Origin of the sequence: Lentzea alba, from assembly GCF_011067745.1 — a bacterium.
GTDB classification, from domain to species: domain Bacteria; phylum Actinomycetota; class Actinomycetes; order Mycobacteriales; family Pseudonocardiaceae; genus Lentzea; species Lentzea alba.
Map to the genome: position 1 here is coordinate 828,857 of NZ_JAAMPJ010000001.1, position 456,662 is coordinate 1,285,518.

The 456,662-nt window shown below is 68.6% G+C and carries 439 protein-coding genes, 2 pseudogenes and 1 riboswitch (1 of these 442 cut by a window edge); of the genes and pseudogenes, 223 read left to right on the forward strand and 218 right to left on the reverse strand.

What is annotated here, in order from left to right:
• The first annotated feature begins 96 nt into the window (after positions 1-96).
• Positions 97-927, forward strand: a complete 831-nt coding sequence (locus G7043_RS03920) for a WD40 repeat domain-containing protein (protein WP_242641972.1) — start codon at positions 97-99, stop codon at positions 925-927.
• Positions 928-1,355: 428 nt separating this feature from the next.
• Here G7043_RS03920 and G7043_RS03925 read toward each other — a convergent pair whose 3' ends face one another.
• Positions 1,356-4,337, reverse strand: a complete 2,982-nt coding sequence (locus tag G7043_RS03925; RefSeq protein WP_166043913.1) for an AfsR/SARP family transcriptional regulator — start codon at positions 4,335-4,337, stop codon at positions 1,356-1,358.
• A gap of 212 nt (positions 4,338-4,549) precedes the next feature.
• Between G7043_RS03925 and G7043_RS03930 the strand changes: the two genes are divergently transcribed.
• Together G7043_RS03930 and G7043_RS03935 are read left to right on the forward strand one after the other, a co-directional pair.
• Positions 4,550-5,740: a hypothetical protein gene (locus G7043_RS03930; protein WP_166043916.1), complete on the forward strand. Its 1,191-nt coding sequence runs from the start codon at positions 4,550-4,552 to the stop codon at positions 5,738-5,740.
• Positions 5,737-5,979 (forward strand): hypothetical protein, encoded by a 243-nt coding sequence (locus G7043_RS03935; RefSeq protein WP_166043918.1) that lies wholly within the window; start codon positions 5,737-5,739, stop codon positions 5,977-5,979. Before G7043_RS03930 ends, G7043_RS03935 begins: the two co-directional genes overlap by 4 nt.
• On the opposite strand, the gene G7043_RS03940 is transcribed toward G7043_RS03935, so the two are convergent.
• Positions 5,956-8,070, reverse strand: a complete 2,115-nt coding sequence (locus G7043_RS03940; protein WP_207310550.1) for a tetratricopeptide repeat protein — start codon at positions 8,068-8,070, stop codon at positions 5,956-5,958. The two genes, G7043_RS03935 and G7043_RS03940, sit on opposite strands and share 24 nt — an antisense overlap.
• Positions 8,071-8,257: 187 nt before the next feature.
• Between G7043_RS03940 and G7043_RS03945 the strand changes: the two genes are divergently transcribed.
• From G7043_RS03945 to G7043_RS03955, 3 genes are read left to right on the forward strand one after another with little or no spacing between them, the layout of a single operon-like run.
• On the forward strand, positions 8,258-9,520 hold the full coding sequence (locus G7043_RS03945) for a hypothetical protein (protein WP_207310551.1): 1,263 nt from the start codon (positions 8,258-8,260) through the stop codon (positions 9,518-9,520).
• Between the two features lie 8 nt (positions 9,521-9,528).
• Positions 9,529-10,731 carry an AAA family ATPase gene (locus G7043_RS03950; RefSeq protein WP_166043924.1) on the forward strand — a complete coding sequence of 401 codons (1,203 nt, stop codon included), beginning with the start codon at positions 9,529-9,531 and terminating at the stop codon, positions 10,729-10,731.
• A complete protein-coding gene (locus G7043_RS03955; protein WP_166043926.1) occupies positions 10,728-11,951 on the forward strand; it encodes a vWA domain-containing protein in 1,224 nt (407 codons plus the stop codon). Before G7043_RS03950 ends, G7043_RS03955 begins: the two co-directional genes overlap by 4 nt.
• 68 nt (positions 11,952-12,019) lie before the next feature.
• Here G7043_RS03955 and G7043_RS03960 read toward each other — a convergent pair whose 3' ends face one another.
• The 12 genes from G7043_RS03960 to G7043_RS04015 form a co-directional block, all read right to left on the reverse strand.
• Complete coding sequence (locus G7043_RS03960) at positions 12,020-12,976, reverse strand: hypothetical protein (RefSeq protein ID WP_313887686.1); 957 nt, start codon at positions 12,974-12,976, stop codon at positions 12,020-12,022.
• Positions 12,977-13,320: 344 nt separating this feature from the next.
• Positions 13,321-14,013, reverse strand: a complete 693-nt coding sequence (locus G7043_RS03965) for a Crp/Fnr family transcriptional regulator (protein ID WP_166043928.1) — start codon at positions 14,011-14,013, stop codon at positions 13,321-13,323.
• Positions 14,013-14,357 carry a hypothetical protein gene (locus G7043_RS03970; protein WP_166043930.1) on the reverse strand — a complete coding sequence of 115 codons (345 nt, stop codon included), beginning with the start codon at positions 14,355-14,357 and terminating at the stop codon, positions 14,013-14,015. The genes G7043_RS03965 and G7043_RS03970 overlap by 1 nt, the downstream gene beginning before the upstream one ends.
• Positions 14,344-15,444: an SPFH domain-containing protein gene (locus tag G7043_RS03975; protein ID WP_166043932.1), complete on the reverse strand. Its 1,101-nt coding sequence runs from the start codon at positions 15,442-15,444 to the stop codon at positions 14,344-14,346. The genes G7043_RS03970 and G7043_RS03975 overlap by 14 nt, the downstream gene beginning before the upstream one ends.
• A complete protein-coding gene (locus G7043_RS03980; RefSeq protein WP_166043934.1) occupies positions 15,441-17,675 on the reverse strand; it encodes a hypothetical protein in 2,235 nt (744 codons plus the stop codon). The genes G7043_RS03975 and G7043_RS03980 overlap by 4 nt, the downstream gene beginning before the upstream one ends.
• Positions 17,668-18,393: a hypothetical protein gene (locus tag G7043_RS03985; RefSeq protein ID WP_166043936.1), complete on the reverse strand. Its 726-nt coding sequence runs from the start codon at positions 18,391-18,393 to the stop codon at positions 17,668-17,670. Before G7043_RS03985 ends, G7043_RS03980 begins: the two co-directional genes overlap by 8 nt.
• The gene (locus G7043_RS03990) at positions 18,390-19,094 is read right to left on the reverse strand and encodes a protein DA1 (RefSeq protein WP_166043938.1); all 705 of its coding nucleotides are present in this window, start codon (positions 19,092-19,094) and stop codon (positions 18,390-18,392) included. Before G7043_RS03990 ends, G7043_RS03985 begins: the two co-directional genes overlap by 4 nt.
• Positions 19,091-20,047 (reverse strand): hypothetical protein, encoded by a 957-nt coding sequence (locus G7043_RS03995; protein WP_166043940.1) that lies wholly within the window; start codon positions 20,045-20,047, stop codon positions 19,091-19,093. The genes G7043_RS03990 and G7043_RS03995 overlap by 4 nt, the downstream gene beginning before the upstream one ends.
• The gene (locus tag G7043_RS04000) at positions 20,044-21,018 is read right to left on the reverse strand and encodes a protein phosphatase 2C domain-containing protein (protein WP_166043942.1); all 975 of its coding nucleotides are present in this window, start codon (positions 21,016-21,018) and stop codon (positions 20,044-20,046) included. The genes G7043_RS03995 and G7043_RS04000 overlap by 4 nt, the downstream gene beginning before the upstream one ends.
• Positions 21,018-21,728, reverse strand: coding sequence for a vWA domain-containing protein (locus G7043_RS04005; protein ID WP_166043944.1), 711 nt, complete (start codon positions 21,726-21,728; stop codon positions 21,018-21,020). Before G7043_RS04005 ends, G7043_RS04000 begins: the two co-directional genes overlap by 1 nt.
• A gap of 14 nt (positions 21,729-21,742) precedes the next feature.
• Positions 21,743-23,236: a DUF4407 domain-containing protein gene (locus G7043_RS04010; RefSeq protein WP_166043946.1), complete on the reverse strand. Its 1,494-nt coding sequence runs from the start codon at positions 23,234-23,236 to the stop codon at positions 21,743-21,745.
• Positions 23,233-24,654, reverse strand: coding sequence for a hypothetical protein (locus tag G7043_RS04015; protein WP_166043948.1), 1,422 nt, complete (start codon positions 24,652-24,654; stop codon positions 23,233-23,235). The genes G7043_RS04010 and G7043_RS04015 overlap by 4 nt, the downstream gene beginning before the upstream one ends.
• Before the next feature lie 510 nt (positions 24,655-25,164).
• On the opposite strand from G7043_RS04015, the gene G7043_RS04020 reads away from it, so the two are divergent.
• Both G7043_RS04020 and G7043_RS04025 read left to right on the forward strand, forming a co-directional pair.
• On the forward strand, positions 25,165-25,656 hold the full coding sequence (locus G7043_RS04020) for a hypothetical protein (protein ID WP_166043950.1): 492 nt from the start codon (positions 25,165-25,167) through the stop codon (positions 25,654-25,656).
• 50 nt (positions 25,657-25,706) lie between these two features.
• A complete protein-coding gene (locus tag G7043_RS04025; protein ID WP_166043952.1) occupies positions 25,707-26,195 on the forward strand; it encodes a hypothetical protein in 489 nt (162 codons plus the stop codon).
• Between the two features lie 10 nt (positions 26,196-26,205).
• Here G7043_RS04025 and G7043_RS04030 read toward each other — a convergent pair whose 3' ends face one another.
• From G7043_RS04030 to G7043_RS04040, 3 genes are read right to left on the reverse strand one after another with little or no spacing between them, the layout of a single operon-like run.
• Positions 26,206-28,293: a M6 family metalloprotease domain-containing protein gene (locus G7043_RS04030; protein ID WP_166043954.1), complete on the reverse strand. Its 2,088-nt coding sequence runs from the start codon at positions 28,291-28,293 to the stop codon at positions 26,206-26,208.
• 54 nt (positions 28,294-28,347) lie between these two features.
• Complete coding sequence (locus G7043_RS04035; protein WP_313887687.1) at positions 28,348-29,694, reverse strand: HAMP domain-containing sensor histidine kinase; 1,347 nt, start codon at positions 29,692-29,694, stop codon at positions 28,348-28,350.
• Complete coding sequence (locus G7043_RS04040; protein ID WP_166043956.1) at positions 29,691-30,356, reverse strand: response regulator transcription factor; 666 nt, start codon at positions 30,354-30,356, stop codon at positions 29,691-29,693. The genes G7043_RS04035 and G7043_RS04040 overlap by 4 nt, the downstream gene beginning before the upstream one ends.
• Positions 30,357-30,507: 151 nt before the next feature.
• Here G7043_RS04040 and G7043_RS04045 point away from each other — a divergent pair, with 151 nt between their 5' ends.
• Positions 30,508-31,725 carry a bifunctional glycosyltransferase family 2/GtrA family protein gene (locus G7043_RS04045; RefSeq protein WP_166043958.1) on the forward strand — a complete coding sequence of 406 codons (1,218 nt, stop codon included), beginning with the start codon at positions 30,508-30,510 and terminating at the stop codon, positions 31,723-31,725.
• Positions 31,722-33,725 (forward strand): ArnT family glycosyltransferase, encoded by a 2,004-nt coding sequence (locus tag G7043_RS04050; protein WP_166043960.1) that lies wholly within the window; start codon positions 31,722-31,724, stop codon positions 33,723-33,725. Before G7043_RS04045 ends, G7043_RS04050 begins: the two co-directional genes overlap by 4 nt.
• 4 nt (positions 33,726-33,729) lie before the next feature.
• Here the strand turns inward: G7043_RS04050 and G7043_RS04055 are convergent, their stop codons facing one another.
• Genes G7043_RS04055 through G7043_RS04065 form a run of 3 tightly spaced genes read right to left on the reverse strand, consistent with a single transcriptional unit; the run spans position 33,730 to position 35,105 of the window.
• Positions 33,730-34,134 carry a hypothetical protein gene (locus G7043_RS04055; protein ID WP_166043962.1) on the reverse strand — a complete coding sequence of 135 codons (405 nt, stop codon included), beginning with the start codon at positions 34,132-34,134 and terminating at the stop codon, positions 33,730-33,732.
• A gap of 15 nt (positions 34,135-34,149) precedes the next feature.
• On the reverse strand, positions 34,150-34,953 hold the full coding sequence (locus G7043_RS04060) for a hypothetical protein (protein ID WP_166043964.1): 804 nt from the start codon (positions 34,951-34,953) through the stop codon (positions 34,150-34,152).
• Between the two features lie 11 nt (positions 34,954-34,964).
• Positions 34,965-35,105 carry a hypothetical protein gene (locus tag G7043_RS04065; RefSeq protein ID WP_166043966.1) on the reverse strand — a complete coding sequence of 47 codons (141 nt, stop codon included), beginning with the start codon at positions 35,103-35,105 and terminating at the stop codon, positions 34,965-34,967.
• A gap of 162 nt (positions 35,106-35,267) precedes the next feature.
• Here G7043_RS04065 and G7043_RS04070 point away from each other — a divergent pair, with 162 nt between their 5' ends.
• Both G7043_RS04070 and G7043_RS04075 read left to right on the forward strand, forming a co-directional pair.
• Positions 35,268-36,578, forward strand: coding sequence for a DUF2252 domain-containing protein (locus G7043_RS04070; protein WP_166043968.1), 1,311 nt, complete (start codon positions 35,268-35,270; stop codon positions 36,576-36,578).
• Between the two features lie 53 nt (positions 36,579-36,631).
• Positions 36,632-37,231, forward strand: coding sequence for a DsbA family protein (locus tag G7043_RS04075; RefSeq protein ID WP_166043969.1), 600 nt, complete (start codon positions 36,632-36,634; stop codon positions 37,229-37,231).
• A gap of 1 nt (position 37,232) precedes the next feature.
• Here the strand turns inward: G7043_RS04075 and G7043_RS04080 are convergent, their stop codons facing one another.
• Positions 37,233-38,042: a GGDEF domain-containing protein gene (locus G7043_RS04080; protein ID WP_166043971.1), complete on the reverse strand. Its 810-nt coding sequence runs from the start codon at positions 38,040-38,042 to the stop codon at positions 37,233-37,235.
• Between the two features lie 334 nt (positions 38,043-38,376).
• On the opposite strand from G7043_RS04080, the gene G7043_RS04085 reads away from it, so the two are divergent.
• The 4 genes from G7043_RS04085 (at position 38,377) to G7043_RS04100 (ending at position 42,278) form a co-directional block, all read left to right on the forward strand.
• On the forward strand, positions 38,377-39,084 hold the full coding sequence (locus G7043_RS04085; protein ID WP_166043973.1) for a hypothetical protein: 708 nt from the start codon (positions 38,377-38,379) through the stop codon (positions 39,082-39,084).
• Between the two features lie 64 nt (positions 39,085-39,148).
• Positions 39,149-39,706, forward strand: a complete 558-nt coding sequence (locus G7043_RS04090; RefSeq protein ID WP_166043975.1) for a hypothetical protein — start codon at positions 39,149-39,151, stop codon at positions 39,704-39,706.
• Positions 39,693-40,901, forward strand: coding sequence for an MAB_1171c family putative transporter (locus G7043_RS04095; RefSeq protein ID WP_166043977.1), 1,209 nt, complete (start codon positions 39,693-39,695; stop codon positions 40,899-40,901). The genes G7043_RS04090 and G7043_RS04095 overlap by 14 nt, the downstream gene beginning before the upstream one ends.
• On the forward strand, positions 40,902-42,278 hold the full coding sequence (locus tag G7043_RS04100; protein WP_166043979.1) for an NAD(P)/FAD-dependent oxidoreductase: 1,377 nt from the start codon (positions 40,902-40,904) through the stop codon (positions 42,276-42,278).
• On the opposite strand, the gene G7043_RS04105 is transcribed toward G7043_RS04100, so the two are convergent.
• Entirely contained in the window at positions 42,262-42,735 is a 474-nt protein-coding gene (locus tag G7043_RS04105; RefSeq protein WP_166043980.1) for a VOC family protein, read from the reverse strand. The genes G7043_RS04100 and G7043_RS04105 overlap by 17 nt on opposite strands.
• A gap of 86 nt (positions 42,736-42,821) precedes the next feature.
• Between G7043_RS04105 and G7043_RS04110 the strand changes: the two genes are divergently transcribed.
• On the forward strand, positions 42,822-43,781 hold the full coding sequence (locus tag G7043_RS04110) for a helix-turn-helix transcriptional regulator (protein WP_166043982.1): 960 nt from the start codon (positions 42,822-42,824) through the stop codon (positions 43,779-43,781).
• On the opposite strand, the gene G7043_RS04115 is transcribed toward G7043_RS04110, so the two are convergent.
• Positions 43,756-44,235, reverse strand: coding sequence for a DUF4262 domain-containing protein (locus G7043_RS04115; RefSeq protein ID WP_166043984.1), 480 nt, complete (start codon positions 44,233-44,235; stop codon positions 43,756-43,758). The two genes, G7043_RS04110 and G7043_RS04115, sit on opposite strands and share 26 nt — an antisense overlap.
• A gap of 179 nt (positions 44,236-44,414) precedes the next feature.
• Here G7043_RS04115 and G7043_RS04120 point away from each other — a divergent pair, with 179 nt between their 5' ends.
• Positions 44,415-47,405: a TIR domain-containing protein gene (locus tag G7043_RS04120; protein WP_166043986.1), complete on the forward strand. Its 2,991-nt coding sequence runs from the start codon at positions 44,415-44,417 to the stop codon at positions 47,403-47,405.
• 60 nt (positions 47,406-47,465) lie between these two features.
• On the opposite strand, the gene G7043_RS04125 is transcribed toward G7043_RS04120, so the two are convergent.
• Positions 47,466-53,696, reverse strand: a complete 6,231-nt coding sequence (locus tag G7043_RS04125; protein WP_166043989.1) for an SdrD B-like domain-containing protein — start codon at positions 53,694-53,696, stop codon at positions 47,466-47,468.
• 436 nt (positions 53,697-54,132) lie between these two features.
• Between G7043_RS04125 and G7043_RS04130 the strand changes: the two genes are divergently transcribed.
• The 3 genes from G7043_RS04130 to G7043_RS04140 are packed head-to-tail and all read left to right on the forward strand — an operon-like array spanning position 54,133 to position 56,504.
• Entirely contained in the window at positions 54,133-54,612 is a 480-nt protein-coding gene (locus G7043_RS04130) for an RNA polymerase sigma factor (protein ID WP_166043991.1), read from the forward strand.
• Positions 54,605-55,642, forward strand: coding sequence for a hypothetical protein (locus tag G7043_RS04135; RefSeq protein WP_166043993.1), 1,038 nt, complete (start codon positions 54,605-54,607; stop codon positions 55,640-55,642). The genes G7043_RS04130 and G7043_RS04135 overlap by 8 nt, the downstream gene beginning before the upstream one ends.
• 58 nt (positions 55,643-55,700) lie before the next feature.
• Positions 55,701-56,504, forward strand: a complete 804-nt coding sequence (locus G7043_RS04140; RefSeq protein WP_166043995.1) for an SAM-dependent methyltransferase — start codon at positions 55,701-55,703, stop codon at positions 56,502-56,504.
• Positions 56,505-56,507: 3 nt separating this feature from the next.
• On the opposite strand, the gene G7043_RS04145 is transcribed toward G7043_RS04140, so the two are convergent.
• Positions 56,508-58,121, reverse strand: coding sequence for a PI-PLC domain-containing protein (locus G7043_RS04145; protein WP_166043997.1), 1,614 nt, complete (start codon positions 58,119-58,121; stop codon positions 56,508-56,510).
• Between the two features lie 163 nt (positions 58,122-58,284).
• Between G7043_RS04145 and G7043_RS04150 the strand changes: the two genes are divergently transcribed.
• The 7 genes from G7043_RS04150 to G7043_RS49770 all read left to right on the forward strand — a co-directional run bounded on the left by G7043_RS04150 (position 58,285) and on the right by G7043_RS49770 (position 66,755).
• Positions 58,285-58,791, forward strand: coding sequence for a SigE family RNA polymerase sigma factor (locus G7043_RS04150; RefSeq protein WP_166043999.1), 507 nt, complete (start codon positions 58,285-58,287; stop codon positions 58,789-58,791).
• Positions 58,788-59,708 (forward strand): LCP family protein, encoded by a 921-nt coding sequence (locus G7043_RS04155; RefSeq protein WP_166044002.1) that lies wholly within the window; start codon positions 58,788-58,790, stop codon positions 59,706-59,708. Before G7043_RS04150 ends, G7043_RS04155 begins: the two co-directional genes overlap by 4 nt.
• 86 nt (positions 59,709-59,794) lie before the next feature.
• Entirely contained in the window at positions 59,795-62,554 is a 2,760-nt protein-coding gene (locus G7043_RS49765; RefSeq protein ID WP_166044004.1) for a helix-turn-helix transcriptional regulator, read from the forward strand.
• Positions 62,555-62,697: 143 nt separating this feature from the next.
• Positions 62,698-63,618: a hypothetical protein gene (locus G7043_RS04165; protein WP_166044006.1), complete on the forward strand. Its 921-nt coding sequence runs from the start codon at positions 62,698-62,700 to the stop codon at positions 63,616-63,618.
• A 118-nt stretch (positions 63,619-63,736) separates the two neighbouring features.
• On the forward strand, positions 63,737-64,261 hold the full coding sequence (locus G7043_RS04170; protein WP_166044007.1) for a TetR family transcriptional regulator: 525 nt from the start codon (positions 63,737-63,739) through the stop codon (positions 64,259-64,261).
• Positions 64,262-64,508: 247 nt separating this feature from the next.
• Positions 64,509-65,588 (forward strand): nucleotide disphospho-sugar-binding domain-containing protein, encoded by a 1,080-nt coding sequence (locus tag G7043_RS04175; RefSeq protein WP_166044009.1) that lies wholly within the window; start codon positions 64,509-64,511, stop codon positions 65,586-65,588.
• 21 nt (positions 65,589-65,609) lie between these two features.
• Positions 65,610-66,755 carry a glycosyltransferase gene (locus tag G7043_RS49770; RefSeq protein ID WP_166044012.1) on the forward strand — a complete coding sequence of 382 codons (1,146 nt, stop codon included), beginning with the start codon at positions 65,610-65,612 and terminating at the stop codon, positions 66,753-66,755.
• Positions 66,756-66,772: 17 nt separating this feature from the next.
• Here the strand turns inward: G7043_RS49770 and G7043_RS04185 are convergent, their stop codons facing one another.
• The 6 genes from G7043_RS04185 to G7043_RS04210 form a co-directional block, all read right to left on the reverse strand.
• Positions 66,773-67,156, reverse strand: coding sequence for an STAS domain-containing protein (locus tag G7043_RS04185; RefSeq protein WP_166044014.1), 384 nt, complete (start codon positions 67,154-67,156; stop codon positions 66,773-66,775).
• 100 nt (positions 67,157-67,256) lie between these two features.
• A complete protein-coding gene (locus G7043_RS04190) occupies positions 67,257-67,625 on the reverse strand; it encodes a response regulator (protein ID WP_313887688.1) in 369 nt (122 codons plus the stop codon).
• On the reverse strand, positions 67,622-68,647 hold the full coding sequence (locus tag G7043_RS04195) for a PAS domain-containing sensor histidine kinase (protein ID WP_313887689.1): 1,026 nt from the start codon (positions 68,645-68,647) through the stop codon (positions 67,622-67,624). The genes G7043_RS04190 and G7043_RS04195 overlap by 4 nt, the downstream gene beginning before the upstream one ends.
• 16 nt (positions 68,648-68,663) lie before the next feature.
• Positions 68,664-69,035, reverse strand: a complete 372-nt coding sequence (locus tag G7043_RS04200; RefSeq protein WP_166044016.1) for an ATP-binding protein — start codon at positions 69,033-69,035, stop codon at positions 68,664-68,666.
• Positions 69,036-69,105: 70 nt separating this feature from the next.
• Entirely contained in the window at positions 69,106-69,726 is a 621-nt protein-coding gene (locus G7043_RS04205; protein ID WP_166044018.1) for a response regulator transcription factor, read from the reverse strand.
• Positions 69,727-69,731: 5 nt separating this feature from the next.
• Positions 69,732-70,727, reverse strand: coding sequence for an FAD-binding oxidoreductase (locus G7043_RS04210; RefSeq protein ID WP_166044020.1), 996 nt, complete (start codon positions 70,725-70,727; stop codon positions 69,732-69,734).
• A 70-nt stretch (positions 70,728-70,797) separates the two neighbouring features.
• Here G7043_RS04210 and G7043_RS04215 point away from each other — a divergent pair, with 70 nt between their 5' ends.
• Both G7043_RS04215 and tuf read left to right on the forward strand, forming a co-directional pair.
• The gene (locus G7043_RS04215; protein WP_166044022.1) at positions 70,798-71,670 is read left to right on the forward strand and encodes a LysR family transcriptional regulator; all 873 of its coding nucleotides are present in this window, start codon (positions 70,798-70,800) and stop codon (positions 71,668-71,670) included.
• A gap of 205 nt (positions 71,671-71,875) precedes the next feature.
• Positions 71,876-73,057, forward strand: coding sequence for an elongation factor Tu (gene tuf / locus G7043_RS04220; protein ID WP_166044024.1), 1,182 nt, complete (start codon positions 71,876-71,878; stop codon positions 73,055-73,057).
• A gap of 80 nt (positions 73,058-73,137) precedes the next feature.
• On the opposite strand, the gene G7043_RS04225 is transcribed toward tuf, so the two are convergent.
• Genes G7043_RS04225 through G7043_RS04255 form a run of 7 tightly spaced genes read right to left on the reverse strand, consistent with a single transcriptional unit; the run spans position 73,138 to position 78,483 of the window.
• On the reverse strand, positions 73,138-73,539 hold the full coding sequence (locus G7043_RS04225; RefSeq protein ID WP_166044026.1) for a hypothetical protein: 402 nt from the start codon (positions 73,537-73,539) through the stop codon (positions 73,138-73,140).
• 29 nt (positions 73,540-73,568) lie between these two features.
• Positions 73,569-74,234 (reverse strand): DUF6766 family protein, encoded by a 666-nt coding sequence (locus tag G7043_RS04230; RefSeq protein ID WP_166044028.1) that lies wholly within the window; start codon positions 74,232-74,234, stop codon positions 73,569-73,571.
• Positions 74,235-74,261: 27 nt separating this feature from the next.
• Positions 74,262-75,212, reverse strand: coding sequence for a TIGR03557 family F420-dependent LLM class oxidoreductase (locus G7043_RS04235; RefSeq protein ID WP_166044031.1), 951 nt, complete (start codon positions 75,210-75,212; stop codon positions 74,262-74,264).
• Positions 75,209-76,966 (reverse strand): thiamine pyrophosphate-requiring protein, encoded by a 1,758-nt coding sequence (locus G7043_RS04240; protein ID WP_166044033.1) that lies wholly within the window; start codon positions 76,964-76,966, stop codon positions 75,209-75,211. Before G7043_RS04240 ends, G7043_RS04235 begins: the two co-directional genes overlap by 4 nt.
• Positions 76,963-77,685, reverse strand: coding sequence for a metallophosphoesterase family protein (locus G7043_RS04245; RefSeq protein WP_166044035.1), 723 nt, complete (start codon positions 77,683-77,685; stop codon positions 76,963-76,965). Before G7043_RS04245 ends, G7043_RS04240 begins: the two co-directional genes overlap by 4 nt.
• Positions 77,682-77,930 (reverse strand): BON domain-containing protein, encoded by a 249-nt coding sequence (locus tag G7043_RS04250; RefSeq protein ID WP_166044037.1) that lies wholly within the window; start codon positions 77,928-77,930, stop codon positions 77,682-77,684. The genes G7043_RS04245 and G7043_RS04250 overlap by 4 nt, the downstream gene beginning before the upstream one ends.
• Complete coding sequence (locus G7043_RS04255; RefSeq protein ID WP_166044039.1) at positions 77,893-78,483, reverse strand: nucleotidyltransferase family protein; 591 nt, start codon at positions 78,481-78,483, stop codon at positions 77,893-77,895. Before G7043_RS04255 ends, G7043_RS04250 begins: the two co-directional genes overlap by 38 nt.
• An 82-nt stretch (positions 78,484-78,565) precedes the next feature.
• Here G7043_RS04255 and G7043_RS04260 point away from each other — a divergent pair, with 82 nt between their 5' ends.
• Positions 78,566-78,790, forward strand: coding sequence for a zinc-ribbon domain-containing protein (locus tag G7043_RS04260; protein ID WP_166044041.1), 225 nt, complete (start codon positions 78,566-78,568; stop codon positions 78,788-78,790).
• Positions 78,791-78,851: 61 nt separating this feature from the next.
• Here G7043_RS04260 and G7043_RS04265 read toward each other — a convergent pair whose 3' ends face one another.
• Complete coding sequence (locus tag G7043_RS04265; RefSeq protein ID WP_166044043.1) at positions 78,852-79,436, reverse strand: DUF998 domain-containing protein; 585 nt, start codon at positions 79,434-79,436, stop codon at positions 78,852-78,854.
• 136 nt (positions 79,437-79,572) lie between these two features.
• Between G7043_RS04265 and G7043_RS04270 the strand changes: the two genes are divergently transcribed.
• Together G7043_RS04270 and G7043_RS04275 are read left to right on the forward strand one after the other, a co-directional pair.
• Entirely contained in the window at positions 79,573-80,256 is a 684-nt protein-coding gene (locus G7043_RS04270) for an SRPBCC domain-containing protein (RefSeq protein WP_166044045.1), read from the forward strand.
• Positions 80,253-81,077 (forward strand): alpha/beta fold hydrolase, encoded by an 825-nt coding sequence (locus tag G7043_RS04275; protein ID WP_166044047.1) that lies wholly within the window; start codon positions 80,253-80,255, stop codon positions 81,075-81,077. Before G7043_RS04270 ends, G7043_RS04275 begins: the two co-directional genes overlap by 4 nt.
• Here the strand turns inward: G7043_RS04275 and G7043_RS04280 are convergent.
• The 4 genes from G7043_RS04280 to G7043_RS04295 form a co-directional block, all read right to left on the reverse strand.
• Positions 80,987-82,192 (reverse strand): MFS transporter, encoded by a 1,206-nt coding sequence (locus G7043_RS04280; RefSeq protein WP_166044049.1) that lies wholly within the window; start codon positions 82,190-82,192, stop codon positions 80,987-80,989. The two genes, G7043_RS04275 and G7043_RS04280, sit on opposite strands and share 91 nt — an antisense overlap.
• 28 nt (positions 82,193-82,220) lie before the next feature.
• Positions 82,221-83,360, reverse strand: a complete 1,140-nt coding sequence (locus G7043_RS04285) for an NAD(P)/FAD-dependent oxidoreductase (protein ID WP_166044050.1) — start codon at positions 83,358-83,360, stop codon at positions 82,221-82,223.
• A gap of 82 nt (positions 83,361-83,442) precedes the next feature.
• Entirely contained in the window at positions 83,443-84,387 is a 945-nt protein-coding gene (gene sigJ / locus G7043_RS04290; RefSeq protein ID WP_166044052.1) for an RNA polymerase sigma factor SigJ, read from the reverse strand.
• 13 nt (positions 84,388-84,400) lie between these two features.
• Positions 84,401-84,799: a DUF2000 domain-containing protein gene (locus G7043_RS04295; RefSeq protein ID WP_242641833.1), complete on the reverse strand. Its 399-nt coding sequence runs from the start codon at positions 84,797-84,799 to the stop codon at positions 84,401-84,403.
• Positions 84,800-84,848: 49 nt separating this feature from the next.
• On the opposite strand from G7043_RS04295, the gene G7043_RS04300 reads away from it, so the two are divergent.
• Positions 84,849-85,610, forward strand: a complete 762-nt coding sequence (locus G7043_RS04300) for a helix-turn-helix transcriptional regulator (protein ID WP_166044054.1) — start codon at positions 84,849-84,851, stop codon at positions 85,608-85,610.
• 4 nt (positions 85,611-85,614) lie between these two features.
• Entirely contained in the window at positions 85,615-88,224 is a 2,610-nt protein-coding gene (locus G7043_RS04305; protein WP_166044056.1) for a BTAD domain-containing putative transcriptional regulator, read from the forward strand.
• A gap of 159 nt (positions 88,225-88,383) precedes the next feature.
• On the opposite strand, the gene G7043_RS04310 is transcribed toward G7043_RS04305, so the two are convergent.
• From G7043_RS04310 to G7043_RS04320, 3 genes are read right to left on the reverse strand one after another with little or no spacing between them, the layout of a single operon-like run.
• Entirely contained in the window at positions 88,384-89,397 is a 1,014-nt protein-coding gene (locus G7043_RS04310; protein ID WP_166044058.1) for an FAD-dependent monooxygenase, read from the reverse strand.
• Positions 89,398-89,433: 36 nt separating this feature from the next.
• A complete protein-coding gene (locus G7043_RS04315) occupies positions 89,434-90,030 on the reverse strand; it encodes a DUF305 domain-containing protein (RefSeq protein ID WP_166044060.1) in 597 nt (198 codons plus the stop codon).
• A gap of 4 nt (positions 90,031-90,034) precedes the next feature.
• On the reverse strand, positions 90,035-90,772 hold the full coding sequence (locus G7043_RS04320) for a lytic polysaccharide monooxygenase (RefSeq protein ID WP_166044062.1): 738 nt from the start codon (positions 90,770-90,772) through the stop codon (positions 90,035-90,037).
• 196 nt (positions 90,773-90,968) lie between these two features.
• Here G7043_RS04320 and G7043_RS04325 point away from each other — a divergent pair, with 196 nt between their 5' ends.
• From G7043_RS04325 to pip, 3 genes are all read left to right on the forward strand, one after another.
• Positions 90,969-91,466 (forward strand): hypothetical protein, encoded by a 498-nt coding sequence (locus G7043_RS04325; RefSeq protein ID WP_166044064.1) that lies wholly within the window; start codon positions 90,969-90,971, stop codon positions 91,464-91,466.
• 74 nt (positions 91,467-91,540) lie between these two features.
• Positions 91,541-92,086: a DUF305 domain-containing protein gene (locus G7043_RS04330; protein ID WP_166044066.1), complete on the forward strand. Its 546-nt coding sequence runs from the start codon at positions 91,541-91,543 to the stop codon at positions 92,084-92,086.
• A gap of 87 nt (positions 92,087-92,173) precedes the next feature.
• Positions 92,174-93,121 carry a prolyl aminopeptidase gene (pip, locus tag G7043_RS04335; protein ID WP_166044068.1) on the forward strand — a complete coding sequence of 316 codons (948 nt, stop codon included), beginning with the start codon at positions 92,174-92,176 and terminating at the stop codon, positions 93,119-93,121.
• Here pip and G7043_RS04340 read toward each other — a convergent pair.
• From G7043_RS04340 to G7043_RS04350, 3 genes are all read right to left on the reverse strand, one after another.
• Entirely contained in the window at positions 93,118-94,575 is a 1,458-nt protein-coding gene (locus G7043_RS04340) for a tannase/feruloyl esterase family alpha/beta hydrolase (RefSeq protein WP_313887690.1), read from the reverse strand. The two genes, pip and G7043_RS04340, sit on opposite strands and share 4 nt — an antisense overlap.
• A 141-nt stretch (positions 94,576-94,716) precedes the next feature.
• Positions 94,717-96,690, reverse strand: coding sequence for an APC family permease (locus tag G7043_RS04345; protein ID WP_166044070.1), 1,974 nt, complete (start codon positions 96,688-96,690; stop codon positions 94,717-94,719).
• Positions 96,691-96,717: 27 nt separating this feature from the next.
• Positions 96,718-98,847, reverse strand: coding sequence for a bifunctional diguanylate cyclase/phosphohydrolase (locus G7043_RS04350; protein WP_313887691.1), 2,130 nt, complete (start codon positions 98,845-98,847; stop codon positions 96,718-96,720).
• A gap of 575 nt (positions 98,848-99,422) precedes the next feature.
• Between G7043_RS04350 and G7043_RS04355 the strand changes: the two genes are divergently transcribed.
• Positions 99,423-102,095: an AfsR/SARP family transcriptional regulator gene (locus G7043_RS04355; protein ID WP_166044072.1), complete on the forward strand. Its 2,673-nt coding sequence runs from the start codon at positions 99,423-99,425 to the stop codon at positions 102,093-102,095.
• 4 nt (positions 102,096-102,099) lie between these two features.
• Here the strand turns inward: G7043_RS04355 and G7043_RS04360 are convergent, their stop codons facing one another.
• Genes G7043_RS04360 through G7043_RS04375 form a run of 4 tightly spaced genes read right to left on the reverse strand, consistent with a single transcriptional unit; the run spans position 102,100 to position 105,413 of the window.
• Positions 102,100-102,963 (reverse strand): peptidase inhibitor family I36 protein, encoded by an 864-nt coding sequence (locus G7043_RS04360; protein ID WP_313887692.1) that lies wholly within the window; start codon positions 102,961-102,963, stop codon positions 102,100-102,102.
• A 35-nt stretch (positions 102,964-102,998) separates the two neighbouring features.
• Positions 102,999-103,853: a M23 family metallopeptidase gene (locus G7043_RS04365; RefSeq protein ID WP_166044077.1), complete on the reverse strand. Its 855-nt coding sequence runs from the start codon at positions 103,851-103,853 to the stop codon at positions 102,999-103,001.
• Positions 103,854-103,869: 16 nt separating this feature from the next.
• Entirely contained in the window at positions 103,870-104,994 is a 1,125-nt protein-coding gene (locus G7043_RS04370) for a C40 family peptidase (RefSeq protein WP_166044079.1), read from the reverse strand.
• Complete coding sequence (locus tag G7043_RS04375; protein ID WP_166044081.1) at positions 104,988-105,413, reverse strand: hypothetical protein; 426 nt, start codon at positions 105,411-105,413, stop codon at positions 104,988-104,990. The genes G7043_RS04370 and G7043_RS04375 overlap by 7 nt, the downstream gene beginning before the upstream one ends.
• A 267-nt stretch (positions 105,414-105,680) precedes the next feature.
• Here G7043_RS04375 and G7043_RS04380 point away from each other — a divergent pair, with 267 nt between their 5' ends.
• Positions 105,681-106,349, forward strand: a complete 669-nt coding sequence (locus G7043_RS04380; protein WP_166044083.1) for a DUF2306 domain-containing protein — start codon at positions 105,681-105,683, stop codon at positions 106,347-106,349.
• Here the strand turns inward: G7043_RS04380 and G7043_RS04385 are convergent.
• Positions 106,323-106,940, reverse strand: coding sequence for a hypothetical protein (locus G7043_RS04385; protein ID WP_166044085.1), 618 nt, complete (start codon positions 106,938-106,940; stop codon positions 106,323-106,325). The genes G7043_RS04380 and G7043_RS04385 overlap by 27 nt on opposite strands.
• Before the next feature lie 56 nt (positions 106,941-106,996).
• Here G7043_RS04385 and G7043_RS04390 point away from each other — a divergent pair, with 56 nt between their 5' ends.
• Together G7043_RS04390 and cobF are read left to right on the forward strand one after the other, a co-directional pair.
• Positions 106,997-107,638, forward strand: coding sequence for a peptidylprolyl isomerase (locus tag G7043_RS04390; protein WP_166044087.1), 642 nt, complete (start codon positions 106,997-106,999; stop codon positions 107,636-107,638).
• A 39-nt stretch (positions 107,639-107,677) separates the two neighbouring features.
• A complete protein-coding gene (gene cobF / locus G7043_RS04395) occupies positions 107,678-108,427 on the forward strand; it encodes a precorrin-6A synthase (deacetylating) (RefSeq protein WP_166044089.1) in 750 nt (249 codons plus the stop codon).
• Here the strand turns inward: cobF and G7043_RS04400 are convergent.
• Genes G7043_RS04400 through G7043_RS04410 form a run of 3 tightly spaced genes read right to left on the reverse strand, consistent with a single transcriptional unit; the run spans position 108,400 to position 110,035 of the window.
• On the reverse strand, positions 108,400-109,296 hold the full coding sequence (locus G7043_RS04400; protein WP_166044091.1) for a 2OG-Fe(II) oxygenase: 897 nt from the start codon (positions 109,294-109,296) through the stop codon (positions 108,400-108,402). The genes cobF and G7043_RS04400 overlap by 28 nt on opposite strands.
• The gene (locus tag G7043_RS04405; protein WP_207310553.1) at positions 109,296-109,472 is read right to left on the reverse strand and encodes a hypothetical protein; all 177 of its coding nucleotides are present in this window, start codon (positions 109,470-109,472) and stop codon (positions 109,296-109,298) included. The genes G7043_RS04400 and G7043_RS04405 overlap by 1 nt, the downstream gene beginning before the upstream one ends.
• Positions 109,473-109,507: 35 nt before the next feature.
• Complete coding sequence (locus tag G7043_RS04410; RefSeq protein WP_166044093.1) at positions 109,508-110,035, reverse strand: TetR family transcriptional regulator; 528 nt, start codon at positions 110,033-110,035, stop codon at positions 109,508-109,510.
• A 133-nt stretch (positions 110,036-110,168) separates the two neighbouring features.
• Here G7043_RS04410 and G7043_RS04415 point away from each other — a divergent pair, with 133 nt between their 5' ends.
• The 3 genes from G7043_RS04415 to G7043_RS04425 all read left to right on the forward strand — a co-directional run bounded on the left by G7043_RS04415 (position 110,169) and on the right by G7043_RS04425 (position 113,877).
• On the forward strand, positions 110,169-110,984 hold the full coding sequence (locus G7043_RS04415) for an oxidoreductase (RefSeq protein ID WP_166044095.1): 816 nt from the start codon (positions 110,169-110,171) through the stop codon (positions 110,982-110,984).
• A 46-nt stretch (positions 110,985-111,030) separates the two neighbouring features.
• On the forward strand, positions 111,031-111,921 hold the full coding sequence (locus tag G7043_RS04420) for a helix-turn-helix domain-containing protein (protein WP_313887693.1): 891 nt from the start codon (positions 111,031-111,033) through the stop codon (positions 111,919-111,921).
• A gap of 177 nt (positions 111,922-112,098) precedes the next feature.
• Complete coding sequence (locus G7043_RS04425; RefSeq protein ID WP_166044097.1) at positions 112,099-113,877, forward strand: alpha/beta hydrolase; 1,779 nt, start codon at positions 112,099-112,101, stop codon at positions 113,875-113,877.
• 267 nt (positions 113,878-114,144) lie between these two features.
• Here G7043_RS04425 and G7043_RS04430 read toward each other — a convergent pair whose 3' ends face one another.
• Positions 114,145-114,840 carry a PP2C family protein-serine/threonine phosphatase gene (locus tag G7043_RS04430; RefSeq protein WP_166044099.1) on the reverse strand — a complete coding sequence of 232 codons (696 nt, stop codon included), beginning with the start codon at positions 114,838-114,840 and terminating at the stop codon, positions 114,145-114,147.
• Positions 114,841-114,892: 52 nt separating this feature from the next.
• Here G7043_RS04430 and G7043_RS04435 point away from each other — a divergent pair, with 52 nt between their 5' ends.
• Both G7043_RS04435 and G7043_RS04440 read left to right on the forward strand, forming a co-directional pair.
• Positions 114,893-116,275, forward strand: coding sequence for an N-6 DNA methylase (locus G7043_RS04435; protein WP_166044101.1), 1,383 nt, complete (start codon positions 114,893-114,895; stop codon positions 116,273-116,275).
• A 142-nt stretch (positions 116,276-116,417) separates the two neighbouring features.
• Positions 116,418-117,299, forward strand: coding sequence for a serine/threonine-protein kinase (locus tag G7043_RS04440; protein ID WP_166044103.1), 882 nt, complete (start codon positions 116,418-116,420; stop codon positions 117,297-117,299).
• Between the two features lie 369 nt (positions 117,300-117,668).
• Here the strand turns inward: G7043_RS04440 and G7043_RS04445 are convergent, their stop codons facing one another.
• Both G7043_RS04445 and G7043_RS04450 read right to left on the reverse strand, forming a co-directional pair.
• Positions 117,669-118,580 carry a DNA-3-methyladenine glycosylase family protein gene (locus G7043_RS04445; protein ID WP_166044933.1) on the reverse strand — a complete coding sequence of 304 codons (912 nt, stop codon included), beginning with the start codon at positions 118,578-118,580 and terminating at the stop codon, positions 117,669-117,671.
• A gap of 89 nt (positions 118,581-118,669) precedes the next feature.
• Positions 118,670-119,374, reverse strand: coding sequence for a response regulator (locus G7043_RS04450; protein ID WP_166044105.1), 705 nt, complete (start codon positions 119,372-119,374; stop codon positions 118,670-118,672).
• 204 nt (positions 119,375-119,578) lie between these two features.
• On the opposite strand from G7043_RS04450, the gene G7043_RS04455 reads away from it, so the two are divergent.
• Positions 119,579-121,987: an ATP-binding protein gene (locus G7043_RS04455; protein WP_166044108.1), complete on the forward strand. Its 2,409-nt coding sequence runs from the start codon at positions 119,579-119,581 to the stop codon at positions 121,985-121,987.
• Here the strand turns inward: G7043_RS04455 and G7043_RS04460 are convergent.
• Genes G7043_RS04460 through G7043_RS04470 form a run of 3 tightly spaced genes read right to left on the reverse strand, consistent with a single transcriptional unit; the run spans position 121,977 to position 123,616 of the window.
• The gene (locus tag G7043_RS04460; protein WP_166044110.1) at positions 121,977-122,549 is read right to left on the reverse strand and encodes an HAD family hydrolase; all 573 of its coding nucleotides are present in this window, start codon (positions 122,547-122,549) and stop codon (positions 121,977-121,979) included. The two genes, G7043_RS04455 and G7043_RS04460, sit on opposite strands and share 11 nt — an antisense overlap.
• 43 nt (positions 122,550-122,592) lie before the next feature.
• On the reverse strand, positions 122,593-122,772 hold the full coding sequence (locus G7043_RS04465) for a DUF397 domain-containing protein (RefSeq protein WP_166044112.1): 180 nt from the start codon (positions 122,770-122,772) through the stop codon (positions 122,593-122,595).
• 13 nt (positions 122,773-122,785) lie between these two features.
• Entirely contained in the window at positions 122,786-123,616 is an 831-nt protein-coding gene (locus G7043_RS04470; RefSeq protein ID WP_166044114.1) for a helix-turn-helix domain-containing protein, read from the reverse strand.
• A gap of 235 nt (positions 123,617-123,851) precedes the next feature.
• On the opposite strand from G7043_RS04470, the gene G7043_RS04475 reads away from it, so the two are divergent.
• Positions 123,852-125,468, forward strand: a complete 1,617-nt coding sequence (locus tag G7043_RS04475; RefSeq protein ID WP_166044116.1) for a glycosyl hydrolase family 18 protein — start codon at positions 123,852-123,854, stop codon at positions 125,466-125,468.
• A 60-nt stretch (positions 125,469-125,528) separates the two neighbouring features.
• Here the strand turns inward: G7043_RS04475 and G7043_RS04480 are convergent, their stop codons facing one another.
• The 3 genes from G7043_RS04480 to G7043_RS04490 form a co-directional block, all read right to left on the reverse strand.
• A complete protein-coding gene (locus G7043_RS04480) occupies positions 125,529-126,632 on the reverse strand; it encodes a serine hydrolase domain-containing protein (protein WP_166044118.1) in 1,104 nt (367 codons plus the stop codon).
• 81 nt (positions 126,633-126,713) lie between these two features.
• Positions 126,714-127,793 carry a serine hydrolase domain-containing protein gene (locus G7043_RS04485; protein WP_242641835.1) on the reverse strand — a complete coding sequence of 360 codons (1,080 nt, stop codon included), beginning with the start codon at positions 127,791-127,793 and terminating at the stop codon, positions 126,714-126,716.
• Positions 127,794-127,809: 16 nt separating this feature from the next.
• Positions 127,810-129,087, reverse strand: a complete 1,278-nt coding sequence (locus G7043_RS04490; RefSeq protein ID WP_166044122.1) for a M14 family zinc carboxypeptidase — start codon at positions 129,085-129,087, stop codon at positions 127,810-127,812.
• A 316-nt stretch (positions 129,088-129,403) separates the two neighbouring features.
• On the opposite strand from G7043_RS04490, the gene G7043_RS04495 reads away from it, so the two are divergent.
• Complete coding sequence (locus G7043_RS04495) at positions 129,404-130,168, forward strand: alpha/beta fold hydrolase (RefSeq protein ID WP_166044124.1); 765 nt, start codon at positions 129,404-129,406, stop codon at positions 130,166-130,168.
• Positions 130,169-130,320: 152 nt separating this feature from the next.
• On the opposite strand, the gene recD2 is transcribed toward G7043_RS04495, so the two are convergent.
• Positions 130,321-132,486: an SF1B family DNA helicase RecD2 gene (gene recD2, locus G7043_RS04500; protein ID WP_166044126.1), complete on the reverse strand. Its 2,166-nt coding sequence runs from the start codon at positions 132,484-132,486 to the stop codon at positions 130,321-130,323.
• A gap of 111 nt (positions 132,487-132,597) precedes the next feature.
• Here recD2 and G7043_RS04505 point away from each other — a divergent pair, with 111 nt between their 5' ends.
• From G7043_RS04505 to G7043_RS04525, 5 genes are all read left to right on the forward strand, one after another.
• The gene (locus G7043_RS04505) at positions 132,598-133,272 is read left to right on the forward strand and encodes a response regulator transcription factor (protein ID WP_166044128.1); all 675 of its coding nucleotides are present in this window, start codon (positions 132,598-132,600) and stop codon (positions 133,270-133,272) included.
• Positions 133,269-134,267 (forward strand): HAMP domain-containing sensor histidine kinase, encoded by a 999-nt coding sequence (locus tag G7043_RS04510; RefSeq protein WP_166044131.1) that lies wholly within the window; start codon positions 133,269-133,271, stop codon positions 134,265-134,267. The genes G7043_RS04505 and G7043_RS04510 overlap by 4 nt, the downstream gene beginning before the upstream one ends.
• A gap of 495 nt (positions 134,268-134,762) precedes the next feature.
• Positions 134,763-136,217 carry a DUF4153 domain-containing protein gene (locus G7043_RS04515; protein ID WP_166044132.1) on the forward strand — a complete coding sequence of 485 codons (1,455 nt, stop codon included), beginning with the start codon at positions 134,763-134,765 and terminating at the stop codon, positions 136,215-136,217.
• A gap of 99 nt (positions 136,218-136,316) precedes the next feature.
• Positions 136,317-140,054: a Pls/PosA family non-ribosomal peptide synthetase gene (locus G7043_RS04520; protein ID WP_166044134.1), complete on the forward strand. Its 3,738-nt coding sequence runs from the start codon at positions 136,317-136,319 to the stop codon at positions 140,052-140,054.
• 71 nt (positions 140,055-140,125) lie between these two features.
• The gene (locus G7043_RS04525) at positions 140,126-141,247 is read left to right on the forward strand and encodes a M1 family metallopeptidase (RefSeq protein WP_313887694.1); all 1,122 of its coding nucleotides are present in this window, start codon (positions 140,126-140,128) and stop codon (positions 141,245-141,247) included.
• Here the strand turns inward: G7043_RS04525 and G7043_RS04530 are convergent.
• On the reverse strand, positions 141,244-141,600 hold the full coding sequence (locus G7043_RS04530) for an Imm8 family immunity protein (RefSeq protein WP_166044138.1): 357 nt from the start codon (positions 141,598-141,600) through the stop codon (positions 141,244-141,246). The genes G7043_RS04525 and G7043_RS04530 overlap by 4 nt on opposite strands.
• 102 nt (positions 141,601-141,702) lie before the next feature.
• Here G7043_RS04530 and G7043_RS04535 point away from each other — a divergent pair, with 102 nt between their 5' ends.
• The 4 genes from G7043_RS04535 (at position 141,703) to G7043_RS04550 (ending at position 145,203) form a co-directional block, all read left to right on the forward strand.
• Positions 141,703-142,785 (forward strand): mechanosensitive ion channel family protein, encoded by a 1,083-nt coding sequence (locus G7043_RS04535; RefSeq protein ID WP_313887695.1) that lies wholly within the window; start codon positions 141,703-141,705, stop codon positions 142,783-142,785.
• Between the two features lie 18 nt (positions 142,786-142,803).
• The gene (locus G7043_RS04540) at positions 142,804-143,484 is read left to right on the forward strand and encodes an alpha/beta fold hydrolase (protein WP_166044139.1); all 681 of its coding nucleotides are present in this window, start codon (positions 142,804-142,806) and stop codon (positions 143,482-143,484) included.
• The gene (locus G7043_RS04545) at positions 143,481-144,827 is read left to right on the forward strand and encodes an MFS transporter (protein ID WP_166044141.1); all 1,347 of its coding nucleotides are present in this window, start codon (positions 143,481-143,483) and stop codon (positions 144,825-144,827) included. The genes G7043_RS04540 and G7043_RS04545 overlap by 4 nt, the downstream gene beginning before the upstream one ends.
• A gap of 100 nt (positions 144,828-144,927) precedes the next feature.
• Positions 144,928-145,203, forward strand: coding sequence for a hypothetical protein (locus tag G7043_RS04550; RefSeq protein ID WP_166044143.1), 276 nt, complete (start codon positions 144,928-144,930; stop codon positions 145,201-145,203).
• Between the two features lie 53 nt (positions 145,204-145,256).
• On the opposite strand, the gene G7043_RS04555 is transcribed toward G7043_RS04550, so the two are convergent.
• The 4 genes from G7043_RS04555 to G7043_RS04570 all read right to left on the reverse strand — a co-directional run bounded on the left by G7043_RS04555 (position 145,257) and on the right by G7043_RS04570 (position 150,247).
• Positions 145,257-148,487 carry a S8 family serine peptidase gene (locus G7043_RS04555; RefSeq protein ID WP_313887696.1) on the reverse strand — a complete coding sequence of 1,077 codons (3,231 nt, stop codon included), beginning with the start codon at positions 148,485-148,487 and terminating at the stop codon, positions 145,257-145,259.
• Positions 148,488-148,738: 251 nt separating this feature from the next.
• Entirely contained in the window at positions 148,739-149,281 is a 543-nt protein-coding gene (locus G7043_RS04560) for a hypothetical protein (protein WP_166044145.1), read from the reverse strand.
• Between the two features lie 246 nt (positions 149,282-149,527).
• The gene (locus tag G7043_RS04565) at positions 149,528-149,875 is read right to left on the reverse strand and encodes a hypothetical protein (RefSeq protein ID WP_166044147.1); all 348 of its coding nucleotides are present in this window, start codon (positions 149,873-149,875) and stop codon (positions 149,528-149,530) included.
• Between the two features lie 105 nt (positions 149,876-149,980).
• A complete protein-coding gene (locus G7043_RS04570) occupies positions 149,981-150,247 on the reverse strand; it encodes a hypothetical protein (protein WP_166044149.1) in 267 nt (88 codons plus the stop codon).
• Positions 150,248-150,411: 164 nt separating this feature from the next.
• Between G7043_RS04570 and G7043_RS04575 the strand changes: the two genes are divergently transcribed.
• Positions 150,412-151,242: a tetratricopeptide repeat protein gene (locus G7043_RS04575; RefSeq protein ID WP_207310554.1), complete on the forward strand. Its 831-nt coding sequence runs from the start codon at positions 150,412-150,414 to the stop codon at positions 151,240-151,242.
• Between the two features lie 27 nt (positions 151,243-151,269).
• Positions 151,270-151,959 carry a hypothetical protein gene (locus G7043_RS04580; protein ID WP_166044153.1) on the forward strand — a complete coding sequence of 230 codons (690 nt, stop codon included), beginning with the start codon at positions 151,270-151,272 and terminating at the stop codon, positions 151,957-151,959.
• Here the strand turns inward: G7043_RS04580 and G7043_RS04585 are convergent.
• Entirely contained in the window at positions 151,943-152,386 is a 444-nt protein-coding gene (locus G7043_RS04585; protein ID WP_166044155.1) for a DUF6098 family protein, read from the reverse strand. The two genes, G7043_RS04580 and G7043_RS04585, sit on opposite strands and share 17 nt — an antisense overlap.
• A gap of 310 nt (positions 152,387-152,696) precedes the next feature.
• Complete coding sequence (locus tag G7043_RS04590) at positions 152,697-153,116, reverse strand: cupin domain-containing protein (RefSeq protein WP_166044157.1); 420 nt, start codon at positions 153,114-153,116, stop codon at positions 152,697-152,699.
• 74 nt (positions 153,117-153,190) lie between these two features.
• Here G7043_RS04590 and G7043_RS04595 point away from each other — a divergent pair, with 74 nt between their 5' ends.
• The 4 genes from G7043_RS04595 (at position 153,191) to G7043_RS04610 (ending at position 156,738) form a co-directional block, all read left to right on the forward strand.
• A complete protein-coding gene (locus G7043_RS04595) occupies positions 153,191-154,846 on the forward strand; it encodes an FAD-binding dehydrogenase (protein WP_166044159.1) in 1,656 nt (551 codons plus the stop codon).
• A 77-nt stretch (positions 154,847-154,923) separates the two neighbouring features.
• On the forward strand, positions 154,924-155,727 hold the full coding sequence (locus G7043_RS04600; RefSeq protein WP_166044161.1) for a S1 family peptidase: 804 nt from the start codon (positions 154,924-154,926) through the stop codon (positions 155,725-155,727).
• 55 nt (positions 155,728-155,782) lie between these two features.
• Entirely contained in the window at positions 155,783-156,274 is a 492-nt protein-coding gene (locus G7043_RS04605; protein ID WP_166044163.1) for an NADPH-dependent FMN reductase, read from the forward strand.
• A complete protein-coding gene (locus tag G7043_RS04610; protein ID WP_166044165.1) occupies positions 156,271-156,738 on the forward strand; it encodes a flavin reductase family protein in 468 nt (155 codons plus the stop codon). Before G7043_RS04605 ends, G7043_RS04610 begins: the two co-directional genes overlap by 4 nt.
• On the opposite strand, the gene G7043_RS04615 is transcribed toward G7043_RS04610, so the two are convergent.
• Positions 156,727-158,421, reverse strand: coding sequence for an FAD/NAD(P)-binding protein (locus G7043_RS04615; protein ID WP_166044167.1), 1,695 nt, complete (start codon positions 158,419-158,421; stop codon positions 156,727-156,729). The two genes, G7043_RS04610 and G7043_RS04615, sit on opposite strands and share 12 nt — an antisense overlap.
• A gap of 191 nt (positions 158,422-158,612) precedes the next feature.
• Here G7043_RS04615 and G7043_RS04620 point away from each other — a divergent pair, with 191 nt between their 5' ends.
• The 4 genes from G7043_RS04620 (at position 158,613) to G7043_RS04635 (ending at position 163,034) form a co-directional block, all read left to right on the forward strand.
• Entirely contained in the window at positions 158,613-159,713 is a 1,101-nt protein-coding gene (locus G7043_RS04620; RefSeq protein WP_166044169.1) for an LLM class flavin-dependent oxidoreductase, read from the forward strand.
• Complete coding sequence (locus G7043_RS04625; RefSeq protein ID WP_166044171.1) at positions 159,710-159,970, forward strand: GNAT family N-acetyltransferase; 261 nt, start codon at positions 159,710-159,712, stop codon at positions 159,968-159,970. The genes G7043_RS04620 and G7043_RS04625 overlap by 4 nt, the downstream gene beginning before the upstream one ends.
• A gap of 129 nt (positions 159,971-160,099) precedes the next feature.
• Positions 160,100-162,133: an EAL domain-containing protein gene (locus G7043_RS04630; RefSeq protein ID WP_166044173.1), complete on the forward strand. Its 2,034-nt coding sequence runs from the start codon at positions 160,100-160,102 to the stop codon at positions 162,131-162,133.
• A 67-nt stretch (positions 162,134-162,200) separates the two neighbouring features.
• On the forward strand, positions 162,201-163,034 hold the full coding sequence (locus tag G7043_RS04635; RefSeq protein ID WP_166044175.1) for a S1C family serine protease: 834 nt from the start codon (positions 162,201-162,203) through the stop codon (positions 163,032-163,034).
• On the opposite strand, the gene G7043_RS04640 is transcribed toward G7043_RS04635, so the two are convergent.
• From G7043_RS04640 to G7043_RS04650, 4 genes are all read right to left on the reverse strand, one after another.
• A complete protein-coding gene (locus tag G7043_RS04640; RefSeq protein ID WP_207310555.1) occupies positions 163,031-163,861 on the reverse strand; it encodes an ATP-binding protein in 831 nt (276 codons plus the stop codon). The two genes, G7043_RS04635 and G7043_RS04640, sit on opposite strands and share 4 nt — an antisense overlap.
• A gap of 146 nt (positions 163,862-164,007) precedes the next feature.
• Complete coding sequence (locus G7043_RS49240; RefSeq protein ID WP_278185673.1) at positions 164,008-164,142, reverse strand: hypothetical protein; 135 nt, start codon at positions 164,140-164,142, stop codon at positions 164,008-164,010.
• Positions 164,143-164,254: 112 nt separating this feature from the next.
• Entirely contained in the window at positions 164,255-165,487 is a 1,233-nt protein-coding gene (locus tag G7043_RS04645) for an SAM-dependent methyltransferase (protein WP_166044177.1), read from the reverse strand.
• The gene (locus G7043_RS04650) at positions 165,488-166,738 is read right to left on the reverse strand and encodes an FAD-binding oxidoreductase (protein WP_242641988.1); all 1,251 of its coding nucleotides are present in this window, start codon (positions 166,736-166,738) and stop codon (positions 165,488-165,490) included.
• A gap of 169 nt (positions 166,739-166,907) precedes the next feature.
• On the opposite strand from G7043_RS04650, the gene G7043_RS04655 reads away from it, so the two are divergent.
• Entirely contained in the window at positions 166,908-168,443 is a 1,536-nt protein-coding gene (locus tag G7043_RS04655; RefSeq protein WP_166044181.1) for an acyl-CoA dehydrogenase family protein, read from the forward strand.
• On the opposite strand, the gene G7043_RS04660 is transcribed toward G7043_RS04655, so the two are convergent.
• The 5 genes from G7043_RS04660 to G7043_RS04680 form a co-directional block, all read right to left on the reverse strand.
• Positions 168,440-171,208: a hypothetical protein gene (locus G7043_RS04660; protein WP_166044183.1), complete on the reverse strand. Its 2,769-nt coding sequence runs from the start codon at positions 171,206-171,208 to the stop codon at positions 168,440-168,442. The genes G7043_RS04655 and G7043_RS04660 overlap by 4 nt on opposite strands.
• Positions 171,209-171,298: 90 nt before the next feature.
• The gene (locus tag G7043_RS04665) at positions 171,299-172,450 is read right to left on the reverse strand and encodes an acyl-CoA dehydrogenase family protein (RefSeq protein WP_166044185.1); all 1,152 of its coding nucleotides are present in this window, start codon (positions 172,448-172,450) and stop codon (positions 171,299-171,301) included.
• Positions 172,451-172,455: 5 nt separating this feature from the next.
• Positions 172,456-174,369, reverse strand: a complete 1,914-nt coding sequence (locus G7043_RS04670) for an acetyl/propionyl/methylcrotonyl-CoA carboxylase subunit alpha (protein WP_166044187.1) — start codon at positions 174,367-174,369, stop codon at positions 172,456-172,458.
• A gap of 2 nt (positions 174,370-174,371) precedes the next feature.
• Positions 174,372-175,964 carry a carboxyl transferase domain-containing protein gene (locus G7043_RS04675; protein WP_166044189.1) on the reverse strand — a complete coding sequence of 531 codons (1,593 nt, stop codon included), beginning with the start codon at positions 175,962-175,964 and terminating at the stop codon, positions 174,372-174,374.
• 136 nt (positions 175,965-176,100) lie between these two features.
• The gene (locus G7043_RS04680) at positions 176,101-176,886 is read right to left on the reverse strand and encodes an SGNH/GDSL hydrolase family protein (protein WP_166044191.1); all 786 of its coding nucleotides are present in this window, start codon (positions 176,884-176,886) and stop codon (positions 176,101-176,103) included.
• Positions 176,887-177,211: 325 nt separating this feature from the next.
• On the opposite strand from G7043_RS04680, the gene G7043_RS04685 reads away from it, so the two are divergent.
• Both G7043_RS04685 and G7043_RS50330 read left to right on the forward strand, forming a co-directional pair.
• The gene (locus tag G7043_RS04685; RefSeq protein ID WP_166044193.1) at positions 177,212-177,784 is read left to right on the forward strand and encodes an SACE_7040 family transcriptional regulator; all 573 of its coding nucleotides are present in this window, start codon (positions 177,212-177,214) and stop codon (positions 177,782-177,784) included.
• Between the two features lie 162 nt (positions 177,785-177,946).
• Positions 177,947-179,962, forward strand: a complete 2,016-nt coding sequence (locus tag G7043_RS50330) for a phospholipase A2 (protein WP_166044195.1) — start codon at positions 177,947-177,949, stop codon at positions 179,960-179,962.
• Here G7043_RS50330 and G7043_RS04695 read toward each other — a convergent pair.
• The 4 genes and pseudogenes from G7043_RS04695 to G7043_RS04710 all read right to left on the reverse strand — a co-directional run.
• Positions 179,925-180,776 (reverse strand): annotated as a pseudogene (locus G7043_RS04695) (acyltransferase family protein); the annotation flags it as partial. The gene G7043_RS50330 and the pseudogene G7043_RS04695 sit on opposite strands and share 38 nt — an antisense overlap.
• Positions 180,773-181,486 (reverse strand): alpha/beta hydrolase, encoded by a 714-nt coding sequence (locus G7043_RS04700; protein ID WP_166044199.1) that lies wholly within the window; start codon positions 181,484-181,486, stop codon positions 180,773-180,775. The pseudogene G7043_RS04695 and the gene G7043_RS04700, both read right to left, overlap by 4 nt.
• Before the next feature lie 62 nt (positions 181,487-181,548).
• Positions 181,549-182,202, reverse strand: coding sequence for a response regulator (locus G7043_RS04705; protein WP_166044201.1), 654 nt, complete (start codon positions 182,200-182,202; stop codon positions 181,549-181,551).
• The gene (locus G7043_RS04710; RefSeq protein WP_313887697.1) at positions 182,199-183,338 is read right to left on the reverse strand and encodes a sensor histidine kinase; all 1,140 of its coding nucleotides are present in this window, start codon (positions 183,336-183,338) and stop codon (positions 182,199-182,201) included. The genes G7043_RS04705 and G7043_RS04710 overlap by 4 nt, the downstream gene beginning before the upstream one ends.
• A 120-nt stretch (positions 183,339-183,458) precedes the next feature.
• Between G7043_RS04710 and G7043_RS04715 the strand changes: the two genes are divergently transcribed.
• A complete protein-coding gene (locus G7043_RS04715; protein ID WP_166044205.1) occupies positions 183,459-183,965 on the forward strand; it encodes a hypothetical protein in 507 nt (168 codons plus the stop codon).
• Here G7043_RS04715 and G7043_RS04720 read toward each other — a convergent pair.
• Positions 183,937-185,049 (reverse strand): erythromycin esterase family protein, encoded by a 1,113-nt coding sequence (locus G7043_RS04720; RefSeq protein WP_278185674.1) that lies wholly within the window; start codon positions 185,047-185,049, stop codon positions 183,937-183,939. The two genes, G7043_RS04715 and G7043_RS04720, sit on opposite strands and share 29 nt — an antisense overlap.
• A gap of 79 nt (positions 185,050-185,128) precedes the next feature.
• Between G7043_RS04720 and G7043_RS04725 the strand changes: the two genes are divergently transcribed.
• Positions 185,129-185,872, forward strand: coding sequence for a TioE family transcriptional regulator (locus tag G7043_RS04725; protein ID WP_313887698.1), 744 nt, complete (start codon positions 185,129-185,131; stop codon positions 185,870-185,872).
• A 10-nt stretch (positions 185,873-185,882) separates the two neighbouring features.
• Entirely contained in the window at positions 185,883-186,890 is a 1,008-nt protein-coding gene (locus G7043_RS04730) for a Gfo/Idh/MocA family protein (RefSeq protein ID WP_166044211.1), read from the forward strand.
• A 170-nt stretch (positions 186,891-187,060) separates the two neighbouring features.
• Here G7043_RS04730 and G7043_RS04735 read toward each other — a convergent pair whose 3' ends face one another.
• Entirely contained in the window at positions 187,061-187,807 is a 747-nt protein-coding gene (locus G7043_RS04735; RefSeq protein ID WP_166044213.1) for an NUDIX hydrolase, read from the reverse strand.
• On the opposite strand from G7043_RS04735, the gene G7043_RS04740 reads away from it, so the two are divergent.
• Both G7043_RS04740 and G7043_RS04745 read left to right on the forward strand, forming a co-directional pair.
• Positions 187,797-188,744, forward strand: coding sequence for an SPFH domain-containing protein (locus G7043_RS04740; RefSeq protein WP_166044215.1), 948 nt, complete (start codon positions 187,797-187,799; stop codon positions 188,742-188,744). The genes G7043_RS04735 and G7043_RS04740 overlap by 11 nt on opposite strands.
• Positions 188,745-188,767: 23 nt before the next feature.
• Positions 188,768-189,592 carry a hypothetical protein gene (locus G7043_RS04745; RefSeq protein WP_313887699.1) on the forward strand — a complete coding sequence of 275 codons (825 nt, stop codon included), beginning with the start codon at positions 188,768-188,770 and terminating at the stop codon, positions 189,590-189,592.
• On the opposite strand, the gene G7043_RS48055 is transcribed toward G7043_RS04745, so the two are convergent.
• Complete coding sequence (locus tag G7043_RS48055; RefSeq protein WP_242641837.1) at positions 189,524-189,916, reverse strand: hypothetical protein; 393 nt, start codon at positions 189,914-189,916, stop codon at positions 189,524-189,526. The genes G7043_RS04745 and G7043_RS48055 overlap by 69 nt on opposite strands.
• 79 nt (positions 189,917-189,995) lie before the next feature.
• Positions 189,996-190,799 (reverse strand): annotated as a pseudogene (locus tag G7043_RS48060) (MFS transporter); the annotation flags it as partial.
• Between the two features lie 87 nt (positions 190,800-190,886).
• Between G7043_RS48060 and G7043_RS04755 the strand changes: the two are divergent.
• A complete protein-coding gene (locus tag G7043_RS04755; protein ID WP_166044219.1) occupies positions 190,887-191,756 on the forward strand; it encodes an SGNH/GDSL hydrolase family protein in 870 nt (289 codons plus the stop codon).
• A gap of 87 nt (positions 191,757-191,843) precedes the next feature.
• Positions 191,844-192,239 carry an SSI family serine proteinase inhibitor gene (locus G7043_RS04760; RefSeq protein WP_166044221.1) on the forward strand — a complete coding sequence of 132 codons (396 nt, stop codon included), beginning with the start codon at positions 191,844-191,846 and terminating at the stop codon, positions 192,237-192,239.
• Positions 192,240-192,298: 59 nt separating this feature from the next.
• On the opposite strand, the gene G7043_RS04765 is transcribed toward G7043_RS04760, so the two are convergent.
• The gene (locus G7043_RS04765; RefSeq protein ID WP_166044223.1) at positions 192,299-194,566 is read right to left on the reverse strand and encodes a glycosyl hydrolase family 95 catalytic domain-containing protein; all 2,268 of its coding nucleotides are present in this window, start codon (positions 194,564-194,566) and stop codon (positions 192,299-192,301) included.
• A gap of 107 nt (positions 194,567-194,673) precedes the next feature.
• On the opposite strand from G7043_RS04765, the gene G7043_RS04770 reads away from it, so the two are divergent.
• From G7043_RS04770 to G7043_RS04780, 3 genes are read left to right on the forward strand one after another with little or no spacing between them, the layout of a single operon-like run.
• The gene (locus tag G7043_RS04770) at positions 194,674-196,551 is read left to right on the forward strand and encodes an ABC1 kinase family protein (protein ID WP_166044225.1); all 1,878 of its coding nucleotides are present in this window, start codon (positions 194,674-194,676) and stop codon (positions 196,549-196,551) included.
• 57 nt (positions 196,552-196,608) lie between these two features.
• On the forward strand, positions 196,609-197,454 hold the full coding sequence (locus G7043_RS04775) for a hypothetical protein (protein WP_166044227.1): 846 nt from the start codon (positions 196,609-196,611) through the stop codon (positions 197,452-197,454).
• A complete protein-coding gene (locus G7043_RS04780) occupies positions 197,451-197,759 on the forward strand; it encodes a winged helix-turn-helix domain-containing protein (RefSeq protein ID WP_166044229.1) in 309 nt (102 codons plus the stop codon). Before G7043_RS04775 ends, G7043_RS04780 begins: the two co-directional genes overlap by 4 nt.
• Here the strand turns inward: G7043_RS04780 and G7043_RS04785 are convergent.
• Positions 197,756-198,160: a hypothetical protein gene (locus G7043_RS04785; protein WP_166044231.1), complete on the reverse strand. Its 405-nt coding sequence runs from the start codon at positions 198,158-198,160 to the stop codon at positions 197,756-197,758. The two genes, G7043_RS04780 and G7043_RS04785, sit on opposite strands and share 4 nt — an antisense overlap.
• 71 nt (positions 198,161-198,231) lie before the next feature.
• Here G7043_RS04785 and G7043_RS04790 point away from each other — a divergent pair, with 71 nt between their 5' ends.
• Complete coding sequence (locus tag G7043_RS04790; RefSeq protein ID WP_166044233.1) at positions 198,232-198,882, forward strand: TVP38/TMEM64 family protein; 651 nt, start codon at positions 198,232-198,234, stop codon at positions 198,880-198,882.
• A gap of 1,281 nt (positions 198,883-200,163) precedes the next feature.
• Positions 200,164-200,517 (forward strand): winged helix-turn-helix transcriptional regulator, encoded by a 354-nt coding sequence (locus tag G7043_RS04795; RefSeq protein WP_166044236.1) that lies wholly within the window; start codon positions 200,164-200,166, stop codon positions 200,515-200,517.
• A 1-nt stretch (position 200,518) separates the two neighbouring features.
• Here G7043_RS04795 and G7043_RS04800 read toward each other — a convergent pair whose 3' ends face one another.
• Both G7043_RS04800 and gcvH read right to left on the reverse strand, forming a co-directional pair.
• Positions 200,519-201,883: an L-serine ammonia-lyase gene (locus G7043_RS04800; RefSeq protein WP_166044238.1), complete on the reverse strand. Its 1,365-nt coding sequence runs from the start codon at positions 201,881-201,883 to the stop codon at positions 200,519-200,521.
• 29 nt (positions 201,884-201,912) lie between these two features.
• A complete protein-coding gene (gene gcvH / locus G7043_RS04805; protein WP_166044240.1) occupies positions 201,913-202,296 on the reverse strand; it encodes a glycine cleavage system protein GcvH in 384 nt (127 codons plus the stop codon).
• A 62-nt stretch (positions 202,297-202,358) separates the two neighbouring features.
• Positions 202,359-202,451: riboswitch (glycine riboswitch) on the reverse strand.
• Between the two features lie 136 nt (positions 202,452-202,587).
• On the opposite strand from gcvH, the gene G7043_RS04810 reads away from it, so the two are divergent.
• Positions 202,588-204,831, forward strand: coding sequence for an alpha-L-fucosidase (locus G7043_RS04810; protein WP_166044242.1), 2,244 nt, complete (start codon positions 202,588-202,590; stop codon positions 204,829-204,831).
• A 104-nt stretch (positions 204,832-204,935) separates the two neighbouring features.
• On the forward strand, positions 204,936-206,048 hold the full coding sequence (gene ald, locus G7043_RS04815) for an alanine dehydrogenase (protein ID WP_166044244.1): 1,113 nt from the start codon (positions 204,936-204,938) through the stop codon (positions 206,046-206,048).
• 52 nt (positions 206,049-206,100) lie between these two features.
• On the opposite strand, the gene G7043_RS04820 is transcribed toward ald, so the two are convergent.
• Positions 206,101-206,781: a TetR/AcrR family transcriptional regulator gene (locus G7043_RS04820; protein ID WP_166044246.1), complete on the reverse strand. Its 681-nt coding sequence runs from the start codon at positions 206,779-206,781 to the stop codon at positions 206,101-206,103.
• 10 nt (positions 206,782-206,791) lie between these two features.
• On the reverse strand, positions 206,792-208,240 hold the full coding sequence (locus G7043_RS04825; protein WP_166044248.1) for an MFS transporter: 1,449 nt from the start codon (positions 208,238-208,240) through the stop codon (positions 206,792-206,794).
• Between the two features lie 464 nt (positions 208,241-208,704).
• Here G7043_RS04825 and G7043_RS04830 point away from each other — a divergent pair, with 464 nt between their 5' ends.
• The 9 genes from G7043_RS04830 to G7043_RS04870 all read left to right on the forward strand — a co-directional run bounded on the left by G7043_RS04830 (position 208,705) and on the right by G7043_RS04870 (position 223,070).
• Positions 208,705-208,887, forward strand: coding sequence for a hypothetical protein (locus tag G7043_RS04830; RefSeq protein WP_045312139.1), 183 nt, complete (start codon positions 208,705-208,707; stop codon positions 208,885-208,887).
• Positions 208,887-209,345, forward strand: coding sequence for a hypothetical protein (locus G7043_RS04835; protein ID WP_242641838.1), 459 nt, complete (start codon positions 208,887-208,889; stop codon positions 209,343-209,345). The genes G7043_RS04830 and G7043_RS04835 overlap by 1 nt, the downstream gene beginning before the upstream one ends.
• Before the next feature lie 21 nt (positions 209,346-209,366).
• Positions 209,367-210,323 (forward strand): ABC transporter ATP-binding protein, encoded by a 957-nt coding sequence (locus tag G7043_RS04840; RefSeq protein ID WP_166044250.1) that lies wholly within the window; start codon positions 209,367-209,369, stop codon positions 210,321-210,323.
• Positions 210,323-211,195 (forward strand): ABC transporter permease subunit, encoded by an 873-nt coding sequence (locus tag G7043_RS04845; protein ID WP_166044252.1) that lies wholly within the window; start codon positions 210,323-210,325, stop codon positions 211,193-211,195. The genes G7043_RS04840 and G7043_RS04845 overlap by 1 nt, the downstream gene beginning before the upstream one ends.
• 47 nt (positions 211,196-211,242) lie before the next feature.
• Complete coding sequence (locus G7043_RS04850; RefSeq protein WP_166044254.1) at positions 211,243-214,941, forward strand: ABC transporter ATP-binding protein; 3,699 nt, start codon at positions 211,243-211,245, stop codon at positions 214,939-214,941.
• Positions 214,942-215,307: 366 nt separating this feature from the next.
• Positions 215,308-216,132 (forward strand): hypothetical protein, encoded by an 825-nt coding sequence (locus tag G7043_RS04855; protein WP_166044256.1) that lies wholly within the window; start codon positions 215,308-215,310, stop codon positions 216,130-216,132.
• A gap of 293 nt (positions 216,133-216,425) precedes the next feature.
• Positions 216,426-220,115: a multifunctional oxoglutarate decarboxylase/oxoglutarate dehydrogenase thiamine pyrophosphate-binding subunit/dihydrolipoyllysine-residue succinyltransferase subunit gene (locus tag G7043_RS04860; RefSeq protein ID WP_166044258.1), complete on the forward strand. Its 3,690-nt coding sequence runs from the start codon at positions 216,426-216,428 to the stop codon at positions 220,113-220,115.
• Positions 220,116-220,195: 80 nt separating this feature from the next.
• A complete protein-coding gene (locus G7043_RS04865; RefSeq protein ID WP_166044260.1) occupies positions 220,196-220,372 on the forward strand; it encodes a DUF6104 family protein in 177 nt (58 codons plus the stop codon).
• A gap of 49 nt (positions 220,373-220,421) precedes the next feature.
• Positions 220,422-223,070 carry an NACHT domain-containing protein gene (locus G7043_RS04870; RefSeq protein ID WP_166044262.1) on the forward strand — a complete coding sequence of 883 codons (2,649 nt, stop codon included), beginning with the start codon at positions 220,422-220,424 and terminating at the stop codon, positions 223,068-223,070.
• Positions 223,071-223,073: 3 nt separating this feature from the next.
• Here G7043_RS04870 and G7043_RS04875 read toward each other — a convergent pair whose 3' ends face one another.
• Both G7043_RS04875 and G7043_RS04880 read right to left on the reverse strand, forming a co-directional pair.
• Positions 223,074-224,066 carry an aldo/keto reductase gene (locus G7043_RS04875; protein ID WP_166044264.1) on the reverse strand — a complete coding sequence of 331 codons (993 nt, stop codon included), beginning with the start codon at positions 224,064-224,066 and terminating at the stop codon, positions 223,074-223,076.
• Between the two features lie 65 nt (positions 224,067-224,131).
• Positions 224,132-225,343 (reverse strand): ABC transporter substrate-binding protein, encoded by a 1,212-nt coding sequence (locus G7043_RS04880; protein ID WP_166044266.1) that lies wholly within the window; start codon positions 225,341-225,343, stop codon positions 224,132-224,134.
• Positions 225,344-225,683: 340 nt separating this feature from the next.
• Here G7043_RS04880 and G7043_RS04885 point away from each other — a divergent pair, with 340 nt between their 5' ends.
• Positions 225,684-226,856: a S8 family peptidase gene (locus G7043_RS04885; RefSeq protein ID WP_166044267.1), complete on the forward strand. Its 1,173-nt coding sequence runs from the start codon at positions 225,684-225,686 to the stop codon at positions 226,854-226,856.
• A 120-nt stretch (positions 226,857-226,976) separates the two neighbouring features.
• On the opposite strand, the gene G7043_RS04890 is transcribed toward G7043_RS04885, so the two are convergent.
• From G7043_RS04890 to G7043_RS04925, 8 genes are all read right to left on the reverse strand, one after another.
• Positions 226,977-227,858, reverse strand: a complete 882-nt coding sequence (locus G7043_RS04890; protein WP_166044269.1) for a hypothetical protein — start codon at positions 227,856-227,858, stop codon at positions 226,977-226,979.
• A 67-nt stretch (positions 227,859-227,925) separates the two neighbouring features.
• Complete coding sequence (gene hutI / locus G7043_RS04895; RefSeq protein WP_166044271.1) at positions 227,926-229,059, reverse strand: imidazolonepropionase; 1,134 nt, start codon at positions 229,057-229,059, stop codon at positions 227,926-227,928.
• A complete protein-coding gene (locus G7043_RS04900) occupies positions 229,056-230,330 on the reverse strand; it encodes a formimidoylglutamate deiminase (RefSeq protein ID WP_166044273.1) in 1,275 nt (424 codons plus the stop codon). Before G7043_RS04900 ends, hutI begins: the two co-directional genes overlap by 4 nt.
• A complete protein-coding gene (locus tag G7043_RS04905) occupies positions 230,327-231,496 on the reverse strand; it encodes an allantoate amidohydrolase (protein ID WP_166044275.1) in 1,170 nt (389 codons plus the stop codon). The genes G7043_RS04900 and G7043_RS04905 overlap by 4 nt, the downstream gene beginning before the upstream one ends.
• Complete coding sequence (gene hutU, locus G7043_RS04910) at positions 231,496-233,136, reverse strand: urocanate hydratase (protein ID WP_166044277.1); 1,641 nt, start codon at positions 233,134-233,136, stop codon at positions 231,496-231,498. Before hutU ends, G7043_RS04905 begins: the two co-directional genes overlap by 1 nt.
• The gene (hutH, locus tag G7043_RS04915; protein ID WP_166044278.1) at positions 233,136-234,641 is read right to left on the reverse strand and encodes a histidine ammonia-lyase; all 1,506 of its coding nucleotides are present in this window, start codon (positions 234,639-234,641) and stop codon (positions 233,136-233,138) included. Before hutH ends, hutU begins: the two co-directional genes overlap by 1 nt.
• 74 nt (positions 234,642-234,715) lie before the next feature.
• Entirely contained in the window at positions 234,716-235,666 is a 951-nt protein-coding gene (locus tag G7043_RS04920) for a hypothetical protein (protein ID WP_166044280.1), read from the reverse strand.
• Entirely contained in the window at positions 235,663-236,190 is a 528-nt protein-coding gene (locus tag G7043_RS04925) for a SigE family RNA polymerase sigma factor (protein WP_166044282.1), read from the reverse strand. The genes G7043_RS04920 and G7043_RS04925 overlap by 4 nt, the downstream gene beginning before the upstream one ends.
• 114 nt (positions 236,191-236,304) lie before the next feature.
• On the opposite strand from G7043_RS04925, the gene G7043_RS04930 reads away from it, so the two are divergent.
• From G7043_RS04930 to G7043_RS04950, 5 genes are read left to right on the forward strand one after another with little or no spacing between them, the layout of a single operon-like run.
• Positions 236,305-237,090 (forward strand): IclR family transcriptional regulator, encoded by a 786-nt coding sequence (locus G7043_RS04930; protein ID WP_166044284.1) that lies wholly within the window; start codon positions 236,305-236,307, stop codon positions 237,088-237,090.
• Positions 237,091-237,126: 36 nt separating this feature from the next.
• Positions 237,127-237,549: a MarR family winged helix-turn-helix transcriptional regulator gene (locus G7043_RS04935; protein WP_166044286.1), complete on the forward strand. Its 423-nt coding sequence runs from the start codon at positions 237,127-237,129 to the stop codon at positions 237,547-237,549.
• Positions 237,550-237,561: 12 nt separating this feature from the next.
• Positions 237,562-238,392: a haloalkane dehalogenase gene (locus tag G7043_RS04940; RefSeq protein ID WP_166044289.1), complete on the forward strand. Its 831-nt coding sequence runs from the start codon at positions 237,562-237,564 to the stop codon at positions 238,390-238,392.
• A gap of 5 nt (positions 238,393-238,397) precedes the next feature.
• Positions 238,398-239,393, forward strand: coding sequence for a GNAT family N-acetyltransferase (locus G7043_RS04945; RefSeq protein ID WP_166044291.1), 996 nt, complete (start codon positions 238,398-238,400; stop codon positions 239,391-239,393).
• Positions 239,390-240,340, forward strand: coding sequence for a GNAT family N-acetyltransferase (locus tag G7043_RS04950; RefSeq protein ID WP_166044293.1), 951 nt, complete (start codon positions 239,390-239,392; stop codon positions 240,338-240,340). The genes G7043_RS04945 and G7043_RS04950 overlap by 4 nt, the downstream gene beginning before the upstream one ends.
• Before the next feature lie 30 nt (positions 240,341-240,370).
• Here the strand turns inward: G7043_RS04950 and G7043_RS04955 are convergent, their stop codons facing one another.
• Genes G7043_RS04955 through G7043_RS04970 form a run of 4 tightly spaced genes read right to left on the reverse strand, consistent with a single transcriptional unit; the run spans position 240,371 to position 243,655 of the window.
• Positions 240,371-241,270 carry an ABC transporter substrate-binding protein gene (locus G7043_RS04955; protein ID WP_166044295.1) on the reverse strand — a complete coding sequence of 300 codons (900 nt, stop codon included), beginning with the start codon at positions 241,268-241,270 and terminating at the stop codon, positions 240,371-240,373.
• Entirely contained in the window at positions 241,267-241,932 is a 666-nt protein-coding gene (locus tag G7043_RS04960) for an ABC transporter permease (RefSeq protein ID WP_166044297.1), read from the reverse strand. The genes G7043_RS04955 and G7043_RS04960 overlap by 4 nt, the downstream gene beginning before the upstream one ends.
• A gap of 5 nt (positions 241,933-241,937) precedes the next feature.
• A complete protein-coding gene (locus G7043_RS04965; RefSeq protein ID WP_166044299.1) occupies positions 241,938-242,576 on the reverse strand; it encodes an ABC transporter permease in 639 nt (212 codons plus the stop codon).
• Entirely contained in the window at positions 242,573-243,655 is a 1,083-nt protein-coding gene (locus G7043_RS04970; protein WP_166044301.1) for an ABC transporter ATP-binding protein, read from the reverse strand. The genes G7043_RS04965 and G7043_RS04970 overlap by 4 nt, the downstream gene beginning before the upstream one ends.
• A gap of 132 nt (positions 243,656-243,787) precedes the next feature.
• Between G7043_RS04970 and G7043_RS04975 the strand changes: the two genes are divergently transcribed.
• Both G7043_RS04975 and G7043_RS04980 read left to right on the forward strand, forming a co-directional pair.
• Complete coding sequence (locus G7043_RS04975; protein WP_313887700.1) at positions 243,788-245,344, forward strand: bis-aminopropyl spermidine synthase family protein; 1,557 nt, start codon at positions 243,788-243,790, stop codon at positions 245,342-245,344.
• A gap of 9 nt (positions 245,345-245,353) precedes the next feature.
• Positions 245,354-246,562, forward strand: a complete 1,209-nt coding sequence (locus tag G7043_RS04980) for a DUF4062 domain-containing protein (RefSeq protein WP_166044303.1) — start codon at positions 245,354-245,356, stop codon at positions 246,560-246,562.
• Here G7043_RS04980 and G7043_RS04985 read toward each other — a convergent pair.
• The gene (locus tag G7043_RS04985) at positions 246,559-249,744 is read right to left on the reverse strand and encodes a bifunctional diguanylate cyclase/phosphodiesterase (RefSeq protein ID WP_313887701.1); all 3,186 of its coding nucleotides are present in this window, start codon (positions 249,742-249,744) and stop codon (positions 246,559-246,561) included. The genes G7043_RS04980 and G7043_RS04985 overlap by 4 nt on opposite strands.
• A 251-nt stretch (positions 249,745-249,995) precedes the next feature.
• On the reverse strand, positions 249,996-251,192 hold the full coding sequence (locus G7043_RS04990; RefSeq protein WP_313887702.1) for an NAD(P)-dependent malic enzyme: 1,197 nt from the start codon (positions 251,190-251,192) through the stop codon (positions 249,996-249,998).
• 335 nt (positions 251,193-251,527) lie between these two features.
• Here G7043_RS04990 and G7043_RS04995 point away from each other — a divergent pair, with 335 nt between their 5' ends.
• Positions 251,528-252,127, forward strand: coding sequence for a dTDP-4-dehydrorhamnose 3,5-epimerase family protein (locus tag G7043_RS04995; protein ID WP_166044305.1), 600 nt, complete (start codon positions 251,528-251,530; stop codon positions 252,125-252,127).
• Here the strand turns inward: G7043_RS04995 and G7043_RS05000 are convergent.
• Entirely contained in the window at positions 252,117-252,419 is a 303-nt protein-coding gene (locus G7043_RS05000; protein ID WP_278185675.1) for a S24 family peptidase, read from the reverse strand. The genes G7043_RS04995 and G7043_RS05000 overlap by 11 nt on opposite strands.
• Before the next feature lie 75 nt (positions 252,420-252,494).
• On the opposite strand from G7043_RS05000, the gene sodN reads away from it, so the two are divergent.
• Both sodN and fxsT read left to right on the forward strand, forming a co-directional pair.
• On the forward strand, positions 252,495-252,902 hold the full coding sequence (gene sodN, locus G7043_RS05005) for a superoxide dismutase, Ni (protein WP_045312164.1): 408 nt from the start codon (positions 252,495-252,497) through the stop codon (positions 252,900-252,902).
• A 116-nt stretch (positions 252,903-253,018) separates the two neighbouring features.
• Positions 253,019-255,376, forward strand: a complete 2,358-nt coding sequence (gene fxsT / locus G7043_RS49780) for an FxSxx-COOH system tetratricopeptide repeat protein (protein WP_166044307.1) — start codon at positions 253,019-253,021, stop codon at positions 255,374-255,376.
• 35 nt (positions 255,377-255,411) lie between these two features.
• Here fxsT and G7043_RS05015 read toward each other — a convergent pair whose 3' ends face one another.
• A complete protein-coding gene (locus tag G7043_RS05015) occupies positions 255,412-258,069 on the reverse strand; it encodes a hypothetical protein (protein WP_166044309.1) in 2,658 nt (885 codons plus the stop codon).
• A 147-nt stretch (positions 258,070-258,216) separates the two neighbouring features.
• Between G7043_RS05015 and G7043_RS05020 the strand changes: the two genes are divergently transcribed.
• On the forward strand, positions 258,217-258,714 hold the full coding sequence (locus tag G7043_RS05020; RefSeq protein WP_166044311.1) for a hypothetical protein: 498 nt from the start codon (positions 258,217-258,219) through the stop codon (positions 258,712-258,714).
• A gap of 1 nt (position 258,715) precedes the next feature.
• Here the strand turns inward: G7043_RS05020 and G7043_RS05025 are convergent, their stop codons facing one another.
• Complete coding sequence (locus G7043_RS05025; protein WP_166044313.1) at positions 258,716-258,877, reverse strand: hypothetical protein; 162 nt, start codon at positions 258,875-258,877, stop codon at positions 258,716-258,718.
• Between the two features lie 68 nt (positions 258,878-258,945).
• On the opposite strand from G7043_RS05025, the gene G7043_RS05030 reads away from it, so the two are divergent.
• The 4 genes from G7043_RS05030 to G7043_RS05045 all read left to right on the forward strand — a co-directional run bounded on the left by G7043_RS05030 (position 258,946) and on the right by G7043_RS05045 (position 262,186).
• A complete protein-coding gene (locus G7043_RS05030) occupies positions 258,946-259,542 on the forward strand; it encodes a histidine phosphatase family protein (protein WP_166044315.1) in 597 nt (198 codons plus the stop codon).
• The gene (locus G7043_RS05035) at positions 259,542-260,015 is read left to right on the forward strand and encodes a GNAT family N-acetyltransferase (protein ID WP_166044317.1); all 474 of its coding nucleotides are present in this window, start codon (positions 259,542-259,544) and stop codon (positions 260,013-260,015) included. Before G7043_RS05030 ends, G7043_RS05035 begins: the two co-directional genes overlap by 1 nt.
• A 128-nt stretch (positions 260,016-260,143) precedes the next feature.
• Complete coding sequence (locus G7043_RS05040; protein WP_207310556.1) at positions 260,144-260,563, forward strand: DUF5684 domain-containing protein; 420 nt, start codon at positions 260,144-260,146, stop codon at positions 260,561-260,563.
• A gap of 150 nt (positions 260,564-260,713) precedes the next feature.
• A complete protein-coding gene (locus tag G7043_RS05045) occupies positions 260,714-262,186 on the forward strand; it encodes a glycoside hydrolase family 28 protein (RefSeq protein ID WP_166044319.1) in 1,473 nt (490 codons plus the stop codon).
• On the opposite strand, the gene G7043_RS05050 is transcribed toward G7043_RS05045, so the two are convergent.
• From G7043_RS05050 to G7043_RS05060, 3 genes are all read right to left on the reverse strand, one after another.
• Positions 262,183-262,995: an SAM-dependent methyltransferase gene (locus G7043_RS05050; RefSeq protein ID WP_166044321.1), complete on the reverse strand. Its 813-nt coding sequence runs from the start codon at positions 262,993-262,995 to the stop codon at positions 262,183-262,185. The two genes, G7043_RS05045 and G7043_RS05050, sit on opposite strands and share 4 nt — an antisense overlap.
• A 157-nt stretch (positions 262,996-263,152) precedes the next feature.
• Positions 263,153-263,866 carry a S1 family peptidase gene (locus G7043_RS05055; protein WP_166044323.1) on the reverse strand — a complete coding sequence of 238 codons (714 nt, stop codon included), beginning with the start codon at positions 263,864-263,866 and terminating at the stop codon, positions 263,153-263,155.
• Between the two features lie 82 nt (positions 263,867-263,948).
• Positions 263,949-264,368 (reverse strand): hypothetical protein, encoded by a 420-nt coding sequence (locus G7043_RS05060; protein ID WP_166044325.1) that lies wholly within the window; start codon positions 264,366-264,368, stop codon positions 263,949-263,951.
• A gap of 252 nt (positions 264,369-264,620) precedes the next feature.
• Between G7043_RS05060 and G7043_RS05065 the strand changes: the two genes are divergently transcribed.
• A complete protein-coding gene (locus G7043_RS05065; RefSeq protein ID WP_166044327.1) occupies positions 264,621-265,562 on the forward strand; it encodes a diacylglycerol/lipid kinase family protein in 942 nt (313 codons plus the stop codon).
• Between the two features lie 246 nt (positions 265,563-265,808).
• On the forward strand, positions 265,809-266,063 hold the full coding sequence (locus G7043_RS05070; RefSeq protein ID WP_015104912.1) for a WhiB family transcriptional regulator: 255 nt from the start codon (positions 265,809-265,811) through the stop codon (positions 266,061-266,063).
• 141 nt (positions 266,064-266,204) lie between these two features.
• Here the strand turns inward: G7043_RS05070 and G7043_RS05075 are convergent, their stop codons facing one another.
• Positions 266,205-267,683 carry a sensor histidine kinase gene (locus G7043_RS05075; RefSeq protein ID WP_166044941.1) on the reverse strand — a complete coding sequence of 493 codons (1,479 nt, stop codon included), beginning with the start codon at positions 267,681-267,683 and terminating at the stop codon, positions 266,205-266,207.
• A gap of 54 nt (positions 267,684-267,737) precedes the next feature.
• Here G7043_RS05075 and G7043_RS50335 point away from each other — a divergent pair, with 54 nt between their 5' ends.
• On the forward strand, positions 267,738-267,812 hold the full coding sequence (locus tag G7043_RS50335) for a 50S ribosomal protein bL37 (protein WP_369809028.1): 75 nt from the start codon (positions 267,738-267,740) through the stop codon (positions 267,810-267,812).
• Positions 267,813-267,872: 60 nt separating this feature from the next.
• On the opposite strand, the gene rsrA is transcribed toward G7043_RS50335, so the two are convergent.
• Both rsrA and G7043_RS05085 read right to left on the reverse strand, forming a co-directional pair.
• Positions 267,873-268,133 carry a mycothiol system anti-sigma-R factor gene (gene rsrA, locus G7043_RS05080; RefSeq protein WP_166044329.1) on the reverse strand — a complete coding sequence of 87 codons (261 nt, stop codon included), beginning with the start codon at positions 268,131-268,133 and terminating at the stop codon, positions 267,873-267,875.
• On the reverse strand, positions 268,130-268,795 hold the full coding sequence (locus G7043_RS05085) for a sigma-70 family RNA polymerase sigma factor (RefSeq protein WP_207310558.1): 666 nt from the start codon (positions 268,793-268,795) through the stop codon (positions 268,130-268,132). Before G7043_RS05085 ends, rsrA begins: the two co-directional genes overlap by 4 nt.
• A 50-nt stretch (positions 268,796-268,845) precedes the next feature.
• Here G7043_RS05085 and ybaK point away from each other — a divergent pair, with 50 nt between their 5' ends.
• The gene (ybaK, locus tag G7043_RS05090; RefSeq protein ID WP_166044331.1) at positions 268,846-269,322 is read left to right on the forward strand and encodes a Cys-tRNA(Pro) deacylase; all 477 of its coding nucleotides are present in this window, start codon (positions 268,846-268,848) and stop codon (positions 269,320-269,322) included.
• A gap of 8 nt (positions 269,323-269,330) precedes the next feature.
• Here ybaK and G7043_RS05095 read toward each other — a convergent pair whose 3' ends face one another.
• The 4 genes from G7043_RS05095 to G7043_RS05110 all read right to left on the reverse strand — a co-directional run bounded on the left by G7043_RS05095 (position 269,331) and on the right by G7043_RS05110 (position 271,808).
• Positions 269,331-269,819, reverse strand: coding sequence for a hypothetical protein (locus G7043_RS05095; RefSeq protein WP_166044333.1), 489 nt, complete (start codon positions 269,817-269,819; stop codon positions 269,331-269,333).
• A 98-nt stretch (positions 269,820-269,917) separates the two neighbouring features.
• Complete coding sequence (locus tag G7043_RS05100) at positions 269,918-270,460, reverse strand: DinB family protein (protein WP_166044335.1); 543 nt, start codon at positions 270,458-270,460, stop codon at positions 269,918-269,920.
• 11 nt (positions 270,461-270,471) lie between these two features.
• Positions 270,472-271,083, reverse strand: a complete 612-nt coding sequence (locus tag G7043_RS05105; RefSeq protein WP_166044337.1) for an alpha/beta hydrolase family protein — start codon at positions 271,081-271,083, stop codon at positions 270,472-270,474.
• Positions 271,080-271,808: an SOS response-associated peptidase gene (locus G7043_RS05110; RefSeq protein ID WP_166044339.1), complete on the reverse strand. Its 729-nt coding sequence runs from the start codon at positions 271,806-271,808 to the stop codon at positions 271,080-271,082. Before G7043_RS05110 ends, G7043_RS05105 begins: the two co-directional genes overlap by 4 nt.
• A gap of 85 nt (positions 271,809-271,893) precedes the next feature.
• On the opposite strand from G7043_RS05110, the gene aroA reads away from it, so the two are divergent.
• From aroA to G7043_RS05135, 5 genes are read left to right on the forward strand one after another with little or no spacing between them, the layout of a single operon-like run.
• A complete protein-coding gene (gene aroA / locus G7043_RS05115) occupies positions 271,894-273,159 on the forward strand; it encodes a 3-phosphoshikimate 1-carboxyvinyltransferase (protein WP_166044341.1) in 1,266 nt (421 codons plus the stop codon).
• A gap of 2 nt (positions 273,160-273,161) precedes the next feature.
• The gene (gene rsgA, locus G7043_RS05120; RefSeq protein WP_166044343.1) at positions 273,162-274,160 is read left to right on the forward strand and encodes a ribosome small subunit-dependent GTPase A; all 999 of its coding nucleotides are present in this window, start codon (positions 273,162-273,164) and stop codon (positions 274,158-274,160) included.
• Between the two features lie 28 nt (positions 274,161-274,188).
• Positions 274,189-274,770 (forward strand): hypothetical protein, encoded by a 582-nt coding sequence (locus tag G7043_RS05125; RefSeq protein ID WP_166044345.1) that lies wholly within the window; start codon positions 274,189-274,191, stop codon positions 274,768-274,770.
• Positions 274,767-275,297: a hypothetical protein gene (locus G7043_RS05130; RefSeq protein WP_166044347.1), complete on the forward strand. Its 531-nt coding sequence runs from the start codon at positions 274,767-274,769 to the stop codon at positions 275,295-275,297. The genes G7043_RS05125 and G7043_RS05130 overlap by 4 nt, the downstream gene beginning before the upstream one ends.
• Before the next feature lie 22 nt (positions 275,298-275,319).
• The gene (locus G7043_RS05135; RefSeq protein ID WP_166044349.1) at positions 275,320-276,051 is read left to right on the forward strand and encodes an NAD-dependent epimerase/dehydratase family protein; all 732 of its coding nucleotides are present in this window, start codon (positions 275,320-275,322) and stop codon (positions 276,049-276,051) included.
• 6 nt (positions 276,052-276,057) lie between these two features.
• Here G7043_RS05135 and pruA read toward each other — a convergent pair whose 3' ends face one another.
• Positions 276,058-277,686 carry an L-glutamate gamma-semialdehyde dehydrogenase gene (pruA, locus tag G7043_RS05140; RefSeq protein WP_166044351.1) on the reverse strand — a complete coding sequence of 543 codons (1,629 nt, stop codon included), beginning with the start codon at positions 277,684-277,686 and terminating at the stop codon, positions 276,058-276,060.
• 36 nt (positions 277,687-277,722) lie between these two features.
• Here pruA and G7043_RS49250 point away from each other — a divergent pair, with 36 nt between their 5' ends.
• Positions 277,723-278,109, forward strand: a complete 387-nt coding sequence (locus G7043_RS49250; RefSeq protein ID WP_166044353.1) for a VOC family protein — start codon at positions 277,723-277,725, stop codon at positions 278,107-278,109.
• Positions 278,106-278,960, forward strand: coding sequence for a GNAT family N-acetyltransferase (locus G7043_RS05150; RefSeq protein ID WP_166044355.1), 855 nt, complete (start codon positions 278,106-278,108; stop codon positions 278,958-278,960). Before G7043_RS49250 ends, G7043_RS05150 begins: the two co-directional genes overlap by 4 nt.
• Here the strand turns inward: G7043_RS05150 and G7043_RS05155 are convergent.
• From G7043_RS05155 to G7043_RS05165, 3 genes are read right to left on the reverse strand one after another with little or no spacing between them, the layout of a single operon-like run.
• Positions 278,957-279,448, reverse strand: a complete 492-nt coding sequence (locus G7043_RS05155; protein ID WP_166044357.1) for a DUF6912 family protein — start codon at positions 279,446-279,448, stop codon at positions 278,957-278,959. The genes G7043_RS05150 and G7043_RS05155 overlap by 4 nt on opposite strands.
• A complete protein-coding gene (locus G7043_RS05160; RefSeq protein WP_166044359.1) occupies positions 279,448-280,839 on the reverse strand; it encodes a WS/DGAT/MGAT family O-acyltransferase in 1,392 nt (463 codons plus the stop codon). Before G7043_RS05160 ends, G7043_RS05155 begins: the two co-directional genes overlap by 1 nt.
• 10 nt (positions 280,840-280,849) lie before the next feature.
• Positions 280,850-281,515: a phosphotransferase gene (locus tag G7043_RS05165; RefSeq protein ID WP_166044361.1), complete on the reverse strand. Its 666-nt coding sequence runs from the start codon at positions 281,513-281,515 to the stop codon at positions 280,850-280,852.
• A 106-nt stretch (positions 281,516-281,621) separates the two neighbouring features.
• Here G7043_RS05165 and G7043_RS05170 point away from each other — a divergent pair, with 106 nt between their 5' ends.
• Positions 281,622-282,368 (forward strand): TrmH family RNA methyltransferase, encoded by a 747-nt coding sequence (locus tag G7043_RS05170; protein ID WP_166044363.1) that lies wholly within the window; start codon positions 281,622-281,624, stop codon positions 282,366-282,368.
• Positions 282,369-282,383: 15 nt separating this feature from the next.
• On the opposite strand, the gene G7043_RS05175 is transcribed toward G7043_RS05170, so the two are convergent.
• Both G7043_RS05175 and G7043_RS05180 read right to left on the reverse strand, forming a co-directional pair.
• Complete coding sequence (locus G7043_RS05175; RefSeq protein WP_166044365.1) at positions 282,384-282,689, reverse strand: hypothetical protein; 306 nt, start codon at positions 282,687-282,689, stop codon at positions 282,384-282,386.
• An 84-nt stretch (positions 282,690-282,773) separates the two neighbouring features.
• The gene (locus G7043_RS05180; RefSeq protein WP_313887703.1) at positions 282,774-283,184 is read right to left on the reverse strand and encodes an HAD-IA family hydrolase; all 411 of its coding nucleotides are present in this window, start codon (positions 283,182-283,184) and stop codon (positions 282,774-282,776) included.
• 202 nt (positions 283,185-283,386) lie between these two features.
• On the opposite strand from G7043_RS05180, the gene G7043_RS50340 reads away from it, so the two are divergent.
• Complete coding sequence (locus G7043_RS50340) at positions 283,387-283,656, forward strand: Rv3235 family protein (RefSeq protein ID WP_390827096.1); 270 nt, start codon at positions 283,387-283,389, stop codon at positions 283,654-283,656.
• A gap of 281 nt (positions 283,657-283,937) precedes the next feature.
• Here the strand turns inward: G7043_RS50340 and secA are convergent, their stop codons facing one another.
• Together secA and hpf are read right to left on the reverse strand one after the other, a co-directional pair.
• The gene (secA, locus tag G7043_RS05185; RefSeq protein ID WP_166044369.1) at positions 283,938-286,886 is read right to left on the reverse strand and encodes a preprotein translocase subunit SecA; all 2,949 of its coding nucleotides are present in this window, start codon (positions 286,884-286,886) and stop codon (positions 283,938-283,940) included.
• Positions 286,887-287,251: 365 nt separating this feature from the next.
• The gene (hpf, locus tag G7043_RS05190) at positions 287,252-287,920 is read right to left on the reverse strand and encodes a ribosome hibernation-promoting factor, HPF/YfiA family (protein WP_166044371.1); all 669 of its coding nucleotides are present in this window, start codon (positions 287,918-287,920) and stop codon (positions 287,252-287,254) included.
• Positions 287,921-288,879: 959 nt separating this feature from the next.
• On the opposite strand from hpf, the gene G7043_RS05195 reads away from it, so the two are divergent.
• The 3 genes from G7043_RS05195 (at position 288,880) to G7043_RS05205 (ending at position 290,287) form a co-directional block, all read left to right on the forward strand.
• Positions 288,880-289,494 (forward strand): ComF family protein, encoded by a 615-nt coding sequence (locus tag G7043_RS05195; protein ID WP_166044372.1) that lies wholly within the window; start codon positions 288,880-288,882, stop codon positions 289,492-289,494.
• 144 nt (positions 289,495-289,638) lie between these two features.
• A complete protein-coding gene (locus tag G7043_RS05200; RefSeq protein WP_166044374.1) occupies positions 289,639-289,920 on the forward strand; it encodes a transmembrane-type terpene cyclase in 282 nt (93 codons plus the stop codon).
• Positions 289,921-289,936: 16 nt separating this feature from the next.
• Positions 289,937-290,287, forward strand: coding sequence for a hypothetical protein (locus tag G7043_RS05205; protein ID WP_166044376.1), 351 nt, complete (start codon positions 289,937-289,939; stop codon positions 290,285-290,287).
• A 1-nt stretch (position 290,288) separates the two neighbouring features.
• Here G7043_RS05205 and G7043_RS05210 read toward each other — a convergent pair whose 3' ends face one another.
• The 5 genes from G7043_RS05210 to G7043_RS05230 form a co-directional block, all read right to left on the reverse strand.
• Entirely contained in the window at positions 290,289-290,843 is a 555-nt protein-coding gene (locus tag G7043_RS05210; RefSeq protein WP_166044378.1) for an EF-hand domain-containing protein, read from the reverse strand.
• 59 nt (positions 290,844-290,902) lie between these two features.
• A complete protein-coding gene (locus G7043_RS05215; protein WP_166044380.1) occupies positions 290,903-292,642 on the reverse strand; it encodes an LpqB family beta-propeller domain-containing protein in 1,740 nt (579 codons plus the stop codon).
• Positions 292,639-294,393, reverse strand: coding sequence for an MtrAB system histidine kinase MtrB (gene mtrB / locus G7043_RS05220; protein ID WP_166044382.1), 1,755 nt, complete (start codon positions 294,391-294,393; stop codon positions 292,639-292,641). Before mtrB ends, G7043_RS05215 begins: the two co-directional genes overlap by 4 nt.
• A 10-nt stretch (positions 294,394-294,403) precedes the next feature.
• A complete protein-coding gene (gene mtrA, locus G7043_RS05225; protein ID WP_030471262.1) occupies positions 294,404-295,081 on the reverse strand; it encodes an MtrAB system response regulator MtrA in 678 nt (225 codons plus the stop codon).
• A gap of 195 nt (positions 295,082-295,276) precedes the next feature.
• Entirely contained in the window at positions 295,277-295,921 is a 645-nt protein-coding gene (locus G7043_RS05230; RefSeq protein WP_166044384.1) for a dTMP kinase, read from the reverse strand.
• Positions 295,922-296,063: 142 nt separating this feature from the next.
• On the opposite strand from G7043_RS05230, the gene G7043_RS05235 reads away from it, so the two are divergent.
• Positions 296,064-297,032 (forward strand): hypothetical protein, encoded by a 969-nt coding sequence (locus G7043_RS05235; RefSeq protein ID WP_166044386.1) that lies wholly within the window; start codon positions 296,064-296,066, stop codon positions 297,030-297,032.
• Positions 297,033-297,085: 53 nt separating this feature from the next.
• Here the strand turns inward: G7043_RS05235 and G7043_RS05240 are convergent, their stop codons facing one another.
• Complete coding sequence (locus tag G7043_RS05240; RefSeq protein ID WP_166044388.1) at positions 297,086-298,855, reverse strand: hypothetical protein; 1,770 nt, start codon at positions 298,853-298,855, stop codon at positions 297,086-297,088.
• A 133-nt stretch (positions 298,856-298,988) separates the two neighbouring features.
• On the opposite strand from G7043_RS05240, the gene G7043_RS49785 reads away from it, so the two are divergent.
• Positions 298,989-299,885 (forward strand): helix-turn-helix domain-containing protein, encoded by an 897-nt coding sequence (locus G7043_RS49785; protein WP_166044389.1) that lies wholly within the window; start codon positions 298,989-298,991, stop codon positions 299,883-299,885.
• Positions 299,860-300,054 carry a DUF397 domain-containing protein gene (locus G7043_RS05250; RefSeq protein WP_313887704.1) on the forward strand — a complete coding sequence of 65 codons (195 nt, stop codon included), beginning with the start codon at positions 299,860-299,862 and terminating at the stop codon, positions 300,052-300,054. Before G7043_RS49785 ends, G7043_RS05250 begins: the two co-directional genes overlap by 26 nt.
• On the opposite strand, the gene G7043_RS05255 is transcribed toward G7043_RS05250, so the two are convergent.
• The 4 genes from G7043_RS05255 to ahcY form a co-directional block, all read right to left on the reverse strand.
• On the reverse strand, positions 300,023-300,574 hold the full coding sequence (locus tag G7043_RS05255; RefSeq protein WP_166044391.1) for a VOC family protein: 552 nt from the start codon (positions 300,572-300,574) through the stop codon (positions 300,023-300,025). The two genes, G7043_RS05250 and G7043_RS05255, sit on opposite strands and share 32 nt — an antisense overlap.
• 70 nt (positions 300,575-300,644) lie before the next feature.
• Positions 300,645-301,025, reverse strand: a complete 381-nt coding sequence (locus G7043_RS05260; protein ID WP_166044392.1) for a VOC family protein — start codon at positions 301,023-301,025, stop codon at positions 300,645-300,647.
• A gap of 14 nt (positions 301,026-301,039) precedes the next feature.
• Positions 301,040-301,507 (reverse strand): hypothetical protein, encoded by a 468-nt coding sequence (locus G7043_RS05265; RefSeq protein ID WP_166044393.1) that lies wholly within the window; start codon positions 301,505-301,507, stop codon positions 301,040-301,042.
• A gap of 50 nt (positions 301,508-301,557) precedes the next feature.
• On the reverse strand, positions 301,558-303,021 hold the full coding sequence (ahcY, locus tag G7043_RS05270; protein ID WP_166044394.1) for an adenosylhomocysteinase: 1,464 nt from the start codon (positions 303,019-303,021) through the stop codon (positions 301,558-301,560).
• Positions 303,022-303,119: 98 nt separating this feature from the next.
• Between ahcY and G7043_RS05275 the strand changes: the two genes are divergently transcribed.
• From G7043_RS05275 to G7043_RS05285, 3 genes are read left to right on the forward strand one after another with little or no spacing between them, the layout of a single operon-like run.
• Positions 303,120-305,525: a hypothetical protein gene (locus tag G7043_RS05275; protein ID WP_166044396.1), complete on the forward strand. Its 2,406-nt coding sequence runs from the start codon at positions 303,120-303,122 to the stop codon at positions 305,523-305,525.
• A 10-nt stretch (positions 305,526-305,535) separates the two neighbouring features.
• On the forward strand, positions 305,536-306,060 hold the full coding sequence (locus tag G7043_RS05280) for a GNAT family N-acetyltransferase (RefSeq protein WP_166044398.1): 525 nt from the start codon (positions 305,536-305,538) through the stop codon (positions 306,058-306,060).
• Positions 306,054-306,578, forward strand: coding sequence for a GNAT family N-acetyltransferase (locus G7043_RS05285; protein WP_166044400.1), 525 nt, complete (start codon positions 306,054-306,056; stop codon positions 306,576-306,578). The genes G7043_RS05280 and G7043_RS05285 overlap by 7 nt, the downstream gene beginning before the upstream one ends.
• Here G7043_RS05285 and G7043_RS05290 read toward each other — a convergent pair.
• Positions 306,571-307,149 carry a TetR/AcrR family transcriptional regulator gene (locus G7043_RS05290; protein ID WP_313887705.1) on the reverse strand — a complete coding sequence of 193 codons (579 nt, stop codon included), beginning with the start codon at positions 307,147-307,149 and terminating at the stop codon, positions 306,571-306,573. The two genes, G7043_RS05285 and G7043_RS05290, sit on opposite strands and share 8 nt — an antisense overlap.
• Before the next feature lie 77 nt (positions 307,150-307,226).
• On the opposite strand from G7043_RS05290, the gene G7043_RS05295 reads away from it, so the two are divergent.
• Positions 307,227-307,703 (forward strand): DUF2975 domain-containing protein, encoded by a 477-nt coding sequence (locus tag G7043_RS05295; protein WP_166044402.1) that lies wholly within the window; start codon positions 307,227-307,229, stop codon positions 307,701-307,703.
• Positions 307,703-307,915, forward strand: coding sequence for a helix-turn-helix domain-containing protein (locus G7043_RS05300; RefSeq protein ID WP_166044403.1), 213 nt, complete (start codon positions 307,703-307,705; stop codon positions 307,913-307,915). Before G7043_RS05295 ends, G7043_RS05300 begins: the two co-directional genes overlap by 1 nt.
• A gap of 16 nt (positions 307,916-307,931) precedes the next feature.
• Here the strand turns inward: G7043_RS05300 and G7043_RS05305 are convergent, their stop codons facing one another.
• Positions 307,932-308,147, reverse strand: coding sequence for a hypothetical protein (locus G7043_RS05305; protein ID WP_166044404.1), 216 nt, complete (start codon positions 308,145-308,147; stop codon positions 307,932-307,934).
• A 64-nt stretch (positions 308,148-308,211) separates the two neighbouring features.
• Positions 308,212-309,447, reverse strand: coding sequence for a glutamate mutase L (locus G7043_RS05310; protein ID WP_166044405.1), 1,236 nt, complete (start codon positions 309,445-309,447; stop codon positions 308,212-308,214).
• Positions 309,448-309,465: 18 nt separating this feature from the next.
• On the opposite strand from G7043_RS05310, the gene G7043_RS05315 reads away from it, so the two are divergent.
• On the forward strand, positions 309,466-310,071 hold the full coding sequence (locus G7043_RS05315; protein WP_166044406.1) for a hypothetical protein: 606 nt from the start codon (positions 309,466-309,468) through the stop codon (positions 310,069-310,071).
• Here the strand turns inward: G7043_RS05315 and G7043_RS05320 are convergent.
• The 8 genes from G7043_RS05320 to G7043_RS05355 all read right to left on the reverse strand — a co-directional run bounded on the left by G7043_RS05320 (position 310,068) and on the right by G7043_RS05355 (position 317,526).
• A complete protein-coding gene (locus tag G7043_RS05320; RefSeq protein ID WP_166044407.1) occupies positions 310,068-310,523 on the reverse strand; it encodes a MarR family winged helix-turn-helix transcriptional regulator in 456 nt (151 codons plus the stop codon). The two genes, G7043_RS05315 and G7043_RS05320, sit on opposite strands and share 4 nt — an antisense overlap.
• 31 nt (positions 310,524-310,554) lie before the next feature.
• Complete coding sequence (locus tag G7043_RS05325) at positions 310,555-312,096, reverse strand: amino acid permease (protein WP_166044408.1); 1,542 nt, start codon at positions 312,094-312,096, stop codon at positions 310,555-310,557.
• A 151-nt stretch (positions 312,097-312,247) separates the two neighbouring features.
• Positions 312,248-313,171, reverse strand: coding sequence for a cation diffusion facilitator family transporter (locus tag G7043_RS05330; protein ID WP_166044409.1), 924 nt, complete (start codon positions 313,169-313,171; stop codon positions 312,248-312,250).
• A gap of 45 nt (positions 313,172-313,216) precedes the next feature.
• A complete protein-coding gene (gene manA / locus G7043_RS05335; RefSeq protein ID WP_166044410.1) occupies positions 313,217-314,431 on the reverse strand; it encodes a mannose-6-phosphate isomerase, class I in 1,215 nt (404 codons plus the stop codon).
• Positions 314,432-314,450: 19 nt separating this feature from the next.
• Positions 314,451-315,515: an SIS domain-containing protein gene (locus tag G7043_RS05340; protein ID WP_166044411.1), complete on the reverse strand. Its 1,065-nt coding sequence runs from the start codon at positions 315,513-315,515 to the stop codon at positions 314,451-314,453.
• Positions 315,516-315,519: 4 nt separating this feature from the next.
• On the reverse strand, positions 315,520-315,720 hold the full coding sequence (locus G7043_RS05345) for a Trm112 family protein (protein ID WP_166044412.1): 201 nt from the start codon (positions 315,718-315,720) through the stop codon (positions 315,520-315,522).
• A gap of 10 nt (positions 315,721-315,730) precedes the next feature.
• A complete protein-coding gene (locus G7043_RS05350; protein WP_166044413.1) occupies positions 315,731-317,083 on the reverse strand; it encodes a phosphomannomutase/phosphoglucomutase in 1,353 nt (450 codons plus the stop codon).
• 83 nt (positions 317,084-317,166) lie between these two features.
• A complete protein-coding gene (locus G7043_RS05355; RefSeq protein WP_313887706.1) occupies positions 317,167-317,526 on the reverse strand; it encodes a DUF3499 domain-containing protein in 360 nt (119 codons plus the stop codon).
• Between the two features lie 93 nt (positions 317,527-317,619).
• Between G7043_RS05355 and G7043_RS05360 the strand changes: the two genes are divergently transcribed.
• Complete coding sequence (locus tag G7043_RS05360) at positions 317,620-318,063, forward strand: metallopeptidase family protein (protein WP_109639215.1); 444 nt, start codon at positions 317,620-317,622, stop codon at positions 318,061-318,063.
• A gap of 216 nt (positions 318,064-318,279) precedes the next feature.
• Here G7043_RS05360 and G7043_RS05365 read toward each other — a convergent pair whose 3' ends face one another.
• Positions 318,280-321,447: a glycosyltransferase family 2 protein gene (locus G7043_RS05365; RefSeq protein ID WP_166044414.1), complete on the reverse strand. Its 3,168-nt coding sequence runs from the start codon at positions 321,445-321,447 to the stop codon at positions 318,280-318,282.
• Between the two features lie 31 nt (positions 321,448-321,478).
• Positions 321,479-321,784 carry a WhiB family transcriptional regulator gene (locus G7043_RS47500; protein ID WP_051784712.1) on the reverse strand — a complete coding sequence of 102 codons (306 nt, stop codon included), beginning with the start codon at positions 321,782-321,784 and terminating at the stop codon, positions 321,479-321,481.
• A 245-nt stretch (positions 321,785-322,029) separates the two neighbouring features.
• Here G7043_RS47500 and G7043_RS05375 point away from each other — a divergent pair, with 245 nt between their 5' ends.
• Genes G7043_RS05375 through G7043_RS05390 form a run of 4 tightly spaced genes read left to right on the forward strand, consistent with a single transcriptional unit; the run spans position 322,030 to position 325,629 of the window.
• Positions 322,030-322,785, forward strand: a complete 756-nt coding sequence (locus G7043_RS05375) for a site-2 protease family protein (protein ID WP_166044415.1) — start codon at positions 322,030-322,032, stop codon at positions 322,783-322,785.
• A 33-nt stretch (positions 322,786-322,818) separates the two neighbouring features.
• A complete protein-coding gene (cofD, locus tag G7043_RS05380; RefSeq protein ID WP_166044416.1) occupies positions 322,819-323,790 on the forward strand; it encodes a 2-phospho-L-lactate transferase in 972 nt (323 codons plus the stop codon).
• The gene (locus G7043_RS05385; protein WP_166044417.1) at positions 323,783-325,105 is read left to right on the forward strand and encodes a coenzyme F420-0:L-glutamate ligase; all 1,323 of its coding nucleotides are present in this window, start codon (positions 323,783-323,785) and stop codon (positions 325,103-325,105) included. The genes cofD and G7043_RS05385 overlap by 8 nt, the downstream gene beginning before the upstream one ends.
• Entirely contained in the window at positions 325,102-325,629 is a 528-nt protein-coding gene (locus G7043_RS05390; protein WP_166044418.1) for an NUDIX hydrolase, read from the forward strand. The genes G7043_RS05385 and G7043_RS05390 overlap by 4 nt, the downstream gene beginning before the upstream one ends.
• A 31-nt stretch (positions 325,630-325,660) precedes the next feature.
• Here G7043_RS05390 and G7043_RS05395 read toward each other — a convergent pair whose 3' ends face one another.
• Genes G7043_RS05395 through G7043_RS05405 form a run of 3 tightly spaced genes read right to left on the reverse strand, consistent with a single transcriptional unit; the run spans position 325,661 to position 327,840 of the window.
• Positions 325,661-325,846: a hypothetical protein gene (locus G7043_RS05395; RefSeq protein ID WP_166044419.1), complete on the reverse strand. Its 186-nt coding sequence runs from the start codon at positions 325,844-325,846 to the stop codon at positions 325,661-325,663.
• A gap of 55 nt (positions 325,847-325,901) precedes the next feature.
• Positions 325,902-326,780 carry a DNA-3-methyladenine glycosylase family protein gene (locus G7043_RS05400; protein WP_166044420.1) on the reverse strand — a complete coding sequence of 293 codons (879 nt, stop codon included), beginning with the start codon at positions 326,778-326,780 and terminating at the stop codon, positions 325,902-325,904.
• Positions 326,773-327,840 carry an NDP-sugar synthase gene (locus G7043_RS05405; RefSeq protein WP_313887707.1) on the reverse strand — a complete coding sequence of 356 codons (1,068 nt, stop codon included), beginning with the start codon at positions 327,838-327,840 and terminating at the stop codon, positions 326,773-326,775. Before G7043_RS05405 ends, G7043_RS05400 begins: the two co-directional genes overlap by 8 nt.
• A gap of 101 nt (positions 327,841-327,941) precedes the next feature.
• On the opposite strand from G7043_RS05405, the gene G7043_RS05410 reads away from it, so the two are divergent.
• Positions 327,942-328,319 carry a hypothetical protein gene (locus G7043_RS05410; protein ID WP_166044422.1) on the forward strand — a complete coding sequence of 126 codons (378 nt, stop codon included), beginning with the start codon at positions 327,942-327,944 and terminating at the stop codon, positions 328,317-328,319.
• Between the two features lie 3 nt (positions 328,320-328,322).
• Here G7043_RS05410 and G7043_RS05415 read toward each other — a convergent pair whose 3' ends face one another.
• The gene (locus G7043_RS05415) at positions 328,323-329,243 is read right to left on the reverse strand and encodes a glycosyltransferase family 2 protein (protein ID WP_313887708.1); all 921 of its coding nucleotides are present in this window, start codon (positions 329,241-329,243) and stop codon (positions 328,323-328,325) included.
• 20 nt (positions 329,244-329,263) lie between these two features.
• On the opposite strand from G7043_RS05415, the gene G7043_RS05420 reads away from it, so the two are divergent.
• The 6 genes from G7043_RS05420 to G7043_RS05445 all read left to right on the forward strand — a co-directional run bounded on the left by G7043_RS05420 (position 329,264) and on the right by G7043_RS05445 (position 336,764).
• Positions 329,264-330,235 (forward strand): glycosyltransferase family 4 protein, encoded by a 972-nt coding sequence (locus G7043_RS05420; RefSeq protein ID WP_166044423.1) that lies wholly within the window; start codon positions 329,264-329,266, stop codon positions 330,233-330,235.
• Positions 330,236-330,315: 80 nt separating this feature from the next.
• On the forward strand, positions 330,316-331,443 hold the full coding sequence (locus G7043_RS05425; protein ID WP_166044945.1) for a glycosyltransferase family 4 protein: 1,128 nt from the start codon (positions 330,316-330,318) through the stop codon (positions 331,441-331,443).
• A 14-nt stretch (positions 331,444-331,457) separates the two neighbouring features.
• Entirely contained in the window at positions 331,458-332,306 is an 849-nt protein-coding gene (locus G7043_RS05430) for a glycosyltransferase family 2 protein (protein ID WP_313887709.1), read from the forward strand.
• A 302-nt stretch (positions 332,307-332,608) separates the two neighbouring features.
• Positions 332,609-333,160, forward strand: a complete 552-nt coding sequence (locus tag G7043_RS05435; RefSeq protein WP_207310561.1) for a hypothetical protein — start codon at positions 332,609-332,611, stop codon at positions 333,158-333,160.
• Positions 333,161-333,163: 3 nt separating this feature from the next.
• Entirely contained in the window at positions 333,164-335,665 is a 2,502-nt protein-coding gene (locus G7043_RS05440) for a glycosyltransferase (protein WP_166044425.1), read from the forward strand.
• The gene (locus tag G7043_RS05445) at positions 335,658-336,764 is read left to right on the forward strand and encodes a glycosyltransferase family 4 protein (RefSeq protein ID WP_166044426.1); all 1,107 of its coding nucleotides are present in this window, start codon (positions 335,658-335,660) and stop codon (positions 336,762-336,764) included. Before G7043_RS05440 ends, G7043_RS05445 begins: the two co-directional genes overlap by 8 nt.
• A gap of 253 nt (positions 336,765-337,017) precedes the next feature.
• Here G7043_RS05445 and rfbD read toward each other — a convergent pair whose 3' ends face one another.
• Complete coding sequence (gene rfbD / locus G7043_RS05450) at positions 337,018-337,866, reverse strand: dTDP-4-dehydrorhamnose reductase (protein ID WP_166044427.1); 849 nt, start codon at positions 337,864-337,866, stop codon at positions 337,018-337,020.
• 3 nt (positions 337,867-337,869) lie between these two features.
• Entirely contained in the window at positions 337,870-338,856 is a 987-nt protein-coding gene (gene rfbB, locus G7043_RS05455; protein WP_166044428.1) for a dTDP-glucose 4,6-dehydratase, read from the reverse strand.
• A 107-nt stretch (positions 338,857-338,963) separates the two neighbouring features.
• Between rfbB and G7043_RS05460 the strand changes: the two genes are divergently transcribed.
• The 3 genes from G7043_RS05460 (at position 338,964) to G7043_RS05470 (ending at position 342,477) form a co-directional block, all read left to right on the forward strand.
• Entirely contained in the window at positions 338,964-340,529 is a 1,566-nt protein-coding gene (locus G7043_RS05460) for an LCP family protein (protein ID WP_313887710.1), read from the forward strand.
• Between the two features lie 67 nt (positions 340,530-340,596).
• Entirely contained in the window at positions 340,597-341,784 is a 1,188-nt protein-coding gene (locus G7043_RS05465; protein WP_166044429.1) for an LCP family protein, read from the forward strand.
• Between the two features lie 9 nt (positions 341,785-341,793).
• Complete coding sequence (locus tag G7043_RS05470; RefSeq protein ID WP_166044430.1) at positions 341,794-342,477, forward strand: TIGR03089 family protein; 684 nt, start codon at positions 341,794-341,796, stop codon at positions 342,475-342,477.
• On the opposite strand, the gene G7043_RS05475 is transcribed toward G7043_RS05470, so the two are convergent.
• On the reverse strand, positions 342,458-342,874 hold the full coding sequence (locus G7043_RS05475) for a DoxX family protein (protein ID WP_166044431.1): 417 nt from the start codon (positions 342,872-342,874) through the stop codon (positions 342,458-342,460). The two genes, G7043_RS05470 and G7043_RS05475, sit on opposite strands and share 20 nt — an antisense overlap.
• 202 nt (positions 342,875-343,076) lie before the next feature.
• Positions 343,077-345,071, reverse strand: a complete 1,995-nt coding sequence (locus tag G7043_RS05480) for an RICIN domain-containing protein (RefSeq protein WP_166044432.1) — start codon at positions 345,069-345,071, stop codon at positions 343,077-343,079.
• A 260-nt stretch (positions 345,072-345,331) separates the two neighbouring features.
• On the opposite strand from G7043_RS05480, the gene G7043_RS05485 reads away from it, so the two are divergent.
• From G7043_RS05485 to G7043_RS05500, 4 genes are all read left to right on the forward strand, one after another.
• A complete protein-coding gene (locus G7043_RS05485; protein ID WP_166044433.1) occupies positions 345,332-346,393 on the forward strand; it encodes a hypothetical protein in 1,062 nt (353 codons plus the stop codon).
• 4 nt (positions 346,394-346,397) lie between these two features.
• A complete protein-coding gene (locus G7043_RS05490) occupies positions 346,398-346,778 on the forward strand; it encodes a DUF4179 domain-containing protein (RefSeq protein ID WP_166044434.1) in 381 nt (126 codons plus the stop codon).
• Positions 346,779-346,997: 219 nt separating this feature from the next.
• Positions 346,998-351,206, forward strand: a complete 4,209-nt coding sequence (locus tag G7043_RS05495) for an ALF repeat-containing protein (RefSeq protein ID WP_166044435.1) — start codon at positions 346,998-347,000, stop codon at positions 351,204-351,206.
• 13 nt (positions 351,207-351,219) lie between these two features.
• Complete coding sequence (locus G7043_RS05500) at positions 351,220-351,480, forward strand: hypothetical protein (protein WP_166044436.1); 261 nt, start codon at positions 351,220-351,222, stop codon at positions 351,478-351,480.
• A 48-nt stretch (positions 351,481-351,528) separates the two neighbouring features.
• On the opposite strand, the gene G7043_RS05505 is transcribed toward G7043_RS05500, so the two are convergent.
• Positions 351,529-352,302, reverse strand: coding sequence for an META domain-containing protein (locus G7043_RS05505; protein ID WP_166044437.1), 774 nt, complete (start codon positions 352,300-352,302; stop codon positions 351,529-351,531).
• Positions 352,303-352,418: 116 nt separating this feature from the next.
• Here G7043_RS05505 and G7043_RS05510 point away from each other — a divergent pair, with 116 nt between their 5' ends.
• The 6 genes from G7043_RS05510 to G7043_RS05535 all read left to right on the forward strand — a co-directional run bounded on the left by G7043_RS05510 (position 352,419) and on the right by G7043_RS05535 (position 355,945).
• A complete protein-coding gene (locus G7043_RS05510) occupies positions 352,419-352,745 on the forward strand; it encodes an ArsR/SmtB family transcription factor (RefSeq protein ID WP_166044948.1) in 327 nt (108 codons plus the stop codon).
• Complete coding sequence (locus G7043_RS05515) at positions 352,742-353,221, forward strand: SRPBCC family protein (protein ID WP_166044438.1); 480 nt, start codon at positions 352,742-352,744, stop codon at positions 353,219-353,221. The genes G7043_RS05510 and G7043_RS05515 overlap by 4 nt, the downstream gene beginning before the upstream one ends.
• Before the next feature lie 72 nt (positions 353,222-353,293).
• A complete protein-coding gene (locus G7043_RS05520) occupies positions 353,294-354,013 on the forward strand; it encodes a DUF6414 family protein (RefSeq protein WP_166044439.1) in 720 nt (239 codons plus the stop codon).
• Between the two features lie 77 nt (positions 354,014-354,090).
• Positions 354,091-354,447: a hypothetical protein gene (locus G7043_RS05525; protein ID WP_166044440.1), complete on the forward strand. Its 357-nt coding sequence runs from the start codon at positions 354,091-354,093 to the stop codon at positions 354,445-354,447.
• Positions 354,448-354,514: 67 nt separating this feature from the next.
• Entirely contained in the window at positions 354,515-355,276 is a 762-nt protein-coding gene (locus G7043_RS05530; protein ID WP_166044441.1) for a GntR family transcriptional regulator, read from the forward strand.
• Positions 355,277-355,336: 60 nt separating this feature from the next.
• A complete protein-coding gene (locus tag G7043_RS05535) occupies positions 355,337-355,945 on the forward strand; it encodes a hypothetical protein (protein ID WP_207310562.1) in 609 nt (202 codons plus the stop codon).
• Here G7043_RS05535 and G7043_RS05540 read toward each other — a convergent pair.
• From G7043_RS05540 to G7043_RS05555, 4 genes are all read right to left on the reverse strand, one after another.
• Positions 355,935-357,098 carry an acyl-CoA dehydrogenase gene (locus tag G7043_RS05540; protein ID WP_166044442.1) on the reverse strand — a complete coding sequence of 388 codons (1,164 nt, stop codon included), beginning with the start codon at positions 357,096-357,098 and terminating at the stop codon, positions 355,935-355,937. The genes G7043_RS05535 and G7043_RS05540 overlap by 11 nt on opposite strands.
• Before the next feature lie 78 nt (positions 357,099-357,176).
• Entirely contained in the window at positions 357,177-357,665 is a 489-nt protein-coding gene (purE, locus tag G7043_RS05545) for a 5-(carboxyamino)imidazole ribonucleotide mutase (protein ID WP_313887711.1), read from the reverse strand.
• Positions 357,662-358,849: a 5-(carboxyamino)imidazole ribonucleotide synthase gene (locus G7043_RS05550; RefSeq protein WP_166044443.1), complete on the reverse strand. Its 1,188-nt coding sequence runs from the start codon at positions 358,847-358,849 to the stop codon at positions 357,662-357,664. Before G7043_RS05550 ends, purE begins: the two co-directional genes overlap by 4 nt.
• On the reverse strand, positions 358,813-359,640 hold the full coding sequence (locus G7043_RS05555) for a helix-turn-helix domain-containing protein (protein ID WP_166044444.1): 828 nt from the start codon (positions 359,638-359,640) through the stop codon (positions 358,813-358,815). Before G7043_RS05555 ends, G7043_RS05550 begins: the two co-directional genes overlap by 37 nt.
• Before the next feature lie 67 nt (positions 359,641-359,707).
• On the opposite strand from G7043_RS05555, the gene G7043_RS05560 reads away from it, so the two are divergent.
• The gene (locus G7043_RS05560; protein WP_166044445.1) at positions 359,708-360,469 is read left to right on the forward strand and encodes an NAD-dependent epimerase/dehydratase family protein; all 762 of its coding nucleotides are present in this window, start codon (positions 359,708-359,710) and stop codon (positions 360,467-360,469) included.
• Here the strand turns inward: G7043_RS05560 and G7043_RS05565 are convergent.
• The 4 genes from G7043_RS05565 to G7043_RS05580 all read right to left on the reverse strand — a co-directional run bounded on the left by G7043_RS05565 (position 360,427) and on the right by G7043_RS05580 (position 363,597).
• Positions 360,427-361,515 carry an ABC transporter permease gene (locus G7043_RS05565; protein ID WP_166044446.1) on the reverse strand — a complete coding sequence of 363 codons (1,089 nt, stop codon included), beginning with the start codon at positions 361,513-361,515 and terminating at the stop codon, positions 360,427-360,429. The two genes, G7043_RS05560 and G7043_RS05565, sit on opposite strands and share 43 nt — an antisense overlap.
• Entirely contained in the window at positions 361,512-362,306 is a 795-nt protein-coding gene (locus G7043_RS05570) for an ATP-binding cassette domain-containing protein (protein ID WP_166044447.1), read from the reverse strand. Before G7043_RS05570 ends, G7043_RS05565 begins: the two co-directional genes overlap by 4 nt.
• Entirely contained in the window at positions 362,303-362,686 is a 384-nt protein-coding gene (locus G7043_RS05575) for a GntR family transcriptional regulator (RefSeq protein WP_166044448.1), read from the reverse strand. Before G7043_RS05575 ends, G7043_RS05570 begins: the two co-directional genes overlap by 4 nt.
• A gap of 143 nt (positions 362,687-362,829) precedes the next feature.
• Entirely contained in the window at positions 362,830-363,597 is a 768-nt protein-coding gene (locus G7043_RS05580) for a GGDEF domain-containing protein (RefSeq protein ID WP_166044449.1), read from the reverse strand.
• 139 nt (positions 363,598-363,736) lie between these two features.
• Here G7043_RS05580 and G7043_RS05585 point away from each other — a divergent pair, with 139 nt between their 5' ends.
• The 4 genes from G7043_RS05585 (at position 363,737) to G7043_RS05600 (ending at position 367,604) form a co-directional block, all read left to right on the forward strand.
• Positions 363,737-365,962, forward strand: coding sequence for a sigma-70 family RNA polymerase sigma factor (locus G7043_RS05585; RefSeq protein WP_166044450.1), 2,226 nt, complete (start codon positions 363,737-363,739; stop codon positions 365,960-365,962).
• A 112-nt stretch (positions 365,963-366,074) separates the two neighbouring features.
• Positions 366,075-366,674, forward strand: a complete 600-nt coding sequence (locus G7043_RS05590) for a GtrA family protein (protein WP_390827104.1) — start codon at positions 366,075-366,077, stop codon at positions 366,672-366,674.
• Positions 366,604-367,140: a GtrA family protein gene (locus G7043_RS05595; RefSeq protein WP_086660891.1), complete on the forward strand. Its 537-nt coding sequence runs from the start codon at positions 366,604-366,606 to the stop codon at positions 367,138-367,140. Before G7043_RS05590 ends, G7043_RS05595 begins: the two co-directional genes overlap by 71 nt.
• Positions 367,137-367,604 (forward strand): HIT family protein, encoded by a 468-nt coding sequence (locus G7043_RS05600; RefSeq protein WP_166044451.1) that lies wholly within the window; start codon positions 367,137-367,139, stop codon positions 367,602-367,604. The genes G7043_RS05595 and G7043_RS05600 overlap by 4 nt, the downstream gene beginning before the upstream one ends.
• A gap of 93 nt (positions 367,605-367,697) precedes the next feature.
• Here the strand turns inward: G7043_RS05600 and G7043_RS05605 are convergent, their stop codons facing one another.
• Positions 367,698-368,972 (reverse strand): ATP-binding protein, encoded by a 1,275-nt coding sequence (locus G7043_RS05605; RefSeq protein WP_166044452.1) that lies wholly within the window; start codon positions 368,970-368,972, stop codon positions 367,698-367,700.
• Positions 368,972-369,646 carry a response regulator transcription factor gene (locus tag G7043_RS05610; RefSeq protein WP_166044453.1) on the reverse strand — a complete coding sequence of 225 codons (675 nt, stop codon included), beginning with the start codon at positions 369,644-369,646 and terminating at the stop codon, positions 368,972-368,974. Before G7043_RS05610 ends, G7043_RS05605 begins: the two co-directional genes overlap by 1 nt.
• Positions 369,647-369,677: 31 nt before the next feature.
• On the opposite strand from G7043_RS05610, the gene hisN reads away from it, so the two are divergent.
• Positions 369,678-370,457: a histidinol-phosphatase gene (hisN, locus tag G7043_RS05615; protein ID WP_313887712.1), complete on the forward strand. Its 780-nt coding sequence runs from the start codon at positions 369,678-369,680 to the stop codon at positions 370,455-370,457.
• On the opposite strand, the gene G7043_RS05620 is transcribed toward hisN, so the two are convergent.
• Genes G7043_RS05620 through G7043_RS05635 form a run of 4 tightly spaced genes read right to left on the reverse strand, consistent with a single transcriptional unit; the run spans position 370,438 to position 374,210 of the window.
• Positions 370,438-370,707, reverse strand: a complete 270-nt coding sequence (locus G7043_RS05620) for a hypothetical protein (protein ID WP_166044455.1) — start codon at positions 370,705-370,707, stop codon at positions 370,438-370,440. The genes hisN and G7043_RS05620 overlap by 20 nt on opposite strands.
• The gene (locus G7043_RS05625; protein WP_166044456.1) at positions 370,704-373,415 is read right to left on the reverse strand and encodes a TNT domain-containing protein; all 2,712 of its coding nucleotides are present in this window, start codon (positions 373,413-373,415) and stop codon (positions 370,704-370,706) included. The genes G7043_RS05620 and G7043_RS05625 overlap by 4 nt, the downstream gene beginning before the upstream one ends.
• A 1-nt stretch (position 373,416) precedes the next feature.
• Complete coding sequence (locus G7043_RS05630; protein ID WP_166044457.1) at positions 373,417-373,731, reverse strand: WXG100 family type VII secretion target; 315 nt, start codon at positions 373,729-373,731, stop codon at positions 373,417-373,419.
• Positions 373,728-374,210 carry a YbaB/EbfC family nucleoid-associated protein gene (locus G7043_RS05635; RefSeq protein ID WP_166044458.1) on the reverse strand — a complete coding sequence of 161 codons (483 nt, stop codon included), beginning with the start codon at positions 374,208-374,210 and terminating at the stop codon, positions 373,728-373,730. Before G7043_RS05635 ends, G7043_RS05630 begins: the two co-directional genes overlap by 4 nt.
• A gap of 97 nt (positions 374,211-374,307) precedes the next feature.
• Here G7043_RS05635 and G7043_RS05640 point away from each other — a divergent pair, with 97 nt between their 5' ends.
• Positions 374,308-374,745, forward strand: coding sequence for a MaoC family dehydratase (locus G7043_RS05640; RefSeq protein ID WP_313887713.1), 438 nt, complete (start codon positions 374,308-374,310; stop codon positions 374,743-374,745).
• A 15-nt stretch (positions 374,746-374,760) separates the two neighbouring features.
• Here G7043_RS05640 and G7043_RS05645 read toward each other — a convergent pair whose 3' ends face one another.
• The 3 genes from G7043_RS05645 to G7043_RS05655 are packed head-to-tail and all read right to left on the reverse strand — an operon-like array spanning position 374,761 to position 377,033.
• Positions 374,761-375,690 (reverse strand): hydroxymethylglutaryl-CoA lyase, encoded by a 930-nt coding sequence (locus tag G7043_RS05645; RefSeq protein WP_166044459.1) that lies wholly within the window; start codon positions 375,688-375,690, stop codon positions 374,761-374,763.
• Positions 375,677-376,201 carry a PH domain-containing protein gene (locus G7043_RS05650; protein WP_166044460.1) on the reverse strand — a complete coding sequence of 175 codons (525 nt, stop codon included), beginning with the start codon at positions 376,199-376,201 and terminating at the stop codon, positions 375,677-375,679. The genes G7043_RS05645 and G7043_RS05650 overlap by 14 nt, the downstream gene beginning before the upstream one ends.
• Positions 376,202-376,214: 13 nt before the next feature.
• A complete protein-coding gene (locus tag G7043_RS05655; RefSeq protein WP_166044461.1) occupies positions 376,215-377,033 on the reverse strand; it encodes a biotin--[acetyl-CoA-carboxylase] ligase in 819 nt (272 codons plus the stop codon).
• Positions 377,034-377,150: 117 nt separating this feature from the next.
• On the opposite strand from G7043_RS05655, the gene G7043_RS05660 reads away from it, so the two are divergent.
• Complete coding sequence (locus tag G7043_RS05660) at positions 377,151-378,797, forward strand: acyl-CoA carboxylase subunit beta (protein ID WP_166044462.1); 1,647 nt, start codon at positions 377,151-377,153, stop codon at positions 378,795-378,797.
• A complete protein-coding gene (locus tag G7043_RS05665) occupies positions 378,794-379,009 on the forward strand; it encodes an acyl-CoA carboxylase subunit epsilon (RefSeq protein WP_166044463.1) in 216 nt (71 codons plus the stop codon). The genes G7043_RS05660 and G7043_RS05665 overlap by 4 nt, the downstream gene beginning before the upstream one ends.
• 73 nt (positions 379,010-379,082) lie before the next feature.
• Here the strand turns inward: G7043_RS05665 and G7043_RS05670 are convergent, their stop codons facing one another.
• A complete protein-coding gene (locus G7043_RS05670) occupies positions 379,083-379,472 on the reverse strand; it encodes a hypothetical protein (RefSeq protein ID WP_166044464.1) in 390 nt (129 codons plus the stop codon).
• A gap of 77 nt (positions 379,473-379,549) precedes the next feature.
• Between G7043_RS05670 and G7043_RS05675 the strand changes: the two genes are divergently transcribed.
• The 3 genes from G7043_RS05675 to G7043_RS05685 all read left to right on the forward strand — a co-directional run bounded on the left by G7043_RS05675 (position 379,550) and on the right by G7043_RS05685 (position 382,979).
• Positions 379,550-380,953, forward strand: coding sequence for a DHA2 family efflux MFS transporter permease subunit (locus tag G7043_RS05675; RefSeq protein WP_313887753.1), 1,404 nt, complete (start codon positions 379,550-379,552; stop codon positions 380,951-380,953).
• A complete protein-coding gene (locus tag G7043_RS05680) occupies positions 380,913-381,512 on the forward strand; it encodes a Maf family protein (protein ID WP_166044466.1) in 600 nt (199 codons plus the stop codon). Before G7043_RS05675 ends, G7043_RS05680 begins: the two co-directional genes overlap by 41 nt.
• A 180-nt stretch (positions 381,513-381,692) precedes the next feature.
• Positions 381,693-382,979, forward strand: a complete 1,287-nt coding sequence (locus G7043_RS05685; protein ID WP_166044467.1) for a dicarboxylate/amino acid:cation symporter — start codon at positions 381,693-381,695, stop codon at positions 382,977-382,979.
• Here the strand turns inward: G7043_RS05685 and G7043_RS05690 are convergent.
• Positions 382,976-383,611 carry a hypothetical protein gene (locus G7043_RS05690; RefSeq protein ID WP_166044468.1) on the reverse strand — a complete coding sequence of 212 codons (636 nt, stop codon included), beginning with the start codon at positions 383,609-383,611 and terminating at the stop codon, positions 382,976-382,978. The genes G7043_RS05685 and G7043_RS05690 overlap by 4 nt on opposite strands.
• Before the next feature lie 151 nt (positions 383,612-383,762).
• Here G7043_RS05690 and G7043_RS05695 point away from each other — a divergent pair, with 151 nt between their 5' ends.
• The 8 genes from G7043_RS05695 to G7043_RS05735 all read left to right on the forward strand — a co-directional run bounded on the left by G7043_RS05695 (position 383,763) and on the right by G7043_RS05735 (position 390,369).
• The gene (locus G7043_RS05695; protein ID WP_166044469.1) at positions 383,763-385,535 is read left to right on the forward strand and encodes an acetyl/propionyl/methylcrotonyl-CoA carboxylase subunit alpha; all 1,773 of its coding nucleotides are present in this window, start codon (positions 383,763-383,765) and stop codon (positions 385,533-385,535) included.
• A 50-nt stretch (positions 385,536-385,585) separates the two neighbouring features.
• Positions 385,586-385,972 carry a DUF1707 SHOCT-like domain-containing protein gene (locus G7043_RS05700; protein WP_166044470.1) on the forward strand — a complete coding sequence of 129 codons (387 nt, stop codon included), beginning with the start codon at positions 385,586-385,588 and terminating at the stop codon, positions 385,970-385,972.
• Positions 385,951-386,727: an HAD-IA family hydrolase gene (locus G7043_RS47505; RefSeq protein WP_207310566.1), complete on the forward strand. Its 777-nt coding sequence runs from the start codon at positions 385,951-385,953 to the stop codon at positions 386,725-386,727. The genes G7043_RS05700 and G7043_RS47505 overlap by 22 nt, the downstream gene beginning before the upstream one ends.
• Positions 386,728-386,737: 10 nt before the next feature.
• Complete coding sequence (locus G7043_RS05715; protein WP_166044471.1) at positions 386,738-387,304, forward strand: GNAT family N-acetyltransferase; 567 nt, start codon at positions 386,738-386,740, stop codon at positions 387,302-387,304.
• A gap of 6 nt (positions 387,305-387,310) precedes the next feature.
• Positions 387,311-387,895 (forward strand): DUF3558 domain-containing protein, encoded by a 585-nt coding sequence (locus G7043_RS05720; protein WP_166044472.1) that lies wholly within the window; start codon positions 387,311-387,313, stop codon positions 387,893-387,895.
• A 97-nt stretch (positions 387,896-387,992) separates the two neighbouring features.
• Positions 387,993-388,358 carry a transcriptional regulator gene (locus tag G7043_RS05725; RefSeq protein WP_166044473.1) on the forward strand — a complete coding sequence of 122 codons (366 nt, stop codon included), beginning with the start codon at positions 387,993-387,995 and terminating at the stop codon, positions 388,356-388,358.
• A gap of 2 nt (positions 388,359-388,360) precedes the next feature.
• Positions 388,361-389,551 carry a PPE domain-containing protein gene (locus tag G7043_RS05730; protein ID WP_166044474.1) on the forward strand — a complete coding sequence of 397 codons (1,191 nt, stop codon included), beginning with the start codon at positions 388,361-388,363 and terminating at the stop codon, positions 389,549-389,551.
• Positions 389,551-390,369 carry an ESX secretion-associated protein EspG gene (locus tag G7043_RS05735; protein WP_166044475.1) on the forward strand — a complete coding sequence of 273 codons (819 nt, stop codon included), beginning with the start codon at positions 389,551-389,553 and terminating at the stop codon, positions 390,367-390,369. Before G7043_RS05730 ends, G7043_RS05735 begins: the two co-directional genes overlap by 1 nt.
• An 86-nt stretch (positions 390,370-390,455) precedes the next feature.
• Here the strand turns inward: G7043_RS05735 and G7043_RS05740 are convergent, their stop codons facing one another.
• Positions 390,456-390,905: a gamma-glutamylcyclotransferase family protein gene (locus tag G7043_RS05740; protein WP_045317832.1), complete on the reverse strand. Its 450-nt coding sequence runs from the start codon at positions 390,903-390,905 to the stop codon at positions 390,456-390,458.
• Positions 390,906-391,014: 109 nt separating this feature from the next.
• Between G7043_RS05740 and G7043_RS05745 the strand changes: the two genes are divergently transcribed.
• The 3 genes from G7043_RS05745 (at position 391,015) to G7043_RS05755 (ending at position 393,449) form a co-directional block, all read left to right on the forward strand.
• Positions 391,015-392,418 (forward strand): NAD(P)H-quinone dehydrogenase, encoded by a 1,404-nt coding sequence (locus G7043_RS05745; RefSeq protein ID WP_166044476.1) that lies wholly within the window; start codon positions 391,015-391,017, stop codon positions 392,416-392,418.
• Between the two features lie 82 nt (positions 392,419-392,500).
• The gene (locus G7043_RS05750) at positions 392,501-392,848 is read left to right on the forward strand and encodes a hypothetical protein (RefSeq protein ID WP_166044477.1); all 348 of its coding nucleotides are present in this window, start codon (positions 392,501-392,503) and stop codon (positions 392,846-392,848) included.
• A gap of 67 nt (positions 392,849-392,915) precedes the next feature.
• Positions 392,916-393,449 (forward strand): sortase domain-containing protein, encoded by a 534-nt coding sequence (locus G7043_RS05755; RefSeq protein WP_166044478.1) that lies wholly within the window; start codon positions 392,916-392,918, stop codon positions 393,447-393,449.
• A 55-nt stretch (positions 393,450-393,504) separates the two neighbouring features.
• On the opposite strand, the gene glpK is transcribed toward G7043_RS05755, so the two are convergent.
• Together glpK and G7043_RS05765 are read right to left on the reverse strand one after the other, a co-directional pair.
• Positions 393,505-395,013, reverse strand: a complete 1,509-nt coding sequence (gene glpK, locus G7043_RS05760) for a glycerol kinase GlpK (RefSeq protein ID WP_166044479.1) — start codon at positions 395,011-395,013, stop codon at positions 393,505-393,507.
• Positions 395,014-395,027: 14 nt separating this feature from the next.
• On the reverse strand, positions 395,028-395,771 hold the full coding sequence (locus G7043_RS05765) for an MIP/aquaporin family protein (protein ID WP_166044480.1): 744 nt from the start codon (positions 395,769-395,771) through the stop codon (positions 395,028-395,030).
• Positions 395,772-396,053: 282 nt separating this feature from the next.
• On the opposite strand from G7043_RS05765, the gene G7043_RS05770 reads away from it, so the two are divergent.
• Positions 396,054-397,763 (forward strand): glycerol-3-phosphate dehydrogenase/oxidase, encoded by a 1,710-nt coding sequence (locus G7043_RS05770; protein ID WP_313887754.1) that lies wholly within the window; start codon positions 396,054-396,056, stop codon positions 397,761-397,763.
• A 30-nt stretch (positions 397,764-397,793) separates the two neighbouring features.
• Entirely contained in the window at positions 397,794-399,224 is a 1,431-nt protein-coding gene (locus G7043_RS05775) for an alkaline phosphatase D family protein (RefSeq protein WP_166044482.1), read from the forward strand.
• Positions 399,225-399,281: 57 nt separating this feature from the next.
• On the opposite strand, the gene G7043_RS05780 is transcribed toward G7043_RS05775, so the two are convergent.
• From G7043_RS05780 to G7043_RS05805, 6 genes are all read right to left on the reverse strand, one after another.
• Positions 399,282-400,559: a M20 family metallopeptidase gene (locus tag G7043_RS05780; protein ID WP_166044483.1), complete on the reverse strand. Its 1,278-nt coding sequence runs from the start codon at positions 400,557-400,559 to the stop codon at positions 399,282-399,284.
• Complete coding sequence (locus G7043_RS05785) at positions 400,556-401,728, reverse strand: M20 family metallopeptidase (RefSeq protein WP_166044484.1); 1,173 nt, start codon at positions 401,726-401,728, stop codon at positions 400,556-400,558. Before G7043_RS05785 ends, G7043_RS05780 begins: the two co-directional genes overlap by 4 nt.
• A 204-nt stretch (positions 401,729-401,932) precedes the next feature.
• Positions 401,933-402,226: a hypothetical protein gene (locus tag G7043_RS05790; RefSeq protein ID WP_166044485.1), complete on the reverse strand. Its 294-nt coding sequence runs from the start codon at positions 402,224-402,226 to the stop codon at positions 401,933-401,935.
• A 135-nt stretch (positions 402,227-402,361) separates the two neighbouring features.
• Positions 402,362-403,354, reverse strand: coding sequence for a methylmalonyl Co-A mutase-associated GTPase MeaB (gene meaB, locus G7043_RS05795; RefSeq protein ID WP_166044486.1), 993 nt, complete (start codon positions 403,352-403,354; stop codon positions 402,362-402,364).
• The gene (gene scpA, locus G7043_RS05800) at positions 403,347-405,482 is read right to left on the reverse strand and encodes a methylmalonyl-CoA mutase (RefSeq protein WP_166044487.1); all 2,136 of its coding nucleotides are present in this window, start codon (positions 405,480-405,482) and stop codon (positions 403,347-403,349) included. The genes meaB and scpA overlap by 8 nt, the downstream gene beginning before the upstream one ends.
• On the reverse strand, positions 405,479-407,314 hold the full coding sequence (locus tag G7043_RS05805) for a methylmalonyl-CoA mutase family protein (protein ID WP_166044488.1): 1,836 nt from the start codon (positions 407,312-407,314) through the stop codon (positions 405,479-405,481). The genes scpA and G7043_RS05805 overlap by 4 nt, the downstream gene beginning before the upstream one ends.
• A gap of 90 nt (positions 407,315-407,404) precedes the next feature.
• Here G7043_RS05805 and G7043_RS05810 point away from each other — a divergent pair, with 90 nt between their 5' ends.
• From G7043_RS05810 to G7043_RS05820, 3 genes are read left to right on the forward strand one after another with little or no spacing between them, the layout of a single operon-like run.
• Complete coding sequence (locus G7043_RS05810) at positions 407,405-409,042, forward strand: serine/threonine-protein kinase (protein ID WP_166044489.1); 1,638 nt, start codon at positions 407,405-407,407, stop codon at positions 409,040-409,042.
• Positions 409,043-409,051: 9 nt separating this feature from the next.
• On the forward strand, positions 409,052-409,843 hold the full coding sequence (locus G7043_RS05815) for a purine-nucleoside phosphorylase (protein ID WP_166044490.1): 792 nt from the start codon (positions 409,052-409,054) through the stop codon (positions 409,841-409,843).
• The gene (locus tag G7043_RS05820; RefSeq protein WP_166044491.1) at positions 409,840-411,441 is read left to right on the forward strand and encodes a phospho-sugar mutase; all 1,602 of its coding nucleotides are present in this window, start codon (positions 409,840-409,842) and stop codon (positions 411,439-411,441) included. Before G7043_RS05815 ends, G7043_RS05820 begins: the two co-directional genes overlap by 4 nt.
• On the opposite strand, the gene G7043_RS05825 is transcribed toward G7043_RS05820, so the two are convergent.
• On the reverse strand, positions 411,434-411,769 hold the full coding sequence (locus G7043_RS05825) for a hypothetical protein (RefSeq protein WP_242641839.1): 336 nt from the start codon (positions 411,767-411,769) through the stop codon (positions 411,434-411,436). The two genes, G7043_RS05820 and G7043_RS05825, sit on opposite strands and share 8 nt — an antisense overlap.
• A gap of 150 nt (positions 411,770-411,919) precedes the next feature.
• Here G7043_RS05825 and G7043_RS05830 point away from each other — a divergent pair, with 150 nt between their 5' ends.
• Positions 411,920-412,369 carry a flavodoxin family protein gene (locus G7043_RS05830; protein WP_166044492.1) on the forward strand — a complete coding sequence of 150 codons (450 nt, stop codon included), beginning with the start codon at positions 411,920-411,922 and terminating at the stop codon, positions 412,367-412,369.
• 70 nt (positions 412,370-412,439) lie between these two features.
• Here G7043_RS05830 and G7043_RS05835 read toward each other — a convergent pair whose 3' ends face one another.
• The 4 genes from G7043_RS05835 to G7043_RS05850 are packed head-to-tail and all read right to left on the reverse strand — an operon-like array spanning position 412,440 to position 414,442.
• Entirely contained in the window at positions 412,440-413,357 is a 918-nt protein-coding gene (locus G7043_RS05835; protein ID WP_166044954.1) for an aldo/keto reductase, read from the reverse strand.
• A 47-nt stretch (positions 413,358-413,404) separates the two neighbouring features.
• Complete coding sequence (locus tag G7043_RS05840) at positions 413,405-413,782, reverse strand: MerR family transcriptional regulator (protein ID WP_166044493.1); 378 nt, start codon at positions 413,780-413,782, stop codon at positions 413,405-413,407.
• A gap of 34 nt (positions 413,783-413,816) precedes the next feature.
• Positions 413,817-414,203, reverse strand: a complete 387-nt coding sequence (locus G7043_RS05845; protein ID WP_112264858.1) for a type II toxin-antitoxin system death-on-curing family toxin — start codon at positions 414,201-414,203, stop codon at positions 413,817-413,819.
• Between the two features lie 32 nt (positions 414,204-414,235).
• The gene (locus tag G7043_RS05850) at positions 414,236-414,442 is read right to left on the reverse strand and encodes a ribbon-helix-helix protein, CopG family (protein WP_030478506.1); all 207 of its coding nucleotides are present in this window, start codon (positions 414,440-414,442) and stop codon (positions 414,236-414,238) included.
• A 56-nt stretch (positions 414,443-414,498) separates the two neighbouring features.
• On the opposite strand from G7043_RS05850, the gene G7043_RS05855 reads away from it, so the two are divergent.
• The gene (locus tag G7043_RS05855; protein ID WP_166044494.1) at positions 414,499-415,122 is read left to right on the forward strand and encodes a TetR/AcrR family transcriptional regulator; all 624 of its coding nucleotides are present in this window, start codon (positions 414,499-414,501) and stop codon (positions 415,120-415,122) included.
• A 49-nt stretch (positions 415,123-415,171) separates the two neighbouring features.
• Here G7043_RS05855 and G7043_RS05860 read toward each other — a convergent pair whose 3' ends face one another.
• Both G7043_RS05860 and upp read right to left on the reverse strand, forming a co-directional pair.
• Positions 415,172-416,470, reverse strand: a complete 1,299-nt coding sequence (locus G7043_RS05860) for a glycoside hydrolase family 18 protein (RefSeq protein WP_166044495.1) — start codon at positions 416,468-416,470, stop codon at positions 415,172-415,174.
• A 93-nt stretch (positions 416,471-416,563) separates the two neighbouring features.
• Positions 416,564-417,187, reverse strand: coding sequence for a uracil phosphoribosyltransferase (gene upp / locus G7043_RS05865; protein WP_166044496.1), 624 nt, complete (start codon positions 417,185-417,187; stop codon positions 416,564-416,566).
• Between the two features lie 75 nt (positions 417,188-417,262).
• Between upp and G7043_RS05870 the strand changes: the two genes are divergently transcribed.
• From G7043_RS05870 to G7043_RS05920, 11 genes are all read left to right on the forward strand, one after another.
• Complete coding sequence (locus G7043_RS05870) at positions 417,263-418,255, forward strand: Gfo/Idh/MocA family protein (protein ID WP_166044497.1); 993 nt, start codon at positions 417,263-417,265, stop codon at positions 418,253-418,255.
• 62 nt (positions 418,256-418,317) lie between these two features.
• Positions 418,318-418,797, forward strand: coding sequence for a SigE family RNA polymerase sigma factor (locus G7043_RS05875; protein ID WP_166044498.1), 480 nt, complete (start codon positions 418,318-418,320; stop codon positions 418,795-418,797).
• A complete protein-coding gene (locus G7043_RS05880) occupies positions 418,794-419,570 on the forward strand; it encodes a hypothetical protein (protein ID WP_166044499.1) in 777 nt (258 codons plus the stop codon). Before G7043_RS05875 ends, G7043_RS05880 begins: the two co-directional genes overlap by 4 nt.
• Before the next feature lie 100 nt (positions 419,571-419,670).
• A complete protein-coding gene (locus tag G7043_RS05885) occupies positions 419,671-419,868 on the forward strand; it encodes a hypothetical protein (protein ID WP_166044500.1) in 198 nt (65 codons plus the stop codon).
• A gap of 19 nt (positions 419,869-419,887) precedes the next feature.
• Positions 419,888-420,532: a DUF1707 SHOCT-like domain-containing protein gene (locus tag G7043_RS05890; protein WP_313887714.1), complete on the forward strand. Its 645-nt coding sequence runs from the start codon at positions 419,888-419,890 to the stop codon at positions 420,530-420,532.
• 28 nt (positions 420,533-420,560) lie between these two features.
• On the forward strand, positions 420,561-421,085 hold the full coding sequence (locus tag G7043_RS05895; protein WP_166044501.1) for a hypothetical protein: 525 nt from the start codon (positions 420,561-420,563) through the stop codon (positions 421,083-421,085).
• Positions 421,085-421,486 (forward strand): hypothetical protein, encoded by a 402-nt coding sequence (locus tag G7043_RS05900; protein WP_166044502.1) that lies wholly within the window; start codon positions 421,085-421,087, stop codon positions 421,484-421,486. The genes G7043_RS05895 and G7043_RS05900 overlap by 1 nt, the downstream gene beginning before the upstream one ends.
• A 35-nt stretch (positions 421,487-421,521) precedes the next feature.
• The gene (locus tag G7043_RS05905) at positions 421,522-421,842 is read left to right on the forward strand and encodes a hypothetical protein (RefSeq protein ID WP_166044503.1); all 321 of its coding nucleotides are present in this window, start codon (positions 421,522-421,524) and stop codon (positions 421,840-421,842) included.
• A 56-nt stretch (positions 421,843-421,898) separates the two neighbouring features.
• Positions 421,899-422,855 (forward strand): deoxyribose-phosphate aldolase, encoded by a 957-nt coding sequence (gene deoC, locus G7043_RS05910; RefSeq protein WP_166044504.1) that lies wholly within the window; start codon positions 421,899-421,901, stop codon positions 422,853-422,855.
• Positions 422,856-422,859: 4 nt separating this feature from the next.
• The gene (locus G7043_RS05915; protein WP_166044505.1) at positions 422,860-424,287 is read left to right on the forward strand and encodes an aldehyde dehydrogenase family protein; all 1,428 of its coding nucleotides are present in this window, start codon (positions 422,860-422,862) and stop codon (positions 424,285-424,287) included.
• Positions 424,280-425,143, forward strand: coding sequence for an aldehyde dehydrogenase family protein (locus G7043_RS05920; RefSeq protein ID WP_166044506.1), 864 nt, complete (start codon positions 424,280-424,282; stop codon positions 425,141-425,143). Before G7043_RS05915 ends, G7043_RS05920 begins: the two co-directional genes overlap by 8 nt.
• A gap of 4 nt (positions 425,144-425,147) precedes the next feature.
• On the opposite strand, the gene G7043_RS05925 is transcribed toward G7043_RS05920, so the two are convergent.
• From G7043_RS05925 to G7043_RS49790, 3 genes are read right to left on the reverse strand one after another with little or no spacing between them, the layout of a single operon-like run.
• Complete coding sequence (locus G7043_RS05925; protein ID WP_166044507.1) at positions 425,148-425,354, reverse strand: hypothetical protein; 207 nt, start codon at positions 425,352-425,354, stop codon at positions 425,148-425,150.
• A 2-nt stretch (positions 425,355-425,356) separates the two neighbouring features.
• A complete protein-coding gene (locus tag G7043_RS05930) occupies positions 425,357-425,983 on the reverse strand; it encodes a response regulator (RefSeq protein WP_166044508.1) in 627 nt (208 codons plus the stop codon).
• Positions 425,980-427,110 carry a sensor histidine kinase gene (locus G7043_RS49790; RefSeq protein ID WP_166044509.1) on the reverse strand — a complete coding sequence of 377 codons (1,131 nt, stop codon included), beginning with the start codon at positions 427,108-427,110 and terminating at the stop codon, positions 425,980-425,982. The genes G7043_RS05930 and G7043_RS49790 overlap by 4 nt, the downstream gene beginning before the upstream one ends.
• 108 nt (positions 427,111-427,218) lie before the next feature.
• Here G7043_RS49790 and G7043_RS05940 point away from each other — a divergent pair, with 108 nt between their 5' ends.
• From G7043_RS05940 to G7043_RS05960, 5 genes are all read left to right on the forward strand, one after another.
• The gene (locus G7043_RS05940; protein WP_166044510.1) at positions 427,219-427,908 is read left to right on the forward strand and encodes an ABC transporter ATP-binding protein; all 690 of its coding nucleotides are present in this window, start codon (positions 427,219-427,221) and stop codon (positions 427,906-427,908) included.
• Positions 427,905-430,091, forward strand: a complete 2,187-nt coding sequence (locus G7043_RS05945) for an FtsX-like permease family protein (protein ID WP_166044511.1) — start codon at positions 427,905-427,907, stop codon at positions 430,089-430,091. The genes G7043_RS05940 and G7043_RS05945 overlap by 4 nt, the downstream gene beginning before the upstream one ends.
• A gap of 77 nt (positions 430,092-430,168) precedes the next feature.
• Positions 430,169-430,693 (forward strand): VanZ family protein, encoded by a 525-nt coding sequence (locus tag G7043_RS05950; RefSeq protein WP_166044512.1) that lies wholly within the window; start codon positions 430,169-430,171, stop codon positions 430,691-430,693.
• 48 nt (positions 430,694-430,741) lie between these two features.
• Entirely contained in the window at positions 430,742-431,200 is a 459-nt protein-coding gene (locus tag G7043_RS05955) for a hypothetical protein (RefSeq protein WP_166044513.1), read from the forward strand.
• Between the two features lie 62 nt (positions 431,201-431,262).
• Entirely contained in the window at positions 431,263-431,859 is a 597-nt protein-coding gene (locus tag G7043_RS05960; RefSeq protein WP_166044514.1) for a MarC family protein, read from the forward strand.
• On the opposite strand, the gene G7043_RS05965 is transcribed toward G7043_RS05960, so the two are convergent.
• Entirely contained in the window at positions 431,852-432,388 is a 537-nt protein-coding gene (locus tag G7043_RS05965; protein ID WP_166044515.1) for an SMI1/KNR4 family protein, read from the reverse strand. The two genes, G7043_RS05960 and G7043_RS05965, sit on opposite strands and share 8 nt — an antisense overlap.
• A gap of 92 nt (positions 432,389-432,480) precedes the next feature.
• Between G7043_RS05965 and G7043_RS05970 the strand changes: the two genes are divergently transcribed.
• Together G7043_RS05970 and G7043_RS05975 are read left to right on the forward strand one after the other, a co-directional pair.
• Positions 432,481-432,807: a hypothetical protein gene (locus G7043_RS05970; RefSeq protein WP_166044516.1), complete on the forward strand. Its 327-nt coding sequence runs from the start codon at positions 432,481-432,483 to the stop codon at positions 432,805-432,807.
• Positions 432,804-433,973 carry a bifunctional WXG100 family type VII secretion target/C40 family peptidase gene (locus G7043_RS05975; RefSeq protein ID WP_166044517.1) on the forward strand — a complete coding sequence of 390 codons (1,170 nt, stop codon included), beginning with the start codon at positions 432,804-432,806 and terminating at the stop codon, positions 433,971-433,973. Before G7043_RS05970 ends, G7043_RS05975 begins: the two co-directional genes overlap by 4 nt.
• A gap of 30 nt (positions 433,974-434,003) precedes the next feature.
• Here the strand turns inward: G7043_RS05975 and G7043_RS05980 are convergent, their stop codons facing one another.
• Complete coding sequence (locus tag G7043_RS05980; protein ID WP_166044518.1) at positions 434,004-434,438, reverse strand: tautomerase family protein; 435 nt, start codon at positions 434,436-434,438, stop codon at positions 434,004-434,006.
• 82 nt (positions 434,439-434,520) lie between these two features.
• Here G7043_RS05980 and G7043_RS05985 point away from each other — a divergent pair, with 82 nt between their 5' ends.
• A complete protein-coding gene (locus tag G7043_RS05985; RefSeq protein ID WP_166044519.1) occupies positions 434,521-435,072 on the forward strand; it encodes a TetR/AcrR family transcriptional regulator in 552 nt (183 codons plus the stop codon).
• On the opposite strand, the gene G7043_RS05990 is transcribed toward G7043_RS05985, so the two are convergent.
• Positions 435,053-435,379, reverse strand: a complete 327-nt coding sequence (locus tag G7043_RS05990; RefSeq protein WP_166044520.1) for a YnfA family protein — start codon at positions 435,377-435,379, stop codon at positions 435,053-435,055. The genes G7043_RS05985 and G7043_RS05990 overlap by 20 nt on opposite strands.
• A 31-nt stretch (positions 435,380-435,410) precedes the next feature.
• Between G7043_RS05990 and G7043_RS05995 the strand changes: the two genes are divergently transcribed.
• From G7043_RS05995 to G7043_RS06005, 3 genes are read left to right on the forward strand one after another with little or no spacing between them, the layout of a single operon-like run.
• Positions 435,411-435,764 carry a hypothetical protein gene (locus G7043_RS05995; RefSeq protein ID WP_207310568.1) on the forward strand — a complete coding sequence of 118 codons (354 nt, stop codon included), beginning with the start codon at positions 435,411-435,413 and terminating at the stop codon, positions 435,762-435,764.
• Positions 435,761-436,198 (forward strand): YbaB/EbfC family nucleoid-associated protein, encoded by a 438-nt coding sequence (locus G7043_RS06000; protein ID WP_166044521.1) that lies wholly within the window; start codon positions 435,761-435,763, stop codon positions 436,196-436,198. The genes G7043_RS05995 and G7043_RS06000 overlap by 4 nt, the downstream gene beginning before the upstream one ends.
• A gap of 54 nt (positions 436,199-436,252) precedes the next feature.
• The gene (locus G7043_RS06005) at positions 436,253-437,467 is read left to right on the forward strand and encodes a primosomal protein (RefSeq protein WP_166044522.1); all 1,215 of its coding nucleotides are present in this window, start codon (positions 436,253-436,255) and stop codon (positions 437,465-437,467) included.
• A gap of 82 nt (positions 437,468-437,549) precedes the next feature.
• Here the strand turns inward: G7043_RS06005 and G7043_RS06010 are convergent, their stop codons facing one another.
• A complete protein-coding gene (locus tag G7043_RS06010) occupies positions 437,550-438,638 on the reverse strand; it encodes an adenosine deaminase (protein WP_166044523.1) in 1,089 nt (362 codons plus the stop codon).
• A gap of 359 nt (positions 438,639-438,997) precedes the next feature.
• On the opposite strand from G7043_RS06010, the gene G7043_RS48080 reads away from it, so the two are divergent.
• A complete protein-coding gene (locus G7043_RS48080) occupies positions 438,998-440,407 on the forward strand; it encodes a hypothetical protein (protein ID WP_242641840.1) in 1,410 nt (469 codons plus the stop codon).
• A gap of 136 nt (positions 440,408-440,543) precedes the next feature.
• Here the strand turns inward: G7043_RS48080 and G7043_RS06020 are convergent, their stop codons facing one another.
• Complete coding sequence (locus G7043_RS06020) at positions 440,544-440,750, reverse strand: hypothetical protein (protein ID WP_166044524.1); 207 nt, start codon at positions 440,748-440,750, stop codon at positions 440,544-440,546.
• Positions 440,751-440,985: 235 nt separating this feature from the next.
• On the opposite strand from G7043_RS06020, the gene G7043_RS06025 reads away from it, so the two are divergent.
• The gene (locus tag G7043_RS06025) at positions 440,986-442,419 is read left to right on the forward strand and encodes a serine/threonine-protein kinase (RefSeq protein WP_313887716.1); all 1,434 of its coding nucleotides are present in this window, start codon (positions 440,986-440,988) and stop codon (positions 442,417-442,419) included.
• Here G7043_RS06025 and G7043_RS06030 read toward each other — a convergent pair.
• The 6 genes from G7043_RS06030 to G7043_RS06055 all read right to left on the reverse strand — a co-directional run bounded on the left by G7043_RS06030 (position 442,416) and on the right by G7043_RS06055 (position 449,181).
• Positions 442,416-443,687, reverse strand: a complete 1,272-nt coding sequence (locus G7043_RS06030) for a thymidine phosphorylase (RefSeq protein WP_166044525.1) — start codon at positions 443,685-443,687, stop codon at positions 442,416-442,418. The two genes, G7043_RS06025 and G7043_RS06030, sit on opposite strands and share 4 nt — an antisense overlap.
• Positions 443,684-444,073, reverse strand: a complete 390-nt coding sequence (locus G7043_RS06035; protein ID WP_166044526.1) for a cytidine deaminase — start codon at positions 444,071-444,073, stop codon at positions 443,684-443,686. The genes G7043_RS06030 and G7043_RS06035 overlap by 4 nt, the downstream gene beginning before the upstream one ends.
• Positions 444,066-445,319, reverse strand: a complete 1,254-nt coding sequence (locus tag G7043_RS06040) for an ABC transporter permease (RefSeq protein ID WP_313887717.1) — start codon at positions 445,317-445,319, stop codon at positions 444,066-444,068. The genes G7043_RS06035 and G7043_RS06040 overlap by 8 nt, the downstream gene beginning before the upstream one ends.
• Positions 445,316-446,389 (reverse strand): ABC transporter permease, encoded by a 1,074-nt coding sequence (locus G7043_RS06045; RefSeq protein ID WP_166044527.1) that lies wholly within the window; start codon positions 446,387-446,389, stop codon positions 445,316-445,318. Before G7043_RS06045 ends, G7043_RS06040 begins: the two co-directional genes overlap by 4 nt.
• Entirely contained in the window at positions 446,389-447,969 is a 1,581-nt protein-coding gene (locus tag G7043_RS06050) for an ABC transporter ATP-binding protein (protein ID WP_166044528.1), read from the reverse strand. The genes G7043_RS06045 and G7043_RS06050 overlap by 1 nt, the downstream gene beginning before the upstream one ends.
• Positions 447,970-448,050: 81 nt before the next feature.
• Entirely contained in the window at positions 448,051-449,181 is a 1,131-nt protein-coding gene (locus tag G7043_RS06055; protein ID WP_166044958.1) for a BMP family lipoprotein, read from the reverse strand.
• Between the two features lie 593 nt (positions 449,182-449,774).
• Here G7043_RS06055 and sdhC point away from each other — a divergent pair.
• The 5 genes from sdhC to G7043_RS06080 all read left to right on the forward strand — a co-directional run bounded on the left by sdhC (position 449,775) and on the right by G7043_RS06080 (position 453,491).
• Positions 449,775-450,197 carry a succinate dehydrogenase, cytochrome b556 subunit gene (gene sdhC, locus G7043_RS06060; protein WP_030470768.1) on the forward strand — a complete coding sequence of 141 codons (423 nt, stop codon included), beginning with the start codon at positions 449,775-449,777 and terminating at the stop codon, positions 450,195-450,197.
• Positions 450,198-450,200: 3 nt separating this feature from the next.
• A complete protein-coding gene (locus tag G7043_RS06065) occupies positions 450,201-450,608 on the forward strand; it encodes a succinate dehydrogenase hydrophobic membrane anchor subunit (RefSeq protein WP_166044529.1) in 408 nt (135 codons plus the stop codon).
• Positions 450,609-450,630: 22 nt separating this feature from the next.
• Positions 450,631-452,385: a succinate dehydrogenase flavoprotein subunit gene (gene sdhA, locus G7043_RS06070; protein ID WP_166044530.1), complete on the forward strand. Its 1,755-nt coding sequence runs from the start codon at positions 450,631-450,633 to the stop codon at positions 452,383-452,385.
• Positions 452,385-453,167 (forward strand): succinate dehydrogenase iron-sulfur subunit, encoded by a 783-nt coding sequence (locus G7043_RS06075; protein ID WP_089949242.1) that lies wholly within the window; start codon positions 452,385-452,387, stop codon positions 453,165-453,167. The genes sdhA and G7043_RS06075 overlap by 1 nt, the downstream gene beginning before the upstream one ends.
• Before the next feature lie 72 nt (positions 453,168-453,239).
• Positions 453,240-453,491 (forward strand): MFS transporter, encoded by a 252-nt coding sequence (locus G7043_RS06080; RefSeq protein ID WP_166044531.1) that lies wholly within the window; start codon positions 453,240-453,242, stop codon positions 453,489-453,491.
• A 17-nt stretch (positions 453,492-453,508) separates the two neighbouring features.
• Here G7043_RS06080 and G7043_RS06085 read toward each other — a convergent pair whose 3' ends face one another.
• Positions 453,509-454,774 (reverse strand): D-alanyl-D-alanine carboxypeptidase family protein, encoded by a 1,266-nt coding sequence (locus G7043_RS06085; protein ID WP_166044532.1) that lies wholly within the window; start codon positions 454,772-454,774, stop codon positions 453,509-453,511.
• Positions 454,775-454,835: 61 nt separating this feature from the next.
• Between G7043_RS06085 and G7043_RS06090 the strand changes: the two genes are divergently transcribed.
• Together G7043_RS06090 and G7043_RS06095 are read left to right on the forward strand one after the other, a co-directional pair.
• Entirely contained in the window at positions 454,836-455,063 is a 228-nt protein-coding gene (locus G7043_RS06090) for an SCO4848 family membrane protein (RefSeq protein WP_166044533.1), read from the forward strand.
• Positions 455,064-455,071: 8 nt separating this feature from the next.
• Positions 455,072-455,422: a hypothetical protein gene (locus G7043_RS06095; RefSeq protein ID WP_086660975.1), complete on the forward strand. Its 351-nt coding sequence runs from the start codon at positions 455,072-455,074 to the stop codon at positions 455,420-455,422.
• A 96-nt stretch (positions 455,423-455,518) separates the two neighbouring features.
• On the opposite strand, the gene G7043_RS47510 is transcribed toward G7043_RS06095, so the two are convergent.
• Positions 455,519-456,028, reverse strand: a complete 510-nt coding sequence (locus G7043_RS47510) for a hypothetical protein (RefSeq protein ID WP_207310569.1) — start codon at positions 456,026-456,028, stop codon at positions 455,519-455,521.
• An 80-nt stretch (positions 456,029-456,108) separates the two neighbouring features.
• On the opposite strand from G7043_RS47510, the gene G7043_RS06105 reads away from it, so the two are divergent.
• Positions 456,109-456,662: the 5' portion of a hypothetical protein gene (locus tag G7043_RS06105; protein ID WP_166044534.1), read on the forward strand. 361 nt of this gene lie beyond the right edge of the window; the window shows 554 of its 915 coding nt (coding positions 1-554); its start codon is at positions 456,109-456,111; the stop codon falls past the right edge of the window.

The following is a 456,662-nucleotide window of genomic DNA, read 5'->3' on the forward strand; positions in this document are numbered from 1 at the left end:
TCAACATCTCTGAATCTCTGAAGCCCGCGGCGCGCAGGCCTTCGCGGTACTCGGTGAAGGTGAGGACCGGCACCGTCTGCATCTCTGCCGCTGATCCTGCGCGGCCACCGCGGAACCGTGAACGCCGCTGCCTTCAGTCCGGACGGCCGCCAGCTCGCGAGCGTCAGCGAGGACGGCACGGCTCGCCTCTGGGACTCGGCTCAGCTGGGCGACCCCGAGGTGCTGCGCGGCCACGAAGGCGCCGTGTGGGCCGCGGCCGCCACTGCGGACGGCAGGCTGGTGGCGGGCGCGGGCGCCGACGGCACCGTCCGGATCTGGCAGCGGGGAAGTGCCGGGGAGCCGACTGTGCTGCGCGGGCACGACGGCGATGTCTTCGGCCTTTCCTTCAGCGCCGACGGCCGATATCTGGCCAGTGCCGGCGACGACGGCACCGTGCGGGTCTGGCCGGTCGGGAGCGCGCACAAACCGGTGGTGCACCGCGGCCATGACGGCAGGGTGTGGACGGCCGCGTTCAGCCCGGACGGCAGCCGTCTGGTCAGCGGCGGCAACGACGGCACCGCACGCGTCTGGAACACGGCGGGCACCGGCGAGCCGGTCGTGCTGACCGGTCATCAGGGAATCGTGTGGAGCGCGGCGTGCAGCGCGGACGGCCGGCAGGTCGTGACCGCGGGCAACGACACGACCGTCAGGGTCTGGAAGTCCTCAGGCACCGGCCCTCCTGTTGTCCTGCACGGCTTCGGCGCGTCGGTGGAGAGTGCGAGGTTCGTCGCCGCCGGTCACTTCGTCAGCGCCCACGACGACGGCACGGTGCGGGCCTGGGAGCGCCTGCCCTGCCGGCCGATCGACGAGCTGGTTGAGCGGTCCCGTCAGCAGAGCACGCGGGAGCTGACCCGCGAGGAGCGGGACAGCTACCTGAACGGCCAGTAGAGCCTTGCGCAGTTACGCGGCTGGGCGGCCACCACGGCAGGCGGCCGCCCAGGGCAACTGGTCAGGTCCTCGTTCGCGACCGAATTTGTCTACGCAAAAAGAACTGATCAGTTCTTTTTTGATGGCACGAGGAGGTGCCAGCCGAGCGACTCAACGGAGCCCCACTCGACCACAGGTACGCCTCAGGCTTGAAATGTCTGCAAGCTGACAGCAGGCCACCCATAGATGATGCCGCCCCAGTCAGGCAGCAACGCCGCCAAGGCCGGAGTTAGAACTAGAGCCAGTGCGACGGCCACGGCGAGTTGTTTCACGACCCGGAAGGCTACACACCATGGAGCCGGGACATTCCATTGGGCCCGGTCTAACGCGAGGACAACGCAACGACCTGCACTTTCATGCGTCACTGTGCGATACCACCAGGACCGCCGTCATTCGACCGAGGGACCCCCATCGAGTCGATTACTCACAGGCAAATCGGACTCGCGCGGAGTAGTCATATTCCCGGCGCGGGGATCCGGGATGAACCGCCAGGCCTCGCCGTGCCCCCGAAGGTGAGCCAACAGGTGGTCGTCACCGTGCCCCGGTGCGCCGAGGAGCAGGTCAATGGCCTGCGACCAGCAACTTTCCGCCGAGCTGAGATCGTTCTCGACCGCATGGACATGGCCGAGAACGTGCCACGCACGGGCTTGAGCTTTGGGCTGACGACAAAGACTGATCGCTTTTTCCGCCGCATCAGCAGACTGAACAAAAGAACCGCGATCATAAAGAGTCTCGGACATCACCAGGAATGCCTCGCCCATGCCCGACTTGTCACCACTGCGCATATGAGCTTCCAGCGCCCGCTCACTACACCTCAGCGCCTTGTCGCTTTCACCGTGCTCGTGGTAGATCTTGGCCAGTTCCGTGAAAGTCGTACCCTGCCCGCGAGCGTCACCCACTTCTTCCCGAATTGCCAGCGCCTGGATGTGATAGTCCAGGGCGAGGTTGTCCAGCTCCATCTGGTGGTGCGCGTTGGCGAGCTGGTCCAGAGCGCATGCCTCGATGATGCGGGCACCCATTCCGCCGAGAAGTTCGAGCACTTTCTCGTAAATCGCGATGGCAATGCGGGTCTGGCCGGCTTTGAGGTGCACGCTGCCCAAATTCTGCCTGCTCACGACACTCAGTTCCCGATGCCCCAACTCGTCGGCGAGCGCCGCGGCGTCCGAGAGCATCTGCCGCGCCTCGTCATACCGGCCGAGCCAGTGCAGCACGACACCGAGGTTGTTGAGCGTGCCGCACTCCCCCTCTTTGTGGCCTACCTCACGCGCCGAAGACAATGCGATTTCATGACTGATCCTCAAGTCTGTGTAGAATCCGAATCGGTCGTAGGTTTCGTTCATGTTCGCCGCCAGGCGCCAGGCGTGATCATGAAATCCGTGTCGGGCCGCATGCGAAACAGCAGCCGCAAGATTGGTCTGTTCGCGAGCAAACCAATCAAGTGCGGCGCTCATGGTCACGAACTCCAACGCACCATGCCAGGAAATTCCATCCAACATGGGAACTCCGGTACGTTCAGGCGTCACTCGCTGGGCGGCGTTCCACGTTGATGCCAGGTACCAATCGAAGAGTCTGCGGAGAACCAATTCGCGCTGATCGGGAGCTTCCTCCTGGCGCGCCAGATCCATGACATAGCTGTAAACGAGGTCGTGCAACCTGAACCTGCTGGCCGAGATCTGCCGGACCAGGTTCGCCCTCACCAGGATCCGCAGGTGTTCGACGACCACGGACTCGTCCTCGCCCAGAGCGGCGCAGGCGGCCGACGTGTCGAACTCGGGGCCCGGATGCAGTCCCAGGCGGCGGAAGCTCAACGCCACAGCCTCGGGCAACGCCCGGTACGACCAGTTGAACGCGGCGGTCAGCGTCGTGTACTCGTCGTCGCTGTCCGCGGAGTCCAGCAGGCCCAGGCCCTCGTGCTGCCGCAGCTCCTGCGCCAGATCCAGCAACGAGGTGTAGGGCCGGTCCACGGCGTGCTGGGCGATGAGCCGCAGGCAGAGCGGGAGCCCCTGCGCCAGCCGGACCAGGGCGGCCAGGCCTTCGTCCTCGCTCGAGCGGCCCCTTCCCTCCAGTTCGGCCAGCAGCAGGCCGGTGGACTCGTCCGGCGTCAGCGGCGGGACCTCCACCGTCCGCACGCCGTCGCGGATCGTGAGTCCCTTGAGTTCGGCTCTGCTGGTCACCAGGCAGCAGCAGTCGGCCGCCGCGGCGAGGATCGGGCGGACCTGGGTGCTGTCGCGGGCGTTGTCCAGGATCAGGATGATTTTCTTGCCGCTCAACGACCTCCGCAGCCGGACACGTCGTTCGTCGACAGTCAGCTTGTCGAGCGGGACGCCCAGCGACGCCAGCAGGATGGCTATCGCGTCGTCCGGTGCCATCGGTGCCGTGGGGCCGTGGCCGGCCAAGTTGATGAACAGCTGGCCGTCCGGGAAGCGGGACTTCCGGTGGTGGGCCCATCGGGTCGCGAGGCTCGTCTTGCCGGCGGCCGGCATGCCGTGCAGTGCGACGACCTGGCCCTGCGGCGTGGCGAGCAGGTCGTCCAGTTGGACGATGAGCTCCTTGCGGCCGGTGAAGTTGTGGATGTCCCTCTCCAGCTGCTGCGGTGGTTCCGCGTCGATCTTGCCGACGATCGCGGTGCCCGCCTGCTTCTGGAGGACGGACCGGTAGAGCGCACGCATTTCCGGGCCCGGTTCGGCGCCGATCGCGTATTCCAGGCGGCTGCAGAAGTCGGCGTAGAACTCCAGCGCTTTCGAGTACTTGCCCATGCCGTCGAGCGAGCGCATGTAGTGCCGGGCGAACATCTCCTCGGTGTCGTGTTCGTCGACCAAACGGCCGACGGCGCTCATCACTTCGCCGTATTCGCCCAACTGCAGCTGGCTGTCGAACAGCACGTAGTAAGCGGGTAGCCGGTCGAATTGCTCCATCTGGGCACGGCAGTGATCCGACCAGGTTCCGCCGAGATCAGCGAGCGCCTTGCCCTGCCACAATTCCAGTGCTTCCAGAACCAGAGTTTTTGCCAAAAAGTGGTCATCGTTTCCGGAAGCTTGTCTAGCTTTTGTCACCAACTGCCGGAAGCGGTGGAGGTCGACCAGCATCGGATCGAGGTCAAGCCGGTAAGCAGCGCCTTCCTTGTGCAGCCTGCCTCCGGAACCGGACTCGGCGAGCACCTTGCGCAGCCTGCTTATGATGGGGTGCAGTCGTCCTTTTGAGACCGCCAGAGTCTCTCCGCGCCACAGTTCGCTGATGATCAGATCTATGGACACGGGGCGTCCGACGTCGTGGAGCAGCAAAGCCAAAACACCGCGCTGTTTTGCCGTGCCGAGGCGGACACTGTTGCCATCCGTCAGCAAGGACGTCTTCCCGAGGATCTTGAATTCCACCAGCGTCTCACCCCTCGCTGGTAACGCTTGCACTCCAGGGTTCCAGTGTGCCCTTTGCACCGGATTTTCAGCAGGCCGAATGTTCTCAATTGCTCCGAATCGGTGAGGCGGGGACCAGGCATATGGAGGGGGCAAGTTCGCAGCAAGTCGACGGGCAAGTGCGATCCGCATCCTTGATGCCAACGGGGATGACTGCTGTCCGAGGGGGTTTCATGACAGGTGCGGATTGGTTACAGGTGCCGGTCGGGCTGGACGCGCACCAGTGGGTGACGCGCCACGGCTTGCTGAACGTGCTGGTCGTCGTGCACACGGTGACCAGCGGCCAGAGGCTGCTCGAGTTGATCGAGCTGGTGGAACGGGACTCCAGGGTGCAGGTGGCCTTCACCCAGGGGCCGGACGTGTTCAGCAACGGCGTCGACGACTTCCTCCGCAGCACCGGAGGTCTTGTCCTGCCGTGGGAACAGGTGATCCACGAACGGTTCGACCTCGCGGTCGCCGCGGGGTACGGAGGGCTGCAACACCTGCACGCGCCGCTGCTCGTCGTGCCGCACGGGGCCGGCTTCGGCAAGACGCATGCGGGCACGTCCGCCGTCTACGGCCTGGACGCGCAACGGTTGCTGCACAACGGCCGGGTTCTTCCCGACGCCGTCGTGTTGTCGCACGAGGATCAGTTGGAGGTGCTCAAGAACCAGTGCCCACCGGCCGTCGACGTCGCCGTCGTCGCGGGCGATCCCGGCTACGACCGGATGATCGCGAGCCTGCCGCACCGCGACCGTTACCGGGAGGACCTGGGCATCCGGCCGGGAGAGAGCCTCGTCGTGGTCAGCTCGACCTGGGGAGGGCAGTCGCTGTTCGGGCGGTGCGCGGACATCTTTCCCCGCTTGCTGGAGGAGTTGCCGTCGCGGTACCGCGTTGCGGCGCTGATGCATCCGGCGGTGTGGTTCGGCCATGCGCCGCGCCAGATCAGGTCCTGGCTCGCCGACTGCGTGGACGCCGGACTCGTCATGATCGGTCCGCACGTCGACTGGCGGGCTGCCGTCGTGGCCGCCGACATCGTCATCGGTGACCACGGTTCGGTCGCCGTGTACGCCGCGGCGATCGGGAAGCCGGTGCTGCTGGTGGATCCGGGGCTGCAGGCCGTGACGGCGAGTGGATCGGCGCAGGACGTCTTGCGGCACAACGCCGTGATTCACCACCACGAGTCGTCCCTGTCCGGCATGTTCGAGGAGGCGCGGGCACGATCGGAACAGCTGCGGGACGCGGTCGTGGAGAGACTGACATCGCGTCCCGGCCGTTCCACCACCCTGATCAGGGAGGCCATGTACCGGCTTCTGGGTGTTCCGGTGCAAGGAAAACACCGTGCGCCACCACCAGTGACGATCACGCCAGAGGAGTGCCGATGATGATGGCGGTGGCCGACGACGGCCGGACGCTGGACCTGTCCCTCGACGGACCGCTGATGGACTGCGTCACGTGGGACCAGCTCACCGAGTCGGTGACGATCTCGCTGCACGCGTGGTTCACCACCGGCCTCGACCTGAACCTGCTCGTCCGCAACGGCTTGCCCGTGTGGTGCGCACGACACCGCGCCGCCGGCACGGAAAGCCCGTGCGGGCGGCTACAGGTCGTCGCCGGTCCATGAACGCAGACGATCGGACACGACCCTCGCCCTGGAGGATCCCAGCGAGGTGAGGAGGTGGACCGCCTGCTGCAGGTGGTCCACCGCGTTGGCGGTGTCACCACGATGTCGCGCGACTTCCGCGAGCACCTCGTGCGCGTGGGCAAGCCCCTCGTGCGAACCGACGTGACGCATCATGCCCAGTGCCTCTTCGGCCACGTCGTTCGCACGCTCGAAGTCCTGCGCGCGACAGTGCACCCACGCCTGCGCCACGAGCACGCGCGCGCTGTTGTACGGATCCGGCTCGGGCAGCCGGCCGAAGACGGCCTTCGCCTCGGCCAGGTGCGGAAGAGCCTCGGCGGTGCGGCCGAGACGACTCAGCGCCGTGCCGAGATGGATCAGGCTGAGGGCGAGACTCCGGTCCGCGTTCCACGCGCGGTTGAGTTCCACCAGTGCCGTGAACTCCGCGGCTGCTTCGGCCACTCGATCGGTGTCCGCGTAGAGCAGGGCCAAGCCCTCGCGCGCCGCGGCAACGCCGAACTGGTCGTCACTGGCCGCCGCGACCGCCACCGAACCGCGCAGATGCTCCTCCGCCTCGCGGTACCTGCCGAGCGTGGTGCAGACGCGGCCGAGCCGCTTCAGCATGTCGGCCTCGGCGATCGCGTTCCCCCATCGGCGGGCGGCCTCGACACCTCGCAGGTCGATGTCGACCCTGTCGTGATAGTGCTTGTGGTGCAACAACAAGGGCCACAACACGTCCGAAAGCTGCCAGGCGAGGTCCGGCCAACCCCTGCTCAAACTCACCTGCCCCGCCGTGATGAGGTTCGTGCGCTCCAGTTCCAGCCAGGAGAGGGCTTCCTCACGATCGGCGAACCGCGGCTGCTCGGTCGGGCCGGTGTGGAAGGCGTAGTCCAGCCGGCGCCGGTGCGGCGTCACGATCCGGTCGGCCACCATCGCGCCCGCCAGGTACCACTCGAGCACGTGCCGCAGTGCGGAGTCCGTGTCCTCGCTCTGGTCCTGCTTGTCGGCCTGTTGCCTGGCATGGAGCTTCAACAAGTCGTGGAATTTGTAGCGGTCCTCCGCGACCTCTTCGAGCAGGCTGCTGTCGACCAGTTCCTCGATGAGGTGGCGGGCCTCGGCAAGTCCCTGCCCCAGCAACGACGCCGCGACGGCCGGGCCGAACGTCTGGCCAGGATGCAACGCCAGCCGGCGGTAGACGACGGCGGTTCGCTCGTCCAGCGCGCGGTAGGACAGGTCGAACGTCGTCTGGACGGAGAGTTCCCGCGACGGTGACAACATCGCCAGGCGCAACTGCTCGTCGGCCAGTTCGGAGACCACCCGTCCCACCGACCACTTCGGCCGCGCGGCGAGGCGGGCCGCCGCGACCCGCACCGCGATCGGCAGACCACCGCACAGGTCGACCAGAGCCTCGGCACGGTCCTGTTCCTCCGCGATCCGGTTGCCTCCCAGCGTCTTCGCCAGCAACGTGACCGCCGACGAAGCCATCAGCGGGCGGACGTCCAGCAGCCGTCCCCCGTCGACGACCAGATCGGTCAGGCGGGTGCGGCTCGTCACGACCACGGCGCTGGAAGACGAATTCGGCAGCAACGGGCGCACTTGTCTCGCCGAGAACGCGCTGTCCAGCAGGACGAGAAGCGACTTGCCCGCGGTGAGCGAGCGGTACAACGCTGCCTGCTCGGCGAGGTCGGCGGGAACGCGCTGCGGTGCGACGCCAAGACTGCGCAGGAAGAGCCCGAGCGCCTCTTCCGAGCTCATCGGAGTGTCGCCGCTGAACCCGCCCAGGTCCACGTAGATCTGCCCGTCGGGGAAACGGTCGTGCACCCGGTGGGCCCAGTGGAGCGCGAGCGCCGTCTTGCCGATGCCGCCCGGTCCGGCCAGCACCGCGAGCATCCGCTCACCCGGCACGAGCATCGCGTCGAGTTCGGCCAGATCCGACGCGCGATCGGTGAAGTGCGCCGGTGCCGGCAACAACTGCCGCGGGACTGGCACCGTGGTGGAGTCCGAGTGGAGGTGGATGTCGCCGTGGACGGCGCCCGCCTGCACCACGCCACCTTGAACCGAACCCGACATCTCGTTGTGCACGCCCGCGCCCATGGCACCCCCGCTGTGCACTCGCTTCTGCGCAACATGACGACCGTACGACGTTTCGCGCCGAACGTTGCTCAAAACCACCCGTGACGACCAACACGGCGCCGAAATCCCTTGCGCGGCTCGGTACGCTCGGCACGATGATCACCAACTTGAGCAGATCGGGGGTCTCGTTCACAAAAGGTGAGTGCTGATGCACCCCTTGACCGTGAACGGGAACTCCCGACTTCCTTTCTGGGCGCGCGTGCGCGAGTTCGCCGTGTCGCCGTCGATGATCGAGTCCGCGACCGCCCGCCGTGCGGTGGGCGACTGGTCCGGGGCCTGTGCTGCCGCGCGGATCGACGTTGATCTGAATCTGCGTGCGGCTGGGCGCGTCCACGGCCGTGAGTTCGCGGCACAGGTTCGCGCCGATCTCCGACATTTGGCTCCTGACCTGCTGCGCTGGCACTTTCCGAGGATCGGTCCGGACGGCCTGGTGCGGCCGGGCCTCACCGTTTCGCTCGCTCGATATCCGTCCGGGACACAGCTCGTGGCACGGACGCCACCGGCTTGGGCGGATGCGGGTCAGCGGATCAGCCTCGCGCTGTGGGAACCATCGCGGCCGGCGGCCGGGGCGGGCAGGCATCCCCATCCACGGCCCGACCGGCGGTTCCGCCTCGATCTGCACCGGCACCTGTGGGACGCGCGTCGCACCGGCGAGTTGTGGGAACGGTCGGGTGCCGCGCAGTGGTTCGCGGGCGACGATTCCGGCCTGCACAACAGCTGTGCCGTGAACCGGTGGGCGGGTGAGGCGGCGCTGCTGCTCCGTGCGGATGAACGCGCGGAGGGTGCCGTCGTCGTGCGGCTCGGTTCCCGGCAACGGCTCGTGCTGAACCTGGGCGAGGCGGCCGAACCCTCCGGGGGCCGCGCGTTGCCGGTCCTGCCGGACGCGGCGACCTGGGTGCTGCCGGACCTGGAACTGCTGCGCGCGGGGTTGATCGACGCTGATCGGCTGCATCCGCTCGTCGCGGCCGGGCTTCTGCTCGAACCCGGTACATCACGAAGTCCTGACGGATCAGGGAATTCGCGGCTCGTCGAGTGTCGCGGCGGCACGCACCGGATCGGTGTCGTGGACGGGGTGCTCGTCCCGCTGGACCACGCCGCCGACGAGATCCGCCGCGAGGAGCTGCTGGTCGCGTTGGGCGGCACTCCTTTGCCTTGTCTGCAAGCAATTGACGCCGCACACCGGCGCCCGGAAAGCCTTGACGACGTTCGCGCCCATCTGGATCACGGCGCTACCTCCACCGCTCTCGCCATCGTCGAAGGCCTGCTGGGGCCGGACGTGCTGCTGCGCGGTGGGGCGTTGCGCGACGAGTTGGAAACGGCGGTGCAGCGCCGCGTGGCGCACGGGTTGTACCGCGCCGGACTCACCGGAGTCGGGCTTGCTCCATCCACTTCGGACTCGACCAAAAGGTGATCGAACACATGTCTGTTACCGCGCTGGACGTTGCCGATGATCTGCTCGCCCTGCTGCAGAACACGACCACCGAGCCACGGGCCGACACCCAGTTGGAGGCTCTGACGCTGGCCGTGTCCGCCGACCTGCCGGTGTTGTTGTGGGGCGAGCCGGGGATCGGCAAGACCGCGGCCCTCACTCAACTCGCCGAGGAGCTCGAACTGCCGTTGACCACGGTGATCGCGAGCGTGCACGAACCCTCCGACTTCTCCGGACTACCGGTGGTCGGCGATGATCCCGCGACGCAGGGTGTTCCGATGGCCCCGCCCGACTGGGCGGTGCGCCTGGTCCGGGCAGGCCGCGGACTCCTGTTCCTGGACGAGTTGTCCACTGCGCCTCCAGCTGTTCAGGCCGCACTGTTGCGTGTCGTGCTGGAACGGCGCGTCGGCGCCCTCCGGCTTCCGCCGGGTGTGCGGATCGTGGCCGCCGCCAATCCGCGTTCCTCCGCCGCCGACGGCTGGGAGCTGAGTCCGCCGCTGGCCAACCGGTTCGTCCACCTGCAGTGGAAACACGACCACGACGTCGTGGTGCGCGGACTGGGTGGGACGTGGCCGAGGGCGACGCTGCCCCGACTCGCTGCGGAACGGCTGCCCGAAGCCGTGGCGTTCGCTCGCCGGGCGGTGTGCGGGCTCCTGGCGGTTCGGCCTGCGCTCGTGCATCAACTGCCGAAGAACGAAGCTCGCCGCGGCGGACCTTGGCCGTCACCGCGAAGTTGGGAGATGGCATTGCGGCTGACCGCTTTCGCGACCGCGGCGGACGTCTCCCGGGAAGTGCTGTCCGTGCTGGTGCGGGGCGCGGTGGGAGACGGTCCGGGCCTCGAGTTGTTGTCGAGCATGGACCGGATGGATCTGCCCGACCCCGAGGTGCTGCTCGCGGACCCGGCGGCGGCCGTTCTCCCCGAACGCGGTGACCTGCGTCAGGTGGTGCTCGACGGCGTGGTGGCGGCGGTGCGCAAGCGGCCGGAGCAGGCCCGCTGGGACGCGGCGTGGGCGCTGTTGGTGCTGGCCTTGGAAACCGGCGCCCCGGACCTCGTGGTCGTGCCGGCGGCCACGCTCGCCACACTGCGCCGCGACGACTGGCAGGTGCCGGCCGCGATCGAACGGCTGGCCGGTGCGGTGTCGGTGTCGAAGCGAGCGGACCTCGCCGTGGCCGGCACGAGTGCTCGCCGATGAACCTCGACGAGGAGAAGCTGTTCGCTGCCCGGTTGCGCGCGGTCCGGAGCAGGCCGTACTTGGCGACGGCGTTGTTCGCCTTGCACGTGGTGCAATCGCGGCAGGTGCCGACGATGGCCGTGGACCGGCATTGGCGTTGCTACGTGTCCGCGGCGTTCGTGGACCGCACTCCGTTGGAGGAACTGGCCGGGGTCTGGGTCCACGAGGTCTCCCACCTGATCCGCGACCACCACGGACGCAGTGACCGGTACGCGGCGAAGCACGAGCTGACCGGGCCGGGCGAGCGGCTGCGGATGAACATCGCCGCGGACTGCGAGATCAACGACGACGTGTTCGGCGACGGGTTGGTGGCCCCCGCGGGTGCGGTTCAACCGGCCCTGCTCAGGTTGGACGACGGACAACTGATGGAGGACTACCTGGGCCAGTTCCGGCTCGGGCCGTTCACCGACGCGTTCGGCTGGCTGGACTGCGGCAGCGGCGCCGATGGTCTGGACCGGGGATGGGACCTGGGACCCGACGGCGCGCACGGGCTGACCGCGCAGGAACGGGATGCCGTCCGGTTCCGGGTGGCGCAGGGCATCACCGCCAGCCCAGGCGACGTGCCGCAGGGCTGGCGACGGTGGGCCGAGGAGGCGTTCCAGCCGCCGCAGCCGTGGCGGGAGCTGCTCGGAGCGGCGGTCCGCTCGGCTGCTTCCAGCTCAGGGGTGAGCGAGGACTACACCTACGGCCGGCCCTCGCGCAGGTCGGCCGGTCTGCCCGGCGTGATCCTGCCGAGCCTGCGCCGCCGGCCGCCGCGCACCGTCGTCATCGTCGACACCTCCGGGTCAGTGAGCGACGCCGAACTGGGCAGCGCGATCGTCGAGATCGCGGCGATCGTCCGCGCGGTCGGCGGCCGGCGTGATCTCGTCTCGGTGATGTCGTGCGACGCCGCCGCTCATGTCACGCAACCGTTGTGCCAGGCGGAAGGCATCCCACTGGTGGGCGGTGGCGGCACGGATCTGCGTGCCGGCTTCGCCAAGGCTCTGCGCACCAACCCCCGTCCCGACGTCATCGTCGCGCTGACCGACGGCCAGACGCCGTGGCCCGAGGCGCGACCGCCCTGCCGAACGGTGGTGGGGTTGTTTTCCCGGCCATCCCGATGGGACGAGGACGATCCCGACTACGTGCCGGACGCACCACCCGAGTGGGCGCGGGTGGTCTCCATCGGGTCCTCGGCCTGAACAACGCCAGGATGCGCGCCGAGCAGATCCCCCTGTCCCCGACTGCTCGGCGCGCGGGCCGGCCCAGTTCAGTCCTCCAGCCACTGCAGGCCGTAGCTCAGGCCCTGCTGCAGGTCGTGGAACTCCAGCGAGATGTCACCCAGCCGGTCGACGGTCAGGGCGTCGTCGCCCGGCACGAAGTCCTCGTAAGCCTTGGACGGCAGGCCGCTGATGCGCCACACGTGTTTTGGCGCTCTGTTCGCGCCGTAGCGCACGCGGACCGAGAACTCCTCGCACCGGCGCAACGGCGTGAAGACGTAGTACGGGCGCATCCAGTGCCTTGGGTACGTGGTGAACTCGATGCTGTAGTTGTGCGCCTGGCCGAGGGTCAGCGGGGCGGGCAGGCGCACGACGAACCGGGAGTGCGACGACGACACCTGCTCCTCGGCCACGATCTCGCCGCCGTAGACCATCTCGGCGCGAATCTTGAACTCGTCACCGATTTCGGGGTGCCGTGGCGCGCTCATCGAGAGGATCAGTTCGTCCAGGTCGTCGACCGCGGCGATGATGCGGCGTTCCTCGGTCAGCGTCGGCAGGTCCTGGTCCAGCCGGAGGAAGCCGCGCAGCGATTCCACGTACCAGCCGTCCGGGGAGTACGAACCTGATTTCCGGTCGCGCATCCCGGCGTCGTAAAGCAGTTCCGCCAGGATTTTGAACGCGTTGTCGACACGGCGCCGGGCGGTGCGCGGGTCGCGGTCGTAGGTGTTGGCGAGCCAGGCGACGCGCTGGTCGAGGAACTCGCCGGCGGCGTCCGGGTGCAGGCCCAGGGCCACCGTCGCGGCCAGGTGCAGGTCACTCGGCAGCTTCGCGCTGAGCTTGGTCAGCCGGAGGATTATCTTCCGCCTGACCAGTGCGGGGTGGTCGATGTCGGTCACGCCGCACGCGGTGCGCAGCGACAGGCCAACGCGCTCGTGCAGGTCGTCGGCCTTCAGCCCGCGGCCCCTGCGGATCTCCTTGAGCTCGTTGAACATCTGCTGACCCTCCACCGGACCACCACCGCCTCTCTCGCCTTCAGATGAGCAGAACCAACAGACACAAAACAACCTCTGCGATCGAATGACTCTCCATGTTCCACACCCCCTTTCACCTCGGAAAAGAGCAGGGCAGGGCGATGGAGCGACACAAGGATTCCCACCGGTTCCCGATCGGGCCGAACTAGAGAGAAACGAGGAAAAGGCCGAAGAGAAGGCCCGCGATGAACATCAAGACGCCCACCTTCAGCAATGTTCTGATCGACATCCAGAGTGTCATCGCGGTCTCCCCCCTCGGTTCCCTCGAAGACAAGAGTGCCCCGGCCGCTGGGCCGGGGCATCGACGGATGGCAGGGTCGCTACCTGACATTTGGCAGGTAGCCGACGAGGGCGCGCAGCACGTCCGGACGGCCGATCGTCACGCGGGCCCGGGAGCTCGTGACGATGCCGCGGTCCCGCAGCACCGCGAACGCCCTGGCGACGGACCGCGGTGAGGCGTCGACCTGGCTCGCCACGTCCTGCTGGCTGAGCTTGATGCGCAACCTGATGCCGTTGTCCGTCAATATCCCGTGCAGGTCCACCAGCCGCAACAGGCAAGCGGCGACCCGTCGGGTCACGTCGAGCGACGCGAAGAGCGCCCTCTCCTCGCTCAGTTCGACCAGACGCCCGGCGAGTTGCTTGATCATCGCCATCGAGATGGCCGGCTGGGTGTGCAGCAGGTCGACGAACTGTTCGCGGAGCAGTTGCGCGACCGTCACCTCCTCCAGCGCGCGCACGCTGGCCGTGCGGTCCGAGCCGTGCACGGCGGCGAGGTCCCCGACGACGTCACCGGGGCCGCGGAACGCCAGCAGCAGATCGCGTCCGTCGTCGGTGGAGAGCGACACGCGCACCCACCCGCTCATCAGCACGAACACGTGGTCCGTGGGATCCCCTTGGCGCAGAAGCACTTCGTCGGCGGAGAACGCGCGCCGAACCCCTGCGTCCGTCACGACCTCGCGGTCGCCGGCGGACAGGTGGTCGAAGATCGACCCCGGAACCCACGGCCGGATCATCAGGCCCCCTTGACCTTCTGCTCGTCGAGCCACGCGCCCGCGTCGGTGGTCCACCGGGACACGGGGGTCACACATCCAGTGGGTCCAGGCAAGCAGGTGTTCACGTTCCACAGCAAGAAGAACAGGAACACCAACGCGATCACGAAAAGTTTCGGCCGTTGCAGAACCCGTCCGAGGACGTGCACCACACCGGAGGTCGACGACTGCAGCCTGGTCAACGTCCAGGTGACCATTAACTCGGGCAGCAGGACCAGCACCATCAGCGTGTCCAGCAACGCCTGGTGGAGCAGCTCGACGAGCCAGCCGGACAACGGCAGCCCGCCGAGCGCGTCAGTCGTCGTCATCGTCGTCCCCGTAGTCCGGGGGCAGGTCGAGGAGGATCTCCGCGGTGATCGGCACCGACGAGATCTGCTCCGCCGTCATCCGCGGCCGTGCCGGTGGCGGCGCCGCGATCGGAAGCCCGCCCGAGGGCGCGGGCAGGCCGAGGGACGCCCTCGACAGCTGGTTGGCGATGACGGACGACGCCTGGCTCATGATGCTCTGCACGTCGCCGTGGGTGACCAACCCGTTGTCCAGCAAGGAGCTCAGCAGCTCCTTCGCCGTCTCGAAGTCCAGCCGGTCGCGCTGCATGAACAGCGCCAGCACGTTGTTGACCTCCGCCGGGCTGCTCGCGAGCTGCAGCGCCACCAGCGATTCCTGGCCGCCTTCGAGCGCCCGGTGGTAGAAGTCCATCCGCCGCTGGGTGAGGCGCAGCTGGTGGTCGGCCTCGGCACGTTCCAGCGCCTGCCGGTTCGTCTCCTGTGCCCTCGTCAGCTCGGCGTTCTGCTGGATGGAGGTGGACTGGCGGACGTACTGCTGTGCGCTCCACTCGTGCCGTTTGCGGTTCTGCAGCTCTTCGAGCGCGGGGCCGTCCAGCGACAACGACACCGAACAGTGCACCAGCAGAACGCCCTGCGGGAGCATCAACGGGCCCTGGTCGGAGAAGTACCGGAGCATGGCCCGTTCCGCGGCCGGCCGTTCCTCGATGGCGTAGGAGTTGCTGATCTCGCGCAACGTCTGCCGCAGGTAGGGCGCGAGCACGTGGCCCGCCTCGGCCAGCCTGGTCTTCACCGCCTCGCACGGGTCACCGATCCGCCACCGCGCCGTCACCTCGGCGTGGAACGGGAACGCGTCCTCCTGTGCGGGCAGGTCGAGCGCGAGGGTGTACGGGTGCACGGAGGTGTCCACCAGGTAGACCGAGCGCGGCCGGTTGATCGTGATCTCACCGGCGGTCAGCGGCCGGTCCGACTGGTAGAGCTGGCCGCGCCGGTCCAGGTAGACGGTGGCGCGTTCGCCGCCCGGCATCGGGCGGTCGCGGAACAGGTCGCTGCGGCTCGGCTCCAGCTTGGTGATCAGCGGCTGGGCGGCGGGGTTCTGGTGTGGCTGGTTCACGGAAGGTTTTCCTCACGATCGAGTACGGCGATCAGCTCGACGACGGCTTCGATCGGGCCGTTGCGGCCCTTCGCCCAGCGGATCAGGTTGTGACGCAGGGACGCCCGGTTCCCGGCGACCCTGGCGACGTCGACGAGCAGCGCGCCCAACGGCTCGCGTTGCGCCTCATCGCGCTGGGCGACGTTCACCCAGCGCCGGACGACCTCGTAGGTCTCCGGCAGGAAGAACTGGGCCTGGATCGCGCGGGCGATCAACGTCACGACGGCGTCCCGGTGTTCGCCCTCCGCGACCCGCAGCAGGCCGGGCCACGGTTCCGCGCTGCCCTCGACCTCCGCTTCGAGGAAGGTGCACAGCTGGAGCACGCAGTTCAGCCCGACCGTGCGGACCTGCAGCGACCGGGCGACCGTCCACTTCAGCAACGCCTCCAGCACCAGACCCAGCCGGTCGAGGTCGAGCGCCAGGTTGGTGATCGAGTCGGCGAGCGCGATGATCATCGCGGGCTCGTCGGTGTCCGCCGCCTTGCGCAACAGCTTGAGCACCCGCGGCAGTTCCATGATCGGCAACGTGCCGAGGACGGCGACCGCCGCGATCCGGCGACCGGTCGCCTTCTCGCCCCGCAACCACCAGGTGAGCATGCGGTTGATCAACGGCTGGAGCTGCGGCTCCATCATCGGCAACCGCAACGCGCCGATCACGGCCTGACGTTCCCAGTTGTGGCGTTCGTCGGCCCACGGTTCCAGCACGTACTGACGGACGTGGTCGAACTCCGCGAGGCTCAGCAACCCCACCGCGACACCCGCACGGGTGCGCACCTGCCGGTCGGGCGAACCGCCCAGGACGCGCAGCCACTCGCGCACCACCTGATGCGCCTCGGGGTACTCGCGCCAGACGTGTTCGAGCATCCGGCGCGGCCTGCGCCGGTCGCGGTACCGGACGACCTCGACGGTCAGGCTGCCGAGATCGCTCTCCTCCACCGACGTGGTGATCTCGGCGTGCACCCGTTCGACGAGGCTCATCCGGCGCGCGGCGAACACGTCGCGCACCCGCGCCCGCCGATCCGGTATCTCGGCCGCCTGGAACGCTTTCGCGAGTTTGGTCGCGTTCTCCGACACGACCTGGACCGGCATGCCGTCGAACACCGCGAGGCTGATCGCGAACGCGCGTTCCTCGTTGTCGGCCAGCCCGTCGAACCACTCGCGGAACCCCGACTCCGCGCTGCGCGTGTAGCTCTGCCGCAGATCCTCCACGTCCCGCTGGCCCAGCACGATCTGCGACAGGCCGCGGCCGAACTCGGCCAGGTCGTGAGCACGCGGAGTGGCGTTGACGACCTCCTCGACCAGTTCGCCGAACTCGGGGTAGTCGCCGAGTTCCTGGTCGGGCTTGCCGGACACCTTGAGCTGCACCTGGAAGTGGCTCGCCACCAACGCCCGGCCGTCCGCGAGCTGCGCGGTGTCGACGAGGAAGTGCGCGAGCTCGTGCTCGCGCATCGCCGTGCCCGCGTCGACCAGCACGATCATGCGGGCCCGTGCGTTCTCCAGCTGCCGCTGCCACAACCCGAGCGTGTACTCGTTCAGCGCGGCCGCCTGGTCGACCTCCAGCGACTCGAGCAGGTACCCGTGGTCGTCGGCGAGATCGAGCGCGCCGGACGGGGACCGCAGGCTCGTGTCCGGGCTCAGCTTGTCGACGCCCTCGGCGCACTCGCTGCCCAACAGGTGCAGCGCGGTCGCCGTGCGTCCCGAACCGGCCGGCCCCCGCAGCAGCACGATCCACTGGCTGCGCAGCCGTTCCCGCAACGCCTCGTAGCTCGCCGGCGCGACGAAGGTGGCGGTGACCGACCGGATCACCTCGGCCGAGATCGGGCCGCTGGGCACCGCCCGGTGGGTCCCGCCACCGGGCTGGCCGAGCGCGCCCGCGTCGACGAGGCCGATCGAGCTGTTCAGGAAGATGTTGCCGATCGAGCGGTCACCGAGGATCGCGGCGACGGCGTGGTCCAGCGCGCGGGCGTCCTGGGACAGCTTGCGGGCGTTGCGCGGGTCGGAGGCGTTCCGCTTGGCGTCGGGCGGTTCCTCTTCTCCGCGCGCCTTGTTCGGCTGCTCTTCCTTCTTCTCCTGCTTCTCGGCCTTCTCGGCCTCGGGTTTCGCCTCCGCTTCCGGGGCGGGCGGCGGATCCGGCTTCGGGTCGGGTTTCGGCTCGACCGGGTCCGCGGGCTTTCCCTGGTCCGCGTCACTCATGGGCGCCTCCGGGGTAGTTCCGCGCGTCGATCTTCCCGATTCGCCCGGCCTGGATGACGTTGCCGATGTTGTTGCCGCTGAAGTCGTTGCGGAAGCCCGAGTCGTCGCTCTTGCCGGTCTTGCACGCGGACGGCTCCGGCGTGACGACGGGCGGGTTCTGGTAGCCGGGCACCCATGCCCAGGCGACGCCGTTCTTGAGCTCGCCGAACTTCTCCCGCGGGAGCTTGCCGTAGCCGTGCTTGACCACGGTGCTGTACACGTGATCGGAGACGATCACGATGGCCTGCGCCCGTTGCGCCGCGCCGAGCGTCGCCTTCGCCTCGGGGAGGTCGCAGACGCGGAACGTCCGGGTCAGCTCCTCGCTGCTCCAGCCGCGGGCGTCGCGGTGCACGAATCCACAGTGGACCGCGATGCGCAGCCGCAGCCACGTTTCCGACTCGATCGTCGCGTTGTAGCGGGCCAGCTCGTCGACCAGCGTCTGGGCCATCGGCGTCACTTCGAGCACACCCGCGTCGGCGATGAGCAGCACGCCGTCACCCCTGTCCTCGGTGACGCACTTGCCGTCGAGCAGCCCGGCGTTCTCCCTCGCCTTGTGCAGCATCGAGTAGAGCGCCCGGCGCAGCACCGGCAGCTCCTCGTTCTCCCGGTCGCTGGACTTCTCGATGTCCACCACCAGGAACGTCCTGGTGACCGGCTCGTTCATGTTGATTCCTCTCACGGCAACACTCCTCGTGCGCAGACGTGGTCGAGCACAACGGCGATCCCGTGCCGCACCACGGCTTCGCGCACGAGGCGGTAGCCACCGCCGTAGACCGGATCGGGGTTCTCCAGCGCGGACCGCCGCAAGGTGTCGGCGAACGGCGTGCGCTGACGTTTGAGCCAAGCGCCGGCGAACAGCTCGCAGACGCCCTCTTCCAGGGTTTGGTCGAGGTTGACCGCACCGCGCTGGGCGAGCCACGCGTGGCCGATCTCGTGCACGACCGTCGCGCAGAAGTGGGTCTCGGTGAGACCGCCGGCGATCTCGATGCCGAGCACGTCCGTCACCGCGGTGTCCACCCAGACGCGTTGCAGCGTGCGGCCGAGGCACAACGACCGCGTGTCGGGGTTCATCACGTCGGGGTCGACCAGCGTGACGCGAACCCGTTGCGGCAGCTCGATTCCGAGCGCCACCATGTCCGCGCGCACCCGCGGGATGTGTTTCCTGGCCTGTTGCTGTGTGTCCACGGCAACGCTCACGCAGGTCGGGCAGCGCACGGTCGTGGAAGTGAACCGTGCCCAGTTCCGTTCATCGGCGTGACGCGGCCGCACGCACAGCGCGCATCTGTCCAGGACCTGGTGCGTGACGCAGGTCGCCTCTCCGTGCAACGAGATCTCGTAGCTGGCCATCGGCGGCAGGCCGCAGACCGTGCAGGACGTCATGTGGCCTGCACCCACCTCTTGGTCTTCGGGTCGCGCTTCCAGCCGGGCGTGGACGTGGCCGGGGGCGGCGGAGCGGGCGCGCTCTGCCGCCGGACCACGGGCTGCAGGCCGTCGAAGAAACGGCCCCAGTCCTGCGCGGTCGGCCGGTCTGCCGGACGGTGGCTCAACGACGCGCGCAGCAACGTCCTGCCCTCCGGCGCCAGCACCGCGTTGGCCCTGGCCGGGTCGCGCGACACGGACGCCATCGCGCCGGGACCGAGGCAGCGCAACACGAACAGGCCGAACTTGTAGAGGTCCGTGGCCTGGGTGAGCGTGTCCTCCGGCGGTTCCCAGTCCGGAGCGTTGAGCTGCTTGACGACCGCGGCGGCGCCCTTGATCCGGATGGCGTCGCAGTCGACGATCATCACGCTCGGCCGGGCGTCGAGCCGGAACACCGCGTTCTTCGCGTTGATGTCACCGATTACGAGATCGTTGCGGTGCAACAGGTGCAACGCCGCGGCGAAGTCGCGGCACACGAGCAGCCGCTGGGCCGTCGTCGGTGCCGGCATGCCGAGCCGCAGCGCGCGGTCCGGGTCGATGAAGAGGTGCTGCACCTCCCGCAGGCTGCGGGTGGGTCGGCCGCTCGGCAGGTACCTGTCCTCGAAGAACTGGCCGGGGATGAGCGGCATCAGCACACCGCTCACCGCCCCGGCCTGTTCCACGATCCGCACCGGCCACACGGCGAGCCGATCAAGCCGTTGCCGGGTCGCGACGTCCATCCGCAGCCGTCGCGAGACCACGGCGCTCAACCCGTGCGGTGGCACGTGGCCGGGCTTGTACTGCTTGTACACCAACGGTCCGGCCACGTCGTCGAGCGTGATGGCCGGTGCCAGGAAGACCCTCCCCTGGCCGCCCACGCCGAGCTGCTCACCGAGCGGGCCCAGCGCGGACAGACCGATGGTGTGCGTGCTCACCGCTGGCTCACCGGCCAGACCGCGACCACCGTGCGGTCGTCGTCGAAGCTCTTGCGCGCGAAGCCGATCTGCGCCGCGAACTCCACTCCGGACGCGGGCGGGCGCGCCCAGACGTCCGCGAGGAACCGGCCGACCGGGCCCGTGCCCTGCCCGAGCGGGTCACCGATGCCGTCGGTCATCAGCACCAACGCCTCACCCGCGCGGATCGTCGTCCGCACCGGCACCGGATCGGTGGCGGGCGGCAGCGGCAAGGCGTGCACGCTCGCCGAGAACACCTCGGCGCCGTCGTTCTTGACGGCCTCCTGCGGTTCCCACCGGCCACCCTCGCGCAGCACCCACGCCGAGGTGTCGCCCACCGTCACGACGTGGGCGGTGTGCGCCCCGTCGACGGCCCGCAGGTCGACGACGGCGTACAGCACCGTCGTCGCGAGCTTGTGCGCGACGTCGCGCAGATCGCACTTCTCGGCGTCGATGTCCTCCCGGCCCCGCAACAACTTCCGGCCGTACTTCTCGATCTGCGTGGCGACGCCGCGGACGAACTGGCCCCACTGCAGGTCCGCCGGTTCCGTGCGGTCGAGCAGGCCGGTGAGCCACTTCGTGCCCCACCGCGTGACGAGCATCGCCGCCTTGTGCGACAGCTCGCCGGAGGAGACGCCGTCCGCAACGCAGATGACCAGGTACCGGCCGTCCGCGGTGCGGCGGAACCCGTACTCGTCCTGGCGCACCCGCCCGTAGGCCCGGTGCGCCAGCCCGCGCACGCTCGCCGCCCGCACCTCGACGAGCCGCGTCCGCCCGTCGCGCAACGCGAACGCGTCGAGCACCGTGTCCTTGCGGTCCCACGCGGTCTCGTCCGGCAGTGGCACCACACCCGCGGCGGCCCGGCCGGGGTCGCCGACCACGAACGGTTCGACGTACCCCTGCCACTTCGCCTCCGTCCCCGGCTGCACCGGGGTGGTCTCGGGCGTCGCCATCACACGAAGTCGTCCGACGAGTGGGCGCTGATGCCCGCCGGCAGGTCCTGCTTGGCCGGCAGGATCATGCCGGAGCTGCCCTGCGCCATGCTCTGCCCGGACGCGAGCATGCTGGAGATGAGGATCTCCGCGATGGCCGCGATCGCGTCCGCCGGGTTCTGTCCCTGTTCCATCAGGTACATCTGCATCTGCTTCGGCCCGGTCGCCGGGTGGATCAGCGACGCGAGCACCTTCGGGTTCGCCTGGTCCACGCCGCACGGCACGAAGTTGGGGTAGGTCGCGAAGCCGGTCAGCTCCCCGAACGCCGTGCGCCACTCGTGTTCGGGGTCCGTCGGCTCGCCGTCGCTGATGAAGAACACGGCGGGCCGGTGCACGAGGTACCCGTCGGCCTTGAGCTGCTTGACGTTGATCTCGATCTCGGACCTGAGCACCCGGAACGCCGCCGCGTACGAGGTGGCGCCGCGGATCGTCAGCGGCGGCAACGAGCTGTGCTCGTCGAGCACGTCGCACAACGGCAGGCGCACCTGGGCGTCCGAGCCGAAGTCGATCACGCAGAACCTCACCTTGTCCGCGAGGATCGGCGCCTGGGCAAGGGCGTCGACGACCTGCGGCATGATCTGGTTCGCCTCGTCGAGCTTCCGGCCCGACATCGACGCCGAGACGTCGATGAGGACGTAGAAGGGCAGGATCTTGGCTTTCTCGCTCTCCACGAGGAGTTCTCCTGTCAGGGGTTGGGGGTGTGGTTCGAACCGTTGGTGTAGCGGGGAATCGGGGTGGTGGCGCTCGGGTCACCGGTGACCGGGAGCCGCACGGTCCTGGCCGGGCCGTGCGGTGGATGCGGTGCCTGCTGCGGTCCGTGCACGACCTGCTGGCCGATCGTCGGACCCGTGCTCGCAGGACCGCCCCGGTGGGCGACGTTCGCCTGGTACCAGTCGTTGAGGGCCTCGTCCGCCCGCAGCTGCGCGACGCCGCTCCACGTCTTGATCGCGGTCATCGCGATCTTGAGCTGCTCGTCGGCGACGGCCTGCGAGGTCTGCGCCTGCATCGCCGCGTGGCTGAGCAGCCGCTGTTCCTCCTCGTCGAACTTGTGCTTCGCCTGCAACAGCGCGAGGTCGCGGTCCCGATCGGCCCAGGCCTCGTCGTCGACGTCGGCGCCCTCGTCGGAACGGCGCAGGAGGCTGTCGTAGAGCGTCTCCTTGCCGAACAGGCTGAGCAGCTTGACGATCACCGGCAGCAGCTCGATGCACAGGAACAGCAGGAACAACATGAAGTCCGCCTTGCCGCCGCTGTCGCGGCCGGCGGTGATGCGGTCGAGCGCTTCGAGCCGGGCGAGCAGACCCGTGTCCCCGGCCGCGGCCTCGAACCCCTGCTTGTGCAGGTTCTCCGCCTGCTTGCGCAGCACGTCGAGTTCGGCCTGCACGCTCGGAAGGCGCTGGCTCGCGGCGTTGCTGGCGGTGGACGAGCCGTCGGCGATGCGCTTGTCGACGCGGGCGGTGGTGGCCTCCAGTTCCTGGGCCGCCTTGTCGCGCTTGCCGCGGGCCTCGTCCGCGACGGCCTTCTTCTGCCGGTACGCCTCGCCGTCGCCTTCCTTGCCGGTGCCGCAGCTGCCGTCGAACTCGCACTGCGCCAGGCGGCTCGCCTCCTGGTAGACCTTCTCTGCGTTGTCCAAAGTGGACTTCGCGGCCTTGACGTCCGGGTCGTCGGCGGCCGTGGTGACGGCACGGCCGGAGAGGATCTCCAGCAGACCCTTCTCCTCGGTCTCCAGCTCCTTGATCTTCTTCAGCGCCTCGTCGGTCTTCTGCTGGTTGCGCTGGACCGACTCGACCTGCATGACGACCAGCTCGTTGCGGATCTCCGGTTCGAAGATCTTCAGCACCAGCGGGACGGAGATCACCGTGCCGATCACGACCGCGAGCCCGAGACGTGGCAACGCGACGAGGAAGTTGAGCAACTTGGTGTTGCCGCGCGTCATCGTCACGACGAGCATGCGGTCGAGGTTGAAGATGATCACGCCCCACCCGAGCGCCACCGGTGCCGCGACCGCGACCGGCAGGCCCAGCTGCGAGGTCATGGCGAAGTACGCCGACGCCGCGGCGACCGCGGCGGTGCTCAGCAGCACGCCGCCCATCGTGGCGTGCTTGACCACGTCACCCGGCGCCTTCTGAAGGATGTCGGCTCGTGCTCCCGACACACGCGCAAGCCAGCGCGTCAAGCTCATCGTTCTGACTCCTCATCGAACTGGTATCGCGGGGCGTCGGCGAAGAAGGTGCCGAGGTCGATCGGGAAGTGCGCCACGCCGGTGTCCGGGATCGCCGGCCACTCGAACACCTGCGGGGCGGGTGGTCTCAGGTCCAGCGGCGGCTGGGGAATCCCGATGACCGGCAGCGGTGGCATCCGGTCGATCCCGTCCGGGACGGGCACGTCGATCCGCAACGACGGCAGGTCGGGGATCGGGACCGGCAGTGGTTGCAGGACCGGCGGTTCGAACACGTCGACCGGGCCGGCGGAGCGGTGGTCCACACCGAGGGCGTTGACCGCCGACACCTCGATCACGGTGGCCTCGGGCGGCGCGATGGGGGTGGACCCGCGCTCGTGCGCGCCCTTGACCTTGACGACCTCGGTGCGGCCGGGTCCGGCGGAGATCCGGATCTCGGTGGCCTCGAACGCCTCCCACTCGACGACCACGGACTGTCCTTTGAGGACGACCGTGCGGTCGAGCGAGACCGCGCCCACTCGCGGTGGTGCGACCGGCTCGCCGAGCATGCGGCGCAGGTACACCTCCCACTCGCGGGCGAGCGGACGGGCGCCGAGGTCCGGGCCCAGCGCCCGGCGCAGCATCGCGAGCCCCTGCGAGTCGAGCGCGCCACCGATCGTGTCCGGGTCCGTGCACACCGACGTGCCGGCTCCGGGCGTGAGGCAGCGCAACACGAACAGCCCCAGCTTGTAGAGGTCGCTCGCCCGGCTCAGCACCTCGTTGCCCGGCGGGACCCAGTCCGGCGCGTTGAGCTGCTTCACCGCCGCCACCGAACCCTTGGGGCGCACGCCGTCGCAGTCCAGGAACATCACCATCGGGGTGTCGTCCAGCCGGAAGAGCTCGTTCATCGCGTTGATGTCCCCGAACACCACACCCAAGGTGTCGTGCATCAGCGTCAGCACGCCGGCGAAGTCGCGGCAGATCCGCATCCGCTGCTCGTCGCTCGGCTTCGGTCTGCCCAGCTCTGCCGCCCGTTCCGGCGGGATGAACAGGTTCTGCACCTCGCGCAGCACCCGCTTCTTGCTCCCCGTGCCGGGCAGGACGACCTGGTCGAAGTACGCGGCCGGGATCCTGGGCATGACGATGCCCAGCGCCTGGCCGTTCTCCTCGACCACCCGGACGGGCCACACCGTGACGGCGTCGAGTCGCTTGCGCGTGGGCAGGTCGAGGCTGTTGCGGGTGTCGACGATCCGGCGCAGGCTCGCCGGGTCGGTGTGCGGCTCGCGGTACTTCTTGTAGACCAGCCGGCCCGCCACGTCCGGCAGTTTCAGGTCCGGCAGGTCGATGACGACCGCCTGGCCACCTCTGCCCAGCTGCCGGCCCGGTGTTCCGAGTTCACCAGGTGCAATGGACATGGTGATGCCAGACGAGGATTTCTCCACGTTTGCCTCTTCCTGGTTCGGGATGCCGACATTTGGCGGGCAGGCAATGGACAACGGGAAAGGTAAACTGACGACAACCGCAGGTGCGGCTGTTGGTGCAGTTTGACCACCATCTGTCAACTGCCGGTCGTCCTCCTCAGCTCCTCGCGCCTCGAAACCGGCCTGGCCAGAGGCGCTATGCGTGGTCAATCGGCATCCGGCCGCGAACCGTTACGGCCCGAACCACACCAATTTCAGGACAAGTCCGGTCCAGAGTTGCCAAAAACTGGACACATTCCCGGCCGTCAAAAAGAGACCCCTCAGTTTCGATTCCGGGGTGATCGGGACCGCACCGGAGTCGCATTACAGCCGGTCAGAGCGCGTATTTACATAAAATTGCGCACGAGGTGTTCGAACGCCTCGACGCCGCATCTGCACGCGGCCACTTTGCTGTCGCACCTGTCCCACTACTGAGTGCACCTTGGCGTGTGCACCGCGGTGTTGCGGCCGGCTGCCAACAGACTGGGGTCCGTGGACACCAGGAAGCGAGTCGATCCGGTCCGGCGTGGACGCACGATTCTGGGTGCGTCGCTGGTGCTCACAGCCGCGACCGCGGGCACCCGTGCCGCCGTCGGGTTCGGCGACTCGGCAGAGGTGGAGCAGGCGATCCGCGCGAAGGACGGGCTGGACGTCACCGTCGGACTGCACGCCGGGCTGACGTGGGGCTGGCTGGCCTTCGCGGTGCTCGCCGGGGCGGCCGCGGTTCCGTTGCTCGTCACCGGGTCTGGCCGGACGTTCGCGGCCGGGGTCTGTTACGCACTGGGCATGCCGTTGCTGCTGCTCGGCATCGGGGTGCCCGCACCGGTTCCTTCGGTCAGGACGTGGACGTGGGTCGCCTGCGGTGCCGTTCTGCTGCTGGCGGGCTTCGTGATGCTGACGTCCGGACCTGTTGTGCCACAACAACAGCCGCAGCAACGACAGCGGCGACGGCCTCAACGCGGCCGCTCCACCCGGATTCGCTGATTGCTCCATTCCGGACACATGAGCGACGTACGCCTGGCATGGTGTCCGCCATGATCGAGACAGCCCGGCTGGCCGGGTTCTTCACCGCTCACGGGATCTGGTGCGTGTCCGAGGGAGAGACGCTGATTCCGCTGATCGGGTACGAGCACCCCGACGGTGAGTACGGCATGGACAGGTTGGTGTTCGACGACCTCTCCGAAGGTGCCCGCGCGGGACAGGACGCGTTGGCCGACGGCGATCCCAGCTGGGTGAGCGCCGTGCTGGTGGCCGACGGGTACATCCACCTCGACCAGGGCAAGACGGACGCGTTGCTCGTCGAGGCCGTGCGGTACGGCCCGTACCGGCAGTCGATGCGGCTGGCCGTGCCCTATCGCCCGGCCGACACCCCGCGCGGGTTCGCGGTGCACCGGCCCAAGTTCATGGACGCGGAGTGCGGGGACCCGCAGTTCAACGCGATGGCCGAGGCGTTCTTCGTCGGTGCCGCGTCCCACACCGAAGCCCATGCGGTGTGGGACGCGCACCTCGACGAGTCGGTCTGACTGAATCCGGCTAGCGTCCGGTCACCGTGCAGGTGGCGGTCGCGGACCTGCCGGGATTGCTCTCCGAGACGGCCGTCAGCGTCACCTTCGACATGATCGGGCCACCGGTGCGCTGGGCGTGCACCGGCACGTCGACCCGCCCGCCGAACTTGGCCGTGGCCAACGCGTTCGGCACCGAGACGGTCCAGCCGTTCTCCGCCTTCGCCGTCACGCGGTAGACGTCGCCGTCGAGGTACTGGTCGACGGGCTCCGGGTGCTGGCCTCCCGGCGGCGCGCTGCGGCCGGTGTTGGTCAGCGGGAAGCGGCACGTCGCCACGCCGTCGGCACCCGCACGCGCCGCGGTCGGGTTGACCCGCACGCCCCGCTGCTGCGGGCCCGCGCCGTCGAGCGACCGGACGGCCACGGTGTAGGACAGCACACCGCGTGCATCCCGTTGCAGGTCCAGCACGTAGAAGTGCAACCGGTTGGCCGTGTCGACGAACTCGTACTCACTGCCCGAGTTGGTGCCCGCGTGGAACAGCGCGTCGGACAGCTGGCGGTAGTCGCCGATCGTGATCGGGACCTTGGTGCCGTCCGGCAGGACGTAGTCGGTCATGCCGATGTCCTGCGGGTTCGCGTCGATCACCCACGTGAACGGTGCGGCGTCGGCGTTCTTGGTCTTCGCGAGCAGCACGCCGGAGTCCGGGGTGAACGAGTCGGCACCCATCCGGTCGACGACCTCGAGCGTGTAGTTGTTGTAGCCGCCGCCGTCGCAGAACGGGTTGGTGGCCACGTTGCACGCCGGTGTCTTGTCGCCGGTGCCCAGCGCGAGGTTGATGCCGGTCAGGCCGGAAGCACCCGGATTGACCTCGCGGGCGGTGATCTTCGCGATGACCGTGCCGGAACCGGCCAACGCCTCGCGCGACAACCGCAGGACGTTCTTCTCGTCCACGATGCCGAGCTTGATCCTGTTGCGGAACGTCTGCTGGGCGCCGAGCGACCCGCCGCCGGTGGCCGGGATCGTCCAGCGCGAGTGCGGACCGCCGGGGCCGTTGAACGAACCGCGCGACAGCATGTCCCACGGGCCGCTGTAGTCACGGCGTGGCGGGCTGCCGTACGGGTTGTTGTAGTTGTCGCCGATGCCGAGGATGTGGCTCAGCTCGTGCGCGTACACGCCCTGGCCGGAGCTCTCCGCCTGCGTCGACGAACCGCCGCCCGCGTTGGGCCAGATCGACGAGCCGGCCGCCCACGACGTCCAGTCGACGTACCGGGTCTGCGACCAGTTCGGCAGCGCCGGGTCCGGCGGGCCGAAGTCGTCGGTCACGTCCTGCATGGTTCGGAACTTCATCATCCCGAACTCCTGCCAGGTGCCGGACTCGTCCTGGCCCGCCGACAGGTAGTAGATGAAGTCGTAGCCCGCGGGCACTTCCGCGCCGACGTCCGCCACCCACGCGGCACGGCCGTCCGTGCGGATGTTGCGGTTGCACGAGTCGCCGGCCGGGCAGGCGGTGCCGCCCTGGAACTCCATGGCGTACTCGTGGTCCTTGCCCGGCATCGTGTACGGCCCGAACGCCTTCAGTTCGACGCCGTAACGCCCGCCGGAGGTCTCCATCCAGTACTCGTGCACGGTGTGGCCGCGGTTGAGGCCGTTCGGCTTGTTGAGGAAGTCCTGGTAGAACTGCCCGACCTGGGCGCGCGGCACGTTGTTCGCCTCGGCGCTCGGGTTGCCGAACACCGTGGAGTTCTTGGCCTGCGTGACGACGAACGGCTGGTTCGGGTAGTCCAGCAGGACCAGCGCGCCCTTGAAGTTGCGCACCGACCCCTTGACCGCCGGGTCGGCCCAGTTGGTGCCGGGGATCTTCTTGTAGTCCCGTTCCCAGGTCATGTGGTCGGGGTTGACCCAGTTCTGCGGGTCGACGGGGCCGGGGAACCCGTTGTGCGCGAGCACTCTGGCGGTGTCCCGGGACTGCTGCCACGGCTGTTGCTGGGGCCAGTGGTCGTACTGCCAGTGGTGCAACGGTTCGTCAGGAGGAGCTGCGGCGGAGTTGCCGGCGGTGAACATCGCGACCGAGAGGAACGCGGTGATCATCAGGGCAGGGCGCCGGTGTCTGCGGTCCATACCACCACCGTGGTGCAGGGCCGCCGGTGCAAACCACCGTCCATCGTCGGAGACTTAGCGGAATTCGGGCAGATCAACGCGAACGGACGCACCGCGCGGTCGCGGCACGAACCGCACCGAACCGCCGTGCACCGCCACGACGTCCGCCACGATCGCCAGTCCCAGACCGGATCCGGGCAGGCCGCGGGCGTCCGGCGCGCGCCAGAACCGTTCGAACGCCGACCGCCGGTGCTCGAACGGCACGCCGGGGCCCTCGTCGCTGACGGTGAGCCAGCCCGGCCGGGAGCGGACGGTGATGGTCGAGCTCGCCGGCGAGAACTTCACGGCGTTGTCCAGCAGGTTGAGCACGCTGCGTTCCAACGCGCCCGCGTCGCCGACGATCGACCAGCCGGCGCGGTCGACGTCGAAGACGTGGTCGTGGGCACGGCTGCGGGCTCGTTCGACGGCTCGGTCGATCACCGCGGACACGTCGACGGGGTCGCGGGCCAGTTCGCGGTCGTCGCGGGCGAGGACGACGAGTTCGGTGACGAGATCGCTGAACTCCTCGCTCTGGGCCTGCAGGCGGTCGAGGACCTCGGCCCGCTGCGGCAGCTCGCGGCCCGTGCGTTCGGCGCGCACCAGCAGGTCGATGTTGGTGCGCAACGACGTCAGCGGGGTGCGCAGCTCGTGCGCGGCGTCGTTGACCAGATCCCGTTGGCGACGGCGGGATTCGGCCAGGGCAGCGGTCATCGAGGTGAAGGCGCGGCCGAGCCGGCCCACCTCGTCCTGGCCGGAGACGGTGACCGGGGTGGTGAGGTCTTCGGTGCGCGCGATGTGTTCGACGGTTTCGGTCAGGTGTGCCATCGGGGTCAGGGCGCGCCGGGTCAGCCACAGGCCCAGGCCGGCGACCAGCAGGGTTCCGCAGAGCGACACGCCGACCAGGACGCCGGCCAGCGCGGTCAGGGTGTCGTCGATCTCCGCGAGGCTGCGGCTGAGGATCAGGACGTCACCGTTGTCCAGCGGCTGCAGCAGGACTCGCGCGGACGTGCCGGACCTGGTCACGCCGTCCCGGTAGGTGGTGGCCTGCACGAAGTCGGCGGCGCTGGTGACGACGGGATCGACGCCGGGCGGTGCGCAGGTGCGGCCGGCCGTGCTCAGCGTCTGGATGCCTTGAAGCACCTGCTGAAGGCCCTCGTTGGGCAGGCCTTCGTCACAGATGATCTTCAACATCCGGTGCTCGCCCGGCCCCGGTGACCGGTCCAGCCGCGGCGGCAGGCTCGCCAGCAACGACTTGTCGAGCTGCGAACGCAGGTTGTGCTCGGTGACGAGCCAGGTGACGACGCTGATGCCCGCGATGGCCAGCGCGACCACGCAGGCCGTGATCAGAGCGATCTTGCCGCGCAGCAGCACCGGACCCTTCACGGTTCCTCGCGCAGGATGAAACCCATGCCGCGCACGGTGTGCAGCAGGCGGGCGCGACCGCCGGTCTCGGTCTTGCGGCGCAGGTAGCCGATGTACACGTCGAGGAGGTTGGTGCCCGGATCCTTGCCCCACACGGCGTGCTTGAGGTGGTTCTTGGTCAGCAACCGCTCGGGATCGCCCAGGAACACGGCCAGCAGGTCGAACTCGGTCGGGGTCAGGTCGAGCCGGACGCCACCCCGTGTCACCTCCCGCGCCCGCGGATCCATCCGCAGGTCGGCGAACTGCAGCGTTTCCGGGGCCGGGCGGTGCCGGTTCTGCTTGAGCAACGCGCGGACGCGGGCGAGGAGTTCTTCCAGCGCGAAGGGTTTGACCAGGTAGTCGTCGGCGCCGGCGTCCAGGCCGGTGACCTTGTCGCCGAGCGCGTCGCGGGCGGTGAGCATCAGCACGGGCAGGCGTTCCCCGGCCGCGCGCAACCGGCGGCAGGCCTCCGAGCCGTCCACGTTCGGCATCATCAGGTCGAGAATGGCCAGGTCGGCACGGCTGACGAGGGGCAGCGCCTCGGCACCGTCCGCGGCGGTGGTGACCTCGTAGCCCTCGAACTCGAGGCTGCGCCGCAGACTGTCCCGGACGTCCGGGTCGTCGTCCACCACGAGCAGTCGCATGCGGGCGACGGTAGGGCCGAACCCTGTGAACCAGCTGTGCATCACCGCTCTCACGAATCTCTCAGCACAAGCCAAGGACGTTCTCACGACGACCTCAGCAGGCTCAGTCCCACAACGGTCACAGCTGTGTCCACAGTGGAACGGAGATGACATGGCGGTGAGCACCGCACAGGCCACGGGGACGGTGGACATCATGATCCCCGTGTACAACGAGGAACGCGCGCTGCCCGGCTGCGTCGAGGTGCTGCACGGGTTCCTGAGCGAGCAGTTCCCGTTCGACTGGTCGATCGTGGTCGTGGACAACGCCAGCACGGACTCGACGCTCGCCGTCGCTCGTGCCCTGGCGGAGAAGTACGAACGGGTGCGCGTGCACCACCTGGACCGCAAGGGGCGCGGGCTGGCGCTGAGAGAGTCGTGGGGTGCCAGCGAGGCTGCCGTCGTCGTCTACATGGACGTCGACCTGTCCACCGGGCTCGACGGCCTGCTCCCGCTGGTCGCGCCGCTGCTCAACGGGCACTCGGACCTGGCGATCGGCTCGCGGCTCGCGCCGGGTTCCCGGACTGTTCGCGGGCCACGGCGAGAACTGGTCTCGCGCGCCTACAACTCGTTGATCAGGCTCACGCACGGCGCGCGGTTCAGCGATGCGCAGTGCGGGTTCAAGGCAGCCCGCACCGAGGTCGTCCGGCCGTTGCTCGGCCAGGCCCGTGACGAGGCGTGGTTCTTCGACACCGAACTGCTGCTCCTGGCCGAGCACAACGGGTTGCGCGTGCACGAGGTGCCGGTTGACTGGGTCGAGGACGTGGACAGCCGGGTCGACGTGGTCGGCACGGCGATCGACGACATCAAGGGGTTGATCCGGGTTGCCCGAGCCAAGGCCAACGGCACCGCACTGGTCGACGGGCTGCCGAGACGGCCGCAACCCAAAGCCGTCCACCCCGACGCCGTGCTGAGCCGCAGCGAGGGCGGGTTGTCCTGGCAGATGCTGTCGTTCGCGGTGATCGGCGTGCTCTCCACGCTCGCGAACCTGGCTCTGTACGGCGTCTTCCGGCTGTGGTGGCCGGTCCTGGCGGCGAACCTGGCCGCGCTGGTGATCACGACGTTGTTCAACACCGAGGCCAACCGCCGCTTCACCTTCACCGCCCGCAACACCGGCCGCGGCAAGTCGCATCTGCAGGGCCTCGTGGTGTTCGGCCTCTACTACGCGTTCACATCGGCCGCGCTGCTCCTGTTGCACGCGGTCTCCTCCAACCCGTCCCGCGCACTGGAGCTGGCGGTGCTGCTCGGCTCGTCGGCCCTGGGCACCGCGGGACGTTTCTTCCTGTTGCGGAGCTGGGTGTTCCGCCGGGACGACCGAAAGGACCAGGCATGACCGCCACTGCCGAAGTGGCAGCTCCGGCTGACGCACCGATCGACGCCCGGCCATCTCGTTGGCCGGTGTGGGCTTTGGTGGCGATCTGCGTGCTGGCCGGAGCTCTGTACGTGTGGGCGATAGGCGGGGGCCAGGTCGGCAACTCGTACTACGCGGCCGCCGCGAAGTCGATGTCCGTTTCGTTCACCAACTTCCTGTTCGGCTCGTTCGACCCTTACGGCGTCGTGACCGTCGACAAGCCGCCGATGTCGTTGTGGCCACAGGCGATCGCCGTCTGGATCTTCGGGTTCCACGGCTGGGCGGTGTTGCTGCCGCAGGTGATCGAGGGCGTTGCGGCGGTGTTCCTGTTGCACCGCACCGTCCGGCTGTGGGCGGACGAGAAGGTGGCGCTGCTCGCGGCGTTGATCCTCGCGCTGACACCGATCACGGTGGCGATCAACCGCGACAACAACCCGGACACGTTGCTGGTGCTGTTGCTCGTCGCGGCCGCTTACGCCTTCACGCGGGCGGTTCAGTCCACGGAGAGCCGGCCGCGGACGAAGTGGTTGCTGTGGTGCGCTTTCTTCATCGGCTGCGGGTTCCTCACCAAGATGCTGCAGGCGTGGATCGTGGTGCCGGGCTTCGCACTGGCCTATCTGGTGGGCACTTCGGCGCCCGTGAAGAGGCGGATTCTCGACCTGCTGGCCGCTGGTGCGGTGCTGGTCGCGTCGTCGTTCTGGTGGGTGGCGCTGCACGCGTGGTGGCCGGGCTCCAAGCCGTACATCGGCGGCAGCACGGACGGCGGCGCGTGGGACCTGATCATCGGCTACAACGGCCTCGGCCGGGTGTTCGGCGGCAGCGGCAACCGGGGTGGAGGGTCGTTCGTCGGTGATCCGACCATCGGCCAGATGCCTCCCGGTCAGGTGCCCACCGGTCAAGGGCCGATGGAGTTCGGCGGCCCCGGTGGTGGCGCGATGTTCGGCGGTCAGCCGGGTGCCACGCGCATGTTCGACGCGTCGGTCGGCGGACAGATCTCCTGGCTGCTGCCGTTGTGCCTGCTGGTGTTGGGGGCGGTGGCCGTCGCGGGTGTGCTGCAGTGGCGCGGCAAGGTGCCCGGTGTCCCGGCCGAACGCGCGGGCTGGTTCATGTGGGGCAGCTGGCTGTTGGTGACGGCGGTGGTGTTCAGCTTCGCGCAGGGCATCTTCCACCCGTACTACACGACGATGCTCGCGCCCGCGGTCGCCGCGATCAGCGCGGCGGGTTTGCTGATGTTCTGGCGCGCCAAGAGCTTCGTGCGCTTCCTGGTGCCGCTGTCGGTCGCGATCACCGCGGTGTGGGCCTTCGTCGTGGTCTCCCGGGACACGTCCTTCCACGGGTGGACCCGATGGGCCGTGTTCGCGGTCGCGGCGGTGGCGATCGTCGTGCTGCTGGCGGGCTTGCGCCGAGTTGGGCTGGTGGCCGCGCTGGTCGCGGTGCTGCTGACGCCCGCCGTGTGGTCGACTGCCACTGCTGCGAGGGCGAGCAACGGTGTGATGCCCGCTGCCGGTCCTGTTGAACGCGGTGGCGGCGGCTTCGAGGTCTTCATGAACGGGCAACAGCCGCCGGGCCGCGGAAACCGGGGACCGATGATGGGTGGTCCCGGTGGCGGTGAGCTCACCGACGAGCAGAAGCGCATCCTCGACTACGCCGAGGAACACGGCGACGGCGCCGAGATCACCCTCGCGATCGCGGGTTCGGCGCAGGCTGCCTCGCCGTACATCATGCGCACCGACGAGGTGGTGATCGGCATGGGCGGGTTCTCCGGCTCGGACGACGCGCCGTCGGTCGACCAGCTGCGGCAGTGGGTGAGGGAGGGCAAGCTCAAGTTCGTGCTCGGCGGCGGCGACCGGATGGGCCGTGGCGGTCCTGGCGGCCGCGACGACCACGGCCGCCAGGAGTGGATCGGACAGCACTGCTCCACAGTGGATCCGAGCGCTTACGGCGGAGGATCAACGCAAACGCTCATGGAGTGTCATGCCTGAGAGGTCAGCACCGCTGGCTGCGGACGTGCGCGTCCTCGTGGGTGGAGATCTTCCGCGCGTACCCGGCCTGGAGCGTGAAGTCGCTCCACTTCCACACGCCCGGCGGCACCCACGCCGCGATGCGCCCGGAAGCGCTGCAGGGCACCCAGAAACCGTCCCAGTCCTGGTTGCGCTGCGTCTCCTCGCCGGGATTCAGGCGCTTCCACTCGGTGCCGGGCTTGGGACCGTCGGTGCCCCAGTCCTTGATCGCGTAGATGTAGACGCTGCTCTCGTTCATGACCGAGCCGCAGATCGCGGCGAGGCAACCGCCCTGGATCTCGACGTCACCGGCCGGCGCGGCGTTCGCCATGCCGGCGGTGGCCATCAACGCGGCGGCGCTGAGTCCCAATGCCGTGAGAGTTCGTTTCATCTCAACCTCCCCTTGTCAGGGCACGAGTGCCCATGCCTTCTGTGCACTGGCCTTGCAGAACGTGAGCCAGCGGCTCTGCGTGGTGATCACGCCGTCGGAGCCGGCGCGGGTGAGGGCCGTGGACGAGTTGCGCTGGGTCTCCGGTCCCCAGTCACCGTCGATGCCCGTGGACAGACCCCAGATGTACTGGCACGCGGCCTGGACGAAGTACGTCTGCGTGGCCGATCCCGTGGTGAAGCTGGAGTCACCGCTGCCCGACACCGCGTTGTCGATGTGGGCGTGGTTGTGGTGCTCGGCGTTGTCCAGGTACGAGATCACGTGCCGGAAGTGGTAGTGCAGCGACGCCATCGTGCCCCAGTAACGGATCCGCGCGGTGCGCAGGGCGTCACCGGTGAGGCTCCGCCACTGGTCGTAACGGCCGTTGAAGGCGGTGAACGTCGCGCCCGTGTCGCGGTTCGTGATGAGCATGCGCGCGAGGTCGAACGCACGACCGTCGCCGTGCATGCCGGGCTTGTTCACGTAGGCGCCGTACGAGTAGATCTTGTGCGGCGCGGTCCAGTGTTGCGGCGTCCAGTTGCGCCAGTGGACGTGCCAGGTCTCCAGGCGGGAGTAGAAACCGGGCTCGTAGCGGAACGACGTCGCGGCGCCGTTCACCTCGTAGAAGGTCGGTTGCGAGTTGATCTCGCTGTGGGTGACCAGGCTCGCGGCCGAAGCGTGGCCGGTGCCGAGCAGAACCGCCGCTGAGCCCGCCACTCCAGCGGCGAGGATGCTCCGGCGCGACATGGATCCGTTCATGCCCAGCAGTGTTCTGCCGGGCATGAACGCGATCCCTAGTCCTGCGGCCAGTCTTCGGCCGCGGGGACGCTGACCGGTGTCTCGTCGACGCCGGTCAGCTCCTGGTGCTCCGCCTCGCCGGTCAGCCCGAGCGCGCGGTGCTTTTGTTCCTCGCTGGCACCGAACATGAAGCACATGCCGTTGACGCTAGGCGCGCCCGCCGGAGCTTGGCTTCTCGATTCCTGCTCGCTGTCGGCACGCCGATGCCGAGCCGGGCACGAAATTTGCACGCGCACGCGTGCGCGCAGGCATCCTCGTGCTGGGATGTGCGTCCGCAGGCCGGAGACAGGGAGGCTGCCATGACCGATCGCGGCGACCGCATCGTGAGCGTGCTCGAGGAAGCGTTCTCCGGGCTGATGGCGGCCGACCCCGCCGCGTTCCGGCACAAGTTCCGCAAGATGGCGGCCGAACCGTTCGCGTTCTACCGGGGCAGCGCCTGCCTGTTCTACGCCGACATGGCCGAGCTGCCGGACGAGTGGGCCGACGACCGCACCGGCCGCATCTGGATCCAGGGCGACCTGCACGCGCAGAACTTCGGCACCTACATGGACGCCGAGGGCACGCTGGTGTTCGACGTCAACGACTTCGACGAGGCCTACCTCGGCTCGTTCACCTGGGACGTCCGCCGCTTCGCCGCCTCCATGGCCCTGCTCGGCTGGCGCAAGGCGTTGCCGGACGGCGTGATCACCGACCTGATCCGCACCTACGTCACCTCCTATGTGGCCCAGATCCGCGCGTTCGTCACGCGACCGGACGACTCGCTGTTCAGCCTGCGTCTCGACAACACCGAGGGAGCCCTGCACCGCGTCCTGCAACGCGCCCGTCTGGAGACCCGCATCGGCCTGCTGAACGACAAGACCGCCATCGTCAACTACGAACGCCGCTTCCGCCGCGACCGCGAAGGCACCCACGAACTGGCGCCCGAGGTCCTGGCCGCGGTCCTGCGGGCCTTCGAGTCCTATCTGGACACGATCCCGACCGGCAAACGGGCCAGCAGCCGCACCTACGCCGTCAAGGACGTGGTGGGCCGCAGCGGTTTCGGCATCGGCTCGGCCGGCCTGCACGCCTACAACATCCTCGTGGAGGGCCGCTCCCAGGCGTTGGAAAACGATGTCGTCCTCTCGATGAAACAAGCGAACGTGGCAGCCCCCAGCCGAATCGTGCCCGACGCGCGGATCCGCTCGTACTTCACCGACCACGGCCACCGCACCGCCGTCTCGCAGCGGGCCCTGCAGGCGCACGCCGACCCCTGGCTCGGGCACACGCAGATCGACGGGGTCGGGTACGTCGTCGCCGAGCTCTCGCCCTACGAGGCCGACCTGGACTGGTCCGACCTGACCGAGCCCGCGGACATGCTGCCGGTGCTCGACTACCTGGGGCGGGCGACGGCCAAGATGCACTGCGTGGCGGACGAGGACTCCGCGCAGACCCTCGTCGACTTCCAGTGCGAGGAGGCGATCGCCGCGGCCATCGGCGACCGCGAGGACGAGTTCGCCGACTCGATCGTGGCGTTCGCGCTCGACTACGCACAGCAGACGCGGGAGGACCACCGGCTGTTCGTGGACGCGTTCCGGGAGGGCCGCATCAAGGGGGTCGGCTCGACCGCGTAGTGAACGAACTCATAAAGCCAACTACCTGACGAGTCAGATACTTTGTACCCATCGTGAAGCTCGTCTACGTCTTCGACGCCTACTGCGGCTGGTCGCACGCCTTCTCCGGCACGCTGGAGACGGTCATCGCGCGCCACCCCGACCTGCCGGTCGAGGTGGTCTCCGGCGGTCTGTTCACCGGCGCGCGCCGGGTGCCGATCCGCGAGTACGGGTTCATCAGGGGCGCCAACGCCCAGATCACCGAACGGACCGGGGCGACGTTCGGCGAGGCCTTCGACGCGCTGCTCGCCGACGGGTCGTTCGTCATGGACTCCGAGGCCGCGGCGCGCGGGCTGATCGCGCTCCGCCAGGTCGCGCCGGACCGGGCGGCCGAGCTGGCCGTCGCGATGCAGAAGGCGTACTTCCACGACGGGTTGAGCCTGTCGAACGCGAAGACCTACCGGGTGATCGCCGACGCGTTCGGCCTCGACTCCGACGCGGTCGTGAGCGCGTTCAAGAACGCCGTGCCGGAGACCGACTTCGACCGGGCCGCCCAGCTCGGTGTGAGCAGCTACCCGACCTTGATCGCCGTGCGGGAGAACAAGGCGTTCGTGCTCGCACGTGGGCACGCCACCGCCGACGAGATCGAAGAGCGGCTGGCGCAGCTCCTCTGAGTCAGCGGACGAGCCCGTGGTGGCGGTTCGTCCACGCGGCGACGGCCGGCAGCACGTCGGTGATCCACTCGCGAGCGGCGGCGGTGAGCTCGTAGCGTCCCGCTCGGCGGAGCACGAAACCGTTGTCCTGCAAGCGCTCCAGCGTCATGATCACGCGCGGGCCGAGTGCGCTGATGAGTTCTTCGGCGCCCTTCGGGCCGTCGGACAGCGCGACCATGACGTGTGGCAACTGGTCGCTGCTCATCAGGTCCTGCAGCGCGATCAGGTGGTGCAGTGCCAGGACGTCGTTGTTGCGCTCGGTCGCGAACCCGCTCGGGTCGTGCACCTGGACGCGGGCCCTACCGTTGCGCTTCGCCCGTTGCAGAGCCGCGTCGGTGTCGCGGACCAGGTCGATCAGCGTGTCCTCGCCGCCCGGCACGTGCGACGCCACGCCGATGGACGCGGTCTGGCCGTGCAGCGTGAGGCCGTAGCCGTCGTTCGTGGTGATGTCGCTCTGCAACGCACGGATACCGCGCAACATACGTTCGGCGACAACAGCCGCTTCACCGCCCGTGGTGCGAGGCAGCAGCACGAGGAACTCATCGCCGCCGTACCGGCACACGAGATCCGACGACCGTGTGTGTGCCTTCAGCACGTCGGCGACATCGCTCAGCACGACGTCACCGGCCGGGTGGCCGTACTCGTCGTTGATCTTCTTGAAGCGGTCGAGGTCGATCATGAGCAGCGCCACCTGCTCCCACCGGCGCTGGGCACGGCGGTACGCCGCGGGTGCCTGGTCGTCCCAGCCCCACCGGCCGAGCAGGCCGGTCAAGCGGTCTGTCGTCCACGCACCAACCGGTTGCGCGCAGGAACCACAGCGCGAGGGAGCGCTCTCGTCGTGCAAGCGCAGAGAACCACGGTTCACCGGAAGCCCCGTCCGCGCAGTCGTCATGAGTCCCCCCAGACTTCAGCTCTGACTGGCCCGATCTGCCCGCTTCAACTCAAGTGACGTCGTTCGGATCAAATGCGACACATCAGTTGAAGCGACGGAGTGTGATCATAGGGCGACACACAGGTGGATTCAACCCCTGTGATGCCATATGCTCTTCGGGTTCCACATCAGTGGAATGATCGCTGGCCAGGGGTCGCTCCAGCGGAGGTGTGGCGTGAGGCCGTTCGCCGAAGTGCTCAACGAGCTGTGCAACAACCCGCCGGGCGGCGGAGGCAAGGTGACCAACGTAGCGCTCGCGGCGGCGGTCAAGGCTCGGGGTGGCGACATCGGGCACGGCTACATCTCGCAGCTTCGGCTGGGGGTGAAGGACAACCCGACGTGCCAGGCCATCGTCGACCTCGCCGGCGCGCTCGGCGTGCACCCCGCGGTGTTCCTCGGCGGTCGCGGCCGGCTGCACCCCGGTGAGCAGCCCGGCTGGCGCGCCACCGCGTTGAGCACGCTCTTCGAGGCCGTGCACCCGCCGGACCGCGGGCCGTGGTCACCGGAGGAGGTCGCGACCGCGATCAGCTCGTCCGGCCAGTTCGGCAGCATCTCCGCCAGCTACATCCGCGAACTGCTGAGCAACACCAGCGACAACCCGCGGCTCAAGCACATCCTCGGCCTGGCCGACCACTTCGGCGCCGACCCCGCGTACTTCTTCGACGACGACCTCGCGGCGCGGGTCGATTCGGAGCTGACCGACTTCCTGGCACTGCGCGAGCTCGGCGTGGTCGAGTTCGTCACCCGTCTGGCCGAACGTACGGGCGAACTGTCCCCGCAGGCCAGGGCCGCTGCGGTAGAAGGGTTCCGGCAGGCGCTCGAAGTCGGCGAGGGTTGGTCGTTCCCACTGAACGCCCGCCGTACATCCGCGGACCACACTTGATGACGACGACGGCGTGAAGATCTCAGCCTGGACCGCTCCAGCCGACATCGAGAGGAGGCGACGGGTGAACCGCAGGAAACTGCGCAAGCTGGTCGACGAGGTCGCCCGGGACCTCGACCTGCCGCCCGACGCCACGCACCGGGACGCGAGCCGGCGGGTCTGCGAGCTCATGAGCGAACGGCTCGGGCGTCCCGTCGACGTCCGTTTCGCCGCCATCACGAACGCGGTCTGCCTCAGCGGCGCGACGGCGTTGCTCGAGAACGGCACGTATCTCGTCATCTGCGCGGACTCCCCGTCCTGGTACCACCGCCTGCACGTGCTGCTGCACGAGTTCGCGCACGTGTTGCTGCAGCACCAGCCCGTGGCGCTCGGACGCAGCGAAGGCATGCGCAAGCTCGCACCGCACCTGTTGCCGCGCATGGCGCAGATCATCGCGGGCCGGACCACGCTGACCGAGGACGAGGAACGCGAAGCCGAGAACCTCGCCGACCACCTGCTGGAGCGCCTGACCGAACACCGGGTGTGGGCCGACACCGCGGCCACCGAGGAGCCGGCGCACGTGCGGCGGGTGGCCGAATCTCTCGAAGGAAGATCTCGCTGGGTGCGTCGTGGCGATCTTTAACCTGATCTACCTCTCGTGCGGCATCGTCGGACTGCTCCTCCTCGCGTACAAGATCCGCGCGTTGCGGTCGAGCTGGGGCAGTCCCCGGGTCGTCGCGCTGATCTCCACCGTCTTCTTCTCGGCGTTCGCCGTGCTCTTCGCGGCCCCCGCGAACATCACCTGGATCAACTGGACCAGCGGCGTGCCGAACTTCGCCGCGCTGGTCGTGTACAGCCTGGTGGTCTGCTTCGCCGGTTCGGCGTTCGCGCTGGTGCTGTACTGGCGCTACCCGGCCGCTCAGGCGTGGCAACGGGTCCGGCTGATCGTCGTCAGCTACGCCTCGATCGTCGCCGCGATGATCGTGCTGTTCTTCAAGTCCGAGGTCGGCGAAGAGCGTCAGGTCGACTTCGACACCTACTACGCCACCCAACCGACGATCGCGGTCTTCCTGTTCATCTACTTCGTCGCGACCATGATCGGCTGCGCCGGTCAGGCCTACCACTGCTGGCAGGGTTCGCGGGACGAGGCGATCTCCGCCCGGCCGTGGCTTCGGCTCGGGCTGCGCTGGTACTGCGCGGCGGCGCTGTTCCCGATGGCGTTCGCGGTCATCAAGCTGTTCGTGCTGCTGATGGACTGGGCCGGTGAGCGCAGCTTCGACGTGCTGAGCACGACCGCGCCGTTGATGGCGTCGCTGTCGATGATCCCGCTGGTGATCGCGATGGCCCTGCCGGTCTTCGGACCGCGCCGGCCGTCGCCGTCGCTGTGGCTGCGGCGCTGGCGGACGTACTTCGCGCTGCGGCCGCTGCACCGGGCGTTGGTGCACGTGAACCCCGGCATCGTGCTGGTGGCGCCGGGCAAGTTCCTCAACCCGCACCACCGCGTGCGCCGGCAGATCATCGAGCTCAACGACTGGCGGTGGGCGCTCACGCCGTACTTCGACCTGTCCGTCGGCGAGGCCGCGACTTCGCTCGCGCGCAAGGCCTCCCTGACCAAGGACGAGGTCGCCGCCGTCGTGGAGGCCGCTCAGCTGCGTGCCGCCGGTTCGTCCAGCGGGCGGCCGCGGGCTCCCAAGCGCCGTCCCGTCGCGGAGATCGTCGACGGCACGGACCTCTCCGTCGAGCACGACAGATGGGTGCGGATCTCGCGTGCGTACCAGCACTCGCCGATAGTCGACGCGGCCGTCACGCACGTGCACGCAGCAGGAGGAACGGATTAGATGGCACCCACACACGCCGTAGTCCTGGGCGGCGGGCTCGCGGGCATGCTCACCGCGTCCGTCCTCGTCAAGCACGTGGACGAGGTCACCGTCGTGGAACGCGACAAGCTGCCGGACGGCCCCGAGTCCCGGTCCGGCGTGCCTCAGGCCCGGCACGCGCACCTGCTGATGTCCGGTGGCGCGCGGGCGATCGAGTCGTTGCTGCCGGGGACGCTGGACGCGTTGTTCGCGGCCGGCGCGCACCGGATCGGGGTGCCGAACGACCTGGTGTCGTTGAGCGCTCAGGGCTGGGTGCCGCGGTTTCCCGAGATGCAGTTCATCGTGACGTGCAGTCGCGGGCTGCTGGACTACGTCGTGCGGTCGCAGGCGTTGCGGGACAGCAAGATCTCGCTGCTGACCGGGACGGAACCGGTGTCGTTGCTCGGCTCGGCGGAGGCGGTGGCCGGGGTGCTGGTCGAGGACCGGATCTCGCGCGAGCAGATCTCGCTGGAGGCGGACCTGGTCGTCGACGCGACCGGGCGCGGTTCGCGGTTGCCGGCGTGGCTGACGTCGTTCGGGCTGCCCGAGGTGCACTCGGAGAGCGTCGACTCCGGACTCGCCTACGCCACCCGGATCTTCCAGGCGCCCGCGTCGGCCGCCGCCGACTTCCCGATCGTCAACGTGCAGGCGAACCCGCGTGACCCGCACCCCGGCTGCACGGCGACCCTGCTGCCCATCGAGGACGGGAAGTGGCTGGTCACTCTGTCCGGCACGCGCGGTGGTGAGCCGTCGACCGACGAGTCGGAGTTCGTCTCGTTCGCCCGGTCGGTGCGCAACCCGGTCGTGGGTGACCTGATCGCCTCCGCCGAGCCGTTGTCGCCGGTGTACGGGTCGCACAGCACCGCGAACCGGCGGATGTTCTTCGAGCGCTTGAAGTCCTGGCCGACCGGGTTGCTCGCGCTGGGCGACTCGGTGGCGACCTACAACCCCGTCTACGGGCACGGGATGTCCATCGCCGCGCAGAGTGCCCAGGCCCTGGATGCCGGGTTGCATGCCGGGCACGGTGCGCAGCAGATCCAGCGCGCGATCGGCAAGGTGGTCGACGGGGCCTGGGCGATGGCGACCAACCAGGACATCCTCTATCCGGGTGCGGTCGGCAAGCCGTTGCCGTTGGCGGGGCGGGTGTTGCAGCGCTATGTGGACCGTTTGGTGCGCACGGCGACCACCGAGGCCGAGGTGACCCGCGCCTTCCTGGACGCGTTCACGTTGTCGGCACCGATGGCGAACCTGGTCAGCCCCAAGGTGATGTGGGCGACCATGCGCGGGCCCCGGAGCGAGGTGTCGCCGGAGCCCACGCTGACCGCGGACGAGCGGGAGCGCGTCACGTCCGCGGAGTGAAGTCCGCGCTCTGCACGTAGTTCATGGCCTCGATGAACTTCGGGTCCCGCATCCTCTCGTCCATCTCTTCGGCGGTCGGTTCGGTGACGCGCTGGTGGAGCCACCACAGGTTGCCGAACGGGTCGGCGAACCGGCTGACCCGATCGCCCCAGAACAGTTCGGTGGGCTCGGTGACGACGGTGGCGCCCAGGCTCGTGGCCTTCGCGAGCGTCGCCTTGTCGTCTTCGACGTAGAGCCGGAGGAACGCCGGCGTCCCCGGCCAGTTCGGCTTGTCGAAGAGCATCACGACCGAGTCGCCGATGCGGACCTCGGCGTGGCCGATGTTCGGTGCTTCGCCGACGCGGCCGAGGTCGGTGGCGTCGAAGACCTCCAGGATGAAGTCGATCAGCTCGGCCGTGTGGCCGCGCGTGATCAGCCACGGCGTGACGGTGTGGTAGCCCTCGGGCACGACGTTCATGCGATTCTCCCCTTCGATCCGTTGTGGGAGACCGTATTCGCGATCTAGGACAATATCGGTCCTATTTTTCGCCTAGATTTGTCGGCATGAGTGATGCGGCCCGGTTGTTGCGTCTGCTGTCGCTGCTGCAGACACCGCGCGAGTGGCCCGGCAGCGAGCTCGCCGGCCGGTTGGGCGTCACGCCGCGAACGGTGCGGCGCGACATCGACCGGCTGCGCGACCTCGGCTACCCCGTCGAGGCCTCGCTGGGCGTGCTCGGCGGGTACCGGCTCGTCGCGGGCACGGCGATGCCGCCGCTGCTGCTCGACGACGAGGAGGCGGTCGCCATCGCGGTCGGCCTGCGCACCGCCGCCCGGCAACCGGTGGCGGGCATCGCCGAGGCGTCGCTGCGCGCGCTGGCGAAGCTGCAGCAGGTCCTGCCGCCCCGGCTGGCCCGGCGGGTGTCGTCGCTGACGTCGGCGACCGCGGCGGCGGCTTCGTCGTTCGCCTCACTGGTCGACCCGGCTCAGCTCACCGTGATCGCGGGCGCGGTGACGGCTCGCGAGCGAGTGCGGTTCGGCTATGTGACGAACGAGAGCGTGGTCTCGAAGCGGCACGTCGAGCCTGTTCAGTTGGTAGCGCTGGGACGGCGCTGGTACCTCCTCGCTTTCGACGTGGAACGGGACGACTGGCGGATCTTCCGGTTGGACCGCGTCTCCTCGGCGCTGGCCACCGGTGCCCGGTTCACCCCTCGGGTGCCTCCGGGTGGGGACGCGACCGAGTACGTGACGCAGAAGATGTACGACTCGGCGCCCACCTATCGGGCGCACGCGACGCTGCGGTTGCCCGTGGAGCTGGCGCGGGCTCGGCTGGCGGACTTCGCCGGGGACCTGACGGCCCTCGACGACGTGTCGTGCACCTGGCACAGCGTCGAGGACACGATCGACTACCTCGCTTTCCGGCTCACGTTGCTGGGCTGCGAGTTCCGCGTGCACGGGCCCGATGAGCTGGTGGAACACCTGCGGGGACTCGGGGCGCGGATCAGCCGCTCGGTGGGCGAGCCCTGACCCCGAGCACCGGCTGACCGCCCACCACGCCCTCGTAGTCGCGGTCCCAAGGCCATCGCCCGGCCTCGTCGGCGTGCACGAGCTGCAACGCGTCGATGCTCTCGCCGTAAAGCCGTGCGGACACCAGCAGATGCGCCCACGGGCGTGCGACGCGCACGACTTCCAGCAGTGGGCCGCCTTCCAGGGCAAAGCGTTGGCCCGGCGAAGGGGCGCAGCTGTGCGCGAGGTGTTCGGCGGTGTCGTCGAGCAGGCGGCCCGCTTCCAGGACGGCCATGCCCGTCACGACGAGTTCGGGCAGGCCGCGCAGGGTCAGGCCGACGGTGTACGCCCAGGGCGGATGGGCTCTGTCCCGTTCTATCGCCTGCACGGCCCACCCCCGCACGTCGATGCAGCGGCGCAGGGTGGCCAGGTGTTCTTCCATGCGGCCGGCGGGGTGGTCGCAGTCCCAGCACATGACGGTCTCCTCGGATCGGTGGTGGTTCCAGTGTGCCGAGGAGCACCGACAAGATCGTTTGGGCAGTTCGTGGACAGAAAGTTGACAAACGATCTGTGCGCCGTCTGGATCGTTAACCTGCGACGCACGGAGGATCGTCGATGCGCCCACGAACACCCCGGCGGGGCTGCGGGGACTGAATGGAAATCGAGCCCGGAACACCGCTGGCAAACGCGATCAAAGCCGCGCAGGCCGCTGCCCGACGCGGCGACGTGCACGGGATCGACCACTACTACCGGGAGGCCGCGAAGGTCACCTGGATCATCGCCCACGACCACTGCGCCACCCTGCTCGCCCACGGCGCGATCGCGAAGGCCGCCCGGCGCTGCGACGAGTACCTGGCTCAGAGCAACGACATCGAACTGAGAGTCCTCCGGGCTCAGATCCGCAGTGCCGCAACGGATCACGCGAGCGCCGTCCAGGACGTCCGGGAGCTGCGGAAGCTGAAGCTCACCGAACTGCAGCAGGCCGTGCTCGCTCGGGTGGCCGCGCTGGCCGCCGCCGACCACTTCGATTTCCCCACCGCGGAAAGCGAGCTGGACGCCGCCGAACGGCACTTCCGCCGCGCCGGGCACACCGAGCACCTGGAACACGTCGGCGACGACCGGGTGCTGCTCGACGTGCGCCGCGGCACCCACGTGCCGAAGATCGACGGCCCGGCCCCGCGTACCCCGGCCGAGTACCTGCGACAGGCTTCGGCGCTGCGCCGGGAAGTCCGGTACACCGAAGCGCTGGCGCTGATGACCAGGTGCGCCACCAGCTTCGAGATCGAGCCCTCCCTGCGGTTCGCCGTCCTCCACGAGCTGACCGTCCTGCTGGTGATGACCCGGCAGGCGGGCGCGGCCCGCAGGTTGTTCCCGCTGCTCGTCGCCATGGCGGGGCCGGAGGTGTTGTCGAAGCTCCCGGACGCCACCCAGACGCTCACCCCGGAACGTTGCCTCGACCGCGTCCGCCGGCTGATCGCGGACGACCAGCTGATCACCGCGGAAAGCTTGCTGGGGCAGGGTAACTCCGCGCTGTGGCACCTCACGAAGGCCGAGCTCACCTACGCCAACGGACACTTCGGCCAGGCCGCGCTCCACTTCCGCGAAGCCGCCCGCACGAACCACGCCGAGCTGAAAGCGTTGGCACTGCGCAAACTCGGCGACACCTGCGCCGACACCGGCGCCGAAGACGAAGCCTCCCAGCTCTGGACCGCGGCTCGACACGTCGAAGAAATCCTGCCCCACCACCAGGACGCCGAGCTCCGGATGCTGAGCGTCGCCAGGGACGAGCACGACCACCGGGTGTTCGCCGCGGCCCGCCGTGTCCAGCGCGATGGCAGGAAAGCGTTGGCGGGACTGGTGGTCGCGGTCGAGGCTGCCAGAACCGCCACGCACGACCTCCCCGGCTTCACCGACCTGCCGGCCGCCAGGCGCTGGCTCCGCACGACGACGAGACTCCTGCCGCGCGACCAGGTGGTGTGGCTGATGCATCCCACCCCGGACCAGATCCACCACGTGATCATCGGCCGCGGCACGACCCACCTGACGACCGGCGTCCACATCAGCGAGCTCACCGCCACGATCCACCGGCTCACGGCGTGGAATCCCAGGCACAGCCCGGCGATCTTCGGCACCCTGCTCGCCGAGCTGGCCACCCTGATCGGCCTGGACGACGTGCTCGCCGCCCTGCCACCGAAGACCACGAGGATCGTCGTCGTGGCGGGCGGCGTCCTCGCGGACATCCCGTTCGCCGGTCTGCCCGTCCCAGGCGCCCACCACTTCCTCGGCCTCACGCACGCGCTGTCCAGCCTGCCGAGCCTGTCCGCCCTACCCGTGCTCCACCGCCGCTCCCGCAAGCAGAGAAGCGACGAGACCGTCACCTTCCGGGAGGCGGCCGAACTCGAACGAGCCTTGAAAGAGCAACACCGCCAACGCATCCGGATCGACGCCCAGAACACGCACGATCGGCTGAACGCCGACCGGTCCTGGCTGAAGTTCAGCGACGAACAGATGACCGCGGAAACGTGGGCAAGCCTGGACTTCGGCAGGTGCGGCACGGTCGTGCTCGGCCGCGACGACCAGGCCGGCTTCGCCCGCGCGGCCATCACCGCCGGCGCGGGAGCGGTCGTGGCGGCCCGCTGGAAGCCCGAGGACGAGACCGCGCGGAAGGTGCTCGACGCGTTCGACCGCAACCTGGCCAAACTCCCCCGCGACCGTGCGCTGCAACACGCGCTGAAAGAGGTCGCGGACCGGCACCCGGCTGACTGGGCGTGCTGGTCCCTGCACGGCGACGCGGGATTCCAGACCACAGCCGGCCCGCTGCGCAGACGACTCAGGAAGAACGGAGAACCCGTGCCGCTCGAAACCCGTCCCAAGGTGTTCCTGTCGTTCGCCGGCAAGGACCGCCCGCACGCCGAGCAACTCCGCGCCGAACTGGAGTCGCGCAGCGTCAACGCCTTCCTCGACGAGAACGAGATCGCGCCCGGTGCCAACGTCGTCAACGCCGTCAACGAGGCGTTGGCGACCTCCGACTACTACGTCCTGCTCTGGTCGGCGAACACCCCGCAACGCGAGTGGATCACCGACGAGTGGGCCGCCGCGTTCAACCTGGAGATGACGCGCCGCCGCGCCTTCCTGTTCATCGTGCGGCTGGACGAGGAACCGCTGCCGCCTCTGCTCGCACCGCGCAAGCACGTCGACCTGGTGCACGCCGCCGATCGCCTGATCGCGACCTGGCGCGCCGACCGCAAGTCCGAACTCCCGGTGTTCCCCCAGCCCATGCCTCCCACGCCGGACGGCCCGACCGTCGCGATCTCGGTGCGCAGCCACGACCTCGGCGTCACGCACGTCGTCATGGCCCCGCTGCACCTGACCGGCGCCACCCTGCACCGGGCGGTGTTCGACGCGTTGCAGCTGCCGACCGAGCAGGCCGCGTTCGACGGCACGATCGGGATGCGGTTCTCCTACGAGCTGTCCCAGCAGAACCAGCCGATCCCGGCCGATCAGTCCACTGTGGACCTCAAGTCCGGGGTGGTCGACATCGCGGTCCGCGTCGAGTCGTTCGTGCCGAAGAGCAAGGACGACGGCCTCGACGTGGACCAGCAACGCATGTTGCTGGTCGCCGCCTTCCGCCATCTCTTGCCCTGACACAAGGCAACGGCCCCCGGAGGCGAAGACCGGGGGCCGCTACCGCTCAACTCATTTCACTCAGGACTCGCGCCGGCGCCTACCCCGCACCAGCAGGAACGCACCACCGGCGAGCATCGTCAGCGCCGCGAGGAGCAGGCTCCACACGGCCACACCGGTGCTGGCCAGCGGCGGTGCCGGCGGTTTGGGCAGCAGGCCCGCGTCGAGGGTCAGGTCGGCGCGCTTGTCCTTGCCCAGCTTGACGACGTGGGTGCATCCGGAAGCCGGGTCGGCGTCGGAGTCCTTGGCGTCGTCACCGACGTGCGGCGTGGTCAGCTTGCGACCAGCCACCAGACCGGTTTGCGGATCGGCGTTGAAGCAGACCTTGTACTCACCGTCGGGAAGATCGGTGAACAGGTACTTGCCGTCCTTGTCGGTCTTGCTCTGCGCCACCGGCTTGCCGGTGCCGTCCTGCAGGAACACCGGCAGGTCCGGCACGCCGGGCTCGCCGGAGTCCTGCACTCCGTTGGAGTTGTTGTCGTACCAGACGAAGTCACCGACGCGGTTGGCCGGCGAGACGAGGCCGAGGTCGAGGGTCAGGTTCTCCCTCTTGCCCACTCCCACGGTCACCGGCGGCGTGCACCCGCTGGCCGGGTCCACGTCGGAGTCCTTTCCGTCATCACCGACGTTCGGCTTCGTCGCCTGGTAGCCGGCGTAGTCACCCGGCAGAGCGCCCATCTCGAAGCACACCTTGTAGGTGCCGTCCGGGATGTTCGGGAACTCGTACTTGCCGTCCTTGTCGGTCTTCACCGGCTCACCGACGGGCTTGCCGTCGGAGCCCACCAGCTTGACCGGCACACCGGGAACACCCGGCTCGCCCGGATCCTGCACACCGTTGCGGTTCTTGTCGGACCACACGAAGTCGCCGATGGTATTCGGCGGTGCGATCAGACCCGCGTCGAGCGTGTAGTCCCGGCGCTTGCCGACGCCGACCGTGGTGGTCAGCGTGCAGCCGGAGGACGGATCTGCGTCGGAGTCCTTGCCATCGTCACCGGCGTTCGGCTTGGTGAGCGTGTAGTCCGCCACCGCCGCAGGCAGGTTCTTGATGTCGAAGCACACCTGGTACGTGCCGTCCGGCAGGTTGTCGGTGAAGTAGTACTTGCCGTTGGAACTGGTCTTCTGGGTGCCCAGCTCCTTGCCCTGAGCGTCCTTCAGGACGGCGGTGACGCCCTCGACGGGCTTCTCGCCTTCGTCCTGCAGGCCGTTGGAGTTGGCGTCGATCCACACGTAGTCACCGACACCGTTGGCCGGCGGGTGGATACCGGCGTCGACGGTCGGGTTCTCGCGCTTGCCGAGCCCCAGCTCCACCTCGGGGGTGCAGCCGGTCGCCGGGTCGGCGTCCGAGTCCTTGGCGTCGTCGGAGCCCGCGTTCGGCGTGGTGAAGACGAAGTCCTTCACCGCGTCCGACATCGGGCCGAAGCACACCGTGTACTTGCCGTCGGGCAGGTTGTCGAAGACGTACTTGCCGTTCGGGTCGGTCACCGTCGTCTTGCCGTCCGACAGCTTGACCGGAACGTTCGGGACACCGGGTTCGCCGTCGTCCTGCACGCCGTTCTTGTTGTCGTCACGCCAAACCGTGTCGCCCAGCTTGTTCGGCGGGGAGACCAGGCCCATGTCGAGCGTGAGGTCTTCACGCTTTCCGGTGCCCAGCGTGGTTTCCGCCGTGCAACCCTGCGCGTCCGCATCCGAGTCGACAGCGTCGTTGCCGCCCGCGTTCTGCGTGGTGACCTTGTAGTCCTTCACCGCGGCGGGAAGGTTGGCGACGTCGAAGCAGACCTTGTAGGTGCCGTCGAGCAGATCGGTGAACAGGTACTTGCCGTCAGCACCGGTCTTCGTGATCGCACCGGTGCTCAACTTCACCGTCACGCCCTCGACCGGAACATCGGACGCGTCCTGCAAACCGTCCTTGTTCACGTCGATCCACACGTAGTCACCAAGACGGTTCACCGGCGAGATCAGACCCATGTCGATCGTCAGGTCTTCCGGCTTGTCGACGTTCAGCTCGACTTCCGGCGCACAACCCGTCGCCACGTCGGCATCGCTGTCCTTGGCGTCGTCACCCGCGTTCGGCTTGGTGACCTGGTAGTCAGCGACCGGCCCCGGCAAGTTCGCGATGTCGAAGCACACCTTGTACTTGCCATCAGGCAGGTTCGGGAATTCGTACTTGCCCTGCTCGTTGGTGGTCGTGGTCTTGTCGCCGACCTTGACCGTCACACCGGGCACGCCGGGCTCGTTCGGGTCCTGGACGCCGTTCTTGTTGTCGTCACGCCACACCGTGTCGCCCAACTTGTTCGGCGGCCTGATGCCGAGGTCCAGCGTCAGATCCTCGCGCTTGGCACTGCCCAGCGAGGTCTCCGGCGTACAACCGTCCGCACCCGCGTCGGAGTCCTTCGCGTCGTCGCCGCCCGCGTTCGACCTCGTCACCAGGTAGGCCTGGTACGGCGCCGGCATGTTGGCGATGTCGAAGCACACCTTGTACGTGCCGTCGGACAAGTCGTCGAAGATGTACTTGCCCTGGTCGTTGGTGGTCGTGGTCTTGTCGCCCACCTTGACGGTCACGCCCGGCACACCCGGCTCGTCGCCGTCCTGGACACCGTTGCGGTTGGTGTCGACCCAGACGTAGTCACCCAGCCTGTTCGGCGGGGAGACCAGACCCATGTCGAGCGTCAGGTCCTCACGCTTTCCGGTGCCCAGCGTGGTTTCCGCCGTGCAACCCTGCGCGTCCGCGTCGGAGTCCTTCGCGTCGTCCCCACCGGCGTTCTGCGTGGTGACCTTGTAGTCCTTCACCGCGGCGGGAAGGTTGGCGAGGTCGAAGCAGACCTTGTAGGTGCCGTCGAGCAGATCGGTGAACAGGTACTTGCCATCAGCACCGGTCTTCGTGGTCGCACCGGTGCTCAACTTCACCGTCACACCCTCGACCGGAACATCAGACGCGTCCTGCAAACCGTCCTTGTTCACGTCGATCCACACGTAATCACCAAGGCGATTCACCGGCGAGATCAGACCCATGTCGATCGTCAGGTCTTCCGGCTTGTCGACGTTCAGCTCGACCTCGGGCGCACAACCCGTTGCCACATCGGCATCCGAGTCCTTCGCGTCCTCACCGGCGTTCGGCTTGGTGACCTGGTAGTCCGCCACCGGCCCCGGCAGGTTCTTGAGGTCGAAGCACACCGTGTACTTGCCGTCCGGCAGCTTGTCGAAGACGTACTTGCCGTCCGGGCCCGTCGTGGTCGTCTTGCCGTCCGACAGCTTGACCGGCACGTTCGGCACCGCCGGTTCGCCGTCGTCCTGCAGGCCGTTCTTGTTGTTGTCGATCCAGACGTAGTCGCCGAGCTTGTTCGGCGGCCTGATGCCCGCGTCGAGCGTGAGGTCTTCACGCTTGTTCGGGCCGACGGTGGTCGTCTGCGTGCACTTCGACGTCGGATCGGCGTCGGAGTCCTTGACGTCGTCACCGGCGTTCGGCTTCGTCAGCAGGTAGCCCGCGTACTCGGCCGGAGCGGTCGAGATGTCGAAGCACACCTGGTAGGTGCCGTCCGGCAGGTTGTCGAACAGGTACTTGCCGTCCGCACCGGTCTGCTTCGGCTGGCCGACCGGCTCTCCGGCACCGTTCTTCAACGTCACGGTCACACCCGGAACGCCCGGCTCGTCGCCGTCCTGGAGGCCGTTGCGGTTGGTGTCCTTCCAGACGAGGTCGCCGACCTTGTTGCTGGGCGGCGAGATGCCGGCGTCGAGGGTCAGGTCCTCCCGCTTGGCCGCGCCCAACGTCGTCGTCACGGTGCAGCCGTCAGCCGGATCCGCGTCCGAGTCCTTCGCGTCGTCACCGGCGTCCTTGCCGGTGAAGGTGAACCCGGCGTACAGGGAAGGCAACGTCGACAGGTCGAAGCACACCTTGTAGACGCCGTCGTCGAGCTGGTCGAACAGGTACTTGCCCTGCGCGTCCGTCGTCTTCGGCTGGCCGACCTGCGTGCCGTCACCCTTCTTCAGCACGACCGTCACGCCCGGAACACCCTGCTCGTCGGCGTCCTGCAGACCGTTGCGGTTCGCGTCGACCCACACGAAGTCACCGAGCTTGTTGGTGACCTTCGCGACGATGCCGGCGTCGACGGTGTGATCCGCGGTGCCCGCCTTGCCGATGGTCACCTGGGTCTTGCCCTCGGCGTCCACGTTGGAGTCGATGACGCGGTCCGGCCCGGCTTCCTTGACCGTCCACTTGAGATCCGCGGCGGCCGGAGCGTTCGGCAGTCCGCCCGCGTTCACCGCGCTGCGGTCGAACGTCAGGTTGTAACAGGTGTCCGGCTTCAGACCGTCCGCGACGCCGAAGTAGTACTCACCCTTGGCGTTCGTGACCTTGGTCCCGAGCGACGCACCACCGGCACACGGGGTCGCGGTCACCTTGACACCCGCGACCGGCGGCTCGTCACCGTCCTGCACGCCGTCGGCGTCGGTGTCGAACCAGACGCGGTTGCCGAGCTGGACGGGTGCGAGGTCGCAGAGCGCCTCGAGGTCGGCGAGGCCGTTCGCCTTGCCCCAGCCCTCGGTGTTCACGTCGCTGATCAGGTAGGAGTTCGGGTAGCCGTCGGCCATCATGCCGCCGCCGGCCCGGTCGAACCAGCCGACACCGCCGGTGTTGATCGCCGTGGGGTCCATGATGGTTTCGGGCATCCGGGTCTCGCCGTACAGGACGGCGAGAGCGCCCTGCGCGGTCTCCTTGTGGGGCTGGCCGTTGGCCTGGCTGGAGAAGAACTCGCCGTTGTAGTACTCGACCACGCCGTCCACCTGGCCGCCACCGTTGTTGGCGGGGGTGTTGTGGTTGGGGCAGTTGGCGGCGGTGCCTTCCCAGGCGTAGCTGCCGTCGGCCTGCCGGCACACCCGGTTGAGGTCGCCGCCGCTGACGGTGTCGAACGTCCCTGCGGATCCGTCCGCCGGGGACAGGCTCTTGCCGCCCTGGTCGCCGAAGCGGTCCCGGAACGCCAGGACGAGGTCACCGTTCGCCTCGATGCCGATGTCGGTCAGCAACGGCTCCGGGTTCACCACGAGCCCGCCGTTGGGCGTCGGTTGCTTGAAGGTGGTCTGCCACGGCCGCCAGTGATCGGCGGTGGTGCCTCCCCACAGCACGGTGCCGCGCAGGAAGTTCAACGTGTGAGTGACCACGGGTGCGCCGAACGCGCCCGCGGTGAACGTCCGCACCACGACCTTCATGTCGGCGACGTTCTGCGTCGACTCACCAGAACAGACACCACCGACGTAGAGCACGCCGTCGCGCACGGCCAGTGCGCCGGGCCGCCAGTCAACGGCGTTGGTGCAGGGGGAAGGGATGGCGTAGGAGCCCTTCGGCGCGCTCGCGGTCGCCGCCGTGGCGTCGTAGACGTAGAGCTTCCGGTCGCCCAGGTTGACGACGTAGAGCTCGCTGCCGTCCTCGGAGATGTCGATGTCGCCCAGCGCCTCCTTGCCGACCACGTTCGCGAAACCACCGTCGAAGTTGTTCTGGTGGTTGTGCTTGGTGGTACCGGCGTTGGGCACGGTGGCGAACAGCGTCGTCGCACCACCAGCGGCGGGCGTGACGTAGACACCGCCGGCGTTGCCGCTGCCGTAGTCGGTGAGCCGCTTCGCGAACGCGCCGGAGAAGATCCGCTTGTCCTGCTTGCGGTACGCGATGCCGTACACCGAACCCGTGGTGCCCTGGTTCGCGATCTGGGTAGGAGCGGGGCCTGTGCCGCGGTTCGTGAACGGCAGGGTGACCAGCGATCGCGCGGAGTCGCTGACGTTGCTGCTGCCGTCCTGCTTGCGGGTCGCCCGCTGACAGCCGGTGACGAGCGTCGGGTTGGCCTGGCAGTAGTCGGCCGGGTTCCACAACGCCGTCGTGACGGTCTTGTTCTGACCGCCCGAGACGTCGACGAACATCGTGTTGCTCTCGAGCCCGGCCCCCGCGGGGGCGGGCTGGAGCACGCTGCCGGCCGGCGGGTTGACCTGCACGCGGTACTTGCCGCCGCTCACCGGGCCGAGACCGACGGTGACGTTGCCGTCCGCGCCCGTCGTGCCGGTCGCGGTCTTGCCCGCGGGATCGGTCACGAGGACGGAGGCACCGGCCACGCCGACTTCGAGGGCGGCCTCGTACGTGCCGTTCGCGTTGATGTCACGAATGACCTTCACGGTCAGCGTGCCGTCACCGGGACCGGCGTGCGCGGAAGGTATCACCACGGCGAACGAGGCGGCCATCAGCGCACTGAGCGCGACAGCGAGCGGACGTTTCACGAAATCGCTCCTAAAGCAGCAGGGTCGGGGGCACACACTGCGGGAGCTTGGAAAATGCCACTGTTTCCGCAGGTCCGCCCGGTTACCCAGAGCCGCTTGTCGCACTTCCCGGTGAATTCTTCTCGCCGAGACGGCCGCTTGATCACCGATTTGCGTCGCGCTCGGTGTAGCACTGTCCCCTTGTCGGGTGACATGCGATCCACGATCAGGGATACAGGTTTAGATCGGAATTCATGGCGAGTGACCGTCCACAGAGGAGGGTTCGCTCTTCTGGGTCGTTCGTGCGTGTGGAGGTCTCGGCTTGACCACACGGCCTATGAGTCTGAACGGGTGAATACGCGTGTAGGACTCAGCCTTTCCTGGCTTCAGCGCCTGTAACCGGTGAAGGTCGCTTTCGGGCGGTGAAGGGCACGAGCGGACGCTGAAGGGAAGGCCGTTGAGCACACCGGAGCCGGATCAGGGCTTCGCGGAGTTCTTCCGCACCTGTCTGCCGGTGGTGACCAGGACGTTGACGGCGCTCACCGGCGACACCCGAATGGTCGAGGACATCGCACAGGACGCGTTGCTGATCGCACAGCACCGTTGGGGCGACATCCGCTCGTACGACAAGCCCGAGGCGTGGGTGCTGAAGGTCGCCATCCGGCTGATGCGCCGGTGGCAGCAGCGGCACCTGCACGAGACGCCGCTGGCCTCGGTGCCCGATGTTGTTGTGGACGTGCACGACGTGGAGGCGGTGCACTCCGCCGTGCGACAGCTCTCCCCCAGGCACCGCGAGACCGTGGCGTTGCACCACCTGCTCGGCTACTCCGTCAACGAGATCGCCGCGGTGCTGGTGGTCAGCGAGTCGACCGTGCGCACGCACCTCACCCGCGGCCGGGCCGAGCTGCGGCGGATTCTCGGAGGCAGTGATGAGTGAGCTACTGGCCCAGTTCGAGATCGACGAGGCGGTCGAACGGCTGTACCGCGCGGGCGAGGCCGCCGAACGGGCCGGGCGCCTGCGCGAGGCCGCCGTGTGCTTCCGGGTGGCCGCCGATCAGCACCTCGGTGACGCGGCGGTGCGGCTGGCCGTCGTGTTGTTCGCGCTCGGCGAGATCTCCGAAGCCCAGCACTGGTGCGAGGTCGCGGTGGCCGACGGCTTCACCGAGGCCGCGGAGTTGATGCAGTCGGATCTCGCTGCCCGGCAACGATTCCTGGAGCACGCCGCCCGCATCATGGTGGGCGCACCGACGTTCGACTGGCTGCCCTCCTCGGTTCCGTCTGGTCGCATCGAACCGTCAGAGGTGCACGCGCGGACACAGGCGTTGCGCGCGTTGGACCGGCAGTACGGCGGAATCGCTTGCCACGCCTCGGTGTTGGAGCACCTCGCTTTTGTCGAGCCGTTCATCGTCGTCGGTGACGCGGACGTGTGGACGGCCGTCGCGGAGGTGCACGAACTGGCGGGCTGGACCGCGTTCGACAGCGGCATGCCCGGCACCGCGCTGCCGCACTTCGAGCGCGCGCTGACGTTGGCACGGCAGGCCGAGAACGAGTCCCTGATCGCCTCGGTGCTGACACGTGCGGGCCGGATGTTCCTGCACCACAACGCACCCGAGGACGCGTTGCGAGCGTTCCAGCTCGGATTCGTCGCGGCGCACAACTCAGGCGACCAGCGAGACCTGTCCGATCCGGAACACGCCATCGCCTCGCTCACGACAAAGGTCGGCACATACGGTCTCGAACGCGTCCGCGCCCGCACGATCGCGTTGACCGCGCTGGCCCGCAACCACCTCGCCCTCGGTGACGTGGCCGCTGCCGGCGATTTCGCGGCGAGCGCACTGGCCGTCGCGACGAACCTGCGGTCAACGCGCGCCGCCGACCAACTCCGCTGGCTGGACGAGGAAGCACGACGTGCCGGCGCGTCCGCGCTGGTGGAGCAGATCTCGGTCCGTTTCGCACGCTGTGGCTGACGTGTTCACCCGATCCGGGCCGATACACGCGTAGGCACAAACAGGTAGGTTCTGCGGCATGGCCGAGCCTTTCTCGTGGGTGCCCACAGGAATCAACACCGACGTGCCCAGCGCGGCACGGGTCTACGACTTCCTGTTGGGAGGTGGCCACAACTTCGCGTCGGACCGCATGGTCGGCGACAAGGTGCTGCAGATCCTGCGCGACGGCCGCGCCATCGCGGCCTCGAACCGCTCGTTCATGCGCCGCGCCGTCCTGCTGATGATGGAGCAGGGCATCACCCAGTTCCTCGACCTCGGCTCGGGCATCCCGACGGTCGGCAACGTCCACGAGATCGTGCAACAGGAAAACCCGGACGCACGCGTGGTCTACGTGGACTACGACGAGGTGGCCGTCTCGCACAGCCAGCTCATCCTGGAGGGCAACGACAACGCGGGCGTCGTGCAGGCGGACATGTGCCGCCCCGACGACGTGCTGTCCGACCCGGTCGTGAAGGACCTGATCGACTTCTCCCAGCCCGTAGGCCTGCTCATGGTCGCCGTGCTGCACTTCGTCTCGGACGAGAAGGGCCCGGCCGAGGTCGTCGCCCGCTACCGCGACGCCATGCCGTCCGGCAGCCTGATCGCGCTCTCGCACCTCACCGCCGACTTCAAGCCGGACGAGATGGGCGGCGTCGTCGAGGCCATGAAGCACAGCCGCGACCCGATGTACTTCCGCGCGCTCACCGAGTTCGAGCCGATGTTCGCCGGCCTGGAGGTCCTCCAGCCGGGCGTCGTCTCGGCGCCGCAGTGGCACCCGGAACTCGGCCCGGCCGGAGAGGGCGGCCCGGCGGACGTCTACGTGGGAGTCGCCCGCAAGCCCTAGCGGCTAGCGGAACCTCCACGCCTGGGCCGCGGAACCGTTGCAGGTCCAGATGTTCAGGCGCGTTCCCGGGGTCGTCGACGCACCGGGGTTGTCCAGGCACAGCCCCGACTGCGGGTTCTGCACCGAACCGTCAGACCGCACGCGCCACTGCTGCGCGCCCGAGCCGTTGCACTCCCACAGCCGCACGGCCGTGCCGTTGGTGGTGCCGCCGTTGTCGATGTCGAGGCATTTGCCGGAGATGGCGATCGTGCCGTCGGCGACGACGCGCCACTTCTGCGCGTAGGAGTTGTTGCACGTCCAGATCTGCACCGGGTTGCCGTTGGCGGTGCCGCCGGCGTTGTTGTCCAGGCAGAGCGTCGAAGCCGTTGCCATCTCCACGGAACCGGCGCCGGACGGGTGGCGGTCGGCCGGGAGCGTTGGCGTGTTGCGGTGGTAGAAGTCGACGGCCAGGTAGTTCGGGGTCTTGCGGGCCGCGGGTTCGCAGAAGCGGCGGGCGCGGTCGACGGCCTTCGAGTTGTCGGTCGCGACGGTGCCTTCCATGGGGACGTCGCGGAAGTGGTTCATGACGAACAGCGGGCGGAAGTTGGCTTCCGTGGCGGTGAGCGGCTTCTCGCCCCAGCGGGAGTAGCAGGACCAGTCGGACGCGCCTACGCCCGAGCCCATCGACCAGTAGTTCTCGACGGTCCAGTCCCGCTGGTAGAGCACGCCGGAGTTCTCGCGGCCGTCCTTGCCGTGGTCGGTGAAGATGAGCAAACGCTTGCCGGACGCCCTCATCTGCGACAACCTCGGCCAGCCGTTCTCCCGCACGCCCTCGGCACGGAACAACACGTCGTTCAGGCCGTTGACGGACGCGAGAGAGGACCGGAGCACGTCGGCGGAGACGTAGTCCTCCAGGAACACAGTGACGATCTCGGTCGGGCGTGACTTCAGGAAGTCGACGATGCGCTGGATGTCGACGCCAAGTGCCACGGGTTTGCTGACCAGGGTGCAGCTGTTGTGGCAGAGGATCGCGCCGTCGGGCGTTTGGTGGATGTCGAGCATGAAGCCACGCACGCCGTCGTTGAGCTGCTGCACGATGCCGCGCGACTGGTTCGGGGCGATGTTGGCGAACGTGAAGCCGCCGTCGACGCCGTTCGCGTAGGCGTTGTGGGCGGTCAGGAACGTCATCTCGTCCAGGCGCGGGTCAGCCGGGGGCTGGTAGCGGACCGGGTTGACCGGCGTGAGGAACCACGTGTCGTTGCCGGTGCCGACGCGGACCTGGTCGGTGCCGGACGCGATCAGGTAGCGGTTCGCGCCGGGGTCCTTGAAGCGGTAGCGGTCCTGGTCGTCGGGCACCGCGACCCACTGGGCGTCGGCGCTGGAGCAGCTGATCATCTGGGCGGTGTCGCCGGAGCGGCCGAGGCACTGCCCGCCCTCGGACAGGGTGCTGCCGTTCCAGGCGAACTGCTGGCGGTCCTCGTTGCCCTTGGGGCGGTGCTGGAGGACGGACGAGCCGGACACGGCGGCGTTCTGGCCGGTCACGGCGCTTTGCAGGTAGTAGTTGCCGTTGGGTGCGGCGGCCGCGTCGACGGGGACGAGCAGCAGCGACAACAGCGCGAGTGCAGGGATGATGCGCATGGGGTGAAGGCTGGTTCATCGGCGTGAACGTGAAAAGACTTCACACCGAAATCCGTCCAAACCGAGACATCTGTGGTCCGGGCCACAAAAGCCGATGCAGCGGATCGAGCGGCGAGCGGGGTTTCCCGATCCGCCAACGACCACGGACAAGTGAGGGGGCGGCGTGGGGTTCGACCAGTTCGTCGCTGATCGGCTGGACCGGCTGCTGAGGTACGCCACCGCGATCACCTGCGACAAACACCTGGCGCAGGACATCGTGCAGAACGTGCTCATGCGCGCGCAGCACAAGTGGGAGCGCATCGGCGCGATGGACGCTCCCTACCTCTATGTGAAGCGCATGGTGACCAACGACTACCTGTCGTGGCGGCACCGCAAGGCCGCGCGCGAGATCTCGGTGGAACGCAGCGAGCTCGCCAAGCACGTGCCGTCGATGGCTGATCCAGCCGACGCGCACGCCGAACGCGAGGCCATGCGCGCGCGGATCGCTGTCTTGCCGCGCAAGCAACGTGCCGCGTTGGTGCTGCGGTTCTACGAGGACTGCAGTGACGCGGAGATCGCACAGGTGCTGGGGTGCGCGGAATCCACCGTGCGCAGCCAACTCTCTCGCGCGCTGCAGACGTTGCGTGCCCACGAACTTGCCCGGTCCGCCACCCTGGGGGTGCACTCGTGAACGACCTGATCCGCCAGGCCATCGCCGCCGAAGCCGAGGAGCGCGTCGACTCCCGGACCGTGCTGGCCGAACTGCACAAGCGCAAGAAGAAGCCGTTCGGCCTGATCATCGGCGTCGCGACGCTCACGGTGGCAGCCGCCGCGGCGGCCGTCATCATCCCGACGACGATCAAGAAGACCGACGCGTCACCTGCCGTGCAACCGGTACCGGCGACCGCGCAGAACGTGCTGCTCATCGGCACCGACAACAACGACTACACGGACTCGCTCGTGCTCGCGCGGTTCGAGGCCGACGGATCCGTCCGCGCCGTGTCGTTGCCGCGTGACATCCAGGTCGGCGACGAGAGGCTCAACCGCCTCTTCCGGCAGGACCCGAAGAAGCTGACCAGCACGGTCGAGCAGCTGACCTCCACGAAGGTCGACCACTACGCGGTGATCAAGATGTCCGAGTTCGGCCGGATCGCGCAGCTCGTCGGGGGGGTCGAGGTCTGCGTGTCCGCCGCGACCGTGGACGTCCAGACCGGAGCCACCTTTCCCGCCGGCAGTCAGACGCTCGAGGGCGACCGGGCGCTGCAGTTCCTTCGTCAGCGCATGGGCCTGCCCATGGGCGATTTCGACCGGATCAAGCGGCATCAGGCGTTCCTCGCCGGACTCGCCGCCAAGATCAACAAGGACAACGCCCTCGCGCTCGCCGGTGAGGTGGGGAGGTCCGTCCGCGTCGACGAGGGGTGGGACGTGCTGGCGTTCGCGCAGCGGTTCCAGGGCCCGGTCAAGATCTTCACGGCGACCCTGCCGATCACCGATCCCGGTGTCACCCCGAACGGACAGGGCCTCGGGGTCGATCAGGCACAGGCGAAGCAGTTCGTCGAGGCGCAGTTCGGCGGCACGGCACAGCCCCAGGACAGGTGCGTGAACTGACCTTCACACCAATGGAGCATCAAGTCGCCCGTCTGCGCCGCCGATGACCAGCATGTAGCCCGCCGAATGGCCGCTACGATCAATTCGTGCGCGAACCACTTGAACGAGATTCCGAGATCGCGCACATTCGTGAAGCTCTCGACGCAGCCACCCGTGGTGAGGGTCGCGTCGTCGTCATCGAGGGCCGCGCCGGCATCGGCAAGACCAGGCTCGTGCACGAGTGCCGCGAGCTGGCCAAGGAGCGCGGTTTCGGGAGACTCCAAGCTGTCGGCGACGCCCTGGAGAGCGCCATGGCGTGGGGCGTCGTCCGGCAGATGGTCGAGCGGTCGGTGTCGCGGTACTCCGGCGAGATCCGCGAGAAGATCCTGGCGGGGCCGTCCGGGGCGGCGTTGAAGGCCCTGGACGACGCCGCGCTCGACCCGAGCGAGGCCGAGCTCGCGCGCACGCTGCACTCGTTGTGGTGGGTCGCGGTGGACCTCTCCTCCACCCGGCCGCTGCTGATCACCGTGGACGACGCGCACTGGGCGGACCTGTCGTCGCTGCAGTTCCTCGTCTACCTGTCCCGCCGGATCGCGGACCTGCCGATCGCGCTGGTCGTCGCGACCCGGCCGCCCGCGGACAACTTCGGGCCGCTCGCGCAGCTCAGTGTGTCCGCGGACCGGCTGATGCCCCGCCCGCTGACCCCGGAAGCCCTCCGCGCGCTGGTGGGCGGGCATCCCGAGGTCGTCGAGGCCCTGCACGCGGCCAGCGGCGGCAACCCGTTCCTGACCGGTGTGCTGGTCGACGAGCTCGCCGCGCTCGGGCTCCCGCTGGAAGACGCCGGGACCGCGGCGAAGATCGGCGGGCTCGGCCCCAGCACCGTCTTCCGGGCGACGCTCGGCAGGTTGCCCGCGGAGGCCGTCGCGCTCGCGGGCGCGGTCGCCGTCCTCGGCACGCATGCCGATCCGTGGCAGGCGGCGGCGCTGGCCGAGGTGAAGGATCTGCCGGCCGCGGTCGAGGCGTTGGTCGCGGCGAACGTGATCGTCACCGGAGACCACCTCGAGTACGTGCATCCCGTTGTGCGTGAGGCGGTGCTGAACGGCCTCGGCCCGATCGCGCGCGCCTCGCTGCACGCGCGCGCTGCGACGACGTTGTGGGAGACGCACGCGCCGGCCGATCGGGTGGCCGCGCACTTGGTGCACGCTCCCAAAGGGACGCTGCCCAACGCCGCCGAGGTGCTGCGCAAGGCCGCGTCGGCGTTGCTGGCCGCCGGAGATCCACGCACCGCCGCAGCCCATCTGACGCGGGCGGTGGAGGAACGGCCGACCGACGCCGCGCTGCGGGCCGAGCTGGGCCGGGCGTTGCTGCGGACCGGCGATGCGGTGAACGCGCACCGGCACCTCAAGGCCGCGGCGGCCGGGTTGCCGGACGCGGAACTGGTGGCGGCGGCTGCCTCCGCGACCGCCGCGATCGAGGGTCCGGCGGCGGCGATCGAGGAGCTGACCGAGGCCATCGCGGCCAGGCCGGGCGGCGAGTCGCGGTTGCACCTGGAGGCACGGCTGGCGGTGTTCCGGTCGTTCCTGCCGGATCAGCGGCAGATCGCGTCGGCGCACCTCAGCGACTACGCGGGACTGGCGGGCGGCACTCCGGACGAACGCACGTTGCTCGGGCTCCTCGCGCAGATGGGCCGGTACGAGGTGTGGCCGCACGACGAGGTGGCGGCGACCGCGACGCGTGCGCTGGCGAACGGCGCGTACCTCGACGACGCGACGGGCAGCACGGACGCGATGGTCGCGTGGCTCGTGGCGTTGCTCGCGCTGATGGCGGCAGACGGCGTCGACACCGCGCGCCGAGAGATCGAACGCGCACGGCTGAAGGTGCGCACGCACGGTTCGCCGGTGGAGTTCGCGATGGTCGCGAACGCCTCGCTGTTCCTGAACTGGCGCTGCGGCAACATGCAGGCCGTCGAGGCGGAAGCCGAGGGCGCGCTGGCGGCCGTCGCGCACGAGGACCCGGTGTCCGCGGTGATCAGCCTGCGCGCGACTTCGACGCACTTCGCCGTGTACGCCGCACTCGAACGAGGTGACGTCGCAGCAGCAGAGGCGTTCATCGCGGCGTTCGACGGCAGGCACGCGGACGCCCGTCCGACCATGCCGACGATCTGGCTGCACGAGGTGCGGGCGTTGATCGCGCTGGCCCAGGGCGACCCGCGACGGGCGATGTCCGAGGCTTACCGCCAGCGGGACGCGATGCACCAGGTGCACGTGGATCCGCCCACGATCCCCTGGCGCGCACCGGCGACGAAGGCGTCGTTGCAGCTCGGCGAGCACGAACTCGCGCTGGAACTGGCCGCCGAACAGCTCGACGTGGCCCGCAAGTGGGGCGCGGCGACCGAGGTCGGCGCGGCGCTGCGGCTGCTCGCGCACGCCTCCCCCGACGCGCGGCTGGAGCTGCTGACCGAGTCCGTCTCGGTGCTGGAGGACTCACCGTCACGGCTGGAGCTCGCCCGATCGCTGGTCGACCTGGGCGAGGCCCTGCGGGTGGCGCGGCGGCGGACGGACGCGCGGGAGCCGTTGCACAGGGCCATCGAACTCGCGGGTGACTGCGGCTCGGCGGTGCTGCGGGCGCGGGCGGTCGAGGCGTTGGAAGCGCTCGGCGACCGGCCGCGACGGCAGTTGGTGGTGGGTGCCGAAGCCCTGACGGCGTCCGAGCGGCGGGTGGCGGACCTGGCGGCCGCGGGCCGGGCGAACCGGGAGATCGCGCAGGAGCTGTTCGTGACGCCCAAGACGGTCGAGAACCACCTCGGCCGGATCTACACGAAGCTCGGAATCGCAGGTCGCAGGGACCTCGCACGCGTCCTTGCCTGAGACAGAGCGACGTGGGGGTGTGCCTGATACACCCAACTTTTCCGGCTGAGGGTTGAGGGATCGTCCCTCATGCCTTTGGGGGTTCGCCTCGGCGAATCTTGTGTCACCACAGGGGAACACAAGATCTCGAAGGGGAAACCGAAATGATCCGCAACGCTCTGCTCGCCGCCGCCGCTCTCACCGCCGTCGTCGCCCCCGCCACCGCGGTCGCCGACCCGATCATCGGCACGCCGCCCCCGTGCGTCGGCGCCGCCGACCTCGTCGGCCCGACGTTCAACGTCAAGAAGTGCGGCATCAGCGATGTGGACCAGCACCGCGCCGGTCTGGAGAGCAACGGCAACGCCTACTGCGGCCCCGCTTCGCTCTACAACGTCCTGCACTACTGGGGCCACGAGAAGGACGCGCCGGTCGGCTGGCTGACCACCAAGGTCGGCAACCTCGACCCGAAGGACCCCTCCGACTACAGCGTCATCACCAACTCGATCTGGCGCATCGGCGTCGACGCGAAGTACGACGGCGGCACCAACCTCACCAACCTGCGCAGCGCGTGGAACATCGCCACCAAGCCCGCCCGCGACGCCGGCTGGACGACCACGCAGGGCGTCATCAGCACCAACGACTCCGCGGACTTCGCGGGTGACGTCGCCCGCAAGCTGAACGAGGGCCCGATCCAGCTGGTGTACGGCCGCTACAAGGCGGGCCCGACGGCCGGTTCCCTGCAGCGCAGCGGCGGCCACATCGTCACGGTCGTGTCCGCGACCGGCAACTTCAACGGCACCACGATCCAGCTCAAGCTGGCCGACCCCGGCCGCGCGCTGGACAGCGGCCAGGGCAACTACCTCTACACCCAGTCCGCCTACGAGTCGCTCGACGTCACGCTGAACAAGAAGGTCTTCACCGAGTACGTCCCGGTCAAGGACGACGAGAACACCCGTGAGGACGAGTCGATGCAGCCGGGCACCTACCGCACGGTGACGCGCTGGGAGCTGACCGGCCCGCGCTACGTCAGCGACACCACGCGTCAGATGGTCGAGGGCTTCAACTGGTTCGACATGGCCAAGTAACCCGTCCAGGTGGTTGATGAGGGGAGCTTTCATAAACCTCAGGTTTGTGAAAGCTCCCCTCATCAACCTGGGGCCGCGCCCTTCATGGGCGCGGCCCCTTCGCCATAGCCTGAACTCCATGGTCGGCCGCGATCGGGAACGAACCCGCCGCCGGTTGCTGGACGCCGCGTGCGTCGAGTTCGCGGCCTACGGGATCGCCGGCGCACGGATGGAACGGATCGCCCGCATCGCCGGGTGTTCCGCGGGTCTCGCGTACACCTACTACGGCGGCAAGGACGAGCTGTTCGACGCCGTGCAGTCCGAAGTGATGCGCGCGGCGTCGGTGGAGTTCGACGCCCGCGACCTCCCCGGCTACGCGGCGCGGCTGTACGACCTGCAGCACCGGCACCCCGAGTTCGCGCGGCTCGCCACCTGGCAACGGCTGGAGCGGCGCTGGGGAATCGTCAGTCGGGCGGCCGATGTGGAGGCGATCCGGTCGGCGCAGGAGCTGGGGCTGGTGTCGTGCCGGTTCCCGGCGGAGCACGTGTTGCAGCTGGTGCTGGCGATCGCGTCGATGTGGTCGAACGCGCCGGCGTGGGGGTCGGATCACGCGGTGCGGCGGCGGACCGTCGAGGAAGCCGTGCGGCGGCTGGTGGACCCGTAGGTCACACCAGCGCCTCGGCGGCGGTCGCAGGATCAGCAGCTCGGCGAGGCCCTCCCGGACCAGCTCGCTGTTGAAGTCCAGTGCCGGATCCGCCACGGGCACCTGTTCCCAGACGATGGCCTTCTGCGAGGCGATGAGCTCCACCAGGCCGCCGGGCTCGTCGTCGCGGTTGATCACGTTCCACGACCGTCGCACAGCCGGAGTCTGACAGCCACGAGCACCGCTCACATGTGGTTAACCTGGTCGTATGCGTGTTCTCGTGGTCGCCGCCCCGCTCCTGGGCCATGTCTTCCCGTTGATGCCCTTCGCGTTGGCGCTGCGGGACGCGGGACACGAGGTCGTGGTGGCGACCGGCGGCGAGGCGCTGCGGGTCCGCGACTCGGGTCTGCACGTCGAGGACGTCGTCCCCGCGAAGGTCCGCTTCGGGCCGATCGCGTTGCGCATCATGGTCACGCACCCGTTCGTGGCGAAGAGGGAGATGCGGGGCAGCGGCAGGCTGGACTTCGTGTCCCGGTTGTTCGGGGCGGTCGGCGACGCGATGACCGAGCCGTTGCAGGCGCTGGCGAAGAAGTGGCAGCCGGACGTCGTGGTGCACGAACCGCTGGCGGCCGCCGGGTCGGCGCTCGGGGTGCCGTCGATCGTGCACGACGTGTCGTTGTTCGACGGGCTGGAGCTGACGGCGGCGGTCGGTGCTCGGATGAAGGCCGGGGTGCGTTCTCCGGCCACGATTCTGCGGACCGCGCCGAAGTCCCTCGCGGAGTTCTGGGGTGGGCGGCCGATGCGGTTCGTCGCCTACAGCGGTGACGGCGAGGTGCCGCAGTGGCTGGCCGAACCCTCCGGCAAGCCGCGGATCCTGGTGAGCCGCAGCACGGCGCCCGGTCCCGGGTCGGGGCGGATGATGGCGGCGGTGGTCAGGGCGGCGGAACGGGTGGACGCCGAGTTCGTGCTGGTCCGGCCGGAACGCGCGGAAGGTCTGCCGGACAACGTCCGGACGGTCGGGTGGGTGCCGATTCCGCGGGTGCTGCCGTTCTGCGACGGGATCGTGCACCACGGTGGCGCGGGCACGGTGCTCGGAGCGCTGGCGGCCGGGGTGCCGCAGCTGGTCGAGCCGGGGCCGGGTGACCGGACGGTGCACGCGAACGCGATCGCCGGGCGCGGTGCCGGGCTCAGGGCGGCGGCGCGGGAGGTCACGCCCGAACTGCTCACCGGGTTGATCGAGGACTCGAAACTGCAGCGGGCGGCGGGTGAGGTGCGCGACGAGATCGCCGGGATGCCGGCGCCGGCGGAGGTCGCGGCGACTCTGGAAGATCTCATCCCGCTGAAATGAGAAGCACCTATTGTGGGGCGGGTGCGCATTCTCTTCTCGAGCTTAGGCTCACACGGACACACATACCCGTTACTCCCGCTCGCGATCTCCGCCCGCGAGCAGGGTCATGACATCGTTTACGCGATCGATCCCGGCTTTCACCCGACGGTGGAAAAGCTGGGTTTCACGGCGGTGGACGCGGGGCTGAGCATCGGGGACGCGTTCCGGCAAGCCAACGAACTGCACGGCACACCGGAGTTCCGGCGGGACATGTTGCGGCAGACCGCCGTCGAGGCCTTCGGATCTGTGCTGCCCAGGGCGTTCGTGGCGGACCTGGAGCCGGTTCTGCTCCGCGAGCGGCCCGACCTGGTCGTCTTCGAGATCGTCAACCCCGGCGCCGGCCTCGCGGCCCTGCAGGCGGGCATCCCGTCGGTGTGCCACGGGTTCGGCAAGATGGACGAGACGATGGTCCCGGAGGCCATGAGCGACCTGTTGCTGGAGTACGTCGCCGAACTCGGCATTCAGGTACCGCATGGGCAGCATTTCGGACTCGGAGCGCCGTACCTCGACGTCTTCCCTCCGTCTCTACAGGATTTGTCGTATCTTTCCGACTTCGATCGCATTCTGATGCGACCGATCCCCTTCGCCGAATCCGGGGAATTGCCCGAATGGGTGATCGAACACCGGCAGCCGCTCGTGTATTTGACGTTCGGCACCGCGTTCGCGAACCCGGATCTGCTGCGCACCGCCATCGCCGGGCTGTCCCGCCTCGACGCCGAGGTGCTGGTCGCCAGTGGGCCGCTGGTCGACCCGGCCGAGCTGGCCGACGTGCCGGGCAACGTGCACGTGCTGCCGTGGGTGCCTCAGGCGGATCTGCTCGCGCACGCGGATCTCGTCGCGCACCACGGCGGCTCCGGCACCACCATCGCCGCGATGACCCACGGCGTGCCCCAGCTCGTCCTGCCGCAGGGCGCCGACCAGTTCCGCAACGCCGAGCTCGTCGCGAGCTCAGGCCTGGGCGCCCAGCTCGTCGGCGAGGCGTTCACGGCGGACGCGGCGCGCGAGATCGCCCAGAAGTTGCTGCGGGACAACGACGTTCACGCCGCGAACGCGCGCATCGCGGCGGAGATCGCCGCCATGCCGCATCCGGACGAGATCGTGCCGAAGCTGGTCGAACTGGCCGGCTGACGCGGTGGACCCGGTGCCTACTCGCTGGGCACCGGTTTCAGCGCGGACAACACCTCGTCGATCGAGTCGTACAGGGCCAGCACGTCGGCCACTCCCGTGACCTGCAACGGCCTCTTCACCGCGCGTTGTGGCGCCACGACGTGGAAACCCGTGTGGTGCTCCTCGGAGAGCTCGTGGGCCGTGATCAACGTGGAGATGCCGGTCGAGCCGAAGAAGCTGACCTCGGTGAGATCGGCGACAACGGCGGGCCCTCCCGCCTCGAAGCCGAGGCGAAGCGCGTCGAGCACGTCGTCGGCGGTGTCGACGTCGATCTCGCCTTCCACCGCGACTACCACGATCCCCGCGACGTCCGCGGCACGGACTGTGAGCAGCGGTGATTCCCTGAGCTGATCTTCGTTCACCAGCACTCCCCGGTGGCCGAAGCACATAGGTACCGGTCCGAGCACCTTGCTGAACCCGGCTGAGCCTTCGACGTTACGGCTGTTGCTTCCACACCACAACCTATCGTTCGCCCAAACGCCGGACGGCGGCGACCAGTTCGGTGTTGCGCACGCCTTTGGCCAGGTAGTCGGTGACACCGGCGCGGCGCATCTCGTCGACGGCGCCGGGATCGGTGTAGGCGGAGAACGCCAGGATCCGCGTGCCGGGCGCGCGCTGCAGGATCTCGGTGGCCGCGTGCGAACCACCTCCGCACGGCATCCGGACGTCCAGCACGACCACCGCCGGAGCGTGACGCTCAGCCAGTTCCACTGCCTCGCGGGCGTCGGCGGCGACCGCGACGACCTCCATGTCCGGCTGGTCGTCGAGCACGTCCCGCAGGACGTCCCTGATCAGCGGATCGTCGTCGGCGATGAGGATCCGGACGATCACGGCCGCACGTCCGGCAGCCAGAACTCGACCACGGTGCCCCCGGCCGGCCCTCCGGACACGCTGCACCAGCCGCCCGCGGCCTCCGCTCGTTCGCGCATCTCGATCAGTCCGAAGTGGCCCGCGTTCGGGTCGAGGTCGGGCAGTCCGGCACCGTCGTCGACGACCCGGACCAGGAACCCCCGGTCCACTGTGGACAGATCGAGGGTGACGGCCGACGCCCGCGCGTGCTTGCGCACGTTGGTCAGCGCCTCCTGGCAGATGCGGAAGATCGTGATGGCCGCGTCGTCACCGGGCTCGCGTTCGAACGCGTAGCGGATCTCCCCCACCATCGCGGTGTCCGCGAGGTACGCGGCCAGCGAGTTCCGCAGGCCCTGCCGCTCGATGCCGGGCGGGCGGACGCGGTACACCAGGTTGCGCAGCCGGCTGATGGTCGCCCGGACCGCGCCGTCGAGCTGGTCCACGGTCGCACGGTGCTCTGCGGGCAGCTTGGTCGCGAGCAGCTGCAACCTCATGTCGACGGCCACCATGGCCTGGATCGTGTCATCGTGGACGTCCCACGCGATGCGCTGCCGTTCCCGCTCCTGCGCCTCGACCAGATGGGCGAGCAGCCGGCGCCGGTCGGTGAGCTGCTGCTCGGCCCGCCGCCGTTCGGTCATGTCCCGGGTGACCTTGCCGAACCCGCGCAGCTCGCCGCTGTCGTCGTAGAGCGCGGTGATGATCACGTTGGCCCAGAACCGGGTGCCGTCCTTGCGCACCCGCCAGCCCTCGTCCTCCAGGGCGCCTTCGGCCCGCGCGACCCGCAGCTCCCAGTCGGGCTTGCCGGCCTGGACGTCCTCGATCGGGTAGAACGTGGAGAAGTGCCGTCCGATGATCTCCTCGGCGGCATAACCCTTGATGCGCTCGGCGCCGGCGTTCCAGCTCACGACGTGCCCGCCGGGGTCGAGCATGAAGATCCCGTAGTCCCGCACGCCGAGGACGAGCAGACGGAAGAGGTCGCTGTCTCGCCAGTCGTCCGGTTCCACGGCCACATCATGGCGGTCAGGCCGTCAGCTCACACCAGACGACCTTCTGACCAGCACGTTCTGTCACACCCCAGCTCTCGCTGAACAGGGCGACCAGCTGGAGTCCCCAGCGCCCGGCACGCACTTCGGGTCTGGCGTCGTCGTCGTCGGCGACCTCGACCAGCATCTGGTCCCGGCCACCGACGATGCGCACCAGCGGGCGGCCGCTGCCGTGGCGGACGGCGTTGGTGGTCAGCTCGTTGACGACCAGCACGACGTCGTCGTGGTTGCCGAGGTAACCGCAGATGGCCGTGGCCCGGCGGGCGAAGTCGCGGGCGAGTGCCACACCCCCGCGCCGGTCCTCACCCGGAAGGGAGAACACCGCTTCGGTGAGCGAACTCGTGGCCACAGAAGCACAGTGCAGCAACGCCGCCGCCGGAAGCAGACGCAGGCAGATCAGCTCGTGTAGTGCAGTTGCATCAGTCGAGCAGGCCCTCGCGGCGCGCGATGGACACCGCCTCCAGCTTCGAACTGGCACCGAGCTTGTCGAGCACGCGCTGCACGTGGTTGCGCGCGGTGTTGCGGGCGACGCCGAGCCTGCTGGAGATCTGGTCGGTGCCCGCGCCGTCCGCGAGCAGCAGCAACGTCTCCTGCTCGCGTGCGGTGAGGGTGGCTCCGGCGAACTTGATCCGGCCGCTCAGCCGGTCCAGCACACCCCCGAGGAGCTTCTGGTCGAACACCACCTCGCCGTCGGCGACCCTGCGGACCGCCTCGACCAGCTCGTCGAGCCGCGCGGACTTGAGGATCAGCCCGGCACCGCCGGCCTCGGCGACGCGGGCGGCGATCGACGCCGTCGCCTCGCCGGTCAGCACCAGCACCCTGACGCCGGCCTGGACGAGCTCCGGGATCAGCGCGGTGCCGTCACCGTCGGGCAGCCTGCGGTCGAGGAGGACGACATCGGGCTTGCCGCCGCGGGTGTGCGCGAGCGCGGCCGCGACGGTGGACGCACGGGCGATCACCTCGATCCCGGCGCGTTCCAGCGCCAGTCCGATCGCCTCGGCGACCATGTCGTGGTCCTCCACGAGAACCACTCTGGTCATGTGGTTCAGCCTACGGCGTACCGGAAATTCCGCGACCGTCCGACGACGAACGATCGCACTTCGTCGAACACCTCCTCGTGCTGCTGCTCGACGCCGAGCAACGGTGAGATCAGCTTCAGCAGGTGCGTGGCCTCGGTCTTGAGTGCGCCGCCGAGTGGCATGAGGCCGAGGAAGACGGGCACTCCGGCGTTGGACGCTGCCTGCCGGACGCGGTGCAGCACGTCCAGCGGGAGGTCGTCGAGCAGCACGTTGTCGCCCTGGTAGGTGTGCGGCGGGAGGGGTTTGCCGGCTGCCTCGGCGAACGGCTTCCGGCCGAACTCGTCGATCAGCGTCGGGGCGACGCGGAGGTGGTCGACGTCGAACGGCCTGGTGCTCGCGAAGGTGAGGCGGACGACGTCACCGAGGGTCGTGAGCGTCGGCGTGACGTGGTCGGGCAGGTCCCACGAGTGGAACGCCTCGAACACCGCTTCGGCGTGCTCGGCGTCGAAGTGCAGCTCGCCCGCGTGGACCTGGTCGATCTCCAGGAGGTCGAACTCCAGCGCGGTGACGACGTCTCCGACCTTCTCGGTCTTGCGGACGCGATCGCTCGCGAAGCCGAACTCACGGGCCAGCACGCTGAACCCGCCGCCGAGCGTGTAGCCGACGACGCCCACGTCGCTCGCGTCACCGCTGAGCGGGGCGAGGCCGTGCGGTGAGGCCTGCTCGATCACCTGCTGCCAGACCGCGCCTGCCTCGGCCCTCGCGGTCCTGGTCGTCGGATCGATCTCGACGTTGTTCATGCGCCTGGTCGAGATGAGGACGCCGGTGGCCGGGGTGGTCAGGCCGTGGCCGGTGGTGTGGACCGTGTGGTCGAGACCGCGGGTTTCGGCGTGGTGGACGGCTTGTTCGACGTCCCGTGCGTTCTCCACGGCGAAAATCACCTGGGGTTCGTGGCGGAGTCCGGTCTGGAAGCCGCTCCGTTCGTCGTCGTAGCCGGTGTCTCCGGGGTAGAAGATTCGCATAAATCCAGCATGGTTGGCCTGCTGTTATATGTCCAAGACATAGTTGTGCTCAGGTCTATAATCATTGGTTATGGAGCTTCGGCAGCTTGAGTACTTCGTCGCGGTCGCCGAGGAGGCGTCGTTCACGCGGGCGGCGGAACGGGTGCACGTCGCGCAGCCCGGCGTGAGCGCGCAGATCCGGCGACTGGAGCGGGAGCTCGGGCACGACCTGCTGGACCGATCGGGACGCGGTGTCACGCTGACGGACGTCGGAGCGGCGGTGCTGCCGTTGGCACGGGTGGCCTTGCAGTCGGTGGAGTCGGCGCGGCGGACCGTGGAGGAGATGGCCGGGCTGGTGCGCGGAGTCGTGCGCGTCGGGATGGTCGTGTCGTGCGGGATCATGGACCTGCCGGAGCTGTTGTCCGCGTTCCACTCCTCGCATCCCGACGTGGAGATCACGTTGGTGGAGGCGAACTCCGACGCGTTGATAGAGTCTCTTCTGGACGGTCAGCTGGACTTCGCCCTGATCGGCTACGCGGGTTCGGCACCGGACGGGTTGTCGGTGCGGGTGCTGGCGGATGAACCGCTGGTGGCCGCGGTTGCTCCCGAAGATCCTTGGTACGGCAGAGAATCCGTTTCACTGGACGAACTGCTGGAGCGCGGGTTGATCAGCCTGCCGCCGGGAACGGGGCTGCGCGGGGCGCTGGACGCGGCGTGCGGGTCGCGCCGGCCGCGGATCGCCTTCGAGGCGTCCGCACCGCCGATGGTGATCACGCTGGCGCAGCGCGGACTCGGCCCGGCGATCCTGGCGCTGTCGATGACTGACGGGCTGCACGCAGTGCGGATCACCGACCCGTCACCGTCCAGCAGGCTCGGTTTCGCGTGGCGTTCGGAGGGGCCGCACAGCCCTGCCGCGCGGGCGCTGATCCGGGTGGCGGAAAACCAAGTGACAGCGAAACCGTAGGTCTGTCACGATCACCGCATGTTCCTGACGGCTGAGCTCAACACGTTCGCAGGTGTTCCTGCGGGCGCGCTCGCCGTTGCCTCGGCACAGCTGGCCGGCGCCCGACTCTGACCCTTCTCCAGTCCCTCCTTCAGGACCGCTGGAGGAGGGTGGTGGCGGTCCAACGGTTCTGAACCCTCCAGCTGTTTCTTCGAGGACAAGGGCAATGAAGCAAGAGTTCGTGCGCGCCAAGCCGCACCTGAACATCGGCACCATGGGGCACGTCGACCACGGCAAGACCACGCTGACGGCGGCGATCACCAAGGTGCTGTCCGAAATGGACCCGTCGGGCACCACCTTCACCGCGTTCGACCGCATCGACCGCGCTCCGGAGGAGCTCGCCCGCGGCATCACGATCAACATCGCGCACGTCGAGTACGAGACGCCCACGCGGCACTACGCGCACGTCGACATGCCCGGCCACGCCGACTACGTGAAGAACATGATCACAGGTGCGGCGCAGCTGGACGGCGCGATCCTCGTGGTGTCCGCCGAGGACGGCACGATGCCGCAGACGCGCGAACACGTGGTGCTGGCGCACCGCGTGGGCGTGCCGCACGTGGTGGTGGCGCTGAACAAGGCCGACGCGGTGAACGACCCGGAGCTGCTCGACCTGGTGGAGCTGGAGATCCGCGACCTGCTCTCCCAGTACGGCTTCGACGGCGACGCCACGCCGGTGGTGCGGGTGTCCGGCCTGCGCGCGCTGCAGGGTGACCCGCGGTGGACGGCGTCGATCAAGGCGCTGCTGGACGCCGTGGACACGCACGTGCCGGTGCCGGAACGGGATCTCGACGGCGCTTTCCTGATGCCGATCGAGAACGTCATGACCATCACCGGTCGCGGCACCGTCGTGACCGGCGCGGTGGAGCGCGGCGTGCTCGGCCTCGGCGACGCGGTCGAGGTGCTCGGTCTCGGCGCGGCGGTCACCTCGGTGGCCACCGGCATCGAGACGTTCGGCAAGCCGATGCGGCAGGCCCAGGCGGGAGACAACGCCGCGGTGCTGCTGCGCGGTGTTCGCCGTGGCGAGGTCAGGCGCGGCCAGGTGCTGGCCCTGCCCGGCAGCGTCGCGCCGCACACCAGGTTCCGCGCCACGGTGTACCTGCTGTCCCACGCGGAGGGCGGCCGGCACACCGGTATCGCCACGAACTACCGGCCGCAGTTCCACTTCCGCACCGGCGACGTCGTCGGGGTGGTCGAGCTCGACAGGACGCTGGCACTGCCAGGTGACACCGTCGAGGTCACGGTGGAGCTGGGCAAGGCGGTGGCGATGGACACCGGACTCGGCTTCGCGATTCGCGAGGGCGGCAAGACCGTGGGTGCCGGCACGGTCGGCGAGATCCTCGCCTAGAGGGCGGCGGTTGACGGCCCGCGAAGGTGGTCGCGCTGCCTTGAGGGCGCGGCGGGACAACTTGTCCCGCCGCGCTTTCGTCATTCGAGCAGGCCGCGCAGTTCGGCGTGCTCCGGACTGGGAATCGAGCGAGCGAGGTACAGGTCGTCGAGCGGCCGGACGAGTGCGCGCAACTCGCGGGCCGCCCTGGCGGGCAAGGCGATCAGGGCTCTGCGAAGAACGCGGCGTTCCACGTACGGGTCGAGCGAATCGCAGCACGGACAGGGATTCAGCTCGGTCCCATAACCCGTGATGACGCGCGCAGGCCCGTGCACGAACCGGGACCAGCTGTCGAGCGCTCCGGCGACGGAGCCGGGTGTGTAGTGGATGCGTTCGAACCTGGCGATGGCACGCAACGCGGGTGCGGAGACCCTGGAGACTTGTCTGATCGGTCGGCCGTGCAGCTCACGGGCGCGGACCGGAGCGGGGCGCCTACGCGGCATGGCCCTTTCTGATGGTCATGCGACCGATCTTAGCCCGACTCGTCGCTCGTCGAGTGCGCCGCTCCCACCGGTTTCGACTCGGGCGAACCGCGCTGCCGCAGGTAGACGCTGAGAATCGCCATCGACGCGATCGCCAGGAACTCGGACTGCCAGTTCTGCAGCGAGCGGTTCCAGAAGTCGGCGGAGAAGAAGTAGTCGACCAGCCCCATCTTCTCGGCCAGCGGGTCGGAGTTGTTGGCGTACCAGCCCGCGATCCACTGCATCGTCCAGGAGAACAGGAACAGCACCAGCATCGCGAGGCCGAGCGACTTCGAGAACACCGCGGTGCGCCAGCCACCGGTGCGTGCCCACTTCGGTGACGATTCGCTCGCGTACTGGCCGACCTGCTGTTCCTCGTCGCTCTCGTGGCCGGCCTTGCCCACCGGCTTGGACTCGGGTGAACCCTTCTGGATCAGCCAGACGGTGGCCGTGACGTACAGGAAGAACTGCAGGTACTCGGACTGCCAGTTCTCCACGACGTCGACTAGGAAGTCGGCGGAGAACAGGTAGGACCCCAGTGCCAGCTCGGGCTGGCCCAACGCGGCCTGACGCTCGTTGTAGTCGGCGTGCCCGGCGAAGAACTGACCGACCAGCGCCGCGAGGAAAAGCCCCCCGAAGACGAGCGTCAGGCTGTGCTCGCGCAGGAATCTCCTCATAGGACCGGGTGCCCCGCGCACCTGCTGCTAAACATCGATCAGCGGGACGACCTCCTTGGCCCAGAAGTCGAAGAACTCCCGCTGGTTGGACCCGATCTGCTGCACGTAGACCTCGTCGAACCCGGCGTCGGCGAACTCCTTGATCTTCTCCGCGTACTTCTCCGGATCGGGCCCGCACGGGATCGCCGACCGGATCATCTCCGGCGTCACCAGCTCCGACGCCTGCTCGAAGTGGCGCGGCGTCGGCAGCACCTGGGCCAGCTCGCCGGGCAGGCCGTCGTTGGGCCACAGGCGATGCGCGGTGGCCACCGCGTCCTCTTCGGACTCGGCGTAGCAGACCTTCAACCCGCTCTGCGCCGGTCCGCGGCCGCCTTCCGCGCGGTACTGCTCGACCAGGTCACCGGCCGGGCCGACGGACATGTACCCGTCGCCGCAGCGCGCCGCGAGCCGGACCGCCTTGGGGCCGAACGCCGACACGTAGATCGGCACCGGGCGTTCGGGCACGGTGTACACGCGGGCGTTCTCGACGGTGTAGTGCTTGCCGTGGTGGGTGAGCTCGTCGCCCTGGTGCAGCGTGCGGATGATGCCGATCGCTTCTTCCAGCATCTCCAGCCGCACGTCCGCGGACGGCCAGTGCGAGCCCAGCACGTGCTCGTTCAGGGCCTCGCCGCTGCCCACGCCGAGCACGAACCGGCCCTCGCACTGCACGGCCGCGGTGGCCGCCGCCTGGGCGATGACCGCCGGGTGGATGCGGACGGTCGGGCAGGTCACGGCGGTCGTGATCGGCATGGACACCGTCTCGGACAGCGCTCCGATGGTGCCCCAGACGAACGGCGACTGGCCCTGTTCGTCGTTCCACGGGTGGTAGTGGTCGGAGATCCACAGCGCCTCGAAGCCCTGCTCTTGGGCCATGCGGGCGTGTTGGACCAGGTCGCGCGGGCCGTGTTCTTCCGAGGACAGGAAATAGCCGAGCTTCACGGGAGCAACTCCTGGATCTTGGTGGTCAGGCCGCGGCGCAGCACGTCCCACGCGTCGGGGTCGCCGCGCAGCACCGCTTCGGTCATGTCCTTGATCTGGTCGAACGTCGCGTGCGGCGGGATCGGCGGCACGTTCGGGTCGCAGCGCACGTCGAGCACCACCGTGCCGTCCGAAGCCAGAGCGGTCTCCCACGCCGGCCCGAGCTGGTCCGGTGAGTCGACCTCGATGCCCTGCAAGCCGATCGAACGCGCGTAGGCCGCGTACGAGACGTCCGGAAGTTCCTGCGACACCTCGAACTTCGGCGCCCCGCCCATCGCCCGCAGTTCCCACGTGACCTGGTTGAGGTCGTTGTTGTGGAACACGCACACCACGCAACGGATGTTGTGGTGCCGCAACGTCAACAGCTCCGCCATGCCGTTCATCTGCATCGCGCCGTCGCCGACGAGAGCGATCAACGGCTGTGAAGGCTTGGCGAACGCGGCACCCAACGCGTACGGGACCGCGCAGCCCATCGTGGCCAGCGTGCCGGACAGCGACGACCGCACGTTGCCGTGAATGCGCAGCAGGCGGGCGTACCAGTTCGTCGCGGAACCGGAGTCCGCGGTGACGATCGCGTTGGCCGGCAGGCGTTTCGAGAGCTCCGACACGATCAGCATCGGGTTGACCGGATCAGCCGGCGCGTGCGCCTGCCGTTCGACGACCTCCCACCAGCGCTTCGTGTTCTTCTCGATCGTCTGCCGCCACGAGCGGTCGTTCTTGCGTTCCAGCAACGGGATCAGCGCGCGCAACGTCTCCCGCGCGTCGCCCACGAGGTTGACCTCGGTCGGGTAGCGCATGCCGATCGAGCGGCCGTCGACGTCGATCTGCACCCCGCGCGCTTTGCCGTACTCCGGCAGGAACTGCGAGTACGGGAAGTTCGATCCGACGATCAGCAACCGGTCGCAGTCGCGCATCATCTCGTACGACGGCCGGGTGCCGAGCAGCCCGATCGACCCGGTCACGTACGGCAGGTCGTCGGGCAGCACGTCCTTGCCCAGCAACGCCTTCGCGACGCCGGCCCCGAGCAGGTCCGCGACCTCGCGCACCTCGGCGGCCGCCCCGCGGGCGCCCTGGCCGATCAGGATCGCGACCTTCTCCCCCGTGTTCAGCACCTCTGCCGCACGCCGCACCTCGTCGTTGGCGGGCACGACACACGACGACGGGCGCGAGGGCGGGCTCGACGGGATGTACTTGAACTCGTGCTTGGGCGGCTCGTAGTCCTGTTCCTGAACGTCGTTCGGGATGATCAGCACGGCCGGCGCGCGGTCGGCCGCGGCTGTGCGCATCGCCCGGTCCAGCGCGTTCGGCAACTGCTCGGGCACCGTCACGTCGACCAGGAACGAGGCGACGTCGCGGAACAACGAGTGCAGATCGACTTCCTGCTGGTAGCTGCCGCCCTGCGCGGTGCGGGCGGTTTGGCCGACGATCGCGACGACCGGCACGTGGTCGAGTTTCGCGTCGTACAACCCGTTCAGCAGGTGGATGGCGCCGGGACCGCTGGTCGCCAGGCACACGCCGACCTCGTCGCTGAACTTCGCGTAGCCGACCGCGGCGAACGCGGCCATCTCCTCGTGCCGGGTCTGGATGAAGGCGGGGTCGTTGTCCGCCTTGCCGAACGCCGCCACGATCCCGTTGATGCCGTCGCCGGGGTACGCGAACACCTGCTTGACTCCCCAGTCGCGCAGGCGTTGGACGATGAAATCTCCGACGGTCATGCGGAAGCACCTTCCATGACGTAGACCGTGTAGGCGGAGCGGATGATGGGCTGCGCGACGTTGCGGACCCGCACCCCGCCTGGGGTCATGCCCTGCTCGGTGCCGAAGTGCGCGTGACCGTGCACCGCGAGATGCGTGCCGGTGCGGTCGATCGCCTCGCCCAGCAGGTACGAGCCGAGGAACGGGTAGATCTCCGGCGGCTCACCGCGCAACGTGTCCGGCACCGGCGCGTAGTGCGTCAGCGCGACCTTGATGTCGGTGTCCAGTTCGGACAGTGCCTGCTCCAGGGTCTCCGCGATGTCGCAGGTGTGCTGGATGAACGCCTTCATCTCGCGTTCGCCGAACGCGCTGCCGCACTTGCCGGCGAACCCGCCGCCGAACCCCTTGACCCCGGCGACGCCGAGCGTGCAGCCGTTGATCCGGGTTTCGAAGCTCGTGCCCTCCAGCACGTGAATGCCCTTGTCCTGCAACGTCTTGGTGACTTCGAGCGGCTTGTCGTCCTGGTGGTCGTGGTTACCGAGCACGGCGACGACGGGCACCGGCAGATCGGCGAACTCGTCCGCGACGACCTGGGCCTCGCTGACCGTGCCGTGCCGGGTGAGGTCACCGGCCAGCAGCAGCACGTCGGCGTGCTCACCGACCTTCTCGAGCGCGGGCCTCAGTCGTCCGCGCATGTCTTCGCCGAGGTGCACGTCCCCGACCGCGGCGATCCGGATCATCGCAGGTCCTCCTCACCCTCCGGTTCGCCCGCCGGCGTCACGCGCACGTCGTTGAAGATCGTCAACTCGGGTGCCGCCTCGTGCAGCACCTCCTCGAGCACCTTCCTGCGGTCCTCGCACGCCACGTCGCCGGAGAGCATCACGTGATCACCGCGCACGGTGATCCGCACGCCGAGCTCGGCTGTTCTGGGGTCCTCCGCGACCGTCCTACGCAGGTTTGCCGCGAGGTACTGCTCGGATTCCATTGCCCCTCCCGATGATCTCCAGACGTTCGATGAGCACCAGGAACGCTTCGGCGTACGGCGAGTGCTGGGTCTCCTTGCGCACCTGCTCCCAGTCGATCTGCTCTCTCAAAGCGCGCGCGAAGGGCAGCAGCTCGCTGAAGTCGCACCGGTGCCCGTCCAGCACGAGCAGCTTGCTGCTCAGCACGAACGTCGCGGGCATCACCGGCAACATCACCGACCCGACCGGCATCTCCTCGGCCATCGCGAGGATCTCGTCGGTGACCGGGCGCTCATTGGGGCGGAACAACAGGTCCACCAACGAATCCCCGTCGTAGACCTTCAGCAGCCAGTCCTCCGGTGGCTCCGCGGCCCGCAGTCCCCGCTGTACGAGAACCCGCACCGCCTCGGTCGCGTCCTGCTCTCGCACCAGCAGGTCCACGTCGTGTTCACTCGCCGGTCCGCCCCGCGCGTAGCCCGCGCATCCACCTGTCAACGCGAAGGGGATCTCCGCGCTGCGCAGGGCGTTGGCGACCTTGGTCAACGTCCGCAGCAGCTCGTCCTGCACGTCGCTCATGCACTACCGGCTACCCACCCGAGCGCAACGAGAACCACCGGCCGCGCGTCAATAGGGTGAAACGGACCCCTCAGGAGCCCACATGGTCATCTTCGGCTGGCGAACGACGATCCAGCAGCTGCGGATGCTGCAGCTGGTGTGCGGGCACTGCCACCACCAGTCCGCGCACAACCTGTTCCGGCGCTACACCAAGCCGACCATCTTCTTCATCCCGCTGTTCACCATCAGCAGCAGGTACGGGCTGCAGTGCACGTTCTGCGGTGTCTCCTACGACATCAGCAAGATCCACGCCCGTCAGCTCGTCTGACGGCACGCCTCACAACCGGGCGCGTCGTCGTCGGTGGTGACGCGCCCGCACTCCGGGCAGATCAGCTCGAGAAGGCAGGCCGGTTCAGCCTCAGGGACACGAGCGACGTCCAGATCCAGCCGGCCGTCGCCACCGCGTAGAGCAGCACGGTCCCACCGGGGTTGCCGAGGAACGCCATCGGCACCATCAGGAGCACGCCCGTCAGGCCGCTCACCACCGCCAGCCATCCTCCGAGCCTACGCGCGAACACGAAGCACGCGCCGATCCAGCCGATCATGGCGATGCCGAACGCCGCCGCGTGCAACGCGCCGTGCCACGACATCGAGGCGGGCGGCCCGTCCGGTGCGCCCGCCGGGAAGCCGAGGCCTGGATCGGCGACGAACACCCCGCCGAGGATCATCCCCACCCCCATCAGACCGATCAGCCGAGCACCCCACTTGGTGTGCCTGGCCATGCCGGTCGCGGCGATGACGAACAGCGCGCCGCTCACGACGAAGTTCGCGATCTGGATCCAGCCCAGCGACCCCAGGCTGAGCATGCTGAACGGGTGCCGCGACAGGTCGAAGCCCTCGCGGGTGAAGGCCTGGGCGTACCCGACGACGAGGTAGAGCGGGCCGGCGACGACACCACAAGCGATGCGGGACATGACTTCCTCCAAAGGTTTCGGTGCCGAGAACGGAACCACCGACAATTTTTCTTGTCAAGACTAGAGCTACTGTCTTGACGAAGAGAATTGTCGGCGGCAAGATGGGACCATCCACGCACCACGAAGGGGAGGGCCGATGGGCCACGCGTTCGAAAGCACCGACGACATCGAGGTGCCGGCGTCCGTCGACGACGTCTGGACGGCCATCGCGACCGGGCCTGGCATCGACTCGTGGTTCATGGGCCGCAACGAGGTGGCGAACGGCCAGGTCAAGATGGCCTTCGGCGGGTACCAGCCGACGAGCGAGATCACCGCGTCGGAGCCGTTGCGCCACTTCGCCTACAACAGCGGCGAGGCGCCGGACGGCCGGTTCATCGCCTACGAGTTCCTCATCGAGGGCCGCGAGCACAGCAGCACCGTGCTGCGGATGGTGACGAGCGGCTTCCTGCCCGGCGACGACTGGGCGGACGAGTTCGAGGCGATGACGCTGGGCGGCGCGCTGTTCCGGAGCACGCTGGCCGAGTACCTGACCCACTTCGCCGGCCGCACGGCCCGCCCGCTCACGGTCTTCGGCCCGATGGTCTCGGACTGGGACGAGGCCTGGAAGAAGCTCGACGCGGCGCTGACCGAGAAGCTCCCGGACGCCGTCGAGTACCACCGCAACGCCCACACGCTCGGCCTGCGCACCGACAAGGGCATCTACCGGTTCATGCGCGGGTTCTTCGGCCCGTTCATCGCCGCACACCACGTCTTCGAGGGCGACGAGTCCGTGCAGGACTGGCAGGTCTTCCTCGACACCACCTTGGGAGACCGGAAATGACGCGCTTCACGACCTCCGCCGACGGCACCGAGATCGCACACTCGATCACCGGTTCCGGGCCCGCGCTGATCCTCGTGGACGGCGCGATGTGTCACCGGATGTTCGGTCCGTCCACCGAGCTGGCGTCCGTGCTGGACAAGGACTTCACCGTCTACACCTACGACCGGCGCGGCCGCGGCGAGACCGGTGACGGCACGACGCCGTGGTCGGAGGAACGCGAGATCGAGGACCTCGAAGCGCTGATCAAGGAAGCCGGCGGGTCGGCGTTCGTGTTCGGCGTTTCCTCGGGTGCGGTGCTCGCGCTCGACGCCGCCACGAAGCTGACGTCCATCACCCGGCTGGCGATCTACGAGCTGCCGATGGTCGTGGACGACACGTACACCCCGCGTCCCGCCGACATCGTCGAGCAGATGGACGGCATGCTCGCTCGCGACGACCGTTCCGGCATGATCTCGAAGTTCATGAAGATGGTCGGTGTGCCCGGCTTCGGCCTCGCGATCATGAAGCTGACCCCGGTGTGGAAGAAGCTGAAGCTGGTCGCCCACACGCTGCCGTGGGACCTGCGCATCCTCGGCGACGACGGCCGCGGCCGGCCGTTGCGGGCGGACCGCTGGAAGATCAAGGTGCCGACGCTCGTCATGAACGGCGGCAAGAGCCCCGAATACCTCCGCAACACGATGAAGAACGTCGCGGAGGTGCTCGGAGACGTGGAGTACCAGGAGCTTCCCGGTCAGACGCACATGCTCAAGTCCTCGGCCGCCGCACCGGTGCTGGTGGAGTTCTTCTCGCGGGCCCAGCGCACCGCGGGCCCCATCGCGTAACCGGCCACGACGAACAGCCCGCCGACCAGCAGCCAGCCGATCGAGCCCCAGCCGAGCACGACGGTGGTGAGCAGCGCGGGGCCGACCATCCGGGCCACGGCCGTTCCGGTCGCGAAGAAGCCCTGGTATTGGCCCTGCCGGTCGGCGGGCGCGAGGGTGAAGCTGATCTCCCACGCTCCGGAGGCGAGCATCATCTCGCCGAGCACCTGCAGCGCGGCGGCCGCGATCAACAGCGCCGCCGCGGACCAGGCCCCGAAGCTGAACGCCGTCACCGCGAAGACCGCGCAGGACGCGAGCATGATCAGCCCGGCGTGCCGGACGAGCGTCGACGCCTCGGTCAAACCGTTGGCACGGCGTGCGATCCGGACCTGGAACAGCACGACGGCCCCGGTGTTGAGCACCAGCAGAGCGGCGGCGAGCCAGGTCGGCGCCTCGGTCCGCTGCACGATCCACAGCGGGATGATCAGGCTCAGCAACGGCATGTAGAGCAGCATCACGGCGTTGATGAGCGTGATCAGCGCGTACGGGCGATCCTTCAGCACGTCGAACTTGCCCTTGGCGCGGGTCATCACGGTCTCCGGCAGCGTGCTGAGGATCGCCGCGGCGGCGAGGAAGCTGAGCGCGTCGAGCACGAACACAGCCGTGTAGGCGGCTTCGGTGCCGAGGTGCAGGGCGAACCCGCCCATCGCCGCGCCGATCGCGATGCCCGCGTTGGCCGTGGACTGGATCCGGGCGCGGGCTCGGGTGCGTTCCTCCGGCGTGGTGAGGCCCGCGAGAAGGGCCTGCCGGGACGCCTGCAGTCCGCTCTGGAAGCTCGCATACAGGCACATGACCAGCACGAACGCCGGGAAGCTGCGGGTGAAGAGCAGGATCGAGATGCTCAGCGCCGTCGCTGCCGCGAGCACGACCGCGGTGGTGCGCGGGCCCAGCCGGTCGGCGAGATGTCCCAACGCCACACCGGCGACGGCTCCGACGCCCCAGGCGAGGGTCAGGGCGAGCCCGACCCGTGCCGCGCTCAGGCCGACGATCTGGGTGAAGTACAGCGCCGACACCACGAGAAACCCGCCGTCACCGATAGAGTTCGTCAGTTGTGCGTACGCGAGTCGCCTGGTCATGACTTAGACCGTAGGACGCCGATTGGCCCTAGTCGTGGGACAAGGCGGCGTTGCTTCCTTGGGCCAATTCCGCGCCGGCCGTGCTGATCCGCCGACGACGCGACGGGGCCAGCACCGTCGGGTGCGAGATGCTCCACGCCGCGCTCTTGCAGATGAGCTCCTTGACGCGCACGGCCACCTTGCCGGTGAGGACGGACGGCTTGGGCTGGTCGTCGGGAGTCACCCACTGCACCATGGCGTCGTTGCGGCCGAGGCTGATGCACTGTCCGGTGTAACCGATCTTGTTCTCCGGGATCGCGCGGCCGGTCAGACGCGCGGCGATGGCGTCGGCCGCCAGGTGTGCCGTCGGAACGCCTGAGGCGCACGACATCCGCAACAGCGAACCGCTCCCGCCGACGGCGAACGCGGCGTCACCGACGGCGTACACGTCCGGGTGCGAGACGGACCGCATCGTCTCGTCCACGACGATCTGCCCCGTCGGTGAGACCTCCAGGGTCGTGGCGGCGGCGATGGGGTGAACGGCGAAGCCGGCGGTCCACACCGTCACGTCAGCCGGGATCTCCCGACCGTCGACCCCCTCGTGCACGGTGATCCCGAGCCGGTCGAACGCCTTGCGCAGGTAGCCGTGGGCCTTGTCGCTCAGCCACGATCCGAACTCACCTCGGGTGGCGAGCGAGACGTCGAGGTCCGGCCGCGCCTCAGCGATCTCGGTGGCGGCCTCGATGCCGGTGAGACCGCCACCGACGACGAGCACGGCGGCACCCGCGCCGAGTTCCGCGAGCCGAGCCCGCAGGCGCAGCGCGGACTGCTTGCCCGCGATGTCGTAGGCGTGCTCGGGAACGCCGTGGGCAGCGCTGCCGAGCGCGTAGACGAGGGTGTCGTAGGCGATGTCGCCGCCGTCGGTGTCCACGATCTTGCGTTCGGCGTCGACGGCGTTGACCCGCGCGATGCGCACCTGCACGCCCGTCTTCGCGAAGACGTCGGTCAGCTTGCGCACCTTCAGGTCCTGACCGGCCGCCAGCTGGTGCATGCGCACGCGCTCGACGAACTCGGCGTCGGCGTTGACGAGAACGATCTCGGTGTCGGCGGGGTGCAGCCGCTTGGCGAGGCGTCCGGCCGCGTTGGCTCCGGCGTATCCGGCTCCGAGAACGACGATGCGGTGCGTCATGGTTTCACTCCTGTCCGGTGGGTTGTCGCTCCCTGAACCGGGCAGCGGCGCGAAACCTGACAGGAGTGGGATGTGACCTGCGTCACCAGCTTTCGATGACGGGCTCCCCGTGTGCGGCCGTGGCCCACTGACGCGTGGCGCGGTCGAGCTTGGCGGGGTTGGCCAGGGTGTGGACGGCCGCGATGCCGTCGGTGGTCACCTCGAGGGTGACGACGACGGCGACCCGGCCCGCGGCCACCACCACCAGCGCGGGAACGCCGTTGACGACCTCGGCGAACAACGACGGACTGCCGCCGATCATGTCCCGCTTGGCGTCGTCCGGCGTGAGCAGGGTGCGCAGGAACCTCGCCACCCTGAGCGCACCGGTGACCGGCCGCGGCAGGCTGATGAACACGCCACCGGCGTCGCCCGCGCTGACCACGTCGTCGGAGAGCATCTTCACGAGCGAGTCGGTGTTGCCGCTGAGCGCCGCGGCGAGGAACTCCTCGACGATCCGGCGCGCACCGGCCGCGTCGATCTCCACGCGGGTCCGGCCGGTGGCCAGGTGCTGCTTGGCACGCCGGTAGATCTGCTGGCAGTTCGCCTCGGTGAGGTCGAGCATCTCGGCGATCTCGCTGTGCGCGTAGCCGAACGCCTCGCGCAGCACGTACACGACCCGTTCGTTGGCCGTGAGCCGTTCCATCAGGGTGAGCATCGCGATGGAGACCGATTCGCGCTGCTCGACGGTCTCGGACGGGCCCAGCATCCGGTCACCGGCGAAGACCGGCTCGGGCAGCCACTGGCCCACGTAGGTCTCGCGCCTGGCCTTCGCCGAGGTGAGCCGGTTGAGGCAGAGGTTGGTGAGCACCTTCGTCAGCCACGCCTCTGGCGTCTCGATGTTCTCGTGGTCAGCCGCCTGCCAGCGCAGGTACGTGTCCTGCACCGCGTCCTCGGCGTCGCTGGCCGAACTCAGCAGGCGATACGCGATCGCCTCCATCCGCGGCCTGAACTTCTCGAACACCTCAAGCTCACGCGTCCCCACCAGCATGGTTCGCAGTCAATCACGGATGCATGCGCGCGCCCTTGAAGATTTTGTCGACGGCGTTCTTCTGGCCGTGCACGGCGATCCCGACCAGGTCGAGGTCCTGGGTGTGCACTTTGCGGACGGCGGCGCGGTTGTCCTCGTCGTTGCCGGTCGCGAACAGGTCCGCGGTGAAGACGGTCATGGCCTGGTTGCGGTTGAGAGCGCGCTCGTGGGCCTTCATGACCAGGTCCTTGTCACCCTGGAGGACCACCACGGGCTGTCCGAACATCGGCAGGTAGGTCACGTCGTCGGCGTCGATGTAGGGCTCGCCTCGAAGCTCCTCGGGCAGCCCGCTGACGAGGAAGGCGGTGACGTTCAGCGCCTGCCAGCCGGCCAGGTCGTCCCGCAGCAACACAGCGATCTTGGTGTCGAACATGGACCCACGATCGCGGGTGTGCCGGTTTCGCGTCTTGTACGTTCTTGACATGAGCATCGCGGCGTGGAAGCCCGCCGTGGAAGGCATCAGGGAGGTCTTCCACGCGCGGTTCACCACGCACGTCTACCCCGCGCACACGCACGACGCGTGGACGTTGATGCTGCTAGACACGGGTGCCGTGCGGTACGAACTGGACCGTCACGAGCACGGCGCTCTCGTGGACGGCGTCACGTTGTTGCCGCCGCACGTGCCACACGACGGCAGGTCCGCGTACCCGACCGGCTTCCACAAGCGCGTGCTGTACCTGGACGACTCGGTGTTGCCGCAAGAGCTGATTGGCAAGGCCGTCGACACGCCCATGCTCGTCGATCCGCTGCTGCGGCAACGGGTGCACCAGCTGCACCTGGCGCTGGAGGACCCGTTCGAAGCGTCGAGCCGGCTGGCGTTGATCACAGACCGCCTCACGCACCACTTCGCGGGCACGTCACCGGTCGTGCACGCGGATCCGACGCTCGCCGACCGGTTGCGGCAGCTGCTCGACGCCTCCCTGCCCGCCGGGATCACGCTCGCCGAGGCCGCCGCCGAGCTGCAGACCAGCCCGACGCACCTGGTGCGGGCGTTCAGCCGGCGGTTCGGGTTGCCGCCGCACCGCTACCTGACCGGCCGCCGGGTCGATCTTGCTCGTGGGTACCTCGTGGACGGGCTGGCGGCGGCCGAGGTGGCGGTGCTGGCCGGGTTCCACGACCAGTCGCATCTCACGCGCCATTTTCGCCGTGTCCTGGGTACGAGTCCCGGCCGCTTCGTACGCTGACACCGTGCACGTCGGCATTCTCGGCCCAGTTGAGGCGCACTCCCCGGACGGCAGGATCTCGGTGGGTGGCCCGCGGCCGCGCACCCTGTTGGCGTTGCTGGCCATCAGGGTGGGCGACATCGTCCCGCTCGACCGGTTGATCGACGAGCTCTACGGCTCCGAGCCGCCGTCCGACGCCGCGAACGCCCTGCAGGGCCAGGTCTCGCGACTGCGCCGGGCGCTCGGCGACGCCGCGCTGATCGAGTTCTACCCGGCCGGCTATCGGCTGGCCCTGCCGGCGGAGCGGGTCGACGCGCACCGGTTCGCCGCGCTCGCGGCGGACGGTCAGCGGGCGTTGGAACAAGGTGATCCACAGGCAGCGGAATCCCTGTTGTCCGAAGCACTTCAGTTGTGGCGCGGTCCGGCGCTCGCCGACGTCCACGCCGCGGACCACGCGACCCGGCTCGAACAGCAGCGGGCGACCGCGACGAGTTCCCTGATGGCCGCGCGGATCCGGCTCGGCAAGGCCGACGTGCAGGAGATCGCGGACCTGGTCCGGCAGCACCCGTTGGACGAACGCCTGCGCGGCTACCTGATGCAGGCGCTCAACCAGCAGGGTCGCCAGGCCGAGGCGTTGCAGGCGTTCGAGGACGCCAAGGCGATGCTGGCCGACGAGCTCGGCACCGATCCCTCGGAGGAACTGCGTGCCGTCCACCTGCAGATCCTGCGCGGGCAGACCCACCGCGAACTTCCCTCGCAGCTGACCAGTTTCGTTGGCAGGCAAGAAGAACTGCGGCGGATCGCCGCGCTGACCTCGCGGCTCGTCACGCTGACCGGTCCCGGCGGCGCGGGAAAGACCAGGCTGGCTCTGCAAAGCGCCGGTCCGGACGCGATCTTCGTGGACCTGGCCCCGGTCAAGGACGTCGCGGCGGCGACGCTGCACGCGTTGGGGCTCAAGGAAACCGTGCTGGCGCCGGAAGATCGGCTCGCGCTCGCCCTGCGCGAGCGCGACACGTTGCTGATCCTGGACAACTGCGAGCACGTGATCGTTCAGGCCGCTCACCTGGCGCAGCGGTTGCTCACCACGTGCCCGTCGTTGCGGATCCTGGCCACGAGCCGGGAAGCGCTGGGCATCACCGGCGAGACGCTGTGTCCGGTTCCGCCGTTGAACCCGGAGCAGAGCGTGGCGTTGTTCGTCGACCGCGCCCGCCTGGTGAACCCCGGTTTCGTGCAGGACCGGCACACCGTCGACATCTGCCGCGAACTCGACGGCCTCCCGCTCGCGATCGAGCTCGCCGCGGCCCGCACCCGGACGTTGACCACACAGGACATCTCGGACCGGTTGAACGATCGTTTCCGGCTGCTCACCAAGGGAAACCGCGCCGCCGCACCGCGCCACCAGACCCTGCGGGCCGTCGTGGAGTGGAGCTGGGACCTGCTCGACTCCGACGAACGCGACCTGGCGGCGGCATTGGCCACGTTCAGCGGCGGGGCGACGCTGGACGCCGTCGAACAGGTCTGCGGGCACGACGTCGAAGTGCTGGAAGCGTTGGTGGACAAGTCTTTGGTGGAGGCCGGCGATGGCCGCTACCGCATGCTGGAGACCATTCGCGAGTTCTGCTCGCAGCACAAACGGGTCGACGCCGAGCACACCGCGTACTTCCACGCACTGGCTCGTCGCGCGGATCCCGAGCTGCGCCGGCGAGACCAGGTGGAGTGGTTCACCAGACTGACCGCCGAACACGCGAACCTGTTGCAGGCCGTCGAGTGGGCCACCGAACACGACCCGGACCTGGCGCTGCAGTTCGTCAGCGATCTCTCGTGGTACTGGTACGTGAAGGGCAGCCGCACGGAAGTCCAAGGCGTGGCCCAGAAACTCCTCACGCTCGTCGAGGAGGAGACGACCGAGCGGTACGCGATCCTGCTCGCACTGGCCGCTCCGGAACGCGTGCCGGCCGTGCTCACGCAGCTGCGCGGCCCGATCGAACAACCCTTCGTGCTGATCGCGTGGGCGATGCTCACCGGCCCGCCCGACCCCGCCGCGCCGCGCACCGACCTGCAGGACGAGGTCGAGCGCAGCGACGACCCGTGGGTCCAGGGCCTGATCGGCTTCAGCAACTCCTACCTCACCTGGGCCCGGCACGGTGACCGCGCGCAGGCGATCGAGCAGTCCCGCGCGGCGCTGCGGCAGTTCCAGGACCTGGGCGAACGCTGGGGCGCGGCCCAGGTCCTGGACGTGCTGGCCAACCTCACCGAGGATCCGCGCGAGGCCCTCGCGCTCACCGACGAGGCACTCCGGGCGGTCGGTGAACTGGGCGCCAAGGAGGAACTCGCGGAACTGCGCGGGCGGCGCGCGGACCGGTTGCTCGACATCGACCAGGACGCGGCCGAACGCGACTACCTCCAGGCGTTGGAGATGGCCACGCAGGCCGGTCTGGCCGCCACCCGAGCGCTGGCGAACGCCGGTCTGGCCAAGATCGCCCAGCGCCGCGGAGAACCGGCGCGCGCCGAAGCGTTGTTGCGAGAAGCCCAGCAAGAACTGGGGTTCGGCTGGATGCACGCGGCGGCCAAGCAGCACGTGGAAGAGGTCCTCAACGAACTGGGGCCCGCCTCAAAGCCGCCCCCGTTCGAGTGAAGCAACACCACGTCGATCACCCACCGCAACCCCGCCCGCCCTGCCGACGGTGACGCGGGGCCCTTTCGTCCGTTCCTGTAGTACGCGGGGTCCCCGCGTGCCGAAAAATGGGGCTGGTGGGGTTGGTGTGAGTGAATGAGCGCCGCTAAGACATAGGGCCTAGGCGTAGTTGGGGAGCTTGATCGCGGTCGCCGCGCGGAGATCCATCCGGGCGATCTTCGGCATCTTCGGCAGCAGGCCGAACATCCGGTCCCTGAGCCACATCCCGAGTTTGGTCGCGGGGGCGAGGAACAGTCCGGCGTTGCCCTGGCTGCCGCGCGCGTACGGTCCGATCAGGGCTTCGTACCGCGCGAAAGCGTCTCCGCCCGCGGCCATCTCCCCGGCCAGCACGTACGCCGAGACGACCGAGAGCCCGGTTCCCATGCCACCCAGCGTGGATCCGTACCCGGCGTCGCCGATCAGCGTGACCCGGCCCGAGCTGACCGTCGGCATCCGAACCCGGCTGACCGAGTCGAAGTACACGCCGGGGGCGATCACCTCGTACGGCATGAGGTCGGGCGGGATCGAGGACTTGTACATCAGCCACCCCGGCGCGGTCACCAGTCCGGGAGAACACGTCATGTCGTAGTCGTCGCCCTCCGCGTCCCAGATCGCGAAGTAGTAGCCCTGGAACTTCGGGCGGTACTCCGGGAAGACCAGGCGCCGCACGCCGGACCGCATCCCGTCGGCCCCGATGACGAAGTCGAACCTCCGGGACGGCCCGCGCGCGAACGTCACGTCCACCCCCGCACCGTCGTCGTGCAGCGACGTGATCCAGTCGCCGAACACGTACTCGGCGTCGTCCGCGCTCAGCTCGTACAACAGGCGCGACAGATCGCCGCGGAGGATCTCCACCTCCCCGGCGATGAACGAGGCGGGCAGCCGTGACCGTTCGCGGCCGCCGACGCCCCGGAACACCATGTCGCGCGGCGAGGTCCGCGCGGCCAGCACAGCGTCGAGCACGCCCATCCGCCGCAGCACGGAGAAGTGCACCTCGCCGCGGAAGTCCACGGCCTGACCGCCGCTGCGCAGCGACGACGCGCGTTCCACGACCGTGACCGAGAAGCCGAAGCGTGACAACCAGTGAGCGAGCGCGGGTCCGGCGATGCCCGCTCCCGAGATCAGTACGTCCATGACCGGGAAGGGAACGCCGGACCGCTGACCAAACGCTTACTGGTCGCTGATGACCTTCAGCATCTGCGAGATCTGGCCCTGCCGGATGGTGGTCACGCGCTCGGCGTAGGCGATGGCCTCCGGGTTCGAGCCGTCCTTCTTCTCCGCGAGGGCCATCTCGACCGCGGCACCCTGGTGCCCGGCCATCAGGTTGAGGAAGGCGAGATCGAACTCGGCCCCGCTCTTGTCCTTGGTGTCACTGATGACCTTGTCGTCGAGCAACGGCTGGCCGCCGTGCGCGGCGTGCAGGTCCTTGCCGCCGTCCTCGGGCTTGCCCCAGAGCTTCAGCCACGACTTCAGCATCGAGAGTTCCTCGCGCTGGGTCGCGTCGATGGCGCCCGCGAGGTCCTTCGCCTCCTTCTTGGTGGCCTTCGCCAACGCCACCTGCGAGAGGCTGACGCCGAGTTGCAGGTGGTCCACCATCATCTGCGCGAACACGACGTCCGCGTCGTTGAACCTCGCGCTGGCGGCCGGAACGGGTGGTGCGGCGGAGGACGCGCCGTGACCGTGGGCTCCCTGGCCCTCCGGCACGATCGCCTCTCCGCCGCACCCCGCCAGCGCCAGGACCGCGAGTGCGATCACCAGGCGCTTCATCGGATCAGATCCGCTCCCACAACGCGGCCGCGTTCGGCGGCTCCCAGCCGGTCAGTGACGTGTGCGCCTGGCGGCAGCGGTAGGACGCGCCGCCGTAGGTCACCGTCGCACCGGTCGCGTACGGCGTGTTCGGCGCCCACGAGCCACCGACCGGCGGTTGGGTCGTGGTGGTCGTGGTGGTCGGCGGAGGAGTAGCCGTCGTGGTGGTGGGAGGAGGCGTGCCGCCACCGATGTTGATGTCGATGCACGAGTAGAACGCGTTCACCGTGTCACCGATGTTCCACACGGCGCGAAGCTTCTGGCGACCGGTGAACCCTCCCAGGTTGATCGTGTGGGAAGTCGGGTTGTTCGGCTGCTGGTTGTTGCCGGCAACGAAGCCGACGCGCGTGCCGCCGATGAAGTACTCGTAGTCGCGCGTGGCGTGCCGGGCGGTGAAGGTCCAGGTCACCGTCATGGTGCTGCCGACATTGGTGACCTTCCAGCCCTTGTTGTCGTCGTTGAGCACCTCGAAGTCCTGGCGGGTACCACCGCTGCAGGTCGTTTGGCCCTTGGGACCTTCCGCGCTCTGCGGTTCGTAACGGGGACCGGTGGGGCCGCAGTCGACGACGCCCGCCGCACATTGCGCGGCACGGCTGGCCGGCGAGGACACGTAACCGTGTGCGCCGGCCGTACCGGTCGGCGTGATGAACACGATTGCAGGGACTGCGGCCAGGACCAGCGCCGCTTTTCGGGTGAGTTTCATCGTCCGAACTCCTTGGATCGTTCCCAGGCGGGGTGAACCCCGGTGCAGGGGGCGGGAACCGGGAGCGGCAGGATCGCTCGCCGATCAAGTTTCGGTGTGGTCTAGACCATAAACCCGGCTTCGGAAAGTGGTCAACCAGACCAATCGGGTCACTGGTACTGGGTGCAAACCGCCACCTCGCTGGGTAGCCCCGGTCATGCGTGATTTCAGCGAGCCCGCCAGGGCGACCGGACCAGGTGTCGTGGCCGACGGACCGGCCGGGGCCACCACCTTGCTCGTGATCGATCCAGCCGGAGAGGCCCTGCACGACGAGATTCCCGCGACCTGGCGCACGTTGACGGACAGGCTGCGCATCGTGTGGCTGCGAGTACCGGCCGCGCCGGAGTGGAAGTCCACTGTGGACGCGGTGCTGACCAAGCACCGCGACGACCCCCGGACCGTGCTCGACGTGGTCACCAGCGGCCCGATGGCGGCCGAGGTCGTCGATCTCGTCCGCGGCCACGAGGACCTGGTGCGCTCGGTCCTGCTCGTCGACCCCGAGGTGGCCGTCGACGCGCCGTTCGCCCAGGTGGTGGCCCGCAGCCAGGAGGTCCCGGACGACCGGATCCCGGCACCGCTCCCGCTCGGCCACCCCTACGTGGTCTTCGGCGTGGCGGAAGCCCTCGACAAGCTGGGCTGTTCCGGAACCACTTAGGTTCCAGAAGTTTCGCTGAACCGGACACATCGGCCACCCGTATCCCTCTTCAGGGAACCGTGACGGGAGGCTTCATGCGAGCGCGTCTGCTCATCATCGTGCTGGGACTGCTGGCATTGACGGGCTGTTCATCGGTCGGAGGTGGTGGTAACCCCAGCGAACCGGCGGCCAACAAGGATGATGCGACGTTCTCGTTGCAGATGATCCCCCACCACCGCCAGACCATCGAGATCTCCAAGCTCGCGGCGGAGAAGTCCCAGGACCCGTTCGTCACCGACGTGGCCGGCAAGATCGCCACCGTCGAGGCCGGCGAGATCGAGCAGATGGCGACCTACCTCCGGTCGTGGAACATCCCGGTGCCCGGCGACGACGCCGCCGCGGCGCACAAGATGGCGGGCATGATGACCGCCAAGGACGTCGAGTCGCTCAAGGCGGCCACGGGCAAGCAGTTCGACGAACTGTTCCTCGCCGCACTGTCCCGGCACCTGCGCAGCGGTGTGGACATGGCCAAGAACGCGCAGGCCAAGGGCGTGCACGTCGGCTCGAAGGCGCTGGCCGGCAAGATCGTGGTGTCGCAGACCGAGGTCATCGACCAGATCGCCGCCAAGCGGAAGTCCTGACACCGCAGCAGGATCCCGCTTTCGCTCACACGCCCGCCGCTGAAAAGGCAGTGGGCGTGTCGACGTTCCCGCCCATACCCTCTCTGGATGTATCCACAGGTGGAGCCCTACGACCAGGGCATGCTCGACGTCGGCGACGGCCAGCTCGTCCACTGGGAGGTGAGCGGCAACCCCGACGGCAAGCCCGCGTGCGTCTTCCACGGCGGTCCAGGCTCCGGGCTGAACACCCGATGGCGTGAGGACTTCGACCCCGATCATTGGAAGCTCGTGCTGTGGAGCCAGCGCGGGTGCGGCAAGAGCACCCCGCCGGTCCGCGACCCGTCCACCAGCATGGAGCACAACACCACCCAGCACCTGATCGACGACGCGGAGAAGCTGCGAGAGCATCTCGGCATCGAGAAGTGGCTGCTCATCGGCGGTTCCTGGGGCTCCACCCTGATCCTCGCCTACGCCATCGCGCACCCGGACCGGGTCAGCGAGATCATCATCCCCGCCGTCACCGCGTCCCGCCCGGAAGAGTTCGAGTGGCTCACCCGCGGGCTGGGCCTGTTCTACCCGGACTACTTCGACGCGTTCCAGGAAGGCGTTCCCGAAGAGGATCGCGACGGCAACCTGGCCCTCGCCTACAACAAGCTGCTCAACTCACCGGACGCGGCAACTCGCGAGAAGGCCGCCTGGGACTGGAGCAAGTGGGACCTGTCGACGATCACCGGTGGCGACAACGAGTTCGAGGGAACCCGGTACGCGGACCCGGCCGTGCGCTACGAGCTGGCGCGAACGGTCACCCACTACTGGGGCAACGGGGCGTTCCTGAAGCCCAACTACATCTTCGACAACCTGGACAGGCTCAAGGGCATCCCCGGCGTGCTCATCCACGGCCGCAACGACTTCGGCGGGCCGCTGCGCACCGCGTGGGAGGTCGCGAAGAGGTGGCCCGACGCCGAACTGATCATTCTGAACGACGCCGGGCACGTCATCATGGAGGGCAACAGCATGGATCGCGCCATCGCCGCAGCGGTTGAAAAGTTCCGTTAGGGCGCAACAGGTCCGGGTCGGTGGTAGAGATCCTCACCGGCCCACCGGATCCGGTCCGAGAAGCCGAACCCCGGCGCCGCAACGAAGTTCGCCGCGTCGTCGATCGAACCCGAACCGTCGTACTTGGCGCGCAACGGATACGGGAACACAGGACGGGTGCGCACGACGTTGCCCGCCTCGTCGCGGCCCTCGGCGATCACGCGTGAAGGCGCCTGGCCGCCTTCCACCCATGAGACGAGCTCGCGGAACGGGTCGAAGTTGGTCAGCGTGTCACCGCCCTCGCAGTGCCACATCGACGGCACCACGAACAGCCGCGCCCAGTCCGGCGACTTGCCGCCGGTCAGGCGCTGCCAGTAGTCGAGCGTGCTCTCGAACGGAATGCCCTGATCACCGGCGCCGTGCCAGATGATCAGCTTGCCGCCGGACCGGCGGAACTCCCGCAGGTCGAGCGACAACGAGTTCGCCTTCACCGTCTCCGGGACCACTCGCCGGAACTCGCGGAGCGTGAACTCGAAGTCCGCGAGCGACGAATGCGGCTTTCCAATCGGGTAGACGAGGTTCTTCAGCGCGTTGTCGGCCAGCTCCGCGGCGACACCCCGGCCGAGGCCCGGAGACGGGTTCAGCCAGAACGTCCAGGAGATCTCCGAGCCGTAGGGCTGGCCGCCGGGGTAGAGCCGCACGCCGTGATCGGACGGTCCGGCGTAGAGCCGCCGAACCCGCGCGATCTCGTCGTCGGTCAGCTGACCCGCCAGCGCACCGGGATCGAACTTGCACAGCCGCGGGTCCTCGATCTGGCCGTCCACCAACCCGTCGAGGCCGTCGCACGCCGTCATCACCGCGCTGTGCAACAGGAGGATCTTGTCGTTCGGGATGGCGTTGCGCGCGATCCACGCCTGGTAGCCGATCAGCGCGGTGTAGTAGGCGGCCGGTGCCGCCGAGATGATCCCGTCGAAGTCGTGCGGGTAGCGCTGGGCCAGCAGCAGTGCTTCGCGGCCTCCGTTCGAGCAGCCGTTGAAGTACGACTGAGCGGGTGCCTTGCCGTAGAACGTCTTGATGATCGTCTTGGACACCTTCGACAACGCGTGTGGCGCGCGGTAGAAGTAGTCGTCGCGGGCCTTCTGGTTGTTCGCGGCCCAGGTCGCGTCGAACGGGTTCTCCGGCGATACCTGGTGCCCGTCGTCGGTCGCCGCGACCGCCGCGTCACCGAACGCCGGTCCACAGCCCTGCGGAAAGGCCGGATCGGTGATGAGTCCGCAGAATCCGCCACAGCCGTACTGGAGGTAGCGGCCCTTGAACGTGCGGGTCGGCAACTTCAGCTGGAATCCGATGTTCGGCTCGATCGTGCCGCGCACGTCGCAGAACTCCGTTGTCCCGGAGACGACCGCGGCCGTTGTGACGCGAGTGCGCGCGTCCGGAACGTCGAACGAGCGCACCAGATCGGCGCACGAACGCACCGGCCGAGTACCGGACCCGCTTGCGGCAGCAGGAGCAATCCCTGCTGCCACAAGCACAAACGAAACGCAAGCGATCAAAAGCTGGCGAAACATTGAGCGTCCTTCCCCCTGCAGTCGGACGTACCGGGGGAAGTCTTGCAGCTATCCGACGTGCACGCGTGGCCGTCGGGTCGGATCCTTCTCCGCCGAGCGGATGATTTCGCGTACGACCGGAGGAGTGTCCCCGCGGCCGAGAATCAGGTAGCGGAAGAGGTGCCCCAGCGGATTGCCTTCCGACCACTCGAAGTGCGCGTGCGGGATTACTCCGGTGGAGTCGCGCAATGCCAACAAGATCGCCGCGATCGCGTTCGGGGCTGCGGGCGCGGACGCACGCAGGATCCGGTGACCGTCGACCTCGACGCCCTGCAGGCACAGGACGTGGCTGAACGACGACGGGTCGACGATGTCGATCTCCAGGAAGATGACGTCCGCGCTGCCCGGCACCGGGTTGATGCCGCGCTGCTCGGTCTCCTTCTCGTCGTACTCCGCCTTGTCCCCGGCCTGGCGGCGGTTCGCGATCAACGTGATCCGGCCGTCGTTCTCGATCGTGTCGGTGATGAACTGGCGCGCCTTCTCGTCGAACTTGATCTTGTCGACGCGCAGCTCGGTCGTGCGGGAGATGCGCGACACCAACGAGATCACCACGATGCCGAGGATGAAGCCGAACGAGATCGTGATGCCGTCCGGCTTCTCGATCACGTTCTCCACCAACGCGTACAGCAGCACCAGGGTCAGCACGGTGAAACCGATCGTCGCGCCGCGTTGTTTCTTGCGCCACGCGGACACCGTGACCGCGAACGAGCCGGACACCATCATCGCCAGGATGCCGGTGGCGTACGCGCCGGCCTGCGCGTTGACGTCGGCCTTGAAGATGATCGTGATGATGATGCAGATGATCGTGTAGACGATCACGACCGGACGGACCGCGCGGCCCCATTCCGGTGCCATGCCGTAGGACGGCAGGTAACGCGGCACGATGTTGATCAGACCGGCCATCGCGGACGCGCCGGCGAACCACAGGATCAGGATGCTGCTGATGTCGTAGACCGTGCCGAACGCCTCGCCGAGCAGTTCGTGCGCGAGGTACGCCAGCGCACGTCCGTTCGCGGGGCCGCCCTCGGCGAACTTGTCCTGCGGCACCAGCACGGTGGTGATGAACGACGTCGCGATCAGGTACACCGACATGATCAACGCGGCGGTCGTGAGCAGCTTGCGGGTGTTGCGCACCCGGCTCTCCAGGCGCTCTTCCGGCGTCTTCCCGTCCGCGGAGACCAGCGGCATCATGCTGACACCGGTCTCGAAGCCGGACAAACCGAGCACGAGCAGCGGGAACGCCAGGATCGCCGGGCCGATCACGCCGAAGAACCCGTTGCCGTGCGCTCCCAGGGCGTCGATCCACCGCTGCAGCGCGTCCGGCGTCGCGAAGACGTCCACCAGACCGACTACGGCCACGACCGCATTGAGCGCGAGGAACACCGCGACCAACGGGATCGCGACGCCCACGGCCTCGCTGAAGCCCATCAGGAACACACCGCCGAGGATCAGCAGCAGCACGATGGTCAGCGCCATCTCGTGGCCGTGCAACGCCTCGGGGGCGTACGGGTTCTCCAGCGCGTGCACCGACGCGTCGGCCGCGGACAGGGTGATCGTGATGATCCACGAGGTCGCCACGAACCCGAGCAGGACCAGCACGAAGATCTTGCCGCGCCAGAACGGCAGCAGGTCCTCCAGCATCGCCACCGAGCCCTGGCCGTTCGGGCTCTCCTTCGCCACCCGCCGGTACATCGGCAGCATGCCGAGCAGGGTCAGAGCCACGATGAGCAACGTCGCCAGCGGCGACAGCGCGCCCGCGGCCAGCGCGGCGATGCCCGGCAGGTACGACAGCGTGGAGAAGTAGTCGACGCCGGTCAGCGTCATGACCTTCCACCACGCGTGCGGCTTGGCGTGCGACTCGTGACTCTCCGGCCCGGACGGCGCCACGCGGTCCGCGAGCAGCCACCTCCCGACGGGCCCACCCGGTGGCGCCGGACGTTCCGGACTCGGCACCTCTGCGGGGATGGCGTACTCCGTGCTCATGGCGCAGAGCATGCCATCACCGGATGATCAAGGCCGGAAGTCCGCCGGGAAGCCGGCCTCCTGAATGGACAAACCGGACGGACGCAACATTCCGATGGTGCCCTGACTGTGCAGATCGAGGAACATGTCCACCACGTCCGGATCGAACTGTTCGCCGCGGCCGGCCCAGAGTTCGCGCCTGGCGCGGTTTTCGTCCAGCGCTGTCTGATGTGGACGATTTGACCGCATCGCGGCCCAGGCGACGCACACGGACAAAATCCTTGCTTCCGCACGGATGTCCGCGCCGCGCAGCTTGTCCGGGTAGCCCTCGCCGTCGTAGCGCTCGTGCTGCTGCCTGATCACGTGCGCCACGCCCGCGAACCCCGGCACCATCCGCGCGAGCCGGTAGCCGAAGTCGGGGTGTTGCCGCAGCAACCGCCACTCCTCCTCGGACAGCGCACCGGGCTTGGTCAGCACCACCTCGGGAATGATGATCTTGCCGATGTCGTGCAGGCGTCCGGCGAGCTGCGCGACCCTGATCGTCGGCGCGTCGAGCCCGAACTCCCCCGCGGCGACGCCCGCCCAGCGCGACACCGACCGGCTGTGGTCGTAGCGGTGCAGCCACCCGTCCACCCGGTCGGCGACCTGGCAGAGGAACTCCGCCATCGCGCCGTCGGTGTCCGGGTCGACCGCGGGCAGCGGTTCGGGGCCGACCGCGATCCTGTTGCGCCCGGCCGCCTTCGCCGCGTACAGCGCGCGGTCCGCGATCACCACGATGTCGTCGGGGCCGTCGCCGTGCGTCGGGAAGCTCGCCGAGCCGACGGACACCGTGACGGACAACGGGATGTCGTCGTTGCCCGCGTTGACCGGGATCGGCTTCTCCGCCACCCGTTCACGCAGCCGGTTCGCGATCACCGACAACCGGCCGGGACCGGCGTCCGGCACGAGCAGCGCGAACTCCTCGCCGCCGTACCGGGCGAGCACCTCACCCGCGCGGGAGGCGGCGCGCAGCCGTGCCGCGACCTCGATCAGGACGTCGTCGCCCGCCGGGTGGCCGTAGTTGTCGTTGATCGACTTGAAGCGGTCGACATCGATGATGAACACCGCGACCGACCCGTCGCTGCGCCGTGCGCGCGAGATCTCCAACGGCAGCTGGGCTTCGAAGAACCTGCGCGTGTGCAGCCCGGTGAGGCTGTCGGTGATCGCGAGCTTGCGCTGGTCCGCGACGAGCCCCGCGAGCCGGGCGATGATCAGCAACGACAGCAGCGCACCACCCGCCGCGAGCACCAGGACGTCCTGCGCCGAGTCGCCGACGTCGTGGACCAGCATCAGGATCGGCGCGGCGAGCGCGGCCGACGACAGCGCGATGATCCGGCCACGGCTCAGGCCGACGTCCTTGACGTGCGCGCGGTCGACGAGCCGCGTCATCGTGGGGTGCAGCGCGGCGGCACCGATGCACAGGTTCGCCGACAACCAGATGGCGTCGAGGAAGTTTCCCGCGTGGTAGCTGCCGTCGAGGCGTTGCAGCACGTAGATCGTGTCCGCGGTGAGGATGCCCAGCAGGTTCGCCGTCAGCAGGACGAACGCGCGAGGACGCGGTCCGGCGCCGAAGATCAGCCGGAGGGCCACGACGAAGAGGGCGAGGTCCATCATCGGGTAGCCAAGCGACGCGATCTTCACCAGGACCGGTGACGTGAGCCGCGCCTGCGGGCCGATCACGAAGAGCCAGGACGCCATGCCCGCGACGACCGCGAGCACCGCGGCGTCGAGCAGGCTGGGCAGGTCGAGCCCGGGAGTGCGGCGGCGGATCAGCAGGATCACACCGGCGACCATCAACGGGTAATGCCCGAGGTAGAAGATGTCCGCGTACGAGGGATAAACGGTGTACTCGAAGATGTAGTGCGACGCGTAGAACGTGAGGTCGGCGACCGCGTAAACGACCTGGCTGAGTGCGAGGAACACCCACGGCCGCCTCCATTGGGGACGGTTGCGCTTGACACCCGCGAATGTGGCGATGGCGGCCGAGGCGCTGATCGTGCAGTAGAGCACCACACGCACCGTTTGTCCCGTTGTCCCCGCAGGGCTGACCGGAATCAGGTAGTAGACACCCAGCAGCAGGTGACCTGCCACCAGGTACATCCACCACGCTCCGGTCCGGCCGGCACGGAAGATGGTCACACGAGACCCCTCGTTCTACGACTTGGTCGAGCTTGACGATGATGCCCGACTTGGGATGTTCGCGGCACCGCCGTTACTCCAATGAGGTGACCCACTAATACGGACGCTACCGCAAATCACTGTTCTGCTTTCCGTGTGAAAGAAATCCGAGTGCCGCTGCGGCAGCCGGGTACGCCAGCTCACCCAATCCGCCCACGGGCTCGTCCGACGCCACAGATCTCGGGTGTGTCGCCGATCCGCGCCCGCGGGTAGTCCCCGCACGATTTTGGCACGACTTTTCCCTGCTTGACGGTGATTCGCGCACCTCGTGTCAACGAGATGGCGTCCATGATCGCGCCTTCGACCTGTTGGCGGACACCCGAGGGGTGCAACGCGGTGCTTCCGCGGCCGCTTCGAGCGTTTTTCTGACTCGCTGGTCAGTCACCGGCTTCAACCGGGAACATTTGCCATCAGCGGCCGTGTGAAAACGGCGTGATCCCGCCAAGCGGACAGGACAATGGACGGCAGGAGTCGTGTCGCATGTCGTCGTCTCTTGTCCACAGCACTTTCACCGTCTCGCCGGATATCGTGGGTTCGTGGACGGCGTTCGGTTCGGGGTGCTTGGGCCGCTGCTCGTCACGCACGGGCAGCGGGACGTGCACGTTCCCGCGGGCCAACCGCGCCAGGTCCTCGTGTTGCTGCTGGCGCACGCCGGACAGACCGTCAGCGTCGACCACCTGATGTCGATCCTGTGGGACGGCGATCCGCCCGCCAGCGCGCGCAAGGCCGTGCAGGTGCACGTGTCGCAGCTCAGAAGGGCGTTGAAGGACCTTCCCGGGGTGTCGCTCGAGTGGTCGCGGCAGGGGTACCGGCTCGACATCCCCGACGGCTCGCTCGACCTGCGGCTCTTCCGCGACGCCGAGGACCCGGACGAGGCGCTGGGGTACTGGCGCGGGCCCGCGCTGGCCGAGCTGACCAGGAACACGCAGCTCGCGAGCCAGTTGGACGAGGAGCGGCTCGCGGCGACGGAGAGACGTGTCGACAAAGCGATCAAGGACGGCCGGCACCACGAGGTGATCAGCGAGCTGACCGCGCTCGTCGACGATCACCCGACCAGGGAACGGCTGCGGGGCGCGCTCATGGTCGCGTTGCACCGCAGCGGACGGCAGGCGGACGCGCTCCGGACGTACGACCGGGGCCGGCGGCACCTGGCCGAGGAGCTCGGGCTCGATCCGGGGCAGGAGCTCAAGGACCTGCACTCGGCGATCCTGCAGGGCGACATCCCGGCCGTCCCGCGCGAGCTGCCCGCGAGGCCTGACCCGTTCGTCGGACGGCGTGCGGAGATCGAGCTGATCACCAATGCCGCGGAGCCGGTGATCGCCGTGCACGGCCCCGGAGGACAGGGCAAGAGCGCGCTCGCCACCGCCGCGGCGCACGCGATGGTCGAGCGCTTCCCGGACGGTCAGCTGTACGTGGACCTGCACGGCGCCACGCCGGGACGGTCGCCGCTCTCCCCCGCCGAGGTGATCAGGCGGTTCCTGCGCGCGCTCGGCACGCCACCGCTGGCGGTGCCCACCGACGCCTCCGAAGCCGCCGCGCTCTACCGGTCGACACTCGCCCGGCGCAAAGTGCTGGTGCTGCTGGACAACGCGGTGGACGCGGCCCAGGTCGGCCCGCTGCTGCCGGGTGAGGCGGGGTCGTCCGTGCTGATCACCAGCCGCCGCATGCTGGCGACGCTGAGCGCGCGGCACGTCCGGCTCGACCCGTTGCCGGAAGCCGACGCGCTGCGGTTGCTGGGCGACTCCGGCCCGGCCGCCGAGCAGGTGGCCAAAGCCTGCGACTACCTGCCGCTCGCGCTCACGATCGCGGCCGCGCGGTTGCGCTCACGGCCGGACTGGACGACGGCGAACCTCGCGAAGCGGCTCGCGGACCAGCGGCACCGGCTGGACGAGCTGCACTTCGACGACCTCGGGGTGCGATCGAGCTTCCAGCTGAGCTTCGAGGGCCTGAACGAGTCCTCGACCAGAGCGTTCACCCTGCTGTGCTGTCTCAACGTGCCGACGGTCGGCGAGCCGGCCGCACGGGCGTTGCTCGGACAGGACGACGTCGATCGGGCGCTGGACCCGTTGGTGGACGCCAAGCTCGTCGAACCGTGCGGGCCGGAGCGGTACCGGGTGCACGACCTGCTCCGGTTGTTCGGCGCAGAGCACGTGAACGAGGAGAGGCACGACGCTCTCACCCGTGCCTTGACCTACTACCGCGAGACTTTGGCCGCCGTGCTGAAGAAGCTGCGACCGCATGCTTACGGCGCTCTGACGAACTCCGCCGGCTTCCAGGAAATCGACGAGCCGTTGCGGTGGTTGACGGACGAGGCCGAGAACCTGCTGGCAGCAGCGCGTTCCACGATGGACGAGCCGTCGTTGGCGGAACATGCGCTGGCGATCGCGCACATGCTGTACCCGCATCTGTTCAAACAGGACAGAGTCGCGGACCTGATCGAGCTCGGCCAGATCGCGGACCGGGCGGCGCGGACGATCGACACCTCCGCGGCGTTGCAGACGGCGCTTCTGGTGCGGTCGGCCGCGAATCGGCGGATCGGTGAGTTCGCCGTCGCCCGCGCACAGCTCGAAGAGGTGCTGGAGGCACGCGCCGACGACCCGTTCGGGCAGGGCCGTGCGCTCGCCGGCATCGGCACGATCCAGCGCGAACTGGGTGAGCTCGACCGGGCCGCGGACACCCTCACGCAGGCGCTCGAGCTCACCGCGGAACACGGACCCGCTGGTGCACAAAGGGTTCCGCTGTCCGCGCTCGCGCAAGTGCACCAGGTCGCCGGACGTTACGAGCAGGCGTTCGACGCCGCAACGGAGAGCCTCGAACACGCCCGTGAGCACGATGACGCGGCCGGAACGGCGTACGCGCTGGCCTCACAGGGCCAGGCGCTGTTCAAACTCGGCCGGTTGGACGAGGCGTTGGACGCGCTGGGCGAGTGCATCGAGCTGTGCCGGTTGACGGGCGAGCACAACGACGAGTGGCAGGCTCTGCTGTGCCGCGCGGAAGTGTTGCTGGCGGCGGGAAAGACCGAGGAGGCCACCAAGGACGCCGAGCGCTGCCTGGAGATCACCAGTGCTCGGGGCGATCGGTACGGCGAGGGTGTCGCACACCTCGTGCTCGCCAAGGCAGGGCGGGAAAAGCACGCGGACCGGGCGGCCGAACTGCTCGGCACACCCGGTCTGCGCAGGGACAACCTCTTGGACAGCCTGGTCAGCTGACCGATCAGTCGCCGTACGGGTTCTGCATGGACACGTGGACGTGGTCGTAGTGTCCAGCCGTCACACCGCTGCCCCCGGTGTAGGTGCGCCAGCCCTCAGAAGCACGGGCGACGCTCCAGATCTTGCCGTCCCAGATCACGTACCGGACGTCGAGCCGGATCGCGTACTGCTTGAGCCAGTTGGCGAGTTTCCAGCCCTGCGCCCTCTGGGTGGCGTTCGGGTACCTGCCGATCGCGTCCGAGATGGTGCAGTCGAGCGCGTTGCCGGTGTTGTGGTTGCTCGTCGACGGCTCACCGGGCCGGTAGTCGCCCACGTAGCACTGGCGCTCACCGGTCAGGTCGGCGATCTGCGTGCGCACGAACGCCGTGCGAGCGGAGGCCTGCGGTGCGCGGACGGCCTGTGAGGGGTTCGTGTTCTCCGGCGGCGTCGGGTAGGGGTCACCCGGCTCCGGGTCCGGGTCGCCGTTGTCGGCGAGGCGGTGTGAGGCGTTCTCGTTCTTCAAGCCCGCTTTGAGGTCGTCCTTCGCACCCGCCGCGAACGCCTGGTTGGTACCGCCGAAACCGCTGTTGAAGTACACGGTCACCGAGCTGCTCGTGCGGTTCCACACCGAGGCCGCGTTGTTCTTGACGCAGACGCCCTGACCGTTGCCCGCACTCTTGAAGTCGTAGCAAGACGGCTGGGAGTCGCCGTAGTCGGAGATCGAAGTGTCGAAGTCGGAAAGCGAACCCTGCTGGTCGCTGTTGTAGTACAGGCAGAACTCGCCGGACTCGCACACGCCGTTGCGTGCCGTCGCCGCGGAAGCCGGAGCCGTACCGAAGAACACGCCGAGCAGAGCACCTGTCAGCGCTGCGAACGCGAATCTCTTCACCACCGTGAACCCTTCTGCTCAAAGGATCTCGGAAATCAGTCGCAGTGCTCGAAAGCGCTGGTGTAGCTGGAGGAACCGACCATGCCGCCCCACTTGACGCACTTGCCGGGCGCCTTCTTCTTCACCGGGCCCGCGTAGTAGCCGTACTCGTCGCGGTCGGTCGTGCGGGCTTCACCCTGCACCTCGAGGAACGCGCCGACGTCGGACGCCGCACCGATCTTCGTGGTCTTGATCGCGACGACGCAGTTGTAGCCGTTGGAGGCGTTGTACAGCAGGGAAACGCGGGCACCGACCACGTTCGCGCCGTCGATGACCTTGTAGCCGTCGCCACAGGCCTCTTCCGGGGTGTACGGGTTGGTGGTGCCACCGCCGCCGCACTTGTTCTTCGACTTGTAGTTCTGGGTGCCGTAGTACAGGATCGTGTCGCCACTCCACTTGATGCGCTGCGGCGAGCCGTTCAGCAGCTGCTCGTAGTGCAGGTGGGCACCGGTCGAGCCGCCGGTGTTGCCGACGTTGCCGATCGTCTGGCCCTGCGAGACGCTCTGGCCGACCGACACCCGCTGCGCGGAGAGGTGGGCGTAGCGCGTGGTCCAGCCGCTGCCGTGGTCGATCTCGATCCAGCGGCCGTAGCTCTGGCTGCCCTCGTTGCGAACCTTGGAGACCTTGCCGGCCGCGGAGGCGACCACCGCGTCACCCTCGTCCGCGCCGCGGTTCAGGTCGACCGCCTGCGCCGGGCTGTGGTTGCTCCTGGTGTTGCCCGACCAGGTCTGTCCACACGGGAACGGCATCTCGAAGTTGGTGGCGGCATTGGCCTGCGGGCCACCGATCACCAGCACCCCCAGCCCGATCGCGAGTCCTGCGACTCCGGAGAGCATTCTCTTGACGTTCATGTTCGTTCCCCTCGATTTACCCGAAGATCCGGCGGACCTTGGAATACGGCGTGCCATGGCTGTTGAGATCACTGATCCGGATGCTCTGCCCGTTGCGCGGTGGCGAGGCTTCCAGGATCTTGTTGTCGCCCAGATAAAGCGCGACGTGCGTGGTGACGTCCGAGTCGTTGTCGGCACGGCCCCAGAAAACGAGGTCGCCCGGCTTGCGGTCGGAGATGGCCACCGCGCGGCCCTTGGTGTTCTGCGCACCCGTCCAGGCACCGATGTCGAGGCCCGCGCCCTTCCAGAAGGCGTACAGCGTCAGGCCGGAGCAGTCGAAGCCGAGCCGGTTGTAGTCGTCACCCTGTGACGGGTCGTTGTCCGGGTAGTGGTGAACGCCGTACGACGCGCCACCCTTGCCACCCGCGCCCCACGAGTAGAGATGTCCCTTGCCCAGCTGGGACTTCGCGGTGTCGATCACGCGCTGGACCTTCTCCGCGTTGGTGCCGGTGGCCGGCCCCGCGGGACCGTTGCTGCGGCCGTGCACGACGTTGCCGGGAGGCTCTTCGCCCGGCTCGATGCCGTCGGTGTCGCAGCGCGGCAAGCCCTGCACATGACCTTCGGTGCCGGTCTTGACGTAGTTGTCGGGCACCCACAGGTTGTCCGTGGTGAGGTCCCAGATCGTGCCGCTCTCGGCCTGCGCCTGGCACTTGACCGGAACCTGTTGTCCCGCCTTGTACTTGTCGACGACCGAACCGGGTGCCGTTGCGGCGTCACCCTTGTTCTTGCGGCCGTTGAGGTCGACCTTGGCGGGGAAGGACTTCGAGGTGGCGCACTTCGGCAGCACCATCGTGTCCGACGTGTTGCTGGTGTAGCCGTCCGGGATCCACAGCCCCTCGGTGGTGAGGTCCCAGATCTTCTTGCCGCCGTACTCGGGACCGGTGTCCTGGCAGACGATGTTGACCTTCTGACCCTTGACGTACATGTCGGCGACGCGCTTCTGGCCGACCGGCACGTTCGGGTCCTTGACGGTGCGGCCGTCGAGGACGGTCGTCGCCGTGAACGCGCGAACCTCGGCCTGGGCGGTGCCGGCGCTCACGAGGGGCGTCAGCACGGCCAGAGCGGCGACCGCCGTCAGCGCGGTCCTGCGGAGGTTCAGCACTGCCGGTCCGTGGCGGTCGAGCCTTCACCGTTGGACCACTCGAGCTGTCCGTATGCCTTGGTGCAGACGGACAGCGTGTTGGCGCCGGAGGACCAGACCTCCACCTGGTGGTTGCCGCCGCACTTGTAGTCCTGCAGCCCGCCGCTGGTGGAGACACCGGAGCACGCCCACCAGGTGCCGCTGTGGGAGCTGCGGAAGCCCTCCCACACGTAGGTGTAGGACCAGTTCTTGTTGCAGCCCTTGAACTGCTTCACCGACGCGATCGTCGTGCTGCCCGACTTGATGTAGGCGGTGCTGCCGATCTTGTCCACCCGACCGCAGTGCGGGTTGGTCTCGGCGTTCGCCGGCGACGCGATCCCGAGCAGTGCTCCGATGACCAGCGCCGCGGTGCCAACGGTGCCGGCAATCCTGACGAACATGCTTCTCCCTCGTGGAATTGCCTTTGACAGCAGGAAAGTCAGTCGGTGATGTAGCCGGTCACAGCGCGCCCCCTCAGCAAGCCCAGTTCGTCCTGCAGCCGGTCGATCTGGGCTGCCGACTTCATGGCGCTGACACTGCTGAGATGCGCTCACAGCAACCTGACAGCTACACCCCGTCAGGTGTCAGCGAGGTGTCAGAACCGCACTACAGCACCCGCGTCAGCGAGCGGTGCGTGATCGGTAAGCGGTGTTGGCGATCGTGAGGCCATGACGTGGTTGCGCAAGCCTTGGGTAGGCCCGTTGGCCTTCGTGGTGGTGGCGTTCGTGGCGTTCTCGCTGCCGCCCTATCTGACCGGTGACCGGCTGCAGGCACGCGTGCAATCGGACTGGGGACCGCACTACCCGTTCCTGGTGATGCACGTCGTCTGCGCGTCGGTCGCGATCTTGACCTGCGTGGTGCAGATCTGGCCGTGGTTCCGTTCGCGCTTCCCCGCCTGGCACCGCCGCGTAGGCCGCGTCTACGTGCTGGCCGGCGTGCTGCCCGCGGGCCTGTCCGGCCTGGTGATCGGCTGGATGACGCCGTTCGGCCCGGTCGCACAGGTGAGCAACGTGCTGCTCGCCCTGTTGTGGCTGACCTTCACCTGGCTGGCGTGGCAGGCGGCCCGGCGGCGCCAGTTCCGCGACCACCGCAAGTGGATGATCCGCAGCTTCGTGCTGACGCTCTCGATCATCACGAACCGGATCTGGGGCGTGGTCGCGTTCCTGTTGCTGGCGGACCGGGTGCCGGAGGCGGAGCTGCCGAACGCGATCTCGGGGATCGCGACGTGGGTGGGGTGGACGATCCCGCTGCTGATCTCGCAGTGGTGGCTGGAACGCAAGCCGCGCCGCCGGGTTGCCGCCGAACAGCCGTCAGCGCCTGAGCCAGCGCTGATGTAGCTCGCGCAGAACGGCAACCGCGTCGTCGGGAAGGAGGTAGCTCGCGGAGAACTCGCCTTCGAGCTCGACCTCCTCCACTTCGACGTCGTCGACTTCGAGACTGCACACGCTCCAGCGGCAGCGCAGGTAGAAGCTCTCGCCGCTGGGCAGCCGACCGTCGAGCGCGACGGGAGCGGCCGTGCCGTCCAGAACCACCTCCCAGCCCTCGTCCCTGAGCTCACCCAGCAGCCGGCGCCAGGTCGCTTCCTTCTCCAACTCCTCGAGCGTCGGCCCCGGTGCGACGACAAGCAGGCGGAACGGCGGTCCGGACAGCGCCGCCACGATCTCGCCGGCGATCGTCGTGGCGCGCACCGCGACCGTCGAGGGTTCGGGGTAGTACGGCCGGAACTCGCCCGACGCTCCGTAGACACCACCGGTCTTGCACACCCGCACATAAGCGCCGGAAGCGTCGAACCCGCTGAAACCCCTGTGGCCGTACGGATCATTCGGTCCCAGCTCGATCGCGAGCCGCTCCGAGATCAGCCGGGCGGCCTCCGGAACGTCCAGATCGACCACAAGTGCGATGTCCTCGCCGTACCGCTCATCCCCCATGCAACCGAACCTAGGTGGGCTGACAAGGTGTTTTGCGACGACTACGGTCGGCACTCATGAGGCTACTGCTCGCTGTGTTGATGATGGTCGTGCTGGCGCCGGTCGCGGCCGCCGCCCCGGCCACCCCGCCGACCGCGAAGTGCGACTTCATCCCGACGCCCGAGAACCCGGCGGCGCGCCCCGTCCAGCCCCCGCCCGCGACCGTGCCGGCCAAGGGCACCGTGAAGGTCACCATCGTGACCAACTACGGCGTGGTCGTCGCGAACCTCGACCGCGCCAACGCACCGTGCGGCGTGGAGAACTTCGCCCACCTGGCGCGCAACTGGTTCTACACGATGACCCAGTGCTGGCGGCTGACCGACACCACGCGCCTGGGCGTGCTGCAGTGCGGTGACATCTACCGGGCCGAGGAGGGCGGGCCCGGCTACCGGTTCGCCGACGAGGTGACCGGCAAGGAGACCTACCCGCGCGGCACCATCGCGTACGGGAACCAGGGGGCGGGGACGAACGGCAGCGAGTTCTTCATCGTGCACTCGTTCGCCAACATCAAGCCCGTGTACACCGTGATGGGTCACGTCACCTACGGCATGGACACGCTGGACCGGATCGTCAAGGTGGGCATGGTGCCGCAGCCGGACGGGTTGCGGGACGGCGCACCGAAGAAGCCGGTCAGGATCCTGCACGTCCTGGCGTCCTGAGCGAGTGGCCCTGCTGACCCGCTCGGTTAGGGTGTCGGCGTGCGAAAGATCCTGGTCATCGGTATCGGCGCGGGCAACCCCGACCACCTGACGGTGCAGGCCGTCAAGGCGTTGCAGACGGTCGACGTGTTCTTCGTGCTGGACAAGGGTTCGGTGAAGCAGGAGCTCGTCGACCTCCGCTCGTCGATCCTGGCCGAGCACGTCACGCGCCCGTACCGCTGGGTCGAGGGCCGCGACCCCGACCGCGACCGCGACCCCACCGACTACAAAGCCACGATCGACGCCTGGCGGCGCGACCGCGCGGACGTCGTCCAGGGCCTGCTGTCCGAACTGGGCGAGAGCGAGGTGGGCGCGTTCCTGGTGTGGGGCGACCCGTCGCTCTACGACTCGACCCTCGCGATCCTCGACGACCTGCTGGCCCGCGGCGAGTCGTTCGAGGTCGAGGTCGTTCCGGGCGTGACGTCGGTGGCGGCGCTGACGGCCGGGCACCGGGTGTCGTTGAACCAGGTCGGCAAGCCGGTGCAGATCACGACCGGCCGCCGCCTCGCCGCCGGCTGGCCGTCCGATGTGGACGACGTGGCCGTGATGCTGGACGCGAAGTACTCGTTCGAGGGCGTGGATCCGGACACGTGGATCTACTGGGGCGCGTATCTCGGGATGCCGGACGAGATCCTGATCTCCGGCCGGGTCGGGGACGTGGCCGCCGAGATCCGCGCGGTGCGCGAAGAAGTCCGTGCGCGCAAGGGGTGGATCATGGACACCTACCTGCTGCGCAGGGCCTCGTCGTAGAGGAACGGAAGGGTGCAGAAGCGGCGGCCTCTCGTGACCCTGGTGACCTCGTGCAGCAGTGAGCACGAGAACACCAGCGCGTCGCCCGTGTTCGCGCGGTAGGTCCGGCGGCCGAACTCGGGGAACCTGAGCTCGCCGCCCTCGAAGTCGTCGTTCAGGTTGATCGTGACGGCGAACCTGCGGTGTGCGGTGGCCTTCGTCGTGTTGTCGCGGTGGGCTTTGAAGTGGCCGCCGGTTTCGGCTTCGTAGCAGGCGATGATCCAGCGTTCGACCCGTGTCGCGCGGAACTGGAACGCCTTCTGGATCTCCGGGATCAGGCGGCGCTCGACCCGATCTTTGAGTGCGGCTCTCAGCGGATCTTGAAGTGTCACGTCCTGGCGGCGCTTGTGCTCGTGGTCGTGGACGGCGATCGTGCGGCCCTGCTCGTCGGTGCGCATGAAGCCGGAGTCCTGGCCGCCGGTGCGGTCGTACTCCGCTATCAGTTCCGCGCAGAAGTCCGGTTCCAGCACGCGCGGAACCGTCAGGACCGGTGCGGCCAGATCGGTGTCCGGCAGGTCCGGGATTCGTTCTCCGCCTGGGACGATCGCTTGGACGCGGAGGTTGGCGTCGAGCACGGCCGAGGCCTCGCCGATGCCGTAGAGCGCTTTGATCTGGCCGTCGTCGACGATGACGGTGACGCCGGGCGGCGGTTCGCGTGGCTCGTCGACGATCCAGACGAGACCCAGCTCTTCGGCTGCCGCTCGCAGATGCTCGTCGAGTTCCTCCACAAAGGACACGACGAGCCGTTGCCCGGCTTCTTCACTGAACCAGTAGCCGCCGTCGCTGGTTTTCACGGCGAACAGCGGCGCCCGGTCTCCCGCGCTCAGCATCAGAGCGTGTCGTTGCCGTCCGGAGCGATCAGGACGTCGTTGCCGTCGGGCGCGATGAGAATGTCGTTGCCCTGCGGTGCGATCAGCACGTCGTTGCCGTCGGTCGCCGCTTCCGCGGCGCCGCCGCTCATGGCCGTGGCCACGATCACCGAACCCGCGATCAGGATCTTGCGCACGTTCCCCACCCCCAGTAGTGGTTCTCCTTTCGAGGCTACTCGGCGATCAGGCGCCGGACTGAACGTTCGACGAGTTCCCTGGTCGCGTTCGGGGTGCTGAAAGCAAGTATCGACATGTGCACGACCAGGTCGAGCAGGTCCGAGGCGTTGAACTCCGCGGAGATCTTGCCCTCCATCTGCGCCTGCGCGACCGCCGCGACCTTGTGGTGGTAGGCCTCGGCCTCCGCCTTCGGGATGTTGTCGAAGCCGTTCTCCAGCCGGTGGTAGGCGGCGAGCCTGAGCAGTTGCGGCGTGTCGGCGTAGGAGTCGAACAGCCGGCCCGCGTAGCCGGGCAGGTCGTCGGCGGTGATCGGAACGGCCTGGATGATGCGGTCGATCTGGATCTTCAACAGCTCGTCGAACAGCCCCTCCTTGCTGCCGAAGTAGGCGTAGATCATCGCCTTGTTGCAGCCGGCCTTGGCCGCGATGCGATCGACGCGCGCGCCGGCGATCCCGTACTCGGCGAACTCGTCGAGGGCCGCTTCGAGCAGCTTGCCCTTGGTCGCTTCCTTGTCCCTCACCACGCTCCACAGTCTAACCAACCGGTTGGTATTAGCAACCAACTAGTTGGTTGACAGCAGCGACCGAACGTGGTTGTCTGGATTTAGCAACCAAACAGTTAGTTAGCCTAGCCAACCGGTTAGTTGGGAGATGGTCATGAAGGTCGCACTGGTCACGGGAGCCTCGTCCGGCATCGGCGAGTCCACGGCGGATGAGCTGCACAAAGCCGGCTACACGGTGTACGCGGCGGCGCGTCGGGTGCAGCGGATGGAAGGCCTGGCCGCGAAGGGCGTCCGGGTGCTGGAGATGGACGTCACCGACGACGACTCGATGGTCGCGGGCGTCAAGCAGATCATCGCCGAGTCCGGGCGGATCGACCTGCTCGTCAACAACGCCGGCTACGGGTCGTACGGCGCGTTCGAGGACGTGCCGCTGAGTGAGGGCAAGTACCAGTTCGAGGTCAACGTGTTCGGGCTCGCCCGGCTCGTGCAGCTGGTCGTGCCGCACATGAGGAACCAGAAGAGCGGGCGGATCGTGAACGTGTCGTCGATCGGCGGCAAGATCTACGAACCGCTCGGCGGCTGGTACCACTCCACGAAGTTCGCGGTCGAGGGCCTGAGCGACTCGTTGCGGCTGGAGCTCAAGCCGTTCGGGATCGACGTCGTGGTGATCCAGCCGGGCGCGATCAAGACCGAGTGGGGCGGGATCGCGGTCGAGAACCTGCTGAAGACCTCGGGCGGCGGTGCCTACGCGAACCAGGTCAAGCAGTTGTCCGGGATGTTCTCCCAGGTCGACCGCGGAAGTGAGCCGAAGGTCATCGCGGACGTCATCGTGAAGGCGGCACAGGCGCGCCGGCCGCGGACGCGGTACGCGGCGGGATTCGGGGCGCGGCCGATTCTGTTCGCGCGCAGGGTGTTGCCGGACCGGGCGTTCGACGCGATGTTCCTCGGCGCCCTGCGGCGTTTTGCCTAGGGTCTGAGCAGGTACCTTCGGTTCAGAACGACTGAGGGGGAGTTCTGTGCACGAGGGGCTGTCGCAGGAAGCCGAGCAGCTGTACCTGGCGATGCTGCGAGGCGCGAGGAGCGAGCCCGGCGCGGCGCACGAAGAGCTCGAACGGCTGGGGCTGATCCGCGACCACGACGTGCGTCCGCCGCGGTCGGCGCTGGCCGCGATCGCGTCGAGCCACGAGGCCGCGGCCGTCCGGGCCAGGGAGACCGCCGAGGTCCTGGCCGCCGCCTATGCCGAGCACGGCGCGAAAGAGGTCGACTTCGTCGAGGTCCTCAAGGACGCGGACGAGGTGATCAGCGCGTTCGAGGAGATGCAGAGCCAGGCCAAGACGGAGATCCGGGCGCTGGATCCCGGTTCGTACCTGAGCCCGCAGCCGGAGGCGAGTCCCGCGCAGCCTCCGGCGCTGGCCCGCGGGGTCGGGTACCGGGTCGTGTATGAGTCGGCGTTGCTGCAGACCGAACTGGGGTTCGCGTCGGTGCAGGAGAGCATCGCGGTGGGCGAGCAGGCGCGGACGTTCCCCGGCGTGCCGCTCAAGCTCGTGATCGCCGACTCGGACCGGGCGTTGATCGCGGTGCCGACGGTCACCGGCGGGAACGTCGTGGCACTGCTCATTCACCCGTCCGTGCTACTGAGCGCGTTGATCGAGTTGTTCGAGGCGTTCTGGCGGATGGCCGTGTCGATCACCCCTGGCAGCCCGCACGACTCCCAGCAGGAACCGACGACGGCCACCCGCCGACTGATGGCCCTGCTCAGCGCCGGTCTCACGGACGAGTCGATCGCACGCGAGCTCGGCGTCAGCGAACGGACCGTGCACCGCCGGGTGAGTCGACTGCAGCAGTTGCTGGGCGCTCAGACCCGGTTCCAGCTCGGGGTCCAGGTGTCACGGCGCGGGTGGCTTTAGTCACCCAAAGTCACGAAGATCAGGAGTGTTCATCACTCTGTGAACATCATTCGTGACAGTTTCCGGACATGGCGACTTTCTGCCATCACTCAGGAGTGTTAAACGAGGGCTTTCCCCTTTCTCCTCTGTTGCAAGCGCGGCCTCACTCGGCCGTGCGGGGGCAGAAGGGGATCGATCTTGAGGAAGTACTTCAGAGGCGGTGTCGCCGCCTTGACGGGGGCGTTGATCGCGACGAGCGTCGTGCTGACGCCGGCGGCCGGCGCGGCGCCGAAGCAGGACCCGGACACGGCCAAGCTGGCGGGCGCGCTGGCCACCCAGAAGATCACCTGGGAAGAGTGCACGTTCCCCGGCGTCGCCGAGGAGACCGTCAAGAAGTTCAAGACCGTCAAGGGTCTGGCCTGCGCGACCATCCAGGTCCCGCGCGACTGGCACAACCCCGCCGACGGCAACACGATCGGCATCCGGGTCTCCAAGACCGAGACCGCGTTCAAGGGCACCAGCCGTCAGGGCATCGCGCTGGTCAACCCCGGTGGCCCCGGCGGCTCCGGCCTGCCGTGGGGCGCTGCGATGGCCCTGCGCACGCCGGTCCTCGCGAGCCAGTACGACTTCATCGGCTTCGACCCGCGCGGTGTCGGCCTCTCCACGCCGCTCACCTGCAGCTACACCGTCCCGAACAGCACCGACGTCAACGTGCTGAACAAGGCGAAGGTCGACGGCTGCCTCGAGAACCCGCTGACCAAGTTCATCACCACCGAGCAGACCACCTACGACATGGACTTCATCCGTGTCCTGCTCGGCGAGAAGAAGACCTCGTACATCGGTTACTCCTACGGCACCTGGCTCGGCACGTGGTACGGCGCCACGTTCCCGTCCAAGGTTCACCGCATGCTGCTCGACTCGGCCGTCGACGCCTCGCAGTCGACGCTGGAGAACACCTGGGACCTGCAGCCGCGCACCCGCGACCGCCAGTTCCAGGAGGCGCTGCTGCCGTTCATGGCGCGTGACAACGCCCGCTACGGGCAGGGCACCGACCCGATGGAGATCCGCCGCGACTGGGAGAAGGCCGGCGGCACCCGCGAGTTCGTCGGGCAGCTGTTCGTCGCGTGGTTCGTGATCCCGGCCATGTACGACACCTCGCAGTACCACGCCGCCGCCTCCGCGGTCGCCTCGGTGATCGACGCGTCGAAGGAGCCGGCCACCGGCACCGACTCCGAGAAGGTCGAGCAGATCGTCTCGAAGATGCTCGCGACGCCGGACCTCACCGCGGAGAACAAGGCGTTCATCGCCAAGGGCAAGCAGAACGCGCTCGCCGCGATCGCCAAGAAGGAGCGCGTCGCGGTGAAGGCCACGACCGCCGCCGCCGAGGTCGAGACCTGGGACGCCACGTTCGAGGCGATCCGCTGCCAGGACGGTCAGTGGAACCAGAACCTGCACTACTGGAACTACTGGCTGGCCGACCTGACCGTGAACGCGCCGTTCATCGCGCCGTTCATGAGCACGCCGCTGTGCGCGTACTGGCCGACCAAGAACTCGATGCCGAAGCCGGACAAGAAGACGTTCCCGCGTCTGCTGGTCGCGCAGTCCGAGCTCGACGCCGCCACCGCGTACGAGGGTGGCCTGGCCACGGCCAAGGCGCTGCCGAACGCCAAGCTGATCAGTGTTGACAACGAGGGCTCGCACGGCCTGTTCCCGTACAACACGGACTGCGTCGACGACCCGATCGTCTTCTACTTCCAGACCGGTGCGACCCCGCGCAAGCAGTTCACCGGCTGCCAGGGACTCCCGCTGCCGCACGAGGACAAGACCTTCGAGGTCGGCGGCAAGCTCACCAACGGCAAGATCAAGATCAAGATGATCACGCCGGCGGTCAAGGAGGCCAACAAGATCGTGAAGGACCTGCTCAGCGGTTCCTCCACGGCGGCGGCCGACGAGTCGGGCATGCCGGCCAACCTGTAACACCCCTTCAAAGCTGTAGCACCCATTTAAAGCTGCGGCCCCCGGCGCGATCCGCCGGGGGCCGTTTCCAATTTGCGGCGCCGAGCAGCCGAGTTGAAGTGCACGCGGGGCCCTCCCGTACTGACACACCGCACGAAAGCGCCCCGCGTGCGCTTCAGCTGGCGAGTTGTGCACATGTCGATCAACAGCTGGTTGCGCTCGGTGTCCGCGTGAGGTAGCGGTCACCGGGTCCGGCAAGCCTCACGACCGGCTGCGCCACTTATGCCTTCAGCGCTGCCACCACTTCTTCTTGGCCACGTCGGTGATCACGCAGGTGATGTTGTCCGGGCCGCCGTTGCCGTTCGCCAGCGCGATCAGCTGCCAGGCCGCCTCGGTTCCGTCCTCTGTGGACAGCAGGATCTCGTGGACGTCGTCCAGGTCCGCGTAGTCCGTGAGGCCGTCGCTGCAGAGCAGGTAGCGGTCTTCGATTTTGGCTTGGTGCCACGAAAGGTCCGGATCGTGCGAGCTGCCGGACTGCAGCGCGCGCAGCACGTACGCGCGGCGCGGGTGGTTCGCGGCCTCCTCCGGCGTCATCCGGCCGGCGTCGACGAGGGCCTGGACCATGGTGTGGTCGTGGGAGATCTGGCGGAGTTCGCCTTCCCTGAGCACGTACGCGCGGGAGTCGCCGATGTGCGCGAGCTGGAAGGCGAGGCCCTCCCAGCGCATCGCGGTGAGCGTGGTGCCGGTGCCCTGCGGGGTCTCGGCGTCGAGTCTGCGCGCGATCTCGGTCACCGCGGGACCGAGGTCGCCCTGCCAGCCGGCGAGCACATCCACCGCGATGGCGCTGGCCAGCTCGCCGTGCTCGTGACCACCCATGCCGTCGGCCACGGCCTGCAGGTCCGGGCGGACGTAGACCGAGTCCTCGTTGTGCTCGCGGACGAGCCCAGGATCGGTCGCCACGGCGATGCGCAGCTCGTGTGTCATGCCTCCAGTAGATCAGTTGTGAAGTCACTTCACAAGCAATACTGTTGTGCACATGGATGAGACGGTCAACGCCGGCGACATAGCGCGCCTCGCTGATGTGGGGCGAGCGGCCGTGTCGAACTGGCGGCGGCGGTTCGAGGACTTCCCCGCACCGATCGGGGGGACGGCTTCCAGTCCGTTGTATCTGTTGCGAGACGTCGAGGCATGGCTGCGGCGCAACGGCAAGCCGTTCCGGGTCTCCCCCGCCGAACGTCTGTGGACCCAGCTGCGCACCGTCGACGATCTGCGACTCGGCGAGGCGCTGGCGGCGGTCGAGGCCGACGCGGACACGTTCGAGTTCCTGCACGAGCGTTATCTCGAAGCGCACTCACGGCTGTTGAACCCCACCCCGCCCGAGGTCATCGATGTCGTGCTGGCCACGACCGACGGCGACACGGTGATCGACCCGGCGTGCGGCACCGGTTCCCTTCTGAAAGCTTCTTCCGGCCGGCACAAGATCGGCCAGGAGCTGGATCCGGTCTCGGCCGTCATCGCGCGGCGGCGGCTGCCCGCGGCGCAAATCATCACGGGCGACTCCTTGCGGCGCAACGGCATCGTGCACCAAGCCGACGCGGTGATCTGCGATCCGCCGTGGCACGACCGCACTTGGGGCCACGAGGAACTGGTCGGCGACGCGCGCTGGACCTACGGCCTCCCGCCGCGCGGCGAACCGGAGCTGGCCTGGGTGCAGCACTGCCTTTCTCTGGCGAAACCCGGCGGGTTGGTCGCCGTGCTGTTGCCGTCGGCCGCGGCTTCCCGGCGGCCGGGCAAGCGGATTCGCGGCAACCTGTTGCGCGCCGGAGCTTTGCGCGGGGTGATGACCGTGCAGCCCGGCCGCGACCTGTGGCTGCTGCGAAACCCGATCGGCCGCGCGCCCGAACACATCGCCCTGCTGGAACGCCCTGGCCCGATCGAGCCGAACACGCGCGTCATCGACCTGCTCGACGACGACGTCGACCTCAGTCCGGGCCGACACAGCGGCACCGACGTTTCCGCCTACCTCGCCGCGCAACCGACGTTCGCCCTGCCCTCGCTGCCCGACCTGCGCGAACAGCAGGGCGTGCCGATGACCACGATCGGCGAACTGGTGCGCGCGGGCACGGGCACGCACGTCGTCACCTCCCCGACCGGCGCGACCTACGAGATCAACCCGCGCAAGGTGGACCCGGACTTCCTCGAGGGCATGCTGCGCGCGGCGTTCGCCCGCACCCCAACTGGCTCGACCCGCCTCGACGTCCGCCGGACGCAGGTGCCGTCGCTGCCGATCGACGAGCAACGCCGGTACGGACAAGCGTTCGCGCAGCTCAAAGCCCTGGAAGCGGGCCTGGAAGACGCCGCCGCGCTGGTCCGTTTGGGCTACACTGGGCTCCTGAGCGGACAGATCAGGCCGACGTGAGCCGACCAGATTCACCCGATCGGGATGTCCTGAAACGCTGTTACCAATCCCTCGCTAACGAGGAAGCGCGGGGCCGGCGAACAGGCAAGGGCGGCCGGACAGCAGGCACGGGCGGCCGGGCAGCGGCGGTTAGGCTTCGCGGGTGCTGATCGCCGACCGCTACGAGATCGACGACCTGCCGTTGGGGCGGGGCGGCATGGGTGCCGTGCACAAGGGCCGTGACCTGCGCCTGGACCGGCGGATCGCGGTCAAGCTGCTGCGACTGCCGGGCAGCGACGAGGAGGTGCAGCACCGCTTCGCGCGCGAAGCGAGGATCGTCGCCAAGCTCGAACACCCCGGCGTCCCGGTCCTGTACGACTTCGGCACCTTCGACCAGCGCCTGTTCCAGGTCATGCAGTTCGTGGACGGCGTGACGGTCGCGGACCTGGTCGGCGAGTTCGGCCCACTGCCCGAGGCCTGGGCGGCCAACATCGCCGCACAAACCGCCGCCGTGCTCGCCGCGGCGCACGAACACGGCATCTGCCACCGCGATCTCAAGCCCACCAACCTGATGCTCGGCCCGGACGGCGCCGTGAAGGTGCTGGACTTCGGCCTCGCCCTGCTCAGGGAGAGCGACGTCGCGCCGTTCAGCCGCGCCGGCCAGATCCTCGGCACGCCCTCGTACATGGCGCCCGAGCAGATCCAGCGCGGAATCGCCGAGCCCCGCAGCGACCTGTACGCGCTGGGGTGCGTGCTGCACGAAATGCTGACCGGCGAGCAACTCTTCACGGGGCCGACGGCCTACGCGGTGTTCGACAAGCACGTCCGGGAGGCGCCGCGGCGGGTGGCCGGCGCGCTCAACCCGGTGGTGCAGCGGTTGCTGGCCAAGGATCCCGGCGATCGGCCCGCGGCGGCGGTGGAGGTTTTCGGGGATTTGCAAGGGTTTGCGCAGAACCCACCGCCGTTGCCGGGGTTCGTGCGGGACGGGTCGGCTGCCGCGATGTACGCGAGCGTGCAGTTGACCCGGCGGCTCAGCCCTGGCTGAGGAGACTGGCGCGGCGCCAACCGACGCGAGGGATGGGCTTGCGCCGCAACTCGGGGCGAGGCATGGGATGCGGCGACAATCGAGGCCAGGGACGGGGTTGCGCTCAAGGCCGAGGCTGCGGCTGAAGCTGGGGTTGCCGCTCAGGGCCCAGCAAAGTCGTTTCTGCTGGTGGGCGTGTGCAAGTACTACCAACTCTTGATCAAATCGCCGCTAACTGCACCCAACATTTTCGACAGTTACCGAACATGGCTGCGCCGGACGCAGCATGGCGACGGGGTCGACAAGGCCAGTTGGTAGTAGCAAAGTGCTTGTTGATGTTGGGTTGGCGGTACTTGCAGACGCCATTGGCAGCCGGGCTCGAACCGAGGCTCAGGCCGGGATTCGGTTCACCTCGTGATCGCCGGTCGCCCACAAGTGCTGCACCGCATAAGCCCGCCAAGGCCGCCACATCTCCGACCGCTTGACCAACGCGGCAGGCGTGGTGGGCAGCCCCAAAGCCTCCGCCGCCAAGCGGATCCCGAGATCGGTCGGCAGGAACGCGTCCGGGTCCCCCAGGGCGCGCATCAGAATCGATTCGACCGTCCACGGACCGAACCCCGGCAACGTTGTCAGCCAGGCACGCGCGGCAGCACGATCAGCCGAAGGCGACAGGTCCAAACCGGACTGAAGCGCGGCCAGCAAAGCCGCCATCGTGCGCCGCCGCGACTCGGGCATCGCGAGCGAAGAAGGATCGAACTCCAAAGGGAACAGGAACAGATCGCCTACCGGAGTGCCGTAACGCGACACGAGACGGGCGGCGTGGGTGCGGGCGGCTTTCGTCGAGACCTGTTGGCCCAGCACGGCTCGTACGGCGAACTCCGCGCCGTCCACCGTGCGTGGGACGCGGCGGCCGGGTGCGGACGAGACCAGCGGGGCCAGCAGCGGATCACGTGACAGCGCAGCATCGACCTCGAATGGATCGACGTCCAGGTCGAGCAGGAAGCGGCAAAGGTCTAGAGCACTAGCCAAATCGCGAGGATCGCTGAGCTCCACAGTGCACGCGACGTAAGAGTCGAAAAGCCGCAAAGACGCGATCCCACAACCGAAAGGGAGTCGCAAAGTGCGCCGGTAGACGCCTTCCCGCCACTCCTCCACGCCGGGAACCGCTGTGGCGATGAGGTGGCCGAACAGGTTGTCGGGACAAAGAGGTGCTTGAAAGGGCAACCTTTCCGAGAACTTGTGCAGCCGCATGAGGACAAGCATGACGCCGTTCCAACCGAGACGCTGGCGGGAAAAGGACATCACTCTGGACGGGGCCAACCGGGTGACCTGCTTCGCGGCGCGAAAATCCGTGGCTAGTCTGGCTCCTGCGCCGTTGCAGCAGTACTCGTTCAGCAGGGAAGGGCGGCGTCGCGTGCGATGAGAGCGGCCTGGACGCGGTTGTCGCACCTCAGTTTCGTCAGCAGTCGGCTGACGTGGGCCTTGATCGCCCCTTCCGAGAGGTACATGAGCCTTGCAATGCGTGCGTTCGCCATGCCCTGCGCCAGGTACACCAGCACTTCCTGCTCCCGCCGAGTGAGCAGGCTGATGCGGCTGCGCGCGGCGTCGCGGCGTTCCGAGTCGGCGCCGGTGAAGTGGTCCACCAGGGCGCGGGTCGCGGACGGGGACAGCACTGCCTCGCCGGCGGCCACCACGCGGACGGCGTTCACCAGCGCGTCGGGTTCGCCGTTCTTGAACAGGAATCCCGCAGCGCCTGCACGCAACGCCGGGAACAGCATCTCCTCGGTCTGCGGTGTGCACAGCATGATCACCTGCGTGCCCGGGACGTGCCTGCGCACCAGGCGCACCGCGGCGAGGCCCTCCATGCCGGGCATCGCGGCGTCCATCAGCAGCACCTGCGGGCGGTGGCGCCGCGCGAGCTCGACCGCGCCGTTGCCGTCGTCCGCCTCGCCGATCACCACGACGTTGCCGGAACGTTCCAGCACGCCGCGGACGCCGGTGCGGATCAGCACCTCGTCGTCAGCGATGCCAACGGTGATCGTGCGCGGCTTGTCCACCAGCTGCAAACCCCACGAGGTGCTCGTCGTCAACGTCATGCGGACTCCCTGTCAGACCGGACCAGCCACCAGTTTGTTCCCGAACGAGGATCTCGGGAAGGCAGGCATAACGAGCACAGCGCGAACCGTCTCGCGCAGAGACACGTGTAACGGGTTGCACGCGGCAGGTCACCAGCGCCGACCTGCGCGTTCGCCGGACCGAGACGGGTACGACCCGGCGTTACGGCTGGAGAAGAGGGACTCATGAACAGCACCGGACGTTGCGCCTTGTGCGACGGCACGCTGCCTCCCGCCACCTCCGAGCAGCGCAGGTCCTACTGCTCCAACGCATGCCGCCAACGGGCGTATCGGCGCCGTGTCACCGTTGCCGCACCAACGGCCGTTACCAGGCAGAACTTGCGAGTGCTCGCGAACCTGCCCGCAGCGCGCGACACGTTCATCGGCCGTCAGCAAGAGCTGTCGAAACTCGACCAGCTGATGCGCAGGCACCGTCTCGTTACGCTCCTGGGCAGTGCGGGTGCGGGTAAGACGCGGCTCGCGCTGGAGGCCGCCGGACGGTTGCGACGCGGGCGAACGGACCGGGTTCTCCTCGTCGAACTCGGCGAGGTCACCAGCCCTCAGGACGTCCTGCCCGCCGTCGCACACGCGCTCGGTGTCGTCGCACAGTCCGATGAACCGTTACGCGACACAGTCCTGGAAACGCTCGTGAACATGAAAGTGGTCGTAGTCCTCGACAACTGCGAACACCTTCTCGACACGTGTGCCGAACTCGCGGACATGCTGCTGAACCGCTGCCCCGGCGTGCGGGTGCTGGCGACGTCACGCGAGGCCCTGTGGATCACGGGTGAGGTCAGCTTTCACGTCGAGGGCTTGCCGGTCCCATCGACGGATCGGGACCTCGTCACGACGGCGGCGCCGCGCTCCGAGGCCGTGAAGCTGTTCGTGGACCGGGCTCGCGAACGCAAGCCCGACTTCCGCTTGACGCCGGAGAACACCGCCGCGGTCGCGCTGTTGTGCGCACGGCTGGAAGGCATGCCGCTCGCGATCGAACTGGCGGCGCGGTGGGTGCAGTTGTTGCCGGTCATCGAGATCTGCGACCGGATGGACGAGCCGCTCGAACTGCTGACGCTGGGCTGCCGAAAGTCGCCCGCCCGCCAACGTTCCTTGCGCGAGGCGATCGACTGGAGCTACCAGCTGCTCGCACCGGACGAGCAGTTCGCGTTGCGGCGCCTGTCGGTGTTCGACGGCGGCTTCGACCTGGCCGCGGCCACGGAGGTCTGCTCGTCGGAACGGTCCGCCGAACCGGTGCTGGACGTGTTGTCCCGGCTGCAGGCCAAGTCGCTGGTGACGGCGATCCCCGGCACCACGCGCTTTCGGCAGCTGGAGTCGGTTCGGCTGCACGCCAGGGAGAAGCTGCTGGCGGCCGGCGAACTGGACATCGCCTACGAAGCCTTGGCCCGCTGGTTCACCGACCTGTCGGACGTGCTGATCACCTCGCCGCTGTCGGTGCCCGCGGAGGTGCAGGACAAGATCGACAACCACGTGGACAGCCTCCTCGGCACGGTCGAGTGGGCGGCTGATCGTGCGGACGAACGGTTGCTGCTGCTGACCTCGGCCCTGGCCGACTGCGCCGCCCGGCGCGGACGGCTCGGCCAAGCGCGGGTGCTGCTGCGGGACGCGCTGCGACGACCGTCCACTCGGGACGATTATCGGTGCGTCGCGCTCAGCCACGCGGCCCGCTTCGCCGCTGAGCAAGGAGATCACGACGAGGCGATCGAACTGTCCGCTGAAGCGTCACGGCTGGTGCGCGCGCTCGAGCAACCGTCGCTGGTGATGAGCTGCCGCAGCACGTTGGCGGCCGTGCAACAGTCGTCGGGTGAGTGGGAGGCGTCCGACGAGAGCAACACCGAGTGTCTGAGGGTCGCGGAGTTGTTGGGCGAACCCCTCGCGCGTGCGAGGTGCCTGGTGGATTTGGCACGCACGGCGTTATCACTGGGCAAGCACGAACGCGCCGAGAAGGCCGTCATGAAGGCGTTGCCGATCTCGCGCACGTCGGGCGTCCCCGCGCGCATTGCCTCTGCGTTGAACACACGGGGCGTCGTGGCGTTGGTGCAGGGCGACCTGGACGAGTCGACGCACGCCTTCCAGGAAGCACTGCGGATGGACGGCATCAACCCGTTGACCGCACCTGACGCGCTCGAAGGTTTGGCCGTGGTGGCGTTGATGCGCGGACAGGCCGAGCGCGCACTACGGCTAGAAGCGACCGGACGGGCGTTGCGACGGTCTGTCGGTGTGGTGCCAGACCCTTTCTGGGCGGAGAAGGTCAGCGGGGCCATGCGCACCGCACGGCTGATGCTCTCTGTTGCGCGCGCGGAGGCTGCCGCAACGCCGTTGACCACTGCTGAAACCGAGGCGTTCATCCAGGACGAGGTGTGGCTGGACCGCACGGAGGCGGCACACGACTCGTTGGACGACCACGAGCGCCGGGTGATCGCGCTGCTCGCCACGGGCCTCACGAACCAGCAGATCGCGAACCGGCTCAACGTGTCCGTGCGGACCGTGGCCTCCCGGCTGCAGCGGTTGCGGGACAAGCTGGGGCTGCAGAGCCGGGAGGACATCGCTGCCTGGGGCGCGGAACGAGCTATCGGCTGAGCGCGTAAACGTTTACCCACAGTTGACAGATCTCCCTGGCTGCCACCCGAGCGTTGGACGCCTGGTGCGCCACCAGCTTCGCCAAGTCGCTGTCGACGGCCGCGCTGGGAATCGCGAGCACGGTCATCCCGGCCGCGTGCGCACTTCGAATGCCCGCCGCGGAACCCTCGACCGCAAGGCAGTGCACGGGATCCAGGCCGAGCTTGCGCGCGGCGAGCAGGTGCCGATTGCCGATTGTCAGGTCGTCGCCGGTCACGATCGCCTGCACGTGCCGCGTGAGCCCGGACGCCGACGCCGCAGCCCGTACATAGCGACGAGGCGAGGCCGACACCAGCGCGACGGGACCGAGCTCGGCCGCGAGGGCAACGAGTTCCGCCGCACCCGGCAGCAACCCGAACACACCGCGCGCGATCGCGTCGACCATCCCGTCGACGCACTCCGACGCCGAGCGCTCGGGCCAACGGCCCTGCTGAGCGGCGACGGTGCGCATCACCTGCTGCCAGGTCGCGGCGCTGTCGACGAGGGTGTCGTCGAGGTCGAAGACAGTCGCAAGAAGCGTCACGACGATCGACGTTGGCGCACGGGAGGCGGCGACGCTCGACGGACTAGTCGGATTGACCCGATGGTGCGAACTTGCCGGCCTTCACCGAGAGCAGGAACGCGGACCACGAGCGGGGCGCGACGGCAAGGTGGGTGATGGGCGCCTTGCTGTCACGGAGGCCGACTCCACGGCCGACCTCGACGCAGTTCTGGGCGTTCGCGCTGTAGCTGCTTTTGCGCCACATGACGGGCGCCTCCTCAGGTCGCGAGCTTGGTGATCCTCTCTCGTGATTGTTCCGCATCCAACGCAACGCCTTCGAGAGACGCCAGTACTTCGCTGTGCGCCTTGACGGCGGCTGCTCTCTCGACGATCAGGGTGGAACTCTCGGTGTCCAGGAAGACCGTGGGTTCGTACCTGTCGAACTTCATCAGGTCGAAAGCACCACCGAAACCTGCGTGAGCACCAGCATCAGTGGGGACGATCCGCACCTCGATGTACGGCCGCACCAGCATCATCAGCGCGTGGTGCAGTTGTTCCTTGAGCACGTCAGACCCGCCGACCGGGAGCACGAGGACTTGCTCGTGGATGTAAAACGTCGACTTGATCCGCTGCCTGAAGATCTCCTGCATCGCCTGTCTCGCAGCGACCCTTTGCTCGACCTCGTCGCGCGGCGCATTCGCGCTCGCGAGGATGACGGCTCGCGTGTAGTCCGGCACTTGGAGCAGGCCGGGGAACACAAGCGGGCACCAGCTGATGAACTCCTTGGCCTTCTTCAAGTGCTCGAACCAGGTGCGGGGCAGGATCGGCTGGTGGTCGCCGTGCTGCTGCCACCAATCCTTCATGTCGGTCTCGCGATAAATCTTGAGCAGGTGATCGCGCTCTTCCGGTGGTGTGCGGCAGAAGCCGAGCAAGATCGCCAGGTCGACCTCTGAGCAGCCACCTTTGCCGTTCGAGAGGTCGGACAACTTGCCTGGGTCCCAGTCGATCTTCTCGCTGATTTCGCGCGCGGTCATGCCCGTGGCGTTCAGTGCGGCTCGTACCGCATCACCGAACTCACGCCCGCGCGCCGTGGAGAAACGCTTTGGCATGGAACGAAGTTAGGGCCGACCGTCCTCTTTGTGCAGTCACCGCGCCAAAACTCAACCCGAAGGGCTGTCGTCTCGGAACCCCTCCAATGGTTAACCAAGTAGACCGAAACTGGACAACCTGCGTCTTGGAACCGTTTTCGGACTGCTCCGTTCGAGTGACGGCAGAGGTCTAGACCTTGACCTTCGAGTGGTCTAAACCACATCGTTCCCCCAACCCCTGCGACTGAGGAGACCGATGTCCAAGTTCCGATGGCATCTAGCTGCTCTCATCGCGGCCGTGTCCGCGATGGTCCTCGGTATCGTCGTCGTCCCCGCTGCTAGCGGTGCCGGTGGCGTGTCCGCCACGTTCTCCAAAGGTTCGGACTGGGGAACGGGCTTCGAGGGCAAGTACACGATCACGAACAACAGCACGACGGCCCTGACGTCGTGGACTGTGGAGTTCACCCTGCCGGCCAACCACCGCGTGACGTCGCTGTGGGACGGTTCGTACACCACGAGCGGTCAGACCGTCACGGTCAAGAACACCTGGAACGGCAGCATCGGTGTCGGCGGGTCGGCGAGCTTCGGCTTCAACGGCGCGTACACCGGCACGTTCGGTGCGCCTACCAACTGCAAGCTCAACGGTGGGTCGTGTGAGGCCGGCGGGACGAACCCGACGACCACCACCACGACGTCTACCACTACTACGACCACCACCACGACGACCACGACCACGACTGGCCCGCCGCCGCCTCCCGGCAAGATCAACCTGGGCTACTTCGCGGAGTGGGGCGTCTACCCGGCGCGCAACTACCAGGTGAAGAACATCGACACCTCGGGTTCCGCCGGCAAGCTCACGCACATCAACTACGCGTTCGGCAACGTCACCGGCGGCAAGTGCACCATCGGTGAGGCCTTCCCGGCCATCGAGAAGGCCATGACGGCGGCGGAGAGCGTCGACGGTGTCGCTGACACGTGGGACGCGCCGGTGCGCGGCAACTTCAACCAGCTGCTCAAGCTGAAGAAGAAGTACCCGCACATCAAGGTGCTGTACTCGTTCGGTGGCTGGACCTGGTCCGGTGGCTTCGGCGAGGCGGCGCGCAACCCGAAGGCGTTCGCGGACTCCTGCTACGCGCTGCTCGAGGACCCGCGTTGGGCGAACCTGTTCGACGGCATCGACATCGACTGGGAGTACCCGAACGCCTGTGGTCTGTCGTGCGACACGAGCGGTGCGGCGGCGTACGCGAACCTGATGCGGGAGCTGCGCAACCGCTTCGGTTCGAACTACCTCGTCACCTCGGCGATCACGGCCGACGGCTCGGCCGGTGGCAAGATCGACGCCGCTGACTACGGCCCCGCGGCGCAGTACATCGACTGGTACAACGTCATGACCTACGACTACTTCGGTGCGTGGGCGGCGCAGGGTCCGACGGCTCCGCACTCCCCGCTGACGTCGTACACCGGCATCCCGCAGGCCGGCTTCAACTCCGAGGCCGCGATCTCCAAGCTGCGTTCGAAGGGCGTTCCGGCGTCCAAGCTCCTGCTCGGCATCGGCTTCTACGGCCGCGGCTGGCAGGGCGTGACGCAGGCGGCGCCCGGTGGCACGGCGACCGGTCCGGCTCCGGGTACGCACGAGCAGGGCATTGAGGACTACAAGGTTCTGAAGACCAAGTGCCCCGCAACGGGCACGGTCGCCGGCACTGCCTACGCGTTCTGCAACGGCCAGTGGTGGAGCTACGACACCCCGCAGACCATCGCCGGCAAGATCTCCTGGGCACGCAGCCAGGGCCTCGGCGGTGCGTTCTTCTGGGAGCTCACCGGTGACACCGCGAACGGTGAACTGATCACAGCGATGAGGAACGCGCTCGGCTAGTTCCTCACAACGCCGGGAGGGGAGCTGGGTCGACCCAGCTCCCCTTTTGTTCGCCCGAAATCAGCAGAAGACCTCGGTGAGGAGCTTGTTGAAGGCGTCACCGGGGTTGCCGGGGGTCGGCGAGCTGGTGGCGCTGAGCTCGAACCGCTTCTTGGTGTCCGGCGTGGTCAGCAGCTGCGACGAGTAACCGGGGATGCCGCCGCCGTGGCCCCACACCTTGGTGCCGCACGGCAGGGTCTCGACCGACAGGCCGAGGCCGTAGTCCGGGCTGACCGCGGTGGTCTTGCTGATCTCCTGCTGCTGCGCGGGCTTGAGCAGTTTGCCCGCGGCCAGCGCCGTGACGAACGTGTCCAGGTCGCGGGTCGTCGAGATCATCTCACCGGCGGCCCAGGCGACCGACGGGTTGAGCCGGGTGATGTCGGACGGCTGGCCGTTCACCACCCAGTAGCCGTGCGCGTGCGGGCCCTTGATGTTGGGGTTGTCGCCGGGCACCTCGGTGTCGTTGAGGCGCAACGGCTTCAGGATCCGCTGCTCGACGGCCTTCTCGTACGGCTTGCCGGTCAGCTTCTCCACCAGCAGGCCCGCTACGACGTAGTTGGTGTTGGAGTAGCTCCACTTGGTGCCGGGGTCGAAGTCCAGCGGCTTGCTCGTGGACAGCGCGAGGAGCTCCTGCGGTGACCAGTGCTTGTACCGGATCTTCTCGAACTCGTCCGGGCTCAGCGGCAACGCGTCGGTGTAGTTGTAGAGGCCGCTGGTGTGCTGCAGGACCTGGCGGACGGTGATGCGGCCGTCGATCAGGCCGGGCAGGTAGCGGACGACCGGTGCGTCCAGGTCGACCTTGCCCTCGCCCGCGAGCTGCAGCAACACCGTCGACACGAACGTCTTGGTGATGCTGCCGATGCGGAATCTGCCGTCGAGCGGCACCGGCTGGTTGCTGTTCAGTTCTGCCTTGCCGGAACGGGCGGTGAAACGCTGCCGCCCGTCCGTCACTCGGGCCTGCACGCCGAGCGCTCCCCCGCTTTGCGTGATCTGGTCCAGAGCCTGCTGGACTACCTTGCGGTCGACGCTCGAGTCGACGGCCGGCGTGTCGGCCGTCGCGACGCCCGCGGTGGTCAGCGCCAGCAGGCTGGCTGCGGTGACTGTGGCTACCAATCGAATCCCCATGCCTCACACCTTGTCGCGGCGCGGGGTTCGCCGCATCCTCCTTGAGGCTTACTGATGCCCTAGGGGTTGCCCTTGGGCCGTTCAGCAGAAGATCTCTTCGAGCAGCCCGAAGTAGCCCGGTGAGGGATCACCGGTGCCCAGGCCCGCGGTGGCGGACATCTCCACTCGACGCTGGAGGTCCGGTGTGTAGAACGCGTAGCTGCCGAACCCGGGAACGGCGCCGGTGTGGCCGATGATCGTGGTGCCGCACGGGGCTTTCTGGATGAACAGGCCGAGGCCGTATTCGGGGCTGACCGGCGTGGTCTTCATCAGTTCGGTCTGCTGCGCGGGTTTGAGAAGTTTGCCGCTGAGCAGCGCCGCGTAGAAGGTGTCGAGGTCCTTGGTCGTCGTGATGATGTCGCCGACGGCCCAGAAGACCGACGGGTTCCAGCGGGTGGTGTCGGTCGGTTCGCCGTTCACCAGGCCGTACGAGTGGGCGTGCGGGCCGTGGATGTTCGGGTTGTCGCCGGGCGGCGTGGTGTCGTTGAGGTGCAACGGCTTCAGGATCCGCTGCTGGACCGTGCGCTCGTAGGACTGCTTGGTGATCTTCTCGATCAGCTGGCCGAGGATGACGAACCCGGTGTTGTTGTACTCCCACTTCGTGCCGGGTTCGAACTGCAGCGGCCTGCTCGTCGAGATCGCGATGAGCTCCGCGGGCGTCCACTGTTTGAACCGGATCGGCTCGAACTCCTGCGGCTGGAACCCGATGGCGTTCGTGTAGTTGTACAGGCCGCTGGTGTGCTGCAGCAGCTGGCGTACGGTGATCCGGGCGTCGACCAGGCCCGGCAGGTAGCGGACGACCGGTGCGTCCAGCTCGACCTTCCCCTCGCCGGCGAGCTGGAGCACGACCGTCGCGGTGAAGGTCTTGGTGATGCTGCCCGCGCGGAACCGGCCGCTGCGCGGAACCGGGCGGGTGCTTCCCAGTTCGGCGGTGCCGGACCGGGCGGTGAAGCTGTCGCGGCCTTCGGTGACGCGGATCTGCGCGCCCTGGGCCGCCGTGCTGGTGATCTGGTCGAGGGCCTGCTGGACGATCTTGCGGTCGATCTGCTGGTCGTCGGCGACTGCAGTGCCGGTGAACAGCAGGCTGAATGCGGCAACAGTTGCCAGTAAGCGTGTCCCCATGGCATCCAACATGCCGTCAATAGGGCTTGCGCGCCGCTTTCATGGCCGAAACGAGCATGGAACGCACTTTCGGCCAATGCACCTCCTCCTGGCAGGAGAACGCCGGGAGGAAGCCGCCGCACGCGCCCGACGAAGCGCCGATCTCCCACACGAAGCTCGGCACGCCCAGGTCGTCGTACACCCAGTCATCCGTTGCGCCGGAAGCGTTGTAGAGCAGCTCACCGGGCTGCCCGGCGCGGAAACCCGACAGCGCGGCCATGTCCTGAGCCATCTTGCGCAGCGCGGCGTCGTTGCCGGTCTTCTGGGTGCTCCAGCCCCACGGGAAGAGCACGTAGTTCCCGTAGCTGTGCATGGAGATCACGGCGCCGGTGGTGTCCGCGGTGGCCGCGGCGGTGTCGCCGGGCGCGCGGGTGTCGCGGTAGAGCTTGCGCCACAACGACTCCAGGGCCTGGGTTTCGACCTCGGAGTCGGCGCGCGGGCCGCGGTAGGTGTCGCTGCACTTGTTGGTGGACGAGCCGACCTCGCCCCAGTGCGAGCCTGCGTTGCGGTTGAGGTCGACGCCGCGCGGGCCGGAGCCGCAGGTGCCGTTGGCGTTCTTGCGGTGCAGGACCGGGGAGTCGCCGCCGGACTCGACGATCTCGACGCCGTCGGGATTGGCGATCGGGACCACCCACACCTCGACGTCGCCGAGCAGGGCGGTGAGGTCCGAGCCGACCAGGTCGTCGACGAACCGCCACGCCATGTCGCCGGTGGTGATTTCGCGGGCGTGGAGCTGGCCCATCACAAACAGGCGCGGCTTCGGCGCGGTGGGCGTCAATGCACAGTCACCTGGGCTTTTCCGGGTGATGCAGATGGCTTTCAGGTCGTATCCGCCGCTGCCCTGAGTCTTGCGCCAGGAGTCGCCGTAGTCGACGACAGTCGCGAGATCGGGGTGGGCTCGGGCGACTTCGTCGAGATGGGCGAGATGGGCGGTAATAGTGCGATATCCGCCGTAGTAAGTCGTGTCCGCGAGCGAGCGCGGCGCCCATTGAGACGGAGGCATCACTGTCTCAATTGACGACCCGAAACCGTCGGAACGGAGCTCGTCGGCGGTGCGCGAATCGCCCATCACGAACAGGTCTGCGCCGTCGCGCTGCTCCAGGACGTCGTAGCCGAGGCCGAGCAGCCGTTGCGCGGAATCACCCATTGGTGCGGCCACACGCAGCACATACGTCGCTTGTGGGCCCTCCGCCGGCGCTGGTGAGGGGCTGAGCAGAAGAGCCAGGCAGGCGAGCAGGGCGACGGCGGTCCGCATGATCAACGATGATCGACCGTTCGGCGCAGTCCCGCCAGTCCGTTCGACCGACCGGATGATTACCGTCCGGTGCTTGGGATCCGGAAACCGGCCACTTGGCGCGTTGTGACGAAAATCAATAGGCTTTCTCTCGGAATCACACCAGCTATTCTGAGCCTTGGGAAGAGAACGGGAGCGCAAGCCATGGATCATCTCTACAACGACAACGTCGCCGAGATCTCCCACTTCCCCTGGCGCGGTTCTCTCACAGATGACGACGAGGGGCTCGAGCCGACCATCGTCCGCAGCATGGACTGACAAAACTCGGGGGTTCCTCATGACCGGCCTGTCCACCGCAGTCAAGGGCACCGGCCCGGCTCTGCTGCTCGTGCACGGCGCGGGCGGCAGCATCCAGGCCAACTACGGCCCGGTCCTGGGAACCCTCCTGCAGAACTTCACCGTCATCGCACCGGATCTGCCGGGGTCGGGCGGCTCACCGACGGCTCCCGGCCCGCTCGATCTGGACGAGCTCGCGGACGACCTCGTGGCCGTCGCGGTCAAGGCCGGGCACGAGTCGTTCTTCGTCTCCGGCTACTCGATGGGCTGCGCGGTCGCCGTCACCATCGCCGTGCGGCATCCCGAACGGGTGCGCGGACTGGTGTTGAGCGCGGCGTTCGCGAAGGCCGACGCGGCGACCAAGGTGAAGATCGACCAGTGGAAGTCGTTGCTGAACGGGTCCCGCGAGGTGCTGTCGCGGTTCATCCTCTCGGCGATGTGCAGCAAGGAGTACCTGGCCAAGCTGACGCCCGCGCAGGCCGAGGGCTTCGCTGAACTGATCGGCGCGAGCGTGCCGGCCGGGACGCCCGCACACGTCGACCTGATCCTGAGGATCGACCTGACCGACGTGTTGCCGCAGGTCTCACAGCCGACGCTGGTGATCGGCGCGTCCGGTGACCAGCTGATGTCGCCCGACCTGGCCAAGCAGGTCTCGGACCTCATCCCGGGGTCCAAGTACACCGACCTCGCGTGCGGGCACGCGATCGCGCTGGAGTCCGCGGTGCCGTGGGCGCGGCTGATCACGGACTACCTCACCTCGATGTAATCCTGCGCACCGTGCACGTTTGCCATGAAGGTGCCCCTCATGCACCTGGGGTCCATGAGGGGCACCTTCATGGCATTCGTGCGCACCGTGCAAGTTTGGGATGAAGGCGCCCTTCATCAACCCCAGGTTCATGAAGGAGCCCTTCATCAACGTCATGTCGCCGTGCGGAGGCGGTGGGCCAACGCCGTGTGGCGGCGGCCCGCCCCCACGGTTCGCACGGCCTGGCCGATGGCTCGCTTCGAGCCCACCAGCACGACGAGCTTCTTCGCGCGCGTGACGGCGGTGTAGAGCAGGTTGCGTTGCAGCATCATCCACGCGCTGGTCGTGATCGGGATGACCACGCACGGGTACTCGCTGCCCTGTGACCGGTGGATGGTCATGGCGTAGGCGTGGCTGAGCTCGTCGAGTTCCGAGAACTCGTAGTCGACCTCTTCGTCCTCGTCGGTGCGGATCGTCAGCTTCTGCTCGACCGGGTCCAACGCGATGACCACGCCCAGGGTGCCGTTGAAGACGCCGTTCTTGCCCTTGTCGTAGTTGTTGCGGATCTGCGTGACCTTGTCGCCGAGCTTGAACACCCTGCCGCCGAACCGTTTCTCGGGCAGGTTGTCGCGCGACGGCGTGAGTGCTTCCTGGAGCACGGTGTTCAGAGCGCCCGCGCCCGCCGGGCCGCGGTGCATCGGCGCGAGGACCTGGATGTCCTTGCGCGGGTCGAGCCGGAACTTGCGCGGGATGCGGTTCGCCACGACGTCGACGGTCATCGTCGCCGCTTCCTCGGCTTCGTCCGTGCTGAACAGGAAGAAGTCCGGAAGTCCTTGCACCAACGGGTAATCGCCGCTGTTGATGCGGTGGGCGTTCGTGACGACGCCGGACTCCTGGGCCTGGCGGAAGATGTGCGTGAGACGGACGTTCGGGATCGGGCTTCCCTGCGCCAGCACGTCTCTGAGCACCTCGCCCGCGCCGACCGACGGCAGCTGGTCGACGTCGCCGACGAGCAACAGGTGGGCGCCGGGCGGCACCGCCTTCACGAGTTTGTTGGCCAGCAACAGGTCCAGCATCGAGGCCTCGTCCACCACGACCAGGTCCGCGTCGAGCGGGTGGTCGCGGTCGTACGCCGCGTCGCCGCCGGGTTTCAACTCCAGCAGGCGGTGCACGGTGCGGGCCTCGTGGCCGGTCAGCTCGGTGAGGCGCTTGGCGGCCCGGCCGGTCGGCGCGGCCAGCACGATCTTGGCGCGTTTCGCCTGGGCCAGCCGGACGATCGAGCGGACGGTGAAGCTCTTGCCGCAGCCCGGTCCGCCGGTGAGCACCGCGACCTTCTGGGTCAGCGCGAGCTTGACGGCCGCCGCCTGGTGCTCTTCGAGGTCGGTGCCGAGCCAAGCGAACGCCTTGTCCCAGTTGACGTCCCGGAAGCTCGGCATGCGGTCGTGCTCGCTGTGCAGGAGGCGTTTGAGCTGCGCGGCCATCGAGATCTCCGCGCGGTGGAACGGGATCAGGTAGATGGCGATCTCGTCGTCCGGGAGCTCCTCGCGGACCACTCCTTCCTCGTCGACGAGCTCGGCGAGGCAGTCGATGACGAGGCCGGTGTCGACCTGGAGGATCTTGATGGCGTCCGCGATGAGGGCCTGTTCGGGCAGGTAGCAGTTGCCGTCGGTGGTGGCCTCGGACAGCGTGAACTGCAGGCCGGCCTTGACGCGTTGCGGGCTGTCGTGCGGGATGCCGACGGCCTTCGCGATCACGTCGGCGGTCTTGAAGCCGATCCCCCACACGTCGCTGGCCAGCCGGTACGGCTCTTCCCGGACGACCTCGATGGCCTTGTCGCCGTACTGCTTGTAGACGCGGACGGCGAGTGACGTCGACACGCCGACGCCCTGCAGGAAGACCATGACCTCCTTGATGGCCTTCTGCTCCTCCCAGGCGTCCGCGATGAGCTTGGTGCGCTTGGGGCCGAGCTTCGGGACCTCGATCAGGCGTTCCGGTGAGTGCTCGATGACGTCCAGCGCGTCGACGCCGAAGTGCGTGACGATCTTGTCCGCGAGCACCGGGCCGATGCCCTTGATCAGGCCGGACCCCAGGTAGCGGCGGATGCCCTGGATCGTCGCGGGCAGGATCGTCGTGTAGTCGTCGACGTGGAACTGCTTGCCGTACTGCGGGTGCGAGCCCCAGGTGCCGCGCATCCGGATCGACTCGCCCGGCTGCGCGCCGAGCAACGCGCCGACGACCGTGACGAGGTCGCCGCGGCCGGTGTCAACCTTCGCGACGGTGTAGCCGTTGTCCTCATTGGCGTAGGTGATCCTTTCCAGGACCGCTTCGAGGACGTTCATGACTGGAACTTACAGGGGCGGCACATGTTCGGGGCCAAATCAAATTCTTCTGCACACGATCTTCACAACTTGTCCCGGCGTCCTCCACGACATGCCCATAAAGTCGCCGCCATGACAGGTCAGCGCCGGGTACTCGTCGTGGAGGACGACATCACGATCGCCGAGTCCGTGGCCGTGCGGCTGCGGGCCGAGGGGTTCGTGGTGTCGGTGGCTCATGACGGGCCGTCCGGGGTCGCTCAGGCGGCGTCGTTCCTCCCTGACCTGGTGGTTCTGGACGTGATGCTGCCGGGGTTCGACGGGCTCGAGGTGTGCCGGCGGATCCAGGCGTCGCGCTCGGTGCCGGTGCTGATGCTGACCGCGCGGGGGGACGAGACCGATCTGCTGGTCGGGCTCGCCGTGGGGGCCGACGACTACCTGACCAAGCCGTTCTCGATGCGCGAACTGGCCGCGCGGGTGCACGTTCTGCTGCGCCGGGTGTCGCGGGCTTCCTCGTCGCATTCGCTGGAGCTCGGGGACCTGCAGATCGACCTGGCCGCGCGGCGGGTGTCGCGTTCGGGCGTCGAGGCTCATCTGACGCCCACCGAGTACGACCTGCTGGTGTTCCTGGCCGAGCGGCCCTCTGCCGTGCAGGCGCGGGAACGGTTGCTGGCGGAGGCGTGCGGGTGGCACGACGGGGCTTCGTCGCGGACGGTCGACAGTCACGTGAAGGCGTTGCGGCGCAAGCTCGGGGCGGACCTGATCCGGACCGTGCACGGCGTCGGGTACGCGCTGGAGGTACCCCGATGAAGACGATCTTGGGCTGGCTCGACATGTTGCCGCGTCCGCTGGACTCGGTGCGGTCGATCAAGCTCAAGCTCGGGATCGTCATCGTGGTGTCGGGATGTGTGGCGTTCGCCTACTTCCGTTACGCGACGGGGTGGTTGCCGCCGCGGACGACGCTCATCGCGCTGGTGCTGGGGTTGCTGACCTCGCAGCTGCTGGCGCACGGCATGACTTCTCCGTTGCGGGAGATGACTTCCGCGGCTCGGTCGATGGCGTCCGGGGACTACTCGCGGTCCGTCCGGGCGACTTCGTCCGATGAGGTCGGACAGCTGGCGGAGGCGTTCACGGTGATGGCGGCCGACCTGGCCGCTGCCGACCAGCAGCGGCGGGAACTGATCGCGAACGTGTCGCACGAGTTGCGGACGCCGATCTCGGCGTTGCAGGCCGTGCTGGAGAACGTGGTCGACGGGGTCGCTGTCGCTGACGCGGCGACCATGAAGACCGCCTTGGCGCAGACCGAACGGCTCGGGCGGCTGGTCACCGAGCTGCTGGACCTGTCGAAGATCGACGCCGGGGTGTTGTCGCTGAACCGTGAGGTGTTGTCGGTCTCGTCGCTGGTCGCCGATGTGGTGGCGGAGGCGGCGGTGGCTGCTCCCTCGGCTTCGTTCTCGATCGACGTGGACGGGGAGCTTTCGGTGCTGGCTGACGGAGAGCGGCTGCACCAGGTGCTGGTGAACCTGGTGGACAACGCCGCCCGGCACGGACCCACCGGGGGGTTGGTGTCCGTGTCGGGGTTCGCTTCGGGGGGTTCTGTCGTTCTGGAGGTGCGGGACGAGGGCCCGGGGATCGCTCTGGCCGACCGGTCGCGGATTTTCGAGAGGTTCACCCGGGGGGAACGGGCCGGGGGTGGTGGGACCGGGCTCGGTCTGGCCATCGCCCGGTGGGTGGTGGACCTGCACGGCGGGACGATCGCCGTGGTGGACCCCGGGTCTTGCATCCGGGTGACGTTGCCTCGCTGACTTTCAGTTGCTTCGCACCGGTTCGAGTCGGTGCGATGGTGAAGCGCGCCCTTTTTCGGGGCTTGGGAGAGAGAAATGACTGACTCAGACGCTGACTCGACGAAATCGCCCGACTCCGCGGGGTCATCGGGGGATGCCGCTGCGCGGCGGCGGTATCGGAACTTCCGGAAGGTCGGGTATCGGCCGGTTTCCGGGGGCGGGGAGCCGGCGGAGCCTGGGGGTTCGCCGGCTCCCTCGGAGGCTGCTGACGCCGAGGAGGCCGCCGAGGCAGGCTCGGGCAGGGGTACCCCCGAGCTGGGAACCCCTACAACTCAACCTACTCAGGGGGTCCGACAAGATCGGCCGGCTGACGCGAAGCCCGCTGACGCGAAGCCCGCTGACGCGAAGCCCGCTGACGCGAAAGCCGCTGAGGAATCCAAGCCCGCGCCGGTCGTCACCGCCACCCTGCCCCCGCCGTCACCGTGGCAGAGGACGCCCCAGTACCCCGTACCGGCGATGGTCACGCCACAGCCCGGGCTGCCCTTCCTGCCCTGGTGGAAGCCACCCACGACCGGCGCGTCCAACAAGGCGCTCGCAGCCGGCCTGATCGCGGGTCTGGGCGGCGCGTTCCTCGCCGTGCCGAACAACGGCATCGGCTGGTTCCTGGCCGGTCTGTGCGGCGTCGGCGGGGTGCTGCTCTACGCGGGCAGGCCGACCGTCGAGCGGGCGCTCTGGCTGGCGGGCGCGCTCGCGTTCCTGGCGATGGGCTTCCTGCGGGCGGCCGAGTGGATCTTCCCGCTGAGCATCATGGCGTCGATGCTGTGCGGCTCGATCGCGATGGCGGGCGGGAAGACGGTCCGGGGGCTCGTGTTCGGCGCGGTGGGGGTGGCGCTGGGCGGGTTGCGGTCGATTCCGTGGGTCGCGAAGGGATTGAGCAAGCGCGGCCCGATCGGGATCCGGCCGTTCGTTTCGGTCGGCGTGGCGCTGGTGTTGCTGCTGGTCTTCGGGTCGCTGCTCGCCGGGGCGGACAAGGGGTTCAACGACTTCCTGGAAGGCCTGGTGCCGGACCTCGATGTCGGCGTCTACGTGCGGATGGGCTTCTTCGGAGTTGTCGCGGCAGCGGGAGCCTTGGGTGCGTGCTACCTCGTGGCGGCGCCGCCGGACATCAAGGAGGACGCGGAGGCCAGGCCGGGCACGTTGCGGCTCAAGGACTACGGACTGCCGGTCGGCGTGCTCGTGGTCCTGTTCACCGGGTTCGTGGGGACGCAGCTCGCGGTTCTGTTCGGTGGCGAGGCTTACGTGATGAAGACGGCGGGCGTCACGTTCGCCGAGTACGCGCGGTCCGGGTTCTGGCAGCTGCTGTGGGTCGCCATTCTCACGCTCGGCGTAATCGCCGGTGTCGCGCACTTCGCGGTGAAGAAAACGGCGCGGGAACAGTTGTGGTTGCGGGTGCTGCTCGGGTCGCTCGCGGTGCTGACGCTCGTGATCGTGGCGAGTGCGTTGAGCCGCATGTGGTTCTACCAGCAGGCGTACGGGTGGACGGTGCTGCGACTGCTCGTTTCGTCGTGCGAGATCTGGCTCGCGGTGGTGTACCTGATGGTGATCGCGGGCGGAATCACGTTGCGCGCCAACTGGTTGCCGAAGGCGATCGTCGGGACCGGCGCCGCGTTCCTCCTCGCCGTGATGACGATGAACCCCGAACGGGTGGTTGCCGATTACAACGTGTCGCGGTTCGAGGCCACGAAGAAGATCGACACCTGGTACCTGTCGCAGCTGTCGGAGGACGCCGTGCCCGCGCTCGTCCGGCTGCCCGCGGCGGAACGCTCGTGTGCCTTGTACCGCTTGAAGGATCGCAACGTCGAGGAAGACTGGCGCGACTGGAACCTGGCGCGGCACAACGCGAAGGCGTCACTCGAAGGTGTTGCGGTGACTGCCGCCACCTGTGAGTCGTCTTACTCGGGTGAGAGGTAGTCGTGAACTCGCGGTAAAGTGGCTGGTCCACCAGTTGCCGAGAGGGTGAGAAGTGACGCTGTCGTGACGATTGCGGCTGAACCCGTTGTCCTTCGATCGATGTTCACGGCAGGCGAGGCGCCCACCCCGCGCACCCTCCTGGACATCCTGCGCGCGAGTGCCGAACAGCACCCGAACGCGCTGGCCGTCGACGACGGCACCACCGCGCTGACGTACCGCGCACTCATCTCGGAAGTACTGGAACTGAAGGAAAAGCTCGCCGCCGACGGTGTCGGGGTCGGCGACCGGGTCGGCATTCGCGTGCCGTCCGGAACCGTCGACCTCTACGTCTCGATCCTGGGGACCCTCGCGGCGGGCGCGGCCTACGTGCCCGTCGACTTCGAGGACCCGGACGAGCGAGCGGAGCTCGTTTTCGGTGAGGCACAGGTCAGTGCGGTGCTCGGCGAAGGCCGATCCGTTGCGCTGCAGGGCACTCCGCTCGGCGTGCCGGGCGAACCGTCGCTGGACAACGACGCGTGGATCATCTTCACGTCCGGTTCGACCGGCAGGCCCAAGGGCGTCGCGGTGACGCATCGCAACGCCGCCGCGTTCGTGGACGCCGAGGCACGGCTCTTCCTGCGGGACGAGCCGATCGGTCCGGAAGATCGCGTGCTGGCCGGGCTTTCCGTCGCGTTCGACGCGTCCTGCGAGGAGATGTGGCTCGCGTGGCGGTACGGCGCCTGCCTGGTGCCCGCGCCGCGTTCGTTGGTGCGCACCGGCATGGACCTCGGCCCGTGGCTGGTCGAGCAGGAGATCACCGTCGTCTCCACGGTGCCGACGCTGGCCGCGCTGTGGCCGGTCGAGGCGCTGGACGACGTGCGGTTGCTCATCTTCGGCGGCGAGGCCTGCCCGCCCGAGCTGGCCGAGCGCCTGGCTGTCGACGGTCGTGAGGTCTGGAACACTTACGGGCCAACGGAAGCGACGGTCGTCGCGTGTGCCGCTCAGATGACCGGTTCCGGTCCCGTGCGCATCGGTTTGCCGTTGGACGGCTGGGAACTCGTCGTGGTGGACGCGGCGGGCGAGGTCGTGCCGATGGGCGAGTCCGGCGAACTGGTGATCGGCGGCGTCGGCCTGGCGCGCTACCTCGACGAGGCGAAGGACGCGGAGAAGTACGCGCCGCTGCCCTCGATGGGCTGGGACCGCGCGTACCGCAGCGGTGACATGGTCCGCGCCGAACCCGAGGGCCTGCTGTTCCTCGGCCGCGCGGACGAGCAGATCAAGCTCGGGGGCCGGCGCATCGAGCTGGGTGAGGTCGACGCGGCACTGCTGGCGCTCGACGGCGTGGCCGGTGCGGCCGCCGCCGTGCGCACGACGCGGGGCGGCAACCAGATCCTCGTCGGCTACGTCGTGGCCGACGGCGAGTTCGACCAGGTCGCGGCCGTTGAGCAGCTGCGTGCCGAGCTGCCCGCCGCGCTGGTGCCGTTGATCGCGATCGTGGAGACGCTGCCGACGCGCACGTCCGGCAAGGTCGACCGCGCCGCGCTGCCGTGGCCGCTGGCGTCGATGGACACCGCGGGCGTGGTGTTCTCCGGGCTGGAGGGCTGGCTGGCGGAGCAGTGGGCCGCGGTGCTCGGCTCAGGCCCCGCTTCCGAGGACGCGAACTTCTTCTCGTCCGGCGGTAGCTCGCTGGGCGCCGCACAGCTGGTCTCGATGGTCCGCACGCGGTACCCGAGCACGTCTGTGTCGGACATCTACCAGAACCCGACGCTGTACAAGCTGGCGCGACGCCTGGAGTCGTACGGCGAGACCGCGGAGGTGCGCGAGGTCGCGCCGACGCCGCGGCTGACCGGTGTGCTGCAGACGTTGCTGATGATCCCGCTGCTGACCGTGTCCGGTGCGCGGTGGGTCGTCGCACTGACCGCTCTGTCGAACGTGCTGGGCTGGACTTCCGTGTCCTGGTGGTGGGTCGTCGCCGGGTGGGCGGTGTTCATCAGCCCCGCCGGCCGTCTCGCGATCTCCGCTGGTGGCGCACGGTTGTTGCTGCGCGGTGTGAAGCCCGGCGAGTACCCGCGCGGTGGCTCTGTCCACTTGCGACTGTGGACCGCCGAGATGCTGGCGCAGATGTCGCGTGCGACCGAACTGTCCGGCTCCTGGGTGACGCACTACGCGCGGGCGTTGGGCGCGAAGATCGGCGCCGGTGTCGACCTGCACTCGTTGCCCCCGGTCACCGGCATGCTGAAGGTCGGCCGCGGCGCGGCCGTCGAGCCCGAGGTCGACCTGTCCGGCTGGTGGCTGGACGGCGACCGGCTGGTGCTCGGCCGCATCCGGATCGGCGCGGGTGCGACCGTGGGTGCGCGCAGCACGTTGTTCCCTGGCGCGAGGGTTGGCAAGCGGGCCGAGGTGGCGCCTGGTTCGGGTGTCGTCGGTTCGGTGCCGACCGGTCAGCGCTGGGCAGGCGTCCCCGCGATCCGCGAGGGCAAGGCGGCGCGCTCGTTCCCGTCGCGCCGGCCGCCGCGCTCGTACTTCTGGAACCTCATGTACGGCGTTTCGTCCGGTCTGCTGGGCGCGCTGCCGTTGCTGGCGGCGGCTCCGGCGCTGCTGTACGTGTTGCGCCACCCGGTGACTTTGACGTCGGCGCTGTGGGACGTGCCGGTCGCTTCAGCGATCTGGTTCGGCACCTACGCGTTGCTGGTCCTGGTTTCCGTGCGGCTGCTGGGCATCGGCATGCGCGAGGGCCACTACCCCGTGCACAGCCGGGTCGCGTGGGCGGCGTGGACGACCGAGCGGTTGATGAACAACGCGCGCTCGGCCCTGTTCCCGCTGTACGCCTCGCTGTTCACGCCGGTGTGGCTGCGCCTGCTCGGCATGAAGGTCGGCCGCCGCGTCGAGGCGTCCACCGTCGTCGCGCTGCCTCGCATGACCCGCGTCGGCGACGGCGCGTTCCTGGCCGACGACACGATGGTCGCGTCCTACGAGCTCGGCGGCGGCTGGCTGCGCATCGCGACCGCGCGCGTGGGCAAGCGGGCGTTCCTGGGCAACTCGGGCATGACCGCGCCGGGCCGCAACGTGCCCAAGGGCGGGCTCGTCGGCGTGCTGTCGGCGGCTCCGAAGCGCGCCAAGGCGGGGTCTTCCTATCTGGGCATGCCGCCGATGAAGCTGCCGCGCGCGGCCGAGGTGTCCGACCAGTCGCGCACGTTCGACCCGCCTGCTCACCTGATGTGGGCGCGGGCGCTCGTCGAACTGTGCCGGTTCGTCCCGGTGATGCTGAACGTCGCTTTGGTCGTGCTCGTGCTGTTCGCCCTTCGGGAGTTCGGCCTGTGGTCGTCCGGCCTGGTGTTGCTGGGCGCCGGTGTCGCCGCCTGCCTGGTCGCGGTGATCGCCAAGTGGGTGCTCGTGGGCCGGTTCCGCGTGCGTGAGTACCCGCTGTGGTCGGCTTTCGTGTGGCGCAACGAGCTGGCGGACACGTTCGTCGAGGTGCTCGCGGTGCCGTGGCTGGTCGGGTTCTCCGGTGGCACGCCGCTGATGAACCTGTGGCTGCGGTCGCTGGGCGCGTCCGTCGGCCGTGGCGTGTGGTGCGAGTCGTACTGGCTGCCCGAGGCCGACCTGGTGAAGCTGGGCGCCGGCGCGTCGGTGAACCGCGGCTGCGTGGTGCAGACGCACCTGTTCCACGACCGCATCCTGCGCATGGACCGCGTGTCTTTGGGCGCCGGCGCCACTTTGGGCCCGCACGGCATCGTCCTGCCGGGCGCGTCCGTCGGCGCCCACACGACCATCGGACCCGCCTCGCTCGTCATGCGCGGAGAGGATGTACCGTCGGGAACCCGTTGGCTGGGCAACCCGATCTCCGCGTGGACATGAGCTTCTCCGTACATCACTACGCACTAGAGCTTGACTACAAGCCGCACTCCGCGCGTCTTTCGGGGCGTGCGGTGATCCAGGCTTCGTGCACTTCGCTGTCGTCGTTCTCGTTGTCCTTCGGCTCCTTGCGGGTCTCGAAGGTGCTGGTGAACGGCAAACCTGCGCGCTACGCCCACGCTGGTGGCGTGCTGAACATCCGCGCCGCCGTGCGCGGGTCCTTCTCGGTCGAGGTCCGCTACTCGGGCACGCCGGTGCCGGTGTCCACGCCGGAGTGGGGCGACCTCGGCTGGGACCAGCTCACGGACGGCTCGATCGTCGCCTCCCAGCCCTTCGGCGCGCCGTCGTGGTTCCCCTGCCTGGACGTGCCGTCCTCAAAGGCCTCGTACTTGCTGGACGTGACCGCGCCGGCGTCGTACACGGTGGTCTGCAACGGGGTCCTGGTGGACGGCAAGGTGTCCGGCAGCACCACCCGCTGGACGTACTCGATGGCCGCGCCGATGGCCTCGTACCTGGCGACCGTCCAGATCGGCCAGTACGTCGAGGCACTGCCCGGCGTGTGGGCACCGGCCCGGTTGCGCCGGCTGGTGGCGCACGACTTCGCCCGGCAGAACCAGATGATCAAGCTGTTCTCGTCGCTGTTCGGCCCCTACCCGTTCGCCTCCTACTCGGTCGTGGTGACCGATGACGAACTGGACGTTCCCGTTGAGGCACAGGGCTTGTCGACGTTCGGCGCGAACCACGTGGACGGCCGGCGCGGGTCCGAGCGGCTGGTCGCGCACGAGCTGGCGCACCAGTGGTTCGGCAACTCGGTGGGCATCGCCGCCTGGGAGCACATCTGGCTCAACGAGGGCTTCGCGTGCTACTCGGAGTGGCTGTGGTCGGAGGCTTCTGGTGGCCGGTCCGCGGACGCTTGTGCCGCCGGGGCCCGGGATCTGTTGCGGCGGTTGCCCCAGGACCTGGTGATCGGTCAGCCCGCGCGGGCCGACTGGTTCGACGACCGGGTCTACAAGCGCGGGGCTTTGACGTTGCACGCCTTGCGTCGCGAGATGGGCGACGACTTGTTCTTCGCGCTGTTGCGGGAGTGGTGTGCGCGGAACCGGCACGGGCTGGTGACCACTGAGGACTTCCTGGAGCTGGCTGGGCACCGGGACCTGTTGACGCGGTGGCTGTTCAAGGCCGCACTGCCTGTTTAGCCGACGTACGGGTCCTCGAACTCGTAGTAGCCGAGGCGGGCCAGGCGCTCGCCCACCTCGGCCCAGGTCCCTGCCTCCACCCGCTCGATCGCCGCTCGTACCACGTCGAGGATCTCGCCGATCTTCGACGTGCCGACGATGACGAGCGACCGGCCGAAGAGGACTCTCTCCGACGACACCGTCGAGGTCAGGCTGGTGAGGGTGCACACGTTGAACTGGACCGACTCCGATCCCTCTCCGTCCGCCGGCCCGACGAGCGCCTGCAGCAGGAAGGAGAAGTCGTCCGGATCGTTCGGACGGAAGTCCTCCAGGTCCACGTCCGGACTGATGAAGTGCCGCACTGCCGCTCTCATGCCGAGAGCTTCTCACTCCGGTGGCGTTCTGCGTGAGCTGTTTCATGGTGTTCCCCTCCCCAGACACCGGGTACCCCGCTTCGATACGGGAGGAGGAACGACGTGCTGTTCGTGGTGCTCGGCTGTTCGATCGCGTTCGCGTTGCTGGTGGTGGAAGTGGTCCACCGGCTGGTGCGGCGCTTCACCCACAGCGGCAAGATGTACCGGCCAGGCCAGGTGTTCGGAGCCTTGCTGGCCACCCAGATAAGCCTGAGCGTGTACCCGGTGGACGCGCCGATCGCCCTGCACGCGCTGGGCATCGCGTTGATCCTGGCCGGGGCGTGGCTGCTCTCGGCCCTCATCAGCACGCTGGTGGACATCTCGCTGTCGCGGATTCGCACGGACGTCACGGACAACCGGCACGCGCGGCGCGTGCACACGCAGGTCACGTTGGTGCGGCGGCTCGCGTTGGTGATCATCGGCGTGTTGGCGGTGGGTGCGATCCTGATGACGTTCCCAGGGGCGCGTGCGGTCGGGTCGACCGTGTTGGCGTCCGCGGCTGTTATTGGTGCTGTGGCGGCGTTGGCGGCGCAGTCGTTGCTGGGCAACGTGATTTCGGGGATGCAGATCGCGTTCAGCGACGCGGTGCGGCTGGATGACGTTGTGGTGGTTGAAGGTGAGTGGGGGCGGGTCGAGGACATCACGCTGACGTACGTGGTGCTGCACCTGTGGGACGACCGGCGGTTGGTGTTGCCGACCTCGTACTTCTTGAAGACTCCCTTCGAGAACTGGACGCGCACGCAGTCGGCGTTGCTCGGGACGGTCGAGCTCGATCTGGACTGGACGGTGCCGGTCGAGGCGATGCGACAGGAGATGCGGTCCATGCTGGAGGGCAGCGATCTGTGGGACGGGCGGGTGTCCGTGCTGCAGGTTACGGCCGCTACGCAGGGGTTCGTGCGGGTGCGGGCTCTCGTCAGCGCTGCCGATGCCGGGAAGCTGTGGGATCTCAGGTGTCTGGTGCGGGAGCACCTGGTGGATTGGCTGCAGAGGCAGCACAGTGGGGCGTTGCCGCAGGTCAGGACGCGCGCGGTCACCGGGACGAAGCGGCAGCTGCCGGCCAGCGACCAGCACACGGACGCGCGGGTGTTCGGCGAGAGCCTGGACGGGGCGCAGCGGGAGCAAGCGTTTGCGGGGCCCAAGCAGTAGATCGGTACCGTCGAAGGCATGAACGTCATCGTGCACGGCGGGCAAAACGTTGCGGCGGACTGGAACCAGGTCAAAGCGCTGGTGGAACCCGCCGAAGTACCGGAACGACGTGGCCGCAACGGGGTGCCGTTGCCCGACGACTACAGCCTGCGCACCGAGATCGACGACCTGCACGCGGTCCTCGACCGGCACGAGCAGCCGACCCTCATCGGGCACAGCTACGGCGGGCTCATCGCACTGCTGGCGGCCCAGGAACGCGACGACCTCAAGGCGCTCGTGCTGTACGACCCTCCGCTGCGCCTGGACAGCGCCACCATCGCGAGCTTCGGTCAGGCTCTGGACAGCGGCGACCGCGATCTCGCACTGGAGATCATGGTCACCGAGATCGCGGGAGAACACGCGTTCCGCGACACCGATCCGGCGCGGTGGCTCAAAGCGCAGGAGTTGCTCGACACGACGTTCGAGGAGCTCAAGGAGATCGACGGCTACCGCTACCAGCCGCCGAAGTTGCGGGTGCCGGTGACGGTCGTCGTGGGTGAGCGCACCGACCACATCTTCGGGCCGGCCGCGCGGGAGCTCGTGCGGGACACCGGCGGCACCTTCGTCACGCTCAAGGGCGAAGGACATGTGGCGCACCGGACGAACCCTGAGCTGCTGGCCGCGACGATCCGCGCGGGATCCACCACACTGGGCGGATGAGAACCGGGGATCAGGTCGTCCAGAGCCTGCCGTGGCGGTGGCGCGCGCAGGGCACGATCTTCGTCATCGGCGGGCTCGGGTTCCTGTTCGACGCCTGGGACGTCACGCTCAACGCGTTCCTGATCCCGCTGGTCAGCGCCGAGTGGGGGCTCAGCCTCGGCGAACGCGGGTGGGTCGGCACGGCGAACCTGATCGGGATGGCGGTCGGGGCGTTCGCGTGGGGCTCGATCGCGGACACCATCGGGCGCAAGAAGGCGTTCAGCCTCACGATCCTGATGTTCTCGGTGTTCACGGTCGCCGGGGCGGCGTCACCGGACTTCGTGACGTTCTGCGCGTTCCGGTTCCTCGCCGGAGTCGGTCTCGGCGGGTGCATCCCGGTCGACTTCGCGCTGGTCAGCGAGTTCACGCCGACCAAGGTGCGCGGGCGGGTGCTGGCGGCGATGGACGGGTTCTGGCCGCTCGGCGCCACGTTGTGCGGGCTGACCGCCGCGTTCCTCGCCGACCTGGGCAGCTGGCGGCTGCTGATGCTCACGATGGTGCTGCCCGCGCTCCTGCTGTTCTGGATTCGCCGGGGCGTGCCCGAGTCGCCGATCTTCCTGGTCGCCAAGGGGCGCACCGAGGAGGCCAGAGAGGTCGTCGACGGGCTGATCGCGAGAACCGGGGCGCCGCCGGAGGAGTGGCGGCTGCCTGACCCGCAGCAGGTCCAGCGGCTTTCGCCCAGGACGATGTTCACGCAGCTCAAGGACATCTGGCGGTTCGACCCGCGGCGCACGGGAGCGATGTGGTTGATGTTCCTCGCCGTGTTCCTGCTGTACTACGGCGCCGTCACGTGGCTGCCGACCATCCTCAAGGCGCAGGGGTACGGGACGTACGCGGCGTTCATGGTCACGACCGGGACCGTGGCGGTGGGCGTGGTGGCCGCGCTGATCAGCGCCTGGCTCGTGGACGTGTTCGGGCGCAAGTGGGTCATCGCGGTGACCGCGCCGCTCGCGTCGGTGGCGCTGGTCCTGTTCGCGGTGCAGATCGACGTCGACACCGCCGCGAAAGTGTGGATCACGCTCTACGGGGCGCTGATCCAGATCGCGATCCCCGCGCTGTACGCGTTCGCGCCGGAGCTGTACCCGACGCACCTGCGGGCCAGCGGGTTCGGCTGGGCGTCGACGATCAGCCGGATCGGGGCCGGGTTCGTGCCGGTGCTGCTCGGGGCGATCCTGTGGCCACGCCTGGGGTTGCCGCTGACCTTCGCGGTGATCGGGGTCGTGGTGGTGGGCGGGGTGATCGTGATGATGCTCGCCGTGCCGGAAACCCGGATGCAACCGCTCGCGGAGACCGTTCCGTCCTAGGCTCATGAGAAGACCGCTCGCCGTCGCGTTTTGCGCGCTGGCTCTCGGCAGCTGTGGTGCGAACGGGGCCCCGACCGTGCCGTACGGGGAGGTCCCAGTCGTGTCTTCAGCAAAACCGGACAGGAACCGGATCGAGCAGGCGAAGCGCGACGGCCACCTCACCGTGCCACTGATGATCTCCGTGCAGCCGGGACGCGACGAGGAGGTCGAGCAGGCACTGACGAAGCTGGGCGCGACCGTCGAGTCGCGGGATCCCAGAATCGGTTACCTGCGGGCCGAGATGCCGGTCGACAAGGTGGAAGACGTTCATCTCATCAGCGGTGTGTCCAAAGTGGACATGGACGAGCCGCTCGGCAACAAGCTCCCTGAACCGTAGAAAGCCCCAGGATCTCGTGAATCCTGGGGCTTTCTACGTCACTCAGTGGAACTTCAGCTGACGGACTGGACCGTCACGACACCGCGGCCGACGACGTTCTCGTCCGCCGTGCGCACCTCGAGCTCACCGCGCAGCACGCGGCCGGCACCGGGCTGGCCGAGCGGCGTGATGACGCCCGACGCGGTCCAGGACGTGCCAGCGGCGTGGTCGGCGTTGCTGTCGGTCACGGTCAGCGTGCCGAGACCGGCCGAGATGTAGGCGTCGAAGTAGTCGTACGCCGTGGTGCCCGTCGGAATCGCGTAGCCGAACACCTCTACGCGCCACAGACCGGCGGCCGGGTTGGCGACCGACACCGACTCCTCGGAGTCACCGTCCGCCGACACGCCTGCCTGCACACAGCTGCCCGTCGAGCAGTTGAACAGGGTCAGGTCGAGGTCGGCACCCGCGTCGGACGGGTTGCCGATCGTCGTGGTGATCCGCGACGCGCCGGCCGGCACCTGGATGTCGAAGGTCTTGGCCTCCAGGCCGATCGACGGACGGTCCGTCTTCGCGCTGCCGACCGCGCCCGCCACGAGCCGGCCGTTGAACGCGGCCTGCGTGTTCGTGACGGTGTAGCTGCGGTTGAGCGGGGCGCCCAGCGTCGCGGACGCGATGACGTCCGGGTTCGGGCTGATCGCCGTGCCGAGCACCGACGCGGTCACCGAGTACGGCGCCTCAGCGGCGTCGGAGGTGCGACGCGCCTCGACCACGATCTCCCAGACACCGGCCATCGGGCTGGTCACCGTGCGGCTGGCCGGCGTGCCACCGGAGCAACCGGCACCCGCGTCCGGGTTGTAGCAGTTGGTCGAGCTGGTCACGTCCAGCGGCACACCCTGCGGGGTGAAGCGCAGGAAGCGGACCTGGCCCTTGCCGGCCTCGGCGCCACCGGCGGCCATGTCGATCTTCAGCGCGGTGGTGCCCTTGGGCACGTTCACGAAGAGGCTGGTCGACTGGTTGCGCGCGATCGTGCCCGACTTGGTGACCGCGAACTTGTTGGCGGCGTTGAAGTTCTCCGCCGCGAACACGGTGTTCAGGGTCTGCACGTCGACACCGGGGGTCTCGACGTCGTCCAGCTGCAGGACGGCGCTGTGCGCGCCCGCGGTCGTCGCCTTGATCTTCACCGGGAACTGGACCGGCGTGTTCAGCGGCAGGTCCACGGTCTTGGCGGCCTTGAACGTGCCGTCGTTGCCCTTCCAGGAAACCTTCCAGGTCTCCAGGTGGTCGTGACCGGTGGTGCGGGTCAGCGTGTAGGTGCGGGTGTACTCCTGGCCCGCGGTCACGCCTTCACGGTCGTGGATGCCGACACCGGTGTTCGGGGTGGCCAGCAGTCCACTGAGGACGGTGTTGACCGGAACCGACGTCGTGACCTTGTTCGGCACGCCGTGCTTGTCCAGCAACGACCAGGCGGCGTTGGTGTTGAACAGACCGGCGCCCTGCTCGTAGGCACCCAGGGTGCTCACGAAGTTCGCGCTGCGCTGGATCGCGTACCGCAGCTCGGCGCTCGTCGGACGCTGGCCGTCGTGCTCAGCCTTGTACGCGCTCACGAGCAGCGCGGCGGCACCGGTCGCCTGCGGGGCGGCCATCGAGGTGCCGTTGAACATGGCGTAGCCGGCCGGGAGGGCGTAGGTACCGGCCACCGGGCCGGGGGTCTGCCAGCGCGGCGTGGTGGAGATCGCCGAACCCGGCGCGATGATGTTCGGCTTGAAGCCGCCGTCCTCAGCCGGGCCGCGCGACGAGAAGCCGTGCAGGCTCTGCTTCTGCGCGGTCTTCGAGCCGTAGTTGGACAGCCAGGTCGCGCTGGTGATGTACGAACCGACGCTCACCGCGTCCGTGGCGACCGACGGGTCACCGACGGTGTTCGCGCCCGCACCCGAGTTGCCCGCCGAGATGAAGATCTGGACGTTGTACTCGTTGATCGTGCGGTTGTAGAGCTCGGCGCGCGCGTTGTTGCCGTCGTTGAGCGCCGGGAGGCCACCGATGGAGATGTTCACGACGTCGGCGCCGTTGCGCGCGGCGTAGAGGACACCGTCGATGAGGCCGGAGCTGGTGCAGGACGGCGTGGAGAGGCAGGCCTTGATCGCCATCAGCTTGGCGCCGGGGGCGGCACCGGCCATCTTGCCGTCGAACATCTTGTGGGCCGCGGTGATGCCGGCGACGTGGGTGCCGTGCGCACCGCCCGCGATGCCGAGGTTCACGTAGGGCGTGCCCGCGTTGTCGTAGATCGAGCGGTCGGTCTGCACGACGAACGCGACGCGGTCGACGACGGTGGTCGCGGGGTTGTCGGTGCCGAAGAAGCCGACGTCCTGCTTGACCTTGTAGTCGAGCATCCGCTTGTTGTTGGTGAAGTTGCCGTCACCGTCGCTGTCGACGAAAACTTCCTTCGTCGTGATGTCCTGGATGACACCGAACGCGTCGAGGCGGTCGCCGTCGCGGTTGATGTCACCACCGGTCTCGGACGCGGCGGTGCCGAGGTCGCCCGCCGTCTCGCGGAAGAGGCCGAACGAGTAGGGGCCGCCGGTCGCGGGCGCCGTGTACTCCTTGCCGCCCTCGACGAACTTGCCGACGCGGCCGGTCTTGGTCATGGTGACCCAGGTGCCGTCACCGGAGTTGGTGGCGTTGGCGTTGTACCAGTCGATGATCTTGCGCTCACCGGTGGTGGTCTTCTGCAGGGACGGGGTGTCCAGGTCGATGCCGGAGTCGATCACGGCGATCGTGGTCCCGCGGCCGTCCCACTGCGGGTGCGCGGTGGCGAACTGCGCCGCCTGCGTGTCCTGCGTCGGCATGTACGGGTTGGTGCGCGCGGTCTTCGCGTCCGGAGCCTTCTGCGGAGCAGGGTCCTCCATGCCGGCCGGGCGCGGGTCGTCGAGCGCGATCAGCCCGTCGACGTCCACCGTGCTGACCGAGGCCAGCTTGGCGGCCTTCTCCGCGTTGTCACGCGGGATGGTGACCTTGACGTAGTCGACGTCCTTCTCGGTCTTCTGGACCGTGGCGCCGAGAGCCTTGAGGTCGTTGATCGCGGCGTCGGTCTTGCCGTCCTCGGCGGCGACCAGCAGGTCGACGGTCGCCTTGCCCTCACGGGCGGCCTCGTCGACGAGCGCGCGGTCCGTCTTGTCGAGCTGCTTGTCCGCGGCGGGTTGCTGCGGAGCGTTCTGCGCGATTGCAGGGGTGGCGGCGAAGCCGAACCCGGCAGTGCCCAGCACCGCGGTCAACAAGACCGTTCCGGTGCGGCGTCTCCAGTTCTTCACGGCGCAAATGCCCTTCGTGGGGTAAAGAGTGCCCCGAAGCACATCTCTTCGTCTCGCGCGGGGCAATCGGCTTCCCGGAGCATTCTCGGGATCCACATTGGACTGTTCAGTGGCTTGAACGGGCAGGGTATTAGTGCTGCGCGTTTCTTTGCCGCCGTGGAACGAGCAGTTCCCCTCCAGTCAAGAGCTGATGGAGGGGAATGTCAAGGTGGTGTCAACGGTGAACGTCGTTGCCGTGTAACAGGATCCCGTCAGCGAGCGATGGACTGATCACTATTTCTGCCCATCAGCGAACGCAATCTCGACCGAAGGCGTTGGACGATCCCCTGGCCGGTGGCGAGCACTTTCGGCTGCGCGCCGCACGACGGACAGTTACCGCGATGTGCTTTTAATGCCCGCTGGAGTTCGTTGATGTGCGCCGCGGTCCGTTCGGGCACGGAGTCCTTTTTGACCGAGAGCAGACTCAGCTCGGTCAGCGCCGCCCTGCCCCGGTCGTGCCGGATCGCGGGCGCGATGGTGTGGAAGAGGATCAGGTTCCGCCGCCGCGCGGGCTCGACGGCGCGGACGTCGCACCACGCGATGGTGCTCTGGCGGTCGAGGCTGCTCGACTCGATGCCTTCAGGCGTGAGTTTCGTGCCCATCTTGAAGCTGCGCCACGCGACGGTGCCGCCCATGAGGGACCACAGGCCGCCGAAGACGTAGCCGAACCACGGGCCGTCCGCCATCGCGAGCGGCCCGCTGACGGCCACGGCGGTGCCGAGGCCGAACAGGACCCATCTCCACCTGGTGTGCATGTCCCCATCCTGTTTACCCGAATCGGGCGCTTAGCATTGTTCGGTGCCCAACCAGGACCTGCCTCTGCGGGCGGAGTTCCACGGTCTGCCCGATGTGCCTGAGGACCAGGTGGTCACCGGGCTGATCCCGCACGAGCCGCCCAACTTCCAAACGCCTGCCGCGCTCGAGTTGTTGAGTTCGCCGGTCTGCGTTGTGACCGGACAGCGCGGGGTCGGGAAGACGCAGGTCGCTGCCGCGTACGCCCGTCAGCGGGTGCGGGACGGATGGCTGGTGGCGTGGCTCGGCGGCGAGACCGAGGACCAGGTCAAGGCCGGGATGGCCGAACTGGCCGATCGCCTCGGGCTGTACCGGCCGGAGGACAGCGCCGAGGTCACCTGCGCGAGGGTGCGCAACCACCTGCAGACGCGGCCGGGACCGGCGTTGCTGGTGTTCGACAACGTGGTGTCGCTGGACGTGGTCCGGCCGCACCTGCCGTCTGTCGGACCGGCCCAGGTGGTGATCACCAGCACCGCGCGCGGATCACAGGTCGGGCGGGAAGTGCCGGTCGACGTGTTCGACCCGGCGACCGCGGTGCGGTTCCTGGGCGAGGCCACCGGGCTCGATTACGACGGTGCCGCGGCCGCGCTCGCCAAGGAGCTCGGACACCTGCCGCTGGCGCTCGCCCAGGCGGCGGCCCGGATCAGGGCCGCACGCTGGAGCTACGCGAAGTACCTGGGCGCTTTCCGGAAGTTCCCGGCGACGAAGTACCTGCGCCGGCGGGACGGCGATCCGTACCCGCTGGGCGCGGCCACCGCGATCCTGATGGCGCTGGAACCGTTCCAGCACATCGCACTCGTGGAGACGCTGGCGGTGCTGTCACCGGACGGCGTGTCACGCCAGCTGCTCGGCGACGCCGCCGACGACGAGCTGGTGCTGTTGCACGAGGCGTCACTGGTGGAGTTCGCCGGCGACTCGGCGGTGATCATGCACCGGCTGGTGCAGCGAGTGATCCGCGACCGCAGCCGCGACTCGAACTGCCAGGCGTTGGTGCACGGCGCGAAACTGCTCTACGCACCCCACCGGCCCGACGACGAACCGTGGGCACGCCGCCACCTCGTCAACGAGCACGCCCGGCAGTCCGAAGCAACTGATGGCGAACCTCGGCCCCGACGCACCGCGAAAGGTGACCGAAACGGTGCTCGCGACCAGGCTGAAGAACGCCCAGGAGGTCGGCGAGATCGCCGACCTCGCCAGAGCGGGCATGATCGCGGCGGAGGTCCACGACGCAGCCGTCACCCTGCTCGGCGAACAGCACCAGCTGACTGCCAGCGCCCTGCAGCTCGTGGGCTTGGTGCTGCCCTCGGACATGGTCCGCGAGCGCCTGGAGCTGAACCTGGCCAGGTTCCGGGGCGAGTTCGGCCTGGAACACCGGAACACGCACGCCGCCGCGAACGTGCTCAACAATCAGTACCTGGAGCTCGGCCTGACGGACGAGGCACTGGCGGTGCTCCAGGAGGTGCTGGAGCCCTGGCGAGACCGTCCACGACTCACGATGCCCGCGTTCGCGACCGCGGAGGCCCTCGCGAGGGCGTACCTCGCGGCAGGACGAGCCGCGGAGGCGATCACCACGCTGGAACAGGTCGTTCAGGACGCGACGCACGTCTTCGGAGCCGAATCCAGGACGACCCTCATGACGATGTCCATGCTCGCTGACGCGTACGAGGCGGCAGAACGATCCGACGAAGCGCTGAAGGTTCGCGAACACGTCTGCGCCACCGGCCGGAGGGTGCTCGGCATCGATCACCCGTTCGCGCTCATCTGCGCCAGCCAACTCGGGGTCACACTGATAAAGCACGGCCAGACGGAGGAAGCCGCGACCCTGCTCCGGGAAACACATGCGCTGGCGAGCCAGGTCCTCGGCGAACGTCACTGGACCACCGAGTTCGCACAGAAGTGGCTTACGGTCATTCAGCACGACTAGCGGCTGTTCAGGCGCTACCTTGCGCGCATGGACCTCAAGCTGGTCGCCGACGAGCTCTACGGCCTGCCGCCGAAGGACTTCACCGCGGCCCGCAACGCCGCCGCCAAGCAGGCCGACGACAAGGACCTCGCCAAGGCCATCGCCGACCTGCGCCGCCCCACCGTGGGCGCCTGGGCGGTCAACAAACTGGTCCGCGACGCCCCTGAGGGCCTCGAGGAGGCGCTGGGCCTCTCCACGGCGCAGCTGACCATGCGGGAGCTCGGCCGCAAGCGCAAGGAGCTGATGGAGGCCCTGGTCTACCGCACCCTCGAACTGACCGGGCCGCTCGCGGACGACGCCGTCACCCAGGTCCGCAACACCCTCACGGCCGCGATGGCGGACCCGGAGTCGGCCGAGCAGGTGCGCAGAGGTCACCTGACGAAGGGGCTGGAGTACTCGGGGTTCGGGTTCGCGCTGCCGGCGCCCGAGCCGCAGTCGGACGACGGTGAGGACGCGCTCGCTCGCAAGCGCCGGGAGCGGCAGGAGCGGAAGCGGGCCGAGGCGCAGCAGGCGTTGGACGAGGCCGAGCAGGCGCTCGGGGAGGCTCAGGCCGATCAGCTGGCGGCGCAGCGGGCGTTCGATCGCGCGGCTGAGCGGCTGGAGGACGCCAAGCGGGTCACGGCGGCCGCGGAGAAGGCCCGCAAGACGGCTGAGCGCAAGCTCAACGATCTGAGCTAGCGCGGTCGAGCGGGCCCCACTCATCCGAGTGCTGGGCTTCGACCAGGTTCGAGCACTCCCGCAGGGCCTCGTCGGCCACCCAGGCGAGCGGCTCCAGGCAGCGGACCAGGGGCTCGTTGTCCGGGCCCCGGCCCACTTCGGTCCCGCGAAGCACCCACGCGCGGACGTCGGGGCCGCGCAGGTCGCGCAGGTGGCGGTAGTCGAACAGGCGGCGGGCCACCCACAGTTCGCGGCTGCGGTCTCCCCACCACGGTTCGATGCGCAGCGGGCTCGCGGACAGGCCCGGCAGCTCCACCCCGGTCAACGAGTCGCGCGACGCCGAGGCGGCGTCCTCGTCCGGGCCCTTCGACCAGCGCACGTAGACGTCGTCACCCAGGTGGCCCACCAGGTCGGCGAGTTTCGTGATCGTGGGGAGTTCGGGTGTCACGTTTGGTGACGTACCCGGCCGAAGCTGAAGGAAACCTGAAGGAATTGACCCTGGTCACAGTGAAAGCCGACCGGAACACCACGCTCCGGTTGTACGTTCAACAATGTGGTTGGCCGCGGGCGCTCGAGCTGGGTGCCAGGGCGATCCGACACCCCCAGGTCGGAAAAGCCCTTCCGCAGGCATCGCGTGCTCGCGCCGCGGTCAACCCGCCGTCGACCGACATGACCGGAGAATCCCCCCTCACCGGGTAGTGGCGGTCGACGGCAACCTGGATAGTGCGGTGCCCCACTCCCCCCAAGCGGGCACCGCACTACAGGTGGTACTGGTCGTGGCGGGCGTAGAAGGCCTCCAACTCCTCAGGCGACAGGCCCTTGGTCGTTCCCACCTCCAGGAAGAAGTTCTCGCGGGCGATCCCCGGCGTGAAGAGGATCAGCATGCGGACCGGCGCGTCGCTGTCGTTGCGGAACGCGTGGGGGCGGTTCGGTGGCACGTACAGGAAGTCGCCCTCGCCGCCCTTGGCCCACTCGTCGCCGTCGAACAGCGAGATCTCGCCTTCGAGCACGTAGAACGACTCGGAGAAGGTCTTGTGGAAGTGCGGGCGGGGACCGCCCTGCCTGGCCTCCATCCGCCACTCGAACAAGCCGAACTCGCCGTTCGTGACTGATCCGGGTGCCACGAACCTCGCGCTCTTGGTGCTGAAACCCACCTCGGAAGCCGGTCGGAACGTCATCGGTGATCCCTCCCCAGAAAAGTGAACTTAATTCAGGTCTCGTGCGTGATCAGCGGTGGAACTATGCTCGCCCGATGGCACATGACGCGGATGTCATCGTCGTCGGCGGAGGCCTCGCAGGTCTTGTCGCGACCGCGGAGCTCGCAGACGCCGGCCGCAAGGTCATCCTCCTCGACCAGGAGCCGGAGGCGACGCTCGGCGGCCAGGCCTGGTGGTCGTTCGGCGGCTTGTTCCTGGTGGACACCCCCGAACAGCGCAGGCTCCGGGTCAAAGACTCGCACGACCTGGCACTGCAGGACTGGATGGGCTCGGCGGCGTTCGACCGGGACAGCGACCACTGGCCCCGGCTGTGGGCGCAGGCCTACGTGGACTTCGCCTCCGGCGAGAAGCGCTCGTGGCTCTACAACATGGGTGTGCGCTGGTTCCCGTTCGTCCAGTGGGCCGAGCGCGGCGGCTACCTCTCAGGCGGCCACGGCAACTCCGTGCCGCGGTTCCACGTCACCTGGGGCACCGGGCCGGGCGTGGTCGAGCCGTTCGAGCGCCGGGTGCGGGAGGGCGTGGCGAAAGGACTCGTGACGCTCAAGTTCCGGCACCGGGTCACCAACATCAACGTCACCGACGGCGTGTGCGACGGCGTGTCCGGCGAGGTGCTGGAGCCGTCGTCGGTGAACCGGGCCGAACCGAGCTCGCGGACGGTCGTCGGCGACTTCTCGCTGTCCGCGCAGGCCGTGATCATCACGTCCGGCGGCATCGGCGGCAACCACGACCTGGTGCGCAAGAACTGGCCCGAGCGGATGGGCACGCCGCCGAAGTTCATGCTGTCGGGCGTGCCGGACTTCGTGGACGGGCACATGATGGAGATCGCGCAGAAGGCGGGCGCGTCGATCATCAACGCCGACCGCATGTGGCACTACCCCGAGGGCATCGCGAACTACGCGCCGGTGTGGGGCAAGCACGGCATCCGGATCCTGCCCGGCCCGTCGCCGCTGTGGCTCGACGCGGACGGCAAGCGGCTGCCGATCCCGCTGTTCCCCGGCTTCGACGCGCTGGGGTCGTTGCAGCACATCACGACGCACGGCCACGAGCACTCGTGGTTCGTGCTGAACAAGAAGATCATCGGCAAGGAGTTCGCGCTGTCGGGCTCCGAGCAGAACCCGGACCTGACGGGCAAGGACACGCGCGCGGTTTTGAAGCGCGCCCTGCCCGGGGCGGTCGCGCCGGTCGAGGCGTTCGCGCAGAAGTCCAAGGAGTTCATCCAGGCCGGGACCGTCGCGGACCTGGCGCGCGGGATGAACGCGCTGACCGGTGACGACCGCATCGACGCCGCCGCGCTGGAGCAGATCATCGTCGAGCGCGACCGGCAGGTCACGTCAGGACTCGGCAAGGACATGCAGGTCAACGCGATCCGCGCGGCTCGGCACTTCCTCACGGACAAGCTGATCCGCGTCGTCGAGCCGCACCGGTTGCTGGACCCCAAGGCCGGTCCGCTGATCGCCGTGCGGCTGTCGGTGATCACGCGGAAGACGTTGGGAGGCCTGCACACCGACCTGTCGTCGCGCGTGCTCGACACCTCCGGCGAGGTGTTGCCCGGGCTCTACGCCGCCGGTGAGGCCGCCGGGTTCGGTGGTGGCGGCGTGCACGGGTACCGCGCGCTGGAAGGAACCTTCCTCGGTGGCTGCCTGTTCTCCGGGCGCGTTGCCGGGCGTTCGGCGGCCGAAGCGGTTTCCTAAGTTACGAAGCCGAACTGAGACGACACATTCGCCGTTCCTCGCCGCGGAAAGAAAATTCTCTGCGGAAGGAACGGCGAATGCTGTTACGAGGTGGAATCGCGGCTGCCCTGATCGTGCTCACCGCGGCGGGCACGGCGCTGGCGGATCCGTCCGCCCAGGTGGTCGGCGGCACGCGAGCGTCCATTGAGGACAACCCGTTCGCGGTGTACCTGGCGCCCACGGCCGACACCCGCGATCCCCGGTGCACCGGTGTGGTCGTCGCACCGAACAAGATCCTCACCGCCGCGCACTGCGTGGACGAGGGGGTGACCGGCCCGAAGCCGATCCCGCTGGACAAACGCGTGGTCGTGGCGGGACGGGAGAACGTGCACAGCACCGGCGAGGGCGTGGTCGCGAAGCTCACGAAGATCGTCATCAACCCGAAGTACGACGGCATCTCGTTCGACTCGGCGGTGCTCACGCTCGACCGCGCGCTGAAGCAGAAGCCGATCAAGATGGCCGGCGCGGCGGACCGTCACCTGTACGCGCCCGGCAAGTCCGCCACCGTGCTGGGCTGGGGCGCGGTGAAGGAGGGTGGCAGCACCAACGGCTACCTGATGAAGGCCTCGATCCCGATCCTCGAGGACGAGACCTGCCGCGTGTTCTGGGGCAAGGACGACGAGGGCAACGACTTCTACGAGAACAAGAGCATGCTTTGCGCCGCGGTCATGAAGGGCGGTGTCGACGCGTGCAACGGTGATTCGGGCGGTCCGTTCGTCGCGGGCAGCAAACTCATCGGGCTGGTGTCGAAGGGCGAGGGTTGCGCCCGGCCGAACCACCCGGCGATCTACGCGCGGGTCGATGCCATCAACTCGTGGGTCGCGAAAGAGATTTCGCGCTGATCTCGCGTGGTGGACGCGGGTTGACGGTCCCCCGGCTTGCGGCTGTGCTGGAGGCATGACGCAGATCGGTGTTCTGGTCGGCAACCCGCGGCCCGCCTCGCGCACTCTGCAGGCGGCCCTGGCCCTGCGGGAGGCCCTCTCCTCGACGCTGGGCGTGCCCGTCGACGGACCGGTGGTGGACGCGGCGACGCTCGCCCCCGCCGTGTTCACGGAACCGGACACGATCAAGGCGGCGCTGCAGACGTTGGGACAGGCCGAGGTGCTCGTGGTGGCCACACCGACGTACAAGGCCGCGTACACCGGGCTGCTGAAGGCGGTGCTGGACCAGGCACCCTCAGGGTGGCTCAAGGGCAAGGTCGTGGTGCCGCTGCAGGTCGCCGCGTCGGACCGGCACGCGCTCGCCGTCGAGGTGCATCTGCGGCCGGTGCTGACCGAGCTGGGCGCGTTGGTGCCGCAGGCGTTGTTCCTGAACGAGGCTTCGCTGCCCGCCGACGTCACGGATTTCGACCTGGACACCGATGTGCTGAAGGCGTTGGTGCAGCGATGAAAGAACAGTTGCGGAACGCGCTGAGGCACCACGCTCAGGCTGTCACGATCGTCACCGCGCACGGCGCGGACGGCCCTGTCGGCACGACCGTCAGTTCGTTCACCTCGGCCTCCTTCGAGCCACCGCTCGTGGTCGTGTGGATCGGCGAAGGCGCTTCGGTGTGGCCGGTGCTGCGGACCGCGCCGCTGTTCGCCGTGCACCTGCTGGACTCCGGGCAGACCGCGCTCGCGGACCTGTTCGCGACGAAGGGCGTCGACCGGTTCGGTCCCGGCACGCGGTGGCGGGCGGACGAGGACGGCGTGCCGTGGCTGCTGGACGCGCCGGTTCGGTTGCGGTGCCGGACTTCCCGGCGGATCGCGGTCGGCGACCACGTGGCGCTGGTCGGTGAACCGCTGGACATCACGCACTCCGACATCGCCGCGCCGCTGGTGCGGCACCAGGGGCGCTACACCTCAGTCGCCTAGCGTTCGCAGAATCTCCCGTGCCAGCACGTCGTTCTGCCGGAACGCCGGCGCGTTCGTGTTCGGCCGGGCGAACGCCGCGAACGCCTTCCCTGTTGTATAAGGCCCCACCGCGAACCGGGCCGGGTCCTCCTCGCCGCGCTCGTTGATCAGGCGGCCCTCGGCGGACACCCGCACCAGCCCGGCGTCGTCCTCGGAGACGTCGCCGACCGCACGCAACGACCGCAGCACCGGATCGGCCGTGCGGGACAGCGAATGCACCGGCAGACGAGCCTCGATCAGGCCGTTCGCGCGCACCACGTCCGGTGTCGTCGGGCTGCCCGCGAGGAACGCGCCGTCGACCGCCTCCACCCACATGTCCGCGCCGACGAACCGCACGACTCCCGCGCGGGACAACGCCAGCAGTTCCTCCAGCCGGTCCGGTGGCGGTCCGGAGGCCAAGTAGCTGAAGTAGCCGTGCCACCAGCCGTCGTGCGGCATCACCTGTGCCATCTGGCCGTAGACCGAAAGCAGCGCCAGGAACGCCCCCAGATCGGCGCTGTACCGCGGATCCGAGCGCCGGGCCACGTCGGCCTCGACGTAGGACCGCAGGTGCTCCTGGAACTCCTCGGCCGTCGCGAAGGTCAGACCGGTCAGCGGGCGGTCCAGCTGTTCGAAGTCGATGCGGTCGGCCGGGTCCGGTATCGCGAGAACCTCCAACGAGCGCATCTCTTCGCTGTACCAGGGCAAAGCGGCGAACGACGTGGCGAACTCGACGAACGGCATCCGCACGAGACCGGGATGACCGGTGAAGAGCTCGTGGTAGTGGCCCCAGGCGATCTCCTTGGCCATCAACGGCCACACGTCGGCCCGGAAGTCCGAAGAACGGCCCTTCAAGGCATCCGCCGTGAAGAAATACGGCAACGACGGCCGGGTTCCCTGCAACCGGTAGCCCGTCTTCGAGTGGTACGGCACACCGCGCCGCGAGCCCACGAACAGCCGTGGTTCCGAACCTGAAGGCAGATAACGCAATTCGCCACCAGAACGCTCGTACCGGCCACCGCGGCCCTCGGTCAGCAACACCATGAGGTCGATGAACGCGAGCCCGAACCCACGCAGCACAACGTCTCCGCTCACCTCCGACAGGTCCGCGTCGGCCGAGTACAACGGTGGTACGTAGACCAGGTCGTGCTCAACAGCGTGTTCGGACAGCTTGCGGTGTTCCGGCTCTGGTTCCGCGTCCAAGTGCCCCAACGCGAGCACGAGCACGTCCGCCTGCAGCGATTCCCCGCTGTCCAGCCGAACCCAGTTGCCGACGACCTTCGAAGCCCGAGCGCAATGAACGGTCACCGAGATGTTCGGTGGCAGAGATTCCGTTACGTGGTCGAAGAACCAGGCGAGGTACTTGCTCTGCACCTGCCGGGACGGGAACGACGCCGGGTCGACGTCACCCCACTCGGCGAGCGACGGGCCGGGGCGAACAGGGCCGATGCCGTCGAACGAGGAGTCGGTGAAGACCGTCACGTCTTCGGCCATGGAGTTCATGCGCAGCAACGGTGACTGCGCGTGCCGCCACACCCGGCCGGCACCGGGCGGGTACGGGTCGACGACGTGCACGGCCAGCTCCAGCGACGGTGACTGGGCGGCGATGCGTTCCAGCAGGCCGGCGGCACGAGGGCCGCCGCCGATCACGACGAGTGAGCGCATGCGCGTCTTTCCGTTGAAGGGCAACGAGAAACGAGCCGCGCCCCTCAACGCGAACATCACCACAGTACCCCGCGCGTGCAAGTAAATCCCGCTCTGTGGACGCCGTTGCGACGCCCGATCATCGGGTGTGCACTCGAAGGGCGTCTCCCTCAACGCACCCCGCACTCACCACCAACTCTGGGGAATCGGTCATGCCAGTTGAGTTTCTCGGGATCGCCGCCACGAACGACGGGTCGGAGACGAACCCGCGGTCGTCCGCCGGTGCGTTCGACAAGGACTACACGCTCAGGCTCGCTCGGGCGCACGAGGAGCACGGGTGGGACCGCGTGCTGTTCGCGTACGGGTCGGGTGCGCCGGAGCCCGCGTCGGCGGCCGCCTACCTGGCCAGCAAGCTCGACAAGCTGCAGATCCTGCTGGCGCACCGGCCGAACGTGTCCTACCCGACGTTCGCCGCCAAGACGTTCGCGACGCTCGACCAGATCAGCGACGGCCGGCTGACGGTGCACTTCATCACCGGCGGCACGGACCACGAGCAGCAGCGCGAGGGCGACTACCTGACCAAGGACCAGCGCTACAGCCGCACCCGCGAGTACATCCAGATCGTCAAGAAGGCGTGGCTCAGCAGGGAGGCGTTCGACCACGACGGCGAGCACTACCACTTCGCGGACTTCGTGAGCGACGTGTTCCCCGTGCAGCAACCACGTCCGAACGTGTCGTTCGGCGGCTCCTCCCCCGCGGCGTACGCGGCGGGCGGCGCGGAGGCGGACATCTTCTGCCTGTGGGGCGAACCGCTCGCGGAGACGGCCCAGCAGATCGAGTCGGTCAAGCAGGCGGCGAAACAGGCCGGGCGGACGGACGTGCCGCGGATCCAGGTCGCGTTCCGGCCGATCATCGCGCCGACCGAGGAACTGGCCTGGGAGAAGGCGCATCGCACGGTGGACCGGATCGAGGCGCGGAAGGCGAACGGCCCGTTGAGCCGTCGGCATTCGCTGACGAACCCGGAGAACACCGGCTCCCAACGACTTCTGGCGGTCGCGGACCGCGGCGAGCGCTTCGACCGTGCGTTGTGGACACCGACCGCGAAGGCAACGGGCGCCGCGGGCAACTCCAACGCGTTGGTCGGCACTCCCGAGACCGTCGCGCAGGCGTTGCTCGACTACTACGACCTGGGCGTGGACATCCTGTCCGCACGCGGTTACGACCTGCTGGACGACGCGATCGACTTCGGCCGGTACGTGATTCCGCTGGTGCGCGAGGAAGTCGCGAAGCGGGACCGGGCCAAGGCCGCATGACCACCCTCGAAGTGCGCCGCGTCCGGCAGTCAGACCCGGACGCGGCGCCGTTGGTGGCCGAGCTGAAGCGGATCTGGACGCATTCACGTCATCGCCGGCGCGGACTGGCGCGCAGAGTCGTGGAAGAACTGGAGAACGAGGCTCGAACGTTTGGGTACCGCCGAATCTTCCTGGCGACCGGGTACACGCCGTTGTTCGACGTTGAGACAGACCCGATGACAATTGGCCCGCTCGCCTTCAGCAAGGAGATTCATTAGTTCAAACGAGTGAATTCGTGGGCGAACCGACGATTCTCGACCGGGTATCAGGGTTCGGTTGGACAGGTCTCCAATGATCAGTAAGCTTGTCCGTCGGACCAAACGAATGGCCACCTGAGCTGAATGAACATGGTCGAGAGCCTTGAGCATGCCGTTCGCTGGGCGGCGGCGATCTCCAACACCCTTCTCACGAACCTCACGCGCGAGAAGCTCGAGCAACTGCTCGGCGAGTACGTCGACCAGTTGCTCGGTGGTGGCGTGGACGCGGCGCGGGAGGTCGGCCGGTCCATGGTGGAGCACGACTTCATCTCCTCGGCGACGCTGGAGCAGACGCTCACCTTCCTCGGTGAGCACACGCCGGTCACGCAGGCTCAGCTGGCCGCGCTCGCCGCCGGGTACGCCGAGGGGCTGCGCGACCGCACGTTCTCCCAGCAGGAGATCAGCCGCACGGCCGCGATCACCACGATGCGCCGGGCCGAGACCGCGGTCAGGGCGAGCGAGGCGAAGTTCCGGGCGATCTTCCACAGCGCGGCGTTCGGGATCGTCGTGAGCAGCCTCACCGGCGACATCATCGACGTCAACGAGGCCATGCTGGCGATGCTCGACTACCGCCACGACGACCTGCGCACGCTGAGCGGCCGCGACCTGGTGCACCCGGACGACCGGGCCGGGCTGAGGGAGCTGGCCCAGCAGCTGATCGCGTCCGACCACGACAACATCCGGGTCGAGAAGCGGATGATCCGCAGCGACGGCGAGACGATCCAGACGCACATGGCGATCTCCCTGGTGCGCGAGCAGGAGGGCGCGCCGCCGTACTTCGTCACGATGATCGAGAACATGAACGAGATGCGCGCGCTGCAGACGGAGCTCGTGCGGCAGAGCCTCAACGACATGCAGACCGGCCTGCCCAACCGCGCGCAGTTCCTCGGCTGGCTCGAAGGCGCGGTCGGCTCGAAGGGCCCGGAGACGCTCGCACTGGTGCAGATCGACATCGACGGGTTCCGCGGCGTGAACGACGCGTTCGGGCACGAGGCCGGCAACCGGGTGCTGCTGCACGTCGCGAGGCACCTGCGGGCGGTGTTCTCGGAGGACGTCGGCAAGGTCGCGCGCATCGGCGAGGACGAGTTCGGCGTCCTGATCAAGGACCCGCTCGACGTACCCGGCGTGATCGCGCTGGTCGAGGACTTCACCGCACGGCTCGAGGAGCCGATCTGGATCGGCGGCCACGGCGTCGGCGTGACGACCAGCGTCGGCGTCGTGGCGCGCGCGGCCCGCAGCGGCGACGCGGTGGACCTGCTGAGAGCCGCGGACGTCACCGTGGGCTGGGCGAAGCGCGACGGCAAGGCGCAGTGGGCGTTGTACGACCGCGATCGGGACGCGCGCGACAAGGAGAGATACGCGCTGGCCGCGTCGATCCCCGGCGCCCTGGAGGAGGGCCAGTTCCGGGTCGACTACCTGCCGGTCCACTCCCTCGCGGACGGTTCGGTGCTCGCCCTGGAGGCGAAGATCGTCTGGAACCACCCGGAGCACGGCGTGTTGTGCCCGGACATGTTCATGAACCAGTCCTCGGACAACGGCATGATCGTCCGCCTCGTGCACTGGGCGCTGTCGGAAGCGTGCACCCAAGCCAGCGAGTGGTACGCGGCACTGGGCGCGCGAACACCGGTGCTCTCGATCGACCTGCCGCCGCGGCTGTGCCAGGAACCCGAGCTGGTCGCCGAGGTCGCCCGTGTGCTGGACCGCACCGGCCTCCCCGCCTCCCTGCTGCGCTTCGAACTGCACGAGCACCTGCCGGCGTTGCTGAACGACGAGCAGTTGGAGGAGCTCACGATCCTCGCCGAGCGCGGCATCGGGCTCGTGCTGGACCAGATGAACGGCGGCAACGTCGGCGTCGACCGGCTGCGCCTGCTGCCGCTGAGCGGGGTGAAGTTCACCGGCACCGTCGTGCACGGCCTGGACGCGGGCGCGAACCGGGTGGAGGAGAGCGCCTCGGAGGCGTTGCTCCGCTGGGCCTCGATGCTGCGCCTGCCGCTCTACGCCGAGGACGTGCGAACCGAGACCGAGGCGACGCGGCTGGCCTCGCTGGGCGTCACCGGCGGGCAGGGTGCGCACTTCGGGCCACCGCTGCGGGCTTCAGAGGTTTCTTCGCTGCTTCTCAGTTAGTTCTTATCAGGGTTTAGTTAGCTTTGCGCACAGCTTGTTCACATGATGGCGGTCCATCGTTGGGAACATGACCGAGCAGAGCTTCCCCGCCATGAGCGGGTCACTGGTGGAACCGCAACCCGCCGTTACCCCGGCGCCGAAGTTCTGGCGCCGCACCGCCCCGATGCTGACGGCGGCGGCCCTCGTCGCCGGGTTGTTCGGCGGCGTCACCGGAGCGGTGATCGCCTCGCCGGACTCCACCCCCACCGCTACTTCCGTCTCAGCGCAGACGATCTCCAACACGTCCACTCTGGACTGGAGCGCCGTCGCCTCGGACGTGCTGCCGTCGGTCGTGCAGGTGAACGTCACCAACGGCCTCGGCTCCGGCGTGATCCTGTCCGCGGACGGCCGGATCCTCACCAACAACCACGTCGTCGCCGCGTCCGGAGGCCAGCTCACGGTGACGTTCAACGACGGCCGCGAACTGCCGGCCACCGTCGTCAACACCGACCCGGCCTCGGACCTGGCCGTGCTGCAGGTCTCCGGAGCATCCGGCCTCACGCCGATCAAGTGGGCGGACTCGGGTTCGGTGAAGGTCGGTGACGCGGTGATGGCCATCGGCTCGCCGTCCGGCCTGCAGGGCACTGTGACGACCGGCATCGTGTCCGCGCTGGACCGCAAGGTGACCGTGCCGGGCGAGACGCGGCGCGCACAACCCGTTTCGTACCAGGCGATCCAGACCGACGCGTCGATCAACCCCGGCAACTCCGGTGGTGCGCTGGTGAACGCGGCCGGCGAGCTGGTCGGGATCAACTCGGCGATCTACTCGCCGGCGTCGAGCAGCGGTGAGGCCGGGAGCGTGGGGATCGGGTTCGCGATCCCGTCCAACACGGCCAAGCAGATCGTGGACCAGCTGAGCTAACAGGTCCAGAGCGCCGAGATCGGCAAGCAGGTCATGCCGTCGCCGAAGCTTCCCGATTGCTCGCCTGAGTAGAGAACGAACCCGGCGTGGAACCTGTCACCCAGCCGCCGTTGCAACAAACGCAGGCCGCGGAAATCGTCAGACCGGACGGTTTCCGCGGCCTTGACCTCGATCCCCACCACCCGTCCTGTGTGGTCCTCCAGGACGGCGTCGACCTCGTACTGGTCACGGTCGCGATAGTGGTGCAAGGTCGCGCGTGTCTCCGACCACGTCAGTTGACGAGCCAATTCACCCAGTACGAAGTTCTCCAGCAACGCGCCCTCATCCGCACCGAGATGCGCGGCGAGCCCCGAGTCGACGAAGTACACCTTCGGAGTCGCGACGGCCCGAGTAGTGGCATTTGCGGACCAGGCACGCACAGTCCGCACAACGTAGATCGTTTCGAGAATCTCCACATAACGCTTGACCGTGTGTGCGCCGACCCCGAGCTCCCCGGCAAGCCGGTTGAAGCTCAACAAGCCGGCCGTCTGCGCCGCGAGCAGAGACACCAGCTTGCGCATGTCGCTCGCCCGATCGATGTCCGCGACCTGCTTCACGTCCCGCGCCATCAGGTCAGCGAGATACCCGTCGAAGAACTTGATCCGGCGGCGGGGGCTGTCCCGGAGCAACGCTTCGGGATACCCCCCGCGCCTAGCCCGAGCCAGGTAATCCTTCCTGCGCAGTTCACGAGACTCAGCGCGGAGCTCCGGGCCCTGCGCGAATGCTGCGTCGACGAAGCCATCGGTTGTGCCATCGATCTCGCCCTGCGAGAGCGGCCACAGCTCCACCGTCTCCGAACGGCCAGGCAGAGCGTCCGCATCATGCTGATCGACTGCACATCTGCCGAACCGGATACTGCACATCTGCCGAAGCAAGCACTGCACATCTGCCGAAGATCACTCTTTCGATCTGCCGAAGCTCAGTGCCACGACCCTCAGGTCGTGTCTCTCGCCCGCCGCACCGCGGCTGTCGCATCCTCCAACGTGATCCCCGTCCCGCTGGGCGACTCGTAGCTCGCCAGGTAGTCGCTGAGGATCAGCCGCGGCTCAACGTCGTCCGGTTTCTCCACCACGAGATCGCATTCAACGCCTGCAAACGCTTCCAAGCGCCTCTTCGGCCACCAGTTGCCCCGCTCGTGGGGTGGTTCCGCGACTCCAGTGGCGGAACCACCCCACGAGCGATCAGGACAGCCAGTCCGGCCTCAACGGCATGTGCGACCTGGTCCCGTCCAGCTTCACCCCGAGCACCTGGTGCAGCTGGATGTTGTTCCGGTCGAACCCGAGCCGAGAAGCAGCCAGGTACAACCGCCACACCCGGGCCCGAGCCTCCCCGACCTCCTCGACGGCCTCCTCCCAGTGCGCGTCGAGGTTCCGGCTCCACGCGGCCAGGGTCAGCGAGTAGTGCTCTCGGATGTTCTCCTCGTGCCGCACCTCGAACCCGGTGTCGTGCATCAACGACACGATGTGCCCGGGTCCGACCAGCTCGCCGTCCGGGAACACGTACCGGTCGATGAACGGCCCGGACAACGCCCGCTGCTTGTTGTCCGGCCGGGTGATGCAGTGGTTCAGCAGGCGGCCACCCGGCTTCACCTTGCGGTACAGCGCTTCGAAGTACCCCGGCAGCTTGGCCTTGCCGATGTGCTCGGTCAGGCCGATGGACGACACCGCGTCGAAGCCCGTCTCGCGGACGTCGCGGTAGTCGAGGTGGCGGACCTCGGCCAGATCGGCGAGACCAGCGGACACGATCGCCTTCTGCGCCCATTCGGCCTGGTTGCGCGACAGGGTCACGCCGATCGCGCGCACGCCGTACTCGCGGGCCGCGTGCATGACCATGCCGCCCCAGCCGCAGCCGACGTCGAGCAGTTTCATGCCGGACCGGAGACCCAGCTTGCGGGCCACCAGGTCGTGCTTGGCGAACTGGGCTTCTTCCAAAGTGGACTCCATCGACGGGTACACCGCGCAGGTGTAGGCCATCGACGGGCCGAGGATCCACTCGTAGAACTGGTTCGAGACGTCGTAGTGGTGGGCGATGGCCTGCTGGTCGCGGGCCTTGGAGTGACGCAGGCCGCGCAGGCGGGTCTCCTGCGGCGGCGGGGCGACCTTGTGCGACAACCGGATTCTGCCCAGGAACCGCAGCAGTTCCACGCGCTGCAGCCACGGGAGCTCGCGCAACGAGAACTCGGACAGCTGGGCGAGGCCGGCGTGCACGTCGCCGAGGATCTCCAGGTGTCCTGTCACGTAGGCGCGGGCCAGGCCCAGTTCACCGGGCGCGGAAGCCAGGTAGGACAAGGCTTCCGGCGTTTTGATGTCGATCGAAACCGGAGCGGCGGACGGGCCGGCGCTACTGCCGTCGTAGGCCTCGAAGCGAACGTCGTTGCCACCCGTGATGCGCTGGAAAATGGAGGCCAACCGCATTCATCGTCCCCTGACACACTTGGCGTACAGATCAGGCAGGCGGTTCGTCTGGTCGTACCGGGCCTTCACGGACCGGTAGTGCGAACCGTTGTAGTGCCGCCAGAACTCGTCCTCCGAGTAGTAGGAGTCCGAGTACAGCGACTTGTGGCCGCCCAGCCGCGCCACCTCGCGCTCGATCAGCCGGTTGCGGTCACCCATCTTCTCTCCCGGCCGCACCGGGACCTCCGACCAGAACCCGACGTTGACGTACAGCACGTCCGGGTCCATCGGGTACAGCGGCCAGCCCGTGGTGTCGCGCAGGCGGACCGGGCACACCCACACCGGCGAGATGCCGATCTCGCGGTCGAAGAAGTCGAGGAAGTCGGCCAGGCCGGCGACGGGAATCTCGACGTCCTGGATCACCGGCTCGACGTCGACGCGTGGCCGCAACTGCCGGTGTTTCGCGACGAGCTTCCGGTACACGTCCGAACGCAGGTACCGCTTCGGCCAGATGCGACGGACGATCGGGTTCTGCGCGCCGAACGCTCGCGAGCACCAGAACCAGTCGGTGTCCCAGCGCCACAGGTAGTCGTGGATCGTCAGATGGTCAGTGCGGCGCTTTTGGATGGACCGGTAGTAGATCTCGTTGCCGGTGTAGTCCGACGTGTAGGGCGCGATGTCGGCGTAGTGCCCCAACGTCAGGTACATCTCGCCGCGCGAGAACACCGTGCCGTCGACGAAGTCCGCCGAGCCGTCCGCGCAGACCTCCTCGATGACCGCGGCGAGCTCCGCGAACGAGCCGAACGGCACGTGCCGCAGCCGCACGTACTGGCGCACCGGTTCGAGCTCGATCTCCAGCCGCAGCGCGTAACCCAGGGTCCCGTAGGAGTTGGGGAACGCGCGGAACAGGTCGTCGTCCGGTTTGGCGATCACGACCTCGCCGTCGCCGGTGAGGATCTCCAGTTCCCGCACCGACTCGTGCGGCAGGCCGTTGCGGAAGGACGTGGACTCGATGCCGAGACCCGCCACCGCCCCGCCGATCGTGATGGTCTTGAGCTGCGGCACGACCAACGGCATGAGGCCGTGCGGCAGTGTCGCGGCGACGAGATTCTCGTAGGTGGTCATGCCCTGCACCTGTGCGGTGCGTCCGACCGGGTCAACCGACAGCACCCGGTCGAACCTGCCTACCTCAAGCCCGCCCGACTGGTCGGCGCGAAACCGGAAGAGGTTCGACGTCTTCTTCGCGAGCCGCACCGGCGCACCTTCGTGCATCGCGGCGTACTGCGCGGTCAGCGCAGACACGGCCGAGCTGTGCCCATGGTCACTCACCAGAACGACGTTATTCCTCGTCAGCGCCGTTGGCACGCCCAAAAGCCCGAATGGGCCAGCGATCATCGTCGAACCCTGCCGAAAGTTACTACCGAGTAGTAGCGTGCGAGGCATGGCTACGCACGAGGTGACCAACCAGGTTCCGCCGCTGAGCGGTCACGACGTCGCGGACGACCCGGCGCTGCTGCGCTGGTCCGACCACGCCGGCCTGCACGAACTCGGCCGGCTCGCGGGCAGCGACGAGTGGCAGGAGCGCGGGCGGCTCGCGAACGCATATCCGCCGGTCCTGCGCACGCACGACCGGTACGGGAACCGGATCGACGAGGTCGAGTTCCACCCGGCCTGGCACGATCTGATGAACGTCGCCGTGTCGAACGGCCTGCACGCGTACGTCGACGACCACCACCTGGAACGGGCCGCGAAGTTCTACGTCTGGTCGCAAGTGGAGGCCGGCCACGGGTGTCCGATTTCGATGACTTATGCGGCTGTGCCCGCATTGCGCGTCGAACCGGACCTGGCCGAAATCTACGAGCCTCTTCTCACCACTCGGGACTACGACTTCGGCCTCAAGGCACCGCTGAGCAAGCGCGGGCTGATCGCCGGCATGTCCATGACCGAGAAGCAGGGCGGCTCGGACGTCCGGGCGAACACCACGACCGCAAAACCGGTCGACGACGGCTATGTCCTCACCGGGCACAAGTGGTTCACCTCGGCGCCGATGTCCGATGTGTTCCTGACGCTCGCCCAGGCACCCGGCGGACTGACGTGCTTCCTCGTGCCGCGGGTGCTGCCGGACGGCACGCGCAACCGGTTCTTCCTGCAGCGGCTCAAGGACAAGCTGGGCAACAAGTCCAACGCGTCCGCCGAGATCGAGTACGACGAGGCGTTCGCGTGGCGGGTCGGCGACGAGGGCCGCGGCGTGCGCACGATCATCGAGATGGTCAACACGACCCGCCTCGACTGCGTGCTCGGCACCGCGGCGGGCATGCGCGCGGGGCTCCGGCAGGCGGCGCACCACGCGGCCCACCGCAAGGCGTTCGGCGAGTACCTGATCGACCAGCCTGCCATGCGCAACGTGCTGGCGGACCTCGCGATCGAGTCCGAGGCCGCCACGACCACCGCCATGTGGCTCGCCCAGCACCGGCCGCGACTCGGGCTCGCGATCACCAAGTACTGGGTGTGCAAGCGCGGCCCGGCGCACGCCGCCGAGGCGTTGGAGTGCCTGGGCGGCAACGGTTACATCGAGGACAGCGGGATGCCGCGACTGTTCCGGGAATCGCCGCTGATGTCGATCTGGGAGGGTTCCGGCAACGTCGCCGCGCTCGACGTGCTGCGCGCGATGAAGAAGGAACCCGAGTCGGTGCAGGAGTTCCTGGCCACCGTCACCGGCGTCGACCAGCGCGTCGACAAGGCGTTGAACGAACTCGGCACCGCGCTGTCCGATGTGGACGAGTCGCAGGCGCGCCGGGTCGTCGAGAAGATGGCGTTGATCCTGCAGGGTGCCCTGCTGGTCAAGCACGGGCACCCCGCCGTTGCCGACGCGTTCCTCGGTTCACGGCTCGGCGGTGACTGGGGAGTCGCGTTCGGCACGCTTCCCAGGTCGACCGACTTCGCCTCGATCATCGACCGAGCTGTCCCCAAGCTCTAACCGGCGGGACAGCCGTTGGGCAGCCGGGGCGAGTCCGGGCCGTACAGGTCACCGGTCAGGAACACGCACGTCGGCTGCTGCTCGAAGTCGTGGATGTCGGTGATCTCCAGGATCGTGAAGTTGCGCTGCTGACCGACCCGTGAAGTGCCGAAGTCCGTGCGCCCGGTGGCGCCGAAGTACTCCAGCTCGCGGAACTCCCCGCCGATCGCACCGCGCTGCGGGGCGTGACCGGCCAAACGGTTCCCGGCGTTGCGCACGGCTTCGAGGAAGAGTCCTGCCGCGTCGTAGGCGACTCCGATGTGCTCGCCGGGCCACGGCTTGACCGGCTTGTCCTCCGCGGGCAGCGCCGAGGACTGGATCTCCTGGACCAGCCTGCTGTAGCCGGCGCAGAACGCGTCCAACGGCAGGCCGCCCTTCACCTTCGGGTCCGGTTTTCCGTCCACACAGGGTTTGCCGGCCAGCACCACGAGCCCGGCCATGCTCACGTACGACACCCGCATCCCGGCCAGCGAGTCGTGCACCCGGCTGGCCTTCTGCGCGATGAACCGGATGATGGCGTCGTCCGCGACGATGCGCGGGAGGCGGTTCTTGTCGTAGCAGTCCTTGCCGATCGCCCGCAGGAACTCGCCGAAGTCCTCCTCGCGGCCCGCGTAGAACACCAGCTCGCTGGAATGGTCCTCCACGCACTGCGACGGCAGCTCCTGAGGGCTTCTGGACCACGAGACGGCCTGGAACCGCACCTGGGCGTTCGCCAGCTCGGTGCCCATCACGGAGACGAGGTCGGTGAGGTAGATGTCGTTCGTCCCGAGTTCCGGGTGGTAGATCTTCACCTGGCTCACGCCGACGTGCTGCGCGTACCGGCGGACGAGGTCGGCCTGCCGGACGTTGCCGGGGATCAACTGGAAGTACATCGTCGAACGGTCCGGCAGCGACGCCTCGGTGAGCGTGGTGCCGATGGTCGGCACGCCCAGGGCCCCGAGCTCGGTGATGACCTGCCGGGTCTCCTCGACGCTCCGGTCGAGCCCGACCACGCCGATGATGCTGGGATCGCTGTCCAGCAACGGCGTCAGCATGTCCCGCATCACCTCGGGCGCCCGCTTCATCGTCGCGCCACCGTTCGCGATCACCACGCGCAGCAGCGGTTCCGAGCGCGACCTGTCGTTCTGCTGCCGCTGCTTGAGCAGCATGCCTTCCAGTTCCTCCGCCCTGGAGTGGTCGGCGTCCGGGTTGGTGTCCTTGTGGGTGAGGCTGGAGAAGTAGATCAACGAGACGAACGGGCGGCCGGGACTGGCCTCGTGCAGCCGTTCCGCCTCCTCGTTCTGCGCGAACACCGCCTGCTGCGTCCACCGCAGCCGTTCGTTCGACCCGAACACCTGGCTGCTGTTGTCGCTGTAGCCAACGCATTCCGGGTTCCCGTCGACGTCCATCAAGCGCGTCGCCACGCCCGACGACACCGCCGACCCGACCAGCGAGCAGTTCGCCGTCGCGTGGATCCGCACCGTCGCGAACGCCGGAAGCAGCAACACCGCGACCAACGCCACGGCGATCAGCTCCACCCGCCTCGACCGCGCGAGCCACCGCACCGGAGCCGCCTGGAACGCGGGGGTCCCCTGCCACTTCTTCTTGTCCGGGCTCGGGAACGGCAGCCTGATCATCAGGTAGCGGGCGTCCGCCGCGAGCATCTGCCGTTTGCGCGGCAGCTCCTCCCGCCACGTCGCCAGCGCCTCCGCTGTCTCGTCCGGCGTCACCGGCGTGGTGCCGAGCCGCTGCGACAGCGCCGGCTGCACCGAGCTCGCCGCGATCACCAGCAACGGGTCCAGCTCGCCGGTCTCGTTGCGGACGTCGTTGATCAGCTCCAGCAGTTCCCAGCCGCCGTTGTCCTTGGTCACCCCGTCGAGCAGCACGGGGATGTAGGCCGTGCGCCGCCACCCCTTCCGGCGCGGCAGGAAGCGCTTGCGCCGGCGGTACGCGATCCGCAGGTCCTCCAGGAACGCGTGCACGAGCAGCAGCTTGATCTGCTCCTCGTTCTCGGACTCGCGTCGGCCCAGCGTGAGCCGTTCGGCGAACCCGAGGAACTCGATGGAGTGGTTGGGCAGCGCGAAGTTCTGCCCGCGCATGAACCACTTCGACTCGCGCGCGAGCCCCGGCACCCGTCTGCCGAGCCACCGGAAGCCGGCCTTGCTGCCGACCCACGCGACGAGCCCGAGTCCCAGCCGCGTAACGAGGTTCGGGATGAACGCGTCGACGGCCCGGTTCAGCGCCTCGCCGTTGTCGGGGGACTTGCCCGTCCACTGCCGCAGCAGCTTGATGACGCCTTCCCGGTCGTCCCTGACCTCCGGCCCGCGCGGCAACCGCTTGCTGGTGAGCCAGTCGACCAGCCGGTAGGTGTCGAACCTCGTCAGTCGCTCACGACCGACGTGCACCGACGAGAGCTGAAAGCGCAGTTCGTCCAGCAGTGGGAGCAACGGCTGGGTCTCACGCACCTCCGGTGGCCATCTTTTGTCCACTTCCGCCTGTGCGGCGGCCACGTCGACATAGGCGTGCGGTATTGCCGGAGAACCCGCGTCGAGCTTCTGCTCCAGAGTGCGCAGGAATGGCGTCGGATCGGCTTCGCTCTCCAGGTAGAGCAGGGGAAGCGGCTGGTCACCGACGACTTCTTCGGTCCTGCTCCGGTAGAAGAAACCCGGCCGGTGGCACAGACCGTGAATGACCTCGAGGAGTACTCGTAATCCGGGAAAAACGGGTTCTGTCCGGCTACCTGTCATCTGCACCCTCACACTCGTGCGGAATGCAGCCGACGGTAGCCGGACAGAGCGATTCGAACCGGCGCTTTACGATTTTTTAGATGGAACGGACTAGAGCCCCAGTTCCCGCGCGATCAGCATCTTCTGGACCTCCGAGGTGCCCTCGCCGATCTCCAGGATCTTGGCGTCCCGGTAGAAGCGGCCGACCGGGTACTCGTTCATGAAGCCGTAGCCGCCGAAGATCTGCGTGGCGTCGCGGGCGTTGTCCATGGCCGCCTCGGACGACACGAGCTTCGCGATGGCCGCCTGCTTCTTGAACGGCTCGCCGCGCAGCATCCGGGACGCGGCCTCGTAGTAGGCCAGCCGCGCGGTGTGCACGCGGGCCTCCATCTCGGCGATCTTGAACTGGATCGCCTGGTACGTACCGATCTTCGCACCGAACGTCTCGCGCTCGTGGGCGTAGCGGATCGACTCGTCCACGCAGCCCTGGGCCAGGCCGACCGACAGCGCGGCGATGGCGACGCGACCCTCGTCGAGGGTGCGCAGGAACTGGGCGAAGCCGCGGCCGCGCGTGCCGAGCAGGTTCGCGGTGGGCACCCGGCAGTCCTGGAACGACAGTTCGCGGGTGTCCGAGGCGTTCCAGCCGACCTTGGAGTACTTCTTCGACACCGTGAAGCCCGGGGTGCCGGACGGGACGATGATCGACGAGATCTCCTTGCGGCCGTCGGGCAACGTGCCCGTGACGGCGGCGACGGTGACCAGGCCGGTGATGTCCGTGCCGGAGTTCGTGATGAACGCCTTGGTGCCGTTGATGACCCACTCGTCGCCCTCGAGGCGTGCGGTGGTGGCCAGCGCGCCGGCGTCCGAACCGCTGCCGGGCTCGGTGAGGCCGAACGCGCCGAGCTTCTCGCCGGACGTCAGCGACGGCAGCCACTCCGCCTTCTGCTCGTCGGTGCCGAAGCGGTAGATCGGCATGGCGCCCAGCGAGGTGGCCGCCTCCACCGTGATCGCGACGGACGAGTCGACGCGCGCGAGCTCCTCCAGCGTCACGCACAGAGCGAAGTAGTCGCCGCCCATGCCGCCGTGCTCCTCCGGGAACGGCAGGCCGAGCAGGCCCATCGCGCCCATCTTCGCGACGATCGGGTAGGGGAACTCGCAGCGCTCGTAGTAGTCGCCGATGACCGGGGCCACCTCGTCGCGCGCGAACTCCTCGACGGTCTTGCGCAGGTCCTCGTACTCGCTCGGGAGCCTGAAGTCCAACATCGGTGTCACTCCTCGTGAGAGACGACGAGAGCCAGCACCTGGTCGAGTGCGACCTGCTGGCCTGCTTGCACGTTCACTTCGGCGAGCACGCCGTCGACCGGTGCGGTGACGGTGTGCTCCATCTTCATGGCCTCGACCACGAACAACGCTTGACCGGCGGTCACTTCCTCGCCCTGCTGGGCGCGGACCACCAGCACGGTTCCGGGCATCGGCGACTTCACCGGGCCACCGGACGCGGCGGCACCTTCGGCGGCGCCGACCAGGAACTCGGCCTCGACCAGGGCCCAGGAGGCGCCGTCGTGGCCGAGCCACAGCACGTCGCCGTCGCGGGCCATCGAGTACCGGCGCGATCCGACGAGCAGGTCGGTGCCCTCGCGACGAGCCCGCGCGCGAACCGGTTCTCCAGCCCCCACAACGACTTCGTCACCGCGCACGCGCACGTCGACGTCGTTGATCCGCCAGGTCGTCCAGGCGTGCTCACCGACGCGCCATCCGCTCAGCTGGTCCCACGGGTCGTCGCCGTGCGGTTCCAACGACCGTTCCAGACCGGCCGCGACGTACACGTCGTCCGGGATGTCGTGCGAGGTCAGCGAATCCAGCTTCCGCTCGACCAGACCGGTGTCCAGCGCGCCGGAACGAACGTCCTCGTCGCGCAGAAGTGCCCGCAGGAACGGGATGTTCGTGGTGACGCCGAGCAGCACCATCTGACCGAGCGCGTGATCGAGGCGGCGCAACGCCTCCTCGCGGGTGCGGCCGTGCGCGATCACCTTGGCGAGCATCGGGTCGTAGTCCGAGCCGACGACAAGTCCTTCGTAGAGCCCGGAATCGACGCGGACCGACGTGGGTTCGCGCAGCGCCAGCACCCGGCCGCCGGTCGGCAGGAAGCCGCGTGACGGGTCCTCGGCGTAGACGCGCGCCTCGACCGAGTGGCCCTGCAGCTCGATCTCAAGATCCAGGACTTCACCGGAGGCGACGCGGAGCTGCCACTCGACGAGGTCGACGCCCGTGACCATCTCGGTCACCGGGTGCTCGACCTGCAGCCGGGTGTTCATCTCCATGAAGAAGTAGTCACCGGACGCACCGTCCACGATGAACTCGACGGTGCCCGCACCGACGTACCCGACGGACTTCGCCGCGTCCACCGCCGCCGCACCCATCGCCTCGCGCACCTCGGGCGTGAGGAACGGCGACGGGGCCTCCTCGATGATCTTCTGGTGCCGCCGCTGGAGGCTGCACTCGCGCTCGCCGAGGTGGATCACGTTGCCGTACGAGTCGCCGAGCACCTGGATCTCGATGTGCCGCGGGTTCGTGATGAACCGCTCGATCAGCAGCGTGTCGTCACCGAACGACCCGCGCGCCTCCCGCCGGGCCGACTCGATCGCCTCGCGCAGCGCCGACTCCTCGTGCACCAGCCGCATGCCCTTGCCGCCACCGCCCGCGGAAGGCTTGAGCAGCACCGGAAAACCGATCTCCAGGGCCGCGTCGACGATCTCGTCGTCAGACATGCCCTCACGCGTGCGGCCTGGCACGACGGGAACACCCGCGGCCGACACGGTCAGCTTCGCGCGGATCTTGTCGCCCATCGCGTCGATCGCCGACGCGGGCGGTCCCACGAACACGATCCCGGCTTCCGCGCAGGCCGCCGCGAACGCCGTGTTCTCCGCGAGGAAGCCGTAGCCGGGGTGGATCGCCTGCGCCCCGGTGGACACCGCGGCCTGCACGATCTTCTCGACGGACAGGTAGCTCTCGCGAGCTGCCGCAGGCCCGATCCGCACGGCCTCGTCGGCCAGCCGGACGTGCAACGCGTCGGCGTCCGCGTCGGAGTACACGGCGACGGAACGAATCCCGAGCGACCGCAACGCGCGGATCACCCTGACCGCGATCTCCCCGCGGTTCGCCACCAGAACGCTGTCGAACATGATCACATCCGGAAGACGCCGTAGGAAACATCGTCGATGGGGGCGTTCGCCGCGCTGGACAACGCCAGCCCGAGCACCGTGCGGGTGTCGCGCGGGTCGATGACTCCGTCGTCCCACAGCCGCGCGGTCGAGTAGTACGGGTTGCCCTGGTCCTCGTACTGCTGGCGGATCGGCGCCTTGAACGCCTCCTCGTCCTCCGCGGACCACTCGTCACCGAGCTGGTCGCGGCGCACGGTCGCGAGCACCGACGCGGCCTGTTCGCCGCCCATCACGGAGATCCGCGCGTTCGGCCACATCCACAGGAACCGCGGCGAGTACGCCCGGCCGCACATCGAGTAGTTGCCGGCACCGAAGCTGCCACCGATGATCACGGTGAACTTCGGCACCCGCGCGCAGGCCACCGCGGTCACCATCTTGGCGCCGTGCTTGGCGATGCCGCCCGCCTCGTACTCGCGGCCGACCATGAACCCGGTGATGTTCTGCAGGAACACCAGCGGGATGGATCGCTTGTCGCACAACTGGATGAAGTGCGCGCCCTTCACCGCGGACTCGCCGAACAGGATGCCGTTGTTGGCGACGATCCCGACCGGGTGACCGTGGATGCGGGCGAAGCCCGTGACCAGGGTGGCGCCGTACTCCTTCTTGAACTCCTGGAACTTCGAGCCGTCCACGACCCGCGCGATCACCTCGCGCACGTCGTAGGGCGTCCGGGAGTCCGTCGGCACCACGCCATAAAGATCGTCGGGGTTCACCACGGGAGCCTCGACCGGCGCGACGTCCCACGGCCTGGGAACCCGCGGGCCGAGCGTGGAGATGATCGAGCGGACCATCCTGAGCGCGTGCGCGTCGTTCTCCGCCAGGTGGTCGGTGACGCCGGACGTGCGCGAGTGCAGATCGCCGCCGCCGAGGTCCTCAGCTGAGACGACCTCACCGGTCGCGGCCTTCACCAGCGGCGGACCGCCCAGGAAGATCGTGCCCTGGTTCCGGACGATGATCGCCTCGTCGCTCATCGCCGGCACGTACGCGCCACCCGCGGTGCACGAGCCGAGCACGGCCGCGATCTGCGGGATGCCCTTCGCGGACATCGTGGCCTGGTTGTAGAAGATCCGGCCGAAGTGCTCGCGGTCCGGGAACACGTCGTCCTGCTTGGGCAGGAACGCGCCGCCGCTGTCGACCAGGTAGATGCACGGCAAGTTGTTCTGCAGCGCCACTTCCTGCGCGCGCAGGTGCTTCTTGACCGTGACCGGGTAGTAGGTGCCGCCCTTGACCGTGGCGTCGTTGGCGACGATCACGCACTCACGGCCGGACACCCGCCCGACGCCGGTGATGATGCCCGCGGCCGGTGCCTCGTCGCCGTACATGCCGTTCGCGGCGAGCGGCGACAGCTCCAGGAACGGCGAGCCGGGGTCGACCAGCGTGTCCACGCGCTCGCGCGGCAGCAGCTTGCCGCGGTCGACGTGACGCTGACGTGCCTTCTCGGGCCCACCGAGTGCCGCGGTGGCGAGCTTGCCGCGCAGCTCGTCGACGAGCGCGGTGTGCTCCTTGGCGTAGCGGTCCGACGGCTCGGCGGCGCTGCGCAGGACGGGCGCGTCCATGAGCTCCCCATGACGTTAGCGGGCGTTAACATCCTCATGTTAGCGCCCGCTAACCTAGCGGTCCACACGAACGACTCAAGAGTGCCCCGAACGCAGGTCAACTGCCTTTTCAGGCACTCTCACGTTCCGGAATGACCTAGCCGATGACCGCCCGCAGAGCAGGCAGGTAACCGCTCTGCTGACCAGCGCGGTTCGGGTGGTACGACTCCTCGACCGGCCAGCTCAGGCTGTTCAGCCACCAGCTCGACGAGCAGATCTCGTGCCCGGTGAACGCCCCGCGCACGTCGACGTAGGTGAAACCGGCCGCGGCCGCCCGCGCGCTGATGCCGTTGTGCAGCGCGTCCGAACCGCTGTTGATCGCGGCCCGCTTGGTGTCGCTCAGGCCCACGTTGCACGAGCCGGGGACCTTGTAGATGCGCGGGTAACCGAGCACGACGACACGCGCCGACGGGGACTTCGACCTGATCGTGCCGTAGACGTTGTTGAGCAACCCGGGAAGCGTGTTCGCGATGTAGGTCTTCGACTGGTTCACCCGGTTGACGCAGTCCTGGTCCGAACCGAAGGTGCACGTCGTGATGACATCGGTGAAGCCGGCGTCGTTGCCGCCGACCTGCACGGTGACCAGGTTCGTGGCCGTCGTGAGGGCCGCCGCCTGGTTGATGACGTCACCGGTTTTCGCGCCCGAGCAGGCGACGGACTTGAAGGTCGCGGGCGCTGTCGCCGCCGCCCACAGGGCCGGATAGGCGAGCGGACCGCGCTTGCAGCTGCCGCTGGCACCGTCATAACTGCCGGTCCCGAGCCCGGAGGCGTACGAGTCGCCGAGCGCGACGTAGTTGACAGGGGCCGCGCTGGCGGGGTTGGCGAGCGCGATGACGGCCGCGGCGGCGGTGACCACCGAGGCGAGGAAGTGAGCAGGACGCATCGAAGACTCCCGAAGGGGCCGCAGGGGTGATGCATTGCACGCCAATGGTTACTCACGAGTAAGACCCGTGTGAAGTATTCGTCAATAGTCAACAATCAAGGCTTGCACCTGCGGAAATTCAACCCATCGGACGACCAGCGCCGTGACCGCCAACCTTCGCCGCGTCTTCGACGCTCAGCAGGGCGCCTCGCGGCACCGGCCCCACTCCCACAGCCAACCAGGATGAGGAAGTGGGGCCGGCACCACGATGCACCCGTCTGAACGCCGAATACGGGGCGAAGGCTGACGGCCACGGCGCTAGGTAAACGGCTGCTAACCTCCTCCCGTGGCCGATAAACCCTCACGTCGGGACCAGATCCTCAACGCCGCGGCGGAACTGTTCGCCCGGCACGGCTTCCACGGCGTGGGCATCGACGACATCGGCGCGGCCGTCGGCATCTCGGGCCCGGCCCTCTACCGCCACTTCCGCAGCAAGGACGCGATGCTCGGCGAGATGCTGACGTCGATCTCCGAACGGCTGCTGGACGGCGGCCAGAGCAGGGTCGAAGCGGCGTCGAGCGCCGAGGAGGCGCTGCGGGAACTGATCGGCTGGCACGTCGACTTCGCGCTGGACGACCCGGCGCTCATCACCGTGCAGATGCGCAACCTCGCCAACCTCACCGACCCGGACCGCCGCCGCGTGCGGGCCTTACAACGCCGATACGTCGAGGTGTGGGTCGAGACGATCAGGCGGACCGTGCCGGACTTCGACGAGCCGACCGCGCGGGCGGCGGCGCACGCGGTGTTCGGGCTGATCAACTCCACTCCGCACAGCGCGCACCTCGACCGCGACCAGATGGCCGCCCTGCTGTCCCGGATGGCGCTCGCCTCACTCACGCCGGCAGTCGTGACCTCCTGAGCCCTCCCGCGCGACGTTGATGAGGGGAGCTTTCCCAAACCCCAGGTTTAGGAAAGCTCCCCTCATCAACGTCGCGTACGAGGGTTGGGATGAGCAGCGATCAGAGCGGCTGACCTCCTGAATTGGCGATCAGCCGAGACCCTTCCGTAACCTGGCGCGACAATGGGCGCGCGCACACTCCTCCTCCGACTCCCGGCCTGGTTCCGGTTCACGGTCATCGCACTCGCGGTGTTCGTCTGCGGAGTGATCGCCTCCAGACCGGCCCACGGCGACGACGGGGTACCGCCCAGCGGTGACGTGATCGCCGCGGCCAACGCCGTGCAGGCGTTCGTGGCGCCGTCCGCGACCCACGACCCGCACGTCAACCTGCCGTCGGACTTCGCGCAGCGGATGGGGCGCGATCCCAAGACCATCACGGCGCCGGACGGCACGTTGCGGGTGGTCGACGCGTCCGGCGGGTGCTCGGGGCCGGCCGGGGACACCGAGTGGGACTTCAGCGCCGCCTGCCGCGCGCACGACCTCGGCTACGACCTGTTGCGTTATGCCGAGGCCAAGGGGCATCCGCTCGGGCAGGACGCGCGCAAGGCGCTGGACGACCGGCTCACGGCCGACCTGCACATGCAGTGCCGGATCAACCCCCGCGGCACGGCGGAGAGCTGTCACGCGGTCGCCGAGACCTACGCGCTCGGGCTGAAGTTCAACTCGTGGCGGCAGCGCTGGGGGCCACCGGGGCACGAACCCGTGGTGGCGTGGGCGTTCGGCAGTGCGGTCGTGGTGTTCCTCCTCCTCGCACGTCTGCACGGGCGAAAGCGCGAAGATCTCCCCGCTCCCGCTGCTCCGGTCGAGCAGGATCGGTACGCGACCTTCCTGCGGCTGTTCAGCCTCGCGCTGCTCGTGCTCGGTGAGACCGTGGCCACGCTCGCGCACCTCAGAGGCCTCGGCACGCCGTGGTTGTGGGCGTTGCAGGCGGTGCCGTTGTTCTTCTTCGCGGGCGGGCACGCGAACCTGCGCAGCTGGCAGGAGCACGAGGGCGGCTTCGGCTGCTGGGTGTCGAGCCGGACGTCGTGGCTATTGCGGCCGGTGCTCGCGTTCGTGCTGCTGTGGGTGGTGTTGTTCGCGGCGTTGAACCTGCTGGACGTGAAGGTCGACGCGTACAGCCGACTGATCACGCATCCGTTGTGGTTCCTCGGGGTCTACCTGCTCGCGGTGGCCGCGACGCCCGCCGCCGCGTGGCTGCACCAGCACTTCCGCCGCACCACGCCGTTCGTGTTGATGCTGGTGACGCTCGTCGTCGAGGTCGCGCGCACGTCGACGGACTGGAAGACCGGCGGGTACGCGAACCTGATCGTCGGCGCGTTGCTGATGCAGCAGATCGGGTTCTTCTACGCCGACGGCACGCTGACGAACGTGCCGCGCAAGGTCCTGGCCGCGCTGGGCGCTGTCACGTTGCCCGCGCTGGTGTTCTTCAGCGACTACCCGCGCTCGATGATGGTGCTCGGGGTCGCGCAGGTGTGCCTGGCGCTGCTGGCGCGGGACCGGGTCACCGCACGGCTGCAGGGCCGTTCCTGGCACGTCGTGAACTTCGCCCGCCGGGCGCCGATGACGGTGTACCTGGCGTACCTGGCCGGCGTCGGCGCGCTGGTCGGGTTGCTCGGGTTCACGCAGGCGCCGATCTGGCTGGTGCTGGTGCTGGTGCCGCTCGTCCTGGTGTTCCACCGGTTCGAACGGCGGCTGGTCCGGTTCCCGCGCCTGTCGCACGAGTCGCACCGGACCAGGCTCGCGACCGGCATGGGCGTGGTGTTCGGGACACTGGGCGTGCTCGGGTTCGTGGTCAGCGGGTTCCTCGGCGACGGGATGCTGGTGCTGCTGCCGGTGGACCCGCTGCAGAACGTCATCCACCTCCTGCTCGGCTGGTACCTGATCCACACCGCCCGCACCGGCAGCTGCGACACCCGGTTGCCGTGGCTGCTCACGGCGCTGGCGTGCGTTCCGCCGATGCTGGCGCTGGAGCCGGCTCAGCCGGTGGTGGTGCTGCACGCCGTGGCGATCGGCCTCGCAGTGCTCGCAGCCATCCCCAGGTCACTGCCGCGCACACCGGCAGCCACAGCAGTCGTTGCCACACCCAGCCCGGATGATCTGGTGGTTGCTGGAGCCCCGGCAACGGCCCCCACGCGCTGAGCGCCAGCGTCACGGTGATCAGCGCGCTCTGGTGCGTGAGGAAGATCCCGAGCGCTCGCTTGTTCAGCCACCGCACGGGTTTTGCCGTGCCGATCCGGGTGAGCAGCGGCGCGATCGTGAGCACCAGGCCGATCTGCGCGAACGCCAGTGCGAGCGTCGCGTAGTTCGGCGGGTTCAGGTTCGAGACGGCCGCGCCGGGGATGCCCACGGCCGAGACCGGATAGCCGCCGAACCGCGTCAGCATCGCGTAGCCGAGCACGCCGACGATCAGCAGTGGCGGTCCGGGAATTCTCCTGCGGGCCAGCGAGTGACCGAGCTGCCAGGCCGCCCACCACACCGTGTACGGGACCACCAGCACCAGCACGATCGGGACGAGCACACCCCACGAGTACTCGTCCAGCTTGCGCACCAACGGTTTCATCCCGAGCAGGACCAGGTAGATCCCGAGGAACCACATCGGTGTGGTGACCAGGTATCCGATGTTGTAGGCGGTGCCCTGGTCGACCCCGCGCATCGACAGTCCGAAGAGGACAGCGGTCCAGGCGCCGAGCATCAGCAGCGTGGGCACCGCGAGCTGCTTCAGCCTTGTCACGAACGAAGTCTGCGAACGGGCAGCCGCATAGCCGCCCACGAAGAAGAACAGCCCGAGCGTTTGCAGCACCCACGAAACCGGTGCGAGCTCGGGCATGTGCCTGAGCGGGCTGTCGATGTACATGCCGGTGGGCGTGTCCACCAGCGACGTGACCAGCCAATGACCGAGCACGACAGTGATGACGGCGATCGCGCGAACGGCGTCGATGAACGGATTCCTCACGGCTTCTCCCCCGAACCCGAAGCGATGCGCACGAGCGCGTTCAACGTCTCGCTGCCCGGCGCGTAGTAGGTGTCGTGCTTGCCGCCCTCGAACCGCAACACGTGCGCACCGAACGAGTCCGACGCGGGATCGGTGCCGTGCCCGAGGTCGAAGAGCCGAACGTTGGGCACGAACCGCATCCAGTCACCGCTCGACCGGAGCGCCCAGACCTTGGCCCTCGTTCCCAGTTCGGCGACGGAGTTCGCCCGCACACCAGGACTTCCGGTGAACACGATGTCGTCCACGTTGTTCAGCTCGTGCGCCGCCAGCGACACCACGACCGAGCCGTAGCTGTGCCCGAACACGTGGATGCGCGCGTTGGTGTGCAAGGCGTTCACGAACTCCACGAGCGCGGTGGCGCCCTGGCGGGCGAGACCGCCGGTCGCCGCGTCCACCCCAAGACCCTGCGGCGTCCGGTAACCGAGCCACGCGATCACCGCGAGGTCGTCGCGGTGTGCCTGCGCGTACAGGTTGGCCGCCATGGTCCCGACGGTCCGGTCGAACCGATCGACGTCCACGTCGGAGCCCGGCACGACGACCACGACGTCGCGGGCGGTGGCGAGGTCGCCGACGATCGCGACCCGGCGGGCGACGTCGGCACGCCACTCGGCGATCGACGGTGAAATCGACGGAACGGCGATCAGCAGGAGGAACAGGACGGCTCGGCGCATGAAGCGAAACTAGGAAGGCGACGCCTTGCCAATCGTCCCTCTGACGTGCTGTTTCACCGCTGCTACCCCGGTACTACGAGCCCGGTCTCGTAGGCCGCGATCACGGCCTGGGCGCGGTCGCGGAGGCCGAGTTTGGTGAGCACGCGGCTCACGTGCGTCTTGACCGTCTGCTCGGCCAGCACCAGGTGCGCGGCGATCTCGGTGTTCGACAGGCCCTGCGCGATCAGCACGAGGATCTCGGTCTCGCGTTCGGTGAGGACGGTGAGCCGCGCGGGACGGACGCGTTCGGTGCGGCGGGACTTCACGAAGTCCTCGATCAGCCGTTTGGTGATGGACGGCGCCAGCAGGGCCTCCCCGGCGGCGACCACGCGGACGGCGTTGAGCAGCTCACGGGCGGGCGCGTGCTTGAGCAGGAACCCGCTCGCGCCGGCCTGCAACGCCTCGTAGACGTAGTCGTCGAGGTCGAACGTGGTCAGCACGAGGACCTTGGTCTCCAGCGAGCCGTCGAGCAGCAGCCGCGTGGCGGTCAGGCCGTCCATCTCCGGCATGCGGACGTCCATCAGCACGACGTCCGGTTTGACGTTGCGCGCGAGTGCGACGCCCTCGACGCCGTTGCCCGCGGCGCCGACGATCTCGATGTCGTCCTGCGCGTCGAGCAGCGCGGAGAACCCCTCGCGCACCATCTCCTGGTCGTCGACCACGACCACCCTGATCACTTGTCCCCCAACGGAATCCTTGCACGAACCATGAACCCGCCGTCCTCGGTCGACTTCACGGTCAGCGTGCCACCGTGCACCGCGACGCGTTCACGCATGCCCACCAAACCCTGCCCGCCACCGCCCCCCATGGACGGCCCGCCGGCGGTGTTGATCACCAGCACGTCCAGCTGGCCCTCGCTCTTGTGCACGTGGACGGACGCCTTCGAGCCCGGCGCGTGCCTCGTGGCGTTCGTGAGGGCCTCCTGGACGATCCGGTACGCGGTCAGCCCGACCGCCTCCGGCACGTCGTCCACGTCGACCTCGGCCTCGTCGCCGGGCCTCGCGAGCTCGGGGATGCGGCTGATGCCGGGCTGCGGTTCGCGTTCCGGCTCCTGACCGTTCGTCCTGAGCACGCCGAGAAGCCGTTGCATGTCGGTGATGGCCTCGCGGGCCGCCTCACCGAGTTCCGCGAACTCCTGCTGGGCTTCCTCGTTCAGCCCCTGGAGGCGATAGGGCGCGGTCTCGCACCTGACCACGACCATCGACATGTGGTGCGCCACGACGTCGTGCATCTCGCGCGCGATGCGGGCACGTTCCTCGAGGGCGGCCTTGGAGCTGCGTTCCTCTTCGAGTTCTCGTTCCGCCCGGCCGCGCGCGCCGAACATGTACACGGCACCTGCGATGATCGGTATGTAGAACCCGATGGTGTGGTTCTGGTACTCGGAGATCTGGTGCAGCAGAACGCTGCTCGCCGTGACGGTGATGACGATGCCGCGCGAGTAGAAGGCGGCGACCGCGATCAGCAGCGGAGTCACCGTCCAGTACTGGAACGGCGCGACACCGGTCGAGTCGATGAGCCCGCTGACGAAGTAGAACCCCGCCGCGGCGAGTCGCCACGCGTACAACGGCGACCAGATGAGCAGCACGTACGGCAGGAGGGTGACGAAGAAGATGAACACCCACCACGCGACAACATGGGTCCGCTCGTCGGGCAGGACCTTCGTGCCCACGAACTGCGCGCTGCCGATGATCGCCCAGATCAACGCGTAGATGATCAGTGCGGCGTGGACGGGGACGCGGAGGCGGCCGAGCGCGATGGCGAGCACCCGCGTGTGGTCGGGGCCGACGAACGTTCGGTACAGCGTGCGAAACACCACCCGATGCTAGGTGGATTCGCTGATTCCCACATTGACCTGCGGAGTGACATACCTGGGTAGCACTCTGATCAAGATGGGGCATTGCGAACGCGTGACACCGCGCGGTAGGCAGTACCTGTGAGACCACCACAGGATCCAGATCGCTGGGCACGGCTGACCGCCGTGGCCGGTGAGGCGCTGGCCGCGGCCAGGGCCGGTGAGGACGCTGTGGCGGTGGACCTCGTGACCGGCTACCTCAGCGGGTCGCCCGAGGGCAACGAGGAGATCCGCGAGCTGGTGCTGCTGCTGTTCGCCGAGTGCAGCAGCATGGTCGGCGCGCTCGGTTCGGGCGGCGCCACGCCGGTGAAGATGCAGGTCTTCGACGAGGAGGGCCGCGAGGTCCAGATCGACGACGCGGACCCGCCCGTGCGCACCGCGATCCGGGCGTTGCTGGCCGAGGTGCACGGAGATCAGGACGCGGCCTCGGAGCAGATCGAGATCGCCCTGGCCAACGGCCAACCGCAGGAGCTCGCGACCGTGGTCTTACAAGCCCTGCGGTGGACCCTGAAGCTGGCGATCGAGTGCGAGACGCGCGACCTGCCCGTCGCGCCGTGGATCACCGCGTCACTGGACGACCAACCCTGACGTGCAGCAGGGCGTCCACGCCAGCCAGCAGGTGCTGATCGAGTGGGAAGTAGCCCATTTCCAGCTTGGTGTCGGTGCGGGTCGGGCCCTGCGGCTTGTCGTCGGTCATGCCCCAGGTCGTGAACAGGTCCTGCAGCTGACCTTCCAGGGTGTCTTTGTCCGGTTCGCCCAGTCCGAACGTGTCGTTGCGGCCGAGCGTGCCCGCGATGACCGTGTACTGGTCACCCAGGACCGGCGCCACGAGCGCCCCCGCCGAGAACCACTCGATCCGTTCGCCGCCCATCTCCATCGAGCTGTTCGTGCGCTGCAGGTGGGCGTTGTGCGCGAACACGAACGTGGGTCCGCGGCCGGCCTCGATCCGGCGGATGTCCAGCAGGTTGCGGGCCATCACGCCGTCACGCATCTGACACAACCGGTTGAGCCGTACCCCCAACGGGTTCGGCTCGGCACACTCCCAGTGGTACTGCAGCAGGCTCAACGCGGCCGTCAGGTGCGTCTCCGCGCGCGTCCAGGCGTCGTCGGTGGCCTTGAGCTGGTGCAGCCTCTTGAGCATCCAGGTGCCGATCTCACGCAGCCTGACGGCCTCTTCGGACTGACCGGGTGACTTGGTGAAGTCCAGCACCGCCTCGTCGCGGCCCCACGTCTCGTCGTCGATCGTGAGGTCCACGTCCTCGCCCAGGTAGTCGCGGGCGTGTTCGAGGTAGGGCCGCGGGCTCGGCGCGCTGGTCGTCTCGGTCTGGAAGTCGAAGCCGTGGAACGCCAGCCGCTCTTCGGCCGGTTTGTCCGCGTTGTACTCGCGCATCCACGCGACCAGCTCGCGGTTGGCCGGCCACCGCCCGAAGTTGTGCGAGAAGCCTTCCTCCATGACGGTGTCGAGGTCGCCGGGGCCGCCCTGGACGTAGTCGTCGACCAGGAGTCCCCTGATTCGACAGGTCTCCAGGGTGATCGAGCGGAAGCCCTGCGCGGCGAGCTGTTCGAACAGCTCGTTGCGGATCCAGGTGTGGGCGTGTTCGAGGTGCGTTGGCTCGCCGAACGCCAAGAGCTCGGTGAAGGGGCTGATGAACTCGCGAATGTCCTGGCTCATGTGGTTCAACCGTAACATTGAAACTTCAGTTGAGACTTTCGCGCGTTTTCTTGCGTTGATTGGCTCTAAAGTCTCAACCGTGCGCCCAGCCGACCTCGCCCGCGAACACGGTATCTCGACCCAGGCCGTGCGCAACTACGAGCAATCCGGCTTCATCCCGCCCGCCGACCGCACCCCGTCCGGCTACCGCGTCTACACGTCCGTGCACGCCGCCGCGTTGCGCACGTTCATCGCGTTGATCCCCGCCTACGGACACGCTCGGGCGGGCCAGATCATGAACGCGATTCACGACGACTCGCTCGACGACGTACTGCTGGCCATCGACCGCGGCCACGAGCAACTGCTCCGCGACCGCGAAACCCTCGACTCGGTCACCCGCGCCGTGCACGACCTGACCGACTTCGAACCGGTCCTGGAACCGCGCACGATCGGCGAGCTGGCCCGCCGCCTCGACGTCACCCCCGCGACCCTGCGCGCATGGGAGGACGCCGGCATCCTCGCTCCTTCACGCGAGTCCACCGGCTACCGCACGTTCCGCGCCGAGGACGTGCGCGACGCCGAGCTGGCCCACCTGCTGCGCCGCGGCGGTTACCCGTTGGCCCGGATCGCCCTGGTGGTGCGGCAGATCCGGGTCGCGGGCGGCACCGAGACGTTGAGTGCCGCCCTGTCCGACTGGCGCCGGCGCCTCACCGCGCAGGGCCTGGCCATGCTCGCCGCCTCCGCACGGCTCAACGACTACCTGAACGCCCGAAGCGACCACCCACGACAGTCCACACAGGACCAGCTCTCGAACCCGAGCCGTCCACCAGGTGAGACCGCTTAGGCTTCATCTCATGCGCACAGCTCTGGTCGGCTACGGACTAGGTGGGGCGGCCTTCCACGCCCCGTTCATCGAGGCAACCCCAGGCCTGGAACTGTCGGCCGTGGTCACCTCGAACCCGGCCCGCCAAGCAGAGGTGGCAGCGCGCTACCCGGCCGCCCGCCTGCTGTCCTCTCTGGACGAGGTCTGGTCCGGCACTTTCGACCTGGTGGTCATCACCACCCCGAACCGCTTCCACGCCACCCACGCCCGCCAGGTCCTGGAACACGGCCTGAACGTGGTCGTGGACAAACCTTTCGCCGCCTCAGCCGCCGAAGCCCGAGCCCTCGCCTCGATCGCCTCCTCAAGAGGCCTGATGCTCGTCCCGTTCCACAACCGCCGCTGGGACGGCGACTTCCTGACCGTGCAGAAGTTGCTGGACGCCAAGACACTCGGCGCAGTGCACAAGTTCGAATCGCGCTTCGAACGCTACCGCCCGGAGATCAAGTCCTCCTGGAAGGAATCCGGCGACCCAGCCGACCTGGGCAGCATCCTCTTCGACCTGGGCACCCACCTGGTGGACCAATCGGTAGCCCTGTTCGGCCGCCCTTCCTCAGTCCACGCCGAAATCGCCACCGTCCGCCCAGGCGCCAGAGCCGACGACGACGTCTTCCTCTCCCTGACCCACGACAACGGCGTCCGCTCCCACCTGTGGATGAGCGCCCTGGCGGCAGACCTGGGCCCCCGCTTCCGCGTCCTCGGCCACGACGCCGCCTACGTCAAGTACGGCATGGACCCCCAGGAGGAGCGCCTCAAGGCAGGCGAGACCCCTGCTGTTCCAGGCTGGGGCGAAGAACCCGAGTCGGCCTGGGGCACTCTGGGCGGCAATCCTCACCGCACCGAGCCCGGCGCCTACCAGGACTTCTACGCCGCTGTGGCCACCGGCGTGGCTCCGGTGTCACCTCATGACGCAGTCACCGGCCTGGAGGTGATCGAAGCGGCCAAGCAGTCGGCCGCCACGGGAGACGCAGTCCGCCTCTAATCACGCCGATGGCGCAGCCGAGGCGACCCAAGCAACAGGCGTGCCATCAACCCGCCCACAGCGCTGGACCCCCGATCAGATTGGCGGGGTCTGGGGCAGAGCCCCAGGTGGAAGCACCCAACGCAAGGTCGCCGCCCGCAAGGCGACCACCCGCACGAGTCGCGCCCAACCTACGAACCCGGCGCCCGAACCAACGGCGGATACAACACCCCAGCAGCCCCCCGCCGGTACAACGCAGCCGGCCGCCCCCCATCCCGCGAAGTCGTCTCCCCAGTCGCCTCCAACAACCCCTCCACCCCAGTCACCTTCCGATGAAAGTTCCGAGGATCCAACGAAACCCCCCAAACGATCTCGTAAACCCGCCGCAACTCAGCCACCGTGAACTCGGCCGGACAGAACTCGGTCCCAAGTGCCGTGTACTCCAACTTCGCCCGAGCCCTCTCGACCCCGTCGGCCAGGATCTGCGCGTGGTCGAACGCCAGCGCGCCCACCCCCGACACGGGCACCCACGAGGCATCGGCCGCATCCGTCCCCGCGACAGGAACCGGCAGATCAGGCGCCAACGCCAGATAAGCCACCGAAACCACGCGCATCCGTGGATCCCGCCGAGGCTCCCCATAAGTCCCCAACTGCTCCAGATGCAGCCCGGACACCCCGGTCTCCTCGACAAGCTCCCGAGCAGCCGCCGCATCCACCGACTCGGCAACCTGCACGAACCCCCCGGGCAATGCCCACCGCCCCCGAAACGGCGCCTCCCCCCGCCGAACCAGCAGCGCGCACAGCGCGTCAGACCGCACGGTCAGCACCACCAGGTCGACCGTGACGGCGAAGGGAGGGAAATCACTTGGCGAGTACACACCACCGAGTATAGGCTTATCGTCAATACGACGATAAGGAGCCAGGACGATGGCCGACATCAGCACCTATCCCGGACTCAGGCACCTCAGAGGAGCCCCGACGGTCCACATCAGACACGTCAGGAAGGGCAAGCTGGTCCACGAGGGCACGGGCCTGAGCTTCTGGTTCCGCCCCGGAACCGCAGTCCTGTCCGAAGTCCCGGTGGACGACCGCGAACTCCCGATGCTCTTCCACGCGAGAACCAAGGACTACCAGGACGTGACGGTCCAGCTGACCGTGACCTACCGCTGCACCGACCCGGAAACCGCCACCGCGAGGATCGACTTCTCGATCGACCCCGACACCGGGGTCTGGCGCCAGGACCCGCTGAGCCAGATCGCGAACACCCTGACCGAGAGCACCCAGCAGCACGCCCTCAAGATCCTCGCCACCCTCGACCTCGAACCCGCGATGCGCACCGGCGTCGAACGGGTCAAGGAGGCCGTCACGACCAACCTGACCGCGCAGCACATCGGCCTGGAGATCATCGACGTAAGGGTCGTCGCGATCCGCCCGGACGCCGACATGGAGAAGGCGCTGCAGACCACCGTCCGCGAGAAGGTCCAGCAGGAGGCCGACAAGGCCACCTACGAACGCCGTGCCGTGGCGGTGGAACGCGAGCGCGCGATCAGCGAGAACGAGCTCCAGAACCAGATCGAGCTCGCGAAAAGAGAAGAACTCCTTGTCGTGCAACGAGGAGCGAACGCCCTGAAGAAGGCGGAGGACCACGCCAGGGCGAGCCGGATCGCGGACGACGCCAAGGCGGAGGGCATCCGCAAGCTCGCGGAAGCCGAGGCCGCCGGCGAGAAGGCGCGACTGGACGCCTACAAGGAGATCCCGCAGGAAACGCTGTACGCCCTGGCGGCCAAGGAACTCGCGGGCAACCTCCCCGAGATCGGCAGCATCACCCTCACCCCCGACCTGATCCAGCCGATCCTGAACCGGCTGGCGCGATGAGCCTCGCTCCGAGAATTGTGCTGGTGCACCGGCGCACCGAGCTGACAGAGTTGTTGGCACGACACGGCACCCGTGGCCAGGTCGAGTTCTTCTTGAAGTCCCGCGACAGAACACTGGACGAGGTGGTGGACCGTGACCAGCAGGCCCGCAAAGCGTTGGGAGACGTCAGCGCCGCGATCCCGCTGGACTGGCGCCGTGGCGTGGTCGAGAGGGAAGACCTGTCGCGGTTCCTGTTCGCGCCCGAGGACGTAGTCGTCATCGTCGGGCAGGACGGGCTGGTCGCGAACGTCGCCAAGTACCTCGACGGCCAGCCCGTGATCGGCATCAACCCGGAGCAGGGCGTGCTCGCGAAGCACTCGCCAGAAGACGCAAAAGAACTTCTGCGCAGCACCGGCAACACCGAAGATCGCACGATGGTCGAGGCCAGGACGGACGACGGCCAGACCCTGTACGCGCTCAACGAGATCTACGTCGGGCACCCGAGCCACCAGACCAGCCGGTACCGCGTCCACCAGGAACGCCAGGCGTCGTCCGGCATCCTCGTCGGCAGCGGCACGGGCGCGACGGGCTGGTGTTCGAGTGCTCACCGCGAACGGAAAAGCGCGCTCGTCCTCCCCGAGCCGACCGAACGGAAGCTGGTCTGGTTCGTGCGAGAGGCCTGGCCGTCGCCGAGCACCGGCATCGTGCACACCGAAGGCGAGATCACCGACGAGCCGCTGCACGTCGACGTCGAGTCCGACGGGCTGGTGGCGTTCGGCGACGGCATCGAGAGCGACGCGCTACGCCTCGGCTGGGGTCAGCGGCTGAGCGTCGGACTCGCCTCCCGCCGGCTCCGCCTCGTGCGCTGAGCCGATCGCCAGCAGGCACACGCCGGACATCACGGCACCCGCGATCAGGTAGACCGCGACGGCCCAGGTTCCGTAGCCCAGCAACGAGGTCGCGACGAACGGCGCCAGGCCACCACCGAGCACGGCGCCGAGCTGGTAGCTCACCGCCACCCCGCTGTACCGCACGCGGGTGAGGAACAGCTCGGCGAAGTAGGCGGCCATCGGCCCGAACAACGCACCCGAGCCGATGAAACCGAGCACGATCGCCGCGGTGAACCACTGCGCGTCCATCAACCAGAACATCGGGAACGCGAAGGCCGCCTGGAACACCGCACCGCCGAACATCACGGGCAGCCGCCCGATCCGGTCCGACAGCCAGGCGAACGGGCAGGGAGACCACCTGGGCGAGCCCTCCGACCACCTGTGCCACCAGGAGATCGTCCGGCGACAGCTTCAGCGCGGTGCGGCCGTAGTTGATGGTGAACACCGACAACACGAAGATGAAGATCTGGAAGCCGAGGTTCACGCCGGCGCCGAGCAGCAGCACCCGCCACCGCGTGCGCACCACCTCGGCGAGCGGCGTCCTGGACTTCTCCACCGATGCGAACCGCGGGCTCTCCGGCACCCGCAGCCTGATGTAGAGACCGATGCCGACCAGCACGACCGAGAACAGGAACGGCAGCCGCCAACCCCACGTCAGGAAGCCCGGGCCGGACACCCGCGACGACACGTACATCGCGAGGTTCGCCAGCACCAGGCCGACCGGCGACCCGATGAACACCCAGCTGCCGTACCAGCCCCAGCGGCCCCGTGGCGCGTGCTCGACGGCCATCAGCGACGCGCCGCCCTGTTCGCCGCCCATGAAGAAGCCCTGCACGATCCTCAGCAACACCAGCAGCACCGGTGCCCAGATGCCGATCGAGGCGTAGGACGGCAGCAAGCCGATCAACGCCGTGGCGAGCCCCGTCACGGAAAGGGTGATCACGAGCATCGCCCGCCGGCCGAGCCTGTCCCCGAGGTGGCCGATCACCGCGCCGCCGAGCGGGCGGGCCACGAAACCCGCGCCGAAGGTGGCGAACGCCAGCAGCACACCGACGCGCGAGTCGAACTGCGGAAAGAAGATCTTGTTGAACACCAGCGCCGACGCTGTGCCGTAGAGCAGGAAGTCGTACAGCTCGATCGTGTTACCGACCGCGGATGCCACAACTACGTTGCGTACCCCCGTCATCGTTCCAGCCTGGTCGAGGGATTGACACTGCGCAATGGCCCGGTCACCCTTCGAACTACGTTCCTACTCTTCAGTAACGAGGTAGCAATGACGCGCCGAGTGACTGTTGTTTCCCTGCTCACCGCCCTGATCGCGGCTCTTTTCGTCCCCACCGCCACGGCCGCGCCGAAGTACCGGAACTACGTCTCACTCGGAGATTCGTTCGTCTCCGGACCGTTCATCCCGCTGCAGCGGCTCGATCCGCTGAGCTGTTTCAAATCGACGCAGAACTACCCGTCCGTCCTCGCGAAGAGGCTCGGCATCGCCAACTTCACCGACATCTCCTGCGGTGGAGCGCAGACCGGGGACATGTTCGCCGCCCAGAGCGGCATCCCGGGCCAGTCCGTCGCCCAGCTGAGCGCCCTCAAAGCCGACACCGACCTCGTCACGGTGTCCATCGGCGGCAACGACATCGGCTTCATGGACATCATCCTGACCTGCGCCGGGAAGAGCGTGCTCGACCCGCTCGGCGCACCGTGCAAGGCGAACTACGGCGACACCCTCGCCCAACGCGTCAACGCCACCGGCGCGAAGGTCGCGGAGGTCCTCAAGGGCATCAAGCAGCGTTCGCCGAACGCCAAGGTCGTCGTGGTCGGCTACCTGCGGATCCTGCCGCCGTCCGGTGGGTGCTGGCCGATCGTGCCCATCTCCAAGGGCGACGTCCCGTATCTCGACAACGTGCAGAAGCTCCTCAACGGAATGCTCGGCGCCCAAGCCCAGGCCGCCGGTGCCACTTTCGTGAACCCCTACGACATCAGTCTTGGTCGCGACACGTGTGCGGCGCCGTGGGACAAGTGGGTGGAGGGCATCATTCCGACGAGCCTCGCTTTCCCGGTTCACCCGAATGCCAGCGGTATGGCAGCGGTGGGTAAGCAGGTTGCCGCCGCACTCGCCGGGACGGAATCAACCGGCGTCTAGTTGCACGCACTTTCGGCGGTTTACACGATCTGGTGTTACCGCTCAGTTGATTGGAATTCCGGGTCCTTGCCGCGCCAGAGTGGTGGCATGGCAAGGACCCGACTTCTGTTTGCCTGCCTCGCGCTCGCCGCGCCGCTCGTCCCCGGAACGGCCACGGCGGCACCCCTGGCAGCACCCCTCCTCCCCGCATCCGGCCTGGTGCTGTCGGTGCAACCGGAGATGGGCAAGCTCAGCACCACGCAGCTGTCCTGCGAACCCGCGGGCGGACGGCACAAGCACGCCGAGCAGGCGTGCGACCAGCTCCTGCCCGTCGAAGGCGACTTCCGCAGACTGGAAGCGACCGACGCGATGTGCACGATGGAGCTGAACCCGACCAAGGCGACACTGCGTGGCAAGTGGCGCGACAAGAAGGTCGACTTCCAGCAGGTGTACTCGAACCCGTGCGTCCTGCGCGCTTACACCGGCAAGGTCTTCGACTTCTAGACCGCGGTCTCCGGTGTCCCGCCGCACCGCCGTCGCGGCGGGCCACCGGAGACCGCCCTTTACCCGGGAAGACCCCAGGAAGGTGCGGGAGAACCGATCACGGGGCCGACCTTCAGATCAGGCCTGTCGCCGTTGCGGTGGATCACAGCTTCCTCACCGCGCCGCAGCTCGATGCGCAGATCTCCGTTGGGCAGCACCGAAAAGCGCTTCGGCCGACCCCGCAGATCACGCACGACCGGATCCTTGATGTCCGTGCGCACCACACAGGGCGCGCCGGCCTCGGACCGCAGTTTGATCCACCGCGTGGCGCCCTTCTGCCGTGAAGCCGACAGCAGGAACGCGCCCTGGGTGCGGAAGTTGTCGAGCGAGATCTCGGGCCACGGCACCGCGGGGAACACGCGGATCACGCCACCCCAGCTCTGGCACAGCATGTCGTACATCGACTGCACGGCCGACAACGGCGTCTCGATGACCGGACCGGACTCCTGGTACATCGTGTTCGGCTTGATGTACCGGCGCATCAGCTCGCCGAGGTAGAAGTCCGCCTTGTCGCCGCGCAACATCTGCGCGCTGATCGACGCCGCGCCCGTGAACGTGTAGCCCTGCAAGGCACCTTCGAAGCTGATCCAGTGGTTCAGCGACGTCTCGATGACCTGGCGCTGCGCCGGGTCCTCCCAGGTGACCTCGTACAACGGGTAGATCTGCAGCAGGTGCGAGTAGTGCCGGTGCGACTTCGCGAACGGCACCCCCGCGCCGATCATGTAGCCGTTCTGGTCGACGGGGTACGGCGTCAGGTTCGCGAGCGTGTCCTGCCACTTCGGGATGAGCGGATCGTTGACGCGCAACGACTTCGCGGACTCCAGCAACGTCTTGCAGCCCCACCGGATCAGCGCGAGGTCGTAGTTGGTGTCCGGCGAGTTGACGCCGTACTCGGGCGAGAACGTGATCGGCAGGTGCCACTTCCCGTCCGAGCCCTTGGTCAGGAAGTGGAAGTAGTAGTTGATGGCCCTGCGCAGCAACGGGAACAGCACGTTGCGCAGCACCCGGTCGTCCATCGTGTGCCGGTAGGTGAGCCAGACGTTGTGCAGCGTCCAGGTCAGGTTGCCGACCTCGGGCGTCGGCACGTCCTTGCCGGGAATGCCCACGCCGTAACCGGAGTTGCCGATCCCGGCCCCGTTGTTCAGCACGGTGTCGGTGGTGCGCGGGATGCCCGCCGAGTCGTGCCGGTACTCCGCCGGCACCTGTTCGACGAGCACGTCGCGGTACCGGTCGACGGAGTACGTGACGGCGTCGAAGTCGACGTGGTTGGAGCCGTGGATCAGCCAGTACTCCAGCTGCACGTTGAGGTTCCACCACGTGTTCGGCCACGGCGTGTTCTCGAGCCACGGCCCGCAGGTCGCGATCGCGGGTGCTTCCTTCCGAGCTGCGGAGGCGAACTTGTAGAGCTGGATCCAGTAGAACGCCTGCAACCTCTTGTCCGGAATGGACAGGAAGCTCTTGCGGTAGAAGTCGTGCCACCACAACCGGTGGTCGACCGCGAGACCTTCGATCGAACCGCACCGGACGTTGCCGATCGCCTTGCGCACCGCGGTTTTGGTCGGATGCGACCACGCGACACTGGTGAAGAGCGTGCGGCGCGTGCCACGGGTGGCCTCGCGCCAGGCTGTCACGTGTTCGCCGCCCGCGTTCAACGGCTGCACGGCCAGCTGCACGTCACCGGCCCTGGTCAGCTGCACCGGCGGGTTGTCGGTGAAGCCGGCGGGTGCGGGCCGGTTCCACTTCGGGTCGGTGCGCGGGCTGATCGCCTTGAGCGGGTGGAAGACCCACTTGAACGCGCGCTCGCCCTCGCTGGCCTGGACGTCGATCGCGTAGAGGTCGCGCTTGGTGTGGATGAACGCCCTGATCCGCAGGCTGCCCGCCGCGGTGGTGATCGTGCCGGCGAGCTCGGCGTTCCACAGGTCCAGGCGCAGGTCGACGCCGGTGATCGCGCCGACGGGTTCGAGCGTGAAGTAACCGATGGGCAGCCGGGCGAGGCCGAACAGCGCCCCGAACTCCGGCCGGTGGTCCTGCACCTGGGAGTGCTGGACGTTGAATCTGACGGCGTTGGCACCCGGCTCGGCGTAGATGCCGGACCCCAGGTAACCGTTGCCGAGGTACGGGCCCTCGAACCAGGTCGTCGGCATCTTCTTCCAGATGAGATCCGATGACCCGATGAAGTCACGCCAGTTGAAGCCATCGCCGGCGGACGCGCCGCCTGGGAGCAGCGCACTGCCCGCTACCCCAGCTAACGCGCCTCCGATCAGCGTGCGCCGGTTGAGTTCGACCACTTTCGGGCACCTCACTTCGCTGTGCGGTCAGGTCCTCGCGGCGGCGATTCATCGGATCTTTCGTGAGAGCCCAGCCAGAGTCAAGAGGCGTATCTAGGCTGCCGATCATGGGGGATTTCCTCGTCTACACGATCGGCTTCCCGATCACCTTCCTGTTGCTGGTCATGGGCATGTCGCTGGCCGCGCGCCGGATCCTGGGGCTGCGCATCGGCCTGATCCGCACGGCGCTGGCGTGCCTGATGGCGATGTCCGTCGCGTCGAGCGCCTTCGGTGAGACCACCGTCGAACCGACGGCGGGACTCGTCACGCTGCAGCTCGGGCTGTCGATCCTCGCGGTGATCGGTCTGCTGGCGTTCGCGGAGATCATCGTGCCGACCGGTTCGATCCCGCCGCCGACGGAGTGGTGGGGCATGCTGCGCCGCCGCATCGCCCGCACCCGCCGGTACTCGCGGATCACCGCGATCGCCGTCCGGCACGGCCTCGGACCCTACCTGCGCGGCCGCGAACGGACCTCCACCGGCCTCGCGCGGTCGCTCCGGCTCGCGCTGCAGGACGCGGGCGTGACGTTCGTGAAGCTCGGCCAGGTCTTGTCGACGCGGTCGGACCTGCTGCCGCAGGACTTCGTCGACGAGCTGAGCCTGTTGCAGGACAACGTGCCGCCGGCCCCGTGGAAAGAGGTGCAGTTCGTGCTGCACCACGAACTCGGGCCGGGCGCGCTCGACTCGGTCGACGAGAAACCGCTCGCGGCGGCGTCGATCGCGCAGGTGCATCGGGCCGTGCTGGCGTCCGGCGAGGAAGTCGTCGTGAAGGTGCAGCGCCCGAACGTGCGGGCGGTGGCCGAAGGCGATCTCGACATCGTGCTGCGGCTGGCGGACAAGCTGCAGCGCACGCGGTGGGGTGCGGCGTTGGGCATCCGCGACCTGGCGGAGGGGTTCGCGGCGGCGTTGCGCGAAGAGCTCGACTTCAAGGTCGAGGCGCGCAACATCGAGGCCGTGTCGGCGGCCTCCGACTCGTCGGTCACGCTGCCCCGCGTCCACCTGGCGACTTCGCGCGTGCTCGTGATGGACCGGCTCGACGGCGTGCCGTTGCGCGGCACCGCGGAGGACGAGGGGCTCGCCCGGACGTTGCTGCGGTTCGTGCTGCGCCAGGTGATGCTGGACGGCGTCTTCCACGCGGATCCGCACCCCGGCAACGTCATGTTGCTGTCCGACGGCCGGCTGGGCCTGCTCGACTTCGGTTCCGTCGGACGGATCGACTCAAGCCTTCGCTCGGCGTTGCAACGACTGCTGCTCGCGATCGACCGCAGCGATCCCGCGGGCCTGACCGACGCGCTGCTGGAGCTGACCTCCCGGCCCGAGGACATCGACGAACAACGGCTGGAGCGCGCGCTCGGCCAGTTCATGGCCCGGCACCTGGGCGCGGGCATGCGGCCGGACGTCGAGATGTTCGCCGACCTGTTCCTGATCGTGTCGCGGTTCGGGCTGAGCATTCCGCCGGAGATCGCGGCGGTGTTCCGGGCTTTGGCGACGCTGGAAGGCACGCTGGGTGTGCTCTCGCCCGGCTTCAACATCGTCGTGGAGTCACGCGCGTTCGCGGCCGAGCAGATCTCCGAACGGCTCACGCCGGAGTCGGTGCGGCGCACGATGGCCGAGGAGCTCCAGGCCGTGCTGCCGATGCTGCGCCGGCTGCCGCGCAGGATCGACCGGATCACCGGCGCGATGGAGCAGGGCCGGCTGAGCATGTCGATGCGGCTGTTCGCCGACGAACGCGACCGCTCGTTCGTCACGGGCCTGCTGCACCAGGTGATGCTGACCGTGCTGGGCGCGACCGCCGGCGTGATGGCGGTGCTGCTGCTCGGCTCGTCCGGCGGCCCGCAGGTGACGCACGACATCGGGCTCTACCAGGTGTTCGGCTACAACCTGCTGATCATCAGCGTGCTGCTGGGCCTGCGCGTCGTCGTCACGGTGTTCCGTCCTCGTGCTTGACCAATCAGGTTTGCAATGCAAACCTGATTGCAATCGAGTGCAGTTGGGGGACTGACCATGACCGAGGACCCGAAGGGCCTGCTCACCGAACTGACCGCCATGCGCAAGCGCGCCCGCGCGGACCGGCACGGCTACTGGCTGCCGTTCCTGCTGTTCGGGTTGATCACGCTCGGCGCGACACCGTTCTACGGCCCGAGGCTGTGCGTGGACAGCGGGCAGGACCCGGAGCTCGTGGAGCCACGGGTGTGCTCGTGGACCTCGGCTGACCTGCCGTGGCTCTACCACTGGCTGCACCCCACGGGCCAGATGGAGGGCCCGGTGTTCGGCCTCCACCAACCGTCCATCGCCCCCGACCTCTACTGGATCGTCGCGCTGCTGTGCGGCTACCTCGCGGTCGTCTGGTGGTACCGGTGGCGTGCGGCGCAGGTCGGCGTGGAGACGCCGACCAGGCTCTACGCGCAGGTCACGATCTTCATGCTGGTGCTGCCGCTGATCGGGGTCCCGGTGCTGAGCGAGCTGATCTTCGGCCGGCTCGGTTGGCAGATCGCGCTGCCGATCACCGTGGTGCTGATCGTGGCGGCGACGTGGCGCGTGCGCAGTGTTCGTTTCACGCTCGCGGTGCTCGCACTGTTCGCTCTCGCGCACTTCGCCACGATCTACCCGTACGGCCCCCTGTTCGTCCTGGCCGCAGGCCTGATCGGACTCGCCTACCTGGAACGCAGCGCGGTGTGCACGATCACCGTGGTGATCTTCACCGCCACCGTGCTGTTCGTGAACGAGGCCGGGCGGTTCGGCTTCTACTGGCCGTACCCGGTGGAAAACTTCGCGAGCACCGCCCTGCCCGCGTTCGTCCTCCTCGTCGGAGGGATCATCGGTTCCGTGCGACGAGAGATGGCTCGATGAGCGAGAACCCCACCGCGGGGCTGGACGACACGGTCCACCAGCGACATCGGCTCGGCGTGCTCACCATCGCGGCCGAGGCGAAACGAGTGGAGTTCTCGTACCTGAAGTCGGCGCTGGAACTGACCGCGGGCAACCTGTCGCGGCACATCACCGTGCTGGAGCAGGCGGGCCTCGTCGAGGTGGAGAAGGGCTACGAGGGCAAACGTCCCAAGACGTGGCTGCACATCACCGACGCCGGCCGCACTGCTCTCGCCGCGGAGATGGCCGCGCTGCGGGCGCTGCTCGACCGGCACGACAGCCGCTAGAACTGCCTGCGGTAGACGGAAACGTCGTCCCGCCAGACTCCGAACTGGTCAGGTGCCGATTGGACGATCGTCATCTCGTTGAGGTTGCCGAGGATCCGCCACGCCCGCGCGACCGCCTGCGCACCCGCGTAGGCGATCGTGCAGAACCGCCGCGGCTCGACGACCGTCCGCACGCGATCGACCTTGCCGACGGCCATCGGCGTGTCCTGCCACAGGTCCAATGTGTACCCGGTGCGAATGGGATCACCGGATCCCAGCACGCCTTCGATGCTGACGACGAGCCGGTCACCGTCGAGGCGCAGGTCGTAGTGACCGCTGCGGGGAGGGGTGCCGCCGGTGTACGCGGAACGCGCCGGATCGAGCACCCAATGCCCGAGAAACGGCACGAGGTCGTCACTCATGTGTGTCTCCTTCGCGGAACCTGCGCCACTGGCGGATTGTCCGGCGCATCGAGGTGGGCGACCATCACCCGATGAGTTATGAGACGGGCGTTCGGTGGAAGTGGATACCGTTCGTCGTGCTCGCGTTCGTCCTGCTGAGCTGGCTCGTGTTCGAGGCGCTCGACCTCATCGACTTCGAGGGAGTGGTGACGTGGGTGCGGGGCATCGACCCGTGGTGGGCGGCAGTGGCGATCTTCGCCCTGCTCGTGGTGGACGTGCTGCTGCCCGTGCCGTCCACTCCGCTCATCGTGCTGGCGGGAACGGCACTCGGCCTGCCCCTCGGGCTGGCACTCGCGGTCGTCGGATCCCTGGGTTCCTCTGCCGCAGGGTACGCCCTGGGGCGGTACGCGGGCCCGTGGTTGGTGCGACGCGTCGTGACCATCGAGGAGCTGACGGAAATGCGGCGGTGGGGGCGCCAGTTCGGCCCCTGGTTCTTCGGGGTCGCGCGCGGAATTCCGATGATGGCGGAGACGGTGTCGGTGTCCGCCGGCGTGTCCAGGGTGTCGTTCCGGACCTTCATGTTGTTCACGCTCGCCGGAACCGTGCCGATTTGCGGCGCCTACGTGTTCGCGGGGTCGCAGGCGGAGACCGTCGAGCAGATCGTGATGATCAGCGCGGTCGGTTTTCTGCTGACCGTAGGGCTGTTCTACCTGCTGCGCCGGCTCGTGAAGACGGCGCCGTAGAAAAAACGCCGCAACCGATCGCGGTTGACACGCTGTCCGTGACGATCGGGGGAAGTCACGGCTGAACGAACGCCTCTGGAGTTGAGCTCAGCCATGTTTCTCGATATCTCCGGCTTTGTCGCGCGCGAACTGGTGCGACTTTAGGGTTGTTGAGGTGCTGGTAGTTGGCCGTCAACGAATGGCAGTTGGGGCAAAGCAATCGCACCTCGTGCGGTTTGTTTCTTTCACGGTCGCCTGTGACGTGGTCGACATGTAGTGGAACTCGTCCGCTAACCGGGTTGATCTCGGCCCACCCGCATTCCTCGCAGCGCTGTCCGCGAAGGAGCACGAGGGCTTGCCGCACTCGGTCGTCGGGCTTCCCGTTCTCAGTCGTCCCTGAGACCTGGCCCGAGGTCCACGCTGCAATCCACCTTGCGAACGATCCTGTACGTTCGTACCGGTCTTCGTTGAAACATGCCCATGAGCAGTATGGCCCTCCGCGACGGCGCCCGACCCGCTCGCGTGAACCACATCGGCGGCATGGGTCGGGCTGACGACGGCGCATCGCGTCTGAACACGATCGGCTACACGTTTTCGCACCGCGCATGACGGCGCCGACGCCACACTGAGGGCACGTTGGTTGCGGCTTGCGTAGCCGTGCCGATCGCTGAGCCTGGGTACCACGGAGGTGACAGGCATTGCCACAGAAGCGCGGGTTACGCGTAGTTGTCCCACAGTGTTCGCATGGATGGGGATCGACACGCGGAGCAGGCAAGACTCACCCTTCGACGGAACGGGAGCGAACAGCCCCACACGTGGCCCGAGGTCATGACGGTGAAGACTACGAGGAGTCTTAGACCGCTAGTCCATTCCGGCATGGACTCCAGGAGCTGGATTCGAACCTGCGTCCCCTTCAGCAGAAGACGTAACCCTGGCCCGCGTACGTGTGAGGTTACGCGCTCCCGAGGTCGAGATTTCCGACAGCCTGATCCACGCAGTCGACAAGTTCCGGTAGCGGATCGGTGAGGCCGGACACGGCACTGACACCACCGGGACGCTGCAGCGGACCTACCGGGCCCACGACCGCGTGTTCATCATCTCGGACATGCAGACGATCGCCGCGCGCGGTGGCGTCTCGGACGTGGCGCACCGATCTATGGCTTCAACCTGGGCGGGTACCAGAAGGCCGCGTACGCAACCGGCACGAGTTCGGTGGCTTGACGGACGCAACGTTCAAGCTGATCCAGCTACTCGAAACCAGCCCTTCATCCCAAACCACTAACTATCAGTTAGCATGCTGGTGTGGAGTTCAACGTGTTCGCGAAGGCGTGCCCGTCACGTCCCACGCTGGAGCACGTCACCGGCAGGTGGGGCAGCCTGACGATGAGCGCGCTGCTCGACGGCCCCCTGCGCTTCAACGAACTGCGCCGCCGGGTCGACGGGGTCAGCGAGAAGATGCTGTCCCAGACCCTGCACGCGCTGGAGCGCGACGGGCTCGTGCACCGCGACGCGCAGCCGACGAACCCGCCGCGCGTCGACTACAGCCTCACGCCGCTCGGCCGGGAGACGGCCGAGCGGGTGCTCGCGCTGATCCTGCTCCTGGAGGAGCGGATGCCCGAGGTGCTCGAGGCCCAGCGGGCGTACGACGCCCGCTGAATCAGCACTCGATCACGTTCACGGCGAGGCCGCCGCGCGCGGTTTCCTTGTACTTCACCGACATGTCCTTGCCGGTGTCCCGCATGGTCTTGATGACCTTGTCGAGCGACACGAAGTGCGAACCGTCGCCGCGCAACGCCATGCGCACCGCGGTGATGGCCTTGATCGACGCGACGGCGTTGCGTTCGATGCACGGGATCTGCACCAGGCCGCCGATCGGGTCGCAGGTCAGACCCAGGTTGTGCTCCATGGCGATCTCGGCCGCGTTCTCGACCTGTTCCGGGGTGCCGCCGAGGACCTCGGCGAGGCCGCCGGCCGCCATCGAGCAGGCTGAGCCGACCTCGCCCTGGCAGCCGACCTCGGCGCCCGAGATCGAGGCGTTCTCCTTGAACAGCACGCCGATCGCGCCCGCCGTCAGCAGGAAGCGGACCACGCCGTCGTCGTTCGCTCCGGGGACGAACTTCGTGTAGTAGTGCAGGACCGCGGGCACGATGCCGGCCGCACCGTTGGTCGGTGCGGTGACGACCCGGCCGCCTGCCGCGTTCTCCTCGTTGACCGCCAACGCGAAGAGCGTGACCCAGTCCATGACGCGCAGCGGGTCGGTGACGAAGTGCTCGCCCTCCAGCCGTTTGCGCATTTCGGCGGCGCGGCGGCGGACCTTGAGGCCGCCGGGCAGGATGCCGTGCTCGGTGCAGCCGCGTTCGACGCACTCCTGCATGACGTGCCAGATGTGCAGAAGTCCTTGGCGCACCTCGTCTTCGCTTCGCCACGACAGCTCGTTGGCCATCATGATCTCGCTGATCGACATGCCGGTCTCCCGGCAGCGCGCGAGGAGCTGGTCGCCGGTCAGGAACGGGTGCGGCAACGGTGTGCTGTCCGGCTTGATCCGGTCGGTGCCCGACGCGTTCTCGTCGACGACGAACCCGCCGCCGATCGAGTAGTAGACGGCGTGCTCGACCGACTCGTCACCCTTGTACGCCTCGAAGCTCATTCCGTTGGGGTGCAACGGGAGCGACTTGCGGCGGTGCATGACGAGGTCGCGGTCGTGCACGAAACCGATCTCGTGCGCGCCGCCGAGCTTGAGCCGTCCGGTCGTGACGATCTCCTCGACCCGGCCGGCCGCGATCGCGGGGTCGACTTCTTCTGGGAGGTTGCCTTCGAGGCCGAGGAACACGGCTTTCGGGCTGCCGTGGCCGTGGCCGGTCGCGCCGAGCGAGCCGAACAGCTCGACGTGCACGCGGTCCACTTCGGACACTCGCGCGCCGAGTTTCTCGACGAACATCGCCGCGGCGCGCATCGGGCCGACCGTGTGGGAGCTGGACGGTCCGATGCCGACGGAGAACAGGTCGAAAACGCTGATCGCCACTGATCAGTCCTTCGTGGTGGAGGGAGCGGTCAGTCGGATTTGGTGAGTTCGGCGTACTTGGCCGCCGTGAGCAGGTTCTCCGCCGAGTCGACGCGAACCTTGAACAGCCAGCCGGCGCCGTACGGGTCGTTGTTCACGATCGCCGGGTCGTCGACGACAGCGCTGTTGACCTCGATCACCTCACCGGTGACGGGCGAGAACAGGTCGCTGACGGACTTGGTGGACTCCAGCTCGCCGCACACGGTGTTGGTGACGACCTTGGCGCCGACCTCGGGCAGCTGGACGAAGACGATGTCGCCGAGGGCGTCGGCGGCGAACTCGGTGATTCCGCAGGTCAGCGGGTCCTGAGTGCCCGGCGTCCAGTCGACCCACTCGTGCTCGACGGTGTAGAGCAGGTTCTCGGGGAACTCCACGGCGACTCCTCTGGCTGTGACGGGTCAGGACAACTAGCGCCCCCTCCGCCGTGCAGAGTTGCCTACCCCGAGTGGTCTTGCTGCCTGAGAGTGTGCGGGAGCTTGCCCCTTCGGCGCCCCGACCGGTTCGTCGAGGTCTCTCCCACTCGGGTTCTGGCGCTGACGCGCCGCGGCCGGTCTTCAGTTCTCGGCCTCGAACGCTATGTGCGGCCACCGCCAAGTGTCAACGCGAGATGGTTGACAACGGCGAGAGCGCTGCCAGGGTGAGTTCAGGCAGACATCGGAGGTCTCATGCGGAAACCGTTCATCGTCGCCTTGCTCGTCTCGTTGGTGCTCACCCCTGTGCCCGCCGCGTCCGCGGCGGAGGCACCAGCTCCGGTCACCGTCCCCCTCACCCACCTCTTCGACAACGACGGCATCGACACCGCGTCGGACCGGACCGGCAACTTCGACGGTTCCGGCTACGCGTTCCCGGCGGAAGCATTGCCGTCCGGGAAGGTCACAGCTGATGGCGTGCCGTACCTGTTCCCGGGAAACACCTCGGCCAAGAACAACAACGCCGTCGCTCTCGGACAGCGGATCGAGCTTCCCCGCGGCCGCTACCTGACCGCGCACTTCCTCGTGGCGTCCTCGTACGGTGTGGCCGGCGGCACCGCGACCGTGCACTACGCGGACGGATCGACGACGACCGCGTCGATCAGCGGCCCTGACTGGTACTCAGGAAGTGGTCCGATCTCCGCGCCCTTCCGGTACTCCCCCGGCGGCACCGACCAGCACCCCGTGTCCATCGGCACGGCCCAGGTGTGGGCGGATCCCTCGAAGGACGCCGTCGGCATCACGCTGCCGGTCACGAACCCGGCGGTGGCGGACAAGTCCTCGCTGCACGTGTTCGCGCTGTCGTTGCAGCCGGCCGGCAAGGGCGCGGTGCTCGCCGTGCGGTCCGCGCGCAGCACTCCCAAGCTGCCGCGGCTGGGCGGGCAGACGATCGAGGCCACCGTCGTGAACCTCGGTGACCAGTGGGTCTCGAACATCTCGGTGCGCGCCGAGGGGCTCGGTGTGGTGACGCTGCAACCGGCGGCGGTGAAGCGGCTCGCGCCCGGTGAGGAGGCGCGGGTGCGGATCGGGATCCACGCTTACCGGACGGGCACGTTCGACGGGAAGGTCATCGCGACCTCCGGGCGCGTCTCCGCCGCGCAGTCCGCCAAGTTCACGCTGGGTGTGGCGGACTACCAGGCGACGGACGCGTCGTTGGGCACGCACGAGTCGCCGTACTGGTTCGACGACGCCAAGTTCGGCATCTTCATCCACTGGGGGATCTACTCGGTGCCCGCGTGGTCGCCGCCGGGTGAGCAGTACGCGGAGTGGTACTGGCAGTGGATGCAAGACCCTTCGAACGCAGTCAATCCGTACCACGCGGCGACGTTCGGGAAGGACTTCTCCTACGACCAGTTCATCCCGCAGTTCACGGCCTCGCGCTTCGACCCGCGGGAGTGGGTGCGGTTGTTCGAGGCGGCGGGCGCGAAGTACTACGTGCTGACCTCGAAGCACCACGAGGGTTTCGCGCTGTGGGACTCGAAGGTGTCCGGCCGCGACTCCGTTGATCTCGGGCCGCGCCGCGACCTGGTGAAGGAGCTGTTCGACGCGTCGCGGAAGTACACGCCGGGCCTCAAGAACGGCCTCTACTTCTCGATGCCCGAGTGGTTCAACCCGGACAACCCGTGGTCGGGCCACGGACCGCGCAACCCCTACACGGGTGCCGCCGAGCCCTACACCGGCTACCAGGCCGGACGTGACTTCGTCCGTGACTACCAGGCGCCGCAGATGACCGAGCTCGTGGACGGGTACGACCCGGACGTCATCTGGTGCGACATCGGCGGTGCGAACGACTCGCGACGGGTGCTGGCCGACTACTTCAACAAGGCCAAGAACCGGGCCGTGCCCAAGGACGTGACCGTCGACGACAGGTGCGGCATCCCGACCCACGACTACACGACGCCGGAGTACGCGACGTACCCGAACACCGTGGTGAAGAAGTGGGAGGCCTCGCGCGGCCTCGACCCGCGCTCGTACGGGTGGAACCGGGCGACGCCGGACTCGATGTACATGACCGCCGACGAGGTGATCGACACGGTGGTCGACACGACGTCCAAGAACGGCAACTTCCTGCTCGACATCGGCCCGCGGGCGGACGGCTCGATCCCGGAGATCATGCAGCAGCGCCTGCGCGAGACGGGTGACTGGCTGCGGACGAACGGCGAGTCGATCTACGGCACGACGTACTGGTCGCGGATGGCCCAGCTGGGTTCGCTGCGGTTCACGGTCAAGCAGAACGAGGCGTTCTACATCACCTCGTTGGTCCAACCGGGGTCACAGCTCGTGGTCGACGCTCCGGTGCCGCTGCGGGATGGTGACCGCATCACGCTGCTGGGGCACGACAAGCCGCTGAAATGGACCCGATCGGGTGGAAAACTGGTGGTAGACGTGCCTGCGGGCGTCGGCCAGCACGCATGGGTGTTCAAAGTGGCTTTGTCCTGAATGAACAACCACACAGTTACCGGATAGTGCGATCCGCACGGTGACATGACCTTCCGGCTGCCCCACATTGTGAGACAGAGGCAAGCCCGAACGGAGGAGTCATCGTGCGGATCGCAGTTCCCCGCGAGATCAAGAACCACGAGTACCGCGTCGCCCTCACCCCGGCGGGTGCCCATGAGCTGACCAGCCGCGGCCACGACGTGTTCGTCGAGCAGGGCGCCGGTCTCGGTTCCGCCATCACCGACGAGGAGTACCTCGCGGCCGGCGCCAAGATCCTCGCTTCCGCCGACGACGTCTGGGCCGAGGGCGACCTCGTTCTCAAGGTCAAGGAGCCGATCGCGGAGGAGTACCCGCGGCTGCGCGCCGGCCAGACCCTCTTCACCTACCTGCACCTCGCCGCCGACAGGCCGCTGACCGAGGCCCTGCTGGCGTCCGGCACCACGGCCATCGCGTACGAGACCGTGCAGCTGCCGAACCGCTCGCTGCCGCTGCTCGCCCCGATGTCCGAGGTCGCGGGCCGTCTCGCCCCGCAGGTGGGCGCGTTCGCCCTGATGAAGCCCTCCGGCGGCCGCGGCGTGCTGCCCGGCGGTGTCCCCGGTGTCGCCCCGGCCCGCGTGGTCGTGATCGGCGGCGGCGTGGCCGGCGTCAACGCCGCCACCATCGCCGTCGGCATGGGCGCGGACGTGCAGATCCTCGACACCAACGTCGACCGCCTGCGTCAGATCGACGCCCAGTTCTCCGGCCGGCTGCGCACGCTGGCCTCGAACGCCTTCTCCGTCGAGCAGGCCGTCCGCGAGGCCGACCTGGTCATCGGCGCCGTGCTCGTCCCCGGTGCCGCCGCCCCGAAGCTGGTCTCGAACGCGCTGGTCGCCGACATGAAACCGGGCTCCGTGCTCGTCGACATCGCCATCGACCAGGGCGGCTGCTTCGAGGACTCCCGCCCCACCACGCACGCCGAGCCGACCTACGAGGTCCACAACTCGGTCTTCTACTGCGTGGCCAACATGCCGGGCGCCGTCCCGCGCACCTCGACCTACGCGCTGACCAACGTGACGCTGCCCTACGCAGTCGCGCTGGCCGACAAGGGCTGGACGCAGGCGCTGAAGGACGACCGTTCGCTCGCCCTGGGCCTCAACGTCCACGCGGGTCAGCTGACCAACGGCCCGGTGGCCGAGGCGACCGGCCTCGTGCACACGCCGCTGGAGAGCGTGATCTAAGACCAACTGAATGAAGAGGCCCCCGCACGCGATCACGCTGCGGGGGTTTCGCTTACCTGAGGGCCGCGACCCGCGCCTTGATCCCGTCGATCACGCAGTTCAGCCCGAACTCGAACTGCCCCTCCAGCGACCAGATCTCCTGCTCGTCCAGCATCGCCACGTACCGGGGGTGCTTCTCCCGGTACAGGTCGGCGATCTTGCCCAGGTCCGGCGGCGGGGAGTCCATCCCGCCGCGGCTGATGAAGTTCACCTCGGCGATCGCGTACCCGACGACGAAGCTGGAGATGGTGGAGATCGACTGCGCCGCCACGGGCATCGACAGGCCCGCCCGCAACATGGGTCCGAACATCGAGTCCGCCATCGCCACCGCCTTCGGGCCGATGGAGTTGAACTCGCCGATGCCGCGGACCCACCACGGGTGCTTGAGCGCGAGATGACGCAACGAGTGCATCATCCCGCGCACCGCGGTCTCCCAGTCGTCGTCCGGGCCCGGCAGTTCGAACTCGCCGTAGACCTCGTCGAGGCAGAGCTCGATCAACGCGTCCTTGGTCGGCACGTGCCAGTACAGCGACATCGGCGCCGCGCCCAGTTCCGCGGCGAGCTTGCGCATGGAGAGCTTCTGCAAACCGTGCGCGTCCAGCACTTCCATCGCCTTGCGGACGATCGCCTCCCGGCTCAGGCCGAGGGGCTGGCCGCTGCTGGGCCTGGGTTTGCTGAACCACACGCTGTCCACAAGAGCGATCCTAAGCACGCCGCAGCAGCACGCTGGCCACAACACCTCCCAGGAACACGGCCAGAGCACCGATCAACAGGCTGACGCTCATGCCACTCGAGAACGCCTCACGCACGACCGTGATGTCCGCACCGCTGTGCAGCGCCTCGCTCAAAGACCGCCCCGGAACGCCGTCCGGCAACGACGCCAGGAACCGCGCCGACAGCAGTGCCCCCAGCACCGCGATGCCGAACGAGGAACCCAGTTCGGTGAGCGTGCCCGACAGCCCGGACGCGATGCCGGCGCGTTCCGGCGGGATGGAGCCCATCAGCGCGTTGACCGCAACCGGTTGCGACACACCGACACCCACGCCGATCAGGATCAGACCGGCCAGCGTCGGCGGGTAGGTGGTGCCGACCGACAGCAGCGCCACGCCGCCCGCGACGATCGTCATGCCGAGCAGCATCGCCCTGCCGGCGCCCAGTTTCACGACGAGCTGGCCCAGGGTGTTGCTGGTGACGAGCAACGCGATCGCCATCGGCGCCACGCGCACGCCCGCCTCCAACGGGCTGTAGCCGAGCACGCCCTGAAGGTGTTGCGTGAGAAGGAACAGCGAGCCCGCCATGCCGAACGCCGCCAGCACGCCGGACGCCACCGCGCCGGTGAAGCGGCGGTCGGCGAAGAACCCGAGATCGAGCATCGGCTCTGCGGTGTGCCGTTCCCACAACGCGAATCCCGTCATGGTCACCAGGCCGATCGCGACCGGCACGCCGAACTCCGCGGAGCCGAACCCGTGCTCCGGCACCTCGATCACGGCGTACACGATCGCCACCATGCCGATGATCGACAGGATCGAGCCGATCACGTCCGGCTTGCGCACGGTCGGGTCCTTGGACTCCGGCACCAGCAGCGCGACGGCCGCGATGGCGAGGACCGCCACCGGCACGTTGATGAGGAACACCGAGCCCCACCAGAAGTGCTTGATCAGCGCGCCACCGATCACCGGCCCGGCCGCGAAGCCGAGGCTCGTGACGGCGGCCCAGACGCCGATGGCCTTCGGGCGTTCCTTCTCGTCGAACAACTGCATCAGCACGGCCAGCGTGCCGGGCATCAGCACCGCCGCACCGATGCCCATGAAGCCGCGGGCAGCGATCAACGCCTCGGACGAGCCCGCGTAGGCCGCCACGGCGCTACCGGTGCCGAACAGCACGAGGCCCGCGAGCAACGCGCGCTTGCGGCCGAACCTGTCGCTCAACGAACCGGTCGTGAGCAGCAGCCCCGCCAGCGCCAGCGAGTAGGCGTTGATCATCCACTGGATGTCCGCGGTGCTGGCGCCGAGACCGGTGGAGATCGACGGAATCGCCACGTTCAGCACGGTGTTGTCGAGCACCACGACCATCACGGACAGGCAGAGCACGCCGAGCACGGCCCAGCGCTGGGGGTGCGGGCGCACCCCGACCTCCTCGGTCGTCGAAGTCATCAGTCCTACCCCTTACGGTGTACGAGGACCTTACAGCGTACGAGACCGCAGGACGCAAGAGGATTTCGCACGGGAACGCGTGGGGGCATTGAGCATGCGAACCGTGAGGGCGCACAGCGCCCGAACACGCGGGGGGTTCGGGGGGGTCGTCCCCCCGACAAACACTGCGGGCTCTGGCGAAATCGACCGAAGGACGATGAGCGCCAGAGCCCGCCACGTAAAGGGCGGCCGCGCTCAACCAGCCTGGGGGTCACTGGGAGCGGGGCCGCCGTCACCAAATATAGCGGGCCTTGGGCCGCCGCGCCCAGCACCCCCACACAAACGCGACCCAAAAGTTTCCCCGAGTGGACCACTGCCCATGTCGGACCCGTCCAGCAAACGAGTGAATTCCACCTCCCGCGGTGCGGCGAGCAGGCACTACGGCCGATGAAGACGGAGTCGGGTGTCCCTCGAAGGGAGATTCCATGGCTGAACCACAGGGATGGATCCACTGCCACGACCCGTTCGGTCGCGACAGATCGATGACCGTTCTGGTCGAAAACGACCGAGTTCTCCTGGTCACGCCGCCGGGCGAGACCGCTGTGATGTCCGCCACTCAGACGCGCCGGCTGGGCTCTTTGCTCGACCAGGCCACGGCGAAGATGTGATGGACGCGACCCTGCGCGACGCGGTGCTGCAACGGCTGGCACTGCTGGACAAGGTGGCCGAGCACGGTGAGGCCGAGGCGCTGGTGCCGCTGGCGCGCGCGGAGATCCACCGCCTTGCGGACGGCTGGCGGTTGCTCCTGACGGTGCACCAGCCCGACGAGGACGGCCGGTGCAAGGCGTGTCCGGGCTGGCTGTGGCGCCGCCGATGGCCCTGCCAGGTGTGGAACATGGCGCACCAGCACCTGATCGGCGAAGGGCTGCCGCATCGCGAGCGGCGCAGGCCGTTGCGCAACCCTTTCACCCGATCGGGCACGATCGAGATTCCGGCCGAGGCGCCGGCCGAGATGACCACCGAGCTGCCGATCTTGACCGGTCAGACCCCGGTCCTGACCGACGAGCCGCCGTTGGTGCACCGCGCGCCGGTCGTGTCCAGGCCCAAGCACGCCTTGCCGGAGTGACATTTCGGGCAGGATGGCCGCATGCATGACGGCAGCGGCCTCATCGCGGTCCAGAACCTGACCAAGCAGTTCGGTCCGGTCACGGCCGTGCACAACCTGAGCTTCACCGTGTCACCCGGCAGCGTGACGGGCTTCCTCGGCCCGAACGGCGCCGGCAAGACGACGACCCTGCGCATGTTGCTGGGGCTCGTGAAGCCGACGAGCGGCACGGCGACGATCAACGGACGACCGTTCCAGCAGCTCGGCCAGCCCGGCCGCGTCGTGGGCGCGGTGCTGGAGGCGCAGGGGTTCCACCCCGCTCGCTCGGCCCGCAACCACCTGCGCGTGTACGCGGCGGCCGTCGGCGTGCCGGACGCGCAGGCCGACCAGGTCCTCGGCCTGGTCGGCCTGGGCTCGGCGGCCGATCGCAAGGTGGGCGGGTTCTCGCTCGGCATGAAGCAGCGACTGGCGCTGGCCACCGCGTTGCTCGGTGATCCGCAGGTGCTCGTGCTGGACGAACCGGCGAACGGCCTCGACCCCGAGGGCATCGCGTGGCTGCGTACGTTCCTGCAGTCGTACGCGCGTATGGGACGCACGGTGCTGATCTCCAGCCACCTGCTGGCCGAGGTCGAGCAGACCGTCGACCAGGTCGTGATCATTTCGCGCGGGCAGACGATGTTCTACGGGCCGTTGGACCAGTTGCGGCAGTCGCAGCAGAAGCGCGTTCTCGTGCAGCCGTCGGACATCAACGCGTTGGCGACCGCGCTGCGGGCCGAGGGCGTGCAGGCGATCGAGCAGCTGCCCGACGGCAGGCTCGCGGTGTCCGGTGTGGACTCCCGGCACGTGGCGGACACGGCGTTGAAGGCGGGCGTGTCGATCTACGGCATCCAGGAGGAGCAGGTCGACCTCGAGCGGCTGTTCTTCCAGCTCACCAGTGGCCAGTACGCCGGATACGCGCCGGCGCCGTATCAGCAGCAACAGCAGGGTGGTTGGGCCTGATGGGCAACCTCGTACAGGCGGAGCTCCGCAAGACGACGACGACCGGCCTGTGGTGGGGTCTGCTGATCCCGACCGCGGTGCTGGCGCTCGGCTGGGGGCTCGCGACCGGCCTGCTGGGGCAGTTCTTCGTGGACTTCGCGTCGTCCAACGACGTCGACGAGGTGTCGGACTTCCTCGGGGTCTCGCCGGACCAGTGGAAGGTCTCGCTGTTCGGCATGGCGCGGGCGATCAACATCTCGACGATCTTCCCGATGATCTTCGGTGCGCTGGCGATCTCCGGTGAGATCAACCGGCGGACGATCACGACGACGTTCCTGACCGCGCCGTCGCGGATGCAGTCGATGCTGGCGAAGATGCTGGTCTACGTCATGTGGGGCGCGATCTACGGCCTCGCGATCATGCTATTCCTCGGCATCGGCGTGGTGATCACCAGTGAGCCCGGGCAGCTGCCGGACGCCGGTGGCTGGATGATGCTGACGCTGGTCTGCGTGCTGTCGTCGATCCTGATGACGATGTTCGGCGTCGGCGTGGGTGCGTTGATCCCGAACGTGGCCGGGACGATCGTGCTCCTGCTGCTGTACTTCCTGGTGATCGAGAACGTGCTGCACCTCGTGCTCGCGTACCTCGAGGTGCCGTCGGTGATCGGGTTCCTGCCGAACGGGTCGATCAACGGGCTCACCGGGTCGGTCTCGGTCGACCTGTTCCTGTCGACGGCGGGCGTGGTGCCGAAGGAGATCGAGGACGTGCTGCGGGCGATCGCCGGTGCCGGTGGAGCGCTCGACTGGTGGTGGTCGGGGCTCGTGTTCCTCGCCTGGTCCGGGATCGTGTTCGCGGGCGGCTGGGCGTCCACGCAGTCCAAGGACATCACCTGACCTGCGGTTTCTGACGTCACAATTTTGTGCCGGACCCCGAACGTAATGTGGGTCCGGTGACGAAGGGCTGGATTCGCCGACTGACCGCGGCGTGCTGGCAGCACCCCCGCCTGGTGGTGCTGTCGGCGGTCGCCGCGGTCGTCGGCGTGGGTCTGCAGGCGGCCGGGCCGTTGCTGCTCAAGACGGCGATCGACGACTCGACGGTGGGCCGCACCGATCGGTTGTGGCCGTTGATGGTCGCGCTGGTCGTGCTGGAGCTGCTCACGTTCGGGTCGGCGTTCCTGCGGCGGTATCTGGGCGGGCGGCTGGCGCTGGGCGTGCAGCACGACCTGCGGCTCGGCGTGTTCTCCGCGGTGCAGCGGCTCGACGGCGCGAAGCAGGACGAGCTGCGGACCGGTCAGATCGTGTCGCGCTCGATCACGGACCTGCAGCTGGTGCAGTCGCTGCTGATGATGGCGCCGCTGGCGCTCGGCACCGTGGTGTTCGCGGTGGCCGCCCTGGCCGCGATGATCTACCTGTCGGTGCCGCTGACGATCATCGCGGTGATCGTGGTGCCGCTGGTGGCGTGGCTCGCGGGCCGCACCCGGCTCACGTTGTTCCCGGCCACCTGGTCCGCGCAGCAGCGGGCCGCCGATCTGGCGCAGCACGTCGAGGAGACCGTCACCGGGGTCCGCGTGGTGAAGGGCTTCGGCCAGGAGGCGCGCGAGGTCGCACGGCTGGAGAAGCACGCTCGTTCGCTCTTCGCTGAACGAATGCGTGCGGCTCGGTTGTCGTCGAAACCCCTGGCGACCGTGACCGCGCTGCCGTTGCTCGGCCAGGTCGCGGTGCTGGGCCTGGGCGGCTGGCTCGCGTTGCACGGGCAGGTCACGCTGGGCACGTTCCTGGCGTTCACGACGTACGTGGCGAACCTGGTGGGCCCGACCCGGTTGCTGTCGAGCCTGATGGTGTCCGCGCAGCTGGCGCGTGCCGGGGTGGAGCGGGTCTACGAGCTGATCGACTCGCAGCCGGACGTGACGGACGGCCCCGGTGAGGTGCCTTCCGGGCCGCTGGCGATCTCGTTCTCCGGCGTGACGTTCGGGTACGCCCGCAGCGAACCAGTGCTGCAGGACTTCTCGATCTCCGTGGAGCCGGGCGAGACGCTGGCGCTGGTCGGCACCGCCGGTTCCGGCAAGTCGACGGTTTCCCTGCTGCTGCCCCGGTTCTACGACGTGCACTCCGGTGCCGTGCGGGTCGGCGGGGTGGACGTGCGGACGTTGCGGCTGGGGTCGTTGCGCGGCGCGGTGGGCGTGGTGTTCGAGGAGGCGTTCCTCTTCTCGGACACGGTGTTCTCGAACATCGCGTACGGCATGCCGAACGCGTCGCGGGCCGAGGTCGAGCGCGCCGCGAAGGCCGCCGAGGCGCACGACTTCATCGAGGCGCTGCCACTCGGCTACGACACGGTGGTCGGTGAACGCGGCCTCACTCTGTCCGGCGGGCAACGCCAACGCGTCGCGCTGGCCCGTGCGTTGCTCTCCGATCCGCGCGTGCTGGTGCTGGACGACGCGACGTCCGCGGTCGACAACGCGACCGAGGCCGCGATCCACGCGACCCTGGCCACGGTGACGGCGAACCGCACGACGTTGCTGGTGGCCCACCGCCGTTCCACGTTGTCCCTGGCCGACCGGATCGCGGTGCTGGACGCGGGCCGCGTGATCGACATCGGCACCCACGACGAGCTGACCGCGCGCTGCGCCCTCTACCGCGATCTGCTGGCGGGTCCCGGCGAGGCGATCGAGTCGACCGCACCGGCGGTCTCCGGCGAGCTGTGGCCGGAGCTGTCGCAGGCCGACCTCGACCAGCGCCTGATCGACGACGCCAAGTCGACGGCGCCCGCCTCCTCCGGCCGGCACGGAGGTGGCGGCGGCATGTCCGCGCTGGCAGGCGGCCCGCCCACCCCGGAACTGCTGGCCCAGGTGCGGAAGTTGCCGCCCGCCACCGAGGTCCCGGTGCTGCACGGCGAAGACCCGCGCGCGCCCGATCCCGGCTTCCGCCTGGCCCGCCTCCTGCGCCCGGTCCGCTGGGGCCTCGCCGCCGTGGCCGCGCTGGTGGTGCTGGACGCGCTGGTCGGCATGGGCCTGCCCGCCCTGGTGCGCCTGGGCGTCGACGGCGGCGTGACGCAGGGCGCCGAGTCCGCGTTGTGGCAGGCCGTCGTGCTGGGCGTCGGCCTGGTGCTGGTCGGCTGGCTGACGACGGCGGGCAGCACCGTGTTCGCCGCCCGCCTGGGCGAACGCCTGCTCTACCTGCTCCGCGTCCGCAGCTACGCCCACCTGCAACGCCTCGGCCTCGACTACTACGAGCGCGAGATGGCCGGCCGCATCATGACGAGGATGACGACAGACGTCGACGCCCTCTCCACGTTCCTGCAGACCGGCCTCGTCACCGCCGTGATCAGCCTGATCACCGTCGTCGGCATCACCGCGGCCCTGCTGGTCACCGACGCCTCACTGGCCCTGATCGCCCTGGCCGTGGTGCCGTTGCTGCTGGTCGCGACCGTGATCTTCCAGCGCCTCTCCTCCGCCGCGTACGCCGAAGCCCGCGAACGCGTCAGCGCCGTGAACGCCGACCTCCAGGAGAACGTCTCCGGCCTGCGCGTGTCCCAGGCCTACACCCGCGAACGCCACTCCGCCGAAGCCTTCGCCGAACGCAGCGACGCCTACCGCCGCACCCGCCTGCGCGCCCAGCGCTACATCGCCACCTACTTCCCGTTCGTGGCAATGCTGTCCGGCGTGGCCCAAGCCGTCGTCCTGGCCGTAGGCGCCCACCGCGTGGCCGAAGGCTCGCTGACTCCAGGCGTCCTGCTCGCCTTCCTGCTGTACCTGGGCCTGTTCTTCAGCCCGATCCAGCAGCTGTCCGGCGTGTTCGACGGCTACCAGCAGGCCCGCGTGGGCCTGCGCCGCATCGGCGACCTGCTGCGCACCCCGACCTCGGTGGAGCCGCCCGCCTCCCCCGTCCCCGTGCCAGCCCGCCTGCGCGGCGAGGTGCTGCTGCAGAACGTCTCCTTCACCTACGCGGGCGCCGACCAGCCGGCGCTGGACGGCGTGACCCTGCACGTCTCCCCCGGCGAGACCGTGGCGCTGGTGGGCGAAACGGGCGCGGGCAAGTCGACCCTCGTCAAGCTGATCGCCCGGTTCTACGACGCCACCGCGGGCGCCGTCCTGGTCGACGGTGTGGACGTCCGCACCTACGACCTGTCCGGCTACCGCCAACGACTGGGCGTGGTCCCGCAGGAGGCCCACCTGTTCGGCGGCGACTTGGCGGACAACGTCGCCTACGGACGCCCCGACGCCTCGCACGCCGAGATCCAGCACGCCGTAGAGGCCGTAGGAGCGCTGCAGATGGTGGCTTCCCTCCCCAACGGGTTCCGGCAGGTCGTCGGCGAGCGCGGCAACCACCTGTCCGCCGGCCAACGCCAGCTGGTGGCGCTCGCTCGGGCCGAACTGGTCGAGCCGGACGTCCTGCTGCTGGACGAAGCCACCGCGGCGCTGGACCCGGCCACCGAGTCCGCGGTGCTGGCCGCCAGCGATCGGCTGACGGGGGCTCGGACGACCTTCGTGGTGGCGCACCGGTTGGCCACTGCGGCTCGGGCTGACCGGATCGTGGTGCTGGCCGGGGGGCGGGTTGTCGAGCAGGGGTCGCATGAGGAGCTGCTGGCGGCTGATGGTGCTTATGCGCGGTTGTGGCGGCATGGGGTCGCTGAGGCGGCTTGAGGTTTCAGGGGTCGGCTTGCGAGGGCTGGTCGCGTTCCGGGCGGGTGGGTCGGCTTGCGAGGGCTGGTCGCGTTCCAGCGGAGGGGTCGCCCTGCGGGCGGACAGTCACCTTGCTCGGGTGGTCCCGCGGGCCTTACCGAGGGCGTGAGAGTTCATCGCCGCTTCGCGACGATTGCGATTGAGGCTTGACCTTGAGCCTCTGACGGGACGCATAGACGGCCTCAAAGCCGGGGATTAAAGCGCCCCGGCCGAGCCCACGAGGGAAGCATCCCGCCCCCTCGTGGCCTCCGCCACGAACCCTCGTGTCCGGCCCCGTCCGTCACGTAGAAACCAACTCCCCGGCCACGCCAGGTCCAGGAGTTCCCGATGCCGCCTCGCCCCACCGTTCTCTACGTCTCCGACTTCACCTACCCGGCCAGGGGCAGGCGCTACTGCGACGAGGACATCTACCTGACCTCGAAGCTCCGCGACGAGTTCGACCTGGCCGTCTGCAACCCCAGGGACGCCGCGAACCTCATGGGCGGCTTCGACACCGTCGTCGTGCGCAACAGCGGTCCGGTGATCGAGTACCCGCAGGCCTACGCGCGCTTCCGCGAGCGGGCGAAGGCCACTGGTCAGCGCGTCTACAACCCGCTCACCGGCAAAGGTGACATGGCGGGCAAGCAGTACCTGATCGACCTGACCGGGCTCGGGTACCCCGTCATCCCCACGATCGACGATGTGGCAGACCTGGACCGGCTTCCCGAGACGGCCGAGTACGTCGTGAAACCCAAAGCCGGGGCCGACTCGCACGGGCTGGAGTTCGTGGCCCGGGACGAGCTCGCGGACAAGGCTCTCGGCGGGGACGTCCTCATCCAGCCCAAGATCGATTTTCGGTACGAGGTGTCGTTCTACTTCGTGGACCGCGAGTTCCAGTACGCGTTGAACGCGCCGGACCCCGCTCGGCGCTGGGAACTCGCCTTGTACGAGGCCTCGGCGGAGGATCTGGAATTCGCGCGGAAGTTCATCGACTGGAACGACCTCGGGTGCGGTGTGCAGCGCGTTGACGGATGCCGCACGCGGGGCGGGGAACTGCTTCTGGTCGAGTTGGAGGACTTGAACCCGTACCTGTCGCTCGACCGGACCACGGACCGGATCAGGGAGCGGTTCGTGCAGGCGATGAGCAGCTCGATCCGGCGGGCGCTGGGCTGACAAGATCAATCCGCGAGGTGGTCTTGTTGTACTTATCGTGAACTGATCACTGCGCTCGGTGCGTATGCCCGTCCAACAGCTCAGTGAGCATTGCGCGAAAGGGAGGCGACGTAGTGAGACACACATCAAGAATTGCTCAACTGCGGGTGACGACGGGGCCGTCCTGATCGATCCTGTGACAGAGCACTCCTTGCCAGGTGCCTCCAGCGTGTGAAGGCCCGGGCCAGGGGGACTAGCCTGACTACCGCATGAGTCAACACCAAGAGCGAGATGGATAGAGGCGAGCGCCAGCCGTGTCCAGCAGCAGTCCTGCGTCACAATTCGGGCCGAACGAGTGGCTCGTCGAGGAGATGTACGAGCAGTTCCTCGCGGACCCGTCATCCGTAGACCCGGCATGGCATGACTTCTTTGCCGACTACAAGCGTGCGGGCGGCAACGGCAGTACCGCCGCCACGGCCAGCGCGGGTGGTGCCACGGCCACCACGACCGCGACCGTGACGCCGCCGGCCGCCGACAACGGCAAGGCCGCGCCCGCCGCACCCAAGCCGGCCGCGCAGCCCAAGCCCGCGGCCACGCTGCCGCAGACCGGCAAGCCCGCGCCCCAGCAGGCCGCGAAGGCCGCCCCGGTCACGCCGAGCGCGCAGCCCGAGCAGAAGCAGTTGCGCGGTGCCGCCGCCGCGATCGCGAAGAACATGGAGCTGTCGCTCACCGTTCCGACCGCGACCAGCGTGCGCGCCGTGCCCGCCAAGCTGCTGGCCGACAACCGCATCGTCATCAACAACCACCTGAAGCGGACGCGCGGCGGGAAGGTCTCCTTCACGCACGTCATCGGCTACGCGGTGGTCCGGGCGCTGCAGGCCTACCCGAACATGAACCGGCACTACGCCGAGGACAACGGCAAGCCGTTCGTCGTCACGCCGGAGCACGTGAACTTCGGCCTGGCGATCGACCTGCCCGGCAAGGACGGGCAGCGCACGCTGGTCGTCGCGTCGGTCAAGGGCTGCGAGAACATGACGTTCACGCAGTTCTGGCAGGCCTACGAGGACCTGATCCGCAAGGCGCGCTCCGGCTCGCTGACCGCGGACGACTTCTCCGGCACCACGATCTCGCTGACCAACCCCGGCACGATCGGCACGAACCACTCGGTGCCGCGGCTGCAGGCCGGTCAGGGCGCGATCATCGGTGTCGGCGCGATGGAGTACCCCGCGCACTTCCAGGGCACCAGCGAGCAGGCCCTGACCGACATGGGTGTCAGCAAGATCATCACGCTGACCTCCACGTACGACCACCGCATCATCCAGGGTGCGGAGTCGGGCGAGTTCCTCAAGCGCATCCACCAGCTGCTGCTGGGCGAGGACGGCTTCTACGACGACATCTTCGCGTCGCTGCGGCTGCCCTACGAGCCGATCCGCTGGGTCGCCGACATCCCCGAGGGCGCGGTCGACAAGACGGCCCGCGTCATCGAGCTGATCGACGCGTTCCGCACCCGCGGCCACCTGATGGCCGACACGGACCCGCTGAACTACCGCCAGCGCTCCCACGCCGACCTGGACGTGCTCAGCCACGGCCTGACGCTGTGGGATCTCGACCGCGAGTTCCCGGTCGGCGGGTTCGCCGGCCAGGAGCGGATGAAGCTGCGCGACATCCTGGGCGTGCTGCGCAACTCGTACTGCCGCACCGTCGGCGTCGAGTACATGCACATCCTGGAGCCGGAGGAGCGCCGGTGGATCCAGGACCGCGTCGAGGTTCCGCACGAGAAGCCGCCGGCCACCGTGCAGAAGTACATCCTCAGCAAGCTGAACGCGGCTGAGGCGTTCGAGACGTTCCTGCAGACGAAGTACGTCGGCCAGAAGCGCTTCTCGCTGGAGGGCGGCGAGACCGTCATCCCGCTGCTCGACGCGGTGCTCGACAAGGCCGCCGAGCACGAGCTCGACGAGGTCGTCATCGGCATGCCGCACCGCGGCCGGCTGAACGTGCTCGCGAACATCGTCGGCAAGCCGATCTCGCAGATCTTCCGCGAGTTCGAGGGCAACCTCGACCCCGGTCAGGCGCATGGCTCCGGCGACGTGAAGTACCACCTCGGTGCCGAGGGCAAGTACTTCCGGATGTTCGGCGACGGCGAGACCAAGGTGTCGCTGACCGCGAACCCGTCGCACCTCGAGGCCGTCGACCCGGTGCTCGAGGGCATCGTGCGCGCCAAGCAGGACCTGATCGACCGTGGCGGCGACTTCTTCCCCGTCCTGCCGGTCGCCCTGCACGGTGACGCGGCGTTCGCAGGTCAGGGTGTCGTCGCCGAGACGCTGAACCTGGCGCTCGTGCGCGGCTACCGCACCGGTGGCACGGTCCACATCGTCGTCAACAACCAGGTCGGCTTCACCACCGCGCCGGAGCACTCGCGGTCCTCGAAGTACTCGACCGACGTCGCGAAGATGATCGGCTCGCCGGTCTTCCACGTGAACGGCGACGACCCCGAGGCCTGCTACTGGGTCGCGAAGCTGGCCGTCGACTACCGCCAGGCGTTCCACAAGGACGTCGTGATCGACATGGTCTGCTACCGCCGCCGCGGCCACAACGAGGGCGACGACCCCTCGATGACGCAGCCGGCGATGTACGACGTGATCGACCAGAAGCGCTCGGTCCGCAAGACCTACACCGAGTCCCTGATCGGCCGCGGCGACATCACCGTCGAAGAGGCCGAGAAGGCGCTGCAGGACTTCTCCAGCCAGCTGGAGCACGTGTTCAACGAGGTCCGCGAGCTCGAGAAGCACCCGGTGACGGTCAGCCCGTCGGTGGAGGCCGAGCAGCAGATCCCGGCGAAGCTGCCCACCGGCATCTCGCGCGAGGTGCTGGAGCACATCGCCGACGCGCACGTGAACCTGCCCGACGGCTTCACGCCGCACGCCCGCGTCAAGCCGGTGCTGGAGCGCCGCGCGAAGATGGCGCGCGAGGGCGGCATCGACTGGGCGTTCGCGGAGCTGCTCGCGCTCGGCTCGCTGTCGATGGAGGGCCGCAAGGTCCGCCTGGCCGGTCAGGACTCGCGCCGCGGCACGTTCGTGCAGCGCCACGCGACCCTGGTCGACCGCAAGACCGGCGACGAGTACACGCCGCTGCAGAACCTGTCGGACGACCAGGGCAAGTTCATGGTCTACGACTCGGTGCTGTCGGAGTTCGCGGCGGTCGGCTTCGAGTACGGCTACTCGGTCGCGAACCCGCAGGCGATGGTGCTGTGGGAGGCGCAGTTCGGCGACTTCGTCAACGGCGCGCAGCCGATCATCGACGAGTTCATCTCGTCCGGTGAGGCCAAGTGGGGTCAGCGTTCCGACGTCGTGATCCTGCTGCCGCACGGCCACGAGGGCCAGGGTCCCGACCACACGTCGGGCCGCATCGAGCGCTGGCTGCAGCTGTGCGCCGAGGGCTCCATGACCGTCGCGGTGCCGTCGACCCCGGCGAACTACTTCCACCTGCTGCGCCGCCACGCCCTCGACGGCGTCGACCGCCCGCTCGTGGTGTTCACGCCGAAGTCGATGCTGCGCCTCAAGGCAGCCGTCAGCGGCACCGAGGAGTTCATCAGCGACCGCTTCCACTCGGTGATGGACGACCCGACGATCAAGGACCCGAACGCGGTCACGAAGGTCCTGCTGTGCAGCGGCAAGATCTCCTACGAGCTGCACGCCGAGCGCGAGAAGCGCGGCGGCGGCGACGTGGCGATCGTGCGCGTCGAGCAGCTCTACCCGGTCCCGGCCCGCAAGCTGACCGAGACCCTGGAGCGCTACCCGAACGCGAAGGACGTCCGCTGGGTGCAGGAGGAGCCGGCGAACCAGGGCGCCTGGCCGTTCTACGGTCTGGCCCTGCCGGAACTGCTGCCCGAGCACCTGGGCACCGTCCGCCGCGTGTCGCGCCGCCCCATGGCCGCCCCGTCGGCCGGTTCGAGCAAGGTGCACGAGGTCGAGCAGCGCGAGATCATCACCCGCGCGTTCGAGTAAACCTCGACCGACCGACCGAGCCGCCGGATCCGACCTGGGTCCGGCGGCTCGTTTCTTGAGACGACACAGGAGTTTCAGCCATGTACTTCACCGATCGCGGTATCGAGGAGCTCGAGAAGCGGCGCGGCGAGGAGGAGATCAGCTTCGCGCTGCTCGCCGACAAGCTGCGCGCTTTCGTCGACGCCAACCCCGACTTCGAGACGGCCATCGAGCGCTTTGCCACCTACCTGGCGCGCGACGACGACTTCGAGGACTAGTCACCAGGAATAGCGTCACATCCTGTGCATCTGGTGCGACTACAGGTGCATGGGGAAGATCCTCGGCCTGCTCGGCGCCGCCATCGCACCACCGGCAGCCGCCTTCGCGTTCCTGCAGACCTGGGCCAAATCGCATCCCCTGCAGGCACTCCTGCTGCTCGCGGCCTACGAGGTCGTGGTCCTGGGACTGGGTTTCGTGGGCAAGCTCGTCGGCGGCACCGCCGACGAGCTGCGCAACCGCTGGAAAGACCCGCTCGCCAAGACGATCGACGAGGGCACCCGCCGCCGACTGTCCAGATTCGAACGCCGCTACCGCGAGTCGGTGCTCGGCAGCCTGAGGTTCATCGACCTCAAGGGCCTTGCCACGATGGGCTTCTACACGCCCGAGCTGGACGAGGTGTTCGTCGACGTCAGCCTGGTGCACAGCGATCCGTCGAAGGTGCCCTCGGACGTGCTGGGGCAGGCGCGGGTCGAGTCCACCCGCCGCTTCATCGGCGACCTGATCGACCAGCCGAAACCGGTGGTGCTCGCCGTGATCGGTCCACCGGGCTGCGGCAAGACGACACTCCTGCGGCACACCGCTCTGCTGATGTGCCGCAAGCGCCGCCGCCGTCGCCGCATCCCGGTGCTGTTCTACCTCCGCGATCACGTCCAGGAGATCATGGAGGGCACCTGGCTCCCGGACCTGCTTCACCGAGCCGCACCTCCCCCGGGCTGGTTCGAGCAGAAGCTGCGCGGCGGCTCCTGCGTGATCCTCCTCGACGGACTCGACGAGGTCGCGGACCAGCAGAACCGGCGCGAGGTCTCGAACTGGGTCGAGCAACAGATCGCGAGCTATCCGGCGAACGACTTCGTGATCACTTCCAGGCCGCAGGGCTACCAGACGGCGCCGATCTCGGGCGCCGACATCGTGCAGGTTCGCGGTTTCACCGACCATCAGGTGACGCGGTTCGTGCACGGCTGGTACTTCGCGTTCGAGAAGCGCAGCACGGGCGACAAGTCGGCCGATGTGGTCCAGCGCGCCGAGGCGGAGGCGACCGACCTCCTGGAACGCCTGCACCAGAACCCGACGCTGTACGAGCTCACGGTGAACCCGTTGCTGCTCACGATGATCGCGAACGTGCACAAGTTCCGCGGTGCGCTACCGGGCAGCCGCGTGGACCTGTACGGCGAGATTTGTCAGGTGCTGCTGTGGCGTCGTCAGGAGGCCAAGAAGCTCTCGTCCGAGCTGACCGGCGACCAGAAGATGACGCTCCTGAGCGGACTCGCGTACTCGATGATGAGCAGCCGGCTCCGAGACATCACCCGTGATCAGATCAAGATCGAGTTCCGCTCGTTCCTGCGACGCATGGCGCGTGGGATGGACGAGGACGAATTCCTGGCGGACATGACGTCGAGCGGCCTGCTGCTCGAACGCGAGCGTGACCTCTTCGCCTTCGCGCACCTCACTTTCCAGGAGTACCTGGCGGCACATCACATCCGCGAGAAGCAGCTGACGCAGGTGCTTGTCGACAACGTCGACGACGTGTGGTGGCGCGAGACCACACTGCTGCACGTGGCCCGCGCGAACGCCGACCCGATCGTCCAGGCGTGCCTCGACTCCGGGACGGTCCGGGCGCTGTCCCTGGCGTTCGACTGCTCTGACGAGGGCAACGAGCTGGCCCCAGAGCTTCGGACGGCTCTGGACCAGCTGTTGGAGACGGCGTTCAAACCGGGCTCGGACCCGACGATGCGCGGACTCATGACCCGTGTGGTGGCGTCACGGCATCTGCGCAAGGTCGTGCGCACCGACCAGGGCACCCGCGTGTGCACCGAACCGGTGACGAACCGCATCTACCGGTTGTTCCTGGAGTCACAGCCACACCGCACACCCGACGGACCGTTCGGCGGACCTGACAAACCTGTGCAGGGCGTTCGGCAAGACGACGCAGACGTGTTCGTCAACTGGGTCAACGAAGGCATCGCGGTCGAGCAGACCTTCCGCCTCGTCCGTCTCGCAGAGCTGATGTCGCCGCCACTGGCGAAGAAGCTCGACGGCCTCGCCCCATGGCTCGACGACCCGGTGTCAGTGCCCTACGGCGCAGAGCAAACCGTGTTTTCCACTGCCGAGCTGCACGATGAAGCCCAGAACGACCTGGCGTTGTCACCTGAGATCATCGCGGTTCTGGAGCGGATCAAATACGCCGTGGAATCGAGGGGAACGCTGTACCTGAACCAGCCACGACTGCAGGTGCTGAAGCTGGGCCGTTTCCCCAGTGGCACACCATACGAAGGCATGATCGGCCAAGCACTTCTGCGTACCGTCCACAACTCCGTGAAGTACCCGGAGGCAGCGCACTCCGGGTTCCCCAGCGCTTTTGGCGATGTAGTCGGCCCGCGGGCCGACTACAAGACCGTCGCACTCCCCGGCTTGTTCGGTGACCTGATCACAATGGTGCGAGATGCCCCGATGTCTACCTGGGGACAGGCAACCCTGTCGGGCTTCGCCGACGTCGCTGATGCAGTCTTTTCCAGGATCAGACCGCTGACAGGTGCGCTGGCGAGGGAGTTGCGGATCGCTGCGTTGTGCCTCGCTCTGGAGACCGATGCCGAACACGCGGTTCTCTTCCGCGAGCTCGCCGTCGGTTTGTCGATCATGCAACGACGCGCCGACGGCAGACTCCCCGCGAACGAAACGATCGTGCTGGCTACCGACTAGCCATCACCAGGCGTAGGCCTCCGGCGCCGGCTTCGACCCGTTCGGCGCCGGCGCCGGGAACAGCTCGTCCAGCTTCCCCAACACCTCCGCGTCCAGCTTCAACTCCGCGGCCCGCAACGAGTTGTCGAGCTGCTCGACAGTGCGCGGCCCGATGATCGGCGCCGTGACACCGTCCTGGTGCAGCAGCCAGGCGAGGCCGACGTTGGCCGGGTCCTCCCCCAACTCCGCGCACAACTTCTCGTAGGCGTCGATGGTGTCGCGGTACTTCTCCAGTGCGTCCGCGGAACGCCCGGACGAGCTGCGGGATGCCCCACCTTCGCGCTGCTTGCGCAGGACGCCGCCCAGCAGGCCGCCGTGCAGCGGCGACCACGGGATCACGCCGAGGCCGTAGTGCCGAGCTGCCGGCAGGACTTCCAGCTCGATCCAGCGGGTCATCAGGTTGTAGATGGACTGCTCGGACACCAGGCCGAGGAAGCCGCGGGTGCGGGCGGCCTCGGCTGCCTGGGCGATGTGCCAGCCGGCGAAGTTCGACGAGCCGAAGTAGATGACCTTGCCCTGCTGGCGCAGCACAGAGAAGGCTTCCCAGATTTCGTCCCACGGCGTTTCGCGGTCCACGTGGTGCATCTGGTACAGGTCGATGTAGTCGGTTTGCAGGCGCTTCAGGGAGGCGTCGCAGGCGCGGCGGATGTTCAGCGCAGACAGCTTGGTCTCGTTGGGCCAGTCGCCCATGCTGCCGTAGAGCTTGGTGGCCACGACCGTCTTCTCGCGACGGTCGCCACCCTGGGCGAACCACCGGCCGATGATGTTCTCGGTGACGCCCTCGCCCTTCTTCCAGCCGTAGACGTTGGCCGTGTCGAAGAAGTTCAGGCCGTGTTCGTGGGCGCGATCCATGATCGCGTGACTGTCGGCCTCGGTCGTCTCGGGACCGAAGTTCATCGTGCCGAGGCACAGGCGGGAGACGGACAGGCCGCTGCGACCGAGGTTGGTGTACTCCATGTCCACCACCCTGCACCGCGGCGCGGCGGTGTGCCACGTGGAGTTGCTCCAGGCGACACGGGCCTTCAGCGGCCGGCTTTTCGGCTCACTTCCGACTCGAACAGGTTCGCGGCGATCGAGAGTCCTCCCGACACCGTGGAGTCGGGCCGGAGAACGAACGTCCGCGTCGCGGACGGCCTGCCGGTGATGGAGAACCTCAGCGGTGAGGACATGCCGCCCGATTCCACGCTTTCGACCTCGCGGAACGCCTTGAGGACGCCCTCGCGCGAGAAGTCCTTGTGGTCGCAGGCCCGCTGCAGCACCGAGCCGAAGCTCAACCCGACCAGGTAGCCGTAGTTGACCGCCATGGACGGAACCCCCTGCGGATAAGTCGACCGGTACGCCGCCGCGACCTGGCGCGGGCCGGCGATCGCGGAATCGAAGGGGGCGACGGACGACAGCACGAAGACCTGACGCTCCATGACGGTCGCGAGTTGTCCCTGCAACAGCTCAGGAGCGAAGCCGGGATTGTTGATGATGATCGGAACGGTGAGCCCGAGTTGCGCGGCAGCGGCGACGGCACTCGCTGTCTGCCGCGGGTTGGTGCTCAGGACGACCGCCTTCACGCCGGCTTGTTTGAGAGCCGCCATTCCCGGCGACATGTCCGGGTCAGCGTTCTTGAGCGACGCCTTGGTGAGGTTGAGGCCGAGTTGTGCGACAGCGAAAGAACTACCGGAGAGGGCGTCGTCACCGTATTCGGCCTCGTCGCTGATGTGCAGGTGGCCCACCGTGTCGCCACGACTGAGCAGGCCCTCTCGCATCAGGTGTTCGATGCCGTTCATGACATCGACCTTGTAGGTCGCCCCCACCACCATCATGTACGGGTTGTCGAGCAGGGCGCTTTTCCACGAGGTCGGCGCCATCAGGATCTGCTGGTGGAGCATGTCGTCCTCGATCGACTCGGCGATCTGCGCTCCGACGAGCTGGACGAAGCCGAGCACCTCGGGCTCCAGGGACAGGTACTCCTTTTTCCCCTTTTCGGTGTCGAACGCGTGATCGCGCACGATCAGTTCGACTTTCCTGCCGCAGATGCCGCCTTCGGCGTTCACCTTGTCGACGAAGAGCTGATTGCCCTCGGTGACGTTCTTGCCGCCCGAGGCGAAGGGCCCGGAGAGATCGCTCAGCACACCCAGGAAGATCTTGTCCTGCGTTACTCCAGGGCCGCCGCGAAAGCTGCCGTTCGAGTTCGCGGAATCACCGCTCTCTTCGCCACAGGCCGCCAGAAGAACCGCAGCCATGACCAAAGGAAGTAACCCACGGGGATTCGCGGACAAGAATTCACTCTCCCGGAGAACGACACACCAGCTTGAGTCGGCAAGCCAGCGAGTCTACCGTTGCCGCCACCTGGTCAACAGCGGTGCGAACACACCTCACAGGACTCTGCAAACGTTTTATTGGCGGCTTTCTACTGTCAACTTTCATGTACGGGTGACGCCACTCACGTCGAACGGGTTGGCACACTGGTGCTTCGCCACAGTTTTGACAGTATTGATGACTGAAGTTTCGAACCTGTTGCCCAGCCCACAGGTCGCGTTAGCTTCTCGGTGTTCCCCAGTTCATTCCCTGCAGGAGGAACTCATGGCACTCCGGCGTCGTGTCGCCATTGCGGCGGCATTCGGCATCGCTTCCACAGCGGTGCTGACGCCCACCGCGACAGCCGAGGAGGCGGTGCGACCTGGTGCGGGCGCGCAGGCGGTCGAGGGCAGCTACATCGTGGTGCTGAAGGACGGCGCGCGCACCTCTGCCAGCGCGTTGGCGTCCCGCTATCAGGGCTCTGTGAAGCACACGTACAGCACCGCGCTGCGCGGGTTTTCCGTCACCGGGATGTCCGAACGACAGGCGCGGCGGCTCGCGGCCGACGCGGACGTCGACTTCGTCGAGCGCAACACGTTCGCCACGATCCAGGAGACCCAGTCGAACCCGGCCTGGCACCTCGACCGGATCGACCAGGCGGACCTGCCGCTCGACCAGAAGTTCACCTACCCGAACACGGCCTCCAACGTCACCGCGTACGTTTTCGACACCGGAATCCGAAAAACGCACACCGAATTCGAGAATCGCGCAGTCGACGGTTACGACTTCATCGACAACGACCCCGTCGCGGAGGACTGCGAGGGTCACGGCACGCACGTCGCCGGCACGGTCGCGGGCAAGACCTACGGTGTCGCGAAGAAGGCGCAGGTCGTCGGTGTGCGCGTGCTCGACTGCTTCGGCAGCGGGCCGTGGGACGGCATCATCCGCGCGATCGACTGGGTGACGCAGAACGGCAAGAAACCCGCCGTGGTGAACATGAGCCTGGGCGGCACCGGGACGAACGCCGCCTTGGAGAACGCCGTACGGCGCTCGATCAATGCGGGCTTCACGTACGTGCTGTCTGGCGGCAACAGCGGTGTGGACGCCTGCGGCGAAACGCCGGGCCGCACGCCCGAGGCGATCACGGTCGGCGCGTCGGACCAGACCGACACGCGCTCGGTCTGGATCGGCGGCACGTCGAACTTCGGTCCGTGCCTGGACATCTGGGCACCGGGCAGCGACATCGTCTCGGCCTCGTACCGCAGCGACATGGGAACGCGGTCGACCGGCGGCACGTCGATGGCGGCTCCGCACGTCGCGGGTGCGGCAGCGCTCTACCTGAGCGCCAACCCGGACGCGACGCCCGCCCAGGTCCGCGAGGCACTCGTCGGCGCGGCCACACCGAACAAGCTGAGCGACATCAAAGCCGGTTCACCGAACCTGCTGCTGAAGGTCTAGCAACCACGCCGGAACCGGCTCCCTGCACCGGTGACGGCCGTCCTGCCCCTGATGCCCAGGCCGATTGCGGCTCGGCCGACGGCGTCGATCAACTGGGGCGCGAAGCGGTGGGGGTGGGTCCTAATCCCACTCCCACCGCACTCCACAGATTCCGGGCTTCGAGTTCCGCACGTGGATGTGCGTGGACGCGGTCGTCCCGATCCACAGGTCGTTCAGCGCGGTTTCGGGTTCCTGCAACGAAGGCCTGGCGAACTCGTAGCACCGAGCGGGCACGGCGTCCGGGTGGAAGTCGATCTGCAGCACGTAGTCGCCTACCGGCCGCAGGAACCGCCGGTCGGACACCTCGCTGTCCGCGCCGGGTCTCATCCGGACCGTGTAGTCGACCAGGGCGGTCTCCCCTGCTCTGAGCATCCGGTCGAAGAGGATTTCCGCGACGAGGAACCCGGTGGCGTCGTCGCTGCGCACCCGCCCGAGCCGGCACGGCGCACCGGCCTCGATCGAGGGCACGCCGAGGTCCGTCTCATCGGCGAGCTGGATGGCCAGGAACCTGTCGACCCCGTCCTCCAGCGCCTGCACGATGCCGGTGCAGTGCATCGACACCTCGCGCCGATCAGGGCCGATCACCTGCCGGTCCCGCACGCTGAGGTAGGTCGACGCCATCGGCTGCAGCCTGTCGATCCGCGCCATGACCTCACCGAGGTCGGTGGCGCGCGAGTCCCACATGTCCTCGAGCGACATCGCCTGCCCGACCCACCGCCCGCGCGGCCGCTTGTCGCCGAGCCGGTCGGTGAGGAAGCCCTCACCGAGGTTGAGCAGGTCCTCCAGCGCCGTGACGACCTTCAGCGACTCCGGACGCTCCGGCCTGCTGCGGCCGCGTCGCCAGTAGCTCAGCGTCGAAAGGCTCACCTGCATGCCGCGGGCCGCGAGGTGGTGCTGGATGCGTTCGAGGCTGAGGCCGCTGCTGTCGACGGCTTTCGTCAGGGCCTCCGCGAAGTCCGCCACGCCAGCACCGTACGGCGGCGGCACCCTCCGCCAGTAGGCCCACACGGAGGGTCATGAGACAGCGGTCTCAGATGACTCGTTCGCCCCGTTGCCACACCGAATGCGTCAACGGGACGCCCGGACGGTAAGCCAGATGCGTGATCGACGGCGCGTCCAGCACGTGGAGATCCGCCCGTGCACCAGGCCTGATCACGCCGACGTCGTCCCTGCGCAACGCCCGCGCGCCACCCGCCGTCGCCGACCACACCGCTTCCTCGACGGTCATCCGCATCTGCAGGACCGCTGTCGTCACGCAGAACGCCATTGACGAGGTGTAGGAGGAGCCGGGGTTGCAGTTGCTGGCCAGCGCGACCGCGGCACCGGCGTCCAGGAGGGCGCGGGCGGGCGGCAGCGACTGACGGGTCGACAGGTCGCACGCGGGGAGCAGCGTGGCGACCGTGTCCGACGACGCGAGCGCGTCGACGTCCTCCTGCGACAGGTAGGTGCAGTGGTCGACCGAGGCGGCGCCGAGTTCCACCGCGAGCCGCACGCCGGGACCCTCGCCGAGCTGGTTGCCGTGCACGCGCAGGCCCAGCCCCTTCTCCCGCGCGGCCACGAGCACGGCCTTCGACTGGTCGTAGTCGAACGCGCCCTTCTCGCAGAACACGTCGGCCCAGCGCACGAGGGGCGCGACGGCGTCGAGCATCTCGCCGCGGACCAGGTCGACGTAGGTGTCGGCGTCTTCGCCGGGCGGGACGAGGTGGGCGCCGAGGAACGTCACCTCGTCGGCGTGCTCGGCGGCGATGCGGGCGCTTCGCACCTCGTCCGGGACGTTCAGGCCGTAGCCGGTCTTGGTCTCCACGAACGTCGTGCCCTGCTTCAGGGCCTCGGCGACGTGCTTGCGGACGACCTCCGCCAGTTCGGCGTCGGTGGCCTGCCGGGTCGCGTTCACCGTCACGGCGATCCCGCCCGCGGTGTAGGGCTTGCCGGCCATGCGCGCACCGAACTCGGCGGTGCGATCGCCCGCGAACACCAGGTGCGTGTGGCTGTCGACCCAGCCGGGCAGCACGGCGCGCCCCTCGACGTCGACGCGCTCGTCCGCTGCCGGGGCGCTTCCCGAGTGCCCGACCCAGGCGATCTCCGAGCCGTCGATGATCAGCGCGTCGCCGGCGGCCTCGCTGTTCGTGGTCAGCTCACCGATGCCGGTGATCAGCACGCTCATGCCCACAGCTCCTCGATCGCGTCCGTCAGCAGCCTGCCGACGTCTCCCAAAGTCTCGTGCACGCCACCGCTCGCGACCACCCGGCCGCCGACCACCACGGTGTCCACATCGGACGCCGTGGCCGACAGCAACACCTGCTGCGGCAACGAACCCGCGGTGCGCGGAGTCGAGCAGCTGATCGCCACGAGGTCGCACGGCGCGCCGACCTCGATGCGTCCACCGTCCCAGCCGAGCGCGGAGTGACGAGTGGCGGTTTCGAGCAGTTCGGCCGGCGAGAACCGTCCGCGCCGGCCGGTGCGGAGGCGTTCGTTGTGCTCCAACGCGCGGGTTTCCAGCAGCGGGTCGATCACCGCGTGCTGGTCGCTGCCCAGCGACAACGGGCTGCCCGCGTCGGCCAGCTCGCGAGCCGGGCCGATGCCGTCGGCCAGGTCGGCCTCGGTGGTCGGGCAGAAGCACGCGCCGGTCCCCGTGTCGCCGAGGGTTGCGATGTCCTCGGGCGTCAGGTGCGTGGCGTGCACGGCCGTCGTGCGTGGTGACAGCGCGCCGGCTTCTTGGAGAAGCCCGGTCGGGGTGAGGCCGTACGCCGCGAGGCACGCCTCGTTCTCCGCCGGTTGTTCGGAGAGGTGGACGTGCAGCGGCGCGTCTGGAAATGCTTGCGCCACCACGGGAAGCTCGGCTCGCGGGACCGCGCGGACCGAGTGGATCGCGGCGCCGACCTTCATCACGTCGTCGGACTTGAGCTCGGCGACTCTGGACGCCCAAGCCTCGGCGGTGCCGTCGGAGAAGCGTTGCTGGACCTCGTTGAGCGGTTGGTCGATGCCGCCCGCGAGGTAGCAGGTGTCGAGCAGGGTGAGGCGGATGCCCGCGTCACTCGCGGCTTCTCTGAGGGCATACCCGAACTCGTTCGACCGGTCGTGCACGTAGTGGAACTCGCCCACGGACGAGACCCCGGCGAGCGCCATCTCGCCGTAGACCGCGCGGGCGAGTCGGTAGTACGACTGCGGGGTCAGTTTGGAGGCCAGCGCGTACATGCCTTCGCGCCACGTCCAGAACGTGCCGCCACCGTCGTGCGTGCGGCCTCGCAGCGCGCGGTGGAACGCGTGCGAGTGGGCGTTCGCGAAGCCCGGCACGACAACGCCGTACAGCCTGCGCACACCCAGCGGAATGGTGTCCACTGTGGACACGCTGGCGATCACGCCGTTCTCGACCCTGATCAGCACGCGTTCGGCGAGCCCGCCGGGCAACCAGGCTCGCTCACACCAGAAGTTCATGAGCCGAGGTGTTCGATCGTCGCGGCCAGCGCCCGCACGCCCTCGTCGACGTCGGCCTGTTCGGCGAACTCCTCCGGCGCGTGGCTCACGCCGGTGGGGTTGCGCACGAACAACATCGCGGTCGGCACGTGCTCAGCGAGGATGCCCGCGTCGTGGCCCGCGCCGGTCGGCAACGCCGGAACGCCGCCGAGCGCTCCCGCGATGTCGTCGCGGAGCTTCGGGTCGAAGTGCACGGTGTCGCCGTACGACTCCTCGGTGATGGTCACCTCGCAACCCTCCTCCTTGGCGGCCTGGTGCGCCGCTTCGGAGATTTCCGCGACCATCGCACGGGTGCGCGCGTCGTCGCTGTCCCGCGCGTCCAGCCACACGTCCACAGTGGACGCAATGACGTTCGTGCCACCGGGGTTGGGGACGAGCCGTCCCACGGTGGCACGCCCGCCGTCGCGAGCCGCCCGTCGAGCGGCCAGGACCAGTTGGGACGCCGGCAGCATCGGATCGCGGCGGTCCTCGATCAGCGTCGCGCCGGCGTGGTTGCCCTCGCCGGAGAACGTGAAGCGCCACCGGCCGTGCGCGAGAATGCTGCTCGCCACGCCCACCGGCACCGTCAGGCCGCGCCCCTGTTCGACGTGCAGCTCGACGAACTGGCCGATGCGCTTCAGGGCGCGCTCGTCCTTGCCGACCAGATCAGGGTTGTAGCCGGCGGCCTTCATGGCCTCGGCCAGCGTGATGCCGTCCGGGTCCTTGAGGTTCAACGCCTTCTCCGGGGAGATGGCGCCGGTCAGCAGCCGGGAGCCGAGGCACGCGACGCCGAACCGACCGCCTTCCTCTTCGGCGAAGACCGTGATGGCGAACGGCCTGCCCGGCTTGAACCCCTTGGCCTGCAACAGATCGACGGCCTGCAGCGAGCTGGTCACGCCGAGCGGGCCGTCGAACGCGCCGCCGCCGGGCACCGAGTCCAGGTGGCTGCCGGTGATGAGCGCGTTGTCGCCGCGCTCGCCCCACCACGCCCAGAGGTTGCCGTTCTGGTCGGTCTCGACGTTGAGGCCGCGCTTGACGGCCTGTTCGACGAACCAGTGGCGGAGCTCGAGTTCCGGCTTGGTGTAGCCGTGGCGCGAGTAGCCGCCGCGCTTGAGGTCCCGGCCGACATCGGTGATCTGGTCGAGCATCAGCCCTCCATCGGAATGCGAACGCCCTTGTCCGCGGCCACCGTCTTCGCCTCGTCGTACCCGGCGTCCACGTGCCGGATGACGCCCATCCCGGGGTCGTTGGTCAGCACGCGCTCGATCTTCTGCGCCGCCAGCGCAGTGCCGTCCGCGACCGTCACCTGACCGGCGTGGATCGACCGTCCGATGCCCACCCCACCACCGTGGTGGATCGACACCCACGTGGCACCCGAGGCCGTGTTGACCAGGGCGTTGAGCAACGGCCAGTCCGCGATCGCGTCGGAACCGTCGGCCATCGCCTCGGTCTCGCGGTACGGGGAGGCCACCGAGCCGCAGTCGAGGTGGTCGCGGCCGATGACGATCGGCGCGGACAGCTCGCCGGACGCCACCATCTCGTTGAACTTCAGGCCGGCCAGGTGCCGTTCGCCGTAGCCGAGCCAGCAGATGCGGGCGGGCAGGCCCTGGAACTCGACGCGTTCACCGGCCATCTTGATCCAGCGGGCGAGCTGCTCGTTCTCGGGGAAGAGCTCCAGGATGGCGGCATCGGTCTTGGCGATGTCCGCCGGGTCGCCCGACAGCGCGGCCCAGCGGAACGGGCCCTTGCCCTCGCAGAACAGCGGCCGGATGTACGCGGGCACGAAGCCGGGGAACGCGAACGCGCGGTCGTAGCCGCCGAGCTGCGCCTCGCCGCGGATCGAGTTGCCGTAGTCGAACACCTCGGCGCCGCGATCCATGAAGCCGACCATCGCCTCGACGTGCGTGGCCATCGAAGCCCGCGCCCGGTCGGTGAACTCCTCCGGCTTCGCGGCGGCGTAGTCCTGCCAGTCCTCCAAAGCCACACCGACAGGCAGGTACGCCAACGGGTCGTGCGCCGACGTCTGGTCCGTCACGATGTCGACGGCGACCTCGCGGCGCAGCAGTTCGGGCAGGATCTCCGCCGCGTTGCCCACCACACCAACGGAAACGGCCTCACCGGCAGCCTTCGCGGCCAGCACACGCTCAACAGCGGAGTCCAGATCCGCGGCGATCTCGTCGAGGTAGCGGGTCTCCAGACGGCGCTGGGCGCGGTGCGGGTCGACCTCGATGCACAGCGCGACGCCCTCGTTCATCGTCACGGCGAGAGGCTGCGCACCGCCCATGCCGCCCAGACCGGCGGTCACGGTCAGAGTGCCCTTCAACGAACCGCCGAAGCGCTTGGTGGCGACGGCGGCGAACGTCTCGAAGGTGCCCTGCAGGATGCCCTGGGTGCCGATGTAGATCCACGAACCGGCGGTCATCTGCCCGTACATCGTGAGGCCCTCGGCCTCCAGGCGGCGGAACTCCGGCCAGTTCGCCCAGTCCGGCACCAGGTTCGAGTTCGCGATGAGCACGCGCGGCGCCCACTCGTGCGTGCGCATGACGCCGACGGGGCGTCCGGACTGCACGAGCAGCGTCTCGTCGGCTTCGAGGTTCTTGAGCTCACGGGAGATCGCGTCGAACGACGGCCAGTCACGCGCGGCTTTGCCGGTGCCGCCGTAGACGACGAGGTCCTCGGGGCGCTCGGCCACGTCCGGGTCGAGGTTGTTGTGGAACATCCGCAGGGCGGCCTCGGTGGACCAGTTCTTCGCGGTCAGCGAGGTACCTCGGTCAGCACGAACAACCATTACAGGGCTCCACTTCGAATCAGGGCCTCGGCGGCAGCGATCTCGGGCGCGAGGTGGCGGTCAGGACCGGGGCCCTGGACCGTCTCGCGCAACTTCGCCACGGCGGCGGCCGTCGCGGGGGCGGGCTTGAGGGGCGCGCGCAGATCCAGCGCACGCGCGGCGGTGAGCAGTTCAATGGCGAGGACAGTGGTGAGGCCGTCCACGGCCTTGCGCAGCTTGCGGGCGGCGGACCAGCCCATCGACACGTGGTCCTCCTGCATCGCGGAGGACGGGATCGAGTCGACGGACGCCGGCACGGCCAGGCGCTTGAGCTCGGACACGATCGCGGCCTGCGTGTACTGGGCGATCATGTGACCGGAGTCGACGCCAGGGTCGTCGGCGAGGAACGGCGGCAGGCCGTGCGACCGCGACACGTCGAGCATGCGGTCGGTGCGGCGTTCGGCGATGGACGCGACGTCCGCGAGCGGGATCGCGAGGAAGTCCAGCGCGTAGGCGACCGGTGCGCCGTGGAAGTTGCCGTTGGACTCGACCCGGCCGTCCGCCAGCACCACCGGGTTGTCGATCACCGACGACAGTTCGCGGTCGGCCACCGTCGCCGCGTAGGCCACCGTGTCGCGCGCCGCGCCGTGCACCTGCGGGGAGCAGCGCAGCGAGTACGCGTCCTGCACGCGGGTGCAGTCGGGGCCGCGGTGCGAGGCGACGATCTCGGAGTCGCGCAGGAACGCGAGCATCCGGGCGGCACTCAGGTTCTGGCCGGGATGCGGGCGCAGTGCGTGCAGTTCCGGGGAGAAAACGCGGTCGGTGCCGAGCAGCGCCTCGACGCTCATCGCGGCGGTGAGGTCGGCGATGTCGAGCAACCGGGTCAGGTCCGCGATCGCCAGCGACAGCATGCCGAGCATGCCGTCGGTGCCGTTGATCAGCGCGAGGCCTTCCTTCTCGGCCAGCTGCACCGGTTCGATGCCCGCCGCCCTGAGCGCCTCGGCCGCGGGGACGAGCTCGTTCGCCGCGTTGCGGACCATGCCCTCGCCCATCAGCGCCAGCGCGTTGGCCGAGAGCGGCGCCAGGTCGCCGGAGCAGCCCAGCGAGCCGAACTCGTGCACCACCGGGGTGATGCCGGCGTTCAGCATGCCCGCCATCGCGTCCACAGTGGACAGTCGGACGCCGGTGTGGCCGGTGGAGAGGGTGCGCAGCCGCAGCAGCATCAGCGCCCGGACGACCTCGCGCTCGACCTCGGGCCCCGAACCGGCGGCGTGCGAGCGGATCAACGACCGCTGCAGCTGGGCCCGGCGGTCCGGCGGGATGTGCCGGACGGCGAGCGCGCCGAACCCGGTCGACACGCCGTAGGTGGGGCGTTCGGCCGTGGCGAGCTGTTCGATGTGGCCGCGGGCGGTGGTGACCGCCTCGCGGGCCGCCGCGGTGATCGTCACCGGGGCACCGTCGCGAGCGACGGCGTGCACGTCCTCGAGGGTCAGAGGCTTCGGACCCAGCTCCACCGGTTGTGTCATGCAGACATCACAGCGCTCCGGGGCCGACTCAGCGACCCCGGAGCGCTCGATGGTGTCTGGTATCCCAGACGGGGCTACACGCCTCGGCCGATCCACACCGTGTCGGGCTGGGGCACGATCTGGAGCTGGACGCGGCCGGCGGCGGCCACGAGGGCGTCACGCTCCCCTTGAGCACCGTTGACGGTGATCCAGAACCCGCTGCTGTCCCGCACGGTGACCGTGCCGTCGTCGATCAGCGAGCCCTTCTGCCCGCGCAAGGTCACGAGCGCGCCGTCGGTCTTCGCCGGGGCGCTCGTCGACACCGTCACCCCGTACTTCTCGCCGGCCCAGCGGGCGGTCCAGTCGTAGGGCGAGTCGCCCCAGACCTCGGAGGCCGGTGCGCCGTCGAGCCAGAACGGCGGCAGGAAGGTGACCTTCGCGTCCATCCGCACGGAGTCGGCCACGCGGAGCGCGATCGACTTGGGGTCGGCCACCCCGCGCACGGTCACGTTGAGCACGTCCTGCGCCTTCCAGAAGAGCTCGGCCACGGAGCCGTGCACGACGACCCAGGCCGGCAGCTGTCGGACGCTGACCTGCTCGAACTTGTCGCGGTCCGCCGGCAGGTCCTTGATGGTCTGCACCGTGATGCGCGGCTGCTCGGCCTTCTCCAGCGGGTTGCCCTTGCTGCCCGCCGGCACCCAGTCGCGGCTGACCTGGTCTCCGGACGCCGCGCGGTGCGTCTCGACGAACCCGTCCGGCAGCCAGTGCGGCGCGTACTTGAGCGGGATGGGCTGCCCGGCCGACTTGTGCGGCATGAGCGCGGCGGCCGCGTCGTTGTGGCTGGGCGGCGTGTACTTGTCGCTCGCGACGAGGCCCGTGAAGATCAGGACGGCGACGGCGGCCATGCCGGCGGTGGCGATCAGGAAGATGTTGTTCCGGTGCTGCTTCCGCTTGCGCCGCAGGGCGTTGAGCGTCGGGCCCGGATGCGGGGTACGTTCGGCGAGCTTGCCGAGCGCATCCTTGACGAGCTGTTCGGTGTCGTTCACGACAGGCCCTCCCCGAGCCGCAACCCGACACCAGCGGGCTCCGGCGTGTGGTCCATCCGGAGTGTGGCCAGCGCACGTGAGATGTGGCTGCGCACGGTTCCCTCGGCACAACCGAGCATCTGTGCGATCTCCGAGTCCTCGTAGTTCTCGTAGTAGCGGAGCACGACCGCGGCCCGCTGTTTGCGGGGCAGCTTGGCGATCCGCTGCAACATGGCTTCGCGCTCGTCGTAGTGGTGCGTCGTGTCTCCGACGGGCGGTGTGACGGACTCCAGCGTCGTCATGCAGAGGGCGACGTCCTTGGCGGCCCTGCGTCTGCGCCACGAGAGGTACTCGTTGGTCACCATGCGCTTGACGTAGGCGTGAGGGAGGTCGACGGAACCGATGCGATCCCACTTCTGCTGCGCGCGCAGCAGCACTTCCTGGACCACGTCCTGGGCCAGGTGCGGGTCACACGTGAGCACGGTGGCATAGCGCAGCAACGGGGTCACCTGTTCTGCCACGAAGTCATCGAAACTCGGTGTCAATCCCGACCCCCTTCAAAACCGTCACGTCACCTACAACGCACGTGCCGCCTGTTCTGTTGAGTGTGCACTGATGGCGGAACGGCGTGGGCTGGATCACGTGGGAAAATCACTGTTGTGGGCAGCAGCAGTGACGTTCCCGCGCTGCGGCGAGGTCTCTCGGTCCTTCGGCTGCTGGCGGGCAGACCAGGTCCGGTCTCCGCGGCGTCGGTGGCGCGCGAGCTTAATCTGCCCAGGTCAACGACCTATCACCTGCTGTCGGAACTCACCGAGGCGGGCTTCGCGACCCACTTCCCCGAGGAGAAGCGCTACGGCCTGGGCGTCGCCGCGTTCGAGCTCGGGTCCGCCTATCTGCGGCACGACCCGCTGGAACGCCTCGCCCGCCCGTTGCTGCGACGGCTCGCCGACCGGATGGAGAAGGTCGCGCACCTGGGCGTCCTGCACGGCGCGGAGGCCCTGTACCTGGTGCGCGAGCAGCCCCGGCAGCCCCAGGCGATCGTGTCCGACGTCGGCGTCCGCCTGCCCGCGCACCTGACGGCCTCGGGCCGCGCGATGCTGGCGCACGTGCCTCCCGCGCAGGTCAGGGCACTGTTCCCGTCCGTGGCGTCGTTCGTCGACCGGACCGGCCGGGGCCCGCACAACCTGCCGGCGCTGCGCCGGTCGCTGACCGCGGAACGCCGGCAGGGCTGGGCGGTCGAGGACGGGTTCGTGACCGCGGGGTTCGCGTCGGTGGCGGCGCCGGTGTTCGACCACGGGGAACGCCCGATCGCGGCCATCACGCTGACGTTCCGGCACCTGTGCGACACGCCCTGCGGCCAGACCTGGCCCGACTTGGCCAAGGAGGTCCGCAAGGCCGCCGACGAGCTGACGGTCCGGATCGGCGGTCACGCGGCTTCAAGTTAGTAGCTATGTACATAGTAGCCATGTACTGTATCTGCCATGAGCAGTGCAGAACCGACGCCTGGGCACCTCGTGTGGCGTTTGGCGATGAAGTGGCGGACGGCCGTTGACCGCGCGTTGGATCCCCTCGAACTGACGCACGCGCAGTACGTCGTGCTGTCGTCACTTCTGGCGTTGGACCGTCCCTCGCAGCGCGAACTGGCCGACCACACGGGCCTCGAACCGCTGTACGTCTCGAAGCTGGCGCGCTCGTTGGAGGCGTCCGGGTTCATCTCGCGCGCACGGGATGCCGTCGACACACGGACCGTGCGGCTTGCACTGACCCCGCACGGCCGTTCGACCGTCGAGCCCGCCGTCGCGTTGGTCCGGTCGCTGCTGGACCGGCTGTTGGAGCCCCTCGGCGAGCGCACCGCCGCCTTCTCTCGCGAGTTGACTGCTCTGCTCGCCGTTCGCCTCGACTAAGGACGTTCCGTCATGCCCGTTGTTCCTGTCCTCGACTCGACCATGCACTACGCCTCGGCCGGCTCCTCGCCGTTCGTGTTCCTGCACGGCAACCCCGGCTCATCTCACTCCTGGCGCAACGTGCTGCCCGAGTTAGGCGGCCTGGCGCCGGACCTGATCGGCATGGGCCGCTCGGGCAAGCCCGACATCGCCTACTCGTTCGCGGACCACGCCCGGTACCTCGACGCGTGGTTCGACGCCCTCGGCCTGGACCGCGTGGTGCTGGTCGGCCACGACTGGGGCGGCGCGCTGGCGTTCGACTGGGCCGCCCGGCATCCGTCGCGCGTGGCCGGTGTCGCCTTCTTCGAGACGATCGTGAAGCCGATGACCGGTTCCGAACTTCCGTTGCCCGCGAAGGAACGACTGCGCAGGTTCCGCGCTGCTGAGGCGCTGGAAGACGACGGGTTCGTGCGACAGGCGTACACCGGCGGCGTGCTCACGCCCGTGCCGGACGAGGACATGGCCGGGTACCTGGCGCCGTTCCCCGATGCTTCGAGTCGACGGCCGGTGCTCGCGTGGGCACGGCAGATGCCGTTCGACGGCGAGCCTGCCGCGCTCATCCCGCGCATCGAGGCCTACGACGCGTGGTTGAGCGAGTCGCAGGTGCCGAAGCTGCTGCTCACGTTCACGGGTTCGCCGACGTTGCTGATCGGACCGCAGTTGCACGCGTGGTGCCAGGAGAACATCGCCGCGCTGGACGTGGTTTCCGTTGGTGAGGCCGGGCATCACGCGCAGGAGGACCGGCCGAAGGAGATCGCCGCCGAGATCGCCGCTTGGGCGGAGCGCCACAGCCTGGTTGCATAGCGTGCATGGGGGTTACCGTCGAGAAGTTCGATCCAGCGCACGCGCCCGAAGCCGATCTCCGCGCCTTTCACGAGGTGACGATCGCCAGGTATGCCGACGATCGACCCAAATGGACCGCGCCGACCTACGAGGAAATCCTGTTCCGGCTGAGGACGCCGTTCCAGGGGTTCGGGCCGTCACACCGGTGGTCGGCCCGCCACGACGGTGACCTCGTCGGGGTCGCCGAGCTGCTCTTCGCGGACTGGGAACACGCGGCGTTGCTGGAGATCGTGGTGCACCCGCGAGCCCGGCGCCGCGGAGTCGGCACAGCGGTCCTGCGCGCCTTGCTGCCTGAGGTCGAGGCCCGCGGCCGTACTCAGCTCGAAGGCTGGCAGATCACCAAGGACAGCGACGGCGCCCGGTGGGCCGCGAACCGCGGATTCCGGACGGTCAACACCAACATCCTCCAGAGCCTGACGTTCGCCGAGGTGGACAGCGCGCTCTGGGACGTCCCGGTGCCACCCGGCTACCGGCTCGTGCAGTGGACCAACCGCGCGCCCGACGATCTGCTCTCCTCCTATTCCGCCGCACGCAATGCGATCCACGACGCACCTGTGGGCGAGACGAACGTGCCATTGCCTCAATGGACGCCCGAACGGACGCGCGAAGCGGAGCAGGACTACCTCGACCGCGGCGCCGAGCAACGGGTCGTCGTCGCGGTGCACGAGGCCAGCGGTGCCGTGGGCGGCCTGACCGAACTCGAACTGCACAGCGAACGCCCAAGCCGCGCGTTCCAGCAGGACACCGCCGTGACGCCGGCACATCGCGGCCGCGGCCTCGGCCGGTGCATGAAGGCGCACATGATCCGCTGGACGCTGTCCGAGCGGCCGGCGCTCACCGAGGTCGCCACCGGCACCGCCGCCGCGAACGTGCACATGGCACGGGTCAACCATTCGCTCGGCTACGTCACGATCAGCGACATGATCGCCGTCAGCGCGCCGATCGCGGAGGTGCGGGCGTGATCGAGGAACTGGACTTCGCGCAGGCATCCGAGGACGACCGGCGCGGTCTGCACGAGGTGGTGGCGGCCTGGGCCGTCGAGAGCTCGCCCGGCAGGGAGAAGCCGCCCTACGCGGCCAGTGTCGCCAGGTGGGAGAAGCGCGACGAACTCGGCTTCGAACCGCCGCGCTTCGTCGTCGCCCGAGACGGCGGGAAGATCACCGGATACGCCCAGGTACAGGTCTCGGAGGCCGAGGCGAACGCACACCTCGCCATCGTCACCGTGGTGGTGCTGCCCGAACACCGCCGCCGTGGCATCGGTACCGCCTTGCTGCACGCCGTGCCGTCGTTGCTGAACGGCCAGACCGTCATCGAGTCGTGGAGTGTGGTCAAGGGCAGTGCCAGTGAGCCGTTCGCCGCAGCCCGCGGCTTCCGGGTCATCACCTCCATGACGAGGCAACGACTGGACGTCGGCGAGCCGCCGGAGGCAGGCGAGCTGCCACCCGGATACGAGCTGGTCAACTGGTTCGGTGCGGCGCCAGAGGAGTTCGTGGAGGCGTACGTCCAAGGCCTCAACGCGATCGCGGACGCACCGTTCGGCGAGACCTCACTCGACCACGCGCACAACACGGTCGAGAGCATCCGTCAGGGCGAGGCCGTCTCGGACCGGTGGGTGGTTCTCCTGCTGCACAAGGGCGAGGTCGCCGGAGTGACGGTGGTGGAGCGGAACTCCGCCGTCCCCACCGTGGCCGAGCAACTGCACACGGTCGTGCTTCCCGCACATCGCGGCAAAGGACTGGGCCGACTGATCAAGGCCCGCATGCTGCACGACCTGACGGGTGTCGAACGCGTCTTCACTCGCACCAGCAGCGACAACGAACACATGCTCCGCGTGAACCGCTCGCTGGGCTACATCGATCTCTACACGTACATGGCCGTACAAGCGAAAACCGCCGACCTGCAGCCGTGAGGCAGCGGGCCGGCGGTTCTCAGCGAGCGATCAGAGGCCCGCGGAGGCGAGCCACTCCTTGGCGACCTTCTCCGGCTCCGGCTTGTCCGGCGCCGAGAGCTTCTGGTTCAGGTCCAGCAAGGTCTTCGTGTCGAGCTTCTTCGAGATGGCGTTGAGGGTGTCGCGAACCTGCTGCGACGCCTTCTTCTCGTTGACGAGCGGCAACACGTTCTGTGCGGCGAAGACGTTCTTCGGGTCTTCCAGCACCACGAACTCGTTGGCCTTGATGGCGGCGTCGGTCGTGAACAGGTCGGCCGCCTGCACCGTGTTGTCCTTGAGACCCGCGACGGTCAGCGGGCCGCCGACGTCGAGCGACTTGAACTGCTTGAACTCGCAGGCGTACTTGGCCTTGAGGCCGGGCAGGCCGTCGGGGCGGTTCTGGAACTCCGGCGGCCCGCCGAAGACCAGGTCCTTGCAGTACGGCACGAGGTCGTCGATCGACTTGAGGCTGTACTGCGCGGCGATCTGCTTGGTGACGACGACCGCGTCCTTGTCCTCTGCGGCTGACTTGTCGAGCACGATGAGGCCCTGGGGCAGCGCCTTCTTCAGCGCCGCGTACACCTCGTCGGAGCCGACCTCGGCAGCCTCCTTGTTGACGTGCTTGAGAAGCACGCCGCTGTACTCGGGGATCAGGTCGATCGAGCCGTCCTGCACACCCTTGAAGTACAGCTCGCGGTTGCCGATGTTCAGTTTCTTGGAGATCTTGACGCCCTTGGCGGCCAACGCCTGCGCGTAGATCTCCGCCAGCACGGTCGACTCCGGGAAGTTGGCGGAGCCCACGACGATGGTGTCCGTCGGGGCCGGGTTGTTGTTGCCGCCGCCCTGCAACGGGTCGCCGCCGCACGCCGACAGAAGCATCACGGCAGCGACAGCCGTGGCGATGCGCTTCATTTCTTTCCTCCGGTTCCCACTGGACGCAGCCCTGGGGAGACCGTCAGCCGTTGCAGGCCGGCGAACCCCAGGTCGACGAGAACGGCGAGCAGTGCCACGAGCACCGCGCCGGCGAGCATCTGACCGAACTCCTGCAGGGCGAGGCCGTCGAAGACGAACCTGCCCAGACCACCGGCGCCGGTGTAGGCGGCGATGGTGGCGGTCGCGACGACTTGCAGTGCGGCGCCGCGGAACCCGCCGAAGATCAGCGGAAGCGCGTTCGGGATCTCCACGTTCAGCAGCACGCCCGACTCGCGCATGCCGACGCCTCGTGCGGCGTCGACCGTCACCGGGTCGACCGCGCGGATGCCCGCGTAGGTGCCCGCCATGATCGGCGGGATCGCCAGCAGCACCAGTGCGACGTACACCGGGAAGTCGCCGAGACCCGCCCACAGCACCACGAGGATCAGCACCGCGGTCGTCGGCAGCGCGCGCAGCACGTTCGAGAGCCCGACGATCACGAACCCGCCTTTGCCGGTGTGGCCGACGAACGCGCCGAGCGGCACCGCGATCACCGCGGCGATCACCAGGGTCAGCAGCGTGTAGCCGAGATGTTCCAGCAGCCGCACCGGAATCCCGGTCGGGCCGGACCAGTGCGCGGGGTCGAAGAGCCAGCCGCCCATTCAGCTCACCTCCCCGCCCTTGCCCACGGCGTGAGCAGTCGCCCGATCAGCAACAGCAATCCGTCCGCCAGTGCCGCGAGCACGACCGTCCCGATGAGACCCGCGAAGACCTTGGCGCTGTTGTCGGTCTGGTAGCCCTCGGTGAAGAGCTGGCCGTAACCGCCGAGCCCGACGAGCGCGCCGACGCTCACCATGCTGATGTTCGACACGGTCGCGACCCGCAGGCCCGCGATCGTGACCGGCAGCGCCAGCGGGAAGTCGACGGTGAGGAACCGGCGCAACGGCCGGTATCCCATGGCGTTCGCGGCGGCGATCACGTTGCCCGGCACCGCCGACAGCGCGTCGGCGACCGAGCGGACCATCAGCGCGACCGTGTAGATCACCAGCGGCACGATGACGTTGATCTCGTCGAGGATCTTCACGCCGATCAGCACCGGGGTGATCACGATCAGCGCGATGGACGGGATCGTGAACAGGACGTTGGCGAGCGGGAAGAGCACCGCGCGCGCCGTCTGCGACCGGCTCGCCCACCACCCGAGCGGGATGGAGAGCGCGAACCCGATCAGCACCGGCACGACGGAGAGCCGGAGGTGCACCTCGGTGACTTCCCAGAACCTGTCCCAGTTCTCGAAAATCCAGGTCACTTCGGGACCTCACCCGCCGCGCGAGCCTTCGCGAGCGCCTTGATCACGTCGTCGGCCCTCACCACGCCGGTCACCGCGCCGTTGTCGTCGACCATCACGCCGAGCGCGGACGGCGAACTGAGCGCCGCGTCCAGCGCGCCGCGCAGGCTCGTGCCGTCGTACAACGAGCCCCCGGAGACGAGGTTCTTCTCGGTGATCTCCACCTCACCGTCCACTCCGGACAGCCAGCCTTTGGGCCGGTCTTGCTCGTCGACGACGAGCGTCCAGTCCGTGACCGTGACGCGCTGGCCGAGCTTCGCCGTGGTGACGGGGTGCACGGGCACGTCCGCGTGCAGGAACGTCAGCGTGCGGTAGCCGCGGTCCCTGCCGACGAACGAGGCCACGAAGTCGTTGGCGGGCGCGCTGAGCAGCTCCGCCGGCTTCGCGTACTGCGCGAGGTGCCCACCCGTCTGGAACACCGCGACGCGCTCGCCGAGCTTCAGAGCCTCGTCGATGTCGTGCGTGACGAACACGATCGTCTTGTCGAGTTCCGCTTGCAGGCGAAGGAGTTCGTTCTGCAGGTCCTCGCGCACGACCGGGTCGACGGCGCTGAACGGTTCGTCCATCAGCAACACCGGCGGGTCGGCCGCGAGCGCACGGGCGACCCCCACGCGTTGCTGCTGTCCGCCGGAGAGCTGAGCCGGGTAGCGCTTGCCGAACGCCGGGTCGAGCCCGACGATCTCCAGCAGCTCCGCGGCACGGGTGCGCGCCTTTCGTCTGTCCCAACCGGACAGCAGCGGCACCGTCGCGACGTTGTCCAGCACGGTCCGGTGCGGGAAGAGCCCCGCCTGCTGGATCACGTAGCCGATGCCGCGCCGCAGCGTGGGCGGGTCGACCGCGAGGACGTCCTTGCCGTCCACGAGGATCGTGCCCGACGTGGGGTCGATCATGCGGTTGACCATGCGCAGCGACGTCGTCTTGCCGCAGCCGGAAGGACCCACGAACACCGTGATGGTGCCCGCCTCGACCGCGAGGTCGAGTTCGTCGACAGCGATGGTCCCGTCCTCGAACCGCTTGGTGACGGCCCGGAACTCGATCACCCTTCGGATCCCTCCGGTCGTGACGGCCTCCCCGTTTGGGCCGCCCTGGATGCAGATCTGAACGACCTTAACTCGTTCGGCGTACCCCGGCACAGCGTTCCACCCTGTGACAGGCCGTATGGTTTCCTGCTTGTGACGATCGACCAGGTACGCCAGAAGGTGGCGGAACGCGGCGTGCACGCCCGCAAGCTCCGCGAGGTGTTGTCCCTGCTCAGCGAGGACTGGCACCCGCTCGCCGAACTCGTGCGCCTGCCGGCCGTGCCCCGCCGCACGGTCCAGGACCTGCTGAAAGCCCTGGGCGACGACGTCGAATCTTCAGGCGATCGTTACCGCATCGCGCCTGGTGCGGTGGCGTCCTACCGGTCGGAGTTCGGGATTCCGGGCGTGCGCGATCACACAGACGTGCTGCGGCAGATCCTCGTGGACATCGCCGACGTGCCGCCGCCGTTGTCCTCGTTGGACCACGTGCAGGCCACCGCCGAGACCGCCCTGAACCGCGCGGTGTGGCTGGACTCCACGTACGAGCTGGCAGGCAAGCGTTTGCTGTGCCTGGGCGACCACGACCTGACCTCCCTCGCCGTGGCGGCGGTCAACCCGCACGTGTCGATCACGGTGGTGGATCTCGACGAGCGCCTGCTGGAGTTCATCGACTCGCGCGCCCAGTCGCGTGGGCTCGACATCCGGACGTTGCACTGCGACATGCGTTTCGGGCTGCCCGCTTCGGTTCTCGAATCCTTCGACCTGGTGTTCAGCGACCCGCCCTACACGCCGGAGGGCATGGGCTTGTTCGCCGGTCGCGCGGTCGAGGCGCTGGCGGACATCGCCGCGGGCCGCCTGTTGCTGGCGTACGGGTTCTCCGACCGGACGCCCGCGCTGGGGTTGAAGGTGCAGCAGGAGCTGCAGAAGCTCGGCTTGGTGTTCGAGGCGATCCTGCCCGCGTTCCACCGGTTCGACGGCGCGCAGGCCATCGGTTCCGCGGCCGATCTGTACGTCTGCCGCCCGACCGGCCGCCGCGCGGTGTCCGGTGGGACGCGGATCTACACGCACGGCGCGCAGTCCGTGGAGTCGTCCGGTCCTTCGAAGGAAGCTTTGTCCGCCTTGTCGGAACTGGCTCCCCGCCCCGAATCCTCGCCGCCGCCGAAGCCTCGGGCCGCCGGCTGGGCCGAGCCCGTCGGGAAGGGGGCTGCTTCGCTGGCCGTCGACCTGTCGGCTGATCCGGGGCCGTGGTTGCTGCGCACGCTGTTGGCTTCCTCACCGGCGCGGCTGGCTTGCTTGGTGCCGAACAACCATCCGGCGGTCTCGTCGGCCGCGGGGCAGCAGGAGCTGCAATCCCTCGTGCGGACGCGGTTCGCGTTGAAGTTCCTGCGCAACAACCCGGACAGCAAGACCACGATCGTCGTCGCCGACCAGGTGCTGGCCGGGACGCTGTCGGTCGGCGAGCGGGTGGTGCGCGAGATTCTGCTGAAGGCGCACGGGAAGCTGCGCAACGTGTGGCGGGAGGCGTTGATCGGCGGGTCGTCCGGGTTGCTGACCAAGAACCAGGCCCGGGAGATCGTCGACTCCGCCGGAATCGCCGACGAGGACCTGGAACTGCGGTTGATCGACCTGCCGAAGCACCGGATCGCGGCGGTGCTGACGGCGGCGGAGGACAGCGCCAAGTACCTGGAAGCGCCGACGCCGAGCGCCTAGCCTTGTTCGGTGCCTTTCGACGCGCGTGTGTTTCAGATCCTCATCGCCTCCCCCGGTGATGTGCAGGCGGAGCGGGACACGATCACCGAGGTCATCCACGAGTGGAACTACCTCAACTCCCGCGAGAAGGGGATCGTCCTGCTGCCGTTGCGATGGGAGACGCACGCGGCGCCGGAGCTGAACGAACGCCCGCAGGACGTGATCAACCGTCAGGTCGTTGATCAGTGCGACATGGCGGTCGGGGTGTTCTGGACACGCATGGGCACGCCCACGGACGTGGCGGCGAGCGGCACGGCGGAGGAGGTGCAGCGCGTTGGCGAGGCCGGGAAGCCGGTGATGCTCTACTTCTCGCGCCAGAAGGTCGATCCGGAAGATCTCGATCCCGCCGAGCTCGCACGGCTAGCCAAGTTCAAGTTGAAGACCTTCCCGCAGGGGTTGATCGAGAAGTACGCGACGCCACTGGAGTTCCGCGACAAGTTCTCCCGCCAGCTCTCGATCAAGGTGCGCGAACTCGTCGCCGGAGACAGCAGGGAGCAGTCCACCCACCACGCAGAATTGCAGCTGAGGCTCGCCGAGGGCACCTCGCTGCTGCAAGAAGACGCCCTGGTCGAGGTTGAACAGATCGTCTGCGTGGACATCGAGGACATCCCTGACTACCTGCCGACACCGCCACCGATTTCCGAACCTGTAAGCGGGGTGATCAACGTCATCGGGTTCGGCAGGCCGAACCCGGCCTACCACCGCGAAGTCGTGCAAACCTACCTGCAACGACAGGCGTACCGCGGTTTCCGTCTGGCTTTGGTGAACTCAGCAGTTCAAGGACAGCAGGACCTGTTCCTCGACCTCGTCGTGACGTCGATGACTGGTGATGCGCAGCTCGTCGCCGCTGAACCCAAGCCGAGGCGCCCCACCCGCACGACTGGAGACTTCCACGTCCCAGGGACGATCATTCATCTAGGACCTGGAAATATTCAGCTACGGCAGGAGGGCCCGGGCAATTGGCGGATGGAACTCGAAATCCCGGTAGTCCACGCCACTAGAACCGTCTTCTCCAAGAACGAGTTCTGGGTGAAGGTCGCCAAGCCGTCGACGATCACCTTGGTGTGCACCACGTACTCGCCGAACTCGGAACCGTTCACGATGCGCACCAGTCTCGAAGTCAAGGTCAACTACCGCGAGATGACCTGGCGCGAGATCGTGGCGGCTTACGAGTCCTAACCCGCCCTGGGAATGTGCAGCGGTCCCAACGCCAGCACCGCCCGGAACTCCTTCGGTGGCACCGGCCGCGAGAACAACCACCCCTGGTAAGCGTCCACGCCGACACCGCGCAGAACGTGGAACTGCGTCGCCGTCTCCACGCCCTCGGCGACGCACTTGCGTCCCATCGCCCGAGCCATGTCCACCACGGCACGGGCGACGGCGAAGTCGCTCGAATCGTTGCCCACGCCGGAAACGAACCGCCGGTCCACCTTGATGATCTGCGCCGGCAGGTCCTTCAGCCGCGCCAACGACGAGTAGCCGGTGCCGAAGTCGTCCACCGCGAACTGCACGCCACGCTGCACCAGCTCGTCCATCGACTGCCGGACGCGTGAGGGTAGATCGACGAACGCGGTCTCGACCAGCTCCAGCACCACCCGTTCCCAGGGCACGCCGGACTCCAGGATCGCGTTCGACACGATGTCGACGAACTCGGGATCGCCCGGCACCAGCCCGGCGAGGTTCACCGCCACCGACACCGGCCGGCCGTCGGGCGCGGGCCAGGTCGCGGCCTCCTTCAACGCGGTGCGCAGGACCCAGCGGTCCAGCTCGCGCATCAGGTCGCCCTGCTCGGCGACCGGCAGGAACACGTCCGGCGGCAGCAGCCCGCGGTCCGGATGCGGCCAGCGCACCAGGGCCTCGGCCGTGAGCACGGCACCGTCGACGCCGACGACCGGTTGGTAGTGCAACGCCAGGCCGTCGTGCTGCAACGCGTCCCGCAGCTGGCCTTCGAGGTGCACCTGACGGTCGGCGGAGGCGATCAACGCGGCCGAGGCCAGCGAAACCCGTCCGGCGCCGTTGCGCTTCGCCTCGAACATCGCGGCGTCGGCGAACCGCAACAGGTCGGCGCCGTTCGCCCGCGATCCGTTCGGCACGGCCGCACCGATCGAAGCGGAGACCCTGACCAGCTGCCCGTGCACCGGAACGGCCGTGCGCAACAAGGAAGCGACACGGGTGGCCAGCGCGTCCACGCCGCCCACGGCGTCGATGTCCTCGGAGATGATCACGTACTCGTCGCCGGACAGCCGGGCCGCGGTGCAGCCCTCCGGCAGGCCGCCCTCCAGCCGCCTCGCCAGCGCCACGAGCAGCTCGTCGCCGGCGTCGTGGCCGAGGGAGTCGTTGACGCGCTTGAAGTTGTCGATGTCGCAGAACAGGACCGCGACCTTGGACCGGCCGGGACCGTCGAGCACCTTGCCGAGGATCTCCTTCACCAGCGCGCGGTTCGGGAGTCCGGTCAGCTCGTCGTGGGTGGCCTGGTGCCGCAACGCCTCGGCGGCGCGGCGGCGTTCGGTGATGTCCAGGAACACGATCAGCCAGAACCGGCGGCCGTCGTCCTGCACGGACAGCGCGATGTGCAGCTCGCAGTAGACCTTTTCGCCGTCGGGGCGCACGAGGATGCGCTGCGGGATCTTCTGCGTGCGCTCGGCGGCCCACTGCAGGCCTGGCGAGGTGTCCTCGGGGTGGGTGAGCTGTTCGGCGGTGACACCGCGCAGCTGCTCCAGCTCCATGCCGAGCAGGTCGCACAACGCGTCGTTGGCGTCGACCAGGCGCTCGGCCTCGTCGAACAGGCCGATGCCGACCGGTGTGACCGAGACGAGGTCGGTGAAGCGCTGCGAGGAACGCTTCATGCGGGCTTCGGCGGCGCGCTGTTCGGTGACGTCCTGGGCGGTGCCGACGGCGAGCTGCTTGCCGTGCGGGTCGTGGACGATCATGCCGTGGCACCGGAAGATGCGCGTCGAGCCGTCGCCGCGCAACACGCGGTGCTCGAACTGCGAGGCGACCTCGTCCACCACCAGCTGGCGGCACGTGTCGTCGACCCAGCCGCGATCTTCGGGGTGCACCAGATCGAGGTACGCCTGGTAGCTGCCGGGGAGGTCCGCGGGCAGGCCGAAGAGCTCGCGCAGCATGTCCGACCACACGACGTCGCCGGTCGCCGGGTTCCACTCCCACATGCCGAGGCGGGCGGCCTGCTGCGCGTCCGCCAGTCTTCGGCGGTCCTCGCGCATCTGACGTTCGAGCGCGCGTGCCTCGGTGACGTCCTGGATGGTGCCGTGGTAGCGCTCGATCCGTCCGGACGGGTCGATCTCCGCGCGGGCGCGGCACATGTAGACGCGGTCGCCGGTCTCGCTGCGGACCTCGACCTCGACCGGCAGGTCGTCGCGGGTGTGCAGCAGCTGGTGCCGCAGCGCCTTGACGGCCTCCCGGTCGTCCGGGTGCACGCCGCTGAGCAGGTCGTCGTCCGGCGCCATGCCGAGCTCGGCGTACATCTCCATCAGCACTTCGCTGCGGTGCACCGCGCGCGTGCCGGTCTCGTAGGCCCAGCTGCCGATGCGGGCGATGCGCTGCGCTTCCAGCAGCCGCGCCCGTTCCTGCGCGAGCTCGGTGGCCGCGCGCTTGGACTCGGTGATGTCGCGGATGTAGCCGGTGATCTTGTCCAGCTGGCCGGCGTCGGTCAGGCGGGCCTCCGCGACACCGCGGATCCACCGCAGCTGGCCGTCGGGGCGCACGATCCGGTACTCGATGTCGATCGGGTCGCCGGTGATCTCGCGGCCCTGCCAGTACGTCTCGACCATGCGGTAGTCGTCGGGGTGCACGACGTCGAGAACGGCCTGCGCGCCCGGCACGACCTGGCCGCGTTCGACGCCGAGCAGTTCGTAGTGGGTGTCCGACCAGATGGTCAGGCCGGTCTCCGGGTCGAACTCCCACGAGCCCAGGTTCGCGACCCGCTGGACCTTGCGCAGCCGGCGCTGTTCGTCGCGCAAGGCGTCCGCGGCGGCGGCGAGGTCGGAGACGTCGATCAGCAGGACGGCCTGCAGGCCCGTTCCCGGGACCGGGTGGCGGGCGACGCGCACCGGCAGTTCGGTGCCGTCACCGCGGGACAACCGCAGGTCGGACGGGTTGCCGAGGAGCAGCTCACCGAGCGGGTGACCGACGAGGTCGTCGGGTCCCTGGGCACCGGCCAGCTCCACGGCGGCCGGGTTCGCCTGCATGACGACGCCCTTGACGTCCACGAGCAACGACGGCGCATCGGGCAACGTCAGCCCGTCCAACGTCACCGGAGGCTTTCCAGACGTCGCGGTGTTCGACACAGCCGTCCGTGCACGGCCGTTCACCACCGTCGCGCGTCCCACCCACTTGGGCACCGGCCCACCCTCTCCCGTATCCGCCGCCCGCGGCAATTCGGGTGGGCACGACAACGGGCACCCGAACGGCGGCAAACACGAACCCTCTCCTCGGGTGAACACCCGAGGAGAGGGACGGTAGCGCTTCAGAGCGTCATCGCCCACCCCTGCACGGGTTAACGAAAAGCCACGTTCGTGGTTCCGGTACCCGTGCACATGCGAAAGGGCTGGCGAATGAACTGCAGGTTCAGGCCCGTGATCAGGCCGTTTGATCAGGCCACGCCGTCGGCCTTCGCGGCGAGCGCCACAGCTGCGGCGACCTCGGGACCGACGCGCGGGTCCAGTGCGGACGGAACAATTCGGTCTGGACCCAAATCATCTTTCGCAACGGCCAGAATGGCATCCGCGGCGGCGAGCTTCATGCCTTCGGTGATCCGTCGCGCACCCGCGTCGAGCGCCCCGCGGAAAATGCCCGGGAACGCGAGCACGTTGTTGATCTGGTTCGGGAAGTCGCTGCGACCCGTCGCCACGATGGCGGCGTGCCGAGCGGCGACCTCCGGGTGCACCTCGGGGTCCGGGTTGGACAGTGCGAACACGATCGAGTCGTCCACCATGCTCGCGATCAGGTCCTCGGACACCTTTGACGACGAGACGCCGATGAAGACGTCCGCGCCGCGCAGAGCCACGTCGATGCCGCCGTCGAGGTTGCTGGAGTTGGTGACCGCCGCGATCTCTTCCTTGACCGGGTTGAGGCCGGCGCGGCCCGTGCGGACGATGCCGCGCGAGTCGAGCAGCGTGATGTCGCCGGCGCCGGCGGCAAGGAGGATCTTGGCGATCGCGATGCCCGCGGCGCCCGCACCGGAGATGACCACCCGCTGGTCGCCGATGTTCTTGCCGAGCACCGTGTTCGCGCCGTTGAGCGCGGCGAGCGAGACGACCGCCGTGCCGTGCTGGTCGTCGTGCATGACCGGGCAGTCGAGCGCCTCGATCAGCTTCTGCTCCAGCTCGAAGCAGCGCGGCGCGGAGACGTCCTCGAGGTTGACCGCGCCGAACGACGGACGCAGCCGGACCAGCGTCTCGACGATCTCGTCCACGTCCGTCGTGTTGAGCACGAGCGGGATGGAGTCGAGGCCGCCGAAGGTCTTGAACAGCGCGGACTTGCCCTCCATGACGGGCAGCGACGCGCTCGGGCCGATGTCACCGAGGCCGAGCACGGCGGTGCCGTCGCTGACGACGACGACCAGGCGGTGCGCCCAGGTGTACTTCGCGGCGAGCGCGGCGTCCTCCGCGATGGCCTTGCTCACTCGTGCGACACCAGGGGTGTACGCGATGGACAGCGCTTTCGGGTCAGCGAGCGAGGCGGTCGCGCCGACCTCGAGCTTCCCGCCCAGGTGCGCGTTGAAGATCTCCTCGTCCGTCAACTGCGTCGGATCGGAGTTCTCGATACGGGCTTCGTTCACTGCTGTCACGGCGTCCCTCCTGCGGTGCGGGCGGCGTAGTAGCCCCGGACATGGGCTCATCACCAAACGGCGCACCGGCCCAGCGTTGTCACGCCGGGTACACGGGGCCTTGAAACTCGGTCGACTTCGTCCACGAGTTTTCCGTCGACGAACCGCCCGAGTGCTGCGGGTGACGGAAGTGTGGCAGGGTCCCGGTCTGCTGTCTGCGGCGGGGATCACACTTTTTCCGCAGGTCAGAGGGCATGCAACAAGACGTCCGTCCGGTTTTCTGCACCGACCAGTCGGTTTATGCAGGCAGGAAGCACCCGATCGGTCAAGAAAGATTGACGCCTTAGAGTGACGGCATGCAGGCGAGTTCGCTGAAAATTGACGGCGCGTTCGAGTTCATCCCTCGGACTTTTCCCGACGACCGCGGCGTGTTCGTCTCGCCGTACCAGGAGGCAGCCTTCGTCGAGGCGGTCGGCCACCCGCTGAAGGTCGCCCAGACGAACCACAGCGTGTCCCGCGCCGGCACCATCCGCGGCATCCACTACGCGGACGTCCCGCCGTCGCAGGCGAAGTACGTCTTCTGCCCCCGCGGCTCGTTCATCGACATGATCATCGACATCCGGGTCGGCTCGCCCACGTTCGGCCAGTGGGAGGCGGTGCACGTGTCCTCCACCAAGTGCAACGCCGTCTACCTGGCCGAGGGGCTCGGCCACGCGATGATCGCGTTGGAAGACGACACGACCATGAACTACCTCTGCTCCACCGTCTACAACCCGTCCGGCGAACACGGCCTGACGCCCCTGGACCCCGCGCTGGACCTGCCGTGGCCGCGCGAGCTCGAGTTCCTGCTGTCGGAGAAGGACACGGCCGCCCCGACGCTGGCCGAGGCCTACGAAGCCGGCGTGCTGCCGCGCTACGAGGACTGCGTGGCCCTGTACGCGTCCCTCAAAGTCTGAACCGGGGCCTCGGCCATAGTCGAGCTTTGACGACTCCGAGCACCTCCGCAGGTCCGAGGTGTTCGGAGTCCGTGCTGGCGAACGGGTTGTCTCCCACCACGTGCCACCCGCCGTCCACTGGGTGGGAGGCCCGCTTGACCGACAGTTGACCCGGCCTGCTGGCCCATGTGACGAGCACGACGTCGTTGGGTTTCGGCGCCACACCCCACCTGACCAGCACGATGTCGTCGTTGCGCAGGGCCGGCACCATCGACGGCCCCTTCACGAGCACGGTGGAGAGACGCGGTCTCAACGATCACCCTTCGGTCAGCCGGAGTAGGGTCCTACCTGTCGGAGCATCCACTGTTTTTTGATTCTGGGAGGAACGATGCGACTCGTGTCGCGCATTCTCCGCCCGCGCGTCGAAGCCACCGCGCACTGCGACCTGCCCTGTGGCGTCTACGACCCGGCGCAGGCCCGCATCGAGGCCGAGTCGATCAAGGCGGTCCAGGAGAAGTACCAGGCCAACGAGGACCCGGAGTTCCGGGAGCGCGCTGTCCTGATCAAGGAGCAGCGCAGCGAGCTCGTCAAGCACCACCTGTGGGTGCTGTGGACGGACTACTTCAAGCCGCCGCACTTCGAGAAGTACCCCGAGCTGCACGACCTGTTCAACCGCGCCACCAAGGCCGCGGGTGCGGGCGGCACCAAGGGGTCGATGGACCCGGCGTCGGGTCAGGCCCTGCTGGACCTGATCGCGCAGATCGACAAGATTTTCTGGGAGACCAAGCAGGGCTGAGCCCCTCTGGTCTTTGAACGGCGCCGCTCCCCTGGGCAGGGGGCGGCGCCGTTTGTCGTTTGAGGTAACCCATCATTGGTGCTGTGCGATGTGACCTGATGCACACGCTTTGAGGGGTGGGATTCCAGGTGCCGGACTTCTTCGTGTCGTACACGGGGGCCGACAAGGCCTGGGCCGAGTGGATCGCCTGGGAACTGGAAGCGGCAGGCCACGAGGTGCTCGTACAGGCCTGGGACATGGTGCCCGGCACCAACTGGGTCGACCTGATGCATCGGGGCGTGCAGGCTTCCGAACGCACCATCGCCGTGCTGTCCGCCGCGTACCTGGACTCCGTGTACGGGACGGCCGAATGGCAGGCCGCGTGGCGGGACGATCCCACCGGTGCTGATCGCAAGCTGCTCGTGCTGCGGGTGGAGGACTGCGAACGGCCTGGGCTCCTGGCGTCGGTCGTCTCAGCGGACCTGTTCGGGCTGAACGAGGACGCGGCGCGCACCGAACTGCAGCGCGTTGTGCGGGGCGCGCTGACGGGTCGACTGAAGCCTCCTACGAGCCCCCACTTTCCGGGTCGGCCGACGAGGCCAAGCTTTCCCGGGGCACTCCCTGCTGTGTGGAACGTGCCGGGCCGCAACCCGCACTTCACCGGCCGGGTCGAGTCGCTCGACCGCATGCGCAAGGCCATGAATTCGGGCCGGACTGTCACCGTCCATTCGTTGCTCGGCATGGGCGGTGTGGGAAAGACACAACTCGCGATCGAGTACGCACACCGCTTTGCGAGCGACTTCGAGATCGTATGGTGGATCCCTGCCGAACAACCGACGTTGATCCCGGACCATCTCACTGAACTGGGGATCGCCCTCGGCTTGGACGTCGTTCCTTCCGCGAACGCGCAGGTGCTGACCACTCTCCGGGCTCGCCAACGGTGGCTGCTGGTCTTCGACAACGCGGAAGACCCCGCGGCACTGCGGCCCTATCTACCCTCAGGCCAGGGTCAGGTCGTGATCACGACGCGGCGCAGCACGTTCGGGGCTTTGGGCGCTGTGCTTGATCTCGACGTGCTCGATCGTGCCGAAAGCACCGCGCTGTTGCGACGAAGAGTTCCCGGCGCCTCCGACAAACAGGTGAACAGCCTGGCCGAACTGCTCGGCGACCTACCGCTGGCGATCGAGCAGGCCGCTGCCTACATCGAGAGCACCGGGATGTCGGTGGACGGCTATTTGCGCCTGTTCCGCCGGCGAGCAGCGGATATGATCGGTCGCGGACAGGTGATCGGCAGACAGGAAACGCTCACCACGCTGTGGAATCTGTCCCTGGCGGCGTTGAGCGAACAGAATCCCGCAGCGGTCCAGCTTCTCAACCTGATCGCGTGGATGGCGCCGGAGCCCGTGCCACTTGACCTCTTCACCAACCATCCTGAGAAGCTGCCCTCACTCTTAGCCGAGGCCGTTCAGGACGAACTCACCTGGCAGGACACCGTCGGTGAACTGGTCAACTGGTTCTTCGTCCGACGCACCAGCGACGAGATCACGATCGTCCACCGACTTCTCCAGCATTCGCTGCGAGCACGAGACCACGACTTACCTACAATTAGTGAAGTGCAAAAGCTCCTCGCGACCGACCTACCCGGTAATGACGCTCTAGGCACACCGGTGAATTGGCCACGATGGCGAGTTCTGTTGCCCCACGTTCTCGCAGTTATAGAGGTTGTGCACAAGCCTACGGGCGCCACGTCATGGCTATGTGATCGTGCGGGAACGTACCTCCATACAACCGGCCGTCCCTTGGAGGCCATCTCCCTGCACGAGCAGGCGCTGTCAATTGATGAAACCAGTCATGGCGCGGGCAGTCCCATGGTTGCCACTCGACTGAACAACGTCGCACTCGCGCTCAACGCCGTGGGCAGGACTGACGAAGCGCTGCTTCACATCAAACGGGCTCTCACGATCAACGAATCGACCCATGGCCATGACACCCCGAGGGTCGCCGAGAACCTCATCAACCTCGCCGGATTCCTCTGTGGCCAGAACCGCCACGCCGAAGCTCTGCCGTTGGCTCAACGGGCGCTCGCCATTGACGAAGCCGCTCATGGGCCAAGGCACCCCAGATTGATCACTCACCTGAACGCTATCGGCGTCGCTCACAGTGGGTTGGCCCAACTGGACGATGCTCTCGCCACACTCCAACGAGCACTCGCCATCACCGAAGCCACCTACGGCCCCAACCACCCCTATTTCGCGACCACGCTGATCAATCTCGCTGGCGCTTTCATTGATCTCAACGATCCGGGTGAGGCCGTGTCTCTGCTCGAACGAGCTCTAGCGATCGATGAAGCAGCCTACGGGTCCAAGCATCCAAATATCGCCCTCGATCTCAGGCGCCTCAGCAGTGGGCTCGAGCTAATGGGCCGTGTCGATGAAGCGCGAACCATGCGTCGGCGCGCACAAGAAATCGAGGAACAGAACGGTGCCGCCTCCTGAGCGGGAAGCGGCACCGTTCGCTTGTCGTGCAAGGACTACGCGGCGTCAGTGACCTTGCCGGTCACCTCGAACTCCACCCCGGTCGGCCGCTGCCCCTCGAACCGGAACCGCACCTGCTCCTCCCCCTCGGCAACGGTGTCGGCCAAGGTCGGCACCGGCACCTCGATCGAGGTCTGACCAGGCGGGATGACCACCCACAGGTACATCTGCGTCGAAGACAGCGGCCGCGAAGGCAGCACGTCCTCACCCGAGTTCTGGAAGAACCAGTCGGGGTCGACGTCCGTTGTGGACAGTTCCGTCCCGGCGGCCGGCGCGATCGGGAAGGCCGCGAAGAGGACGCTGGCGTCGGCGGTCTCGGACAAGGTCAGCTTCCACTTCAGAGCACCTCCCTCCACGACGCTGTCAGCCACCGGAGCGACCGAGACGGTGGGAGCCGGGTCGTCGTTGCGCACCAACAGCCCGCCGAACGCGGAGCCGACGACGGCGTTGGAGATCGCCTGCACCGTCACCGGGTGGCGGGTGTCGGCGCTCCACCTCGTGTTGCCGGTGAACGAGACCGGCACCTCGACACGGTGCTCGCCGGGCTTCAGCGTCACGAGCTTGGTCGCCGGCTGGTTGTCCGGGGTGTTGTAGAAGAGCCGGAACACGCGGGTGCCGGTGCCGGACGCCGAGACGACGATGTTGTGCGTCTGGGTACCGGAGTCGCCCTCGTCCACCGCGATCGTGGTGGCGTCCACGCGGCCGAGGCGCGCCGGCACGACCGGGACGAGGCCCTTGTTCCAGCCGTAGGCGTCGATCAGCCACGCCGTACCGGAAGCGGACTCGGGCACCAGCTCCAGCGACGTGACACGGCCGACGCCGGAAGGCAACCCAATGCGGACTTCCTGTGCCCACAGGGAACTCGTGCGATCAGTGCCGGGCAGCCCCGCCACGGAAACCGATCCCAAAGAACGCTTCTGTCCACTTTGGTCAGTCACTGAAACGGCGAACCGAGAAGCGGACGCGTTCGGCGGGACGGCCAGGCGGAGGGCAAGAGCGCGCGAACCGTGCAACGACACGGGCGAAGAAGGCTGGACCACAGCCGCCTGTCCCGCGGCCGACCACTGCAGGGCAATCGAGAGGCGTTCGGGCTGTGAGGTGCCAAAACGGAAGGCGACGAAGTGCGGTGAACGCGAGCCGCCGCACGTGACCGCCGGGGCGTTCGAGGTTTGCTGGCACACCCGAGCGCTGCCGGAGGCAACCGTGGAAGCGTCCGGCACCACGAAAGGCTTGCGGGCGCCCCCGATCGCGTGCGAGAGGACGCGGGCCGGGTCGGCGGACGGGGCGCGGACACCCGTGCCGTCGAGCAGGGGCAGCAGCGAGGTGTCGCGGGACAGGAACAGGCCTGCGGACGCCGCCACGTAGGTCGCGCCGGCGGCTTGCTGCTGGTCGGCGGTCAACCGAGTCGCGGTGCCGGGCGTGCACAACGGGTCCGGGGTCTGGCCCGGCCAGAAGTCGTCGAACGCCGGCGCTTCGGCCTGGCCTGGCGTCCACTCGCTGTTGAAGTAGTTGTGGTTGGCGCCGACCATGTACAGGGCGCTGTGCAACGCCTCGCCACGGCTCAGGCCGCGGGTCTGGTCCACGAACATCTGGCCCTGCAAGTCGGACACGTCGCCGTCGCAACCGGGCAGGAACGTCACCGAAGGCACGTCCGGCGCTGGGTTGTGGCCGAAGATCGTGGGGCCGATCAGCACGGTGCCGCGGATGTTCCAGCGCACCTGGCCGGTGAAGCCGGTGTCACCCGGTGGCGGGGTGAGGCTGTCGGTGGCGGCGCGGTTGACGCCCTCACCGCCGCGGGAGTGGCCCACCAGCAACACCTTCGACATGTCGGCGGGTGCGGATCGAACGATCGGCGGCACCGAGCCGCGGCCGGCGGACCAGTCCGCCCACAAGGCCAGGTGGTGGCGCACCAACGAAGAACGTCCCTGCGCGCCCAGGTCGCTGGTCTGGTTGTCCTGGGCGTTGATGCCGTTGGCCGAGATCGACACCGTCACGTATCCCTGCGACGCCAGCAGTTCCTGCGTCTTCAGGTAACCGCGGTGACTCGGCACGGCGGTCAGACCGTCGGGACACGGCCAGTTTAGGGTGATCTGGTTCGGGTTCGTCTTGTTGTAGCAAGTGAAGTGCCTGCCGTGCAGGAACAGCACCAGCGGCCGCTTGCCGGGAGCACCCTTGGGCGCGACGACGACGGCTTCCATCTCGATCGGCGCCGCGTACTCGGGCAGCTTGATCGAGTCGAGTTCGTACTCACCGGAACTGGTGCCGTACGGGCCGGGCTTTCCGGGATCGACCTCCGCCGACGGCTGCAACTCGGGCAGCACGGGAGCGGTCAGCGAAGCCACCGAAGGTTCGGTGACGTCCAGCCGCCTGCCCGCCGAACGCACCTGCAGTGCGGCGGGGTCTCTCAAATCGGCTCTCAACGTGAAGGTGCGCAGGTTCGTGGACTCCTGGGCCCGGCCCAGGAACTTGTCGCCCTCCCAGAACTCGACACCCGCGTCCAGCAACGGCATCGGCGCGGGAGCGGTCCACCGGATCACGTCTCCGGCGACGGCCCAGCCCGGAACCGACGGCGGTTCCGGCGCGGCCGACGCGGGCAGTGCGGGTATTACCGCGGCCAGCAGAACAGGTAGTAACAGCGCGACTGTGCGACGCATGTGTGGTCCCCCTCACAACAGATGGAGCCACTCCGTTCTAGCGACGCCGCACAGCACTCGGGGCACCATTGCGCCGGAATCTGCCAATCAAAACGACAACCCGCCCGAGGTATTACGCCGTTCAGCCCAACAACCGGGGGAACACACGTGGAACAGGCAAGAGGTCTCGTCGCGACGGACGCGGGAATGCAGGTGCTGTGGCACCGCAAGCCGTTCAGCCACGTCGTCGACTACGACAGCTGGGACGAGGAACTGCTTGAAGACGCGGGCATCATGCGCCACATCGAGATCGGCTCGATGGTCCCGCTCAGCACCGGCATGGACGGCGCCTGGGAGTTCGTCGTGCGGTGGGGCGACGAAGCGGCGCTCACCGAGACCGAACAGCGGCACGTCGTCGTCAGCTCCGAGCCGTACCTGCTGGTGAGCGAGACCGACGTGCGGGTGGGCGGAATCGAGCACATCACCGGAAACGCCGAGGACGACGAAGGTTTCGCGGTGCCGTTGCCACCGGGGCGGTGGAGCGTGACCACGCACATGATCGACGCAGACGCCTCAGGCGAGCAGCTGGACTTCGTGGTGCTGATCAAGCCCGGCACCGCGGGCGAGCGCTACCGGACCTCGGAGCAGCCGTTCGAACGGCGCTAGCTCACTCGATTCTCGGGTCGGCGTCGCGCTCGTTCTGGCGCAACTTGTTCCACGTCGAGGTCAGTTCCGTCCGGATGCGCGCGACGCGAACCCCGAAGGCCTCGCGGATCTCGTGTGGGTCGACCTCGTCGGGGGCGCCGTGGTCAGGGTGCTCGGCGGTCATGGCGAGCGGGGTACCTCGAACGTGGACTCCCCCAAACGTGGTGCCCGTCACCTCCTAGGATCGAACAGGTGAGCACCCACCTCTACCTGCTGCGCCACGGCCAGACCGAGTGGTCCGAGAGCGGCAGGCACACGGGACGCACTGACATCGAGCTGACGCCCGAGGGCGAGCAGCAGGCACGCCGGGCGGGCGCCACGCTCGCCCGGCTGAGGGGAACGGACCAGGCGCCGGCGCTCGTGCTGACGAGTCCGCGGCAGCGTGCCACCAGAACGGCCGCGCTGGCCGGGCTGGAGGTCAACGCGACGACCGAGGAGCTCGCCGAGTGGGACTACGGCGACTACGAGGGCATCACCACGCCGCAGATTCGCGAGCGCGTGCCGGGATGGACGGTGTGGACGCACCCGATGCCGGGCGGCGAGACGCACGCGGAGGTGCAGGAGCGGGCCCGCGCGGTGCTCGCCGACGTGCGCAAGATCCTGCCCGGCGGCGACGTGGTGCTGGTGGGCCACGGGCACTTCAGTCGCGTGCTGATCGCGGCGTGGCTGGGCCTGGCACCCGACCAGGGTGTCCACTTCGGACTGGACCCGGCGGGCATCTGCCAGCTGGGCGACGAGCGGGGCGACCCGCAGGTGCGCAGGCTCAACGTGCCTGCTTGGGAGATCTGATGATCCGACGGGTAGAACCGCGTGACGTCGACGCGGTCGTGAAGCTGGTGCACGAGCTCGCCCTGTACGAACGGGCGCCTGAGGAGTGTCACCTCACCTCCGAGCAGTTGCACACCGCGCTGTTCGACGACAACCCCGCGCTGTTCGGCCATGTGGCCGAAGTGGACGGTCAGGTCGTCGGGATCGCGTTGTGGTTCCTCAACTTCTCGACGTGGGACGGCGTGCACGGCATCTACCTGGAGGACCTCTACGTCACGCCGGCGCAACGCGGCAGCGGCATCGGCAGGAAACTTCTGGAAACACTCGCCCAGGAGTGCGTCGCCAAGGGTTACACGAGGCTCCAGTGGTCGGTCCTCAACTGGAACGAGCCCAGCATCGGTTTCTACAAGAAACTCGGTGCCGTCCCAATGGACGAGTGGACGGTGATGCGAGTGGCCGATGAAGCGCTGCAAAAGCTGGCTTCTTCACTCTGAAGGTTGACGGAAGGTCTCGAAAAGCTCACGAAACGGGAATTCCACACAGGACCGGTCCACGGTCCTGGCAGCGTCCCCGCTCGCCGATCCCCCGGCACAAAAAGTAAGCGTGGAAAGAAGGAACGACCGTGGGCACTGACCCGACCACCGAGATCGACCCGTCCGCCGCCGCAGGCATCGGCATCGTCGGCACGATCATCTACCTGGCGTTCATCGTCTTCGCCGTCGTCGTGATGTGGAAGACCTTCACGAAGGCCGGTCAGCCGGGCTGGGCGGCGATCATCCCGATCTACAACATCTACGTGTGGCTGAAGGTCGCGGGCCGTCCCGGCTGGTGGCTGATCCTGATGCTGATCCCGTTCGTCAACATCATCATGGCGCTGATCGTCTCGATGGACATCTCGAAGTCCTTCGGCAAGGACTCCGTCTTCGGCGTCGTCGGCCTGTGGCTGTTCAGCATCATCGGCTACGCGATCCTCGCGTTCGGTGGCGCGCAGTACCGCGGCCCGGCCGCGCTCGCGGGCCCGCAGGGCGCCTACCAGGGCTGAGCCGCACCACTCTGACAGGCCGGGCCACGAAGTCACCCCTGTACTTCAGGCCCGGCCTTCACTAAGGTCAGAAATGAAATCGTTTTCAGTGCGTTTCAGACGCCGGGCTGCCGCCGCCCTCGACGCAGGACGAGGAAGGACCTCTCAACGATGAGGCGTCGACTGACCGGCGCGTTCGTCGCACTAGCGGTGGTCGTGGCACCGGTGGGCGTGGCGAAGGCGGCCAGCTTCAACGTCAAGGACTACGGCGCGAAGGGCGACGGCAAGGCGATCGACTCGGTCGCCATCGACAAGGCCATCGCGGCGGCGAGCGCGGCCGGCAACGGGATCGTCGAAATCCCGCCGGGCACGTACCTGTCCCGCTCGATCCACCTCAAGAGCAACGTCACCATCAACGTCCAGCAGGGCGCGCGGATCGTGGCGTCCGGCAGCGGCATCGACGCGCCGGAGTCCAACCCGAACTCGAAGTACCAGGACTTCGGGCACAGCCACTTCCGCAACGCGCTGCTGTGGGGCGAGAACGTCGAGAACGTCAACTTCACCGGCAAGGGCGTCATCGACGGCGCCAACAAGCTGGAGACCGGTGAGAACATCCCGGCCGGCAAGGGCGACAAGATGCTGTCGCTCAAGTTCTGCAAGAACGTCAACATCACCGACGTGACGTTCCGGGAGGCCGGTCACTTCGCGATCATCGTCAACGGCTGCAACGGGATGAAGCTCGACCGCATCACCGTCGACAGCCCCGACGACCGCGACGGCATCAACTTCATCAACAGCTCCAACGTCGAGCTGTCGAACTCCACGATCGTCGCGAGCGACGACGCGGTGGCGTTCAAGAGCGACTACGCCACCGGCAAGACGTTCCTGAGCGAGAACAACGTCGTCCGCGACTCCACCATCGGGTCGACGGAGAACAACGCGATCCAGTTCGGCTCGGAGACCTGCGGCAGCTTCAAGAACATCCAGTTCCGCAACCTCAAGGTCACCGGCGCCTCCAAGGCGGGGCTGGGCATGGTGTCCATGGACGGCGCGGTGATCGAGGACGTCGTCTACGACAACATCCAGCTCACCAAGACCGCCTCGCCGATCTTCATCCACATCGGCAAGCGCGGCCGCTGCCCGAACAACCCGCCGGCGGGCAAGATCCGCAACATCACGTATCGGAACATCACCGGCACCAACCTGACCGCGCCGCGCGACATCCCCGGCGACCCGGAGTACGCGTCGACCATCTCCGGCCGGTCGGACTCGAAGATCACGGGCCTGACCTTCGACAACGTGAAACTCACGGTTCCCGGCAACCACAAGGAATCCGACGCCTCGAAGAGCCCGCCGGAGGTCTCCGGCGAGTACCCGCCGCGCATCTTCGGCGTGCGGCCGGCGTTCGGGTTCTGGATCCGCAACGCGACCGACGTGAAGTTCATCGACAGCACGATCGAGTTCGACAAGAACGACGGACGGCCCGCGTTCACCACCGACAGCGTGCAGAACATCTCGCTCAACGGCGTGAAGGTGGAACGCAGCACTGGCGCGAACGACCTGCTGTGGCGCAAGAGCACCGGAACGTCGGTCACGAACAGCACGACGACGACCGGCCAGACACTGCGAGCAAAAACGAACTAGATGACGCCGACCGCGCCATAGGTCGACGCGTCGGCCAGCGCCGAGGTACCCGGCAGCTCGCCGTCCGCCCGCCAGTGGGCGGCGAGCACCAGTCCGGGTTCGAGCAGCTTGAGCCCGCAGACGAAGTCCTCGACGTCCTGCTTGGACCGCGGCACGAGCGCGGACCCCATCTCGCTCGAGAGATTGAGCAGCTGGTCCACCAGACCAGGCTCGACGTCCTTCGTGAGGTGCGTCAACGCCAGAACGCTGCCTTCGCACAACGCGGCGCGATAGCGCGCAACGACACCCGCGGGCTCGTCGGAGACGTACGGGAGGATGCCGACCATCAGCACGGCGGTCGGTTTGGTGAAGTCGATCAGACGGCGCGTTTCCGGGTCTCGTAAGACGGCTCCGACGTCGCACACGTCGGACTGCACGATGGCGGCGTTGAGGTTGTCGCGCAGCATCGTGCGGGCGTGAGCGACGGTCACCGGGTCGTGGTCGACGTAGACGACGTTGCACGACGGGTCGATGGACTGGGCCACCTCGTGCACGTTGCCCGCGGTCGGGATGCCGCTACCGAGGTCGAGGAACTGGCGGATGCCCATTTCCTCCGCGCACAGCCGCACCACGCGCCGGGAGAAAGACCTGATCGTGCGGGCCATTTCGGCGACCGGGAAGTGCTTGATGCTCTCCTCGGCGACCGCGCGGTCGACCGCGAAGTTGTGTGCCCCGCCGAGGTAGTAGTCGAACAGGCGAGCCACATTTGGGCGTTCGGAATCGCCGTTGGTGGTCACCCGCTTCGGGCCGTCCTGCACTGCGCACCTCACCCTGCTCCCCGAGCGCGCGAACGCTGGAGGCACGGTAACCGGCTACTCCGTTCGTGTCCATCCACCATTAGTGAACACGCAGGGTGACGCCCGCAGATGGCACGCGGGGCGCTTTCGCACTGTCACACAGTACGAAAGGGCCCCGCGTGCGGTCAGATCAGACGCCGGCGTTGGTGGTGATCCAGGAGCGGTAGGTGGCGATGCGGGTGTAGTTGGAGCGCGTTGCGCGGTCCGAGGTGGACGCGACGCCGACCTGACGACCGGCCGCGAACATCGGGCCGCCCGAGTCACCACCGGCGGCGATGCCGTCGATGCGCTGGACGGAGATCGCACGACCACCGCGGTAGTCCGAACCGTTGGGGTTCGTGACGCTGGTGTTCGCGACCTTCAGGTAGCGCGACTGGCAGTTGATCTCCGGCTGGTTGGTGCAGGTGGCGCCCCAGCCGTAGAGCTGCACGGTCTGGCCCCTGGTCACGCCGTCGGAGCTGCCGGCGAGCGGGGAGAACGGCGCCGTCATCGTCGTGCCGACCTGGACGAGCGCCAGGTCTGCCGACGGGTGCTTGATGATCCGGGTACCGGTCACCAGCTGGCCGCCGGAGGTCTGGTCCAGGCTGCCCGCGCGGAACGTGTACGTGCCGTTGCCCGACACGCAGTGCTCGGCGGTCAGGATCCACCGAGGGGCGATCTTCGTGGCGGAGCAGTTCTCCCGGCCGTTGAAGAACAGCCGGGCGGCGTACGGGAAGTTCGACGCGTAGCCGCCGCCGATGATCATCGGCGACATGTTCGGGTCCTCGGGCGCTGCCGAAGCCGTCACGGGAGCGAGGGAGAGCGCCGCCAGGAGGGCGCCCGCGATCGCGGTCAGAACACGCATGGTTGGTCACCTCGTGAGTGCAGGGAGTGGTTAAGCAACCACGCACAGCTTCACTCGGTCGTGTGACCGTGACCACCCTCCGTTAGTCGGCTTTGTCACCTTCGTTCACATCGCTCAGGCCCAACGCCCACTGGCGGCCATCACGGGTGAACAGGAAGACGAGCACGACAACGCAGTAGATGCCGCCCAGCGAACCGAGCAGCTGCTGCTCCGACGGTCCGTACGCGTACCAGGCGCAGCCGAGCAACAGCAGCTGCGTGACGATCACGGGCGTGCGCGCACCGTGCTCACCGCGGAACAACAGGACCGACGCGAGGATCGCGCCGCCGAACCAGATCACCAGCACACCGGCGGCGCCGAGGATCGGGCCCGCGGGGGTCGCCCCGCCGATCACCCGGACGGCGAGCGCGACGGCCAGCCCGACACCGCCCAGACCCTGCAGAAAGGTGAGCACGGCGGCGACGCGCACCGAGCGCGGTGGCGCCGGGGTCCCAGTAGTCACAGGAGACCTTTCCTCACGTTCTGTACCTGGTCACGGATCGTAGGCCACCCGGTTGGAGGGCTCTCTCGGCACGCTCGGCGCGGGAAGATCAAGGGGCCTTCAGCGAGCCGGCGGTCGTCCGGGGTGCACTCGTCTGCGAGGCGCACGCGGTGCTGACGGAAGGGAGATTTGCGCCACTTTCGTGAGGCTGGAGCCACCCTGAGGGAGGACATGCGCGCCGCTGACGGTCACGCACTGTCTTACCCTCAAGTAGTGCGCGCTCTTCTCGTGGTGAACCCGCAGGCGACTACAACAACGCCGGCGGGCCGTGACGTGTTGGCGCACGCGCTCGCCAGCGACGTGCAGCTGGAGATCATCCAGACCTCCTACCGCGGCCACGCGGCCGACGCCGCGAGCAAGGCCGCCGAGGACGGGTTCGACCTGGTCATCGCCCACGGCGGCGACGGCACGGTGAACGAGGTCGTGAACGGCATCCTGCGCGGCGGCCCCCGCCCCAACAAGCCGATGCTCGGCGTCGTGCCCGGCGGTTCGGCGAACGTCTTCGCGGGCGCGCTCGGCATCCCGCGCGACCCGGTCGAGGCCACCCACGTGCTGCTGCAGTCCATCGAGCACGGCACCAAGCGCCGGATCGGGCTCGGTCAGGTCTTCTCGGACGTCGTCGAGGGCGGCAAGGGCCGCTGGTTCACGTTCAACGCGGGCATGGGCCTGGACGCCGACGTCGTCGCCGGCGTGGAGAAGAAGCGCGCCAAGGGCCGCAACGCGAGCCCCGCTCTCTATCTGAGCGTCGCGCTCGGGGCTTATGCGCAGAACGTGCGCAAGCCGCAGCACTTCACGGTCGAGGTTCCGGGCGAGGCGCCGTTCAACGACGTCGGCATGGTGTTCGTGTCGAACACCGACCCGTGGACGTACTTCGGCGACCGGGCCATCCAGCTCAACCCCAGCACGTCGTTCGACGGCGGCCTCGGCCTGAGTGCCCTGAAGACGCTGCGGGTGCCCACGGTCGGGCGGTACATCGCCCAGGTCCTGGCGACGGGCAATCCCAAGGGCGGGAATCTCGTTCGGCGTGATGACGTGGGTTATGTCAGAGTGAAGTGCGAGGAGCCCGCCAACCTCCAGGTCGACGGAGATTTCCTCGGCATGACGACTGCGGTGGAGTTCCGGGCAGTCCCCGACTCGTTGACTGTTGCCGTATAAGCAACTTGACAGTCCGTGATCGGTTCGTGACTGTCTCGGTACTCACCCGGGATGTACTGCAGTCGAGTGACAGCAGAGCGTTAAACCCCAGGTGAACGCTGTCGATCTTTTGGGTGAGTTCACTCACCGGGTCAGTGCTAACCCCTTGACATCCCAGCCGTTCGTGAAAGCATTCACAAGCACCCCAAAACGACCGCTGACAACCGGCGTGCCCTTGTGCGCGCCTACTGCTGAGGAGTAGTTCCAATGGACTGGCGCCACCGCGCGATCTGCCGCGACGAGGACCCCGAGCTGTTCTTCCCCGTTGGGAACAGTGGTCCCGCGCTGCTTCAGATCGCCGAGGCGAAGACCGTCTGCCGCCGCTGCCCCGTCGTCTCCGACTGCCTCGCGTGGGCGCTCGAGAGCGGCCAGGACGCCGGCGTCTGGGGCGGGATGAGCGAAGACGAGCGCCGCGCACTCAAGCGCCGCAACGCCCGCACGCGGGCCCGCAGCAACGCCTGACCAGGCAGTTAGCCGCGAACAACACATAAAGAAGAAGCCCGACACCGTGCCAGGTGTCGGGCTTCTTCGTTTGTTTGCACACCCTCCCGCATGACCACGTGAGACCGCTGAGGCTGATCGTCACGTGTGCACGGCGTTAGTTTAGCGCCGCCCTCTGAGCGGCACGCGCAGGACCGCCTCTGTACCGCCTCGGGGCCTTCGCCGCAAGCTCAACGAGCCCCTCAGTTCGGAATCCACAAGGGTCCGAACGATCTGCAGACCGAGACGATCCGTGCGCTCCAGGGAGAAACCGGGCGGAAGCCCCTTTCCGTCGTCGGTGATCGTCACGTCGAGCCATTTCGCGGACCGCTCGGAGTGCACGACGACCTCTCCGCGCTGGCCAGGGGCGTAAGCGTGCTCGAAGGCGTTCTGCACGAGCTCGGTCAGCACCATCACCAGCGGAGTGGCGATCTCGGCCGGAACGATCCCAAAACCACCCTCCCGACGCACGCTCACCTGAGTCTCGGTGACCGCCACGTCGCTCATCATCGGGATCACCTTGTCGACCACGTCGTCAAGATCGACTCGCTCGTCGACCGACATCGACAACGTCTCGTGAACCAGTGCGATGGAAGTCACACGGCGGACCGACTCGGCCAGCGCCTCCTTCGCCTCCGGGTTGCTCAACCTGCGGCTTTGCAGCCTCAGCAGGGCCGCGACGGTCTGCAGGTTGTTCTTCACCCGGTGGTGGATCTCGCGGATGGTGGCGTCCTTGGACATCAACGCGCGGTCGCGCCGGCGCACCTCGGTGACGTCGCGGCACAGCACGATGGCGCCCGCGGCCTGCCCGCGTGGCCTGAGGGGCAACGAACGGAACAACACGGCGGCACCGCGGCGTGACTCGGCCTCCATGCGCATCGACGGCTGGCCGTCCAACGCCTGCCTGATCCGCTGAGCGACTTCCGTGGCGTCGAACGGGTCGCCGATGAGGCTGCGGGTGAGCGGTGCGAGGTGCACGCCCACGAGGTCCGAAGCGTGGCCCATGCGGTGGTACGCCGACAGGGCGTTCGGCGAGGCGAACACCACCGCGCCGGACGGATCGAGCCTGATCAGGCCGTCACCCACACGTGGGCTGGTGTGCACGTCCGGCGACGGTTCGGGGGCGGGGAACGTGCCGTCCGCGATCATCTGGCACAGGTCGGCGGCGCTGCCGAGGTACGAGATCTCCAACGGCGAGGGCACCCGCGGCACCGCCAGGTTCGTGCTGCGGCTCAGCACCGCGATGACCTGGGTGCCCAGCCGCACCGGGATGGTCTCGCGCCGCACCGGGACGCCCAGGTGCCAGCGCGGGTCCTCCTCGCGGCAGATCCGCGACTCGTCGATGGCCCGGCGCAGCTGCGGGTGTTCCTCGGTGTCCACCTCGCTGCCGACCACGTCCTCCGGGTGAGCCGTCGGCGCCGTGGTGGGACGGGCCTGCGCGACGCAGAGGAACTTGTGGTCGTCCAGCGGCACCCACATGTTGAAGTCCGCGAACGAGAGGTCGGAGAGGAGTTGCCACTCCGCGACGACCAGTTGGAGGTGGTCGACGGCGGCGCCGGAGAGCTTGGTGTGCTCGGCCAGCAGGTCCGTGAGGGTAGACAGAACTCCTCCATGAGAAACTGGTGGTTGAAGCAGTTCTGATCCTAGGAGACACCCATGTCGAAGCGTGCTCGCAAGCGCCGCGACCGCAAAAAGGGCGGCGCCAACCGAGGCAAGCGCCCCAACGCCTGAGTGCTGCGAAAGGCCCTGGTCACGAGCACGTGACCAGGGCCTTTTGTCTTGGGCGAGGACTCAGTCCTCGGAGCGGATCTCCACGATCGTGGCCCTGATGCGCGCCTTCAGGTCGGCCGGGGCGTAGTCGCCGCCGCACTTGCGCGCGAGCAGCGCCTTGAGGTGCTCCTCCAGCCCGAACTGCTCCAGGCACGGATGGCACTCGTCGAGGTGCGTCTGCAGCGCCGCACGGCGAGTCTGGTCACATTCCTGGTCCAGGAACAGCCAGACCTCGGACAGCACCTCTGAGCAGTCGGTGTCGTGGGGTTCGCCGCAGTTCATGACGCGTCTCCGTTGCTTCCTCGGAGGAATCCGCGCTCGCGGGCGACGTCCGCCAGCATGTCGCGGAGCTGGCGACGGCCCCGGTGCAACCGGGACATCACCGTGCCGATCGGGGTGCCCATGATGTCTGCGATCTCCTTGTACGCGAAGCCTTCGACATCGGCGAGGTAGACCGCGATCCGGAACTCCTCCGGCAACCGCTGCAATGCTTCCTTGACGTCGCTGTCGGGCAGGTTGTCGAGTGCCTCGACCTCGGCGCTGCGCAGCCCGGACGAGGTGTGGCTCTCCGCCTGCGCCAGCTGCCAGTCCGTGATCTCGTCGGTCGGCTGCTGAATCGGCTGGCGCTGCTTCTTGCGGTAGCCGTTGATGTAGGTGTTCGTCAGGATCCGGTACAGCCAGGCCTTGAGGTTCGTGCCCTCCGAAAAGGACGCGAACGCCGAGTAGGCCTTGAGGAACGTCTCCTGGACCAGGTCCTCGGCATCGGCCGGGTTGCGCGTCATGCGCAGGGCCGCCGAGTACAGCTGGTCGAGCATGGGCATCGCGTCGCGCTCGAAACGCGCGGCTCGCTCCGCCGTCGTCTCCGTCGTGCCGGTGGCGGGCACCGCGCTCCCTTCCCACTGGTTCTGGGTCGGGTCTGACTCTACGCGGGGCCGCTCGAGCATGTTCGTCACCACGTCCTCAGTAACAACGAACGTGCTGGTAGTAATTCCGCATGGCCGGACGTGGGACGCCCGCCACAGCGTTGCTGGACAAGCAGCGGGTGGCGCACACCTTGCACTCGTACGAGCACGACCCCCGCCACGAGTCCTACGGGCTGGAGGCGGCCGAGGCGCTCGGGCTGGTGCCGGGCCGCGTCTTCAAGACGCTCGTGGCCGAAGTGGACGGCAAGCTCGCGGTCGGCGTCGTGCCGGTCACCGGGCAGCTCGACCTGAAGGGTCTCGCCGCGGCGTTGAAGGGCAAGAAGGCCAAGATGGCCGTCGTCGCCGACGCCGAGCGCGCCACCGGGTACGTCGCGGGCGGGATCTCGCCGCTGGGCCAGAAGAAGCGGCTGCCGGTCGTCATCGACTCATCGGCGTTGGAGTTCGAGACGGTGTTCTGCAGTGCCGGCAGGCGTGGCCTCGAAGTCGAGATCACGCCTGCCGAACTGGTTCGCCTGACCTCGGCCGTGGTGGCCTCGATCAGCGCTTGAGCCGTGTCCTAGTCAGCCGGCCTCCGCAGGCCTCCCACCTGGACGAGCGCGCCGATACCCGACGGCCAGGCGACGGCCACACGATCGCCGGGGCCGTCCTGGCCGGGCAGGTCGAAATGGATCGACGCCGGGAAGACCTGGGGACCTTGGATCGTCGAGATCACGTAGGCAGCGGCCTCGTAGATCCCGCCGACCGGTACCGCGACGTCCTCCCCGGGCTCGCCCCCGGTCACCTGGAGGTTCATCTCCCGCCCTCCCTCGTCGACGAAGCGCACGTTGCCGAGCGTGCCGCTGATCTTGCAGGAGGCGCCCTCGGCGGGGGCGAACCTCATCCAGTGCTGCGTCTTGTTCGCCGACGGCTTGTTCATGCGGTGGGCGCTGATCACCAGGTCGCTGCCGGTGCACCACGGGGTTTCGGCCTGGGCCACCGAGGTTCCCGTCACGGCCATGAGGGCGGCACCGGCCAGTGCCACAGCGGTCTTGCCGAGCATGCTCACATGTACTCCGAATGCTTCTCGATTGGTGTTGCCCGGACACACCGGAAACGCCTTCGATCCGCGTTCGGTTGTATCGAAACGTTTCGAGCCGGCGCTCGCTATTCGCCGGTCTGACCGTCGATCGCCTCGCGGAGCAGGTCCGCGTGACCGTTGTGCCGCGCGTACTCCTCGACCATGTGGGTCAGGATCCAGCGCAGGCTCATCCTGCGGCCGTCGCTCCACGGCGCGCGCTTGGCGAGTTGGCCGAGGTCACCGGTTTCGAGGGCCTCTTCGACGGCCTTGCGGGCTCGGGCGACGTCGTCCTGCCAGAGGGAGTTGAGCTGCTCAGGCGTGTCGTCGGCGGCCGAGTGCCAGTCCCAGTCGTTGTCGGCCTTCCAGTCGACGCTCGCCCACGGCTCCAGCGGCTCGCGGTCCTGCAGCACGACGTGGAACCACTGCTGTTCCACGTAGGCCATGTGCTTGAGGATGCCGCCGAGCGTCATCGACGACTTCGCCACGGTCCGGTTGAGCTGCTCCGCGTCGAGGCCCTTGGTCTTCCACGCGAGAGTGGCGCGCTGCCACTCCAGGAAGCCGTTCAGGGTGGCGAACTCGTCGCCGTCCATCGGCGGTTCGGGACGGCCGTGCTCGTCGAAGTCGCTCATGATCCAGGACGTTAGTCGAGCGGACGCAGAACCCGGTCCAGCCATTCGCCGACAGATCGGCCGACGTCCGCGACGGACGCCTTGAGCGAGTGGTCACCCTGCAGCAGCACGACTTCGCGGTGCTTGGACCGCTCGGGCTGGCCGAACGGGTCGTTCTCACCCTGCACGACCAGGGTCGCGACCTCGACACCGTCCAGCTCGGCCATGCGGGACTTCTCCGGCTTGCCCGGCGGGTGCACGGGGAAAGCCAGGCACAGCACCGCGACGGCCTGGCCCTCGACGCTCGTGCGACAGGCCACGCGCGCGCCCGACGACCGGCCGCCGAACACCAGCGGCAGGCCGTCGAACCAGCGTTCGCCCAGGTCGTCGACCACGGACAGCCAGGCGGTGTCGAGCTGCTTGGCCGGCGCGGGGGCACGGCGGCCCGCGACGCGGTAGGGCTGCTCGATCAGGGCCACGTGCACGCCGACCTTGTTGGCGGCGTGGCACGCGGCGACCAGATCCGGGGCCTCCACCCCACCACCGGCGCCGTGGCCCAGCAGCAGTGCCGCACGCGGTTCGTGGGCACAGTGCAGCGAGGCCCGCGCGGGGCCGTGCGGCGTGTCCACCAACAGCGTCGTCACGACTGCTCGAACAACGTGGGTGCGGGCTTCTCGTCTTCAGTCAACGAGACGCGGTCCATCAACGAGGCGTTGTTGTTCTTCACACTGTTCACCGCCGTCGATACCGGGCGCAGTTCGAGCGCGTCGACGATCGAAGGATCAGGAGCCAGCAGCTCGCTCGGGTCGAGGGACGTCGGGTCGAGCCAGGCGGACCAGCGGTCCTGAGGCAGCAGCAACGGCATGCGGTGGTGCACCTCGGTCACAGCGCCGATGGCGTCCGTGGTGAGCACCGCGCACGTGACGGTGGGGACGTCGTCCTTCCACCACACCGACCAGATGCCGGCCATGGCCAGCGAAGCGCCATCGCCGAGGGTGATGAAGTACGGCTGTTTGCGCCCTTCGCCCGGCTGCCATTCGTACCAGCCCTCGGCGGGAAGGATGCAGCGGCGCTTGATCGCGGACTGCTTGTAGGCGGGCTTGGTCAGCACGCTCTCGGCGCGGGCGTTGATCATCTTGGCGGCGCCGGAGAGGTCCTTGGCCCAGTGCGGGACGAGGCCCCAGCGCATGACGCGGATGCTGCGCTCCAGCTCCTCGTCCTCTGGTTTGCGCTCGACCACGGCCATGACGTGCTTGGTGGGAGCGATGTTGTAGTCCGCCCCCGGCGCTTCGTCGCCGGTCCCGTCCACCGCGTCGAACTCGGCCGCCAGCAGCGCCGGGTCCTTGGTGGAGGCGTACCTACCGCACAAAACCGATCACCTCCGAAGTCGTCATCGTCGCACGTCGGGAACACCTGTGCGAGCCACGCCATTGGGGATGCGGGATCATTCACGCATGACTCAGCACTGGTCAGCTCCCAGCGCACCCGGTCCAGTCCACGCGACCGTGCCGGTGCCCGGCTCGAAGTCGATCACCAACCGCGTGCTGGTGCTCGCGGCACTGGCCGACGGGCCCTCCACCGTGCACGCGCCGTTGCGCAGCCGGGACACCGTGTTGATGGCCGCCGCACTCTCGTCGTTGGGCGTCGGTTTCGCCGACCGGGAGGACGGCGGCTGGGACGTGACGCCCGGTGCGTTGCGCGGGCCTGCCGACGTCGACTGCGGTCTCGCGGGCACGGTCATGCGGTTCCTGCCGCCCGCCGCCGCGCTGGCCGAGGGCGAGATCAGGTTCGACGGCGACCCGCACGCCCGCACGCGGCCGATGGCGACCGTGCTGAGTGCGTTGCGTTCGCTGGGCGCGGACATCGAGGGCGACTCGCTGCCGTTCACGTTGCGCGGCACGGGATCGGTGGCCGGTGGCGAGGTGACGATCGACGCGTCGGGCTCGTCGCAGTTCGTCTCCGGGCTGCTGCTGTCCGCCGCGCGGTACGAGAAGGGCGTGACGGTGCGGCACGACGGCAAGCCCGTGCCTTCGTTGCCGCACATCGACATGACGGTCCAGACGCTGCGTTCGGTGGGCGTCCGGGTGGAGACCGAGGCGAACCTGTGGCACGTCGAGCCCGGTCCAATCGCCGCCCGCACGTGGCACGTGGAGCCGGACCTGTCGAACGCGACGGTGTTCCTGGCGGCGGCCGCGGTGACCGGTGGCGAGGTGACGATTCCGCACTGGCCCGCTTCGACCACCCAGCCCGGTGACTCGGTGCGCGACATCCTGGAGCGCATGGGATGCACGGTCGAGTTGTCCGAGCGCGGGCTGACGGTGCGCGGGCCGGCGCGACTGTCCGGTTTGGACATCGACCTGCGCGACGAGAGCGAGCTGACGCCGACGGTGGCAGCGCTGGCCTCGCTGGCCGAGGGACAGACCGTCATCCGCGGTGTCGCGCACATCCGCGGCCACGAGACCGACCGGATCGCGGCGCTGGTGAACGAGATCAACGGGTTGGGCGGCAACGCCTCCGAGACCGAGGACGGCCTGATCATCGAGCCGGCGCCGTTGCGTGGCGGCGTGTGGAAGGCCTACGCGGACCACCGGATGGCGACCGCGGGCGCGATCATCGGGCTGCTGGTGCCGGGCGTCGAGGTCGACGACATCGGCAGCACCACCAAGACGATCCCCGACTTCCCGGGGATGTGGGACGCCATGCTCGGCGGGGGCGCGTAGAAGTGAGCAAGCGGGACTGGCGCAACCTCGACGAGTCCGACGTGCGCGTGCGCCCCGGCAAGGGGACGCGGCCGCGCAGCAAGAGGCGACCCGAACACGCCGACGCCGAGAGCGCGATGGTGATCGGCGTGGACCGCGGCCGCTGGACGTGCGCGTTGGAGTCCGGTGTCGTCGTCACCGCGATGCGTGCGCGCGAACTGGGCCGCACGCCCGTGGTGGTGGGAGACCAGGTCGGCATCGTCGGTGACACGTCGGGCCAGCCGGACACGCTGGCCCGCATCGTGCGCGTCGAGGAGCGGACCTCGGTGCTGCGCCGGACCGCGGACGACACCGATCCGTTCGAACGGGTCGTCGTCGCGAACGCCTCCCAGCTCATCATGGTGGTAGCGCTGGCGGATCCCCCGCCGCGCACGGGTTTCATCGACCGGTGCCTGGTCGCCGCGTACGCCGGCGGCCTGGAACCGGTGCTGTGCCTGACGAAGTCGGACCTCGCGTCCGCGGAGAAGTTGCTCGCGCTGTACACCGAGCTCGACGTACCGGTCATCGTGACGCGGTTCGACGAGGAGCCCGCCGTCCTGCGCGCGCGGCTGACGGACACGGTGTCGTGCCTGATCGGCCACTCCGGTGTCGGCAAGTCCACGCTGGTCAACAAACTGGTGCCGGACGCGAACCGCGCGGTGGGCGTGGTGTCGGGTGTCGGCAAGGGCCGGCACACCTCGACCCAGGCCGTGGCGCTGCGCCTGCCCGACGGCGGCTGGGTCGTGGACACGCCGGGCATCCGCTCGTTCGGCCTCGCGCACATCACGCCGGACGACATCGTGAAGGCGTTCCCGGACTTCGCCGAGGCCGCCGAGGAGTGCCCGCCCGGCTGCGGCCATCTGGGTGCGCCCGAGGATCCCGGCTGCATGCTGGACGAGCTCGTGCCGGACGCGCCGGGCCGGTTGGCGTCGTTGCGGCGGCTGCTGGCGTCCAAGGCCGGGTTGGACGAACACCCGGAATGAGATTGCGCCCATCAGTCACACTTCGGGCGTGATCAGACTTCTGGGGGCGGTCGGGCTGGTGGTGGCCCTGGCCTCGTGCACCACGCAGCCACGAGCCACGCCGCCGAGCACGACCAGCACGGCGGCGTCGACGGGGACGACGGGGACGACGACGGTGACCACGACGTCGCCGCGCATCGACACGCCGCGCAACGTCGCGTCGGTCGACCCGTGCACGCTCTTCACCGAGAAGGACCTCACGAAGTACAAGTACGGCCCGTTCTCCGTCCCGCCCGCGCCTTACGAGCAGATCCCGGGCACCTGCGCGGCCACGTTCGGCACCGGTGCACCCGACGACCTCGTCGTGCTCGTCGGCGTGCTGCCGCGTGCCTACGACGCGGAGAAGGCCGCCAACCCCGGCGGCCACCAGGGCCTGATCGAGGGCCACCACGTGTGGTTCTCGTGCGGCGGCGACGCGGCACAGGTGTCGTGCGCCGCGTGGGCGGCCGTGGCGCCGGAGCACTCGCTCTCGGTGTCGTTGGGGCAGAAGGGCGGCAACGAATCCCGGTTGCTGCTCAACACCCAGTCGCTGATCACCGACGTGCTCACACGGATGCCGAAGGCCTCATGAAGCGCTACCTGCCACTGCTCCTCCTGCTCACCGGTTGCGCCGCCGCTCCGGTCACGTCCACCCCGAGCACCACGAGCGCGACGACGACAACCACGACGGTCGCCACGACGTCGCCGCGCATCGACACGCCGCGCAAGCTGCCCGCCGACCCGTGCCTGCTGCTGAGCGCCGAGGACTTCGACAGTCCCCTGGCCGATCCACCGGCGCCGTACCCCGACCTCCCGCGGTCGTGTGCGTTCCGCGAGGGGACGGGCGCCGAGTCAGACCTGCTCGTCCTGGTGGTGTTCGCGGACGCCTACGCGAAACCGGAGAACGCCAGGGAGTCGCTCATCGGTGACGGCCACTCGGCGGCGGTGTCGTTCGCCGTCGCACCCGGAATCACGGAGTGCACCTACCTCGTCGCGGTCAACGCGACCGAGTCGTACAAGGTCATCGCGAGCCTGCGGAACGCGACCTCCGGCGACCAGGTGTCGGCGATCGCGCTGGGCAAGGCACAGCGGGCGTTCAAGCGGCTTGTCACGTCCTGACGCGCTGTCTCGTCCCCTGGTCATGAAGGTATTCGTGATCGGTGCGACGGGTGTGCTCGGACGGGAGGCGGTGCCGCTGCTGCGGGCGGCCGGACACGAGGTCGGGGTGCTGGACCGGCGCACGACCTCGATGTTCGACGCGCGGCAGCTCGCCACCGCGCTGACCGGCTACGACGCCGTCGTCAACCTCGCCACCCGCATCCCGCTGAGCGCCAAGGCCGTCCTGGCCAGTGCCTGGGCGGAGAACAACCGCATCCGGACCGAGGGCAGTGCCGCGGTGGCCGAGGCGGCGCGGATGGCCGGTGTCGGGCGGATCGTGCAGGAGGGCATCTCGTTCGTCTACGCGGACGGCGGTGACCGGGAGCTCTACGAGGACGCGCCGCTCAAGCCGGTCGGGCACATCGCCAGTTCGGTCACCGCGCAGCACAACGTCCTGGCGCACCCCGGCGGGGTCTTCCTGCGCATCGGGATGCTGATCGGCGGCGAGGCGCAGTCGCCGCCGGTGCTCATCGGCGACGGCTGGATGTCCGTCGTGCACCCCGGTGACGCCGCGGCCGCTGCCGTGGCGGTGCTGGACGCGCCTCCCGGGATCTACAACGTCGGTACGCCGGTGTTGAAGCGGGACCTGGGCATCACGCGGCTGCCGGCCTTCCTGGGCAGGTTCGCCGCGTCGTTCGAGGTGTTCTCGCGGTCGCAGCGGGTGGTGAGCACGAAGCTCACCGAGGCCACCGGCTGGAAACCCCGGAATTCCTGAACAGAACTACCCCATGTGCGGGTACTTGTGATCAGTCGGCGGCACCAGGGTCTCCTTGATGGCGCGCGGGCTCGTCCAACGCTGCAGGTTGTAGATCGAGCCCGCCTTGTCGTTGGTCCCGGAACCGCGGGAGCCGCCGAACGGCTGTTGCCCGACAACGGCGCCGGTCGGCTTGTCGTTGACGTAGAAGTTGCCGGCCGCGAACCGCAACGCGCGATGTGCCTGTTCGACGGCCACGCGGTCACGCGCGAAGACGGCGCCGGTCAGCGCGTACGGGGTGGAGGTGTCGATGGTCTCCATGATCGACGGGAAGTCCGCGTCCTCGTAGACGTGCACGGCGAGGATCGGGCCGAAGTACTCGGTGGTGAAGATGTCGTGGTGCGGGTCGGTGCCGAGCAGCACGGTCGGATCGACGAAGTAGCCCACGGAGTCGTCGCACGAGCCGCCGGCCAGCACTTCGACCGAAGTGGACGCGGACGCCATCAGCAGCGCTTCCTCGTGCTTGGCGAACGCGCGGTGGTCGATCACGGCGCCGCCGAACGCCGACAGGTCCGTGACATCGCCGTAGGACAACGACTTCGTGATGTCCAGCAGACGTTCGCGAACCCCGCCGTCCCACAACGAACGCGCGATGTACGCGCGTGAGGCGGCGCTGCACTTCTGGCCCTGGTACTCGAAAGCTCCCCGGACGAGACCGGTGACGAGTGCGTCGGGGTCGGCGGAAGGGTGCGCCAGCACGAAGTCCTTGCCGCCGGTCTCGCCGACGACGCGCGGGTAGGCGCGGTAGTTGTCGAGGTTGCCCGCCATGGTCTGCCACAGCGCCTTGAACGTGCGCGTGGAGCCGGTGAAGTGCAGTCCCGCGAAGAACCTGTCCCGCAACGCCACCTGACTCACCGCGTGGCCGTCGCCGGTGAGGAGGTTGATCACGCCCGGCGGCAGTCCGGCCTCTTCGAGCAGCCGCATGGTGAAGTGCGCGGCCAGCTGCTGCGTCGGCGACGGCTTCCACAGCACCGTGTTGCCCATCAACGCGGGCGCGAGCGGCAGGTTGCCCGCGATGGCGGTGAAGTTGAACGGCGTGATCGCCACGACGAACCCGTCGAGCGGCCGGTGGTCCATCCGGTTCCACACGCCCTGGGACGAGACCGGCTGCTCCTCCAGGATCCGCCGGCCGAAGTGGACGTTGAAGCGGAGGAAGTCGATCAGCTCGCACGCGGCGTCGATCTCGGCCTGCTGAACGGACTTCGACTGGCCGAGGATCGTGGCGGCGTTGAGGGTGTCGCGCCACGGCCCGGCGAGCAGGTCGGCCGCCCGCAGCAGCACCGCGGCCCGCTCGTCGAACGGCAGCTCCTGCCAGCCGGGGGCGGCGTGCTGAGCCGCGCGCATGGCGTCCGCGACGTCCGAATTGGTGGCCTGCGCCGTCACCCCGAGCACGTGCCGGTGGTCGTGCGGCTGCACCACGTCGATGCGGTCGCCACCGCCCATGCGCTGTTGACCGCCGATGGTCATCGTCAACTCGTGGGTGGTGCCCTCGAGTTCTGCGATGCGTTGCTGGAGACTCGCGCGTTCGGCGCTACCAGGAGCGTATGTGTGCACGGGCTCGTTGACCGGTTCGGGTGCAGACGTTACGGCGTCCATTCCCCCATCGTGGCACGCGGTAGTAGGGTCCGTCGGGTGGCGCGGGTGACTGGCATCGGCGGGGTTTTCCTGCGTTCCCGAGATCCTGCGCGCCTGGCCGCCTGGTACCGCGACAATCTCGGCGTCCCGATGAGCGAAAAGGGCGCCGTCACCTTCCACTGGCTCGACACCGCGACGTCCGACCGGCCGGGCACGACGACGATGGCGTTGTTCGCTCAGGACACCGACTACATCGGCGAACCCCACCAGCGCACCATGCTGAACCTGCGCGTCGACGACCTGCCGTCGTTGATGGCGAAGCTGCGGGCACGCGGGGTCGAGGTGCTGCCGGAGACCGAGGACTCGGAGTTCGGGCGGTTCGGGTGGTGCGTCGATCCGGAGGGGAACCGGATCGAGCTCTGGGAACCCGCGGAGGGCATGTGACGCTGGAAACGCCGGACGTGACCGGGTTGGACGAAGCCGTGCGCGCGTTGCGGGAGTGGCAGCACGACGGCTCGCCTTTTCAGCTGCATCCGGGCGATGTCGGCTGGTTCTGGCGGTTCGGCGCCGAAGCGACGGCCGCGGCCGTGCGGACCTGGCGCCGGGACGGCCGGTTGCTCGCCGTCGGGCTGCTGGACGAGCCGGACCTGTTGCGGTTCACGATCGCGCCGGATGCCCGCCACGACGAGGAACTGGCCCGGCAGTTGGTCGAGGACGTCGAGGACCCGGAGCGCGGCGTGCTGCCCGCGGGGACGGTCCGCATCGATTCTCCCAGGGACACGCGGTTTCAGGAGCTGCTCTTCGAACGCGGCTGGCAGTCCGCCGACCCGTGGACGCCGCTGCGCCGCGACCTCGCGGAGCCGGTGCCGGATCCCGGCGTGCGGATCGAGGTGATCGGGCCGGAGCGGGCGCACCTGCACGCCGCGGTGATCCGGGCGTCGTTCGAGAGGTCGACGTTCGTCGACGAGCGCTGGCACGCGATGGCGGCCGGCTCGCCTTACGCCGACGCCCGCTGCCTGGTCGCCTTCGAGGGCGACGACGCGGCCGCGGCCGTGACGGTGTGGTCAGCCGGTCCGGGCAGGCCAGGGCTGCTCGAACCGATGGGAGTGCACCGGGACCATCGCGGTCGCGGATACGGCAAGGCGATCACCGTCGCCGCCGCTCGTGCGTTGCGGGAGCTCGGTTCGTCGAGCGCGGTCGTCTGCACCCCGAGCTTCAACACCGGTGCTGTCGCGACCTATCGGGCAGCCGGTTTCACGCAGCTGCCCGAGATCGCCGACCAGCGTCGCGCCTAGAGAAGTTCGAGCACGAACGCGAGCTCCTGCGCGGCGTACCAGGCCAGTTCGTGGTCCTCCGCGCTGCCCAGCGCGAACTCCGCGTCCGGGTCGCCCAGGTCCGCCGCGTCCACGACGTCCGCTGCCGCGCGCACGTCCTGTTCCGCCTCGGCCGTGTCGAGGTGTACGGACGCGACGTCCTTCAGGGTGAACGTGCCGGCGACCTTCACCACCGAGAAGTCGAGGTCCGGGCGCAGCGTCACGTCGTCCATGTCGACGGCGATCACCGCGCGGCGCGGTTCGGCCTTCTCGTCGCCCGCCAGCAGCCGCAGGGACGCCCGTGCGGCGTCCAGCATCGCGGCGTACTCCAGCTCTTCGGTGTCGCCCGCGGCGTAGGACTCGCGCAGCGCCGGCGTCAGCGCGAAGGCCGTGCCGCCGATCGGGGTCAGCTCGCCGGTGTCGACGAACGTGCGCAGCATCGGCACGGTGGCCGGGATGTAGACCCTCATCAGGCGCTCGCCGTTCCCATCAGTTCCTCCACCGACTCCTCGACCATGGTCGCGAGAACGTCCACATCGGACATGGCGTCGCGGTCGCCGTTCAGCCCGAAGTAAACACCGCCGTCGTACGACGTCACCCCGATGGCCAGCGCCTGGTTCTTGGCGAGCGGGACGACCGGGAAGATCTCGGTCATTCTCGCTCCCGCCGCGTACAGCGGCACCTGCGGGCCGGGAACGTTCGTGACGATCACGTTGAACAGCCGGCGCGAGAACGACGACGCGGCGCGCGCGCCCAGTGCGTGCAGCGTCGGCGGTGCGAAGCCGGAGACCTTCACCAGTGCGTCGGCGGCGACGGACTGGCCTGATTCCTTGTGCGCGCGCATCGCGTGGCTCACGTGGTGCAGACGCACGACCGGGTTCGGTTCGCCGACCGGCAGGTCCACCAGGTACGCGCTGACGTTGTTGCCCGAGTCCGGGTCGGCGTCGCGCACGCTCAGCGGTGCCATCGCGCGGATCGTGGTGCTGCCGGTGACGTTCTCGCCACGGCTGAGCAGCCAGTTCCTCATCGCACCGCTCAACGCGGCGAGCACCACGTCGTTGACCGTGCCGCCGTGGGTCTTGCGGATGGCGCGCAGGTCGTCGAGCTGGGCCCGCGCGACGGCGAACCGGCGCTGGGGCGAGGTGATGCGGACGTTCAGGGGCGTGCCGGGCGCGGGCGTCGCGGCGGTGCGGACGGCCGAGGCGAGCATGCCGAACGCGTTGAAGACCTTCTCGACCGTGTTGACGGTGTCGAGTGCGGCGCTGCGGACGTTCTCCACCAGCTCACCGGGGCTGTGCACGATGTCGGTCACGGCGTCGGCCACGAGCTGCAGCGCGCTGGGCTCCGGCTGCGGCATCCAGAGGTTCTCGACGTTCGTGCGCGGCGTCGGCGACACGTCCAGCATGACCTGGCCGATCTCCAGCGACCCGATGCCGTCGATCATGGCCTGGTGGGTCTTGGTGATGACCGCGGTCTCGTTCTTGTCGAGGCCTTCGACCAGGTAGATCTCCCACAGCGGGCGCGAGTGGTCCAGCGGCCGTGACATCAGGCGCGCGATCAGGTCGTGCAGCTGGGTCTGGTTGCCCGGCTTGGGCAGGGCGCTGCGGCGCACGTGGTAGGTGACGTCGAAGTCCGGGTCGTCGACCCACACGGGCCGTGCGATGCGGCCTGGGACGTGCACGACCTTCTGCCGGTAGCGCGGCACGAGGCTGAGGCGTTGCTCGATGAGGTCGACGAGCTTGTCGTAGTCGAAGCCTGCCTTGGGCCGGCGGAACACGGCGACGCCGCCGACGTGCATCGGCGTCGTGGAGTCCTCCAGGTACAGGAACGAGGCGTCCAGCGCTGACAGTCGGTCCGGCATGTGCGCCAGCCTAGTGGCGTTCGCGGTCCATCAGCTTTTGAAGTGCGGCACGTTCGGCCGGGTCGCGGTCGTGGCGTTCCAGCCGGATGCGCGCGGCCTCCGGGATCGCCTCGATCGCCTTCGGGTCGACGTTGGCCATGAACGACCTGAGGAACCGCCACCGCGTGAGCTTCTTGACCGGCGCGAGGCGGGCGACGGCGAGCGACACCCAGCTCAGCGCGACGTCGAGCCTGCGGTCGCCCTTGGTGGCACTCGCCCAGTCGAGCACGACGGGGCCTTCCGGGCCGAGCACGACGTTGCCGGGGTGCAGGTCGAGGTGCAGGAGGTTGCCCTCGCCTTTGAGGAAGTCGGGGGCTTTGACGGCGTCAAGACGGTGGTGCAGGTCCGCGAGCTCCCTGCCGAGGCTGCCGGCGAGCCACGGCTTGCGGCCGATCTCCTCGGACATCCGCGGGCCGGGCACGTACTGCATGACGAGCTCGTCTGCTGCGGCTTCGTAGACCCGCGGCACAGTGATGCCGTGACCGCTCAGGTACGACATCATCTCGGCCTCGCGCCGCAGGTCACGGCCGGTGCGCGTGCGCTTGACGAGCAGTCCGTCGGACCGGATGAACACATCCGAGTCCTGACCGCTCGCGAGATGTTGACGTTGCGCGACGCTGCGCATACCTGCCGTCATGTGACGATCATCATGCATATGATCCAAAGCACAAGGGCCGAACGGCTCTAGTCGCGCTCTTCACCCGTTTGAGCCTGGCCTGCTCGCTTCTGTCACTCTCTTCTCCGTGGAGATCTCGCCCAAGGACCGCTTCGTCACCGTTTATGGCCGCAAGCCAGTGCTGGAGGCGCTGGACGACCCGGCGCTGTCGGTGGACAAGGTGGTGCTCGCCGACACGGCCCGCGGCCCGGCGGCGCGCGAGATCCTCGACGCGGCCCGCTCCCGCGGTGTCGCCGTCCAACGCGCCACCGCGCAACGCGTGAAGGTGCTGGCCGGCAACGGAAAGCAGGACCAGGGCGTGCTGGCCGACGTGGTCGCGCCCCGCATGAAGCCGCTGGCGCTGGCCCTGGAAGAAGGCGGGCTGCGGTCCGTGCTGGTGCTCGACGGCATCACGACGCCCGCGAACGTCGGCATGATCCTGCGCACCGCGACCGCCGCGGGCATCGACGGCATCGTCGTGCCGCGCCGTGGCGTCGCCTCGATCGACCCGCTGGTGGTGAAGGCCTCCGCCGGGGTGGCATTCCGAGCGCCCGTGCTGCGCTGCGGCACCGCGGCGGAGGCCTCGGCATTGTTGCGGGCGTCCGGCTACCCGCTTTACGCGCTGGATTCCCACGCGTCGGACACGATTTATTCCGCGTCCTTCGGCGGTCGCGCTGCTTTTGTGCTGGGCAGCGAGACCTCCGGCATCACCGACGACGTGCGGCCGCACATCACGTCGTGGCTGTCGATTCCGATGGCGGCAGGCGTGGAATCCCTGAACGTGGCCTCGGCGGCGGCTGTGCTCTGCTTCGAGCTCGTGCGGCGGGCCCAGTGATGCTTTCTGACGCCTTCAGAGCCAGCGGACGTGGTAGTCGCTGATCTGCGGGTGCCCCAGCAGTGACGTGCACTCGGCGAACGACGACGCGCCCCTGACCCGGCCGACCGTGCCGAACTGCTCCCAGTAGAACCCCAGGCCGTTGGAGCAGTGCGCGACGGCCTGGAACCGGCCGGGCCCGCCGTAGTCGCAGAAGACCTCGACGCTGCGCCCGTTGCGCTGGTATTCGTCATAACAATCGCGCGGACCCTGCGCCCGCGCGGGTGATGCAATTGCCGTGGCTGCAATAGCGACTGCAACACAAGCGACAATTCTTCGCATTTTCTCCCCTAAGCATTCGACTACTTGCTTAATCGACCGTAGTGCTTGGCCGAATAGCGAGCAATTACGCTGCGGGGTGAACCCTCAATCGCGGAGCGCGATCGCTAGCAGGATCTCCAACTCCTCGAGGGTGGACCGTGTCGACCGATGGTGGACGCCGACCATCCCCGCCTGTGCCGCTCCCCGGACGTTGACGGGAAGGTCGTCGACGAAGACGCACTCCCGCGGTTCGAGGCCCAGCTCGGTGGCGGTCAGCAGGTAGATGTCGGGGTCCGGCTTGGCCAGGCCGACCTCGCCGGAGATGACCGTGGCGTCGAACAGCCCCTGCCAACTGGCCGGCGGCTGCCACCAGCCGTCCGCGTTGGACAGCAGGGCGGTTTTCAGCCCGTGCTGCCTGGCTTTGCGCAGCGCGGTGAGAAGCGGCGGTTCGGACGGGTTGTCCTCGCCGGGGTCGGTCAGGACGCCGCCGTAGTCGAGCACCAGGGCTTTCAGCACGTTGTGGAAGGTACCCACTTTCGGGTGCTGTGTGTCCTGATGACGGCCGCGGCTCGCCTGGTTCGGCATGCCCCCAGTTGTTCGTCGTCTGCCTGCGTATGAGCCGCCGGTCGGTGTTCGGGTCATCCCTCGGCCGCGGCCTCGGCCTGTGTGGGTGCCGGTGCCGGAGCCGCCGTCGCCTGCGCTTGATGCCGTCGGGTTGATGCGGGCGGTTTTGGAGGTGTTGGACGGGCGCCGGCCTGGGCGGTTGTTGCGGCAGGTCGCGGTGCCTGGCGTGGCTGCTCGGTTGGCTTCTGCGGTTCGGGCTCGGAGCACTCGGATGGTTCGGGCGCCTCGGGTTTGTCATCCCTCGCGGTTCGTGGCGGAGATTTCGGTGAGTGTGCGGAGGGGGGAGCGGGTGCTGGCGGTGGCTGCTCGGGCTGAGTACCGGGGTAGGCGGTGGTGGTTCACCGCGTTCACGGTGCTGGAGTGAGGGGCTCGGCCGCCGCGCGGGTCGGCTTGCGAGGGCTGCGCGACGATTGCGACAACACACATCTGCTGCCCCTGCGCGCCTCACCCATCGAGGCATCGCCACGGCGTACCTGTCGCGGTGTTGCCACGGGCGCACCCCTGTGCGAGCCTGCCCGGCGTTCCGGTGGCGGGTGCGCCCGCTCGTTGGCGCGGGACCGGGGTGCATTCGCGGCTCGAAACGCCGCGTGGGCCGCGCTCCCTGAGGAACGCGGCCCACGCGGTGGAGGTGCGGGGTTGTTGGCGTCAGCGCTTCTTGCGCTGGTTCTTCGCCTCCTGGCGGGCTGCCTCGCGGCGCTCCTTGCGGGTGCCGCCGCCCTGCTGGCCGGGGGCGCCGTTGGACTCGCCGTGCTGTTCCACGCCGCCGTCCTCGGCCGGGCCGCTGTAGCTCAGGTTCTGCTGGCCGGGGCCGCCGAGGCCCTTGCCGCGCAGGGCGGGCGGGATGGCGTTGCCGCTCGACAGCTGGGCCATGGCGGGGCCGGCCGGGGCCTGGGCCTGCTGCTGGGCCTGCTGTTGGGCGGCTGCCGCGGCGCGGGCGCGGGCACGAGCGCCACCGCCGCCGCCGTTGCCGGAGACCTGTGGAAGGGCTTGCGGGGCCGCGGCCAGGGTCACGGGGACCTCGGGCTCGGCGGGCTCCGGCTCGGCTGCTTCCACCTGGAGGTTGAAGAGGAAGCCGACGGTTTCCTCGCGCAGGGCGTCGAGCATCGCGTTGAACATCTCGAAGCCCTCGCGCTGGTACTCGATGAGGGGGTCGCGCTGCGCCATGGCGCGCAGGCCGATGCCCTCCTTCAAGTAGTCCATTTCGTACAGGTGCTCGCGCCACTTGCGGTCCAGCACGGACAGCAGGACGCGGCGCTCCAGCTCGCGGGTGGCGCCTTCGCCCACTCGGCCGTCGATGTCGGCCTCGCGGTTGCGGTAGGCCTGCAGGGCGTCCTCGACGAGGATTTCGCGCAGGTACTCGCGGGTGATGTCCTCATCGGACTCGAGGAGCTCGCCTGCGTCCACCGAGACCGGGTAGAGGGTCTTGAGGGCGGTCCAGAGCTTGTCGAAGTCCCAGTCCTCGGCGTAGCCGTCGGCCGTGGCGCCGTTGACGTACTCCTCCACGACGCTGACGATCATGTGCTCGACCTGTTCCTTCAGGTCTTCGCCGGCGAGAACGCGGTGGCGCTCGGCGTAGATCACCGTGCGCTGGCGGTTCATGACCTCGTCGTACTTGAGGACGTTCTTGCGGATCTCGAAGTTCTGCTGCTCGACCTGGGTCTGCGCGCTGCGGATGGCGCGGGTGACCATCTTGTGCTCGATCGGCACGTCGTCCGGCACGTTCAGGCGCGTCATGACCATCTCGACCATGGACGCGTTGAAGCGGCGCATCAGTTCGTCCGACAGCGACAGGTAGAAGCGCGACTCGCCGGGGTCGCCCTGACGGCCGGTGCGGCCGCGGAGCTGGTTGTCGATGCGGCGCGACTCGTGGCGCTCGGTGCCGAGCACGTAGAGGCCGCCTGCCTCGCGGACCTCGTCGGCCTCGGCCTTGCCGAGGGTCGTCAATTCCTCGACGACCTTGGCCCACTCGGCCTCGTACTCCTCCGGCGTCTCCACCGGGTCGAGGCCGCGCTCGCGCAGCTCGTGGTCGGCGATGATGTCCGGGTTGCCGCCCAGCACGATGTCCGTACCGCGACCGGCCATGTTCGTCGCGACGGTGACGGCGCCCTTGCGGCCGGCCTTCGCGATGATCAGCGCCTCGCGGTCGTGGTGCTTCGCGTTCAGCACCTCGTGCGGGATGCCCTTGCGCACCAGCAGTTTCGACAGGTACTCGGAGCGCTCGACGCTCGTCGTGCCGATCAGGACCGGCTGGCCCTTGGCGTGCTTCTCGGCGATGTCTTCGGCGACGGCCTCGAACTTCGCCTCCTCGCTCTTGTAGACGAGGTCGGGCTGGTCCTTGCGCTGCGGCGGGCGGTTCGTCGGGATCGGGACGACGCCCAGCTTGTAGGTCTGGTGGAACTCGGCCGCCTCGGTCTCGGCGGTACCGGTCATGCCGCCGAGCTTCTCGTAGAGGCGGAAGTAGTTCTGCAGGGTGATCGTGGCGAGGGTCTGGTTCTCCGCCTTGATCTCCACGCCCTCCTTGGCCTCGATGGCCTGGTGCATGCCCTCGTTGTAGCGACGACCGGAGAGCACACGACCCGTGAACTCGTCGACGATCATCACTTCGCCGTTGCGGAGGATGTAGTCCTTGTCGCGGTTGTAGAGCTCCTTCGCCTTGAGGGCGTTGTTCAGGTAGCCCACCAACGGCGTGTTCGCGGCCTCGTAGAGGTTGTCGATGCCGAGCTGGTCCTCGATGAACTCCACACCGAGCTCGGTGACGGCGACCGTGCGCTTCTTCTCGTCGTACTGGTAGTGGTACGACTTCGACTTCTCCTCGATGACCTCGATGCGGTCCTTCTGGGAGAGCTGCGTGACGTCGATGCCGCGCATGCGCGGGGCCAGCCGGGCAAACTCCGTGTACCAGCGCGCCGACTGCTCGGCGGGGCCGGAGATGATCAGCGGGGTGCGGGCCTCGTCGATGAGGATCGAGTCGACCTCGTCGACGATGGCGTAGTAGTGGCCGCGCTGCACGCACTCGTCCAGGCTCCACGCCATGTTGTCGCGCAGGTAGTCGAAGCCGAACTCGTTGTTCGTGCCGTAGGTGATGTCCGAGTTGTATGAGACGCGACGCTGCTCCGGCGTCATCTCGGACAGGATCGCGCCGACGGTCATGCCCAGGAAGCGGTGCACGCGGCCCATCCAGTCCGCGTCGCGCTTGGCCAGGTAGTCGTTCGTGGTGATGACGTGGACGCCCTTGCCGGCGATGGCGTTGAGGTAGACGGGCATGACCGAGGTCAGCGTCTTGCCCTCACCGGTGCGCATCTCGGCGATCTGACCGAGGTGCAGCGCGGCGCCGCCCATCAGCTGCACGTCGTAGGGGCGCTGGCCCAGCGTGCGCTTCGCGGCCTCGCGGGCCACGGCGAACGCCTCGGGCAGGAGTTCGTCGAGCGTCTCGCCCTCGGCGTAGCGCTTCCTGAACTCCTCGGTCTTGCCGCGCAACTCGGCGTCGGAGAGGTCCACCACCTCGTCTTCCAGGTGGTTGATGTGCTGTGCGATGTTGCGGAGGCGCTTGAGCATCTTGCCCTCGCCGGAGCGGAGCAGTCGGGACAGCACCATCTGGATAGACCTCATCACCTGTATCGCGGCGCGCCCTCGTCGGACGCCTTTCCCCTGCCCATCGTAGGCAAGTCGCCAAGATGTGTGCACGGACACAGGCGGATTGGTTCGCCCGACCTGGTATGTGCAGGTCAGGTGCCGTATCTGCGATCTTGCGCAGGACGCCTGTCGCCGTGCCCCCGAACTCGGCTACTGGTGTGGAGAACGCATGAGGCCCGCGTAAAGGTTCCTGGTCCGGCCGAATTCACCTTGACGGTGAACAAGCGTGTGCCGAACGGCGGTAGACGCGCGCCGCCGCCCCGCACACGAGGGGTGCGGGGCGGCGGCGGTCGAAGGTGGGTGTGTGGTTACCGCGTCGGACGAGGTCAGGCGAGCCTGATCACGCCGTAGTCGAATCCCTTCCGGCGATAGACGACGCTCGGGCGCCCGCACTCGGTGTCGGCGAACAGGTAGAAGTCGTGTCCGACCAGTTCCATCTCGTAGAGGGCCTGGTCGACGGTCATCGGTTTGGCGGCGTGCTCCTTTTCGCGTACGACGCGTCCGGGCAACTTGTCTTCGAGGCCGTCGTCCCAACGCTGCGCGGGCACTTCCGCCATGCCCTCGTAGTCGGCCTCGGGTGCGTCGAGCACCGCGGTCTTCGCGCGGCGTGACGTCATGCTCTCGCCTGCGGAGGGGATATCTCCCAGTCCGCTTGTCGCTTCCGCCACCGAGATCGGGGCCCGTGCCCCGTGGTGGACTCGCCTGCGGTCGTGCGACCGACGCAGGCGGTTCTCGAGCTTCGCGACCGCAGAATCGAGCGCGGCGTAGAAGTCACCCGCGCAGGCTTCGGAACGGACCACCGGTCCACGTCCCTTGCCGGTGATTTCGACTCGCTGGCAGTTCTTCGACTGCCGGCGGTTCGGTTCGTGGAAAAGTTCCACGTCGAAGCGGATGACCTTGCGGTCGTAGCGCTCAAGCCGGGCCAGCTTTTCGGCGACGTGCACCCTGTAGTGATCGGGCACCTCGACGTTGCGGCCCTTAACGACGATGTCCATACACGACCTCCCTCGCTTTGCTGCGAGCTTTGCCTGGACTGCATTCAAGCGCCGTGGCGATCTTGGATCGCGGATGTGTCGCGGAGGGTCGTCTCCCTCAGCTCTCACGGCGCCAGGTTCATGGGCTGTTCGCCTCCTCCCCGCGGGCCGGGAACGCTGATAGCGGTGCACGTTAGCTTGGGATTCTCCGTCGCGTAAGCCCCCTTGCCGGGGGAACGACGAGTTTTTTTGGTGACTACGCAGCGCGACGACAGCGCGTTGCGAGTCGTGTCCCGAGCGTGCCACGAACCCAGCTCACCGGCATCTCGCTGACCCGTACGGCGCAGCCGCGCACCGGCACTCGACCGCAGCCTCGCTGCGTCGAACGGGTCCAGTCGCGGCCTCATACCCAGCCAACGGGCGACCCCCGCGTGATGTTCCCGAAACTCGGAAGAGATCGATTCCGATCCACTTACCGGGAGCGGGGCGCACTTCTTCCAACTGAACTGATCGGTGCCGGTTGCCCGATCACGACCCAGTCACGCCCGGCTGAACGGCGGATTTCGCCCAATCGCGGACAAGGGTGTTGATCACTCGCGAGGCGGTCATACCCGGTATTTCCAGGAACAACCCCCTGGATGTGAATAATCGTTAACCAGGACCTGGGGTGGCGGGCACCGGGCAGGGCCGGAGGCCGCGTGCCGCCGCGACCGCGCCGGAGCCGGCGGCGCGGCCCGACGTGCGGACGCCTCAGTTCTGCAACATCGGCTCAACAGAGGTTGGGACAAACGGGACGAAGCGCGTAACAGGATCTTGGTCCGCGGTCACAGAACTCTGTCTCAGCTGGGGTTTCCGGTCCAATCTGGACCCCGAGGAGATCGACAACCCCGCCAGAACTTCACCCTTGTGGGCGGTGCCGAAAGACCCCGTCCGGAGTCCGGCCCCGATTTTCTGTCAGACCTCGTCGCCATCCTGGTCCCATGACAGCACTCGACCTGCTCCTCCCGCCCTCCTGCTCCGGCTGCGGCCGCCACGGCACTCCCTGCTGCGCCACGTGCCTCGACACGTTCGGGCCGCCAGTACGACTCCAGGTGCCCGGTGTGGGGCCGCCGGTGTGGGCGCTGGCGGCCTATCACGGCGCCGCACGGGAACTCGTGCTCGCCTTCAAGGAACGCGGCGCACGGGCGCTCGTGGCGTGGTTCGGCGCTCTGGTCGCGGCGGCTCTGGTCGCGGTGGGGCCTCCGCCGTGGACGCTCGTGCCGGCGCCGTCACGGCGAAACGCCGCCCGCAGCCGCGGTGGCGACCACATGGTGCGGATCGCGCGGGCCGTCGAGATCGCGGCGGTGGCTCCGGTGCTGCGGCTCGCGCCCGGCGTGGTCGACTCGGTGGGGCTCACCGCCGGTGCCCGCAGGCAGAACCTCGCGGGGCGGGTCGAGGTCCACGGCAGACCGCCGCCGGGGACCGTCGTGTTGCTGGACGACGTGGTCACCACAGGCGCCACCGCGTCGGCCTGCGTGCGGGCTCTGCGCGGGGCCGGGGTGCGCACGCACGCCGTGCTGGCGCTGACGTCGGCGCGGCCGCATCGGCCCTGGTGACGATGCGAGCGCAGTGCGGGAGCGAAAGGTTGTGACGGCAGCGCAGGCCGCGGGGCCACTGTCCACTGTTGACTCCGGCTGTCCGAAACAGCCCGTCAACGTTGGAGTGCGAGTCCTGTGGACGTCTCTGTCGTCATTCCCGCCATGTCCGGAATCATGTGGTCGATCACCTACGTGGCCATCGTCTACCGCGGGTTCAAAGACAAGTCCTTCGGCATGCCGTTGATCCCGCTCGCGCTGAACATCGCCTGGGAGTTCCTGGTCGCCGTGGTGTACGGCCATCACAGCTCGGGGATCGTCGCGGTGACGCAGATCGCGTGGCTCGTCCTGGACGTGCTGATCGTGGTCACCTTCGTGCTGTACGGCTACCGCCACTACAAGGAGGCTTTCGGCATCAGTCGTTCTGGATCGCCGTGGCGAAGCTGACGTTGGCGTAGGTCCGTTGCACGCCTTGGACGACCACCTCGACGGACATGCCCCTGACCACCGCCGCCTTGGCCGCCCTGTCCCCCTCGGCGATGAGCGTTTGCTGTCCACCCGCCCGATCCGCGCCGACACCAGCGCGCTGAACACCACCGCCTCGGCGACCCGCGCCTCGGAGTACCCGGCATCCCGGTCGGCCACGTCGTGCGGCCGTTCGAACAGCCCGCCGGCGTGCTCGACGCCCCACGCCACGAGGTTTTCCCCGATGAGCTCGGTCAGCTCGGCGAGCAGCGTGGAACTGCTGGCGGCTCGCTTCGGCTCCTGGTCCTCGGTGGGACGCAGCGCATCGAGCCACGATCGGTTCGACTGAGTCACGTGAGCTGCATGGACCTCGGGTACAGCCAGCTGCCCGGCGTGCCCTCGGCGGGGTTCGTGTAGTAGTCGTGCACCGCGTCCACGTACTCCTGCAAGCTGATCGAGCCGTCACCATCGGCGTCCACGTGCGCGAACGCGATCGCGCACTCGGCCTCGGAGAGTCCGCGAGCCTGCAGCAGGACCTGGAACTCGGCCGCCTCGACCCGGCCGTCGCCGTTCGTGTCCGCGAGCGCCAGCAACGACTCGGAGACCTCCAGGAACATGTCGTCGAACTCGTCGACGTCGACGAACGCCGCCATCATCGCCGCGCGGTACTCCTCCAGGGTGATCCGGCCGTCGCGGTCGGCGTCGCAGTGCTCGACCAGCGTCTCCCAGAACCTGTCGGACGTCTCGATCAGCTCCCGGCCCCGCTCCGACGACGCGGGCTCACCGAACGCCCGCAGCAGCCGGTTGGCCAGCGCGTAGAGGTCCGCGAGCTCGATGACGTCGTTGCCGTTGACGTCGTAGTGGGCGAAGGTCGTCTCGATCCGGTGCTGCAGAACCTCGTTCATGACCCCGAACTGTGGCCTCAGGCGCGGCCGGACGCAACCGAGCAGACGGGCACGCCGTCTCAGCCCGGGTAGAACACCAGGGCACCCGGCGAGACGCGGATCGGGCTGGCTTTCCACACGTCGGTGATGTCCGAAGCGGACCACAACCCGGACGGGTCGATCACCTGCACCTGCCGCGCCGACGCCGCGGCCACCGAGCTCACCGGCACGGTGAGGTTCGACTGGCTGTAGCGGTCGAGCTTGGATCCGTCCGTGTAGACCTTGGTGACCGGCAACGAAGGCAGCGAGGACGAGACCACCAGCACGTCCTGCGAGAGCCAGTCGATGGACTGCACGGCGGAGCCCAGCGTCGACGGCTGCAACTGCCGGGGAGAGCGCAGCGCCACGTCCTGGTTGTTGCGCACCACGGAAGCGACGTAGAGCTTGCCGGCGATCACCAGCGCCGCGCGGGTGCCGTCGCGCGAGAGTCGTAGCTCGCTGATGGCACCGAACGGCGCGATGTCGGTGATGTTCACGGCCTTGGCGGTCCAGCTGCCGTTGTCGGAACGGGTCACGCGGGCCACGGAGCTGCTGTCGACCACGGTCCACACCTCGCTGCCCGGCTCCTGGGGCCCGCTGGAGACCAGCCAGCTCGGTCTGCTCAGCGAAGTCGCTCGCTGGTCCACTTCGGACAGGTCGCCTTCCAGTTCGCCCACCCGCAACCGCACTCCGCCACCCGAGCGAGACACCACGGCCAGGCGTGAGCCGTCGAGGGACTGGGCCGCCGAGACCGCGCTGTACGCGCCGGCGCCGGCGGGGCCTTTGATCGGGTTGCCGTCGGTGAGCGAGCGGATCGACCCGTCCACCACGAGCATGCCCTGGAGGTTCGCGTTCAGCGCCAGCAACGCTTCACCCGCGGTCGCCGACACGTCGGACGGCCGGTAGTCGCGCTGGTCCGGCAGGATCTGCTGGCCGTCGACGAGCACCCGCACCCGCGAGGACGTGACGCCGGAGTACGACTTCACCACCTGCGCGACGATCTGTTTGCGCTTCTCCGGTGTCAGGTCCTTGCCCACCTTGGTGAGGTTGACCTCCAAGGCCCCGTCGTCGGATTCCTTGGTCTCGGAGAACGAGTCGGTGTCCGGGCCGAGGGCGCTCACCAGCGTGTCGCGCACGGCGTCGCCGGGGCCCTTGATCAGCAGCTCGGTGACGCGCGTCGGAATGCTCGTGGCCGGTGGGACGACGACGTAGCGCGGGTCCGGCACCAGCACGGTGAACTCGGGGTTGTAGAAGTAGAGCGTCACCCGGCGGTAGTTGTTGTTGAACAGGCTCAGCGGGATGTAGACGCCCGGCGGCGGCTCCGAGATGCGCCACTGGTTCTCGCTGTTGCGCACCAGCTTCACCGGCTGCGTGAAGTCGCCGAGCAGCGGCGTGAACGCGTTGTCGTTGCCCAGGCGGCCGACGTACTTGCCTTGCAGCGCAACGGTTTGTGTCTTGTCCTGCGGCGTCTGCGACGGGGTCGGCACGGTCGAGAACGAGGTCTCGATGATCGTGGGGTTCTTGGTCTCCCACTTCTTGCCGGCTTCCGGCGTCAGGTACGCGCGGGCGGCCGCGTAGTCGCTGTCCGGGTTCGAGGTCGCGTCGATGAAGTCGCGCACGAGCATGAACGGATCGATGTTCTGCCGCGGTTCCGGTGCGCTGAAGGTGTTGGAGGCCTTGTTGTCCTTCGGCCCGATCGGCTTCGGCTGGGTGTTCGTCGGGATCGCCGCGCACCCCGTCAGGGTCACGAGGACGAGCACCAGCAGCGCCAGCCTTTTCACCGCACTTCCTCCGAAACCTCAGACTTCTCCGCGGGTGACCCGTCGACGGGCTCCGCGGGCTGCCAGGTGATCTCCGCCTCGGTCAGCTCGATCTCGCCCGGTTCCTCCACGGGGACCGGTTCCTCGACCACCACCACGGGTGCCAGCCCGATTGCGGGCGCCAGCGGCAACGGGCTCTCGCGCACCTCCGCGCCGTGCGTGCGCGGCAGCGTCAGCCGGAACACGGCGCCGTGACCCGGTTCGCCCCACGCCTCCAGCCAGCCGCCGTGCAGTCGTGCGTCCTCCAGCGAGATCGACAGACCCAGACCGGTACCGCCGGTGCGGCGGTTGCGCGACGGGTCGGCCCGCCAGAAGCGGCTGAACACCAGTTCCGCTTCGCCTTGCCGCAGACCGACACCGTGGTCCCGCACGGTGATCGCGACGGCATCGGCGTTGCCGCGCATGGTGAGTTCGACCGGCTGACCCTCGCCGTGGTCGATGGCGTTCGCCAGCAGGTTGCGCAGAATCCGCTCCACGCGGCGGGAATCGAGCTCCGCGGTCAGTTCGGAGTCCGGCAGGTCCAGCACCACGGGCGAGTTGGCGCTCGTCGAGATCGCGCGCACCGAGTCGTGCGCGCGGCGCGCGAGCACGCGGATGTCGACCTGTTCGGCGGTCAGCTCCTCGACACCGGCGTCCAGGCGCGAGATCTCCAGCAGGTCGCCCAGCAGCGACTCGAACCGGTCGAGCTCGTCGACCAGCAGCTCGGTGGAGCGGGCGAGCCCGGCGGGGAACTGTTCGCGCGAGGCGTGCAGGACGTCCGCGGCCATGCGCACGGTCGTCAACGGCGTGCGCAGCTCGTGCGAGACGTCGGAGGTGAACCGGCGCTGCAGCTGGCCGAACTCCTCCAGCTGTTTGAACTGGGCCTGGATCGACTCGGCCATCTCGTTGAACGACTCGGCCAGGCGCGCCACGTCGTCCTCGCCGACGACGTGCATGCGTTCGTGCAGGGTGCCGTCCGCGAACCGTTCCGCGACCTCGGCCGCCTGCCGCACCGGCCGCACGACCTGGCGCGTCACCAGGTTCGCGATCAGCGCGAGCAGCACCAGCAGCACGATGCCGCCGACCACCAGCGTCGACTGCACGACCTCGGCGGTGCGCTGCTCGGAGGTCAGCGGGAAGATCAGGTACAGCTGCATCGAGCGCGCGGACGTGCTCATCGGCAGGCCCACGACGAACAACGTCGTCGTCACACCGTCGCGCTGCACCGTGTGGATCTGGGTGCCCTCGTCGCCGTTCTCGACCATCTCGCGCAGGCCGCGAGGAACGTCCTCCAGCGGCCCCACGGACGGCACGCGCCCGGCGCCACTCGCCCCCAGCCCGTCGGCCAGGACGGGTTCGAACGCACCGGCGCCCGCTGTGGTGGCGTCTGTCCCGACGCCACCGACAGCGAGTTTGTTGATGGCGCTGGTGAACCTCGTCTGCACACTGTCCGGGCCGGGGTTGAGACCGACCAGATCGGACTGGATGAGGTTGCGCGACGCCATCGCCTGGCGCACCGCGGCCTCGTCCTTGGTGTTCAGCAGCTGGTTGGTGATCTGCATCTGCAGGACCATGCCCAGCACGAACACCACGGCGGACGACAGCGCGAGCGTGGACACCACGACGCGCAACTGCAGCGAACGACGCCACAGATCACCAAACGCCGCCCACCGCCTGCGCGCCTCCTCCACGAGGAACTGCGCCTTGGCGATCACCGGCCGAACGAACTTCATATGCCACCTGTCACGGAGGGCCGGCCTTGTACCCGACACCGCGAACAGTCAACACCACCTCAGGGTGCTCCGGGTCCCGTTCGACCTTGGAGCGCAGCCGCTGGACGTGAACGTTGACCAGGCGCGTGTCAGCGGCGTGGCGGTAACCCCACACCTGCTCGAGCAGCACCTCGCGGGTGAACACCTGGCGCGGCTTGCGGGCCAGCGCGACGAGGAGGTCGAACTCCAGCGGCGTGAGCTGGATCGGCCTGCCCTCGCGCAGCACCTCGTGGCCGGGGACGTCGATCGTGAGATCGCCGATCTGCAACACCTCGGACGGCTCGGCCTCGGTGCGGCGCAGGCGGGCCCGGATGCGGGCCACCAGCTCCTTGGGCTTGAACGGCTTCACCACGTAGTCGTCCGCGCCGGACTCGAGGCCCAGCACCACGTCGACCGTGTCGCTCTTCGCGGTGAGCATCACGATCGGCACGCCCGACTCGGACCTGATCGCCTTGCAGACGTCGATGCCGTTCATGCCCGGCAACATCAGGTCGAGCAGCACGAGGTCGGGCTTGAGCTCGCGCAGCGCGGGCAGGGCACGGGCACCGTCGGCGACCACCGCGGTGTCGAAGCCTTCCCCGCGCAACACGATCGTCAGCATCTCCGCCAGGGCGGGGTCGTCATCGACGACGAGCACGCGTGCCTTCATACTCAATATCGTCGCACTGCCGGTCGCGCGTTCGCGCACCGCCCACGTTCCGTTGCCGCTGGTGGCGGTGTGCGCTCGTTCGGTAACCGGCCGGAACTGTCGTTCCACGTGCCCCACCTCGCCCCGTTTGGCCTGCTCGTCGCGGGAATATCCGCAGAAAGCTCACCTTTCGTTACGGTGCGCACGAGCGACCACTCATGGAGTGAACAGCGGCGCCAGAAGTGAAGAGAAGTTCACATTCGAACGTCCGTCGACCACGTGCCACGGAGCCAGCCAGCCGATGTTCGCCAGCCCGTCGTAGACGGCCCCGCACCTGGCCTGCAGCGAGCCGTCGGACTCGTAGAGGTCCCTGGCGCGCGAGTCGTCGGCCTGCTCACGCCTGGCGGCCCGTTCGGCGGCGACCTCGACGGGCACGCGGAGCAGCAGGTGCAGGTCCGGCACGGGCAGCCCGAAGCGGTCGATCTCCAGCTCGCGGACCCACCGGACGAACTCCCCGTGCTCGTCCTGGTGCAGGCGCGCGGCGCTGTACGCGGCACTGGACGCCACATAACGATCGAGCAGCACGACGTCGTGCCGTTCGAGGCCCTCGCGGATCTCGTCGGCCGCGCCGCGCCGGTCGAGCGCGTAGAGCACGGCCATCCCGTACACGGAGTCGCTGAGGTCGCCGATGTTGCCGTAGAGGGCGTCGCGGACCAGGTCGGCGTGCACGCTGACGCCGTAGCGCGGGAACGCGAGGCTGGTCACGGTCCTGCCCTGGGCGTGCAACGCCTCGGTCAACCCGTTGGCGAGAGTGCGCTTGCCCGCGCCGTCCAGACCTTCGATCACTACGAGCTTTCCCACGCGCGAACCCTAACTTGATCGTTGCCCGCCACTCACACGGCCGCGCTACGTCCCCCACACGGGCGAAATCCGATCTTTCGGTCACCAGAACGAGTGACTACGGTGAACAGTCACACGGCGCGTGTGAAGGGTAGGTGCCGCGGTGGCCGCGGAATCCGGGCACGCCGAGTCGGTCAACGAACCGATCGGCCACCCGACCGGGGGTCTACCGACCCCTCTCGCCGAGACGCTGCGCTACGGGCCGTTCCACCGCGCACTGCGCGAGGCGATCGCCCACAGGGGCCTCTCGCTCGCCAGGCTGCGCGCCCACCTCGAACAACAGGGCGTTCAGGTCGGCCAGTCCACGCTCTCGTACTGGCAACGCGGCCTGCGCCATCCCGAGGTACCGCGAGCCATCGGCACGGTGCGCGCACTGGAGACGGTGCTCCGGCTGCCGCCATCGTCCTTGTTGGACCTCATCGGCCCGCGGACCGCCAACACCTACGCGCCGCGCCCGGTGGCCACCTGGCCCGAGCCCGCGCCGCTGCTCGCGTCGTTCGACTCCGTACCGGAAGCGGCGCGCGGCAACGCCGATCTCGAAGTGCTGTCGGTGCACGACACCGTCCAACTCGGAATGCACCGCGAACAGCGCTCCATCACCACCCGGCTGGTCGTGCGGGCGCTGCGGCAGGGTCCCGACCGGTACCTGGCGGTGCACCACTGCGACGAGGGCTCGCTGATCGAGAACGCGATGGTGAGAGTCGGCGAAGGATGCCGGCAGGGGCGTCTGCGCCGGGAAAGCGCTTCCCGCAACCTGGCCGTGGAAATGTTGTTCGACCGGCGGCTCTCAGCCGGCGAGGAGCACGTCTTCAGCTTCACGATCGTCGACGACACCGGCGGCGCGACGCCGGGGAGCCACCGGACGTTCCGCGACGTGTGCGGCTCGTACCTGGTGCAGCTCTCGTTCCACCGACGCGCGATGCCCGCGCGCTGCATCAAGCAGTTCCGGGCCTCGGCCGACGCCACGCCGGTCGACGTCGAAGAGCTGGTGTGCGGGCTCGGCGGCGTCGTCAGCGCGTACTTCGGCGAGGTGGGGCCCGGTATCGCGGGCATCGCCGTCGAATGGAGTTAGGAGCGAGGGAAGCGAGAGGGCTAGCTCTTTAAGTGAGTTAGAAGGAAGCTCTCTCATGGCCTCGCGTTCACCACGCTAGCAGCGATGTCCAGCAGGTTGTCCATCGTGATGCGCAGCGGCTGACCGTCCGGAGTGGACTTCCGCCGGATCAGCCCGGCCAGCCGTGCGACGGTGAAGTACTTGCGGCTCAACACACCCGCGATGGTCTGCTCGACAACACCGCTCCTGTCCTCGAGCTGGTTGCCCCAGTCCTCGCCACGCAGGTACAGGTGCAGCCACGTCGCCTCCCAGCCGTCTGCGGCGCGGGCGAAGACGACGGGCAGCGCGACCCGGCCGGTGCCGTGCAGGGAAACGCGTGCGCGCACGGTGCTCGGCTCGAACGGCTTGCCCCGTTGGTCCAGATCGCGGGTCATGAAGCCGAACATCGACAGCAAGACCTCGTTGAACCCCTCGCCCTCGAAGACGTCCACCTGCGGCACGACATAGCTCGACGTGGAGGCGTCCCGCGGAATGTCGATGAACTCGGTGGCTCCGTCCGGGGCATCGGTGACGTCACCGGAGTAGTAGACGCCGTCCTCGTGGAGGTTCGTCCACGACACGTGGCCCTGGAAGTCGAGCTCCGGGCCGAGCAGCGCGGCCGACAGGTCGTAGTCCGTGTTCCTCGCCTTCGTGCGCCAGTGGACGAAGAACCGCAGCAGCTCGCCTTCCAGCCGCACCTTCGACCCGCGCGGCAGCACCCCGAAACCTTCTTCGGAAGTATTGCCGGACAACGGAACCACGACGTCGAGCAGGTCCGGGTCGACCGTCAGTTCCGACACTTCGGGCAGCCTGCGGACGATTTCGTCCTCCAGGACCGCGGTGATGCTCGCGACGGCTTCGCGGGCGAGCGGAGGCCGCGCGTCCGGCGTGATCCACGCACGCCCCGACTGGTTCGCGAACACCCTTGCGGCATCCGGGCTTTCGCGGTTCTCCAGGTGTTCGAGGAGTGAACACAACACGCGGCCGGACACGCTCGGAGCCACGGCGGCGACGGCGTCGACGATGACCGGAACGTCCTCTTCCGTGCCGTGCCGCAGCAGCCGGTCGACCTGCCGCAGGAGCATGCCCGGTGCCGCGCTCAGGATGCGCACGGCCGCGCGGATGTCGTTGTCCTGGAACGCCATCTCGACCCGGCCGGCGAACGACCGGACGACCTTGTCCTTGCGCGCCACCGCGAAGACGTCCTGCGCGTGCGGCCACTGGTCGTGCTCGTGCGGATGCAGCCGCTCACCGAGCCGTTTCCACGCTTCCCGGTTCTTGTTGACGTCACCGAGCTTGCTCGCCGCCACCTCGTCGAGAGCAGCGAGCAACGCCCGGCGCTCAGGCCTGCGGAACGACCGGAAACGAGTGGGTTTGGTGAGCGTGACGTCGCCTCCCGAGGCCTCCGCGGCCAGTCGCAGGACGTCGGTGACGGTGTCGATGCCGATCAACGGCCGCTGCGCGACCAGCCTGGCCGCGTTGAGGATCGCGCGGTTCTCCCTGGTCGGCACGGCTTCCGGTGGCTCGACGTCGAGGCACTGGGTCGCGAGCTCGCCGAGCAACGCCCGGTCGCTCTCGCCGAGCGGGGTCGCGCCGGCCGCGAGTTCCAGGTAGAGCCGATGGGTTTCGTCCTGGAGGGTGCCACCTAGGTGCAGGACCGTGACGCGGTCCTTGAGCGACGGGACCAGCTCGTCGTGCGCTTCCAGCATCTCCTCGTAGCTGTGCTGGACGCGCCCGTACTTGGGCAGGTCGAGCAGGTTGCCGCGGAAGGCGATGCCCTTGCCGAACGCGAGCTTCTCCAACACCGTTTCGCACCGTCATGACTGCGCTCCCACGCAAACCTGATGCCGAGTTGGTAGCAGAAAACTGCCGACGCAAACGCTTGCTGATCACCTCAGCTACCGCCAACTCATGATCACATCGCGGGATTCCACCCGTTTGGGCACGCTGTTGTTTTTCCTCCATCACCTAACGTCGAGTTCCATGAACGGTGATCCGTCCACTCCGTACAGCCGTGACCTGGGCGATGAGTTGCGACAGGTGCGGGAGCGCTTCACGACCTTCCGGGCTCGGAAGATCGCCCGGATGCTCGGGTGGGATCCGGGGAAGGTCTCCAACATCGAGCACGGCAAGGTCCGCGCCACCGAGATCGACCTCATCCAGTACCTGGGCCGTTGTGGGCGCAGTCAGGTCTTCATCGAGGACTTCCTGAACAGGTACCGCTCGGCGTTCGACCACTACTTCGTGCAGGTGCCCACCAATCTGCGCACGGTGACGATGGCCGAGTCGAGCGCCGACAAGATCACCAGCTACAGCCTGACGGCCATTCCTGGCTTGGTGCAGACCGAGGACTACGCAACAGCGCACTTCCAGACCGGAACGATCGCTCCGGACGAGATCGAGGCGGCTGTTCGTTTCCGGATGGAACGGCAAGCGATCCTCAGGCGGCCGAATCGCCCGCTGTGCACCTTCTACATCCACGAGAACGCCCTACAGCTCAAAATCGGCAGCGATGCGGTCATGGAGGACCAGCTCATGAGGCTGCTCTTCCACACCCACATCATCCGGATCGTGCCTGCTTCAAGCGGTGCAGCAGGCGTCTTCGCGGCTCCTTATGTGCTGTGGGAGTACGAGAAACGCAGCAGCGTCGCCTACACGGAGTCCGACCTCGCGATGGTGTTCGTTCAGGACCTGGCCGGGGTCAAGACGTGTAAGTCGATCTTCGCGCAACTGGATGCGCTGGCCCTCAGTGAGGAACAATCGCGATCGATGGTGGCGGATCTCGCCAGCCGATCGCGGGAGGACCTCAGTGGCCGGAGACTGCACCTGGCGTAAGAGCAGCTACAGCGGCAACGCCGACGCGGGCAACGAGTGCGTCGAGGTTGCGTTCGCCCAGGTCGTGCGCGTCCGTGACTCCAAGAACACCGCCGGTCCCGAGCTCGGGTTCAGTGCTGGGGCGTGGCAGGCGTTCGTCAGCGCTGCAGGCGCACAACGCGAGGGCTAGCGCCGACGTGGACCACGAGTTCCCACTGAGGAGCGGCGGTGGGCTCGGATGCGGCGACGAAATCCGCGTGGACCAGCGGGGCGTCAGTCATCTCCTGGTAGAAGCGGCGGGCGTCGTCAGGCTGGTCGCAGGCCAGAACCATGCGGCCGGGCCGGACCTTCCAGCCGGTGAAGGTGCGGGCCTGCCACAGCGAGACAGGAGCACCGACCGGGTCGATCAACGTCGCCATGCGACCCTGATCGCCCGCCTCGAACGGAGGCACGACGAGGCGAGCGCCGTTCGCCACCGCCACTTCGGCACGGCGATCGACGTCGTCGACTGCCAGGTAGTAGGCGATGTGGGCGGGTGTTCCCGGCGGGTAGATCGGGTTCGCCAGGTCACTCACGCCGCCGATCAGGTGGCCCTCGGCGGAGATCTTGGTGGCCTTGCGCCAGTCGTCCTCGTCGACCGCGAAGTGCCAGCCCAGGGTCCGCGAGAAGAAGGCGGCGGTGCCGGTCACGTCGCGGGTTTTGAGGTCCATCCAGCAGAACTCGTTCGATGATCCCGAATCTGTCGTCACCCTGTGATCATCGTCGTCTCCGCAAAGGGTTTCAGGGCCACGTTCGGGCCAGCCTCTGAAACGTCTCGAGTTCGCTGTGCACCGGCACCACGCAGAGCAGGTGACCGCCGGGCGCGCGCAGCGTGTGGCACTCCAGCCAGCGAGAGACCGGCTCCGCGCCCAGGGCCGTCAGCCGGGCGACCTCTGCCGCCACGTCGTCGGTCTCGATGTCGACGTGATAGCGCGGTGCGTCGTCGATCGCCTGGACGTCGACGGTCAGGTCCGGGACGGCGCCGTCCAGGGCCGTGAACTGTTCCTCGCCCGCCACGGGACGCGCCGGGACGCCCAGCGCGGCGGACCAGAAGTTCGCGGCCGCACCGGCCTCGGTGGCGGGCGTGTCGATGAAGATCCCGAACAGTCGGCTGCGATGCACAGCACCGAGGCTAGTCAGCTGAGGTCGTAGGGCACCGGCAGACCGAGCGCGGCCAGGAACCGCTGGGTCTTGACCTCGACGAACACCTCGCCGTCGTCGATCGCGTCGACGTCCTCGTCCTCGTTCCACTCGAAGTCGTCCGGGTTCTCGTCCGAGGCCAGGAACTCGAGCAGCTCCGCCTGCTTGGCGGCGACGTCGCCGGAGTTGTGCAGCGCCCACCACGCGGCCAGCCCCGCGGCCTCGCGCAGCACGTCGGTCGGGTCGGACGCGTTCGGGTTCTCGAAGTAGGTGCGCGGCGTCAGGCCGAGGTACGCAACACCGCTACCAGGCCCGACGGGCGCGTAGACGACCGAGGTGATGTCGCTGTCGTGGATGTCGATCCACAGCGACGGCTCGTCCAGCGGCGGCAGTTCGCCCTCGGACAACGTCTTCCAGGAACCGTGTTCATAGGCGTACGTGCCGAAGAATCCCACGGCGAACATGAAACAGGGGCCTCCCGCGACGCGCGCGGGAGGCCCCTGTCAGGAAGTGCTCAGTAGCGGTAGTGGTCCGCCTTGAACGGGCCCTCGACGTCCACGTCGATGTACTCGGCCTGGTCCTTGGTCAGCTTGGTGAGCTTGCCGCCGAGCGCCTCCAGGTGGATGCGGGCGACCTTCTCGTCCAGCACCTTGGGCAGGCGGTAGACCTCGTTGTCGTACTCCTCGTGCTTGGTGAACAGCTCGATCTGCGCGATCACCTGGTTGGAGAAGGAGTTCGACATGACGAACGACGGGTGGCCGGTCGCGTTGCCGAGGTTCAGCAGGCGGCCCTCGGACAGCACGATGATCGAGCGGCCGTTGGGGAAGACCCACTCGTCGACCTGCGGCTTGATGTTGTTGCGGCGGATCCCGGGGTAGCGGGCGAGGCCGGCCATGTCGATCTCGTTGTCGAAGTGGCCGATGTTGCCGACGATCGCCTGGTGCTTCATGTTCGCCATGTGCTCGACCATCACGACGTCCTTGTTGCCCGTCGTCGTGATGATGATGTCGGCCTTGTCGAGGACGTCCTCGAGGCGCTGGACGTCGTAGCCGTCCATGGCGGCCTGCAGGGCGCAGATCGGGTCGATCTCGGTGACGATGACCCGGCCGCCCTGGCCGCGCAGGGACTCGGCGGCGCCCTTGCCGACGTCGCCGTAGCCCGCGACGACGCAGACCTTGCCGCCGATCAGGACGTCGGTGCCGCGGTTGATGCCGTCGATCAGCGAGTGGCGGATGCCGTAGCGGTTGTCGAACTTCGACTTCGTCACGGCGTCGTTGACGTTGATCGCCGGGAAGAGCAGCTCACCGGCGGCGGCCAGCTGGTACAGGCGCATGACGCCCGTCGTGGTCTCCTCGGTGACGCCGCGGATGCCCGCCGCGATGTTCGTCCACTTCTTGCCGTCGGCGGCCAGCGACGCGCGGAGCGTGTCGAGGACGATCTTCCACTCTTCCGCGTCGTTCTCGTCGGCCTGCGGGACGACACCGGCCGCCTCGTACTGGACGCCCTTGTGGACGAGCAGGGTGGCGTCGCCACCGTCGTCCAGGATCATGTTCGGGCCCTTGCCGTCGGGCCAGGTGAGCATCTGCTCGGCGGTCCACCAGTACTCCGGCAGCGTCTCGCCCTTCCAGGCGAAGCAGGGGATGCCCTTGGGCTCCTCCTCCGTGCCGTACGGGCCGACGACGACGGCCGCGGCCGCGTGGTCCTGCGTCGAAAAGATGTTGCAGGAGGCCCAGCGCACCTCGGCGCCCAGGTCGACCAGGGTCTCGATGAGCACGGCCGTCTGGATCGTCATGTGCAACGAGCCCGAGATGCGGGCGCCCTTGAGCGGGTACACCCCGGAGTACTCGCGGCGGAACGCCATCAGTCCGGGCATCTCGTGCTCGGCCAGCCGGATCTCCTTGCGACCGAACTCGTGGAGCGACAGGTCGGCCACTGCGAAGTCGATGCCGTTGCGGGTCTGCAACCGGTCCGAGGTCATTGCGAAGTCCTCCAGGGCACTTCAGAGAGGGTGTCGTCCGACCATACCGCCCGTTCATGCACCACTATGACCCCCACGCTGGGTGAGGGAGGTCTCGGGTGTTGATTGCCGGCCCGGACACACGTGTCGTCGAACTGCGGGTACACGGCGTGCAGGGGACGACGCCGCAGACGCTGGTCGACGCCGTTGCGGCCGTGGACGTAGCGGGTGACGGACTCGGGCGCATCGTGCGGCCCGCGGACAGACTCCGCAGGCCGGCACCCGGTCCGGTGCTGCAGACCGAGGGACGGCCGATCCCCCGCGTCGTCGAGGGGTACCTGTGGGGCGGCATGACGTCCGGGGGTGTGGCCAAGGCCACCTGGGCGCTGCTCTTCCCGTTCAGCATCGCGAACGTCGCTCACTGGATGCTGCCTCCCGTTCCGGAGCGGAACCTGCCTGCCCACCTGCTCGGCATCGGTCTGCGGTCGTTGCTGCGGGTGTTCGCCCTTCTGCTGACGGCGTTGCTGGTCGCGCAGGTCTCCGTGGTCAGCCTGGACCTGCTCGCCGCCCAGTGTCTGCGGCCGGGTGTCGAGTGCCTGACCAGCATTCCAGCCGATGTGCGCCAGTTCCCCTGGTTCCGCACTTCTTTCGGACTTCTTCCAATCATCGCGCTGATCGCCGTGATGCGGCGGATCTCGCACGTGGACTGGCGGATCGAACGCAAGGAGATCGCCGACGCGGAGGACAAGGACGGCCGGCCCGCGTCCGGCCTGCCCGGCGCGCACGTCGCGACCGATCCGGACACGCCCGCGTTGCGGACCCTGCACGTCGTGGCGGCGCTCTCGGTGGCCTGCCTGATCGCGCTGGGCGGGCCCTTGCAACAGCTCACGGCCACCGGCGGGATGGGCGTGGCGATCACGACGGCGTGGGTCGTCTCCCTGGTCTTCGTCGGCCTGTCCGTGCTCGGCGTGTTGTTGCTCGACGACCCGACGGGCGGCGCGCCCCACCGCGGCGGGCGGTGGTTGCGGGCGGCGCTGGGGCGTCGGCCGCGGCGGGTGCTGCTGGTCCTGTCGGGGTTGCTGGTGCTCACGACGGTGGGGTTGCAGGAACAGCTGCCGACGCGGGTGCCCGGCGCGGACGTGACCGTGCAGGTCGTGGCGTTGATGATGGCGTTCGTGCTGGTGCTGTTCGGGCTGATGCTGGTGCCCGCTGCTTTGTTGGCGCGCAAGACGTGGGCCTCGCTGCCGCGCGAGCTGCGGCCGTGGGCGGGCGGCTGGTTCTCCGCGCCGGTGCTGGCGATCGCCGGACTGCTCGGCGGCGGGTTCGGCGCCGGGGTCGCGTTGCCGGTGCGCAAGGCGTTGGGCAGCGAACTGCACCTGCCCGTCGGCTACGACTACATCACCCTGCTGTGGGGCGTGGCGGGAGCGTTGGGGCTGTTGACCACCTTCGCGGTGGCGTCCTTCACCGGCGCGGTGCGGTGGCGGGCGTTCCGCAAGGGCAAGGAGTGGGCGCGCGAAGCTTCGTTGCTGCACTCGGGCCGGATGCGCGACCTCCGGGCCGCGAGGCGCGCGTGGTGGTGGGCCCGGTGGGAACGCAACCACGGCCACCACATGATCCTGATCATCGCTTCGGTGCTGGTGGTCGGTGCCGTGCTGGCTTCGGTTCTGCGCGTGCGCAACGTTCCGCTGGCGTCCTGGACCTTCCCGTTCTCGGCCTTCGGCGTGGGCGTGCTGGGTCTGCTGGCGGTGTCGTTGCTGCGGGCGGTGTATCTCGCGGCGCGGCAGCCGGAGTCCGGGCGGCGGCTGGGCATCATCGCGGACATCGCGCAGTTCTGGCCGCGCGAAGCTCACCCGATCGTGCCGCCCTGTTACGCGTTGAAGGTCGTGCCGGAGCTGGTTTCCCGAGTGCAGGACCACCTGCGCGACCCCGGCACCAGGGTTGTCCTCTGTGGACACTCGCAGGGATCTTTGCTGGTCGCCGTCGCCGCTGCCCGGTTGCTGGAGGACCTGCCCGCGCACGATCGCGAACGGATCGGGCTGCTGACCGCCGGTTCGCAACTGCAGTGGGCTTATCCGCGGGCTTTTCCGGCCGTGGTGCCGCACGCGTCGCTGGCCAGGCTGGCGGGCGGGCTGGACGGCCGGTGGCGCTCGTTGTGCCGAGGCACGGACCCGTTGGGCGGCGCGGTGATGACGTGGCGGCGGCAGGTGTTCGACGGGATGTTGCTCGGCGTCGGCTACCGGCCGGACGGGTCGGAGGGCGCGCTGGCGCCGGCGTTGCGCGGGCCCACCGGAGCGCTGGTGCTGGGTGGTGACCACTGGTTGCCGGATCCGCAGCGGGGACCGTTCCCCGGGCGGCGGTGGCGGTCCGGCGTGTCGGCGCACTCGGACTACACCTCCGATCCGGAGTGGGACCGGGCGGTGGCGATCGCGGCCGGGCTGCTGGAGGTGGACGCGCCGGAGTCTCCGCCGCTGCCGTTCGCCCGCAAGCCGGAAACGCGGTCGCGCGACGCGCTGGGTGGCTCCTAAGCTCCGGAACATGCTGACCGGTGACCTCGTCCGACTGCGACCCCTCGAACCGGAGGACGCCGACGCGTTGTACCGCTGGCACAACGACGACGAGGTCATGCGGTGGCTGCAGAGCTACTACCACGAGTCGTTGGCGGGCCTGCGCAAGCGCCTGGCCGACCGCAAGGAGAACTCGCACGACAAGGTCACCCTCTGCATCGAGACGCTGGAGGAGCGCAAGCCCATCGGCATCGTCGCGTTGCGCGAGGCGGACCCGATCAACGCGCGCGCGACGGTCGACATCTACATCGGTGAGCAGGAGTACTGGGGTGGCGGGTACGGCACCGATGCGCTGCGCCGGGTGTGCCGGTACGGGTTCGACACGCTGCGGCTGCACTCGATCGAGCTCAGCGTCGTCGAGGTGAACGAGCGGGCGGTCCGGTCGTACAAGAAGATCGGGTTCCAGGTCGACGGACGGCTGCGGCACTCGTTCTTCCGCGACGGTCAGTGGTACGACGAACTGTTGATGTGCGTGCTCAAGGAGGAGTTGTGCTGACCGGCGACCTCGTCCGACTGCGGCCCCTCGAACCGGAGGACGCCGACGCCTTTTACCGCTGGTACAACGACGAAGACGTCATGCGGTGGCTGGCGAGCTACTACCCAGCGTCGCTGGAGTTCGTGCGCAAGCAACTGGCCGACCGCCAGGAGAACTCGTACGAGCGGATCACCTTGTGCATCGAGACGCTGGCGGAACGAAAGCTCATCGGCCTGGTCCGGTTGCGGGACGCGGATCCGATCAACGCGCGGGCCGAGGTCGACATCTACATCGGCGAGCAGGAGTACTGGAACTCCGGATACGGCACGGACGCGCTGCGCCGGATGTGCCGGTACGGGTTCGACACGCTGCGGCTGCACTCGATCGAACTCGGCGTCGTCGAGGCGAACCCCCGTGCCATCCGGTCCTACGAGAAGGTCGGCTTCCAGGTCGACGGACGGCTGCGGCAGTCGTTCTTCCGCGACGGCCAGTGGCACGACTCGTTGCTGATGTGCGTGCTGGCCGACGAGCTCACCTGAGCGCCGGCTCCAGATACCCGATCGCCTCGCGCAGGTGGTCCTCCACGGAGCCGGCCGGCATGACGACGAGGCCGGACGGGCGCACGTCCACCCAGCGCTGCACGGCGATCCGCGCGGCGGCGGACACCGCCGCGGCCAGCACCTCGGCGCCGGCCTCGTCCTTGCCCAGGCGTTCGGCGATCACCTCGGCGATCGGCGGTTCCATCGAAGACACCGAGTCCAGGTAGGCCTCGCGCAACGACGGGGTGGAGTTGATCAGCGCGAGAGCCTCGGTCGGGGGTTCGCGGTACTGCTGGGCGAACGCGGCGACGATCGAGTCGATCAGGGGCTCGTCCGACGGGCGGGCGCGGAGTTCTTCCGCCACCTGAAGAGCGCGGGAGGCCGTGATGCCCGCGACGATCGCGTGCTCGCGGCTGGGGAAGTAGTTGTTGTAGGTGCGCGGCGAGACGTTCGCCGCCTCGGCGATCTCGTCCACCCGCACGTTGTCGACGCCCTTCTCCAGGGCGAGGCGCAGTGCGGCGGTCGAGAGGGCCGCTCGGGTCTCGGTCTTCTTGCGTTCGCGCAATCCCACGCGATCACTGTAGAGACCTGTTGCAACACGATCACTACCGATTGACTTTCGATAGATCACTACCGATACTCGATCGCATGATTGCTGAGCGTTGGGCGGTGACCGCCCTCCGGGTCTTCCTGGTGATCCTGTTCGGGATCCTCGTCGTGTTCGAGACGCTGTCCCTGCCGGGGAAGTTCATGTACATGGCGCAGCAGAACCCGAACGACCCCCTGATCTGGCCCGGCGCGATCATCTCGATCTTCTGGGTGATCTGCGTCCAGGTGGTGATCGTCGCGACGTGGAAACTGCTCACCCTGGTGCGCAAAGATCTGATCTTCACCGAGGCCGCGATCAAGTGGGTCAACGTGATGGTGTGGGCCATCGCGGCCGGGTGGGTGGTGCTGGTGGGCGTGTTCCTCTGGGTCGGCTTCAACGCCGACGACCCCGGCGCGCCGATGGTGCTGTTCTTGTTGACGACGGGGGTCACCGCGTTCGGACTCGTGCTGATCGTGATGCGCGCACTGCTGCAGCGCGCCACGACGCTGCGCTCCGACATGGAGTCGGTGATCTGATGGCGATCATCGTGCGCATCGACGTCGAGCTGGCCAAGCGCAAGATGAGCGTCGGCGAGTTCGCGGAGAAGGTCGGGCTGACGCCGGCCAACGTCGCGGTGCTGAAGAACGGGCGGGCGAAAGCCGTGCGGTTCAGCACTTTGGAAGCCATGTGCCGGGTTTTGGAGTGCCAGCCGGGCGATCTGCTCGAGTTCGTGGACGAGGAAGACTGACCGGCTGGCGTCCAGATCACCAGATGTACAGCCACCAGCGCTGACTGGCGGGGGCACTGGGGTTGCTGTCGCACGCGTAGCCCTTTTGACCCCCGACGAACACCAGAGGCTTGCCGACGGCCTCGCACCGGGCCTTCGTCGGGTACTTGCCGTACGGCTCCTGGGCGGAGGCCGTGCCCGCGCCGCTCAGCAGGATCCCCAGAGAGGCCACGATCACCGCGGCCGATGTCATTGTTCGCTTCACATTCGTTCCTAACCGATCTTGCCGACCGCCGGTTGCACTCACGTGACGGCGGTCACGACAGACGCTTCGCCAGTCGGTCGGCGGCTTCGAGCCGCCCCGACTCGGCGAGCAGGCCCACCGGTGCCAGCACGTAGTCGCGGTCGACGGTGATCTCCGCGGTCCGCAGCACGGGCCGCAGCACCGGGTCGCTGCGCAGCGCCTCGACGATCGGCGTGATGTCGGGCGTGTGCCGGAAAACGCCGCCGGAGAGCACCAGCAACCCCGCACCGTGCGGGCCAAGTTGGCCGTCGACCTGCCGGAGATGCCTGCGCACGGCCAGAATCGCCGCGAACGACGCCAGTTTCTCGTCCACCGCCGGGTCTTCGGACAGCCAGCCGACGTTCTCGGCTCGATACCGCGCTTCCTCGGTCAGGTCCTCGGTGGTGAGGCGTTCGGCGAGAGCTTCGGCGACCACCCCGGGGGCCGACCAGCGCATGCCGAGATCGCCCTCGACGGTGCGGCGGTCCGGCGGCAGCGCGACCGTCCTTTCCAGACCCTCACTGTCCACCTTGGACACGGCGGAGTAGACGTCCGTGGTGGCGCCACCGACATCCACGACCAGGACAGCGCCTTCGCGGTCCTGCGCGGCCAGTCTGGACACGCCGGCCAGCACGGCGTCCGGGGTCACGGCGCGCACCAGCTGCCGGAAGCGCGGGCCTCGCGACAGGCCCTTGCCGCCGATCACGTGCTGCAGGAAGGCCGCGCGGATGGCCTTGCGCGCGGGTTCCGGGGCGAGCCGGCCGACGTCGGGCAGCACGTTCGGGCACGCCACCACGGTCCGGTTCGCCAGCAGTGCCAACGCTTCTGGCTGGGCGTCGACGTTGCCCGCGAGCACGATCGGCACGGCCACGCGGGCGAGCTTCGCGGCGTTGTGCAGCAGGACCGACTGGTCACCGCCGTCCGTGCCGCCGACGAGCAGCACCAGGTCGGGTGAAGACGCCCGCAAGGCCTTCACGTCGACCGGGCCCGCGCTGACGTGCACGATCTTGGCGCCCGCGCTGAGTGCGACCCGGTAGCCGGCCTCGGCGCTCACGACGCGTTCCTGGCCCACGACGGCGAGCCGGAGGCCTCCGCCGGCCGACGAGCACGCCAGGATCTCGCCGTCGCCCACCTCGGCGCGCAGCGCGTCGATGCCGTGCAGCACCTCGGGCGGCGTGGTCGGGTGTTGTCCGGTGCGGACCAGTTCGCCCTCGGGGGTGATGAGCGCGGCCTTGGTCCAGGTGGAACCGACGTCGAGACACAGGATCACAAGGCAAGCTAACCCACCATGAAGCTCACGCCCAAGGTGATCCTCGAAGGCACGCGGCTGACCGGCAAGACGGACCTGGCCTACGCGCTCAACGAGCACCCTCGCCTCGTCGGACACCGCAAGTACCGCTACCACTCGCCCTTGATCTCGGCCGAGTGGAGCGGGTTCACCAACGAACCGTGGGGGCGCGGGATGATCGACTTCGCGCCGGAGGAGACCTCACACGCGTTGGAGACCTACGAGACGTGGGTGCGGATGTTCGAGCTGCAGCGCTACTACTCGTGGATCGTCGACCGGTTCCACCTGTCCACCATGGCCTATCAGGCACGACAGGGGCGCGAGTTCGACTTCGGCTGGCTGGAAGAACGGCTGAAGCCGCTCAACTTCGCGATCGTGCTCTGCACACGGCCGGACGACACGTTCGAGCAAGCACGGGTGGAACGGCTGAAGATCAGCGCGAACCCGAAGCAGTACGTCTCGCTGGAGCCGTTCATCGAGGAGCAGCAACAACTCCGTGAGCTCGCGGCGAAGTCGACGCTGCCGGTCTTCGAGTTCGACGTGACCCGGAACGGACCGGACGACGTGGCCGACTGGCTCGACGAACGCGGGCTGCTGACGCTCTAGTCGTCCGCTTTCTCGTGCACGATCTGCATGAACGACCCAAGCTGCGCGAGCTGTTCCGGCGTGAAGAGGTCGATCAGGTACTCGCGGACCGTCGCGACGTGACCCGGCGCGGCGGAGAGCAGCAGATCCTTGCCCGCGGCGGTGAGCACGGCGAGGATGCCGCGCTCGTCGGACTCGTGCGGTTCGCGCCGCACGAGTCCGGCCTTCTCCAACTTGCCGATCTGGTAGGTCAGCGAGCTCTTGGACACGACGACGCGGCGGGCCAGCTCGGTCATCCGCAGGCGGTTACCGGGCTGTTCGGACAGCACGACCAGCACGTTGTACTGCGCGTGCGAGAGACCCGCGTCGCGCTGCAACTGCTGTTCGATCTGCCTCTCGAGGAGGTGGTACGCCTGGACGAAATGGTGCCAGGCGTGCCCCTCCTCCTCGGAGAGCCACCGCGCATTTGCCATGAGTCGCAGATTAGTGGTGCAGAGCTGTTCCCTAGAGTCCCGGCTCTTCGCCGTGCTTGATGACCGGTTCCGGCTCGACCTTGCCCTCACCGGTCCTGCCGAGCACCGAGTTGCGGCGGCTGTAGACGAAGTAGACGACGACACCGAGCGCCATCCAGATGAGGAACCGGACCCAGGTGAGCGCGGTCAGGTTCAGCATCAGCCACAGGCAGGCGAGGATCGCGAGGATCGGCACCAGCGGCACGAGCGGCACCCGGAACCCGCGCGAGAGGTCCGGCCGCGTCCTGCGCAGCACCCACACACCGGCGGAGACGAGGATGAACGCGAACAGCGTGCCGACGTTCACCATCTCTTCCAGCGTCCCGGCGTCCCAGAAGCCCGCGACGGCGGCGACCAGCACACCGATGATGACGGTGATCCGGGTCGGCGTGCCGTGGTTTCCGGTCTTCGCGAGTCCGCGCGGCAGCAGTCCGTCCCGCGACATCGCGAACAGCACGCGGCTCTGGCCCAGCATCAGCACCATGACGACCGTGGTCAGACCGGCGAGCGCGCCGACCGAGATGACCGTGGCGGCCCAGTCGACGCCGTTGTCCGCGAACGCACTGGCGAGCGTCGCGCGCGTGCCGTCCGGCTGCGTCTTGAGCTTCTCGTACGGCACCATGCCGGTGATCACCAGCGTGACGGCGACGTACAGCACCGTGACGATCGCGAGCGAGCCGAGGATGCCTCGCGGCACGGCCTTCTGCGGGTTCTTGGTCTCCTCCGCCGTGGTCGCCACGACGTCGAACCCGATGAACGCGAAGAACACGATGCTCGCGGCCGCCAGCATGCCGAGCACGCCGTACGTGCTGCCCGAGTAGCCGGTGAGCAGGGAGAACAGCGACTGCTCGATCCCCGTGTGCGCGGCGGCACCGCCCTCGGCGGCCGGCGGGATGAACGGGCTGTAGTTGTCCGCGTTGATGTACCCGATGCCGAGCACGATCACGAGCAGGACCACCGCGACCTTGATCGCCGTGATGACCGCGCTCACCCGCGACGACAGCTTGGTGCCCAGCACCAGCAACACGGTGAGAACGCCGACCAGCAGGATCGCGCCCCAGTCGAACTGGAACGGCCCGCCGAGCTTGTAGGCCGTCTTCACGTCGATGCCGAGCAACCCGAGCGTCGTCTGCAGGTACGCCGACCAGCCCTTGGCCACCGCGGCCGACCCGACCGCGAACTCCAGCACCAGGTCCCAGCCGATGATCCACGCGGCGAACTCGCCGAACGTCGCGTAGGAGAACGTGTAGGCGCTACCCGCGACCGGCACCGTCGAGGCGAACTCGGCGTAGCACAACGCCGCCAACGCACACGCGATCGCCGCCAGCACGAACGACAGCGACACCGACGGTCCCGCGATGTTGCCGGCGGTGCTCGCGGTGAGCGTGAAGATGCCGGCGCCGATGACGACCGCGACGCCGAAGACCGTGAGATCCCATGCCGTCAAGTCCTTGCGGAGCTTGGTGTCCGGCTCGTCCGTGTCCGCGATCGACTGCTCGATCGACTTGGTGCGCCACAACCCGTTCCCCGGCACGGTGCATACCTCCTTGATGGACCTGTTCGGCCCACCCTAGAGGTATCCAGCATGTGGAACCCCTATAGCTGATGTCCGCGCGTTGTCCGGAAAACCATGGGGGGCACATTCATGGACCTGAGGTCCATGAATGTGCCCCCCATGGTTTGGATCAGGAGCTGGTTACCGTCGAGCGGTCGAGGTCCGGCTCCAAGTAGATGAGCCGGGCGTGCGGGACCTTGTTGCGGACGCGCTGCTCGGCGTCGTTGATGGCCTGCGCCACCTCGTCGAGCGGCAGCTGCGGCTCCAGCGCGATCTTCGCCGCGACCAGCAGTTCCTCCGGGCCGATGTACTGCGTCTTGATGTGGATGACGCGCTGCACCTTGCCCGCGGCCAGCTCGTCGCAGATCACGTCGAGGTCCTTGTCGGACGCGCCCTCGCCGATCAGCAGCGACTTCATCTCGATGATCAGGATCACCGCGATGATGCCCAGCAGCACACCGATGGAGATGGTGCCGAGCGCGTCGAAGATCGGGTCACCGGTGATCATGCTCAGGCCCACGCCGAACAGCGCGAGCACCAGGCCGACCAGAGCGCCGAGGTCCTCCAGCAGGACGACCGGCAGCTCCGGCGTGCGGGACTGACGGATGAAGCCCCACCAGGAGACGTCACCCTTGATCTTCTTCGACTCGACGATCGCGGTGTAGAAGCTGAAGGACTCCAGGCCGATCGCGACCACCAGGATGACGACCGCGATGATCGGGTCCTTGAGCGGCTCCGGGTGCTGCAGCTTGTGGATGCCCTCGTACAACGCGAACACCGAGCCGAGGCTGAACAGCAGCAGCGCCACCACGAACGACCAGAAGTACCGGTCGCGGCCGTAACCGAACGGGTGCAACCTGGTGGCCTTGCGCTGGGCGGTCTTCTGACCGAGCAGCAACAGACCCTGGTTCGACGTGTCCGCGAGCGAGTGCACCGACTCGGCCAGCATCGACGACGAGCCGGTGAACAAGAATCCGACGAACTTGGCCACCGCGATACCCGCGTTCGCCGCCAACGCCGCGACGATGGCCTTGGTCCCGCCCCCTGCTGACACGCCTGTCTCCTCGCTGAACCCGTCCGGTTTGTCCGGTCGGGAACCTTAGTCGTTCCCGGCCGTCGCGCGGAAAAGTTGAGCGGATTCAACACCATCCGGCCGGACGAGCACTGCCGGGTCCGACGCGGGCAGCCACACGGACTGTCCGCGGGCCAGCCGCACCTCGTCGCCACGCGCGTTCGTCAGGACGGCCGCGCCCGAGGTGCAGAGAACGATCTGCGGGCCCTCGTGGTCGATCCGGGTCTCGTCGGCCACGTCCAGCCGGGACAGTTCGAACTCCGGCGCGGGCGTGCGGTAGACGCGGACGCCCGGCGCGACCTCCTCGCCCGTCGACACGGGCATGTCGCCGCAGGTGAAGTCGAGCACTCGCAACAGCTCGGGCACGTCGACGTGCTTGGGCGTGAGGCCGCAGCGCAGGACGTTGTCCGAGTTCGCGAGGATCTCGATGCCGGTGCCGCGCAGGTACGCGTGCAGGTTGCCGGCGGGCAGGTGGATCGCCTCGCCGGGCTGCAGGACGATGCGGTTCAGCAGCAGGGCCGCGAGCACGCCCGCGTCACCGGGGTAGGACTCGCCCAGCTCCAGGATCGTGCGGCATTCCAGGTCGAACTCGCCGTGCTCCTTCACGTGCAGCACGCACGCGTCGAGCACCTGCGGCAGCAACATGCTCAACGACGTCTGCGGCAGCGTGATCAGCATCGTGAACAACGCGCGCAGGCCCGCCGAGTCCGGCTGCGCCACCAGCATCTCGGTGTAGGGCGCCAACGCGGGCGCGTCGAGCGTGCGCAGCAACGAGACGGTCCGCGACGGCTCGCGGAAGCCCGCCAGGGCGTGGAACTCGGTCAGCGCGCAGATCAGCTCCGGCTTCGCGGCCGGGTCCTTGTAGTTGCGCACCGCGGCGTCGAGCGGCACGCCGGCGTGCTCTTCCAGAGCGAAGCCCTCGGCCGCCTGAGCTGCTGACGGGTGCGCCTGCAGGCTCAGCGCCTCCTCCGCGGCGAGCACCTTGAGCAGGAACGGGAGCCTGCTGCCCCACCGCTGCGCCACCTGCGTGCCGAGCTGACCGTCCGGGTCGGACGTCAGGAGTTCGAGCAACGAGCGTTCGACGCCGTCGGCGCCGACCACGCGGGACGGGTCGCCGGGGTGGGCGCCCATCCACAGCTCGGCCTCGGGATGGGGTGCGGGCACCTCCTTCCCGAGCAGCTCGGCGATGGCCGTGCGTGAGCCCCACGCGTACGGCCTGACCGCGTTGTGCAGCAGGTCCACTTCTAAGTCAGCTCCCAAATCAGTACGGGTTGCCACCGAGAGTTCCGGCGGCGAGCCCGAGATACAGCGCGGCCAGCTCGAAGCGGAGCGCGAGCAGCGCGGCGCTGACCGCGTCGCCTCCCGCCACCTCGACGGCCGGCTCCAAGACGTCGGCTCCCGGCAGGGCGTCCTCGGCGGCGTGCCGCGCGGCATCGGCCACCGGGCCCTGGCGCACGGCCAGCAACATCACGCGCACGAGTCCGCCACCCGGCTCGTCGTCCGGGTCGGCGAACAGATCTGCACCGGAAGTTCCCTGCACCGCGCGGCGGTGCAGCACCGTGCGGGTCAGCGCTTGCGAATACCCGGTGACATCGCTCGCAATCCCGGCGAACGCCGCCAGCACGCCCGCGCCGTGCACGCCCACCGACGTGGCGACCTCGTCGAGGCCCCACAACAGCGGCGTGCGGTCGGCGACGCGCAGCGCGAGCGACTTCGCCGGGTTCACGAACGACTCGTGCATCGGGTGGTCGCGCTCGGCCTCGCGGTCGAGCTCGTCCGCGATCAGCTCCACGTCGACCTTGAGCAGGCCCAGCGAGTTCAGCACCACGAGCCACCCGGCGAGCGCGCCGTGGAAGCTGAAGCCGGGCGGCACCTCCACCCGCGGCGAGAGCAGCACGGCCTGACCTGCGGCGGCTGCGGCGACCGGACCGGAGTCCGGCGCGGTCAGCAGCGTGCGCGCGCCACGGCGGGCAGCCTGGTAGATCGACTCGGCGAGCACCCGGTCACTCGGGTCCTCGGTGTGCGCGAGCACCACGTCGAGCGCACCCACCCACGGCGGCACCTCGTCGCAGACGACGACCGGCACCGAGCAGCCGGGGCCGAGCAACGCCATGACGAGGCCCGCGACCGCCACCGAGTGGCCGGGACGGGTGATGAGCACCACCGCGCGCGGACGTTCGGAGAAGATCCGCTCCACCCCCGCCTCGGCCGCGGCCTCAGCGGTGGAACGGACCTGTGCTCCCGCCCGTGCGGCGGCGCGCAACCACCCGCCGGTGTCGGCGTCGGCGAGGCGGCTCGGGTCGTCGAGCAGCGTGTCGTCGAGCACCGGTTCACCCAGCCGCGGGCGGCTCGACCGCCTCGTCCAGCAGCAGTACCGGGATGCCGTCGCGAACCGGGAACGAACGGCCGCACGCGGTGCACGTGAGGAAGTCCGCTTCCGGGTCGGCAGGCGTCCCGAGCCGCAGCGGCGCGTGCTCGGGGCACGGGCAGGCGAGGATCTCCAGCAACTGCTCTTCGAGCTTGACGGCCACGATGTTCTCCTCAGGCCCGCACGATCGCGAGGACCTCGTCGCTGAGCGCGACGACGGCCTCGGGGGTGGGGGCTTCGACGTTCAGACGCAGCAGCGGCTCGGTGTTCGAGGCCCGCAGGTTGAACCACGACCCGTCCGCCAGCTGCACGGTGAGACCGTCCAGCTCGTCGATCGTGACGCCGTCCTTCGAGCCGTACGCGTCCTTGATCGCGGCGATCCGGCCGGCCTGGTCTGCCACGGTCGAGTTGATCTCGCCGGAGGCGGCGTAGCGGTTGTAGACCGAGGTCAGCTTGGACAGCGGCCCGTCCTGCTCACCCAGTGCGGCCAGCACGTGCAGCGCGGCCAGCATGCCGGTGTCCGCGCGCCAGAAGTCGCGGAAGTAGTAGTGCGCGGAGTGCTCACCACCGAAGATGGCGCCGGTCTTGGCCATCTCCTCCTTGATGAACGAGTGGCCGACGCGCGTGCGCACGGGCTTGCCACCGTTCTCCTTCACGATCTCCGGGACCGCGTGCGAGGTGATCAGGTTGTGGATGATCGTGCCGCCGGGGTCCTTCTGCAGCTCGCGCACGGCCACCAGCGCCGTGATGGCCGACGGGCTGACCGGGTCGCCGTTCTCGTCCACGACGAAGCAACGGTCCGCGTCGCCGTCGAACGCGACACCGGCGTCCGCACCCTCGGCCTTGGTGCGGGCCTGGAGGTCCACGATGTTCTTCGGGTCGAGCGGGTTCGCCTCGTGGTTCGGGAAGCTGCCGTCGAGCTCGAAGTACATGGGGATGACCTCGATGGGCAGGCCCTCGAAGACCTGCGGCACCGTGTAGCCGCCCATGCCGTTGCCCGCGTCCACGACGATCTTGAGCGGACGAATGCTCTTCAGGTCGACCAGCTGGTTCAGGTACGCCGCGTAGTCCACGAGCATGTTGCGCTCTTCGAACGTGCCCTCGGTGACGCCCTCGGCGTCCGGGACCTGGTTCTCGGCGTCCTGCCGGATCTGCGCGAGCCCGGTGTCCTGCCCGACCGGCGACGCGCCCGCACGGCACAACTTGATGCCGTTGTACTGCGCCGGGTTGTGGCTGGCGGTGAACATCGCACCCGGCAGGTCCAGCTTGCCGGACGCGAAGTACAGCATGTCCGTGCTGGCCAGGCCGATGCTGATGACGTTCACGCCCTGCGCCTGAGCACCGGCGGCGAACGCCCGGGACAGCTCGGGCGACGAGTCACGCATGTCGTGACCGATCACGATCGCGGGTCCGCCGACCAACCGCGCGAACGCCGCGCCGAAGTCGCGAACCACGGCGGCGTCCAGCTGCTCGCCGACCACCCCGCGGATGTCGTACGCCTTGACGATGCCGGACAGGTCACGCACGCCGCACACTCCCAGGAAACTCGCTCTTGACGGCCACCACACGGCAGCCTACCGGCGAGAAGATTAGTGATGCGTGTGGTCGCTCAGTCCTCGTGCGGATCAGGCAATACCCGCAGGTGACCGCGCCGATGCGTGCCAATGGGCACGTCCGGCATCTTCGGGGTCACATCAGCCCGCCCAGCCTCACGAACGGCCTCGGCCAAGGCCGTCAGGTCGTCCACACTCGGCTCGGGCGCCGCGAACTCACCCTGATGCCTGACGACCTCCCACCCGCGCGGCGCCGTGAGCCGCAAGGCGTGCTCCTCGCACAGGTCGTAGCTGTGCGGTTCGGAGTACGTGGCGAGCGGTCCGACGACTGCGGTGGAGTCCGCATAGGCGTAGGTGAGCGTGGCGACAGCCGGGTTAGCACACCCGGTTCGCGAGCACCGTCTCACGCTCCGCACGATCGGGGACGATAGCGCGTCCACGCGAGCCTGTGTGTGAGGCACGCTGTGTTTGCTCCCCGGCAGCAGCAACTAGGCTGCTCTGTTGTGGTGATGGCACGGGGTTCACGGCGACAGGACTCGCCGCGTCGACGCAACCGCGACCGACACGGCCGCGGCCTCCGCGGCCCGCTCTACCCAGCCACGCTCCCAGCCGCCCGCTCCCGAGCCGAACGCTTCGACGCCCTGGTCATCGAGGCCCTGGAACCCATCGAAGCCCGCTGGCGAACCGAGCTGACCCAACTGGACGTGGCCGTGGACGACGTCCCCGACGTCCAGGTCGAGGGCGAAGACGGCGTGGTGGAAGACGGCAACGTCCCGCTGGCCCGCCTACTGCCCGCAGGCTCCGATCATCGTGCCCGAATCGTTCTGTACCGCCGCCCGCTGGAGGCACGCGCGAAGGACGGCGCCGACCTGGCGGACCTGGTGCACGACGTCCTGGTCGAACAAGTGGCGAACTACCTGGGCTTGGACCCGGACGTGATCGACGAGGGCTGAAGACCCCTCAACCAACTAGTGAGTGGCAGGTCTCACACCCCCGCGACGCCGCAGGCGAGCGTCCAAGCCGATGGCGCAGCCGGACCGCACCACCTACGGAACTGGCAGCCGCCGTAAGCAACAGGCGTGCCATCAACCCACGTGCGGCGCTGGCCCCCCGATCAGACCACCCGCACGGCCGCGACTCGGAACGTGACCCGCCCAACGCAAGGCGACCTACACCCCAGTCCCCCGCCGCCTCCCAGGCACCGCCGTCAACAACGTGAACAACGCCGCAGCAGCCTGAGCCAACAACAAGAAGTCCCGCAACGTCCCAGCCATCTCAACCCGAACCTCGGCATCGGCCCCAGGCAACGGCACCCCCACCAAATGCCCCCAAGCCCGAACAACCGGCACCTGAACCCCATCCACCGAAACCGTCCACCCAGGCTCGTCCTCAGCGGCCAAAACGAGCACCCGCCCCTCCCCACCAGGAGAAACCTTCACCGCCACCTCAGGCAACGAGACATTCACCGGCGAAACCCCAGCAGCAGCCAACTCAGCCGGCGGCTCCCCACCGGTCCGAGCCCGCCGAGCCAAATCAGGCGCCAACAACACCCCGGTATCCGCCGCAAACCGCAACCGCAAAACCGGCCGCCCATCCGAAGCAGCAGGGGCCACCGACACCAGTTCCCCAGCCGCTGCCCGAACCCGAGCAGCAACCTCCTCCGACGGCAACACCACAAACGACACCCCCGACGAAGCCGCCTGAGCCAACGCCAGCTTCACCGCCTCAGGCGCCCCGTCCAGCAACGACGTGTTCCACCGCCGAAGCCGAGCCGGCGACGACACCGTCGGCACCAGATCGTCGTCTCCAAAAGCCGGCATCCGCCCAGCAACCTGCCGCACCGACGGCCCAAGAATCAGCACCGACCGCCCAGTCCGCTCCAGCTCCCCCGTCAACGACGAAGACAACCGAGTCCCGCCATCAGCCTTCAACGGCCCAGACCGCAGATCGAGGAACCCAGCCACCCCGAGACTGACCAACGTCACAACACCAACCACGTACACGGCCCGACGCACCGACGCCTGCCCAGCCACACCAGGCGGCACCCCGCGCTGGCACCCGGCGAGCACCACACACACGAGCCCCCACGCCAAGAGAACCAACGGCGTCCCAGGCCAGGCCTTAACAGCAGCAGTAGCAGCCAACGACCCGATAGCCAGCACGATCACCAGCAATCCGGGCAACATCGCAGCGTTGGGCCGCAACACGGCAGCAGCGAACGCAGCCGCCACAAACACCGAGCACACGATCAGGTTCGGCGGCGGCGACGAGAACGCCGCGCCGAGGCCGTTGAGCACCTTCTCCGGGTGTTGCAGCAAAACCGCAGGCCACGGCAACAACAACGCCATCGGCAACAACACGATGGCGAACAGCGCCGCGATCCGCCGAGCCCCACCGGACACCGCGACGAACCCGACCAGGGCCCCGATGATCACCACAACGTGGGTCAACGGCGAGAAGGCGCCCAACACCGCGACGCCGATCGCGGTACCGGAAGCCATCGGCAACCACGCGTGAGTCGACGAAGCGCGCAACACTGCGTACACGCCCGCGAACACCACGGGCGTCACGACGTGGACGACGACGACGTCCAGCCGTCCCTCGGACACGGCCGTGGTGGCGACGGGCAGCAATCCGTAGAACGCCGCCACCACCGCGCGCACGGAACGCCGCACGCGCATGCCGCGTGACGCGATGTAGGCCGACAACGCGGCGAGGGGGATATCGCCGAGCAACAGCAGTGCGACGGCGAACGACGGGCCGCCGGGGATCAGTCCGAGAACGGCTAACGCGGCTGGCGCAGGGGCCGCGGTGCCGCCGTACACCGGGTGCCAGGAAGCGAGGTACTCGGACCAGACCGACGCGGCCGAGCCGACGGGCAGCAGGCGCCCGCCCGCCAACGAGAGCCCGAGACGCGACCAGTTGGCCACCACCGCGACCGCGGAGAGCCCCAGCAACAACAGCACGGGAGGCGCCAGCAACAACGATCGCAGCACCCGTGACTGGTCGACCTCGACGAAGACCATGCCGGACGAGGCGCGCGGGCCGGGCGACGGGCGTGGCTTCGGCGATGGACGAAGTGCGCCGGGCAAAGCGGCGTCCACCGGAACCACGACCGGCGGGCGGCGCAGACCGGCGACACGCGGGCGGCCGCGCGAGGCGCCGGCGGGCAGAGCGGCGGGGCCGAACGCACGCGGGTCCACTTCGGACGGTTCGAGCCACGCCGAACTGGCGTCGGCTGCAGGCAAACGACCCAGCGCCGCGTCGGCTTCGACGCGGCGGCGGATCAGGAACGTCGCGCCGGCCCGCACGGCGTTGCGGAATCTGGTGAGTCTGCTGGTGAAGAGGCCGCGCACGACGGTGGAACCGCGGCGCGCGCGGCGTCCTTCGAACAGGCGACCTCGGGTCAGGAGGTAGCAGGCCGCGCCGACTTCGGCGTGTGCGTCCGCGAAACGCCGGAGGAACAAGAAGCCCAGGGCGCGCAGCAGCGACAGGAGGAGCAGCCGCGGAAGTCCGATGAGGAACGAGAACCCGGAACAGTTGACCAAGAACGTGCGCATGCCGTGCGCCCGGTCGACGCCGCGGAACGACGGGCCCGGACGCGCCATCGCCGCGTCCAAACGGCGTGCACCTTTGGTTGCGGCACGGGCGTGGCGCATCCGAGCGACCGGAACGCACAGCACCAGGTGACCGGCCACGTTCGCGCGCCAGCCGAAGTCGAGGTCGTCGCGCAGCAGCGGCATCGCCTCGTCGTAGCCGCCGAGCGCGTGCCAGGCCTCGCGCCTGATCAGCGAGCCCGCCGACGAGACCGCGAGGACCTCGGTGCTCTGCTGGAACGACGCGGAGTGCTCCGCCGACGACAGGCCCGTCTGCCGATGTCCCGAGGAATCCGTCGACAGACCCGCCTCGACGACGAGACGAGAATCCACCCAATCGAGGCACAGCGGGCCCAGCACGGCAGCCGACGGCGACACCTCGGCCGCGGTGAGCAGAGCGGCCAGGCAGTCGGGTTCGGGCGCGCTGTCGTCGTGCAGCAACCACAGCCATTTGCCGGGGTCGCCCCACCGTTCGACGGCGTGCTCGACAGCGATGCGGACGGCCGTGCCGAAACCCGTGCCGCGGGGCACGGTCAGCACGCCGTCCAGCAGATCTCCTGCCTCCGCCAACACCTTCGCTGTTCGATCCGTTGACCCGGTGTCGACCGCGATCACGTGCCGAGGGCGAATTCGCTGACGCCGCAACGCGGACAGCGCCGTGCTGAGCCACTGGTCGCCGTCGTGGCAGACCAGGACGCACAGCACCGGCGCGGTCCGGAGCCTCGGGTGAGGACTTGTCACGTCCTCAAGTTAAGGCAAGAAGATCACAGCTCTAGACGGCTCGCTTCTTCAGTTTGCGGCGTTCTCTCTCCGAGAGACCGCCCCAGATGCCGAAGCGTTCGTCGTGCTGGAGTGCGTACTCAAGGCACTCCGAACGCACCTCGCAGCCCAGGCAGATGCGCTTGGCCTCCCGCGTCGATCCACCCTTTTCGGGGAAGAACGCCTCGGGATCCGTCTGGGCGCACAGCGCGCGCTCCTGCCAGTCCTGCTCGTCGGCAGGGTCGAACAGGTACGACAGCTCGCCCTGCACGACCGGCTGCGTGACGTGATCTTCTTCGAGCTCTTCGAATTCCTGCATTTCGTCCGCCTCCTCGCCTTCCGCTCTCCCCGGTTGGCGGACGCCAGACGCCGTTCCCACAACGACGAATGACACCGATGTGATTACACCTGCGTCACAGCGGGCGGTCAAGCGGAGTCCACACGTCGGGGGATATTCGCGCGGATGGCCGCAAAAACCTTGACTGGCAGCACAGACAGTGATTCAGGTGTCGCAAAGGGTCCCCGAACAGCCCACAGCGCCAGCCGACACGCCACACTGGTGGGGTGAAGCGATCAGCGGTGCGCCCCAGTCCACTGTTCCTCGGCCTGCTCGCGGCAACCGTCGCCGGCGGGGCAATCACCCTGCTCGAAGGTGACGTCGCCATCATCTCGGGCACCATCCTCTTCGTACTCGCCGGGTGGGCGGTGACGCTGTGCCTGCACGAGTTCGGACACGCCGCCGTCGCGTACAAGGGCGGCGATTTTTCGGTACGCGACAAGGGTTATCTGACCCTCGACATCCGTCGTTACACCGACCCGGTGCTGAGCATCCTGCTGCCGCTGGTGCTGCTCGCGTTCGGCGGAATCCCACTTCCGGGTGGTGCGGTGTGGATCAACCACCACGCGCTGCGGTCGAAGAAGATCGAGTCGTTGGTCTCACTCGCCGGACCGGTCACGAACCTGGTGATCGGCGTGCTGCTTGCGTTGATCGTCACACTGTTCTCGCCGCCGACCGCGCTCGCCGCCGCGATTTCGTACCTGGCCTTGTTGCAGGTGATCGCGTTCGTGCTGAACATCCTGCCGATTCCCGGTTTGGACGGCTGGGGTGTTTTGGAACCGTTCATGTCGCCCCAGGCGCAGCAGTTCGGCGCGAAGGCACGGCCGTGGGCGCCGCTGATCCTGTTCGCCGTGCTGATCGGCTTCGCCGAGGTCAACAGGTTGTTCTTCGAGGCGGCGACCGCGGTGTTCGAGGCCGTCGGCGGCGCCTCGGGCTCGGCCTACGCCGGTGCGGCCGCGTTCATGTTCTGGCGCTACCTGTAGGCACCGCGAGCCGCTGTGGAAGCATGGGACGGCGTGAAGGTCGTAGCACTGGTCGGCGGGGTCGGCGGCGCGAGGTTCCTGCAAGGGCTCAAACAGATAACACTGTCACATAAAGCACGGGAAGCCGAGGTCACCGCGGTGGTGAACACCGGCGATGACGTGTGGATGCACGGGCTGCGCATCACGCCTGACCTCGACACCTGCATGTACACGCTGGGCGGTGGGATCGACACCGAGCGCGGCTGGGGCCGCGCGGGCGAGTCGTGGACCGTCAAGGAGGAGCTGGCGGCGTACGGCGCCGAGCCGACGTGGTTCGGGCTCGGCGACCGGGACATCGCCACGCACCTGGTCCGCACCAGGATGCTGCGCGCGGGCTACCCGCTGTCGGCCGTGACCGAGGCGCTGTGCGACCGGTGGCAGCCGGGCGTGCGGCTGCTGCCCATGTCGGACGACCGGGTGGAGACGCACGTCGTCGTCGAGCTGGACGGCGAACCGAAGGCCATCCACTTCCAGGAGTGGTGGGTCAAGCACCGGGCGGCACTGCCCGCGCTGTCGTTCGCGTTCGTCGGTGCCGAGACCGCCACCGCCGGGCCCGGCGTGCTGGACGCGATCGCCGAGGCGGACGCCGTGATCCTGGCCCCGTCGAACCCGGTCGTGAGCATCGGCACGATCCTGAACGTGCCCGGCGTGCGCGACGCGCTGCGCAAGACCGAGGCGGGCGTCGTGGGCCTGTCCCCCATCATCGGCGGGAAACCGTTGCGGGGCATGGCGGACGCTTGTTTGGACGCGATCGGCGTGGAGACCTCCGCCGAAGCCGTCGGACGGCACTACGGCTCCCGCAAGTGCTCGGACGGCATTCTGGACGCGTGGCTGGTGCACACCGGCGACCGCGCCGACGTGCCCGGTGTCGCGGTTCGCGCGGTTCCGCTGCTGATGTCCGATGTGGACGCCACGGCGCAGATGGCCCGCGCCGCGCTGGAACTGGCCGGAGTCGAAGTTGACTGATCACGCCGCGGCGGCGCTGGAGCTGCTGCCGGTACCGGGGCTGCCGGAATTTCGCCCCGGCGACGACCTGGCCGGTGCGATCGCCCAGGCCGCGCCCTGGCTGCGCGACGGCGACGTGCTGGTCGTCACGTCCAAGATCCTGTCCAAAGTAGAGGGACGGCTGGTCCGCGTTCCGGCGGACTTGGAGGAACGGGACCGGATCCGGCGCGAGCACGTCGACGCGGAGTCCGTGCGGGTGCTCGCCCGCAAGATGCGCACGCTGATCACCGAGAACAAGCTCGGCATCGTGCAGGCCGCGTCCGGGGTCGACGCCTCGAACGTGGCGGGCGACGAGATCGCGCTGCTCCCCGTCGACCCGGACGGATCGGCGGCGTCCCTGCGCCGCGCGTTGAAAGGCCTGCTCGGCGTCGAGATCGCCGTGGTCGTCACGGACACGATGGGCCGCGCGTGGCGGATCGGCCAGACCGACGCCGCGATCGGCGCGTCCGGCATCCGGGTGCTGCACGACTACGCGGGTTCGGTCGACGAGCACGGCAACGAGCTCGCGGTGACGATGGTCGCGATCGCCGACGAGATCGCGGCGGCTGCGGACCTGGTGAAGGGCAAGCTCGGCGCGGTGCCGGTGGCGGTGCTGCGCGGGTTCGAGGTGGTCGACGACGGTTCCACGGCGCGCGACCTGACCCGGCCGACCGAGGAGGACCTGTTCCGGCTCGGCACCGAGGAGGCGCTGGCCCAGGGCCGGGCCGAGGCCGTGCTGATGCGTCGCTCGGTGCGGTTCTACTCCTCCGAACCTGTTGATCTCGCCGTGCTGAAGCGCGCGGTCGGTGCGGCGTTGACCGCGCCCGCGCCGCACCACACGAAGCCGCTGCGGTTCGTGCTGGTGCGGGAGAAGCGCGCGGAACTGCTGCGGGCGATGCGCGAGCAGTGGACGGCCGATCTGCGCGGCGACGGGTTCACCGAGGAGCAGATCGCGCGCCGGCTGCGGCGGGGTGACCTGCTGGTCGAGGCACCGGAGATCGTGGTGCCGTTCCTGGTCCGCGACGGATCACACGCGTATCCCGATCCGCGCAGGTCCGAGGCCGAGAAGACGATGTTCACGGTCGCCGGTGGCGCCGCCGTGCAGGGCCTGCTGGTGGCGCTGGCCGCCGAGGGCCTCGGCTCGTGCTGGGTGTCGTCGACGATCTTCTGCGCGGACGTGGTGCGTTCCGTGCTGGGTGTTCCGCAGGACTGGGAGCCGCTGGGCGCCGTGGCGGTCGGGCACCCGACCGAGCCGCTGACGCCGCGCGAGCCGTTGGAAGGGCTGATCGAGCTTTGACATTGCACGCCGACGCGGTCTCGACGCTGAGCCGATTCGCCGGACAGGACGCTTTGCGCGAGGCCTACCTGGGCTTCCTGGCGGCTCGTGAGGACGCCTGCCGGCGGTCCTGCGAGCCGGGGCATCTCACGGCCTCTGCTTTGGTCCTGGACGCCACCGCGGAGCACGCGTTGCTGACGCTGCACCCGCGGGTGGGCCGGTGGCTGCAGCTCGGCGGCCACTGCGAGCCGGAGGACGTGTCGCTGGCCGCGGCCGCGTTGCGCGAGGCGACCGAGGAGTCCGGCATGCGCGGGCTGCGCATCGAGCCGACGCCGATCCACCTCGACGTGCACCCGATCACGTGCTCGCTCGGCAAGCCGACGCGGCACTTCGACGTGCGGTTCCTGGTGCGGGCGCCGGTCGGCGCGCAGCCGGTGCGCTCGGCCGAGTCGGTCGACCTGCAGTGGTGGCCGCTCGACTCGCTGCCGGACAACGTGGACGACCTGCACCCGCTGATCGAGTCGGCGCTGGCCCGCCTGCGCTGACGTGGATGAAGGAGCCCTTCATCGTTCTGGTTCAGCGCTTGAGCGCGCGGTAGTGCTTGAGCAGAGCGGTGATCCGCGCGGGGTCGTTGGCGCCGTTCAGCTCGGCGATCAGGTCGTCGGGGCACAGCTCGTAGTGGTCGCCCCACCACCGCTGCGACTTGCGGTTCCAGATGCGGTACCCGCCGGGCACGCCTCTCGCCACGTACCGCTTCGCCAACCAGTCCTCCCCAGGTGTCCGGTTGTCACCAGAATCGCACTCGAGGGCAACGGGTTTAGAGCTTGCGGTAGTCGCGGGGTGAGAACCTCGGGGCCCGCCGCGGCCGGCGCATGCCCGCGGCCTCCAGGTACATGACCGCGCGGTGGCGCTGCGGCTTGTAGGGCTCCAGCAGCGCCATCATGGCGTCGTCATCGCCCGGCGTGCCGGTCAACGCCCACGTGACGTTCTTCGCGACGTGGTAGTCGCCGACGCTGACGGCGTCCGGGTCGCCCCAGGACCGTTGCGCCACCTCGGCGGACGTCCACACGCCGATGCCGGGCACCTTCTCCAGCAGCTCGCGGCTGCGCATCTCGGCGGCCTTCTCCAGCCGGTGCGCGACCTGGGCGGCGTTGATCAACGTGCGTCTGCGGGCGCCGTCGAGCCCGCACTGGTGCCATTCCCAGTCCTGCAGCGACAGCAGCCGGCCAGGCGTCGGCGGAACCTTCAACGCCAGTGGTCCGGGCGCGGGCTCACCGAAGCGGCGGCCCAGCTCGCGCCACGTCCGGAACGCCTCCTTGCCGGTGACCTTCTGCTCCAGGATCGAGGCGAACAGCAGGTCCCAGACGCGTCCGGTGGCGCCGAGGCGCAGACCGGGACGTTGCCGCCGGGCTTCAGCGATCACGGGGTGGTGGGCGACGAACTCGTCCACCGGGTCGTCCGCGCCGAGCAGGGCGGGCAGGCCGTCCAGCAGCCACTGCCCGCCCTCGCCCCACGCCTCGGCTTCGACGGCGTCAGTGCGCCGTACCCGCAGAGTTCCGGGACCGCACGGGGTGTTCGCCGCGAACCAGACGCCGCCCTCCGTGCTGAAGGACGGATCGCCTGGGCCGCGGCGCAGCGTTCCGAGCACCGCGCCCAGGTCCAGTGGGAACGGTGGTGTCCAAGATCTCCTAGGCATCCGTCGAGAAGCGCACGCCGGCCTCGGGCAGCACCACGCCCGGCCAGACCCGCGCTCCGCCGATGAGCTCACAGCGCGCACCGATCACGGCCGAGTCGCCGACCACGGCGTCCCGCAGCACCGCACCGGCCTGCACCAACGCACCCGCGCCGACGATCGAGCGTTCCACGACCGCGTTCTCGCCGACGACCGCGCCGTCGAACAGGATCGCTCCGTCGAGCACCGCGCCGTCCGCCACCGTGCAGTTCGAGCCGACGGTCGACCCGCCGCGCACGGTTGCGCCTTCGTGCACGGCAGAGCCTTCGAGCACCAGGAAGTCACCGGGCTGCGCCACCGCGGCTGATGGCGCGACGCCCCGGACCAGGTCCGCCGAGCCCTGCACGAACGCCTCGGGCTTGCCCAGGTCGAGCCAGTACGTGGCGTCGACGTGGCCTTGCAGACGCCGACCGGCCTCCAGCAGGCCGGGGAACGTCTCGCGCTCCACCGACACCGGGCGACCGGCGGGGATGGCGTCGATCACCTCGCGCCGGAACACGTAGCAACCGGCGTTGATCTGGTCCGTCGGCGGGTTCTCGGTCTTCTCCAGGAACGCCTGCACGCGGCCCTCGTCGTCGGTCGGCACGCAGCCGAACGCCCGCGGGTCCGCCACCTTCACGAGGTGCAGGGTGACGTCCGCCTCATGCTTGCGGTGCGTGTCCACGATCCCCGTCAGGTCGACACCCGAAAGGATGTCGCCGTTGAAGACCATCACGTCGGGTTCGCGCAGTTTGCCGGCCACGTTGCGGATCGCACCGGCTGTGTCGAGGGGCACTTCCTCGACCACGTACTCGAGCTCGAGACCGAGTCTCGATCCGTCACCGAAGTACTCCTCGAACACCTCGGCCTTGTAAGAAGTGCCGAGCACCACGTGAGTGATGCCGACCTCCTTGATCCGCGACAGCAGGTGCGTCAAAAATGGCACCCCCGCCGTCGGGAGCATGGGTTTGGGGGCGGACAGGGTCAGCGGGCGAAGACGGGTGCCCTTGCCCCCGACCAGCACCACAGCTTCGACGCCGTGCACCTTTTTCCTCCTCCGCGTTACGGCAAGCCGTTCGACGGAATACTCTGACACGAAGCAGATCGTCATATGGGATCTGGTCCCGGCAAGGAGCTAAATCCGACATGGACCCCCGCGACCGTGCCGACGCCTTGCTCGCCCGCGCCCGCGCACGTGGGCGGAACATCGTGACGCCGGACAACATGACGTCCCCGATGGACGCATCCGACACCCAGCAGATCCCTCGCACGCTGGTCAACGCCATGGACCCGCGTCGCGACCCGGACTCGACGATGATCCTCAGCCCCCACCAGATGGGGCAGCAGGCCGCACCCCGGCCGCCGCAGCACCACCCCATGCCGACCCAGCCGATGCCGGTGCAGGCGGGCCCGGTGGATGACGCGGAGATCACTCAAGTCGTGCAGCCGGGTGTGATCCCGACCGTGTCCAACCACCAGCAGAAGCGGGGTTCGCTCTCCCAGCGCCTCAGCGGAGACGTGTAGGGGTCAGCGACCGGCCCAGTCCCGCCACACGACCCCGCGGGCGACCTTCGCGCGTGTGCCGATCGCGAGCCGTTGGACGAGCGTCGCGGGCATCCTGATCAGCACCTCGCCGGCCACGCGCAGCCGCAGTCCGAGCCTGAAGTTGGCCGCGTCCGGCACGTCCTTGCGCATCGGCAGCAGCGTGGTGATCACCAGGAACCGCGCCAGTTCGCGCACCGCCACGGACAGGGGTGCGCAGCGCAGCAGCATGAGCAGACGGTTGCGCTCGTTCCAGCGGTGGAACAGCGCCGAGCCCGGCCGCGTGCTGGCGCCGTGCCGATGCCGCACCCGCGCCGGTCCGACGGAGATCACCCGGTGCCCGGCCAGCCGCAGCCGCCAGGCCGTGTCGGTGTCCTCGTAGTAGCAGAAGAATCCCGCCGGCACGCCGCCGGCAGCGCGCAGTTCGGACGTCCGCATCAGCGCGGCGCCACCGCAGAACCCGAAGACCTCACGACCGGCGAGCACCACGTCCTTGCCGTGACCGTCCGCGGTCAGGGCCACGCCGACGGACTGCGTCGAGCCGTCCGTGAGCAGGATCGACGAGGTGGCGGCCGCCGCGCCGGGCTCGGTTTCGAGAGCGTTCTCCAGCTCGGCCAGCCAGGACGGGTCCGGTACCGCGTCGTCGTTGAGCCACGCGACGTACGGGGTGCCGACCTGGTCGAGCACGGCGGCGAGTCCGCCCGCGTAACCGCGGTTGCGCGGTAGACGGACGACCTCTTGGTCGCCAGGGTGTTCGCTGATCAGCGCGGCTGTGCCGTCGTCGGACGCGTTGTCCACGACGATCGTCCTGTGTGGACTCTTCTGGGCCGAGAGGGCGTCGAGGCACGCCGTGATGTGGTCACGACCGCGCCACGTCACGACCACCACGGTGCTGAGTGCCGACACGGCGTGAGACGGTACGCGACGTGCCCGAGCTAGTAGTGCTGACCGAGCAACTCAACGCACCCGTCCCCGGCGGCACCGGCCGATACACGGCGGAACTGCTCAAGGCGTTGGCCCGGACCGCTCCGGAAGGCTGGTCCGTGACCACCGCGGCGACGGCCAACGCCGACCGCGTGATCAGGGTGCCGCGCCGGGTGTTGGTGGCGTTGTGGGAACGCGGGCTGCCGCCGAAGCTCGGCCGGCACGTGCACGCGCCGACGCCGCTCGCCCCGCTGCCGGGCGCGGTCGTCACCGTGCACGACGTCGTTCCGTGGACGCACCCGGAAACGCTGACGCCGCGCGGGGTCGCGTGGCACCGCAAGGTCATCTCGAGGGCGGCGGTGCAGGCGCGGGCGTTGGTGGTGCCGACGCAGGCCGTGGCCGACCAACTGCGCGACCAAGTGCGGGTCGAAGTTCCGGTGCACGTGGTGCCCAACGGCGTCACGAAACTCGTGGGCGACAAACCCGGCGATCTCCCCGAACGGTACGTGCTCGCCATCGGCACGATCGAGCCGCGCAAGGGGTTCGACCTGCTGGTGCGGGCCACCGAACGGCTGAAGGTCGGGCTGGTCGTGATCGGGCCGCAGGGGTGGGGTGGCGTCGATCTGCGGGCGGCGCACGTCACGTTGCTCGGCAAGGTGTCCGACGACCGGCTCGCCTCGGTGCTGGCCGGTGCGACGGTGCTGGCCGCGCCCAGTCTGGCTGAGGGATTCGGGCTGCCGGTGCTCGAAGCGATGGCCGCCGGCGTGCCCGTCGTGCACTCCGACGACCCGGCTCTGGTGGAGGTCGCGGGCGGCGCGGGAACCGTCGTCCGGCGCGGTGATCTGGCGTCGTTGACGGAGGGATTGCGGGCCGTGCTGGCGGATCCTGATCACACCATCGAGGCCGGGCTCACTCGCGCGAGTGAGTTCACCTGGGAAAAGACTGCTCGGGGTGTCTGGGTCACACACGCTTAACGACCGGATTAGCGCATTCCTGCTTAACGCATTAGCAAATGACATTACGCTAGCTGATCGTGCCGACTGTCGAACCCAGCGTGCTGATCGACGCCACCGCGGTTCCCGCAGACCGAGGTGGCGTCGGCCGTTACGTGGATTCGCTGGTCGCGGCGCTGGACGCGGACGGCGCGAAGCTGTCCGTCGTGTGCCAGCCCCGCGACATGGACCTGTTCACCAAGATCGCGCCGAACGCCCGGATCGTGCGGGCCGCCGACGCCGTCGCCACCAGGACCGCGCGGCTGGCCTGGGAGCAGACGACGTTGCCGAGGCTGGTGCGGACCATGGGCATCGACGTCGTGCACTCGCCGCACTACACACTTCCGTTGGCCAGCAAGGCCGCGTCCGTCGTGACGCTGCACGACGCCACGTTCTTCACCGACGCCGTGCTGCACTCGTCGGTGAAGGCGCGCTTCTTCCGCACGTGGACGCGCGCCTCGCTGAAGCGCGCCGAACTGTGCGTGGTGCCGTCCCAGGCGACCGCGGACGAACTGGTGCGCGTCGCCGGGGCCGAGAGACGGGTGCTGCACATCGCGCAGCACGGCGTCGACACCGAGCGGTTCCACCCGCCGTCGCCGGACGAGATCCTGGCGGTGCGGACGACGTTGTCGTTGGGGGACACGCCTTACGTGGCGTTCCTCGGCGCGTTGGAGCCGCGCAAGAACGTCCCGGCGCTGATCCGCGGGTTCGCTCAGGCCATGGTCGGCCGCGAGAACCCGCCCGCGCTGGTGCTCGCCGGTCAGCCCGGCTGGGACAGCCAGGTCGAGCGGGCGCTCGACTCCGTGCCGCACCGCATCCGCGTGATCCGGGCGGGCTATCTGCCGTTCGAACAGCTCGCGGGCTTCCTGGGCGGCGCTCAACTGGTCGCCTACCCGTCGCTCGGCGAGGGCTTCGGCCTGCCGGTGCTCGAAGCCATGGCGTGCGGCGCCTGCGTGCTCACCACCCGAAGACTGTCGCTGCCGGAGGTCGGTGGTGAGGCGGTCGCGTACTGCGGTGTCGGAGCGGGTGACATCGCGGCCGCGATCGCCGATCTTTTGGACGACCCTGCCCGTCGCGCGGCCCTCGCCGCGTCGGGCCAGCAGCGTGCGAAGGACTTCTCCTGGGCGGTCAGCGCGGACCGGCACCGGGTGGCCTACGAGAGGGCGGCGCTGATGCGCCGGCGCCGCTGACTACTGTGGCGCGCGTGAACTACGGCGACGGACTTGGTGTCGTGACGGTCACGTACTCGCCGGGCGAGACGCTGGAACCGTTCGTGGACACCCTCGCGAAGGCGACCACCCGCTCGGTGCAGGTGATCCTCGCCGACAACGGTTCCACCGACGGCGTGCCCGAGAAGGTCGCCGAAGCCAGGGCGAACGTCACGTTCCTGCCGACCGGGGGCAACCTCGGCTACGGCGGCGGGGCGAACCGCGGCGTCGCGGCGCTGGGCCCCGACGTCGGCTGGGTGCTGATCTCCAACCCGGACATCGAGTTCGCGCCCGGCAGCATCGACACGATGATCGAGGCCGCCGCCCGCTGGCCGCGCGGCGGGATGTTCGGGCCGCTGATCCGCGAACCCAACGGCGAGGTCTACCCGTCGGCCCGGCTGCTGCCGTCGATCGGCCGCGGCGTCGGGCACGCGCTGTTCGGCGCGGTGTGGAAGTCCAACCCGTGGACGAAGGCGTACCGGCAGGAGAAGGCGCCGACCGAACGGACCGCCGGCTGGCTGTCCGGCAGCTGCTTCCTGATGCGGCGCGAGGCGTTCGACTCGGTCAAGGGCTTCGACGAGCGCTACTTCATGTACTTCGAGGACGTGGACCTCGGCGAGCGGGTCGGCAAGGCCGGCTGGCAGAACGTCTACGTGCCGGACGCCGAGGTCACGCACATCGGCGGGCACTCCACCGCGCGGTCCTCGGACCGGATGCTGCGAGAGCACCACCGCAGCGCGTACCGGTACCTGGCCGACCGGCACCAGGGCGTGCTGTGGGCACCGTTCCGGCTGCTGCTCAAGGCCGGTCTGACGTTGCGGGTGAAGCTCCTCACCAGAGGCTGACGTGTCCCGCAGCCGCAAGCCCCGCTGTGCCGCACGCGGGGCCCCTTCGTACTGTCACTCAGTACGAAAGCTCCCCGCGTACACCTCAAGACCGCAGACGACGGCGCATTCGCTGTCCCACGCTGCAAACGCACGCGGGGAGCTTTCGTACTATCACGTAGTACGAAAGGGCCCCGCGTGCGCGGTTGGACGGCGGACGGGCGGGAGAGGCTGGGCGGTGCGGTGGAACCTTCGCCGGTCGTGGGCGTCCTCACAGCGATGACTGCCGCGATTCCCGTCGCTCCGGCCGTGCGCAGGCGGCCGTGAGGCGACCGATACCACTCATAGTGATCGGGCTCGCCGCGATCACCGCCGCGGTCGTGCTGGGTGCGATCGTGCCTGACGGCTACCAGCTCGCGGTGCTGGTGCCCTCCTGCCTGTTCTCGTTCGCGTTCGCGTGGGGCGTCGGCAAGCTCGGCCCCGCGTGGCTGGTGCTGCCCGCGCTCATGGTCGTCATCCCCGGGACCGCGGTGCTGGTCGGCGACGGTCACCGCGCGTTGATGGACGTCCTCGGCACGCGCGAGACGTGCGTGATCACGAGCGTCGAGGAGCTGCCCGGACCGGACAACCCGGCGTTCGCGCACCACCTCACCTGCCCCGATGGCGCCGAGCTGCGGATCGTGGTGCTGGGTGAGCAGGACAAGCGGATGCAGCCTGGTCCGGCCACCGTGCTGCGGCATCCGGTCATGCGGCCGCTGCTCGCCGACCGCAACGACTGGTCCGGCGAGTGGGTCTTCGGAGTGCCGATCGCCGTCCTGATGCTGCTGATCTGTGCAACCACACTGCGGGCGCGCAGAGTGATGAGGCAGGCTTAGGCCGTGGATCGAGCCTCACTGCCCGTCGTCTCCGTCGTCGTCGTCAACTACCGCGGCGCGGAGGACACCATCACCTGTGTGCGCGGACTGGCGGAGGTGGACTATCCCACCGAGCTGCTGCAGGTGATCGTCGTCGACAACGAGGCGCACGACACCGCACGCCTGAAGTCGGAGCTGTCGGGCCTGCCCGGCGTCAAGATCGTCTCGGACGACCGCAACCTGGGCTTCGCGGGCGGGTGCAACCTCGGTGTCGAGTTCGCCACGGGTGACGTGCTCGCGTTCCTCAACAACGACGCGCGACCGGACCGGAACTGGATCAAGGCCGCGATCAGGGTCTTCCACGCCGAACCGTCCGTCGGCGCGGTGGCGAGCAAGGTGCTGGACTGGGACGGCAAGAAGATCGACTTCGTCGACGGCGGCCTGACCTGGTTCGGCATGGGCTACAAGCGGCACGTCGGCGAGGTCGACGACGGCAGCCACGACGCCCCGCGCGACGTGCTGTTCGGCACCGGCTCGGCGTTGTTCGTGCGGACGGCGCTGTACCGCGAGCTCGGCGGGTTCGACGAGCGGTTCTTCATGTTCTACGAGGACGTCGACCTCGGCTGGCGGCTGAACCTGCGCGGCTGGCGGGTCCGCTACGAGCCGGCGTCGCTCACGTACCACCGCCACCACGCGTCGATGAGCTCGATCGACCACAGCCGCGAGCTGTACCTGTTGGAGCGCAACGCGCTCGCGACGCTCTACAAGAACTTCTCCGACGAGACCCTCGCTCGCGTGCTGCCCGCCGCGTTAGCTCTCGTGGTGCGCCGGGCGACGGCGCGCGGTGACATCGACGCCCGGCAGCTGGAGATCACGCGGCGGCCCGCGGATCCGGCCGAGGACCGGGCGCCCGCCGAGATCCCGCGGCAGTCGCTGGCGGGGTTCCTCGCGATCGACCAGTTCGTCGAGATGATGCCGAAGCTGGCCGAGTCGCGGCGGATCGAGCAGGCGTCGCGGCGGATGTCGGACGTCGACCTGGTTCCGTTGATGCGCAAGGCGTTGGAGCCCGCGTACGACATCGGGCGCTACATCGTCGCGCACGACATCCTGGTCGAGGCGCTGGGCGTCGACGAGGTGTTCGGCAAGCCGCGCAAGATCCTGGTGATCACCGGTGACGCGATCTCCGAGCGGATGGCCGGACCGGCGATCCGCGCCTGGCACATGGCGGACGTGCTGTCCGGCGAGCACGAGGTGCGGCTGATCACGACGAACCCGTTGTGCGACCCGCCGGACGCGCCGTTCGTCATCGAGGGCGTGAAGCAGAAGCAGCTGCCGGAGAACGTGCGCTGGGCGGACGTGATCGTGCTGCAGGGCCACGCGCTGGAGATGGCTTCGGAGCTGAAGCAGCCGGGTTCCACCAAAATCGTGGTCTGCGACATCTACGACCCGATGCACCTGGAGCTGTTGGAGCAGGGCAAGGACGACAGCGACGAGAAGCGCGCCGCGGACCTGAAGAGCGTCACGCGTGTTCTGACGAACCAGTTGGAGCGCGGCGACTTCTTCCTGTGCGCGTCGGAACGGCAGCGGCACTTCTGGCTCGGTCACCTGGCCGCGCTGGGCCGGCTGACGCCGACGTTGTACGACAACGACCCCACGACCCAGTCGCTGCTCGGGATCGTCCCCTTCGGACTGTCGGGCAAGCCGCCGCAGCGCACCGCTCCGGCGATCAAGGGGGTCGTGCCGGGCGTCACGGACGCCGACAAGGTCGTGATCTGGGCCGGTGGCGTGTACTCGTGGTTCGACCCGCTGTCGTTGATCAAGGCGATGGACCACCTGCGGCAGCGGCAGCCGTCCGCGAAGCTGTACTTCCTCGGCATGAAGCACCCGAACCCCGAGGTCCCGGACATGGACATCGCCGGCCGGACGCGGGCTCTGTCCGCCGCGTTGGGGCTGACCGGCGAGACCGTGTTCTTCAACGACGGGTGGGTGCCCTACACCGAGCGGCAGAACTGGCTGCTCGACGCGAACTGCGGTGTCACCACGCACTACGAGCACGTGGAGACCACGTTCGCGTTCCGCACGCGGGTGCTCGACTACCTGTGGGCGGGGTTGCCGATCGTCACCACGTCCGGCGACTCGTTCGCGGATCTGGTGCTGCGCGAAGGTTTGGGCGTCGTGGTGCCGCCGGAGAACCCGGAGGCACTGGCCGACGCGCTGGAGAAGGTGCTCTACGACGAGGAGTTCGCGGCCGAGTGCCGTGAGCGCATCGCCGTCGTCCGCGAACGGTTCACCTGGGAGACGGCGCTCGCGCCGCTGGCGGAGTTCTGCCGCAACCCGAGGCCTGCCGCGGACCGTCTGTCGGGTTCCTCGCTGCTGGTGCGCGCACCGGGGCTGAGCACGACGGACAAGGTGAAGCGGGACCTGCGGCTGGTGCGCGAGTACCTGGACGCCGGTGGCCCGACCGAGTTGGCCAAGCGGGCGACGGGGCGTCTGCGCAAGATCGCGCGTGGTGGCAAGCATGGCTAATCCCCCCAAAACCCCAAAAAGAAAAGCACTGTCGGTACTGCTCGACGGCACCCCCCTGCTCGGACATCGCACCGGAATCGGCCGCTACACAGCGGCGTTGGCCGAAGAACTGGCTTCCATGCCAGATGAGGCCGACGTACGGGCGGTGGCGTTCACCTTGCGCGGCTGGCGTGCGTTGCGGACGGTGTTGCCGCACGACGTCACCGCGCGCGGCCTGCCCGTCGCGGCGCGGGCCCTGCGGCAGATGTGGCTGCGTGCCCCGTTCCCGCCGGTCGAGATGCTGGCCGGGTTCTCCGACGTCATGCACGGCACGAACTTCGTGCTGCCGCCGACGTTGCGGGCGGGCAAGGTGGTCACGATCCACGACCTGGCGTTCCTGGACGCGCCCGGCGACCTGCCGCCGTCCGACCGACGGTTGCCGGAACTGGTCCGGTTGTCGGCTCAGCGCGCGGACGTGATCTGCACGCCGACCGCGGCGGTGGCTTCGGTGGTGGCGGACCGGTTCTCGGTGCCGCTGGAGAAGATCGTCGTGACGCCGCTCGGGGTCGATCCGGCGTGGTTCGCTTCGCGGGCGCCGTCGGCCACCTTGCGCGGCCGGTTGGGGTTGCCGTCGGAGTACCTGCTGTTCGTGGGTGCGGACGGGCCGCGCAAGGGCCTCGAGTACCTGGCCAAGGCGCACGCGGCCGATCCTTCGTTGCCCCCGTTGGTGATCGTGGGACCCGGTCGGTCCGGTGTGGACGGTCGGGTGCTGCGGACCGGGTACCTGTCGGACGTGCACCTGCGGTCCGTGGTCGCCGGGGCCACGGCGTTGGTGCTGCCCTCGCGCGATGAGGGCTTCGGCTTGCCGGTGCTGGAAGCGTTGGCGTGCAACGTTCCTGTGGTGTGCTCGGACGTGCCCGCGTTGCGCGAGGTCGCCGGTGGGCACGCGCTGCACGTGCCGGTCGGCGACGTCGAGGCACTGGCCGACGGGTTGGCTCAGGCCGTCGCGGCACCCAAGACCCCTGAGGCCCAGTCCGAGCGGCGAGCGCACGCGGCCGAGTTCACCTGGCGCAGGTGCGCCGAGAAAACGGTCGAGGCTTACCGGCGGAGCAGGGCCTAACGTGCCGTGAACGGCGCTTTTGTGGACCACAAGTCCACAAAAGCGCCGTTCATGGCCAGCTTCACCGAGAGTGCGGCCTCGGCGAGCGCCTGTCGAGCTGGCTCATCGACACCTGCCGCGAGCCCGTCAGCACAGCAACGCACCTCAGGAAGCGCTGCCGATCGGTATCCGCTGTCGCGGGACGCTGAGGATTGCGCCCGGAATCGAACATGCCGAACAGGTTCTCGTACTTGAAACGGCCGTGCCAGACCGGTCACTCCAATGGCGCAGCACCGGTACGGGGAGCTACCACCCCGGCCCGGAATGCCTCCGAAAGGGCGCTTCGCCACTGCGGCAACGGACGTAGTCCCGCTGCCTCCCACGCCGCGCCCGACAGCACCGAGTAGGCGGGTCGCGGGGCCGGTCGCGGGAAGTCGGCCGTGGTGCAGGGCCGCACGCGCGCCGGATCGGCGCCGAGCTCCTCGAAAATCGCCTGTGCGAACCGGAACCACGTCGTCTCACCGCCGCCGGTCGCGTGCAGCAACCGCTCGTCCGGCAGGACCGAGGCGAGCTCCAGCAGCCCGGCGGCGAGGTCGCGCGACCACGTCGGCGAGCCGACCTGATCATCCACAACGGACAGTGACGGGCGCGAGGATTCCAGTGCCGCCATGGTCTTCACGAAGTTCGAGCCGTGCACGCCGTAAACCCACGCGGTGCGCACGACCCAGCCGCCCGCTTCGAGCACGCGGCGTTCGCCTTCGAGCTTCGTTCGGCCGTAAGCGGACTTGGGACCAACGGGGTCGGACGGCTCGTACGGCCGCGTGCCGTCACCGGAGAACACGTAGTCCGTGGAGACGTGGATCATCGGAATGCCAACGGAAGCGCACGCCTCGGCCAGCAGACCCGGGCCGACGGCGTTCACCGCGAAGGCGGTCGACTCGTCGGTCTCAGCGGCGTCGACGGCCGTGTAGGCGGCACAGTTGATCACCGCGGTGGCGCCGGCCAGATCCGCAGCCGTGACCGCAGTCACGTCCAGCTCGGCCGACGAGAGCGCGCGCACGGTCGGGGACAGGGCAGCGAGGTCGTGGCCGAGCTGGCCACGACCACCGGGAACGAGGATCAACGCTCAGCCCTTCGCCAACTGAGCGCGCTCCTTGAGCGGCTCCCACCAGGCGCGGTTCTCGCGGTACCACTCGACCGTGTCGGCGAGACCGACGGCGAAGTCGACCTGCGGCGCGTAGCCGAGCTCGGTGGCGATCTTGGAGATGTCCACCGAGTAGCGGCGGTCGTGGCCCTTGCGGTCCTCCCACGGCTCCACGAAGGACCAGTCGCGGCCCGTCGCGGCCAGCAGCTTCTCGGTCAGCTCGCGGTTGGTGAGCTCGGTGCCGCCACCGATGTTGTAGATCTCCCCCGGCCGGCCGCCCTCGGCGACGAGCTGGATGCCGCGGCAGTGGTCGGCTACGTGCAGCCAGTCGCGCACGTTCAGACCGTCACCGTAGAGAGGCACCTTCTTGCCGTCGATCAAATTGGTGACGAAGAGCGGAATCACCTTTTCGGGGAACTGGTACGGCCCGTAGTTGTTCGAACACCGGGTGATGCTCACCGGCAGTCCGTGAGTGCGGTGGAACGCCCGCGCGAGCAGATCGGAGGAAGCCTTGGACGCCGAGTACGGCGAGTTCGGTTCGAGGATGTGCGTCTCGCTCCAGGAGCCGTCCTCGATGGAGCCGTAGACCTCGTCCGTCGAGACGTGCACGAACCGGCCGACGCCCGCGTTCAGCGCGCCCTGCAACAGGGTCTGCGTGCCCAGGACGTTGGTCAGCACGAAGTCGGCGGACCCGGTGATGGACCGGTCGACGTGCGACTCGGCGGCGAAGTGCACGACCACGTCGACGCCGCGCATCTGCTCGGCCACGACGTCGGCGTCGCAGATGTCGCCGCGCACGAACTCGAACTTGCCGGCGACCGACGCGAGATTGGTCTCACTGCCCGCGTAGGTGAGCTTGTCGAGCACCACCACCTCGGCACCCGCGAAGGCCGGGTACGAGCCGCTCACCAACTCCCGCACGTAGTGCGAGCCGATGAAGCCGGCCCCACCTGTCACCAGTACGCGCATGCCATTTCCTCCTGTGGTGTTCCCCGCTCGCAGTCTGTCACGTACCTAATCGCTGCAACCCACAGCAACGTCACGTCGTGTGTCTTATAAACGACTAAACTCGAGGCGTGGGGGAGGAAACGACTGTGGAAGGCAGGAGCCTGCCGGTCAGGGTGGAGGGGACCCGGCCGTCGGCGGCTTTCCGCGCGTTCCTGACGGCGGGAAAGATCTTCGTCGCGCTCGTCTCCGCCGCTGTGCTCCTGGTCACGTCCTACGGCTGGAACAAGCTGCGCGCCGCCAACGACGGCATCGTCAAGACCGAGGTCATCCCGGAGGAGCTCACCAAACAGGGCCCCAAGCCGCTCGACGGCGCCGTCGACATCCTCCTGGTCGGCATCGACAGCCGCACCGACGCGCAGGGCAACCCGCTGTCGAAGGAAGCGCTGGCGCTGCTCAACGGCGGCTACGCCGACGGCGAGCAGAACACCGACACGATGATCCTCGTGCACATCCCGGTGGACGGCACGCGCGCGGTCGCGATCTCGTTCCCCCGCGACTCCTACGTCGAGCTCGCCGACGGGTTCGGCAAGCACAAGCTCAACTCCGCGTTCGCCCGCCAGCGCAACACCGTCGACCAGCAGCTGCGGTCGCAGGGCGTGACGGACGAGCAGCGGATCCGCACCGAGTCGGCGGCGGCCGGCCGCAAGACGCTGATCAAGACGATCGAGAACATGTCCGGCGGCGCGGTGCGCGTCGACCGGTACGCAGAAGTCAACCTGGCGAGCTTCTACGAGGTCACCAAGGCCATCGGCGGTGTCGAGGTGTGCATCAAGGAACCCACCTCCGACAGCGACTCCGGCGCGAACTTCCAGGCGGGCCAGCAGACCATCGAGGGCGCGGCCGCGCTGTCGTTCGTGCGGCAGCGCAAGGGCCTGCCCGACGGCGACCTGGACCGGATCGTGCGACAGCAGGTGTTCATCGGCGCGCTGGCGAAGAAGGTCCTGTCGAGCGGCACGCTGACGGACTCGACCAAACTGAACGCGCTGGTCGAGGCCGTGCAGAAGTCCGTGATCCTCAGCTCGGGCTGGGACATCACCACGTTCGCCGAGCAGATGCAGGGCCTGGTGGGCGGCAACTTCGAGTTCCGCACCATTCCCGTCGGCCCGCCGACGGACACCTACGGCGACGGCAACGTGCTGCCGGTGAACGCGGCGCAGGTGAAGAAGTTCCTCACCACGCTCGCCGCGGACAAGCCGTCCACCAACCCCTCCGCCCCCGTCACGACCACGACGCCGCCCGCGCCGCCGAACTCCGCGATCACCGTGCAGGTCTTCAACGCGGCGGGCATCCAGGGCCTCGCGGGCCAGGTGCTGAACACGTTGGCCGCCAAGGGTTTCCAGCGCGGTCCGGTGGGGTCGGCGCCGGAGAACAGCGACACCACCGTGGTGCGGTACGCGGCCGGCGAGGAGGGCTCCGCGCGCAAGGTCGCGGCCGAGCTCGGGCCGAACGTGACCGTCGAGGAGAACGCGTCCGTCCGAAAGGGACAGGTGCAGGTCTTCGTCGGAACGGACTACTCGTCGCCGGACGACAACGGGGAGGACGTCGATCCCCAGGGCGTCCCCGGTACGTCGTCCGCTCCCCTGTCGAGCAGCAACCCGCCGATCACGGCGGGCGGCCTGGTCTGCGTGTACTGAAATCCCGGCGTAACGGGCTTCCGATAGTTAGGCTGAGCAGGCAAATCCAGCACACGGAGGACCCACGTTGAGCGCTGCGGCACGCGCGAAGAAGACCGCCTTGGTCATCGGCCGGACGGTCGTCGCGCTCGTTGCTGTGACAACGTTGGTGTTCTCCGGCTACTTCTGGTCCGCGTTTCGGCTGGTGAAGGAGAACACCAACACCACGCAGATCCTCCAGGTGCTGGAGGACATCCCGAACTCGCCGCCCGCCGAGGACGGCGCGATCGACATCCTGCTGGTGGGCAGCGACAGCCGAACGGACGCACAGGGCCGGCCACTTCCCGACGACGTGCTGCGCAAGCTGCGCACCGAGGGCACGGACACGGTGAACACCGACACGATCATCGTGATGCGGGTGCCGCGCAACGGCGGCAAGGCGAGCGCGATCTCGATCCCCCGCGACACCTACGTGCCGATCGCCGGCTACCAGGATGACAAGATCAACTCGGCGTACGGCGCGGTGAAGTTCCTGACCGCCGAACGGCTGCTGGCCGAGGGCGTGTCGGACCAGCAGGAGCGCGAGCGCAAGTCGGACGAGGCCGGGCGCAAGGCGTTGGTGCAGGCCGTGCAGGACCTGACCGGAATGCGCGTCGACCACTACGCAGAGATCAACCTCTACGGGTTCTACCTGCTGACCGAGGTGATCGGTGGCGTGCAGGTGTGCCTGAAGGCGGGCACGTCGGATCCGAACTCCGGCGCGAACTTCCGGGCTGGCCCGCAGCTGATCTCGGGCGGCGACGCGTTGTCGTTCGTGCGGCAGCGGAACATGCCGGGCGGTGACCTGGGTCGCATCACGCGGCAGCAGGTGTTCATGTCGCAGGCGATGAAGCAGCTGCTGTCCGCCGGCACGTTCACCGATCCGGGGAAGATGAACGGACTGCTGGACGCGGTGTCGAAGTCCGTTGTCGTGGACGAGAAGCTCGACCTCGCGACGCTGGCCACGCAGGCGCAGGGGCTCGCGTCGGGCAACGTCGAGTTCGCCACCATCCCGGTGACGAGCGTCGACGCGCGCAACGAACGCGGCCAGAGCGTGGTGACGGTCGACCGCGAGGCGGTGAAGGCGTGGGTGGCGCAGCTGATCGGCGAGACGCCGAAGCCCGCCCCGTCGTCCACCCCCGCCACGCCGTCGAAGTTCGGCCCTGGGAAGCTGCTCTCGCTGGACGGCGTGCACGCCGTCGCAGCCGCTGCCCAAGATGTGCCCTGCGTCGACTAGGAGTACCGCGTGAGCGTGACCGAGATCCTCTTCACGCCGTTGCTGAAGGCCGATTCCGGTCGTCCGCTGATCACGCACTACGACGACGCGACGGGCTCCCGGATCGAACTGTCCCGCGCGACCGCGGCGAACTGGGCCGCTAAGACCGCGAACTGGCTGCGTGACGAGCACGACGTCGAGCCGGGTGACCCGGTGGCGGTGCTGCTGCCCGCGCACTGGCAGACCGCGGGCCTGTTGCTCGGCGCGTGGTGGTGCGGGGCGCACGTCGTGGGCGCGGGCGTGGACGCGAAGGTCGCCGTCGTGCCGCCGGGCGGGACCGCCGACGCCGACGTCGTGGCCGTGGCCTCGTTGCACCCCATGGGGTTGGGCTCGGGCGCTCCGGTCGACTACCTCGACGACAGCCGCCTGCACGGCGACGACTTCACGCCGTGGCAGCCCACTCCGGGTTCGACGCTCGCCCTCGGCACGGCCACCGTCGACGACGTGGTGGCGCAAGCACGAGAGCTCGGCACCGCTCTCGGCACCGAGCCCCGGGTGATGTCCACTTTGGAGTGGAACGTGCCTTCCGGTGTGCTGGAAGGGTTCCTGGCCGTGCTGGCGGCCGGTGGTTCGCTGGTTCAGGTCAGCAATCCCGACGCGGGCCGGATGGCCGCGCGCCGGGACACCGAGAAGGTCACGCAGCTGCTGGGTTGAGCACCTTGTTGTTCTTGAACAGCACGCGGTCCAGCGCGTAGGCACCACCGTTGAAGCCGAGCGCGAGCGCGGTGGCGCCGAGCACGATCGCGAGCTCGGAGCCGCCCTGGCCGATCAACGGGCCCGAAGCGTGCACGAAGACGAACGCGCCGGCCATGTTGACCGCGAGCAGCACGCCGGCGATCGGCAGCGCGAGACCGGCGATCAGCGCGAGACCGCCCGCGAGCTCGACCGTCGCGGCGAACGCGGCGGAGACCGACGGCATCGGCACGCCCATCTTCTCGAACGACCCGGCGGTGCCGGCGAGGCCGTATTCGGTCCACTTCTGCCAGCCGTGCGCGATGAACACGATGCCGACGGCGATGCGGCCGATGAGTGCGGCGACGTCCTTGACCATGGTTCTGGCTCCCCGATCCTGTCGTTGACCTGTCAGTCGTTCAACTTCAAACCAAAAAGTAGTACAGGTTTGAACGACCTCATGGTTTCGACAGGAACCCAACAGCGAGTCCTTAGGTTCGCAGGTCACGGTGATCCACCCGGAACGCCGAACGGCCCCCGTCAGCGTCGACGGGGGCCGTTCTACAAGCCATCTGCGCAGGTCAGGCCGTGGTCAGCTGCTCCACCGCCCAGTGCTGGTTCGCGCCGCCGGTGCCGTCCCACTGGACGACAGCCGAGCCGTTCGCGGTCTTGTTGTCGTACACGTCGAGCGACTTGCCGGTGAGCACGCTCACCACGCCGACGGTGTTGTTCGGACCGGGCGAGAACACGAACTGCTGCGCGCCGTTGAAGTGGCACGTGTACTGGATGAGCGGGTTGCCGTTGTGGATGTCGCTGTACCGGACGTCGAGGCACTTGCCGGACATCATGTTCTTCAGCGCGTACTTCCTGCCGCCGAGGTCGATGAGCTCCCACACCATCTTGTTGCCACCGGTGCAGTCCCAGATCTCGGTGCCGGCGAGGTCGGCGAGCGCGCCCTGGCCCGGGGTGTTCCACAGCCCGGCGACCTGGTAGCAGCGGCCCGACTGGAGACCCTTGAGGCGGATGGTGCCGAGCGTCATCTGCTTGGCCCACTCGACGTGGCTCGGGTCGATGATGCGCCACTGCTGGTTGACGGCGTTGGTGTTCGTGTACTGCACGATCAGGGTCGCGTTGCCGGTGCCGTTGTCCGCCGCGGTGGCGAACTGGCCGGAGCCGACGTTGCGCAGCTGGAAGGTGCCGTTGGGGTTCTCCAGGAACTCCCAGCGCTGGTTCGGGTGCTCGTTGCAGGGGTTCTGGATGACGCTGCTGCCGCTGATGTCCAGGCACTGCTTGGAGTTCAGGTTCCGCACCAGGTACCCGCGGTCCTTCTTGATCAGCTCCCAGACCTGCTTCGGGCCGCGCTGGCAGTCCCACAACTCGGTGCCCGCACCAGGGGCGTTGGCGCCCTGACCCGGCTGGTCCCACAGACCGGCGACCTGGAGGCAACGACCGGACTGGATGCCCTGCAGCTCGATCACCCGGTAGTTGGCGGGCTTGATCAGGTCCGCCTTCGCGGCCACGTGCTGGCCGGTGTTGAGGAACTCGTCGTAGGCGGCCTTCGTCCCCGCGGCCAGCGCGGCACGAGCGGCGGCGACGAGGTTCGGCTGGTACCTGTCGGCGACGGCCTTGTCCAGGATGACCCGGATCTGGCGCTCCGCCTCGATCCTGTCCAGCCGGTCCTGCTCGTCGATGTCGGCCTGGTGCGCGGCGTGCACACCGGTGAAGATGAACGTCTTCCACACGGCGGGATCGGGGCTCTCGTAGGCGATCTGCGCCTTGGCCTTCACCTGCACGCCCCTGGTGCGCTTGATGATCTCGTAGATGAACTCGCGGTCCGGGAGGTTCTTCAGGTCGTCGGTCGCCGTCGACTGGGTCGCCGCGGCCCAGGCCTGCTCCTTGGCCTTGCGGTTGGCTTCGCGCTCGAGTCGTTCGCGCTCAAGACGTTCCGCCTCTTCGATCTTGCGCTGCTTGTCGATGCGCGAGGCGGCGTAGATGCCGTTGACGAGGAACTCCTGGCGCTGTTCATCGGTCGAGCCGGTCTTCAGCACGAGCGCGGCGCCCTTTTTGACGTCGCTGCCGTCCTCCGCGTGCTCCCAGAGCTTGAAGACGAAGTTCTCCAGCGAACCGTCGAGCTGCGCCTGCGTGACGTCCGTCCAGTTGATTTCCGCTGCTGCCGCAAGACGTTGGCGGTCGCGTTCGGCCTTCTTCGCGGCCTCGATCGCCTCCTGGGCGCTCGCGGTGAAGATGCCGGCGGTGACGAACCGGTAGCAGGCGTTCTCGTCGGGATCGGAGAACGCCGCGAGCGCCGCGTTCGCGATGATGGTCTTCCTGTCGTTCTGCGCCTTGCGCCACAACGTGAGCACGAAGTTCTGCTCGGTCATCACGGCCATTTCGGGCGTGAGGATCATGCTGAGCTCACGGGCAGCGCGCTCGCGTTGCTCCGTTGTGGACTCTTGTGCGGCGGACTCGGCACTTGCCGCGGAGTCCGAACTCGTGGTGGGCGCGGCCATCGCCGGTGCGGTGAAAGCACCGCTCGCCAAAGTGACCGCTACCGCGAGCGCTGTGATTCTGCGCATGCCGCGGCCGGCCAGATCAGATCTGGACAAGTGAATCCCCCAAGATTCATCAAGTTGTCGGCACCGCCCCAGTACCCCAGTGAAAATCTGGTGCCAGGGCGCACTCTAAGCACGCGATCTCGCGAACCGCAACCGAATGTGTCCGTTTAGGCCGAACGGACGCGGGACCCGTTGACATGCGTGTTAGGAAACTCCCGAGCGCTCCTGCTCATCGTTTTTCACTGGGGTACTGGGGGAAGTACATGGGGCGTCATACGCTCTTGCGCGCGGTCTTGGGGGCCGCGCTCACGGTGGGAACGGTCGTCACGACCGCCGTTCCCGCTGCCTTCGCCGACACGACGACGGTCGCGGAGGACCAGGTCGAACTGACCTCGTTCCGCCACGACTTCGTCATGAGACTGGCGTTGCGGGACGCGATGCCGGAAGTCAGAGCCGAAGCCTGGAACGCGTTGCGCAGCAACGCCGGTGAGGCCGCGCTCGTCGACTTCCTGGCCGTCGGGTATCCGAACGCCAAGACGCGGGCAGCACAACGAATCGACCGGAACTACAAGTACATCAAGCGCGTCAACGACTTCTCGCTGACGGGCAGCGCGGTGCGGGCGACGTCCAGCCGGGCACTGGTGGACACTCCCGCGGCACAGGCCGAGTACGTCCAAAGTGGACATGCGAAGGCGCAGGAACTGGACCGCGTCAACAACAACAGGTACGAGGAGAAGCTCGCCCGGCTGGCACAGGAGGACCACGACTACGTGGCTCAGCTCGCCGCGAACGATCCCGGCACCCAGGTCCGCGCCGCGGCGAACCGCGCGCTGGCCACCGGGGGCGAGACCGGGATCGGGCTGTTCTTCAAGTACTACTGGGGGATCGGGGCCGATCTCGACAACGAGGCGTTCCGCCGCAACACCGCCGACCAGAACGACGTCTGGCACAGCAAGATCCGTTCGCTGACCGAGGCGGCGCTGGCCGCGGAGAAGGCCGAACGCGAGTCGAGCAGCGAGCTCGCCCGCAAGGCGAGGGCAGACGCGATCGCGGCGTGGCGCGAGATCGAGAGCCAGTCCGGTCAGTCCTCTGTGGACTGGCTGGCGGAGAAGGCGAAAGCCGACTCGCAGGCCGCTTCGTGGGCGTCCGTCGCGGCACACGCCCGTGCGGCGCAGACGGAACAGGACTGGGCTGCTGTGCTCGCTCGGGCCAACCAGGGCAACACGTCGTGGGCGGACGAGGCCGAGTGGGCTCTGCAGCAGGCGAACTCGTGGCGAAGCATCGCGGCACAAGCACGGTTGAGCGTCCTCGCGGCTCTCGACCGTGGCCAGGGGGATGACTGACAACATGCGCACAACACCAACCAGCGCCGCCACCTTGCGGCGCCGGTCGATCGCGGCCGTCATCATCACGGTGCTGCTGGCGTTGGTGGGCGGTACGACGCCCGCTCTCGCCGCGCCGCAGCCCACACCGGTGCTCCAGCAACAGCAGTCCTCCGCGAACGATCCGGTGGACGAGGAGTACGAGTTCTACCAGCAGCTCGTCCAGGACATCGCCGAGCACGCCGAGGACGTCGAAGTCCGCGACGCGGCCAAGGCGGCCGAACGCAAACGGGCCGAAGCGACGGAGAACCGGCGCAAGGTCGAGGAGTGGGCGCGCACCGGCGGCCCGAACGTCAAGGTCCAGGCCCAGCGGGTCGAGGCCGTGCGCAAGCGCGACGGGTCCTGATTGGACGCAGTTGAACAGGCAGGGCCGGGCGGGATCCTCCGTCCGGCCCTGCCTGTTTCCTTGACACGCGTGTTAGACATCCTGTGCCACAACGTGGTTCCTGGGGGGAATTCATGAGGCGTCGACCGCGCGTACCCGCATGTCCGCGGGCGTCTGCCAGTCCCTCAGCGAGCACGTGATCCGCGGCCGCCGGCCGCACCAGCCTGGGGGATGGACAACGTGACAGCGACAAGAGAATTCAGCGCCGCCTGGTGGCGGCGCAGAGCGAGCGCGGCCGTGATCGTCGCGGTCCTGCTGGCACTGGTCGGCGGCACCGCGCCCGCCGTCGCGGCGCCGGTACCCGTGCTCGCGCAACAGACCTCGGCCCCGTCCCCGGTGGAACCGGTGGACGAGGAGTACGAGTTCTACAAGATGCTCGTGCAGGACGTCGCCGAGCACGCGGAGGACGTCGAGGTCCGCGAGGCGGCCACGGCGGCTCTTGCCGAAGGCAGCAAAGAGAAACTGCTCTGGTTCCTGGACCACGGCGAGGCCGAGGCGAGGGCCAAGGCGGCGGAACGCAAGCGCGTCGAGGCCGCGCAGAACCGCGCCAAGGTCGAGGAGTGGGCCCGCACCGGCGGTCCGAACGTCAAGGCGGGCGCGCAGGCCGCGCTGAACTCCGGCGACCAGGCGATCAAGGACTTCGTGGCCTACGGCTACGAGATCGCGCTCAAGCGGGACAAGCAGCAGGCCGAGGACGACAAGGCCGAGCGCGACCGCGTCATCGCCCGCGTCAAGATGATGGTCGAGCAGGGCGGCCCGCAGGTGAAGATCGAGGGCGAACCGCTGCTGATGCGCGGCGACTACGCCCTGATCCGCGAGTTCTACCTCACCGGCTACCACGTCGCGAACCAGCGCGACCACGACTTCCAGAAGGCGATCGAGCAGGCGCTGATCGACCGCAACAAGGCGATCACCGACCTGGAGGCGCTCGCCACGAGGTCCGCGACCGCGGCGAACGCGCGGGCGGAGATCCTGCGCGCGAACATCGACGCGGTCAAGAACCTCGACGACGTCACGCTGGCGCTGAACCTGGCCGCCAGGGCCGCGCACAAGGCCGACGAGATCCACCGGGACGACCGTCCCGGCCGGGCGCACGGTCAGCGGGGCCGTGCGGGCGAGATCGACGTGTTGCGCGCGGAGGCGACCCAGTGGGCCGAGAGGGCGGCGCGGATCGCGTTGAACTCCGCGGGGACCACCCAGCGCGCGCAGAACGCGGGCGCGCGACTGGTCGAGACCGGCCTGACCAACGGCCTGGACTGGGCCAAGGTCACCATCGCCATCGGTGGGGCCGTCGAGGCGGCCGCACGGGCCGCGGAGACCTCGCAGCACGCCGCCGAGGCGACGCTGGCCGACAGCCGGGCGCTGGACGCGAACGCGGGTGCGCAGGAGCACGCGGAGAACGCGAAGAAGTACAAGGAGGAAGCGGAACGCGGAGCCGAGCAGGCCGCCGCGCTCGCCACGGCGGCCCGCACGCAGCTCGGCATCGCTCAGGCAGCGCGTGACAGGGCAGCCGAGCAGAAGCGGATCGCGGAAGCTTCTGCCGCCAAGGCACGCCAGCACGCCGTCAGCGCCCGCACCCAGCGCCTCAACGCGCAGTCCGCGGCGTCCAACGCGGTCGGCAAGGCGCAGAACGCCGTCGCCGCGCGCAACGACGCGGTGAAGGCGGGCCTGCGCGAACAGGAGACGCTCGACGCCGTTGCGCGCACCGGCCGTGAGGCCAAGACGGCGACCTCGGTCTGCCAGGGCAAGGTGAGCTTCGCCGAGCAGGCGGAAGCGGGGCTGAAGAAGGCCCGCGAAGAGGCCATCGCGGCAGGCAAGAACGCCGACGAGGCGACGAAGGACATCGCGGAGGCGACGGGCCGGGCGCGAGCCGAAGCCAACGCCGCCGCCGCGTGGGCGAGTCGCGCCCAGTCAGCCGCCAACGCGGCCGCGGAAGAAGCGCGGAAGGCGGCACAGGCAGCGCAGGCGGCCCGTGCGGCCGCCACTCGGGCCGAGCAGGAGGCCGTGACCGCCCGCCGGGCCGCGGACGACGCGAACCGGCTCGCCATGGAGGCGACCAACGTCGCCGTCGCCACGCAGGCCGCCGCCGAGAACACGCGGTACGAAGCCGAAGCGGCCATCTCCGAGGCCAACTCGGCGGTGTGGCAGTCGTCGATCGCCGACCGGGCCGCGTCCGCAGCCGCCGCGTCCGCCGCGTTGATCATCGACCCGGCCCGGATGGCCGACCTGATCGCCAAGCCGTACGCGGGGATCAACGGTGACGCCCGCAGGGCGCTCGCCCTGGCCGCCAAGGCTCTGCTGATCGGCGAGGAGCAGTCCCGCGCCGCCCAGGAGAAGGCCGCCGAGGCGCAGAAGGCCGCGCAGGACGCCACCAAGGCAGCCGACACCGCGCTCGAACAGGTCAAGCCCGCCTACGAAGCCGCCGCCCGCGCGGCCAAGTCGGCACAACAGGCGGCGGAAGACGCGGTCGCCGCGACCACCGCGGCGAACCAGGCCACTCAGCACGCGGCGGGAGCGCACGCCGCCGCCACCACGGCCTCGCAGCACGCGGCGTCGGCACGTGCGGACTCCGTCGGTGCGGCGAACGCGGCTGCCGTCGCGTCGAGCGCCGCGCAGTCCGCAGGCCAGGCCGCGGCCGCCGCCGAGCAGATCCACCAGTGGGCGATCAAGGCCACGGCGTCGATCCACCAGTTCACCGCCGACGTCGGCGCGGCCCTCGACCTGATCAACGACTTCAAGCTGCGCGCGGAGGAAGCGCAGAAGCAGGCGGCTCGGGACGCCCAGCGCAAGCAGGACGAGCTCAACAAGCAGTTCATCGAGGGCGCCACGAACCTGCTCCAGTGCTACCTCTCCCCGCTCGCACCGGGCTGCCTGATCATGCAGAAGAAGTACGCGGAGCTCTGGGCCGACGGCCTTTCCGGCGCGGGCAGCTACATCAAGAAGGGCATCGACTGCCAGGGCGGCAACGAGCAGGCGTGCCGCGAGTTCGAGGACTCCACCAAGAAGATCCAGGACTTCGCGAAGAACGCTCTCGACGGCTTGGTCGAAGGTGCCAAGAACACCTGGCAGGGCATCGTCAAGCTCGGCGAGTGCGCCCTGCAGACCAAGATGCAGGCGTTCGCTCCCGCGTGCGGCGAGATCTGGGCCGGTCTCACGGACCTCGCCCAGAACCCGTACAAGCTGGTGCACCTCGACACCTGGCACGAGAACCCCGGCAAGGCGTTCGGCCTGAGCCTGTTCGACGTGCTGGCGGCCGCCGCGACCACCCCGCTCGGGGGCAGCGGCAGCGCGTTGTCCAAGTCGCTCAACGTCGTCCGGAGCTCCATCAGCCGGACGACCGCCTACATCTCCAAGGAGGTCGGCCAGTTCGGCAGCTTCCTGGTGAAGGCCGCGGACGGCGTGCCCAACAAGCTGCCGGGCGACCTGGCGGAGGTCCTCAACCTCTCCGTGCGGGTGGAGAACGGCATCGCCAAGCTGGACGGCGGTGTCGTGGGGATCGACGGCAGGCTTTACAAGCTCGAAGCGCTGGAGCTCAAGGCCGAGGGCGATCTGTCCCGGCTCGACGGTTCCTTCGCGCGCATCGAGGCGAAGACCGACGCCAACGGCAATCCTCTCGATCTCCGGATCACGGTCGAGAACGGCGTGGCCAAGCTCGAGAACGCGAAGTTCAGGTTCGACCAGCTGGAGAAGATCGACCCGCCGTCGACGGCGAAGAACGTCGAGGGTGTCGAGGACAAGGTCACCGGCGTCTGGACCGCGGAGGAGTTCGGCCGTCCGCTCAAGCTGGAGAAGCCCGCCAACGACGCCGTGAACACCTTCCGCAAGACCGCGGAGAAGGCCGAGTTGTCGATCAGCCCGAAGGTGCAGGCCCTGGCCGACGAGTTCGGCCGGCTGGACGGCTTCGCGAAGCGGCTCAAAGAGGTCGACTCGCTGAAGCGCAAGGTCGCGGGCAGGATCATCGACCAGCCCGACGTCACCAAGATCCTCCCGTACATCAACGACAGCGTCCGGTACACCATCGTGCTGGAGGACGCCGCCTACGTCGCCGGCGTGCAGTCGGCGATCGCGAAGATGGAAGGGCTCTTCGAGAAGGTCGAGGTCAAGAACGCCTGGAGGAAGAGCGAGAACAAGAACGAGTACAAGGGGATCAACAGCACCTGGCGCGATCGCGAGACCGGCCACCTCTTCGAACTGCAGTTCCACACGGAGAGCAGCCTGCTCGCGAAGACGCTCGAACACCCCTGGTACCAGCTGACCCGCATTCCCGGACTCACCGCGCTGGAGGTGGACTTCGCCAGGGCGCAGTCCGCGTTGCTCTTCGCGGACGTGCGCGTCTCGCCCGCGTTCATGGAGATCCCGGACTTCGAGTGGGTCGGAAAGCCGAAGTAGGTGAACAAGACCGATGGCCAGGAAGTACAGGTACTACGCGTTGATCGGAGTTCCGGACACGCTGGACGACCCGCACGCCGTGGTGAGGGTGGGTGGTGAGTTCGACGAGAGCTTCACCACCAACCTCGAGTGGGCCCGCACCGACCTGATGAACCGCATCGAGTGGGGCCGCGACGACTACGAGGTCGTGGAGATCAGCGAGAAGGACGCCAAGCGCTTCGAGAAGACCCAGGCTCGCCGGGTCGCGGAGGTGCGCAAGCGCGACGGGTACTGATTCACGCTGAAACCGGGCCGGGTGGGAGTTGTCCACCCGGCCCGGTTTCTACTTCTTGAGCGTCAGGCCCGCGCCGGACGGGTTCGTCAGCGTCAGCGTGTTGCGGTCGATCTTGTAGGTGATCTTGCCCTTGGCGAACAACGCGTCCAGAGCGTTCTCCACGGTTTCCACGTCCGGCCTGCACTTGATCAGGGTCTTGCCGTCCCACGCGAAGGTGATCGTGTCACCGTCCACTTTGTACGGTCGGCCGACCGGACCCTGGTAGTTGCAGCCGTTGTCCACCGTCATGGCGCCGTCCTTGAAGACGAACGTGGTTTTGGCGTCGCCGGGGACGGACGAAACGGCATCGCCGTTCATGATGCCGTCGACGAGCCAGGTCCCGCCTTCCAGCGTCGCGGGGGCTTCCGCGGCGAGCACGATCTCGGTGTCCGCTCCGGTGATCACCAGGTTCGCGCCGTCGAGCTTCCACGACGGCTTGGCGTCGAGCAGCTTCGCCAGCCACTCGTCCTGTTGGTGCAGCTCGGGTTTCGGGCATCCCATCGCGGTCGTGCTGATCTCGGCGACGGAAAGCTTTCCGTCGTCGAGGGAAACGGGACCCTGCATCATGTTGCAGCCGGCGTTGGCCATCAGCCGGTCGTCGTCGGTGAATCTCAGATCCACCTTCGTACCTTCGACCAGAGCGCGCGGCTTGCCCTGCTCGGTCACGGACGACGACACGTACACCTTGCCCCGCAGGTTGGGACCGCCCTGTTCGAGTTGACCACCGGTGCAGCCCGTCGCACCGATCAGCACCAGGGCGGCGAGGGCGATTCGGTTGCTCATGCCCCCAGGACGGAACCCCGAGCCCCCTCGGTTGCCCGGAAGTTGGGGGTTGACAGCCGCCCACCTCTGCGGCTTACTTAACCCAGAGGTTAGATAACCAAGTGGTTAGGTACGAGATGGACCAGCTGAGCGCCACCTTCGCCGCACTGGCGGACCCGACGCGTCGCGCGATCCTCGCGCGGCTCACCGACGGCCCGGCAACGGTGAAGGAGCTCTCCGAGCCGTTCGACATCAGCGGCCCGGCGATCTCCAAACACCTGCGCGTGCTGGAGAAGGCAGGCCTGATCACCCGCGGCAGGGAGGCCCAGTGGCGCCCCTGCCAGCTCGACGCGACACCGCTGAAGGAGGTCGCCGTGTGGGCTGAGAACTACCGCCGTTTCTGGGATGCGAGCTACACGCGCCTGGACGCACTCTTGACCGAGATGAAGGAGACAGAGCAATGAGCACCGTCAAGTTCGGCACCACCGTGACCCTCCCGTCCGACACCGAGATCGCGATGTCGCGTGAGTTCGACGCGCCCGCTTCCTTGGTCTGGAAGGCGTTCACGACGCCGGATCTGTTGAAGCGCTGGCTGCTCGGCCCCGACGGCTGGGAGATGCCGATCTGCGAGGTCGACCTCCGCGTGGGCGGCAAGTGGCGCTACGGCTGGGCGCTGCCGGACGGGTCTTCCGCTTTCGAGATGTACGGCGAATACACCGAGGTCACGCCTCATTCGCGGCTCGTGAACACCGAGCACTTCGAGGACAACCCGCCGGCCGTCACGACCGTGGAGTTCGTCGAGACGGACGGGCGGACCGTCATGACGACCACCATGCGGCTGGTGTCGCAGGAGGCCAGGGACGCCGTGCTGGCGACGGGCATGGCGGACGGCGCGGGCCGCAGCTACGAGCGACTGGGCGAGGTTCTCGCGTCGCTGTGACCCGTTCGGCGGAGTAATGCGGGTCCTCGTTCGGGCGATGCTCCGCGTGACCGGTCACGCGGAGGGTTGCTCATGGCCACGCTTTCCTTGCTGTTCGTCGTACTGGCTGTTCTCGCGATCGTCGGCGTAGTCGTGTGGTCGACGAGGTTGATGGCGAGACGAGCTGAGATCAGGAGCGAAACCGCCGTCGGGGCAGCGAAACTCGCGATCGTCGCCGCCACCACGCACCAACCGCCGGCCGACCTCGAACAGGGACGCATCCGCACGTTCCTGATGCTCGACGAGAGCTCGATCATGAGCCTCTACAGCCAAACCCCCGCTGCCGCCGCCGAAGCCCGCATCCGCGAGGTCGAGCGCGGCACCTCGCGCGAGGGCTCGCTGGGCCTGAGCAGCTCGCTGCTGGAGGCCGGCGGCAAACGTTCGGGCAGCGAGACCGTGCGCGAGACGTTCGAAGCGGAGACGAACGCCGCCCGCGCCCTCGACGTCGTGCTCCGGCACCTGGTCGCCACCGACGAGCTCACCCAGATCGACCTGACCACGCAGCCGAACCTGGATCATGCTTCGCAGGGCTACGTGAAGATCAAGGCTTCGTACCGGATCACCACGGGCGACAACGACATCACCGTCTCCGCCACCGGGGTCAGGTTCACGATCCGACGTTCGCAGGTGACGGAGTCCAGCTCGGCCGTCTTCGCCGACGGCGCGACCTTCGTCGCGATCTGCTTCGGCCGCGCGGCGCGCTGGGATCAGTCCACTTTGGTCATTCTGCCGTCGGCGCTGTACCTGGCCTGAGGTTGGCGGAGCGTAGTCACCATTGGGGACACCGGTTCCCCCGGTCGGGGTTGTGCGGCGCGGTTACGTTCGGGCGCATGGGACGTTTCTTGGTGGCGCTGGCCCTCACGCTCGGTTTCGCCGTGCTGTCCGCTCCCCACGCCTCGGCGTCGGAGGGCACCCGGTGGCAGGTCACACCGTGCGCGTCCGGCTCGAAGGCGTTGTGGCTGCCGCGCGTCGACAAGTTCGGCACCGACATCAGCTGCACGACCGAGGAAGCCCGTGCGGCGGCGGTGAAGGCGGCGGTGGACAGCGGGAGTCCGACGCGGATGATGAACGTCGCGATCGCGTTCGCGCAGCAGATCTCGGACAAGGCGCTGACCGCGGAGTCGACCTGCGTGCTGGGCGCCAAGGGTGCGATCGGCGAGGCGCTCGGGACGTGCGTGGCGGCATAAGGCTCGTCTCCCGTGCGGGGTAGCTTGGTCGCTGTACAGAACCGCGGCCCCGCTGAGGAGATGGCTCATGACCGGCAACGCCCAGCCAGGGCGCGTTGGCTATCGGGACATCGCGAACGATCTCCGCCAGCAGATCGACTCCGGCGAACTACCGCCCGGAAGCCGCGTTCCTGGCGAGAACGACCTCATGGTCACCTACGGCATAGAACAGCCAACTGCTCGCCGCGCCTTGGACGCGTTGAAGAACGAAGGCCTGATCGTCGCGAAGCGTGGATCGGGAACGTTCGTCCGCGAGTTCAAGCCGATCAGGCGGGTGTCTCCGGACAGGCTGAAAGCCACGTCATGGGGATCAGGCCAGCCGATCTGGTCCACCGACATCGGTACGCGGCCGAGGACCGAAGGCGTGACCGTCGACGTCGAAGTCCCGCCCGCGCGAGTCGCCGACGTCCTGAAGCTCGATGACGGAGCCCGCGTCGTGGTCCGGCGACGCAGGTACGTCGTTGATGACAAGCCTGTGCAACTCGCGACGTCCTACTTCCCGGAGGCGTTGGTCGCCGGGTCAGCGATCACCGAGATCAACACTGGCGAAGGCGGCGCCTACGCTCGCCTCGCCGAACTGGGCCACGAGCCCACGAGGTTCCGTGAAGAGCTGCGTAGCCGCATGCCCCGAGAAGCCGAGCGCGAAGCTCTCGACCTCGCACAGGGCACGCCGGTCATCTTGATCGTGCGGACCGCGTACACCGCCGATGATCAGCCGGTCGAGGTCAACGAAATGGTCCTGGACTCGTCGGCCTACGTGCTCGAGTACAAGTTCACCTCGCACGACTGACACCTCTTGCATTTCTGTACAGAACTGCGCTTCACTGTTGCCGTGAAGTTCTGTACAGATGTGGCGCCTTACATCACCGCGTGGAGTGCCGAGCAGGACTTGCCGTGCACGCTGGTGGAGCGACCTGACCGCAGCATCGGGTACGCCAACGAGTTGTTGAGCGATCGCGATCGGCACGGCGTGCTGTGGCGTCAGACCGCGCTACGCCATCGAGTCAGCCGGCCCGAGTTCGCTCGGGTTCACCCGGCACGGCAGCGGCGGGCGATGGAGCTGTTGCTGTGTCAGGTTTGCGGCGAACCGGCGGATCAGAACGACGACGGAATCCTGTGGCTGCAACGAGATCATCGCGACGACTGGCCTCGATGGCCAGAGGGAATGGCATCCGTGGAGCCGCCGGTGTGCCTGCCGTGCGTTCCAGTCGCGCGACGGATGTGTCCGGCGTTGCGGCGCGGAGCCGTGGCTGTTCGCGTCAGGGAGTGCCCGATCGCGGGTGTGCGCGGTGCGCTCTACCGACAGAGTGCGCTGGCTCCGACGGCGGTCACTGCGGGGAACTTCGCGTACGACGATCCCGCAGTGCGCCGCGTGCTCGCTTCTGCCCTTATCCGCGAGCTACGCGGCTGCACTATGGTGACGTTCGACGAGCTGGGTCTTGAGGAACTCAGCCGTTGAGAATCGCGCGCGACATGACCACGCGCTGCACCTGGTTCGTGCCCTCGTAGATCTGCGTGATCTTCGCGTCCCGCATCATCCGCTCGACCGGGAAGTCACGCGTGTACCCCGCGCCACCGAAAAGCTGCACGGCGTCCGTGGTGACCTCCATGGCCACGTCGGAAGCGAAGCACTTGGCAGCGGCGGTGATGAAGCCGATGTTCGGCTCGCCCCGCTCGGCCTTCGCGGCGGCGACGTAGACCATGTGCCGAGCGGCCTCGATCTTCATGGCCATGTCGGCGAGCATGAACTGGACGCCCTGGAAGTCCGAAATGGACTTCCCGAACTGCTTGCGGTCCTTCACGTACGCGACCGCGGCCTCAAGCGCACCCTGTGCGATGCCCACGGCCTGCGCACCGATCGTCGGACGCGTGTGGTCCAGCGTCTTCAAAGCGGTCTTGAGCCCAGTGCCCGGCTCGCCGATGATGCGGTTGGCCGGGATCGTGCAGTTCTCGAAGTAGATCTCGCGGGTCGGCGAGCCCTTGATGCCGAGCTTGCGCTCCTTGGGACCGACCGAGAAGCCCGGGTCGTCCTTGTGCACGACGAACGCCGAGATGCCGGCGGACTTCTTGGCCGCGTTGGGGTCCGTCACGGCCATGACCGTGTACCAGGTGGACTCGCCGGCGTTGGTGATCCAGCACTTGGTGCCGTTGAGCACCCAGTCCGAGCCGTCCAGCACTGCCCGCGTGCGCATCGAGGCGGTGTCGGAGCCCGCCTCGCGCTCGGACAGCGCGTAGGAGGCCATGGCCTCGCCCGAGGCGATGGAGGGCATGACGAGCTGCTTGAGCTCCTCGGAGGCCGAGAGCAGGATCGGCATCGTGCCGAGCTTGTTCACGGCGGGGATCAGTGAGGAGGACGCGCAGACGCGGGCCACTTCCTCGATGACGATGCAGGTGGCCACGGAGTCCGCGCCCTGGCCGTCGTACGACTCGGGGACGTGGACGGCGGCGAAGCCGGACTTCACGAGGGCGTTGTGGGCCTCCACCGGGAAGCGCTCGTTGTCGTCGACCTCGGCCGCGAACGGCTTGATCTCCTTCTCGGCGAGCGAGCGGACGGCCTCTCGCAGCGCCTCGTGCTCCTCGGCGAGCTGGTAGGTGCCGAAGCTCGGGTTCACCTTGTTACCTCCCGGTAGCGAGTACTCGGCACGATGTTAGCGCCCGTTCACCGGAGGTGCCGGTGTGCCGTTGAGCACTCAGAGGGACTTCTGCAGCGCCGCGTCCTTGTCTAGTACGAGCTGCTCGAGTTCCGCCTGGAAGCGGGCCATGCGTTCCTGCAACACAGCGTCCGAAGCAGCCAGCACGCGCACGGCGAGGAGCCCGGCGTTGCGGGCGCCACCCACTGAGACGGTCGCCACCGGGACGCCCGCGGGCATCTGCACGATCGAGAGCAGCGAGTCCATGCCGTCGAGGTACTTCAGCGGGACGGGCACGCCGATCACCGGGAGCACCGTGGCCGAGGCGACCATGCCGGGCAGGTGGGCCGCGCCGCCGGCGCCCGCGATGATCACTCGCAGGCCACGTGAAGCGGCCGAACCCGCGTAGTCGAGCATGCGCTGCGGGGTGCGGTGCGCGGAGACGACGCTCACCTCGAACGAGACGTCGAACTCGGCCAGCGCCTCGGTGGCGGCCTTCATCACCGGCCAGTCCGAGTCGCTGCCCATGATCACGCCAACCTGAGTCACTCCGAGCTCCCGTGAATGTCGTATCCGTCAGACCAAACGCCGGTGGACAGCCAGTCCGCGGCCAGCCGCGCGCGTTCGCGCACCGACGTCATGTCGTTGCCGAGGAACGTCACGTGCCCGACCTTGCGGCCCGGCCGTTCCTCCTTGCCGTACAGGTGCACGTGCGCGTCCGGGAACCGGGCGAACAGATGGTGCACGCGCTCGTCCGGGCCCATCGCCGGCGTCTCCGAGGCACCCAGCACGTTCGCCATCACCACGGCCGGCGCCATCAGGTCGGTGCGGCCCAGCGGGTAGTCCAGGACGGCGCGCAGGTGCTGTTCGAACTGGGACGTGCGCGCGCCCTCGATCGACCAGTGGCCGGAGTTGTGCGGGCGCATCGCGAGCTCGTTGACGACCACGCCGTCCGCGGTCTCGAACAGCTCGACGGCGAGCACGCCCACGACGCCCAGTGCGTCGGCGACCTTGAGCGCCAGTTCCTGGGCCGCGGCACCGTCCAGCGAAGGTGCGGGCGCGAGGACCTCGACGCAGATGCCGTCGGACTGCACGGTCTCGACGACCGGCCACGCCGCGCCCTGACCGAACGGCGAGCGCGCGACCACGGCCGCCAGCTCGCGGCGCATCGGCACGCACTGCTCGACCATCAGCGGCGTCCCGGCCTCCAGCAGTTCGGGGACGACCAGCTCGGCGCTGTGCGGCTGGTTCAGCATCCACACGCCGCGGCCGTCGTAGCCGCCGCGGATCGCCTTCAGCACGCACGGCCAGCCGTGCGCCGCGCCGAACTTCAGCACGTCGCGCACCTCGTGGACCTCGGCGAACGGCGGCACCGGCAGCCCGAGCTCGGCCAGTCGCACGCGCATCTTCAGCTTGTCCTGCGCGTACTGCAGCGCGTCCGGACCGGGGTGCACCTTCACGCCCTCGGCGACCAGCGCGCGCAGGTGTTCGGACGGCACGTGCTCGTGGTCGAAGGTGACGACCTCGCAGCCCTTCGCGAACGCGCGCAACGCGTCCAGGTCGGTGTGCGTGCCGAGCACCACGTCCCGGGCGACGAGCGCGGCGGGGTCGTTCTCGGACACGGCGAGCACGCGCAGCGACTGGCCGAGCGGGATCGCGGCCTGGTGCGTCATGCGGGCGAGCTGCCCGCCGCCGATCATGCCGACGACTGGGAGACGGGTACGGGAGTCCACGGTTCAGGCAGCCTACCTGCAACTTCTGATCGGCTCACGAGCAGAGCCAGGCTCTGCGCGGTGACGCTGCCCTCCGGTGCGGTGTGGATCACAAGCCGCTGGTCGTGCTCCGGCGCGCCGAGCACCTCGCAGTCGAACTCCAGCAGGCCCACGACCGGATGCCGCAGCCGCTTGCGAGCGGACCGGCGCACCTTCACACCGTGCTCCGCCCACAGCCGTGCGAACAACGGGCTCGCCATCAGTTCATCGACCAACGGCTGTGCTGACGGCCGGCGGGCGAGGGTCGCGCGCAGGTCGGCGACGTGGGCGCGAGCGACGTCTTCGCGGTCCTCGGCCGGGACCCAGTCCTCGTCGCCGAGGAAGAACGCCCTGAGCAGGTTCCGTCCGGTGAGGTCGCCGAACACCAGCTCAGCACGCGCGGAGAAGGCGAGCACGTCGCCGACGTCGGAGATCACCACCGCGAGGTCGTCGCCGAGCCGGTCGAGCAGCAGCCGGATGCCGGGCCGCACCTCGCTCCCGGACGCGGGCTCCTCCGGCACGGCCTCACCTGCCAGCCGGAACAGGTGCGCGCGCTCGTCGGAGGACAGCTCCAGCGCCCGCGCGATGCCGTGCAGAACGGACACCGAGGGGCGCGGACCACGGCCCTGTTCCAGCCGCGAGTAGTAGTCGACCGACATGCCCGCCGCCTCGGCGACCTCCTCGCGGCGCAGGCCGGGCGTGCGACGGCGACCGCCGCCGCGAGGCTCCATCCGTTCGCGGCAGCTGCGCAGGAAACCCGCCATGTCCGGCATGTCTCCACGGTAGCCAGGGATTCATCGTCCCTGGCTGGGGGCGGCGCCCCGAACGACGCTGGATTTCATGAAGATCGCGATGACAGGTGCGACCGGACGAGTCGGCAGCAGGCTGCTGCCGAGGTTGCGCGAACAGGGCCACGACGTGCGCACGCTGGCCCACCGGCTGGCCGACAGGAACGCCGTCGAGGAGCTGGTGTCCGGTGTGGACGTCGTCGTGCACGTCGCCGCCGCCCTCCGCACGAGCACCGACTTCGAAGGCGTGAACGTCCACGACACCAGGACTCTCGCCGAGTCCGCCGCCGAGGTGCCGCTGTTCGTCCACATCAGCACGAACCTCGTCTACCCCGGCGGACTCGGCAGGCCCGCCACCGAGGACGACCCGACCGACCCGGATCCCGCGTTCGGCGACTACCCCCGCACCAAGGCGCTCGGCGAACAGGCCGTGCTCGCCACCAGGGAAGCCACGATCCTCCGGCTGGCGTTCGTCTACGGCGACGGCGACCCGCACCTGGAGGAGTCGCTGCGCTGGGCCTCGACCTGGCCCGGCCACCAGCGGCTGCACATGGTGCATCACGCCGACGTGGCGCAGGCGGTGGTGAAGGTCCTCGAATCCGGTGCCGGCGGGATCTTCAACGTGGCCGACGACAGCCCGATGACGGCCGTCGAACTGCACCTGCTGAACGGCCTCACCCCCAGCGAGGAGGCCGTTCAGCAGGAGTTCGACCCGTGGCACGGCATCGTGTCGACGAACCGGGCACAGCGGGAGATCGGTTTCCGCCCGCGCTATCCCTCGGCTTGGGCAGCGGCGGCGTCGGAGGCTCTCTGACCGGGTTCGGGTTCGGCTTTGGCTTTGGCTTCGGTCTTGGGCTCGGCTTCGGCTTCGGACTCGGCTTCGGCTTCGGCTTCGGACTCGACTTCGGGCTCGGCTTCGACTTCGGGCTCGGCTTCGGACTCGGCTTCGACTTCAGGCTCGGGTGCTGATTCGGATTCGGATTCGGACGCGATGCGACGGTGACGGCGGGACGGCTTCCATCCGCCTCCCCGGCGCAGCATCCGGAACGTCAACCCCAGCATCGCGGCGGCGAGCAGCGCGAACACGGTGAACTCGATCAGCTGGAAGACCCACACCATGCCGGCCGGCTGGTAGTCGGTGTACGTGCCGACGGCGGCCTTCGTGGCGCGCATGCAGCTGTTCTCGTTGATCAGCCCGGCGCACGTCGAGGTCACCGGCACGGGTTCGAGGTCGTTGCCCACGAACCCGCTGCCGAGTTCCAGCGCACCCCCGGGAAGGACCGGAGTGCTGTCCCAGCGGACGACAGATCGTTCCGCGGGCAGATAGTGATCGCGCACCGCAACGGAGATAAAGGCGCGCACGAACGTGTAGAACACAAGCGTCGCCGCCATGGCGGTCACGACGTGCCTCGTCAACAAGCCGATGAACACGCCGAGCGCGAAGCCGAAGAGCGCGTAACCGGCCTGCACGAGCGGGTTGAACTCGAAGGCTCCCCACGTCTGCCGCGCGCCGCCGATGCCGTCGCCGACCCCGAGCAGCGCACCGAACACCACGGCCAGCCCACCGAGCAGCAAAGCCTTGCCGCGCAACCACTTCACGGGCGTCACGTCCTGGCCCCAGGCCACGAAGTACGTGCGTTCCTCGAGCTCGCGGGCGATCAGCGGAGCGCCCCAGAAAACGCCGACCACAGCGCCGAACGCGATCTGCACGATGAGTCCGTAGAAGCCGGCCATCAACAGCCCGCCCATACGCCCGTTCGGGGTTGTCATCAGGGCGTACGTGGCGAACACCACGACGAGGGCGACGCCGATGACGGCCCACCGGTGCTGACGCCAGGTCAGCCAGACGAGTGCGCTCATGCGGCACGCTCCAGGTGCGCCACGACGAGCTCCTCCAGCGTCACGTACCGCGCGGTCCACGGTTCGGCGATCTGCCTGCCGCCGGAGCGCACGAGGTACGACGACTGCGACCTGCCGTGCTTCGCCAGCACCACGCGTCCTTCCACTGGTGATCTCGAGGCCTTCGGGCCCGTGTAGAGAACGTGCTGTTCCAGCAGCTCGTCGGTGTCGCCGTCCACGAGCAACCGCCCGTCGGCGAGCAGCAGCAACCTGTCCGCCACGCCGCCGATCTCCGCGACGACGTGCGTGGAGAAGACCAGCGTCATGCCGTTGTCGTTCACCTCGGTCAGCAACGCCCGCATGACCTTGTGGCGGGCGAGCGGGTCCAGTTCGGACAGCGGCTCGTCGAGCAGCAGGACGTCCGGGCGGGATCCCAGTGCCAGCGCGAGGGTCACGTGCGTGCGCTGACCGCCGGACAGGTCTTCGATCTGGAGCCTCCTGGGCACCTTGAACCTGGTGAGCCACTGGTCGGCGAGGTCGTTGTCCCAGACGTCGTTCATGCGGCGGCCGAACTGCAGCACGTCCGCGACCTTGAAGTTCTTGTACATCGGCTTGTGCTGCGGAACGTAGGCGACGCGGCCCGCGATGGACGCGTGTCCCGAGTACGGCGGTAAATGGCCGGCCAGCACGTTCAGCAGCGTCGACTTGCCCGAGCCGTTGGCCCCCACCAGCGCCGTGACGCTGCCGGGTGGCAGTTCGAAGGAGACGTTCCGCACGGCCCACTTCGACAATTCGGCCGCAACCACGCTCATTGCGTTCCCCCACCATTCAGCACCTCGCGCACCAGCGCGTGGATGTCCTCGTCCTCCAACCCGGCGGAGCGTGCCTCCGCGACCCAGCCGGCGAGCGTCTCGCGCAGGGGGTCGAGGTCCTCGGGGGCCGCGGACCCCAAGGACGCCTTGACGAAGGTGCCGGAGCCCTGACGGGCTTCGACGAGGCCGGCGAGCTCCAGCTCGCGGTAGGCCTTGAGCACGGTGTTCGCGTTCACGCCGCTGGTCGCGACGACGTCCCTGACCGTGGGCAGGCGATCGCCCGGCTGCAACCAACCGAGCCTCAAAGCCTCCCTGACCTGCTGCCCCAGCTGCAGGTACGCGGGAAAACCGCTGCCCCGGTCGACGTGGAACTCGACCACACACGCTCCCCAGATTGTTCTAGTCAACTAGGACAATAGAACACTTCCCGCCCGTCTGAAAAGTCACGCGGGGACCTTTCGTACTACGAGTCAGTACGAAAGGTCCCCGCGTGGCGGCAGGGAAGCGGGCGCGGGACAGGGGGTCAGCGCCCGAGCGAGGTGAGGAGCTGGCACGCCTCGGTGTGTGTGTCTGGCAGACGCTCGGTCCAGACCTTCGCGGGCCCGACCGGGCGTACGTTGGGGTCGTCGGCGAGGCGGTCGGCGGCGAGCACGCGCAAGTTCGACACTCTGCGCGCGAGCAACTCGTCACGGCGTACGAGCACCGCGGCCACGCACGGCCCGAGAGTCGCCAACGTCTCGCCGCTGTCGAAGACCGTGCGCAGTGCGTCGGACACGAGGGTCATGGCGACCACACGGGACCAACCCGAGGCACGGTGCACGTCGAGGCGCAGCAGCACGAGTGCGTAGTCGAGCGGTGCGACGGGGGTTTCCCGGTACACCTCACCCAGCCGTGTCCGCAGGTAAGCGGCTGTCGCCAGCCCCGTCAGAGGATCTTCGGCCGCGCAGTCGCCGGCCTGCTTCGTCACCACGTCCGCCCATCCCAGCGCTGTCATGCGCAACATCCGTGAAGGGAGCGCGTCGACGTTCGGCGACACGATGTGCGACGCGTCGGTCAGCACGGCGTGCAGCGCGGCCAGGTCCAGCAGCGTCTCGCTGAGTCCGGCACCCGCCTCGGCACGTGCGCGGCCCAGCCGGACCAGCGCGTCGCCGGGGTCGGTGTTCTCCAGCATCGCCGCGCACACGTCGTCGACCTCGGCGAGCGGCCAGTCCGATGGAAACGCCCAGCCGGCAGCCATGGTGGCGGTCCGCCACCTCGACTTCAGCAGGCGTTCCGCTTGTGCGACACCCACCCGGTCTCCCTTCAGCTCTCCCGATTCCAGGTGGGAGACGCCGCCACTTCCGGTTCGTGACGCAACCCGCGCGGGGGATTGAGATGACTCTGCGCGGCGTCGTACGTCACACTGATCGCCGCGAGGAGGGACACGAGACTTGGCGACCGTTCCTGCAGAGGTCCAGGGGCCCAGCGACGCGGAACTCATCGAGTCCGTGCGCGAAGGGACCATCGACGCCTACGGCCAGTTGTACGAACGGCACGTCTCGGCGGCGTACAACCTCGCCCGCCAGTTGGCCCGCTCGCAGGCCGAGGCCGACGACCTCGTCTCCGAGGCGTTCGCCAAGGTGCTCGACACGCTCCGGGCCGGCCGCGGCCCCGATGTGGCGTTCCGCGCGTACCTGCTCACGGCGCTGCGCCACACCGCGTACGACAAGACCCGCCGCGACAAGAAGGTCGACCTCACCGAGGACATGACCGACGTCGCACCGGCCGTGCAGTTCAGCGACACCGCGGTGGCCGGACTGGAGCGCTCGCTCGCCGCCCGCGCGTTCGCCGCGCTGCCGGAGCGCTGGCAGACGGTGCTCTGGCACACCGAGATCGAGGGCCAGTCCCCCGCCGACGTCGCCCCGCTGCTCGGGCTCACGGCCAACGGCGTGTCCGCGCTCGCCTACCGCGCCCGTGAGGGCCTCAAGCAGCAGTACCTGCAGATGCACCTGGCCGAGACGGACGCGGAACGCTGCAAGGCGACCGTCGACCGGCTCGGCGCGTGGACCCGCGCCGGCCTGTCCAAGCGCGAGGCGACCCAGGTCGAGGCGCACCTCGACGAGTGCGGCCGGTGCCGGGCGCTGGCCGCGGAACTCGCGGACGTCAACGGCGCGCTGCGGATCTTCGTCGCCCCGCTGGTCCTGGGCGTCGGCGCCACGACCTACCTGATGGCCGCCGGGACCGCGACGACCGTCGTCGGTGCCGGTGCGGCCGCGGGTGGCGCGGGTGCCGTCGGTGCCTCGATCCCCCGTCAGCTCGTGACCGTCGGTGGTTCCGCTGCCGCCGTGGCCGCCGCGGTGGTGATCGCGCTGACCGCGGGCACCAGCAACCAGCAGGCGCCGGTGGTCCAGGCCATCCAGCCGCCACCAGCGCAGACGCAGGTGCAGCAGCCGCCGGCACCGAAGCCTCCGGCGCCGCCGCCTCCCACCACGGAGCCGCCGGTTCCGACGCCGACCACGACGCCACCGGCCTCCACTCCGACGCCGACGCCGGAACCCCCGGCGCAGACCCCGGCTCCGGCGCCCACACCCACCCCCACACCGCCGGCGCTCACCCCGACGACGCCGAGCGGGTACACCCTCACGCCGGGCGAGGAGCCGAAGGACTTCCCGATCACCGTCCGCAACACCGGCGGCACCGCGGCGCCGCCCGCGTCGATGGTGCTGAACCTGCCGCCCGGCGTGCTGTCGACCGGCGGACCGTCGTCGTTCGGCGCCGCGCGGCTGCTGCAACCGGACGGCTCGGCCGACCAGACCGTGAACTGCCCGGCGGGCGGCGGCACGATCACCTGCTCGACGTCGCAGGGCATCGCGCCCGGCGGGCAGGCGACGTTCCTGTTCCGCCTGCGGGCGACCGCCGACGCCCAGCCCGGCACGATCACCGGCACCATCAACGCCGGCACGTCGATCTCGGTCAACGTGAGCGTCGAGGTCAACGTCCCGCCGGTGAACGACGACATCGAGCTCACCGTGTCGACGTGGCACGAGATCTTCTGGGACCCGCGCGTGGACGTGCAGGTGCTCAACAAGGGTCCGCGCGCCGGCACGTTGAAGCTGGACGTGTCGTCGTCGGCGAACATCGTGATCTTCACGCCGTGGCGGAACTGCTCGCGCACGGACAAGAACACCATCCACTGCGTCACCGATCTGGAACAGGGCGGCAAGTTCCGCATGTCCGTGTGGGCGTTCGGCCTGCCGCACCGGGGCGGGACGATCAGCGTCACGGCCACGCTGGGCAACGCGACCAAGTCGGTGACCGTGCCGGTCAAGATGCGGCCGGACTACCCGCCGGGCGTCGAGCCGGACCCGCCGACGACCACGACGGTGCCGCCGACGACCACGACCACCCGGCCCCAGGACCCGACGCAGAAGCCGACCGAGCCGTCGGAGCCCACGAAGCCGGGCACCCCGACGCTGCCGACCGAGCCCGCGACGGCGCCGCTGATCCCGCCGGTGCCGCCGCCGTCGACGACCGTGCCGACGCCGACCGTGCCACCGTCGACGCCACCGTCGCCGACGCCGCCCACTCGGTCGGAGCCGTGCGAGCCGTGGCCCGGACTGTTGCCACCGTTGATCCCAGACCTGCTGGGCCTGCCCTGTCCGCCTGCTCGGAGTTGATCAAATGTTGATCTTCGTTCGTCACTGAACGTGCAGCTCAGATGGCTGGCAGTGGCGGAAGGTAACACCCCGAGGCAACCGGCGTTACCTTGATCCGTAAGCTGGCGCGGTGCTGCCAGTCGTTCGCCGCGCCATGAGCCGGTTGCCAGAACCACTCCAGTTCCTGTTGCACAAGCACCGCGAGTTGATCCGGTTCGCGCTGGTAGGCGGCACAACGTTCGTCATCGACAACGGCGTCTGGTACGCGTTGAAGCTCACCGTGCTGACGGACAAGGTCGTCACGGCGAAGGTCATCGGCGTGCTCGTGGCGATCATCGCCTCGTACGTCCTGTCCCGCGAGTGGTCGTTCCACACCCGCGGCGGCCGCGAGCGTCACCACGAGGCCGCGCTGTTCTTCCTGGTCAGCGGGCTGGGCGTGGCGATCAACATCGCGCCGCTGTGGCTGTCGCGGCACCTGTTCGGCTTGCAGGCGCCGTTCGTCTCGGTGCTGACCGAAGAGGTCGCGGACTTCGTGTCCGGTTCCATCATCGGCATGCTGCTCGCCACCGGCTTCAAGTTCTGGGCGATGCGCCGCTGGGTCTTCCCCGACGCCGGCGCTCGACCGGACCGGCGCGTTCACCCGATCTCCGTAGACTCGACCCGTGTCCCTAGCCGAAACAGTGGTCTCCCGGTTTCCGGAACCGATCCGGTCGATCGCGCTGAAGCATCGTGAACTAGTCAAGTTCGCCCTGGTCGGGGGCACGTGCTTCGTGATCGACACGGTCCTGTTCTTCGGGATCAAGACGGTCGTCCTGCCGAACAACCCGGTGACGGCGAAGATCATCGCGACTCTCGTCGCCACGATCGTGTCGTACGTGCTGAACCGGGAGTGGTCGTTCCGCACCCGCGGCGGTCGCGAACGGCATCACGAAGCCGCCCTGTTCTTCCTGGTCAACGGCATCGGCATCGTGCTGAACTCGGCACCGCTGTACATCGCGCGGTACGCGTTCCACCTGCAGGAGCCGCACGTGTCGCGGCTCACCGAGGAGGTCTCCGACTTCCTGAGCGCGCAGATCATCGGCACGCTCATCGCGATGGCCTTCCGCTGGTACGGCTACAAGACGTGGGTGTTCCCCGAGGAGAACGCCCGCGGCAACGGCCGATCGCTGGACGAGGAAAAGGAACTCGGCCACTCGTGACCTGGAAGGCCGACCGGATCGGGTCGTCGTTGCGCGGGGAGAACCCCACCGTGCTGCGTCGGCTGAGCGCCGGGTTCGCGAACATCGGGGACGTCCAGTTCCTGCCCGGGTACTGCGTGCTGCTCGTCGACACCCCCGAGGTGCAGCGGCTGACCGACCTGCCGCGCGACCGGCGGGCTCGGTTCCTCGCCGACATGGACGTGCTCGGGGAGGCCGTCGAACGCGTCTGCGGTCGCCGCGACCCCGCCTTCCGGCGGGTCAACCTGGAGATCCTCGGCAACACGGACCCGTACCTGCACGCCCACGTCTGGCCGCGCTACGACTGGGAGCCGTCGGACATCGTCGGTCGTCCGGTGTGGCTGTACCCGGTCGAACGCTGGTCGGACCCCGCCACCGCGCTCGGTGCGGAGCACGACGAGCTCCGCGCCGAACTCACCGCCGAGATCGACCTGCTCCGCGGCTGAGGCGTCAGCGTGTCGCGCCTCGACACGCCGTCACCCACGTACACGCGGGGAGCTTTCGTTCGCTGTGACAGTACGAAGGGGCCCCGCGTGCCGTCAGCGCGGGGTGCTCGGCGTTTTCCAGGAGACTCCGACCACGTCGTGGGCCTTCGGGACCGGCAGGAAGACGGCGAAGGTCGCTGGCCGCGCCGTCGACAGCTCCAACCGGCCGCCGTCCGCGTCGACCAACGCCCGTGCGAGCGCCAAGCCCACACCGGTCGAGCCGCCGCCTGAGACACCGCGCTCGAAGATGTGCGCCGCGAGCTCTTCAGGCACGCCCGCACCACCGTCGCTGACCTCGACGACGACCGTGCCGTCCTCACCGCGAGCGGAGACGACGACGGAGCCCTCGCCGTGGCGCAGCGCGTTGTCCAGCAACACACCGATGGCCTCGCGCAGGCGCGCGGGCGTGGCGCGGGCGAGCAGGCCGTCCGGGACGCGGACGCGCAACGTCCTGCCGTGGCTCTTGACCTGTTCGCGCCACTCCTCGGCGATGGCGTTCAGCGCCGGGCGCAGTTCCAGCGGTTCGGCACCGACGGCGCGAGCGGCACGGGCGGCGGCGAGGAGTTCGTCCAGCACCGCGGCCAGTCGTTCGGCCTGTTCCAGGGCCGCGCGGGCTTCCAGGGCCGTGTCTGGTTCCGGGTGTTCGGCGAGTGCCTCCAGGCGCAGTTGGAGGGCGGTCAGGCGGCTGCGGAGCTGGTGGGAGACGTCGCCGACGAGCTCGCGTTCGCGTTGGACGAGCCGGGCCAGCGCCGTGGCCGAGGTGTCGAGAGCCTCGGAGACGGCGTCCAGCTCCTCGATGTTGTAGCGCTGCTCGTCTGCCCGGAAGTCGCCTGCGCCCAGGCGGGACGCTCTGGCCGCCACGTGGCCCAGCGGCCGGGCAAGCGTTTGCGCGGTCACCAGGGCCACGACCGTGCCGGTGCCGACGGACAACGCGAGCAGGAGCAGCACCAGGCCCGCCACCTGGGCCTGCGAGGTGTGCATCGGGCCGGAGGGGATCTCCAGCCGGACGGTGCCCTGCTGAGCTATCGCCAGTTCGGCGGTCAGCGGGTCGGCGCCGGGCGACGGACCGGTGACGCTGGTTACACCGCCGAACACCACGGTGAGACGGCCGTCGGTGGGCACGGCGACCTTCACGGCCTCGATGTCGATGCCCTGCCGGTTGGCGAGCTGGTCGTCGAGCTTGGTCGCGATCTGCTGAGTGCGTTCGGTGAGCCCGCCGCGGGCGGTGTCCTCGACGAGCTGCAGGGCCGTGTAGCCGAGCGGGAGACCGAGCACGAAGCCCGTGACGGCGACGGCGAGCAGGATCGCCCGCAGGATTCGGCGGCGCATCAGTCGGCGTTGAAGCGGAAGCCGCGGCCGCGCACGGTGGCGATGCGCTTCTCCGCCGAGTTCGGCGTGCCGTCACCGAGCTTGCGGCGCAGCCACGACATGTGCATGTCGAGCGTCTTGCTGCCCTTGAGGTCCGGGTCGTTCCACACCTCGGAGAGGATCTCGTCGCGGCTCACGACCTGCCCCGCGCGCTGGATCAGCACCTTGAGCAGTTCGAACTCCTTGTTCGCGAGCTGGATCTCCCCGCCGTCGACGGTGACGCGGCGGGCGGCCAGGTCGACGCGCACGCCGTTGACCTCCAGCGTGCCCGGTGCCCGGCGGCGCAGCAGGGCCCGGATGCGGGCCATCAGCTCGGCGAGGCGGAACGGCTTCGCGACGTAGTCGTCGGCGCCCGCGTCGAGCCCGACCACGAAGTCGACCTCGTCGGCCCGCGCGGTGAGCATCAGCACGGGTATGCCTCTGCCGTTCTGACGGAGCCTGCGGCACACCTCCAGTCCGTCCATGCCGGGCAGGCCGAGGTCGAGCACCAGCAGATCGATGCCCCCGGCTATCGCCGCATCGAAGGCACTCGGCCCGTCGCCCACGACCTGCACTGAATAGCCCTCCCGCGTCAACGCGCGGGAGAGAGGTTCCGCGATGGCCGGATCGTCCTCGGCCAACAACACCACGCTCACGGCCACAGCGTATTCGTGGAACGATCGCCGCGTGTCACGCCACGATGCTGATCTCGAACTCGCCCTCCGCCTCGCCGACGCCGCCGACGCGATCACCGCGGCCCGATTCCGCGCCCACGACCTCACCGTGGAGCGCAAGCCGGACCGCACCCCCGTCACCGACGCCGACGTCGCGGTCGAGGACGCCGTGCGCGCCGTGCTGGCCGCGGAACGCCCTGACGACGTCGTCATGGGCGAGGAGCGCGGCGGCACGCTGGACGCGTCGCGCGTCTGGGTGCTCGACCCGATCGACGGCACCAAGAACTTCCTGCGCGGCGTGCCCATCTGGGCGACGCTGATCGCCCTGGTCGTGGACGGCACGCCGGTCGTGGGTGTCGTGTCCTCGCCCGCGCTGGGCCGCCGTTGGTGGGCTTCTGCCGGTGGCGGCGCGTTCGCGTCGGATGCCTCCGGTGAGCGCGCGATCTCCGTGTCCGGTGTGCGCTCTCTCGAGGACGCGTACGTGTCTACGACCGACATCAAGTCGTGGGTGGAGTACCACTCACGCGAGGCCTGGCTGCGGTTGGTCGACGCGACCTGGGAGAGCCGCGCGTTCGGCGACTTCTACCAGCACTGCCTGGTCGCCGAGGGCGCCATCGACCTGGCGCCCGAGTGCGTGGCGAACCCGTGGGACATCGCCCCGTTCCAGGTGCTGGTGACCGAGGCGGGTGGCCGTTTCACCTCGCTCACCGGCGAGGAGCGCTACGACGGCGGCAGCGTGCTGACGTCGAACGGCCACCTGCACGAGGACGCGCTCAAGCTGTTGGCACGGTGAGGGTTCCGCGCGCGACCTGAGCCCAGGCGAGCCGGCCGAAGAGGTAGTGGCACGCCACGCTCTCGTCGTCGAACCGGGCCCAGTCGTAGCGGTTGCCCTGCTCCTGCCAGAACACCTCGTAGCCCTTGACCACGTCGTCGTCGGTCTCGGTGAGCAGGCACCAGCGCTGGTCCGCCTCCTCACCGATGCTGACGACGTCGTCCGGCACGCCGATCTTCGTCAGCCACTCGGGCAGGCTCTCGACGTTCATGCGGTGATCTCCGTGAGGTAGCCGAGCGCGACGAGGTCAGCGACGGGATGTGTGGTGCGGTAACGACTTCCGCCACCGGGCTGGCCGAACCAGGGCGCGCTGATCGTGCGGTGCACGGGCAGGTCCTTCTCGACGCGGTACCGGCGATACCCCTCGCCGAGCGCTTGGGGCGGCAGCGAGCGTTGCGCGAACGGCGTGCCCGCGGTGCTCAGCACCCGGCCTTCCGGCGTGCCGAACCGGTCGAGCTCGGCGCCCTGCTGGAGGACCTCCGGCTGGCTGTCCTCGTAACCGCCCTCGCGTTCGACCGGCCAGCGCGGCGAGCCGTTCTCGTGCAGGAACAGGCTTTCCCAGTCGCGTTCGTGCATGCCGGCCAACGCGTCGTAGCCCTCGAGCAACTCCTGCACGACCGGGTGGTCCTTGCCGAGGCCTTCCGTCGCGGTGATCGGGTGCGCCTCCGCGGTGCCGACGAGTGCCGCTTGCGGGGCGAACCGCGGGATCGGCTGTTCGTCGTCCTGCCGCGCCGGGGCCGGGAGCTGCCTGGCCGGCTTCGGGGCGAGCCGCGGCCCCTGGCCCGCGGACAGGAAGATGGCCATGAACCAGCTGCCGACCGCCGCCGCGGTGTAGGCGTGGCGGGCGATGTCGAAGCCGATGCCGGCGTTGCCGAGGGCCTGGTCGCGGCTGTTGTCGAGGCGGTCGGTGAGGGATCCGCCGAGGTCGGCGCCGGCCAGCGGGGCCGACGGCGACGTGCCGAGTTGAACACCGGCCACCGGAGCCGCCTGGCCCGAGCCGAGGTCGAGACCCGCCACCGGACCGGTCTGGGGCGAACCGAGATCGGCACCGGCCACGGGAGCCGCCTGGCCCGAACCGAGATCGACACCCGCCACCGGTGCGGCGGGCGCGGCGATGGTGTCGCCGACCTTGCCCGAGCCGGGGGCGTCGCCTGCGTGGTCGCCGAGCGCCTGGTCCTGGAGCAGAGCGTCCTTCAGGGCGTCCTTGGCCGGGTCCTTGGCGAGTGCGTCCTTGCCGACCGCCTGCCCCTGGCCGGACGACTGGCCGCCGGACTGAGCCGAACCGGTCTGGCCAGGTCCCTGCCCCTGGCCGGGAAGCTGAGTCGCGGTCTGGCCCGGCTGAACCGCCTGGCTCGCAGCCGACACCGCGCCGGGCACACCCGACTTCCCGGCAACCGCCTGCGCACCGGCCTTCGCCTCGCCGGCCCTCGCCTCGGCAGCCCGTGCGTCTCCAGCCTTTGCTTCTGCAGCCCTTGCTTCTCCAGCCTTCGCATCGGCAGCCTTGGCAGCCTGCTGACCGGCCTGACCCTGTTGCGCCGCCTGCTGACCGGGCGCACCACCCTGCTGTCCCACCACCGCACCGGCCTGGGAAGCAACCGCGGAAGTCGCCGACGGCACACCACCCACAGCACCACCGATCGCACCGCCCACAGCACCGACGGGACCACCCACCGGAGCGCCACCCATCGGGGCACCACCGACAGCCGGGCCCGCGGCAGCGGCGGGAGCAGCCGGAGCGGCGGGCGCGGTTGCGGCAGGCTGGCCGGACAGGTCGCCACCGCGGATCAACGGCTGGTCGAGCACCGCGGCCGACGCCTGGGTCGTGCCCTCGGCGATCGGGCCGAGGGTGCCCTGGACGCTCGGGATCGCTTCTCCCACCACGTGCGCGACGGGCCCGACGGCCGGAGCGGCCACCTGGCCCACCAGCCCGGGCAGCCCCGCGGGCTTGCCCTCGCCGCGACCGTCACCAGGGCCGTTTCCAGGAGCGTTGCCGTTGCCCTCACCCCGGCCGTGACCGTCGCCGTCGCCGAACACGGGTCCGACGGCGTCGCGAGCACCGGGCACCGCGTCGACGCCCGGCAGCACCATGGCCGCGGCGGGGGCGGTGACGGGAGCAGCGGCGTTCATGACCGGCGCGGCAGCGTCGGTCACCGCACCGACAACGGGCGCGACCGGGGCCGTGACGGCACCGACGACCGGGGCCACCGGCGCGGTGACCGCGCCGACGACGGGAGCAACCGTCTCGGTCACCGGAGCGACCACGGCGGCAACGGGTTCCACGATGGGCGCGACGGCACCGGCGACCGGAGCCACCACGCCGCCGACGATGTTCGTGACCGGCGACAACAGACCGCCGCCACCGCCGGGTCCGTGGGCACCGGGCGCGGTGTTGACGGGAGGCGACGCGTGGCTCATGTCCACACCGCTGTCCAGCCGGATGGCCGCGGACAACGTGTTCTGGAGGTTCGCGACGTTGGCCGCGGCCCCCTTGGTCAACGTGTCGAGGCCCAGCAACGCGTTGGGGTTGCCGGCGTTCGCCGAGGCGTGCGCGGCGTCGTTGTTCTTGGCCAGCGTCGTGAGCTCGCGGACGATCTCGACCTTCGCGGCCCCCACCTGCTGGGCGGCGTGGTCAAGACGGTCGGCGGCCGCATGACACCCACGAGCCGCGCGCTGGAAATCGCCGTCCGGCGCCACGACCTTCGCCCACCGCCCGCGCGCCGCATCCCCGCCGGCACCGGTGACCCCACCCAGCGCCCGCGTGGCAGCGCCGTCGGACGACGTGCCCAGCCCCTTGATCTTGTCCCCGGCCTCGCGCCACGCGGCGGCGCTGGAACGCATGGCGTCCTCGTCGGCCTTGGGCCACGTGACACCTGCCTTGGCCGCGACCTCGGTGAGTTCGACGGGAAGCTCGATGCCCATGTCAGCCGTCCAACCTTCTCATCGCGGACGCGTTGCTCTGCTCGACGTGCCGATACGTCTCAGCCGTGGCGGCGAGCTTGTCGCTCACGTCCCCCAACGTCGTGGCGAGCCCGGACAACGCCCCCGCCGCATCGCCGGAAGGCTTCTCGTGCGACGCCGCAAAGCTGCGCCCGACCGCGTCGTCCCCCCAACAGGCCCCGAAACCGCCCAACGCCTTGTCCAACGTCCCCGCGATCTCCGTGGCCTGCCCGGCGAACCCGCGCAACTCGCGGGCTCCGGAGTCCAACCGCTCGAGGTCGGCCGAGTACCCGGTCATCGGACCCTCCTGTTGATGAGCTCGGAGTCGAGCCAGCTCTCCCGTTGCTCGTTGTCCTCGTCGTCATCGACCCGCCGACGAGCGGGCTGCCGCCCCAAGTCGAGCGTCTCGTCCTCGTCCGCGTACTCGGCGGGCCTCAAATCAGCAGTCCCGGCCACCAGCGCGGCAGGATCAGTCGCGGGAGGCAACACCGTGCTCAACGCCTGATAGGTGTCCTCAGCAGCAGAAGCAGCCGCCTCCGCAACCGTCCGCACGATCAACTCGGCCAGCTGTTCAGGCCGATGCCGCCGATACGCCAACTCGGACAACTCCAGCGCCGCGAGCTTCCCCCCGGCACCGACCACCGCCGTGACCGTCCCGTCCGGACTGGAAGCCCGCCCGGACACAGCGGCCAGCTCACGCTGAACCGACGCCAACTGCTCACGGCTGCGCCGATAGTCGGCCAGCAGCTCCTCGACCTGCGCACGGTGGTCGTCCACCGAGTCCCCTCTCACACGCATAGCCCTGGGCTCGGGCTCTTGGACGCCGTTGCCCTTAGATCGGTTCCCAGCCAATTCAGTTACGTAGGATCAACGCGTGATCGCCTACGAGGATCTGCCTGCCGGCCGAATCATCCCGCTCGGCGAGGTCGTCGTCGACAGGGACGACATGGTGGACTTCGCGAAGAAGTTCGACCCACAGCCGTTCCACCTGGACGAAGAAGCCGCAAAGTCCTCAATCTTCGGCGGTCTGTCCGCCTCCGGCTGGTACACGGCCTCGCTGTGGATGCGCCGCTGGGTGGACGAGGTCCTGTCCGACTCCACCTCTCAGGGCTCGCCGGGCGGCCGCGAACTGTCCTGGCTGGCCCCGGTCTACCCAGGGGACACGCTGACGTTCGCCGCCGAGGTGCTGAGCGCACGCCTGTCGAAGAGCAGGCCGACCCTGGGCCTGGTCGAGTTCGAGGGGACGGCCCGACGCGGCGACGAGCTCGTCTACCGGTTCATCGCGACCGGCATGTTCACGGCACGCGGCTGACCCGCGCGCCAACCTTCACTTGGCGAGCGCCCGCACCACCCGCGACGGGCTCGGCCGGCCCAACTGCTCCGCCATCCACACCGAACACTCGACCAGCTTGTCCAGGTCGACCCCGGTCTCGATGCCCAGTCCGTCGAGCATCCACACCAGGTCCTCGGTGGCGAGGTTTCCGGTAGCCGACTCCGCGTACGGACACCCACCCAACCCACCGGCGGAAGAGTCCACAGTCGTTACCCCACAACGCAAAGCAGCCAACGTGTTGGACAACGCCTGCCCATAGGTGTCGTGGAAGTGAACGGCCAGACGGGAAACGTCCCCAAACCCCTCCAGCAACGACTCCACCTGCCCAGGCGTAGCCACCCCGATGGTGTCCCCAAGGGACAACTGCGAACAGCCCATCTCCAGCAGCCGCTCACCGACGGCCACGACCTGGGAGCGCGAAACGGCCCCCTCCCAGGGGTCCCCGAAGCACATGGACACGTACCCGCGCACGTCCACCCCAGCCGCCAGCGCACGAGAAACAGTCGGCTCGAACATCTCGAACTGCGAGTCCAGCGTCCGATTCAAGTTCCGCGACGCGAACGTCTCCGTAGCCGAAGCAAAGATCGCGATGTGCGAAACTCCGGCCTCCAAAGCACGATCCAGCCCGCGCTCGTTCGGCACCAGCACCGGATACACAACACCAGGCCGCGCAGACAACCCGGCCAACAGCTCAGCGGCGTCAGCCAGCTGCGGCACCCACTTGGGATGCACGAACGACGTGGCCTCCAAAACGGACAGTCCCGCAGCAGCCAGCCGGTCCAGGAACTCCAGCTTCACCGACACCGGCACGACCACGGACTCGTTCTGCAGCCCGTCCCGAGCCCCGACCTCCCAGATCGTCACCCGCGAAGGCAACGAGCCGGACGGAACCACGTCCGGCAGACCGACCTCACGCGCGCCCATCGACGGTCCTCGGGTGGAAGTCGTCGTCGGGGTTGTCGTTGACCTCGCGGTACAGCATGGTGTGCACCTTTTCCACGGACGGGATGTCGTCGAACTCGAGCGGCTCGTCCGAGGCCGACTCGATGAGCAGCGTGCCGCAGCCCAGCACCCTGTCCATCAGAGAGTGCTCGAAACGCACGCTGTTGACACGAGCCAAAGGGATGTCGAGGCCTGTGCGCTTGAACACGCCCTCGCGGTACATCACGCGGTCCGACGTGATGATGAAGTGCGTCGTCCGCCAGCGCAGCACCGGTGTGATCGTCAGCCACAGGATCAGCACGACGCCGATCACGGTCAGCGCGATCCACGCGATGGAGGCCCACGACTGGTCCACGACGAGCCCTGCCAGGTAGGTGCCGATCGCGACCACCACCAGCAGCCAGAACACCGGGAAGATGAGCATCTTCCAGTGGGGGTGCTTGTGGATCACGACGTGCTCGCCTGAGCTCAGCAGGTCGTCGGGATAGGCCATGGGCCAACCCTAATCACGCCGGGCGCAAATGCACCACGTCACCAGCGGACACGCCGTGGTCGACCCCATCGGTGCCGCGCACGACCAGCGTGCCGTCGGCCTCGATGCGCTGCGCCGTCCCGAGAAGCTGAACACCACCTGAAAGTTCGACGCGGACGCGTTCGCCGACGGTCGCCGAGTGCTCCTGGTACTCCTCCAGCACACCGGACTCGGCCGCGTCGCCGCCGTTCTTGCGCCACACGCCTTCCAGCTGGGCCAGTTCGACCAGCAAGCGGAACGCCAGCTCGCCTCGATCCAGCTCGGCGGCGCCCGCGTCCTCCAGCGACGTCGGCGCGAGACCACCCGGCGCGGGTTCCACACCGGCGGGCAGCTTCGCCACGTTCAGTCCGATGCCCACGACGACGGCCTGCGCGACGCCGGCGGTGATCTCGGACAGGATTCCGGCGCCCTTTTCCGCCTTCGGGCCGAGCAGCAGGTCGTTCGGCCACTTCAACGTCGCCTCGACACCAACCGATTGGGCGACGCGCACCAGTGCCAGACCCGCGATCAGGTTGAGCCACGGCAACCGCTGCGCCGGCACGCCGGTCGGCCGGAACAGCACGCTGACGTAGAGGCCGCCCGGCGGCGACGACCAGGTGCGGCCACGACGGCCCTGCCCGGCGGTCTGCTCCAAGGCGATCAGCACGGTTCGATCCGCCGCGCCTTCAGCAGCGGCTGCGGCCAGGTCCGCGTTCGTGGACTGAGTGGTCGCCACGACGTCAAGGGCGGCGTACGGGCCGTTGGGTGCTACCAGCCGTGCGCGCAGCGCCTCGGCGTCGAGTGCGGTGTCCATCGCGCCAGGCTATTGGACCGAGAGAGAGTACGTGCGATGGGAGATGACCAACAGGTTGCCGTGACCTGGACAACTGCACGGGGCAGTTCAGCAATGCTCTCGTTAGGCTGCGAGCCCATGAGCAGTGCGACCGAGCCGATCGGGCACGTCCCCACCGGCGCATCAGGCGCCCCGGACGTCCACACCACCGCGGGCAAGCTCGTTGACCTCTACCGGCGCAACGACGAGGCGGTTCACGCCGGCTCGGCACGCGCGGTCGAAAAGCAGCACGCGAAGGGCAAGAAGACAGCCCGCGAGCGCATCGACCTCCTGCTCGACCCCGGTTCGTTCGTCGAGCTGGACGAACTCGCCCGGCACCGCTCCACGAACTTCGGCCAGGAGAAGAACCGTCCGTACGGCGACGGCGTGGTGACGGGCTACGGCACCGTCGACGGCCGCCCGGTGTGCGTGTTCTCCCAGGACGTCACGGTCTTCGGCGGCTCGCTCGGCGAGGTGTACGGCGAGAAGATCGTCAAGATCATGGATCTGGCGATCAAGACCGGCCGGCCGATCGTCGGCATCAACGAGGGCGGCGGCGCGCGCATCCAGGAGGGCGTCGTCTCGCTCGGCCTCTACGGCGAGATCTTCACCCGCAACGTCCGCGCGTCCGGCGTGATCCCGCAGATCTCGCTGATCATGGGCTCCAACGCGGGTGGGCACGTCTACTCCCCCGCGCTGACCGACTTCGTGGTGATGGTCGACCAGACCTCGCACATGTTCATCACCGGCCCGGACGTCATCAAGACCGTCACCGGCGAGGACGTGACGTTCGAGGAGCTCGGCGGCGGTCGCACGCACAACACCAAGTCCGGCAACGCGCACTACCTCGGCAACGACGAGGAAGACGCGATCGCGTACGTCAAGGAACTCCTGTCGTACCTGCCGTCGAACAACCTGAGCGACTCGCCCACGTTCGAGGGCACGCTGGCCGCGGGTTCGATCTCCGACTCGATCACCGACGAGGACCGCGAGCTCGACACGCTCATCCCGGACTCGGCGAACCAGCCGTACGACATGCACGAGGTCATCAACCGCGTGCTCGACGACGGCGACTTCCTCGAGGTCCAGCCGCTGTTCGCGCCGAACATCCTCGTCGGCTTCGGCCGTGTGGACGGCCACTCGGTCGGTGTCGTCGCGAACCAGCCCACCCAGTTCGCCGGCTGCCTCGACATCGACGCCTCCGAGAAGGCCGCGCGGTTCGTGCGCACCTGCGACGCGTTCAACATCCCGGTGCTGACGTTCGTCGACGTGCCCGGCTTCCTGCCCGGCACCGACCAGGAGTGGAACGGCATCATCCGCCGCGGCGCCAAGCTGATCTACGCCTACGCCGAGGCCACGGTTCCGCTGGTCACCGTCATCACGCGCAAGGCCTACGGCGGCGCGTACGACGTCATGGGCTCCAAGCACCTCGGCGCCGACATCAACCTGGCGTGGCCGACCGCGCAGATCGCCGTCATGGGCGCATCGGGCGCGGCGAACATCGTGCACCGCAAGACTCTCGCGGCGGCGGCGCAGAACGGTGAGGACGTCGACGCCCTGCGCGCCCAGCTCCAGCAGGAGTACGAGGACACGCTGTGCAACCCGTACGTGGCCGCCGAGCGCGGGTACGTCGACTCGGTGATCCCGCCGTCGTACACCCGCGGTTACGTGGCGCGGGCGCTGTCGATGCTGCGGGACAAGCGGGAGACGTTGCCGCCCAAGAAGCACGGGAACATTCCGCTGTGACCGCCGACCAGCCACTGCTCCGGGTCGTCAAGGGCACCCCGGACGACCACGAACTGGCGGCCCTGACCGCGGTGATCGCCGGCCTGACCTCCGCCACCCCGGCGGAAGACAAGCCCGCAGTCCGCTCCGAGTGGGCGAACCCGGCCCGCCGAGTCCGGCGCCCGCTCCACCCCGGCCCCGGCGCCTGGCGCGCCTCCGGCTTCCCCGGCTGATCACTTGAAGCCATGGGGGGCACATTCATGGACCTGAGGTCCATGAATGTGCCCCCCATGGCAAAACAGGCGGTTAGGAGCAGGACACCCGGCGGCTGCTCACGTTGAGGTCGACGGCGACTTCGCGGCAGCGAACCTCGCCGTCGACCTTGAGTTTCAGGGTCCAGAACTCGCTGCCGTAGGCGTCGGTCTTGCGGAGCACCTGCACGTTGTCGTTGGCGAACGGCAGGTTGTCGCGCACTGCGGGGACGACCTGACTGAGCAGCGCGTTCTCCGCGCGGTCGAGCCGGTCGGCGAACGGCCAGATCGGGACTCCGTAGCCGATCGGGTCGCTCGCGAGCACGCTTCCGACCGCCCACGATCCAATGAGCCCGGCGAGCACGACGAACAGGGCCGCGATCCGTCTGCGCTTGCCTTCGCGATCGGAACCGCGTTCGGTGAGGACAAGCACCCAGCGCTTCACTCGGTCGAGAGTGCCGACGGAAGAGGTGATCGCGCATCAGTAGTACTACTCGAACCGAGCGTGCGGCCTGGCGGGCGATCTCCGCGCTCTGCGTCGGTTTCTTCATGATCCTGCTGGACACGACCATCGTGAACGTCGCGATGCCCGCGATGATCGAGGGGCTGCACGCGACGCTCAACGACATCATCTGGGTCAACAGTGCGTACCTGCTCACGTTCGCGGTGCCGTTGCTGCTGACCGGGAGGCTGGGCGACCGGTTCGGGCCGAAGCGCGTCTACCTCGCCGGGCTCACGATCTTCGTGCTGGCCTCGCTGACCTGCGGCCTCGCCACCAGCGCCGAGCTGCTCATCGCCGCCCGCGCGGTGCAGGGCCTGGGTGCCGCGGCCATGACGCCGCAGACGATGGCGTTCATCACCCACCTGTTCCCGGCGCACCGACGCGGTGCCGCGCTGGGCATGTGGGGCTCGGTCGCCGGGTTCGCGACGGTGTCCGGACCGCTGCTCGGCGGGGTGCTCGTCACGCAGCTCGGCTGGGAGTGGATCTTCTTCGTCAACATTCCGATCGGCGTGCTCGCGCTGACGCTGGTGCTGCGCTGGGTGCCGGACTGGCGTCCCGGCCGGTCGCACCGGTTCGACGTGCTCGGCATCGTGCTGTGCTGCCTCGGGCTCGGCCTGGTCGTGTTCGGCGTGCAGAACGGCGAGCACTACGGGTGGGGCCGGGCCGCGGGGCCGATCACCATCCCCGAGATCATCGTCGCGGGGGCGGTGCTGCTGGTCGTGTTCGTGCTGTGGCAGGCGGCCCGGCGCAACCCCGAGCCGCTGCTGCCGTTGCGGATCTTCGGCAACCGGAACTTCTCGCTCGGCAACGTCGCCAACATGGTCATCGGCTTCTCCGTCACCGGGTTGTTCGTGCCACTCGTGCTGTTCGTGCAGACCGTGCCGAAGCTCTCCGCGTTGGAGGCGGGCCTGTTCACCGCGCCGACCTCGCTCGCGTCCGGGGTGGTGGCGTTCTTCGCGGGACGGCTGTCGAACGGGCCCGGCGCGAAGTACCTGCCGATCACCGGCTTCACGCTGCTCGGGCTCGGCATGGGCGTGACGACGCTGCAGCTGGGCGGCGGGTCGCCATGGGTGATGTTGCCCGCGCTGATCGTGGTCGGCGGCGGGATGGGCATGGTCTACGCGCCGCTCACCAACATCGCCACGAAGACGCTCGACCCGGTGTTGATGGGGGCGGGCTCCGGCATCTACAACACCTCGCGGCAGTTCGGCAACGTGCTCGGCAGCGCGGGCACCGGTGCCGTGCTGCAGGTCGTGCTGGCGTCGACGGGCGACTTCACCGCGGCCACGCGCGCCGCGTTCCTCATGCTGGTCGCGTCAACGGTCGTCGGGGTGACCGCGGCGGTGCTGATGAGGCGCGAAACGGGCGTGCGAGACTCCGCTGGTGCGTCTGATCCTGGCCTCCCAGTCACCCGCCCGTCTTGACGTCCTGCGGTCCGCGGGCGTCGAGCCCGTCGTCCGGGTCTCCGGCGTCGACGAGGACGCCCTCGTCGAGTCGCTGGACAACCCGACTCCCGAAGAGACCGTCGTCGCGCTGTCCGCGGCGAAGGCCGAAGCGATCGAACACGACGACGAGTGCGTCGTGATCGGCTGCGACTCGATGCTGCTGTTCGAGGGCGAGCTCGTGGGCAAGCCCGGCACGGCCGAGGTCGCGCGCGAGCGGTGGCGGCGGGTCTCGGGCAAGACCGGCGCGCTGATCACCGGCCACACCGTGCTGCGCGTGTCGCAGGGCGTCGTGGTCGACCGCGCCTCGGCCGCCGAGTCGACGACCGTGCGGTTCGGCACGCCGACCGACGAGGAACTGGAGGCGTACATCGCCTCCGGTGAGCCGCTCAACGTCGCCGGGGGCTTCACCATCGACGGGCGCGGCGGCTGGTTCATCGACGGCATCGACGGCGACCACTCGTCCGTCATCGGCATCAGCCTGCCGCTCACCCGAAGGCTGCTCGGCCAGGTGGGTGTTTCCGTGTCCGCACTCTGGTAGACCCTGGTCACACTTCCCCTGATCAGGGAAGACTGCTCTCAACGCCGGCGTTGGGGGCTAGCGGTGAACGAGTATTTGACGCGTCGCAGGCACATCGACCTGGCACGCAGGACGAGCACGGGCTGTCGGAGCTGACGCTCCCGGCCTCTGTTCGCTCATCCCTGCACAGGAGATGTTCCAGTGTCGCTCGTCCAGACCTACCGCAAACCCAAAGTCTTCGGCCTGACCGTTCTCGGCGCACTCGTGCTCGGCGCGCTGGCCGGCTGGCTCGGCAAGGGCACGTGGCTCGCGCCCGTGCTCGCCAAGATCGGTTCCACCTTCACGGCGCTGCTGCAGCTGACCGTGATCCCGCTGGTGTTCACCGCGATCGTCGTCGGCATCGCGTCGCTGCGGAACCTCGGCGGCGGCCGCACCGCCGCGAGGCTCGGCGGCAAGACGTTCCTGTGGTTCGCCATCACGTCGTTCATCGCGGTGCTGATCGGTCTCGCGGTCGCCGCGATCGTCAAGCCCGGTGCCGGCCTGCAGATCGAGCCCGCCGCCGGCGCGGTCGACAAGCTGGCCAAGCGCGCGTCCGGCTCGTGGCAGGCGTTGCTGGACAACCTGGTGCCCACCAACATCTTCAGCGCCTTCACCGAGGGCGAGGTGCTCCAGGTCGTGTTCATCGCGGTGCTGGTCGGCTTCGCCGCGTACGCGCTCGGTGAGAAGGCCGCGCCGTTCACGAACCTGGTCCGCTCGTTCTTCGACATCGTGCAGAAGGTCGTCGGCTGGATCATCCTGCTGGCACCGATCGGCATCTTCGGTCTCATCGGCAACGCCGTCGCCTCGTACGGCAACTCGTTCGTGAAGCCGCTGTTCTCATTGATCCTGGCCGTCTACATCGGCACGTTGCTGGTGCTGTTCGTCGTCTACCCGATCCTGCTGAAGTTCGTCGGCAAGACCTCGCCGGTCGAGTTCTTCCGCAAGGCCGCCACCGCGATCCAGTTCGCGTTCGTGTCGCGTTCCTCGGGTGCCACGCTTCCGTTGTCCCGCAAGGCCGCCACGGACCTCGGCGTGCCGACCGAGTACGCGAACTTCGCCGTGCCACTGGGCACGACGACCAAGATGGACGGCTGCGCCGCGGTCTACCCGGCCGTCGCGACGATCTTCATCGCGAACCTGTTCGGCATCCAGCTCTCGGTGTGGCAGTACGTCGGCATCGTGCTGGTGGCCGTGTTCGGCGCGCTCGCGACCGCCGGCACCACCGGCTGGTACACGATGCTCACGCTGACGCTGAGCGTGGTCGGCCTGCCGCCGCAGGTCATCGCGACCGGTGTGGCCGTGGTCTACGCGATCGACCCGATCCTCGACATGATCCGCACCGCGACCAACGTGGCCGGCCAGATCACCGTGCCGGTGCTGGTGGCGCGCACCGAGAACCTGATCGAGGAGCCCGCCGCTCCGGCCGAGAAGGACCTCGTCAACGCCTAACGGTCAACGCAGGGACGCAGTTGCGACATCTTCGGCACCGGGGTGGGCCAGCCAGGCAGCTGGTCCCGCCCCGGTGCCGCCGTCGTGCAGCCGATGTTCGGCCCGAGCACGGAGAACACCTGCACGAAGGCGTTGTTGCACAGCCCGTCGCACGCGAGCTGGGTGGCGACGACGTCCGCGGTGCCGTCCTCGTTGACGTCGTGCAGGCCGAGGTACCCGGCATTGGCCAGATAGGTCTGCCCGCGTGACCACGTGCCGTCCTTGCGGATCAGCACCTCACCGCGCCAGTTGCCGTTGCTCGTCCCTCGGATCAGGCACACGCTGACCGGCGCGGCCGCGCACTCGAGCGACTTGTCGTTCACCACCGCACCGGACTCGACGATGGTCATCTCGAAGATGAACGGGCCGGACTCGCCGGTCACCCGGATCCGCCCGCCGCCGGTGCCGCCGAGCAGTTCCACGAGGTCCTTGCCTACCGATTTGCCGACGATGACCTGGCAAACGGTGGTACCGCAGCGCATTCCGGCGTCGGTACCGGACAGACCTGAATCGGTGTTGTCCGGCCGTTGGAAATAGGCGAACACCACCCCGGCGACGACGACCACGGCGGCAACGACAGCGATCACCTGCACGGACCTGGCTCCACCCACATCGCAGATTGTGTCCGATGGCCTCAGGATGGATGTGAAGTGAGCCGTCTCTCCCTCTCGGAGTTCACCGATTTCCGTAGACTGCGGCACCAGCCAGAGCCGTAATTACCGGTCCAGCAGGAGGTACGACGCCGTGTCGCTGCGCAAGGTCCTCATCGCGAACCGCGGTGAGATCGCCGTCCGGGTCATCCGCGCCTGCCGTGACGCCGGTCTGACGAGCGTCGCCGTCTACGCCGATCCCGACCGGGACGCGCCGTTCGTCCGGCTCGCCGACGAGGCGTTCGCGCTCGGCGGCAACACGCCCGGCGAGAGCTACCTGTCGTTCGAGAAGGTGCTGGCCGCCGCCGTGCAGTCCGGTGCCGACTCGGTGCACCCCGGCTACGGCTTCCTGTCCGAGAACGCCGACTTCGCGCAGGCCGTGATCGACGCGGGCCTGATCTGGATCGGCCCGACCCCGCAGGCCATCCGCGACCTCGGTGACAAGGTGACCGCGCGGCACATCGCGATGCGCGCGGGCGCGCCGCTGGTGCCCGGCACCAAGGACCCGGTCGGCGGACCGGACGAGATCATCGCGTTCGCGCAGGAGCACGGGCTCCCGGTCGCGATCAAGGCCGCGTTCGGCGGCGGTGGCCGTGGCCTCAAGGTCGCGCGCACGATGGAAGAGATCCCCGAACTGTTCGACTCCGCGGTCCGCGAGGCCGTCACGGCGTTCGGCCGTGGCGAGTGCTTCGTCGAGCGCTACCTGGACAAGCCGCGCCACGTCGAGGCGCAGGTGCTCGCCGACACCCACGGCAACGTGATCGTCGTCGGCACCCGCGACTGCTCGTTGCAGCGCCGCCACCAGAAGCTGGTCGAGGAGGCGCCCGCGCCGTTCCTGACCGACGAGCAGCGCGCCACGATCCACTCCTCCGCCAAGGCGATCTGCCTGGAGGCCGGCTACCACGGTGCCGGCACGGTCGAGTACCTCGTCGGGCTCGACGGCTCGATCTCGTTCCTGGAGGTCAACACCCGGCTGCAGGTCGAACACCCGGTGTCGGAGGAGACGACCGGCATCGACCTGGTGCGCGAGCAGTTCCGCATCGCGGCCGGCGAGAAGCTGAAGCACACCGAGGACCCGGCGCCGCGGGCGCACTCCATCGAGTTCCGGATCAACGGTGAGGACGCCGGTCGCGGCTTCCTGCCCGCGCCGGGCACGGTGACGTCGTTCGTCGCGCCGTCCGGTCCCGGCGTGCGGGTGGACGCCGGTGTCGAGAGCGGCTCGGTGATCGGCGGGCAGTTCGACTCGTTGCTGGCCAAGCTGATCGTGACCGGCGAGAACCGCGAAGAGGCGCTGGCCCGGGCTCGCCGCGCGCTGGACGAGATGGTCGTGGAGGGCATGGCGACGGTGCTGCCGTTCCACCGCGTGATCGTGCGCGACGCGGCCTTCACCGCCGAGAAGCCCGAGGGTTTCACCGTGCACACGCGGTGGATCGAGACCGAGTTCGACAACCAGATCGCGCCGTTCAGCGGCGGGCCCTCGGAGACCGAGGAGGAGACGCCGCGGCAGACAGTGGTGGTCGAGGTCGGCGGGCGTCGCCTCGAGGTGTCGCTGCCGGGTGACCTCGCCGTCGGTTCGGCTCGTCCGGCCGCCGCCGGCGCCGCGAAGAAGCCGAAGTCGAAGCGGGCGGGTGGCAGCTCGGCCGCGGTGTCGGGAGACGCGGTGGCCGCGCCGATGCAGGGCACGATCGTGAAGGTGGCCGTCGAGGACGGGCAAACCGTCGAGGCGGGCGACCTGATCGTGGTGCTGGAGGCCATGAAGATGGAGAACCCGGTGACGGCGCACAAGGCGGGCACCGTGACGGGTCTCGCGGCCGCTCCCGGCGACCCGATCACCCAGGGCACCGTGATCTGCGAGCTGAAGGACTGACAGCGCCTGACCCTGAAGCCTTGCCGGGCCGCTCACCTACGATTGAGTACGTGAGCGACCCGTCCAGGGACATCCGCATCGGCGACACCGAGCGGGAACAGGCGTTGCAGGTGCTCGGCGAGCACATGAGCGCCGGCCGCCTCGACGTCGAGGAGTACGGCGAGCGGTCCGCGAAGATCACCACCGCGAAGACCCGCGGCGAGCTGATGGCGTTGTTCTACGATCTGCCGGACCCGCGGCCGCAGTTCGCCGCGCCGATGGCGATGTTCCCGGAGCCCGCGAAGGTACCCGCGCGCAAGTGGGAGGGCGCGGTCGTGCCGCTGGTCGGGGTCGCCGTGGTGATCCTGTTCTTCGCGGTGATCAAGAACCCGCTGATCTTCCTGCTCATCCCCGCCGTGGCGATCGTGTGGGGCCAGTGGAACGGACGCCGGCGCTGAAACCGTTGCTGCTGCTGGATCTCGACGGCGTGCTGCGGTCGTTCCCGCCGATGCCGCCGGAGATCGCCGGGGTCGCGTTCGAGTCCGCACTGCTGCGCCGTGCCGTCACCGGTGAGATCTCCGACGAGCAGTGGCGGCAGGAGGTCGGCCCGGACTTCGTCGGCACGCCCGGTGAGGTGATCACCGAGGCGCTGGCGTTGGTGCGGACGGCCCGGCGGCAGTGCTTCGTGGCGTTGCTGACTAACGCGACCACGCGGCTGGAAGCGGACCTGGCGCTGCTCGGCCTGGACGTGGAGTTCGACGCGATCTTCAGCTCGGCCCGGCTCGGTCTCGCGAAGCCGGACCCCGAGATCTACCGGCGGGTGCTGGCCGAGCTCGGGTACACGACCGGCGTGTTCTGCGACGACACCCCGGAGAACGCGGCCGGCGCGCGCGAGGCGGGCCTCGACGGTGTGCACGTGCCGGACACGGCGGCGTTGCGCCGGGCGCTGGCCGTGCGCGAGCTGATCCCGCCGACCGTGCTGGTGATCCTGCCGGACCGCGACGAGGCCGAGGAGCTGGCGGACGAACTGCGGGCGGACGGCTGGGGGCCGTGCGCGGTGCACCGCGACATGCTGGCGGGCGAGGACGACGCCGAGGACGTGGACTGGGTGATCGAAGTCACCACCGCGCCGGACGGCACCCCGGCGTCCGCGCATCGCGACGAGCTCGACGATCTGGCGGAACGCCACGACGGGTTCACGGGAGACGGTTAGCCTCTGGCCTGTGGATCCAGTCGAGATCAACGCGGGCGAGTACTACCTCCGCGCCTTCCGCCACGACGACCGCATCAGCGACGTCCAGGCGGTCGTGGACGCGTTCGCGGACGAGGACACCGATCGCTACCTGCCGCGGATGGCCATCGACGGCGCTCCGGCCGCGGAGGTCTTCCTGCAGTTCCTGGCCAACGGCTGGAAGTACGACTACCGCTGGTCGTGGGCGGTGTGCGACGCCACCACGGCGGAGGTGCTGGCCGGCATCGTCGTCCGCGACATCGACATCAGGGGCGGGCTGGGCGAGATCATGTGCTGGACCCAGCCGAAGCACCGCGGCAAGGGCGTGCTGCCCGCCGCGCTGAGTTCCGTGCTGAGCTGGTTGTACGGCGCGATGGACCTGCACCGGATCACCTACCGGCACGCGGTGTCGAACAAGGCGTCGCAGCGGGTCGCGGAGAAGTGCGGGTTCACCCTGGAGGGTCGTCTTCGCGAGGAGGCGGTCGTCGATGATCAGCGTGAAGACATGTTGCTGTGGTCGCGGCTGGCTACAGACCCCCGTCCCGAGCAGCTACGGTGACCGGCCATGCGGATCACCGCGCTCCTCGTCGTCGTGGTGGCGCTGGCCGGGTGCACGGCCGCGCCTGAGCAGAGCTCGCTGACCACACCACCGCCACCACCTCCGTCGCCGACGACCACGCCGTCGCACATGGACTTCCCGCAGCGACCGCGGGAGGTGCCGCTCGACGCCGTCGACCCGTGCGCGGTGCTCAGCCCCGACCAGCGGACCTCGCTGAGCCTGGACAACCCGCCCAGCGCCTACGTGGAGTCGAGCTTCGGCAACGCGAAGGCGTGCACGATCCGGAGCACGACCAGCGGCAACGTCGCCCGGCTCGCGCTGGTGCTGGTCTCGGGCGCCGACGTGTGGCTCTCGGAGAACGCCCAGGTGGATTACACGGTGAGCGCGATCGAGGGATTCACGGCGATTACTGTCCGCACACCCGACGTGCACGACGTCTGCAACGTGGAGATCGACGTGGCGGAGGGTCAGTTCCTCGACGTCATGTTCCGCGACGGTGGGAATTCCACTGCGGTACAACAAGATCATCTTTGTCTCGGCGCTCAGCGCGTGGCGGAGGCGGCGATGGCCAGTTTGCTCCAGAAGCGCTGACCCACACGGGCGGATGTCACTGATCGCACTCCACAGCGTCACCTTCGGTGGTTAGAGTGTCGAAGCGCTTGTACGTACAACCGCCGGAGGTCGCGCCATGCCGCCAGGGGGACGCAGCGGGGCAGATTCCTCGCCTGCCGCCAGCCACGAGCTGAACGTGGAGCCGGAGGCGATCCCTGCGCTGCGCAACACGTTCTCCGCCGCGTTGACCAAGCTCGACAAGCAGATCGAGATGGCGATCACGGAGTTCCGCGTGCGGCCCTGGGCCGGCGACCCGGTCAGCCAGGAAGCGGCCGAGAAGTTCAACGACCGGTCGATCTCCGACGGCGACTCGGCGCTGCAGGCCCTGCTGAACTACCAGCGGCAGCTCAAGACCGCGATGGACAACCTCAACCAGATCGAGCGCCAGTACCGGACGGTCGAGGGTGACAACACGGGCATGATGAACAAGAGCGGGTGCTGACGATGGCTGACCACCGCTGGCAGGGTTACAGCCACAAGGAACTCTACGAGCGCATCCACGCAGGTCCGGGGCCCGCGGCGTCGTTCGCGTCGATGGAGCGCTGGCAGGGCGTGTCGACCGCGCTGACCGAGATCAACGACGAGCTGCACACCGGCATCACCTCGTCCGGCGCGAGGTGGTCGGGCAAGGCCGCCGAGCTGGCGCAGGCCGGTCTGAACCCGATCGCGGCGTGGGCGGACAGCGCCCGCAGCGGCTCGGACGTGATGCGCTGCTCGGCCGAGCTGCAGGCCGGTTACATCTCGAAGGCGCGCGCGGACATGCCGTCCCCGGTCAACGTGACCGCGGAGCAGCCGGGCGCCCTGATCACGGGTCTCACGCACCTCTTCGGCGGGCAGACCGACCACGAGAAGCAGGAGGCGGCCCAGGACGCCGCCGAGCGCCGCGCCCGTGAGGTCATGTCCACCTACGCGTCGTCCACGACGGCGAACACCTCGACCCTGGGCCAGTTCAGCCAGCCGCCGCAGCTGCAGATCACCGGCACCTCCGTGGTGCACGGCGGCGGCACGCAGGTGGGCACGGCAGGGGCCTGGGTCGTCGGCCCACGCGGCTCGACCGGTTCCGCCGGCACGCGCGGCCGCACTGGTTCGGGTACGCGCGGCACCGCAGCCACCCCGCCGCGCAGCACCACGCCGCCGGCCTCGTCGACGCGCACCTCCGGTGTGACCGCCGGTTCCACGTCGTCTGCCAAGGGCTCGACGACCTCGGTGTCGTCGGCCGGCACCGGCGGACCCGGCAACACCGGGACCGCGGGCGTCGCCGTGCCGGGCCAGCGCTCGGGCAAGTCGGCCGGTTCCTCCTCGGAGCAGAAGCAGATGGAAGACGGCGCGACCGCGGCGTCCAGTGCGGGCATGGGTCCGGTCATGGGCCACGGACACGCCGCCGGGGTGGCCAACGCCTCCGGATCCGCCATGGGCGCGATGGGCACGGTCGGTGCGTCCAACAACGACCGGGTGCACCACAGGGCCGTGCCGATGCCGCAGTCGTTCGACCCCTTCGGCGGCATGGGGCCGCGCAAGGGCGAGGACGAGGAGGACCTGGAGCACAAGGCCGCCGACTACCTCCGCGAACGAGACGACATCTACGGCGTCGGCAGCTACTCGCTGCCGGTGATCGGGGAGAGCACGACCGACTGATGACTCTGTTCGGCTTGGACGTCGGGTCGAGCGACACGCGCGACCCGGTGATCATCTCCACGCTGGAGTTCGACGTCCTCTGGGAACACCTGGGACTCGAAACCATGCCCCTGGTGCTGAAGGTGCCCTCTCCCGGCAAGACCCGCGAGGAGCGCCGGGCCATTGAGGACCAGGTCTGGCGTCAGCTCGGCGCCCGCGGCCTGGGCGGCCCGCGGTCCCTCGACCCGACCCTGGAAGACCTGCTGCACGTCCTGAACCGGCCGCAGCAGGAGATCGACGCGCGCATGTGGCTGTCCGACCGCAGCGTCCGTCTCCTGGCCGCCGGCAAGGGCCAGGCAGGCGTGCTGGCCGTGCTGGACAGCGGCCAACTGGTCCTGCGCCCCGCCGAGGCCGACGGCCTGCCCCGCGAGGCCCTGACAGCCCTCCCCACGGCAGCCGCGGGCGAGGGCCACTCGATCACCCTGCCGTCCGCGGACCTGGACGCGGCAGCGGCCTCAGCGACCTCCCCGGAGGACCTGGAGGCGTCCCTGCTGAGCCGAGGCGTCCGCACCGCCGACGCCCACACGCTGGCCGAGATGGTCCGCGACGCCTCGAACCGCGGCCAGTTCGGCGCGGCCGCCCGCGACAAGTGGGGCAAGCGGGTGCGCCCGGACCGCGTCGTCGCGTTCTACGACACGCCGAAGGGCCGCTACCTGCAGATGCGGCGGGGGGCGGAGGGCCAGCAGCCGTGGTCGACGATCACTCCCGTCGACTACCGCCGCCTGCACCACCACCTGGTGGAACTGCTGGCGGAGGCCGCAGGCTCCCCGCCTGCTTGACGGAACCTGCAAGCTGGCCATGAACGGCGCTTTTGTGGACTTGAGGTCAACAAAAGCGCCGTTCATGGCCAGCTCAGGGGCAGGGGTCAGGGGCCGATGCCCTGGCAGGGACGGGTGCGCAGGTCGTTGACGTAGTCGTCCGGCGCCCCGGCCGCCTCGGCCGCGTCCGCGACCACCCCGATGTACCGGGCGGACGGCAGCCCGCCCTCGTAGGCGTCCAGCACGTAGAGCCACGCCACCACGGACCCCTCGAGGGTCTGCACGCGCAACCGGATCTTCTTGTAGAGACCGAGCGCGCCCTCCCAGCGGTCCAGGCGCGACTCGTCGCGCGGCGAGACGTCGTAGAGGACGCAGAAAGTCTGCTGGTCAGGCTCCTCGACGATCGTCGCGAGGGCGCCTTCCCAGCCGAGGTCCTCGCCACCGAACGTCAGACGCCAACCGACGAGCCAGCCGGTCCCCGCGAGCGGGGAGTACGGGGCTCGCTCCATCATCTGGTTCGGATCCATGTTCGACCCGTACGCGGCATAGAGCGGCACGTCCGACAGCGTAGCGACCCAACGATCAGCTTTCGGTACTGACGACACGGGCGATTCGGCCAACGCGTACGGTTGTGCCGGCCAGCAAGCGCGCAGAAGGGAACTGATCGTGACCCGCATCGTCATCATGGGCGGCGGACCCGCAGGTTACGAGGCAGCCCTGGTCGCGGCGCAGCACGGCGCCGACGTGACCGTGGTCGAGAACGACGGGGCCGGTGGCGCGTGCGTGTTGTACGACTGCGTGCCGTCGAAGACCTTCATCGCTTCGGCCGGTGCTCGCAGCGCCTTCCGCAACGCCGGTGAGCTGGGCATTCAGACCAACAACGAGCAGGCCGCGGTCGACCTGCCGGTGGTCCACGGACGGGTCAAGGGCCTCGCCCTCGCGCAGTCCGCGGACGTCCGGGCACGGCTGCAACGCGAAGGCGTGCGGCTGATCAACGGGCGTGCGAAGTTCGCCGACGACACGCGGGGCCTCGCCCAGCACCAGGTCGTCGCCATCAGCGCGAGCGGTGGGGAAGAGATCCTCAGCGCCGATGTGGTGCTCATCGCAACGGGCGCCACGCCCCGCGTGCTGCCGGGCGCCGAGCCGGATGGCAAGCGCGTCCTCACCTGGCGGCAGATCTACGACCTGCCCGAACTGCCCGAGCACCTCGCGGTCATCGGCTCCGGTGTGACCGGTGTCGAGTTCGCCAGCGCCTACACCGAGATGGGCGTGAAGGTGACGATGGTCTCCAGCCGGGACCGCGTGCTGCCCCACGAGGACGCCGACGCGGCCGTGGTGCTCGAGGACGTGTTCGCCGAGCGCGGCACGGCCGTCGTCAAGCACGCCCGCGCGGACCGGGTCGAGAACACCGGCGACGGCGTGCTGATCCACCTGGAAGACGGTCGCACGATCGAGGCATCGCACGCCCTGATGACCGTCGGTTCCGTGCCGAACACGACCGACATCGGCCTGGAGAAGATCGGCATCGAGCTCGGGCGCGGCGGGTACATCCCGGTCGACCGGGTCAGCCGGACCAACGTCAGCGGCGTCTACGCGGCCGGCGACTGCACCGGTGTGCTGCTGCTCGCGTCCGTCGCCGCCATGCAGGGCCGCATCGCGATGTGGCACGCGCTGGGCGAGGGCGTCAGCCCGATCAAGCTCAAGACCGTCGCCGCGAACGTCTTCACCAACCCCGAGATCGCCAGCGTCGGCATCAGCCAGCAGGCGATCGACTCGGGTGAGGTGCCCGCGCGCACGATCATGCTGCCGCTCGCCACGAACCCCCGCGCCAAGATGGAGGGTCTGCGCCGCGGCTTCGTGAAGCTGTTCTGCCGACCCGCCACGGGCGTGGTCATCGGTGGTGTGGTCGTCGCGCCGAACGCGAGCGAGCTCATCCTGCCGATCGCGCTGGCCGTGCAGAACCAGCTCACCGTCGAGCACCTCGCCACGACGTTCTCGGTGTACCCGTCGCTCTCGGGCTCCATCACCGAGTCGGGCCGCCAGCTCATGCGGCACGACGATCTCGACTAGGTAACCCCGGCACTCCCCTCGGCAACCGAGGCGCCCGCAAGGGCGTCTTCGGTGTGCGAGTTCCACTTGGGGGAGAAGAAAAATGAAGCGCATTTTCGCGGCTGTCGTCGCATTGGGGATCGCGTTCGCTTTCGCACAGTCATCGAGCGCGCAGACCGGGACCGCGAGTTCCGACCTGTTCGTCGTCCCGCAGCGGACCACCACGGCCGGCGGCCTGGTCGTGGTGCTCAAGTCGAGCATGTCGAAGTGCGCCGGTCCGGTGACGTCGCCGGGCTTCGTCGCACCGATCGAGTTCACCCATCAGAACGCCGACGGCTCGTGGCTCGGCATCGGCGAGGTGATCGGCACGCCCGGCTCCTACGCGGCCTATGCGGCGTGCGAGGGCCATCTCGTCGAGCGCACGTTCACCGCCGGCCCCGCGCGGTCGTGATGATCACAAATCGGATCCGTCTTGATTGGACGCGCAACTAACCCACCGGATGTGCGTCAATGAGTTCGTGGGGACTCGTGTCTTGATCGCGGTGCTGTGCGTGGCGCTGGCCACCGCCTGTTCGCAGGGCCCGGCACCGAAGCCGTCGGCGGCGACGAGCGACAGCGCGCCGCCGCCGGTGTTCTCACCGCTCGGCAACTCCGATCCGATGGAGCTGCGGATCGAACGGATCGGCGTGCGGTCGTCGCTGGTCCAGCTCGGCCTCGACCCGCAGGGCGCCGTCCAGATGCCGCCCGTCAACGAGGGCATGCAGGCCGGTTGGTACCAGACGCATCCGCAGCAGTGGATCATCGTCGGACGGATCGAGAGCAACAAGGCCCGCGGCGTCTTCTACCGGCTGAACGACCTGCAGCAGGGCGACGTGCTCGAAGTGTCCAAGAAGGACGGTTCGGTCGCCCGCTTCACGGTGGCGCGCACCGAGAGGATCATCCGCGACGACTTCTTCGCGGAGGCCGTCGCCAGGGACGCGGACGAGCAGGGACTGCGGCTGATCACCTGCGGCACCCGCGACAACGTGATCGTGCACGCAACTCCCGCTTAGTTGATGAGGGGAGCTTTCATAAACCTCAGGTTTATGAAAGCTCCCCTCATCAACATCAGTCCTCGACCCAGTCGAAGGTCTTGGAGACGGCCTTCTTCCAGTTCGCGTACTCGGACGTGCGGCGGGCGTCGTCCATCGACGGCTCCCACTTCTTGTCCTGCGCCCAGTTCTCGCGGATGTCGTCCTCGGTCTTCCAGAACCCGACCGCGAGACCGGCCGCGTAGGCGGCGCCCAGCGCGGTGGTCTCGGCGACGACCGGCCTGATCACCGGCACGCCGAGGATGTCCGCCTGGAACTGCATCAGCAGCTCGTTCACGACCATGCCGCCGTCGACCTTCAGCGCGGTCAGGTCGACGCCCGAGTCCGCGTTCATCGCGTCGAGCACCTCACGCGTCTGGAACGCGGTCGCCTCCAGCACGGCCCGCGCGAGGTGGCCCTTGTTGACGAACCGGGTCAGGCCGACGATCGCGCCACGGGCGTCGGAACGCCAGTACGGCGCGAACAGGCCGGAGAACGCCGGCACGAAGTACGCGCCGCCGTTGTCCTCCACGGACCGCGCGTGCTCCTCGATCTCGGCCGCGCTGCCGATCATGCCGAGGTTGTCGCGCAGCCACTGCACCAGCGAACCGGTGACCGCGATCGAGCCCTCCAACGCGTAGACCGGGGCCGCCTCGCCGATCTTGTAGCAGACGGTGGTGAGCAACCCGTTCTCGCTCATCACCTTCTCGGTGCCGGTGTTGAGCAGCATGAAGTTGCCGGTGCCGTAGGTGTTCTTGGCTTCACCGGGCGACAGGCAGGCCTGGCCGAACGTCGCCGCCTGCTGGTCGCCGAGGATGCCCGCGATCGGCACGCCGGCCAGCGCGCCGCGCTCGCGCACCTGGCCGTAGACCTCGGACGACGACCTGATCTCCGGCAGCATCGACATCGGGATGCCCATGTCCTGCGCGATCGAGGCATCCCAGGCGAGTGTGTCGAGGTCCATCAACATGGTGCGCGAGGCGTTCGTCGGGTCGGTGACGTGCACGCCGCCGTCAACCCCGCCGGTCATGTTCCACAACACCCACGTGTCCATGTTGCCGAACAGCAGGTCGCCGGCCTCGGCCTTCTCCCGCGCGCCTTCGACGTTGTCGAGGATCCAGCGGATCTTGGGCCCGGAGAAGTAGGTGGCCAGCGGCAGGCCGACCTTGGCCCGGTAGCGCTCCTGGCCGCCGCCGAGCGCGCCCAGCTCCTGCACGATCTTGTCGGTGCGGGTGTCCTGCCACACGATGGCGTTGTAGACGGGCTCACCGGTGTTCTTGTCCCACACCACCGCGGTCTCGCGCTGGTTGGTGATGCCGACGGCGGCGATGTCCGAAGTGGACAGATCGGCCTTCGCGAGCGCGCCCGCGGCGACCTGGCGGGTGTTCTGCCAGACCTCCTTCGGGTCGTGCTCGACCCATCCGGCCTTCGGGAAGATCTGCTCGTGCTCTTTCTGGTCGACCGACACCACCCGGCCGGAGTGGTCGAAGATCATGCAACGGGTCGACGTCGTGCCCTGGTCGATCGCGGCCACGTACTGGGTCATTGCGGTAAGTCCTTTCAGACCGGGAGAACCAGGTAGAGCAACGCCGCGAGCGCGCCGCCGACGAGCGGTCCGGCGACCGGGATCCACGAGTAGCCCCAGTTGGCGTTGCCCTTGTTGTGGATGGGCATCAGGAAGGCGTAGGCGATGCGCGGACCGAGGTCACGCGCCGGGTTGATGGCGTAGCCGGTCGGGCCACCGAGCGACGTGCCGATCACCAGCACGACGAACGCGACACCCGCGTACCCGAGCGCCGAGTTGCCGAACTGCGGAACCCCGTCGACCGACTCCTTCGCGCCGGGCGACAGCAGGATCCAGATGACGAGCACGAACGTGCCGATGACCTCGGACACGAGGTTCCACGCCCGGTTCGGGACGGTCGGTCCGGTGGAGAAGATGCCCAGTGTGTTCTGCGGCTCGTCGTGCGTGTCGAACTGCAGCTTGTACGTCGCCCAGCAGAGCATCGCACCGACGATCGCGCCGACCATCTGCCCGAGGATGTAGACGGGAACGTCACCCCACGGGGTCTTGTCCGCGATCGCGAGCCCCAGCGTCACCGCCGGGTTCAGGTGCGCGCCGCTGGGGTTGGCGATGCTCGCGCCGGTGAAGACGGCGAACGCCCAGCCGACGTTGACGAACAGGAACCCGGTGCTGTTGCCGAGCGTGTTCTTGAGCACCTGGTTCGCGACGACACCGGTGCCCAGGAGGATGAGGACCGCGGTCCCCAGCATCTCCCAAACGAAGATCGAGCCTGCACTCATCGTCGACCTCCTTCGTTTGCGGCCAGGAGGGAGCGCAAACCCGGAGGTCAGGCCGCGCTGCCCGCCTACAACGAGGTCGGACGCTATAGCCGTGCTGATCAGTTGTCTACGTGAACTACCTGTGGTCAGGCCATTTTCAGGCCGTTGGATTCTGGTGTTCGTGCCCGTGGGCGAACGGCCGTTGCTGCAGGTAACGTGATCCGCGAGTCGTCACAGGGAGGCGCTGTCGTGGCCACGCGCAAGAACGCAGCTGCACCACCGCAAACCCATGCCGAACCCCCGATCACCGGCCGGCTCGGTCCCGTTGAGCGGGAGGAGTCGTGGCAGCGGCTGGGAACGGAGACGTTCGACCTCGTCGTGATCGGCGGTGGCGTGGTCGGCGTCGGAGCGGCACTGGACGCGGCGACCCGCGGCCTGCGGGTGGCCCTCGTCGAGGCCCGCGACCTGGCGTCCGGCACGTCGAGCCGGTCCTCCAAGCTCTTCCACGGCGGTCTGCGCTACCTCGAACAGCTGGAGTTCGGCCTGGTCCGCGAGGCGCTGCGCGAGCGCGAGCTGATGCTGACGCGGATCGCGCCTCACCTGGTGAAGCCGGTCGCGTTCCTCTACCCGTTGAGCAACCGCGTGTGGGAGCGCCCGTACACGGCGGCCGGGCTGTTCCTCTACGACACGATGGGCGGCGCCCGGTCCGTGCCGGGGCAGAAACACCTCACCCGAGCGGGTGCGCTGCGGCTGGTTCCGGCGTTGAAGCGCGATGCGTTGATCGGCGGCATCCGTTACTACGACGCCCAAGCCGACGACGCGCGGCACACGATGATGGTCGGCCGCACCGCCGCGCACTACGGCGCTGTCGTGCGCACGTCGACCCAGGTGGTCGGGTTCCTGCGCGAGGCCGACCGGGTGTCCGGTGTGCGCGTGCGCGACGTCGAGGACGGTCGCGAGGTCGACGTGCGGGCGCACGCGGTGATCAACGCGACGGGCGTGTGGACGGACGAGCTGCAGCGGTTGTCCGGCTCGCGTGGACGGTTCCGGGTGCGGGCGTCGAAGGGCGTCCACATCGTGGTGCCGCGCGACCGGATCGTGGCCGAGGCGGGCATGATCCTGCGCACCGAGAAGTCCGTGCTGTTCGTGATCCCGTGGCGCAACCACTGGATCGTCGGCACCACGGACACCGACTGGAACCTCGACCTGGCGCACCCGGCGGCGACCAAGCACGACATCGACTACATCCTCGAACACGTGAACTCGGTGCTCGCGACGCCGTTGACGCAGGACGACATCGAGGGCGTCTACGCGGGTCTGCGGCCGTTGCTGGCGGGCGAATCCGATTCGACGTCAAAGCTTTCGCGCGAACACGCGGTGGCTCGTGTCGCTCCCGGACTCGTGGCGATCGCCGGCGGCAAGTACACGACGTACCGGGTGATGGGCGCGGACGCCGTCGACGCGGCGCAGGTGGACATGCCCGGACGGATCCAACCGTCCATCACGGACAAGGTGCCGCTGGTCGGCGCGGACGGCTACCACGCGCTGATCAACCAGGCCGACCACCTGGCCGCCCGGCACGGTCTGCACCCGTACCGCGTCCGGCACCTGCTCGACCGCTACGGCTCGCTGGTGCACGAGGTGCTGTCGCTGGCCGCGGACAACCCGGAGCTGCTGAAGCCGATCCCCGCCTCCCCCGACTACCTGCAGGTCGAGGCGGTGTACGCGGCGTCGCACGAGGGCGCGATGCACCTCGAGGACGTGCTGACCCGGCGCACCCGCATCTCCATCGAGTACGCACACCGCGGGATCGACTCGGCGGAAGCGGTTGCCCGGCTGGTCGCGCCGGTGCTCGGCTGGGACGAGGACGCGATCAAGCGCGAGATCGAGGTCTACACCGCCCGCGTCGACGCCGAGCGCACGTCCCAGACCAAACCGGACGACCAGGCGGCGGACGCGGTTCGTGCCTCCGCACCGGAGGCGCGTCCGCAGTTGACCGAGCCCGTGAGCTGAACGTGACCGATCTTGGACATGCTGGAAGACATGTCTGGGGTTGATAGAAGAACGTTCCTGAAAGCAGGTGCGGTGGCTGGTGCCGTCGCAACCACCACCACTGTTTCCGCCGCGTCCGCCGCCGAAGTGGCGTTCCAGCACGGCGTCGCGTCCGGTGATCCGTTGCCGGACGGCGTCCTGCTGTGGACGCGCGTCGTCACGTCCGAGCCGATCCGGTGGGAGGTCGCTCGTGACGAGGACTTCTCGCGGATCGTGAAGCGCGGCACCACCCGCACCGGTCCGGCACGCGACCACACGGTCAAGGTCGAGGTCCACGGCCTGCGCCCGAACACCCGTTACTGGTACCGGTTCCGCGTCGGCGACGTCGTGTCCCCGGTCGGCCGCACCAAGACGGCAGGCTGCGGCACCGAGCTGAACCTCGGCGTCGTGTCGTGCGCGAACTGGGCGATGGGCCACTTCGCCGGGTACGGCTTCCTGGCGCAGCAGGACCTCGACGCCGTGCTCCACCTCGGCGACTACATCTACGAGGGCGTCTACGCCGTCACGCCCGAGCTCCGTCCGTCGGAACCGCCGCACGAGTGCGTGACGCTCGACGACTACCGGCGCCGGCACGCGCAGTACAAGACCGACGCGCACGCCCAGGCGGTCCACCAGGCGCATCCCTTCATCTGCACCTGGGACGACCACGAGAGCGCCGACAACTCGTCCAGCATCGGCTCGCCGCTGCACGACCCGGCGACCGAGGGTCCGTGGGCCGTGCGGATGGCCGCCGCGACGCAGGCCTACTTCGAGTGGATGCCGATCCGCGAGGGCAAGGTCGACCGGAGCTTCCAGTTCGGCGAGCTGGCGTCGTTGACGATGCTCGACCTGCGTTCGTACCGCACGGACACCACGATCCTGGGTGCCGAGCAGCGCAGCTGGCTGATCAAGCGGCTCACCACCGACACCGCGCGCTGGCAGCTCGTCGGCAACTCGGTGATGATCAGCCCGTTCAAGATCCCGCCGGCGCCCGGTTTCCCGTCGTCGAACCCCGACCAGTGGGACGGCTTCCCCGCAGACCGGGAGCTGGTGCTCCGTGCTTTGGGCGACCGCAAGAACACGGTGTTCCTCACCGGTGACATCCACAGCTCGTGGGCGTGCGACGTGCCGTTCGAGGGCCGTTCGGTCGCCAGCGAGTACATCGTCACGTCGCTGACGTCCGACAACTTCGACGAGCTCCTGAAGGTGCCGCCGCGCACCGGTTCACTGGTGCTGGAAGCGCAGATCCAGCTGCTGAACCCGCACGCGAAGTTCGTGGAGCTGGACTCGCACGGCGTCGCGACGCTCAAGGTCACGCAGGACGAGGTCCGGTTCGACTGGTACTACCTGGCGAACCGCAAGGACCCGAACAGCACCATCACGAAGGCGCACTCGTTCCGCACGCGCCACAACACGGCGCAGGTGGAACGCGTCCTCTTCTAGTTGATGAGGGGAGCTTTCATAAACCTGAGGTTTATGAAAGCTCCCCTCATCAAGAAGCTAGGCCAGGGCGGCCAGGGCCGTGTGGACCATGACGCGGACGCCCACGAGGAGGGCGCGTTCGTCCAGGTCGAACGTCGGCTGGTGCAGGTCGCGCTGCTTCTCCTGGCCGTCCCACACGCCGAGGCGCGCGAACGAGCCCGGCACGTGCTCCAGGTACCAGCCGAAGTCCTCGCCACCGGACGACTGCTCGGTGCCCGCCAGCGCGTCGTCGCCCAGGGCGGCCTCGATGCCGGCGCGCAGGATCTGGGTGGACTCCCGCTCGTTCACCACCGGCGGCACGCCGCGGCGGTGGTGCAGGTCGAAGCCGACGCCGGTCGGGGCCAGCAGGCCCGTGACCAGGTCCTTCACCAACGGCTCCAGCTCGGCCCAGATGTCGCGGTCGCCGGTGCGCAGCGTGCCGCGCACCAGGCCGTCCTGCGGCACCGCGTTCGGCGCCTCACCCGCGTGCACCGCGCCCCACACCAGGACGGTGCCGGAGCGGGGGTCGATGCGGCGGGACAGCATCGTCGGCAGGCCGGTGATGACCGTGCCGAGCGCGTGGACCAGGTCCGCGGTCAGGTGCGGGCGCGAGGTGTGGCCGCCCGGCGAGGACAGCCGCAGCTCCAGCAGGTCGGACGCCGAGGTGATGGCGCCGATGCGGGTGCCGATGCGGCCGACCTGCAGGCGCGGGTCGCAGTGCAGACCGAAGATCCGCTCCACGCCGTCGAGACCGCCCGCGGCCAGCACGTCGAGCGCACCGCCCGGCATGACCTCCTCGGCCGGCTGGAACACCAGCCGGACGCGGCCGGGGAGCTCGGTGGCCGAGGCGAGGGCCAGCGCGGTGCCGAGCAGCACCGTCGTGTGGGCGTCGTGACCGCACGCGTGCGACACACCGTCCACAGTGGACGAGAACGGCAGGCCGGTGTTCTCCGGCAACGGCAACGCGTCCATGTCCGCGCGGAGAGCCACGCAGCGGGGGCCGTTGCCGATGTCGCAGATCAGGCCCGTGCCGCCGGGGAGGATGCGCGGCTTGAGGCCGACCTCCCGCAGCAGCTTCGCCACGAGCTCGGTGGTGTTGTACTCGCGCCGGGACAGTTCGGGGTTGGCGTGGATGTGGCGGCGCCAGGCGACGACGTCGGCGGCGTGCGCCTTCAGCCAGTCGTCGAGCCACGCGGGGCCGCGGCCCTCTCCGAGATCATCCACAGGAGACATGCTCACCCCGGTCGGGTCTACGAGCATCTCGGTGGACGTCTGCACAGTTGAGGAGCCCGAAGGACGGGAGTCCAGGACCGTCATGCCGCACCTCCGCGGGCCAGCAGCCGTGCGCGCTGCTGGGAATCGGTGGCTGTCGCGATCGTCGTCCAGGCCATGGCAAGTGCTCCTTCGAGCAGCGCACGGTCGGCCGACGCCGAGGCACAAGCGGTCGCGAACTCTTGTTGGTGGTTCACCGCGTCTCCGCAGTCGATGGCAATGGTCGGGTGGATGGCGGGCAACACTCTTGTGACGTTGCCCATGTCGGTGCTCCCGATCTTCTCTCGCTGTTCCTGCTCGGGCGAGAGCGGTCGTCGTCCCAGCTCAGTGGCCGCACGCCGGTAGGCGTCCGCGAGCCACGGGTCGGGAGTCAGTTCGGCGTAGATCGGCGAGACCTGCTCGACCTCATGGGTGCAGCCGGTCGCGAGCGCGCCGGCTTGGAAACAGTCCCGGATCCGGTTCTCCAGGCGCTGCAACGATTCCAGGTTCTCCGCCCTCACATCGAACATCGCCGACGCGCGGGCGGGTATTACGTTCGGCACGGTGCCGCCGTTGGTGACGATGCCCGTCACCATCTGGCCCGGTTCGAGGTGCTGCCGCAGCAGGCTGATCGAGATCTGCGCGACGGTCACCGCGTCCGCGGCGTTGATGCCCAGGTGAGGGGCGGCGGCCGCGTGTGACGGCTTGCCCTTGTAGTGCACCTCGAGGTCGGTGATGGCCAGCGACTTCGCGGCACACGACTCGTACGGCGCCGGGTGCACCATCATCGAGAACGAGATGTCGTCGAAGACACCCCGTTCCAGCATGAGCACCTTGCCGCCGCCGACTTCCTCCGCCGGCGTACCGATCACCTTCACGGTGACCCCCAGACGGTCGGCGATGTCACGCAGCGCGAGTGCGGCACCGACGGAAGCGGCGGCGATGACGTTGTGCCCGCACGCGTGCCCGACTTCGGGCAAAGCGTCGTATTCGGCACAAAGTCCCAGCACCAGCTCACCGTCGCCGAACGTCGCGACGAACGCGGTGTCGAGGTCTGCCACACCGCGGTCGAGCTTGAAGCCCTCGCGGGCCAGCAGGGAGGTGATCTTCTCGACGCTGCGGTGCTCCTCGAAGGCCAGCTCAGGTTCGGCGTGGATCGAGTGCGACAGGTCCAGCAGCGCGTCGGAGTACCGCTCGAGGGTCGAGCGTGTGCTGATCTTCAAGTCGGTACCCATTTGCCACCATCCTGCATCACCACCTGTGTGACGCCGTGCGCTGATGATGATCAACCGGTTGGCCGGTCGCAGCGCTGCGCCGAGCGGCGAGCGAGTATCGGTCTGACCGATCAACGATGACGCAAATGGTCGAGAAGCACGCTTAACTTTGACTATTCCGTCCCATCATCTGGGACGGAACGGCTCAACCGCACTTCAGCGCGGCTACCCCTTCTTCGCCGCGCGCTCCTTGCGCCACTTCGCCCACCGCTTCTTGTTGCGGTAGTAGACCAGCGCCAACAGGCCGACGGCGATCGCGCCGATCCACAGCTTGCGTTTGGTTTCCTGCCTGATCTCAGGCGACGGTTCCTGCGGCGAGTTCACGCTCGGACCCGGATTCACGGTGGTCTGCTGCGCGGCCGCCACGGGCGCGTCCGGCGCCTCTTGCGCGGCCGCCACACCGGCGATCCCGACAACGCTCATCAGCGCGAACACGCAGGCCAGCAGCAACCTCGACATGGCCTGAACTCTACCTCGAATACCACGATCGAAGGTCACCCAAACTAGTTACACGCTCACCCTCCGCGCCCTGCTTTAGGTCACGCGGGGCCCCTACGTACCGTCTGATAGTACGTGGGGTCCCCGCGTGAAAAGTCAGTCAGGCTTGTGGGTGAAGGCGGTTAGTAATTGCTCGGCGGCCAAAGTGGCCGTCAGTTCACCGGCGCGAACTCTGCGCTCCAGATCCGGGGCCAGGGAGCGGACTGCCGGGTGTTCGCGCAACTGCCGCCACAGTTCGTCGTGGACCATCATCCAGGTCCATTCGACCTGCTGACGGCGGCGTCGCTCGTCCAGTTCACCGGCGTCCTTCAAGGTGGCCTGGTGTTCCAGCACGCGGGACCACAGCTCGTCGAGACCGGTTCCGGTGAGGCCGGAGCAGGTGAGCACCGGCGGGTGCCACAACGCGTCCGGTGGGCGCAGGAGCTTGAGAGCGCCGGCCAGTTCGCGCGCGGCCTTGCGGGCGTCCAGTTCGTGTTCGCCGTCGGCCTTGTTGACCGCGATGACGTCCGCGAGCTCCAGGATGCCCTTCTTGATGCCCTGCAGCTGGTCGCCGGTGCGGGCGAGGGTCAGGAACAGCGAGCAGTCCGTCATGTTCGCGACGGCCACCTCTGACTGCCCGACGCCGACGGTCTCGACCAGCACGACGTCGAAGCCCGCGGCCTCGACCAGCACGATCGTCTCGCGGGTGGCCTGCGCGACGCCGCCGAGCGTGCCGGACGTCGGCGACGGCCGGATGAACGCCTTCTCGTTCACCGAGAGCCGTTGCATGCGCGTCTTGTCGCCCAGGATGCTGCCGCCGGTGCGGGTCGACGACGGGTCGACGGCGAGCACCGCGACCCGGTGGCCCTGCTCGGTCAGCATGGTGCCGAGCGCGTCGATGAACGTCGACTTGCCCACGCCGGGCACGCCGGTGATGCCGACCCTGGTCGCGTTGCCCGACTTCGGCAACAGCTCGATCAGCAGCTCCTGCGCCTTGGCGCGGTGGTCGGCGCGCTTGGACTCGACCAGGGTGATGGCCCTGGCCAGCACGCTGCGATCGCCGTCGAGGACGCCCTTGGCGTACTCGGCGACGTCGATCACCCTAGCCATGGTGACCGAGCTGGTCCGCGAGCTTCACCAACAGGTCCTTGGCCGCGTCCGCGATGACGGTGCCGGGCGGGAAGATCGCCGAAGCACCCGCCGCGTACAGCTCGTCGAAGTCCTGCGGCGGGATCACGCCACCGACGACGATCATGATGTCCTCGCGGCCGAGCTTGGTGAGCTCCTGCTTGAGCGCCGGCACCAGCGTGAGGTGGCCCGCCGCCAGCGAGGACACGCCGACGATGTGCACGTCGGCCTCGGTGGCCTGGCGCGCGACCTCCTCCGGCGTCTGGAACAGCGGGCCGACGTCGACGTCGAAGCCGAGGTCCGCGAACGCCGTCGCGATCACCTTCTGACCGCGGTCGTGCCCGTCCTGGCCCATCTTGGCGACCAGGATGCGCGGCCGGCGGCCTTCCTCCTCCGCGAACGCCTCGACGACCTCGCGGCAGGCGTCCACGTTGGACACTTCGCCGACCTCCTGCCGGTAGACACCGGAAATGGTGCGGATCTGCGCGCTGTGCCGTCCCCACACCTTGCCCAGCGACTCGGAGATCTCCCCGACGGTCGCCTTGGCGCGAGCCGCGTTGATCGCCAGCTCCAGCAGGTTGCCGTGGCCCTGCGCGGCGCTGGTGAGCGCGTCGAGCGCACTGTCCACTGCGGACTGGTCGCGTTCTTCCTTGAGCCGGCGCAGTTTTTCGAGCTGCTGGGCGCGCACGCCGGCGTTGTCGACCTTGAGGACCTCGATCTGCTCGTCGTTGGTCACGAGGTACTTGTTGACGCCGATGACGGGCTGCCGGCCGGAGTCGATGCGCGCCTGCGTGCGGGCGGCGGCCTCCTCGATGCGCAGCTTGGGGATGCCCTCGTCGATCGCGCGGGCCATGCCGCCGGCCTTCTCGACCTCGGTGATGTGCTCCCACGCCTTGGCGGCGAGCTCGTTCGTCAGCCGCTCGACGTACGCGCTGCCGCCCCACGGGTCGATCACGCGGGTGGTGCCGGACTCCTGCTGGAGCAGCAGCTGCGTGTTGCGGGCGATGCGCGCGGAGAAGTCGGTGGGCAGCGCCAGCGCCTCGTCGAGTGCGTTGGTGTGCAACGACTGCGTGTGACCCTGCGTCGCCGCCATGGCCTCGACGCACGTGCGCGCGACGTTGTTGAACACGTCCTGCGCGGTCAGCGACCAGCCGGACGTCTGGCAGTGCGTGCGGAGGCTGAGCGACTTCTGGCTCTTGGGCTCGAACCCGTTGACCAGCTTCGCCCAGAGCAGGCGCGCGGCCCGCATCTTGGCGATCTCCATGAAGAAGTTCATGCCGATCGCCCAGAAGAAGCTGAGCCGGGGCGCGAACGCGTCCACGTCCAGCCCGGCTTCCCGGCCCGCGCGGATGTACTCGACGCCGTCCGCGAGCGTGTAGGCCAGCTCCAGGTCGGCGGTCGCTCCCGCCTCCTGCATGTGGTAGCCGGAGATCGAGATGGAGTTGAACTTCGGCATGTGCGAGCTGGTGTAGCTGAAGATGTCGGAGATGATCCGCATCGACGGCTGCGGCGGGTAGATGTAGGTGTTGCGGACCATGAACTCCTTGAGGATGTCGTTCTGGATCGTCCCCATGAGCTGCTCCGGCTTCACCCCCTGCTCCTCCGCCGCCACCACGAAGAGCGCCAGGATCGGCAGCACCGCGCCGTTCATCGTCATCGACACGGACATCTTGTCCAGCGGGATGCCGTCGAACAGCGTGCGCATGTCGTAGATCGAGTCGATCGCGACGCCCGCCATGCCGACGTCACCGGCAACGCGCGGGTGGTCCGAGTCGTAGCCGCGGTGCGTGGCGAGGTCGAACGCGACGCTCAGCCCCTTCTGCCCGGCCGCGAGGTTGCGGCGGTAGAAGGCGTTCGACTCCTCGGCCGTCGAGAAGCCCGCGTACTGGCGGACGGTCCACGGCTGGTTGACGTACATCGTCGGGTACGGGCCGCGCAGGAAGGGTGCGACGCCGGGGTAGGTCCGCAGGAAGTCCAGACCGTCCACATCGGACGGACCGTAGACCGGCTTGACCGCGATGCCCTCCGGCGTCTCCCAGGCCGGGAGGTCGGCCTCGTACTTCGCCGACGGGAGCGGGCCGAGGTCGATGTCCGCGAAGTTGGGGATCATCGCTCCACTCCGTTTGCTTTCTCGATGGCAAGGAAGTCGAAGGTGTTGTTCAGGATTTCCAGCGCCGGGCAGCCCAGGTAGACGTAACCGTCGACCTCGGCCTCGCTCTTCTTACCTGCCAGGAGTACCCGTTCCGCGCCGGCTTCGCGCAGGGCCTCGACGGTCGGGACGGCCAGGTCGGCGTAGCTGGTCTCGCTGCCGCAGACGACCGCGACCTTCGCGCCGGACGCCTTGAACTTCTCGGCCACCTCGTCCGCGGTCCTGGTCGGGCCCGCGTTCGGGGTGGCGAAACCGCCGGCGTTGAAGAGGTTCGCGGCGAAGGTGGCGCGTGCGGTGTGGGCGGCCACCGGGCCGAGGGTGGCGAGGAAGACCTGCGGCCGTTCGGGCTGCGCGTCGGCGAGATCGCGCAACTCCTCGAAGGCCTGTGCATAACGGACCCGCGGCAGCCCGAAACTGTCAGACCCGCTTGAGACACTTGGGATGGGGGGTGCATCCCCCCAGGGGGCCTGCGAATCCGAATCGATTCCGGGGACGGGCTCGGTTCCGACCGCGGGCTCGCGGGCGGGCGCTGGTTCGCGGGCGGGCGCTGGTTCGCGGACGACCGGCTTCTCAGTCAGGTTCGGGAACTCGCTCACACCGGTGATCGGGTCGCTGCGATCCGCGAGCCGCGCCGACCGCGCGGCCCAGGTCTCGGCGATCCGCGCGGCGACCAGCTCGCGCGCGGCCGCGAAGCCGCCCGCCCGTTCGATCTCCTGGAACCACGACCACGCGGCACCGGCCAGCTGATCAGTCAGCTGCTCCACGTACCAGGACCCGGCCGCGGGGTCGATCACCTCGCCGAGGTGCGACTCCTCCAGCAGCAGGTTCTGGGTGTTGCGGGCGATCCGGCGGGCGAACTCGTCCGGCAGCCCGATGGCCGCGTCGAACGGCTGCACCGTCACCGAGTCGGCGCCGCCGAGACCGGCGGCCAGCGTCGCGATCGTGGTGCGCAGCATGTTCACCCACGGGTCGCGGCGGGTCATCATCGCCGACGACGTCACCGCGTGCTGCACCTGCACGGCATCAGCACCGGACACTTCGGCGACGCGCGCCCACAGCCGTCGCGCGGCGCGGAGCTTGGCGATCGTCATGAACTGGTCGGCCGTCGCGGCGTAGCGGAACTCCAGCTGCGCGAAGGCGTCCGACACCGGCAGTCCCGCGTCCGTCAGCGCGCGCAGGTACGAAACGGCCAAAGCCAACGACGCACCGAGCTCCTCCGAGTCCGAACCGCCCGCGTCGTGGAACGGCAGCGCGTCCACCACGACGGTCCGCAACGACGGGAACTCGCGACGGGCCTGGAGGATGACCTCGAGCGCCTCACCGAACGGCGTCAGCCCGAGGTTGCCGCGCACCTCGTCCGCGAGCACGGGCGCCTGGTCGTAGATCCGCAGCATCGCGCGCGCCGCGTCGACGTCACCGTCGAGCACGATCGGCGCGAGGTCGAGGAGGACGCCGTCCAGCACGCGTTCCAGCGACGACGCCGGCAGCGCGAGCCACAGCGAGGTGACCCCGCCTTCCAGGTCGTTCATCACGGCGATCGGATCGGGAACGGCGTGGCGCTGACGCACGTCCCAGCCTTGCTTGGCCGGCGCCAGGGCGTACGGGACGGGCAGCGCGTCGTCGAGGGTGTAGAGCGGCTGCAGCGAGATGCCGTCGTAGGTCTTCGTGACCAGTGAGTCGTAGTCGGCGCCGGTCTTGCGGAGCACGGCGTCGACCAGCTCACGCCATTGCTCCCTCGACGCCGAGGGGAACTCGTTCGGGCGGAATTCGGCAGGCAAGGCCAACTCCATCATGCGTTGCAGTGTTACCGACCAGTACCGACACGGCTATGTGAGGTTCACCGCCGTTAACGATGCAGTCAGTGTGTCAGGAAGAATTGAGTCGTGGACAAAGCTGATCCAAAGCGCCTGATCGCGGATCGATATCAGCTGCTGCACGTGCTCGGTCAGGGCTCGATGGGCACCGTGTGGGCCGCCCGCGACGAGGTGCTGGGCCGGCAGGTCGCCGTGAAGGGCATCCTGCACACCCCCGGCATGCCCGAGGTCGAGGCAGCTCAGCTGCGCGAACGCACCATGCGCGAGGCGCGGGCCATCGCGGCGTTGTCCCACCCGAACCTCGTGACGCTCTACGACGTCGTGCAGCACGACGGCGACCCGTACGTGGTGATGGAGCTCGTGCCGTCGCGCAGTCTGAGCGAACTGCTGCAGGAGCAGGGCTGCCTCACCGAGAAGCAGGGCGCGGCGGTGCTGGACGCGGTCGCGGCGGCGCTGGCGGCGGCGCACCGGGCCGGCATCACGCACCGGGACGTGAAGCCCGGCAACGTGCTGATCGCGGACGACGGCCGGGTCAAGCTCACCGACTTCGGCATCGCGCGCAACGTCGCCGAGGCCACCATGACCGCGCGGGGCATCACGCTGGGCACGCCCGCCTACATCGCCCCCGAGGTGGCGCAGGGCGGTGACGTGTCGGCGGCCGCGGACCGGTGGTCGCTCGGCGCGACGGTGTGGGCCGCCATGGCCGGCGAGCCGCCGTACGTCGGCAAGAACGTCATGCAGACGATCAACGCGGTGATCAACGGCGACGTGCCGGTGCCCGCGGGCGCCGGGCGGCTCGCGCCGGTGATCAGCGGGTTGATGCGGAAGGACCCGGCCGAACGGCTGTCGCTGGTCGACGTGCGCAGGCAGGTCTACGCGCTGCTGCCGGAACCCGGCACCGACGCGTTCGAGGTCCGCGAGGCGTTGCCGCTGCCGGTGGTCGTGCGGCCGAAGCCGAAGATCGAGCCGGACGCACCGCTGGCCGACGACCCCGGCCCGTTGCCGTTCATGCTCACCAAGCCGATCTCGCCGCAGCGGCCGCGCGGGCGGGTCGCCACCACGTTCCTGCTGGCCGCGGCCATGCTGCTGTTCGTGGCGGGCTCAGGCGGCGGGTTCGCGCTGACGAGGCTCGCGGCGGGCGCTCCGCTGCTGCCGCCGACCGAGCAGACACTCCAGACGCTACCGACCCTGCCCACGTCGGCGGCGCTGGTGCAAAGAACCGCGTCGGCCGAGACCGCGAGCGGCGACCAGGGCGGGAAGTTCACGCTGAACGTCGATCCGAGCTGGTCGACGTACGCCGAACAGCGCTCGGCCGACAAGTTCGTGCCCCTCTCCTCGGTGGTGCACTTCGTGTCGGGCACGGGCGCGTACGAGGTCACGGTGCAGCGGTTCGCCGACTTCTACCCGAAGCGCAACATCAACACGTACACGTCCTCCGTGCAGTCGCGGTGGCCGAACCGGTTCTTCGGCGGTGAGAAGGTGCCGACGCCGAACCTCGCCGGGCCGCGCAACGAGGACAGCATCCAGTTCATCTACCGGACGGTGGAGGGTGACGAGCCCAACACGTTGCGGCGGTCGCACTTCTCCCGTGTGCTCCCCTATCGCGGCGACCTGTGGGTGATCGAGGTCGTCGTGCCGACGGAGCAGGAGGACGAGGCGCGGGTGCGGCTGTTCGACGCGATCGCCTCCACCTTCGCACCGGTTTAAGCTCTCGCGGTGACTCCAGAAGAGCTGGCCGGCAAGGCCGCGGAAGAGATCCAGAGCCGCACCGGCGTGGCGAAGCACGACATCGCGATCGTGCTCGGCTCCGGCTGGCGGCCCGCCGCCGACGTGATCGGTGAGCCGGCCACCGAGATCCCGATCGGTGAGCTGACGGGCTTCGAGGCGCCGACCGCGCTCGGCCACGGCGGCACCATCCGTTCCGTCGAGGTGGGCGGCAAGAAGGTCCTCGTCGTGCTCGGCCGCACCCACGGCTACGAGGGCAAGGGCGTCCAGAAGGTCGTGCACGGCGTGCGCACGGTCGCGGCCGCTGGCGTGTCGACGGTCGTGCTGACCAACGCCGCCGGTGGCCTGCGGCAGGGCATGTCCGTCGGGCAGCCCGTGCTGATCTCCGACCACCTGAACCTGACCTCGCTGTCGCCGCTGGTCGGCGCCCGGTTCGTGGACCTGACGGACCTGTACTCGCCGCGCCTGCGGAAGCTGGCGCAGGAGATCGACTCCTCGCTGGAGGAGGGCGTGTACGCGGGGCTGCCCGGACCGCACTTCGAGACGCCCGCCGAGATCCGGATGCTGCGCACGCTGGGCGCGGACCTGGTCGGCATGTCGACCGTGCACGAGGCCATCGCCGCGCGCGCCGAGGGTGTCGAGGTGTTCGGTCTGTCGCTGGTCACGAACCTCGCGGCGGGCATCACCGGTGAGCCGCTGAACCACCAGGAGGTGCTGGAGGCGGGCGCCGCCGCTGCCCAGCGCATGGGCACGTTGCTGCGCGAGCTGGTGGACCGCGCATGAGCCTGACGCCGGCCCTGCGTGACGCGACGTTCCGGTGGATCGCCGACGACCCCTCCGCGGCGACCCGCGAGGAGTTGCAGGGGGTGCTGGCGCGCGCGATGGGCGGCGATCCCGCTGCTCTCGAGGACCTCTCCGATCGCATGGCCGGTCCGCTGACGTTCGGCACCGCCGGGCTGCGCGGACCGGTGCGGGCGGGCACGAACGGCATGAACGTCGCCACGGTGGTCCGCACGACCGCCGGGCTGGCGTCGTGGCTCGGGACCTCCGGGCTGGTGTTCGTGGGTCGCGACGCCCGGCACGGGTCGGAGGAGTTCGCGGTCGCGGCCGCCGAGGTGATGGCGGCCGCGGGCTTCGACGTGCGGGTGCTGCCGGGGCCGTTGCCGACGCCGGTGCTGGCGTTCCTGGTGCGGTCGCACGGCGCGGTGGCCGGGATTCAGATCACCGCGTCGCACAACCCTCCCGCGGACAACGGCTACAAGCTCTACCTGACCGGCGGCTCGCAGATCGTGCCTCCGGCGGACGGGGAGATCGAGAAGGCGATCGAGGCCGTTCCCGCGGCCGTGTCGGTGCCGCGTTCACCCTCGTACTCGACGGTGTCGGACGCCGAGATCGACGCGTACCTGGAACGGGTGGCGTCGCTGCCGTCCGGTCAGGCGCGGACGTTGAAGATCGCGTTGACGCCGATGCACGGCGTCGGCGGCGCGTTCGCCGTGGAAGCGTTGCGGCGCGCGGGTTTCACCGACGTGCACGTGGTGAGGTCACAGGCGGTGCCGGACCCGGACTTCCCGACCGTGGTGTTCCCGAACCCCGAGGAGCCCGGCGCGTCCGACGAGCTGCTTTCCCTTGCGGCATCGGTGGACGCGGACCTGGCGATCGCCCTGGACCCGGATGCCGACCGGTGCGCTCTGGGCGTGCGGGACGGTTCGTCGTGGCGGATGTTGCGCGGTGACGAGACGGGCGTGCTGCTCGGCTCGCTCGTGCTGTCGACCACCGACTCCGCGGATCCGCTGGTGGCAACGACGATCGTGTCCTCGTCACTGCTGAAGTCGATCGCGGTGGCGCACGGAGCCCGGTACGCGGAGACGCTGACCGGCTTCAAGTGGCTGGCGCGGGCGGGCGAAGGTCTGGTGTTCGCCTACGAGGAAGCACTCGGCAACTGCGTCGACCCGGCGTTCGTCGCCGACAAGGACGGCATCTCGGCCGCCGTCGTCGCCGCTGACCTGGCCGCGGGCCTGAAGGCCTCGGGTCGCACGTTGCTGGACGCGCTGGACCAGCTCGCGCTGGACCACGGCCTGCATCTGACCGACCAGGTTTCCTTGCGGTACACCGATTTGTCGCTGATCGACGCGACGATGGCACGGCTGCGTTCGGCACCGCCCGCCGACTTCGCGTCGGAAGACCTGTTGCCCGGCGCGGACGTGCTGCGCTGGACGGCGGACGGCGTGCGCGTGATCGTGCGACCGTCGGGCACCGAGCCGAAGCTCAAGGCGTACCTGGAAGTCGTCGAGCCGGTCACGGACGGACTGGAGTCCGCCCGTGCGACGGCGAAGGCCAGGTTGGCCGAGTTGCGGGAACGGGTGACGGAGCTCGTCAGCTAGCGACCGCGATCATCAGGCACAGCGCGGCAAGAGCGAAGCCCCCGCCGGCCACCAGGTAGGCCCTTCTGGTCGGCGGGGCGATCGCGTTGCGGCGCCCCTCGGTCACTGCCGCGACCGCGATCCGCCCGAAGATGTAGGCGATCGCGCAGAGCCCCACGCCGAGCCCGAACAACATCGTGTTGACGTCCCACGGGCTGTGGTCGAACCCTGGCCACACCGACGCGAAGAGGGGGCCGATCCCGATCATCCCGATGCTGACCGCAAGGCCGAAACCCCAGGTGATGCGACGCTGACGAGGACTGGTGGTCATAAGGGCGGTGGTCTTCATGGTCCCTCCTGTGTACACCCTTCTAGACGTCTGTCGGGCCGCGGGGTTCCGTTCTGGAACAACAAGAACCTCTCGCCCGCACCACTCTGACGCAACGGGCGCACCACTTCGTTGAGCCCGATCTCGGCTTCGACTGGTACTAACAGGCGCATGAGGCTGCTGATCGTCCACCACACGCCGTCGCCCGCCCTCCAGGCGATGTTCGAGGCCGTGCTCTCCGGCGCCACCACCCCCGAGATCGAGGGCGTCGAGGTGGTGCGGCGAGCCGCGTTGTCCACAACCGCTGTGGATGTCCTCGAAGCCGACGGTTACCTGCTGGGCACGCCCGCGAACCTCGGCTACATGAGCGGTGCGTTGAAGCACTTCTTCGACACCATCTACTACCCGTGTCTGGATTCCACGCGCGGCAGGCCGTTCGGGCTCTACGTGCACGGCAACAACGACACGACGGGTGCGGTGCGCAGCGTGGAGACGGCCACTACCGGGTTGGGCTGGGAGAAGGCGGCCCAGCACGTGGTCGTCACGGGTGAGCCGGAGAAGGCCGACCTGGAGGCGTGCTGGGAGCTCGGCGCCACCGTGGCGGCCCAGTTGTCCACATGAACCCAGGGTTGTCCACAGCCTGTTGTCCCCAACCTGTGGACAACCCTGGGGATATCTTCGAACGTGTGTTCTAACGGCCGATCGAGCTCATGTCCGGGTACCGGTCACCGGCCACGGCCGAGGCGGGTACGGCGGCCTCGATCGCGGCGAGATCGTCGGCGGACAGCTCCAGGGCGGCCGCCGCGACGTTCTCCTCCAGGTACTTGATCCGCTTGGTTCCCGGAATCGGCACCACGTCCGAGCCGCGGTGCTGCACCCAGGCCAGCGCCAGCTGCCCGGCGGTGACGCCGCGCTCCTCGGCCAGTGCGCGAAGCTCGGCGACCATCTTCAGGTTCGCGTCGAGGTTCGAGCCGGTGAACCGCGGCTGTGCGACGCCGCGGAAGTCACCCTCGCCGAAATCGGCGGCGGAGGTGAAACGGCCGGTCAGCACGCCACGGCCCAAAGGCGAGTACGGCACGAGGCCGATGCCCAGCTCACGGGCGGTCGGCACGATCTCGGCCTCGATGTCCCGCGACCACAGCGACCACTCGCTCTGCAGAGCGGTGATCGGGTGCACCGCGTGGGCGCGCCGCAGGGTCAAGGCACCGGCCTCGGACAGGCCGAGGAACCGCACCTTGCCCTCGGTGACCAGCTCGGCCATCGCGCCGACGGTCTCCTCGATGGGCGTGTCCGCCGGCACCCGGTGCAGGTAGTACAGGTCGATCACGTCCGTGCCGAGCCGCTGCAAAGAGCCCTCGACGGCCGACCGCACGTACTCGCGGTCGCCGCGCACGCCACGACGGTCGCCGTCGCGCACGATGCCGAACTTCGTGGCCAGCACGACGTCGGAACGACGGCCCGCGATGGCTCGGCCCACGAGTTCCTCGTTCAGGTGCGGCCCGTACATGTCGGCCGTGTCGAGCAGCGTCACCCCGAGTTCCAGGGCCCGGTGGATCACCGAGATCGACTCCGACTCGTCGCCGGCGCCGTAGAACTCCGACATTCCCATGCAGCCGAGCCCCTGCGGCCCGACCTCCAACGATCCCAACAAACGGCTCACGCCGTCGCCTCCAAGTCCCGCTCGACCAGCGCGTAGTGGTCGATCTTGTAGTCGAGCACCTCCAGGGACGTCTGCAGCTCCGCCACGCGGGCGCGGACGTCGTTGCGGTGCTCCACGAGGATCTGCTTGCGGCGTCCTGCTGTCAGGTCGCCGCCGTGTCTGAGCTGCGCGAACTCACGCATCATGCGGATCGGCATGCCGGTCGTGCGCAGGCGCGTCACGAAGGCCAGCCAGCCGAGGTCGTCCTCCGAGTAGCTGCGGCGACCACCCGAGTCACGCGCGGGCGGGTCGACGAGCCCGATTCGTTCGTAGTAGCGCAAGGTGTCGATGGACAACCCACTGCGCTGCGCGGCTTGGGCTATCGAGTAACTCACGGGTTCGACGCTACGAGCTAGAGCGCACTCTAGGTCAAGCGGAATCCTTCGGGAGTCCCCACGCTTCGAGATGGCCGGCCATCTCCGGGACGTCGATCTTGTCACGTCCCAGGGCTCTCACCAGACCCAGCGCGTCGTCCTCGTCCGCGTCGATCCAGTAGCCGTTGATGTCGCACATCGTGACGGCGGAGACCCAGCCGAGCCGCCAGTTTCCCTCGACCAGAGGGCGGGTTCGCACGATCGAGTCAAGTAATGCGGAGGACTTCAGCCACAGCGTGTCGTAGGCCTCCACGCCGAGCACGGTGGCGCGAGGACGGTAGGCCGCCGTGTCCAGCAGGCCGATGTCCCGGACGACGAGGTCGCCGCCGGTCACAGCCGTGGCCAGCACCAAGAGGTCCCCGGCGTCGAGGTAGGAGATCACAGCACCCAGTTGATCACAGAGGTCTGACAGTTTCAGGAAGATCCGAGCCTATCCAAAAGACCTCGATACTTGGGCAGGACTCGCCCGAGTACCTCGCCGAGCTTTTCTTCCTGCTGCATGCGCTGGTAACGGTCCGCGATCGCCAGCCGCACGACCTCCTGCTTGGAGCGGCCCTCGGACTGCGCCAGTTCAGCGAGCCGCAGGTTCTCCTCTTCGGTCAACCGCAAGGTCATCGCCATTCCAGGCACGGTACCAATGTGATACCACTCAAGCCAGAGGCCGTTAGGATTGCGTGATGCCCAGGCCCAAGACCCACGACGACGCGCTGCGACGGCGTCTGCTCGAACGGGCGGGCGAGCTGCTCAGCACCGAGGGCCCAGCCGCGGTGAGCCTGCGCAAGATCGCCACCGACGTCAACACGTCCACCACGGCGGTCTATTCCCTCTTCGGCGGCAAACCGGCGCTGCTCGAGGCGCTCTACGACGAGGCGTTCCACCGGTTCGGCACGCACCTGGCCGCGGTGCCGGTCACCGAGGACCCCGCGGAGGACCTGGTCCAGATCGGGCTCGCGTACCGGCGCAGCGCGCTCGCGGACCCGCACTTCTACTCGGTGCTGTACTCGAAGGTCGTCGAACCGACGAAGGCGATGAGCCGCGCGGCCGGGCGGACGTTCGCGCCGGTGATCGACACCGTGCGGCGCGCGGTCGAGGGAGGGGTCTTCGTCGACGAGGAGCCGGAGCAGATCGCGATGTCGATGTGGGGCATCGCGCACGGCCTGGTGAGCCTGGAGCTCAACGGCAACCTGCCGCAGGGCATCGATCCCGCCGCCACCTACGAGCTGGCGCTGCGCGCGCACGGCCGTGGGTGGTTGACGGAATCCGGGGAGGCGGCCGCCGCGAAACCTCCCCGGACCCGCTGAACTGTCCGATCCGGACAGTTCGTCTTCTGCGCGGCCTAACTGCAGGGCATCACCTGAGAGCGCCGTCCAGCGCCTTGATCAGTTCACCTTGTGCGGTGTCACCGTCGAGCGACCAGATCATCGCTCCACCGAGCCTGCGGTCGTTGATGAAGCGAGCCTTGCGCTTCATCTCCGTCGCGTCGTCGTAGGTCCACCAGGTCTTGCCGTCGTAGATCCACGCGAAGCCGGCGCGCTCGTCGCGGTAGATCTTGTAGGTGTTGCCGGGCTCGGAGAGCTTCGCCTTGATGCGGTGGAAGTCCTCGTAGCCCGCCTCGTACTTGGCCGGCGCCGGCACACCGGTGCCGAACAGGCCGTTGCGCGTGCCGGGGGCGACGCCGTCCCAGCCGCGGCCGTAGAACGGAACACCGAGCACGGCCTTCGAGCGCGGAGCACCGCGCCGCAGCCAGGCGTTGACCGTCACCTCGGAGCTGAACTCGAACTCCGACGGGTCGCCCTGGGGCACGCGCAGCGCGGACTGCTGGTTCGCCGGAGCGTCCCACGCGCCGTGGTAGTCATAGCCCTGCAGCGTGCCGAAGGTGAGGTAGCAGAACACCTTCGAGACCTCGAAGCCGCGATCGACCTGGACCGGGTCGGCCGGCAGGAACGCGGTCAGGTCGCGGTTCCAGCCCATCTGCTTGCGGTACTCGGCGAGCAGCTTGGTGAAGTTCTGCTTGTCCTCGGGGCGAACGACGTTCGGCGGGGTCATGTTGCCGTTGCTGGCAGGCCATTCCCAGTCGAGGTCGATGCCGTCGAAGACGCCCTTCGCGGCACCCTCCGGCATGCCGGGCAGGTTGCCCTTGATCCACATGTCGGTGCACGACTTGACGTGCGCGGCGCGCGAGACGTCGTCCAGCGCGGCGTTGGAGAAGTAGCGCGAGCCCGTCCAGCCGCCCAGCGAGATGTTGATCCTCAGCTTGGGGTACTTGGCTTTGAGCTGCTTGAGCTGGTTGAGGTTGCCCATCAGCGGCTGGCCTGCCTCGTCGGCCTTGCCGCTCACGGACTGCTCGGCGGTGTGCGGCATCTGCCAGTCCGCCCACGGGTCGGCGCTGATGCACTTGCCCGACTCGTCGAGGAAGCCGAAGGCGTAGTTCAGGTGCGTGAGCCGCGCCGCGGCCCCGCTGTCGACGAGGTTCTTCACCCGGAAGTTCCGGTCGTACACGCCCCACTGGATGAAGTACCCGACGGTGCGGGTCTTCGAATAGCCGTGGTGCCCATTGGTCTCGACGTCTGCGTTCGCGGGCGCGTGGGCCAGCGACGCGGACAGGGCGCCGACCGCGAGTGCGGCGACACCCCATCTCCGTCTGGACATGTGACTCCTCAATCGATGCGGCAGCGGCGATGTGGTCCAGAGCACGATAGGCCTGAGGTCTAGACCACTGCTACGTCCGATCGGAGGTATGTCCTAAACCGCTCCGTACAGACGGTCACCGGCATCGCCCAGACCAGGCACGATGAAGCCGCTGTCGTTCAACCGCTCGTCCACCGACGCCGTAATGAGACGAACTGGCAGCTTCGAGTCCTCGAGATGGTTGATGCCCTCGGGCGCGGCGAGCACGCACACGGCCGTCACGTCGGTCGCACCGCGCTGGGTCAGCAACCGGATCGTGTAAGCCATCGAACCGCCGGTCGCGAGCATCGGGTCGAGCACGAACACCGGGCGTCCGGCGAGGTCCTCCGGCAGCGACTCCATGTACGGCGTCGGCTGCAGCGTCTCCTCGTCGCGGGCGAGCCCCACGAACCCCATCTGGGCGTCCGGGATCAGCTTGTGCGCCTGGTCGGCCATGCCCAGACCGGCCCGCAGCACCGGCACGAGCAACGGCGGGTTCGCCAGCCGATAGCCGGTGGTGCGCGCGACGGGCGTGTGCGTGCGGTCCTCCGCCAGCGGCGCCTCGCGCATGGCTTCGTAGACCAGCATGACGGTGAGTTCCTGCAACGCGGCGCGGAAAGCGGCGTTGTCGGTGCGCGCGTCGCGCATGGTGGTGAGTCTCGCCTTGGCGAGCGGATGATCGACGACGAGGACGTCCATGCCGGACACCGTAACCGCGGGAAACCGATCCGACGGAGTAAACGCCGTTAACTGCGGAGGTGTAGGGTCGGCCGCGTGACAGACCACGTGCGCATCGGAGTGCTCGGCGCGGCCATGATCACGCCGCCCGCCGTCGTCCGCCCGGCCCGCTCCTCCACCGTCGCCGAGGTCGTGGCGATCGCCGCCCGTTCGGCCGCGCGAGCCCAGGCCTTCGCCGACAAGCACGGCATTGCCCGCGTGCACGGGTCGTACGAGGACCTGCTCGCGGACCCGGCCGTCGACGCCGTCTACAACCCGCTGCCGAACGGCCTGCACGGCAAGTGGACGCTGGCCGCCCTGGAAGCCGGCAAGCACGTGCTGTGCGAGAAGCCGTTCACCGCCAACGCCGCGGAAGCCGCTGCCGTGGCGGACGCCGCCCGTGGTTCCGGTCTCGTGGTGATGGAGGCGTTCCACTACCGGTACCACCCGCTGGCGATGCGCGTGGCCGAGATCATCCAGTCCGGCGTGCTGGGCCCGTTGCGGCACGTCGAGGCCTCGGTCTGCTTCCCGCTGCCGATGCTCTCCAACATCCGCTACGACTACTCGCTCGCGGGCGGCGCGATGATGGACGCCGGCTGCTACTCCGTGCACATGGCGCGCCTGCTGGGCGACGAAGAACCCGAGGTGCGGTCGGCGCGGGCGTTGTTGCGCGGGCCGTCGATCGACCGGGCGATGCGCGCGTCGCTGCGTTTCCCGTCCGGCCACACGGGTTCCGTGCACGCGTCGCTGTGGTCGTCCGCGGTGCTCAAGCTGTCCATGAAGGCCATCGGCGAGAACGGCACGCTGCGCGTCCTCAACCCGCTCGGCCCGCAAGCGTTCCACCGGTTGTCGTTGAAGCTCAAGAACCACAGCACTTCGGAGACGTTCGGCAAGCGCCCGACCTACGCCTACCAGCTGGACGCGTTCACCGACGCGGTGCTGCACGGCAAGCCGTTCCCGACGACCGCGGACGACGCGGTGAAGAACATGACGGTGATCGACTCGATCTACCGGGCCGCCGGGCTTCCACTGCGCCAGCCGACCGTGTGACCCAGGTCACCCAACCTGCCCTCCTCCGCGCCGTGTCTTGAGTGCGACGGGGAGGGGGAGGGTTGGCTGACCACGAGTACACCGAGTACGTCACCGCGGCGTTGCCCTGGTTGCGCCGCACCGCCTATCTGCTCAGCGGCGACGTGCACACGGCCGATGACGTCGTGCAGGTGGCGATCACCCGGCTGTACCTGAACTGGCGGAAGGCCAAGGCTGCCGACGACATCGACGCGTACGTGCGCACGATCCTCGTCCGCACGTACCTCAACGAGCGCAGACGGCCATGGCGCCGCGTGCGCCTGTTCGACCGCGTGGACGGGTTTCCCGCGGTCGCGAACCCGGACTTCGAGACGCGCGAGGAAGTCCGGGTCGCCCTGATGCGGGTGCCGCCGGGGCAACGGGCGGTGCTCGTGCTGCGGTTCCTCTGCGACCTGCCGGTGGCCGAGGTCGCCCAGGTCCTGCGGTGCTCGGAAGGCACGGTGAAAAGCCAGACCTCGGCCGGACTCGCGGCCCTGCGCACGCGGTTGGGAGTGACTCGATGAGGCCTGAAGTGTCCGAAGAGGACGGTGCACGGCTGTTCGAGCCGTTGCGGACCGTGGACGTTCCCGCTTCCGACGGTGTCAGCGTCCAGCGGGCGATCACGGCCGGGAAGCGCGAGAAGGCGTTGCGCGTGGTGGCGGCCGGGGTGTTCGTGCTGATCGTGGCGGGCGTGGTGCCGTTGCTGCTGCGGCCTTCCGAACAACCGCGGCCGGCCGCCGGCAGTTTCGACCCGTTGGTGCGCACGATCAGCGTCGAGGCGGCGGGCGGGTTCGAGCCGGAGATGTACCTCACCGGGCGCGAGCGCCAGGAGATCGTGCTGCGACCGGAGCAGAACGGCGACCAGGCCGCCGGCGTGACGGTGCACGCGCCCGGCAGGATCGGCGTGCCGCGCGGCGAGAGGATGCCGGACGTCAACGGCAAACGCGCGCTGTGGACGGATTCACACCTGGCCTTCGAGTGGGCGCCGGGAGCGTGGGCGACCGTGACCGTCGAAGGCTTCCGCGACAACAGGGACCGGGCGCTCCAGATCGCGCGGAGCGTGCGGTTCGGCGAGGGCCTCCAGATGCTGATCCCGTTCACCGTGCAGACGTCGTGGACGTTGGCGGGCACCCGCGAGACCTCGCGCGACGTCGAACTGGTCTTCACGAACGGCGTCCGCCTCGCACTGCGCGCCGGCGTCGGCTACGCGGTGGGCGACGTGCCCCGGGCGGAGCTGGAGGCGGTGGAGAAGTCGGTGCGACCGGCTGACCCTCCGGTCACCAACCCGTTCCGATGACCACCCGATTCGGTGGCCGCACAACCCGATCCGGGAGTAAAGAATCGACATGGCGACTCCGAAACGTCTCGTAGCCAGTTGAGACGCGGAGGTGCGAACGGTGACCATCGAACAGAAGCCCGTCCAGCAGTTGTGTGAATCCCCGCTGCTCATCCTGGGTGTGTCGGCCTCGCTGGCGGTGGTGATCGGCGTGCTGCCGGTGCTCTGGGGTCACAGCCCGACGCTCGCTACGGCGCTCGGAGCACTGCTGGTGCTGGCATTTGCGATCACCGTGAAGTTCGCCCCGAACAGGAAGTGACGGTTCTAGACTCGATCGGGTGAGCGACGAGCTGGTACCCGCTGACCAGAGTCACATGCGCGCCTCGGACGCGGACCGGGAACGGATCGCGCAGGTGCTGCACAAGGCGACCGCCGAAGGTCGCCTCGACATCCACGAGCTGGACGAGCGGCTCGTGGCCGTCTACGCCGCGAAGACCTACGGCGAACTCGTTCCGATCACCGCCGATCTGGTGCTGAGCGGCCTCGAGCAACCCGCCGCCGTGCCGCAGTACCAGCCCGCGGTGAGCGACCGGATCGGCGGCCAGCCCGGCAGCGCGGTGTCCGTCGCCTTCTGGTCCGGCGTCAACCGCAAGGGCCAGTGGACCGTTCCGCGCATGCACAACGCCGTCGCGGTCATGGGCGGCATCGAGATCGACCTGACCCACGCCCGGTTCGCCGAGGCCGAGGTCACCATCAGCGTGTTCGCGTTCTGGGGCGGCGTCGAGATCCGCGTGCCCGACGACATCAACGTCAACGTCGACGGGTTCGGCTTCATGGGCGCCTTCGAGGACCACGCTCCGAGCCGCCGGCACATCCCGGGCGCGCCGACGGTGCGCATCACCGGGCTCGCGATCATGGGCGGTGTCGAGGTCAAGGGGCCCAAGAAGAAGAAGTCCCAGATCTTGCGCGAACTGCTCGACTGACGGTTCGCGGAGCCGAGCCGAAGAACGAATGGTGCTTCTCATCGTCGCGCTCGCCGGCGGCCCGGTGAACCCGGCGACGTTGCTGCCCATCCCGGAGGCAGCAGAGCCCGCGGTCACCACTACCACGGACGCCACCACTCCGTCACCCGAGGCAAACATCGTTGCCACGCAACGAAACCAACGCCTCTTCCTCTATCAGGTGGCGCTGCCGGTGCTGGCGCCCGCGATCGACGTCTTCGCGGTGCTGAGCCTGTGGTCGGACCCCGTGGCCGGCGCTCTCGCCTGGCTCGGGTTCCTGGCGCTGCAGCTGATCCCGGCGGTGATCGCGTTCCGGCTCGACGGCGAACGGCTGCGGCCGTTGTGGGCGGTCGCGCTGCAGCCGGTCGTCTACCGGCAGCTCATGTACCTGGTCGTGATCCAGTCCGTGATCACCGCACTGGCCGGTGCGGTGCTGCCGTGGCAGAAGCTCAAGCGGACCGGCAGCGCGGCGCAGGACGCGCCGGAGATCGACGAGCGCACGGTGCCGCTCAACCGGCGCGAGCTGGTGCGGTGATGCTGTTCGCCGACCTCGTCGAGGGCGCGGCACGGGAAGGCGTGGACGTCTGGCTCAAGATGGACGGCCCGCGCTACGCGGACGACCTGCCTCCGTGGACCGTCGTGCTGCGGCACCCGGATCTCGGTGCGACCGGGACGCGGCGAGCCGACCTCCGGCACTTCCACCAGGTGATCGGGTTCGTCCAGGGACATGTGGGAACACTGCCGGGTGACTGGTCGTGGCTGGGCGACCACGTCGATCCCGGCGAGCTGCCGGAGATCTTCGAGCGGCTGGGCCGCACGGGGTTGCTCGTGATCCTCAGCTACGACGGCCGCTGGACGCTCGCCGTCAACGGGCCGGACGTGGGCAGCTTCGCCACCCTCGAGGACTGCCTGATCAGCGCGAACGTCCTCGTTTAGGACGGCTGCCCGTACGAACTGCCCAGGAGGAAACGATGGTCGCGATGATCGCGTTCGCGGACGGCGACGTCACGATGCGCAGCGGCTACTTCGAGGTCGTGATCGGCAAGCTGCGGGCGAGCTCCACCGACCCCGCCGACGTCGAGGTCTGCGATTCCGCCGCCATCGTCAACTGCCTGTGGGTCGACGAGATTCCGGCCGCGCGCAAGTGCGCCGTGCTGCGCAACCTGAGCGCCGTTCTCGACGAGTGTCTGGGCAGCGCCGACTTCGCGGACAACGACACCGCGCTGTTCGAGTTCGAGATGGCGAAGCTGGAGCTGACGGAGCGGTATCCGACCTGCTTCCACAGTGCCTGATCAGCGCGAACGTCCTCACTTAGGACGGGCGTCCCATTCCGCTTAGACTCCGTGGCATGGCTGCTCCAACGACACTGCCGTCGGCCCTGGCTGACGCCGTGCGCGACGAATCGTCGCTGCGGCGTTTCCTGCACGGGCTCCCCGGCGTCGACCAGGTCGGCGTCGAGCAACGAGCCGCGGGCCTCGGCACGCGGAGCATCAAGAAGGCCTCCAAGCTGCACGCCATCGACCTGGCGATCAGCATGGTCGACCTGACCACGCTGGAAGGCGCGGACACGCCCGGCAAGGTGCGCAGCCTGGCCGCCAAGGCGAAGCGGCCGGACCCCGAGCGGCCCGAAGTGCCGCGGGTGGCGGCGGTCTGCGTCTACCCGGACATGGTCAAGACGGCGGCCGACGAGCTCAAGGGCACCGGGATCAACGTCGCCAGCGTCGCGACCGCGTTCCCCAGTGGGCGCAGCACGATCGACATCAAGCTGGCCGACACCAGGTTCGCCGTCGAACAGGGCGCGTCCGAGGTCGACATGGTGATCGACCGCGGTGCGTTCCTGTCCGGCCGGTACGGGCTGGTGTTCGAGGAGATCGTCAAGGTCAAGGAAGCCTGCGGGGACGCGCACCTCAAGGTCATCCTGGAGACCGGCGAGCTCGTGACTTACGACAACGTGCGCCGCGCGTCGTGGCTCGCGCTGCTGGCCGGTGGTGACTTCATCAAGACGTCGACCGGCAAGGTGCAGCCCGCCGCGACGTTGCCGGTGACGCACGTGATGCTGCAGGCCGTGCGGGACTGGAAGAACCAGACCGGCGAGCTGCGCGGGGTCAAGCCCGCCGGCGGCATCCGCAACACCAAGGACGCGATCAAGTACCTGGTGGCCGTGCACGAGGTGGCCGGGCCGGAGTGGCTCGACCCGCACCTCTTCCGGTTCGGCGCGTCGACGTTGCTGAACGACCTGCTCATGCAGCGGCGGACCCAGTTGGACGGCCACTACAGCGGCCCGGACTACGTGACGGTGGACTGAAGACATGTGGGAATACGCCCCCGCGCCCGAGTCGCGGGACATCGCGAACCTCAAGCCGAACTACCGGATGTTCGTCGACGGCAAGTTCGTCGAGGGCACCGGCGAACCGCTCAAGACCATCAACCCGGCCACCGAAGAGGTGCTGGCGGAGGTCTCGACCGCGTCGCAGTCCGATGTGGACACCGCGGTCAAGGCCGCCCGCAAGGCCTACGACCGCGTGTGGTCGAAGATGCCCGGCAGTGAGCGGGCCAAGTACATCTACCGGATCGCGCGGCAGATCCAGGAGCGCGGGCGCGAGCTCGCGGTGCTGGAGTCGCTCGACAACGGCAAGCCGATCAAGGAGTCGCGCGACGTCGACGTGCCCACGGCGGCGGCGCACTTCTTCTACCACGCGGGCTGGGCGGACAAGCTCGGCTACGCGGGCTACGGGCCCGCCCCGTTGCCGCTCGGCGTTGCGGGACAGGTGATCCCGTGGAACTTCCCGCTGCTGATGGCCGCGTGGAAGATCGCACCCGCGCTCGCGTGCGGCAACACCGTCGTGCTGAAGCCGGCCGAGACCACGCCGCTCACGGCGTTGGTGCTGGCGGACATCATCCAGCAGTGCGACCTGCCGCCGGGTGTCGTCAACATCATCCCCGGCGCCGGTGACGTCGGTGCCTCGCTCGTCGAGCACCCGGACGTCAACAAGGTGGCGTTCACGGGGTCGACCGACGTCGGCAAGATCATTCAGCGCCAGCTGGCCGGGACGAACAAGAAGCTCACGCTGGAGCTGGGCGGCAAGGCCGCGAACATCGTGTTCGACGACGCGCCGCTCGACCAGGCCGTCGAGGGCATCGTCAACGGCATCTTCTTCAACCAGGGCCACGTCTGCTGCGCCGGCAGCCGCCTGCTGGTGCAGGAATCCGTCGCCGACGAGGTGCTGGAGAAGCTGCAGGCCAGGATCAACACCCTGCGCGTCGGCGACCCGCTGGACAAGAACACCGACGTCGGCGCGATCAACTCGCGCGAGCAGCTCACCAAGATCAAGGAGCTGACCGAGTCGGGCGAGGCCGAGGGCGCGCAGCGGTGGACGTCGTCCTGTCCGTTGCCGGACAAGGGTTTCTTCTTCGCGCCGACCGTCTTCTCGAACGTGTCGCAGGCGATGCGGATCGCCCGTGAGGAGATCTTCGGCCCGGTGCTGTCGGTGCTGACGTTCCGCACGCCGGAGGAGGCCGTGGCCAAGGCGAACAACACGCCGTACGGCCTGTCCGCCGGTGTGTGGACGGAGAAGGGCTCGCGCATTCTCTGGATGGCGCAACGGATGCGCGCCGGTGTGGTGTGGTCCAACACGTTCAACCGCTTCGACCCGACCGCCCCGTTCGGCGGGTACCAGGAGTCGGGCTTCGGCCGTGAGGGCGGCCGCACCGGTCTGGAGGCCTACCTCGATGTCTGATCGCGTCACGGTCGCGAAGACCTACAAGCTCTACATCGGCGGCGCCTTCCCGCGCTCCGAGTCCGGCCGCAGCTACCCGGTGACCGACTCGAAGGGCACCTTCCTCGCCAACGCCGCGCAGGGCTCCCGCAAGGACGCCCGGGACGCGGTCGCCGCCGCCCGCAAGGCTTTCGACAAGTGGTCCGGTGCCACCGCGTACAACCGCGGCCAGGTCCTGTACCGCGTGGCCGAGGTGCTGGAGGGCCGCCGCGAGCAGTTCATCAGCGAGGTCGCGGCTTCTGAAGGCGTGCAGCTGAAGAAGGCGCAGTCCATCGTGGACACCGCGATCGACCGCTGGGTCTGGTACGCGGGCTGGACGGACAAGATCGCGGCCGTGCTGGGTTCCGCGAACCCCGTCGCCGGGCCGTACTTCTCGTTCTCCACGCCGGAACCGACGGGCGTGGTGGCCGTGCTGGCACCGCAGCAGTCGTCGTTGCTGGGCCTGGTGTCGGTGATCGCCCCGGTGATCGCTTCCGGCAACACGGCGGTGGTCATCACCTCGCAGGACCGGCCGCTGCCCGCGATCACGCTGTCCGAGGTGCTCGCCACCAGCGACGTGCCGGGTGGCGTGGTCAACATCATCACCGGCCGCACCGCCGAGATCGCGCCGTGGCTCGCGTCGCACGCCGACGTGAACGCGCTCGACCTCACCGGCGCACCGGAGTCGCTCCGCGAGGACCTGGAGCGGAGTGCGGCCGGCACGGTGAAACGCGTGCTGCGCAACAAGGTCAGCGAGGACTTCGCGGTCACGCCGGACATGTCGCGGCTGCGCGCCTACCTGGAGACGAAGACGGTCTGGCACCCCATGGGGGTGTAAGCCATCAGTCGGCGGCGTAGGCCTTGCCCTGCGCCGCCAGCTCCTCCCCGAGGATCCTGATCGACTTCGGGCCGATGCCGTGGATCTTCAGCAGCTCCTTCGCGGAGACCTTCGTGAGCGAGTCGAACGTCGTGTAGCCGTTCAACGCCAGCTCGCGGTTCGCGACCTTGCCGATGCTGCGCGGGAACTCCGTCGACGGGTGCTCGGACATGCTCAGGAGTTCACCAGACCAGCGCGCCACGCCCAAGAGGCGATGCCGACCCGGTTGCGCACGTTGAGCTTCGTCTGCACGGACGCGAGGTGTGTCTTCACCGTCGACAGCGACAGGAAGAGCTCCGACGCGATCTCCTGGTTGCTGAGCCCGCGCGCCACCTCGCGCACGACGTCCTGCTCGCGTGCGGTCAGCAGCCCGAGGTCGGGGCGCTCGGCCGGCCGGGCGAAGTGCTCCAGCATCCGCACGGTGACCTGGGGCGATATCAGCGCGTTGCCCTGCGCCGCCGCCCGCACCGCCTCGACCAGCAACGCCGGTCCCGCGTCCTTGGTCAGGAAGCCGGAAGCGCCGTTCTCCAACGCCGTGTGCACGTACTCGTCCAGGTCGAACGTCGTCACCACGACGACCTTGGTCGTGGGCGAGAGCTTCTTGGTGACCTCGAGGCCGTCCAGGCCGGGCATGCGGATGTCGAGCAGCGCCACGTCCGGCTTGAGCTCGCGGGCGGCGGTGACGGCCGAGATGCCGTCGGGCACGTCCGCGACCACGGTGATGTCCGGTTGCTTCTCCAGGATCATCCGGAAACCGACGCGGACCATCTCCTGGTCGTCGGCGATGAGAACCGAGATCACTTCGTCCCTTCCAGGGGTAGCTCGGCGAGCACCTGCCAGCCGTTCTCACGCGGGCCCGCCGAGAACAGGCCGCCGAGCAGGTCGACCCGCTCACGCATGCCTACGAGACCGTATCCGCCCTGGTTCAGCTCGCCAGGCCGGCCGTCGTCGGCGACGACCACGCGCAGCGCGCCGCCCTGCGTCCGGGAGATCTCCACGTCGATCATCGTCGGGGACTGGGCGTGTTTGTGCACGTTCGTGAGCGACTCCTGGACCAGGCGCAACACCGAACGGCCGAGCTCAGGCGGCACCTCGTCGGGCAGGTCGATGCGCAGCCGTGTCTCGAAGCCGAGCTCACGGGTGCGTTCGACGGTCGAGATGACGTCGGCGGCCAGGTCGGTCGTGGCGACCTCGTTCTCGCCCTGACGCAGGGTGCCGACCATCCGCCGCATCGCGCCCAGCGCTTCCGTGCCCGATCGGACGATGCCCGGCAGCAACCTGTGGGCGGCGCGCGGGTCGTCGTCGGAGACCTCCAGCGCGGCCTGGGCCTGCACGAGCATGCCCGTCACGTGGTGGGCGACCACGTCGTGCAGCTCGCGGGCCAGCGCGATCCGCTCCTCCTTCTGGGCGTCGGTGACGGCGGCCGCGATGAGCCGGCCGCTCTCGGTGTCGCGGGCGCGGAAGTACAGACCGATGCCGACGGCGCCGAAGCCCAGGACCAGCGAGCCCAGCATCTCGTTGTAGTTGCTCGACGAGATCCAGTTGTCGCGGACGATCGCGGCGAAGAAGCTCACGGCCATCAGCGAGCCGACCGACCAGGTGGCGGCGCGACGCGGTTCCTCGCGCACGATGACCGCGGTCAGGACCAGGCACGCGGCGGTCTCGGCGACGGTCAGCGGGCTCAGCAGCGTCGGCAGGTTCACGTTGAACAGCCGGAAGATGAACGACGACACGAAGATCGACGTCACCGTCACCGGGATGGCGAAGGCACGTGACTTGAACGACGTGACGGCCGCGATGCACGGTGGCACGCTCAGCAGCCAGACCAGCGCCTCGGCGCTGCCCGGCCCGTTCATGAGCACGAGCTCGCCGAGCATCAGCAGCGCGAGAGCGGCGGCGATCGGCCATTGGCCCCGATGACTGTCCACGGCAGACAACGGTAGGACCACCACACCTCTCCGGCCTCGGTCATCCGGCTGATCCGGTGTGTCGTCAAGGCTGAGGTTTTCGCCGCGCGCACCCGGCACGGTGAAGACATGAATTCGGTTCTGGCCGCTCGTGGCCTGGTCAAGACCTACGGCGACGTGCACGCCCTCGCCGGGGTGGACATCGACATCTCCGCCGGGGACGTGCTGGCCGTCGTCGGTCCGTCCGGTTCCGGCAAGACGACGCTGCTGCACGTGCTGTCCGGCATCCTGCGCGCCGACGGCGGCGAGGTGTTCCTCGACGGGCGCGCGATCGGTGAACTGAACGAGACAGGACGCAGCGAGCTGCGGCGCACGGCGTTCGGGTTCGTGTTCCAGTCGGGCATGCTCGTCGCCGAGCTGACCGCCGAGGAGAACGCGGCCCTGCCGATGCTGCTCGCCGGTCGTTCGCGCGAGGAGTCGCTCGGCGCGGCCCGGCTGTGGCTCTCGCGGCTCGGGTTGCAGGGTCTGGAGAAGCGGCGGCCGGGAGAGCTGTCCGGTGGGCAGGCGCAACGGGTGGCGATCGCGCGCGCCCTGGCGCACCGGCCGCGGGTGATCTTCGCCGACGAACCGACCGGCGCCCTGGACACGCGCACCGGCCAGGAGATGATGACCGCCCTGCTGCAGGCGGCGGAGGAGACCGACGCGGCCGTCGTGATCGTCACGCACGACAAGGCGATCGCGGACCGCGCGCTGCGAGTCGTGGAGATCCAGGACGGCCGGATCGCGCCCAAGATGATCGAACAGGCGGTGTCCGCGTGAGGATCGCTCTCGCGGTGCTGCGCCGGGACCGCCGCAGCCAGGTCGCCACCGTGCTGGTCGCGCTCGGCGTGATGATCGCGGTGTCGCTGGTGCTGTGGCTCGTCGCCGCACCGAACGGACTGCAGGCGCGAGCCGACCGCACGGCGTGGCGCGAGATCATGGGCGGAGGCCAGAACGGCACGATCTCCGTTGCGGCGAACCGGGATTCGTTCGACGGCAAGCTCATCGAACGGTTCGACGTCGCCCGTCTCAAGCCGGACACCGTGCCGGTGGCGAAGGGGATCACCAAGTATCCCGAGGCGGGCGAGGTGCTGTTGTCCCCCGCGCTCGCCGACCTCGTCCGCGGCACGCCCGCGGAGAAGCTCGGCAACCGCTTCCCCGGCACGCAGATCGGCTTGCTGGGGCCGGAAGCGCTGAAGTTCCCCGGCGAACTCGTCGCGATCGTCGGCCAGGAGAAGGTCGCGAACGGCTATCCGGCGCCCGGACTGCAAGGCGGCGCCGGTTCGTACCGCGACGACTACCACGGCATGCTCTACCTGCTCACCCGCGTCGGACTCGTGGTGCTCGTCGTGCCGTGTCTCGTGCTGGTCGCCTCGGCCGCCCGGCTGACGGCGGCGAAGCGGGAGCGGAGGCTCGCCGCGTTGCGGCTCGCCGGTGCCAGCCCGCGCCAGGTCGTGGTCATGACGGCCGTGGAGACGGCGGTCGGCGCGGTCGTCGGCAGCGTGCTGGGCGTGCTGCTGGCCCAGCCGTTCAGCCACATCACCGCGATGATCCCGTGGGAGGGCGGCACCTGGTATCCGGGCGACTTCGTGCCCTCGCCCGCGGTCGTGGTGGCGGTGGCCGTGCTGGCACCGGTGCTGGTCATCGCGGCGGCGATCATGGGGTTGCGGCGGGTGGTGAACCGGCCGCTCGCCGCCGAGGAGAAGCGCAAGGTGCGGTCGTGGCGGTTGCTGATGATCGCCGGAGCGATGGGCGTGTTCTTCCTGGGCATCACGTACGCGCAGGCGACCAGCGGCGACAGCCAGTTCACCGTGGTGCTCCTCGGTCTCGGCGCGGTGGCGTTCGCGCTGGTGCTGGCGGGACCGGTGATGACGGCGTGGGTCGGCCGGTTCTTCGTCGGGCGGTGGCGCAAGCCGTCGACGTTGCTGGCGGGACGACGGCTGGCCGGTGATCCGGTGGCGGCGTTCCGGGGCTCGGCCGGTGTGGTGATCGCCGTGTTCACCGGCTCCATGGCGCTGACCATGTTGCCGGGACTGGAAAGTCAGGTGCCGTACCGCGACGGCACGTGGAAGACGGACGCGATCGTCGCGGAGGACGTGGCGCACGACGTCACGCCGTTGCGCCTGCAGACCTCGGCGCCGATCGTCACGATGCTGAACGGCACGGTGAGCACCGGCAAGGACAGCGACTACGGGACGTACGTGATCGTCGGCAAGTGCACTGACGTCGCGCAGGTGCTGAACGGACTGACGTGCAAGCCCGGACCGGCCGTGTACTCGTACTCGGAGCTGAACGGCGACGTGTTCAGGTCGACCGGCCCGCACGACGTCGTCACGTCCAAGCTGCCCGCGCGGTACGAAACCCGGCCGTTCCAGTCCCACGGCCGGATCAGCGGGGTGATCGATCCGGAACTGCTGCCGGGGATCGAGGGCGAGGTGTCGATGGTCGGCGTGCCGACGACACCGGACAACCGCGACGCCGTGCACACCGCGTTGATCGGCACGCTGCCGGGTGTCCGGCTGATCGACGGCGAGCAGCGCGAACTGTGGGGCGGCACGCTGATGGACGACCTGCAGCGCGCCACGATCATCGGGCTCTCGATCGCGGCGGTGCTCGGCGGCATCGGTGCCGGGGTGGCCGCGGCCGGGTCGGTGATCGACCGCAGGCGCACGTTCGGCGCGTTGATCGCGGCCGGCACACCAATTCGTGTGCTCGGTCACGCATTGCGCCGCGAAGTGATGTTGCCGGTGTTCGCCGTCACAATCGCGGCGTGCGGCGCGGGAATTGTCGTGGGCGTTGGACTGCTCTCGCTGGCGCGCGGTTTGGTGGGCCGCGGTGAAATGCCGATCACGCCGTGGGTGCTCGCTCCGGTGGCCGTCGGCATGGTGGTCGCGCTGGTGGCAGCCCTGGCGTGCGGTCCGGTACTACGGGGGATCAGCCCACGGGATTACGCGGCCGAGTAGCACTCGGCCGGAAGTACGAGGACGGAACTGGCCCTCAGCGCGATGTGCGCCGAGGGCCTTTTTCTTAGTTTTGATTCATGACGAATGCACAGCTCGCGAGCATCCAGTGGGGCCTTTTCCTGTCGGTCGTCTTCCTGCTCCCGCAGCTGTTCTTCCGTCAGCTGACTTTCCGCAGTGCCACCGTCACCACCTACGCGAGCATGCTGTTCGCCGCGACGTTCCTGCCGATGCAGACCGTCCCGCCGCGTCAGGCCGTGCAGCTGGTGCCGTTCCAGTGGATCGCCGACACCTTCCGCGACGGGCAGATCGCGTTCGACCAGATGACGTTGAACGTGCTGATGTTCGTGCCGCTGGGCGCGATGCTGATGTTCTGGGGCCGTCGTTCGATCGGCCAGGCCGCGTTGATCGGGTACGGCGTCTCGCTGGCGATCGAGGGCTCGCAGCTGATCTGGGCCAACCGGATCTTCGACGTCGACGACCTGATCACCAACACCGCCGGCACCGCGCTCGGCTGGCTCGGCGCGCTGACCGCCGTGAAGGTGTACGCCCGCGTGAAGACCGCCGCCGCGGTGCCGCAGCGCTCGCTCGCCTCCGCGAGGTAGCAGGAATCCAGCAGGGTTCCGGCAGGTCCGGCCGCACATCGTGGGGCCATGAGAATCATGAAGCTGATCGCCGGAACGACCGCCGCCTTTCTCGGGCTGAGCCTCACGATGGCCGGAACGGCCTCGGCCGCGGCCGGCACCTGGGTGCCGTACGGCAACGACAACCCGATCATCGGCAGCCCGGCCACGTGGAAGTGCGCCGGCAGCCGGACCGTCGCCACGAACGTGATCGCACAGGTCTGCGCGATCAGGTCGAAAAGCGGCGGCTCGGTCCAAGGGGCGGTGATCGTGCGCAACAACAGGTCCGGCCTCTTCTCCACGACGGCGGAGATGGACCTGCAGGACGTGAACTCCGGCAGCGAACTGGGCCTGTGGTCCTGCGCGTCGTCGGGGATCGCCGCGAACTCGTGGTCGGTGTGCTTCGGCAAGACCATCGCCTGGGGTCAGACGGTCAACTCGGCCGGCTGGGCCAAGGGCGTGTACCTGGGCATCTCGGGCAACGTCTGATCGTTCACCCGGCGGCGTGAAGCAACGCGCGCCGCCGGGCCGGCCGCTCGATCATGGCGGCCATGAAGTTCGTGGAGGCGTTCAGCATCCTCGTCGCCGTGGTCGGCCCGCCGAAGATCCTCCTGGCGTTCCTGATGGACACCGAGGGCGCCGACTCCCGCACGCGCTGGCGGGTGGCGTTGACCTCCACCGCGATCGCGCTGGGCGTCGGCCTGTTCGTCGTGGTGGCCGGACGGGCGTTGCTCTCGATCTTCCACATCAGCGAGGGCGCGCTGTACCTGGCGAGCGGCGTCATCCTTTTCGTGCACGCTCTCGATCTCGTGCTCGGCCGCAAACAGGAGCCGACGCACGACGAGACGCGCGGCACCCACGAGTTGGCCACCGCCTACTACGCGAACCCCGTGGCGCTGGCCTACCTGTTCCTGCTCTCGGACACGAAGTCGGTCGAGACGACGTTCGTGCTGGCCGGCGGGTTCGCCGCGGTGATCGCGCTCGACCTGGCTGCGATCGCCGTGCTCGGCATCGCGATGCGCTGGGTGAAGATGACCTATGCCTGGGTGCTCGTGCGGGTCCTCGGCGTCCTGCTGGCCGCGCTGGGCGTCGACCAGATCATCGAGGGCCTCATCTCGCTGGGCATCCTCGAACGCGCGGTCAGCTAGTCCGCCAGCCCAGTTCCCCCGCGGTGTTGACCTCGGGGAAGCAGTGCCCGACCGCGCTGCGGGTCTCCAGGGCCGTCGCCACCTGGTCGAACATCTCCACGACGGACGTCCACTCCGGCTTGATCATCTCGTTGCGCTCCTGGTCCCACTCGACCACGCACCCGCGCAGCACACCGGGCCGCAGGTCCACCGCGAGCACGTCCCCCGTGCCGTCGAACGCGATCGGGAGCCACGCCGGGTGGAAACCGCTCGTGGGCGAGCCCGCCTCGGAGGCGTCCGCGCGCTTGCTGGTGTGGGTGTCCCTCAGCACGAACGCGCGATCGGCATCCAGCGGCGTGTAGAAGGGCGGCAGGATCTCGGCGTAGAGGCCCTCCTCGGTACCGCCGTAGACGCTCCACCACATCTGGAGGTCGAGCGGAACCCGAAGCTCCGGCAGCGCGTCGTACCTCGGACGCAGCACGGCGCGGGTGGCGGGCGCGTGCTCCGCCAGCCATGCCAGGACCCGGTTCCAGTGCTCGATCACACCCACGGTTCCATGATCTTGGCGGAACGACGGGCGAGGTACCGCTCATCGGGGCAGGATCAAGCCGAACGAGTCACTACTGGGGGAAGAGCTTTCAGATGGCGGAACAAGGTCTCAAGGTCGACCTCGACGCCTTGACCGGATACGCGTCGGCGGTGAGCGGTCTGGCGAGCGAGGTCGGCGCGGTCGGCACGGGCACGTTGAGCGGCACCACCGCACTGCCCGGCGACTGCTTCGGCAAGATCGGCAACGAGGTCGGCCTCAACGCCGCTTTCGTTGCCGCCGCTCAGGTGCAGCTCGACGCGTTGAAAGCCGCGTCCACCGGTTTGTCCGGTCTCGGCACGGCGGTGGCGAAGGCCCGGGACGCCTACATCGCCCAGGAAGAGGCGCACGAGGCGTCGCTGAACAAGGCCGCGCGCGCATGAGCGTCGAAGGCCTGCTGAGCCAGTTCCTCGCGCCCATGAAGGAGAACCTGGCCAAGCTGGACGGCGACACCGGTGGCGCCACCCGCGCCGGCGACGCCTTCGGCCGCGCCCAGACCGCGCTGGCCGAGCTGGGTTCCCGGCACACCTCGGCCTCGACGGCCGTGCTCAACACGTGGTCCGGCGAGAGCGCCAACGCCTTCTCCGGACGCGTCGCGGCCTTCACCTCCGCCGCGAACCTGTTGGCGAGCAACGCTTCCGCGGTGAAGACCGCGGCCTCGACCGGTGTCGCCGCGGTGACCGGCGGGCGCACCGCGATCCAGGGGTTGATCGACGAGTTCACCGCGAAGGCGACGCCGAAGCTCGCCGCCGCCCTGGCCGCGTCGCTGGTGGCCGGGCCTGCCGTGGTGCTGGCCGCGGTGGCCGATCTCGCCGGGATGGCTTCCGGCTATCAGAGCAAGACCACGGCCGAGCTGCAGAAGGTCCGCGACCAGCTGACGCAGCTGGTCGGCCAGCTGAACGGACTGCAGAAGCCGGACGTCGGCACGTTGTCGAAGCTCGGCGAGCCGTTCGGCGTCGACCAGGGCACCACGTCGACCGCCGGCGCGTCCAACCCCGCCCCGAAGAGCTCCGAGGCCGGCTCCGGTTCTGGTTCCGGTGGTGGTTCCGGCTCAGGTGGAGGCGGCGGTGGTGGCGGAGGCGGTGGAGGAGGCGGCGGTGGCGGTGGCGGATCGGGCCCACGACTGCCGGTCGCGATCCCGCCGCAGCCCGGCACCGGCGTCGGCGTGAACCTCCCCGACGGCAGCAGCGCCGAGGCTCCGAACGAAACGGCGGCCAAGGCCGTGCGGAACGCGTTGTCCGCGCTGGGCACCCCGTACGTGTGGGGCGGCGCGAACCCGCCCCAGGGCACGGACTGCTCGGGGCTGACGCAGTGGGCCTACAAGAACGCGGGCTTCGACATCCCGCGCCCGGCCTCGTCGCAGGCGATGGGCGCGTCGGTGCCGCCGGACCAGCTGCTGCCCGGCGACCTCGTGGTGTGGGACGGGCACGTTGCGATGGTGATCGGCAACGGCCAGATGGTCGAGGCCGGCGACCCGGTGCAGGTCGGCAAGATCCGCACGACGAACAGCGGGATGTCGTTCTACGGCTTCTACCGGCCGACGGGCTGACCGGAGTCCCCGGCCGCCACGTCCGTCAGCTCACGCGTCGGCGGACTTGGCGGCCTGCGCGGCGGCCCTCAACTCGGTGAAGTCCACGACCTGCCCGCCCGCGCCCCAGGTCCCCTCCGGCTGCTCGTGGATGAGCACCCAGACCCGCATCGCGTCGGACTCCGCGAGCCCGGCGGCCTCCAGCACCAGCGCGGTCGCCTCCCGCACCAGCCCGGCCTTGCGCCGGTCGGACAGCACGCCCTCCGGCACCCGGACGTCCACCCGGAACCGCGGCGCGTCGTCCTCGGCGGTCGTCTGCGCGCCCTCGGGGAGTTCGTGCAGGTAGGTCCACGCCACCGAGCGGAAGAACGCGTTGTCCGGGGCGCCTTCCCACTTCAGCAGCAGCGTGGCCAGGTCGCGCTGCACGCTCTTGCGGCCGGCCTCGGTCAGCGCTCCGGCCGGAGCGGTCAGCTCGATCATCGGCATGGCGATCTCCCGTCTATGACGACTGTAATAGCCCCCGGCGGACGCTATCCTATGACGAGCGTTATAGCCAGAGAGGCGAAAGATGTCCCGAGAGCAGATCGTCACGGGCGCGGCCGACATGATCCGGCGGCGCGGCCTCAACGCGACGAGCATCCGCGAGGTCGCCAAGCACGCGGGGACGCCGCTCGGCTCGACGTACCACTACTTCCCCGGCGGCAAGAACCAGCTCGCCACCGAGGCCGTGCAGTGGGCGGCGGACACCGTGCAGAAAGTGCTCGCGGCGAAGCTCCGCAAGGGACCGGCCGAGGGGCTGAAGGCGTTCTTCGCGCTGTGGCGGCAGATCGTCACCGATTCCGACTTCCAGGCCGGTTGTCCCGTGCTCGCGGTCTCCGTCGAGGAGACGACCAGCGCCGAAGCTCTCGCCGCGGCGGCCGGGGCGTTCCGGACGTGGTCCGGGCAGCTCGCGGACTCGCTCGAAGAGCACGGCGTCGCGAAGCACCGCGCGCAGAGCCTCGCCCAACTCGTCGTCGCCGCCGCGGAAGGCGCCGTCGCGATGTGCCGGGCTCAGCGGAGCATCGAACCACTCGACAACGTCGCCGCGGAGCTGACCGCGCTCATCGAGGCGCGTACATGATCACGGCCACGCCCGCGAGGCACACGAGAGCGCCGATCACGTCGTAGCGGTCCGGGCGGAAGCCGTCGACGACCATCCCCCAGGCGAGCGAACCCGCCACGAACACGCCGCCGTAGGCCGCGAGGATCCGGCCGAAGTTCGCGTCGGGCTGCAGGGTCGCGACGAAGCCGTAGAGGCCCAGCGCGATCACGCCGCCGCCGATCCACAGCCAGCCGCGGTGTTCCCGCACGCCCTGCCACACGAGCCAGGCGCCGCCGATCTCCATGAGGGCGGCGAGGGCGAACAGCACGACCGAACGCAGGATCATGCGGCACACTGTCGCAGTAGGGGGTGATCAGGTGGACGACGACGTCGAGCGCGCCGCGCGGAAGGTGCGCGATGTCGAGCAGGCGGTGTCCGAGCACGTCACGCGCAGTGGTCCCATCACGGGACGAGCGTCCTCACCGGACGGCGCGGTGACGGTGATCGGCACGCCCGGTGGTCCGCCGCAGCAGATCGCGGTGAGCGCCGCGGCGCTCCGGATGGGGCCGCAGGGACTGGCCGCCGAGATCATGCGCATCGCCGAGAAGGCCCAGCGCACCGCGAACAGCCGGCTGCACCAGACGCTGGAACGGGTCGTCGACCCGCGGGAGCTGACGGAGCTGGGCATCGAACGCGAGCGCGACGAGGACGAGTTCGGGTGGCGGCGGTGAACGAAGAGCGGATGCAGGCCACCGAACAGCTGCAGCGCGAACTGAAGTCCCTCACCGCGACGGTCGAGCACCCGAACGGGCTGTGCACCGTCACGGCGTCCCCGAGAGGCGAGATCAAGGCGCTGCACCTGCACCCCGCGCTGCTGGGTCAGGGGCCGCGGGCGGTCGGCGACGTGGTCACCGAGACCGTGCGGCTCGCGACCAACGCGGCCGTGCAGACGAGCTTCAACAGGATGGCGCTGGCACTCGGTGACGGAATGGCGATCGACGTCGAGTCGATCGCCGGCGACTCACCCTTCCGATCGACGTGGAACCCCGTCGTGCCGCCCAAATCCGCAGCTCCGGAGGCACCACCCGAGCGGCGACCGCGCAGGCCCGTAGTGGAGGATCCCGACGAGGACGCTTTCTTCGAGAACCCCTTTGGGCGCCGGTGATCAGCACCGTTAGGCTCGCCCACGGCATCAGGCAGGCGTGACCGGGAGGTCAGGATGGCGCAGGACATCGTCCCCATCGAGCTGGGGCTGACGCAGGGTGACGTCGTCACGCTGTGGGCACCCCGCTGGCGCGAGAAGGGCGAGGAGTGGGAGGCGTTCCTCGGTGACGAGGAGGACCTGTTCGTCTTCCCCGACGCCGCGCATCTCGCCGCCTTCGTGCGCACCGCGGAAGAGCACGACCTCACCGATCACCCTGCGTGGCCGGTCGTGCCGTCGCTGGGCGTCGCGGACCTCTCGCCGGACGACAACCACCAGTTCGACCTCGTCGGTGTGCCCGAGCTCGTCGCCGAGGACCCGGACACCTGGACCATCGGTGAGCTCGCCGACGTGATCGCGATCGTGCGCGCGCTCGCGGACGTCTGCGACCTCGAGAAGGTCCACGAGGTGCTCGACTCGGCCGAGGGCTTCTCGCTGCTGCCGCAGGGCACGCTGCCGTTCAGCGGCCGCGACGGCGCGAAGCTGTGGGGCGAGCTGTCCGAGGTCGTCTCCGAGAAGTGGGACGAGGTCCTTGACGCGATCGACAGCGTGGTGAACACGCCGGAGGTCCCCGAGAAGGAACTCTCCGTCGCCCAGGAGGAGCTCGCCGCCCTGGAGGAGGCCACCGCCGCCTCCGCCGCCGACGCGGACGACGAGTCCGCCGACGAGGAGAAGGAAGCCCCCACCGGCTTCTGGGCCGACGCGGGCATCGACCCCATCAAGATCATCACGTCCGCCGGCGAGTTCTACACGCTGCGCTGCTACCTCGGCGACGACCCGGTGTTCCTGGGCCGCCGCGGCAAGATCGAGGTCTTCACCTCGCCGCGCGGCCTGAGCCGGTTCGTGGCCGAGAACGACGACCACGACCTCGCCGAGGTCGAGACGTGGAACGACGTCAAGGTCAAGGCCACCGCGGGTGAGCTCGACGTCGACGTGGACGACGACAACGTCTACGTGCTGACCGGCATCGCCGAGGACATGGAGGAGGGCCCCGACTCCCTCGACCCGCAGCAGCTCGACCTCGCCGTCGAACTGTTCGAGGACGCGGGCGACTGGGCCGACGACGAGTCCGTGAAGGACGCGCTGGCCTCGTCCGAGTCGCTGGGCTGGCTGGTGTCGTTCGTCGTGTCGCCGGACCCGACGCGCCTCGCGCCGTCCGCCCCGTACGACGCCGAGGTGGCCGCGTTCCGCGCGCTGCAGGCTTCGTTCGAGGACCGCCTCAACACCAACTGAGCCGCTTATTCCGCATGCTGAAAGTCACGCGGGGCCCTTTCGTACTATCACACAGTACGAAAGGGCCCCGCGTGCGGAAGAGCTAGGCGGTCAGGGCGGCGTAGCCCGGCTTGATCAGCTCGTTGATGATCGCCAGGCGCTCGTCGAAGCCGATGAAGGCCGACTTCATGGCGTTGATCGTGAACCACTGCAGGTCGGCCCAGCCGTAGCCGAACGTCTCGGCCAGGGTGGCGAACTCGCTGGAGAGCGTGCAGTCGCTCATCAAGCGGTTGTCGGTGTTGACCGTGACGCGGAACCGCAGCTTGGCGAGCAGCCCGATCGGGTGGTCGGCGATGGTGGCCGCGGCGCCGGTCTGCAGGTTCGACGTCGGGCACATCTCGAGCGGGATGCGGCGGTCGCGGACGTACGCGGCCAGGCGGCCCAGCTGGACGGTGCCGTCGCCGGAGACCTTGATGTCGTCGACGATCCGCACGCCGTGGCCGAGGCGTTCGGCACCGCAGTGCTGGATCGCCTCCCAGATGGACGGCAGGCCGAACGCCTCACCGGCGTGGATGGTGAAGTGCGCGTTCTGCTGGCGCAGGTACTCGAACGTGTCGAGGCCCCTGGTGGGAGGGAAGCCGGCCTCGGGGCCCGCGATGTCGAACCCGACGACGCCGAGGTCGCGGTAGCGGACGGCGAGTTCGGCGATGCGCAGCCAGCCCTCGTTCTGGCGCATGGCGCAGAGCAGGGTGCCGATGCGGATCTTGCGGCCGGTCGCGGCGACGCGCTGCTCGCCGAGGCGGAAGCCCTCCTGGACGGCCTCGACGACCTGCTCCAGCGAGAGGCCCTTCTCGGTGTTCAGCTCGGGCGCGTAACGGATCTCGGCGTAGACGACGCCGTCCGCGGCCAGGTCCTCGACGGCTTCGGCGGCGACGCGGACCAGCGCGGCCTCGTCCTGCATGACACCGCACGTGTGGGCGAAACCTTCGAGGTAGCGCACAAGGGAGCCGGAGTTGGCGTTGTCGCGGAACCAGCCGCCGAGCACGCCCGCGTCCGTGGTGGGCAGGCCCTGGTAACCGGAGGCATCGGCGAGTTCGATCACCGTCTGCGGGCGGAGGCCACCGTCGAGGTGGTCGTGCAGCAGCACCTTCGGCGCGCTGCGGATGGACTCCAAGGTAAGCGGCGTGGACATTGCTACACGTTACTTCAGACGACACGCCGCTTCAGCGCTGGCCAAAATGATCTTGTCGCCGCTATGATCGTTTGTCACGGCACGGATGTTGCCGATCCGTGATCCGCAACTTTCTGCAACCGTCACGGGGCTTGAGTCACCCCAAGGTAGGAACATCACCGGTCGCTACCGCTCGCTTCCCGCCGGTAACTTGGCGTTCGGAGCAACGGGGTAGCCTGACCGGGTCAGTCGCCCGTCCGCACCCGGCCGTTTTCTGGCGGGGGTGGTACAGAGGCGTCCCGTGACGCGGATAGGCTCCCGTGGTCTCCCCCTCCCCTGGACGAAGGCACTCAGCCGTGACAGAGAACAACAACTCCACGATGTCCTTCGATCGGATGCGCAACATGCTCACGCGCGCCGCGGAGATCCGTGAGAGCGAGCAGCAGCAGATCTTCGACGCGCTGGACGAGATCCACGCCCGGATGTCACCTCTGGAGTCGCTGGGTTCGGTCCGCAAGCGCCTGTCGGAGCTGCCGGACCGCACCGAGGTCAGCGTTCTCGCGGAGCGGCTGGACGAAGCCCTCGCCAAGCTGGAGGCCCAGGACAACGCCGTCGCCGACATCGGTCGCGCGGTCGACTCCCTGGTGGACAAGCTCGCCAAGCCCTTCGCCCAGCTGGACGGCCGTCTCGACGGTGTCGCCGGGCGCTTCGAGGGCGTCGCGGGCCGCATGGACGGCCTCGAGGACAAGCTCGCCAGCATCCACAAGCGCATCGACGACCTCGACGGCCACCTGGACAAGCAGGACGGCAAGGTCGACTCGATCCCCGGCGCCGTCACGAACCCGCTGCGCGAGCGCATCGAGGCTCTCGAAGCCGCGCTGCGCGGCCGTCTCGACGAGGTGGACGAGGGCGTGCACGAGCACCTCGACGGCACCCGCGAGGCGCTGCAGAAGATCCTCGCGGACTCCTTCGCGGGCGTGCACGGCCGCGCCGACGAGCAGCGCGACGCCCTGGTCGCCACCCGCACCGAGCTGGCCGCCGCGATCGCCGACAGCCGTGGGGAGCTGGCCGGCACGATCTCGGACAGCCGCGAGAAGCTGATCTCCGCTCTGACCGAGCGCCACAACCAGCTGTCCGGCGCGCTCGCCGAGACCCGCACCGAACTGTCCGGCGCCGTGGCGGAGACCCGCGGCGAGCTGGCCGGTGTCGTGGCGGAGACCCGCGACTCCCTGGCCGGTTCGCTCGCCGAGACCCGCACCGAGCTGGCGTCGGCCGTCGCCGACACCCAGAACGTCGTCAACGGCAAGCTGGACGAGGCCCGCACCGCCCTGTACGCGGCGATCGAGCAGTCCCGCGACCAGGTCGACGCCGCCGACCGCCTCGAGGCACTGGCCGGCCGCCTGGAGCAGGTCACCTCGAAGCTCGACACGATGACCGACCGCCTGGACAAGGTCGAGGACGACTTCGCCACCCGCATCTCCGAGCTCGGTGGCGCGGTCGACGCGAGCCTGTCCAAGGTCAGCGAGACCGTCTCGGCCCGCCCGGACACCGACGCGCTGCAGTCCCTGGTCCGCAAGTCGAACCAGGAGTCGGAACTGCGCATCGGCGGCCAGCTGGACGAGGCCATGGCCACCTTCGCCGAGCTCATCCTCGGCGGCGGCTCGCCCACGCCTCCCCCGCCGCCCACCGCCCTGCCGCGTCCGCAGCGCCGCACCCGCAAGAACGGCGCCAAGCCGGTCAACGGCGGCAAGGACATGGACGACGACGACCTGGCGGCCGAGGGCGCCTGATCGCCCTGGTCTGACTGCCTGAACGGCCCCGGAGCTTCGGCTCCGGGGCCGTTCGTCGTGAACACGAAAGAACCCCCGTCCTGAGGGGCGCAGGACGGGGGTTCGTCAGGGGGTGGAGGCTTCGGTGGAGCATGGTTCACCAGTGGGTGTCCTCGACGCAGATCTGGAGCTCGGCGTTCCAGTGGGTGTCGGCGGGGCAGTCGGTCGGGCCCTGGGTGGTGACGGGGACGGACTTCCAGTGGGTGTCGGCGGAGGCAGTTCCGCTCGCGATTCCGAGGATGGCGAGCGTCGCGATGATGAGCGAAACCAGCGTCGAGGCGGCGGACTTGCGGCTGGTGAACATTTCTACCTCCGGTTTTGTCGGGGGCGTTCCCCCTGGCTGACACCAGTTCAGCCACCGGTTCCATCGGTCCTCGTTCCGTGCTCTGTCGGTGTGTTCAGAGCCGTTCGATAGCGACTTGATAGCGGGAACGACGGGCCGTTGAACCCACTGTCGGCGGCGGACGTGACCATGAAGAGAGCGCTCACACGGCCATCGATAGGCTCGCCGGGATCTGGGTCTCCAGAAGGGATAGTCCGTGCAGCAACAGCGACTCATCGCCAACCGCTACGCACTGCTCGCCGAGCTCGGCCGCGGTGCGATGGGTGTCGTGTGGCGCGCCCAGGACCAGCTGCTCGGGCGCGCGGTCGCGCTCAAGGAGCTGCACCCGCCGCAGGGCATGGCGGCGGAGGAACGCACCGTGCTGGAGGAGCGCATGCTCCGCGAGGCACGGACCGCCGGCCGGCTGAACCACCCGGCCGTGGTGACGGTCTACGACGTCGTCCGCGAGAACGGGCGCACCTACCTCGCGATGGAGCTGGTCGACGCCTCCGACCTCGCCACCGTCGTCGAACGGCACGGGCCGCGCGACTCGGTGTGGATGGCGGGTGTCGCGTTGCAGGTGCTGGGAGCACTGGAGGCCGCGCACACGGCAGGCATCGTGCACCGGGACGTCAAGCCCAGCAACATCATGGTGCGGCCGGACGGTGCCGTGAAGCTCACCGACTTCGGCATCGCGCAGGCGATGGACGACCCCCGGCTCACCACCAACGGCGGCATCGTCGGCTCGCCCGCGTACCTGTCGCCCGACCGGCTCCAGGGCTGGGAGGCCTCGCCCGCCTCGGACCTGTGGGCGCTCGGCGTCACGATCGCCCACGCGGTCGAGGGGATCAGCCCGTTCGAACGCACGTCCACCGCGTCGACGTTGCACGCGGTCATGAACGAGGCGCCGGTGCTGCGGCGGGCCTCGCCACAGCTGGCCGAGGTGATCCGCGGGCTGCTGACGGTCGACCCGGCAAGGCGGATGACCGCGGCCCAGGCGCGGGGGATGCTGGTCGCGATCGTCCAGGGCACCGCGCCGGTTCCGGTGCAGCGCAAGAAGAACACGGCCGTCAAGGTCGCCGCCGTCGCACTGGGCGCCGTCGTGCTCGCGGGTTCCGCGTTCGCCGGCTATCTCGCTTTCCGGCCGAAGGACACCCCGGCGCCCACCAACAGCACTCCGGAGAACTCCACCGAGTGGACTGAGGCCGCGTCGCTGCCGGTCGGTGCGCCGCTGCCCTCCCGGCGGATCGCCACGTTCGGCCGCGGCGGCGACGTGCCAAAGTGGAACCTCACCGGTACGGAGTGCGCGAAGGACTTCCTCACCCAGGGCTCACCGGTGCCGGGGAGCGTGCCGTGCGACAAACCGCACGGCATCCAGCTCTTCTCGGCCGCGACCCCGCTGTGGGACAAGCCGAAGGACACCGCCTACCCCGGCGTCGAGTGGCTCGCCGACTTCACGAAGAAGTACTGCACCGAGCAGTTCCAGACCACCGCCTCGCGGTCCAAGGACGCGCTGGGCTTCACCGGGCTGGTGCCGACGGAGCAGGAGTGGAAGGCGTACAACGACCCCACCACTCCTGGCCGTCAGGAAGTGCTGTGCGTGGTGTGGAAGCAGGACCGCGCACCGCTGGCCGGCACGCTGGTCGGCTAACCGCGGATGGTGTCGATCACCAGCGGACCGGTGGAAACCTCGCCACCGATGGTGAACGAACCCTCCAGTGTGGACAGTGCGGCGGGGACGGCGTCCGGCGTGTCGGTGTACAGCTCCAGCAGGGGCTGACCCGCCACGACCTCGTCGCCCGGCTTGGCGAGGCACAGCACACCCGCGCCCGCCTGCACCGGGTCCTCCTTGCGCGCCCGCCCCGCACCGAGGCGCCACGCGGCCACACCGACCGCGTAAGCGTCCAAAGAGGACAAGACACCTGAGGTCGGTGCCTCGACGACGTGGCGATGTGAGCCGACCGGCAACGGAGCCTCGGGGTCGCCGCCCTGGGCCCGGATCATCCGCGCCCACACCTCGTACGCCTCACCAGAAGCCAGAACAGCGGCCGGATCAGCCGAAATCCCGGCCAGGGACAGCATTTCCGCGGCCAGCGCCACGGTCAGCTCGACGACGTCGGCAGGTCCGCCGCCGCGCAGCACGTCCACCGACTCGGCGACCTCGACCGCGTTGCCGACGGCGCGCCCGAGCGGCACCGACATGTCGGTCAGCAGCGCCGAGATCTTGACGCCGTGCTCGACACCGATCGCCACCAGCGCTTCGGCCAGCGCACGAGCGGAAGCGAGGTCCTTCATGAACGCGCCGGAGCCGACCTTCACGTCCAGCACCAGCGACTCGGCTCCTTCCGCGATCTTCTTCGACATGATCGAAGAAGCGATCAGCGGAATCGCCTCGACGGTTCCGGTGACGTCCCGCAACGCGTAGAGCTTCCGGTCAGCCGGAGCAAGTCCTTCGGTGGCAGCACAAACCACGGCACCGACATCGGAGAGCTGCGCCATGATCTCCGACGTGGAGAGTGCCGCCCGCCATCCGGGAATCGACTCCAGCTTGTCCAACGTCCCGCCGGTGTGGCCCAGTCCGCGTCCCGACAGCTGCGGAACGGCGGCACCGCAGGCAGCGACCAGGGGCGCCAGCGGCAGCGTGATCTTGTCGCCGACGCCACCGGTCGAGTGCTTGTCCACGGTCGGGCGATCCACGTGCAACGACAACCGCTCGCCCGACGAGATCATCGCCTGGGTCCAGCGCGCGGTCTCCGCGGCGGTCATGCCGTTGAAGAAGATCGCCATCGCCAGCGCGGACATCTGCTCGTCCGCGACGGCACCGCGCGTGTAGGCGTCGATCACCCAGTCGATCTGCGCGTCCGAAAGAACAGCGCCATCACGCTTGGCGCGAATGACGTCCACAGCCGAGAAACTCATGGCAGATCCTCCGGTCCGAACGCGTCGAGCAGCACCTCGGTCATCGGCAACGGCCCACGCGCGGTGTCGACCAGGCATTCCCGCCCGCCGAACTCGTAGATCACCTGACGGCACCGCCCGCACGGCATCAGCAGCTCACCGGAGCCACTGCGGCAGGCGACCGCGACCAGGCGGCCGCCACCGGTCAGCCGCAGTTGGCCGACCAACGTGCACTCAGCGCACAGTCCGAGGCCATAAGAAGCGTTCTCGACGTTGCACCCGGTCACGATGCGGCCGTCGTCGCACAACGCCGCCGCACCGACCTGCAGCCCGGAGTACGGGCAGTGGGCGAACGACGCCGCTTCCACTGCCCGTGCCCTCAGCAGGTCCCAGTCGATCTCAGCCACGGCGGTAGACCACACCGTCGGCGGCCGGCATCCGCAACCGCTGCGACGCCACGGCCAGCACGGCCAGCGTCACCATGTGCGGCGCGTACGACACGAACTCGCCGGGGATCTCGTCGAGGCTGATGTACAGCAGGTACAGCAGCACGGCCACGACGATCGCCGCCGCCGCGGAGAACCACTTCCGCTTGATCAGCTGGTACACCACGATCACGCCGAGCAGGATCACCACGCCGTAGACCAGCGCCAGCACCGTGTCGCCGCCGGAACGCAGCTGCAGGCCGTCGGCGTAACCGAACAGCGCCGCGCCGCCCAGCAGGCCACCCGGCCGCCAGTTGCCGAAGATCATCGCGGCCAGGCCGATGAAGCCGCGGCCGCCGGTCTGACCCTCCAGATAGGACAGCTGACCGGGGTTGAGCACCAGCGCGGCGCCACCCAGGCCGGCGAGACCACCGGAGACGATCACGGCGACGTACTTGTGGAAGTACACCTTCACGCCCAGCGAGTCCGCGGCGTGCGGGTTCTCGCCGACCGAGCGCAGGCGCAGGCCGAAGCGGGTGCGCCAGAGCAGGTAGTACGAGAGCGGCACGAGCAGGATCGTCAGCATCGTCAACGGCGAGACGCCCGTAACGAGGCCGCGCACGATGCCCGCGACGTCCGAGATGAACAGTCGCTGCCCGGCTTCGAGCTCACCGAGCCAGTCCGCGAGGCCACCAGCCGAGTACGTGTCGAACGGCTGGACCGGCGGCGACTGGCGCGGGTTGTGCGACAGCGGGAAGAACACCAGTGTCGACAGGTACTTCGTCAGACCGGCGCCGAGCAGGTTGATCGCCACACCGGAGACGATGTGGTTGACGCCGAACGTCACCGTCGCGACCGCGTGCAGCAGCCCGCCCAGCGAACCGAACACCACTGCCGCGACCAGTGCGGCCCACGGACCCCACTGGTACCCGGCCCACGCCGCGCCCCAGGTGCCCATGATCATCATGCCTTCGAGGCCGATGTTGACCACACCCGCGCGTTCCGACCACAGACCGCCGAGACCGGCGAGCAGGATCGGCAGCGCGAGCCGGACCGCGGTCTGGGTCGTGCCGGACGAGGTGAGCTGCGGGAACCCGGTCTGCATCGAGGTGATCGACAGCAGCACGATCGCGCCGGCGACACCGATCATGCCGACGGCCCAGCCGGGCACCCTGCGCTTGCGAGGCGCCGCCGGGACGTGGGGCTTCTCCTCCAACGTCGTGATCACGCGGCACCTCCGACAGTTCCGAGCTCGCGGCCGACGCGGCGCTGTTCGGAGGCGAGCTCGAACCGGCGCACCACCTCGTACGCGACGACGACCGACAGGACGATCGAGCCCTGCATGATGGTGACGATCTCCCTTGGCACACCGACGTTGTCGAGCGCGAGACCCGACTTGTCGAGGAACGCCCAGAGCAGCGCGCCGAACGCGATGCCACCGGGGTGGTTGCGGCCGAGCAGCGCGATCGCGATGCCGGAGAACCCGATGCCCGCGGTGAAGTTCAGGCTGAACGTGTGGTCGCGGCCGAGCATCTCCGGCAGGCCGATCAGGCCCGCGATGGCGCCGGAGAGCAGCATCGACACCAGCACCATCTTCTTGGCGTTGACGCCGCCGGCCGACGCGGCCGTGGCGGACTCGCCGGACGCGCGCAGCTCGAAGCCGAACCTGGTGCGGTTCATCATGATCCAGTAGCCGACGCCCAGCGCGATGGCCACGAAGAGGAAGCCGAACATCGTGCCGCCGCCGCCGAACGAGATACCGGGCATCCAGCCGCTCTCCGGGATCTCCGCGGTGCGGATGTTGTTGCCCCGCAGCTCACCGAAGACGTCCCGGCGGATCAGGTAGGCGGACAGACCGATCGCCAGGCCGTTCATCATGATCGTCGAGATGACCTCGTTGACGCCCCGGGTCACCTTGAGGATCGCGGGGATCGCGGCCCAGGCGGCGCCGGCGAGCGCACCCGCGATGATGATCACCAGGGTGTGGATGCCCGGCGGCAGCGCGATCGAGCCACCGACGACCGCGGCGACGACCGCCGCGACGCGGTACTGGCCCTCGACACCGATGTTGAACAGGTTCATCTGGAACCCGATCGCCACCGCGAGCGCCGCGATGTAGTAGATGCCCGTCGAGTTGATGATGTCGACGGTGGTCGTGCCTTTGCCGACCTGCGAGATCATCGCGCCGAACGCGCTGAGCGGGTTCGCGCCCGAGATGATCAGCGCCACCCCGCACAGCAGCATCGAGAAGACGATCGCCAACGCGGGCGGCAGGAGTTTGCCGCGCAGGTGTCCCATCAGTTCTCGCCTTCCTCAACGACAGCGGTCTCCTGGACCGCTGCGCTCGTGCTGCCCGCACCCGTCATCGCGCTGCCGAGGTCCTCGGGCGTGACGGTGTTCGGGTCGGCGTCGGCCACCAGGCGGCCGCGCAGCATGACCTTGATCGTGTCCGACAGGCCGATCAGCTCGTCCAGGTCCGCGGAGATCAGCAGCACGGCGAGACCGGCGGCGCGAGCGCGCTTGATCTCGTCCCAGATCAACGCCTGCGCGCCGACGTCGACACCGCGGGTCGGGTGCGACGCGATGAGCAGCACCGGGTCGCCGGACAGTTCCCGGCCGACGACGAGCTTCTGCTGGTTGCCACCGGACAGCGCGGCCGCGGGCACGTCGATGCCGGGCGTGCGGACGTCGAACTCGGTGACGATCCGCTCGGTGTCCTTCTTCGCGCCGTCGGTGTCGAGCCAGATGCCCTTGGACGTCGGCTTGCGCGTCTGGTAGCCGAGGATCCGGTTGTACCAAAGGGGTTGGGTGAGCAGCAGGCCGTGCCGGTGGCGGTCCTCCGGGATGTAGCCGATGCCCGCCTCGCGCCGGGCCAGCGTGCCCAGCTTGGTGAGGTCGTTGTCCTGCAACGTGATCGTGCCGCTGCCGGCCTTGCGCATGCCCATGATCGTCTCGACCAGCTCGGTCTGGCCGTTGCCCTCGACGCCGGCGATGCCGACGACCTCACCGGAGCGGACCACCAGGTCGACGTCGTCGAGGATCGGCCGCGAGCCGTCCGGAGTCATGAGCTTGAGGCCCTTGACGTCCAGCACGACCGTGTCGGTGACGGTGGACTCACGGGTCTCCGGGCTGGGCAGCTCGCTGCCGACCATCATCTCCGCGAGCTGGCGGGACGACACGGTCTTCGGGTCCGCGCTGCCGACGGTGGTGCCGCGGCGGATGACCGTGACCGAGTCCGCGATCGCGCGGACCTCGTCGAGCTTGTGCGAGATGAACAGGAACGTGTAGCCCTGCTCCTGCATGCCGCGGACGGTGTCGAAGAGCTCGTTGACCTCCTGCGGCACGAGCACGGCGGTCGGCTCGTCCAGGATGATCACCTTGGCACCGCGGTAGAGCACCTTGAGGATCTCGACGCGCTGCCGGTCGGCGACGCCGAGCTGCTCGACGAGCACGCCGGGGTCGACGTTGAGTCCGGTCTTGCCCGACAGCTCGATGATGCGCTTGCGGGCCTTCTGGCCGATGCCGTGCAGCGCCTCGGCGCCCAGGACCACGTTCTCCTGGACGGTGAGGTTGTCGGCGAGCATGAAGTGCTGGTGCACCATGCCGATACCGGCCTTGATGGCGTCCGACGGGGTGCGGAACCGCACCTGCTCGCCGCTGACCTCGATGGTGCCCTCGTCCGGCGGCTGCATGCCGTAGAGGATCTTCATCAGGGTCGATTTGCCCGCGCCGTTCTCACCGCACAGGGCATGAACCTCGCCACGGCGGACGGTCAGGTGCACGTCGCTGTTGGCGACCACACCGGGGAATCGCTTGGTGATGCCGGTCAGCACCACCGCGGGGGGATCGTCCGTCCGTACGGACGAGGAAGTGCTCATCGTCGAGTGCTCCTCCTACCACGCACCGGGCCCTGTGAGGGGCAAATCCTCACAGGGCCCGGTGGTGTGGTGGCTTTCGGACTACGGCTTGTCCTTGACCTTGATCTTGCCCTCGATGATCTGGGCCTTGTAGCCCTCGAGGATGCCCTGCAGCTTCGCGTCGATCTTGCCACCCGAGGTGGCGTACCCGACACCGTTGACCTTCAGGTCGAAGACCTTCGGCAGCGACGCGAGGTCGTTCTTCGCGACGGCCTTGACGAAGTCGTACACCGCGACGTCGACGCGCTTGAGCATCGAGGAGACGATGACGTCCTTGGTGTCCGCCACGGTCGCCTGGTTGTACTGGTCGGAGTCGACACCGATCGCGAGCACGCCGGCCTGCTTGGCGGCCGAGAAGATGCCCTTACCGGAGGCACCCGCGGCCTGGTAGATCACGTCGGCACCCTTGTCGATCTGGCCCTTCGCGGCTTCCTGGCCCTTCGGGGCGTCCTGGAAACCGGTGAAGTCACCAGCCGGGGTGATGTACTTCTTCTCGACCTGGATCTTCGGCGCGGCGGCCTGGGCACCCTGGAAGTAGCCGGCCTCGAACTTCTGGATCAGCGGGATCTCGACGCCGCCGACGAAGCCCACGTGGCACTTCTTGCTCTGGTACGCGGCGATGACGCCGGCCAGGAAGGAGCCCTCCTGCTCGGCGAACAGCAGCGGCGTGACGTTGGTCGCGCCCTCGACGGCCGAGTCGACCAGGCCGAACTTGACGGCCGGGAACTCCGCGGCGACGAGCTTCATCGACTCGGCGTAGGCGAAGCCGACACCGATGATCGGGTTGAAGCCCTCGGACGCGAGCTGACGCAGACGGGTCTGCTTGGCGGACTCGTCCTCGTTCGGGGCGGCGGAGAGCTCGCGCGTGTTCTCCTTCTTCACGCCCATGTCCGCGATGGCCTTGTCGAGACCGGCGGCGGCGGAGTCGTTGAACGACGCGTCGCCACGGCCACCGATGTCGTAGGCAAGACCGATCTTCAGCGCACTCGCGTCCACCTTGTCACCCGCGGCGGCGCTGGTGTTCGAGGTGGCGGGCGCAGAAGGAGCCTCGGCGAACTCGCAAGCGGCACCAGTGCCGGTGTTCGAGTTGGTTCCGCCACCCGAGTCCTTCGCGCAGGCGGCCATAGTCATCACGCTGGTCAACGCGATCGCGGCGACCGCGACACCACGCATACGACGACGCACGGCTCGTCTCCTCCCTGAGGTTCCTCCCCAACGACGTTGTTGGGTCCTAGACGCGGCACCGTACCTCTTAGTAACCAACCGCGTTGCCGCCAGCACCTACAAAGACCCCTATCGGTTACGCATTCGACGCTTTGGCCGCACGAGTGGTGATCATTCGTGTTCACCGCGTGGCGAAACGTGTGCTCCAACCGCTTCCCCACGCTGATCATCGCCCAAATGGCGCAGTTCCGCGCGCCGCGTTGAACCGGTCGCGGCCCTCCTTCGTGTAGAGGGTGGCAAGTGCCCTTGCCGACGACGGCGGCCCGGACCAAGGCGGAGGTCCAGGCCGCCGTCCTTTTCGGAACGCGGGGGCCCCGCGTTCCCTCCAGGGAAACGCGGGGCCCCCGCGTTACTTCAAATGTGGCGTGGACCGCATTTCGGGATCGATAAAGACCGCTTGGCCGATCGACAGCGTGTCTCATCGATCACAGAGCGGGTGCGCCTGCTGGGTCGGTCCCGACGTGCAGGACTACGCTTTTCCGGTCATGGTCGGAATGAACCGTTTCGCCGACCACCACCACTGACGTTGGAGGCCGCGGCGCATGACCAGCGCAGGCGCACCCGAGCGGTCGGGCACCACCCGAGGGGGTGGGACGCTCTACCGCGGTGATCTGGGCATGTGGTCCTGGGTCGCCCACCGGATCACCGGTGTCCTCACGTTCTTCTTCCTCTTCACCCACGTGCTCGACACCGCACTGGTGCGGGTGTCACCGAACGCGTACGACGCGGTGATCGAGACCTACAAGAACCCGGTGGTCAACCTCTTCGAGGTCGGCCTGGTCGGCGCGGTGCTCTACCACGCGCTGAACGGCATCCGGGTCATGCTGGTCGACTTCTGGGAGAAGGGCGCCAAGTACCAGCGGGTCATGCTGTGGACCGTGCTGGCCGTCTGGGTCGTCGTGATGATCCCCGGCTTCTACTTCATGATGGAGCGCACGATCTCCGACCTGGTTGGGGGTCACTGAGCCATGTCTCTCGCACTCGACAAGCCCCGTCAGCCGCGCCGCCCCGCGGCCCGTCGCAGCAACGGCGAGCTCTACAGCTGGCTGTTCATGCGCCTGTCCGGCTTGCTGCTCGTGGTCCTGGTCCTGGGCCACCTGTTCATCATGAACATCCTCGACGGCGGCGTCCACAAGATCAACTTCGGTTTCGTGGCCGGCCGCTGGGCTTCTCCGTTCTGGCAGTTCTGGGACCTCGCGATGCTGTGGCTCGCGCAGATCCACGGCGGCAACGGCCTGCGGACTGTCATCAACGACTACGCCCGCAAGGACTCCACCCGGTTCTGGTTGAAGATGCTGCTCTACGTGTCGATGGTGCTGATCATCTCGCTCGGCACGTTCGTGATCTTCACCTTCGACCCGAACATCTCGAACTGACCCGCGCGGGGAGCCCACCACAATGCAGTTCCACAAGTACGACGTAGTCATCATCGGCGCTGGTGGTGCCGGAATGCGCGCGGCGATCGAGTCCGGCCAGCGCGCCCGCACCGCGGTGCTCACCAAGCTCTACCCCACGCGTTCGCACACCGGCGCGGCTCAGGGCGGCATGTGCGCCGCCCTCGCCAACGTCGAGGAGGACAACTGGGAGTGGCACACCTTCGACACGATCAAGGGCGGCGACTACCTGGTCGACCAGGACGCCGCCGAGATCATGGCGAAGGAGGCCATCGACGCCGTTCTCGACCTCGAGAAGATGGGCCTGCCGTTCAACCGCACGCCCGAGGGCAAGATCGACCAGCGCCGGTTCGGCGGGCACACGCGCAACCACGGTGAAGCCGCCGTGCGCCGCGCCTGCTACGCCGCGGACCGCACCGGTCACATGATTCTCCAGACGCTGTACCAGAACTGCGTCAAGCACGGCATCGAGTTCTTCAACGAGTTCTACGTGCTCGACATCTGCCTGACCGAGACGGAGAACGGCCCGGTCTGCACCGGCGCCGTCGCCTACGAGCTCGCGACCGGCGAGATCCACGTCTTCCAGGCCAAGTCCGTCGTGTTCGCGACCGGTGGTTTCGGCAAGGTCTTCAAGACCACGTCGAACGCCCACACGCTGACCGGCGACGGCATGGGCATCATCTTCCGCAAGGGCCTGCCCCTGGAGGACATGGAGTTCTACCAGTTCCACCCGACCGGTCTCGCGGGTCTCGGCATCCTGCTGACCGAGGGTGCCCGCGGTGAGGGCGCGATCCTGCGCAACGCCTCGGGTGAGCGGTTCATGGAGCGCTACGCCCCGACCATCAAGGACCTGGCGCCGCGCGACATCGTGGCCCGTTCGATGGCCCTCGAGGTGCTGGAAGGCCGTGGCGCCGGCCCGAACAAGGACTACGTGCTGCTCGACTGCACGCACCTCGGCGCCGAGGTGCTGGAGACGAAGCTGCCGGACATCACCGAGTTCGCCCGCACCTACCTCGCGGTCGACCCGGTCGTCGAGCCCGTCCCGGTGTACCCGACCGCGCACTACGCGATGGGTGGCATCCCGACGAACATCCACGGCGAAGTGCTGCGGGACAACGACAACGTCGTTCCCGGCCTCTACGCCGCCGGCGAGTGCGCCTGCGTCTCGGTGCACGGCGCGAACCGCCTGGGCACCAACTCGCTGCTGGACATCAACGTGTTCGGCCGCCGCGCGGGCATCGCCGCCGCGGAGTACGCGCTGTCCCGCGACGAGCACGTCGAGCTGCCGGAGAACCCGGCGGCTCAGGTCGAGGCTCAGGTCGCTCTCGTCCTGTCGGAGCACGGCCAGGAGCGCGTGGCGGACATCCGCACCGAGCTGCAGGCCACCATGGACGCCAACGCGTCGGTGTACCGCACCGAGGACACGCTGAAGCAGGCGCTGCACGACGTTCAGGCCCTGAAGGAGCGCTACGCGCACATCCAGGTGCAGGACAAGGGCAAGCGCTTCAACACCGACCTGCTGGAGGCCGTCGAGCTCGGCTTCCTGCTGGAGCTGGCCGAGGTCCTGGTGCACGGCGCACTGGCGCGCAAGGAGTCCCGCGGCGGTCACGCCCGCGAGGACTACCCGAACCGCGACGACACGAACTTCATGCGCCACAGCATGTTCTACAAGCAGGGCGACGGTCTCTCGGCCGACATCCGGCTCGACTACAAGCCCGTGACCTTTACCCGGTACAAGCCGATGGAGCGCAAGTACTGATGACCGCCACCGCTGAAACCACTGCTGGCTCGCGCGGCTCCCAGCCGCCGGTTCCGGACGGCGCTGTAACGGTCACCGTCAAGATCCGCCGGTTCAACCCGGAGTTCGACGACGAGCCGCGCTGGGACTCGTTCGACATCCCCGCCCTCCCGTCGGACCGCGTGCTGAACCTCCTCCACTACATCAAGTGGTACGTGGACGGCACGCTGACGTTCCGCCGCTCCTGCGCGCACGGCATCTGCGGTTCGGACGCCATGCGCATCAACGGCGTGAACCGCCTGGCGTGCAAGGTCCTGCTGAAGGACCTGCTGCAGAAGGGCGACAAGCAGACCACGATCACCATCGAGCCCATCAAGGGCCTGCCGGTGAACAAGGACCTGCTCGTCGACATGGAGCCGTTCTTCGAGGCGTTCCGCGCGGTCAAGCCGTACCTCGTGACCTACGGCAACGAGCCGACGCGCGAGCGCATCCAGTCGGTCGCCGACCGCGAGCGGTTCGACGACACCACGAAGTGCATCCTGTGCGCCTGCTGCACCACGTCCTGCCCGGTCTACTGGACCGAGGGCTCGTACTTCGGCCCGGCGGCGATCGTGAACGCGCACCGGTTCATCTTCGACTCGCGCGACGAGGGCGCTGAGGAGCGGCTCGACATCCTCAACGACATCGACGGCGTGTGGCGGTGCCGGACCACGTTCAACTGCACCGACGCCTGCCCGCGTGGCATCCAGGTCACCAAGGCGATCCAGGAAGTGAAGCGCGCGCTGCTGTTCAAGCGCGTCTGAGGTTTCTGCGTTCGGAAGCGCCGCGTTCCCGTTGGGAGCGCGGCGCTTTCGCGTTCAACCGGCTCGTTCACGGTGCCGTTCTTCGGCAACGCGTTGTCGGCGGCGGCGCCGGACGAGACCGGGTGGGCGTCGGGGTTGTTGAACGCGGTGCAGCAACTCGGCGCGACGGCCGGGGTGGCTCTGCTGGGCGCGGTGTTCTTCCGGTTCGGGGTGACCGCCGCGGTGCTCGCCTCGATGGTGTTGATCGTCACCGTGTTGGTGCTCACCGTCGTGATGGTGCCCCGACGCGAACGAGCCCCCAGCGCGCACGCTGGAGGCTCGTAGCAGGCCCTTCCGAGTGGCTAGACGCTCTGAGCCGCCTGTGCGGCCTGACGGCGCGCCCGTGCCGCTTTGGCGCGCTTGTTGCGGATGTAGAGGAGCAGACCGGCCAGCAGACCGATGCCCGCCGCTGCCGTGATCGGCAGGCCGACGGTGCCGAACGCGGTCGGCGTCGGGCGGCCGGTGGTGGGATCGGTGGGGGCCGCGCCATTGGACGAGTCGTTGTTCTGGGTGGGGACGACGTTCGGCTTGGGCTGCGGGGCGCCGTCCACCAGCTTGCCCACCCCGCCGGGACCCATGGCGAAGCCGTAATCGAGCAGCTTCGCGGCCTGGGCGGTGATGTGCGTGGGCTGCACCTCGCCGCGCAGCAGGACGACGACGAGGCGGCGGCCGTTGCGTTCGGCGGCACCCACGTACGTGTGCTTGGAGTCGTCGGTGTAGCCCGACTTGCCGCCGATCGCGCCCTCGTAGCTGTTGAGCAGGCGGTTGTCGTTCGTCAGCGGGATCGTGCCGCCGTTGCGGCCGGGGAACGTCGACTGCTTGAGCTTGATGGCCTGCGCGAACTCGTCGTACTTCATGGCGCCGCGGAAGATCAGGGCCACGTCGTAGGCGGAGGTGCTGGTGCCGGGGCCGTCGAGGCCGGACGGGGTCACGGCGCGGGTGTCGAGGGCGCCGAGCTCCTTCGCCATGGCGTTCATCTTGCGCAGGGCGACCGGGACGCCGCCGAGCTGGCGGGCCAGCGTGTGCGCCACGTCGTTGCCCGACGTGAGCAGCAGGCCGTGCAGCAGCTGGCGGACCGTGTACTGGCCACCGTCCTTGAGCCCCACGCAGGTGCACTCCTGCTGGGTGTCCTCGGCGCTGGCGGTGACGACGAGGTCGCCGCGGAGCTCCTTGGCGACGACCATCGCCAGCAGCACCTTGATGACGCTCGCCGGACGCTGACGGCCGTGCGGGTCGTACGCGGCGAGGACGGCGCCGCTGTCCATGTCCGCGAGCAGCCACGAGGCCGCGGTCATGCCGGCCGGCGGCTGCGCCGAGTTCGGCGGCAGGATCAGGCCGCACTCACCCAGCCGGTCGCCACCGATGGGCTTCTCCTGCACCTCGAGCGGGGTCGGGGCCTTCTGACCCTGCGCCGGCTGCTCGGACGTGTCCACCGGCGGCGGCGGGGTCTCGCGATTAGCGCACTGAGCCGAGCCGGCGGCCTGCTGTGCGGTGCCGGTCGGTGCGGCGAACGCGGCTGTGGCCGTTGCTAGGACCAGGGCGACGATGAGCCGTTTGGGGAAGGGCACGGCTCCAGGCTATCCACCCCCGTTTAGCGGCTTGCACGCACCACGTCCGATACTGGTCGCCGTGAAGCTCTCGCGCCCGATGTCACTCTTCCTGGTGGCTTTCGGAGTGTGGTCGTGGGTGATCTGGCCCACGTTCCTGAAAAACATCTGGAACGACCCACGTTCGTTCAGCGACGGACCTACCCCGTTCTTCACGGTGCACCTGGTGCTCGTGATCGCCTCGCTCGTGTTCGGCAGCGTCATCGGCGTGCTGGGCGTGCGGGGTTTCCTGGCCACCCGACGTCGATAGGAATCACTGTGGAGTTCGTACGCCTGCTGCTGGTGTTCCTGCACCTGCTGGGCATGGGCATGCTCGTCGCGATGATCATGTTGCAGGCCAAGGCCGGCAAGGACGCGCCGGTCAACAAGGGCTGGCTGCACGGTGCCGCCCTGCAGCTGCTGACCGGCGTCGCGCTGGTGGGCATCGACCCGCTGGTCGACTCGGTGAAGTACGACCACATCAAGATCGGCGTGAAGCTGCTGGTCGTCGTGGCCATCGCCGCGGTCGTGGCGATCAACGTCAACAAGCCCAAGGCCCCGTCCTGGCTGCTGCCGACCGCCGCGTCACTCGTCGTGCTGAACATCGGCGTAGCGGTCTTCTGGACCTGATCGGGGGATGTCGCGTGCACGCGTGGGTGACGTGTGCGCGCGGCACGCGCGACCTGCGGTATCCGGGCGCAACCATCGGTCCATGTCACGTATCGCCTACATCGGTGTCCTCGCCGCGGGTGCGGTGTTGACAGTCGTCGGACTGTCAGGTGCCGGCCCTGAGGCCGCGGCCTCAGGTGACGGCCGCGTGTGCGCCGCCGCGTGGTGCCCGAAGGAACGTCCAGGCTGGCGCTCGCCCGAACCACGAGGCGAGCACACCACGACGACGAAGCCGACCACCACCACGACGACGCCGTGCACCACCACCAGCAGCACCACGACAACGACGTCAACGACCACAACGCCGCCCTCGTCGACGACCACGACAACGACGTCAACCAGCACCACCACGACGACGCCTCCGACGTCGACCAGCACGACCACGACGACCACCACGCCGCCGGTCACCACGACCACGACTCCGGTGACGACCACACCGCCGAAGACGACGCCTCCGGTCACGAAGCCCCCGCAACACCAGGACAACCGCCTGGCCAGCACGGGTGCCTCCTCGATCGGCTGGCTGGTGGCACTCGGTGTGCTGCTGGCGGTGGCGGGCGCGCTCATGCTGCTGATCGACCGCGCCAGGCACACCCTCCGACGCTGACCCGCCGAAAACTGTCGGTGGTGCTCGTCACACTGACGACATGCGAATCGAACAACTGCGCGACCGCAGCGATCTCGGTGTCATCAGTGCCGTCGCCCTGAAGTCCCTGGGGTTCCCGAACCCCTGGCTGAAGTGCGGTCCGGGCGGGCCGTGGCAGCGCATGCACCCAGGTGTGGTGCTGCTGCACAACGGCCCGCCCACGCGCGACCAACAACTGACTGCGGCCCTGCTCCGCGCAGGCCCGGGCGCCGCAGTCACCGGCGCCGAGGCGTGCCGACAACACGGCCTGCCCGCACGCGGCTCCGAGATCCACGTGCTGACCCCCGGCTCAGCCCGCGGCAGCGGCGCGTTGATCCTGGAGCGCGCCTCCCCCATGCCCCCGGCCTCCGACATCGGAGGCTTCCCGCTGGTGTCGCCGGACCGAGCCGTGGTCGACGCGTGCCGCCAACTGCACTCGTCCGACGAGGCCACAGCCCTGATCGCCGCCGCCATCCAGAAGGGTCGCTGCACCCCGGAGAGCCTCCGTCGGGAAGCCCGCACCAACCGCTTCGGCACCAAGCTCGTCCGCACCGTGCTGCAAGAACTAGGCCGCGC

Excerpts from the sequence above, each read along its gene's own strand:
- G7043_RS03930 (WP_166043916.1), top strand. The coding sequence starts at position 4,550 with ATGACAGGTGCGGATTGGTTACAGGTGCCGGTCGGGCTGGACGCGCAC.
- G7043_RS03935 (WP_166043918.1), top strand. The coding sequence starts at position 5,737 with ATGATGATGGCGGTGGCCGACGACGGCCGGACGCTGGACCTGTCCCTC.
- G7043_RS03940 (WP_207310550.1), bottom strand. The coding sequence starts at position 8,070 with ATGGGCGCGGGCGTGCACAACGAGATGTCGGGTTCGGTTCAAGGTGGC.
- G7043_RS03945 (WP_207310551.1), top strand. The coding sequence starts at position 8,258 with ATGCACCCCTTGACCGTGAACGGGAACTCCCGACTTCCTTTCTGGGCG.
- G7043_RS03950 (WP_166043924.1), top strand. The coding sequence starts at position 9,529 with ATGTCTGTTACCGCGCTGGACGTTGCCGATGATCTGCTCGCCCTGCTG.
- G7043_RS03955 (WP_166043926.1), top strand. The coding sequence starts at position 10,728 with ATGAACCTCGACGAGGAGAAGCTGTTCGCTGCCCGGTTGCGCGCGGTC.
- G7043_RS03965 (WP_166043928.1), bottom strand. The coding sequence starts at position 14,013 with ATGATCCGGCCGTGGGTTCCGGGGTCGATCTTCGACCACCTGTCCGCC.
- G7043_RS03970 (WP_166043930.1), bottom strand. The coding sequence starts at position 14,357 with ATGACGACGACTGACGCGCTCGGCGGGCTGCCGTTGTCCGGCTGGCTC.
- G7043_RS03980 (WP_166043934.1), bottom strand. The coding sequence starts at position 17,675 with ATGAGTGACGCGGACCAGGGAAAGCCCGCGGACCCGGTCGAGCCGAAA.
- G7043_RS03990 (WP_166043938.1), bottom strand. The coding sequence starts at position 19,094 with ATGACGTCCTGCACGGTCTGCGGCCTGCCGCCGATGGCCAGCTACGAG.
- G7043_RS04000 (WP_166043942.1), bottom strand. The coding sequence starts at position 21,018 with ATGGCGACGCCCGAGACCACCCCGGTGCAGCCGGGGACGGAGGCGAAG.
- G7043_RS04010 (WP_166043946.1), bottom strand. The coding sequence starts at position 23,236 with ATGAGCTTGACGCGCTGGCTTGCGCGTGTGTCGGGAGCACGAGCCGAC.
- G7043_RS04025 (WP_166043952.1), top strand. The coding sequence starts at position 25,707 with ATGATCGAGACAGCCCGGCTGGCCGGGTTCTTCACCGCTCACGGGATC.
- G7043_RS04030 (WP_166043954.1), bottom strand. The coding sequence starts at position 28,293 with ATGGACCGCAGACACCGGCGCCCTGCCCTGATGATCACCGCGTTCCTC.
- G7043_RS04040 (WP_166043956.1), bottom strand. The coding sequence starts at position 30,356 with ATGCGACTGCTCGTGGTGGACGACGACCCGGACGTCCGGGACAGTCTG.
- G7043_RS04045 (WP_166043958.1), top strand. The coding sequence starts at position 30,508 with ATGGCGGTGAGCACCGCACAGGCCACGGGGACGGTGGACATCATGATC.
- G7043_RS04050 (WP_166043960.1), top strand. The coding sequence starts at position 31,722 with ATGACCGCCACTGCCGAAGTGGCAGCTCCGGCTGACGCACCGATCGAC.
- G7043_RS04055 (WP_166043962.1), bottom strand. The coding sequence starts at position 34,134 with ATGAAACGAACTCTCACGGCATTGGGACTCAGCGCCGCCGCGTTGATG.
- G7043_RS04060 (WP_166043964.1), bottom strand. The coding sequence starts at position 34,953 with ATGCCCGGCAGAACACTGCTGGGCATGAACGGATCCATGTCGCGCCGG.
- G7043_RS04065 (WP_166043966.1), bottom strand. The coding sequence starts at position 35,105 with ATGTGCTTCATGTTCGGTGCCAGCGAGGAACAAAAGCACCGCGCGCTC.
- G7043_RS04070 (WP_166043968.1), top strand. The coding sequence starts at position 35,268 with ATGACCGATCGCGGCGACCGCATCGTGAGCGTGCTCGAGGAAGCGTTC.
- G7043_RS04100 (WP_166043979.1), top strand. The coding sequence starts at position 40,902 with ATGGCACCCACACACGCCGTAGTCCTGGGCGGCGGGCTCGCGGGCATG.
- G7043_RS04105 (WP_166043980.1), bottom strand. The coding sequence starts at position 42,735 with ATGAACGTCGTGCCCGAGGGCTACCACACCGTCACGCCGTGGCTGATC.
- G7043_RS04110 (WP_166043982.1), top strand. The coding sequence starts at position 42,822 with ATGAGTGATGCGGCCCGGTTGTTGCGTCTGCTGTCGCTGCTGCAGACA.
- G7043_RS04115 (WP_166043984.1), bottom strand. The coding sequence starts at position 44,235 with ATGTGCTGGGACTGCGACCACCCCGCCGGCCGCATGGAAGAACACCTG.
- G7043_RS04120 (WP_166043986.1), top strand. The coding sequence starts at position 44,415 with ATGGAAATCGAGCCCGGAACACCGCTGGCAAACGCGATCAAAGCCGCG.
- G7043_RS04135 (WP_166043993.1), top strand. The coding sequence starts at position 54,605 with ATGAGTGAGCTACTGGCCCAGTTCGAGATCGACGAGGCGGTCGAACGG.
- G7043_RS04140 (WP_166043995.1), top strand. The coding sequence starts at position 55,701 with ATGGCCGAGCCTTTCTCGTGGGTGCCCACAGGAATCAACACCGACGTG.
- G7043_RS04145 (WP_166043997.1), bottom strand. The coding sequence starts at position 58,121 with ATGCGCATCATCCCTGCACTCGCGCTGTTGTCGCTGCTGCTCGTCCCC.
- G7043_RS04165 (WP_166044006.1), top strand. The coding sequence starts at position 62,698 with ATGATCCGCAACGCTCTGCTCGCCGCCGCCGCTCTCACCGCCGTCGTC.
- G7043_RS04170 (WP_166044007.1), top strand. The coding sequence starts at position 63,737 with ATGGTCGGCCGCGATCGGGAACGAACCCGCCGCCGGTTGCTGGACGCC.
- G7043_RS04175 (WP_166044009.1), top strand. The coding sequence starts at position 64,509 with ATGCGTGTTCTCGTGGTCGCCGCCCCGCTCCTGGGCCATGTCTTCCCG.
- G7043_RS04205 (WP_166044018.1), bottom strand. The coding sequence starts at position 69,726 with ATGACCAGAGTGGTTCTCGTGGAGGACCACGACATGGTCGCCGAGGCG.
- G7043_RS04210 (WP_166044020.1), bottom strand. The coding sequence starts at position 70,727 with ATGCGAATCTTCTACCCCGGAGACACCGGCTACGACGACGAACGGAGC.
- G7043_RS04215 (WP_166044022.1), top strand. The coding sequence starts at position 70,798 with ATGGAGCTTCGGCAGCTTGAGTACTTCGTCGCGGTCGCCGAGGAGGCG.
- tuf (WP_166044024.1), top strand. The coding sequence starts at position 71,876 with ATGAAGCAAGAGTTCGTGCGCGCCAAGCCGCACCTGAACATCGGCACC.
- G7043_RS04225 (WP_166044026.1), bottom strand. The coding sequence starts at position 73,539 with ATGCCGCGTAGGCGCCCCGCTCCGGTCCGCGCCCGTGAGCTGCACGGC.
- G7043_RS04230 (WP_166044028.1), bottom strand. The coding sequence starts at position 74,234 with ATGAGGAGATTCCTGCGCGAGCACAGCCTGACGCTCGTCTTCGGGGGG.
- G7043_RS04240 (WP_166044033.1), bottom strand. The coding sequence starts at position 76,966 with ATGACCGTCGGAGATTTCATCGTCCAACGCCTGCGCGACTGGGGAGTC.
- G7043_RS04245 (WP_166044035.1), bottom strand. The coding sequence starts at position 77,685 with ATGATCCGGATCGCCGCGGTCGGGGACGTGCACCTCGGCGAAGACATG.
- G7043_RS04250 (WP_166044037.1), bottom strand. The coding sequence starts at position 77,930 with ATGGAATCCGAGCAGTACCTCGCGGCAAACCTGCGTAGGACGGTCGCG.
- G7043_RS04255 (WP_166044039.1), bottom strand. The coding sequence starts at position 78,483 with ATGAGCGACGTGCAGGACGAGCTGCTGCGGACGTTGACCAAGGTCGCC.
- G7043_RS04260 (WP_166044041.1), top strand. The coding sequence starts at position 78,566 with ATGGTCATCTTCGGCTGGCGAACGACGATCCAGCAGCTGCGGATGCTG.
- G7043_RS04265 (WP_166044043.1), bottom strand. The coding sequence starts at position 79,436 with ATGTCCCGCATCGCTTGTGGTGTCGTCGCCGGCCCGCTCTACCTCGTC.
- G7043_RS04270 (WP_166044045.1), top strand. The coding sequence starts at position 79,573 with ATGGGCCACGCGTTCGAAAGCACCGACGACATCGAGGTGCCGGCGTCC.
- G7043_RS04275 (WP_166044047.1), top strand. The coding sequence starts at position 80,253 with ATGACGCGCTTCACGACCTCCGCCGACGGCACCGAGATCGCACACTCG.
- G7043_RS04280 (WP_166044049.1), bottom strand. The coding sequence starts at position 82,192 with ATGACCAGGCGACTCGCGTACGCACAACTGACGAACTCTATCGGTGAC.
- G7043_RS04285 (WP_166044050.1), bottom strand. The coding sequence starts at position 83,360 with ATGACGCACCGCATCGTCGTTCTCGGAGCCGGATACGCCGGAGCCAAC.
- sigJ (WP_166044052.1), bottom strand. The coding sequence starts at position 84,387 with ATGCTGGTGGGGACGCGTGAGCTTGAGGTGTTCGAGAAGTTCAGGCCG.
- G7043_RS04295 (WP_242641833.1), bottom strand. The coding sequence starts at position 84,799 with ATGTTCGACACCAAGATCGCTGTGTTGCTGCGGGACGACCTGGCCGGC.
- G7043_RS04300 (WP_166044054.1), top strand. The coding sequence starts at position 84,849 with ATGAGCATCGCGGCGTGGAAGCCCGCCGTGGAAGGCATCAGGGAGGTC.
- G7043_RS04310 (WP_166044058.1), bottom strand. The coding sequence starts at position 89,397 with ATGGACGTACTGATCTCGGGAGCGGGCATCGCCGGACCCGCGCTCGCT.
- G7043_RS04315 (WP_166044060.1), bottom strand. The coding sequence starts at position 90,030 with ATGAAGCGCCTGGTGATCGCACTCGCGGTCCTGGCGCTGGCGGGGTGC.
- G7043_RS04320 (WP_166044062.1), bottom strand. The coding sequence starts at position 90,772 with ATGAAACTCACCCGAAAAGCGGCGCTGGTCCTGGCCGCAGTCCCTGCA.
- G7043_RS04325 (WP_166044064.1), top strand. The coding sequence starts at position 90,969 with ATGCGTGATTTCAGCGAGCCCGCCAGGGCGACCGGACCAGGTGTCGTG.
- G7043_RS04330 (WP_166044066.1), top strand. The coding sequence starts at position 91,541 with ATGCGAGCGCGTCTGCTCATCATCGTGCTGGGACTGCTGGCATTGACG.
- pip (WP_166044068.1), top strand. The coding sequence starts at position 92,174 with ATGTATCCACAGGTGGAGCCCTACGACCAGGGCATGCTCGACGTCGGC.
- G7043_RS04345 (WP_166044070.1), bottom strand. The coding sequence starts at position 96,690 with ATGAGCACGGAGTACGCCATCCCCGCAGAGGTGCCGAGTCCGGAACGT.
- G7043_RS04365 (WP_166044077.1), bottom strand. The coding sequence starts at position 103,853 with ATGAACGTCAAGAGAATGCTCTCCGGAGTCGCAGGACTCGCGATCGGG.
- G7043_RS04375 (WP_166044081.1), bottom strand. The coding sequence starts at position 105,413 with ATGTTCGTCAGGATTGCCGGCACCGTTGGCACCGCGGCGCTGGTCATC.
- G7043_RS04380 (WP_166044083.1), top strand. The coding sequence starts at position 105,681 with ATGACGTGGTTGCGCAAGCCTTGGGTAGGCCCGTTGGCCTTCGTGGTG.
- G7043_RS04385 (WP_166044085.1), bottom strand. The coding sequence starts at position 106,940 with ATGGGGGATGAGCGGTACGGCGAGGACATCGCACTTGTGGTCGATCTG.
- G7043_RS04390 (WP_166044087.1), top strand. The coding sequence starts at position 106,997 with ATGAGGCTACTGCTCGCTGTGTTGATGATGGTCGTGCTGGCGCCGGTC.
- G7043_RS04400 (WP_166044091.1), bottom strand. The coding sequence starts at position 109,296 with ATGCTGAGCGCGGGAGACCGGGCGCCGCTGTTCGCCGTGAAAACCAGC.
- G7043_RS04415 (WP_166044095.1), top strand. The coding sequence starts at position 110,169 with ATGAAGGTCGCACTGGTCACGGGAGCCTCGTCCGGCATCGGCGAGTCC.
- G7043_RS04430 (WP_166044099.1), bottom strand. The coding sequence starts at position 114,840 with ATGACACACGAGCTGCGCATCGCCGTGGCGACCGATCCTGGGCTCGTC.
- G7043_RS04435 (WP_166044101.1), top strand. The coding sequence starts at position 114,893 with ATGGATGAGACGGTCAACGCCGGCGACATAGCGCGCCTCGCTGATGTG.
- G7043_RS04445 (WP_166044933.1), bottom strand. The coding sequence starts at position 118,580 with ATGTCCTTTTCCCGCCAGCGTCTCGGTTGGAACGGCGTCATGCTTGTC.
- G7043_RS04450 (WP_166044105.1), bottom strand. The coding sequence starts at position 119,374 with ATGACGTTGACGACGAGCACCTCGTGGGGTTTGCAGCTGGTGGACAAG.
- G7043_RS04455 (WP_166044108.1), top strand. The coding sequence starts at position 119,579 with ATGAACAGCACCGGACGTTGCGCCTTGTGCGACGGCACGCTGCCTCCC.
- G7043_RS04465 (WP_166044112.1), bottom strand. The coding sequence starts at position 122,772 with ATGTGGCGCAAAAGCAGCTACAGCGCGAACGCCCAGAACTGCGTCGAG.
- G7043_RS04470 (WP_166044114.1), bottom strand. The coding sequence starts at position 123,616 with ATGCCAAAGCGTTTCTCCACGGCGCGCGGGCGTGAGTTCGGTGATGCG.
- G7043_RS04475 (WP_166044116.1), top strand. The coding sequence starts at position 123,852 with ATGTCCAAGTTCCGATGGCATCTAGCTGCTCTCATCGCGGCCGTGTCC.
- G7043_RS04480 (WP_166044118.1), bottom strand. The coding sequence starts at position 126,632 with ATGGGGATTCGATTGGTAGCCACAGTCACCGCAGCCAGCCTGCTGGCG.
- G7043_RS04485 (WP_242641835.1), bottom strand. The coding sequence starts at position 127,793 with ATGGGGACACGCTTACTGGCAACTGTTGCCGCATTCAGCCTGCTGTTC.
- G7043_RS04490 (WP_166044122.1), bottom strand. The coding sequence starts at position 129,087 with ATGCGGACCGCCGTCGCCCTGCTCGCCTGCCTGGCTCTTCTGCTCAGC.
- G7043_RS04495 (WP_166044124.1), top strand. The coding sequence starts at position 129,404 with ATGACCGGCCTGTCCACCGCAGTCAAGGGCACCGGCCCGGCTCTGCTG.
- recD2 (WP_166044126.1), bottom strand. The coding sequence starts at position 132,486 with ATGAACGTCCTCGAAGCGGTCCTGGAAAGGATCACCTACGCCAATGAG.
- G7043_RS04505 (WP_166044128.1), top strand. The coding sequence starts at position 132,598 with ATGACAGGTCAGCGCCGGGTACTCGTCGTGGAGGACGACATCACGATC.
- G7043_RS04510 (WP_166044131.1), top strand. The coding sequence starts at position 133,269 with ATGAAGACGATCTTGGGCTGGCTCGACATGTTGCCGCGTCCGCTGGAC.
- G7043_RS04515 (WP_166044132.1), top strand. The coding sequence starts at position 134,763 with ATGGTCACGCCACAGCCCGGGCTGCCCTTCCTGCCCTGGTGGAAGCCA.
- G7043_RS04520 (WP_166044134.1), top strand. The coding sequence starts at position 136,317 with ATGTTCACGGCAGGCGAGGCGCCCACCCCGCGCACCCTCCTGGACATC.
- G7043_RS04530 (WP_166044138.1), bottom strand. The coding sequence starts at position 141,600 with ATGAGAGCGGCAGTGCGGCACTTCATCAGTCCGGACGTGGACCTGGAG.
- G7043_RS04540 (WP_166044139.1), top strand. The coding sequence starts at position 142,804 with ATGAACGTCATCGTGCACGGCGGGCAAAACGTTGCGGCGGACTGGAAC.
- G7043_RS04545 (WP_166044141.1), top strand. The coding sequence starts at position 143,481 with ATGAGAACCGGGGATCAGGTCGTCCAGAGCCTGCCGTGGCGGTGGCGC.
- G7043_RS04560 (WP_166044145.1), bottom strand. The coding sequence starts at position 149,281 with ATGCACACCAGGTGGAGATGGGTCCTGTTCGGCCTCGGCACCGCCGTG.
- G7043_RS04570 (WP_166044149.1), bottom strand. The coding sequence starts at position 150,247 with ATGATCACCGCCGAGTCGCCGGCGAACTCCACCAGTGACGCCTCGTGC.
- G7043_RS04575 (WP_207310554.1), top strand. The coding sequence starts at position 150,412 with ATGGCGAACCTCGGCCCCGACGCACCGCGAAAGGTGACCGAAACGGTG.
- G7043_RS04580 (WP_166044153.1), top strand. The coding sequence starts at position 151,270 with ATGGACCTCAAGCTGGTCGCCGACGAGCTCTACGGCCTGCCGCCGAAG.
- G7043_RS04590 (WP_166044157.1), bottom strand. The coding sequence starts at position 153,116 with ATGACGTTCCGACCGGCTTCCGAGGTGGGTTTCAGCACCAAGAGCGCG.
- G7043_RS04595 (WP_166044159.1), top strand. The coding sequence starts at position 153,191 with ATGGCACATGACGCGGATGTCATCGTCGTCGGCGGAGGCCTCGCAGGT.
- G7043_RS04600 (WP_166044161.1), top strand. The coding sequence starts at position 154,924 with ATGCTGTTACGAGGTGGAATCGCGGCTGCCCTGATCGTGCTCACCGCG.
- G7043_RS04605 (WP_166044163.1), top strand. The coding sequence starts at position 155,783 with ATGACGCAGATCGGTGTTCTGGTCGGCAACCCGCGGCCCGCCTCGCGC.
- G7043_RS04610 (WP_166044165.1), top strand. The coding sequence starts at position 156,271 with ATGAAAGAACAGTTGCGGAACGCGCTGAGGCACCACGCTCAGGCTGTC.
- G7043_RS04615 (WP_166044167.1), bottom strand. The coding sequence starts at position 158,421 with ATGCGCTCACTCGTCGTGATCGGCGGCGGCCCTCGTGCCGCCGGCCTG.
- G7043_RS04620 (WP_166044169.1), top strand. The coding sequence starts at position 158,613 with ATGCCAGTTGAGTTTCTCGGGATCGCCGCCACGAACGACGGGTCGGAG.
- G7043_RS04625 (WP_166044171.1), top strand. The coding sequence starts at position 159,710 with ATGACCACCCTCGAAGTGCGCCGCGTCCGGCAGTCAGACCCGGACGCG.
- G7043_RS04630 (WP_166044173.1), top strand. The coding sequence starts at position 160,100 with ATGGTCGAGAGCCTTGAGCATGCCGTTCGCTGGGCGGCGGCGATCTCC.
- G7043_RS04635 (WP_166044175.1), top strand. The coding sequence starts at position 162,201 with ATGACCGAGCAGAGCTTCCCCGCCATGAGCGGGTCACTGGTGGAACCG.
- G7043_RS04645 (WP_166044177.1), bottom strand. The coding sequence starts at position 165,487 with ATGCGGTTGGCCTCCATTTTCCAGCGCATCACGGGTGGCAACGACGTT.
- G7043_RS04650 (WP_242641988.1), bottom strand. The coding sequence starts at position 166,738 with ATGCACGAAGGTGCGCCGGTGCGGCTCGCGAAGAAGACGTCGAACCTC.
- G7043_RS04655 (WP_166044181.1), top strand. The coding sequence starts at position 166,908 with ATGGCTACGCACGAGGTGACCAACCAGGTTCCGCCGCTGAGCGGTCAC.
- G7043_RS04660 (WP_166044183.1), bottom strand. The coding sequence starts at position 171,208 with ATGACAGGTAGCCGGACAGAACCCGTTTTTCCCGGATTACGAGTACTC.
- G7043_RS04665 (WP_166044185.1), bottom strand. The coding sequence starts at position 172,450 with ATGTTGGACTTCAGGCTCCCGAGCGAGTACGAGGACCTGCGCAAGACC.
- G7043_RS04670 (WP_166044187.1), bottom strand. The coding sequence starts at position 174,369 with ATGTTCGACAGCGTTCTGGTGGCGAACCGCGGGGAGATCGCGGTCAGG.
- G7043_RS04675 (WP_166044189.1), bottom strand. The coding sequence starts at position 175,964 with ATGGACGCGCCCGTCCTGCGCAGCGCCGCCGAGCCGTCGGACCGCTAC.
- G7043_RS04680 (WP_166044191.1), bottom strand. The coding sequence starts at position 176,886 with ATGCGTCCTGCTCACTTCCTCGCCTCGGTGGTCACCGCCGCCGCGGCC.
- G7043_RS50330 (WP_166044195.1), top strand. The coding sequence starts at position 177,947 with ATGGGCGCGCGCACACTCCTCCTCCGACTCCCGGCCTGGTTCCGGTTC.
- G7043_RS04700 (WP_166044199.1), bottom strand. The coding sequence starts at position 181,486 with ATGCGCCGAGCCGTCCTGTTCCTCCTGCTGATCGCCGTTCCGTCGATT.
- G7043_RS04720 (WP_278185674.1), bottom strand. The coding sequence starts at position 185,049 with ATGAGCCAGGACATTCGCGAGTTCATCAGCCCCTTCACCGAGCTCTTG.
- G7043_RS04730 (WP_166044211.1), top strand. The coding sequence starts at position 185,883 with ATGCGCACAGCTCTGGTCGGCTACGGACTAGGTGGGGCGGCCTTCCAC.
- G7043_RS04740 (WP_166044215.1), top strand. The coding sequence starts at position 187,797 with ATGGCCGACATCAGCACCTATCCCGGACTCAGGCACCTCAGAGGAGCC.
- G7043_RS04735 (WP_166044213.1), bottom strand. The coding sequence starts at position 187,807 with ATGTCGGCCATCGTCCTGGCTCCTTATCGTCGTATTGACGATAAGCCT.
- G7043_RS48055 (WP_242641837.1), bottom strand. The coding sequence starts at position 189,916 with ATGTTCGGCGGTGCGGTGTTCCAGGCGGCCTTCGCGTTCCCGATGTTC.
- G7043_RS04755 (WP_166044219.1), top strand. The coding sequence starts at position 190,887 with ATGACGCGCCGAGTGACTGTTGTTTCCCTGCTCACCGCCCTGATCGCG.
- G7043_RS04760 (WP_166044221.1), top strand. The coding sequence starts at position 191,844 with ATGGCAAGGACCCGACTTCTGTTTGCCTGCCTCGCGCTCGCCGCGCCG.
- G7043_RS04770 (WP_166044225.1), top strand. The coding sequence starts at position 194,674 with ATGGGGGATTTCCTCGTCTACACGATCGGCTTCCCGATCACCTTCCTG.
- G7043_RS04775 (WP_166044227.1), top strand. The coding sequence starts at position 196,609 with ATGACCGAGGACCCGAAGGGCCTGCTCACCGAACTGACCGCCATGCGC.
- G7043_RS04780 (WP_166044229.1), top strand. The coding sequence starts at position 197,451 with ATGAGCGAGAACCCCACCGCGGGGCTGGACGACACGGTCCACCAGCGA.
- G7043_RS04785 (WP_166044231.1), bottom strand. The coding sequence starts at position 198,160 with ATGAGTGACGACCTCGTGCCGTTTCTCGGGCATTGGGTGCTCGATCCG.
- G7043_RS04790 (WP_166044233.1), top strand. The coding sequence starts at position 198,232 with ATGAGTTATGAGACGGGCGTTCGGTGGAAGTGGATACCGTTCGTCGTG.
- G7043_RS04810 (WP_166044242.1), top strand. The coding sequence starts at position 202,588 with ATGCGGAAACCGTTCATCGTCGCCTTGCTCGTCTCGTTGGTGCTCACC.
- G7043_RS04825 (WP_166044248.1), bottom strand. The coding sequence starts at position 208,240 with ATGACTTCGACGACCGAGGAGGTCGGGGTGCGCCCGCACCCCCAGCGC.
- G7043_RS04830 (WP_045312139.1), top strand. The coding sequence starts at position 208,705 with ATGGCTGAACCACAGGGATGGATCCACTGCCACGACCCGTTCGGTCGC.
- G7043_RS04835 (WP_242641838.1), top strand. The coding sequence starts at position 208,887 with ATGGACGCGACCCTGCGCGACGCGGTGCTGCAACGGCTGGCACTGCTG.
- G7043_RS04840 (WP_166044250.1), top strand. The coding sequence starts at position 209,367 with ATGCATGACGGCAGCGGCCTCATCGCGGTCCAGAACCTGACCAAGCAG.
- G7043_RS04845 (WP_166044252.1), top strand. The coding sequence starts at position 210,323 with ATGGGCAACCTCGTACAGGCGGAGCTCCGCAAGACGACGACGACCGGC.
- G7043_RS04855 (WP_166044256.1), top strand. The coding sequence starts at position 215,308 with ATGCCGCCTCGCCCCACCGTTCTCTACGTCTCCGACTTCACCTACCCG.
- G7043_RS04865 (WP_166044260.1), top strand. The coding sequence starts at position 220,196 with ATGTACTTCACCGATCGCGGTATCGAGGAGCTCGAGAAGCGGCGCGGC.
- G7043_RS04870 (WP_166044262.1), top strand. The coding sequence starts at position 220,422 with ATGGGGAAGATCCTCGGCCTGCTCGGCGCCGCCATCGCACCACCGGCA.
- G7043_RS04875 (WP_166044264.1), bottom strand. The coding sequence starts at position 224,066 with ATGGAGTACACCAACCTCGGTCGCAGCGGCCTGTCCGTCTCCCGCCTG.
- G7043_RS04880 (WP_166044266.1), bottom strand. The coding sequence starts at position 225,343 with ATGGCTGCGGTTCTTCTGGCGGCCTGTGGCGAAGAGAGCGGTGATTCC.
- G7043_RS04885 (WP_166044267.1), top strand. The coding sequence starts at position 225,684 with ATGGCACTCCGGCGTCGTGTCGCCATTGCGGCGGCATTCGGCATCGCT.
- hutI (WP_166044271.1), bottom strand. The coding sequence starts at position 229,059 with ATGAGCGTGCTGATCACCGGCATCGGTGAGCTGACCACGAACAGCGAG.
- G7043_RS04900 (WP_166044273.1), bottom strand. The coding sequence starts at position 230,330 with ATGAACTTCTGGTGTGAGCGAGCCTGGTTGCCCGGCGGGCTCGCCGAA.
- G7043_RS04905 (WP_166044275.1), bottom strand. The coding sequence starts at position 231,496 with ATGCTCGACCAGATCACCGATGTCGGCCGGGACCTCAAGCGCGGCGGC.
- hutU (WP_166044277.1), bottom strand. The coding sequence starts at position 233,136 with ATGGTTGTTCGTGCTGACCGAGGTACCTCGCTGACCGCGAAGAACTGG.
- hutH (WP_166044278.1), bottom strand. The coding sequence starts at position 234,641 with ATGACACAACCGGTGGAGCTGGGTCCGAAGCCTCTGACCCTCGAGGAC.
- G7043_RS04935 (WP_166044286.1), top strand. The coding sequence starts at position 237,127 with ATGAGCAGTGCAGAACCGACGCCTGGGCACCTCGTGTGGCGTTTGGCG.
- G7043_RS04940 (WP_166044289.1), top strand. The coding sequence starts at position 237,562 with ATGCCCGTTGTTCCTGTCCTCGACTCGACCATGCACTACGCCTCGGCC.
- G7043_RS04945 (WP_166044291.1), top strand. The coding sequence starts at position 238,398 with ATGGGGGTTACCGTCGAGAAGTTCGATCCAGCGCACGCGCCCGAAGCC.
- G7043_RS04955 (WP_166044295.1), bottom strand. The coding sequence starts at position 241,270 with ATGAAGCGCATCGCCACGGCTGTCGCTGCCGTGATGCTTCTGTCGGCG.
- G7043_RS04960 (WP_166044297.1), bottom strand. The coding sequence starts at position 241,932 with ATGGGCGGCTGGCTCTTCGACCCCGCGCACTGGTCCGGCCCGACCGGG.
- G7043_RS04995 (WP_166044305.1), top strand. The coding sequence starts at position 251,528 with ATGCAGGCGAGTTCGCTGAAAATTGACGGCGCGTTCGAGTTCATCCCT.
- sodN (WP_045312164.1), top strand. The coding sequence starts at position 252,495 with ATGCGACTCGTGTCGCGCATTCTCCGCCCGCGCGTCGAAGCCACCGCG.
- G7043_RS05015 (WP_166044309.1), bottom strand. The coding sequence starts at position 258,069 with ATGCGTCGCACAGTCGCGCTGTTACTACCTGTTCTGCTGGCCGCGGTA.
- G7043_RS05025 (WP_166044313.1), bottom strand. The coding sequence starts at position 258,877 with ATGACCGCCGAGCACCCTGACCACGGCGCCCCCGACGAGGTCGACCCA.
- G7043_RS05035 (WP_166044317.1), top strand. The coding sequence starts at position 259,542 with ATGATCCGACGGGTAGAACCGCGTGACGTCGACGCGGTCGTGAAGCTG.
- G7043_RS05045 (WP_166044319.1), top strand. The coding sequence starts at position 260,714 with ATGAGGCGTCGACTGACCGGCGCGTTCGTCGCACTAGCGGTGGTCGTG.
- G7043_RS05055 (WP_166044323.1), bottom strand. The coding sequence starts at position 263,866 with ATGCGTGTTCTGACCGCGATCGCGGGCGCCCTCCTGGCGGCGCTCTCC.
- G7043_RS05070 (WP_015104912.1), top strand. The coding sequence starts at position 265,809 with ATGGACTGGCGCCACCGCGCGATCTGCCGCGACGAGGACCCCGAGCTG.
- rsrA (WP_166044329.1), bottom strand. The coding sequence starts at position 268,133 with ATGAACTGCGGCGAACCCCACGACACCGACTGCTCAGAGGTGCTGTCC.
- G7043_RS05085 (WP_207310558.1), bottom strand. The coding sequence starts at position 268,795 with ATGCTCGAGCGGCCCCGCGTAGAGTCAGACCCGACCCAGAACCAGTGG.
- ybaK (WP_166044331.1), top strand. The coding sequence starts at position 268,846 with ATGGCCGGACGTGGGACGCCCGCCACAGCGTTGCTGGACAAGCAGCGG.
- G7043_RS05100 (WP_166044335.1), bottom strand. The coding sequence starts at position 270,460 with ATGAGCGACTTCGACGAGCACGGCCGTCCCGAACCGCCGATGGACGGC.
- aroA (WP_166044341.1), top strand. The coding sequence starts at position 271,894 with ATGACTCAGCACTGGTCAGCTCCCAGCGCACCCGGTCCAGTCCACGCG.
- G7043_RS05130 (WP_166044347.1), top strand. The coding sequence starts at position 274,767 with ATGAAGCGCTACCTGCCACTGCTCCTCCTGCTCACCGGTTGCGCCGCC.
- G7043_RS05135 (WP_166044349.1), top strand. The coding sequence starts at position 275,320 with ATGAAGGTATTCGTGATCGGTGCGACGGGTGTGCTCGGACGGGAGGCG.
- pruA (WP_166044351.1), bottom strand. The coding sequence starts at position 277,686 with ATGGACGCCGTAACGTCTGCACCCGAACCGGTCAACGAGCCCGTGCAC.
- G7043_RS05155 (WP_166044357.1), bottom strand. The coding sequence starts at position 279,448 with ATGAGGGTCTACATCCCGGCCACCGTGCCGATGCTGCGCACGTTCGTC.
- G7043_RS05160 (WP_166044359.1), bottom strand. The coding sequence starts at position 280,839 with ATGCCGGACCGACTGTCAGCGCTGGACGCCTCGTTCCTGTACCTGGAG.
- G7043_RS05165 (WP_166044361.1), bottom strand. The coding sequence starts at position 281,515 with ATGACGGCAGGTATGCGCAGCGTCGCGCAACGTCAACATCTCGCGAGC.
- G7043_RS05175 (WP_166044365.1), bottom strand. The coding sequence starts at position 282,689 with ATGCGAAGAATTGTCGCTTGTGTTGCAGTCGCTATTGCAGCCACGGCA.
- G7043_RS50340 (WP_390827096.1), top strand. The coding sequence starts at position 283,387 with ATGCGGGCGGTTTTGGAGGTGTTGGACGGGCGCCGGCCTGGGCGGTTG.
- secA (WP_166044369.1), bottom strand. The coding sequence starts at position 286,886 with ATGGTGCTGTCCCGACTGCTCCGCTCCGGCGAGGGCAAGATGCTCAAG.
- hpf (WP_166044371.1), bottom strand. The coding sequence starts at position 287,920 with ATGGACATCGTCGTTAAGGGCCGCAACGTCGAGGTGCCCGATCACTAC.
- G7043_RS05195 (WP_166044372.1), top strand. The coding sequence starts at position 288,880 with ATGACAGCACTCGACCTGCTCCTCCCGCCCTCCTGCTCCGGCTGCGGC.
- G7043_RS05200 (WP_166044374.1), top strand. The coding sequence starts at position 289,639 with ATGTCCGGAATCATGTGGTCGATCACCTACGTGGCCATCGTCTACCGC.
- G7043_RS05210 (WP_166044378.1), bottom strand. The coding sequence starts at position 290,843 with ATGAACGAGGTTCTGCAGCACCGGATCGAGACGACCTTCGCCCACTAC.
- mtrB (WP_166044382.1), bottom strand. The coding sequence starts at position 294,393 with ATGAAGTTCGTTCGGCCGGTGATCGCCAAGGCGCAGTTCCTCGTGGAG.
- mtrA (WP_030471262.1), bottom strand. The coding sequence starts at position 295,081 with ATGAAGGCACGCGTGCTCGTCGTCGATGACGACCCCGCCCTGGCGGAG.
- G7043_RS05255 (WP_166044391.1), bottom strand. The coding sequence starts at position 300,574 with ATGGACCTCAAAACCCGCGACGTGACCGGCACCGCCGCCTTCTTCTCG.
- G7043_RS05265 (WP_166044393.1), bottom strand. The coding sequence starts at position 301,507 with ATGTTCGCCGTGGGATTCTTCGGCACGTACGCCTATGAACACGGTTCC.
- ahcY (WP_166044394.1), bottom strand. The coding sequence starts at position 303,021 with ATGACCTCGGACCGGTTGCAGACCCGCAACGGCATCGACTTCGCAGTG.
- G7043_RS05280 (WP_166044398.1), top strand. The coding sequence starts at position 305,536 with ATGCTGACCGGTGACCTCGTCCGACTGCGACCCCTCGAACCGGAGGAC.
- G7043_RS05295 (WP_166044402.1), top strand. The coding sequence starts at position 307,227 with ATGATTGCTGAGCGTTGGGCGGTGACCGCCCTCCGGGTCTTCCTGGTG.
- G7043_RS05300 (WP_166044403.1), top strand. The coding sequence starts at position 307,703 with ATGGCGATCATCGTGCGCATCGACGTCGAGCTGGCCAAGCGCAAGATG.
- G7043_RS05305 (WP_166044404.1), bottom strand. The coding sequence starts at position 308,147 with ATGACATCGGCCGCGGTGATCGTGGCCTCTCTGGGGATCCTGCTGAGC.
- G7043_RS05315 (WP_166044406.1), top strand. The coding sequence starts at position 309,466 with ATGAAGCTCACGCCCAAGGTGATCCTCGAAGGCACGCGGCTGACCGGC.
- G7043_RS05320 (WP_166044407.1), bottom strand. The coding sequence starts at position 310,523 with ATGGCAAATGCGCGGTGGCTCTCCGAGGAGGAGGGGCACGCCTGGCAC.
- G7043_RS05360 (WP_109639215.1), top strand. The coding sequence starts at position 317,620 with ATGGCACGGGGTTCACGGCGACAGGACTCGCCGCGTCGACGCAACCGC.
- G7043_RS47500 (WP_051784712.1), bottom strand. The coding sequence starts at position 321,784 with ATGCAGGAATTCGAAGAGCTCGAAGAAGATCACGTCACGCAGCCGGTC.
- G7043_RS05400 (WP_166044420.1), bottom strand. The coding sequence starts at position 326,780 with ATGCCTAGGAGATCTTGGACACCACCGTTCCCACTGGACCTGGGCGCG.
- G7043_RS05410 (WP_166044422.1), top strand. The coding sequence starts at position 327,942 with ATGGACCCCCGCGACCGTGCCGACGCCTTGCTCGCCCGCGCCCGCGCA.
- G7043_RS05445 (WP_166044426.1), top strand. The coding sequence starts at position 335,658 with ATGGCTAATCCCCCCAAAACCCCAAAAAGAAAAGCACTGTCGGTACTG.
- rfbB (WP_166044428.1), bottom strand. The coding sequence starts at position 338,856 with ATGCGCGTACTGGTGACAGGTGGGGCCGGCTTCATCGGCTCGCACTAC.
- G7043_RS05475 (WP_166044431.1), bottom strand. The coding sequence starts at position 342,874 with ATGGTCAAGGACGTCGCCGCACTCATCGGCCGCATCGCCGTCGGCATC.
- G7043_RS05480 (WP_166044432.1), bottom strand. The coding sequence starts at position 345,071 with ATGCGCAGAATCACAGCGCTCGCGGTAGCGGTCACTTTGGCGAGCGGT.
- G7043_RS05490 (WP_166044434.1), top strand. The coding sequence starts at position 346,398 with ATGCGCACAACACCAACCAGCGCCGCCACCTTGCGGCGCCGGTCGATC.
- G7043_RS05500 (WP_166044436.1), top strand. The coding sequence starts at position 351,220 with ATGGCCAGGAAGTACAGGTACTACGCGTTGATCGGAGTTCCGGACACG.
- G7043_RS05505 (WP_166044437.1), bottom strand. The coding sequence starts at position 352,302 with ATGAGCAACCGAATCGCCCTCGCCGCCCTGGTGCTGATCGGTGCGACG.
- G7043_RS05510 (WP_166044948.1), top strand. The coding sequence starts at position 352,419 with ATGGACCAGCTGAGCGCCACCTTCGCCGCACTGGCGGACCCGACGCGT.
- G7043_RS05515 (WP_166044438.1), top strand. The coding sequence starts at position 352,742 with ATGAGCACCGTCAAGTTCGGCACCACCGTGACCCTCCCGTCCGACACC.
- G7043_RS05520 (WP_166044439.1), top strand. The coding sequence starts at position 353,294 with ATGGCCACGCTTTCCTTGCTGTTCGTCGTACTGGCTGTTCTCGCGATC.
- G7043_RS05525 (WP_166044440.1), top strand. The coding sequence starts at position 354,091 with ATGGGACGTTTCTTGGTGGCGCTGGCCCTCACGCTCGGTTTCGCCGTG.
- G7043_RS05530 (WP_166044441.1), top strand. The coding sequence starts at position 354,515 with ATGACCGGCAACGCCCAGCCAGGGCGCGTTGGCTATCGGGACATCGCG.
- G7043_RS05555 (WP_166044444.1), bottom strand. The coding sequence starts at position 359,640 with ATGCCGGACATGGCGGGTTTCCTGCGCAGCTGCCGCGAACGGATGGAG.
- G7043_RS05560 (WP_166044445.1), top strand. The coding sequence starts at position 359,708 with ATGAAGATCGCGATGACAGGTGCGACCGGACGAGTCGGCAGCAGGCTG.
- G7043_RS05565 (WP_166044446.1), bottom strand. The coding sequence starts at position 361,515 with ATGAGCGCACTCGTCTGGCTGACCTGGCGTCAGCACCGGTGGGCCGTC.
- G7043_RS05570 (WP_166044447.1), bottom strand. The coding sequence starts at position 362,306 with ATGAGCGTGGTTGCGGCCGAATTGTCGAAGTGGGCCGTGCGGAACGTC.
- G7043_RS05605 (WP_166044452.1), bottom strand. The coding sequence starts at position 368,972 with ATGCGCCGCCGAATCCTGCGGGCGATCCTGCTCGCCGTCGCCGTCACG.
- G7043_RS05620 (WP_166044455.1), bottom strand. The coding sequence starts at position 370,707 with ATGAACGTCGAGAGCCTGCCCGAGTGGCTGACGAAGATCGGCGTGCCG.
- G7043_RS05625 (WP_166044456.1), bottom strand. The coding sequence starts at position 373,415 with ATGGGCATCGAGCTTCCCGTCGAACTCACCGAGGTCGCGGCCAAGGCA.
- G7043_RS05630 (WP_166044457.1), bottom strand. The coding sequence starts at position 373,731 with ATGACCGGGTACTCGGCCGACCTCGAGCGGTTGGACTCCGGAGCCCGC.
- G7043_RS05645 (WP_166044459.1), bottom strand. The coding sequence starts at position 375,690 with ATGGGCGCGCGTGAGGTCGGTCTGCCGGACGTGGTTCCGTCCGGCTCG.
- G7043_RS05650 (WP_166044460.1), bottom strand. The coding sequence starts at position 376,201 with ATGGCCTATCCCGACGACCTGCTGAGCTCAGGCGAGCACGTCGTGATC.
- G7043_RS05655 (WP_166044461.1), bottom strand. The coding sequence starts at position 377,033 with ATGGACACCGCACTCGACGCCGAGGCGCTGCGCGCACGGCTGGTAGCA.
- G7043_RS05660 (WP_166044462.1), top strand. The coding sequence starts at position 377,151 with ATGAGCAGTGCGACCGAGCCGATCGGGCACGTCCCCACCGGCGCATCA.
- G7043_RS05720 (WP_166044472.1), top strand. The coding sequence starts at position 387,311 with ATGCGGATCACCGCGCTCCTCGTCGTCGTGGTGGCGCTGGCCGGGTGC.
- G7043_RS05725 (WP_166044473.1), top strand. The coding sequence starts at position 387,993 with ATGCCGCCAGGGGGACGCAGCGGGGCAGATTCCTCGCCTGCCGCCAGC.
- G7043_RS05730 (WP_166044474.1), top strand. The coding sequence starts at position 388,361 with ATGGCTGACCACCGCTGGCAGGGTTACAGCCACAAGGAACTCTACGAG.
- G7043_RS05735 (WP_166044475.1), top strand. The coding sequence starts at position 389,551 with ATGACTCTGTTCGGCTTGGACGTCGGGTCGAGCGACACGCGCGACCCG.
- G7043_RS05750 (WP_166044477.1), top strand. The coding sequence starts at position 392,501 with ATGAAGCGCATTTTCGCGGCTGTCGTCGCATTGGGGATCGCGTTCGCT.
- glpK (WP_166044479.1), bottom strand. The coding sequence starts at position 395,013 with ATGACCCAGTACGTGGCCGCGATCGACCAGGGCACGACGTCGACCCGT.
- G7043_RS05765 (WP_166044480.1), bottom strand. The coding sequence starts at position 395,771 with ATGAGTGCAGGCTCGATCTTCGTTTGGGAGATGCTGGGGACCGCGGTC.
- G7043_RS05775 (WP_166044482.1), top strand. The coding sequence starts at position 397,794 with ATGTCTGGGGTTGATAGAAGAACGTTCCTGAAAGCAGGTGCGGTGGCT.
- G7043_RS05780 (WP_166044483.1), bottom strand. The coding sequence starts at position 400,559 with ATGACGGTCCTGGACTCCCGTCCTTCGGGCTCCTCAACTGTGCAGACG.
- G7043_RS05785 (WP_166044484.1), bottom strand. The coding sequence starts at position 401,728 with ATGGGTACCGACTTGAAGATCAGCACACGCTCGACCCTCGAGCGGTAC.
- G7043_RS05790 (WP_166044485.1), bottom strand. The coding sequence starts at position 402,226 with ATGTCGAGGTTGCTGCTGGCCTGCGTGTTCGCGCTGATGAGCGTTGTC.
- meaB (WP_166044486.1), bottom strand. The coding sequence starts at position 403,354 with ATGGCTAGGGTGATCGACGTCGCCGAGTACGCCAAGGGCGTCCTCGAC.
- scpA (WP_166044487.1), bottom strand. The coding sequence starts at position 405,482 with ATGATCCCCAACTTCGCGGACATCGACCTCGGCCCGCTCCCGTCGGCG.
- G7043_RS05805 (WP_166044488.1), bottom strand. The coding sequence starts at position 407,314 with ATGATGGAGTTGGCCTTGCCTGCCGAATTCCGCCCGAACGAGTTCCCC.
- G7043_RS05820 (WP_166044491.1), top strand. The coding sequence starts at position 409,840 with ATGAGCCTGACGCCGGCCCTGCGTGACGCGACGTTCCGGTGGATCGCC.
- G7043_RS05825 (WP_242641839.1), bottom strand. The coding sequence starts at position 411,769 with ATGAAGACCACCGCCCTTATGACCACCAGTCCTCGTCAGCGTCGCATC.
- G7043_RS05830 (WP_166044492.1), top strand. The coding sequence starts at position 411,920 with ATGAGGCTGCTGATCGTCCACCACACGCCGTCGCCCGCCCTCCAGGCG.
- G7043_RS05835 (WP_166044954.1), bottom strand. The coding sequence starts at position 413,357 with ATGGGAATGTCGGAGTTCTACGGCGCCGGCGACGAGTCGGAGTCGATC.
- G7043_RS05850 (WP_030478506.1), bottom strand. The coding sequence starts at position 414,442 with ATGGCGATGACCTTGCGGTTGACCGAAGAGGAGAACCTGCGGCTCGCT.
- G7043_RS05855 (WP_166044494.1), top strand. The coding sequence starts at position 414,499 with ATGCCCAGGCCCAAGACCCACGACGACGCGCTGCGACGGCGTCTGCTC.
- G7043_RS05860 (WP_166044495.1), bottom strand. The coding sequence starts at position 416,470 with ATGTCCAGACGGAGATGGGGTGTCGCCGCACTCGCGGTCGGCGCCCTG.
- upp (WP_166044496.1), bottom strand. The coding sequence starts at position 417,187 with ATGGACGTCCTCGTCGTCGATCATCCGCTCGCCAAGGCGAGACTCACC.
- G7043_RS05880 (WP_166044499.1), top strand. The coding sequence starts at position 418,794 with ATGAGGCCTGAAGTGTCCGAAGAGGACGGTGCACGGCTGTTCGAGCCG.
- G7043_RS05895 (WP_166044501.1), top strand. The coding sequence starts at position 420,561 with ATGGTGCTTCTCATCGTCGCGCTCGCCGGCGGCCCGGTGAACCCGGCG.
- G7043_RS05900 (WP_166044502.1), top strand. The coding sequence starts at position 421,085 with ATGCTGTTCGCCGACCTCGTCGAGGGCGCGGCACGGGAAGGCGTGGAC.
- G7043_RS05905 (WP_166044503.1), top strand. The coding sequence starts at position 421,522 with ATGGTCGCGATGATCGCGTTCGCGGACGGCGACGTCACGATGCGCAGC.
- deoC (WP_166044504.1), top strand. The coding sequence starts at position 421,899 with ATGGCTGCTCCAACGACACTGCCGTCGGCCCTGGCTGACGCCGTGCGC.
- G7043_RS05915 (WP_166044505.1), top strand. The coding sequence starts at position 422,860 with ATGTGGGAATACGCCCCCGCGCCCGAGTCGCGGGACATCGCGAACCTC.
- G7043_RS05920 (WP_166044506.1), top strand. The coding sequence starts at position 424,280 with ATGTCTGATCGCGTCACGGTCGCGAAGACCTACAAGCTCTACATCGGC.
- G7043_RS05925 (WP_166044507.1), bottom strand. The coding sequence starts at position 425,354 with ATGTCCGAGCACCCGTCGACGGAGTTCCCGCGCAGCATCGGCAAGGTC.
- G7043_RS05940 (WP_166044510.1), top strand. The coding sequence starts at position 427,219 with ATGAATTCGGTTCTGGCCGCTCGTGGCCTGGTCAAGACCTACGGCGAC.
- G7043_RS05950 (WP_166044512.1), top strand. The coding sequence starts at position 430,169 with ATGACGAATGCACAGCTCGCGAGCATCCAGTGGGGCCTTTTCCTGTCG.
- G7043_RS05955 (WP_166044513.1), top strand. The coding sequence starts at position 430,742 with ATGAGAATCATGAAGCTGATCGCCGGAACGACCGCCGCCTTTCTCGGG.
- G7043_RS05960 (WP_166044514.1), top strand. The coding sequence starts at position 431,263 with ATGAAGTTCGTGGAGGCGTTCAGCATCCTCGTCGCCGTGGTCGGCCCG.
- G7043_RS05970 (WP_166044516.1), top strand. The coding sequence starts at position 432,481 with ATGGCGGAACAAGGTCTCAAGGTCGACCTCGACGCCTTGACCGGATAC.
- G7043_RS05975 (WP_166044517.1), top strand. The coding sequence starts at position 432,804 with ATGAGCGTCGAAGGCCTGCTGAGCCAGTTCCTCGCGCCCATGAAGGAG.
- G7043_RS05980 (WP_166044518.1), bottom strand. The coding sequence starts at position 434,438 with ATGCCGATGATCGAGCTGACCGCTCCGGCCGGAGCGCTGACCGAGGCC.
- G7043_RS05985 (WP_166044519.1), top strand. The coding sequence starts at position 434,521 with ATGTCCCGAGAGCAGATCGTCACGGGCGCGGCCGACATGATCCGGCGG.
- G7043_RS05990 (WP_166044520.1), bottom strand. The coding sequence starts at position 435,379 with ATGATCCTGCGTTCGGTCGTGCTGTTCGCCCTCGCCGCCCTCATGGAG.
- G7043_RS06005 (WP_166044522.1), top strand. The coding sequence starts at position 436,253 with ATGGCGCAGGACATCGTCCCCATCGAGCTGGGGCTGACGCAGGGTGAC.
- G7043_RS06010 (WP_166044523.1), bottom strand. The coding sequence starts at position 438,638 with ATGTCCACGCCGCTTACCTTGGAGTCCATCCGCAGCGCGCCGAAGGTG.
- G7043_RS48080 (WP_242641840.1), top strand. The coding sequence starts at position 438,998 with ATGTCCTTCGATCGGATGCGCAACATGCTCACGCGCGCCGCGGAGATC.
- G7043_RS06020 (WP_166044524.1), bottom strand. The coding sequence starts at position 440,750 with ATGTTCACCAGCCGCAAGTCCGCCGCCTCGACGCTGGTTTCGCTCATC.
- G7043_RS06030 (WP_166044525.1), bottom strand. The coding sequence starts at position 443,687 with ATGAGTTTCTCGGCTGTGGACGTCATTCGCGCCAAGCGTGATGGCGCT.
- G7043_RS06045 (WP_166044527.1), bottom strand. The coding sequence starts at position 446,389 with ATGGGACACCTGCGCGGCAAACTCCTGCCGCCCGCGTTGGCGATCGTC.
- G7043_RS06050 (WP_166044528.1), bottom strand. The coding sequence starts at position 447,969 with ATGAGCACTTCCTCGTCCGTACGGACGGACGATCCCCCCGCGGTGGTG.
- G7043_RS06055 (WP_166044958.1), bottom strand. The coding sequence starts at position 449,181 with ATGCGTGGTGTCGCGGTCGCCGCGATCGCGTTGACCAGCGTGATGACT.
- sdhC (WP_030470768.1), top strand. The coding sequence starts at position 449,775 with ATGACCAGCGCAGGCGCACCCGAGCGGTCGGGCACCACCCGAGGGGGT.
- G7043_RS06065 (WP_166044529.1), top strand. The coding sequence starts at position 450,201 with ATGTCTCTCGCACTCGACAAGCCCCGTCAGCCGCGCCGCCCCGCGGCC.
- sdhA (WP_166044530.1), top strand. The coding sequence starts at position 450,631 with ATGCAGTTCCACAAGTACGACGTAGTCATCATCGGCGCTGGTGGTGCC.
- G7043_RS06075 (WP_089949242.1), top strand. The coding sequence starts at position 452,385 with ATGACCGCCACCGCTGAAACCACTGCTGGCTCGCGCGGCTCCCAGCCG.
- G7043_RS47510 (WP_207310569.1), bottom strand. The coding sequence starts at position 456,028 with ATGAGCGCGCCCGCCACCGCCAGCAGCACACCGAGTGCCACCAGCCAG.